Consider the following 451,965-nt stretch of genomic DNA (forward strand, 5'->3'; position numbering starts at 1 on the left):
CTCCCGAGCAGCGCGCCGCAGCCCTCGAGAAGGCAGCGGCGGCCCGCCAGGCCCGCGCCGAAGTGAAGAACAAGCTGAAGTACTCCCAGGGCAAGCTCTCCGACGTGATCGCCCAGGGCCAGAAGGACGAGGTCATCGGCAAGCTCAAGGTGCTCGCCCTGCTCGAATCGCTCCCCGGAGTCGGTAAGGTCAAGGCACGCCAGATCATCTCCGAGATCGGGATCTCGGAGACCCGGCGGGTGCGCGGCCTCGGCCCGCACCAGGTGAAGGCCCTGGTCGACCGCTTCGGGTGAGTCGTCGCGGCGCCGGATCCCCCATCAGCGCCGCACGAACCAGGAGCACCCGATGACCCGACCCCCCGCCCGGCTGACCGTCCTGGCCGGACCGACGGCGGTGGGTAAGGGCACCGTCTCCGCCGACCTGCGGGCCCGTTACCCGCAGGTGTGGCTGTCGGTCTCCGCGACGACGCGCAGCCCGCGGCCGGGGGAGGTGGACGGGGTGCACTACCACTTCGTGTCGCCCGAGGAGTTCGACGCCATGGAGGCCAGTGGCGAGATGCTGGAGACGGCGCTCGTCCACGGCCGCAACCGTTACGGCACCCCCCGGCGGCCGGTCGAGGAACGACTGGCCGCCGGGGAGCCAGCGCTGCTGGAGATCGACCTGCAGGGCGCCCGGAAGGTCCGCGAGACGATGCCGGACGCCCAGTTCGTGTTCCTGGCACCGCCGTCCTTCGAGGAACTGGTGCGCCGCCTGGTCGGCCGCGGCACCGAGGACGCCGAGGAGCGTGAGCGCCGGCTCGCCACCGCCCGGGTGGAGTTGGCGGCCGAGTCCGAGTTCGATCATGTGATCGTCAATGACGACGTGCACCGTGCCACCGACGAGCTGGTGTCCCTGATGGGGCTGCCGCTTGCGCCGACCGAGTAGACTGTTCGGCGAATCCTGCTTCGATTGTTGGGGAGAACCGTGTCCGGAACCGTCGCCGAGCCCATCGGCATCACCGACCCGCCGATCGACCGCCTGCTGGAGCGTTCCGACTCCAAGTACGCGCTGGTCATCTACTCGGCCAAGCGGGCGCGGCAGATCAATGCCTACTACGCCCAGCTGAACGAGGGTCTGCTCGAGTACGTCGGCCCGCTGGTGGAGACCCGCCCGCAGGAGAAGCCGCTGTCCATCGCCATGCGCGAGATCGACGCCGGCCTGCTGACCGCGCAGCACCCCGAGGACTGAAAGCTCCCGGAATGCGCATCGTCCTCGGTGTGGCCGGGGGGATCGCGGCCTACAAGGCTGCCCTGATCCTCCGCCTGCTCACCGAGTCCGGTCATGACGTCCGCGTCGTCCCGACCCGTGCCGCCCTCGAGTTCGTGGGCCGTGCCACCTGGGAGGCCCTGTCCGGGCACCCGGTGAGCACCGAGGTGTTCGAGGACGTCGCGGACGTTCCGCATGTCCGGCTCGGTCGCGAGGCCGAGTTGGTGATCGTCGCCCCCGCCACCGCGGACCTGCTGGCCCGCGCCACCCACGGCCGCGCCGACGACCTGCTCACGGCAACCCTGCTGACTGCCACCTGCCCGGTGGTGATGGCCCCGGCGATGCACACCGAGATGTGGCAGCACCCGGCCACCCGGGCCAACGTCGCCACCCTGCGCGAGCGCGGGGTGCACGTGATCGAGCCGGACTCGGGCCGGTTGACCGGTGCCGACACCGGACCCGGGCGACTGCCCGAGCCGGAGGCGATCGTCGCGGCCGCGCTGGCCGCCGCGGCGGGTCACCGGCGGGATCTGGCCGGTCGACGGGTGGTGATCTCCGCCGGGGGCACCCGTGAGCCGCTGGACCCGGTGCGCTTCCTGGGCAACCGGTCCTCCGGCAAGCAGGGCGTGGCGCTGGCCCGGGCCGCCTGGGCCCGCGGCGCCGACGTGGTGCTGGTCGGCGCCAACCTGGCCGTGCCCGCCCCGGCCGGGGTGCGCACGGTCCCGGTGGGCTCCGCCGCCGAGCTGCGGGACGCGGTGCGCGCCGAGGCGGCCGGCGCCGACGTGGTGGTGATGGCCGCCGCGGTCGCCGACTTCCGGCCCGCCACCGGCGCCACGCACAAGATCAAGAAGCAGCCGGACGGCACTGTCCCGCCGCTGGAGCTGGTGCAGAACCCGGACATCCTGGCCGAGCTGGCCGCGGACCGGCCGCGTGCCGGGCAGGTGGTGGTCGGCTTCGCTGCCGAGACCGGGGACGCCGAGGGCGATGTGCTGCATCACGGCCGTCAGAAGGCCCGGCGCAAGGGTGCCGACCTGCTCGCGGTGAACGCGGTGGGCGACGGGGTGGGCTTCGGCACCGCGGAGAACACGGTCACCCTGCTGGACGGTTCCGGGGCCGAGGTGGGCGCCGCGTCGGGCAGCAAGGACGTGGTCGCGCACGCGATCTGGGACGCGGTGGTGGCCCGGCTCGATCGGGTCTGATCCGTCCACAGGGCGGGATGTGGCACTGACCTGGGGAGGACAGCAGACGCGGGTCGGTGCTGCCGGTTAGCCTGTCGCCCATGACCGAAGCCGCGATGCGCCTGTTCACCTCCGAGTCCGTGACCGAGGGACACCCGGACAAGATCTGCGACCAGATCTCCGACGCCATCCTGGACGCGATGCTGGAACAGGATCCCGGCGCCCGGGTCGCGGTGGAGACCATGGTCACCACCGGCCTGGTGCACGTCGCCGGAGAGGTCACCACCAGCGCCTACGTGGAGATCCCGCAGATCATCCGGGACGTGGTGCGCGGCATCGGCTACACCTCCTCCGACATCGGCTTCGACGGAGACTCCTGCGGGGTCTCGGTCTCGATCGGCCAGCAGTCGCCGGACATCGCGCAGGGCGTGGACAAGGCGCTGGAGGCCCGCCAGGACGCCGGGGACGTCGACCCGCTGGACCTGCAGGGCGCCGGCGACCAGGGCCTGATGTTCGGCTACGCCAGCGACGACACCCCGAGCCTGCTCCCGCTGCCGATCTGGCTGTCCCACCGGCTGGCCGAGCGCCTGACCCAGGTGCGCAAGGAGGGGATCGTCCCCGGCCTGCGCCCGGACGGGAAGACCCAGGTCACGGTGGCCTACGACGGCGACCGTGCGGTCAAGATCGACACCATCGTGCTGTCCACCCAGCACGACCCCGACGTGCGGCTGGAGGACCAGCTCGCCCCGGCGATCGCCGAGCACGTGGTGAAGTACGTGCTGGACGCGGCCGGGCTCGACCTGGACACCTCCGACTTCCGGCTGCTGATCAACCCGACCGGCACCTTCGTGGTGGGCGGCCCGCAGGGTGATGCCGGACTGACCGGGCGCAAGATCATCGTGGACACCTACGGCGGGATGGCCCGGCACGGTGGCGGCGCCTTCTCCGGCAAGGACCCGTCGAAGGTGGACCGCTCCGCGGCCTACGCGATGCGCTGGGTCGCCAAGAACGTGGTCGCCGCCGGGCTGGCCAAGCGGTGCGAGGTGCAGGTCGCCTACGCGATCGGCAAGGCGCACCCGGTCGGCCTCTACGTGGAGACCTTCGGCACCGGCACCGTCCCGGACGAGCAGCTCACCGCCGCGATCCGGAAGGTCTTCGACCTGCGCCCAGCCGCGATCATCCGCGACCTGGACCTGCTGCGCCCGGTCTACCGCCGCACCGCCGCCTACGGTCACTTCGGCCGGGACATCGAGGGCTTCACCTGGGAGCGCACCGACCGGGTGGACGCGCTGCGCGCGGCGATCGGCTGACCGGGCGGCAACGCGGGGGACACGGCAGCACAGCGGAGGGCGACGGCCAGAACGGAGCACGGGTCGGTGAGTGAGCAGCCCCGGGAACAACCCCGGGTGGAGCAGCCGACCCTCGCCGGGCTGTCCGTGCCGCGCACCCGCCGCCGTCCGCGGGCCCGGGACGTCGAGGTCGAGCCCGCCGCCGAGCTGCCGGTGGCGCGGGTGGCGGTGGAGCTCTCACCCGCGCACCTGGACCGCAGCTTCGAGTACCTGGTGCCGGCCACGCTGGACGCCAAGGCGGTGCCCGGCGCCCGGGTGAAGGTCCGGTTCGGTGGCCAGGACGTCGACGGCTACCTCATCGAGCGGGTCGCCGAGCCCGAGCACGACGGCGCCCTGGTGCCGCTGCGCCGGGTGGTGTCCGCCGAGCCGGTGCTCACCCCGGCGGTGGCCGCACTGTCCCGGGCGGTCGCCGACCACTACGCGGGCACCCTGCCCGACGTGCTCCGGCTGGCGATCCCGCCCCGGCACGCCCGCACCGAGGGGGAGGTCCCGGCGGCGGGGACGGAGCCCGCCGGCGCCCCGCCCCAGCTGTCCGCGCGGGCCTGGACGCCCTACCGCGGTGGCCCGGCCTTCCTCAGCCATCTGTCCGCCGGGGGGTCGCCGCGCGCGGCCTGGGTCGCCCTGCCCGGACCTGCCGGTGAGCGCTGGCCGGACGCCGTCGCCGAGGCCGTGGCGGCGACGCTGGTCGGCGGACGGGGCGCGCTGGTGGTGGTGCCGGACGCCCGGGACGTCGACCGGGTGTGCGCCGCGCTGGTCGAGGCGGGCATCCCGGCCTGGGAGCCCGGTCAGCCGGACAGCAGCCATGTCCGGCTGATGGCCGACGAGGGCCCGTCCCGCCGGTACCGCGCGTTCCTTGCGGTGCTGCGCGGACTGGCCCGGGTGGTGGTCGGCACCCGGGCGGCGGCCTTCGCCCCGGTGCGGGACCTCGGGCTGGCGGTCTGCTGGGACGACGGCGACGATCTGCACGCCGAACCGCGAGCGCCCTACCCGCACGTGCGTGAGGTGCTGGCCCTGCGCGCCGAGCTGGAGGACACCGGCTTGCTGCTGGCCGCCCACGCCCGCTCGGTGGAGACCCAGGCGCTGGTCGCCTCCGGCTGGGTCCGCGAGGTCGCGGCCGACCGGGCCGAGGTCCGGCGCCGCACTCCGCGGGTCCGGGCGCTGACCAGTGTGGAACTCGCCCGTGAGGGCCCCGCCGCTGCGGCCCGGCTGCCCGGGCCGGCCTGGCGCACGATCCGCGAGCGCCTGGCCGACGGTCCGGTGCTGGTGCAGGTCCCGCGCGCCGGGTACCTGCCCGCGGTGGCCTGCGCCCGCTGCCGGGCGATCGCCCGGTGCACCGCCTGCCACGGCCCGCTGCAACTCGGCTCGGCGCAGGCGACCGCGCAGTGCGGGTGGTGCGGCCGGCTGGCGACCGACTGGCGGTGCGACGCCTGCGGGCACGGGGCGTTCCGCTCGGTGTCGGTGGGGTCGGACCGGACCGCGGAGGAGTTGGGCCGGGCGTTCCCGGGGGTGACCGTGCGGACCTCCGGCGCGCGCTCGGCCACCGGCGTGCTCGCCGAGGTGCCGGACCGCCCCGCGCTGGTGGTGTGCACCATCGGGGCCGAGCCGGTCGCGGTCGGCGGGTACGCGGCCGCCGTGCTGTTGGACGCCGGGGTGAGCACCGGGTCGACCTCGCTGCGCGCCACCGAGGAGGCGCTGCGCCGGTGGCTGGCCGCGGCGGCGCTGGTCCGCAGCGGGGGCGACGGCGGGCAGGTGCTGCTGGTCGGCGACGGTGCGGAGCGGCCCACCCAGGCGCTGGTGCGCTGGGACCCGGCCGGTCTGGCCGAGCGGGAACTGGCCGAGCGGGCCGAGGTCGGGCTGCCGCCGGCGGTCCGGGTGGCGGAGCTGGTCGGCGAGCGGGGGGCGGTGCGCCAGGTGCTCGACCGGGTGCCGCTGCCCGCCGGTGGTGACGTGCTCGGACCGGTGCCGGTGCAGGAGCCGGAACCCGCCGCCGGTCCGGTGCAGCTCACCCTGGCCGGTTCGGAGGACGAGGTGGTGGTCCGCGCGCTGGTCCGGGTACCGGTCACGGCCGGCCGGGAGCTGGCCCGGGCCCTGGGGGCGTCCTTGGCGGTGCGCAGTGCGCGGCGTGAACCCGGCGGTGTCCGGGTCCGGCTCGATCCACGGGAGATGCTGTGACGGCGGTGGTCTTCGACCTCGGCAACGTGCTGGTCGGCTGGGACGCCCGGGCCGCGTTCGCCGGGCACTACCCCGAGGCGCAGGTGTCGGCGTTCTTCGAGGCGGTCGACTTCCCGGCGCTGAACCTGGCGCAGGATGCCGGACGGCCGTGGTCGGTGGCCCGCGACACGATCGCCGACCCGGCGCACCGGGCGATGCTCGATCACTACCTGGCGCACTTTGACGCCGCGCTGACCGGGCCGGTGCCGGGATCGGCGCAGATCGTGACCGAGTTGGTCGACGCCGGGGTGCCGGTCTTCGGGCTGACCAACTGGTCGGCGGAGACGTACCACCACGCGGTGCCCGCCGCGCCGGCGATCGGGCTGCTCGCCGACGTGCTGGTGTCCGGCAGGGAGGGACTGGTGAAGCCGGATCCGCGGATCTTCCGGCTGGCGGCGGAGCGGTTCGGCGTGGACCCGGCCGGGACGGTGTTCGTGGACGACAGCCCGGCGAACGTGGCGGCTGCGAGCGCGCAGGGGTTCGACGGGCTGCTGTTCACCGGGGCGAGGGACCTGCGGGCGGCGCTGGTGCAACGGGGCGTGCTGCCGCGGCGGTGAGCCGGGTCGACCGGGCCGCAGTGTGGGGCTGGGCGGGCTGCGGGGGCGGCGAGCCGGGTGGACCGGGCCGCAGTGTGGGGCCGGCCGGGTTGCGGGGGCGGTCGACGGTCGGGCGTGGCTGGGCGCCGTGCGGCGCCGGCCGGGGAGATGTGCGGCCTCGCCATGCTGCGCGCGCGTCATCCACGCCGAGAGTGCACGAATGCAGCTCTCCCAGCTCTGGAGGCGTGCATTCGTGCACTCTCGGCGTGCGCGTGGGCCGGGAAGCCCGGGTGGCGCTGCGCTCCGGTCACGCCGGGGCTCGGTCCGCCCTAGGATCGACCGGTGCGCCTGATCTTCGCCGGAACGCCCGCGGTGGCGCTCCCGTCCCTGGAAGCCCTGCTCGCCTCGCGGCACGAGGTGGTCGCCGTGCTGACCCGCCCGGCTGCCCGTGCCGGACGGGGCCGGTCGCTGCGACCGAGCCCGGTGGCCGAGCGCGCCGCCGCGGAGGGGATCGAGGTGCTCACCCCGGTCAGCCCGCGGGACCTGGACTTCCAGGCCCGGCTGCGCGAGCTCGCACCGGATGCGGTGCCGGTGGTGGCCTATGGCGCACTGGTGCCGGCCGAGTTGCTGGACCTGCCGACCCACGGCTGGATCAACCTGCATTTCTCGGTGCTGCCGGCCTGGCGTGGGGCGGCGCCGGTGCAGCACGCCGTGATGGCCGGGGACGAGGTCACCGGAGCCAGCACCTTCCTGCTGGAGAAGGGCCTGGACACCGGGCCGGTGTTCGGCACCCTGACCGAGACGATCCGGCCCCGGGATACCGCGGGCGATCTGCTCGGGCGGTTGTCGGTGGCCGGCGCCGAGCTGCTGGTGCGCACCCTGGACGCGCTGGAGGAGGGCATCCTCACCCCGGTGCCGCAGCCGGGTGACGGGATCAGCCTGGCGCCGAGCCTGTCGGTCGAGGACGCCCGGGTGCGCTGGACCCATCCGGCGCAGGCGGTGGACCGGCGGATCCGCGGCTGCACCCCGGCCCCCGGGGCGTGGACCAGCCTGCCGGACGGCACCCGGCTCGGGCTCGGACCGGTCACCCCGGTGCCGGAGGTCACCGATCTGGCCCCGGGCGAGCTGCAGGCCGGGCGCAAGGAGGTGCTGGTCGGCACCGCCAGCCACGCGGTCCGGCTCGGGGAGGTGCGGCCGGCGGGCAAGAAGGCGATGAACGCGGCGGACTGGGCGCGCGGTGCCCGGCTGCCGGAGTCGGTGCTGCTCGGGGCGGCGGAGAACGCCGACGGTGCCGCCGGTTCCGGTGAGGCGGCGGGCGTGGAGGCCCAGGCGTGAGCGGTGCGAGCGGCCGGGACGGACGCTCGGGTGGGCGTGGCCCTGGGCACGGGTCGGGCGCGCAGGGCGACGGTGGTCGTGCCGGGCGCTCAGGTGGGCGCGGCACGGGCGGCGGGAACGGTTCGGGCACGCGGGGCGGCGGGAACGGTTCGGGCACGCGGGGCGACGGCACCGGGCGTCCGGGCGCGGGCCGGCAGGAGCGGGGCGCGTCGGGTGGCCGTCGTGGGCCTCGCCAGTACACCGCCGCCGCGCCCTCGCAGCGCCGCCGGAGCACCGACCCGGCCCGGGCCGCCGCCTTCGACGTGCTGCGGACGGTGGAGGACTCGGACGCCTACGCCAACCTGATCCTGCCGCCGCTGCTGCGCGAGCGCGGGATCACCGGCCGGGACGCAGGTTTCGCCACCGAACTGGCCTACGGCACCCTGCGGCTGCGTGGACGCTACGACGCGGTGATCGAGCAGGCCGCGGGCCGCGCCGTGACCGCCATCGACCCGCCGGTGCTGGACGCGCTGCGGTTGGGCGCGCACCAGGTGCTCGGGATGCGGGTGCCACCGCACGCGGCCGCCTCGGAGACGGTGGGCCTGGTGCGGGAGCGGTCCGGTGCGGGGGCGGCCCAGTTCGCCAACGCGGTGATGCGCCGGATCACCGAGCGCGGGCTGGACGAGTGGCTGGAGCTGATCGCCGACGCCGCCGGGCCGGAGCAGGTGGACCGGCTGTCGGTGACCGAGTCGCACCCGGCCTGGGTGACCCGGGCGCTGCGTGAGGCGCTGCTCGGGCACGGCCGCTCGGCCGACGAACTGCCCGCCCTGCTGGCCGCCGACAACGCGGCGCCGCGAGTGTCGCTGGTCGCCCGGCCGGGCCTGGCGGAGCGGGAGGAGCTGCTGGCCCAGGCCGGATCGGGGGCGGAGCCGGGCCGGTGGGCGCCGACCGCGGTCACCCTGGCCGGCGGCGATCCGGCGGGGCTGCGGCTGATCCGCTCCGGCCGGGCGGGGGTGCAGGACGAGGGCAGTCAGCTGGTCGCCCTGGCCCTGGCGGAGGCCGAGCTGGACGGCCCGGACGGCCGCTGGTTGGACCTGTGCGCCGGTCCGGGCGGCAAGGCGGCGCTGCTGGCGTCGATCGCGGCCACCCGGGACGCCCGGCTGGTCGCCAACGAGGTGCAGCCGCACCGGGCGCGGTTGGTCCGCCAGGCGCTGGCCGCGGTGCCGGACGGTGCGGTCGAGGAGGTGCGCACCGGCGACGGACGCGACATCGGCGCGAACGAGCCCGGGGCCTACGACCGGGTGCTGCTGGACGCGCCGTGCACCGGGCTGGGTGCGCTGCGCCGCCGCCCGGAGTCGCGCTGGCGGCGGACCCCGGCGGATCTGGCGGCGCTGACCGCGTTGCAGCGTGAGCTGCTGGCCAGCGCGTTGCGGGCGGTCCGGGTCGGCGGCGTGGTCGGGTATGTCACCTGCTCGCCGGTGCTGGCCGAGACCACGCTGGCGGTGCTGGACGCGGTGCGGGCGGCCCGCAAGGCGGGAATCGAGACCGAGACCCTGGACGCCCCGGCCGTGCTGCACTGGATCGCCCCGGACCTGGACCTGCCGCCGCGACCGGACGCCCAGCTCTGGCCGCACGTGCACGGCACGGACGCGATGCACCTGACCCTGCTGCGCCGGCTGACCTGAGCGGGTCCGGGGGCGGCTCGCTACCCTGAACGGGTGCGCGCTCTGATCAGCCCCAGCATCCTGTCCGCCGACTTCACCAACCTCGAGCGGGACCTGCACCGGATCGCCCGTGCGGACTACGCGCACGTGGACGTGATGGACAACCACTTCGTGCCGAACCTGACCATCGGGCTGCCGGTGGTCAAGCGGATCGCCGAGGTGTCGCCGGTGCCGATCGACGTGCACCTGATGATCGAGGACGCTGACCGGTGGGCGATCGAGTACGCCCAGGCCGGTGCCGCGTCGGTCACCTTCCACGCCGAGGCCGCCCAGGCGCCGGTGAAGCTGGCCCGGGAACTGCGGGCCGCCGGGGTGCGGGCGTCGATCGCGCTGCGGCCGGCCACCCCGGTGGAGCCGCTGCTGGACCTGCTGGACGAGTTCGACATGGTGCTGGTGATGACTGTCGAGCCCGGCTTCGGCGGCCAGAAGTTCATCGACGGGACGCTGCCCAAGGTCCGGCGCCTGCGGTCGGCGATCGAGGAGCGGGGCCTGGACACCTGGATCCAGGTGGACGGTGGGGTCTCCCGGTCCACGGTGGCCACGGTGGCGGCGGCGGGGGCGAACATGCTGGTCGCCGGCTCGGCGGTGTACGGCGCCGACGACATCGCGGCCGAGATTGACACCCTGCGGTCGATGGCCGACGAGGCGCTGTCCGCGCGCTGAGCGGCCGGATGTACCGTCCGGAACAGACCGTGTGGCACCATGGTGCCCAGATCGAACAGCACGTGCTCCGGGGTCGGTGAAATTCCGAGCCGGCGGTGATAGTCCGCGACCCGCGGCGGTCCGAGGCAACTCGGGACGGCGCGGTTGATCCGGTGGAATTCCGGGACCGACGGTCAAAGTCCGGATGGGAGGAGTCGTGCCGGTGCGCACCCCTCGGGGTGCGTGCCGGGGCTGCGCACACCCACGTGCGCCCGCCCGTGCACCCCGGAGCGCCGACGACCGGGGAAGGCGCAGATGGGCATCCACACCGACGACGACGCGATGGCGCGCGCCCTGGAGCTGGCGCGGCGCGGACCGGTCGCCGGGCCCAATCCGCGGGTCGGCTGCGTGCTGCTGTCCGGGGACCGGGTGATCGGCGAGGGCTGGCACCGTGGCGCGGGCACCCCGCACGCCGAGGCCGCCGCGCTGGCCGACGCCGCCGAGCGCGGTGAGGACACCCGGGGAGCGACCGCCGTGGTCACCCTGGAACCGTGCGCGCACACCGGCCGGACCGGGCCGTGCGCCCGGACACTGATCGAGGCCGGCGTGGCGCGGGTCGTGGTCGCCGTGCCGGACCCCAATCCGGTGGCCGGTGGCGGGATCGACCTGCTGCGCGCGGCCGGGATCGAGGTCCGGGTCGGGCCCGGCGCCGACGCGGTCCGCCGGATGCTGGCGCCCTGGCTGATCGCCGTGGGCCGGGGCCGCCCGTTCGTCACCCTGAAGCTGGCCGGCACACTGGACGGCCGGGTCGCCGCCGCGGACGGCACCAGCCGGTGGATCACCTCCGCGGAGTCCCGGGCGCATGCGCACGCGATGCGGGCCGAGGTGGACGCGCTGCTGATCGGGACCGGCACCGCGCTGGCCGACGACCCGGCCCTGACCGCCCGTACCGCGAGCGGCGAGCTCGCCGGCCATCAGCCGCTGCGGGTGGTGCTCGGTGACCGGGAGCTGCCGCCGGGACGGCTGCACGGCCCGGGCGGCGAGCTGGTGCGGATCCCGGGCCACGATCCTGCCGCCGCGCTGGCGGTGCTGGCCGGCCGGGAGGTCCGGCACGTGCTGGTCGAGGGCGGTCCGACGATCTCGGCCGCGTTCCTGCGGGCCGGGCTGGTCGACCGGGTGCTGGCCTACCTGGCTCCGGTGCTGCTGGGCGCCGGGCGGTCCGCGGTCGGCGACCTGGGGATCGGAACGCTGGCGGACGGTGTGCGGTTGCACACCGAGGATGTGCTCCGGCTCGGGCCGGACGTGCTGCTGATCGCCCGGGCGGGCGACGGCGAGGAGGAGGTCTGATGTTCACCGGGATCGTGGAGGAGGTCGGCGTCGTGCTGGCCTCGGACGACGGCGCACGGCTGCGGATCAGCGGCCCGCTCGCCGCCTCGGACGCGGGGCACGGCGACTCGATCGCGGTGAGCGGGGTCTGTCTGACCGTGACCGAGCTGCCCGGCGACGGCAGCTTCGCCGTCGACGTGATGCCCGAGACGCTGCGCCGGACCGCGCTCGGCGGGCTGCGACCGGGGGACCGGGTGAACCTGGAACGGTCGCTGCGGGCCGACACCCGGCTCGGCGGTCATGTGGTGCAGGGGCACGTCGACGGGGTGGGCACCGTGCTGGCCCGCGACCCGGGTGAGCGCTGGGACACCGTGCGGATCGGGCTGGACCGGGATCTGGCCCGGTTCGTCGCCGAGAAGGGCGCGATCACCGTCTCCGGGGTGTCGCTCACCGTGACCGCGGTCGGCGACGACTGGTTCGAGGTCGGGCTGATCCCGACCACCCTGGCCGAGACCACCCTGGGCGAGCTGGCGGTCGGCGCGCCGGTGAACCTGGAGGTCGACGTGCTGGCCAAGTACGTGGCCCGCCTGCTGGAGACGGGGGACCGGCGATGAGCCTCGGCACCGTCGAGCAGGCACTGGACGCGCTGCGGGCCGGGCGCCCGGTGTTGGTCGCCGACAACCCGGACCGGGAGAACGAGGCCGACGTGGTGCTGGCCGCGGAGCTGGCCGCGCCGGAGTGGGTGGCCTGGACCATCCGGCACTCCTCCGGGTACCTGTGCGCGCCGATGACCGGCGACCGGGCCGACGCGCTGGCGCTGCCGCTGATGGTGCCCGCCAGCCAGGACCCGCGCCGCACCGCGTACACCGTCACCGTGGACGCGGCGACCGGCGTGACCACCGGCATCTCCGCCGCCGACCGGACCCGGACCCTGCGGGTGCTCGCCGACCCCGGCACGGGCGCCGAGGACCTGATCCGGCCCGGGCACGTGCTGCCGTTGCGGGCGGTGCCCGGCGGGGTGCTGCACCGGGCCGGTCACACCGAGGCGGCGGTCGACCTGTGCCGGCTGGCCGGTCTGGCCCCGGTGGCCGCGATCGCCGAGCTGGTCAACGACGACGGCACGATGATGCGGCTGTCGCAGACCGAGGAGCTGGCCGAGCGCGAGGGTCTGGTGGTGCTGACCATCTCCGACCTGATCGCCTGGCGCACCGCCCACGACGATCTGCCGGAGGCGGCCGAACCGGTCACCGGCCCCCGGGTGCACCGCACCGCCGAGGCCACCCTGCCCACCCGGCACGGCGAGTTCCGGGTGATCGGCTACCGCGACCTGCGCACCGGTGCCGAGCACGCCGCCCTGGTCGCCGCCACCGGCCTGGTCGACGGCCCGATCGTCCGGGTGCACTCGGAGTGCCTGACCGGCGATGCCTTCGCCTCCACCCGCTGCGACTGCGGGCCCCAGCTGGACGAGTCGCTGGCGATCGCCGCGGCCGAGGGCGGGGCCGTGGTCTACCTGCGCGGGCACGAGGGCCGGGGGATCGGGCTGCTGGGCAAGATCGCCGCCTACGCCCTGCAGGACGAGGGCCGGGACACCGTCGAGGCGAACCTCGACCTCGGCTGGCCCGCCGACCGGCGCGAGTACGGTGCCGCCGCCGCGATCCTGGCGGACCTGGGCGCCCAGGACATCACCCTGCTGACCAACAACCCGGCGAAGGTCGCCGGGCTGACCGCCCACGGGATCCGGGTGGCCGAGATGCGCGGCATCCAGGTCGGCCGGACCCCCCAGAACGAGGCCTACCTGCGCACCAAGGCGCGGGCGATGGGCCACCTGCTGCCCGGACTGAACGAGGAGGACAACCGATGAGTGGTGCCGGAGCGCCGTCGCTGACCGTGAACGGCCGTGGACTGCGGGTGGTGGTGGTCGCCGCCTCCTGGCACACCCAGGTGATGGACGGGCTGCTCGCCGGTGCCCGCCGCGCGCTGGCCGACGCCGGGGTGGAGCGGGTGACCGAGATCCGGGTGCCGGGCAGCTTCGAGCTGCCGGTCGCCGCCGCGAAGGCCGCCCGGTCCGGGGCGGATGCGGTGGTGGCGCTCGGTGTGGTGATCCGCGGCGGGACCCCGCACTTCGACTACGTGTGCCAGGCCGCGACCTCCGGGCTGACCGACGTCGCGGTGAGCACCGGGGTGCCGGTGGGCTTCGGCCTGCTCACCTGCGACGACGAGCAGCAGGCGCTGGACCGTGCCGGGCTGCCGGGCTCCACCGAGGACAAGGGCGCCGAGGCGGCCGAGGCGGCGGTGGCGACCGTGGTCGCACTGCGCGCCCTGTGACCGGGCCGCTGGGCTGGCTGTTCGACGCCCAGCTGGTGATCGCCGGGCAGGCGGTGCTCTGGCGCGAGGTGATCGGCAACCTGTTCGGCCTGGCCTCCGCGCTGGGCGGGATGCGGCGCCGGGTCTGGGCCTGGCCGGTCGGCATCGTCGGCAACGTGCTGCTGTTCACGGTGTTCCTCGGCGGGGTGTTCCACACCCCGCAGGACCGGGACCTGTACGGCCAGGCCGGGCGGCAGGTGTTCTTCGTCGCGGTGGCGGTCTACGGCTGGGTGCGCTGGCGGCAGACCCGGCGCACCGGCGGCGAGGGGGCACCGGCGGTGGTGCCGCGCTGGGCCGGGGTGCGCGGCTGGATCCAGCTCGCCACGATCGGCGTGGTCGGCACCGTGGTCTTCGCGCTGGTGTTCCGGGCGCTGGGCTCCTGGGGGCCGTGGGCGGATGCCTGGATCTTCGTCGGGAGCTTCCTGGCGACCTACGGGATGGCCCGCGGCTGGATCGAGTTCTGGCTGATCTGGATCGCGGTGGACGCGGTCGGGGTGCCACTGTTGCTGTCGGCGGGCTACTACCCGTCGGCGGTGCTGTACCTGGTCTACGCGGGGGTGGTGAGCACCGGCTTCGTGGTCTGGTGGCGCGCCCGCGGCGAGGGCACACCCCAGCAGGTGACCGCGGCGGCCGGGGTGGACGGGTGAACGCCCGGCCGAGGGGGTCGTCTACCCTGGCCCCCGTGAAGACGTTCGAATCGCTGTTCGCAGAGCTGTCCGACAAGGCGATCACCCGGCCGGAGGGCTCGGGGACCGTGCGGGAGCTGGACGCCGGGGTCCATGCGATCGGCAAGAAGATCGTCGAGGAGGCCGCCGAGGTCTGGATGGCGGCCGAGTACGAGGGCAACGAGCGCACCGCGGAGGAGATCTCCCAGCTGCTCTACCACCTGGAGGTGCTCATGGTGGCCAAGGGCCTCACCCTCGACGACGTGTACCCCCACCTCTGATCGCCCCTTCACTCCCCGAGACAGGACCCACCCCGTGCTGAGGATCGCCGTCCCCAACAAGGGCTCGCTCTCCGAGCCCGCCGCCGCCATGCTGAGCGAGGCGGGTTACCGCCAGCGCCGCGACTCCCGCGAACTGGTGCTGCCCGACCCGGACAACGGCGTCGAGTTCTTCTTCCTGCGGCCCCGTGACATCGCCGTCTACGTCGGCACCGGCACCGTGGACGTCGGCGTCACCGGCCGCGACCTGCTGCTGGACTCCGAGTCCCCGGCCACCGAGCACCTGCAGCTCGGCTTCGCCCGGTCGACCTTCCGGTTCGCCACCCAGGCCGGCACCATGACCGATGTCCAGCAGGTCGCCGGCCGCCGGGTCGCCACCTCCTACCCGGTGCTGGTCGCCGACTACCTGCGCACCCAGGGCGTCGAGCCGGCCGAGGTGGTGCGGCTGGACGGTGCGGTGGAGACCGCGATCCGGCTCGGCGTCGCGGACGTGATCGCCGACGTGGTCGAGACCGGCACCACGCTGCGTGCCGCCGGGCTGGAGGTCTTCGGCGAGCCGATCCTGAAGTCCGAGGCGGTGCTGATCCGCCGGGCCGAGGGCGAGGAGCCGACCGGCCTGGACGTGCTCACCCGCCGGCTGCAGGGCGTGCTGACCGCCCGCGAGTACGTGCTGATGGACTACGACGTGCCGGTGTCCCTGGTCGACCAGGCGGTGGCGGTCACCCCCGGTCTGGAGTCGCCGACGGTCTCCCCGCTGCACAACGGCGAGTGGGCCGCGGTCCGCGCGATGGTCCGGCGCTCGGAGACCAACCGGGTGATGGACACGCTCTACGACCTCGGCGCCCGGGCGATCCTGGTCACCTCGATCCACGCCTGCCGGCTCTGAACGGTCGATCCGGGGGCGACGGATGACGACCGATCACCCGGGGCTGTCCGCCCCGTTCCGGCCCCGGGCCGCCCGCTGGGTGTCCGGGGTGCTGGCCGCGCTGGTCGCGGTCGGCACCGTGCTGCTGCTGGTCCTGCTGCCCGGCACCGGACTGTCCGGCTACGGCACCTTGGACCGGACCGGCTTCGCGCTGCTCGGCATCGGGATCGTCTGGTTCTGCTGGCGGCAGGCCACCGTCCGCGCGGTGCCACAGTCCAGCGGCCTGCGGGTCCGCAATCTGGCCACCACCCGCACCGTCGAGTGGGCGGCGATCGTCTCGATCCGGTTCGGCCAGGGCCGGCCCTGGGTCCAGCTCGACCTGTCCGACGGCGACACGCTCGCGGTGATGGGCATCCAGCGCGCGGACGGGCAGTTCGCCGAGCAGGAGGCGCGCCGGCTGGCCACCCTGGTCGCCCAGCGCACCCGCACCGCCCGCGACGACTGACCCGGCCCTGCGACCTCCGGCGCGGTGGTCAGGCGGGCAGGACGCTCGCCGCGTGCACGCCCGCGGCCGCGGCGGCGAGGAACGCGGCCGGGTCCTGGTCCAGTCCGCGGCCCATGGTGGACAGCCGGACCGGTGACGTGCCGAGCGCGGTGTACAGGTCGGCGCCGACGGGGACGTCGATCAGGCGGTGCCGGGGCTGGAGGGCCTGGACCTGCTGGCCGATCCGGCGGCCGAGGCCGTCCAGCGGCGGGAGCAGGTCGCTGAGCGGGTCGGGGTCGAACACCGGGACCACGACCTCCGCGGGGGCCAGCGCGACCCGGCCGTAGGCGGTCAGCGAGTGGTGCGACACGCCCAGGTGCCGCTCGCGGGGGTCGGTGCCGGAGACCCGGAGCGAGGCGATCGGGCGGCCGTGCAGCACGGCGGTGGCGTTGAGGGCCTCACCGGCGGCGACACCGGAGAAGCCCCACCGGGTGCCGGTGCCGAGGTTGCCCGGCCCCTGGGCCACCACGATCACGTCGGCGCCGACCACCGCACGGGCGGCCAGCAGCGCGGTGTGCACGGTGACCGCCTCCAGGTCGCCGCCGAAGGCCTGCCCGGCGGTCAGGCAGGAGGCGATCCAGCCGGCCTCGCGCAGCCCGGCGACCGTCCGGGAGAACCAGGCGGGAAGGGCGCCGCCGTCGGTCATCACGTAGGCCACGGTGGGGGCGGGGCGGCCGGCCAGCGCGGCACCGTGCCGGAGTCCGGCGATGATCGCGGGCACGGCGGAGTGCAGGTCGGCGACCACCACCGGGGTGCCGTGCAGGTCGTCGGCGTCCCGCAGCAGGTCGTGGTGCGGGGACTCCTGGTCGTCGACGCCGAGCACCATCGCCTGCAGCGGGGTGTACCGGGCCTTGACCAGGTGGCCCGGACCCTCCGGCGGGTCGGCGGGCAGCCGGTCGGCGGAACCCGGGCCGATCACCAGCGCATAGCCGCCGGTGCCCAGTCCGCGGGCGAGCGCGGAGACGTTGAGCAGCACGGTGTCGCCGGGGGAGAACCGGCCGACCAGCTCGGGATAGGCCAGCGCCCGGACGGTCACGGGGTCGGTGTCGAGGGTCACGGAGACGGTCAGTTCCAGGGCTCCGGGCCACTGCTTGCCGACCGACTCCACCACACCCGCACGCCATGTCATCACCGGACCACGCTACCGGCCACTACGGTTGTCCCGATGCCCGAACAGATTCCTCCCGCCGAGCGGCTGCTCAACCTGGTCATCGCCCTGGTGCACACCCCGGGCCGGATGACCAAGGAGCAGATCCGCCGCACCGTGGCCGGTTACGCCGACGCGGCCAGTGACGACGCCTTCGAGCGGATGTTCGAGCGCGACAAGGACACCCTGCGCGAGCTCGGGATCCCGGTGACCACCGTGACCGCGGTGGGGCACGGCGACGACGTCGGCTACCGGGTCGACCAGGACGCCTATGCGCTGCCGCCGGTGCAGCTGACCTCCGCGGAGCTGGCGGCGCTGTCGCTGGCGGCCGAGTTCTGGCAGGACCGGTCGGTGCGCACCGAGACCAGCCGGGCGCTGACCAAGCTGCGCGCGGTGGGCGACGACGGTGGCGCCACCGAGCTGGTCTCCGGGCTGACCCCGGCGGTGCGGGCGGGCGGTGACGCCTTCCGGCCGCTGCTGGACGCGGTGCAGGACCGGCAGCGGGTGCGGTTCACCTACCGGGCGGCGAACACCGGTGAGGTGCGCGAGCGGGTGGTCGAGCCGTGGCGGCTGGTCGCCCGCCGGGGTGGCTGGATCCTGGTCGGCCGGGATGTCGACCGCGCGGCGCCGCGCTCGTTCCGGTTGAGCCGGATCGAGGGCAAGGTGCGCGCGGACGGCGGGCCGGGGTTGTTCGAGCCGCCGGTTCCGGAGCAGGTGGAGTCGGCGCTGCGCACCTGGGAGACCGGGCAGCTGCGCACCGCGATCCTGGCGCTGCGCCCGGAGCGGGCCGAGGTGCTGCGGGCCCGGGGCGGGGCGCTGGAGCCCGATCCCACCCGGGCACCGGACCGCGACCTGTACGCGGTGCAGTACCGGTCGACCTGGGAGCTGGCCGAGGAGGTCGTCACCTACGGCGACGCGGTGCTGGTGCTGGACCCGCCGGAGCTGCGGGCCGAGGTGATCCGGCTGCTGCGCACCGCGGCGGCCCTGGACGGGGGCCGGCACGATGGCTGAGCGGGCGAGCGAACGACTGCTGCGGCTGATCGGGATGATCGGCTACCTGGACCGGCACGAGGGCGTGCCGGTGGACCGGGTGGCCGAGCACTTCGGGGTGAGTGCCGCGCAGGTGATGGCCGATGTGGACACCCTCTGGATGAGCGGGACCCCGGGCTACTACCCGGAGGACCTGATCGACTTCGACGCCGACTCCTACGACCGGGGTGTGCTGCGGCTGGTCGAGGCGCGGGGGATGACCCGGCCGTTGCGGCTGAGCACCCGGGAGGCGGTGACCCTGGTGGCGGCGCTGACCGCGATGGTGGCGGATCTGGCGCCCACCCTGGAGCCGGAGCAGGCCGAGGTGCTGCGCTCCGCGCTGGCCAAGCTGACCGATGCCACCGGTGAGGCGGCGCACGCGGTGGACGTCCGGCTGGCGGTGGACGGCCGGCCGGAGGTGGTGGCGGCGGTCCGGGACGCGCTGGCGCGAGGCCGCCGACTGCGGATCCGGTACGTGAACGCCTCGGACGTGGCGGGGGAGCGGGAGGTCGACCCGCTGCGGCTGACCACCTCCGACGAGCGGTCCTACCTGCAGGCCTGGTGCCACCGGGCCGGCGGCGAGCGGCTGTTCCGGCTGGACCGGATCGTGGCGGCGACGGTGCTGGACACCGCGGCCGAGCCGCATCCGGGCGCCGGTCGTGGCGCCACCGTGCAGTTCCGCCCGGACCCCGGCGGCGACCGGGTGACGCTGCACCTGCGGTCCACCGGCCGGTGGGTGGCCGAGACGGTGCCGGTGGAGGAGGTGCGCAACCTCCCGGACGGCAGCTTCGAGGTCGATCTGCTGGTGGAGCAGCCCGCGTTCCTGCAGGCGCTGGTGTTGCGCGCGGCCGACGACCTGGTGGCGGTGCGCCCGCCGGAGGTCGCCGCCGCGGTGGCCGGGGTGGCCCGGGCGGCGCTGGACGCCTACGGTCCGATGGACGTGCCCGAGGACGGGGAGGAGACCCGATGATCTGGTGGCTGCTGTGGACCGTGCTGGTCCTGGCGACCATGGTCGGTGCGTTCTTCCTGGGCCGGGACCTGTGGCGCAAGGGCCGGGCGCTGCTCGCCGAGCTGGACCGCGCCGCGCAGGTGATGGGCGAGCTCGCGGAGGCCACCGGCCGGCTGGCCGAGGAGGCGCGGGAGGCCGAACGTGCCGCGCTGGCCGCCGCGCAGGCGCTGCCCACCCGGGAGGCCGCCCGGGCCCAGTGGCGGGCCAACCGGGAGCGGATCGCCGAGCGCAAGGAGGCCCGGCGGCTGCGGGACGAGGAGACCCGGCGCCGCTGGCGTGCGCTCAGCCGCTGAGCCGGTCACAGTGCACAATCGCCGAAACCGGACGTTCCGGGTGCTGTCCCCCGCGTGTCGCGCCAGTTAGGATCGCACCAGCATCGTCCTCGAGCGACAGGAAGAGCAGATGCTCGGCAACGCCATCAAGCCCTGGCACATCGTGGTGCTGGTCATCGTCATCGTGCTGCTGTTCGGCGCCAAGCGGCTGCCGGACCTCGCCAAGAGCGTCGGCCAGTCGCTGAAGATCTTCAAGAACGAGGTCAAGGACCTGACCACGGACGACAAGGACGCCACGGTGCAGCCCGGCGGCACCACGTCGGCACCGACAGCACAGTCGGCCCCGTCCCAGCCGGTGCAGCAGCCCGGCAGCACCACCCACCCGCCGTCGGGCGGCAGTAGCAACACCCCGTCCTGACCCGAGGTGGCACGCAAGCGACGTCGGCTCAATCCCGACGGCAGGATGCCCCTGCGCGAACACCTGGTGGAGCTGCGCAAGCGGCTGTTCCTGGCGGCGGCGGGGATCGCGGTCGGAGCGGTGGCCGGGTGGTTCCTCTACGAGCCGGTCTTCGAGCTGTTGCAGCAGCCGCTGCTGGACGCGGCGGCCGAGCGCGGCGGCAATGTCTCGGTGAACTTCGCCGGGCTGGCCACGGCCTTCGACATGCAGCTCAAGGTGTCGCTGTTCCTGGGCGCGCTGGTGTCCAGCCCGTGGTGGCTGTTCCAGCTGTGGGCGTTCATCACGCCCGGGCTGACCAGCAAGGAGCGCCGGTCGGCCTTCGGGTTCCTGGCGGCCGCGGTGCCGCTGTTCCTGGCCGGGTCGGCGCTGGCCGCCTACGTGATGCCGACCGCGGTCCGGGTGCTGACCGACTTCACGCCGCGCGGGGCGTCCAACTTCATCGACGCCCAGACCTACCTGAGCTTCGTGATGCGGTTCGTGCTGGCCTTCGGGCTGGCGTTCGTGCTGCCGGTGATCATGGTGTGCATCAACCTGGTCGGGCTGGTGCCGGCCCGGACCTGGGCGAAGGGCTGGCGCTGGGCGGTGCTGCTGGCCTTCGTCTTCGCCGCGATCATGACGCCGACCCCGGACGCGATCACGATGATCGTGATGGCGCTGCCGATCTGCGGGCTGTACTTCGCCGCGCTGGGGATCTGTGTGCTGCACGACCGGCGGGTGGCCAAGCGCGCGAGCACCGAGCCGGACGCCGAACCCGTCGCCGACACGGGAGCCGAACCCGCGTGAGCCACCTGGGAGTCGTGGTGAACCCGGTCGCGGGCAAGGGCCGGGGCAGCGGGACCGGGCGGCGGGCGCTGGCGGCGCTGCGCGACCGGGGTCACCGGGTCGAGGACCTGTCCGCCACCGATCTGCTGACCGCCACCGCCCACGCCCGCCGCGCCGCGGTCGCCGGGCTGGACGCCCTGATCGTGATCGGCGGGGACGGCCTGGTGCACCTGGGGGCGCAGGTGGTGGCCGAGACCGGACTGCCGCTGGGGATCGTGCCGGCCGGCACCGGGAACGACGTGGCCCGGTCCCTGGACCTGCCGCGCGGCCTGGACGCCCAGCTCGCCGCGATCGAGCACGGCCTGGCCGAGGGCCCGCGCCCGATCGACGCCGTGCGGGTCGGGCCCACCCGGCACTCGGCGCGCGAGTGGTACCTGGGCGCCCTGAGCTGCGGGGTGGACGCCGCGGTGAACGCCCGGGCCAATGCGATGTCCTGGCCGCGGGGCTCGGCGCGCTACGTCCGGGCACTGGTGGCCGAGCTGGGCGGCTTCCGGCCCTACGGCTACCGGGTGACCACCGACGAGGGCGTCTGGGAGTCCGCCGGGACCGTGGTGGTCGCCGCGAACGGCCCGTGGATCGGCGGCGGGATCAAGGTCGCCCCGGACGCCCGGATCGACGACGGTCTGCTGGACGTGGTGGTCGCCGGGCCGTTCAGCAAGCCCGGGGTGGTCCGGATCTTCCCGGGGATGTACACCGGGCGGCACCTGCGCCACCCGAAGGTGCAGGTGATGCGCACCACCCGGCTGCTGGTCGAGCCGATGCCGGCCCTGGGCGGGATGCCGCCGGACGCGCACGCCGACGGGGAGCGGATCGGGCCGCTGCCGCTGGAGGCCGTGGTCGAGCCGGGCGTGGTGCAGGCGCTGGTCTGAACGGGCGCTGTCGGGGCCAGCACCTAGGCTGAGCGGGTGGCACGCGATACCCAGCAGACCGAGCTCTCCCCGGCGGAGCGCTATGCCGCCGCACGACGCCGGGCCGCCGCCGAACGCAGCGAGCTCGCCGTGTTCCGTAGCCGGCTGGACTTCGAGCTCGACGACTTCCAGGTGCAGGGCTGCGAGGCGGTGGAGCGCGGGTCCGGGGTGCTGGTCGCCGCCCCCACCGGCGCCGGCAAGACCGTGGTCGGCGAGTTCGCGGTGCACCTGGCGCTGGCCCAGGGCCGCAAGGCGTTCTACACCACCCCGATCAAGGCGCTGTCCAACCAGAAGTTCCACGACCTGGTGCGCCGGCACGGGGCCGACCGGGTCGGGCTGCTGACCGGCGACACCACGATCAACGGCGAGGCGCCGGTGGTGGTGATGACCACCGAGGTGCTGCGGAACATGCTCTACGCCGACTCGCCCACCCTGGACGGCCTCGGCTACGTGGTGATGGACGAGGTGCACTACCTGGCCGACCGGTTCCGCGGGCCGGTGTGGGAAGAGGTGATCATCCACCTGCCGGACGACGTGCAGGTGGTGTCGCTGTCCGCCACGGTGTCCAACGCGGAGGAGTTCGGCGACTGGCTGACCACCGTGCGCGGCGACACCGAGGTGGTGGTCTCCGAGGTCCGGCCGGTCCCGCTCGGCCAGCAGGTGATGGTCCGCGACCGGTTGCTGGACCTGTACGCCGGGCACGTGGACCCGACCGCGCCGGGCAAGAACCCGCCGATCAACCCCGAGCTCGGTCACGAGCTGCGCCGGGCCACCCGGGCGGACGGGCCGCCGCCGCACAAGCGCCGCGGCCCGGGCGACCGGGGGTTCCGCGGACCGGGCGGCCGGCGTGGCGGGGAGGCGATGGGCCCGCGCCCGGTGCCACGGCCGGTGATGATCGACGTGCTGGACGAGGCCGGGTTCCTGCCGGTGATCGACTTCATCTTCAGCCGGGCCGGCTGCGACGCCGCGGTGGCGCAGTGCGTGGCCGGTGGCGTGCGGCTGACCACCCCGGCCGAGCAGGCCGAGATCCGGCTGATCGCCGAGGAACGGTGTGCCGCGATCGCCCCGGAGGACCTGGACGTGGTCGGGTACTGGGGCTTCGTCGACGCCCTGACCCGCGGGGTGGCCGCCCACCACGCCGGGATGCTGCCGGCGTTCAAGGAGACCGTCGAGGAGGCCTTCGTCCGCGGACTGGTGAAGGTGGTCTTCGCCACCGAGACGCTGGCGCTGGGGATCAACATGCCCGCGCGCTCGGTGGTGCTGGAGAAGCTGGTCAAGTGGGACGGCTCCGGCCACGTCGACCTGACACCGGGGGAGTACACGCAGCTCACCGGCCGGGCCGGGCGGCGCGGGATCGACACCGAGGGACACGCGGTGGTGATCGGCCGCGCCGGGCTGGACCCGATGGCGCTGGCCGGCCTGGCGTCCCGGCGGCTGTACCCGCTGAAGTCGGCGTTCAAGCCGACCTACAACATGGCGGTGAACCTGATCGCCCAGGTCGGCCGCACCCGGGCCCGCGAGGTGCTGGAGACGTCCTTCGCGCAGTTCCAGGCGGACCGGGGCGTGGTGGGGCTGGCCCGCCAGGCGCAGCAGCACGCCGAGGCGCTGAGCGGCTACGCCGAGGCGATGAGCTGCCACCTGGGCGACTTCGCCGAGTACGCGGCGCTGCGCCGGGAACTGTCCGACCTGGAGCGCGGGGTGCACCGGGCCGCCGCGGCCGACCGGCGGCGCGCTGCCGCGGACAGCCTGGCCGAGCTGTGCACCGGCGACGTGGTCGCGGTCCCCGGTGGCCGGCGGCCGATGCACGCCGTGGTGGTGGAGGCCGGTGGCCAGGGCGGGTTCGAGGGCGCGCGGCCGCTGGTGCTCACCACCGAGCGGGAGCTGCGCCGGCTGAGCGCCCAGGACCTGGACGGCGCGCTGAGCCCGGTCGGGCACCTGCGGGTGCCGAAGGGCTTCGCGCCCCGGGCCGCCTCGCACCGGCGCGACCTGGCGGCGCAGCTGCGGGCCGAGATCGCCGCGGGCCGGGTGCAGGCGCCGCCGCCGGGCAAGCGTGGCCGCCGCGGTCCGCAGCCCCGGGACGAGGACCAGCGGATCGCCGACCTGCGCCGCGAGTTGCGCGCCCACCCCTGCCACGGCTGCCCGGAACGCGAGCAGCACGCGCGCTGGGCGGAGCGCTGGTACCGGGCGGACGGCGAGCACCGGGCGCTGGTCCGGCGGATCGAGGGCCGGACCGGGTCGATCGCGGTGGTCTTCGACCGGATCTGCGATGTGCTGGTCCGGCTCGGCTACCTGGAGCGGGCCGAGGACCTGCAGATCACCGACGACGGCCAGTGGCTGCGCCGGCTGTACGCGGAGAACGACCTGCTGCTGGCCGAGTGCCTGCGCCGCGGCGCCTGGGCCGGCCTGGACGTGCCCGGCCTGGCCGCGGTGGTGTCCGCGGTGGTGTACTCCGCGCGCCGGGACGACCGGGACACCGATCCGGCGATCCCCGGTGGCCCGCACGGCAAGCTCGGCACCGCCCTGGACGCCACGGTGCGGATCTGGTCCGAGCTGGACGACCTGGAACAGGGTCACCGGCTGTCCTCGACCCAGCCGCTGGACCTCGGCATCGTCACCGCGGTGCACCGCTGGGCGGCCGGCCGCGGGCTGGATGCCGTGCTGCGCGGATCGGACCTGGCCGCCGGCGACTTCGTCCGGTGGTGCAAGCAGGTGGTCGACGTGCTGGACCAGGTGGCGAAGGCCGCGCCGGACCCGCAATTGCGCGCCGTGGCCCGCAAGGCGATCCCGGCGGTCCGTCGTGGTGTGATCGCCGACGCCGGGACCTGATCGGGCACGTAGGCTGACCGCTCGTGAGCAGCACCCTGTACCGCGGCGGCGTGATCGACTCCCCGGAGGTTCCCGGCGCGACGGCACTGCTGGTGGACGGCGACCGGATCGCCTGGATCGGTGCCGCCGACCAGGCGGACGGCCTCACGCCCGATGCGGTGGTCGAGCTGGACGGTGCGCTGGTCACCGCGGGCTTCGTCGATGCGCACGCGCACGTCCTGGCCACCGCGCTGCACGCGGACGGGCTCGACCTGTCCGCGGCCGCGAGCCTGGCCGAGGTGCTGGACCGGGTCCGGTCGGCCGCCGGCGGTGCGGCGGGCCGGCGATTGGCCGCCGAGGGTGCGCCGCTGACCGGTGCCGGCTGGGACGAGCAGCGCTGGCCGGAGGGTCGGCCGCCGACCCGGGCCGAACTGGACCAGGCCGCGCAGGGCGGACCGGTCTACCTGGCCCGGGTGGACCTGCACTCCGGGGTGGTGTCGTCCTCCTTCGCCGAGGTGCTCGGCCTGGCGGGGCTGCCCGGCTGGTCCGAGGACGGACTGGTCACCGGTGCCGCGTTCCAGGCCGCCCAGGACGCCCTGACCGAGGTGACCCCGGCCCGGCGGGACCGGCTGCACCGTGCGGCACTGACCGCAGCGGCCGCGCGGGGCGTGGTGGCGCTGCACGAGCACTCCGCCCCGTTCACCGACACCCGGGACGGGCTGCGGTCGCTGCTGGCCCTGGCGGCCGACCCCGGGCTGCCGTTGGTGCTGGGCTTCCGCGGCGAACTGTGTGTGACGGCCGACGACGCCCGTGAGCTGCTGACCGACATCCCGGGGCTGACCGGGATCGGCGGCGACCTGTGCGTCGACGGCTCGGTCGGGTCCCGGACCGCCGCGCTGCACCGGCCCTACCTGGACGCTCCGGACGGCTGGCCGTTCCCGGCCGGGGACCTGGAACTGTCCGCCGAGCAGATCAGCAACCACATCGCCGCCGTCACCCGGGCCGGTGCCCAGGCGGCGCTGCACGCGATCGGCGACCGGGCGGTGGCGGAGCTGCTGCTCGGCGTGCGGGCGGCCACCGATGTCGAGGGCCTGGACGCGATCCGGGCCGCCGGGCACCGGATCGAGCACGCCGAGCTGCTGGACGCCCCGGCGCTGGCCGCCACCGTGGTGCTGGGCCTGACCGCCTCGGTGCAGCCGGCCTTCGACGCGGCCTGGGGTGGGCCGGACGGGATGTACGCGGCGCGGCTGGGCGCCGGGCGGGCGGCGAACATGACCCCGCTGGCCGATCTGCGCGACGCCGGGGTGCCGCTGGCGCTCGGGTCGGACAGCCCGGTCACCCCGGTGGACCCCTGGGGTGCGATCCGGGCCGCGATCGGGCACCACACCCCGGAGCAGCGGCTGTCCACCCGGGACGCGCTGACCGCGCACACCCGGGGTGGCTGGCGGGCCGGCCGCGGCGGTCCGCGCCGCCCGGGGGTGCCGGGGGTGCCCGCGGAGTCGGTGGACCCGCTGGCCGGTGAGCTGCGGGTCGGCGCGCCCGCGCACCTGGCGGTCTGGGACGTCGACGACGCGGCCTGGGCACACCGGGATGAACCGCGGCCGACCTGGGTCCGGGCCGGCCGTCCCGCCCCGGACCCGGTGCTGCCCGAGCTTTCCGGCGGCGTGCCCGCCCCGGTCTGCCGCCGGACGGTGCGTTCCGGCGTGGTCATCCACGACACGCTGGGGTGACGGGGATACGAGTTCACCGGCGTGTCGTTCACCCCGCGCTCACCGGGACGACACCCGCGACACACCGATCGACACGCCGCACCCCGGTCGGCAATCACGACAGAACGGGCGCCGATCGCAGCCCGGTGACCAGGCGGAACGCCCTCCACCGGCCGGAATGCTCGTCTTGACATCACCTGTGCAGCTAGTAGCGTCTCGGCAGTGGTCGCGGAGCAGCAGTGCTCCGCCGGGGGGAGAACCCGATCACCCTTCTGGCCCCGACCGGGCCCGCGTGTTCAGTAGAAAACGTGCAACGCCTCCGCGGCGCCGCGCGGTACGAAGGACACGCGGGCCGGTCGGTCAGGCAAATCCCGCTCAGCCCGGTGCCGTAGCATCGACGGCGTGCAGCCACGTGATCCCTCCCGCTGGTGGAGCGCGATCCTGGCGGCGCTCGGCGGGGGCCTGACCTGGACGTCTTTCCCGGACCTCGGCTGGTGGTTCGCCGCCGCCCCCGGCATCGGCCTGCTGTTCTGGGCGATGCGCCGGGACAGTGCCCGGTGGAACGCCCTGGTCGGCCTGATCTGGGGGACCGCGTTCTTCCTGCCGTTGATCACCTGGGCGAACGACGCCGTCGGCCTGGTGCCGTGGATCGCACTGTCCCTCGCCCAGGCCGGGTTCATCGCCCTGTTCGGCGCGGCGTGGTCCTGGGCCCGGCGCGGTGAGGCGGTCTGGCGCAACGCGTGGTTGCAGGTCGTGGTGTTCGCGGTGCTCTGGGTCGCGGTCGAGGAGCTGCGCTCGGCGGCACCGTTCGGCGGCTTCCCCTGGGGACGGCTCGCCTTCTCCCAGGCGGACTCCCCGCTGCTGGCGCTGGCCCGGATCGGCGGGGCGCCGCTGGTGTCCCTGCTGGTCGCCGCAGCCGGAGCCCTGCTGGCCCTGACCTGGTCGGCGGCCCGCGGGTTCGCCCTGGGTGCGGTGCTGACCCGGCTGGGCGCGGCGGTGGCGGTGGTGCTGGTCGGCATGATCGTGCCGATGCCCACCCAGTCCGAGGACGGCTCGCTGCGGGTGTCCGCGATCCAGGGCAACGTCTCCCACCCCGGGCTGGACGCCTTCGACCAGCGGCGCGAGGTGCTGGACAACCACCTGGCGGGCACCCAGGCGGTCACCGACCGGGTCGGTTCCGGGGGAGTGGACCTGGTGCTGTGGCCGGAGAACGGCACCGACATCGACCCGCAGGCCGACCCCCAGGTCTGGGCCGACATCGACGCTGCCGCCCAGGCCGCCGGAGCGCCGATCCTGGTCGGCACCGTGGAGTACCCGGAGGACAGCGACGGGCGGTACAACACCGCGCTGCTCTGGGAGCCCGGTGTCGGTCCGGTGGACCGCTACTCCAAGCAGCACCCGGCGCCGTTCGCCGAGTACATCCCGATCCGCGAGCTGGTGCGGCCGTTCTCCTCGGCGGTGGACCTGGTCACCCGCGACATGCTGCCCGGCACCGAACCCGGCGTGCTGGAGCTGGACTCCGAGCGGCTGGGCCGCACCGTGACGATCGGCGACGTGATCTGCTTCGAGGTGGCCTACGACGCGCTGGTGCGCGAGTCGGTCGCCGAGGGGGCGGAGTTCCTGGTGGTGCAGACCAATAACGCCTCCTTCGGTTGGTCCGCGGAGAGCACCCAGCAGCTCGCGATGTCCCGGTTCCGGGCGGTCGAGCACGGGCGGGCCACGGTGCAGGTGTCGACGGTGGGCGTCAGCGCGGTGATCGCCCCGAACGGGACGGTGTCGGAGTCCACGGAGCTGTTCACTGCCGACCAGTTGGTGGCGACGCTGCCGCTGCGCCAGACACTCACCCTCGCCACCCGGATGGGATCGTGGCCCGGCTGGGTGCTGGCAGGCTTGGGGGTCGTGATGACCGGTGCCGGGATGGCCGGCGCCGCGCGGGTCCGCCGGGACGACCGGCCGGAGGGGGCACAGTGAGCGGTGCGGGCGACGGGCGTCAGCTCGTGGTGATGCCGACCTACGACGAGCGGGACAGCCTGCCGCGGACGCTGGACGCGCTGTTGCGGCACGTGCCGGCGGTCGACGTCCTGGTGGTGGACGACGGGTCGCCGGACGGCACCGGGGAGCTGGCCGAACGGATCGCGGCGCAGGAGGAGCAGGAGCTCGGCCGCCGCCGGATCCAGGTGATGCACCGCAGCGGCAAGCAGGGACTCGGCACCGCCTACGTGGCCGGCTTCCGGTGGGCATTGGATCGCGGGTACACAGCCGTGGTCGAGATGGACGCCGACGGCTCGCACCGGGCGGAGGACCTCCCGCGGCTGCTGGCCCGGCTGACCGCCGCCGACCGGCCCGCGCTGGTGATCGGCTCGCGCTGGGTGCGCGGCGGGCGGGTGGTCAACTGGCCGCTGCACCGCCAGCTGCTGTCCCGCGGGGCGAATGTCTACGCCTGGCTGGCGATGGGTCTGCCGGTGCGCGATGCCACCGCCGGGTTCCGGGTCTACCGGGAGGACGTGCTGCGCCGGTTGGAGCTGGACGAGGTCGCCTCGCACGGGTACTGCTTCCAGATCGACATGGCCTGGCGGGTGCTGCGGGCCGGGGGCACGGTGGCCGAGGTGCCGATCACCTTCGTCGAACGCGCCGAGGGCCGGTCCAAGATGAGCCGGAGCATCGTGGCCGAGGCGCTGGTGCGGGTGACCGTGTGGGGGGCGCAGGAACGCTGGCGGCAGCTGCGCGGGCTCGTGCGGCGCTGAGCGGGACATTCCCGGGCACAGACGACCGGACGGGCCCCTCCCGCTCGGGGAGAGGCCCGTCCGACGTCAGGTACGGGGTGAGCCGGCCGGCTCAGGCGCTGCGGCGCAGCTTGCCCGCGCGGAGCAGGTCGAGGCGCTCGTCGAGCAGGTCCTCCAGCTCCTTGATGGTGCGGCGCTCCAGGAGCATGTCCCAGTGCGTGCGCGGCGGCTTGGTCGCCTTCGGCTCCGGCTTGGAGGCGTCGCGCAGCAGTGCCTCGGCACCGCACCGGCACTCCCAGACCACCGGGACGTCGGCCTCGACCGAGAACGGCAGGATGATCGTGTGCCCGTTGGGGCAGTCGTAGTAGGCCTGGAGCCGGGGGGCGAAGTCGACGCCCTCATCCGACTCCATGCTGTGGGAACCGATGCGCATCCCGCGCAGGGACCGGTTCGACATGGTGGGACCTCCGTGCCTTGACGTGCAGAGCTTGCGTGTACTCAGATGCGACAACGTCCGAACGGGCTGCTGTGTTCCACTGTGCCGTGAAGGTCCGGTGAACGCCCGTCGGAGTGCCGGCCGATCACCCCGCGGACAGGGTGGCGGCGACCGCGCGGCGGACCAGGTCGCTGTCGTCCGCGCCCTCGTCCCGCCACCGGCGCTGCTGGGCAGCACCGTTCCCGCGCTCGAACAGCCGCCGGACGGCCGTCTCAACGTGCCCGAGGTCGCCGTTGTTCCGCAGCGCCGGGGTGACGTGCTCGACCAGCTGTCCGACCACCTCGGCGGCAGGGGCGGGCTTGCCGGTCACCGGCGACAGCAGGTCCTCGGACAGCCCGGTGCGGGCGGCCCGCCAGCCGGCCACCCGGATCAGCTCGGTCCGGGTGCCGTCCGGCTCCTGGTCGCCGGCCACCGCGGTGTCGGCCAGCGCCCGGACCAGCGCGCCGATCAGCACCGCGTCCTCCGGGTCCAGGCAGACGTCGGCGACCCGGACCTCGACCGTGGGGTAGCGCGCGGAGAGCCGGGCGTCGAAGTAGACCATCCCGCTGTCCAGGATCGTGCCGGACTCGACCAACTCGGTCACCGTGCGGTGATAGGTCTCCGGGTCACCGAAGGGTGCGGTCGGCCCGGCGGTCGGCCAGCGGCCCCAGATCTGCGACCGGAACGACTGGTAGCCGGAGTCGTCGCCGTGCCAGAACGGGCTGTTGGCGGACATCGCCAGCAGCACCGGGTTCCACCGGCGCAGGTGGTCGACCACCCGCACCCCCTCGGCGTCGTCGTCCACCGAGACGTGCACGTGGCAGCCGGAGGTGAGCTGGTCCCGGGCGGTCCGGGCGAACAGGTTCATGATCCGGCGGGCGCGGGCGTCCACCACCACGGTCGGGTCGGTGGCGTGCGGGGAGGTGGCCAGCGCCACAATGTGGTTGCCGGTGTGCTGGGCGGAGGCGTCCGCCCGGGCCCGTCCGGCCCGCACCTCGGCGAGCAGCGCGTCCAGGTCGTCGCACGGGCGGGTGCTGGTCTCCACCTGCTCCTGGGCGAACTCCTTCTCCAGCGACCCACCGGGGGTGCCGTCGTCCTGCGGCAGCTCGGCGGAGGCATGCTGCAGCACCGCCGCCGCGACCGCCCTCGGCGCCCCGTCCGGGCCGACGATCAGGAACTCTTCTTCCACTCCGATGGTGCGCACCCGAGAATTCTGGGGTGGGCGCGGGCGGTTGTCCTGCGCAGACGGCCCGGCGTGACCGGACCCACACGGACCGGTCGCCGCGGCCCGGTCAGGCGGAGCGGCGGCGGCCCGCCCGGTGCAGTCCGGCGCCCAGCGCCAGCAGCCCGAGGCCGAGCAGCAGCCCGCCGCCGACCGCGGCGCCGGTGATCGCCAGCGCCGGTCCACCGCCGGTGCTGCCGGCGCCCGGTCCCGTGCCGGCTGTGCCCGGGTCGCCCGGGTCGCCCGGGGTCCCCGGCTCACCCGGCGTGCCACCGGGGTCGGCGACCGTGACCGTGACCGTGGCGTCCGCGCACAGCCCGGAGCCGTCGGCGGCACAGATCCGGTACCGGAAGCTGTCGGTGCCGGAGAACCCGTCGGCCGGGGAGTAGACGAACCGGCTGCCGTCCCAGGTCGCGGTGCCGTGCGCGGGGTCGGCGACCAGCGCGGGCGGGTCCACCTCACCCAGGTCGTTCGCCCGGACATCGACCGGCACCGGGCTGCCCGCGGCGGTGCTCGCGGTGTCGTCGGTGGCGACCGGGTCGACCAGGCCCCGGACCAGTCCGGTGGAGCACAGCTGCGGGTAGCCGTCGTCGCAGGCGGTGTAGGCGTACAGGTCCACCCCGGCGAAGCCCGGTCGCGGCTGGTACGTCGTGCTGAGCTGCGCGGTGGACTCGCTGCCGTACACCGGGCCGAAGACCTCGCCCACGGCGACCGCGTCACCGTTGGGGTCGCTGACCTCCAGGGCACCCGACACCGCGGTGTCGACCGTGGTGGTCAGCACGGTCAGGTCGGTGACCGGCGGGTCGTTGTCCGGGATCACGTGCAGCACCACGGTGGCCTGGGCGCAGACGCCCGGATCGGTGACCGAGCAGGTCTCGTACACCAGCTCGTCGTCACCCAGGTAGCCGCCCGGGTCGTAGGTCAGCGTGCCCTCGGCCGGGTCGAGGCCGGTCACCCCGCCGTGGTGCGGCCAGGAGACGATCCGGGTCAGCTGGGCCCCGGTGGTGTCGTTGGCGGACACCGGGACCGTCACCGGGTGCGAGCGGCGGGTGGTGGCCTCGTCGTTCAGCGCCCGGGGGAGCACGGTGATCGTGATGGTGGCCGGGGCCGAGCACTGCGCCGGGGTCTGGCTGTCGCACACCCGGTAGGTGAAGGAGTCGATCCCGGCGAAGCCGCTGTCCGGGAGGTACCCGAAGGCTCCGGCACCGCTCATCCGGGCACCGCCGTGGGTGGGGTCGCTCAGGCGCTCGTAGGTCAGGCGCAGCCCGTCCGGCGAGTTGCCCGCACCGACGCCGAGCACCGGGACTCCGGCGAGGGTCTGGCGGTCGACGTTCGCGGCGGTGGGCCCGGGCAGCTGCCCCGGGTCGGTGGTGACGACCTCGGTGACCACCTGCTGGGCGGCGGTGCTGCCGTCGTTGTTCGACGGCGCCGGGTCGGGACTGGTCGACGTGGCCGACGCGGTGTCGGTCAGGGTGGCGACGGCGGCCGGGGCGGTGCCGGTGACCGTGCGGGTGACGCCGGCACCGGCGGCCAGGTCGCCGATCGCCCAGGTGGCGACGCCGCCGGAGACCGTGCCGGCGTCCGAGACGGTGACGTCGGTCAGCTCCGCGGGCAGCGTGTCGGTGAGCACCACGCCGGTCGCCAGGTCCGGGCCCTCGTTCTCGACCGTCAGGGTGTACGTGACGCTGGCGCCGGTCAGCACCTGCGCCGGCCCGGTCTTGGTGACCCGGATGTCGGCACTCGTCCGGTCGACCGGGGCCGCGCAACCCGGCGATGGGTGGTCCTCGATCGTGCCCGGGTCGACGGTTCCGGCGACCACGTTGGCGATCTGGCCGGTCTGCCCCGGGAACGGGGGGTCCTGGCCGGTGTCGACCACGATCGGATCGGCGGCGGAGTCCCCGGCGAAGGTGCCCTGGACCGACGTGCCGCCGGTGAAGCGGTAGCTGCCGAACCCGGTCAGGGTGCCGTCGTCGATCAGGCCGGCGGCGCTGAGCGTCCCGGCGTGCGGCTGGGACCACGAACCGTTGTTGCTGAAGGTGCCGCCGACCAGCAGCAGCCCGGTGTTGCTCGATCCGGTCGCGTCGTTCCGCAGATCGCCACCGGCCTGGATGCCGCAGGTGTTGGACAGGGTGCCGGAACCGTTCAGGACGATGTCCCGGTCGACCCGGAGCAGGCCACTGTTGCCCAGATGGCCGTTCGCGGTCAGTGAGCCCTGCACGTGCAGCTCGTTCTCATTGGTGAGGGCGACCTGGTCGTTGAGGGTCGCGTCGCCCTGCACCACCATCGTGCCGGCGTTGATCACGGTGCCCGCAGCCGGGGCGAAGCCGGAACGGATCGTCAGCGTGGCGCCGCTGCGGTTGTTCAGGGTGGCGTTGCCGTTGATCCCCAGCCCGGCGAAGGTCGCGGTCCCGGCGTTGTCCAACTCGAAGCCGGCCGCCACCACCTGATTCGGGGCGTCCAGGGTGCCGCCGGCGGCCACGGCGATCGCGCCCTGCGCGTTGTTCAGGTAGGCCGGGTCCAGGGTGGTCCCGGCGGTCACGCACAGGGTGCCCCCGGCCGGCAGTTGGTCGATCCCGCCGGCGAAGGTGCCGCCGGTGAGGGCCACCACCTGGCCGGGCTGGACGCTGATCGCGGAGTTGCCGGTCGCCGCGGCGGTCAGCGTCACATCCGGGGCGGTGCAGTCGTCCGCCGGGGTGGCCTGGGCTGCGGGGATCCCGGTGCCCAGGGCGGTGCTGGTCAGAATCAGGGCGCCGAGGGCGGCCACCGCCGCCGGTCGGGCTGGGCGGTGCAGGTGCATGGGTCCCCTCGGTCGCTGGACACCGCCCGGAGTTCGGGGGTGTCACGTCGACCCAACCAGATTCGGGCGAATCAGGCGACCCGGGCGGACTCCTCGGCGATCCGGCCGAGCAGCGCGGCGACCTCGGCCGGCCGCGACCACATCGGCCAGTGCCCGGTCGGCAGATCCACGTAGCGGACGTCCCGGAGCTCGGCCAGCCCGCCGATCCAGGCCCAGCCCTCCGCGATCGCCCCCCGGATCTGCTCGCTGGTCAGCGAGGTGCACAACACCGTGCTCGGCACGTCCAGCCGGGCGGCGCCGGTCAGCACCGGGCCCTCGCGCACCGGGCCGCCGGGCTCGGGCACCGCCCGCTCCCGGAACCGGTCCAGCTGCTCCGGGCTCAGGCCCTCCAGGCTGTTGCCGTCCTCCTCCAGGTCCGCCCAGGACGGCAACGGCAGCTCGGTCCCGGCCAGGTCCGGGTTCAGCGGCCCGGTGCCGGGACCGGAATCGACGTAGACCGCGTGCGCCACCAGGTCCGGCCGCCGGTCGGTCGCCGCATAACCCGGCACCCCGGCACCGGAGTGCACCGCCAGCACCACCGGTTCCCCGGCGTCCTCGATCGCCGCGACCACCGCGTCGACATGATCGGCCAGGGTCACCGCCGACCGGTCCGGATGGTCCGGCTCCAGGCCGGGCAGGGTCACCGCGCGGACCCGGTGTCCGTCGGCCCGCAGGTGCCCGGCGACCTCGTCCCACGCCCAGGCGCCGAGCCAGAATCCCGGGACCAGGATGATCGGTGCGGCTGTCATGGACGTCACAGTAGGACGGGGGGCGGACATCGGCGCGGGGGAGCGGTGCGTCCGGGTTCAGGCATGGTCGGCGTGCTCGTGCCCGCGGTGCCCGACCGGCTCGATCTGGAAGGTGGAGTGCGCCACCGACACCTCGAAGTGCTCGGCCACGCACTCCTGGAGCTGGTCCAGGATCCGGGCGGTGTGCCCGTCGGTGAAGCAACTGTCGTCGACCACCACGTGCGCGCTGATCACCGGCAGCCCCGTGGCGATCAGCGAGGCGTGCAGGTCGTGCACGCCGCGGACGTGGTCGATGCCCTCGAGGTGGGTGCGGACGGCGTCCAGGTCCAGGCCGGGTGGGGTGGACTCCAGCAGGACCGAGCCGGTCTCGCGCAGCAGCTTGGCGGCCCGCGGGACGATCAGGATGCCGATCAGCAGACCGGCGACCGCATCGGCCTGCTGCCAGCCGGTGGTGGCGATCACCAGGGCGGCGACGATCACCCCGACCGAGCCCAGGGCGTCGTTGAGCACCTCCAGGAACGCGGCGCGCAGATTGAAGGAGGCCGAGCGCCGTCCGGCCAGCACCGCGAGGGAGGCGATGTTGGCCAGCAGGCCGATCACGCCGAAGATCACCAGCTCGGTGGACGGGATCTCCGGTGGGTGGGCGAACCGGCGCACGGCCTCGATCAGCACGTAGACGCCGACCACCAGGAGCACGGCGGCCTGGGCGAGGGCGGCCAGCACCTCGGCCCGGCGCAGTCCCCAGGTGCGGCGGGCGGTGGCGGGTCGGCGGACCAGGTGCGCGGCGAACAGTGCCATCGCCAGTCCGGCGGTGTCGGTGAGCATGTGCGCGGTGTCGACCAGCAGGGCGAGCGAGCCGGTGAGCCAGGCCCCGACCGCCTGGGCGACCAGGATGGTGGCGGTCAGGCCGAAGGCGATCGTCAGGCGGCGGCGGTCGTCCGGGATCCCGTGGTCGTGACTCATCGGGCCTCCAGGTGTGGGCAGCTGGCGGCGTCGGCGCCGGGGCCGTGCACCAGCTCATCGGCCCCGGCCAGCAGCGCCGCGAGCCGGGCCGGGTCGGCGACCGAGTAGCGCGAGGAGCGGCCGACGGTGCGCGGTCGGACCAGTCCGCAGTCCCGCAGACAGGCCAGGTGCGCGGAGACGGTGCTCTGCGCCAGGCCGAGGTGGTCGGTCAGTTCCCGGACCGAGTGCTCGCCGGTGAACAGGTGGCGCAGGATGCTGAGCCGGGCGGGTTCGCCCAGGGCCCGGAACACTGCGGCCACCGGTGCGGCCAGGCTGGTGTCGCTCGGCTCCGGTTCTTCGTTGATCGTCGATATCATCGCCACCCGACGATGATAGGGCGCCCGGGTCGCCGGGGGAAGCCTCGTACGCTGGCCGGGTGCTCACCGTGACCGCCCCGTCCCGCGCCGCCGATCTGGACGCCGCCGCCGACCTGCTGGCCGAGGGCTTCGCCGCGGACCCGCTGATCGGGGCGGTGCTGCCGGGCGACCCGGACCGGCGGCGGGCACGACTGGCCCGGTTCTACCGGGTGTGGCTGCACGCCCCCGAGGACGGCCGGGTGATCGACCTGGCGCGGCGGGCGGACGGCGAGATCGTCGGCGTCGCGGTCTGGCACGCCCCCGGCGCCCCCGAACACCGGGCCTCGCCCCGGCTGGCGTGGCGGGTGTGGCGTGCGCTCGGATCAGCCGGGAGCCGGGCCTGGGCGCGGATGGAGCGGGCGTTCGCCGCCGCCCGTCCGGCCGACCCGCACTGGTACCTGTCCGACGTGGTGGTCTCCGGCCGGGCCCGGGGAGAAGGGGTCGGTTCGGCGCTGCTGGGCCACCGGCTGGCGGCGGCGGACCAAGCGGGTGCGGCGGCCTACCTGGAGGCGACCAGCCCGGGCTCGCGCCGGTTGTACGAGCGGCTGGGCTTCACGGCGCGAGGGCCGATCGGCGGGTTGCCCGGCGACGGGGTGCCGCCGGAGTCGATGTGGCGCGACCCGGCCGGGCTCACTCGCCGGTGACGCCGTCCAGCAGCTCGCGGATCACGTCGAGCTGCCCGGCGTGCCGCGACGTCTCCTCGATCAGGTGCAGCAGCACCCAGCGCAGTTGCGCGGGCGGACCGGCGGCGCACTGCTCGTCCAGGTCGTGGCCGGCCAGCACCGCCCGGCTCTCGGCGCAGGCGGCCCGGTAGTCGGCGATCGCCTCGGCCAGCGAGTCCTGCGCCGTGACCCGCCACTCGCCGTCCGGGTCCTGGTCGCTGCCGTACTGCCGGTCGTAGGGCAGGCCGGCGAAGGCCTCGGTCACCCAGCTGCGCTCGACGTCCGCCAGGTGCCGGAGCATCCCGGTCACCGTGGTCGCCGAGGGCAGCAGGCGCCGGGCGGCATCCTGGTCGGACAGTCCTTCCGCCTTCAGCACCACCGTGGCCCGCTGGTAGTCGAGGAAGACGTCCAGCAGGGCGCGCTCCTCACCGTGGATGTGGGTGTCCGGTCGTTCGGTCATGCCGCGCACGGTAGGCGCGGGGTGTGACACTGGTGCGCCATGAGCGAGATCCTGGACGGCGCCCGGCTGCTCGGCCGCGGGTGGGGCTGGTGGCGGCGGCGCCCGGGGCTGATGGCGCTGGGCCTGCTGCCCGCAGCGGTGGTGGGACTGGCGATGCTGGCCGGGATGATCGCGCTGGTGCTGCACCTGGGCGCGGTCGGCGACTGGCTGACCCCGTTCGCGGACGGCTGGAGCCCGGGCTGGGAACGCGCCGCCGAGCTGGCCGCCCAGGCGGTGGTGCTCGCCGCGGCCCTGGTGCTGATCGTGGTCACCTTCACCGGGCTGACCCTGGCGATCGGGGAACCCTGCTACGACCGGATCTGGCGGGTGACCGAGCGGGACACCACCGGCACCGTGCCCGAGGGATCCACCGGGTTCTGGCGCGGCGCGGTGGACGGGGTGGCGCTGATCGCCCGCGGGGTGCTGGCGGCGGTGGTCTCCGGTTTGCTCGGCCTGATCCCGCTGGTCGGCACCCCGCTGGGCTGGCTGTCCGGCCTGCTGCTCACCGGCTGGCTGCTGGCCACCGAACTCAGTGCCCGGGCGCTGATGGCCCGGGGGATCGGCCGGGCGGAGCGGACCCGGTTGTTGCGGGCGCACCGGGGCCGGGCGCTGGGCTTCGGGGTGGCGACCCAGCTCTGCTTCCTGATCCCCGGCGGGGCGGTGGCGACCATGCCGGCGGCGGTGGTCGGCTCGACGCTGCTGGCGCAGTCCATGGTCGGCAGTGGCCGGGTCCTGGACTCTACCTACTAACCACTAGGTAGACTTCTCGCAACCAGACCCGGCGATGTGGCCGGATCGCGCGATGAAGGGTGAACGATGGACAGGCTGCTGTTCGGTGCGGCGTACTACGACGAGTACATGCCCACCGACCGGATCGAGACCGACGTCCGGATGATGCAGGACGCCGGGATCAACGTGGTACGGATCGCCGAGTCGACCTGGAGCACGCTGGAGCCCCAGCCGGGGGTGTTCGACTTCACGCATGTCGACCGCGCGCTGGACGCCTTCGAGGCGGCGGACATCGCGGTGATCGTCGGCACCCCGACCTATGCCGTGCCGTCCTGGCTGACCGCCTCCTACCCGGATGTGCTGGCCACCACCCGGCACGGCGAGGGCCGGTACGGCGCCCGGCAGATCATGGACATCACGCACCCGGCCTACCTGTTCCACGCCGAGCGGGTGATCCGGGAGCTGATGGCGCACACCGCGCACCGCCGGGGCGTGATCGGCTTCCAGATCGACAACGAGACCAAGTACCACGACACCGCCGGCCGCGGGGTGCAGCGCGCGTTCGTCAAGCACCTGCGCCAGGAGTTCGGCGACGACCTGGCCGCGCTGAACCGGGCGTTCGGACTGGACTACTGGTCCAACCGGATCGACGCCTGGGAGGACGTGCCGGACATCCGCGGCACGATCAACGGATCGCTCGGGGCGGCCTTCGACCGGTTCCGCCGCGGGCTGGTCGAGGAGTTCCTGGGCTGGCAGGCCGGGATCGTGCGGGAGTACGCCCGCGCGGACCAGTGGGTCACCCAGAACTTCGACTTCGACTGGACGCCGGGCTGGTCCTACGGGTTGCAGCCGGCGGTGGACCACTTCAAGGCCGCCCGCACGGTGGACCTGGCCGGGGTGGACATCTACCACCCGACCCAGTCGGAGCTGACCGGCAAGGAGATCGCCTTCGGCGGCGACATGACCCGCTCGATCAAGGGCGGGGCCAACTACCTGGTGCTGGAGACCCAGGCGCAGGGCCAGATCGGCTGGCTGCCCTACCCGGGCCAGCTCCGGTTGCAGGCGTACAGCCACCTGGCCAGCGGCGCGGACGGCGTCATGTACTGGCACTGGCACTCGCTGCACCACTCCTTCGAGACCTACTGGAAGGGGCTGCTCTCGCACGACCTGGGGCCGAACCCGACCTACCGGGAGGCGGGGGTGTTCGGCCGGGAGCTGGCCGCGCTGGGCGAGCGGTTCGGGCACCTGCGCAAGCAGAACCGGGCGGCGATCATGGTGAGCAACGAGGCACTGACCGCGTTGCAGTGGTTCAGCATCGAGACCGGGTTCATCGACGGGGTGTTCGGCAGCTCGATCGGCTACAACGACGTGCTGCGCTGGGTCTACGACGCGCTGTTCGACCTGAACGTCGAGGTGGACTTCGTGGCCGCCGACGACGCCGACCTCGGGCGCTACGACCTGCTGGTCGCGCCGGTGCTTTACAGCGCGCCGCAGTCCACCGTGAACGCGCTGCGCGACTACGTCGCCGGTGGGGGACACCTGGTCACCACCTTCCGCAGCGTGGTCGCCGATGAGCACGTCGAGGTCTGGCACGACCGCGCCCCGCACGGCCTGGTCGAGACCCTCGGGCTGAGCTACGACCAGTTCACCCGGCCGCGGGACGTCGGCCTGACCCTGCACGGCGATCTGGCCGGTGCGGTGCCGGCGGCCGACGCCCGGCACTTCATGGAGCTGCTGGTGCCGGAGGGTGCCGAGGTGCTGGCGTGCTACGACCACGATGCTTACCGGGACTACGCCGCGATCACCCGGCACCGGGCCGGATCGGGGACGGCGCTGCACCTGGGCACGATGACCTCCCCGGAGCTGGTGCAGGCGGTGCTCGCGCTGGCGGTGCGGGAGGCCGGGATCGGCGACTGGGCACAGGAGCTGGCCGGGACGGTCACCGTCCGCCGGGGCCGGAACGCCGCCGGGAACCCGGTGACCTACCTGCTCAACTACTCGGCGGCCCCGGTGACCCTGGTCAGCCCGGTGCCGGGCCGGTCGGTGCTGGCGCAGGACGCCCCGGTGGCCGTCGGCGACGAGCTGACGATCGGCGCCTGGGACCTGGTGGTGATCGAGGGGGACTGACCCCGGAACGCCGGAACGGCCCGGTCCCCGTGTGGGGGCCGGGCCGTTCTGCGTGCGGGGTTACTTGACCGACGTGATCCGGGTGATGAAGAACGCGCCGAGCAGCGCGGCGACGATCGAGACCGGGAAGACCAGCGAGTAGCCGCCGGTGGCGACCACCACGGCCGAGGTGATCAGCGGACCGATGGTCTGGCCGGCGGTGGTGGACAGGTTGAGGATGCCCAGGTCCTTGCCGGCCTCCTCCTCGCTCGGCAGCACGTCGACGTTCAGCGCCTGGTCCACCGAGGTGTAGACGCCGTAGCCGAAGCCGGCGATCCCGGCGAACAGGAACATGCCCATCGGGGTCGGGTAGACCCACGGCATCGCGATCCCGACCGCGAACAGCACCGAGGACACCACCACCGGCAGCTTGCGGCGGCCGATCAGGTCGGAGACCGGGCCGGAGACCACCGAGCCGATCAGGGAGACCACCAGCAGGATCACCGACATGGTGGCGATGGTCCGGGCGGACTCGGCGACGGTCTGGCCGACGTGGTCCTGGACGATGTAGAGCTGGTACGCCATCACCATCTGGTACGACACCAGCATGAACAGCCGGCCGGCGAACGCCCACCAGAAGTCGGGGGCCTTGCGCGGCGGCCGGAAGGACTTGAGCAGCTCGGTCAGGCCACCGGCGGCCGGCGGCAGGTCCGCGGCGGAGCGCTCGCGCGGCCAGACCAGCAGCGCGATCACCGCGGACCCGGCCATCAGCGCACCGGCGAGCACGAAGCCGGGGAACGAGTTCACCAGGAACGCGGAGCCGATCAGCGAGCCGAGCGGGGCGCCGGCGGCCAGGCCACCGCCGTAGAACGCGGACATCGTGCCGCGCAGCTTCATCGGCACCCGGTCGGCCAGCACCGCCACCGCGGGGGCGAGCATCATGTTCAGCCCGACCATGCACAGGCAGTACACCAGCGTGATCAGGGTGGCGTTGGTCAGCACCCCGATCGCGAACAGCGTGACCCCGGCCAGGATGCCGCCGGCCAGGATCCACGGCGCCCGGCGGCCGAACCGGCTGCGGGTGCGGTCGGACAGGTTCCCGAACACCAGGTTCGACACCAGGGACACCACGGCGGTGACCGCGCTGATCGTGCCCAGCAGCGCGACCGGGTCCGCCACGCCGATGTCCCGCAGGCGCTGGGGGAGCAGCACGGCGGCGATGATCTGCAGGCCGATGATCCAGGCCAGTCCGAAGACGAAGAACCCGGCACCGAACCGCAGGGTGCGGGCGCGGGTGAAGGGCTGACGGGTGTCCGGTGCGAGTAGATCGGCCGGGCGGGTCTGTTCGGCCGGCGGTACGGCTTGGATGTCCATGGCAACCTTCGTTGGTCGTGGGAGACGGACGCTCCACGGTGAGTCGTCGGGTGGTGCGCCCCCGCACACACCGCCGCTACCTACCGAGTGGTCGGTAGATAGCGCGAACCTAGAACCGCGGCCCGGCGGATGTCAATCCCGGCCGGGCGGTACGGTTCCCCGGTGACCAGCACCCCGCAGACCCCCGGACGGCCCCGCCGCGTGCGGTTGAGCCGCGAGGAGCGGCTGGCCCAGATCATCGAGGCCAGCACCCGCCTGGTCAGCCGGCAGGGGTTCTGGGGACTGTCGCTGCAGGAGGTCGCCACCGAGGTCGGCATCACCCAGGCCGGCCTGCTGCACTACGTGCACACCAAGGAGGGGCTGCTCCAGCTCCTGATCGAGCAGGGCTACGACCGCCGATTCGACCCGGAGGACTTCATCGCCACCGGCGACGCGGCCGCCACCCATCCGGACGGTGCCTCCTTCCCGGCGTACTGCCGCTACCTGGTGGCCAACAACGCCCGCGATCCGCAGCTCATCCGGCTGTACATGGTGCTCGGCGCCGAGTCGATGAGCCCGGAGCACCCGGCACACGCCTACTTCGACGCCCGGCCGGACGCGGTGTGGCAGCTCTACTCCGCGACCCGGTGGCGGATCCCGCCGGAGATCGGCGGCTGGCCGGCGATGCGCGAGCTGGTCGAGCTGACCATCGCCACCATGGACGGCCTGCAGCTACGGATGTTCCGCAGCCCAGCGATCGATCTGCCCACCGAGTGGAGCAAGGCCGAGCGGGTGCTGTTCCCCTCGCCGGTCTGGGACGACTACCGCTGACTCAGCGCTGGGCGGGGAAGATCGCCCAGACGTGCTTGGCATCGCCCTCGGTGTACCAGGCGACCTCCTGGGACAGTCGCCGGGCGATCTGCAGCCCGAACCCGCCGGCGCCCGGTTCCCGCGGCGAGGTCGCCAGGGCGGGCGGGGTGTCGACGTCGTGATCCGCGACGTCCAGCAGGTAGTCGGTGCCGTCGGTCGACAGGGTGATCCGGGTCGGCGGCAGTCCGTGCACCAGTGCGTTGGTGGCCAGCTCGGAGGCGACCAGGATCATCCGCTCCGGGATGCCGTCCAGCTTCGACTGCGGGCCGGCATCCTCGGCGGTCACCGCGGCGAGCAGTTCGCGGCGCACCGTGCTCAGGTGGCCGGCGTGGTCCAGCACCCACTCCCGGATCGGGGCGAAGCGCGCGGGCGGCCGGGCGGTCCGCAGGCCCTTGTCGGTGTCGTCGGTGCTGATCTCGGTCATGGGGCCCCAGTGTTCGATGGCGGGGCCGTCCTCGCATCTCCGCACGCGGGTCACGTGGTGGACAGCACGTCTCGCAGGGTGTCCGCGGCGTGGGTGAGCCGGATCAGCCGGTCCCGCAGTGCCCCGCGATCGTCACCGGGCACCCAGCCGACCGCCTCGCCGAGTTCCAGTCCGCCCGCGGCGAGCAGCACCAGCTGGGCCACCGCGGGGTCGAAGCCGTCCGCGGTCAGCCGGTCCTCCCAGAACCGGAAGTCGTCGCGCGCCGCCTGGGCCACCGCGGGCACCACGGCGAGCTGGGCCATCACCGCCCAGTAGTCGGCCGCGTCCGGGTCGGCGGCCTGGGCGAAGGTGGCCCGCAGGTAGCCGCGCATCAGTCGTCCCGGCGCCAGGTCGGCCGGGTCGGTGGCCGCCTCGACCTCGGCGGCGAACTGGTCGAAGGCATCCTGGGCCAGGGCGGCGAACAACTGCTCCTTGGACCCGAAGTGGTGCAGCAGTCCGCTCTTGGACACCCCGGCCGACCGGGCGATCACGTCCACGCTGACCCCGGCGCCGTGGGCGGCCACGGCGGTGGCGGCGGCCTTGAGCAGGGCGCGGCGGGTGCGCACCGGATCGCGGCGGGTGCGGGTGTCGGACACGTGGCCTCCCGGGCTGGGTTGCTGCGAGGGTAACCGACCGAATGGTCCGTTCGACCGTCGTCGCCTAGGCTGCGGACCATCTGGTCGGTTCAGCAGTCCGAGCGGGAGGATGTCATGACGCAACCGGTGGCTCCAGTGATCGGCGCCGACCCGCGCGCCACGGTCGCCTGCCTGGCGTTGGACGGCTGCGCGCTCGGCTGGCTGGCGGGGGTGTACCCCGACACCCCGGGCTGGTGGGAGCTGTCGCTGCGGGCGATCGCCGACTACGCGGGCGTCCCGGTGCCGGCCACCCGGCTGGGCACCTTCTCCGACCGCTGGGAGCGGTTCCCGCTGCGGGACGAGGAGCCCCTGGTCGACGCCGTGCTCACCCTGGCCCGGACCGGCGGGACCCGCAGCGTCACCCTGGACCGGGTCGCCCGGCTCGCCGACCGCGACCCGGAGTGGCTGGACAGCATGTACGGCTCGGCGCAGGAGCTGGTCGAGGACGTGCTCGACCGGGTGATGAGCGACGGCTTCGACGACCTGTCGCCGCTGTACCTGACCCCCTGCCGGGCCACCGTCGTCTCGCTGCTGGACGTGCTCACCGACGACCGGCGGGCCGCCGCGCTGCTGCGCACCCTGCTGCTGTCCGGGGTCGAGGTGCCCGGGCCGGCCGCCCAGGCCGCACGGAAGATGTCCCCGGCGGCGCTGCCGGGCCACGGCGAGGTGACCGGCGGGCGGCGGGTGGCCGCGCTGGCGATGGACGGCTGGATGCTGGGTGCCGGGAACGGGGAGCCGGCCGCGGAGGTGCTGGCGGAGCTGCGCGCGCTGGTGGGCTGAGCTCAGGCGGCGAGCACGGTGGTCCGGCCGCGCAACTCGGCCAGGACGGGGGAGTCCGGCGCGTCGGTCAGCACACCGGTCACCGCGTCCAGCGGCAGCACCTGATGCGCGGAGGCGGCGCCGATCTTCTCCGCCGAGCCGAGCACCCAGGTCTCGGCGGCCCGGGAGGCGAGCACACGCTTCATCGCGGCCTCGTCCGGGTTGCCGGTGGTGAGACCGGCCTGCGGGTGGATGCCGGTGACGCCGAGCAGGAACAGGTCGGCGCCGATCCGCTGGGCGGCCTCGACGGTGGCCGCGCCGCAGGTGACCGCCGAGTGCTTGAACAGCGTGCCGCCGAGCAGGACCACCTCCGCGAGTGGATGGGTGACCAGTGCTGCCGCGACGGTCGGGCTGTGCGTGACGACGGTACACCGCAGGTCGGCGGGCAGCAGCCGGGCCAGTGCGAGGGTGGTGGTGCCGCCGTCCACGATCACGGTGCTGCCCGGCCGGATCAGCGCCGCCGCGGCGCGGGCGACCCGCTGCTTGCTCTCCGGCTCGACCCGCTGCCGGCCGGCGTAGTCGGCGACCGCCGGGGAGACCGGGAGTGCACCACCGTAGACCCGCTGCAGCAGGCCCTCGGCGGCCAGGTCGCGCAGGTCGCGGCGCACGCTGTCCTCGGAGATGCCGAGGTCGGCGGCGACCGCCTTGGCGACGATCGTGCCGTCCCGGCGCAGGGTGGCGAGCAGGTACTCCCGGCGTTCGGCTGCCAGCATCGGCGCTCCGTTCTCGCGTGATCGGACGGTCTACAGTAGCAATCATGAACAACCATGCAGAAACAGGCAGAATCGGAGCCGACCGGCCGGACTCGCGCGGACGCACCGGTCTGGATGCCGCCGGCCGGGACCTGACCGGCAACCCGGATGTCCGGGTCCGGCAGGTCGAGGTGACCTCGGACGGCTGGCATGTCCTGCGCCGGACCACCCTGGACTACCGCCGCCGGGACGGCCGGTGGACCAGCCAGCAGCGCGAGACCTACGACCGGGGCAACGGGGCGGTGATCCTGCTGCACGACCCGGAGCGCGACACCGTGCTGCTCACCCGGCAGTTCCGCTACCCGGCGTACGTCAACGGGCACCCGGACGGGATGCTGATCGAGGCCGCGGCCGGCCTGCTGGACCTGGACGACCCGGAGACCGCAATCCGGCGCGAGGCGGCGGAGGAACTCGGCGTCCGGGTGGGTCCGGTGACGCACCTGTTCGACGTCTACATGAGCCCCGGCTCCGTCACCGAGCGGCTGCACTACTACCTGGCCACCTATCGCCCCGCCGACCGCACCGGTAGCGGGGGAGGGCTCGCCGAGGAGGGCGAGGACATCGAGGTGCTGGAGCTGCCACTGACCGAGGCGCTGGCGATGGTCGCCGACGGGCGGATCGCGGACGGCAAGACGATCATCCTGCTGCAGTGGCTGGCGCTCAGTGCGCGGGCCGGTACCCGCTCCGGTCCGCCGCGGTGATCGGGATGCCGACCGCGCGGGAGACGTCGTGGTCGGCGCTGGCGATGGACGGCCGCACGATGGGTGCCGGGAGCTCAGTCAATGCGCCCAGCTCGCCGTCCAGACCACCCCTGTGGCGGTGAGCACCACGACCACGCAGGCGAGGGCGGCACGGACCCGGATCAGCCGACCGCGGCCGGCGCGCACGCTCACCTCACGCAGGAGGGCATCGGCACGCCGCCGGGCGATGCGCGTCTCGTGCGGCGGTGTGTGCTCGGACTGCGGTGCGGGCTCGCGGGTGCCGGTGCCCGCATAGCGGTTGGCCAGCCACGGGTCCATCCCTGTCATGACCGGGTGATCGGCCGGGGAACCGGCGGTCTTGAGCCCCGCTGAGCCGACCGGGTGAGGTGCGAGCTGCTCAGTGCGCGGGCCGGTACCCGCTCCGGTCCGCCGCGGTGATCGGCCGGAGCACCCGCGCCGGGTTGCCGGCGGCCACCGTGAGCGGCGGGACGTCCCGGGTGACGACGCTGCCGGCGCCGATCACCGCACCGGCGCCGATCGTGACGCCGGGCAGCACGCTCACCCCGCCGGCGATCCACACCCCGTCGCCGACCGTGATCGGCCGGGCGGTGCAGGCGCCGGCGATCCGCTCGCCGGGGTCGAGGGCGTGGTTGGAGGTGTAGAAGCCGACCTTGGGGCCGATCAGCACGTCGTCCCCGATGGTGATCGGCGCGCCGTCCAGCAGCACGCAGTCGAAGTTGGCCCAGAACCGTACGCCCAGGTGGATGTTGCGGCCGAACTCGCACCGGAAGGTCGGTTCGAGGTTCGCGCCCGCGCCGACGGTGCCGAGCACCGCGCGCAGCAGGTGTTCGCGTTCCTCCTGGTCCGCCCCGTGGGCGGCGTTGTAGGCGGAGGTGGCGAGCACGGCGCGGCGGCGGGCGTCGATCAGCTCCGGGGTGAGGTCGTCGTAGGGGACACCGGTGGCCATCCGGGCGAACTGCGCGTCGAGGGTCGTCACCCCGGCGACGCTAGCGGAGCGTCCCCGGTGGTCCCGCCCAGCAGGTAGTCCCGCAACCCCAGCGTGTCGAGCACCAGATGCACCTGCGGTGGCACGTGCTCCAGGGTGCAGGGCAGCTGCACCTCGTCGCAGGCCCGGCGGAACTGGAGCAGGTAGCCGATCCCGGAGGAGTCCAGGAAGTCGACCCGGCGCAGGTCCAGCACCACCGGGCGGCCCGCGGTGAGCGCAGTTCCCAGGGCGTGACCGGCGTCCGGGCGCAGGGTCACGTCGATGTCCCCGATCAGCTCCACCCGGGTCACGTCGTCGCCGGTGTGGACCAGGAAGTGCCGGTGCATGGTCAGGCGCGCTGCTTCGGGGCGGTCAGGTCGCGCAGGAAACCGGCAAGCCGGCCGGGTGCCCGGCCCAGACAGGGCAGCTGCTCGACGATCGCGCGCGCGAGGGTGCGGACCGGCACGTTGGCGTGGTTCGACGCGGTGCGCAGTCGCTGGAACGCCTGCTCCACCGTCACGCCCTCGCTGAGCGCCACCGCGCCGACCGCCTGCTCGATGGTGGCCCGGTTGCGGGCGGAGGCGGCGATCGCCTGGTCCGCGATCGTCCGGGCGTGCTGGGCGACCACCGGGGTCAGGTCGACCACGTGGCCGGTCATCGTGCGGCGCTCCGCGTCGACGTCGGCCACGGTGTTGACGATCCGCTCGTCGCCGCGGGCGTCCAGGATCCGGTTCACCGCGGTGAACGGAGTGCCGTCCCGTACCGCGTCGGTCAGCCGGCGGCGGACGTCGTCCTGGTCGTCCGGGTGCTGGTGGGCCAGCAACAGATCGGTGGTCGGCACCACCTCGTGCGGGGTGAAGCCGTGGATGGCGTACACCTGATCGGACCACCACCAGGTCTCGGTCGCCAGGTCCAGGCTGAACCGGCCGTTGCGGGGTGCGTCGGTCGTGGCGTGGTGTTCATGTGCGGTTGTGAGGTTGCTCATCACCCAGTCCCTGTCGTGACATCCGTCGCACCGGGCCGCTGGGCAGGACCGCCGGCGACTGACATTCCGACCGTAACCGGAATCGTTCCAGTCGGACACCCGAACGGGTGACGGGCTGGACATGCGGCCCGGCGGTGCCCCGGTTACGGTCCCGGTGCGTCTCAAGCCACGGGACACATCGTCGTGCACCGAGGAGACCCCCATGCGCGTTCCCGCCCCACGCGGCCCCCTGAGCGAGGCCCTGCTCACCGGACTGACCACCGGATCGATCGAGCCCACCCTGGCCGACCGTGCCGAGGCGGCGGTGGCGGCGGCCGGGGACGTCGCGGTGGACGAGGACGTGCAGCTCAGCCTGACGGTGCTCTACGAGCTGCACTACCAGGGCTTCGACGGGGTCGACGACGCCTGGGAGTGGGACACCGACCTGCTGCGCGCCCGCGCCGTGCTGGAACGCGCCTACGAGGCGGAGCTGCGCGCCACCGTCGTGGTGCCGGACGACCTGGACCCCGGCACCGGTGCGGACGACGTCGCCCGGGCGCTGTTCGACCTGACCGGCCGGGACTCCGGGCCGTCGCTGTCCCGCTGGGTGGCCAAGCACGCCACCGACGAGCACCTGCACGAGCTGCTCAAGCAGCGGTCGATCTTCCAGCTCAAGGAGGCCGACCCGCACACCTGGGCCATCCCGCGGCTGCTCGGGGAGCCGAAGGCGGCGCTGGTGGAGATCCAGGCCGACGAGTACGGCGGCGGCCGGCCGGAGCGGATGCACGCGGCGCTGTTCGCCCGGACCATGCGCGGGCTCGGCCTGGACGACAGCTACGGCGCGTACCTGGACGAGGTGCCGGGTTACACGCTGGCCTCGGTCAACATGATGTCGATGTTCGGCCTGCACCGGCGGCTGCGTGCCTGCGCGGTCGGGCACCTGGCCGCGTTCGAGATGACCTCCTCGCTGCCGAACCGGTTCTACGGCGACGGCTTCCGGCGGCACGGGTACGACGCGGACGTGACCTGGTACTTCGACGAGCACGTCGAGGCGGACGCGGTGCACGAGCAGATCGCCGGCCGGGACCTGGCCGGGGGACTGGTCGCCCAGCAGCCGGGGCTGCGGGACGAGGTGATCTTCGGCGCGGCCGCCTGCCTGCACGTGGACGGGCGGATGGGCACCGAGCTGATCGACCGCTGGACCGCCGGGCAGAGCTCGCTGCGGACGGTGGCAGCATGACCGGCGCCGAGCACACCGCACCGGTGGTGATCACCCCGTGCGAGAACGGCCCGATCCTGGTCCGCGGCGACGTGGAGCTGCGGGACAGCGCCGGCCGGCCGGTGCCGCGCCGCCGGGCCACGGTCGCGCTGTGCCGGTGCGGGGCGTCGGCGCTCAAGCCGTTCTGCGACGGGTCGCACAAGGCGATCGGTTTCCGCACCGACGACGAGGTGCCGCTTCCCCCGCGGTGACGGCCGGTTCCGCTGCGGGTGAACCCGGCCGCTCTGACCAGCGGTGCGGCGCCGCCCTGCTCCGGGCCGGTCGAGACGATTCGACCCGATCCGGCCCGCTCGCCCCGATTTGTGCGACAGTAGGGGCAGTGCGGGGCGTCGTCGCACCGGTCGCAGATCGATCCTGGCGTGCACGATCCACCTCCGGCCATGGGGTGGGGAACGAGTGCTCGCCATGGGGTGGGAAATGCAGTACCTCGACGTATCGACCGACGACATCGACGACGGGACCCGCACCCGGGTCCGGCTCTCCGGGGAGATCGACGCCATCGCCGCGGCCCGGGCGGCACACACCGCCGACGACCTGCTGGCCCGCGGACGGCCGGTGCTGGTCGACCTGGGCGGCGTGACCTTCATGGACTCGTCCGGGGTCAGCTTCCTGATCCAGTTGCGCCGCAGTTGCGAGCGCGCCGGACTGGACTGGCAGCTCACCGGCGTCCCGGCCCAGGTGGAGCGGGTGCTGTCGATCCTGGGCGTGGACGACCTGCTGCGCACGCCCTGAGCGATCAGCGGTCCGGGTCGGGCATGAACTCGCGCAGCTCCTGCGGACACCGGCAGGCGGCGGCGAGGCGGGCGGCCCACTGCTCGGCCTCGGCCCGGGTCGGCAGATCGAACACCGCGAAGCCGCCGTCCAGCGTCGTGACCGGACCGTGCACCGGACCGTCCGCGCCGACCAGCACCGGCGGCACCGACTCGTCGATCCCGCCGGAGAACACGTAGACCCCGGCCGCCTGGGCGGCATGGATCACGGCGTGCGCGTCGGCCGACACCGCGGGCAGCTCGGCCACCGGCACCTGCATCGCCGCACTGGGGAACGTCATCAGGTAGTACGTCATCGCTCCTCCTGGTCGCCCGGCCCGGTCACCGCCGCACGGTGTACCGCAGCCACATCGTGCCGTTGTCGAAGATCCGCTGCTCCGCGAACTGCAGGTCGATCCGCAGATCCGCCGGCCAGAACCGCAGCCCGTCGCCCAGTGCCACCGGCGCCAGGTAGAGCTGCACCTCGTCCACGATCCCGGCCCGCAGCGCCTGTGCCGCCAGGGTCGGGCCGTCGATCGTCACGTCGTGGTCCAGGCCGTCCACCAGCGTGCGCACCCGCACCGGGTCGAACTCCCGTTCCAGCCGGGTCCGGGCGGTGCTGGGCGCGTCCAGGGTCCGGCTGAACACCACCTTGTCGGCGGCCTGCCACACCCGGGCGTAGGTCCGGGCGAACTCCGGGGCATCCGGCAGTTCCAGGGCGGTCTCCCAGAACGTCATCGCCTGGTAGATCCGGCGGCCGTACAGGTACGTGCCGACCGACCGGGACTGCTCGGACACGAAGTCGTGCAACTCCGGCAGCTCGGCCCCGCCCCAGTCGAGGTCGCCCGCCGGGTCGGCCACGTAGCCGTCCAGCGAGGTGAACATCGAGTAGATCAGCCGCCCCATCCGGTCACGGTAGGGCAGCGCGGGGGGATCGGCGCGCCGGCGAATCCGGTTGCGCCCGCCGATAGCGTCACGCCATGACCTCTCCCGAGACCCTGCCGCTGGCCGGCCGCACCGCACTCGTCACCGGCGTCTCCCGGCGCAAGGGGATCGGCTTCGCGATCGCCGGGGAACTGGCCCGGCTCGGTGCGCACCTGGTGACGCACGACTTCGCGCCGAACGACCTGGCCCAGCCGTGGGGCGGCGACGACCTGGACGCGGTCGCTGCCGGGGTGCGCGCGGCGCTGCGTGGGGATGCCCGGTCCGCCCGGGTCGCCGGCGCCGATCTGCGTGACCCGGCGCAGGTCGAGGCCACCTTCGCCGCCGCCTGCGAACTGACCGGGCGGGTGGACATCCTGGTCTGCAACCACGCCAAGAGCGGCGACGACGGTTCGATCCTGGACATGACCCCGGAGGCACTGGACGCGTTCTGGCAGGCCAATACCCGGTCCACCCTGTTGCTCACCCGGCTGTTCGCCACCCAGTTCCGCACCGCGGGCGCGCAGACCCGGCCCGGTGAGCGGCCGCGGCGGGAGACGCCCGCGGACCCGGCGACCGCGCCCAAGGTGATCTGGATGACGTCGGGCCAGCAGCTCGGCCCGATGCCGGGCGAGGTCGCCTACGCCGCCTCCAAGGCCGCCCTCGCCGGGGTGACCGCCACCGTCGCCGCCGAGCTGCTGGACCTGGGCATCGTGCTGAACACAGTCAACCCGGGGCCGGTCAACACCGGCTACCTGGATCCGGAGTCCACCGACCGGCCGCTCGCCGAGCTGGATCAGCTCCGGGCGCAGATGCCCTTCGGCCGGTGGGGGGAGCCCGCCGACCCGGCCCGGCTGATCGGCTGGCTGGTCAGCCCGGCGGGCTCCTGGGTGGTCGGGCAGGTGCTGAACTCGGACGGCGGGTTCACGCTGCGCTGAGCGCGGTCAGCTCAGGATCCCGCGCTCCCGGGCCACCGCGACCGCCCGGGTGCGGGACCGGACGCCGAGTTTCTCGTACAGGTGCCCGAGGTGGGTCTTCACCGTGGCGGCGGAGATCACCAGCTCACGGGCGATCCGCTCGTTGGAGTGGCCCTCGGCGACCAGCCGCAGCACGTCCAGCTCCCGGCTGGTCAGGCTGATCCCGGGGGCCCGCAGCCGGCCGAGCAGCCGCCGCTGGACGGTCGGGCCGAGCGCGACCTGGCCGTCGGCGGCGGCACGGACCGCCCGAGTGAGCTCCTCGGTGGGCGCGTCCTTGAGCAGGTATCCGGTGGCACCGGCCTCCACCGCCGCCAGGATGTCCGCATCCGAGCCGTAGGTGGTCAGGATCAGCACCGCGGGGCCGCCGGACTCGACCAGCTGGGCGGTGGCCTGGGCACCGGTGAGCCGCCCGGGCCCGAACCGCAGGTCCAACAGCACCACGTCGGCCCGGTGGGTGGCGGTCCAGCGGACCAGCTCCTCTGCGGTGCCCACCTCGGCCACCACCTGCATGTCGGGTTGCCCGTCGATCACCGCGCGCAGCCCGGCGCGGACCACCGGGTGGTCGTCCGCGAGCACGACCTCGATCATGTCCGCTGCGTCTCCTCTGCACCGCGTTCCAGGGCCGGGAGGGTCACCACGACCCGGGTGCCCCGGCCCGGGGCGGTGTCCAGCTCCACGCTGCCACCCAGCTCGGCGACCCGCGAGCGCATCGCCCGCAGCCCGAAGCCACCCGGGCCAGGGTCGAAGCCCACCCCGTCGTCGCCGATCTCCAGCCGCACCCGGTCGGGGCCGAAGGTCAGGACGATGTCGGCGTGCTCGGCCCGGGCGTGCTGGGTCACGTTCGCCAGCGCGGACTGTGCCACCCGCAGCAGCGCGGTCTCCACACTGGTCGCCAAGGGGCGCTGCCGGCCCTCGGTCCGCACCCGGACGGTGGTGCCGGCCTGCTGCACCCGATCCGCGACCCGGACCAGGGCGTCCGGCAGGCTGGATCGGTCCAGGTCGGCGGGGGAGAGGGCGTACACGAACCGGCGGGCCTCGGCCAGGTTGTCCCGGGCCGCCGTGCGCGCCTGCCCGACCAGATCGGCCGCCCGGTCGTCGTCGCGGCCGATGCTGTCGCCCGCCGCCCGCAGCAGCAGTTCGATCGCGGACAGGCCCTGCGCCAGGGTGTCGTGGATCTCCCGGGCCAGCCGTTCCCGCTCGGCGGCGACCGCCCGCTCCCGCTCCGCGGTGGCCAGGTGCGCCCGCGCGGTCTCCAGGTCCTCCAGTGCGCGCTGCCGGGCCTGTGACTCGCGGACCAGCGCCTCCAGCCCGGCCACGAACCCGGTGGCGACCACGGCACCGAGCACCGGCCCGAGCAGGTAGCCGATCACCGGGTCGCCGGGGGCACGGCCGGCCAGTCCCGCCAGCACCGCGGCGGCGGTGGTCAGCACCACCAGCGGGACGGCCCGGCGGGGTCCGAGCGCGTGCAACTGGAACAGCACCAGGGCGAAGGCGATCCAGAGCGCGCCGGGGGAGAGCGCCAGCAGCACCAGCCAGACCGCGACCGGCGCCAGCACCGCCGCGGTGTCCGGCCACCAGGCGCCCCGCCGTTCGGCCAGGTCCCGGCGCTCGATCCGCAGACCCCGGCGGCACAGCCCGTAGGCCACCACCAGCACCACGGCCGTCACGGTGGCCCAGGCCCGGCGGCCCGGCGGTGCCTGCACCACCGCGACCGCCACCAGGGCCAGGAGCATCAGGTCCAGGCCGTGCAGCAGGAACCGGGACGCGCGGGCAGGCATCCCGCCACGCTAGCGGGCCCCGGCGAGCACGCATCGGCCGAAAGGTGGAGGTCGCCCTCCACCGAGCGGCGTTCCGGTTCCGCCCGACGGCACGATCCGCGCGCCCGCATCCCGCGTGAGGCTGGACAGGTCCCACCCGGAGGAGGAAAGCGTGTTCGTCGCCCTGCGCGATCTGCGGTACGCCCGCGGTCGCTTCGCCCTGATCAGCATCGTGATCGCCATGGTCGCCCTGCTGGTCACCTTCCTGTCGTCCCTGACCGCCGGCCTGGCGCATGCCTCGACCTCGGCGGTGACCGGCCTGCCCGCCGACCGGCTCGCCTTCGGGATGCCGTCGCCGGAGGACGCGGTCGACTTCACCTCGTCCCGGGTGACCGAGGAGCAGTGGACCGGCTGGGCCACGGTGCCCGGCGTGACCGCGGCCGAACCGCTCGGCGTGGTCACCACCCGGGCCGGCTCCGACGCGACCACGATGGCGGTCACCGCACTGGGTGCCGAGCCCGGGTCGTCGCTGGTGCCCGGTGGCGCCCCCGGGGCGGGCGACGTCGTGCTCACCCGGCCCGCGGCGGAGGACCTGGCGGTCGGCACCGGCGACAGCCTCACTCTGAACGGCGTGACCCTCACCGTCGGCCGGATCGCCGACCGGGACGACCAGCTCGCGCACACGCCGGCGGTCTGGCTGTCCCTGCCCGACTGGCAACGGGTCGGCGCCGGTGGGGACGCGGTCGCCACCGTGGTCGCGCTGCGCACCGACGGCAGCGTGGACCTGGCCGCCGCCGACGCCGAGTTCGGCACCAGCACCGTGACCACCCAGGACGCCCGGAGCGCGGTCGCCTCCTACCAGGCCGAGAACCTGTCCCTCACCACGATCCAGGTCTTCCTGATGGCGATCTCCGCCCTGGTCGTGGGGGCGTTCTTCACCGTGTGGACCATCGGGCGGCAGGGCGACATCGCGGTGCTCAAGGCGCTCGGTGCCAGCGACCGCTACCTGCTGCGGGACGCCGTCGGCCAGGCGGCGCTGCTGCTGATCGGTGCCGTCGCCCTCGGTGCCGGCCTGGCCGCGCTGCTCGGGACCGTGCTGTCCGGGGCGCTGCCGGTGGTGGTCAGCCCGTCCACCACGCTGCTGCCGGCCGGGGTCCTGATCGTGGTCGGTCTGCTGGGCGCGGCGGTCGCCGTCGCCCGGATCGCCCGCACCGACCCGCACGCCGCCCTCGCCGCCCGCTGAACCCGGAGGAGAACCATGGACCTGCACCTGGATCGGATCAACCTCGTCTACCCGGACGGGGACAGCACCCTCACCGCCGTCGACGACCTCACGCTCACCGTGCCCGCCGGCACCACCACCGCGCTGCTCGGCCCCTCGGGTGCCGGGAAGTCCAGCGTCCTGGCAGTCGCCGCCGGACTGACGCCACCCACCTCCGGCGCCGTCAGGATCGGGGACGAGGTGGTGCTCACCCCGGACACCCCCCGGAAGGCGGCCACCCGGCTGCGCCTGGACCGGATCGGCCTGGTGTTCCAGCTGCCGCAGCTGCTGCCGGCCCTGACCGCGGTCGAACAGCTCACTCTGCGCGCCCACCTGACCGGGGCCCGTCCGCGCACCGCCCGCGCCCGCGCCGAGAACCTGCTGGACGCCGTCGGGCTGACCGGGCAGGCCCACAAGCGCCCGGCCCAGCTCTCCGGTGGCCAGCGGCAGCGGGTCGCGATCGCCCGGGCACTGATGGGGGAGCCGGACGTGCTGCTGATCGACGAGCCGACCTCCGCCCTCGACCACGAGCGCGGCACCCAGGTCGTCGAGCTGCTCACATCGCTGGCCCGCGAGCGCGGGGCCGCCGCGGTGATCGTGTCGCACGACCCGGCGACCCTGGGCTCGGTGGACGCGACGGTCCGGATCGCCGACGGTCGGCTCGTGCCCAGCCCGGAACCGGCGGCGTCCGGGGTCGGTGTCCCGCTGGTCAGGTAGTCCACGCAGGGGACCGGCATCGACGGTACGGCCCTGGCCACGGCGCGCTGCTTCGGTGCTCGGCACGCTCCGCCGGGGGAGTGCTGGCCGTGGCCGGGGTCGCTGGGGCAGGCTGGGCCGATGACCGCGACCAGCGCAGACCTGACGAGTGCCGGGCCCGGGGCGGCCGGGTGAGGCGTCGCCTGCTGCCGCCGCTGCTGGTCCTGGCGGGGGTGGGGCTGATCCTGCTCGCCACCGCCGAGTCGCTGGCCGGGATGGCGGCGGCACTGTGGGCGGGCGCCCTCGGACTGTTCCTGGCCGCACTGGTGCTGGAGCTGCGGCGGCGATGACGGGGGACCGGGTGACCCCGGTCCTGGTCCCGCCCGGTCCGGGCAGTGTTGACTGACCGGATGCGACGTGTCCTGATCCTCGGGGGAACGGCGTGGCTCGGCCGGGAGATCGCCCGGGCCGCGGCCGGAGGTGGTGCCGAGGTGGTCTGCCTGGCACGGGGGGAGTCCGGCCCGGTTCCGGACGGGGCGCGCCTGGTCCGCGCCGACCGCACCCGGGCCGGCGCCTACGACGACCTCGACGGCGACTGGGACGCGGTCGTCGAACTCGCCTACGACCCGGTGCTGGTCGGATCGGCACTCGCCGCCCTCGCCGACCGGGCGCGGCACTGGACCCTGGTGTCGTCGGTGTCGGTGTACCGCGACACCGACCGCCCGGGCGCCGACGAGTCCGCCGAGGTGGTCGAGCCACTGGACCCGTTCGACTACGCCCAGGCCAAGGTCGCCGCGGAACGTGCCACCGCAGCCCGCCTCGGCGACCGGCTGCTGACCGTCCGCCCGGGCCTGATCGTCGGACCGGGCGACCCCACCGACCGCTTCGGCTACTGGCCGGCCCGACTGCACCGCGGCGGCCGGGTCCTGACCCCGGCCACCGCCGACCGCCACGTCCAGGTGATCGACGTCGGTGACCTGGCCGACTGGATCGTCGCCGCGGGCACCACCGGCCGCACCGGCATCATCGACGCGGTCGGTTCATCCCACGGCTTCGCGGAGTTCCTGGCCGAGGCGCAGACCGTCACCGGCCTCACCGGCGAACTCGTTCCGGCGAACGACGACCAGCTGATCGCCGCCGGAGTCCGGTTCTGGGCCGGGCCGCGCTCATTGCCGCTGTGGCTGCCGACCGAGGACGGTGGACTGGTCCAGCGCAGCAACGCGCGGTACCTCGCCGCCGGCGGTCGCGTCCGGCCGCTGCGCGAGACGATCGCGCGGGTTCATGCCGATGAGGTGGCGCGCGGGGTCGAACGGGCGCGGCGGTCGGGACTGGGTGCGGACGAGGAAGCCGAGGTGCTGGGGCTGCTGGGCTGAGGTTCGCACTGTGCGCCGATAATGCACGTTATGTCAGACCCGCGGCTGCGCTCGCCCGTGAGCTGGATTGCGGACTGCCCTCTTGCCGTCGCGCCGCACCCTACGCGTCGATCGGCCTGTCCCCGACAGGCGGTGGCAGCGGCTTGGCTGAGGTCATGTGCGGAATGCCAGATCGGCGTCGCCGTCCGTCGCCACCTTCAGCAGCTCGGACCGCACCAGGTCGATGAGCTCCTGCGCGGTCACGCCCTCGCGGGCCGCCAGGCCCACGAGTTCCCGGGCGGCGTCCCTGGTGCGACCGTGTGCGCGTGTCGCCGAGGTGACCACGGTGCCGACTCGGCGCCGCGTGGTCACGACTCCGCCGGCCTCGAGGTCACGGTACGCGCGGGCGACCGTGCCGGCCGCGATGCCGAGGTCCGTCGCGAGAGCCCGGACGGTCGGGAGCCGGTCTCCTTCGGCAAGTTCACCAGACATGACGAGACCTGCGATCTGCTGCCGCAGTTGTTCGTATTGCGGCGTCCCGCTTGCCAGATCGACGGTGATCCTCACCGCGCGGCCCCCTCGGTCCCCGATCGGACGAACGGGTGCCTGGTTCGGCGGTGCGGGACCCGGAGCTGTGCAGTCAGCGCTATGACCGGCACGACAGCCGCGACCGTGAGCAGAATCGATCCGAGCGTCACCTGACCGATCCAGCGGTGCCCGACGCCGGCGAGGACGAGCATGCCCGTCAGCATCACGGCGAGCGCGAGTTGTGCGCCGCCGACCAGGTGCCGAGCGGACCTGCGGCGCAGGTGCAGGTCCCACTCCCTCGAGACGCCGGGAACAGCCGGGCGCAGGACGACGAGGCGCAGCGCGAACTCGGTTGCAGCGACCATGAGCACCGCGGCCACCGCGACCGGGGCCGAGTAGTACAGGCCCGGGTATGGACCCCACGTCACGCGCTCCGCGCCGGTCCCGCCCGCGACCGTGCGCGGTCCGGCGGCCAGTGCGGTGAACATCGCGAGCGCGATCACCAGGGAGGTACTCCAGGCGACCAGGAGCCGGTGCGCACCAACGGGGACCACGTCCGCGCGGCTCCGGCGGGTCAGGTCCGCCTCCCGCAGCATCCCCGCCGGGCGCGGCCACGTCACCTGCGTGAGCACTTGCGCCAGCACCAGACACAGGCCCGCCACGGCCGGCAGGACAGCCACGACGCGCCCGTCGGCCATGGCCGGAGCGATCAGCGCGGTGAATGCGAATCCGGAGAGCACCGCCACGAGCAAGGTGGCGCCGGTGACCGCCCCGAGAGTCGCGTGCCGGTTCGCACGAGCGGCGGCAGCCGACGCGGCCGAGGTGCGTCGACTGCTCACGAGGAGCGGTACGAGAGCAACCGCGAGGACGGCAACGACGAGCACCAGCATGATCGCGATCTCCGACCATGGCATGCAGGTCCCGCCGTTGCCGACGGTCCGAACGCACCACCCGCTGGAGATGTCCATGATGCCTCCTGTTCATTGAACATGTTCAATGAACAATGACCTCCCCCAGGTCTCGCGTCAAGCTGCCCCCGCCATGCGCCCGATGAGACCGCTCGTTCGCGCGACGTGCGGCTGTGGCGACGGCGGCGTTGGTCTACCAGCCTGGCGCGTGACACCGTCTGGGGTGTGCAGCACCGCGGGATCTACGGGATCTGGTTCGACACCGACGGTCGTATCCCTCCAGTCCGCCAGTCCCGGGGCCGTCCGCGGCGCTGCTTGAGCTTCCGGGTGGCGTTCCTGAGTTCGGTGAGACCGCAGAGCGGACGCTGCGCCGAAGTGCTCTGCTGCTCGACGGTCTCACCCACCTCGGAGCAATGCTCGACACCTGACACCTGCCGCGCGGGTCCACATCCGGTTCGTCAGCCGGGCCCGTCACTGATCGCGGCGAGCAGCGGGACGAGCACGTCGCTGATCGGGGTCGGGATGCCCAGGGCCCGGCCCCGCCGCGCGATGACGCCGTTGCGGATGTCCCACTCGAGCGGTCGGCCGTGCTCGCGGTCGGCCAGGATCGAGGTGCCCATGTCCGGCGGGAACCCGCGGAACTTGTCGAGCATCCGGCGCGGCTCGTCGTCGTCCAGGTGGGCGCCGTCGGCTCGGGCGACCGCGAGGCACTCGCCGAGGTAGTCGAGGGTCAGGTGCCCGAGGTCGTCGCGGCCGAAGACGCCCGCGCGGCGCCCGGCGACGGCCATCAGTCCTGCCGCGGCGTTCTGCAGGAGCTTGCGCCAGGCCAACGTGACGAAGTCCGGGGAGACCTCGACGTCGATGTCGCTCCCCCGCAACGCATGCTCCACCGCCTGGGAGCCCGGGGCCTCGGGCACGGTGAGTCGCGGGTCGGCGAGCAGCCTGACCGCACCATCGTCCTCGCGTACGGCCGGGAACCAGACGACGGCGGGAAGGATCGTGGCACCGGGCGTCAGCGACGCGACGGTCTCGCGCTGTTCGATCCCGTTCTGTAGGACACACACGACGGTGGCCGGCCCGCACAACGCGGTCAGCCAGTCGGCGGCCGCGGCGGTCTGGGTCGCCTTCACCGCGAGGAAGACCAGGTCGGCCGGCTCCCGGGCATCCGCGGGGTCGGTGCTGACCGGCCCGGGTACGACCACGGTGCCGCGCTGTGACTCCAGCCGGAGATCGGCATGTGCGGTCCGGCCGGCGATGAACGGGGTCCGTCCGGCCGCGTGGAGCGCCGCGGCGACCGTGGTCCCGATCGCGCCGGGGCCGATCAGGGCGACCCGGGGTGCTGGCGACGTCATGTGCAGCCACTGTAGTGACCGCGGGCTCAGGCTGGATCGGAGTTCGCGCGGGGCGGCACGGTGCAGTCGATTGCTTCCCCGCCGTCCTGCCAGACCGGCGCCTGCTCGGCGCCGTGCAGCGCGAGATCGGCGGTCTCACCGTCCCAGGTGAGCGTGTAGGTGCCGTTCGCAATCGGCTGGTATCCGCCATCGGCGGAGTACCAGCCGACCACCTCGGGTGTCCTCTCCCCCGGCGGCAGGACGGTGATCGTGCCGCCCGCCAGGGTCTCCAGGACGGCGACCCGGCACCCGCCCGCACTCGCCGGGTCGAGCACCCGGAGGTCCGCGGTGATCGCGCCGACGACGAAGGTGACCAGGGCCGCGCACCAGGCGACGACCAGGACGACCGCCTTGGCCGCGTTGACCGGCCACCGGACGTACCAGCGCCGGGTTCCGGGTCGGGCACCGAGCTCCTGGGCCTCGGCCTCCGCGAGCAACCCGGCGACCGCGGCGGCGCTGCCCAGTGCGGCGAGGATCGCCCCGGCGTAGGTCGGCTGCACCACCAGGTCACCGACGACCGTGGGCAGCTTCGCGGTCAGTGCCCACCCGGTGACCGGCACGGTCGCCAGGAACAGCGCGCCCGCACAGCAGCGCAGCACGAACGCCCGCCGGTGATATCGCCCGGCGCGCACCGGGTCGGTCGGAGCGTCCACGCCACGGACGCTAGGTCGCTCGGGCCACGGTGCGTCCGGCCTTCCACCGAGGATCGGCACGATCGCCGCAGGATCTCCACCGCCACCGACCGTCCCGGGGCCACATCAGGGCGGTGAGGAAACGCTACACCTGTATATCGTATCTGCCATGACTCCCCCACCCTCCCCCGTCCTCGTCGTCGGCGCAGGCGGCAATGTCGGCGCCGCCGTCGTGCGTGGCCTGCTCGCCGAGGGGGTTGCCGTGCGTGCCGCGGGGACCGATCCGGAGCGACTGGCCGCGCTGCACCCGGAGGCGGAACCGGTGCGGCTCGACCTACTGGACTCGGCCAGCTTCGGCCCCGCGGTCGCCGGGGCCTCCGGGTTGTTCCTGATCCGGCCGCCGGCGATCGCCTCGGTCGGCCCGACGTTGAACGCTCTGGTCGACGCGGCCGCCGCGGCGGGGGTGGGGCACGTGGTGTTCTCCTCGGTGACCGGGGCGGACACCAACCGGGTGGTGCCCCATCACCGGGTGGAGACGCATCTGCGGTCGGCGGGGGTGCCGTGGACGATCCTGCGGCCCGGGTTCTTCGCGCAGAACCTGGCCGACGCCTACCGGGAGGACATCGTGCGGGACGGCCGGATCCTGCTGCCCTCCGGCCGTGGGCGTGCGGCCTTCATCGACGCCCGGGACATCGGGGACGTCGCGGCGCGGGTGCTGGCCGAGCCGGAGCGGCACCGGGGTGCGGGGTACGTGCTGACCGGGCCGGAGGCACTGGACTTCGACCAGGTCGCCGCGTTGCTGTCCGCCGAGCTCGGCCGGCCGGTGCGCTACCAGCCCACCTCTGCGCTGCGGTACGCCCGGCACGTGCACGGTCAGGGCCGGCCGTGGATGCAGGCGATCGTGCAGACCGTGTTGCACACCGGGTTGCGCCGCGGACAGGCGGAGACCGTCGACCCGACCATCGAGCGCCTGCTCGGCCGCCCCGCACGGACGCTCGCGGCGTACGTGCACGACAACCGTGCGACATGGTCGACCCCCGCGTAGCCCGGTCCCGGGCCCGGGTGCTCGCCGCGACCCTGGAACTGATCGCGGAACGCGGTGTGGCCGGGGTGACGATCGAGGCGGTCGCCCTACGCTGCGGGGTGGCGCGCACGACGGTGTACCGGCACTGGCCCGACCCGCCGGCGCTGGTGCGCGATGCGTTCGCCGCCACGCTCGCGCCCCCACCGGTCCCGGACACCGGGAGCCTGCGCGGTGACCTGCTGGCGCTGGTCGACGGCCTCGGGCGCGCGCTGGCCGAGGGTACGGCGGCGCGGCTGATGACGGCGCTGATCGACGCGGCGCAGCGGGACGAGGGCTTCGCCGCACTGCACCGCGCGGAGGCGGAGGCCCGGCACCGGTCGGTGCTGGAGGTGCTGGAACGGGGGGTGCGGCGCGGCGAGCTGGACCCGGGCGCCGATCTGCCCGCGCTGGTCGACCTGCTCGCCGGGCCGGTGTTCTACCGCTGGAGCACCACCGGGCGTGCTCCGGACGACGCCTTCGTCCGGCTGGTCGTCGACTCGGCGTTGCGCGAGGCGGGTGCGGGCGGTTCGGACTGAACGCTCAGCGGTGGTGCGGCGGGCTGTCGTAGCGCAGGTGCTCGGCCTGGTGGCGGACGTGGCTGACCAGGGCGTCGACGTGCTCGTTGGCCAGGCTGTAGTACACCGTGGTGCCATCCCGGCGGGTGCTGACCAGGTGCCCGGTGCGCAGCCGGGCCAGGTGCTGGGACACCCCGGGCACCGGCCGGCCCAGGTGCTCCGCGATGGCGGAGACGGACAGTTCGCCGTCGTGCAGCAGGGTGAGGATCGCCAGCCGGGTGTGGTCGGCGAGCAGGCGCAGCACGTCGACCGCGGTGTCGAGGTCGGCGTCGGCGTCGATCGCCCGGGTGGTCTCGGTGCTCACCCGCTCAGCGTGCCACGTTCGCGGCCGGTTCTGTGGCCGGCCACGCGACGGCGGTCGCGGCCAGGGCGATCGCGCCCAGCACGGCCAGGATCAGCGCCGAACTGCCCAGCCCCAGTGCGCCCAACCAGCCGGCCAGCGGGTAGGTGATCAGCCAGCAGGCATGCGACAGGGAGAACTGGGCGGCGAAGACCGCGGGCCGGTCCGCCTCCCCCGTGGTGCGGGTGATCAGACGGCCGACCGGCGTCTCGGCGGCGGCCCAGCCCGCACCGATCACGGCGAACAGGCCACCCACCAGCACCAGTCCCCCGGTCCCCGGCAGCCGGACGGCCGCGGCGAGCAGCGCGGTGGCCAGCACCAGCACTCCCCCGCCGCCGAGCATCACCACCCGTTCCGGCAGGGCGTCCAGGACCCGCGGCAGGAGCACGGCGACCACGATCGAGCCCGCACCGAGGGCGGCCATCAGCAGTGCGGCCGTCCCCTCGCCACGCCCGAAGGTCTCCCGCGCCAGCACCACGTACTGCACCAGCACGTAGGCACCCCCGGCTGCCACCACCAGGTTCAACGCCAGCACGGCCCGGAGCTCTGGAGTCCGGGACATCAGCGCGATGCCGCGACCGGCCCGGGCGGCGAAGGTCGTCGCGCCGTCCTGGGCGGGGGCAGGCCGGGTCAGTCGCAACCGAGAGACCAGCAGCGCCGAGATCGCGAACCCGGCCGCCGTGCCGATGAACAGGTCCGAGCTCGGCAGCACCAGCAGCAATGCCGCGCCGAGCAGGGGCGACAGGATCATCTCCAGGTCCTCGCTCAGCCGGGACAGCGAGAGTGCCTCGGTGTAGCGCCGCTGGTCGGTCAGCACCTGGGGCAGGGCCGCCTGGTAGGCCGGGGTGTGCACGGCCGAGGCCGCCTGGAGCACCAGCACCAGCGGGTACACCTGCGACACCGAGGTCACCCAGGGCAGTCCGAGCACCACCGCGACCCGCACCAGGTCGGCGGTGACCAGCACCGTCCGCGGTGGGGTGGCATGGACCAGGGCGGCTGCCACCGGTGCGACGGCCACGTAGGCCAGCATCTTGATCGCGAACACCGTGCCCAGTACCAGGCCGGCGCGGCCGCCCGCCAGGTCGTAGGCGAGCAGGCCGAGGGCGACGGTGGTCAGGCCGGTGCCCACCAGGGAGATCGCCTGGGCGGTGAACAGGCGGCGATAGGCGGGGACGGCGAGGGCGGTCGGCACTCGCCCATGATTGCATGATTGCGCGAGGGTGCAAACAGTCTCAGTCCGACCGGGCGATCCCGGCCAGGTCGAGTGCGGCGGCGATGTCCTCGGCGATCATCTGCCGCTTGGACCGCTCGATGAACCAGGCCGGGCCGGCCTGCAGGTAGGACGGGAACAACCGGATGCTGTCCAGCCGGTAGTCCCCGCCCCGGATCCGATAGGTCGACCCGGCGGGGATCAGCCGCCGGCCGGTGCGGTCCCGGGCGATCTGGTTGGCGGCGGCGATCGCCACATCTCCCATCAGCAGCCACGCGACGGCGGACGGGAAGCCGGCCAGCTCGGTCGCCAGCTCGGCGGTCGCGGCGCGGATCTCCGCGGCGGGTACCCGGGCCTCCTGCTTGGGGTACCGCAGCACCGTGGTCAGGTGCACCCCGTGGCCGGCCAGGTCGGCGGTGGACTCGATCGGCAGCCCGGCGGCGCGGAACGCCAGGACGGTGCTGGCGTCGTAGGCCGAGTCCGGCGAACCGCCGTAGTCGTCGTCGGTGACGGGGGCGGCGCACTCGGAGACCAGGACCAGCCGGACGGTCCGTGGATCGGGTGGCACCGCCGGCGCCCAGGTCGGTGCGGGCAGCGCGCTCATGGATCCACGCTAGCGGCGGGCGCCTACACCGGGGCAGGTCAGTGCATCAGTCCGCGTTCGGCCGCCGTCAGTGTGCGGTCCAGCAGCTCGCCGTAGTCGGCGCGGAAGCCGGACCGGTGCCAGGCCTCCGCGGAGATCAGCAGCACCTCGATCAGCAGCTGCGCGGACAGCCGGACCTCCAGGTCGTCGGCCGCTCTCCCCCGCCGCTTCGCGATCTCGGCCGTCAGTTCGGCGGCGGTGGCCCGCGCCTCCTGGGACAGGGCCGCCGCGACGGTGGGCTGCTCCAGCATGTAGCGGATCCGGCGGGCGAAGGACCGGAACTCACCGGCGGGCATCTCGCGCAGGGTGCCGAGCACCAGCCGGGCGGCCTCCCCGAGCGTGGCGCCCTCGTCCAGGGCGGCCAGCAGGCCGGTGACCAGTTGCCGGTCGATGTCGTCGTGCAGGACCAGGCGGTCCTTGGTGCCGAAGTACCGGTAGACGGTGCTGGCGGAGACCTCGGCCATCGCGGCGACCTCCTCGACGGTGACGGCGTCGAAGCCGCGGGCGTCGAACAGGTCGAGCGCCACCCGCTGGATCTCGTGCATGGCTCGCTGCCGGTTGCGCGCGCGCAGGCCCAGGTTGGGGGCCTGCGGGACTCCGGATCCGCTCATCCGAACGATCGTATCCGGACAGCCTTCCCTTGCTGGCGGCCCCAGTGCTTGCATCGCTAGCGTCGATCATGTTGACAGTGACCGTCAGAATGAGGTGCACACGATGAGCACGGCCGTGATCGACGTCCGGGAGCTGACCAAGACCTTCGGGCCGACCCGGGCGCTGGATCGCCTCGACCTGCGGGTGGAACCCGGACAGGTGCACGGCTTCCTGGGACCGAACGGGGCCGGCAAGTCGACCACCATCCGGGCGCTGCTCGGGATGCTCCGGCCGGACGGAGGGCGGCTGCGGCTGCTCGGCGGCGACCCCTGGCGGGACGCGGTCCGCCTGCACCGGCGACTCGGCTACGTGCCCGGGGACGTGGCGCTGTGGCCGAACCTGACCGGCACCGAGGCGATCGACACCGTCGTGGCCCTGCGCGGCCATCACGACCCCCGGCTGCGTGCGGAGCTGACCGAGCGCTTCGCCCTGGACCCGACCCGGCGCTGCTCGGCGTACTCCACCGGCAACCGGCGCAAGGTCGCCCTGGTCGCCGCGCTCTGCTCCCGGGTGGACCTGCTGGTGCTGGACGAGCCCACCGCCGGCCTGGACCCGCTGATGGAGGAGGTGTTCCAGCAGTGCGTGCGGGAGGCGGCGGCGCGCGGGACCACGGTGCTGTTGTCCAGCCACATCCTGAGCGAGGTCGAGGCGCTCTGCGACCACCTGACGATCGTCCGGGAGGGCCGGGCGGTGCGCTCGGGCCGGCTGGACCGGATGCGCGACCTGGCGGCCACCGTCGTCCTGGTCCGGCCGCGCACACCGCTGCCCGGGGCGCTGCTGGATCGGTGGGACGCCGCCGACGCCGGTGCCGGGACGCTGCGGCTGGAGGTGCCCGCCGCCGACCTGGACGAGGCGTTGCGGGTGCTGGCGGCCGCCGGGGTCAGCCACCTGGAGTGCCGGCCACCCAGCCTGGAGGAGCTGTTCCTCGCGCACTACGCCGGGGACCGGGCATGACCACCCTGGCCGGCACGCTCCGGCTGACCCGGCTGGCGCTGCGCAGGGACCGGTTCGTCCTGCCGGTCTGGTGCGCCGTGGTCGCCGGGCTGCTGGCGGCGATGAGCTGGTCGATGCAGGACATGTACCCCACCACCGCCGACCGTGCCCGGTATGCCGCGGTGGCCGAGCAGTCCACGGTGCAGCGGCTGTTCAACGGGCCGGGCCACGGGCTGGACACGGTGGGCGGCGAGGTGGTGTTCGAGGTCGGCGGGTACCTGCTGGTGCTGGTCGCCCTGCTGTGCGCCCTGGCCACCGTGCGGCACTCCCGCGCACAGGAGGCCGCGGGGAACACCGAGCTGGTCCGGGCAGCGCGGGTCGGGCGGCTGGCCCCGGATGCCGCGGCCGGGCTGACCGCGCTGCTGTCGGCCCTCGGCTACGGCGCCGTGGCGGCGCTGACCCTCGGGCTCGGCGGGCTGGGCTGGGCCGGGGCGCTCGCCTACGGCGCCGGGCTGGCGGCGGCCGGGATCACCTTCGCCGCGCTGGCGTCGGTGGTCTGCCAGCTCACCGCGCGGCCGCGCACCGCCACCCTGGTCACCGCGGCCTGCCTGGTCGCCGCGTACCTGGTGCGCGGCTTCGGCGACGTGCAGGGCAGCGGGCTGGTCTGGGCCTCGCCGTTCGGCTGGTCGCAGGCGATGCACCCGTTCGCCGGGAACCGCTGGTGGCCGCTGATTCCCTCGGCCGGTCTCGCGGTGCTGGCGGTGCTGGCCGCGGTGGTGCTGCTGCAGCACCGGGACCTGGGCGCCGGGCTGTTGGTGGCACGGGCCGGCCGGGAACGGCGGGGGCCACGGCTGTCCGGGCCGATGCGGCTGCTCGCGCGGCTGACCGCGAGCGCGGTGGCCGGCTGGATGGTGGTGGTGTTCGCCCTCGGCCTGGGCTTCGGCGCGGTCACCGAGGACATAGTGGCGACCGCGGTGCTGGGTACCGGCACCGACGCCCAGGACGAGATGATCCGGGTCGCCGCACTGGTGCTGGCCGCCCTCGCCGGTGCCGCCGGTGCCGCACTGGCCACCGTGGTCGCTTCCGAGGAGCGCACCGGGCGGCTGGACACCGCGCTGGCGGCCGGGCTCGGTCGCGGGCGCTGGGCCTCCTGCGCCACCGGCGTCGTGCTCGGTGGGTCGGCGCTGGTGCTCGGCGCCGGTGCGCTCGGGCTGACCGGCGGTCTCCGGCTTGCCGGCGTGGACGTCCCGAGCACCGAGGCGCTGGCCACGGTGGGCCTGCACCTGCCCGCGGTCGGGGTGATCGCCGGGCTGGCGCTGTTGTTGGCCCTGGCGCGGCCGGGTGTGAGCGCGCTCGGCTGGGGGCCGGTCGCGGTGGTGCTGGTGCTCGGGATGCTCGGCTTCGTGCTGCAGCTGCCGCAGTGGGCGCTGAACGTGTCGCCGCACACCCACGTGCCCGCGCCCGGCGGTCTCGGCGACGGCGCGGCCGGGCTGGGTGTGCTGGTGGCGGCGGCGGTGCTGCTGCCGCTGCTGGCGCGACCGGGATTCGCGCGGCGGGATCTGCGGGTCTGACGGTGCCCGCTACCGTCGGGTGATGCACCGATCGCCGCCCGAGGACCGGCTGGAGACCCTGCTGCGCGCCTCGCCGTGGATGCTGCGGGTGCTCGCCGCGGCCCGGGAGGCCGACCTGCCGCAGTGGTGGATCGGCGGTGGTGTGCTGCGCGACCTGGTGTGGGACACCGCTGCCGGCGGCTTCGACCCGGAGCGGGTGCGGGACGTCGACCTGGCGTTCTTCGACCCGGACGACCTGAGCCCGGAGCGCGATCGCCGGGCGGATGCGGCGTTGCGCCGGATCGACCCGGCTGTCCCGTGGGAGGCGACCAACCAGGCCGCGGTGCACCTCTGGTACCCGGCACAGTTCGGCATCGAGGTGGCCCCGTTGCGCTCCGCGGCGGACGGGGTGCGGACCTGGCCGGAGACCGCCACCGCGGTCGCCGTGCGCTGGGAGACGGACGGCTGTATGCGGTTCACCGCGGTCGCGGGCGGCGTCGCCGATCTGCTGGACGGGGTGTGCCGGCGCAACCCGCGCCGGGTCACCGTGGCGGAGTACCGGCGCCGGCTGGCCCGCAAGGAGCCGCACCGGCGCTGGCCCGGGGTGCGGGTGGTGCCCGAATAGTCCCGGGGTGCCGGCCATGGCCCGCGCTACCGTCGATCGATGACCACCCCCACGGACGACGAGGTCCTGAGCCGGCTGCGTGCCACCCTGACCGACGCCGCGGACGAGGACCTGCGCGCGACCAGTGGCCGGGTGTTCAAGGAGGAGATCCGGCCCTACGGCATCCGGGTCGCCACCGTGCGCAGCATCGCCACCCGGGCGCTGGCCGACCTCGGCCCGGTCGACCTGGACCGGCTGTGGCGGCTGTGCGACGACATGTGGGCCTCGGGCTGGCTGGAGGAGTCCTTCGTCGCCTGCTACTGGGCGGCGGCGCAGGCCAAGCGGTTCCGGCCGTCGGAGGTCGAGGTCTTCGGGCGGTGGCTGGGCACCGGGGTGAGCAACTGGGCGTCCTGCGACGCGTTGTGCACCGACTCGATCGGCCGGTTGCTGCTCCGGTACCCGCAGGTCGCGCCGACGGTGGTCTCCTGGGCATCCTCGTCGAACCGGTGGCTGAGGCGAGGTGCGGCAGTCTCCTTCATCCGGCCGGCCCGGAAGGGCGAGTTCCTGGACACCGTGTTCCAGGTGGCCGAGACGCTGCTCACCGACCAGGACGACCTGGTCCGCAAGGGCTACGGCTGGCTGCTGAAGGCGGCGAGCCGGCCCCACCCCGATCAGGTCTACGACTACCTGCTCGCCCGCCGGGACGTGATGCCGCGGGTGGCGTTCCGGTACGCGCTGGAGCACTACGACCGCGAGCGCCGGGATGCCGCGATGGGCCGGGCGACCGGGCGTTCTGCTACAACCGCACCATGACCACCCGGCCCCGCATCGGCGTGATGCTCCCCCGTGACCTGCCCGCCCACCGGTTCACCCCGTTCGCCCGGGAGGCGGAGCGGCTCGGCTTCGACGACCTGTGGCTGGTGGAGGATCTCGGCTTCCGGGGCGGCTTCGCCCAGGCCGCCGCCGCGTTGGCGAGCACCGAGCGGATCCGGGTCGGCATCGGGATCCTGCCCGCCGCGGTGCGCAATGTGGCCTATGCCGCGATGGAGACCGCGACCCTGGAGCAGCTGTTCCCCGGCCGGGTGGACGTCGGGATCGGGCACGGGATGCCGGGCTGGCTGCGGCGGGCCGGCTGCTGGCCCGACCGCCCGCTGGGTTTCCTGACCGAGTACGCCGACACGCTGCGGGCCCTGCTGGCCGGCGGGACGGCGCAGGGCCTGCGGCTGGACCCGTCGGCGGTGCCGGACCGGGTGCCGCCGCTGCTGTTCGGCGTGCGCGGGCCGAGGTCGCTGGCCGCGGCCGGGCAGCACGCCGACGGCACGATCCTGGCCGAACCGGCCACCCCGGAGTACGCCCGGTCGGCGCTGTCCTCGATCGCCCCGGAGCGGTCGCACACCCTGGTCGCCTACAACGTGGGCGTGGTGCGGGATCAGGAGTCCGACGCGCTGGCGGTGGCCCGGCCGGGGCTGGAGTGGATCGGCGAGCCGGACTGGGCACCGCACCTGGCCCCGCTGCCCTTCGCCGCCGAGCTGGCCGAGCTGCGCGCCCGGTCGGTGGATCGTGCGGCCTTCGCCCGCGACCTGCCGGACGAGTGGGTGCGCCGGCTCGCGCTGGCCGGCACCGCCGACCAGGTGCGCGACCGGATCGCCGCGCTGGGTGACGCGGGGGTGACCGCCAGCGTGTTCATCCCGGTCGGCCCGGACCCGTTGGCCGCGCTCGGCGAGCTGGCTGCGGTGCTCTGAGCCGGCGCGACCCTAGGCTGCCGGTATGAAGGTCACCACCCGCAACGCCCGCTTCCAGCAGTGGCTGGCGCTGCTGACCAACCGGAACAAGCGCCAGCGGCTCGGCGAGTTCCTGGTGCAGGGCGTGCGGCCGATCACCGTGGCGCTGGAGCGCGGCTGGCCGGTGCGGGCCCTGTTGTCCGACGCCGACCGGCCGCTGTCCGCCTGGGCCCGCCAGGTGCTGGCCGACGCCCCCGGCGAGCGGTACCACCTGAGCGGCGAGCTGATGGCCGAACTGGGCGAGAAGGACTCCCAGGCCCCCGAACTGCTGGCGGTGTTGGGCATCCCCGACGACGACCTGGGCCGGATCGAGGCCGGGCCCGGCTTCCTCGGGGTGGTCTTCGACCGGCCGGCCAGCCCGGGCAACCTGGGCTCGATCATCCGCTCCGCCGACGCCTTCGGGGCCGGTGGCGTGATCGTGACCGGGCACGGCGCCGACCCCTACGACCCGGCGGCGGTCCGGGCCAGCACCGGGTCGTTGTTCGCGGTGCCCACCGTGCGGGTGCCCTCGCCGCGGGAGGTGCTGGACCGGGTCGCTGCGCTGCGGGCCGGTGGGGTGCCGGTGCAGCTGGTCGGCACCGACGAGCACGGCGACGCGGAGGTGTTCGAGGCGGACCTGACCGGGCCCACGCTGCTGGTGATCGGCAACGAGACCACCGGGTTGAGCGCGGGCTGGCGGGAGGCGGTGGACCGGATGGTGCGGATCCCGATGACCGGCTCGGCCAGCTCACTGAACGCCGCGAACGCCGCGAGCGTGGTGCTCTACGAGGCCGCGCGGCAGCGCCACCGGGCGGGGTGACGCCGCCGGCGAGCGGTCAGGCCGGGACCATCGCGGCCCGGACCTGCTCGACCAGCGCGGGCGGCACCTCGGTCAGGCCGTGGTCCTCCCCCGCGTGCCGGGCCACCTGGTCCAGGATCTGCTCCTCGGTGCCGGTGAACGTGCGGGCGCAGCCCGGGACGATGTCGCCGCAGCGGAATGCCTTCATCGGATGCCTCATCTCGGTGGGTGCCCCCGGGATCGGGGACGAGTTCAGGTGCCCGGGGCGTGACAGAGCGCGACCACCAGCGCGTCGACGGTGACCAGGCCGATCACGGCGCCCGCGGCATCGGTGCACACCAGGGGGTCCCAGCGGGCCGGTTCCGGGCGGAGCATCGCGCGGCGCGCCACCTCGATCACCGAGGCACTGGGCGCCACGGTCATCGCCGGCACCCAGCGGCCCGTGCCGCCGCGCACCTCGGTCACCCGCCCGGCCGCGGACAGCAGCACGTCGCTGCCCTCCCGGACCGCTCCGGGCCTGGCCGGCCGGATGATCCCGGCGACCGTGTCGGTCAGCGAGGTCCGGGTGGCGGTGGCCCGGATGTGCGCCGCGTCCGGGCCCGGCAGCGCGGGCAGCATCTGCGGCTCCGGGCGGGCCAGCGCCCAGCCCTGCCCCAGCGGCACCCCCAGTTCGATCAGCGCGTCCAGCTCACGCCGGGTCTCGATCCCTTCGGCCAGCAGCCAGCCGTCCATCCGGCCGACCAGGTCGCCGAAGACCTCCACCAGGGTCCGCTTCACCGGGTCCGCGTCGATCCCGGTGATCAGCGTGCGGTCGAGTTTGACGATGTCCGGTCGCAGATCCAGCAGCAGGTGCAGGCCCGCGTACCCGGTGCCCGCGTCGTCCATCGCGATCAGCGCACCGGCCGACCGCGCCCGGTCCAGCACGGCCATCGCCCGGCCGCCGGCATCCACCCGGGTGTGCTCGGTCAGCTCCAGCACCAGGCGGGACAGGTCCCCGCTGCGGGTCAGGGCGTCGGCGACCTGGTCGTCGGCCAGCAGGTGCGGGTCGATGTTGACGGTCAGGAAGGTGTTCGGCGGCAGCTCGGCCCGGGCGGCGATCGCCTTGTGCAGCACCCGGGCCTGCAACGCGGGGTTGTCGCCCCAGTGCTGGGCGGCGGCGAACCAGATGTCCGGCGATGCCCGCCACGGCCCGTCGAACCGGGACAGCAGCTCGTAGCCCGCGACCAGGCCGGTGGACAGCGCCACGATCGGCTGCGCGTGCAGGTGGTGGCCGGCCGGGTCGTCCCGGAGCTGGCGCAACTGGTCACGCCACCGCGGATCCTCGACCGGGGGCGCGGGCATCTCGACGTCGATGACGTCCCCCTCCGCTGCTGTCGCTGCACGCCCGATTCCTTGAGCTCCCACCCCATCGGCCGCGCACCCCCGGGGCTGTAGCGGAACGGACGAATCGCCCGGCCTTTCACCCGCGGCGCCCGGGCTCAGAACTCCTGGAAGTGTAGGAGCTCCGACCGCGAGCTCAGGCCGAGCTTGGACAGCACGTGGCTCATGTGGTTCTCCACCGTGCGCAGCGACAGCACCAGCCGCTCGGCGATCTCCCGGTTGGTCATCCCGCGCCGGGCCATCGCGGCGATCTCCCGCTCCCGGCGGGACAGCACCTCGATCCGCAGCGCCGAGTACTGCGGCTGCTGGTGGCCGGGCAGCATCTCGGCCAGCGACCCGACCGGCACCTCCTCCGGTCCGAGCATCGCCACCGCCTCGCGCACCAGCTCCGGGGTGACCAGCGCCTGCACGTGCTCCAGCGCCGCGCGGGCGGTGGGCAGGTCGCGCTCGACCACGGCACCGTGCAGCTGGACATAGGGCGCCAGGAAGGTGGCGCGCTCCTCGGCGTCCAGCCCGCGCATCCGGACCAGCTGATCCGCGGTCAGCGGCGGCGGCAGCATCACCCAGTGCTGCAGCGCCGGCATGACCAACCCACCCTCGGCGAGTTCGGCACCGCGCCGCCACAGGGCGCTCTCGGCACCGGCACTGCCCTCCAGCTGGTCCAGCGTGGTGCGGGCCAGCACCGACAGCGAGTCCAGCGACGGGTGGTAGGCGACCGGGGTGGCGTCCAGCTCCGAGACCAGGGTGCGGGCGGTGTCGATGTCCCCGCTGCGCAGCCGGAGCATGGCCGCGATGGACAGCCCGCGCCGGTAGAAGGTGTTCTCCAGCGGACCACCCGGGCCCAGCCCGAGCGCGGCATTGATCACCCGCCAGGCGACCGCCGGACGGCCGGTGTGCACCAGCACCTCGGACAGCACACAGGCGTGCGCCCGCACCCCGAGCGGGTCGAGCGACTCGTAGGCCCGTTCGAACAGCTGGCGCTCCCAGCTCTCGGCCGCGGTCAGGTCGCCGCGGGCCAGCAGGGCGACGCCCTTGATCGCGTCCAGGTAGTGCTGCAGCTGCCCGCCGTACTCCGGGGTGACCTCCCGGGTCTCGCACACCGCCACCGCCGAGTCCAGGAAGCCGGCCTCCAGCAGGCTGCTGGCCTGCACCACCGCGACCCAGCCGTCGATGTAGGAGTCGCCGCTGGTCGGCGTCGGGTGCCCGTCCAGCAGGTCCGGGTCCGCGGAGTCCGGATGCCGCCCGGCCGCCAGGATCCGTTCCCGCAGCTCCATCGCCGCGCGGTACCCGGCCAGGTCCTCGTGGTGCTCGGCGACGAACCGCTCGATCGCGGCCGCGTCCTCGCCCTTCCAGGCCAGCCAGCGCACCTGCAGCATCCGGAACAGCGCGCGATCCCCCGGGGTGTCGTCGGGGTCGAGCTCGGTGGTCTCGAACACCAGGTCCAGCGGGGTGTGCGCCGGGCCGCGCATCACCAGCATCAGCAGCGCGTTGGCGTGGGCGACCGAGGGCCGGACCCGCCACTGCGCGCGGCACTCCGCCTCCTCCACCTCGGTCTGCTCGGACAGCAGGCCGTCGAGTTCCAGGCTGCGCTGCCAGAACACCTCGGTCCGGGTCGGGTTGTCGTCCAGCAGCATGTGCTCGAACACCTCCCCCGGCCACCGGTTCTCCGGGGTGATGGCGGCGGCATCGGCGAGTTGCTGGGCCAGCTGCTCACGGCGGAAGTGGTCCAACCGGTTGCGCAGCGCCTGGGCCAGGGCGGGCGGCGCGACCGACAGGGTGTGCACGTCCTCCGCGGTGCGGAAGGACACCACCCGGCGGCGGCGGGCCAGGCTCTGCCAGACGTGCCGGGGGCGCAGCGCCGCGGCGGTGTCGGCGGGCAGGGTGCCGACCCAGGCCAGCAGCTCCAGGGCGTCCAGCTCGTCGGTGTCGAGCGACGAGACCAGGCCGTTGACCACCGCGTCCACCGGCACCTGGCTCATCAGGCCGTCCCAGGTCCAGATCCCGTCCCGGCGGCGCACCGCCCCCACGTAGCGCGCCGCGTCCAGCAGGGCACCGGCCACCCGCAGGTTCCCGGCCGAGTGCACGGTGATCATCGAGGTCAGGCCGACATCCGCCTGCCCGCCGAGCCGGTCGGTGACCAGCTGGGACATGGTCAGGAAGCTCAACGGCCGGACCACCACCTCCGCCGGGGACCGCTCGGCCAGCAACCAGCGCGCGCCGGGGGTGGACGGCCGCCGGCTGCCGTCGGCCCGGGACACCACGGTCCGCACCCCGGTGCGCTGCACCGCCGCCGCGATCACCGCCGCCGACCCGTCGTCCACTCGGTCCAGGTCGTCCACCAGCAGCACGGAGCGGGAGTCACCGAGCTCGGAGGTGAGCCACTGGGTGAGCACCCGCTCGATCGCCAGCCGGCCCTGCGGCAACGGCGAGGGCGCGTAGTCGTGGTTCACCAGCGAGCCGAACAGCGTCCAGTCGGCGGCCCGCAGCAGCACGGTATTGGTCCGGCGGCGCACCAGTTCCTCCGCGACCCGGGTGAGCACCTGGGACCGGCCGGACCCGGAATCACCGCGCACCAGCACGTCCCGGCCGAGCGACAACCAGGAGACCACCGATTCCACGGTGCTCTCGATCGTGTCGTTGGCGTGTGTCTCCTCGCTCATGGCCGCCATCGTCGCGGGGCGCGGCGAACCCTCATTCCTGCGTGGTGCCACTTACCCAGGCTCACCGCAACCGGTCCAACCGGGCCTGCAGCAGGCAGAAGACATTGCCCTCCGGGTCGGCCAGCACGTGCCAGGATTCCTCGCCGGTCTGCCCCACGTCGGCCGGCCGGGCACCCAGGTCCAGCAGCCGTTGCAACTCCTGATCCTGGTCCCGGTCGGTGGGGCTCAGATCGAGGTGCAACCGGGGCTTCGCGGGGCGCGGATCAGGGTGCTTGCTCAGGATGATCGTCGGTTGCAGGCCGCCGAAGCCCTCCGCCGGGCCGATCTCCAGCGACCCGTCGTCCTCCTCGTCCAGCACCACGAACCCGAGGACCGCACACCAGAACGCGGCCAGTCCGGCCGGGTCCCGGGTCTCCAGGACGAGCTCGCTGATCCGACTGGCCATCCCCCACCCCCGTGGCGTCGAGTGCACCCCCGGTGTGACGCTACTCTCAGCCGCCACCCACGCACCCGGACGGCGCCCGGGTCACCAGTCGTGGACGCTGCCGTCCAGCAGCCGGTTCACCGGCAGGTACGCCGGGACGTAGGGGTGTGCGGCGGCCAGCTCCTCGTCCAGCTCGACCCCGATCCCGGGCTGCTCACCGGGGTGCAGGTAGCCGTCGGTGAAGGTGTAGGCGTGCCGGAACACCCGCTCGGTGAGTGGCGTGTGCCCGCTGTACTCCTGGATGCCGAAGTTGTGGATCGCCAGGTCCAGGTGGATCGCGGCGGCCATGCCCACCGGTGAGATGTCCTCCGGCCCGTGGATGCCGGTCCGGATCTGCTGCTGGGCGGCATAGTCGAACAGCTTGCGCAGCGGCGACACCCCGCCGAAGTGCGTCACCGCCGACCGCACGTAGTCGATCAGTCCCTCGTCGATCAGGGTCCGGTAGTCGTGCACGGTGTTGAAGACCTCGCCGATCGCCAGCGGGGTGGTCGAGTGCTGCCGGACCAGCCGCAGCGCGGTCTGGTTCTCCGCCGGGGTCAGGTCCTCCAGCCAGAACAGGTCGAAGGGCTCGACGGTCCGGGCCAGCCGGGCGGCCTCCTGCGGGCTGAGCCGGTGGTGCGCGTCGTGCAGCAGCGGCAGCTCGGGGCCGAACTCGCTGCGCACCGCTGCCAGCACCTCCGGCACGTGCCGCAGGTACCCGGCGGTGTCCCAGTCCTCCTCGACCGGGAGCACCCGCTGGTCGATCCGCTGCCCGTCCGCCTCGGCGGCGATCGCGGTGCCGTCGTGCACGCCGTACACCCGCTGCAGCCCCGGCACCCCGGTCTGCACCCGGACCGCGGGGTAGCCCTCCGCCAGCCGCGCCCGCACCGAGTCCAGCAGCTCGGGGATGTCCCGGCCGTTGGCGTGGCCGTAGGTGCGGACCCGGTCCCGCGACGCGCCACCGAGCAGTTGGTAGAGCGGCAGCCCGGCGATCTTGGCCTTGATGTCCCACAGCGCCACGTCCACCGCGGCGATCGCGGCCATGGTCACCGGGCCGCGCCGCCAGTACGCCCCGCGGTACAACGCCTGCCAGGTGTGCTCGATCCGCTGCGGGTCGGTGCCGATCAGCAGCGGCACCACGTGATCGCGCAGGTAGGACACCACCGCCAGTTCCCGGCCGTTCAGCGTGGCGTCGCCGAGGCCGGTCACGCCCTCGTCGGTGGTGAGCTTCAGGGTGACGAAGTTGCGGCCTGGGCTGGTGACGACGACATCGGCGCTGACGATTCTCATGCGCCCATCATGGCAGCGGCGTGGGAGCGCTCCAGCCACTGAGCCCGACCACCTCGGCCGCGATGTCGGCGACCTCCCGGCCGTCGGTGCGCACCCGGTGCACACCGGCCGGCGCCCGCTCGGCCAGCAGCCGGGCCATCCGCGCGCTGCGGCCCAGGTGCTCGGCCAGCCCGCTCCCCCGCTCCCGGGCGCCCAGCCGGGTCGCGACCGTGGCGTCCTCGGCGGTCAGCTCCACCAGCGTGGTCCGGACCCGGGGACCGAGCACCGCGGCCAGTTCCGCCGCCTCCAGCACCGCCGCCGAGTTCACGTACAGCACCCGGTGCAGGCCCAGTGCCCGGACGTTCGCCCACAGTGCGGCCAGGTTGGCCCGGGTCAGCCGGGAACCGTCCGGATCGTCGGCGGGCTTGGGGTGCACGGTATCCAGCAGGTCGCCCTCCAGGTGCCAGTGCGCCACCTGCGCGCCGGCCAGCCGGGACGACACCTCGTACGCCACGGTGGTCTTGCCGACGCCGGAACGGCCGGAGAGCAGGAGCAGGTCGGGGATCATCCCGCCCAGTCAGCCAGAACCGGTCCGTCCGCGGCCACCGGATTTCCGGCAGGATCGGGGCCATGCCGATCGACGACCAGACCCAGGCGACCGTCCGGGAACTGTGGGCGGTGGGTGATGCACACCAGCGCCCGCCCGCCCCGGTGCCGGAGTCCGACCCGTGGGCCGACCCGGATCAGGGCGCCGACCCCGGGGTGACCGTGGTGTCCTTCCCGGGCACCCCGGAGATCGAGGTCCGGCTGTACGCCGACGGCCGGGACACCGTGCTGGTGGAGACCACCGCGGACTTCGAGGTGCCGCGCACGGACGTGACCGCCCTGGTCGGTGAGGTGCTCGCCGGGCGGGTGCTGCGCCGCCCCCGGGTCCGCGGCGTGCTCGGCAACCTGGCGGCGAGCCTGATGGGCAGCCCGGCACCGGCCGAGGCCGAGATCCGGGTCGGCGACCGGGTGTACTCCACCCCGATCACCGCCCGGCAGCCGCTGTCGGTCTGGTTGATGTCCCGGCCGCTCGCCGACGACTGACCGCTACTGCTGCGGCGGCTGCTGCTGTCCCGGGTAGCCCTGGTACCCCGGGGTCGGGTAACCGCCGGACTGCGGACCGTAGGGCGGCTGGGCCGGGGCCTGCGGGGCGCCGTACCCGGTGGGCTGACCGCCGTAGGGCTGGTGGTGCTGGTCCGGGCGGGGCGCGGACGTGAGCGCCTTCACCACCAGGCCGGCGCCCAACAGGGCGGCGCCGGTGAACCCGGTCAGGTTGATCACGGTGCCGAACAGACTGAACGCGCCCCAGCCGAAGGTGCCCATCCCGCCGTAGTAGCTGTTGAGGAACGCCCCCTGGGCGACCTGGTAGACCAGCTGCAGCAGCAGCGCACCGCCCAGCAGGCAGATGCCGGTGGTGATCAAGGCCTTGGCGGACGGACGTGGGGACATACCGGCTCCTCGGGTGCGTGGGACCGACGTCGGTCCGCGGGTCACGGTAGCGCGACCCGCCGACCGGGCGGACGACTCAGCTCAGGTCCACCGGCTCCCCCGGGGTCAGCCGGCGGTACTCGGTCGCCCCACCCAGACCGCCCACCAGTCGGTCGGCGAGTGCCAGGCCCGGCTCGGACAGGATCGCGTCGTGGATCGGCACCGCCACCGCCGGACGCACCGCCCGCACGTAGTCGATCGCCTCGGCCAGCTTGAGCCACGGCGCCGCCACCGGCACGAACAGCACCTGGACGTCCACCCCGGGCACGGTCAGCGCGTCGCCGGGGTGGAACCAGCGCTCGTCCACCAGGTAGCCGACATTCTCCGGGCGGGGCACGTCCGGGTGGATCAGCCGGTGCTCGCGGCCCAGCACCCGCACCGGGAACCCGGCGACCGTCAGCGCCTCGCCGTCCGCCACCGCATACACCCGATCGGCGGACACCCCGGCGCCGGTCAGCACGGTCGCCACCGACTCCGGGCCCCAGACCTCGAGGCCGGGCCGGGCGGACAGTGCGGCGACCACCTCGTCCACCGCCAGGTGGTCCACGTGGTCGTGGGTGACCAGGATCGCGTCCGCGGCGGCGAGCACGCTCAGGTCGGAGAACCCGCCCGGGTCGATCACCAGCCGGGTGTCGTCACGGTCGAAGGACAGGCAGGCGTGGCCCCAGCTGGTGATCGTCGTCATGACCCCAGCATCACCCCGGGCCCGCCCGCCCGTCGAACGCTCCGCGCGCGCCCGCGGCCAGGGCGGATACGGTACGGGGGTGCTGGTGCTCGGAGTGTGTTCGCTGAAGGGCGGCGTCGGGAAGACCTCGGTGACCCTGGGCCTGGCTTCTGCCGCCCTGGAACGAGGACTGCGCACGCTGGTGGTCGACCTGGACCCCCAGGGCGACTCGACGCTGGCGCTGGCCACGGCGCCCGCTGCCGGGTCGGTGGCCGAGGTGCTGGACGACCCCGGGCTGGAGACGCTGAACCAGGCGATCGCCGCCAGCGGCTGGGCCGACGAGGGCCTGGACGTGCTGGTCGGTTCCCCGGACTCGGCCCGGCACGACGGCTACGGCCACGACGGGTCCACCCGGGAGCTGGACCGGCTGCGGTTCGCCCTGGCGTGGTTGAACGCCTACGACCTGGTGCTGGTGGACTGCCCGCCGTCGCTGGGTGGCCTGACCCGCACCGGCCTGACCGCCTGCGACCGGGCCGTGGTGGTGACCGAACCCGGGCTGTTCGCGGTGACCGCGGTCGGCCGGGCGATGCGCACCATCGACGAGCTGCGCCGCGGACCGGCGGCCCAGCTCCAGCCGCTGGGTGTGGTGGTCAACCGGGTGCGGGCCCGGTCGATCGAGCAGGCGTTCCGGCTGGAGGAGCTGAGCGGGCTGTACGGGCCGCTGGTGCTCAGTCCGTTCGTGGCCGAGCGGGCGGCGTTGCAGCAGGCCCAGGGCGCGGCCCAGCCGATCCACGCCTGGCCGGGTCAGGGTGCCCGTGACCTGGCGGACAGCTTCGAGCAGTTGCTGGACCGGGCGCTGCGCGCTCCGCGGACCTGAGGTTCAGAGCCCGGCGCTCACCGTGCCCAGGCCGAGCGCGACCACCGGGATCAGCCAGCCGGCGGCCACCGTGCCGGTGCAGATCCCGGTGCACACCAGCGCACCCCCTCGTCCTCGGCTCGTCCGGCGGCCGGCGCGCACCCGGCGCCGCCGCTGCTGCAGGAACCACAGACCACAGGCGATCGCCCCGACCCCGGCCAGCACCCCGGCGGTGACCAGCGCGACCGCCATCCCGTAGCGCATCTGACCGCGCACCAGCACCAGCAGCGGCAGGGCGAGCAGTTGAACGGCGATCGCGAGCACGCCGAGGGCGGCGGACCAGCGGGAGGAGCGGGGGACGTACATCGGCGATCCCAGGGGCTGAGCGGGCGGGAGGCCGACGCTAGGCAGCCAGTCTGGGAAGACGATGGGAGGCGGGACGGCCGTCACCGACCGTGCACCACCTCTGCACACCCCTAGGGGCGGGGCTCAGCCCGCGGTGCGGCGGGCGCGGCGAGCGGCGAGCTCGTCCTGCGGGGAGTCGATCACCGGCTGGTCCTCGGCCCGCTCGGTCGGCAGCTCGGCCAGTGAGCCCTCGACCTCGCGCCAGACCCGGCCGACGGCGATGCCGAACACGCCCTGACCGCCCTGCACCAGGTCGATCACCTCGTCGGCGGAGGTGCACTCGTAGACCGAGGCACCGTCGGACATCAGGGTGATCTGCGCCAGGTCGTCCACGCCCCGCTCGCGCAGGTGGCCGACGGCGGCCCGGATCTGCTGCAGCGAGACCCCGGTGTCCAGCAGTCGCTTGACCACCTTGAGCACCAGGATGTCGCGGAAGGAGTAGAGCCGCTGGGTGCCGGAGCCGTGCGCGGGGCGGACGGTGGGCTCGACCAGACCGGTCCGGGCCCAGTAGTCCAGCTGGCGGTAGGTGATCCCCGCTGCGCGGCAGGCGGTGGGGCCGCGGTAGCCGGAGGCGGTGTCCAGGTCGGGCAGCTCGTCGCCGAACAGGAGGCCCTGCGCCCGCTGCGGGATGCTGCCGGCGGCGTCGGCCGTCTGCTCGGTGCCGGTCACGGGTGCCTCCGAAGGGTCCGAACCGCCACGGTCGGGCGGTGCGTATCGAGTCTGGTGGTAACGCTAGGGCGGGGGGCTGACACGGTCAACGACCGGCCACCCGGCGCGGGAGGCGTGTCGTGGTCGGCGTGTCTTACCTTCGACCTGAGGTTGAAACTACCGGTTCTCCGAGTCGGATGCAGGCGACGCGCCGTCATCGCCGAAATCTTCCGGATCGACCTGATCGAGGAACTCGCGGAACCGCTCGACCTCCTCCTCGGAGTCGCCGTCCTCCCCCGCCGATCCGTCCGTGACCTGCGCCTCCACCCCGGCCTGGGCCAGCACGTCCACCGCACACAGCACCGGGCACTCCATCCGCACCGCCAGCGCCAGCGCGTCCGAGGCCCGGGCGTCCACCCGCTCCTCCTCGCCCAGCACCAGCGCGGCGTGGAAGATCCCGCCGCTCAGCTCGGTGATCTCCACCCGGGTGAGCCGGGTGCCGAGGGTGTCCAGCACCGAGCGCAGCAGATCGTGGGTCATCGGGCGGGGCGGCACGATCCCGGCCTGGGCGGTCGCGATCGCCGCCGCCTCCACCGGGCCGATCGAGATCGGCACGACCAGCTCACCGACCGGCTCCAACAGGAGGACGACCAGCTCCTCGTCATCGGGGTGCCGGCGGACACCGAGCACCTCCACCTCGACCAGATCGTCGTGCATGACGCCACGCTACGACCGCGGCGCGCAGTGCGCGCGACGCGACCTGGTCAGTCGGTGAGTCCGGCCACGCCGCCGCGGACCAGGGCGGTGTGCAACCGGGTGCACAGCTCCCCCACCTCGGCCGCCGTGGTGCTGGCCCGGCCGCGGGCGGACGGGGAGTTCTGCCCCCGCCACGGTGCGACCACCGTCTCGACCAGGTCGATCTGCCGGTCCGCCGCGGTGCGGAACGTCCGCAGGTGCCGGGCGTGCAGACCGTGCTCGGCCAGGGCGGCGGCCGCGACCACGACCTCCTTGGCCCAGGCGTCGACATGTCCGGAGGCAGAGGTGCGCAACACCCCGGCGGCGATCAGGTCGGTGACCACCGACTCGTCCACGCCGACCTCCGCGGCCAGCTCGGCCGGGGTGTACCGCCCGTCGCCCGGACCCTGCCGGACCACGCCGTCCTCGGCCACCACCCGGGCGGCGGGGGCCGGCTCGGTGACGATGCCCGCGTCCAGCTCGGCCAGCCGCTCCCCGATCACCTTGAGCGGGACATAGCGGTCCCGCTGCTCGCGCAGCACGAACCGCAGCCGCTCCAGGTCGGCCGGGCTGTACTGGCGGTACCCGGCCGGGGTGCGCAGCGGCTCGACCAGCCCTTGCTCCTCCAGGAAGCGCAGCTTGGAGTTGGTCACCGCGGGGAACTCGACCCGCAGCGCGGCCAGCACGTCGGAGATCCGCATGGTCGCCGCACGGGACAGTCCACGCGGCCACGGACCGGGCGCGGCGGCATCGACCCGGGCGGGCGGCGTCGACGGGGTCTCGGACCTCGGCTCCGGGGCTCGGGCGGGACGTGCCGCCATCAGGCCTCGGCCGCCGGGCGGTGGGCGGCGGGGCTGGGGTGGAAGGTCATCCGGAACTTGCCGATCTGCACCTCGTCGCCGGCGCGGAGCAGCACCGAGTCGATCCGCTCCCGGTTCACGTAGGTGCCGTTCAGCGAGCCGATGTCCCGCACCACGAAGTCGTCCAGCTCGCGGACGAACTCCGCGTGCTTGCGGGAGACCGTCACGTCGTCCAGGAAGATGTCGGCATCCGGGCTACGGCCGGCCACGGTCCGCTCGGCATCCAGCAGGAAGCGGGCGCCCGAACCGGGGCCGCCCCGCTGCATCACCAGCAGCGCCGAGGTCCGCGGCAGCGCCTGCACCGCGGCGGCCTGCTCCGCGGTCAGCCCGGCGGCCGGGATCGGGTCGGGGTCCAGCGCACCGAGGTTGCCGAACGCGAGCGTGGTGTCCTCCGGCCGAGGCCCGTCCTGGCCGGTCCCGGATGCACCGGGCACCTGCTGCTCCTCGCTCATGCCACCTCCCAGCGTGGATGCCGTCCGACCTGGGCGGTCGCGCGGCGTCGTGTCACCGTCCCGACCTGCGCCGGGGTTCCGCGGACAGCCTATGCGGCCGGACGGTCATGAGCACACCCCATCCGGGTGGATCAACCCTCGGATTCGGGTTCGGGGGTGGCGTACTGCGGATCGCTGAGCTCCCGCAACGCGGTCACCTGGACCAGATCGCGTTGGTCGACCCGGGCGGTGCCGCCGTCGATCTGCACCTTGGCCACCGCCCCGCCGGGGATCGCCATCGCGGTCGCCATCGTCTCCGGGTCGCCGATCGCCAGCCAGCGGTAGGGCGGCTGCTGCAGCACGCCGTTCACCTCGACCCCGGCCTCGGTGGCGACGATCGAGCTGGTCGCGGTCAGCCGCTGGTCGCCGAGCTGCACCGCCTCCGCCCCGGCGTTGCGCAGCTCCTCCAGCAGGTTGAGCAGGGTCAGGGCGGACACCGACCGGCCCGCGTCCTCGATCGTGATCTCCACCCCGGGTCCCTCGGCGGGCAGCCGGCCGGCCAGGATGCCCTGCGCCGCGGCCGAGCGGGTCGCCGCTTCCAGGGCCGCCTCCCGGCTGGTCGACCCCGAGCGCAGGTCCTGCCGGGTCCGCTCCAGGCCCGCCACCTGGTCGGCCAGCTGATCGGCCTGCCGGGTGGTCTGGTCCAGCAGGCTGACCAGCTCGGACTGACGCATGGTGGACAGCGAGTCCTCGCCGGTGGACCGCACCTGCAGTGCGATCCCGAAGCCGAGCAGCAGGCAGAGCAGGCCGGTGATCACCTGGGCCCGGGTCGCCCGGGGGCGCAGGGCGTGGGCCAGGGTGCGCCAGCCGTCCGCCGCCGTGCGCTCCGCCACCTCCGGCGCGGGCTGCGGCGGGACGTCCTGGTCCGGCTGCTCGGCGGTCATGCCTTGAACAGGTGCCGCCGGATCGCGGCCACGTTGGAGAAGATCCGGATGCCCAGCACGACGACCACCCCGGTGGACAGCTGCGAGCCCACCCCCAGCTGGTCGCCGAGGAAGACGATCAGGGCCGCCACCACCACGTTCGACAGGAAGGACACCAGGAACACCCGGTCGTCGAAGATCCCGTCCAGCACCGCGCGCAGGCCACCGAACAGGGCGTCCAGGGCCGCGACCACGGCGATCGGAAGATACGGCTGCAGCTCGGCGGGGATGGTCGGCTCGAAGACCAGACCGGCGATCACGCCCAGGGCCAGGCCGATGACGGCGATCACTCAGCTCTCCTCCGGGTCGGGTGTGCCCAGTGTGGCACTCGGGTCGTCGATCACGCCGACACCCTCGGGCAGCGTCGCCGACCGGAGGGTCGGGGTCGCGGCGGCGGGCAGGTGCAGCTCCGGCTGCGAACTCAGGTTCACCCCGATGCCGTAGGTCGACTGCAGCACCGCCAGCAACTGCCCGGCGGTCGAGCGGGCCAGGGCGGTCTGCATCCCCTGCGGGTCGCCGATCGCCTCCACCACATACGGCCCGACCAGCGGGACCACGTCGACCAGGATCGCGTCACCGGCGGTCCGGATCGCCGTGGTCGTGCTCAGCCGCTGGCCGTTCACCGCGATCGCCTCGGCGCCGGCCGCCCACAGTCCGTTCACCACGGTCTGCAGGTCGGAGTCGCGCACCCGGGAGTCCGGGTCGGCCTCCAGGTCCTCGTCCTCGGCGTCGGTGAGCGTGATCCGCAGACCCTCCCCGGTGACCGCGACACCGCCGGTGGCCAGCTGATCGGCGGCGAGCTGGTCGAGCAGGGGTGTGTCGGTCCCGGCCAGGGCGGCGGCCTGCAGGGTGTCGATCTCGGCCTGCAACTCGGTGCTCTCGGTCCGCAGCCGGTCCAGCTCCGCGGTGCGCTCGGTGATCTGCTCGGCCAGCACCTCACGGGCGGCCAGCGCGCCGGGCTGTGGCGCGCGCAGGATCCCGACCGACCAGGTGAAGGCGGCGCCCAGGGCCACCGCCAGCACCGCGACCGCCACGGTGCCCCACCCGGTGCGGCGGGGCGGGTGTCCCTCCCGGATCCGGCGCTCGGCGGCCGCCCGGTAGCCCGGGTCCAGCGGGTTGCGCATCACGTCGGTCAGCACCGACATCGAGGCGTCCCGGCGCCGGGGCTGCTCGGGGGTGGTCACGGGCGCGGCCACGCTCAGACGGCGGCCGGGTGGCCCGGTGCGTCGTCCCGCACGATCAGCGGCCAGGCCTGGCGCACGTACAACAGCCCGGCGAACCAGTACAGGACGATCCCCCACCAGGCGAACGCCCAGCCGAACACCGACGCCAGGTCGCCGACCACGCCGCCCCAGTGCGCGAGCAGCAGCAGCGGGAAGGCGTACAGCAGCGCGAAGGTGCCGGCCTTGCCCGCCAGGTGCACCTGCAGCGGGCCGTAGCCGCGCCGGGCCAGCAACAGCAGCAGGACGAACAGCATCAGCTCCCGGGCCAGCAGCACGCCGACCATCCACCACGGCACCACGCCGCGCAGCGCCAGGCCGAGCAGGGTGATCAGGATGAACAGCCGGTCGGCGGCGGGATCGAGCACCTGGCCCAACCGCGACACCTGGCCGAGCCGGCGGGCCAGCACCCCGTCCAGCCAGTCGCTGGCACCCGACACGGCCAGCACCAGCAGCGCCCAGCCGTCGTGCCCCTGCGCGATCAGCACCGCGAACACCGGGACCATCAGCAACCGGATGAAGCTGATCACGTTGGGGATCGTCCACACGCGGTCGCTGATCTCGGGCTGCGCCACGGGCACCTCCCAACTCGTCGCTCCGGCGTGGACCAGCGCCCATCCTATGCAGGCGCGGGGTGATTCCCGGGACCTCCGGCGGGCGGTGCAGGTACGTGGCGTGCTTGTCTGAGTGGATGCGCAACGACCCGGCCACCATCCAGCGTCTGCTCACCACCCCCGGCACCTGGGCGGTGGTCGGGCTGTCCGGCAACACCGCCCGCGCGGCCTACGGCGTGTCCGCGCTGGTGCAGTCGCTCGGTCACCGGATCGTGCCGGTGCACCCGCGGGCCGAGACGGTGCACGGCGCGCCCGGTGTGCGGACCCTGGCCGAGATCCCGGAACCGGTGGACGTGGTGGACGTGTTCGTCAACGCCGGGCTGGCCGGCGCCGTGGTGGACCAGGCGATCGCGGCCGGTGCCGGGGCGGTGTGGTTGCAGCTGGGGGTGGTGGACGAGGCGGCGGCGACCCGGGCGGAGGCGGCCGGGCTGGACGTGGTGATGGACCGCTGCCCGGCGATCGAGGCGCGCCGGCTGGGTCTGGGTGTCTGACGTCACGGCGGCGCGGTGACCGGCCGGGAGTAGACTGGTCGCTCCTGACGGAGTCCGTCGCAAATCCCGTGTGGCTGTGCTGAGGCCTGCTGTGCCTCGATGTGGGTGTGGGAAGACGCGACCGGTTCCCGGCCGAACCCGGCCGGTCCGACGCCGTCACCCCCCAGCGAAGGCGTGTTGCATGACCGTGCTCGACCCTGCCCTGCCCACCACCGACGAGACCCCCGCCGTCACCTTCGCCGATCTCGGCCTGCCGCCCGCCCTGCTCGGCGCGGTCACCGACCTCGGCTTCACCACCCCGACCGCGATCCAGGCCGAGGCGATCCCCGCGCTGCTGGCCGGCCGGGACATCACCGGCGTCGCGCAGACCGGCACCGGCAAGACCGCCGCATTCGGCCTGCCGCTGCTCGCCGCGGTCGACCCCGAGCTGCCCGAGGTGCAGGCCCTGGTGCTGGCACCCACCCGTGAGCTGGCCCAGCAGGTCGCCGAGGCGCTGAGTTCCTTCGCCGAGGGCATCGACGGCCTGGAGGTCGTCGCGGTCTACGGCGGGTCGCCCTTCCTGCCGCAGGTCCGCTCGCTCAAGCGCGGTGCCCAGGTCGTCGTCGGCACCCCCGGCCGGGTGATCGACCACCTGGACCGCGGCACCATGACGCTGGACGGCGTGAAGTTCCTGGTGCTGGACGAGGCCGACGAGATGCTGCGAATGGGCTTCGCCGAGGACGTCGACCGGATCGCCTCCGCCGCGCCGAAGGAGCGCCAGGTCGCACTGTTCTCGGCCACCATGCCGCCGCAGATCCGCCGGGTGGCCAACGACCACCTCACCGACCCGGTCGCGATCCAGGTCGACCGGCAGTCCTCCACCGTCGCCTCGGTCCGCCAGACCTACGCCGTGGTGCCGTTCCGGCACAAGGCCGGTGCGCTGGCGCGGGTGCTGGCGGTCACCGACGCCGACGCCGCGATCGTCTTCGTCCGGACCCGGTCCGCCGCGGAGGACGTGGCGGTGTCCCTGGTCGAGCGGGGGGTGGCCGCGGCCTACATCTCCGGCGACGTGGCGCAGGGCGACCGGGAGAAGATCGTCGAGCGGGTCCGCTCCGGTGCGATCTCCGTGCTGGTCGCCACCGACGTCGCCGCCCGCGGGCTGGACATCGACCGGATCGGCCTGGTGGTCAACTTCGACGTGCCCGGCGAGCCCGAGGCCTACGTGCACCGCATCGGACGCACCGGTCGCGCCGGCCGCACCGGCGAGGCGCTGACCTTCGTCACCCCGAACGAGAACGGCAAACTCCGGGCGATCGAGCGCACCACCCGCCAGAAGCTGGAGCAGGTGCAGATCCCCTCCCCCGCGGACGTCTCCGCCCACCGGGTCACCCAGTTGCTCGGCCGCGTCCCGGCCCGGCACGACAAGGGCCGCCTGGACCTGTACCGCACCGCCGCCACCGAGTTCCTGGCCGAGCACCCCGAGCTGGACCCGGTCGAGCTGATCGCCACCCTGGCCGCACTGTCGGTCGGCGACGAGGGCCCCGCGCCCCGCGGCGAGCAGGGCGACGACCTGGACGACGCCCTGTCCCGCGCCAGCCTGCGCGACACCGGCCGCGGCGACCACCACGACCGCCCGGACCGCCCGCGCAACGCCGCCCGACCCACCGGTGCGCTCCGGTTCCGGGTCGCCGTCGGCCGCAACCACGGTGTGCAGCCCGGTGCGATCGTCGGGGCGCTGACCAACGAGGGCGGCCTCACCGGGCAGGACCTCGGCAAGATCGACATCTTCAGCAGCTTCTCGCTGGTGGAGATCCCCGGCGGCCTGACCTCCGAGGCCTTCGAGCGGATCGGCCGCGCCCGGGTCGCCGGCCGCCCGCTGCGGATCCAGGCCGACCAGGGCCCCCGCCCCGGCCGTGGCGCCCCGGGTGCCGGCTCCCGCGGCGGCGAGGGCCCGCGCCGCGACCACCGCGAACACCGTGAGGGCGGCCAGCGCCGGCACGAGAGCGGTCCCCGCCGCCCGTCCGACGACCGCCGCGGCCGCGTCCCCGGCCACCGCGACCGGTACTGACCCGCCGGGCGCGCCTCCGCTCGCCGGCCTCCGCCGCCCCCGGCTCGGCCGCCCGGCTCCCGCTCGCCCGGCCCCCGCTGCCGCTCGGCTCCCCCAGTGCCGAGAGTGCACGAATGCACGCCTCAGCGCCCGGGAGGCGTGCATTCGTGCACTCTCGACGCTCCGGACCCGGGCCTCAGCCGGGGCCGTGCGTCGGACAAGCCGCGCGGCCCACGCTCGCCCAGCCCGCACTGCCGGACCCGCATGACTCCCGCTCGCTCGGCTCCCCCAGTGCCGAGAGTGCACGAATGCACGCCTCGGCACGCGGGAAGCGTGCATTCGTGCAACCTCGACGCTGCCGACGCGAGGGCCGGAGCCGGTCGGGCTTCGGATGGGCCTCGTGGGCGCTCTCGCCGGGCCCTCGCTGCTGAATCCGGGCGGCTCCCGTTCGCCCGGCACTCGCCGACGGCCCTACCGGAGGCTCTCGGTGCCGAGAGTGCACGAATGCACGCCTCAGCGCGCGGGAAGCGTGCATTCGTGCACTCTCGACGCGGCTGACGCGGGCTCGGGTGGAGCGCAGGGGCGGGCCGCAGGCAAGGGCGCGCGGCCCAGGGCGGGCCCGAGGACCCGCGCCACGGCCTCGGCGTCGAACGTCGGCACCCGCGGTCCTCAGGCAGTCAGCCTCTGCGACGCCGGCGTCGGACGCCCGCGGGGCTCAGACCGCGGGCGGCTCAGACCGCGGCGCGGACCGCGGCGATGAAGTCGTCGACGTCCTGCTCGGTGGTGTCGAAGGCGCACATCCAGCGCACCTCGCCGGTCGCACGGTTCCAGTCGTAGAAGAACGCCGCGTTCTCGCGCAGGCGGTCGGCGGCGCCGGGCGGGAGGGCGGCGAACACGCCGTTGGACTCGGTGGGCTGGGTGAGCCGGACCCCGGGGATCGTGGCGACGCCGGCGGACAGCCGGGCGGCCATGGCGTTGGCGTGCCGGGCGGAGCGCAGCCACAGGTCGCCCTCGAACAGCGCGATCAGCTGCGCGGAGACGAACCGCATCTTGGAGGCCAGCTGCATGTCGACCTTGCGCTGGAAGTCGATGCCGGGGGTGGCCTCCGGGTCCAGGACCACGACGATCTCGCCGAACAGGGCGCCGTTCTTGGTGCCGCCCAGGCTGATCGTGTCGACGCCGACGTCGGTGGTGAACGCGCGCATCGGCAGGTCGAGGGCGGCGGCGGCGTTGGCCAGCCGGGCGCCGTCGACGTGCACCCGCAGGCCGAGACCGTGTGAGTGCTCGGTGATCGCCGCGATTTCCTCCGGGCGGTAGAGCGTGCCGATCTCGGTGGTCTGGGTGATCGACACCACCCCGGGCTGGGCGCGGTGCTGGTCGCCGAAGCCGTGCGCCTGCCGGTCGATCAGCTCGGGGGTGAGCTTGCCGTCCGGGGTGGGGACCGTGAGCAGCTTCAGGCCGCCGATCCGCTCGGGGGCGGCGTTCTCGTCGGTGTTGATGTGGGCGGTCTCGGCGCAGATCACCGCACCCCAGCGCGGCAGCATGGTCTGCAGGGCGAGCACGTTCGCACCGGTGCCGTTGAACACCGGGTAGCCGACCGCCGCCTCGCCGAAGTGGCCGCGCAGCACCTCCTGCAACCGGGCGGTGTACGCATCCGCGCCGTAGGCCCGCTGGTGACCACCGTTGGCGGCGGCGAGGGCGGCGAGGATCTCCGGGTGCACCCCGGCGTAGTTGTCGGAGGCGAAGGTTCGGGCGTCGGTGTCGTGCAGGGTGTCCACCCCGCCATTGTGCCGCCGTCCGGGCAGTGCTCCGGACCGGCCACTCAGGGGGTGGGGTCGATCCCGGCGGCCAGCTTGGCCCGGCAGTCGGCGCAGGTGCCGACCAGCTCGATGGTGTGCGCCACGTCGGTGAAGCCGTGGGTGGCCCCGACCTGGTCCGCCCAGGATTCGGCGCCGGGGCCGTCGATCTCCACCGCGGTGCCGCAGTACCGGCACATCAGGTGGTGGTGGTGGCTGCGGCGGGCACAGCGGCGGTACACCGACTCGCCCTCCGGGGAGCGCAGGACGTCGACCTCGCCCTGTTCGGCCAGGGTCTGCACCGCCCGGTAGACGGTGGCCAGGCCGGTGGTGGAGCCGTTGGCGCGGAGCAGGTCGTGCAGCTGCTGGGCGGAGCGGAACTCGTCCAGGTCGTCCAGCAGGGACAGGATCTCCGCCCGCTGACGGGTGTTGCGCTGCACGACGGCCATCGGTCCTTCTCTCTCGCCCGGATCAGCCAGCCATGGTAGGCCACGAGCCGGGAACCCGTGACGGGTCCCCGGCTCGTGAACAGTGCCTGCCGCCCGGTGATTCCGGGCGATCAGCTCACTTGGCGACGGCGCGCTTCAGGGCGGAGCCGGCGGTGATCTTCACCCGGTAGCCGGCCGGGATGTCCAGCGGCTCGCCGGTCTGCGGGTTGATGCCGGTGCGGGCGGCGCGCTCGGCGCGGGACACCGCGAACAGACCCGGGATGGTCACGGACTCGCCCGCGGACAGCTGCTCGACCAGGACCTCCTGGAAGGCCTTGAGGGCCGCGTCGGCGGCAGTGTTGGTGAGACCGGCCTTGGCGGCAATCGCCTGGACGAGCTCGGTGCGGTTCACGCTCACGGATGTGCTCCTTGTGGATCGGACGTGGTGATCGGGGCACCGGGGCCCGGGAAGGGCTGCGAACCGGCGGACCGACGGCCAAGACGATAACGGGATCAGGGCCCTGCCGTGCAATGACGGGGCACGGCGTGTCTAGCTGCGAGTGTCCCGATGCCCGTCTAGGTAGTCCAGGAGCTGGTCCACGGGCCAGGTGTTCAGCACCCGGTCCGGACCGATCCCATGGGCGGCGGCCCGCTCGCAGCCGACCGGTTGCCAGGCGAGCTGTCCGGGGGCGTGCGCGTCGGTGTCGATGGTGAACCGGCAGCCCGCCTCGACCGCGATCGACAGCAGCTCGTGCGGCGGGTCGAGCCGGTCCGGGCGGCAGTTGATCTCCACGGCGATCCCCCGTTCGGCGCAGTCCGCGAACACCGCCTCGGGATCGAACTCGCTGGCAGGACGCTTGCGGGAGCCGGTCAGCTGCCGTCCGGTGCAGTGCCCGAGGACGTCGACGCGGGGGTTGGCGATCGCCGCGCGCATCCGCCGGGTCATCGCCGCGCGGTCCATCCGGAGCTTGGAGTGCACCGACGCCACGACGACGTCCAGCCGGTCCAGCAGCGCCGGTTCCTGGTCCAGCGAACCGTCGTCCAGGATGTCCACCTCGATGCCGGTGAGGACCCGGAACGGGGCGATCGCGGCGTTCAGGGCCTCGATCTGGTTCAGCTGAGCGCGCAATCGGGCCGGGGACAACCCGGAGGCGATCGTGAGCCGGGGCGAGTGGTCCGTGATGGCCAGGTAGGTATGCCCGAGCTCCATCGCGGCCAGCACCATCTCCTGGATCGGGGTGGCACCGTCCGAGGCCTCGGAGTGCGCGTGCAGGTCGCCGGTGAGTGCCGCACGGAGCGCTGCCGCGTCGCCGGTCAGCTCCGGGTCCGGGTACGTCGCCGTCAGGTCGTCCAGGTACGGCTGCGGACCGCCGGCGGCCGCGGCGGCGGCGACCTCGGCGGTGCGTGCGCCCACGCCGGGGAGTTCGGTCAGGGTGCCGGAGCGCAGCCGCTCGGCGAGTTCGCCGGGGTCGAGGGTCTCCAGCGCGCCCACCGCCGCCCGGAACGCCTCGGAGCGGTAGGAGGTCGCTCCCCCGCGTTCCAGCAGGTAGGCGGCGCGGCGCAGGGCGGCGGTGACGGTGGCGGGCAGGTCCTGCTCCGGGACCGGGTGCGAGCGGGCTGCCACGGGTCAGGAGGCCCGCTTGGTGGCCGGCTTGCGGGCCGCGGGCTTCTTCGCGGCGGGCTTCTTGGCCGTGGCGGTCGTCTTCGCGCTCCCGGCCGCCTTGGTGCCGCCGGCCTTTGTGCCGCTCTTGGTGCCGGTGGCCTTGGTCGCGCTCGTCTTCGACGTGGCGGCCTTGGTCGCGCCGGACTTCGCGGTCTTCGCGGCGGACGACCGGCTCCGGGTGGGCCGCTCCGGCGCCTCCTCGCCCCGGTCGGACCGGGCCTTCTCCACACTGCGCTGCAGCGCCGCGAGCAGGTCGACCACCTCCCCGCCGCGACCGCCTTCGCCGACCTCCTCCTCGGCCGCCGGGCGTTCCTGCACCGCCCCGGAGTTCAGCTTCTGCTCGATCACCGATTCCAGCGCGGTCACGTACCGGTCCTCGAAGCCGCTGGGGTCGAAGTCGCCGGCCAGCTGCTCCACCAGCGAGGACGCCATCGCCAGCTCCTGCGGCCGGACCTGCACGTCGTTGTCCAGGATCGGGAAGTCGGCGGCCCGGACCTCGTCCGGCCACAGCAGGGTCTGCAGGCAGATCACGTCCTCGCGGACCCGCAGCACGGCCATCGACTCCCGCTGCCGCAGCGCGACCTTGACCACCGCCATCCGGTCGGTGGCGGCCAGCGCCTCGCGCAGCAGGGCGTAGGGCTTGGCCGCGGTCCGGTCCGGTTCCAGGTAGTAGGTCTTGGCGAGCAGGATCGGGTCCACCTGGTCGGCCGGGACGAACTCCAGCACCTCGATCTCCCGCTCGGTGGTGAGCGGCAGCTGGGCCAGGTCCTCGTCGGTGAGCACCACCAGGCGGCCGTCGTCGGTCTCGTAGCCCTTGGCGATCTCGGACATCTCGACCGGCTCGTCCTCGATCGAACAGACCCGGCGGTACCGGATCCGCCCGCCGTCGGTGCGGTGCACCTGGTGCATCGGCACCTCGTGCTCGCCGGTGGCGGCGTAGAGCTTCACCGGGACGTTGACCAGTCCGAAGGCCACCGCACCCTTCCAGATCGCGCGCATCGTCGTCTCCCTCCGGTGCGTGGTCGGATCCCGCGACGAATCGCGGTGCTCTGGGCAGGATGGACCCGTGCAGCCCATGCTCGCCACCGCAGCGACTCCCCCGGACCGGCCACCGGTCGGCGACGAGTGGCGCTACGAGGTCAAGTGGGACGGGGTGCGCATCCTGGCGGACACCACCTCCGGCCGGCTGCGGCTGCTCGGGCGCAACGGCCGGGACGCCGGGCCCGCCTATCCGGAGCTGGACGTCCTGGACGCCCTGCCCGGCGCGATCCTGGACGGCGAGGTGGTCGCGATGCGGGACGGGGTGCCGTCCTTCGCCGCGCTGGCCGAGCGGATGCACGTGCGCGACCGGCGCAAGGCCGAGCGGCTGATGACCCGGGTGCCGATCAGCTACGTGGTCTTCGACGTGCTGAGCCTGTACGGGGTGGACCTGACCCGCAGCCCGCTGGACGAGCGCCGCGGCACCCTGGAGCGCCTCGACCTGCCGGTGCCGGTCACGCTGTCGCCGGTGTACGCCGACGGCGCGCTGCTCTGGCAGGCCACCGGCGAGCAGGGACTGGAGGGGGTGGTCGCCAAGCGCGGCTCGTCGACCTACCAGCCGGGCCGCCGGTCGCCGGACTGGGTCAAGGCGGTGCACCGGGCCACCCGCACCGCGCTGGTCTGCGGTTGGCGACCGGAGACCACCGGCTCCGGACGGTTGGGTTCGCTGCTGCTGGCCGCCCCCGGGCCGGACGGCGGGCTGCGCTACCTGGGCCGGGCCGGTTCCGGGCTGACCGGGCCGGTGGCGATGGACCTGACCCGGCTGCTGGCCCCGCTGCGCCGCGACGACCCGCCGCTGGCCGAACCGGTGCCCGCCGAGGACGCCCGCGGCACGGTGTGGGTGGACCCGGAGCTGCTGGTGGACGTGCGGTACCTGGCCCGCACCCCCACCGGACGGCTCCGGCAGCCGGTGATCCGCGGGCTGCGCGAGGACACCGACGTCGATCCCTGGGAGCAACGATGACCGATCAGCCGCAGGTGGTCCGGGTGGGCGACCGCGACGTCAAGCTCACCCACCTGGACAAGGTGCTCTACCCCGGCGGGTTCACCAAGGCCGAGGCGGTCGACTACGTGGTGCGGGTCGCCGAGCCGCTGCTCGCCCAACTCCGGGACCGGCCGGTGACCCGGATCCGGTTCCCCGAGGGGGTGACCGGGCAGCAGTTCTTCGAGAAGAACACCCCGCGCGGTGCACCGTCCTGGCTGCGCCGCCAGACACTGCGCGCCGCCCCCGGGGCCGAGGACGAGGGCAAGGAGCTCGACCTGCCGTTCCTGGACGACGTGGCCGGGCTGGTGTGGGCGACCAACGCCGGCGCGCTGGAGCTGCACACCCCGCAGTGGCGGGTCGGGCCCCGGGGTGGGCTGCGGAACCCGGACCGGCTGGTGATCGACCTGGACCCGGGCGCGCCGGCCGGGCTGGACGAGTGCGCCCGGGTGGCGCACCTGGTCGCCGACCGGTTGGCCGAGGACGGGCTGGACGTCACGGTGCCGGTCACCTCCGGGTCCAAGGGTCTGCAGCTCTACGCCCCACTGGACGGCAAACGGGATGTGCTGACCATCCGGCAGTACGCCCGCGATCTGGCGTACGAGCTGGCCGCCGCCCACCCGCGCCAGGTGGTCGCCAGCCAGAAGAAGGAACTGCGCCGGGGCAAGGTGCTGCTCGACTGGTCGCAGAACCACCCGGCGAAGACCACGATCACCCCCTACTCGCTCCGCGGCCGCGAACGCCTGGCGGTGGCAGCCCCGCGCTGGTGGCCGGAGATCGAACCGGGCCTGACCCAGCTCACCCCCGCCGAGGTGATCGATCGGCTGGAGGACCAGGGCGATCCCTTCGACCCGGTCTGACACCCATTCGTGACGTGACACGCGATCGAGCGCCCCCGTACCATCGCGGGGCGTGCGACCGCAGGGGGGCGGGCCCCCACCGTGGCGAGGCCATGCCGGACGCCGAGCACTTCGAGGTGAGGTTCGAGCCCCGTGATCCGGATCGGCATGGTCGATGACGACCGCGGCGGACGGTCGCGGTGATCGTCGCCCAGCTGTCGCAGGCCCTGCCCGACATCCCGCGCGAGCTCACCGGGATCGCGGAGTGGTCCGCCTGCCTGGTCTACGTCCTACTGCTGCGCAAGCGGATGCGCCGGCGCCGGCTGGTGCCGCTGCTGGCGCTCGGGCTGGCGGCGCAGATCGGCGTGCAGATGCTGGCCGGGCAGCTGCCGCTGTCGCTGTGGTCCTTCGGGATGGCGATGGCGGTGGCGGTCATGTTCGTCACGATCTGGTCCGCGGCCCGGATCACGGTGCGGGAGGCCGGGTACTTCTGCGCCCGGGCGCTGGTGCTGGCCGAGCTGGTCGCCGCGCTGCACTGGCAGTTGCACTGCTACTTCTTCGTCCGGGACGGCCAGCAGGTGGCGGGGCCGCTGCTCCCCCGGGCGCTGGTGCTGGTGCTGGTCTATGTCGGCGCGTTCGTGCTGGCCTGGGTGATCGAGTCCCGGCACTTCCGGCCCGACCTGCAACTGGACATCAGCCGGCGTGACCTGGCCTCAGCCGCCGCGATCGCCGGGGTGACCTTCCTGGTCAGCAATCTGAGCTTCATGACCGTGAACAGCCCGTTCAGCGGCCGGCTCGGGCTGGAGATCTTCTACATCCGCACCCTGGTGGACCTGTGCGGCTTCGTGGCGCTCTACGCCCAGCAGGGCCAGCACCTGCAACAGCGGGCCGCCGCCGAACTGCGCGCCATCGACGAGATCCTGCGCACCCAGCACGAGCAGTACCTGGTCTCCAAGCGCAGCATGGACCGGATCAACCGCAAGTACCACGACCTCAAACACCAGATCGGCGTGATCCGGGCCGAGGCGGACCCCGGGCGCAAGGCCGCGTTCCTGGACGACCTGGAGGCCAGCGTCCAGACCTACGAGCAGCAGGCCCGCACCGGCAACGGGGTGCTCGACGTGCTGCTCACCACCAAGTCGCTGGCCGCCGCCGAGCGGGACATCGACCTGACCTGCGTCGCCGACGGCCGGGCGCTGGACTTCCTGTCCGTGATGGACATCTGCACCGTGGTCGGCAACGCGCTGGACAACGCGATCGAGGGCGCCCAGGCGGTGCCCGACCCGGACAAGCGGCTGGTCACCCTCGCACTGCACAGCCGCAACGGCCTGACCGTGTTCACGGTGGAGAACTACTACACCGGCGAGCTGCGCACCGAGCACGGGCAGATCGTCACCCGGCACGCCGACCGGGACAGCCACGGCTACGGCCTGAAGAGCATCCGGTACACCGCGGAGAAGTACGGCGGCTCGATGACCGTGCACGCCGCCGACCAGTGGTTCTCGCTCCGAGTCCTGCTCCCGGCGCCGGAGGGCCGTCAGCGCTGAGCCGACAGCCGCTCCCACAGGCTCAGCGCGGAGGCGATCGCCATGTGCATGTCCAGGTACAGGTAGCTGCCCAGCCGCCCGCCGAAGTGCACGCCGGGTTCCTGGGCGGCCAGCTCCCGGTAGGCCGCCAGCCGCTGCCGGTCCTGGGCGGTGCCGACCGGGTAGTACGGCTCGTCCTGCGGACCGGCGGTGTGCGAGAACTCCCGCATGATCACCGTGCGCTCCTGGCTGTGCCGGTCTTCGCGCTCGGGGTGGAAGTGCCGGAACTCGTGGATCCGGGTCCAGGGCACGTCCGGGTCGGCGTAGTTCATCACGCTGGTGCCCTGGAAGTCCCGGGTGTCCACCACCTCGGTCTCCAGCCGCAGGCCCCGCCAGCCGAGCACCCCGGCGGCGTGGTCGAAGTACCGGTCCAGCGCCCCGGTGTAGACGATCGGCAGCTGCCCGCGGGTGGCGGCCTTGTTCAGCGGCTGACCGGGGTCGAAGAAGTCCACCCCGAGCGCCACGTCGATCCGCGGGTGCGACGCCATCGCCTCGAACCAGGCCGGGTAGCCGTGGGTCGGCAGCCCCTCGTACGGGTCGGAGAAGTACCGGTTGTCGTAGGTGTAGCGCACCGGGAGCCGGGTGATCACCGAGGCCGGGAGCTCGCGGGGGTCGGTCTGCCACTGCTTGGCGGTGTAGCCCTTGATGAACGCCTCGTACAGCGGCCGGCCGATCAGGGAGATCGCCTTGTCCTCCAGGGTGGTCGCCGCCGCCCCGTCCACCTGCGCCGCCTGCTCGGCGACCAGCGCCCGGGCCGCGTCCGGTCCCAGTGCGGTGCCGAAGAACTGGTTCAGCGTGCCCAGGTTGATCGGCAGCGGGTACACCGTGCCGCCGTGGGTCGAGTACACCCGGTGCCGGTAGCCGGTGAAGGAGGTGAACCGCCGGACGTACTCCCAGACCCGCTCGTTGCCGGTGTGGAAGATGTGCGAGCCGTAGCGGTGCACCTCGATGCCGGTCTGCGGGTCGACCTCGGTCCAGGCATTGCCGCCCAGGTGGTCGCGGCGGTCGATCACCTGCACCCGCAGCCCGGCCTCGGCGGCCCGCTCCGCGATGGTCAGCCCGAACAGCCCGGCACCGACGACGAGCAGATCCATGCACGAGCCTTCCACGACGACTGGGGTGGTCCGGGCGAGTCTAGCCAGCGCGGCGGGGAGTCGATGGCCTGGTCACGGGCGGTCCAGCGGTTGCGGAGCCGGTCGGCCCGGGGCACGGTGGGTCTTGAACGCTTCCAGATCCCTCAGGAGGATGATCATGGCCCGCCCCGCTCTCCCGAAGTACACCGTCCCCTCCCTCACCGTCGAGGACGGTGCCAAGGTCGCCGCCATCCTGCAGGAACGGCTGAACGCGTTGAACGACCTGCAGCTCACCCTCAAGCACATCCACTGGAACGTCACCGGCCCGCACTTCATCGCGGTGCACGAGATGATCGACCCGCAGGTGGATCAGGTCCGGGAGATGGTCGACGCCATCGCCGAGCGGATCGCCACCCTCGGCGTCGCCCCGGTCGGCACCCCCGGCGCGCTGGTCAAGGCCCGCAGCTGGGACGACTACGCGATCGGCCGGGCCGGTGCGATCGAGCACCTGGGCGCGCTGAACGAGGTCTACGTCGGCGTGATCAGCGACCACCGCAAGGCCGCGGAGGAGACCGAGGAGCTCGACACCGTCACCAACGACCTGCTGGTCGGCCACCTGCACGAGCTGGAGCTGTTCCACTGGTTCGTCCGGGCGCACCTGGAGTCGGCCGGCGGCGCGCTGAGCACCGCGGGCGCCGACGGGGAGAAGAAGGCAGCCAAGGCGGCCAAGGCCGGCGCGCACGGCTGATCCCGCACGACGAAGCCCCGGACACCCACGCGGTGTCCGGGGCTTTCGCCTGGGGGTCAGAGGCGCTCGGGCTCGTCCCAGTCGTCGGAGGCGGCGATCTCCTCGTCGTCGGGCAGCAGCTCGGCGTCCTGCAGGGACCGGGGGCCGCGGGTCGGGTCGCCGCCGCTGCGGGCATCGCGGGCGCGCAGCTCGGCCTCGGACAGGCGCGGGTCGGCCAGCCGCTCGGCGGCGGGGTCGGAGGTCAGGTCGCGGGGGCTGGAGCTCATGGCACGGTTCTACCGCCTGCGGCCGCCGCGGACCACCGCTCGGCGGGCTCGGCGCGTCACGGCTCCAGCGACCGGGCCTGACCCACCGCGAACGCCTGCTGCGCCGCTCGGGTCACCGGCCCCGGCGTCCCGTCGCCCACCGGCCGGCCGTCCACCGCCACCACCGGCTGGATGTCCCGGGCCGAGGAGGTCAGGAACACCTCGTCCGAGTCGGTCAGCGCGTCGTAGGGCAGATCGACCTCCCGCGCGCCGACCCACTCCAGCACCAGCGCCCGGGTCACCCCGGCCAGGCAGCCGGAGGACAGCGGCGGGGTCAGCAACTCCCCGTCCCGCACCACGAACACGTTGGTCCCGGTGCCCTCGCACAGCTCACCCCGGGTGTTGGCGAACACCGCCTCCCCCGCACCCGCTGCATGCGCCTGCGACAGCGCCAGCACGTTCTCCCCGTACGAGGTGGTCTTGAGCCCGGTCAGCGCGCCGACCTCGTTGCGCCGGTACGGCACCGTGATCACCCCGACCTGCGGGTCCGGATCGTGGCCGGGGGTCAGCCCGAGGATCAGGGTCGGCGTGGTCGCGTCGGCGGCGATCCGGCCCGAGCCCAGCACCCCCGGCCCGGCGGTGAACGTGATCCGCAGCAGGTCGTAGTCGGTGACCAGCAGCTCCCGGTTCGCGGCGATCACCTCGGCGGCGGCCGCGCGCACCCGGTCGGCGTCGTAGCCCGGCAGCCCCATCCCGGCCGCCGAGCGCGCCATCCGCTCCAGGTGCCGCCGCAGCGCGAACGTCTGCCCGCGCACCACCTTCACGGCCTCGAACACCCCGTCACCGACCACCAGCCCGTGGTCCCGCGCCGAGGCGGTCGCCCGCTCCGCTGGCACCAGCTCGCCGTTGACCCAGAAGATCGTGCTGCTCACGTCCATCCCCGCACGGTATACGAGTGCGGAGAACCTGCCGCCCAAACCGCTCGGATCGTGACAGCTTCTTCGCACTCGTCGCAGGTTGTGCACAGGTGGGGGTCGGGGTGGTCGCGGGCGGGTGGCCGGGTGCGGGAGGGTCCGGGCATGGATCAGGTGTTCACCGTGGCGCAGGGGCGTGCTCGCGGGGTCGGGGCTGCACGGCTGCGGGTGCTGCGGCGGCCCATCCGCGGCGTCCGGGCGACCGGGGCACCGCCGATGCCGGACGATGTCGCCGCTCGCTGCCGGGAGCTGCGACCGGTCCTCCCCCGGAGCGCGGTCTTCAGTCATGCGACGGCGATCGCGCTGCTGGGCGTCGATCGGCCGGAGGGGCTGTCCCGACCCGAGGCGATCCACATCCAGGTGACAACAGCGGGGCAACGGCCGCATAGGTCCGGGGTGGTCGCCCACACCGGACTGCCGTCCCGGTCCCCGGTGATGCTCCGGCACGGTCTGCCGGTGATCATGCCCGAGGCGCTCTGGCTGCAGCTCGCCGGCGAGCTCACGGTGGACGAGCTGGTCGTGCTCGGCGACGCGCTGATCCGTCGGCGTGCCGCGCTGTCCAGCGTCCGGGAACTGAGCCGGGCAGCCGAGCGGATGCCGGCGCGGTCGCGTGGCCGGCGCCGGGCGCTCGAGGCGCTGCCACTGCTCCGCGCCGGAACCGACTCGTGCCCGGAGTCCCGGCTACGGCTCCTGATCGTGCGCGCCGGACTCGGCTGCCCGGAGGTCAATCGTCCGGTGTTCGATCGCATGGGTCGGTTCGTGGCGCGCCCTGACCTGAGCTACTCCAACGCCCGGATCGCGATCGAGTACGACGGCGACCTGCACCGCACCGACCGCCGCACCTGGCGCCGCGATGTCGCACGCCGTCGTGCCGTGGAGTCCCTCGGCTGGCGGATGCTGACCTGCACCGCGGACGACCTGCGCGCTCCGGCCGAGTTCCTCACCCAGCTCCGCGCCGCCCTCCGCTGACCGCGCGGGCGACTGCCCGCTGACGAGTGCGAAGAAGCTGTCGCCCAAACCGCCCGGATCGTGGCAGTTTCTTCGCACTCAACGGCGGATGGCCGGGTTACGTGGCACGGGCGGTCGGGCACAGGGGGTGGTCGGGCCACAGGGCCGGGCTGCCGGGTTGCCGAGTTGCGGGACACGGGTGGCCGGGCGCCGGGGAACAGGTGGCCTGGGCGAGCGGAGCCAGGCCGCGGGGCCGGCTCTGGCCAGGGCGCACCCCGCGGCGCGGGCTCTGGCCAGGCGGCCGCCGGGCGCACCCCGCAGCGCAGGGTCCGGCCAGTGGCCGCCGGGGGCACCCCGCAGCGCAGGGTCCGGCCAGGGGGTCGCCGGGCGCACCCCGCGGCGCGGGGTCAGGCCAGGGGGTCGACCGCGATCATGTCGTGGCCGAGGACGCCGGGCGGGCCGGTGTAGGGCTCGACCTGGTCGGCCCAGGTCTCGGCGTCGTCCTCGGGGTGGTAGCCGAGGGCGCGGGCGCTGGACAGGTCCCACCAGGCGCGGGTGTTCGCGGAGATCCCCCAGACCACGGTGGGGCCGGTCACCGGGCCGCGCAGGGCGGCGTCGACCAGCCGGACCGCGTCGCCGGGGCTGAGCCAGATGCCCAGGTCGAAGGTGGTGAGTGGGCGTTCGGCGCACTGGCCGATCCGGAGTGCGACGGTCTCCAGGCCGTACTTGTCGGCGTAGAGCGCGGCCAGGGCCTCCAACGCGACCTTGGACACGCCGTAGAACGAGTCGGGACGACCGGGCAGGTCGGCGGGCACGGGACCGGGGCTGACCGGGTGGTAGCCGACCGCGTGGTTGGACGAGGCGAGCACCACCCGGCGCACCGAGGCCCGTCGGGCGGCCTCCAGGACCCGGTAGCTGCCGTCGATGTTGGTGCCGAGGATCGTGGGCCAGTCGGCCTCGGTGGCGATCCCGCCCAGGTGCACGACCGCGGTGCAGCCGGTGAAGGCGGTGGTCAGATGGTCGATCGCGTCGTCGGCGGTGAGGTCGATCGCCTGGACGCCGTCGGCGGGTTCACGGTCGATCGGGCGCAGGGTCCAGCCGGTGGCGGGCAGGCCGTCGCGCAGGTACCGGGCGATCCGGCCCGCTCCCCCGGTGACCGCGACCGTGCTCACCGGTACTCCGCGCCGCCGGGCAGCCCGTACAGCTCCTCCAGCGAGGCGGCGTGGCGTTGATGCAGCTGGTCGACGACCTCCGCGCCGACGTAGCGCAGGTGCCAGCCCTCGGGCCGGTAGCCGGTGCGGTCCTGGTTCTGCGCGGTGTAGCGCACGACGAAGCCGTACTCCTCGGCGTGGGCGGCCAGCCACTGTCCCTCGGCGGTGTCGGCGAAGCACTGGCTCAGGTCGCACTCCGGCCGACTGCTGCTGCCCAGATCGACGGCCAGGCCGGTCTGGTGCTCGGAGTAGCCGGGCCGGGCGGAGACCTCGTCCGCGCTGTCCCCGCCCATCCGGCCGACCCAGCCCTGGTAGACCTCGGCCTGGCGCGCGGCGGAGCGGTAGCCGGAGATCAGGGTGGGCGTGATGCCCTCGGCGGCGGCCGCGGCGCGCAGGGCGGCCAGGGCATCGGCGGCCTCGGGACGCAGCTCGATCACGCCGCCGTCGACCGGCACCAGCGTCGCGGGGGCGTAGTCCAGCGGCAGCGGGCGCTGCTTGTTGACGACCACGGTCAGCGCGGCCGGGTCGTCGGTCACCGTCAGCGGGCCGAGGGTGTCGGCGAGCCGGTCGGCATTCGGCCGCGGGTCGGGCCACGGGCCGGTGGGCAGCGGCGTGATCGCGGTGGGTGCCGAAGCAGCGGTGGGTGCCGAAGCAGCGGTGAGTGCCGAAGCAGCGGTGAGTGCCGAAGCAGCGGTGGGCGCCGAAGCAGCAGCGGATGCCGCAGCGGTGGTGGACGACGCGGACGGCGCGCCAGCCACGGCCGGCGCCACCCCGGTCACGCCGAGGACGGCGGCCAGGGCGACCCCGGTCAGGGTGCGCGGGAGGACGGGAGGGCGGCTGGGCATGGGACTCGTTCAGGTCGGCGGAGGGGACGACCGATCCAGTCTGCCCCCGCTCCGGGCCGGTGGCCAGCCCGGATACCCGGCGATCAGGCCCGCCGCACCCGCATCCGCCAGAGCAACCAGATGAAGTACGGCGTCCCGACCAGCGCGGTGACCAGGCCGGCCGGCAGCTGTGCGGGGGCGATCGCGGTGCGCCCGACGGTGTCCGCGACGCAGACCAGCAGTGCGCCGAGCACCAGGGTCAACGGCAGCAGCCAACGGTGCCGCTTGCCGATCAGCATCCGGGCGGCGTGCGGCGCGACCAGTCCGACGAAGGCGATCGGGCCGACCGCGGCGGTCGCAGCAGCGGTGAGCAGCACGGCGATCCCGATGTGCACCCGGCGGCTGGTGGGCAGTGCGACGCCGAGCACCCGCGGAGTGGTGTCGTCGACCTGCACCAGGTCCAGGTCCCGGTGGGTGCGGGCGACGACCACGACGGCGATCAGCAGTGCGACCAGCATCGGCACCAGCTGCTTGCCCCCGGCGCCGAAGGTCGATCCGCCGAGCCAGGTGATCGCCCGGTTCTGGTTCCACGGGTCGGTGCGCACCAGCAGCAGGGTGGTGAGCGCACTGGCGGCGGCCTGCACACCGATGCCGACCAGCACGATCCGCCCCGAGGCCATCCCACCCCGGGCGGCCATCCCGAACACGATCAGCGCGGCGACCAGCGCTCCGGCGACCGCCCCGCCCAGCACGGCGGCGTAGGACCCGGCGCCGGTGGCGACGATCACGGCGACCGCCCCGAGCCCGGCCGCGTTCGCGACCCCGAGCACCCCGGGATCGGCCAGCGGGTTGCGGGTGACCGTCTGCACCAGCGCCCCGGCCAGCGCCAGGCAGGCACCGGCCAGCAGGGCGGCGGCGACCCGCGGCACCCGGGAGTCCAGGATGATGTCCAGCCGTACCGAGGCCCGGCCGGCCAGCCAGTTGCTCACGTCGCCGAGCAGCACGGTGGAGTCGCCGAGCAGCACCCCGGCGACCACCGCACCGGCCAGCAGGACGCCGGCCGCGGTGAGGATCAGCCACGGTGCACGGCGGGCCAGTCGTCCGCCGGCGCGCAGGGTCGCCAGGGTGTCGGCCTCCAGCGCGGAGCGCGCCCGCCGGGCCAGCAGGATCAGGGCGATCGCGCCGAGGATGCTGGTCACCACGCCGGTCGGGACGGTGACGCCGCTCTGCGGTCCGAACGCCGCCCGCAGCGCCACGTCGGCGGTGAGCACCAGCGCGGTCCCGGCCACCGCGGCCGCCGGGATCATCAGCCGGTGCCGGGACAGCGGGCGCACCCACCCCGCGGTGAGCCGGACCAGCAGCGGCGCGCACAACCCGACGAAGCCGATCGGCCCGGTGACCGCGACCGCCGAGGTGGCCAGCAGCACCGCCAGCACCACGACGATCACCCGGGTCCGGCCGACGTCCACCCCGAGCGACCGGGCGGCGTCGTCACCGAGCTGCAGCAGGTCGATCCGTCGTCCGGCCCAGATCAGCGCCAGGATCGCCACCGCCACCACCGGCGCGATCATCCGCACCGTGCCGAGCCCGTTCTGGCCCAGCGACCCGGCACCCCAGGCGAACAGCCCCTGCGTCTCCCAGGGGAACAGCAACAGCAGCGCGGAGGTGATCGCGTGCAGTCCGAGGGTGATCGCCGACCCGGCCAGCACCAGCCGGACCGGGGAGGTCGCCGCGCCGCCGGACAGGCCCATCACCAGCCCGGCGGTCAGCAACCCGCCGAGGAAGGCGACCAGCACCCCGGACAGTGAGCCCAGGTGCAGGCCGAACGCGGCGACCACGGTCAGTGCCAGGTAGGCGCCGGCGTTCACGCCGGTGGTGTCCGGGGAGGCCAGCGGGTTGCGGGCCACCCCCTGCATCGCTGCGCCCGAGGCGCCGAGCGCGCAGCCGACCAGCACCCCGGCCAGCAGTCGCGGCAGCCGGGACGCGGTGACCACGGCGGCGGCCTGGTCCAGGCCCTGGCCGCCGAGCAGCGCCCCCCACAGTTCGCCGATGGTGACGTCCGCGGTGCCCTGGGTCAGGTGCACGGCGGAGATCACCAGCAGCCAGCCGAGCAGCACCAGGCCGACGACGACCGTACGGACGGTCTGCCGGTTCGTGGCGGGCACGGCCGGCGCCGGCCGGACGATGGGGGGCGCGGCGGTCATGCGGCGGTCAGCTGCGCGACCAGGTCGTCGCTCCACGCGGCCAGCGACTCCGGGCCGCCGTAGGCCCAGATGCCGACCCCGGCACGGTAGACGTGGCCCTCCTGGACGAAGGGCAGCGACTGCCAGATCGGGTTGTCGGCGAGCACGGTGGTCACCACGTCGTCCTCGTCGTCGTTGCCCCAGTACAGGAACCGGGTGTCCGCGGGCAGCGCGGTCAGGCCCTCGACGTCCAGGTAGGACAGGCCGTAGGCGTCGTCGCCCGGGTCCTCGGTGGCCGAGCCCAGACCCATCTCGACCGCGACCGTCTGGAAGGCCGAGCGCGGGCCGTGCATCCGGACCGTGACGTTCGCGCCCTCGGCGTAGGGCGAGGCGAAGACCACGGGGGTCCCCTCCAGGCCGGCGTCGGCGATGGCGGCGGCGTTGTCCTCGATCCGCTGGGTGGTGTCGGCGATGACCTCGGCGGCCTCGTCGTCCTTGCCGACCAGGGTGCCGATCGAGGTCAGCATGTCGTTGACGTAGCCGATCGGGTCCTCGGCGTCCGCGCCGTCGAACAGCGCCACCGGGGCGATCCGGGAGATCTGGTCCATCGCGCCCTCCGGGATCGAGGAGGTCACGCCGACGATCAGGTCCGGCTCCAGCGAGGCGATCGCCTCCACCGACGGCTCACCGCGGGTGCCGACGTCCTCCGGGTCGCCGGACAGCGGCACGGCGGTGCCGACCCAGGAGGTGTAGCCCTCGACGTCGGCGGCGCCGACCGGGGTCATGCCCAGGCTGGCCAGCATTTCGGTCTGCATCCACTCCAGGGAGACGACCTTCTGTGCCGGGGCGTCCAGCTCGACCGTCTCGCCGCGGTCGTCGGTGATCGACACCGGACCCGCGTCGGAGGCGGCGGAGCTGGTCGACTCCGCGGCGGGAGCGTCGGTGGTGCCGCAGGCGGCCAGCAGGGCCAGCGTCCCGACGGCCAGCGTCGCGGTCACCGCACGTGCCGTGCGTCGCGTGCTCATGAGTTCCTCGTGTCTGCGCAGGGAAAGGGAAGGGCGCCTGCGCGTCGCGCCCGGGGAGCCGTACCCGGTGGGCACGGCGGGGGGTCAGGCGGGGATGTGTTCGGCGGCCCGGACCCGGCGCAGCTGCAACCGGGGTGCCCGCACCGTCACGTGCCCGGACGGGGTGGTGCCCGCCTCGATCTCGATCTCGTAGACCTCGCTCAGCAGCGCCGAGGTCAGGGCGTGCTCCGGCGGCCCGTCCGCCACCACCTGGCCGGCGGCCAGCACCAGCACCCGGTCGGCGACCGCGGCGGCCTGCTCCAGGTCGTGCAGCACCACCCCGACCGCCACGTCGTGCACATCGGCGAGTTCGCGGACCAGCTCCAGCACCTCGACCTGGTAGCGCAGGTCCAGGTGGTTGGTCGGTTCGTCCAGCAGCAGCACGCCGGTGTCCTGGGCCAGGGCGCTGGCGAACCACACCCGCTGCACCTGCCCGCCGGACAGCGCGTCCAGGTCCTGATCGGCCAGGTCGGCGATCCCGGCCAGGCCCAGCGCCCGGTCGACGGCGCCGCGGCCCTCGGGGTCGGTGCCCCGCCAGCCCTGCCGGTGCGGGTGCCGGCCGAACTCGACGGCATCCCGCACGGTGATCCCGGCCGGGGTGGGCCGGGACTGGGACAGCAGGGTCACCCGGCGGGCGAACTCGCGGGCACTGAGCGCGGCGGCGTCCGACGCGCTCAGCTCGATCCCGCCGGCGCTGAGCTTCTGCAGCCGGGCCATGCCGCGCAGCAGGGTGGACTTGCCGGACCCGTTGGGACCGACCAGGGCGGTGACCCGACCGGCTGCGACCTCGACGCTGGCGCCGGTCACGACGGGGTCGCCGCCGTAGCCGATCGTCACGTCGCGTGCGGCCATCGCGGCTGAGTGGAGAGGCACGATGACGGAGATTAGCTGAGCCTTACCTCAGCTGACAATGTCCTGCTCGGGCGGGATGTCCGAGAACGGGCGTCGGCTACCCGACCAGCGCCCGCCCGCCCGCGACCACGACCTCCCGCGGCGGGGTCCGCACCAGCGCGTCCATCGGGTTCTCCGCGTCCAGCAGCACCACATCCGCGCGGCCTCCGACGACCAGGTCGTGCTCCGCCGCCGTGCGGCCGACCGACCAGGCACCCTCGCTGGTCAGCCCGCGCACCACCCGGGTCAGGTCCTCGTCCCGGACCAGCGAGGAGGCCCGGGCGAACTGCCAGCCGATGCCGAGGGTGTCGCCGGTGCCGTAGGGGCTCCACAGGTCGCGGATGCCGTCGGTGCCGAAGCCGAGCGGCACCCCGGCGGCGTCCAGCTCGGCCACCGGGAGCTGCGGCAGCCGGATCGGCGCCACCGTGGTCATCGACACCCCGGCCTCACCCAGTCGGGCGATCAGGTCGAGGCGCGGGCCGTCCGGCAGCTGGGCGAGGGCGAAGCCGTGCGCGATGGTGACCCGGCCCTGGAGTCCGAGGGCGACGGTCCGATCGGCGATCAGCTCGAACTGGAACGCGCCCAGCTCCGCGGGGTCGTGCAGGTGGATGTCCACCCCGACGCCCTCCTCCGCGGCCAGGCCGAGGATCGCGTCGATCTGGCCCACCGGGTCGCGGTCGATGCCCGCCGGGTCCAGCCCGCCGATGTGCTCCGCGCCGGCCCGCGCCGCCTGCCGCAGCAGGTCCAGCACGCCGGGGCGGCGCAGCACGCCGTCCTGCGGGAAGGCGACGATCTGGACGTCCAGCGCGCCGTCGTAGGCCGAGGCGGCCTCGCGCACCGCCTCGATCCCGCGCAGCCCGACGCCCAGGTCGACGTCGACGTGGCTGCGGATCGCGGTGGTGCCGTGCTTGACCATCTCGGCCAGCACCGCGGCGGTGGGCCGGACACCGGGAATGCCGAGCGCGTCCCGGCGCTCCCGCTCGTGCCGGATCCGGCCGTCGGTGCTGCCCTCGCCGCCGTAGGTCTCCCACGGCATGCCCCACCAGGACTTGTCCACGTGGGCGTGCGCGTTGACCAGGCCGGGCAGTGCCAGCAGGCCACGGCCGTCGATCACCTGCGCCGGGTCGATGCCGTCGGCGGGGATGTCGCCCAGCCGTTCGATCCGGCCGTCCGGTCCGATCAGCAGATCGGTGGTCTCACCACCCCAGGGGCGGATGCGGCGGATCAGGCGAAGGGTGCGAAGTGCGGTGGTGCTCATCAGGGCAGTCTCACCCCGAACGCCGCCCAGGCGAAATCAGGCGCCGCCGCGCAGCTCCAGGCTGATCTGCTCGGCGTCGATCGCCTCCAGCGCCCCGCTGAGCGCCTCCGCGTCGAAGGTGCCGTCGTCCCGGGCGTCCAGCAGGGCGGCGCGCTGCGCCGCCAGCCGGGCGAGCGGGGCATCCTCGACCGCGTCGTCCACCGTGGCGGCGGCGCGTTCCAGCAGCTCCAGCAGCCGGCTGTGCTCTTCCACCGTCTCGGCCTGTTGCCGGGCGATCGCCTCGGCATCCGGTGCCAGCCGGCCGGCCAGCCAGCCGATCGTGCCGCCCTGGATCAGCAGCGAGAACGCGGCCACGATGAACGCGACCACCACCAGCAGCGCCCGGCCCGGGGTGTCCGCCGGGAGGGTCTGCGCCGCGGCCACGGTGACCGCACCCCGCATCCCGGCCCACACCACGATCACGCCCTCGCGCTTGCCCAGCGGCGAGCGGCGGAAGTAGTCGATGTCCGCCAGCATCCGGCGCACCCGGGTGCTGAACCGGCTCAGGTCCTCCGGCCGGGCACCCGGACCGCGACGGCGGGTGCGGCGGGCGAGCATCTTCAGCCCGAGGCGCATCGTGCGGCGCGGGCGGCGGCCGAAGCCCGCGGGTGGTGCCATCCCGGAGCGCGCGGCGGCGGCCGTGCCGGGATCGTCGGGACTCCCGACCTCGCCGGGCACGGGGTGACCGATGATCTCGCCAGTTCCCCCGACCTCGCCGGGCACGGGATGACCCGTAATCTCGTCGGCGCTCCCGACCTCGCCGGGCGCGGGGCGACCGGTGACCTCGCCGGGTCCCGCGGCCGCACCCGGCGACGACTGCCCGGCGGACTCGATCGGCGCCTCGATCCCCACCGGGGCCGCATCACCACCCGCGCTCCCCTGCCCCCGCCCCGGCAGAGCCCGCCGCTCGGGCACCGGTCCCCCGCCCCCGGGCAGCTCCGGACGCCCCCGGCCCAGCTCCCCGCGCGCCCACGCCTCCCGCTGCCGGACCAGGAACCGCTGCGCCCACTCCGGGTCGGCCAGGGTCTGCTCGATCGCGCTCAGCCGGGGTGCCACCGCGGCGCGGCGGGCGGCCTTGTGCCGGAGCCAGGCCAGCATCGGGATCACGAACCCGGCGCGCAGCAGCACGGTCAGCAGCAGGGCGGCCGCGGCCAGCGCGATCGCGGTGCCCAGTCCCTCGTGGTCGGCGTGCACCTCCTCGACCAGGCCGTACAGCTGCAGGCCCATGGTGAGGAAGACGACGCCCTCCAACATGAGTTCGACCGTCGCCCAGTTCTGCCGGTCGGAGAGCCGGTGCTGCGGGGCGAGCACCCGGGGTCCACGCCACCCGGTGATCAGCCCGGCGACCACGGCAGCGACCAGCCCGGAGGCGCCCAGTTCCTCGGCCGGGATCGAGGCGAGGAACGGCACGGTGAAGCTGATCAGCGTGTTCACCGGGGCGTCGGTGACCCGGGCGCGGAGCCGGACGTTCAACCGCCCGACCGCCCAGCCGATCAGGGCCGCCACCCCGACCGAGTACAGGAAGGTGCCGAGCGCGTGCCAGAACGAGAACGCGACCGCGGTGGCGGCGATCGCGGTGCGCAGCACCACCAGGGCGCTGGCGTCGTTCAGCAGCCCTTCGCCCTCCAGCAGCGCCACCACCCGGGGCGAGGCGCCGGCGTTCTTGACGATCCGGGTGGCCACCGCGTCGGTGGGGCTGATGATCGCACCGAGGGCCACGCCCCAGGCCAGGTCGATCCCGGGCACCGCCCAGGCGAAGAACAGCCCGAGCACCAGCGACGTGCCGACCACCAGCAGCACCGACAGCCCGCTGACCGCCCCGAAGTCCCGGCGCAGGCTCATGGTGGGCATCGACACCGCGGCCGAGTACAGCAGCGGCGGCAGCACCCCGGCCAGGATCCACTCCGGCTCGATGTCCACCGCGGGCACCACCGGCAGGAAGCTGACCGCGATGCCGACCAGGACCAGGATCAGCGGCGCGGGCAGCCCGAACCGCGGGGCGTAGACCGCGGCGCCGGCGGTCACCAGCAGGGTCAGGACGATCACGACGATGGCCAGCACGTCCGCGACCCTAGCCCCCGGATGCACCGACGGCGGCGACCCCGGGTGGGGATCGCCGCCGTCGGTGTGGCGGGTCGGTCAGCCCTGGGCGGGCTCCTCCTCCTCGACCGCGGGCCGGTCACCGGCGACCGCGGCCTGCTCCTCGTCGCTGACCACCGCGGCGGCGAACTGCGACTGGTACAGGCGGTGGTACGCGCCGTCCCGGCCGATCAGCTCGTCGTGGGTGCCCTGCTCGACGATCGCGCCGTGCTCCATCACCAGGATCAGGTCGGCGTCGCGGATGGTGGACAGCCGGTGTGCGATCACGAACGAGGTCCGGCCCTGGCGCAGCGAGGCCATCGCGTGCTGCAGCAGGCGCTCGGTGCGGGTGTCCACCGAGCTGGTGGCCTCGTCCAGGATCAGCACCGACGGCTGGGCCACGAACGCCCGGGCGATGGTGATCAGCTGCTTCTCACCGGCGGAGATGTTCGCGGCGTCCTCCTCCAGCACCGTGTCGTAGCCGTCCGGCAGCGAGTGCACGAACCGGTCGACGTAGGTCGCCTTGGCGGCGGCCAGCACCTCCTCGTCGGTGGCGGACTGCCGGCCGTAGCGGATGTTCTCCCGGATCGAGCCGGAGAACAGCCACGGGTCCTGCAGCACCATGCCGGTCCGGGCGCGGGCGTCGTGCCGGCTCAGCTCGGCGATGTCCTGGCCATTGACCAGGATCCGCCCGCCGTCCAGCTCGTAGAACCGCATCAGCAGGTTGACCAGGGTGGTCTTGCCGGCGCCGGTCGGGCCGACGATCGCCACGGTCTGCCCGGGCCGGACAGTGAAGGACAGATCCTCGATCAGCGGCTGGTCCTCCCGGTAGGAGAACTTCACGTGGTCGAACTCGATCGTCCCGTCGCCCTCGGCGGGGGCGGGCGCCTGCGGGTCGTCCTCGGACTGCTCATCCTCGTCCAGCAGCTGGAACACCCGCTCGGCGGAGGCGGTGCCGGACTGCACCACCGCGGCCATGCCGCCCAGCTCGGACAACGGCTGGGTGAACATCTGGGCGTACTGGATGAACGCCTGCACCGAGCCGAGCCGCATGGTGCCGTTGGCGACCATCAGGCCACCGACCACCGCGATCCCGACGTAGGTCAGGTTCCCGACGAAGCTCATTCCCGGCCAGATGATCCCGGACAGGAACTGCGCCTTGAACGAGGCCTGGTACAGCTCCTCGTTCTCGGCCTTGAACTTGTCCTGGAAGTCGCGGCGGCGGCCGAAGACCTTGACCAGCGCGTGGCCGGAGAACGACTCCTCGACCCGGGCGTTCAGCCGGCCGACCTTGCGCCACTGGATGCCGAAGGCCTTCTGCGACTTCGGGCCGATCACGCCGAAGATCACGCCCATCAGCGGCAGCGACACCAGCGCGATCAGCGCCAGCTGCCAGGAGATGGAGAACATCATCACCAGCACGCCGATCACGGTGAGGATGCTGGTCAGCGCCGTGGACAGCGACTGCTGCATGGTCTGGGTGATGTTGTCGATGTCGTTGGTCACCCGGCTGATCAGCTCACCGCGCTGCACCCGGTCGAAGTAGCGCAGCGGCAGCCGGTTGATCTTGGCCTCGACGTCCTCGCGCAGCCGCCACATCGCCTTGACCATGACGATGTTGATGATGAAGCCCTGCGCCCAGGTCAGGAATGCGCCCGCGGCGTACAGCGCGAGCACGGTGAGCAGGATCGAGCCCAGCCGGTCGAAGTCGATGCCCTGGCCCGGGATCAGCCGGTCCATCGCCTCGACCATCGCCGCGAGCTGGTCCTGCCCGGCCGCGCGCAGTCCCTCGACCGCCTGCTCCTGGGTGGTGCCGGCGGGCAGCTGGTTGGACACGAAGCCCTCGAAGACCTCGTTGGTCGCGTTGCCGAGCACCTTGGGCGCCAGCACCGTGAGCACCACCCCGCCGGCGCCCATGATCGTCACCGCGATCAGCGCCGCCAGGTAGGGCTTGAGCAGGCCGAGCATCCGGCCGAAGCTCTCCTTGAAGTTGTCCGCCTTGCCGGGGGCGACCGAGTCCCAGGAGTCCGAGGCGATCCGGGCCTGTTCGCCCAGTTCGAGCTCGTACTTCTCCTCCTCGGTCAGCTCCGGAGCGGTGGTCGTGGTCTTCTCGCTCATGCGTCGGCCTCCACCGAGAGCTGGGACTCGGCGATCTCGCGGTAGGTCTGGCTGGTCTCCAGCAGCTGCTCGTGCGTGCCGATGCCGGCGATCTGGCCGTCCTCGAGCACGATGATCTGGTCGGCGCCGGTCACGGTGGACACCCGCTGCGCGACGACGACCTTGGTCACCTCGGGCAGGGCGGTCCACAGGGCCTGGCGCAGCCGGGCGTCGGTGGCCAGGTCCAGGGCGCTGAACGAGTCGTCGAAGACCAGGACGTCCGGGTTGCGGACCAGGGCCCGGGCGATCGCCAGCCGCTGGCGCTGACCGCCGGAGACGTTGGTGCCGCCCTGGGCGATGCGGGCCTCCAGGCCACCGTCCATCTGCTGCACGAAGTCGCTGCCCTGGGCGATCTCCAGCGCCCGCCACAGGTCGCCGTCCGAGGCGTCCTCGTTGCCGAGCCGGAGGTTGGAGGCCACCGTCCCGGCGAACAGGAACGGCCGTTGCGGCACCAGCCCGATCCGGGACCAGAGGTGTTCCAGTTCGGCGTCGCGCACGTCGACCCCGCCGACCCGGACGGTGCCGGAGGTGGTGTCGAACAGCCGCGGCAGCAGCGAGATCAGGGTGGTCTTGCCGGCGCCGGTGGAGCCGATCACCGCCAGGGTCTGACCGGGGCGCACGTCGAAGCTGACGTGGGAGAGCACCGGGTGCTCGGCGCCCGGGTAGGTGAAGGTGACGTCCTGGAAGCTGACCGCCCCCGGCTCGGGGAACTCGGCCACCGGCTGCTCCGGCACGCTGAGCGTGGACGCGGAGGCCAGCACCTCGGTGATCCGCTCACCGGACACCGCCGCGCGCGGGATCATCACGGTCATGAAGCTGGCCATCAGCACGCCCATCAGGATCTGGCCGATGTACTGCATGAAGGCGAGCAGGGTGCCGATCTGCACGCTGCCGGCGTCGACCTCGATCGCGCCGAACCAGATCACCCCGATGGTGGTCACGTTCAGCACCAGCATGGCCAGCGGGAACAGGATCACGAACAGCGACCCGATCTTGCGCCCGACCACCAGGATGTCGGTGTTCGCCCCCCGGAACCGCTCGGCCTCGATCGGCTCGCGGACGAAGGCCCGGACCACCCGGACGCCGGTGAGCTGCTCGCGCATGATGCGGTTCACCGCGTCGAGCTTGACCTGGTAGCTGCGGAACAGCGGGATCATCCGGCTGATCACGATGCCGGCGATCAGCAGCAGCGTCGGCACGGACACCGCGATCAGCCAGGACAGCCCGACGTCCTGCCGCAGGGCCATCACGATGCCGCCGATGGCCAGCAGCGGGGCGGTCACCAGCATGGTCGCCCCCATCATGGTGACCATCTGGACCTGCTGGACGTCGTTGGTGTTCCGGGTGATCAGCGAGCCGGCGCCGAACTGCGACACCTCGCGCTCGGAGAAGCCGGACACCTTGCCGTAGATGTCGTCACGCAGGTCACGGCCGACCTGCATGGCCGCGCGGGCGGCGAAGAAGGTCGCGATGATCGCCGCGAGGATCTGCCCGAGCGAGACCGCGAGCATGAAGCCGCCGGTCCGCCAGATGTAGCCGGTGTCGCCCTGGGCGACACCCTTGTCCACGATGTCGGCGTTCAGGCTGGGCAGGTAGAGCATGGCCAGCGCGGAGGCGAACTGGAACACCAGCACACCGAGCAGCAACCAGCGATAGGGCGCGAGATAGCGAAGAAGTAGTCGTCCGAGCACTCAGGTCTCCGGGGGTCGGCGCCGCCGTGGGGCGAACGAGAAATCAACGGGGCACGTCCGCCCCAGCGAGCCGGGTCGCGACGGTGTGGCCGGGCAGTGCCGGGCAAGGTTCACAGGATAGGCACGGGGGTCTGACACTCACATCGCATTTGTCCCTGCTCTGCCCTCGGCAGAACCTCACCTACCCGGTTCGCTCCCGCCACCAGGCCAGCACCCGCAGCGCCTGGAACGTCAGCCACGGCGACGGCTCCCCCTCCGGTACGTCCACCTCGAACCAGACCTGCCCGGCCAGCGGCGGCCCCTGGGCCCAGGTGCCGTCCGGCCGCCGTGCCGACTCGATCATCTCGATCGCCTCCGCCAGCCGGGGGTCCGGGCGGTCGGCGGCCCGGAAGTGGTCCGCGGCGGTCAGCACGCTGTAGGCGTGTCGGGACGGGTAGCGGAACCGGGTGGTCCACGGCCCGACCTCCTCCCCGGTGGACAGCCGGCGGTGCAGGCGGCGGGCGAGCAGGTACTCCTCGCCGGCGTGCCGCGCATCGGCGGTGCGCCGGGGGTCGCCGCCGGCCTGGGCGTGGTCCAGCAAGCCGCGCAGCGCGTTCAGGGTGGAGTGGAAGGACGACCGGGTCGACCCGTCCACCCACTCGCAGTTCCAGCCGCCGTCCGGCAGCTGGTGGGCGAGGAACCAGTCGACCAGCGGCTCGACGTCCACCCCGAGCCACAGCCCGTTGGACAGGGTCCAGGAGTTGATGCAGACGTCGACCTCGCCGCCCCAGTAGGGCAGGTCGTCGTACTCCCAGCGCACCGCCGACAGCCGCTCGGCCGTGTCGCCGAGCACGGCAGGGTCCACGCCCCACTCGCGCAGGGAGTTCAGGCTCCAGGTGGTGGCGGTCCACGGCTGGCCCTCGCCGCTGCCGTCGAAGCCGGCCGGGAAGAACGCTCCCCCGGCCCACTGCCCGTCCGGGTCCTGGTGCGCGAGCAGCCGGGCGCCGAAGCCCTCCCGGGCGACCCGGTCCCGGGTGGCGGACCAGACCGGCTCCGGCTCGTGCAGCAGGTCGCGCTGGACCTGCCAGCGCAGGGCCGGATCGGTGTCGAGCAGCCAGTCGGTCACCGGCGTGCCGGGCGTCATCGGGACACGGTACGTCCGGCGCCCGGCGGGCGGAACCCCGGTTCGGCGGTCACCCTGGGAGGGATGTCTGCCCGCACCTGGTTCGCCCTCCATCCCCGCGTCATGGCCGCCGTGAAGGCCACCGCCTCGGCCCTGATCGCCTGGTCGCTGGTCCGGGCGGTGCCAGGGCCGTGGAGTGAGTACCCCTACTACGCACCGCTCGGCGCCGTGATCGGCTCGGCGGTGACGGTGCGGGGCTCCACCCGGTCGGCGTTCCAGGCGATCGCGGCGATGGTGCTGGGTGCGGGGCTGGCCCGGGTGGTCGACCTGCTGGCGGTGCCGCAGCTGCCGGCGCTGGGCATCGTGGTGCTGGCCGGGGTGCTGCTGTCCGGGTGGCGGGTGTTCGGGTCGTCGGGCTCCTGGGTGGCCACGTCGGCGATGTTCGTCCTGGTGATCGGGCACAGCGACCCGGTCGACTACACGCTGGCCTATGTCGGGCTGACCACGGTGGGCGCCCTGATCGCGATCGGGGTGAACGCCCTGGTCCCGGCGCTGCCACTCACCCCCGCACAGCGGGCGCTGGACCGGTTGCAGGCCGCGGCCGCCGACCAGCTGGACGCGCTGGCCGACTCGATCGGCGCCGACGCGCCACCCGACGACGCCGCGCTGGTGCGGGCCCGGGCGGCAGCCGGCGCCGCGGCGGAGACGGTACGGGAGTCGGCGCGGGCGAACTGGAACGCCCGCCGGTACCGCGGTCGCCGGGGCTCGCTCGACCGGCAGGCCGCCGCCCTCGACCGCGCCGCCCGGGCCGCCGGTGACGCCCACCGCAGCCTGGTCAGCTCCTGGCGCACCCCGTCGCCGCTGGCGGACGGCCCGGCGGGTCCGGCCCGCACCCCCGACGACGCCACCGCCACCGCGCTGCGGGTCGCCGCCGACCTGGTGCGTTCCCTGGACGACGGCGACCCGGACCCGGACCTGGTCGACCGGTTGACCCGGGCGATCGCGGCCGCCGAGCGGGCGGCACACGACCCCGGGCCGGGCGTACCGGACCGGATGACACCGAGCGTGGTGGTGGCGTTGAGCACCCTGGTCTGCGACTGAGTCGTCGCCGGGGCGAGCGGTCTCCGGTCGGGTCAGTTCGGGCAGTTGGTGTAGCCGATCCGGACTCCGCCGACGGCGAACAGCGGTTCGTTGCAGCCCGTGCCGTAGGTGTTGCTGGCGTTCAGCTCCTCGATCGGCGTGGTCGGGATGCAGGTACTGGCCTGGTAGCTGCTCACGGTGCCCGGGAACACGACGTGGACGGCCTCCAGACTCGCGCCGACCACCTCGATCCGGTCGATGGTGATGGTGCAGGCGGAACCGGGGGTGGCGGCGACGGCCGGGGTGACGGCGACCGCCCCCACCGCACCGGCGGCGGCGAAGACGATGGCGGCGGCGCGGGCAAGGCTCTTGCGCATGACGGATCTCCTGACGGCAAGTGTGCCGGCGCGGGCAGTCCCTCCACCCGGACGGGCCGTCCGCTCGATGAGGAAGGGTCCGCAGCCGCCGGACGCCGTGCGCCGCGGTGGGACCCAGAAGATGGTGGCCGGGCTCGGCGGAACGGCGGGATGTCCCCCATGCCCCCGGGGAGTCGGTTTCAGCGAACCACCGTCGCGCCCGGCCCGCCACGCGGGCGGGTCAGTCCCGGCGGGCGACGATCAGGTGGCGGGTGGAGTGCGCGACGAACGGCCCGTCACGCTCGATCAGCTCGTGCAGGTCACGCAGCCGGTCCCGGTACGCCTCGACGGTGAAGCCGGGCACCCACCAGATCACCTTGCGCAGCAGGTAGACCACCGCGGCGACGTCGTGGATCTCGATCCGCAGCCGCGCGGTGCGCAGGTCCTCCACCACCAGCCCGGCGGCCCGCGCGGCGGCGGCCTCGTCCTCCGGTTCCCGGGCCCGGCGGCCCTCCGGCTGCGGGCCGAGGAAGAACTCGATCAGCTCGAAGGCGCTGCCCGGGCCGACGTGCTGGGCGACGTAGTGCCCGCCGGGCCGCAGCACCCGGGCGATCTCGGTCCACCAGATCGTCGCCGGGTGCCGGCTGGTCACCAGGTCGAAGGCCCCGTCGGCGAAGGGCAGCGGCGGCTGGTCCGGGTCGGACACCACGGCCACGCCGCGGGGGTGCAGCAGGGCGGTGGCCCGGGCGAGGTTCGGCGGCCAGGACTCGGTCGCCACCGCGAGCGGCGGGAACGCGGGCGCCTCGGCCAGCACCTCGCCGCCGCCGGTCTGGATGTCCAGCGAGGCCTGGGCGCGGCCGAGCCACTGACCGAGCAGCCGGGCGTAGCCCCAGGGCGGGCGCTCCTCGGTGGCGCGTCCGGCCAGCCAGCCGAAGTCCCAGCCGCTGACGTCGGCGGACTCCCCCAGCGCGATCAGCTCGTCGAACCCGGCCATGGCGCCCATGGTGTCAGGCCGGGTCGGTGACCCGCACCGGTCCCTGGCCGCGGCCGGCCAGCACGTCCTCCGGGTTGAGCAGGGCGCAGGCGCGCAGGGACAGGCAGCCGCAGCCGATGCAGCCGGCCAGGTCCCGCTCCAGCCGCTCGATGGTGCGGCGCCGGTCCTCTAGCTGGACCTTCCACCGCCGGGACAGCCGCTGCCATTCGGCCCGGGTCGGCGGCCGGTCCAGCGGCACCCCGGACAGCACCTCGGCGACCTCCTCCAGCGGAATGCCCAGCCGCTTGGCGATCACGATCAGCGACACCCGGCGCAGCATGTGCCGGGCGTAGCGCCGCTGGTTGCCCGGGCTGCGGGTGGACGCGATCAGCCCGGCCCGCTCGTAGAAGTGCAGCGCGGAGACGCTGACCCCGGTGCGGTGGCTGACCTCACCGATCGAGAGCGTGTCCTGCGGCCGCAGGGTCATCCGCCGGGCTGCAGGTCGGCGTTGACGTCCGCCGGCAGCGCGGCGACCAGCGGGTGGTCGGCGTCCACCGCGCCGATCCGGGCGGCGCCGCCGGGCGAACCGAGCACGTCGAAGAACTCGACATTCGCCCGGTAGTAGTCGCTCCACTGCTCGGGGACGTCGTCCTCGTAGTAGATCGCCTCCACCGGGCAGACCGGTTCGCAGGCGCCGCAGTCCACGCACTCGTCGGGGTGGATGTACAGCGAGCGCTTGCCCTCGTAGATGCAGTCGACCGGGCACTCCTCGATGCAGGCCTTGTCCTTGATGTCCACGCAGGGCTGGGCGATCACGTAGGTCATGCTCCGAACCTAGAACCTCAACCATGGTTGAGGTCAACTGTGACTAAGCACTCAGGACCTTGGACCGCGAGTCATGGGATGACCGGGTGCACGATGGACCCAGTCGCAGGAAAGGTCCCGTCCCCCGTGAAGGTCCGCACCCGTCCCGAACACCCCGCCACCGGTGCCGCACTCGCGGTGGTCGGCGGCTACCTGGATGCGTACACGTACGTCGCCCACCACGGCGTCTTCGCCAACGCCCAGACCGGCAACGTGGTGTTCGTCGCCATCGACGTCGCCCACGGCCAGTGGGCGCAGGCCGCCCGCTACCTGCCGATCATCGGGGCGTTCGTGCTCGGGCTGGTCGCCGCCGAGTGGCTGGCCGCCCACCGCGGGCTGCCCGGACTGAGCGACCCGACCCGGATCGTGCTCGGCCTGGAGATCGTGGTGATGCTGGCGGTGGCCGCCCTGCCCACGACCGCGCCGTCGCCGTGGAGCACCATCGCGGTCGCCTTCGCCGCGGCCCTGCAGGTGACCACCTTCCGGCTGGTGCGCGAGACCAGCTACAGCACGACGATGACCACCGGGAACCTGCGCACCCTGGTCACCGCGGCCTACGAGTGGCTCAGCGGCTACGACCCCCGGCAGCGGGTGGTGGCGGCCCGGCTGAGCCTGATCGTGCTGGCCTTCGCCACCGGCGCGGCCCTCGGTGCCCTGGCCAGCGCACCGGAGGCCCTCGGTACCCGGGCCACCGTGCTCGCCGCCGGGATCCTGGCCGGCGTGCTGGTCGCGATCGAGACCCACAGCTACCGCAGCGCCGAGCTGGTCCGGGCCTGACCGGCGCTCAGCGCCAGCCGAGCTCGGTCACCCGCCGCAGCATCGTCCGCCCCACCACCGACTCGGATTGGGGCACCCCCGGGTCCGCGTCCAGCACCACCGCCACCGCACCACCGGCGGCCGGGTACCACCGCAGCTGGCACTGGAACCCCACGCCCCAGCCCTGGGTCATCACGCACGGCCGGCCGGGTGCGCCGAACGGGAAGACCCCCGCCGCCACCCCGCATTCCCCCGGGTCCGCCACCCACTGCGCCGCCTGGCCCGCGGTGAGCAGCACCCCGTCCTGCCCCGCCAGCGACCGGCCCAGGTCCGCCAGCCAGACCGCGATCTCGGTCGCCGGGGACCACAGCCCGGAGGCCGCCAGCCCGGGATAGTGCCGCCGGGGACCACGCCCGGCGTTGCCCAGCGCCGCCCCGGCCGCCACCGGTGAGTGTTCCCCGGCCCAGAACCCGGTCCGGGTCAGGCGCAGCGGTACGGCCAGCTCGCGGTGCATGACGGCGGCGAACGGCTCCCCGGTCGCCACCTCCACCGCACGCTCGACCAGGCAGTACCCGGCGTCGGAGTACGCCACCGCGGTGCCGGGCTCGACGCTCGGGGTGATCGGGCCGGGGTGGGCGGGGGTCCGGCCGGCGACCAGCTCGGCGATCGGCGGCACCGGCCCCGTCTCGAAGGATCCGGGCGGGTCGCTCACCCCGCCGCGGTGGGTGAGCAGCTGCCGCAGGGTCGGCCCCCAGCGTCCCGGCACCGGCACCCACTGCCGGACGTCGGTGTCCAGGTCCAGCACCCCGCGCCCGGCCAGCCGGAGCACCCCCACCGCGGTCAGCGCCTTGGCGGCCGAGCACAGGTGCAGCGGTGCGGCCGGGTCAAGCCCGGCCGGGTCGACCTCGATCCGGGGTGGCGCTCCGGCGCTGGTCAGGACCGTGACGAGGGTGGCGGCAGGCATGGCCGGACCGTAGACCCGCCCGCCGACAATCGGCCCCGGTTCACCACCGGAGCATGAGGCGATCACCCCCGGCACGCGCGGAGACTGGCCTGACCAGAAGGAGCGGAGCGGATCATGCTGTACCACATCCGGGTCACCGGGCCCGCGCAGGAGATCGACGTGCTCGGCGAGTACGCGGACATCGTCGCGGCCCGCACCCGGGACGGGGCGATCCTGTCCTGCCAGGTGCCGGACAGTGCCGGGCTGACCGGGGTGGTGGCGCTGCTGAGCGACCTCGGCGTCGACATCGCGGAGCTGCAGGCCGTACCCGAGGTGCTCTGACTCAGCCCGTCGGCGGGTGGGCCGCGATCGCCTGGTCCACCGTCGGGTAGCGCTCCAGCTCCGGGGTCCCCGCCGCACCGGCCACCGCGCGCAGCACGTCGCGCACCTGTCCCACGTCCTGGGCCAGCACCAGCGTCGCGCCCGCCCGGTCCAGGTCGCGCCGCAACTGACCGAGCATCCCGGCGGCGGCGCTGTCCACGAACGGCACCGTCCGGGCGTCCAGCACCACCAGGGACGGCCGCCGCTCCGCCACCAGCGCGCGGATCGCCGAGCGCACGTGGTCGGCGTTGGCGAAGAACAGTCCGCTCTCCACCCGCACCACCAGCACGCCAGGAACACCGGCTCCGGCGGGCCGGCCGCGCAGCTCCCGGCGCCGGTCGTCCACCCAGCTGCCGTCGGCGTCCCGCACCAGCACCGCGACATGCGGCCGGGAGGCCCGGGCCAGCAACAGCAGCATGGACAACGCCACCCCGATCAGCAGGCCGGGCAGGGTGTCGAACAGCAGCACCCCGGCCAGCGCGGCCAGGGCGGCGAAGGCGTCGTAGCGCGGGCTGGTGCCGTAGAGCCGGCGACCCAGCGGCCCGGCCAGCGCCCACAGGCGTCGCAGCGCCGCCACGTCGACCAGCTCGGCGACCGCCATGATCACGATCGCCGCCAGCGCCGCATCCGGCAGCGGCTCGAACAGCGGGGTCAGCACCAGCAGGGTGGCGACGGTCAGGGCGGCGGCGGTCAGGCCGGACAGCTGGCTGCGGGCGCCGGCGCCCCCGTTCACCGCCGTCTTGGACAGGCTGCCGTTCACCACCATGCCGGAAACCAGCCCGGAACCGGCGTTCGCCAGGCCCATGCCGAGCAACTCCCGGTTCGGGTCGACGTCCTCCCCGATCCGTGCGGCATAGGTCCGGGCCGCGCCCAGCGCCTCGGCGAAGCCGACCAGCAGCACCCCGGCCGCCGGGCCGACCAGATCGCCGTACTGCGACCAGTCCGCCGCGGGCAGTCCCACCGCGGGCAGTCCGGCGTCGATCGGCCCGACCACGGCCACCCCCAACCCGTCCAGGTCCAGCAGCACCACCGCCGCCACCGCCAGTGCCACCACCACCAACGACCCGGGCACCCGCGGCACCAGCGCGCGCAGCACCACCAGCACCGCCAGGCAGGCCAGCCCGAGCACCGCGGTGGCCGGGTCCAGTTCGCCCAATCCGCGCAGCACGGCCCAGGCCTTCGCCAGGAAGTCGCCGTCCCCACCCTCGATGCCGAGCAGGCCGGGGACCTGCCCGATCATGATGGTCAGCGCCAGGCCGACGATGAACCCCTTCAGCACCGGCTCGGAGATGAACGAGGCCAGGAACCCCGCCCGCAGGGCACCCGCCAGCAGGCACAGCACGCCGGTGACCAGCGCGGTGGCCGAGGTCAGCGCCCAGAACGCTGCGGCGTCGCCGGGATGCTGGGCCGCCACCACCCCGGCGGACAGCGCGGCGGTGGCCGACATCGGCCCGACGATCAGGTGCCGGGAACTGCCCACCGCGGCATACAGCACCAGCGCCGGCACCGCCGCGTACAGCCCGACCACCGGCGACACCCCGGCGATCGTGGCGTAGGCCAACGCCTCCGGCACCAGCACCGCCCACACGGTCAGGCCGGCGATCAGGTCCGTGCCGATCCAGGCGCGCCGGTAACCGGCCAGTGAGGGGAAGACCCGGTGACCGGTCACGGGTCGACCTCCGGGTGGACGGGCCGCAGCACCGGCGGCAGCCACTCGCCCCGGATCGCCTCCGCGGTGGGCTGGTACAGCCGGAGCAGCACGGCGAACGCGCCCCGTGGGCTGCGCAGCCAACGCTCGGTGTCGGCGACCCGGGCCGGGCGGGTGTGCTGGACCAGCGCCTCCAGGTCCGGGTGCGGTCGCCGGCCCGAGGCGCTCGCGTGCGGTGCCGCCTCGTGCCGGCCGTCGGGCAGTCGGTGGGTGCTGAGCGTCCAGCCGCCGCGACCGTGGGCCAGGTGGTCGGCGTCCAGGGTGAGCCGGTAGGCCCGGTCGCCGCGGGCGGTCTCTCCCCCGGTCGTGTCCAGGCGGGTGGTGAGCACGGTGCGCGGATCGAGGCGTTCGAGCCCGTCTGCCGCCCGGACCGCGCCGAGGATCGCCGGGTCGGCTGAGGGTCCGCCGCGCCGCGCCGCGTCCCGGACCAGCGACTCGCCGAGCAGCGCGCCGCGGGACACCGCACCCGGGTCGGCGTCCAGCAGCCACGCCCAGCCGTCCTCCGCGGAGCCGGGTGCGGGCCGGGCCACCCCCAGCAGGACGCCGAGCAGGGCCCCCAGGTCGCCGGCCGGAGCCGGACCGGGCAGTGCGGGCGCGCTGCGTGGCGCGTCCAGGCCGACGAGTTCCAGCCCGGTACGGCGTTCGGTGCCCCGTGCGGCCAGGGCGACCGCATCCACCCGGACCCAGTCCGTGCCCGGGCCGTCCGGTCCGCGGCCGAGCGACCAGGTCAGCGGCCCGGTGACCGGATCGGCGCTGCCGTGCACCAGGACGGTCCGGCCGAACAGGTCCACCACCTGCACACCGAGCCAGGTCCCGGCGGGTGCGGGGGCGACGGTCAGGGTGGCGGGTGACCCGGTGTGCACCCAGGCGGTGGCGGTGGCCGCCCGCGGATCGGCCCAGTCGGCAGCCGGGTCCACCGGGTGCAGCACACCGGCACCTGGGCCGTGGGCCAGGGCCGCGTCGAGTTCGGCCAGCAGCCGCGCCGCCGGCCGGCTGCCGAGGTAGGCATCGGCCGCCGCACGCACGATCTCCCCGTGATCCATCCGCTCCCCGTCCTCCGGTCGCTCCCGTGCCCACCCACCGTGACATTCGGACAAAGCGCATCGGATCACCCGGAACGGATGAGGTGGGGGCATTTCGCCGTGCAGAACCCTGGTTTTCCGTCACGATGGACCTGACCAAGGGGGCTGGGATGAACACGCGCGCGTTCCGGGGGATGCTCTGCACCACCGCACTGGTGACGGCACTGGCCGGGTGCGGGAGCGACAGCGACGGCGATGAGGCGGCCGCCTGTGCGGCGCAATCCGACCTGCGATTCTCGGTGCAGGAACTGGACGCCACCCTGACCCCTGACGCGACAATCGATCAGATCCGTTCCGCCCGCGACCAGGTGGCACAGGCGCGCGACGCCCTCGCCTCGGATCTGGCCTGCGACTGAGCTGCCGCAGAGCCGGGAGGGGGACGATGACGCAGACCCGACGGGTGGGCCTGACACCGGTGGGCAAGATCTCGGTGCCCGCGCCCGGTCCGGACCATCTGGCCCGGCCCCGGTGCACCGAGGCGATGGACCAGGCGGTCCGGGACCGGCGGCTGGTGCTGGTCGCCGCGCCGGCCGGGTATGGCAAGACCTCCCTGCTCGCCGAGTGGGCGACGGGCACCGGGTCGCCGGTGGCGTGGCTCTCGCTCGATCCGCTGGACGATTCGCCGGCCCGGCTGGTCCGGGTGCTGACCGACGCGGTGCTTGCCGCGCTGCCCGATGCGCCCGATGACCCGGTCCCGGCGACCGCGGGGCTGGCCCCCCGGGTCGACGCCCTGATCGGCCTGCTGGACGGGGCGGGGCGGCCGCCGGTGATCGTGCTGGACGACGTGCACCACCTGTCGGCGCCCACCGGCCGGGCCGTGCTCACCCCGCTGATGCAGTACGCCCCGACCCGGTTCGTGCTCGCCGGGCGGCACGACGTCGCCATCCCGGTGCAGCGACTGCGGATCGCCGGGGAGCTGGCCGAGATCCGGATGGGCACCCTGGCCTTCACCCAGGACGAGGTGCACCGGCTCGGCCGGTCGCTGGGGTCGCCGCGGCACCCGGGCGGCGCACACGAGCTGTGGTCGCTGACCGGCGGGTGGCCGGTGGCGGTGCGAGTGGCGCTGGCCGCCGGAGTGCCGGACGGCGACGACCCGCTGGGGATGCGCGACCGGGACATCCCGCTCACCGACTACCTGGTCGAGCAGGTGGTCGGCCAGCTGCCGGACGACCTGGCGCGGTTCTTCCTGACCGCGAGCTTCGCCCCGGCCCTGGACACCGCGATGGCCGAGGCACTGCTGCCCGGCGGGGCCGGGCTGTTGGAGACCTGCTACCGGCGCGGCCTGTTCCTGGTCGCCACCGCCCAGGACGGCGGCGACCCGGCGTACCGCTGGCATTCGCTGGTCGCCGCGCACGCCCGGACCGTGCTCACCCGCCGGGACCCGGGTGCCGCCCAGGCCGCGCACCGGGTGATCGCCGAGCATCTCGCCCGGTCCGACCCGGCGGGCGCGATCCAGCACGCCCTGGATGCCCGATCCCCGGCCCTGGCCGCGTCGGTGCTCGGCGAGCACTGGCCCGATCTGGTGGTGCGCGGGGAGGCCGATCTGATCCGCCGGCTGCGATCCGCCCTGCCCGCGCCGTTCCGGAACAGCCCGGACGTGCTGATCGCCCTGAGCGCGGCCGACGCCATCGGCGGGGAGCCCGGGCCCGGTGAACGCCGGCCGGCCACCGTGGTGGGCCTGGTGCAGACCTTCCTGGCCCGCTGCCGGCCCGGCCCGGAGGAGGCGATCCGGCGCGGCACGGCACTGCTGGCCGAACCCGACCTGGACGAGGGCACCCTCGCCCTGGGGCTGTACCTGCTGGCCCGGGCCGAGCTGCAACGACCCCTGGTGGGCGACGGCCCGGTGCACCGGGTGGCCCGGGCCGCCGAGCTGGCCGCCACCCGGGGCTGGACCGCACTGGAGCTCGCCTGCCGGGCCGAGGAGGCGGTGGCCGCCGCCCAGCATGGCGACTACCTGACGGCCCGCCGCCGCGCCGCCGCGGTGATCGAGCAGGCCGAGGCGCACGGCTGGGCGGCCACCGGCATCGTCGCCGGCGCCCACCTGGCCGCCGGGATGGCGGACTACTGGCAGGACCGGTTGGACACCGCCGCAACCGAACTCACCGCCGCGCTCGACTCGGCCGGCCCGCTGCGGCGCGAGGTCGCCCTGCACGCCGCCGGGGTGCTGGCGGTGGTGGCGATCGCCCAGGCCGACCCGGTGCTGCTGGACCGGGCGGTGGCGGCGCTGGCCGAGCAGCACCGCGACGACACCCGGCTGCCCGGTCACGCCGCGGCGCTGCGCGCGGTGGTCGAGGCGTTCCGGCTGGACTCCCAGCAGCGCCCGGCCGACGCGCTGGCCGTCGTCGAACCGTGGCTGGCCCGGATGGACCCCTCGCTGTACGCCTGGCGCGGGGACGCGCTGCGCCGCACCGGCGACCTGCCGGGGGCGTGGCGCTCGCTGGACGAGGCTCGGCGTACCGCGCAGACCTGGCCCAGGCTGGTCCGGCACCGGATCGAGGTCGCCGTACAGGCCACCGAGGCGCTGCTGCACCGGGATCCCCAGGCCGCCCACCAGGCACTGGAGCGGGCGCTGTCCACCGCCGCGGAGCAGGACCTGATCCGCCCGCTGCGGGACCGCTCCGCCGACCTGCGGCCGCTGCTGTCCGCGCACCTGACCTGGGGCAGCGCGCACGAGGACACCGTGACCCGGCTGCTGCTCGCCGACCAGGCGGACCCGGCGGTCCGGCCCTCGGCCTGGGAGCTGACCCCGCGCGAACGGGACGTGCTGGTCTGCCTGCGGTCCTCGCTGACCACGGAGGAGATCGCGGCGTCGATGTTCCTGTCGATCAACACGATCAAGACCCACATCCGCGCGATCTACCGCAAACTCGGGGTGAGCGGTCGCCGGGAGGCGGTGCGCTCCGGGGTGGAGCGCGGGCTGGTCTGACCGCTCGGTTCAGAGCCCGGTGATCCCGTCGCCGAGCATCTTGGCCCCGATCACCGCCAGCAGCACGGTCATGATCGCCGCGTTGTGCCGGACCATCCAGCCGCGCAGGTCGCCGAGCAGCGCCGCCGCCCGGTCACCGGTGGCCAGGTAGATCACCAGCGGCGCCGCCACCCCGATCGAGGCGATCACCACGAACACCGCCAGCGCCACCACCCGGGCCGTGCCGTCGGTGGTCGCCGAGGCGATCGCCGCGGCGCCGGAGACCACCAGCAGCAGGTTCTTCGGGTTCACCGCGCCGAGCAGCACCGCCAGGCCCAGCGCCTTCACCGGGGTGAAGCCGTCCACCGCGCGCATCCAGCCCGGCGTGGGCGGCTCCGCGTCCCCGCGAGGCCGGCCACGCCAGTTCTTCACGGCGAGCAGCAGGAGGAGGACGCCCAGGACCAGCTTCAGCCAGGCCGCCCAGGCCGGTGGCCCGTCGTCGTCGCCGGCCAGGCCGTCCGCGATCAGCAGCACCAGGGTGCCGAGCACCGCGATGCCGGCCACCCACCCGATCAGGAACGCGGCGGCATTGCTCCGCGCCCTCGGGGTGAGCAGCATCAGCACCACGGCCACGATCGGCATCGGGCTGATCAGGACGCCGACCGCCACCGGCAACGACTGCCCGATCGCCTCGCCCATCGGGTGTCCCCCTCCCGCGTGCTACCGGCTCAGTGGTTCTCGCTCAGCGCCTCGCGCAGCCGCTGCTCCTCCTCGGCGGACAGGTTGGTCTGGATCAGCTCCGCCTCGATCCCCTGCTCCCGCAGCGCGGGCAGCACCCGGTCCGGCACCGCGCCGGAGGTCAGCACGAACAGCGCCGACGTGCCCGGCGTGACCTTGCTGCGCACCGAGGCGATGAAGTCGTCGTCGATGCCGACATCGGTCAGGGCGCCCCCGAGCGCCCCCGCCGCCGCGCCGACCGCCGCACCGAGCAGCGGGATGAAGAACAGCATCCCGAACAGCAGGCCCCAGAACGTGCCGCCCAGTGCCCCGGCCGCGGTGAGGTTGTTGGCCTGCCGGGTCTTCGGCTTCTTCTTGCCCGGCTCCCAGGACACGGTCGCCGCGTCGTGCACCTGGATCAGCTCCTGCTTCTGCAACGCCTCCAGGGCGCTCTCCGCCCGGGTCGCGCCGTCCGGGGTGGTGAACTTCCACACGCTGAGAGTGGCCACGGCCGTCCTCCTCGGTTCGCTGTGCTGTGACCCCGCCAGCCTGACCGCCGGGCGCGCCACCGGCCTCACCCGCCGCGGATGAGCCTGCCCGGCCGATCCGGTTCACCCCCGGCGGGCGAGGACGTCACGGCCGCGCGCGGGGACGCTCACCGGGAGACGACCCCACCAGGAGAGGACCCGTGATGACCTACCAGCCCCAGGACGCGAGTCCGGCCACCCGCGCGGTGCTCGCCGCCGCCCGCGACCGCTACCCGTGGGACGACACCGCGGACTACACCGACGCCCTGCGCGGCAAGATCGCCGACATCCCCGGCGGGCGGGTGCCCACCGACGACGGCCACACCAGCCTGGACCTGGGCGACTTCGCCTTCCTCGGCGCGGACGGGGACCCGGCGCCGGACACCGTGGACGCCAGCCTGTGGCGGCAGTCCCAGCTGATGCGGCACGCCGGCCTGTTCCGGGTGACCGACCGGATCCACCAGGTCCGCAACACCGACATCGCCGACGTCACCTTCGTCGAGGGGGACGACGGGGTCATCGTGATCGACTGCGCCGCCGCGGTGGAGGCCTCCCGGCAGGCGCTGGCCCTGTACCGCGAGCACGTCAGCGACAAGCCGGTGGTGGCGGTGATCTACACCCACACCCACGTCGACCACTACGGCGGGGTCAAGGGAATCGTCGACCCGGCGGACGTCGCCGCCGGCAGGGTGCCGATCATCGCCCCGGGCCGGATCGAGAGCTTCGACGCCCTGGCCATCGGGGAGAACGTGATCGCCGGGAACGCGATGTCCCGCCGCGGGCTGTACGCCTTCAACAGCCTGCTGGACCGCGGCCCGCGCCAGGGGGTGTCCGCCGGGATCGGGATCGCCACCTCCGGCCCGGCGACGGTGTCCTACCTGTCCCCCACCGACTCGATCACCGCCACCGGGCAGAGCCGGCGGATCGCCGGGCTGACCTTCGAGTTCCTGTATGCCCCGGACACCGAGGCGCCGGAGGAGATGCACATCTGGATCCCGGAACTCAAGGCCCTGACCTGCGCGGAGAACGCCAACCACTCGCTGCACAACATCCAGACCCTGCGCGGCGCCCGGACCCGGGACGCCCGCAACTTCGCCCGGTACCTGGACGAGACCCTGGTCCGCTGGGGCGATCAGGTCGAGGTGCACTTCGGTCCGCACACCTGGCCGGTGTGGGGCAACGCCGCGGTGGTCGACTTCCTGGAGTCGCAGCGGGACACCTACCAGTACCTGCACGACCAGGCGCTGCGGCTGGCCAACAAGGGCTACACCCCGCTGGAGGCGGCCGAGGTGATCGAGCTGCCGCCCTCGCTCGGCCGGCGCTGGTTCAACCGCGGCTACCACGGCACCGTGCACCACGACGTGCGGGCGGTGTTCACCAAGGAACTCGGGATGTGGGACGGCGACCCGGTGTCGCTGCACCCGCACCCGCCGGTGGAGTCGGCCACCCGCTGGGTGCGGGCCTTCGGCGCCGACGCGCTGGTCGCCGAGGGCCGCCGCGCGATCGAGGCCGGCGACTACCGGTGGGCGGTCGAGGTGCTGCACACCGTGGTCTTCGCCGACCCGGACCACACCGAGGCCCGGCAGTTGCAGGCCGACGCCTACGAGCAGATGGGCTACCAGGCCGAGGGCCCGCAGTGGCGCGGGATCTTCCTCACCGCCGCCCGGGAACTGCGCGAGGGGATCATCCCGGCCCGGTTCGCCACCGCCAGCCCGGACTCCATCGCCGCGATGCCGGTGAGCATCCTGTTCGACTTCGCCGCCGTGCACCTGATCGGCGACCGCGCGGCCGATCTGGACCTGCGCTTCGACGTGGAGTTCACCGATCTGGGCACCACTTGGACCTGCTGGATCGGCAACGGGGTGCTGCACGCCCGGGAGGGTGGCACCGGCGCGCCGCTGACCATCCGCGGGCCGAAGCCGGCGCTCGCGGCCGTGCTCACCGCGCCCGAGCACACCGCCGCCCTGGTCCAAGCCGGGCAGATGGTGCTGGACGGCGACCGCGGGGTCCTGGACGCCTACCACGCGGTGGTGGACAGCTTCGACCCGGACTTCCCGATCGTGACGCCCTAGCTGGTGCCGCGCTCCACCAGCGTGGTGGGCAGGGTGATCCGGGCTGGTTCGGCGCCCTCGACCACCTCCAGCAGCAGGCGGACCATCTCGGTCGCGATGCGTTCGAGTGGTTGGCGGATGGTGGTCAGGGGTGGGTCGAGGGTGGCGGCCAGCCCGGAGTCGTCGAACCCGCCGACCGCGACGTCCCCGGGCACGGTGCGTCCGGCCTCACGCAGGGCGACCAGGGCCCCGGCGGCCATCAGGTCCGAGGCCACGAACACCGCGTCCAGCTCCGGGCGGCGGTCCAGCAGGGCGGCCATCGCGCGCTGACCGCCGGCGCGGGTGTAGTCGCCGTGTTCGACCAGCGACTGGTCGAAGTCGGGGCCCAGGGCGTCGCGGTAGCCGGCCAGTCGGCGTAGACCGCCGGGGGTGTCCTGCGGCCCGGTGATGGTCGCGATCTGTCGCCGGCCGCGGGCGCGCAGGTGCTCGGTCATGGTGCGGGCCCCGCCGTGGTCGTCGGCGCACACCCAGCCGATCCGGTCCTCGAAGCCGAGGGGCTCACCACAGGCAATGGTGGGCACGCCCTGGCGCAGCAGGTCGCCAACCACGGGGTTGTCGCGGTGGGAGGAGATCAGCAGCACCCCGTCGACGTGTCCGGCCGCGACGTAGTCGGTGATCCGGCGGCGCTCGGCCGGGGCGCCGGCGACCATCAGCAGCAGCGGCATCTCCCGGGCCGACAGCGCCTCGGCGGCGGCGCGCAGCAGGATGGAGAACGTCGGGTCCTCGAACAGCAGGTGCTGGGGTTCGGTCAGCAGGAACGCCACCGAGTTCGACCGGCCGGTGACCAGACTGCGCGCGTGCTGGTTGGCCGAGTACCCGGTGGTCCGGATCGCCTCGCGCACCGCCTGCTCGGCCTCCGGGGACACCCAGTGCCCGCCATTGAGCACCCGGGACACCGTCCCCCGCGACACCCCCGCCACCGCAGCGACATCACGGATGGTCGGGCGACGGCGACCGGTCGAGGACTCCACGGCCCCGACCTTACGGCCAGCGGTCACCGAGGGCGCAGTTCCGGTCGCCGGGATCGCTCCCGGACCACCGTGAACTGCGCCCTCGGCGGAGGGCAGCCCGTCAGGCACGCAGCCTGCGACGCAGCAACACGGCCGTGGCACCCGCGGCGAGCAGCACGGCGATCACGGCGAGCAGCGGCCCGGGGCGGGCGCCGGTGACGGCCAGCCCACCCGGGTCGAGCACGGTGATCGGCGCCTGGGCCAGCAGGGTCCCGCTGGCGTCCCGGACCTGCACGTGGTGCTGCCCCGGGTCGAGGGCGGGCACGGTCACGGTGACCACCCCGGCCCCGTCCACCAGGCCGACGCTCGCCAGGCGCTGGTACACCGACGCGATCCCGACCTCCGCCTCGGTCCCGGGCACCCCGGCCAGGGTCACGGTCACCCGGTCACCGGGCCGCACGGTACCGGCGGACAGCATGACGGTGGCGGCGGTGTCCCCCAGGTCCGGACCCGGCTCCGGTTCGGGCTCCGGGTCGGGCTCCGGCGAAGGCTCCGGCGTGACCGGGACCAGCCCGCCCAGCGCTCCGGTCAACTGGGCGACCGCCCCGTCCACCGCGGCCTGGCCCGGCGCGGGGGCGGCCAGCACGAACCGCGCCCGCTCGGCCGCGGCGTCCAGCGCCGCCAGCGACTCGGGCGTGTACCCGGCGCGTTGCACCGCCTCGGCCCGGTCCAGCAGGGCCTGCAGCGGCGCGGTGTCCCCGGCGACCGTGGTGGGCACCGCGACCAGCTCGATCTCGTCCAGCGTGCCCCAGGCTCCGGCACTGAGCTGGAAGGAGGCCGAGACCACCACCACCCCGTCGGCGGCCACGGTCAGCGGTTCGGTCTGCGGGTGCTGCCAGTTGGCGTAGCCGCTGAGCCGGAAGTCCGCCGACACCGAGGAGATCCCGGAGCTGGCCGTGATCCGGGTGACGTCGCCGGGACCCGAGTCGCCGCCCTGCACCCGGGCGGACAGCCGGTACTGGCCGGCGGGCACTCCGGTGACGGTCTGCTCGACGGTGAAGGTGTAGGCGGTGGCCGACCAGAAGTGCGTCGAGCGGCTACCCGCGTAGGGGTCGTCGGTGGCGCTGATCGTGTACCCGGTGCCGGTGCCGGTCCACGGCGCGACCCCGTCCTCGAATCCGGGGTTGACCACCAGGTTGCGGCCCTCGCCGGCATCGGCCAGCACGGTCACGGTGGCGGTGGTGGCGTGCCCGCCGGAGGTCACCCCGGACACCCGGTAGGTCCCGGCGCCCTGGATCCAGGCGGTGTCGCCCTGCCAGGTGACCGGCTGGTCCTCGGTGGTGCCGTCGTTGTAGCTGACCCGCACGGTGGCGGGCAGCGTGATCGGGTCGCCGTCCACCACGGTCAGGGTGGGGTTGGCCACCGCATCGACCTGGCGCGGGGCGACCGAGCCGGTGACCGCGTACTGGTAGACCCGCAGGGACTCCAGCGGGGTGCCGTAGTGGGCGAACAGCGCCTGGTTGTCCCAGCCGGAGCCGCCGTAGTCGTCCGCCGGCACCCCGCCCAGCTCACCGTCCGGGTCGTAGAACTCCTGCGCCGCCGGGCTGGCCCAGCCGGAGCCGTCCCGGTCCCACAGCACCCGGTTGGCCTCCACCTGGTCCGCCGGGCCGACCGGCAGCCAGGCCGGCTCCCAGTAGAACGTGCCCAGCCCGCGTCCGCCGGAGACATTCGCCACCGCCTGCATCACGTCCCGGACCGCCAGCGCCTGGCCCTGGACGGTCGCCGGGTACTGGGTCGGCTCGGTGCTGATCACGTTCGGGTACCCGTCGCCGTCCTCCAGGGTGTACGCCCAGGAGGTCTCGGCCACCGCCACGTCCTTGTCGTAGGTGGTCGCGACCTGGTCCAGCACCGCGGTGAGGTTCTCCGGGGTGCCGTGCCAGAACGGGTAGTAGCTGGACAGGAAGACGTCGTAGTCCACCCCGCCGTCCTCCAGCGCCTGCGCGGCCGCGGCGTACTGGCCGGAGCGTTCCGGGTTGGTGAAGTGCACCGCGACCTTGACCTGGCTGCCCAGCGTCTCGCGGACCGCGGTGGACCCGGCCTGGAACAGCTGCACGGTGTTCGCCCAGCCGGTGGTCCCGGCGATCTCCCCGCCGGTGGTCTCGTTGCCGATCTGCACCATGCCGACATCCACCCCGGCGTCCGCCATCGACTGCAGGGTGTCGGCGGTGTAGTCGTGCAGCGCGGTGATCCGGCCCGCCAGGTCCAGCCCGCGCCACGCCTTCGGCGCCTGCTGCTGGCCCGGGTGTGCCCAGAAGTCGGAGTAGTGGAAGTCCACCAGCACCCGCAGGCCCGCCGCGGTCGCCCGGCGGCCGATCTCCACCGCACGCTCCGCGTCGACGTTGCCGCCGCCGTAGCCCTGGCCGCCCGCGGTGAACGGGTCGTTCCAGACCCGGATCCGGGCCCAGTTCACCCCGTGGTCGGCCAGCACCTCGAACAGGTCGGCGGGCCGGCCGTCGTCATCGCGGAACACCACCCCGGAGTCCTCCAGGGACAGCACGGTGGACACGTCCACTCCGTTGATCCAGTCGGCGCCCATCCCCTCGACCCGGGGCACGGTGATCCCGGCCTGCACCGGGCCGTCGGCCGCCTGTGCCGTCATGGTGGTCCCCCCGAGCGCCAGCGCCGCCGCCAGTGCGCCGGCCATCAGTCGTGACCTCGTCGTCATCGACCTTCCCTTCCGTGTGTCAGCCCTTCACCGATCCCGCCGACAGGCCGCCGACGATGTACCGCTGCAATGACAGGAACAGCGCCAGCACCGGGATGGACCCGATCACCGCACCGGCGGCGAACAGTCCCCAGCGCGAGGTCAGCTGGTTGGAGACCCACTGGTACATGCCGACCGCCAGGGTCCAGTTCTCCTCGGAGGTCAGCACGATCCGGGCCAGGATGAAGTCGCCGAACGCGCTGATGAACGCCAGCAGCGCCACCACCGCGAGGATCGGCGTGACCAGCGGCATGATCAGCCGCCAGTAGATCTGCGCGTGGGTGGCGCCGTCGATGGTGGCGGCCTCGTCGATCTCCCGCGGCACCGAGTTGAAGAAGCCGTACATCAGGAAGGTGTTCGCCCCCAGCGCCCCGCCCAGGTAGACACAGATCAGCGCGATCCGGGAGTTCACCCCGAGCGCCGGGATCACGTTGCCGAGCGCGATCAGCAGCAGGAACACCGCCACGAAGGCCACGGTCTGCGGGAACATCTGGATGATCAGCAGCGTGGTCAGCGAGGTCCGCCGGCCACGGAACCGGAACCGGCTGAAGGCGTAGGCCGCCGCCGCGCCCATCAGCACCGCACCGACCGAGGCCGCCCCGCCGATCACCAGGGTGTTGGTCACCCAGGTCCAGAACATCGTGTCGCCGAGCGCGCTGAAGTTGTCCAGGCCGACCGAGCTGAACAGCCGGCTGGACCCGGCCAGCGACCCCCGCGGGTCCAGGGCGGCGGACAGCGCGTAGACCAGCGGGAACACCGCGTAGAACACGATCACCACGCCGACCGGGTACTTCCAGCCGACCTCGGACCACCAGCGTCGGGTGCCCATCACATCTCCTCCAGCTTGCGGGTGCGGCGGAACGCCAGTGCGGAGATCACGCCGATCACGACGAAGACGACGATCGACAGCGCGCTCGCCAGGCCGTAGTCCGCCCGGCCGCCGGAGACCCCGGAGATCTGGTAGATCGCGCTGATCAGGATGTCGGTGGAGCCCATCGGGGTGCTGGACCCGGGGAAGGCCGGGCCGCCGCCGGTGAGCATGTAGATGATCGTGAAGTTGTTGAAGTTGAAGGCGAAGGAGGCGATCGCCAGCGGCGCGGTGGACACCAGCAGCATCGGCAGCGTGATCGACCGGAACTGCCGCCACCGCCCGGCGCCGTCCACCCGGGCCGCCTCGATCACGTCACCGGGCAGCGCCTGCAACGCGCCGGTGGTGACCAGGAACCAGTACGGGTAGCTCAGCCACAGGTTCACCCAGAGGATCGCCAGCTTCGCCAGCCACGGGTCGCTCAGCCAGCCGATGTCCGCCCCGAGGAAGAACCACTCGTTGATCACGCCGAACTCCGAGTTCAGCATCCCCCGCCACAGCAGCGCGGACATGAACGCCGGGAAGGCGTAGGGCAGGATCATCAGCGTCCGCAGCAGCTTGCGGCCGCGCACCCGCGGGTCGTTGTAGATCAGCGCGAACAACAGCCCCAGGCCGAAGCTGGTCAGCACGGTCAGGATCGCGAAGGCGAAGGTCCAGGCGGTGACCTTGAGCAGCGGCCCGGCGTAGCTCGCGTCGGTGAACGCCCGGACGAAGTTGTCGAAGCCGACGTTCACGTACCAGCCCGCCGCCAGCCGGTCGCCGTCCGGGCTGACGAAGCTGCCGCGGTCGTCCGGGCTGTACACCACGCCGGTCTCGGTGTTGGTGATGGTCTGCGCGGCGTCGTCCCAGACCAGCCGGGAGGTGTAGACCGCGCCGGTGGAGCCCTCGCGGGTGCGCAGCGAACCGTCCTCGGCGTCGTCCGAGATCGGCACCCGCAGCTCCACCACCCGCTGTTGCAGGTCGGTGTCGGTGAACAGCTCGGCCCGGGGCACCACCTCCCAGCCCGGAACGGTCGCCGGCGCCCCGTTGTCGCCGACGGTCGCGCCACCCACCGCGGTCAACGGGTCCTCGGTGGTGCCGACCAGCACCTCGTCCCCGTCGGTGATCGCGAAGCCGAGCTCGTCGCCGGCCCGCACCACCGACAGCGGGTACTGCGGGGAGTCCTGCACCGGGCGCTCGTCCTGGATCAGGGCCGCGTTCACCGCCTGCTGCATGCTGCCCAGGTGCCCGGTGCCGTAGTTCGTGAAGGCGACGTACCCGGTGTAGAGCAGGGTGAACATCTGGAACACCGCCAGGAACACCAGGCCCGGGAACAGGTACTTCAGCGGCACCGCGCGCTTGCTGAAGTACACCCAGTCCGCGATCAGCAGCCCGGCGACCAGCACGCCCAGGATCACCCAGGCACCGGCGCGCTGGGCGGACAGGATCGCGGTGATGCCGGCCGCGTTCACCAGCATCATCAGCAGCAGCTTCGCCACGAACCCGGCGCCGATCCCGCGCCAGGACCGGGCGTGGGACTCGGGGGTCTCGGGTGGGGCGTCGGGGTCGGCGGTGCGCAGGCCGCTGGACATGGGGATCTCCTCGGGAGGGCGGGGAACGGCCGATCGGGACGGGGTGCGGGCACACCCCGCCCCGGGTGGATCAGCCGCCGATGGCGGACTCGATGCTGGACACCGTCGACGTCCAGGTGGACGCCGGGTCCTCACCCTTGATCAGGGCGATCTGCGCGGCGTTCCAGTAGTCCCAGACCGCGCCCATCTCCGGGATGTTCGGCATCGGCACGCCGTTCTGGGCGGAGGCGATGAACCCGGCGATGATCGGGTCGTCCGCCACCTCCTCGGCCACGGCGGTCAGCGCCGGGATCCGCGGGTCGGCGTCGTAGAGCGCCTGCTGTGCCTCCGGGGTGGCCACGTAGTTGGCCAGGAACTCGTTGGCCAGCAGCGCATTCTTGGACTGCGCGGACAGGTAGAAGCCCTGCACCCCGACGAAGGGCGAGGCGGTCTCGCCACCGGCGGACGGGATCGGGTTGACCGCGACCTCGATCCCGGCGTCCTGGTAGGTCGGGATGGTCCACGGGCCCTGCACGATGAACGGCGACTGCCCGGTGGCGAACAGCTCGTTGCCGATGTCGTAGTCCACCGTGTCGGTGAAGTAGCCGGTGCCGGCCGAGCCGTTGTCGTGGATCCACTGGGCGTAGGCCTGGCCGCCCTCGCCGCCCATGCCGACCTCGCTGGTGTACGAGCCGTCCTCGTCCTGCACGAACACCGGCGCACCGAAGGAGGTCTGGAAGGCGTACGAGGTGTACATGTCACCCTCGGCGCCGTTGGTGTAGAGGATGAACGGCCGGTCGCCGAACCCGGCATCGGTGGCCATCTGGATCATCTCGTCCCAGGTGGCCGGTGCGGTGTCGCCGACCAGGTCCACGTTCTGGATCAGCGCGACCGCCTCCTGCGCGTAGGGCAGGGCGTAGAGCTGGCCGTCGTAGGTGAACGCGTCCAGGGTCACCGACTCGAAGTCGGCCGCCCGGTCGCCCAGATCCAGGGTGTCGACCACCCCGGACTCGACGAACTCGCCCAGCCAGTCGTGCGCGCCGACGGTGATGTCCGGGCCCTCCCCGGTGGGGACCTGGGACAGGAAGTCGGCCCGCAGGTCCTCGAAGTTCTTCTGCACGATGGTGACCGTGGCGCCGGTGTCCGCCTCGAAGTCGGCGGCCGCGTTCTTGATCGCCTCGGCGCGCTCGGCGTCCGACCAGATCACCAGTTCGGCGCCCGAGCCGTCCGACCCGCCGCCGGTGGTGGTGGACTCGGCGGACGGGGTGTCGCCACCACCGCCGCAGGCCGCCAGGAGTGCCATCGTCGCCGCGGCGGCGATGCCCACTGCGAGGTTCTTGCGCATCTGCTGTCCTTCCGACAGGGGTCGCCGGCGCTCCGTCGCGCCACGGCCGACCCGTGGGTGGTGCGGGACGTCCTCGTCCCGCGGCACTGCTGGGCAGGTGGGTCAGCGATCACCCCCCGACGGGGTGCGGAAGACCGCCACCCCACCCGCGCCGATCCGGTACGAGCCGCCGGTCTCCTCGCCGGAGAGCAGCTCGGTGCCGGTGACGTCCAACTGCACGCCGGTGTCCCGGTGGTTGACCGCCACCAGGTAGTCGTGGTCCGTCCCGTGCCGGGTGACCAGCTCCAGCCCTTCGGGCTGCCCGGGCGGGGTGATCCCGGCGTCGGCGTAGACCGCGGCCAGCACCGGCGCCAGGGCATCCACCCCGAGTCGGGTGCTGACGTACCAGCCGGTGCCCTCGCCGTGCCGGTGCCGGGTGATCGCCGCCATCCCGTCCGCCGGGCCACCGCGGTAGACCCCACGGACCTCCGCGCCGGCCAGGCTCAGGTGCTCGGCCCAGGTGTCGGTGGCCAGCGCGGTGCCGTCCAGGTCCACCGTCACCTGATCGGCGGCCCGCACCGGCAGGAACTCCTCGGTGCTGGTGCCCAGCACCTCGCGCAGCGGGGCGCCGAAGCCGCCGGGGTGCACCGCCTCGTGCTCGTCCACCACCGCGGCGAAGCAGGACACCAGCAGGGTGCCGCCCTGGGCGACGTAACCGGTCAGGTTCTTGCCGGCCGCCGCGGTGAGCAGGTACGACGCCGGTGCGACCACCAGGGCGTAGCCGGACAGGTCGTCCTCCGGGTGGGCGAAGTCGACGGTCACGCCGTCCCGCCACAGCCGCTCGTAGTAGGTGCGCATCCGCTCCCGGAACCCGAGGTCGTCCGAGGGCCGCCACTGCAGGTCCTGCGCCCACAGCGACTCCCAGTCGTAGAGCACCGCCACCCGGGCCCGGACCCGCGACCCGGCGACCTCCGCCAGCCGGCCCAGCCGGTCGCCCAGGTCGACCACCTCGCGGAACACCCGGGACCCGGTGCCGGCATGCGGCAGCATCGCCGAGTGGAACTTCTCCGCCCCGGAGCGAGAGGCCCGCCACTGGAAGAACAAGATCCCGTCCGCACCACGGCCCAGGTGGGTCAGCGCGTTGCGGTGCATCTCCCCCGGCCGCTTGGCGATGTTGTGCCCCTGCCAGTTCACCGCCGAGGTGGAGTGCTCCATCAGCACCCAGGGCCGGCCCCGGGCGACCGACCGGGTCAGGTCCGCCGACAGCGCCAGCGCGACATGCGCGTCCGGGTCCGGCGACCACAGGTAGTGGTCGTCCGAGACGATGTCGACCTCGCGCGCCCACTTCCACAGATCGGTGTTCCAGGACTGGTGCGCCATGAAGTTGGTGGTGACCGGCTGGGTGGCGTGCGCCCGGATCGCGTCCCGCTCCGCGCGGAAGCAGGCCCGGAGCTGGTGGTCGGTGAACCGGGCGAAGTCCAACTGCTGCGCGGGGTTCGGGGTCGAGGCGGTGGCCACCGGTGCGCCGACGTGCGCCCATTCGCGGTAGGTCTGCCCCCAGAACGCGGTGCCCCAGGCCGCGTTCAGCCCGTCCAGCGAGCCGTAGCGTTCCCGCAACCAGTCCCGGAACGCGGCCACCGACTGCGCCGAGTAGTCCTCGCCCACCGGGGCGCCGTACTCGTTGTGCACGTGCCACATCACCACCGCCGGGTGGTCGGCGTACCGCCGGGCCAGCTCACCGGCGATCCGGGCGGCCGCGGCGCGGTACTCGGCGGAGCTCGGCGAGACCATGCCGCGCGACCCGAAGCCGAGCACGGTGCCGTCCCGGGTCACCACCCGGCTGTCCGGGTAGGTGGCGTAGAACCAGGCGGGCGGCGAGGCGGTCGGGGTGCCGAGGTCGACCGCGATCCCGTTCCGGTGCAGCAGGTCCAGCACGTCGTCCAGCCAGCCGAAGTCGAACTCGCCCTCGCGCGGCTCGAGCAGCCCCCAGGAGAAGATGCCGACGCTGACCAGGTTCACCCCGGCCTCGCGCATCAGCGCCACGTCCTCGTCCCAGACCTGCCGTGGCCACTGCTCGGGGTTGTAGTCGCCGCCGTAGGAGATGCCCGCGGTCGGCCACCCGAAATCGCTCATCCTGTGTCGCTCCCTTGCGATGCTGTGCACGGTCACAGTAGGCAGAAGGGCGTACCTGGTGGGAAGTGGTGGGTTGTGTTCGTTATCCGACTGTGACCGTGCACGGGGCAGGGAGCTAGTGCATCGGCTCCGTGGTCAGCTCCACGCTCGCCCAGACGTCGAAGGGCAGCTCCCGGATGCGTGCGACCACCGCCCGGCGCACCGCGTCCTCCTCGTCCACCGTCCAGTCCCCCGGCCGCACGACGAAGTCGACCTCCACGTACAGCCGCCGGCCGAGTTTGGTTGCCCGCACCGCCGGGTCGGGCAGCGCCAGGCCGAGCTCCTGGCGCGCCGCGGCGATCGCCCGGTCCACCTCGGTGGCCACCGGCACCGGCGGCACCCCCTCCAGCAGCTCGTGCATCCCCTCCCGGATCAGCCGGACCGGCATCGGGGTGATCATCGCCACCACCAGCAACAGCAGCACCGGATCGACATACCCGGCCGCCGCGTCGTGCCCGGTACGGCCCAGCACCAGCCCGGCCAGGCCACCGGCGACCACCGCGGCACTGATCCCGGCACCGGCCCGCCAGGACACCACCTCGGCGTCGACCAGGGCGGAGGACGGCGCCCGGACCCGCAGCCAGCGTGCGACCAGGGCGCTGAGCACCGCCGCCACCGCCCCGTAGATCACCAGCCACAGCGGGTCGGTGTCGGTGCCGCCGCCGGCCAAGGAGCCGATCGCATCCGCCACCGCGTAGACCAGGGTGGCGATCAGCGCCGCGCCCTGCATCGCCACCGCCAGCGGGGTCGCCGCATGCCGGCCGAACGGGTACTGCTGGTCCGGCGACCGGGCGGCGGCGCGGGAGGCCAGCGCGAACACCCCGACCAGGGCGATCCCGGCCAGGGTGTACATCCCGTCGAACAGGATCACCGCCGAGCCCAGCACCGCCCCGGCCAGCAGGGCCACCAGGCCGAGCACGGCCGAGGACAGCGCGGAGATGGTCAGGGCGACCCGTTCCCGTCGCAGCTCGGCCGCGGGTCCGGGCGTGGTCGGATCGGGCATCGGGCACCTCCGCCGGTCGCGATCAGGTCCCCGACCGTACCCGGCGCAGCCCGGCTCGTCCCGAGGTCAGCGCGCCAGCACCGCCAGCCATTCGCCGCCGGGGGCGTACGGCTCCCCGGTCAGTGCTCCCCAGGTTTCCGCCACCCGGAAACCCGCCGCCGCCAGCACCGAAGTCAGCCGCTCGGGGGTGTAGTCCTGGAACCACATCCGGTACACCCGCGCCCCGTCCGCGGCGACCACCACGTACTGCTCGCACAGCAGGTCGTCGTCGAACCGGTGCTGGGCGGTCAGCACCAGGTGCTCGTCCGGCCGCCACAGCCCGCCGTGGGCCAGCTCCCAGCCGGGCGACTGCGGCGGATGGGCCGCCGGGGTCGTCACGTCGAAGACCAGCGCACCGCCGGGCACCAGCGCGCGCCGGGCGGCGGCCAGCAGCCGGTCCCGGGTCGCGTCGTCCAGCGTCGACAGTTCGCCGAAGGACTGGATCACCAGGTCGAACTCGCCGTCGAAGTCCAACTCCCGGAAGTCGCGCAGCAGGTACCGGATCTCCAGCCCGGCCTCGGCCGCCGCCCGCCGGGCGTGCTCCAGCGACCCGGCGCTGATGTCCACCCCGGTGACCGCCGCACCCGCCGCAGCCATCCGCCCGGCCAGCAGCCCCGGACCGCAGCCGAGGTCCAGCACCCGGGTGCCCGGGCCGAGCAGCCCGCGCCCGGCCAGGTGCGCCACGGTCGCGTCCAGCGTCGCCGGCCGGCGGGAGGCGAGGTCGACCTCCGGGTCCAGGTGGGTGGCCAGCAGCGTGCGGGCGATCACCGGGTCGTCCCAGAACGGCTCCCCGGGCTCGAACCGGGCCGGCCGGGCGACCAGCCGCAGCAGATCGGTCACCGGTCCCGCGCGATCAGCGCGAACACGCCCCAGCCGAGGTACTCCCGCTGGTACCGGGCGTACCGCGCGGGCTCGGTGGCGAGGGTCTCGCGCAGCTGCGGCGCCAGCTCGTCCTGCGGGTTCTGGTCCAGCCAGCGCCGGATCGCCAGCCACTGCGGGGCCATGTACCGGTCCCAGCTGTCCTGATCGGCCAGCATCATCTCCACCGTGTCGAAGCCCAGCTCGTCGAACTCCTCCAGCAGTCCCGGCAGGGTGCGGAAGTCGTCGGCCGAGGTCGCCCCGCAGGCCTCGGCGGTCGCCTGGTCCTCCGGCACCCGGGTCCAGAACGGCTCGCCGATCAGCAGCATCCCGCCCGGCCGCACACTGCGGGACAGCAGCTCGATCGTCCCGGCGACGCCGCCGCCGATCCAGGTCGCGCCGACGCAGGACGCCACATCCACCGGCTGCTCCGCGACGTACCCGGCGGCATCCGCGGCGACGAACCGCACCCGGTCGGCCACCCCCAGCTCGGCCGCCCGCGCGGTCGCCTGGTCCACCCACCCGGCGTTCAGGTCGACCCCGGTGCCCTCGATCGCGTGGTCCCGGGCCCAGCTGCACAGCATCTCCCCCGAGCCGCTGGCCAGGTCCAGCACCGTGCTGCCCGGCGTGAACTGCAACGCCCGGCCGAGGGTGGCCAGCTTGTCGGCGGTGATCGGGTTGTGGATGCGCAGCGTGCTCTCACGGATGCTGAAGACGCGGAGGAAGTCCACGGGTGGTGCTCCTGACTGATCGAGGGGATGCGGCCATCGTCGCGACGTCCGGTCCCCCGGCGCCACGGATTTACGCCACCACCACGGTCCCGCCCCGGGGCAACCCGTCCCGGAAAACGATCGGCAACCCACGGCCGTGCTCCGGGTCGAACCGGTCCATCGCCTGCAGGTGCAGGTGCGGCTCGGTGCTGTTTCCCGAGTTCCCGCACGCACCCAGGACCTCCCCCACCCGCACCGTCCGGCCCGCGCTCACCGTGATCGAGCCGCGTCGCAGATGGCACAGCACCACCACCCCTGCCCCGCCGTCGATCACCACGTGGTTGCCCGCCACCGCCCGCCAGCCCTCGGCCACCCGCCCGCGCTGACCCAGGGCGTACCCGACCGACGGCAGCCCCCGGCGCGCGGCATGGTCCGGCACCCCGTCGTGTACCGCCAGCACCCGGCCGCCGACCGGCGCCAGCACCGGACGGCCGAACCCGGTGAACGCCTCCGGAACCTCCGGCCGCAGCCAGGACCGCCAGGTCATCGGCGCCGACCGTCCGTCCGCGGCCACCGGCACGAAGTCGATCGCGTACCCGCTGCCGAACCGGGTCGTGCCGTGGCTGGGCACCCGGTCCGCGGGACTGTTCCGCACCGCCCAGCGGCCGGTGAACGGGTAGGCGAGGGCGATCATCCGCCTCACATCGGCTTCAGGTTCTGGTCCAACCGGTCCAGGATCCGTTCCAGCCGCCGCGCCCGGGTCTGCTCGGTCTTCGCGTCGAAGTACAGCCGGGCATAGGTCCGCCGGACCGACGGCGACATGCCCGACCAGTGGGTGTGCGCCGGTTCGTGCCCGCGGATCAGCGCGTCCAGCTCGGCACCCTGCTCGTCGCTGGGCGGCGGGGTGGCCGTGGTGTCCCAGCAGCCGTCCGCCCGGGCCGCCGCGACCGCGTCCAGACCCGCCTGGGCGACCACCCCGCGGGCGATCAGCTGCTCGACCAGCGTGCGGTTCCGGGCCGACCACCGGCTGCCGCGGCGGCGCGGGGCGAAGTACTTCCGGTAGGCCAGATCGTCGACCCGGCGCATCTGGCCGTCGATCCAGCCCTGGCACAGCGCCTCCTCCAGGGCCTCGGCGGCACTGACGGTCCGCGGACCGCCGGGCTTGCCGATCACCAGCCAGACCCCGTCCGCCGTGGGCCCCTGCTCGGCCAGCCAGCTGCGCAGGGCGGTGCGATCGGGGAACACGAGCCCGTGCTCGAGGTACGACGGTGCGGTCACGGCGGCCTCCTTGTGCGTCCGGTCGAGCATCGCAGGTCCCGCCGACCACCCATCGACCCGCCCGACGCCCCGTGGTCAGCCGCGGGCGAGGGCCGGGGCGTCCAGGTAGTCGGTGAAGCCGAGCAGGTTGCCCCACGGGTCGGCGATCTCCACCACCCAGCCGGTGCCGATCTGGTGCGGCGGTGCGCTCAGCTCCACGCCGGCTGCTGCGAGGTGCTCGGCGGCGGCGCGCGCGTCGGGCACCTCGAACCAGAGCTTGTGCCCACCCGGTCGCGGGCTCTCCACCACGCCCACGCCGAGCCCCGGGGTCTCCGACCCGATCCGGAACAGCACGGTGCCCATCGCGTCGAACCGCCGGTGCACCGGCAGCCCGACGGTGTCGCGGTAGAACTCCACCGCCCGGTCCAGGTCGCCCACCTCGAGGAACACGTTGTCGATGCCGAGGACGTCCATCTCAGCTCCCGTCGCGCGGGTCGGCCAGCGTGGCCGCGTCGAACCGGATGCCGGCGAACTCGACGTCGCAGCCGGGCCCGGTCGGGGACTGCACCTCGAACCCCAGCCGGGGCGTGCCGGGCGCGTCCAGGGCGAACAGCCGGACCAGCTGCCAGACCTCGCCGTCCTGCGAGGCGTGAAAGGTGTACACCCCGCCGATCCGGGACACCCGGAGCCAGGTGGTGCGGGAGTCGACGGCGAAGGCGTTGGCGTCGTCGGAGACCGTGCGGTTGACCACCGTGACGATGGTCGGCTGCCCGCTCGGGGAGTGTTCGAAGCAGAGCTTGGCCCAGTGCGCGTCGTCGATCCACAGCAGGAGCACCCCGGCGTCGAAATCGGTGCCGAAGCCGACCGTGACCCGGCAGCGCAGCTGGAAGTCCCCGGCGGGCAGCACGCCGAGCAGGCGGTCGGCGTTCAGCGTGGGGGTGCCGCTCGCGGGGTCGGTGAAGATGTCGGTCCGCGGTCCGGCGGTGGCGCTCAGCCCGTCGTCGTCGTGCACCTGCCAGACCGCATCACCGTGTGGCTCCAGCGGGTGCGGCAGCGCGGGCAGGATGATCTCGGTCACGGGGGGTCCTCTCTACAAGCGGGTGACGATCCGTTCCCGGGCGAACCGCCGGACGACCACCAGGAACGCGACGACGTCGACGACGACCAGCACCGCGCACCCGGCCAGCGCGACCGGGACGTCGAACAGCGTCAGGCCGGTCGCCTGGCTCACCACGAGCGCGAGGATCGGCAGGACGACCACCATCGCCGTCCCCTGTGCGCCCTGCATCGTGCTCGAACGACCGGAGACCGCCACGATCAGGCTGGTCGCCAGGAACCCGATCAGCGGCACCAGGCCGAGGATCAGGACCACCCAGGTCCAGGTGGGAAAGAACATACCGCCGATGGTCCCGGCGCCGAGGGCGTTCACGATCACGGTGTAGACCACGAAGGCCGCCCAGGTCAGCCCCACCGCGGGCAGCACCGAGCCGAGCACCTTGGCCAGCACCAGCTCCCGGTTGGTCAGCGGGGTGTAGAGCAGCCCCTCGATGGTGTGCCGCTCCTTCTCCCCGACCAGGCTGGAGCTGGCGGTGATGCTGGCGGCCATCACCGGGATCAGCAGGAACAGCGGGGCCATGAAGTAGACCACCACCGCGTACAGCACGGTCTGTTCGTCGCTGAACCCGGCCGGCACGATCCCGGCGGGCAGGTTGTCCAGGAAGCTCTGCATCCCGGCGATCAACGAGGTGAGCACGCCGGTGGTGCCGAGCAGGCCGACCGCGGTGGGGATCAGCACGGCGAACACCACCGGCACGATCACCATCGAGGTCATCACCTGGGGATTGCGGAGCACTTCGAGCCAGTCCTTGCGCATCACGGCCCAGACCCGGCGGCGGTCGATCATGCGGCACCCCGATCGTCGATGGTGGCGAAGTAGAGCTCCTCGATGGTCGGCCGGTCCGGCACCACCGCGTGCACCGGGACGTCGTGCCGGACCAGTGCGGCCACGACGGCGGGGATCACCGCGGGGTCCGGGGTGGTCACCTCCAGCAGTCCGGTCGCGGGATCGATCACCCGGGGCGCCCGGTCCAGCACCTCGGCGGCGACCGCCCGGGCCCGCGCCACCTCGCCGCCGACGGTGAACCGGTAGCGGCTGCGTGGCCAGCGCCGGTGCAGCAGCTCCTCGACCGGTCCGGCGGCCAGCAGCCTGCCGTGCTCGATGATCCCGACGTCGTCGCAGAGCGCCTCCAGGCCGTGCAGCTGGTGAGTGCAGATGATCACCGTGGTGCTGGCGGCCCGGATCAGCTGGTGCAGGTAGGCGATCAGGTCGGCGGAGGCCTCGGGATCCAGCCCGGCGGTCGGTTCGTCCAGGAACAGCAGGTCGGGCCGGTGCAGCACCGCGCGACCGATCGCCGCCTTCTGCCGCATCCCCTTGCTCAGCTCACCCACCCGGGAGTCGCCCCGGTCCAGCAGCCCGAGCACGTCCAGCACCTCGTCCACCCGGTGGTCCAGGCCGCTCCGGTCGACGCCGTGCAGCTCGCCCCACAGGCGCAGGTTCTCCCGGACGGTGAGCGTCTCGTACAGCGCGGTGTCGGTCTGCACCCCGATCCGGCGCCGGAGCCGGTCGGCACTGGCGTCGGTCAGCGGTTCGCCGAACAGCGCCACCTGCCCGGCATCCCGGGTGAGCAGGCCGGTCAGCAGCCGGACGGTGGTGGTCTTGCCGGAACCGTTCGGCCCGAGCAGCCCGAACGCCCGGCCGCGGCCCACGGTGAAGCACGCTCCGCGACGGCGGCCCGGTCGCCGAACCGCTTGGTCAGGCCGGTGACCTCGACCGCCGGTGTGGTGGGTGTGGCCATCCGGCTCAGTCCCCCGCTCGGTGCCAGGCGCGCCGCAGGCCGGACCGCAGCGGGACCAGGACCACCGCGACGGCACCGGCGGCGGCCACCGGGAGGGCGGCGCCGACCAGCAGCCCGGCCCGTCCCTGGGGATGCCGGGCCTCGGCGATCGTCGCGCCGGTCACCCCCGCGGACAGCACGGCCAGGGCGGTGGCGTTGGCGGTGCGCACCAGGCGGTCCTGCCTCGCGCCGCCGCGCTGGGCCCAGACCGCCGGGACCGCACCCAGGGCGAGCGTGGCCAGCACGGTCCACCGCGGTCCCCGGCCGCGCACCCGCCCGGTCGGGCCGAAGCCGGTGGCCACGGTCGAGGGCAGGCGGCGCCAGGCGACCGCGAGGGCACCGGCGGCCAGACCGGTGACGACCAGCGGCACGGATTGCGCGGCGCGCAGCTCCGGCGCCGGGATCGCGCCGAGCACGTCCGGGCCCGCGTCGTCCGGCCGCAGCAGCCCGGCCCGCACGGCGATCGCGCCGTAGTTGAGCGTCCAGCCCAGGCCGAACAGCCGCGGCACCACCAGGTGCGGGTTCGCCGGGTCCCAGGTCCGGGCACGGACGTCCGCACTCACCGGCCCGCGGACCTCGACCGGCAGGCCGAGCACCCGCCAGCGTGCGTCCTGCGGCGGCGCCTCGTCCACCAGCGCCTCGCGCAGGGTCCGGGCGTAGTCCGCCGCCTCCCCGAGCGCCTGCACCGGGTCCAGCCCGGCCGCGGTCAGCTCGTCGAGTTGGGCCGCCAGGGCGGTCAGGGCGCGTCGGCGATCCGCGGCGGACAGCCGGCCCAGGTGTGCCTGCACTTCGCGCAGGTACGGATGCGTCATGGCTGCCTCCTGGTGAGGATCTCGTTCATCGCCCGGCTCAGGTCCGACCAGGCCGACGCCCCCTCGGCGAGCCAGGCCCGCCCCTCGGTCGTCAGCCGGTAGTACTTGCGCGGCGGCCCACCGACCGCCTCGCCCCAGCGCGGCCCGATCAGCCCGGACTTCTCCAACCGCGCGAGCAGCGGGTAGACGGTGCCGGCGGTCGCGGCCAGCGCCGGGTGCGCGCCGAGCCGGTCCAGGATCTCGATCGAGTAGCACTCCTCGCGGTCCAGCACCGCCAGGATGGCGAGCTCCAGCACTCCCTTGCGCAACTGGGCGGTCCGTGGGCTTCCTTGCATGACAAGCATCCTGGCACAACAAGGATCCAGTGACCCCGGGACGTTCGTCATGGCGTCACCGACAGATTGCGTAACATCATACGTAGATGGAGCGCGCACCCCTGGAGTCCCAGCTGTTCGGCAGCCTGTTCGTGCTCGGCTCGCACCTGTCCCGGTACGCCGACGACGCCCTGGCCCGGTACGGAGTGACCTCCCGCCAGTGGCTGCTGCTGGCGGTGCTGGTGCAGGCCTTCCCCGACCGGAGCCCGACCCTGACCCAGGCCGCCGCGGTGTACGGCACCTCGCGCCAGAACGTGAAGCAGATCGCCGGCCAGCTCGCTGCCCGCGGCCTGGTGACCCTCGAACCGGACAGCACGGACCGCCGGGCCACCCGGCTCGCCGTCACCCCGCTGGTGGCCGAGCTCTTCGACGCACCGGCGGCCGTCGCCCATCAGCGCGACGCCATCGCCCGGGTGTTCGCCGGCTTCGGCGACGGGGAGCTCAGCACGCTGCTGGCGGCGGTCGAGCGCTGCCTGGCCAACCTGGACACCCGGGGCGACGCATGACCCGGACCGTCCTGCGCCTCGCCCTGGGCCTGCTGATCGTGCTGCACGGCCTGGTGCACCTGACCGGGACGGCCGCCGGCCTGGGCTGGGGCGACACCGGGCTCGTGGTGTCCCCGGTCGCGGGCTGGGCCTGGCTGGTGGTGTGCCTGCTGACCGTCGCCGCCGGGATCGGGTTCATCGCTGGGCGGCGCCGCTGGTGGTGGCTGGGAGCGCCGGCGGCGGCCGGCTCGCTGGCCCTGCTCGCCGGTCACTGGCCGGAGTCGGCGGTGGGCCTGGTGCCGGACGTGGTGCTGCTGGCCGCCGTGGCGCACTCCTGGTGGCGGAGCAGTCCACGGTCGCTGCCCGGTCGCTACCGGCGTGGGGTCGCCGCCACCCCCGTCCCGGTCCCCGCGCGCGGCGTCGTCACCGAGGCCGACCTGGCCGGGCTGCCGGCACCCGTCGCGGGCTGGCTGCGGCGCACCGGCGCGGTCGGCCGGCCGCGGGTGACCCGGGTCCGCGCGACGCTGCGCGGCCGGATCCGGGGTGGACCCGACGAGCCGTGGATGACCTTCACCGGCGAGCAGGTCAACACCTACGGCCCCCGCCCCACCCGGCACTTCCTGCTGGACGCCACCCGTGCGGGACTGCCGATCGACGTGCTGCACGTGCTCACCGACGGCCGGGCCCTGATGACCGCGCGGCTGCTGTCGGTGATCCCGGTGGTCGATGCGGCCGGGCCGGCGATGGACCTCAGCGAGGCCGTGACCCTGTTCGACGACCTGTGCCTGCTGGCGCCCGCCGCCCTGATCGACGCCCCGGTCACCTGGCAGCCGATCGACGATCGCCGGGTGCGCGCCACCTACCGCACCGGCGGCCAGGAGGTCGGCGCCGTGCTGGAGTTCGACGAGTCGGGCGACCTGCGCAATCTGACCTCGGACGACCGGCTGCGCGCCGAGCCGGACGGATCGTTCACCCCGATGCGCTGGGACACCCCGGTGCACGACTTCCGCGACACCGGCGGCCGTCGACTCCCGGGGACGGCCGGCGCCCGCTGGCACGCACCGGCCGGGACGTTCAGCTACGCCGAGCTGACCATCCTCGCGGTGGAGTCGGGACCGTGAGCGGTCATTCGGTGCTGATCACCCGGACCGGCCCCTCCTGCACGGTCGGCGCCTCGAAGCCGCGCAGGTAGCCGGACATCCGGTCGGCCGGGACCGGCACGTCATCAGGCCCGTCGCCGGAGCGCGCCGCCACCCGCGCCCGCATGGTCGCCTCGGACGCGCGCAGGTGGTGCACCACCGGCACCACCCCGGTCGGCGCCAACAGCGCGCGGTAGTCGTCCCGGGCGGCCCGCGACCAGAAGCTGGTGTCCACCACCACCCGCTCCCCCGCGGCCACCGCCGCCAGCAACCGCTGCCGGATGATCGCGTGCACGGCGCCCGCGGTGTCCGGGTCCAGCGGGTGCTCCCGGTGACCGAGCTCCCAGGCGATCCGGTCGAAGGACAGCCAGAGGTAACCCTGCTCCGCCAGCCGGGCGGCATGGGTCGACTTGCCCGCACCGGCCGGGCCGCAGACCAGCACCACCTGCTCGTCCATCGCACCTCCCGGCCGCCAGGATAGGGACCTCGGCCCGATCCCCTCCGCTGGTCGGCTGCCTAGGCTCGCAGGGTGCACACCCAGTCCGACGTCGAGGCCGTGCTGTCCCACCGGCACGACCTGGGCGGCGACCTGTGGACCACCCCCGACCTGCGACTGGGCAAGGGCGCGCCGTTCTCCGCCCTGGAGAGTCCGCTGCTGCTGCTCGACCTCGGCATGGACCCGGACGAGCCGGTGCTGCGGGACAGCGCCGAGCTGGTGCTCAGCACCTGGCGGCCGGACGGCCGGTTCGCGGTGTACCCGCACGGTGCGATCCTGCCCTGCCACACCGCGGCGGCGGCCCGGCTGCTGTGCCGGCTCGGCCGGGCGGACGACCCGCGGGTGGTCCGGTGCCTGGAGCAACTGCTGGACGGCCGGCACGACGACGGTGGCTGGCGGTGCCGCAAGTTCAGCTACGGCCGCGGACCGGAGACCGAGCTATCCAACCCGATGCCCACCCTGGTCGCGCTGGACGCCTTCCGGCACACCACGACGCCGCAGTCACCCGCCCTGGACCAGGCGGTCGAGACCCTGTTGCGGCACTGGACCACCCGCGCCCCGGTCGGACCGTGCCACTACGGCATCGGCACGCTGTTCCACCAGGTGTCCTTCCCATTCCGGGCCTACAACCTCTTCTACTGGGTGTACGTCCTGTCGTTCTACCCCGCCGCCCGCACCGACCCGCGGTTCGCCGAGGCGTTCGCCGCCCTGCGGTCCACCCTGATGGCCGGCCAGATCGTGGTGCAGCGGGTGGTCCCCAAGCTGGCCCGGTTGGAGTTCTGCCGCCCGGGCCGGCCGAGCGCCACGGCAACGGCGCGGTACCGGGAGATCGTGCACAACCTGGCCGCCGAACGCGACGCGGGCTGAGAACCGGGGTTCAGTTCGGCAGGTACCGCAGCTCCGGGCGGCCGGAGCGACCGTAGACCGGCTCGCGGGTGTACGCCCCGCGCGCCACCAGGTGCTCCAGGTAGCGGCGGGCGGTCACCCGGGACAGCCCGGTGACCGCCGCCGCCTCACTGGCGGTGAGGCCGGCGTCGGCGGCGTGCAGGGCGTCGCGCACCCGGTCGAGCGTCTCCGGCGACATGCCCTTCGGCAGGGCGGTGCCGGTGCGGGCACGCAGCGCGGCCAGGGCGGCGTCGATCTCACCCTGGTCGATCACCGAACCCTGCCCGGTCGCGGCCGCCCGGTAGGCGGCGTAGGCCTCCAGCCGTTCTCGGAGCGCGGCGAAGGTGAACGGCTTGATCAGGTAGTGCACCACGCCGTGCCGGACCGCGGTCCGCACCGACGCCAGGTCACGGGCCGCGGTGATCACCAGGACATCCGGCGGGTCCGGCAGCTCGCGCAGCGCCCGGCAGACCTCGAGCCCGTGGGTCCCCGGCATCGCCAGGTCGAGCAGCACCAGGTCGACGCCGCCGCGGGCCACCCGGGCCAGCGCCACGTCGCCGTCCCCCGCGACCGCCACCGTGCGGAAGCCGGGCACCCGGTCGACGAAGGTGCGGTGCGCGCGGGCGACCACCGGCTGGTCGTCCACCACCAGGACCCGGATCATGCGTCGCCCACCCGCCCGGTGTCCGCCGCCGCCACGCCCACCACGCCGCCGGCCCCGCCCACCTGGGCCGCCGGCAGCGGCAGCCGCACCACGAATCGTGCCCCGACCTCCCGGTCCACCACCACACTGCCGCCGAGCCGCCGGGCGGTGGCCGCGACCAGCGCCAGTCCGAGCCCCCGGCCCTGCGGGCGGTCGTCGCCGGGGGTGGGCGCCTTGGTGGTCCAGCCCCGGACGAACGCCTGCCGCGCCACCTCGGGCGCCATGCCCGGCCCGGAGTCGGCCACCTCCAGCACGAGCTCCGCGTCCTGCACGGTGCTGCGCACCCGGACCCAGCGCGGGGCGGCGCCCTCGCCCGCCGCGTCGATCGCGTTGTCCAGCAGGTTGCCGAGCACCACCACCAGGTCGAGCGGGTCCAGGCCGGTGGCGGGCAGCTCGGAGCCGGGCTCGATCCGCAGTTGCACCCCCCGCTCCTCGGCGGTCGCGGCCTTGCCGAGCAGCAGTGCGGCCACCGGGGGTTCGGTGACCGACCGGGTCACGGCGTCCACCAGCTCCTGGGCGTGGCCGAGTGCCGCGGTCGCGAAGGCGACCGCCTGCTCGTACTCCCCGAGTTCCACCAGCGCGACCACGGTGTGCAGCCGGTTGTCGGCCTCGTGCGAGCGGGCCCGCAGCGAGTCGCTGAACCCGCGCAGCGAGTCGAGTTCGCCGGTGACCCGGACCAGGTCGGTGCGGTCGCGCAGGGTGGCGACCCAGCCGAGCTCCATGTCCGCGGTGCGGGCCGGGACCTGGGTGACGACCAGGGTGCGTCCGCCCGCCACGTGCAACTCGTCCTCGCACTCGCGGCCCGACCCGAGCAGTGTGCCGAGCGCCGGGTCCAGCGTGAGGTCATCGACCCGGTCGCCGGGCCGGACCTCGGGCAGGTCGAGCAGCCGCCGGGCCTCGTCGTTGCACAGCACCACGGTGCCGTCCCGGGACACCAGCACCAGGCCGACCCGCACCGAGTGCAGCAGGGCGTCGTGGTAGCTCTGCAGCCGGGCCAGCCCGAGGTGGCCGAGCCCGTAGGTCTGCCGGCGGACGTGCCGGGCGATCAGCCAGGCGGTCACCGAGCCGAGGGCCAGCGCGCCGAGGGCCAGTAGGGCGAGCCGGCCCACCGCCTCGCGCACCCGGTCGCCGATCACCTCCAGCTGCACCCCGGCGGACACCAGGGCGACCACGTCCCCCGCGGCGTTCGTGATCGGGGTGACCACCCGGACGGACGGGCCGAGGGTGCCGGTGTAGTCCTCGACGGTGGTGCGCCCGGCCCGGGCCCCGTCGATCGTGCCCTGGAACTGTCCGCCGATCTGCTCCGGATCGGGGTGGGTGTAGCGGGTGCCCTCGGGACTCATCACCACCAGGAAGGTGATGTCGTTCGCGGCCCGCAGCTCCTCCACCGGCTCGGCCAGCACCACCGCCGGGTCGGGGCCCTGGACCTGCTCCAGCAGCCAGGGATCGCGCGCCATGGTCAGGACGGTGGCCCGGGCCCGGGCGATCGCCTCGGCCCGGGCGGAGTCCTCCGCCTCGCGCGCGGCCAGCACCGAGCCGCCCAGGACCACCAGCAGCAGGGCCAGCACCTGCAGCACCAGGATGCGCGTCGCCAGTGACGCGCGGTCCTGCTGCGCCCAGGGGGAGGGCTCCTGCCTCGTCGTCGAGGCGGCTCGGCGGACGGCCATGCGACCAGTATGAACAGAAATCCTGCGAATGTGACGGGCCATCGGACCCATGTCCGCGAACACAATGAACACAATTCCCGGAATCCACCATTCGGGACGATGGTCCCCGCGCGCCGACGCCTCTCGCGCAAAGACTCATAGCCATTCCAGCCCCTCATTTCCCCCGGCCGCGATGATGCGGCCGCGTCGTTCGAAAGGGCACGCGCATGGCTCAGGACACCGCCCCCGCCGCCTCGCCCGCAGCAGCTCCACCGGCCGGCCCCGCCGGTCCGGCGAGCCGCCTGCAACCCGTCCAGCCGATCCGGCTGCTGATCCCGATCGCTGTCGGGGTGGCGCTGTGGTTCATCCCGGCGCCGGACGGCGTGGACGCACCCGCCTGGCACCTGTTCGCGATCTTCGCCGCGACGATCGTCGGGGTGATCGCCCGGCCGCTGCCGATGGGCGCGGTCACCGTGCTCGGCCTGGTCGCGACGCTGGTCACCGGGGTGCTCAAGCCCGATGAGGCATTGTCGGGCTTCTCGAACTCCACGATCTGGCTGATCGTCACCGCGTTCTTCATCTCCCGCGGCGTGATCAAGACCGGGCTGGGCAACCGCCTGGCGCTGTTCTTCGTCTCCCGTCTCGGCCGCAGCCCGCTCGGCCTGGCCTACGGCCTGGCGGCCACCGACCTGGTGCTGGCGCCGGCCACCCCGTCCAACACCGCACGGGCCGGCGGGATCATCCAGCCGATCGTCCGGTCGATCTCCTCCTCCTACGGCAGCGAACCCGGTCCGACCTCCCGCAAGGTCGGCGCATTCCTGACCAGCAGCGCATTCCACGCCAACGCCATCACCTCGGCGATGTTCCTCACCGCGATGGCCGGAAACCCGCTCGCCGCCCAGCTCGCCGGCGACCAGGGCGTGGAGGTGACCTGGGGCGCGTGGGCGCTGGCCGCGATCGTGCCCGGCCTGGTGTCGCTCGCGGTGATCCCGCTGGTGGTCCGGTTCATCTACCCGCCGGAGCTCAAGCACACCCCGGAGGCGGCCACCACCGCCCGCGGCCAGCTGCACGACCTGGGCCCGATGTCGTCCGCCGAGAAGGTCATGACCGCGACCATCGTGGGCCTGCTGGCGCTGTGGACGCTGGGCGACCGGTTCCTCGGCATGTCCGCGACCACCACCGCCCTGGTCGGCCTGGTCGTGCTGCTGATCAGCGGCGTGCTGACCTGGGACGACATCAAGAAGGAGACCCAGGCCTGGGACACCCTGGTCTGGTTTGCTGTCCTGGTCATGATGGCAACCCAGCTCAACGCCCTCGGCCTGATCCCCTGGCTCAGCGGCGAGATGTCCTCGCTGGTGTCCGGCATGGGCTGGCAGCCGGCGTTCATCCTGCTGACGCTGGTCTACTTCTTCAGCCACTACCTGTTCGCGTCCAACACCGCGCACATCTCCGCGATGTACGCCGCGTTCCTGGCCACCGCCATGATGGCCGGCGCCCCACCGCTGCTGGCCGCGCTGGTCCTCGGCTTCATCTCCAGCCTGTTCGCCTCGGTCACCCACTACTCGTGCGGCCCCGCGCCCGTGCTCTTCGGTGCCGGGTACGTGCCGGTCACCGCTTGGTGGCGCACCGGGCTCGTGGTCTCGATCGCGAACATCGCGCTCTGGATGGGCATCGGCGGCCTCTGGATGAAAGTCATCGGCATGTGGTGACCACCGCCCCACCCCGCCCCGTGAACCCCTGAACGAAAGGAACCACCGTGACCACCACCGAGCACACCACCGAGGTCCGCGACGGCTTCCGCGTCGAGCACGACACGATGGGCGAGGTCCTGGTGCCCGCCGACGCCCGGTACCGCGCGCAGACCCAGCGGGCCGTGCAGAACTTCGCGATCTCCGGGACCGGGCTGTCCCGGCACCACATCGCCGCACTGGCCGAGGTGAAGCGCGCCTCCGCCCTGGCGAACGCCGAGCTCGGCGTCGTGCCCCAGGAGGTCGCCGACGCGATCGTCTCCGCCGCCGACGAGGTGATCGACGGCCGCTGGGACGCGCACTTCCCGGTGGACGTGTTCCAGACCGGCTCCGGCACGTCGTCGAACATGAACACCAACGAGGTGCTGGCCACCCTGGCGACCGAGCGGGCCGGCAGCCCGGTGCACCCGAACGACCACGTGAACGCCTCGCAGTCCTCGAACGACGTGTTCCCGGCCTCGATCCACATCGCGGCCACCCAGGCGGTGATCGGCGACCTGCTGCCCGCCCTGGACCACCTGGCCGGGACGCTGGAGACCAAGGCGGAGGAGTTCGCCGATGTGGTGAAGTCCGGCCGCACCCACCTGATGGACGCCACGCCGGTCACCCTCGGCCAGGAGTTCGGCGGCTACGCGGCGCAGATCCGGCTGGGGATGGAGCGGGTCGAGGCGGCACTCCCCCGGCTCGCGCAGCTCCCGCTGGGTGGCACCGCGGTCGGCACCGGGATCAACACCCCGGCCGGCTTCCCGCAGCGCGTGATCGCGCTGGTGGCCGAGCACACCGGGCTGCCGGTCACCGAGGCGCCGAACCACTTCGAGGCGCAGGGTGCCCAGGACGGCCTGGTCGAGACCTCCGGCGCGCTGCGCACGGTCGCGGTGTCGCTGGTCAAGATCTGCAACGACCTGCGCTGGATGGGCTCCGGCCCGCGCACCGGCCTGGGCGAGATCGCACTGCCGGATCTGCAGCCGGGCTCGTCGATCATGCCGGGCAAGGTCAACCCGGTGATCCCGGAGGCGGTGCTGATGGTCGCCGCACAGGTGATCGGCAACGACGCGACGGTGACCTTCGCCGGCGCGTCCGGGGCCTTCGAGCTGAACGTGATGCTGCCGGTGATGGCCCGGAACCTGCTGGAGTCGGTGACGCTGCTGTCGAACGCCTCCCGGCACCTGGCCGACAAGTGCGTCGCCGGGGTGGTCGCCCACCGCGACCGCTGCCGCCAGTACGCCGAGTCCTCGCCGTCGGTGGTCACGCCGCTGAACCGGCTGATCGGCTACGAGGCGGCCGCGAAGGTGGTCAAGCACGCCGTCGCGCACGACCTGACCATCCGCGAGGCCGTGCTCGCGCTCGGACACGTCGACTCCGGCGCGGTCACCCCCGAGCAGCTGGACGCCGCCCTCGACGTGCTCGCGATGACGGTGGCACCCACGGCGGGCGAGCGCTGATGCAGACCATCCGCACCGATGTCGCGGTGATCGGCGGCGGCGGGGCCGGCCTGCGGGCCGCGATCGCCGCGGTCACCGCCAACCCCGGGCTGGACGTGACGATCCTGTCCAAGGTGTACCCGATGCGCTCGCACACCGTGGCCGCCGAGGGTGGCGCCGCGGGCGTGGTGGGCGCGGAGGACTCCCTGGAGCAGCACTTCGCGGACACCGTCTCCGGCGGCGACTGGCTGTGCGACCAGGACGTCGTGCAGTACTTCGTCGAGCACGCCGCCGAGGAGATGTACCAGCTGGAGCGCTGGGGCTGCCCGTGGAGCCGGAAGGACGACGGCTCAGTCAACGTGCGCCGGTTCGGCGGGATGAGCCGGCCGCGCACCTGGTTCGCCGCGGACAAGACCGGCTTCCACCTGCTGCACACCCTGTTCCAGACCTCGCTCGCCCACCCCGGGATCCGGCGGCTGGACGAGTGCCTGGCGCTGGAGCTGGTCACCCGGGACGACCGGGTCGCCGGCGTCCTGGCCTACGACCAGCGCGAGGGCTACCCGGTGCTGGTCGAGGCCGGCGCGGTGATCGTCGCCACCGGCGGCGCGGGCCGGGTCTACGCCCAGAACACCAACGGCGCGATCGTCACCGGCGACGGGATGGCGATGGCCTACCGGGCCGGCGCCGCACTGCGCGACATGGAGTTCGTGCAGTACCACCCGACCGGCCTGCCGGGCTCCGGCATCCTGATCACCGAGGGCTGCCGCGGCGAGGGCGGTGTGCTGCTGAACGCCGACGGCCGCCGCTACCTGCAGGACTACGGGCTCGGACCCGAGACGCCGATCGGCGAGCCGAAGAACAAGTACATGGAGCTCGGCCCGCGCGACCGGCTGTCCCAGGCGTTCTGGCACGAGCAGCAGGCCGGGCGGACCATCCCCACCCCGCGCGGCGACGTCGTGCACCTGGACCTGCGGCACCTCGGGTCGGCCTACCTGCGCGAGCGGCTGCCGCTGATCTGCGAGCTGGCCGAGCAGTACATCGGCATCGACCCGGCGACCACGCCGATCCCGGTCTGCCCCACCGCGCACTACACGATGGGCGGCATCGAGACCGACCTGACCACCGCCACCGCCCTGACCGGCCTGTACGCGGTCGGCGAGTGCGCGTCCTCCGGCCTGCACGGCGCCAACCGGCTCGGCTCGAACTCGCTGGCCGAACTCGCGGTGCTGGGCCGGGTGGCCGGTGAACAGGCCGCCGCGCACGCGCTCGCCGAGCCGGCCGGACCGGACCCGCGGGTGCGCCGGGCCGCCGCCGACGCCGCGGACCGGCAGCTGTCCCTGATGGGCCGGGGCACCGAGTCGCCCGCGGAGATCCGTGCCGAACTCGGCCGGACCATGGACGAGGGGGTCGGCATCTTCCGCACCGCCGAGGGCATGCGGGCCACCTCCGCGAAGCTCACCGAGCTGCGCACCCGGTACGCCGACGTCCAGGTCGTCGACACCTGCCCGGTCTACAACACCGACTGGGCCGGGGCGATCGAGCTCGGCGCCATGCTCGACGTCGCGGAGGCGATGGTGTACTCCGCCCTCGGCCGGGAGGAGTCCCGCGGGTCGCACCAGCGCCTGGACGGCTTCACCGAGCGGGACGACCAGCGCTTCCTCGCGCACACCCAGGCCTGGCGGACCCCGGACGGCCCGCCCAGCCTCACCTACCAGCCGGTCACGATCACCACCTCGCCGCCCGCCACCCGGGCCTACGGCGATGCCGGCAAGCAGGCCGAGTCCGCCCCGACCGGAGGGAGCACCCGATGAGCTGCGACAACGACTGCGCGAACTGCGGGTGCACGGAACCCGGCGGCCAGAGCACGAGCTCGGCGGTGCTCGGCACCATGCGGGTCCAGGTCCAGCGCTACCGCCCGGACGTCGACGACGCCCCGCGCCTGGTCGAGTACGAGGTGCCCTGGGGTCAGGACACCTCGGTGCTGGACGCGCTGACCTACATCAAGGACCACCTCGACCCGACCCTGGCCTTCCGCTGGTCCTGCCGGATGGCGATCTGCGGCTCGTGCGGGTTCATGCTCAACGGCGTCCCCCAACTCGGCTGCGAGCAGTTCGTCCGGGACTACGCCCCCGGGCCGCTGCGGATCGAGCCGCTGGAGAACATGGCCGTCGAGCGCGACCTGGTCGTCGACCTGGAACCGTTCATGTCGGCGCTGACCTCGGTGAAGCCGTGGCTGATCCCCGACCCGGAGCTGACCGAGCCGGCCAACCGGCAGACGCCGGAGCAGATGGTCGCGTACCACGACTACGCGATGTGCATTAACTGCCTGCTCTGCTACGCGGCCTGCCCCCAGGTGTCGATCGCCGCGGACTTCCTCGGCCCGGCCGCCGTGACCGCCGCGGTCCGCTACAACCGGGACTCCCGCGACCACGGCTCCGACCAGCGGCTGCCGCTGCTCGACCGGGAGGACGGGCTGTGGTCGTGCACCTTCGTCGGCGCCTGCTCCACCGCCTGCCCGAAGGGCGTCGACCCGGCGGCCGCCATCCAGCAGGCCAAGGCCGCGACCGCCGCCTCCTGGGCCGCCGAGTTCATCCTGCCGCGCCGCGGGGCCCTGCGATGAGCGCCCCGGTCACCCGTCGCGTCCCGGCCGATCCGGTCGCCGGGCGACGCCGGCCGTACCGGGCACCGGTCCGCCGCACCTGGTTCCTCGCCAAGAGCGAGTACCGGGCCTACGCGCTGCGTGAGTTCTCCAGCGTGATCGTCGGCCTGTTCGTCCTGGACCTGATGGTCGGGCTGGTCGCCCTGCACCGCGGCCGGGACTCGTGGGAGTGGTGGGTGGACCTGCAGACCCACCCGGTGAACCTGGTCCTGACCGGCCTGGCCCTGGTGATGGCGATCGTGCATGCCACCACCTGGTTCCAGGCCACGCCCAAGATCATCCGGGTGCGCCGCGGCCGGAGGTACGTCGCCGACCGCTGGGTGGTGCTGATGCACTACCTGCTGCTGGCGCTGTTCGCACTCGTCGTCGTGCTGTGGCTGGGAGGCCTGTGATGCGCCGGTGGGAGGGGCGGACCAACGAGCCGCTGATGTGGGCGCTGTTCGGTGGCGGCGGCATGCTCGCCGTGTTCACCATGCCGGTGCTGATCGTGGTCTTCGGCTTCCTGGTGCCGTTCGGCGTCTTCGGCAGCACCGACGAGGTCTACGACCGGGTGCAGGGCTTCCTCACCCACCCGCTGGTCACCGCCGGGGTGTGCGTCGCGCTGGGCCTGGTGCTCTGGCACTGCTGCCACCGGACCTACCACGCCCTGCACGACCTGGGGCTGCACCCGCCGGAGATCGTGCGCGCCGCGATCTACGGCGTGGCACTGCTGACACCGGTCGTCGGGTTCGCGCTGTGCCTCGCGGCGTAAGGCCCCGCCGGCCCGCGGGCCTCGGCACCTCCCGGCGCGCCACCCTGGCCGTCCGGGACGCCACCCGCGCCGCCTCGGTGCACAACAGCCAACCCTGGCGGTTCGTGGTCGCCCCCGGTCGCGTGGAGTTGCACGCCGCCGGGGGCGACCGGCCCCGGCTGATCGACCCGGACGACCGCTGGTGGCTCGCCTCGCTCGGCGCCGCCGCCGCGAACCTGGAACTCGGGCTGCGCTGCCGGCTGCGGGTGCCCGTCACCCTCGCCGTGGACGTGTCCGCCGCCGGCTCGGCCGACCCGGTGCTGGTCGCCACCTGGTCCGCCGCCCGCGGCATCCGCCCCGACACCCGGCCCAGCACCTCGGACCTCCGCCTGCACGCCGCGATCCCGGCCCGCCGCACCGCCCGGTGGCCGCTGTACGGTCCGGTCGGTGCCGCCGAGCTCGACGCGGTGCGCGCGATCGTGGCCGCCGGTCCACCCGCCGGCGTCCCCGAGGTCCGGGCCCACGTCGCCGAATCCGCCACGGCCGACCTGCTCGCCCTCAGCGCCCAGGTGGAGGACCGGCTCCGCGACGACCCGGCCTACCTCGCCGAGGTCGCCGGCTGGGCGCACCGGCACGACGGCCGCGGCATCCCCGGTCGCGCCCACGGCTCCGCCGACCGCTCCGGCCGGGTACCCGCCCGCGACTTCTCCGCCTCACCCGCGTCCCCCGACGGCGACCGGCCCCGCGGCGACTACGAGGTGCAGTCCACCCTGATCGTCCTCAGCACCGCCGACGACCAGCCCGCCGACCGGTTCGCCGCCGGGCGCGCCCTGCAACGCGCCGCCCTCGCCCTGACCGCCGACGGCCTCGGCACCGGCCTGGCCGGCCAACTGGTCGAGGACCCGGACACCCGCGCCCGCGCCCGCGCGGCGGAACTGCTGGGGATCGACGGACGCACCGTGCAACAGGTGCTGCGGGTCGGGCGTCCCCCGGCCGACCTGGTGGCCGGACGCTCGGGGCGGCTGCCGCTGCGAGCGGTGCTGCGCCAGGCGCGCTAGCTGAGCCGTCCGCGGTATCGCGCGACCTCGGACTGTGGATCAGGGGTGCCGGCGTCGGCGTGCCCACAGCAGGAGTGCGCCACCGGCCAGTAGCCCGGCCGCCGCCAGCGCGACACCGGCCACGGCTGCCCCGGAACCGGCCAGCGCAACACCGGCCACGGCTGCCCCGGAACCGGCCGGCCCGGCCCCGGTACCCACGTCCGCACTCGGACTCGTGACGGCCTGCCACTGGGCGAACAGGGTGAGGTCGGTGTCGAACGGGAACACCGCCCCGTCCGCCCACGCGGTCCCCGACCCGTCCGCGGCCGTGTTCCACCCGGTGAACGTGAACCCGTCCCAGGTGAACGCGATCTCGCTCAACGCGGTCGGCGCCGAACCGGTCTGCGGGTCCATGGCCCCGGCGCCGCCGTTCGCATCGAACCTCACCGTGTGCGCCACCGTCGCCGTCACCACCGCCGAGGTCACCGCCGCATCAGCACCCCAGCAGTTCGTGGCCACCGCCCGGTAGTGCGTCGTGTCCACCACACCCGTGATGCTCAGCGTGCTGTCGGTCTGCCCGGGCAGGTCGACCCAGTTGCCGTCGGGCTTCTCCTGTTGCCACTGCACCGCCGGCGCCGGGTCCCCCGCGACCACGACGCTCGCCGAGAACGCGCCGTCGGCACTCACCTCGCCCGACGTCGGCTCGCCGGTGATCGACGGCGCCGACCCGTAGGTGAAGCCGTTCGGATAGGTCTGCGTGTGCGACCGGTCCAGCTGCGTCCACGACACCACCACGTCCACCGGACCACACAGGCCATTGTCCTCAGTGCGCGCCGGAGACACCGCCGTCCACGTCGGCACGTTCCAGGTGTCACCCGACTCGACGGACTGCGACAGGCTCTGCGCCGGCACGCCGCCGAACGTGACCGAGGTGACCAGGACGTCGGCGGCGAGCGGGACCGGCGCCGCCCGGTTGGTGATCGTGCCGTCACCCACCTGCCCATAGCTGTTCAGGCCCCACGAGTACACGCGGCCGTCGCTGGTGAGCGCGCTCGCGAAGGATTCACCGTTCCCGGCGAGCTGGGTGAACGTCACGCCTGCCGGCGCCAGCACCGGGAGCATCTGCTCCCGGACCGCGGTCGAGGTCGTGTTGTTGCCCAACTGTCCTGAGGCGTTGCGACCCCACGCGTAGATCTCGCCATCGGCGGTGAGGGCGAAGACCGCAGTGTTGGACCCGGCCACCTGGGTCAATGTGAGACCTGCTGGGACCGTGACCGCAGTGGGCACCACCCACCGATCGGGCGATCCCACTCCCAGGACCCCGCTGCTGAGGTTGCTTCCCCATGCGTAGAGCTGGCCGTCAGTACCCAGCGCGAAGGCGGCGTAGTAGGCCGACGCGATCTGGCTGAACTCGACACCTGCCGGAGCCTGGGTCAACACCGGCACCGGCCGGCTCGTGGTCGTGCCGTCCCCCACCTGCCCATAGAGGCCCTGGCCCCACGAGTACACGCTGCCGTCGGTGGCCAAAGCGTGCGCGGTGTACGCGCCCGAGGTGATGGCCGTGAACGTCACGCCAGGCGGAGTCGAGACCAGCACCGGCACCGACCGGTCTGTGGTCGTGCCGTCCCCCAGTTGCCCGTAGGCGTTGTCCCCCCATGCGTAGACCTCGCCATCGCTGGTGAGCGCGTAGTTGGCGGAGTAGGCCGACGCGATCTGGGTGAACTCGACACCTGCCGGTGTCTGCACCGGAGCGGGCACCGACCGGTCCGTGGTGGAACCATCGCCCAGCTGGCCCTGGTTGTTGCGACCCCACCCGTAGACCTGTCCGTCCTCCGTGAGCGCGAATCCGGCCCAGTAGCCACCGGCCACCTCGACGAAGACGACCCCGTCGGGGACCGCCACCGAGACCGGCGTCGAGGTGCGTTGGGTCGAGCCGTCTCCCAGCTGCCCGTAGCTGTTGTCGCCCCACGAGTACACGCCGCCGTCGTCGGTCACCCCGTACCCGGACGCGTTGCCCAGGGCGACCTGTGTGAAGGTCAGCCCGGTCACCGTGTCCGACACGGCCGTGCCGCCGGTCGTGGGCCCGGCGCCGGGATCGGGCTGGGCCCACGCCGTCGCCGACGGCGCGAGCACACCGACGAGTGTCAGAACGGTCAGCAGCCGACCTGGCCGCACCCTGGATGCCCTTCCCGGGCATGACGATCGCTCGCGCGTGGGCCGGTTCATGTGCCGGGGCTCCCTTCCGTCTGCGGGGCAGGCGGTCCATGAGCCACTGTAAGCGCCGTCGAATGGCATCCAGAGGGAGCCGACGCGCCCCGCCATGGCAAGAGGCCGTCTCCGGTGATCCGGAACCGGCCTCTGACCTGCGACTCTACGTCGGGCTGACAGGATTTGAACCTGCGACCCCTTGACCCCCAGCTCACGTGGTCGTCGGTCGAGGCCGTCCACACACGTCCACAGCCATACGATCATCGATCAGGCCGGAGCTACCGGACAAGCATGAACGTCCGCGGACAGGCTCCGCGGGGGTCAGGCAGTGGGGTCAGGCACGTGCGGTGCCGCCGGAGATACAGCCTTGGCGGGCTCGCCGGTCAAGTCACGCCGGCTCGCCACCCGAGACGCATATTCGCCGCGGCCTGAGTGGGGCTGCTCGCTCATGGAACGAACCTGGCCCGGACGTCGAGGCCGCACCGATCCGGCACCGATCGACCGGGTCCATGTAGCGACGTTGATGCGATCGGCGAACACACGACGCTGTGCCTGGCCGCCAGCATCGATCGGGCGACGACCGTTCTCAGCCGCCGAACATGCCTTCCGGCGCGACGCGCAGGTGCTCGCCTCGCCACCTTTGCGACCGGGACTGCTGCGCCTCGTCAGCCGCCAAGCGTGCCGCCTTCTTGCTCGGCGTGCGGATCGCGAAGTACACGTTCGGGTTGAGGAAGCCTGTGCCGCGGCGGTGTTGGAATCCGGACAGGATCGAGGCGGCGATGAGCTCACCGTTCGAGACGTAGTCGCCCAGGTAGTCCTCGGCGATGTGCTTGAGCGTGTAACTGCCGACATCGGGATTCAGTGTCTTGCGGGGCTCCATGTGCTCAGTGAGCCAGTCCTGCAGCTGCAGGACGTGCTCGCCGTGCTGGCGCAGAAGAGCTCCGCCACCGCCGACCTGCTCGCCCTCAGCGCCCAGGTGGAGGACCGGCTCCGCGACGACCCGGCCTACCTCGCCGAGGTCGCCGGCTGGGCGCACCGGCACGACGGCCGCGGCATCCCCGGTCGCGCCCACAGCTCCGCCGACCGCTCCGGCCGGGTGCCCGCCCGCGACTTCTCCGCCTCACCCGCCTCACCCGACGGCGACCGGCCCCGCGGCGACTACGAGGTGCAGTCCACCCTGATCGTCCTCAGCACCGCCGACGACCAGCCCGCCGACCGGTTCGCCGCCGGGCGCGCCCTGCAACGCGCCGCCCTCGCCCTGACCGCCGACGGCCTCGGCACCGGCCTGGCCGGCCAACTGGTCGAGGACCCCGACACCCGCGCCCGCGCGGCGGAACTGCTGGGGATCGACGGGCGCACCGTGCAACAGGTGCTGCGGGTCGGGCGTCCCCCGGCCGACCTGGTGGCCGGACGCTCGGGGCGGCTGCCGCTGCGGGCGGTGCTGAGCCAGGCGCGCTAGCTGAGCCACCCCACCGGCGCGCTGATCCGTTCCAGGTCCGCGGGCGCGATGGCGAGCGTGTGCAGCGGGTCCCCGCTCCCGCCGTACACCTGCGCCAGCTCCAGCAGCCGCCGGTCGAACACCACCGGCAACCCGTGGCCCACCAGCGGCACCGCCCCCACCTCGAAACCGGTCGCCGCCCGCACCGTCGCCGGGTCCGCCAACACGAGTGACTCCGCCCCGGCGGCGACCCAGGCGGCTGCCAGCTCCAGCCGGCCGCGACCGGCGCTGAGGATCACCGCCACCGGTGAACCGTCGGCCAGCACGCCGACCCATGCCATTTTTCAAGCCTACATCAAAGGCGCAGCGCTCTCTCGTGGTTACGTTGCTGCCGAATCAGGTGCTTGAACGCGAAGCGATCATGTCCTGCTCGACTGGTCTTCGTTGCGCGCGTTGTGAGTGGCTGGAAATTCGGTTGTCCCGCTTTCGCGCGGGGTCCAACGACCGCCGTGCCTCACGTCGTGATCTCGATCGTGGACTGAACCCGTTGGCGGACCGGCGTCCACAGATCAACTTCTACCTCAGGTGACTCGATGCCCACGACAAGCGAATAGTGCACGCCCTGGTCACTCTGGTCGTGATCGCGCCGGTTCTTCCACCACCCAGCGACTGGGTAGACGACGATCGCACCCTTACTCGCGAGATCAGCTGCTGTTCCGGTCCAGATGTCGGTGTGGAGTGAGCCGGGCGCTTGCTGTTGGTTGCTACCGAAAAGCCAGCCCTTCTCCGTGTCAAGACTCGGCGGACGTTCGCCGTCGACGCGGGCGCGCGTGTTGATCCGCTTGCGGAAGGACTCGACGTTCTCCTCGGGTCGTCGCGTGGCGAATCTAAGGCCGTGCGAGGGGTAAATGTATCGACCCGTCCATCCTCGACTTGAGGGATTCGGCTCTACAAAGTACGATAAAGTGACCCGCAGCCTCACAAGGGCCTCGCCCAACGCTTCGAGCTCCTCGATGGGCCACGGCAGCTGGTGAAGGTTCATCTCGCGGACCTTTCCAGTGTTGCTACCACCATCCCGCTCATAGGGGTGAATTTCCGCCTCCGCGATGAGCGTAAGGGCGTCTGCTGCGCTGCGAAGTGCGCGCTGAGCATCCGGTACCCCCATGCCATAGCGGCGCAGGAGACCTACCAGAGCCGTTTTGTTACTTTCGCGGTCGAAGTGCGCGCGCATGGAGTCTGTCCACTGAGCGGAGTGGACGATGAGCGCTCGTACAGTTTCGGGGCGCAAGGCCGGGTAGGCCGCAGAAATGTCTGCAGCCATCGCGGCGACCTGAGCGGTCGCCGCTGAGGTATCGCGCGTCATCGTGAAGTATCCCTCGCCAGGGCGTCGAAGCCGCGTGGTGAGTAGGGCGAGGTTTGGAGGCGTGTCGACTCCAGTCCGGTCCGGGGATGCGGCAAGGTTGCCGCCGTTGGCGACCACATCAGGCTTGAACGGCCACTTCTTGCGATCGAACACCAGGGATGTTCGACTCACGGGAGACAGCTCGCCGCGCTGCGCAATGGGCACATAACCGGCGAAGTCGGCCAAGGCACCGGACATGTCGTCCTGTTCGGAGTAGGCTCCGACGCTCAGCGCGTTCCATGACTGCGCTGGGTCCTCCACCGGCTCCAGGTCGCTCCGGGCCAGATGGTCGTCCATCGCCGTGACGTCCCGGATGTTTCCTGCGGAAACGACAAAAAGCCGGGGACGGCGCGGCTCGTCACGATCGAGATAGGTGAACTTTGGATCAGTGTCGTCGATGCCGCGGCCGAAGCTGAGCGCGTCGATCGACGCGGACCAGGAGGTCGGCCGTCCCGCCTCCATACGCCCAGCAGGCTCAGAGCCGACACCGGACGAGCCTGGGCGGGGTGCCGTGACCGCGAGCATGAACACGCGGGAACGTGTCGGAGCCTGGATCTCCGTGCGATCGACCGAGCGCGCCGTGATCGCGCCGTAAAGGTCACGGTCGTTGTCGCCTCTGTCGGGTAGGAACTTGACCGACTCCAGGCGGTGGCGAAGTTGGATCGTCTGGGAGTCGAGGACGGCACCGTGGAGGTCGCCATAGAGCGCCAGCCCCGCCATCTCGGTGCCGTGCGGATGGACCGGCCGCAGCTGCCAGCGCACGTCGGCGACGTGCCGATCAGGTTCGTCGATCGAGTCCGTGAGGAGTGGATGCTCGTCCTGGATACCCGTGTCCAGAATGCACACCGCGGGAGCATCGCTGGGCGCGATTTGGAGACGTCTGCGCAGGTCATCGACCCACTCGGCCTGCTCCGTCGCCGGGAGTTCGGTGAGGAAGCTCGCCACATCGTGGGGGTGGCGCAGCTCGGCGATGTCATCGAGCGATTCGAATGCGTCGGCAAGCTGGTCAGCGGTCGCGTTGAGCAGTACCACTGTGCGGTCGCTAAATCCGAGGTAGTGCTCGCTGGTACGAAGCCCATGCCCAGCGGAGAACGTGATGAACCTCTGCCGCTCGCCGCCGTCTCGTTTGCGCAGCCAGACCTCCCACCAGCGATTCTCGGAAGGGTTGCTGGGGAACAGGTCGTCAGCGTCTGTCCACAGTTCGCGGATCGTTGCCCGACGGATCGACTGGATTCCATCTACGAGAGCTGCGTTGCTTGCTCTGTCGTTTCCGGAAGTCTCGACGTATGCGTTCAGACGGCGCAGAAAATACTCCTTCTTACCATCCGGGATGTAGACCGTTGCGATTTGGATCGCGCCCTCCGCAGTCGCCGTCTCACGCACGGCGACCAACTCGGGTTGCTCCCCCGGGCGCTGCACGTCGAGGCTCTCCAACGCGAGCTCAAGGTCCGGAAAGGACACGAACGAGATATACGTCCCTTCCGTCTCCGGCTCTTCGGGCTCTGCCGTCAGCGCGCTCTGGTACTCGTCGGTGAGCCTGCGTCCGTGACGCCTGCGATCACCTGAGAAGCCCTGGCTGTCGCCACCGCCGCCAGAAGATGCCAAGGTGAATGGTTCGGGGCGCGGTGGAGCCGGCACGACGATGTGCGGACGGTCGCGTTCAGCCATACCGCCTACGCGTTCTGCTCACGACGCGCATTGGAGCGCGGGCGCTCGTTGAGGGCTGTTACGAGGTCGTCTGTGAGTATCCGGGTCCGCCCAGTGAGCACGGCACGCTTCGCGGCGTTCTCGGCCGCCGTCGCAACTTCGGCATGGCTAAGCCCACGGGCCGCCGCAACCACTCGCCGCCAGCTCAGGTTTCCGATCTGAAACAACGTCAGCCGATTCTTTACGACCAAACGGACACTCTCGTCGTCAGGGAGCTCGAAGTCCATCACCGTGTCGAATCGACGGAACAGCGCATTGTCGAGCAATTGCGGATGATTCGTAGCCGCGATGATTACGCTCTCGGAGGCGTCCTCTTCGAGGAACTGGAGGAAGGAGTTCAGCACCCGACGAATCTCCCCCACATCGTTCGCTGCGGCGCGGTCGCCGGCGAGCGCATCGACTTCATCAAAGAGATACACGCCACGGGTCTCTACGAGCGCATCGAAGATCAGCCGTAGCTTGGCTGCCGTTTCACCCATGAACTTCGTGATGATCGTGTCAAGCCGGATAGCGAATAGTGGTAGCCCAAGTTCACCAGCGATCACCCGCGCGGTTGATGTCTTCCCCGTGCCCGGAGGGCCGATCAGGAGCAGCCGCCGAGCCGGACGCAATCCGTGCCGGGCGAGTGTGTCTCGTTGCCGCTGTTCGAGAAGAACATGTTGAAGTCGCGCCGCGAGCTCGTCGGATAGAACGAGGTCACCCACGCGCGCGCTCGGGTAGGTGACGCTCAGTAGAGAACCGAGCTCGCCCCTCGGCTGAGTGACCGGGACGATGGACGCGACACGGGATGGTGTGAAGTCTCGCTTTCGCAAGTCGTCCACAAGGTCGCGCAGGTCCTGGGCGAACTTGGACTGCCCCGCTCGGGCGGCCTTCGCAGCGACCTGCATCGCGACTGCGTAGAACTGAGGGTCATCGCCGTCCGCGTGGCTCTGCACCAACGCTTTGAGTTGGTCGTTCGTCGCCATGGTCTGACCTCCCTTCCAGCACGCGAGCGCCCTCCTGACCGGTACGACAGGCTGGTTGTTGAGCCTATCGGCCCCGCACCGGGCGGATCAGGTGCCACGCCCGATCAGATCCCCGGACATCACGAAGCCCTGGTGAGAGAGAAGCTCTCACCAGGGCTTTCCCGTCGGGCTGACAGGATTTGAACCTGCGACCCCTTGACCCCCAGTCAAGTGCGCTACCAAGCTGCGCCACAGCCCGATGGCCCCCGCAGAGGCCTCGGCAAGCTTAGCGTACGAGTGCGGCTTCCCCCGCATCCGCGTCGGCCAGCGAGTCCGTGTGACCAGCACCACCACCGGTGGGCAGATGGGCGCGCCAGGCGCAGGCCACCACCACCAGTGCGACCACGGCGAGCACGACTCCCCCGCCGAACATCACCGGGTACGCCCAGCGGCCGGAGAGCAGGGACAGCAGCGCGGGGACGAAGAAGCCGGTATAGGCGATCGAGTAGTAGACCGCGGTGAGTCCGGCCAGGTCGTCCGGGCCGGCGATCCGCTGCACCTCGGACAGCCCGGCGACCAGGGCGATGCCGTAGCCGCAGCCCAGCACGGCCGCCGCGACGATCACCACCGGCAGCGACAGGGTGGCGGCGGCCCAGGCAGCCAGCGACAGCCCGGCCACGATCATCACCAGCGCCACCACCGAGGCCCGTGCGGAGTGCCGGGTGTCGATGGTGCGGCCGAGCGACTGGATGCCGAAGCCGCAGGCCAGGGTGATCACGGTCAGCAGCGCGGAGAACGCGATCGGCATGCCGCCGGAGTGGTCGCGCATCAGGCCGGGCAGCACCGCGTAGGCGGAACCGACCGCGCCGAACACCCAGGGCGCCAGCGGCACCACGACCCGCCAGAACCGCCGGTGTCCGAGCGCGGGCACCCGCAGGTCGTCGCGCAGCCGGCGTGGGGTCGCCGACCGCGGGTGGGTCTCCCGGGCGGGCAGGATCGCCAGCCAGGTCAGGGCGGTCACGGCGGCGTGCAGCAGGTACGGCAGGGCGGTCCGCCACGGTCCCCACTGGGCGAGCGCCCCGGCGATCCCCGCGCCGACCAGGAAGCCGAGGGTCAGAGCGAGGGATGCACGCCGGGCACCGGTGCCGGGGGCGGAGAGCTCGGTGATCCAGGTGGTGCCGACCGCCATCGCGAGGCCGAGGGCGACGCCGGACAGCACCCGGCCGAGCGAGAGCATGGCGACCGAGGACGGACCGGCGGCCAGGATCAGTGAGCCGATGATGCCGATCGGCGCGGCCGGGATCAGCAGCCGGCGGCGACCGTAGCGGTCGGACAGCGGGCCACCGATCAGCAGCGCGGGGATGATACCGAGCACGTAGGCGCCGAGCAGCACGTTCACCATCAGGGCGCTGTAGTGGCTGACGTCCCGGTACATCACCAGCAGCGGGGTGAACTCGTTCCCGCCCCAGGCGATCGCGAAGACGAGGGCGGCCACCCGCCGCCAGTCGGTTCCGGGGCGTGGCTCGCAGTCCATGGCTTCTACACCTACTCCGGTGCGAGCCCGTCACGACGCCGGGTCCAAATGATGGGATGAATCGTCCGAGGATTCAGAGCGACTCGGCGACCTCCGCCGGGTCCGGCTCCCCCAGCCGCCCGCGCAGCACGTCCAGCTCGGCGGCGACCAGTGCGAGCAGCATCAGGTCGACGACCAGGCCGGAGACCGCGCCCCACTGGTCCACCCGGAACAGGAAGATCTGGGTCAGCAGCAGGTTGACCAGCACCGCCCGGCGGAACCACTCGTACCCGGCAACCCGGTCGGTGCCGACCCGGCGCAGACCGAGCAGGGACAGACCGAGCGACAGCGCGCCGGACACGACGATGCCGGCCAGCGCCCAGTTCGGCATCGGCGATCCGGTCGCCCAGAGCGCGACCCCACGGATCACGGTGCCCAGGGTCACCAGCCCGAGCACGATCACCGTCACCCGGGGCGCCCACCGGACCTGCATCGCCCGGCGGCTGATCCCGACGATCCAGACCGCCACCGCACCGATCGGGTCCGGCAGTTCCTTGGCATCGCTCTGCACCGCGTCCAACAGCGCCCGCACCTGATCCGCGCCGGGCACGTCCCCCGCCTCGTCGACCAGCGCCCGGGCCTGCCGCCGCGCCCGGATCGAGAAGCCACCGGCGATCCCGGCCACGGCCAGGTCGGTGGCGGCCGCGAGCAGCTCGTGCGGATCACGGGACCGGCGGTGGATCAGCTCGGCGGTCAGCACCAGCAGCACGATCACCACGTAGATCAACGCCGCGGTCGGCTCGAAGAAGTAGTCGTTGTCGGAGGTGACGAACTTGCCGACCTCGTCGATGAACAGCCCGAAGCCGATGCCGCCGACCACGGCGACCAGCGGCCGGATCACCGGCCCGGCCCAGGACAGCGCGGCCAGCAGGGCGAGCGCCATCAGCAGCCCACCCCAGAGCACGTGCGCGATGTGCAGTCCGTCGCCGCCGAGCTGGGGGAAGCCGGTCAACGCCAGGGCACCCCGGGTGACCAGCACGGTGAGCACCGTGATCGCCAGGAAGCCCGCGATGTGCCGGGTGCCGGCCGGATCACGGGGCAGCCCGATCACCAGCAGCGCGTGACGCCCTTTCACCGCTTCCGCTTCTCCCGCACCCGGACCGAGATGCTGATCGGCGACCCCTCGAAGCCGAAGGTCTCCCGCAGCCGGCGCTCGATGAACCGCCGGTACTGCGCCTCCAGGAACCCGGTGGCGAAGATGACGAACCGCGGCGGCCGGGTGGACGCCTGGGTGGCGAACAGGATGCGGGGCTGCTTGCCACCGCGCAGCGGGTGCGGGTGCGCGGCGACCAGCTCGCCGAGGAAGGAGTTCAGCTTGCCTGTCGGGATCCGGCGGTCCCAGGACTCCAGCGACCGGGTCAGGGCCGGCACCAGGCGGTCGGTGTGCCACCCGGTCTTGGCCGACACGTTCACCCGGGGCGCCCACTGGATCTGGACCAGCTCGCGCTCGATCTCCCGCTCCAGGTACGGCCGCCGGTCCTCGTCCATCAGGTCCCACTTGTTGTAGGCGATCACCAGCGCACGACCGGCGTCGACCACCTGCTGCACCACCCGGATGTCCTGCTCGGTCAGCGGCTGCGAGGCGTCCAGCAGCACGACGGCGACCTCGGCCTTCTCGATCGCGGCCTGGGTGCGCAGCGAGGCGTAGAAGTCGGCGCCGGAGGTCTGGTGCACCCGGCGGCGGATCCCCGCGGTGTCCACGAACCACCACGGGATGCCGCGCAGCTCGACCAGCTCGTCCACCGGGTCACGGGTGGTGCCGGCGATGTCGTCGACCACCACCCGGTTCTCGCCCAGCACCTTGTTCAGCAGCGACGACTTGCCCACGTTCGGCCGGCCGACCAGGGCGACCCGGCGCGGACCGCCCGGACGTGCCTCGCCGTGCTCGGAGACCCGCGGCAGCTTGGCCATCGCGGCGTCCAGCAGGTCACCGGTGCCGCGCCCGTGCAGGGCGGACACCGCGTGCGGCTCGCCCAGGCCCAGGCTCCACAGCTGGGCGGCGTCGGCCTCACCGCGCGGACCGTCGACCTTGTTGGCGCACAGCACCACCGGCTTGCCGGAGCGGCGCAGCAGCTTGACCACCCGCTCGTCGGTGGCGGTGGGACCGACGGTGGCGTCCACCACGAACAGCACCGCGTCCGCCAGCGAGATGGCCACCTCGGCCTGCTCGGCGACCCGGGCCTCGATCCCGGCGACGTCGACCTCCCAGCCACCGGTGTCCACCAGGGTGAACCGGCGACCCGCCCACTCCGCCGGGTAGCTGACCCGGTCGCGGGTGACGCCGGGCTTGTCCTCGACCACGGCCTCCCGGCGACCGAGGATCCGGTTCACCAGGGTCGACTTGCCGACGTTCGGGCGACCGACCACGGCCAGCACCGGCAGGATCTCCGGCGCCTCGTCCTCGCCGTCCAGGTCGCCGTCGCCGCCCAGCAGCGCCGCGTCCTCCTCGTCGAGCTCGTACTCCTCCAGGCCGACCCGCAGCGCCTGCTCCCGGGCGGCGTCGTCGGCGTCGTCGACCAGCGGCACGGCCGCCTCGGCCTGCTCGGTGGGGTCGAAGTCGTCCGCCGCGGCGGCTCGGATGTCAGACATGGGCACCATTGTCCCCGATCACGGGGCCGGTTCGCTCCCTTCGCCCTGGTGCTGGTGGCGAACACCACGCATGATGTCTCCTCACGCCGCACCCCAGGGAGCCCACCGATGTCCTTCCAGGCCTACCTCGACGCGATCGAGACCAAGACCGGGCTCACCCCGCGCCAGCTGCTCGACCAGGCACACGAGCGGGGCTTCGGCCCGGACACCAAGGCCGGTCCGATCCTGGAGTGGCTCGCCGCCGATCACGGTCTGGGCCGCGGACACGGGACGGCGATGGTGCACGTGATCACCAAGGGCGACCGGATCTCGGCGAAGCACGTCGGCAGCGACGGCAGCCACCGGGACGCGAGCGACCGGCTGTGGCTGGACGGCAAGGACACCAACCCCGGGGCCTGAGGCGTCGCGCCTGCGCGGAGTGCGGTCAGAACGGGATGATCTCGTCGTCCGCGTCTGCGCCCGGGGGCGCGGGCAGGCGGGTTCCCGCGGTCAGGAGTGCGCGCTGGTCGGTCGCCGTGGTCAGGAGCGCGAGTCGGTCGGCCGGGGTGTGCGGGCGCGCGTGATCGCCGGGGTGGGTGCCGGGTGGTTCGCCGGGTCGTTCGCGGAGCATGCGGTGGTAGCCGTCACGTCCGGGCACCGACACGTAGCGGCGGGTCGGGGTGGTCCAGATGATCTGCCCGGCGGCGGTCTGTTCGATGTGGTGTCCGCCGTGGGTGCGCAGCAGGTGGTCGCGCCTGCACAAGGGTGCGAGGTTGGTGGCGGCGGTGGGTCCGCCGTCGCCGAAGGGGATGGTGTGGTCCAGGTCGCAGGCGGTCGCGGGCACGGTGCAGCCGGGGCGCGCGCAGGTGCGGTCGCGGGCGATGACGTGGTCGGCGAGTTCTTGTGGTGGCCGGTATCGGGTTCGCCCGACGTCGAGGACCGCGCCGGATAGTGGGTCGGTGACCAGGCGCCGCCAGACGCCTCCTGCGGCCAGGGCGCGGGCGGTGGCCGCGTCGATCGGCCCGTGCCCGTCCATGTCGGCGGGTTCCTGGTCGGTGCCGATCAGGGTGGACAGTGGCACGGTGACCCGGACCTCGACCCGGGGCCGGGTCACCGACGGCGCACGGTGTCCGGTGGTCGCGTGGTGGCCTGAGTCAGGGCTGCCGTCCTCGCCCGAGGGGTGGTCCTTGTTTGCGGCGTGCTCACAGCCCATGCCGTAGCCGGTGTCCACGCCGGGCTCAGTGCCTGTGCGCTCGTGCGCGACCGCGCGGTCGCCGGTGTACGCGCCCGGGAACGTCATCGCCCCGTGATCGGTCCCCGCGCCCTGACCGGTCCCAGCACCGTGCTCGGGCAGCAGTGGCGCCCACGCGGGTCCGACCAGCGCCGCGTCCAGCAGCGCGTCCGCGCGCAACTGCGCCAGGGTCCGTTCGTCTCCGCCGTGGCGTAGCGCGTGGGCGGAGGCGTCCAACGCCTGGTCCAGTCGGGCCGCGTCCTGGGCGGGCAGGAACGCCCACACCCCGGCCATCCCGTCCCCGAGCGGCCTGGGGCGGGCAACGTGCCGGTCCGCGCGCCCCCGCCGGCGCCGCAACGCCCCACCATCAGGGTCCACGCGCAGCAACGCCCGGTCGATGTCACGCGACAGTTGCGCCGCGGTCCGCTCCGACGCACCCGGCAACACGGTCGTTTCGACCTCTTCGGCGGTGAACAGGTCCACCCCGGTCAGGCGGCGCACCATCACCCGGGCCCGGGCGGTATCGATCCGCCCGGTCCGTAGCGCCTGACCCGTGCCCGGTAGGTGCCGCTGGTAGGCCAGGCCCTCATCGACCAGGGTCCGGGCGGAGCGGCGGCCGATGTTCAGGTAGATCGCCAACTCATCAGCCGCAGTGTTCGGGCGGTGCACGTTCCCCGCGTACTCGGGCCAGACCGGGTTCATCTCGTCCCGCTCGGCCAGTTCCGCGGCCACCCGGGCGGAGACCGCGTGGGCCCAGGACTCCAACCGTGCCGCGGCCTCAGCGACCGCGGGCAGGTCCAACAAGTCCACCGCGACCGGGTCGAGGTTGGCCAGCATCCGGGCCAACACCGGACCGTTCTCCGCGAGCATCTCCTCAACCTGGGCCCGCGGGTCCAACGTCGGGTCGGCCGCCGTCTGCTCAGCCGCGACCCGGGCCGCCAACACCGGGTCGGTCACCCACCGCGGCGGCACATCCTCCACCGGGCCGGGCAGGTCTGCCCCTTCGAGCCACCACAGGTCACCGCCGACGTCCCACGGGTCGGCGAACACCCGCGCACCCGACCGCACCGGAAGCTCCCGGAGGTCGTATTCACGCAGGTCAAGTGCCATAAGACGACACTACCCGCCACCACCGACACGCCCGGTAGGCCCATGCGGGCATCTCCCAGCCCGCCCCCGGTGTCAGGGCAGGTCCAGCCACCAGCGTTCGGAGCCGCAGACCTGGCAGGTGAACCGGTGCGCCACCCCGCCGTGCCCGATCACCGCGCGCACGGCCTCCCGCTCCGCGCCACCGACCGCATCGACGTCCTCGGGATCGAGCGGCCCGACGTAGACGGCGGCTTCGCCGCAGCAGACCGGCCACTCCGCCTGCTGGTAACCCGGGATGCCGGGGGTCCGATCACAGACCTCGGCGATCACCTCGACCGCCACGCCGCCGCGCAGCAGGGAATGGTCGTCGACGAAGCTCGCGCCCCGGGCAGCCGCCGTGCCGTCGGCGATGCACCAGGGGCACAGGTGTTCGAGCGTCTCCCGGCCGAAGGGCAGGCCCAGGTACTCCCAGCCGCGGGCGCGGTCGCAGGTGGGGCAGGTGTGCGGGCTGCGGCGCAGGACCCCCGAGCCGACCGGGTCGGGATGGAAGCGGAACACCGGCAGCAGTTCGTCCACCGGAGGCAGCGCCTCGGCACCGGGGGCGAACTCGCCCACGCGCACGCCGAGCGGTTCCAGGGCACCGGTGCCCCGCTGGATCCACAGGTCGTCGCCGCCGCGGAGCGCGATCCGCTGGGGTACCGCGTCGTGGACGGCGATCACCAGGGCGTCCGCCGGCAGCCCGTCCGCGCGCGCCCGCTCGGTGTGCCAGACGATGTCCTGGGCGGTGCGGGCCATCCGCTTCCGGTCGCTGCCGCAGCGGACCGGGAGGGCGCGGAACACCAGGCCGGTCACGCCGGCGCCGTCGTCCCAGCGGAAGCCGTTCTCCGCGCTCAGCTGGTCCCGCCAGGTCCGCGGCAGCGGCAGGCCCAGCTCTCGCTCGACCCGGTCCAGGTCCTCCTGGCGTGCCCCCGCCATCAGTCCTCCGGCAGCCCCACGCCGATCCGGGCCACCGACTCCGCGACCAGCGCGCTCAGCGCCAGCCGCACCGCGTCGTTGGTCGCCGACACCGCCTCGCGCTTGCTCATCCCCTCGCCGCGCACGGGGGCGAGCGGTTCGCCGAACCGGACGTACAGCCGCCGCCGCAGCCCGGGGATGTGGTTGACGCCCTCGCCGGTGCGCCGGGTACCGAGCACCGCGACCGGCACCACCGGGGCGTCGCCGTGCACCGCCAGCCAGGACACCCCGGCCCGGGCGGAGGCCGCGTCGCCGCGACCACGGTTGCCCTCGGGGAACACGCCGACCGCTCCCCCGCGGTGCAGCACCTCCAGCCCGGCGACCAGGGCGGAGCGGCCGCCGCCGGTGCGGTTGACCGGGATCTGACCGGCACCGCGCAGGATGACGCCGATCGGGCCGTGGAACATCTCCTCCTTCACCAGGATGTTCAGCCGCCGGGGTGAGGCGCCGGCCAGCAGCGGGCCGTCGATCACCGACACGTGGTTGGCGGCCAGGATCACCGGCCCGGCGCCGGGCACCAGTTCGGCGCCGAGCACCCGGGTGTGCCAGACCCCGTGGGCCAGGAACTTCCCGATCCCGTGCGCCCAGCCCGGCATCAGCTTCACGTCGGTCATGCCCGCTGCTCGATCACATCCAGCACGGCCTGGACGGTCTGCTCCAGGTCCAGGTCGGAGGAGTCGATGGTGACCACGCCGTCCGCGGCGACCGTGAACGCGGCGACCGTCGAGTCGTCGGCGTCTCGGCGCAGCACCTGGTCCTTGGTCGCCTCGACCGCGGCGGCGTCGTCGGAGCCGTGCACCTCGCGGGCGCGCCGGGCCAGCCGGGCCTGCTCGGAGGCGGTGAGCAGCAGCCGGACGTCGGCGTCCGGGGCGATGACGGTGGTGATGTCCCGGCCCTCGGCGACAATCCCGCGCCCGCCGGAGAAGGACGACGACGCGGCCTGGGCGCCGATCTCGTCCCGCTGGCGGCGACCGAGCTCGGCCCGGACCTCCAGGTTGGTGGCGACGGCGCTGACCGCCGCAGAGATCGCGGTCTCCCGGATCGCCTCGCCGATGTCGATGCCGTCGACGGTCACGGTCGGGGCGGCCGGGTCGACGCCCATCACCAGCGGCATGGAGCGAACCAGCTCGGCGACCGCGTCCTGGTCGGTCAGGGAGACCCCGGAGCGCAGCGCCCACCAGGTGGCGGCGCGGTACATCGCGCCAGTGTCCAGGTAGGCCAGTCCGAGCGCCTGGGCCGCGCGGCGGGACACGGTGGACTTCCCCGAGCCGGAGGGCCCGTCGATCGCCACCACCAGGTGCTGCGTCATCGCACCAACCTCCATCCGCGGGCCGTCAGCTCCGCCTCCAGGTGCGCGGAACGGGCCGGGTCGACGGAGACCGAGGCCATGCCGACCGGTCGCCCGGCCGCGTGTTCCAGCTGCAGTTCCTCCAGGTTGACCCCGGCCTCGCCCACGTCGGTGAGCAGGCGGGCGAGTTCGCCGGGCTGATCCGGCACCAGGGCGGTGACCACGGCCCACTGCCGCGGGGCCCCGCCGTGCTTGCCGGGCACCAGGGCGACACCGGCGTTGCCCTCGGCGATCGTGGTGGCGATCCGGGCCAGCGCCCCGAGTGCGACGTCCTCGGGCCCACGGGCCCGTGCCGCCTCGTCCAGGGCGTCGACCACGCCGTCCAGGTCGTCCCGCAGCGCGGCCAGCACGTCGCGGACGGCGGAGGCGTTGGCGGCCAGGATCGAGGTCCACAGCGCGGGGTCCGAACCGGCGACCCGGGTCACGTCGCGCAGCCCCTGCCCGGCCAGGCCGAGCGCCTCGGGGGCGGCATCGCGCAGCCGGGCGGCGACCAGGCTGGAGGCCACCTGCGGCACGTGCGACACCAGCGCGACCGCGGCGTCGTGCGCGTCGGCGTCCAGCTGCACCGGCACGCCGCCCAGGTCGTTGGCCAGCGAGCGGACCGCCAGCACCGCAGCCGGGTCGGACTCGCCGGAGTCGACGATCACCCACGGCCGGCCCAGGAACAGGTCCGGCAGCGCGGAGGCGGGGCCGGAACGCTCCCGGCCGGCCATCGGGTGCGAGCCGACGTACCGGCTCAGGTCGGCGCCCGAGTCGCGCAGCTCGCGCAGCACGTAGCCCTTCACCGAGGCGACGTCGGTGACCACGGCGCCCGGGTGGGCCGCCAGCTCCGCACGCACCACGTCGGCGGTGACATCCGGCGGCGAGGCGACCACGATCAGGGCGGGTTCGGCGTCGTCGTCGGTGGCCGGGCGTCCGGCGCCCACGTCCCGGGCCAGCGCCAGGGCGGTGCGGGACGGGTCGTGCAGCAGCACGTCCACCCCGTGCGCCCGCAGCCCCAGGCCGACCGAGGTGCCGAGCAGCCCGGTGCCGACCACCCGGACCGGACCCCGGGTGGCCGCCGGGGTGGTGGCGCCGGTGGTCACAGCCCGACCTGGACCATCAGCGCGCCGACCTCCGCCTTGGACAGCACGCGGCTGCGCCCGGGCTTGAGGTCGCCGAGCCGGATGGAGCCGATCCGGGTCCGCACCAGCCGGGTCACCGGGTGCCCGACCTCCTTCATCAGGCGGCGCACGATCCGGTTCCGGCCCTCGTGGATCACGATCTCGATCAGGCTGGCGTAGGGGGTGGCTTGCACGATCCGGGCGTCGGCGACCTCGACCGGCCCGTCCTCCAGCTCGATGCCCCTCTTCAACCGGGCGGGCAGCGAGGCCGGGACCCGGCCCTCGACGTCCACCAGGTAGGTCTTAAGCACGCCGTGCGACGGGTGCGACAGCCGGTTGGCCAGCTCGCCGTCGTTGGTCAGCAGGATCAGGCCCTCGGAGTCCGCGTCCAGCCGGCCGACGTGGAACAGCCGCTCCTGCCGGTCCGGCACCAGGTCGCGCAGGGTCGGGCGGCCCTCCGGGTCGTCCATGGTGGAGACGACGCCCAGCGGTTTGTTGACCGCCAGGGTGATCCGGGAGCTGTCCAGCTGGACCCGCAGGCCGTCGACGTGGATCACCGAGGTCGGGCTGACCCGCACGCCGAGCTCGATCACCGGCTCGCCGTCCACGGTCACCCGGCCGGCGGTGATCAGCTCCTCGCAGGCCCGCCGCGAGCCGAGACCGGCCTGGGCCAGCACCTTCTGCAGCCGGATGCCCTCGGGGTCGTGCACGTCCGAGGTCGGCTGGGCCGGGCGGCGCGGGGCGCGCGACCCGCTGGGCGCATCCGGCCAGCGCGAGCCGGGACGGCCCACCGCGGGGCCACCGCGCCGGGCACCGGGACGGCCGGCACCCGAGGCACCGGGACGACCGGCGCCCGAGGCGCCCGGACGACCGGACGCACCAGGACGACCCGACGCGCCGGGACGACCGGTCCCGGAAGCGCCCCCGCGAGAGGCACCGGAACGACCGACCGCCGCGCCAGTGCCGCTCGACCCAGCGGCACCCGTGCCGCCCGGACGGCCGTATCCGCCGCTACGACCCGAGGCACCACCGCGCCCGGCCTGCCCACCGGCAGCCTGCGATCCCCCGCGTCCACCGCCGGCCGAGCCGCCGGAACGCCCGGCACCCGACGCACCACCACGCCCCGCGCCGGCCGCACCGCCACGCCCGCCGCCCGACGCACCGCCACGCCCGGCACCCGCCGCACCACCACGCCCGGCCCCGCCGGAACGCCCCGCGCCGCCACCACCAGTGCGGCCGTTGCCGCCCCGTCCTGCACTCATCACACGTCTCCAGTCGTCACGTCGCCGTCCATGCCGTCGAGCCCCGCGATGGCGCTCATCTCCGGCAGGTAGGGCGCGAGCGGGGGCAGCTGATCCAGGGAGGTCAGGCCCATCCGCTCCAGGAAGTATCCCGTGGTGCCGTACAGCACCGCACCCGTCGACGGGTCCTGTCCGACCTCGCCGATCAACCCGCGGGTGGTCAACGTGCGGACCACGCCGTCGACGCTCACCCCGCGGATGCCGGACACCTGCCCACGGCTGACCGGCTGACGGTACGCGATCACGGCCAGGGTCTCCAATGCCGCCTGGGTCAGCCGCTGGGTCTGCCCGTTCACCACGAACCGGCTCACCACCGGGTGGAAGGCCGGATCGGAGTAGATCCGCCAGCCCCCGCCGACCTGGCGCAGCTCGAAGCCGCGGGGCCGTCCGCCGTGCTCACCGCGGTACTCGGCGGCCAGCTCGGCGAGCAGGGTCTCGACCTCCTCGGTGGGCAGTTCGAGCTCGGTGGCCAGCCGGAGCGCGGGCACCGGCTCGTCGGCGACCATCAGCACGGCCTCGAGCGCGGCGAGCGCCCCACCGGGCAGGTCGTGCACGTCGACGGTCTCGACGGTCTCGGGTTCCAGCCCGTCAGTCATCGGTCAGATCCTCCAGTGCGTCCAGGCCGCCGGCCCCGCCGTCCTCGTCGTCGAAGTCGCTGCTCACCCCGATGTCGCCGCCGCCGGAGCCGGTCCAGCGGACGGTGAGCTCACCGAGCGGGGTGACCTGATCGAAGCCGACCGAGCCGTCGCGGAACAGTTCCAGCAGGGCCAGGAACCGGGCGACGACGACCAGGGTGGAGCCGGCATCCGCGGTGAGGGTGCGGAAGCTGGCGACGCCGCCGTGGTGCCGCAGCCGGTCGGCGATCGCCAGCGCCTGTTCCCGGACGCTGACCGGCGGGGCGTGCAGGTGGCTGATGTCCACCCCGGGCGGGGGCGGCGGCGGGGCCATCGCCTTCGCGGCCAGGGCGGCGAGCTCCTCCGGCCCGATCTGCCAGATCAGCTCGGGCAGCAGGGCGGCGAACTGGGGTTCCAGCTCGACGGTGCGCGGATGCCGGCGGGCCTCGTCGGCCAGGTGCGCCCCGATGTCCCCGGCGACCACCTTGTAGGCGCGGTACTGCAGCAGCCGGGCGAACAGCAGGTCGCGGGCCTCCAGCAATTCCAGGTCGTCGTCGTCCTCGACGTCGCCGGAGGGCAGCAGCCGGGCGGCCTTGAGGTCCAGCAGGGTGGCGGCGACCACCAGGAATTCGCTGGCCTGGGACAGGTCCCACTGGTCGGCGGCCTTGATGTAGCCGATGAACTCGTCGGTGACCGCGGCCAGGGCGACCTCGGTGATGTCCAGCTTGTGCTTGGCGATCAGGCCGAGCAGCAGGTCGAACGGCCCGGAGAAGACGTCCAGGTGGACCTGGAACGCACTGGTCCCCGCGAGCGGGGTGGTCTCAGGCGGCGTCGCCACGGGCGACGAGTTCACGGGCGAGCTGGCGGTAGGCCTGAGCGCCGGGGTGCTGCGGGGCGTAGCTGGTGATCGGCTCCGCGGCGACCGAGGCGTCCGGGAACTTCACCGTCCGGCCGATCACGGTGTGCAGCAGGACGTCGCCGAAGGCCTCGTGCACCCGGGCGACCACCTCGCGGGCGTGCAGGGTGCGAGGGTCGTACATGGTGGCCAGGATGCCGTCCACCTCCAGCCGCGGGTTCAGCCGGTCGCGGACCTTCTCGATCGTCTCCACCAGCAGGGCCACGCCACGCAGGGCGAAGAACTCGCACTCCAGCGGGATCAGCACCCCGTGGGCGGCGGTGAGCGCGTTCACGGTGAGCAGGCCGAGCGAGGGCTGGCAGTCGATCAGGATCACGTCGTAGTCGTCCATCACCGGGCGCAGCACCCGGGACAGGATCGACTCGCGGGCCACCTCGCTGACCAGCTGCACCTCGGCGGCGGACAGGTCGATGTTGGCCGGCAGCAGGTCGAGGCTGCCCTCCAGGCTGTCGGTGCCGGTGGGGCGGATCAGCTCGTGGATGTCGACGTGCCGGTCCACCAGCAGGTCGTAGACGGTGCGGTCCAGCTCGTGCGGGTTGACCCCCAGGCCGACCGAGGCGGCGCCCTGCGGGTCGAAGTCGACGATCAGCACCTTGCGGCCGTACTCGGCCAGCGCGGCGGCCAGGTTGATGGTGGTGGTGGTCTTGCCCACGCCACCCTTCTGGTTGCACATCGCGATCACGCGGGCGGGGCCGTGCGCGCTCAGCGGGGCGGGGACGGGGAACTCCGGCAGCGGTCGCCCCACTGCGTCGACTGCGTTCTCGGTCGTCTCCTCGCGTGCCACCCGGACACCTTAGCGGCCGGCCGGCTCAGACCCGCTGCCGCCGCGCCCGCGGGTGACTGGTGGCGTAGACCTCACGCAGGGTGTCCGGGGTGACCTTGGTGTAGATCTGGGTGGTGGTCACCGAGGCGTGGCCGAGCAGCTCCTGCACCACCCGAACGTCGGCGCCACCGGCCAGCAGGTGGGTGGCGAAGGAGTGCCGCAGGGTGTGCGGGGAGACGTGCACCGAGGCGGGCAGCCCGGCCCGCTGCGCGGCGGTGTGCAGCACGGCCCAGGCGCTCTGCCGGCTGAGCGGTCCGCCCCGGGTGTTGAGGAACACCCGCGACCCGCCACGGCCCGCGGCGGCCAGCACCGGCCGGGCCCGCACCAGGTAGGCCTCCACCGCCTCCACCGCGTAGGCGCCCACCGGCACCACCCGCTCCTTGCGCCCCTTGCCGAACAGCCGGACCGCGGCGCGGCCGGGGGTGAGGTCCAGGTCGTCGACGTCCAGGCCGACCGCCTCGGAGATCCGCGCGCCGGTGGAGTACAGCAGTTCCAGCAGTGCCCGGTCGCGCAGCGGCAGCGGTCCCTCGCCGAGCGAGGCGGCGTCCAGCAACCGCTCGACCTCCTCGGTGCTGATCGCCTTGGGCAGCCGCTGGGCCTGCCGGGGCGGGCGGACCCCCCGTGCCGGGTCGCCGGGGGCCAACCCCTCCAGCACGCAGAACTTGTGCCAGCCGCGGGCGGCGACCACGGCGCGGGCCGCGGAGGCCGCGGACAGGATGGCCCGGCCGTCGGCGCCGGTCCGGATCGCGGTCAGGTAGTCCTCGACATCGGACTCGGTGACCTGGTCCGGGGCGGTGCGGCCGGCAGCGGCCAGGAAGTCCAGGTAGCGGCCGAGGTCGCGGCGGTAGGCGGCCAGCGTGTTGCGGCTCAGCCCGCGCTCGACGGTCAGGTGGGCCAGGTAGGCGTCCAGCGCCGTGGCCAGCCCGGGGGGAGGTCCGTCCACCGGCCCTCCCCTCTGTCTGGTCAGAACGGGAGGAAGACGTCCACCGCCACCGCGATCGACAGCAGCGACAGGTACGTGATCGACCCGTGGAACACCGACATCGCGCGGAGCTTGCCGCGGGACGGGTCCTGGGCGCGACGGTACAGGCCGATGCACGAGGCGAGGAACCACACGCCGAGGACGGTGGCGACCACGGCGTACACCCAGGTCATCCCGGCGACCGGCACCAGCAGCAGCGAGCAGGCGATCATCGCGACGGTGTAGGCGATCATCTCCCGGGCGACCTTGGCCTCGGCGGCCACCACCGGCAGCATCGGCACCCCGGCCGCGGCGTAGTCCTTGCGGAACTTCATCGACAGCGGCCAGTAGTGCGGCGGGGTCCAGAAGAAGATCACCCCGAACAGCAGCGCCGCCGCCCAGGACACCCCACCGGTCACCGAGGACCAGCCGATCAGCACCGGCATACAGCCGGCCGCCCCGCCCCAGACGATGTTCTGCGGGGTGCGGCGCTTGAGGATCATGGTGTAGCCGACGACGTAGATCACGATCGCGCCGCCGGTGAGCAGCGCGGACGGCACGTTCACCAGCAGGGCCAGCCAGGTCAGCGACCCGACGGTGAGCGCCAGGCCGAAGATCAGGGCGGCACGCGGGCTGATCTCCCCGGTGACCAGCGGACGGCGCTTGGTCCGGTTCATCACCTGGTCGATGTCGCGGTCCAGGTAGCAGTTGAGCACGTTCGCCGCACCGGCCGCGGCGGCGCCGCCGACCAGGGTGGCCAGCACCAGCCACAGCGAGGGCAGTCCGTTCGCCGCCAGGATCATGGTCGGCAGGGTCGTGACCAGCAGCAGCTCGATCACGCGCGGCTTGGTCAGCGCGACATAGGCGCCGAGGGTCCGGCGCAGGCCGGTGGACCGGGTCCCCTGCTGGGCGGGCCGGGCGGCGCCGGCGGTCGCTCCGGCCTCGTTGGCGCCGATGGCAGGGCTGATGGTGCGCACGCGGTCCGGTCCTCCTCGCGTCGACCCCTGGGCTCCGGTGCGGCCGGGAGGGCCGCGCGGCACGGAACGCCAGTGGGGGTGGTCGTCCGGCCATCCTACGCACGGGGGTGCTACCAGATGGGCGTCTTCGCCCCCAGGGACATGGGTCCCACGGTGTGATTTCCGTCCCGATCCGGGCCGGTGACCCGCACAGTACCGGGCCGGGACCGCCGCGGCCTTTCCGGAGCGTGGCCACGACCGGCGGACCCCCACCGCCCAGGATTAGGCTCGACCTGCACGTCGGGGGTGGTTCGTGCCGCCCCGGCCCGCGTGTTCGCGTCGACGTCCCGGGAGCTCCGGGGCCGGAATGAGGTGACTTCTTCATGGCAGGCAGCACCACGCCGCTCGACCGGCTGAGTGAGGCAGGTGTCGCGGTCTGGCTGGACGACCTGTCCCGCGAGCGGCTGCGCACCGGCAATCTGGCCGACCTGGTCGCCCACCACCACGTGGTCGGGGTGACGACCAACCCGACGATCTTCGCCTCGGCGCTGGCCAAGGGTGACGCCTACGACGCCCAGCTCGCCGAGCTGCGCGGCTCCACCGACGTGGACGGTGCGGTCTTCGCGATCACCACCGACGACGTCCGTGAGGCGGCCGACGTGCTGCGCGCGACCTACGACGCCACCGGCGGCCAGGACGGCCGGGTCTCGATCGAGGTCGACCCGCGGCTGGCCCGGGACACCCAGGCGACCATCGACTCGGCCCGCGCGCTGTGGTCGACGGTGGACCGCCCGAACGTCTTCATCAAGATCCCGGCCACGAAGGAAGGGCTGCCCGCGATCGCGCAGGCACTGGCGGACGGGATCAGCGTCAACGTCACGCTGATCTTCTCCCTGGAGCGCTACCGCGCGGTGCTGGACGCCTTCCTGGACGGCCTGGAGCGGGCGAAGGCGGCCGGGCACGACCTGGCGCCGATCGCCTCGGTGGCCTCGTTCTTCGTCTCCCGGGTGGATACCGCGATCGATCCCGAGCTGGACGCGCTGGGCACCGACGAGGCCGCCGCGCTGCGCGGCAAGGCGGCGATCGCGAACGCCCGGCTGGCCTACGGGGTCTACACCGAGGTGACCGGCTCGGACCGCTGGGCCGCGCTCGCCGCCGCCGGTGCGCACCCGCAGCGTCCGTTGTGGGCCTCCACCGGGGTGAAGGACCCGGCCTACCCGGACACGATGTACGTCCACGAGCTGGTGGTGGCCGGCACCGTGAACACCATGCCGCAGGCCACCCTGGACGCCGTCGAGGACCACGGCCGGATCACCGGCGACACCGTGACGGGCACCCAGGAGGAGTCGCAGCGGGTGATCGACGCCCTGGCCGGACTCGGCATCTCGATCGACGAGGTGACCGAGAAGCTGGAGGTCGAGGGCCTGGCCAAGTTCGAGAAGTCCTGGTCCGAGCTGCTGGACACCGTCCGCTCCGGCCTGGACCGGGTGGCCGAGTGAAGCCGGCGAAGGTCAGCGCCGAGCACAATCCGCTGCGCGACCCCCGCGACCGGCGGCTGCCGCGGATCGCCGGGCCCTCCGGCCTGGTGATCTTCGGCGTGACCGGCGACCTGGCCCGCAAGAAGCTGATGCCGGCGGTCTACGACCTGACCAACCGTGGCCTGCTGCCGCCCGGCTTCGCGCTGACCGGCTTCGCCCGCCGGGACTGGGAGACCCAGGACTTCGCCGAGATCGTGCACGACTCGGTCAAGGAGCACGCCCGCACCCCGTTCCGGGAATCGACCTGGCGGCAGTTGTCCGAGGGGATCCGGTTCGTCCAGGGCACCTTCGACGACGACGACGCCTTCGACCGGTTGCGCCGGACCGTGGAGGAGCTGGACATCGAGCGTGGCACCGGTGGCAACCATGCGTTCTACCTGTCGGTGCCGCCGAGCGCCTTCCCGGTGGTCTGCAAGCAGCTGGCCCGCTCGGGTCTGTCGCAGTCCGCCGAGGGCGCCTGGCGCCGGGTGGTGATCGAGAAGCCGTTCGGCCACGACCTGAAGTCGGCGCAGGAGCTGAACGACGTGGTCTCCGAGGTGTTCCACCCGGACGACGTGTTCCGGATCGACCACTACCTGGGCAAGGAGACGGTGCAGAACCTGCTGGCGCTGCGCTTCGCCAACCAGATGTTCGAGCCGATCTGGAACGCCAACTACGTCGACCACGTGCAGATCACCATGGCCGAGGACATCGGTGTCGGCGGCCGTGCGGGGTACTACGACGGCATCGGCGCCGCCCGGGACGTGATCCAGAACCACCTGCTGCAGCTGCTGGCGCTCACCGCGATGGAGGAGCCGGTCTCGTTCAGCGCCCGGGACCTGATCGCGGAGAAGATCAAGGTGCTGTCCGCGGTGCGGCTGCCCAAGGACCTGGGCAAGCACACCGCCCGCGGTCAGTACGCGGCCGGCTGGCAGGGCGGCGAGCGGGTGGTCGGCTACCTGGACGAGGGCGGCTTCGACCCGAACTCGACCACCGAGACCTACGCCGCGGTGCGCCTGGATATCGACACCCGCCGCTGGGCCGGGGTGCCGTTCTATCTGCGCACCGGCAAGCGGCTGGGCCGCCGGGTCACCGAGATCGCCGTGGTGTTCAAGAAGGCGCCGCACCTGCCGTTCGAGTCCACTGCCACCGAGGAGCTGGGCAAGAACGCCCTGGTGATCCGGGTGCAGCCGGACGAGGGCGTCACCCTACGGTTCGGCGCCAAGGTGCCGGGCACCGCGATGGAGGTCCGGGACGTCACGATGGACTTCGGCTACGGCCACGCGTTCACCGAGTCCTCCCCCGAGGCCTACGAGCGCCTGATCCTGGACGTGCTGCTCGGCGACCCGCCGCTGTTCCCGCGGCACGAGGAGGTCGAGCTGTCCTGGCGGATCCTGGACCCGGTCGAGGCGTACTGGGCCAAGCAGGGGCAGCCGGAGCAGTACCGCTCGGGCACCTGGGGCCCGGCCTCCGCGGACCGGATGATGGAGCGTGACGGACGAGCCTGGAGGCGACCGTGATCATCGACATGCCCAAGACCACCACCGGCGACATCAACAAGCGCCTGGTGCGGGAGCGCGAGGAGGGCGGCGCGATCGCCCTCGGCCGGGTGCTCACCCTGCTGATCGACGTCGGCGACCACGACCCGGAGCAGGCGATCGAGGCGGCGAACGACGCCTCCCGCGAGCACCCCTGCCGGGTGATCGTGCTGACCAGCGAGGGCCCGGGCCAGGACTCCGAGCTGGACGCCCAGATCCGGTTGGGCGGTGACGCTGGCGCCTCCGAGGTGGTGGTGCTCAAGCCGTCCGCCGCGCAGGCCCGGCACCTGGACACCCTGGTGCTGCCGCTGCTGCTGCCGGACGCCCCGATCGTCACCTGGTGGCCGTACCAGGTGCCGGCCGACCCGGCGGAGCACCCGCTGGGCACCCTGGCCCGGCGGCGGATCACCGACTCCACCGAGTGCGCCCACCCGTCGGCCACCCTGCAGGCGCTGGCGACCCAGTACCGGGAGGGCGACACCGACCTGGCCTGGACCCGGACCACGCTGTGGCGCGGCCTGATCGCCGCCACCCTGGACCAGCCGCCCTACGAGCCGGTGCAGCGCGCGGTGGTCTCCGGCGAGTCCACCCACCCGTCGGTGGACCTGATGGCGGCCTGGCTGCGCTGGGCGCTGAACTGCCCGGTGGAGATCGAGCGGATCGCCGACGCCCCGGCGATCACCCAGGTGCGGCTGGAGCGGCGCTCCGGCGCGATCGTGCTGGACCGCCCGGACGGCAAGACCGCCGCCCTGCGCCAGCCGGATCAGCCCGAGCACCGGATCGCGCTGCCGATCCGGCAGTTGCGCGAGTGCCTGGCGGAGGAGCTGCGCCGGCTGGACGCGGACGAGGTCTACGGCGAGGTCCTGCGCAAGGGCCTGGCCAAGGTGGAGGTGAGCGCATGACCCGCACCGTGCTGGTGCACCCCGATGCCCAGGTGCTGGCGGAGGCCACCGCCGCCCGGCTGCTGACCCGGCTGATCGACCTGCAGTCCGGGCACTCCCCGGTGCACCTCGGCCTGACCGGCGGCACCGTCGGGATCGCGACCCTGGCGGCGATCGGCCGGTCCCCGGTGCGGCACGCAGTGGACTGGACCGGCGTGCACCTGTGGTGGGGCGACGAGCGCTTCCTGCCGGACGGCGACCCGGACCGCAACGAGACCCAGGCGCGCGAGGCCCTGATCGGCCCGCTCGGTGACGCCCTGCCCGCCGCCAACGTGCACCCGATGCCCGCCCTGGACCCCGGCGCCGGGATCGCCACCCCGGAGGACGCCGCGGCCGCCTACGCCGCGGAGCTGAAGGGACTGGCCGCCGACGGTGCCGAGCTGCCGGTGCTGGACGTGCTGATGTTCGGGATGGGACCGGACGGCCACGTGGCCAGCCTGTTCCCCGGCCACCCGGGGGTGGGCGTCTCAGGCGTCACCACCACCGCGGTGCACGACTCCCCCAAGCCGCCGCCGCTGCGGGTGTCGCTGACCTTCGACGCGATCCACACCGCCCGGGAGGTCTGGGTGGTCGCCGCCGGGGCCGAGAAGGCCGGAGCGGTCGCCAGTGCGCTGGCTCCCGGAACCCCGGCAAGCACCACACCGGCGGCGCACGCCACCGGGGCCGAGGCCACGCTGTGGCTGGTGGACGCCGCGGCGATCGCCGAGGTCGCCGCCGGCTGACCGGCCGGCGGGGCTCGGCCGGGCCGGTTCACTCCTCGGCGAGCCCCGCCTGCACCGTCCGCCGGATGGTGCCGATCGCCGCGCGCAATGCCGCCGGGTCCATCGGTTCGGCGTCCGCGGCGCACTGCCGGGCCAGCGCGGCCAGGGTCAGCAGTTGCTCGTGGCTGAGGTCCAGGTGCCGGTCCACCGGTTCGATCCCGCCGTCCAGCTCCCGGGTGACGCCGTAGCGCGGGACCAGCAGTCGCCAGCTGGCCAGCCCCCGGCGCAGCTCGCGCAGTTCGCCCGAGCCCCGGTCCACGTGGTCGCGCAGTTCGGTCAGCAGCACCGACACCGCCGCCATGTCCTCGGTCAGTGCGGTCACGTCCTCGTCCAGCGCCGCACACAGCAACGGGAGCGCAGCCCGCGAGTCCCCCGCGCCCGCACCCCCGGCGAGTTCGGCCAGGAACAGCCGCACCATGTCGTTGTGCAGCCGGGCGAGCGCGATCCGGAACCGCAGGTCCAGCAACCAGGTCCGGACCCGCTCCAGCTCGTCCACCAGGGCGGTGATCCGGTCCCCGACCGCCGCGGCGCGCAGCGTCATCGCCCGGGCCGAGCGCTCCAGCACCGGCGCCCGGTCGCAGACCCAGGCCGAGGCGTCCGCCATCGCGCGGGTGGCGTCGTGCAGCCCGGCGACCGCCTCCCGGACCCGCGCGGCCCCGTCGCCGACCTGGTCGGCCAGCGCCTGATGGCGCTCCAGCGTGTGCCACAGCCCGGCCAGCTGCCCGTCGATCCCGCGCACCGCGGTGGACAGCGTGCCCAGCACCCCGGTGCCGGTGGACCCGGTCGCCGGTCCGGTCGCGGCCAGCACCCGGGCCGCTCCCTCGGCAGGCACCGCGTGCCGCACGAAGTCCTCGTAGCTGGCGAACCCGGCCGCCCGCAGCCGGGTGATCAGCTCCCCGGCACCGAGCTCACCGACCGCCCGCCGGCTCATCCCCCGCGCCGACGCCGCCCGCTCCAGTGGCCGGACCTCGCGGTAGATCGACTCGGCCACCGACCGCAGTCCGTCCTCGCACGGCGCGGTGCGGACCGACAGCATCCGCTCGCCCACCGGCGTGATGGTCGCGAACACCGAGTAGGGCCGCCCGCCCCGCGACCGGTTGGTCACGTACGCGGCGACCGGGCGCCCCGCGGCCAGCAGGTCCCACATGATCCGGAACACCCCGGCCGGCATCATGTCGTGCCGGATCAGGTTGTGCGGTGCGCCGATCAGCTCGGTCCGGTCGTACCGGGACAGCCGCTCGAACACCGAGTTCGCCTGCTCGATCACCCCGCGCCGGTCGGTGATCGAGAAGAACAGCTCGTGCGGGGCGACCACCGGCAGCCCGAGCAGGAATGCATCGTCCAGCCCCCACGTCTCAGGCATGCACCCCTCCGTCCTGGGTCAGGGCGGTCCGCACCACCGTGGACAGCATCTGCTTCACGGCGGTGCGCGACCGCGCGTCGGTGTAGAGCACCGGCACCGCCGGGTCGACCCCGAGCGCCCGGCGGATGTCGGTCAGCCGGTGGGTGGCCACCCCGTCGAAGCAGTTGACCCCCACCGCGAACGGGATGTCCCGCGACTCGAAGTAGTCCACCGCCGGGAAGCACTGCCGCAGCCGGGTGCTGTCCACCAGCACCACCGCGCCGATCGCGCCGCGGACCAGGTCGTCCCACAGGAAGGAGAACCGATCCTGGCCCGGGGTGCCGAACAGGTACAGCCGCAGGCCGCCGGACAGTTCGATCCGGCCGAAGTCGAGCCCCACCGTGGTCTCGGACTTGCGGGTGCTCACCGCACCGGCGTCGTCCACCCCGATCGAGTGCTCGGTCATCGCGGCCTCGCTGCGCACCGGGGCGATCTCGGAGATCGCGCCGATGAAGGTGGTCTTGCCCACCGCGAAGCCGCCGGCCACCACGATCTTGACCGCGGTGGGGGCCTCAGAGTCGTTCGATGCCATCGAGCACCTGCTCCAGGAGATGTCGGGGCCGGCGCTGCGGGCCGGCCGGTGCCGGGACCCCGGACACCGTCACGTGACCGGCGTCGACCAGGTCGCAGACCAGCACCCGCACCACGCCCAGCGGCAGCCGGACCGCGGTCGCGATTTCGGCCACCGACAGGTAGGCGTCCCGAGTGACGGCGACGATGGCACGCTGCTCGGGCCCGGCCGGCCGGCCGCCCGACGGCAGCGCCCGTACCAGTGCCTCCACCGGCAGTTCCCGGTCCGAGACCTCGGTCCGGCCCCCGGTGACCACGTACGGGCGCAGATCGGTGGCCTGGTCCTGGGCGCCCTCGCCCTCGGCGCCGGTCACCAGATCGGCCGGGGTGGTTCGCGGCGGGCGGTGCCGGGGGGCGGCGGGTCCTCGTCCTCGTCGCCCTCGTCGCCCACGATCAGCGGGGTCAGCTCGGTCTCCGCGCGCCGGACCAGCAGGGCCATCTCGTAGCCGACCAACCCCAGGTCGCAGCTCGCGTCCGCCAGCACCGCCAGCACCGAGCCGTCCGAGATCGTCATCAGCACCAGCGTCATCCGGTCCATCTCGATCACGGTCTGCCGGACCCGCCCGGCGTCCTCGTGCCGGGCCACCCCTGCCGACAGCGAGGACAGCCCGGAGACGATCGCCGCCAGCCGGTCACCGTCGTCCCGGTCCAGGCCGCGCGAGGCCGCCATCAGCAGCCCGTCCGCCGACACCACCGCCACCTGGCGGGTGCCGGCGACCGCCTGCACGAACTGGTCGAGCAGCCAGGCGATCTCCGGCTGCGTCCCGCTCGGTCCGGTGGTCGTCACTGCTCGGCCTCCCCTTCGGACCCGCTGAGGTCCGGGGCGTCGCCGGCTGCCACGGGCCCACCGGGCGCATCGTCGTGGCTCGGCAGCGTCCCGGCCGGCGGCCCGTCGCCACCGGCGGCCGCGGCGGGCTCGGCGTCCTCGACCTCACCGAGCCCGTCGCGCACCCCGCTGCGGAACCGCTGGAATCGAGCGCGCAGCCCGTCCGGGTCCCGCGGCTCGCTGCTCGACGCCCGGGCGCGCACCGCCAGGGCATCGACCGCCGCCGGGGCGGCGACCTCGGGGCGGTAGGGCTGTTCCCCGTCGGTGCCGACCTCCCGCCGGGGCAGCTCGGTCGTCTCGTCCAGCAGCTCCGCCGGTGCCCAGACCCCGGTGTCCCCGGCCGGTGCCGCGTCCGGGATCGCGGGCGCCGGGTCGCCGGAGCCGGTTCCCGTCCCGTCCGGCTGCGGGCCGCGGGTGTCCCAGACCGCCAGGTCGGGACTGGGCGCGGGGAGCGGCGCCGGGCGATCCGGCATCGGCGGCGCGGTGGCGGGTTCCGGGTCCCGGTCCTGACGCGGCCGGGTGTCCCACACCGTCAGGTCCTCGGCCGGAGGCTCCGCCGGGGCCAGGACCGGCGCGGGCGGATCGACAGCCCTGATCCCGGTGTCCCCCGCCTCGGCGGGCCGCGGCACGATACGCTGTCCGCGCTCCGGGGTCGGCATCGCATCCGGCTCCGGCGCGCCGCCGGGGGGTGTGTCATCGGCGACGTGGTGCGGAGGCGTCCCAGCGTCCCCGCCCTCCGGCCGGACCCCCGCGGCCACCACGGAGACCGGCAGCCGCACCCGCACCACCGTGCCCGCGGCCGTCTCCGGGAACTCCACCTGTGCGCCGAGCGAGCGCGCCAGCCGCCCGACCACGACCAGGCCGAGCCGGCGGCCCTCGGGCGGCAGCTCCCCGGCGACCAGCGCGGCTGCGGCGGCGCGCTCCGCGGCGTCCATCCCCAGGCCCGCGTCGGTCACGGTGAGCTCGATGCCGTCGGCGCCGAGCACCGCCCCGACCCGGACCGGCAGCAACGGGTCGGAGTGCACGGTGGCGTTCTCCACCAGTTCGGCCAGCAGGTGGGCGAGCGGGACCACCGCGTGGCCGACCAGTTGCGGGTCGTCGGTCAGTTCCAGCCGCACCCGGTCGTACTGCTCGATCTGCGCGGCGGCGATCCGGACCACATCGGACAGCGCGGTCTCCTCCCGTTCGCGTCGGCCGGTCTGACTGCCCGCCAGCACCAGCACCGACTCGGCGCCCCGGCGGCTGCGGGTGGCGAGGTTGTCCAGCTCGAACAGCCGGGACAGCACCTCGGGGTCGACCTCGGACTGCTCCAGCTCGTCCAGCAGCACCAGCTGCCGGGCGGCCAGCGACTGCTCCCGCTGGGCGACGTGGATCAACATCGGCAACCCGGTGGGTGCCGGCTCCGACGCGTGCGGCGTGTCCACCGGCGCGGGACGGGCCGGTTCCGGCTCCGGCGTCCGGGCGGGGGCCACCGGCGGCGGTGCGGGCACGGGCGCCACCGGGACGGTCCGCCGGGTGCCGAGCCGGCGCATCACCGCAATCGCCACCAGCAACACCACCACCACCAGCAGCGAGCCGACCGCGAGCACCCCCAGGGTGGCGGTGCGTGCCTCGGCCTCCGCGGTCGCGGCGTCGTCGGCGGCCAGGTCCAGTTCCGCGGCGGCCAGGTCGCGCAGCTGTGTGGTCTGCGCCGCGGCGCGGTCGGCCCAGGTGGCCCGGGCCGGTTCGGCGATCAGGGTGGGCTCGCCGGCGGCGATCACCGCGCGGGCGTCGGCCATGACCTGGTCGTCGCCCGGCAGGGCGAGGCCGTCCCCGGACACCGCGAGGGCGGCCGCGGTCCGCTCGCGCTGCGCCTGGACCCCGGCGACCGCCAGCGCCGCCTGGCGTACCAGTCCGGCATCGACCTCGGGTACGACCACCGGGTCGGCCGGTTCCTCGTCCCGGTCGGTGCCGCGGCCGGAGTCGGTGTCCTCGTCCTCGACCACGGGCGCGACCACCGGCAACTGCGCCAGTGCGGTCACCAGCTCCGCCACCCGGCGGTGTTCACCCTCGATCGTCCCGGCCAGGCGGTCGGTGGCCACCGCGGCCCGGATCGCGGCCGCCACGGCCGGATCGCGCACCTCGGCGGCCCAGCCCTCGGCCAGGTCGTCCAGTGACCGGGCGGCCGACTCCCACTCCTGGCGGGCCACGGCGGGATCGGTGGCGGCCCGCGCCGCCGCCACCCGCTGCTCGGCGCCGGTGACCGCCCGGGTGGCGTTCCCGGCGCCATCCGCGGCCGACCCGGCCAGCGTCCCGGACAGGGCGCGCAGGGCGTCATCGGTCGCGGTCACCGCCGCGGCCCGGGCCGCCTCGTCGGCCACCGGCCCGGCCTCGGACTGGATCGCCTCGGTCGCGGTCAGCACCGCCGGCACCGCCGCGACGATCTGCTCGGTGTCCCGCGCCTCGCGCAGGTCGTCCAGCGTGGCCGACCCCAGGAACCAGCCGGCGGCCAGCACGACCAGCACCGGCACCGCGGTCATCGCGAGCACGTGCCGCCGGACGGTGACCCGCCAGGTCGCGGTCCGCTCGCCGGCCAGGTCCGGCCAGCACCACAGCCCGGCCGCGGCCAGGGCGAGCACCAGCAGCGCCAGGCCGCCCCAGGCGGATCGCATCAGCGCGACCAGCGCGCCCAGACCCGGCACGCGGGTCGCCTGCGCGCCGTCGCCGAGGATCAGCCGGTCACCGTCGACCCGGGCCGTCACGTCGGCCAGCGGTAGGACCACGGCGTCCGTCAGCGCGATGAGCACGCCGAGCAGGAACAGGACGGTCAGCAGGACCGATCCGATCCGCCGGAGGCTGCGCCCCCGCCGTCGTGTCTCCGCCACCGCCGGCACCAGCCTCTCCGCCACCCGGGGCGTGGTGGCGCCCCGTCCCCCGCGGCCCACATGCCCCGGCTGGCCGGAAAACTAGCAAAGCGGGCACACTCGCCTGACCTGCACAAAGACGACTACTCAGGTCGGAAACCGCCCGAAAGCACCCAAGCCCCGCGGGATATCCCGCGGGGCTTGGGTGGTGTGGGTAGCGGTGCTCAGCCGCCGCGACGTGCGCGCAGGGCGGCGAGGGCCTCGTCCAGGAGGGCGGCGCCGTCCTCCTCGGTCCGCCGCTCCTTCACGTAGGCGAGGTGGGTCTTGTACGGCTCGTTCTTGGCCGGGGCGGGCGGGTTCGCCCGGTCCTGCCCGGCGGGGAACCCGCAGCGCGGGCAGTCCCAGACCTCGGGCGCCTCCTCGGCAGCCTCGGCGGCGAAGCTCGGGCGGCTCTCATGCCCGTTCGAGCACCAGTAGGAGATCAGCACCCGAGGGGCGGACTCGCCCCGTTCGGCCTCACCCATCGGACCCGCACCGACGCGGGATCCCCGGATCGCGCTTCCGCCGGCCACGGGGTCAACTCACCCGGGCGATCAGGCCGAGCAGCACCACGGTCAGCGCCCAGAGCAGACTGACGCCGACGGTGATCCGGTTCAGGTTCCGCTCCGCCACACCGGAGGAACCGGCGCTGCTGGAGATGCCACCACCGAACATGTCGGACAGGCCGCCACCCTTCCCCTTGTGCAGCAGGACGAACAGGACGAGCAGCAGACTCGTGGCCACCAGGAGGACCTGGAGGACGATGCGCAGGGCAGTCACGGCGGTGTCTCTCGATCGGGGCCGACACCGAGTGGCCGGCCTGCGGGGGTCGAACTGGGCCCAGATTAGGCGACGGTCACCGTCCTGGGCCAACTCCGGGCGGCGTGGCGGGGCGGTTGCGCCCCGGAATCACGCCGACCAGGTGGTGCCGGGCCGGTGCGCGGGTGGTACCACGCACCGGCCGGGTACCGGGACTACTCGGTTCAGGCGTTGAACCGGGCGATCTTGGCGAACTCCTCGGCGTCCAGCGAGGCACCGCCCACCAGGGCGCCGTCCACGTCGGGCTTGCCGATGATCTCCGCCGCGTTGCCGGACTTCACCGAACCGCCGTAGAGCACGCGCACCGCGTCGGCGACCTCGGCGGAGTACAGCTCGGCCAGCTTCACCCGGATCGCGCCGCACACCTCCTGGGCGTCCTCCGGGGTGGCGACCTCGCCGGTGCCGATGGCCCACACGGGCTCGTAGGCGATCACGACGCCGGCGGCCTGCTCGGGGGTGACCCCGGCCAGGGAGCCCTCGAGCTGCGCCAGGGTGTACTCGACGTGCGTGCCCGCCTTGCGGATCTCCAGGCCCTCGCCGACGCAGACGATCGGGGTGATCCCCGCGCCCAGGGCGGCGACGGTCTTGGCGGCCACCACCGCGTCGGTCTCGTTGTGGTACTGGCGGCGCTCGGAGTGACCGGTCGCCACGTAGCTGACGCCCAGCTTGGCGAGCTGGTTCGCCGAGACCTCACCGGTGTACGCGCCGGAGGCGTGCTGCGACACGTCCTGCGCGCCGTAGCCGATCTCCAGCTTGTCCGCGTCGACCAGGGTCTGCACCGAGCGGATGTTGGTGAAGGAGGGCAGGACGACGACCTCGGCCCGCGCGAAGTCGTGCTTGGCGTCCTTGAGCGTCCAGGCGAGCTTCTGCACCAGGTGCACCGCCTCCTGGTGGTCCAGGTTCAGCTTCCAGTTGCCCGCGATCAGGGGGGTACGTGCCATGGGTCAGTCCTCCAGGACAGCGATGCCGGGGAGGGTCTTGCCCTCCAGGAGTTCCAGCGACGCACCGCCACCGGTCGAGATGTGGCCGAAGCCGGCCTCGTCGAAGCCGAGCAGCCGGACCGCCGCGGCGGAGTCGCCACCGCCCACGATCGAGAAGCCGTCGGTGTCGACCAGCGCCTGCGCGACGGCCTTGGTGCCCTCGGCGTAGGCCGGGCGCTCGAACACACCCATCGGGCCGTTCCAGGCGATGGTCTTGGCGCCCAGGATGGCCTCGCGGAACAGCTGGCCGGACTTCGGGCCGATGTCCAGGCCCATCTTGTCCGCCGGGATCGCGTCCACCGCGACGACCTCGAAGTCGTCCGAGCCGAACTCGGGGGCGACCAGGGTGTCGACCGGCAGCACGATCTCGACGCCGGCCTCCTTCGCCTGGTTCAGGTAGCCCTTGACGGTGTCGACCTGGTCCTCCTCGAGCAGCGAGGAGCCGACCTCGTGGCCCTGGGCCTTGAGGAAGGTGAACATCATGCCGCCGCCGATCAGCAGCTCGTCGGCCTTGGTGATCAGGTTGCCGATCACGCCGAGCTTGTCGGAGACCTTGGCGCCACCGAGCACGACCACGTAGGGCCGCTCCGGGTCCTCGACGGCCTTGCGCAGCGCCTCGACCTCGGTCAGCACCAGGGTGCCGGCGGCGTGCGGCAGGCGCAGCGCCACGTCGTAGACCGAGGCCTGCTTGCGGTGCACCACACCGAAGCCGTCGGAGACGAAGGCGTCGGCCAGGGCGGCCAGCTCGTCGGCGAGCTCGCCGCGGACCGCGTCGTCCTTGGAGGTCTCGCGGGCGTCGAAGCGGATGTTCTCCAGCAGGGCGATCTGACCGTCCTGCAGCGCGGCGACGGTGGCCTTGGCGGAGTCGCCGACCACGTCACCGGCGAGGGCGACGTCCTGGCCGAGCAGCTCGCCCAGGCGGGCGGCGACCGGGGCCAGGGAGTACTTGGGGTCCGGCTCACCCTTCGGGCGGCCCAGGTGCGCGGTGACGATGACCTTCGCCCCGGCGTCGAGCAGGCGCTTGAGGGTCGGCAGCGCGGCCCGGATCCGGCCGTCGTCGGTGATGGTGGTGCCGTCCAGCGGGACGTTGAAGTCGGAGCGGACCAGCACGCGCTTGCCGCGCAGGTCGCCCAGGTCGTCGATGGTCTTCATGCTGCTTCTCCTAGCGTGCGTGAGATGAGGGGGCCGGACATGCCGCGTCCGCGGACACCGGGCCGTGATGACCCGGCATCCGCGGACGCATGCAGTTCGACCTGAGGGGGTGCGTCAGAGACGCTCGCCCACGTACGAGGTCAGGTTCACGAGGGAGTTGGAGTAGCCCCACTCGTTGTCGTACCAGGACACGACCTTGACCAGGTCGCCCGACACCTTGGTGAGCTTGGCGTCGAAGATGCTCTGGTGCGGGTCGGTCACGATGTCGGAGGAGACGATGTCGTCCTCGACGTAGGACAGCACGCCCTTGAGCGGACCCTCGGCGGCAGCCTTGACCGCGGCGTTGACCTCCTCGACGGTGACCTCACGGGACGCGGTGAAGGTCAGGTCGGTGGCGGAGCCGGTGATCACCGGGACGCGCATGGCGAAGCCGTCCAGCTTGCCCTTCAGCTCCGGCAGCACCAGGGCGACGGCCTTGGCGGCACCGGTCGAGGTCGGGACGATGTTCTGCGCGGCGGCACGGGCGCGACGCAGGTCGCGGTGCGGGCCGTCCTGCAGGTTCTGGTCGCCGGTGTAGGCGTGGATCGTGGTCATCAGGCCACGCTCGATGCCGATCGCGTCGTTCAGCGCCTTGGCCATCGGGGCCAGGCAGTTGGTGGTGCACGAGGCGTTCGAGATGATGTGGTGCGCCGCCGCGTCGTAGTCGGTGTGGTTCACACCCATGACGAAGGTGGCGTCCTCGTTCTTCGCCGGGGCGGAGATGATGACCTTCTTGGCGCCGGCGTCGATGTGCGCCTTGGCCTTGGTCGCGTCGGTGAAGAACCCGGTGGACTCGATCACGATGTCCGCGCCCAGCTCGGCCCAGGGCAGCTGCGCGGGGTCGCGCTCCTCGAGCGCACGGATCGGCTTGCCGTCGACGATGATGTTGTTGTCGTCGTAGTCGACGCTCAGCGGGAAGCGGCCCAGCACGGTGTCGTACTTGAGCAGGTGCGCCAGCGTCTTGTTGTCCGTCAGGTCGTTCACGCCGACGATCTCGATGTCGGCTCCGGACTCCACGATGGCCCGGTAGAAGTTGCGCCCAATACGGCCGAAGCCGTTGATGCCGACCTTGATGGTCACTTGCCCTCCTCGGCACGCGCCGACGTGTGTCGGCACACACACTCATAGCGGTGATGGACTGCGCACGTCGGTGTACGCCACCCGGAAACACCCCGGTCACGAGTTCTTGACCGGAGCAAGGCCTCCGAATGGTTCAAAGCCTATACCCGAGCGGCCGGTGGTGCAGGGACCTAGGTCTGCCAGCGACAACGCGCCGCGGGGCACCCCGGCGAGGCCGGCGGCAGGGCTCAGAGATCGAGCAGATCCGGGCTCAGGCCGGCCTCGGTGTCCGGGATGCCGAGCTCCTGGGCGCGCTTGTCCGCGGTGGCCAGCAGGCGGCGGATCCGGCCGGCGACCGCGTCCTTGGTCAGCGGCGGATCGGCCAGCTTGCCCAGCTCCTCGAGCGAGGCCTCCTTGTGTGCCAGCCGCAACTCCCCCGCCTGGCGCAGGTGGGCCGGCAGATCGGCGCCGAGGATCTCGAACGCGCGCTCCACCCGGGCACCGGCAGCGACCGCGGCACGGGCGGACCGGCGCAGGTTGGCGTCGTCGAAGTTCGCCAGCCGGTTCGCGGTGCCACGCACCTCGCGCCGCACCCGGCGCTCCTCCCAGACCAGCAGCGCCTCGTGCGCACCCAGCCGGGCCAGCATCGCGGAGATGGCGTCGCCGTCCCGGATCACCACCCGGTCGATGCCGCGGACCTCGCGCGCCTTGGCCGGGATCTGCATCCGGCGGGCCGCCCCGACCAGGGCGAGCGCCGCCTCCGGACCGGGGCAGGTGACCTCCAGCGAGGACGACCGGCCGGGCTCGGTCAGCGACCCGTGCGCCAGGAACGCACCGCGCCAGGCGGCCTCGGCCTCGGAGATCCCGGCGGCGACCACCTGCGGCGGCAGGCCCCGGACCGGGCGGCCGCGGTTGTCCAGCAGGCCGGTCTGGCGGGCCAGCGACTCGCCGTCCTTGACCACCCGCACCACGTAGCGGTTCCCGCGCCGGATGCCGGACCCGGCGACCACGATCAGTTCGGACTGGTGCCCGTAGACCTCGGCGACCGCCTGACGCAGCCGGCGGGCGGCCGCGGCGGTGTCCAGCTCGGCCTCGATCACGACCCGGCCGGAGATGATGTGCAGCCCCCCGGCGAAGCGCAGCATCGCCGCGACCTCGGACTTGCGGCACGAGGTCTTGTCCACCTGGAGACGAGCGAGTTCGTCCTTCACCTGTGCCGTCAAAGCCATGGGCGTCATCTTGCCATTCCCCGACCGCCACCTGGTCCCGGATGGGTACCGCGCTCCCCCGTTCGTGCAGGTGCGCCCACGTCACCCAGGTAGTCCTGCACCACGTCACTGATCGCCGCCGCCAGCCGCAGTGCGTCGTGCCGCGGACTCCCGTCGCCACGCCGCACCTGGCGCAGCAGCAGCCTGCCGCCGAATCCCTGGGTGCGCTCGATCAGCTCGTCCACGTCCTCCACCGCGCCGGGGTCGGCGATCACCGCGTCCAGGCGCAGGTCAGGGGCGTGTTCCCGGAGCGCATCTAGGTGTTCACACGGACCCATCCCGGCGGTCTCGGACTCCGGCGACAGGTTCAGCACCACGATCCGGCGGGCCGTGGTGGTCAGCAGCGCGTCCGCCAGCTCCGGCACCAGCAGGTGCGGGATCACCGAGGTGTACCAGGAGCCCGGGCCGAGCACGACCCAGTCCGCCTCGCGCACCGCCGCCACCGACTCGGGCAGGGCCGGCGGGCGCTGCGGGGTGAGCCGGACCTGGGCGATCCGGTCGGTGGTCACCGCCACCCGCGACTGGCCGCGGACCAGGCCGGCACTGCCGTCCGGGTGCACCACATCAGCCTCGATCGCCAGCGGGACGGCGGCCATCGGCAGCACCCGGCCCTTGGCGTCCAGCAGGCGGCCCACCCAGTCCAGCCCGTCGACCGTGTCGCCCAGCAGCTCCCACAGCGCGACGATCAACAGGTTGCCGACCGCGTGCTGGTCCAGGTCGCCGGCCGAGGTGAACCGGTGCTGCAGCACGTCACGCCAGGTGCGGCCCCAGTCGGAGTCCTCGCACAGCGCGGCCAGCGCCATCCGCAGGTCGCCGGGCGGCAGCACGTCCAGCTCGTCCCGCAACCGGCCGGAGGAGCCCCCGTCGTCGGCGACCGTGACCACCGCGGTGATCCGGTCGGTCAGCCGGCGCAGCGCGGACAGCGTCGCGCTCAGGCCGTGGCCGCCGCCGAGTGCGACGAAGGCCGGGGAGGTCATTCCTTGCCCAGGTCCCGGGCGGCGACGGTCACCCGCTGCCCGCGCTGCCGCAGCCGCTCCGCGATCGCCTCACTGATCGCCACCGACCGGTGCTTGCCGCCGGTGCAGCCCACCGCGATCGTGACGTAGCGCTTCTCCTCCTCCAGGTAGCCGGCCAGCACCGGCTCCAGGGCGTCGACATAGCGGTCGACGAAGGTCAGCGCGCCGGGCAGCCCGAGCACGTAGTCGCGCACCGGGGCGTCGCGGCCGGACATGTGCCGCAGCTCGGTGATCCAGTACGGGTTGGCCAGGAACCGGACGTCCACCACGTGGTCGGCGTCCAGCGGCACGCCGTACTTGAAGCCGAAGGAGGTGATGTTGATCCGCAGCTCCTCCTCCTCGGAGCCGGCCACCGCCTCCCGGACCAGCCGGCCCAGCTCGTGCACGTTGGTGTCGGAGGAGTCGATCAGCAGGTCGGCGCGCTCCCGGATGTCCTGCAGCAGGTCGCGCTCGGCGGTGATCCCGTCGGTGATCCGGCCGTCGCCCTGCAGCGGGTGCGGGCGGCGGACCTGCTCGTACCGGCGGACCAGCACCTCGTCCGAGGCCTCCAGGAACAGGATCTTGTAGTCCACCCCGGACTCGCGGAGCTGGGCCAGCACCTGCAGCAGGTCGGGGAAGAACTCCCGGCCGCGCACGTCCACGATCGCGGCCAGCCGCAGGTCCGCGGACGGCGGGGCGCCGTGGGTGAGCATCCCGACCAGGTGGGTGAGCATCTGGGCGGGCAGGTTGTCGACGACGTACCAGCCCATGTCCTCCAGCACGGCCCCGGCCCGGGTGCGACCGGCCCCGGACATGCCGGTGATGATGATCAGGTGCGGCTCGGTGACGCGGGGGGCGGTGGTCGCCGCCTCGATCGCGGGGATGCCGTGCGGGACGGTGATCGGCGAGGTCTCGTCGTTCATGGGTCCAGCATGCCAGTCCCCGGTCACGACGCCGCCGGGCTGCCGCCCACCGGCGCGGTCGCCGGTCCGGCCAGCGCGTCCGCCACGGCCTGGGCGGTCTTGGGACCCATGCCGGGCACCGCGGCGATCTCCGCCACGGTGGCCGCCCGCAGCCGCTTCACCGAGCCGAAGTGCTGCAACAGCTTCGCGGCCCGCGACGGTCCGAGCCCGGGCACGTCGTCCAGCACCGAGGCGGTCATCCCCTTGGACCGCTTGCGCCGGTGGGCGGTGATCGCGAACCGGTGCGCCTCGTCCCGCAGCCGCTGCAGCAGGTACAGCCCTTCGGAGGAACGCTGCAGGATCACCGGGTAGTCGTCGTCCGGCACCCAGACCTCCTCCAGCCGCTTGGCCAGGCCGCACAGGGCGACGTCGTCGATGCCGAGCTCGTCCAGCGCACGCTTGGCCGCGGCGACCTGCGGCGGGCCACCGTCCACCACCACCAGGTTCGGCGGGTAGGCGAAGCGCTGCGGCTTGCCGGTGGTGGGGTCGACCGGGCCGCTGCGCACCTCGCCCAGGTCCGCGTCGGCCAGTGCCTCGGCGGTCTGGTGCTCCCCCAGGCCCAGCTCCAGGTCGCCGGCCTTCTCCCGCTCGGCCAGGTAGCGGCGGAACCGGCGGGTGATCACCTCGTGCATCGCCTCGGTGTCGTCGCGGGCGCCGTCGCCGTCCGCACCCCGGATGGTGAACTGGCGGTACTCGCTCTTGCGGGCCAGCCCGTCCTCGAACACCACCATCGACGCCACCTGATAGGTGCCCTGGTTGTGCGAGACGTCGTAGCACTCGATCCGCAGCGGGGCGGACTGCAGCCCGAGCGCCTCCTGGATCTCCTGCAGCGCCTGGGACCGGGTGGTGAGGTCCCCGGCCCGGCGGGTGCGGTGCAGGGCGAGGGCGTGCTCGGCGTTCTTCTGCACGGTGGCGGCCAGCTCCCGCTTGTCGCCACGCTGCGGGATCCGCACCTGGACCCGCGAGCCGCGCAGCCCGCTGAGCCAGGCCTGCACCTGGTCCAGGTCGGTGGGCAGGGTCGGCACCAGCACCTCGCGCGGGACGGCGCCGGTCACCCCGGGCTCGGCCTCGCCATAGACCTGCTGCAGCAGGCGCTCGACCAGCTCGGCGTCGGTGACGTCCTCGACCTTCTCCACCACCCAGCCGCGCTGGCCGCGGATCCGGCCGTCCCGGACGTGGAACACCTGGACCGCGGCCTCCAGCTCGTCGCCGGCCAGCGCGAAGATGTCCGCGTCCGTGCCGTCGGAGAGCACCACGGCGTTCTTCTCGGTTGCCCGCTCCAGGGCCGCGATGTCGTCCCGGAGCCGGGCCGCCCGCTCGAAGTCGAGTTCCGCCGCCGCCTCCTTCATCCGGGCGGTCAGCCGGCGGGTGAACCGGGCGGTGTCGCCGGCCATGAAGTCGGCGAACTCCTCGGCCAGGACGTGGTGGTCCTCCTGGCTGATCCGGCCCACGCACGGGGCCGAGCACTTGTCGATGTAGCCGAGCAGGCACGGGCGGCCCTGCTGGGCGGCGCGCTTGAACACCCCGGCCGAACAGGTCCGCACCGGGAACACCCGCAGCAACAGGTCCACCGTCTCCCGGATCGCCCAGGCGTGCGCGTAGGGGCCGAAGTACCGGGTGCCGGGCCGCTTGGCGCCGCGCATCACCTGCACCCGGGGGAACTTCTCGGCCAGGGTGACCGCCAGGTACGGGTAGGACTTGTCGTCCCGGTACTTCACGTTGAACCGCGGGTCGTACTCCTTGATCCAGGAGTACTCCAGCGCCAGGGACTCCACCTCGGTGCCGACCACGGTCCACTGCACCGACGCCGCGGTGGTCACCATCGCCTGGGTCCGCGGGTGCAGGCCCGCCACGTCCTGGAAGTAGGAGTTCAGCCGCTGCCGCAGGCTCTTCGCCTTGCCGACGTAGATCACCCGGCCGTGCTCGTCGCGGAACCGGTACACCCCGGGCTGGTCCGGGATCTCCCCGGGCGCGGGACGGTAGGTCGCGGGATCAGCCATGACGACGAGGGTAATCAGCGCCGCCGACATCGCCGCACCGCCGGGCAGTGTCCTGCGCCACCCTCTACCGTGACGCCATGGGGCTGCTGCACACCTACGACGTGGACCTGGTCTGGACCGGTGCCGGCGAGCACGGCACCGCCGGGTACACCGCCTACTCCCGCGACCACGAGGTGCTGGTCGAAGGCAAGCCGGCGCTGCTCGGCTCCGCGGACGCGGCCTTCCGCGGCGACCCGGCCCGGCACAACCCGGAGGACCTGCTGGTCGCCTCGCTCGCCCAGTGCCACATGCTCTGGTTCCTGCACCTGGCCGGCGCCGACGGACTGGTGGTGGTCGACTACGCCGACCGCGCCACCGGCACCATGCGGGTGGAGGCCGCCGGGCACGGCAGCTTCACCGAGGTGGTGCTCCGGCCCCGGGTCCGGCTGCGCGGCGACCTGACCCCCGGCGAGGAGCTCGACCACCGCCTGGCCGGACTGCACCACCGCGCGCACGACCACTGCTTCATCGCCCGGTCGGTCAACTTCCCGGTGCTCGCCGAACCGGCACCCGCGGTGGTCACCGCCGGCTGAGACCGTCTGCGCCACGCCGACGGAGCTGGCACGCCGAGGTTCGTCCGACCGCACGAGCGCGGCTGTGGACGTTGTCCCATCACACAACCGGGACCGCTCCAGGGGTGCTCCGTGCCCTCCCACCAGCGCCGACGGCCCGTGAATGCGCGCCGGCACGGCACGGACGGCCCACAGGAGGCCCTCCCCGAGCACCTACCATTTCCTGGGCCCGAACACCCTCCGGGCTGCACTGTGATGTGAGGAGATGTTGATGTTCAGGAACGACGGCGGGCAGCAGCCCACCGCCACGCCGGGCACCGCGCAGGCGGGGGCGACCCCCACCGCCGGACGTGCCCGTTCGCACCGCCGGGGACTGGCCGCCGCCGCCCTCGCGCTGGGCGCGCTGCTGCTGGCCGGTTGCGCCAGTGGCACCGCCACCGCCGAGAGCAGCGAGACCAGCTCCACCACCAGCACCGAGGACCTGGCCACCACGTACGCGGCACGCTGCGCCGACGACGACATGGCCGGCTGCGACATGCTGACCTACTACGCCGAGGAGGGCACGGCGGACATGGAGCTCGCCGAGACCTGCAACGGCAAGGGCGACCGCGAGACCTCCGGTGACTGCGCCACCCTGGCGCAGGACCTGGCGAAGTCGCTGAAGTACGGCGACGACACCGAGCTCGACGCCCTGTACGACACCTGCGGCACCGGCGACCTGGCCGCCTGCGACCAGCTCTACTTCGCCGCGCCCATCCCGATCGCGCTGGACTCCGAGTACCGGGACTTCGCCGCCACCTGCGGCGGGACCCAGTCGGAGAACGAGTTCGGTGGCATGTGCGTGGAGAACGCCGCCGCCTGACCCGGTCCACCCGCACCGAAGGCCCCCGGATCCTCGATCCCGGGGCCTTCGTGCTGTCCACCCTCCACCCCGGCCCGCACCCCCCAATCGGGCCCTCGCCTCACTCAACGTCACCCCCTGCGCACGCAACCTGCACCGGACGAACCCGAACCACGCGCCCACGGCCCTAGCGTCCAGCGCATCCGGGCCCCGCCACCCGGCCGGGGCCGCCGACGCGAGGAAGAACCGATGACTGACCGGAACGACGGACCGACCCCACCCGAGACCCCCGGCGAACCGGGTGCGGCTCCGCCGCCGGAGCCGGACGCGGGGGCGAGCGAGGCGGTGGGCCCGGGACCGGGGGCCCCGGTGCCGGGCGGGTCGTATCCCGCGGGCGGGTCGTACCCCGGCCCGGGTCTGTCGTACCCCACGGGCGAGTCCTACCCCGGCCCGGGTCAGCCGGGGCCGCCCGGGAGCACGGGCCCCACCGGGCAGCCCTACCCGTCGGCCGCGGATCAGCCTGGTCCGGCCACCGGTGCCTCGCCCCTGGAGCAGCCGCAGACCGGGGCCGCCTACCCGCCCGGCCAGTCTTACCCGGGCCAGCCCTACCCGGGTCAGCCCTTCGCCTCGGGTCAGCCCCCGCAGTCCGACGGGGCCTACCCGCCCGGCGAGCCCTCGCAGCCCGACGGCGCCTACCCGCCGGGCCAGCCCTACCCGCCCTACCAGCCCGGCGAGCCCTACCCGCCCTACCAGCCCCACCCGCAGGCGCCGGCCGGGGCGACCGACTCGGTGTCGATCGGCGCGCTGGTCACCGGGGTACTGGGCGGCGGGGTGATCGCCCTGGTGCTCGGCATCCTGGGACTGCGCCGCACCGCGAACGGGGCGCGGCGGGGCCGTGGCCTGGCGATCGCCGGGACCGTGCTCGGCGGGGTCGGCATCCTGGTGTGGCTCCTGGTGGTGGTGCTGGTGGCTACGGCGGGGAGCCGGAACGCGAACGACCGGTACGTCGATGCCTGGACCGCCTCGAACCAGGAGACCATCGACACGTATGCCGACGGGTGCCGCGACGGGGACATGTCGGACTGCGACTCGTTGTGGATCTGGGCGGAGCCGGACAGCGAGGAGGAGGCGCTGGCCGAGAGCTGCAACGGGCTCGGCGACCGGGAGGAGTACGGCAGCTGCTACTCCCTCGGCCGGGAGCTGGAGACGGCGACCGCCTACGGTGACGACGCCGAGCTGGACGGGCTGTACGACTCCTGCCGGGGCGGCGACATGGCCGCCTGCGACGACCTTTACTTCCAGGCGCCCTACAGCTCGGGTACGTCCGAGTACAGGGAGTTCGGTTCCACCTGCGGCGGCACGGCCGACGCGGACGACGGCTCCGGGTGGTGCGAGTACCAGGCGACCTACGGGGAGCCGGAGGATGCCGCGGTGCCCGAGGAGGAGATGACGCTGGAGCAGGCGCAGGCCCGGCTGGACCTGATGCAGGTCCTGATCGACGCGGTCGCCTCCCCGGAGGCGAGCCAGAACTATGGCGACAACTATCTGCTGGACTCGATGTGGGACCAGTGCGCGGCCGGTGACGACAACCAGTGCGCGTTGCTCTACCTGACCTCCCCGGAGGGCAGCACGTACCGGGCGCACGCCCAGAGCTGTGGTGGCCGGGGCGCGCAGCCGCTGGTGTGCGGGCCCTGAGCCCGGACGACGAACGGCCCGCCACCTCGCTGGTGGCGGGCCGTCCGTCGTGCCTCAGGCGCTGACGGCCTCGTCGGTCTGTTCCAGCACCTCGGCCAGGAACCGGCCGGTGTGGCTGGCCTCGACGGTGGCGACGTGCTCCGGGGTGCCCTGGGCGACGACCATGCCGCCGCCGGAGCCGCCCTCGGGGCCCATGTCGATCAGCCAGTCGGCGTTCTTGATCACGTCGAGGTTGTGCTCGATCACGATCACACTGTTGCCCTTGTCGACCAGGGACTGCAGCACGGCGAGCAGCTTGCGGATGTCCTCGAAGTGCAGTCCGGTGGTCGGCTCGTCCAGCACGTAGACCGTGCGACCGGTGGACCGGCGCTGCAGTTCGGTGGCCAGCTTGACCCGCTGCGCCTCACCGCCGGACAGCGTGGTGGCCGGCTGCCCGAGCCGCACGTAGCCGAGCCCGACGTCCACCAGGGTCTTCAGGTGCCGGCTGATCGCGGGCACCGCGGCGAAGAACTCGGCGGCCTCCTCGATCGGCATGTCCAGCACGTCGGCCACCGTCTTGCCCTTGAAGTGGACCTCCAGGGTCTCCCGGTTGTAGCGGGAGCCGTGGCAGACCTCGCACGGGACGTAGACGTCCGGCAGGAAGTTCATCTCGATCTTGAGCGTGCCGTCGCCGGAGCAGGCCTCGCAGCGACCGCCCTTGACGTTGAACGAGAACCGGCCCGCGGTGTACCCGCGCACCTTGGCCTCGGTGGTCTCGGCGAACAGCTTGCGGACCCGGTCCCAGACCCCGGTGTAGGTCGCCGGGTTCGAGCGGGGCGTGCGGCCGATCGGCGCCTGGTCGACGTGCACGACCTTGTCCAGCTGGTCCAGCCCGGTCACCCGCTTGTGCCGGCCGGCCACCCGCCGGGCGTGGTTCAGCTCGTTGGCCATCACGGTGTAGAGGATCGAGTTGACCAGGGTGGACTTGCCGGAGCCGGAGACGCCGGTCACCGCGGTGAACACGCCGAGCGGGAAGCTGACGTCGATGTTGCGGAGGTTGTTCTCCTTGGCGCCGAGCACCTTGACCTGGCGCTTGCTGTCGACCTTGCGGCGCTGGGCCGGCATCGGGATCGACCGGCGACCGGACAGGTACGCCCCGGTGACCGAATCGGGCGAGGCGAGCAGTCCGGCGTAGTCGCCGGAGTGGATCACCCGGCCACCGTGCTCCCCCGCACCCGGGCCGACGTCGACGATCCAGTCGGCGGCGCGGATGGTGTCCTCGTCGTGCTCGACCACGATCAGGGTGTTGCCCAGGTCGCGCAGCCGGGTCAGGGTGTCGATCAGCCGGCGGTTGTCGCGCTGGTGCAGGCCGATCGACGGCTCGTCCAGCACGTACAGCACCCCGACCAGGCCGGAGCCGATCTGGGTGGCCAGCCGGATCCGCTGCGCCTCACCGCCGGAGAGCGTGCCCGCCGGGCGGGACAGGCTGAGGTAGTCCAGGCCGACGTCCAGCAGGAAGCCCAGCCGCGCGTCGATCTCCTTCATCACCTGCGCGGCGATCTGCGCCTCACGCACCCCGAGCTGGAGGCCGGACAGGAAGCGCCGGGCCTCGCCCACCGGCAGGTCGGTCACGTCGGCGATGGACTTGCCACCGACCTTGACCGCCAGCACCTCGGGCTTGAGCCGGGCCCCGCCGCACACCGGGCAGGGCACCTCCCGCATGTACGCCTCGTACTTCTCCTTGGACCAGTCGGACTCGGTCTCCTCGTGCCGGCGGTGCAGGAAGGTGATCACGCCCTCGAAGCCGGTGGAGTACTGCCGCTCCCGGCCCCAGCGGTTCTTGTACTTGACGTGCACCTGGTGGTCCTTGCCGTGCAGCACCGCGTCCTTCGCGCGCTGCGGCAGGGCCCGCCACGGGGTGTCCATCGAGAAGCCCAGGTCGTCGGCCAGCGCGCTCAGCACCCGCTGGAAGTACTCCGAGGAGGTCAGGTGCCACGGCGCGACCGCGCCCTCGGCGAGCGTCAGGTCCTCGTCCGGGATCACCAGGTCGGGGTCGACCTCCAGCCGGGAGCCGATGCCGGTGCACTCCGGGCAGGCGCCGTAGGGGGCGTTGAAGGAGAACGTCCGGGGTTCGATCTCGTCCAGCGACAGCGGGTGGTCGTTCGGGCAGGCGCGCTTCTCGGAGAACCGGCGGAACCGCTCCGGATCGTCGGCGTCCGCGTCCACCAGCTCGATCACCAGCAGGCCCTCGGCCAGTCCGAGTGCGGTCTCCACCGAGTCGGTCAGCCGGCGCTGCACGCCCTCCCGGGACACCAGGCGGTCGACCACGACCTCGATGTCGTGCTTGAGCTTCTTCTCCAGCTTGGGCGGGTCGGACAGCTGGGCGACCTCACCGTCGACCCGGACCCGGGCGAAGCCCTTGGCCTGGAGCTCGGTGAACAGGTCGGCGTACTCGCCCTTGCGGCCGCGGATCACCGGCGCGAGCACCTGGTACCGGGTGCCCTCGGGCAGCTCCAGCAGCCGGTCGACGATCTGCTGCGGGGTCTGCGCGGTGACCCGCTCGCCGCAGACCGGGCAGTACTGGGTCCCGGCGCGGGCGAACAGCAGGCGCAGGTAGTCGTAGACCTCGGTGATCGTGCCGACCGTGGACCGTGGGTTGCGGTTGGTGGACTTCTGGTCGATCGACACCGCCGGGGACAGGCCCTCGATGAAGTCGACGTCGGGCTTGTCCATCTGCCCGAGGAACTGGCGCGCGTAGGCGGACAGCGACTCCACGTACCGCCGCTGCCCCTCGGCGAAGATGGTGTCGAAGGCCAGCGACGACTTCCCCGACCCGGACAGGCCGGTGAAGACCACCAGCCGGTCGCGCGGGAGGTCCAGGTCGACGTTGCGCAGGTTGTGCTCGCGGGCCCCCTGGACCACCAGTCGATCATTCACGCCGAGCATCGTAAGGCGCGGCACCGACATTCGCACACCCGTTCGAACGGTGCCCTCGGTCACGACCCCTCAGCCGCGCCACTCACGCCGTGCCGCGCCGCCACCGCATGCCTGCGCCCGGCACCGGAGTGTCTGGGTCCGGCCACTCAGACGGTTGCCCCGGATCACCCGCGCGACCGCGGGAATCACTCAACTCGGCGCAGCCGCGACCCGAACGGCAGGAGCCCCGGTGTGACCTGGCTAACGTGCCAGCGGCCGGTGCTGCCGGTCCGACCCTCGATCCCCCAGGAGAACGTCCGCATGAGCACCGACGGTAGTCAGTATCCGGACCCGTTCGGCACCACCCCGCCGACCGGGTCCACCCCGTCCACCCCGCCCAGCGCCCCGCAGTACGGCAGCGGGTCCGGCTCGCAGTACCCCGGCGCCCCCGTGCCGCCGGCGGACGGGTACGGCTCCCAGTACCCGGGCGCACCGGTGCCGCCCGCGCCCGGCTACGGCGCACCGCAGTACGGCACCCCCGGTCAGCCGCCGTACACCCCGGCCCCCGGTCAGCCGGGCTACGGCCCGCAGACCCCCACCGACGGCGTCTCCATCGCCTCGCTGGTCGCCGGTGTGCTCGGCACCGGTGTGATCGCGCTGGTGCTCGGCATCATCGGCCTGCGCCGCACCAAGGACGGCCAGCGCAAGGGCCGCGGCTTCGCGATCGCCGGGACCATCCTCGGCGGGCTCGGCCTGATCGGTCTGATCGTCACCATCACCCTGGTGGTCCTGGCGGCCGCCGCGGCGAACAACCACCTGGACGAGCTGCGGGCCGACTGTGCGTCCGGCGACCTGGCCGCCTGCGACGACCTCTACTACGACGCGCCGCGCGGGTCGGACGACGAGGACTTCGGCAACACCTGCGGTGGGCTGTCCGACGAGGACTACTACGGCTCCTGCGACTACCTCTTCGACCCGGACGGCGACGGCGCGGAGGGCCAGGCGATCGAGGAGGACCCCGACACCTACGGCGACGACCCCGAGCTGGACGCGCTCTGGGACTCGTGCGCCGCGGGTGACATGGGCGCCTGCGACGACCTGTACTACGAGTCGCCCTTCGGGTCGGAATACGAGAACTTCGGCGACACCTGCGGCAACCGCGAGGACGGCAACAGCTTCTGCGACTGACCCCGCATCCCGCACGTCTCCCGGCGCGCCCGTCCACCCCGGACGGGCGCGCCGGGCCGTTGTGGGCAGGATGAGGGCATGCCCGCAGCCTCCCCCACCCCGATCGGCGACTACGCGGTGCTCGGCGACGGCCGGACCGCGGCGCTGATCTCGCGCGCCGGATCGGTGGACTGGTGGTGCCCGCCGCGCTTCGACGCCGCCGCCTGCTTCGCCGCGCTGCTCGGTGGGCCGGAGCACGGCCACTGGTCGCTGGAGGCCCCGGAGGCGACCGAGCGGCACCGGCGCTGGCACGGCGACTCGCTGGTCCTCCAGACCACGGTGCGGACCCCGACCGGGGTCGCGGTGCTGACCGACGCGCTGCCGGCCCGCCCGGACGGTGCGGAGATCGTGCGCCGGATCCGGGTCACCGAGGGCCGGGTGCGGTTCCGGCACGAGTGGGTGGTCCGCTTCGGCTACGGCGCGGTCCAGCCGTGGGTGCACCGGATCACCGACCGGCACGGCGGCGCGATCCAGGCGGTCGCCGGGCCGGACCGCCTGGTGCTGCGCGGCAGCCGGCTGCCCGCACCGGTGCGCTCCGGGGTGCCGGCCCACCGCGACGAGTTCACCGTCGAGGCCGGGCAGGAGGAGCACTGGTCGCTGGTCTGGACCCCGTCCTGGCAGCCGGTACCCCGTCCGGCCGACGACCTGGCCGAGCTCAGCACCGCGGAGGACGACTGGGGGCGCTGGGCCCGACGCGGTCACTACCGGGGCTCCTACCGCGAGGAGGTGGTGCGCTCCCTACTGGTGCTGCGGATGCTCACCGACCGGGACACCGGCGGGATCGTGGCGGCGGCGACCACCTCCTTGCCCGAGGACCCGGGCGGCGTGCGCAACTGGGACTACCGGTTCTGCTGGCTCCGGGACGCCGCGATGACCCTGCAGGCACTGCTGGAACACGGCTACCGGGAGGAGGCCGGCGCCTGGCGGCAGTGGCTGTTGCGGGCGGTGGCCGGGGACCCCGCCGACCTGCAGATCGTCTACGGCGTGGACGGGCGTCGCGACCTGACCGAACGGGCACTCGATCACCTGCCCGGCTACGCGGGGTCCCGGCCGGTGCGGGTCGGCAATGCCGCGGTGGGCCAGGTGCAGAACGACGTGCTCGGCGAGGTGATGTGCGCCCTCGCACTGGCCCGGGACTGCGGCCTGCGCGAGACCGCGGACTCCTGGTCCCTCCAGTCGCACCTGGTGGACGCCCTGGCCGGTACCTGGCAGCGACCGGACCGGGGCATCTGGGAGGTCCGCGGCCGCCCGCGGCGGTTCACCCACTCCGCGGTGATGGCCTGGGCGGCACTCGACCGGGCGGTGCGCGCGGTCACCGACCACGGCCTGCCCGGCCCGGTCGACCGCTGGGCGCAGGTCCGGGACCGGATCCGGGCCGAGGTGCTCGGCTGGGGCTGGGACGACGAGCTCGGCAGCTTCGTGCAGTCCGCGGGGGTCCGGCACACCGATGCGGCGCTGCTGCAACTCGCCCAGGTCGGCTTCCTGGCCCCCGACGACCCGCGGATGACCGGGACGGTCGCAGCGATCCGCGCGGAGCTGGAGGTCTCCCCCGGCCTGCTGCTGCGCTACCGCACCGACCGGGCCGACGACGGGTTGCCGGGCACCGAGCACCCGTTCCTGGCCTGCTCCGGCTGGCTCGCCGACGCACTGGCCCGGCAGGGTGACGTCACGGGCGCCGACCAGGTGCTGAGCCGGCTCACCGGCCTGGCCACCGACCTCGGGCTGCTCGCCGAGGAGTACGACCCCCGCACCGGCCGGATGATCGGCAACATCCCGCAGGCACTGTCCCACCTCGCCTTCGTCCGCGCCGTCCACCAACACGACCTCGCCACCGGAGCCACCCGATGATCCAGTCCCTGTCCGTCGGACCGATGGACAACAACGCCTACCTGCTCACCTGCCCCGGCACCGGGGAGCAGCTCCTGGTCGACGCGGCCGCCGAGCCCGCCCGGCTGCTGGACCTGATCGGCGACCGCGGCCTGTCCGGGGTGGTGACCACGCACCGCCACGCCGACCACCTGGGCGCGCTCGCCGCCGTGCTGGCCGCCACCGGTGCCGGCTCCTGGGCCGGCGAGCCCGACGCCGCGGCGATCGCCGAGGCTGCCGGGATACCGCTGCCCCGCCCGCTGCGGCACGGTGACCACCTGGCCGTCGGCACCCTCGACCTGGAGGTGATCGCGCTGCGCGGGCACACCCCCGGGTCCATCGCGCTGGCCTGCACCGACCCGGCGGACCGCACCGTGCACCTGTTCACCGGCGACTCGCTGTTCCCCGGCGGTCCGGGCAAGACCCACACACCGGAGGATTTCCGGTCCCTGATGACCGACCTGGAGGACCGGGTGTTCGGCCGCTTCGACGACGACACCGTGGTGCATCCCGGCCACGGACTGACGACCACCCTGGGCGCCGAGCGCGGGTCGATCCCGGCCTGGTGGGCGCGCGGATGGTGAACCGGGGGCCCGACCCGCTCGAGTGAGGCCCGGTCGCCGCTCCGTGGCTGGGATGGTGGCCGATTCACACCGTCTGCCATAGTGGCGAGGATTCTGTGTCCAGTCCCCGCCCAGGAGTCTCCTATGTCCACCGACGACGGCACCACCCGCCCCGAGGGTTCGTCGCAGCCCGACTCGGAGACGTGGCCGAGCAGCGCCTCCCCCGACGCCCCCACCGAGCGGCTGTCCACCTCCGCCTGGGGCACGCCCGGCTCCGAGGCGCCCACCGCGGCCTACGGGACGCCCGGCTACGGCCAGCCCGGTTCCGAGGCCCCGACCGCCGCCTACGGGACGCCCGGCTACGGCCAGCCCGGTTCCGAGGCGCCCACCGCCGCCTACGGCACGCCCGGCTACGGCCAGCAGCCGTCGGGCGAGCCGACCGCGGCCTACGGCACGCCGGGCTACGGCCAGCAGCCCGCCTCCGGCTACGGCCAGCAGCCCGCCACGTCGGAGTACGGCACCGGCTACGGGCAGTCCACGGCGGGCGGGTACGGCGCGGGCTACGGCCAGTCCGCCGCCTCCGGTTCGCCGGCCGGCTACCCCGGCGGCTACGGCGGCACCGGTGACGGCTCCGGCGCGCCCGGGTACGCGGGCTCCGGCTACGGTGCCCCGCCGGCCCCGGGCTACGGCCAGCAGCCCGGCTACTCCGCCCCGCCGCCCGCGGGTGGCCAGCCGCCGTACGGCGCCCCGGGTGGTGGCTACCCGGGCTACGCCCCCTACCCCGGGCCCACCAACACCGCCGGGTGGGACGGCCCGTCGATCGGCGCGCTGGCCACCGGCGTGGTCGGCCTGGCGATCGTGCCGCTGGTCCTGGGCATCATCGGCCTGCGCCGCACCACGAAGAACGGCACCCAGGGCAAGTGGATGGCCATCGTCGGCATCGTGCTCGGTGCGCTCCAGGTGGTCGGGTACCTCACCCTGGCACTGGTGCTCATCCTGGTCGTGAACCCGCGGGTGCAGGAGCAGCGCGCGGAGCTGGACCGGCTCTGGGACGGCTGTGCCGCCGGGGTGATGGCGGACTGCGACGACCTCTACTACGAGTCGGACTACGACTCGCCGGAGGAGGAGTTCGCCGAGACCTGCGGTGGTATCACCACCTACTCCGGGGGTTCGTGCTACCTGCTCGAGGAGCAGGACACCACCGATGACGGCGACACCGGCACCGGAACCAGCGTCGAGCCCGACACTTACGGGGACGATCCTGAGTTGGATGCGTTGTGGGACGCCTGCGAGGCCGGTGACGGCCAGGCGTGCGACGACCTGTACTGGGAGTCGCCGCTGGGCTCCGACTACGAGGACTTCGCCAGCACCTGTGGCAACCGCACCACCGATGCGGTGTTCTGCGCCGACATGTGACGGCGGGGTCCGAGGGGGTCGGATGACGTGGTCGTCCGGCCCCCTCGGCGCACCGTAGCGTCACCGCACCGCCCGCCCCCCACGGAGGAATGATGTCCGGCTACCCGCTCCCGGCGCCGCCGATGGCCTTCCCACCGCCGGCGCCCCGCGCGCCGCGGGACGGCCGTGGCGTGGCCGCGTTGCTGACCGGGCTGCTCGGGTTGGGGCCGGTGGCGATCGCGCTGGGTGCCTCCGCGGTGCGGCACCGGCGACGGGCGCACGGCATCGGGTCCGGGATGGGCCTGACCGGGATCATCCTCGGCAGCCTGCAGACCCTGCTGTACATCCTGATCGTGGTGGTCGCGCTGGGGGTGACCGCGGCCGGCAACACCGAGCGTGCCGAGCTGCGCGCCTCCTGCGCCGAGGGCGAGATGGCCGCCTGCGACGACCTGTACTGGGGTTCGCCGGTGCACTCCGACGACGAGGCCTTCGGGGCGAGCTGCGCGGGCCGGCGCGCCGCCAGCTCACCGGGGACCTGCCTCGACGCCGAGGGCGGCAGCGTCATCCCGCTGTCCTACGGCGACGACCCGGTGCTGGACGGGCTGTGGGACTCCTGCGAGGCGGGCGACCTCGCATCCTGCGACGACCTGTACGCCCAGTCCCCGAGTGACAGCGAGTACCTGGAGTTCGGCGGCAGTTGCGGCGACCGTGGCAACGACTCCCGGTGGTGCGTGAACCAGCCGGGCGACGACCCGGAGCTGGACGAACGGTACGAGGCCTGCACCGCGGGCGACTGGGAGGCCTGCGACCAGCTGTACCAGTACTCCCGGCCGGGCAGCGTGTACGAGGAGTACGGCGACACCTGCGGCAACCGCACGGACGGCGGCGAGTGGTGCACCGAGGTGCCGGGCCTGGACCCGAACGTCTGACTCAGGCGGGGCCGAGCAGGACGTTCGCCACCGTCGCGTGCGCCGACTCGTCGTCCGAGGGGTGGAACAGGCCCGCCAGCACATCCCGATACAGCCGGCCGAGCTCGTTCCCGGCGAAGTAGGTCCCGCCACCGCTGACCCGGATCGCGCGATCGACCACCTCACGGGCGGTCTCGGTGGCGCGGACCTTGAGCCCGACCACCTGGGCGAACCACTGGCCGCCGTGGTCGAACCCGTGGTCGACGTCCCGGGCCAGCGACCACACCTGCGGCTCGATGCCCTGCTGCAGGATCCCGGCGTCGGCCACTCGCCACCGGATGTCCGGGTCGGTGGCGTAGCTGGCGCCGTCCCGCTTCATCGACGTCCGGCGGTGGGCGGCGGCGACCGCCAGCTCCAGTGCGCGGCGGCCGATGCCGGTGTACACGGCGGCGAGCAGGATCTCGAACACCTGGAACAGCCGCAGGATGTACGGGTCGGCGCTGGGTCCCACCGGCAGGATCCGGACCATCCGATCGGGCCGGGCCAGGGCGCCGTCCAGCACGGTGGTACAGCTCTGGGTGGCGCGCATGCCCAGGGTGTCCCAGTCGTCCTTGCTGGTCGCACCGCCGTCCTCCCGGGCCACCACGCCGTGCACCAGCACCGGTCGATCGGGGTCGGAGTCGTCGCGCCCGAAGGTCGCCAGCCGGGTCCAGGCCGGGGACAGCGAGGTGAAGATCTTGGTCCCGGTAAACCGGTAGCCGCCGTCGTCCTGGCGCTCGGCCCGGGTGCGGGAGTCGAACATCACCAGGTCGTTGCCGCCCTCGGAGTTGCCGAAGGCGAAGACCTCCCCGGCGGCGGCCTCCTCCAGGATGAACCGCAACGAGTCGTCGCCGGAGCGGTGCAGCAGGGCGGCGATCCCGGTGACCACCAGGTGCATGTTCACCGACAGGGCGGTCGCCGGTGCGGCACCGGCCAACCGGGCCTGCTCCCGGGCGACGTCCTCCAGGCTCAGGTCCGCACCACCGAGCGCCGCCGGCACGAAGGCGGTCAGGTACCCGGCGGCCCTCAGGTCGGCCAGGTCGTCGTGCGGGAAGGTGTTGTCCCGGTCATGCACCGCGGCCCGGGCGGCGACGTCGGCCAGGAGCTGCTCGCTGAGGATCATGCCGCCCACCCTGCCATCGCCAGTACCGTGGCGCCATGACCCTCTACGCCGTGCAGTACCACTACGACCAGCGCGCCGACCTCCAGGCCGAGGTCCGGCCGAGCCACCGGGAGTACCTCAGCGGCGTGGCCGACGCCGGGCAGCTGCTCGGCTCCGGGCCCTATCTGGCCGGCGACCCCGGGGCACTGCTGGTGTTCCGCGTCGCGGACCGTGCCGAGCTGGACCGGCTGCTGGCCGCCGACCCGTTCGCCGCCGCCGGGGTGATCGCCCGCACCGAGGTCCGGGAGTGGAACCTGATCATGGGCCCCTGGGCGCAGGGCTGATCCCCCGCGCGACTCGTGATCAGCGGTCGGCGGTCACCCGGCGCTCGTCCCGCCGGGAGGCTGCCACGCTGGTCAGGGCGGTGACCCCGAGGATCACCACGATCACCGCCAGCGACACCCAGGTCGGCGGTTCGGGCGCCCACGGCACCGGCTCGCCGCCATTGATGAACGGCAGGGCGTTCTCGGCCAGCGCCTGCAGCACCAGCTTCACGCCGATGAAGCCGAGCAACACGCCCAGGCCGATGTTGAGATACCGCAGCCGGGTCAGCAGCCCGCCGAGCAGGAAGTACAGCTGGCGCAGGCCCATCAGCGCGAAGACGTTCGCCATCAGCACCAGATACGGCTCGCGGGTGACTCCGAACACCGCCGGGATCGAGTCGAAGGCGAACAGCAGGTCGGTGGCGCCGATCGCGACCAGCACCAGCAGCATCGGGGTGACCACCCGGCGGCCGTCGATCCGGGCGGTCAGGTGCACGCCGTCGAACCGGTCGGTGGTCGGCAGCACCCGCTGCACCAGGCGCACCAGGGCCGGCGGCGTGTAGTCGTCCTCCTCCGCGTCGTCACCGACACCCTCCCGGGCGACCTTCACCGCGGTCCAGATCAGGAACACGCCGAACAGGTAGAACACCCAGGAGAAGTGCGCGATCACGGTCGCCCCGAGCGCGATGAAGATCCCGCGGAACACCAGCGCCAGGATGATGCCGACCAGCAGGGCGGTCTGCTGGTACTGCCGGGGCACCGCGAACCGGGTCATGATCAGCAGGAAGACGAACAGGTTGTCCACCGACAGCGAGTACTCGGTGAGCCAGCCGGCCACGAACTCGCCCGCCGGTGCCGTGCCCCAGGTCAGGGCGACGACACCGGCGAAGACGATCGCCAGGCCGATGTACACCCCCAGGTAGCGCAGGCACTCCGCGGTGCTGGGCACGTGCGGCCGCCGCCCGACCACCGCGACATCGACGAAGAGCACCGCCAGGGCGAGTCCGATCGACACGCCCCAGACCAGGGGTGAGACATCCATGCGGTGGGTCAGCTCTCCTTGCTCGGCAGCGCGGCGGTCTCCTCCACGGTACCGGTGCCTGCGGCAACCTCTGCCTTGCGGTCACGGCTGGTCTTGAGCAGCGACGCGACGGTGGCGACGGTCAGGGTGCCGAGGATGACCAGCAGCGACAGCCAGGTCGGGATCTCCGGCGCCCACTCGAAGTGGTGGCCGCCGTTGATGAAGCTGAGCTCGTTGGTGTGCATGGCGTGCAGCACCAGCTTGATCCCGATGAACACCAGGATGAACGCCAGCCCCTGCGACAGGTACACCAGGCGCTCCAGCAGGCCGCCGATCAGGAAGTACAGCTGCCGCAGGCCGAGCAGGGCGAAGGCGTTCGCGGTGAAGACGATGTACGGCTCCTGGGTCAGGCCGTAGATCGCCGGGATGGAGTCCAGGGCGAAGATCAGGTCGGTGGAGCCGATCGCGACCATCACCAGCAGCATCGGGGTGATGAACCGCTTGCCGTCGATCCGGGTGGTCAGCCGGTCGCCGTGGTACTCGTCGACGGTGGGCAGCACCTTCTTCAGCAGCCGGACGGTCAGGCCGTCCTTGCGGTCGCCGGCATGACTGACCTCGTCCGGCTCGTGCTTCTCCCGGCCCAGGTTGATCCCGGTGTACACCAGGTAGGCGCCGAACAGGTAGAACACCCAGGACCACTGCTCGATCGCCGCCGCGCCGAGCAGGATGAACACGGTCCGCAGCACCAGGGCGATCACCACGCCGACCAGCAGCACCTTCTGCTGGTACTCCCGCGGTACCGCGAACTTGGTCATGATGATCAGGAAGATGAACAGGTTGTCGACCGACAGGCTCTTCTCGGTGACGTAGCCCGCGAAGTACTCGGTGCCGTGGCCCCAGCCCCAGACCGCGCCGAGCCCGATGCCGAACACGATGGCCAGGCCGATGTACACCGCCGACCAGATCGCCGACTCGCGGAAGGTCGGCGCGTGCGGGGTCCGCACGTGTGCGTAGAAGTCGAAGACCACCATCCCGATGATGGCGATCCCCGTGACGATCCAGACCCATAGGTCGACGGACATGGATGTTCCTCCGGTACAGGGGTATGACGACGTACCGGAGGTCTCTCCCTACCCTGACGGGCCGGTGTCCCCGGGCCGGCAACAGCGGCGGCCGTGATGACGGGGGCACCGTGACGGGATACTCCCCTCCACAGCGGAGTCAGCCTAGGTCATCGGTCCCAGATGCACGACCCACCCGAGGCGTGTCACGCGACACAGAACTCGTTGCCCTCCGGGTCGGCGACCACGACCCAGGCGCCCTCGCGTTCATCGTCGATCTCGTACAGCACGGTGCCGCCGGCGGCGACCAGGGTGGCGGCGTGCTCCCGGGCGGCGGCCAGCCGGGCCGCGCGGTCGTCCATCGGGATGCCGCGGCTCTCGGAGTAGCGGATGTCCAGGTGCACCCGGTTCTTGACCGTCTTGCCCTCGGGCACCTTCTGGAAGAACACCCGCGGTCGCCGGCCCTCGGGGTCGACGATGGCGTAGGCCGGGTCGCGGTCGCCGTCGACCGGGATGCCCCAGGCGTCCATCGCCTCGTCCCAGCTCGCGAACGGCGTGGGCGGCGGCTCCTCGATGTAGTCGAGCGCGGTGATCCAGAACGCGCCCAGTGCGCGCGGTCCGTGGCAGTCGATCACGATCTGGACGTCGAGGGCCATGGGTCTCTCCCGGTTCTCAGGCGGTGGCGGCGGTCATCTGGCGCAGTTCCTTCTTCAGCCCGGAGATCTCGTCCCGCAGCCGGGCGGCCAGCTCGAACTGCAGCTCGGCGGCGGCGGCGTGCATCTGGTCGGAGAGCTCCTGGATCAGGTCGCCGAGCTCGCCCGCGGCGGCACCGGCCAGCTTGGCGCGCTCGGTGGTCGGCGCCTTCGAGCCCAGGCCCGGCACCGGCGCCTTGCCACGCGAGGACTGGCGACCGGCACCGCCCAGCAGCTCGGCGGTGTCGGCGTCCTCCCGGGCCAGCAGGTCGGTGATGTCCCCGATCCGCTTGCGCAGCGGCTGCGGGTCGATGCCGTGCTCCCGGTTGTACGCGATCTGGATCTCCCGGCGGCGGTTGGTCTCCTCGATCGCCTTGGCCATGCCCGGGGTGACCTTGTCGGCGTACATGTGCACCTGGCCGGAGACGTTCCGGGCCGCGCGGCCGATGGTCTGGATCAGCGAGGTGTCCGAGCGCAGGAAGCCCTCCTTGTCGGCGTCCAGGATCGCGACCAGGGACACCTCCGGCAGGTCCAGGCCCTCGCGCAACAGGTTGATGCCGACCAGCACGTCGTACTCGCCCATCCGCAGCTCGCGCAGCAGCTCCACCCGGCGCAGGGTGTCCACCTCGGAGTGCAGGTAGCGCACCCGGACGCCCTTCTCCAGGAAGTAGTCGGTCAGGTCCTCGGCCATCTTCTTGGTCAGGGTGGTCACCAGCACCCGCTCGTTCTTCTCCACCCGGGTGCGGATCTCGTCCAGCAGGTCGTCGATCTGACCCTGGGTGGGCTTGACCACCACCTCCGGGTCGACCAGGCCGGTGGGGCGGATGATCTGCTCGACCACGCCGTCGGACATCGACAGCTCGTAGTTGCCGGGGGTGGCCGACAGGTAGACGGTCTGGCCGATCCGGTCGACGAACTCCTCCCAGCGCAGCGGCCGGTTGTCGGTGGCCGAGGGCAGCCGGAAGCCGTAGTCGACCAGGTTGCGCTTGCGGGACATGTCGCCCTCGTACATCGCGCCGATCTGCGGCACGGTCACGTGCGACTCGTCGATCACCAGGAGGAAGTCCTCCGGGAAGTAGTCCAGCAGGGTGTTCGGCGCCGATCCCGGTTCGCGGCCGTCGATGTGCCGGGAGTAGTTCTCGATCCCGGAGCAGCTGCCGATCTGGCGCATCATCTCGATGTCGTAGGTGGTGCGCATCCGCAGCCGCTGAGCCTCCAGCAGCTTGTTCTGCCGCTCCAGCTCGGCCAGCCGTTCCTCCAGCTCCAGCTCGATCCCGGCGATCGCACGCTCCATCCGCTCCGGGCCGGCGACGTAATGGGTCGCCGGGAACACGTGCACCTGCTGCTCCTCCCGGACCACGTCGCCGGTCAGCGGGTGCAGGGTCTGGATCGCCTCGATCTCGTCGCCGAAGAACTCGATCCGGATCGCCAGTTCCTCGTACACCGGGATGATCTCGACCGTGTCCCCGCGCACCCGGAACGTGCCACGGGTGAAGGCCATGTCGTTGCGGCTGTACTGCTGGGCCACGAACTCGCGCAGCAGCTGGTCCCGGTCCAGCACGTCGCCGACGCTGAGCGTGATCATCCGGTCGACGTACTCCTGCGGGGTGCCCAGGCCGTAGATGCAGGACACCGACGCGACCACCACCACGTCCCGGCGGGTCAGCAGCGAGGAGGTCGCCGAGTGCCGCAGCCGCTCGACCTCGTCGTTGATCGACGAGTCCTTCTCGATGTAGGTGTCCGTCTGCGCGATGTACGCCTCGGGCTGGTAGTAGTCGTAGTACGAGACGAAGTACTCGACCGCGTTGTTCGGCAGCAGCTCGCGGAACTCGTTGGCCAGCTGGGCGGCCAGGGTCTTGTTCGGCGCCATCACCAGGGTGGGCCGCTGCAGCTTCTCGATCAGCCAGGCGGTGGTGGCGGACTTGCCGGTACCGGTCGCGCCGAGCAGGACGACGTCCTTCTCCCCCGCGGTGATCCGCTCCGCCAGCTCGGCGATCGCCGTCGGCTGGTCACCCGACGGCTGGTACTCGGACACCACCTCGAACGGGGCGACGGTGCGCTGAAGGTCGGTGACAGGACGCATGGGTCAACCGTACGTCCGGGGTCTGACACGCGACGGGTCAGGACTCTGTGCCCGCGGCGAACACCAGGTCCTCCCGGTGCCGCAGCGCCGCGGCCAGCACCGCCGTGATCCCCCGTGCCGACCGTGCCGCGTCCAGCGCCGGGGCACCGCCGGCCACCTGCTCCGGCAGCCGCGGCACGTGCACGAATCCGCCGCGCGCCCCCGGCATCCGGGTCAGCTGGTCCGCCAGGGCGTAGGCGATCGCGTTGCAGACGAAGGTGCCGGCGGTGTTCGACACCTCGGCGGGCACCCCGGCCTCGCGCGCCGCCAGCAGCGCCGCCTTGACCGGCAGCGAGGAGAAGTGCGCCGCCGGTCCGCCCGCGACCACCGGGACGTCGACCGGCTGCTCGCCGTCCTCGTCCGGGATCCGGGCGTCCTGCACGTTGATCGCGACCCGCTCCACCGAGACCCGGCCCCGGCCACCGGCCTCGCCGACGCAGATCACCAGGTCCGGGTGGTGCTCGGCCAGCAGCTCGGCCAGGCGCTGCGGGGCGCGGGCGAAGGAGACCGGCAGGCGGCGGACGATCAGGGTGGCGGCGTCCGGGGTGGCGTCTCGGCCGGCGTCGGGGGTGGGGGCCGGGGTTGCGTCCGGGGTGGCGGTCGCGGCCGGGTCCTGGGCGTCCACCGGGCCGGGCCAGGCCGCGGCGACCTCGCGCACCGCGGCCCAGGAGGCGTTCACCGGCTGGCCGTCGAAGGGCTCGAAGCCGGTCAGCAGCACGGTGGTCACCGGCGCTCCTCCTCGGCGGCGTTCCGCTCGGCGGCGCGCTCGGCGGCGATCCGGGCCCACAGCTCGTCCACCTGGGCCCGCAGCCGGTCCGGGCTGCCGTTGCCGTCCAGCAGTACGTCCGCGGCGGCGGCCCGCACGTCGTCGCCGACCTGGGCGGCGATCCGGGCCCGGGCGTCCGGCTCGGACAGTCCCCGGCCCTCGACCAGCCGCCGGACCCGCAGCTCCACGTCGGCCTGGACCGCCACGATCAGGTGGAAGGAGGCGTCCCGGCCGGACTCGGCGAGCAGCGGGATGTCGTGCAGCACCACGGCGTCCGGGTCGGCGGTGGCCGCGGCGGCCTCCCGCTCGGCGGCCAGCCGGTGCACGATCGGGTGCACGATCCGGTTCAGGGTGGCCCGCGCGTCGTCGTCGCCGAACACGATCCGGCCCAGCGCGGGCCGGTCCAGCGCGCCGTCGGCGTCCAGCACCTCCGGCCCGAAGGCCGCGACCACCTGGTCCAGCCCGGCCGATCCGGGGGCGACCGCCTCCCGGGACAGCAGGTCGTAGTCGATCACCACCGCGCCGAGCTCGGCGAAGCGGGCCGCGGCGACCGACTTGCCTGCCGCGATACCCCCGGTCAGTCCGATGCGCTGCATCCGACCATCGTGCCTCAGCGGACGGCGAACCCGCGCGCGCGCAGGTGATCCTTCACCTGGGCGATGCTCAGGGTGCCGAAGTGGAAGACGCTCGCGGCGAGCACGGCATCCGCCCCGGCCTCGGCAGCCTGGGCGAAGTGCTCCACCGTGCCGGCGCCGCCGGAGGCGATCAGCGGGATCCGCACCTCGCGGCGCACCGCCCGGAGCATCTCCAGGTCGAAGCCGTCGGTGGTGCCGTCGGCGTCCATCGAGTTGAGCAGGATCTCCCCCGCCCCGAGCTCCGCGGCCCGGGCCGCCCAGGCGACCGCGTCGATGCCGGTGCCGCGGCGTCCACCGTGGGTGGTGACCTCAAAGCCGGAGTCGGTCGGGGTGTCGCCCTCGCGCACCCGCCGGGCGTCCACCGACAGCACCAGGACCTGGGAGCCGAACCGCTCGGCGATCTCGGCGATCAGCTCCGGGCGGGCGATCGCCGCGGTGTTCACCCCGACCTTGTCCGCCCCGGCGCGCAGCAGCTTGTCCACGTCCTCGGGCGAGCGCACGCCACCGCCGACGGTCAGCGGGACGAAGACCTGTTCCGCGGTCCGGCGCACCACCTCGTAGGTGGTCTCCCGGTCGGAGGAGGAGGCGGACACGTCCAGGAAGGTCACCTCGTCCGCGCCACCGGCGTCGTAGCGGGCGGCCAACTCCACCGGGTCGCCGGCGTCGCGCAGGTTCTCGAAGTTGACGCCCTTGACCACGCGGCCGGCATCGACGTCCAGGCAGGGGATCACACGCAGGGCGACGGACACGCCGCTCACTCTCCTTCGGTGGCGCCGTCGGTCGGCGTCGCGGCCGGACTGCGGGTGGCGAGCAGGTCGATCACGAAGACCACGGTCTGCCCGGCGAACTCCTCGGACTGGGTGACGCCGAGCGCGTAGGACGGCGGGACCACCACCATCACCTGCGAGCCCACCGACTGTTCCAGCAGGGCCTCGGACCAGGCGGGCACATCGGAGAGGGTGAAGGTCTGCGGGCTGCCGGAGGTCCAGGTGGAGTCGACCTCCTGGCCGTCCGCCCAGATGAAGCCGGAGTACTGCACCGTGATCACGTCGTTCTCCGCGACCTGGCGGCCGTTGCCCCGGATCAGCGGCTGCACGGTGAGGTCGCCGGGCGGCTCGGTGCCGGTGGCGGTGATGGTGGGTGCGCCGTCCTCGCCGAGGGTGACCGTAGGCATGCCCTCGCGCGGGGCGACCGCCTCCCCGGAGGCCCGGGTGGGCAGCACGTCCAGCACGGTCACGGTCGGGTACGAGGACGCGGCGTTGCTGGCGGCCGGGGCGATCTGCACCAGCCGGGCGCCGACCTTCTGGCCGCTGAGCGTGGCGTACAGGTCCTTGCCCAGGTCCTCCTCGGTCAGCATCCGCGGGGTGGGGCTGGAGGTGTACGACTCCTTGACCAGGCTGGCGTCCTTCGCGTTCTCCAGCCAGAAGTCCAGCAGCACTGGCCGGCCGTCGACCAACTCCGGCCCGGTGCCTTCCCAGACCGTCTCCCGGGTGGTCTCGGACACCTGCAGCGGGGTGCGGTAGGTGATGGTCGGCGTGCCACCGACGTCACCGGTCACCACCACCTCGGGGTCCTCGGGCGTGTTGTCGCCGCATCCGGCGAGCAGCAGCACCGCGGCGGCGCACAGGGCCACGATCCGGCGCACGTCGTTCCTTCCGTTCCAGCTGATACGACCGGCCCACTCTACGGGTCCGGGGTGTGCACTCCGTGGGCCGGGTGTGTCCGGACCGCGTGCGTCACATCGACTCGATCAGCCGTTCCACCCGCTCGTCCGTGCTACGGAACGGGTCCTTGCACAGCACGGTGCGCTGCGCCTGGTCGTTCAGCTTCAGGTGCACCCAGTCGACGGTGTAGTCCCGGTGCGCCTCCTGCGCGGCCTGGACGAACTCGCCGCGCAGCTTGGCCCGGGTGGTCTGCGGCGGGGTGGACATCGCCTCGAACACCTCGACGTCGGTGGTGACCCGCTCGACCAGGCCGCGCTGGGCGAGCAGGTTGTACAGCCCTTCGGTCCGGGAGATGTCGTGGTAGGCCAGGTCCATCCGCTGCACCCGGACGTCGGCCAGGTCCAGGTCGTGCTTGGCCCGGTAGCGCTCGATCAGGCGGTACTTGATCACCCAGTCCAGCTCCCGGTCCACCAGCGACAGGTCGCCGGTCCGCAGCGCCCGCAGCCCGCGCTCCCACAGGTCGAGCACCCGCGCGATCTCCGGGGTGGAGCCGCCCTCGGTGGCCAGGTAGTCGGTCACCCGGCCGAGGTACTCCTCCTGCAGGTCGATCGCGGTGACCGTCCGGCCGTTGGCCAGGGTGACCGGGCGCAGGCCGGTCAGATCGTGGCTGATCTCCCGGATCGCCCGGATCGGGTTCTCCAGGGTCAGGTCGCGCATCGGTAGCCCGGCCTCGATCAGCCGCAGCACCAGGTCGGTGGCGCCGACCTTGAGCATGGTGGTGGTCTCGGACATCGAGGAGTCGCCGACGATCACGTGCAGCCGCCGGAAGTGCTCGGCGTCCGCGTGCGGCTCGTCGCGGGTGTTGATGATCGGCCGGGACCGGGTGGTGGCCGAGGACACCGACTCCCAGATGTGGTCGGCGCGCTGGCTGAAGCAGAAGGTGGCCCCGCGCGGGGTGGTCAGCACCTTGCCCGCGCCGGTCAGGATCTGCCGGGTGATCAGGAACGGCACCAGCACGTCCGAGGTGCGGGCGAAGTCGCCCTGGCGGCGGACCAGGTAGTTCTCGTGGCAGCCGTAGGAGTTGCCCGCCGAGTCGGTGTTGTTCTTGAACAGGTGGATCCGGCCGGGCAGGCCCTCGTGCTCCAGCCGCTGCTGGGCGTCGGCGACCAGTCCCTCCAGGATCCGCTCCCCGGCCCGGTCGTGCGTGACCAGCTGGCGCCAGTCGTCGCACTCGGCGGTGGCGTACTCCGGGTGCGAGCCGACGTCCAGGTACAGCCGCGACCCGTTGCGCAGGAAGACGTTGGAGGAGCGCCCCCAGGCCACCACCTTGCGGAACAGGTACCGCGCGACCTCGTCGGCGGACAGCCCCCGGCCCTCGTCGGCGGCGCAGGTGACGCCGTACTCGGTCTCCAGGCCGAAGATCCTGCGCTCCACGTCAGTCCTCCTCGGCGGCGACGGCGAGCAGCTCGTCCAGCACCGGTCCGGCCAGCCGGCGGAACGCGCGGCGGGGGCGGGTGCGGTCCAGTACGGCGACCTCGAGCTGGGCGGCCGGGATCACCCGGCGGTCGTCCTCGTCGGCGCCCTCCGGCGGGGCACCGAGCACCCGGACCGCCAGCCCGAGCACGGCGGCCAGCGGCATCCCCGGGGTCCAGCGCCCGGCGATCTCCTCCCGCAGCCGGTCGGACTGCCCGCCCATCACCACGAAGCCCTGCTCATCGGTGACCGAGCCGTCGTAGGACAGCCGGTAGATCTGGTCGGCGGCGGGGGCGTCACCGACCTCGGCCACCACCAGCTCCACCTCCAGCGGCTTGGACTCGGTGGTGAACACCGTGCCGAGGGTCTGGGCGTAGGCGTTCGCCAGCCCGCGGGCGGTCACGTCCCGCCGGTCGTAGGAGTAGCCGCGCAGGTCGGCGTAGCGCACCCCGGCCACCCGCAGGTTCTCGAACTCGTTGTACTTGCCGACCGCGGCGAAGGCGATCCGGTCGTAGATCTCGGAGACCTTGTGCAGCGCCCGGGACGGGTTCTCGGTGGCGAAGGCGATGCCGTCGTCGTAGGCCAGCACTACCACCGACCGGCCACGGGCGATGCCCTTGCGCGCGTAGTCCGCCCGGTCCTTCATCAGCTGCTCGGGCGAGACGTAGAACGGCATGCTCATGACTGCGCACCCTTCCGGTGGTCGGCGTGCTGCTCCCGGCGGGCGCCGAGCACCTCCGCCACGGTCCGGCCCAGGTCGTCGTCGGCGACCCGCAGGTAACCGGCCGCGGTGACGGTGGCCACCACCGGCCAGATCGCGCGCGACTCGTCCGGGCCGCCGGTGGCCGAGTCGTCGTCGGCGGCGTCGACCAGCGCCTCCACCGCCACCCGGACCGCCTGCCCGGAGTCCAGCCCGGGCCGCCAGAGCTTCTTCAGCGACCCGCGGGCGAACACCGAACCGGAGCCGACCGAGTGGTGCTGGTGCTCCTCGTACCGGCCGCCGGTGACGTCGTAGCTGAAGATCCGGCCGAGGCCGCGGTCGGTGTCGTAGCCGGCGAACAGCGGGATCACCGCCAGGCCCTGCATCGCCAGGCCGAGGTTGCCGCGGATCATCGTGCTCAGCCGGTTCGCCTTGCCGTCCAGCGACAGCAGCGAGCCCTCGATCTTCTCGTAGTGCTCGAGCTCGAGCTGGAACAGCCGGACCAGCTCGACCGCCAGCCCGGCGGTGCCGGCGATCCCCACCGCGGAGAACTCGTCCGCCGGGAACACCTTCTCGATCTCCCGGGACGCGATCTGCGAGCCCATGGTGGCGCGGCGGTCACCGGCCATCACCACCCCGCCGTCGAAGGTCAGCGCGACGATGGTGGTGCCGTGCGGCGTGGCGGGCACCTCACCCACCGGCAACGGCATGCGGTGGCCGGGCAGCAGCTCCGGGGCGTACCCGCTGAGGAACTCGGTGAAGGAGGAGGTACCGGGGGTGGTGAAGGCGGCGGGCAGTCGGCCCGGGACGTCGGCTGCGGTCATCGGCGCTCACTGCCCACCCTTCTGGACGAAGCCGCGCACGAACTGCTCGGCATTGGTCTCCAGGACGTCCTCGATGTCGTCCAGCAGCGCGTCCACGTCGGCATCGCGCTGCTGCGCGGTCGCCTGGGCCTTCTCCACGTCCGGGCCGTCGGCGGGCTCGTCCTCCCGGCGTGCACCCTGCGCGTGCTCCTGACCAGCCATGTTCTTCTCCCTCGCCCGACGAGTGGTGCTGCTGTGCCCACCCTAGGCCCTGGTCCGCCCCAGCTCGCGGTGGGCGCGGCGCCTGGGGACCACCGGCGGTTCGCCGGAGCTGTGGAGAGGTCAGCCGCCCAGTTTCTCCAGCAGCGCGGCGGCGTCCCGGCTGGACTCCAGCAGCGGGCCGACATGGGCCTTGGTGCCGCGCAGCGGATCGCGCATCGGCACCCGCTGCAGCGAGGTCGCCCCGGGCAGGTCGAAGACCACCGAGTCCCAGCTCGCCGCGGTGACCTGCGGGCCGAACCGGGCCATCACCTCACCGCGGAAGTACGCCCGGGTGTCCTGCGGCGGATGCAGCACCGCGTCGTCGACCTGGGCGTCGGTGGTCAGCCGCTCCACCGCCCCGGCGGCCGCGAGCCGGTGGTACAGCCCGCGCTCGGGGCGGACATCCGACCACTGCAGGTCCATCGCGTGCAGCTTCGGGTGGTCCCACTCCAGGCGCTCGCGTCGGCGCATCCCGTCCAGCAGCCGGAGCTTGCCCACCCACTCCACCTCCCGGGCGCAGCCGGCCGGGTCGGTGGCCAGCCGGTCCAGGATCGAGGCCCACCGGTCCAGCACCTCGGCGGTCTCCGGGTCCGGGTCGGGCAGCAGCTCGCGCACCGCGTCCAGGTACACCCGCTGGATGGCCAGGGCGGTCAGCTCCCGGCCGTCGGCCAGGTCCAGCGGCTCGGCCAGGGTCAGGTCGTGGCTGACCCGGCCGAAGGCGTGCACCGGATCGGCCAGGGTGAGCGCGTCCAGCCGGGTGCCCAGGTAGGCGGCCGGCCCGGTGGCGATCTGCTCGATCAGCCACAGCACCAGCGAGGTGGTGCCGGTCTTGAGGAAGGTGGCGACCTCGAACAGGTTCGCGTCCCCGACGATCACGTGCAGCCGGCGCCACAGAGTGGGGTCGGCGTGCGGCTCGTCGCGGGTGTTCACGATCGGGCGGCGCAGGGTGGTCTCCAGCCCGATCTCCGCCTCCACGTAGTCGGCGCGCTGGGACAGCTGGTACCCCGGGCGTTCGCCGCGCTGGCCGAGCCCGACCCGCCCGGAGCCGGTGAACACCTGCCGGCTGACCAGGAACGGCGTGATCCACCCCGCCAGGTCGCCGAAGGGCACCGCGCGGTCGACCAGGTAGTTCTCGTGGGTGCCGTAGGTCGCTCCCTTGCCGTCCACGTTGTTCTTGTACAGCGCGACATCCGGCAGCGCCTGCACGCTCGCCAGCGCCCGCACCGAGTCGAGCATCACCCGCTCCCCCGCCACATCCCAGCGCACCAGGTCGCGCGGGGTGGTGACCTCCGGCGAGGAGTACTCCGGGTGGGCGTGGTCGACGTAGAGCCGGGCGCCGTTGGTCAGGATGACGTTGACGGCGCCGGGGTCCTCGTACTCGTCGTACTCCGGGCGGGGCCGGGCCTGCGGTGCGGACGGGCCGGAGGTGGCGCCGGAGTCCGGGTCAAGGTCGCCGGAGGGTGCCGGGCGGGCCGGGTCGTCGGTCAGCTGCGAGGGGTGGGCGGCGGCGCGCTGCAGGTGGAAGCCCCGGGCGTCCTGCAGCGGGTCCTCGTCGTCGTAGTCCCAGCGGGCCTTGCCGCGGCCGGCCTGCTTGGCCGGGGCGTGCACGGCGACCACGTGCGAGGACAGCAGCATCGGGTTGGCATTCGCCTTCCCGGGCTGCAGCACGCCGTACTCGGTCTCGATTCCCATTACCCGCCGCACCGTCACGATGGCCAGCCTAGGTCCGGTGGCCGCCGAGGGCGCAGTTCGCGGTGGTCCGCGGGCAGTCCGGCCACCCGGAACTGCGCCCTCGGTGGGGGCGTGCGGGCCAGGGGCCGGGTCAGCCCTGGCCGGGGCCGGCGGGCGGGTTGCCGCCGGGACCGCCGCCCATGCCGCCGGTGGACTCGCCGGCGGTGACGGTGGCGGCGACCGTGGCCCCGCCGGCGTCGCCCCCGGCCGAGAACCCGCCGACCGCCTCCGCGGTGGCCGTGCCGCCGGTGAGCACCTGGTACTCCTCGCCCTCGGTCAGCTCGGGCAGGCTGACCACCACGGAGCCGATCTGCTCCTCGGTGACCAGGGTGGCCAGCACGGTGCCGTCCGCGTCGGCGACCTGGACGGTCTGCCCGGCCTCGACCTGCACCTGGGCGCTGATCCAGCCCTGGCCGCCGGCGCTCGGGCTCTGCGCCATCCCGGTGGTGCCGACCGCGACCAGGGTGCCGCCGGTGATCGCGAAGTCGCCGTCGTAGTCCAGTGCGCCGTTCGCCCCGGAGGCCGGGCCGTGCACCACCACGGTGCCACCGGTCATGGTGGCGGAGCCGTTCACGTCCAGGCCGTCGCCCCCGGCGTGCACGACCACCGTGCCGCCGGAGATGTCCAGGGTGGCAGTGCCGGTGGCCCCGGCCCGGTCACCCTGGGCGTCCTCGGTCCCACCACCGGCGGCGTTGATCCCGTCGTCGGCGGCGGTCACCTCGATCTGCCCGCCGGACAGGCTGATCGCGGCGGACTCCAGACCCTCGTAGGAGTCGGTGACCAGCACGCTGCCGCCGGTGACGTCCAGGGCGATGTCGGCGTGCACCCCGTCGTCGCCGGTGGCCAGGGTGAGGTCGCCGCCGCTGAGGGTCGCGGTGCCGTCGGAGTGCACGGCGTCGTCGGAGCTGTCCACCGTGATGGTGCCGGCCTCGACCACGATCACCGTGCCCGCCTTGAGGCCCTTGGTGGAGACCTCCTCGTCCACCGCGGTGGTCGCGCCGCCGCCGGCGGTGAGGTCCAGGGTGCCGCCGGTGACGACCAGGTCGGTCTCGGCCTGGACGGCATCGCCCTGGGCGTCGACGGTGATCGTGCCGCCGGAGACCAGCACGAAGCCCTCGGTGGTGTCGGTGTCCTCGGTGGCGGTCAGTCCGTCACCGCCGGAGGTCAGGTCCAGGTCCCCGCCGGTGACGGCGAGCGACTGCTTGCCCCGCAGCCCGTCGTCCACCGCGGTGACGGTGAGCGTGCCGCCCTCGACGGTGAGCGCGTCGGAGGAGGCGATGCCGTCCTCGGCGGACCCGGCGACGCTGAGCGAGCCGGTGCCGGTGATCACCAGGTCGGTGTCGGCGGCCAGGGCGGCGGTGGGGCCGTCCGCATTGGCATAGCCGGCGGCGTCGGCCAGGACGTTGGTGCTGCCGTCGGCGAGCCGGACCTCGACCTGGTTGGCCGTGGACACCAGCAGCGCCGATCCGGTCGCACCGGTGAGGTCGGCGCCGTCCAGCACCAGCACCACGTCGTCCTCGGCCCCGGCGGCGACCACCAGTGCACCGGTCAGCTCGCCCGAGACGGTGTAAGTCCCGGCCGCGGTGATGGTGACCGTGCTGCCGTCCACGCTCACCCCGTCGCCGGTGACCTCGGCGGAGTCGCCGGTCAGGTCGATGGTGGCGGTGGACTCGCCCGGGTCCAGGTCGGCGGAGGTGACGACGGTCGCATTCGCCGCGAGCACCTCGGCCGAGGTGGTGGCCGGTTCGGCCGCGGCGGCGGCGGGGTCGGTGGCCGCGGTGGAGCAGCCGGCCAGGGTCAGGGCCAGGGCGGCGGGCAGGGCGATCAGTGGGCGGATCGAGCGGCGCATGGGGTGTCTCCTGGGGTCAGGGCCCGGCGCAGGGTGCGGCGCCAGGGTCGTCCGGTCAGGTCGGGGTGCAGCAGCAGCAGGCCGGTGGCGTACTTGGAGATCCGCTCCGGGCGGTGACCGGCCCGCCACAGCACCCGGTCCAGGGCGCCGGCACCGTGCTCGCTCTTGGTCTCGACGATCAGCCGGCCGGGCAGCGCGACCCGCGGGCCGCCGCCGGGGGCGGACCAGCACAGCTCGGTGTCCAGGGTGGCGCGGCTGCCGTCGGGCAGGTGCAGGGTGCTGCGGCGGTACGCGGTGACCAGCACCGGCGCCAGGTCGAGCCGGGCCGGCTGCGGGATGCCCGCGTCGGAGAGCGCCGCGCGGACGAAGGGCAGTCCGGCGCCCACCGATCCGGGGTCGGGGTGTTCGCGCCGGCACTTGACCGTGCGGCCGCGCGGGCCGCGGGTCTTGACCTCCAGCCAGCAGCCGCCGCTGTCCAGGTAGCTGCGGGTGCGGACCTTGTACCGGCGGCGCCGGCGACCGGCCGCGGCGTGGAAGGCGTCCAGCTCCGGGGTGTCCAGATACACCGAGCGGTAGCCGAAGTCGTCCCGGCCGTCGATGGTCAGCCGCCGGGTGCCGGGCGGCAGGGCGGCGATCAGGCCGGTCAGCGCGTCGGCGGGCAGCACGTACTTGCGGTCCACCCGGGTCAGCAGCGCGGAGTCGGCGACCAACTCCTCCAGCGTGACCGGGGCCAGCTCCTGCACCGCGGTCACCGGGCCCACCCGCCCGCCAGCTCCCGGGCCGCGACCGTGCTGCCCTCCTGGTAGCGGACGTCCACCCAGGTCACGTCGTCGACCAGGTCCAGCCGCTGGACGGTGACGTCCCGGACCGTGCCGCCCAGCAGGTCCTCCAGCCGGGCGACCAGGGCGTCCCGGTCCGGGTAGGCGTGGTCCAGCACCACCAGCTGCTGGCGGTAGCGGCGCAGCAGCCGCGGGTGGTCACCGACCCAGAGCGCGGCCAGGACCAGGGCCATCAGCGCCGGTGCGGTCCAGCCCAGCGAAGTGCCGAGCCCGCCGATCAGGCCGAGCGCCAGGGCGGAGAAGTAGTAGGCGATCTCGTGCTGGGTGATCTCCGAGGAGCGCAGCCGGATGATCGACAGCACGCCGAACAGCCCCAGCCCGAGCCCCGCGCCGACGGTGCTGTTCGCCAGGGCGCCGGCCACCGCCAGCACCCCGACATTCACCCCGAGGAAGGCGGCGACCAGGTCACGGCGGCGGTGCCGGGGGAAGTACAGCGCGAAGGTGAGCACGGCGACCGCGACCAGGTCGGCCGCGAACAGGGCGAAGGTGGGCATGGACACCTCGGGGACTCGGGGAGACGAACGCTCCGTGAACCGGACGCGTCCATCTCGCCAAGTCCCGCTGTGCCGATGCTGTGCGGTCCCTCAGCGGCGACTCAGAGGTACTGCCCCGTGCTCTGCACGTTCTCGATCCGGCGCGGCGCCTCGGTGCCCTTCTTGTCCTGCACGATCGTCCGGATGAAGACGATCCGCTCGCCCTTCTTGCCGGAGATCCGGGCCCAGTCGTCCGGGTTGGTGGTGTTCGGCAGATCCTCGTTCTCGGTGAACTCGTCCACGCAGGCGGTCAGCAGGTGGTCCACCCGCAGCCCGCGCTGGCCGGTGGCGAGCAGATCCTTGATCGCGGCCTTCTTCGCCCGGTCCACCACGTTCTGGATCATCGCGCCGGAGGTGAAGTCCTTGAAGAACAGGATCTCCTTGTCCCCGCTGGCGTAGGTGACCTCCAGGAACCGGTTGATGTCCTCCTCGGAGTACATCCGCTCCACGGTGCGGTGGATCATCGCCTCCACCGCCTCGGGCGCGGAGCCGTGGTGCTCGGCCAGGTCGTCCGGGTGGATCGGCAGGTCGGCGGTCAGGTACTTGCCGAAGATCTCCCGGGCGCCCTCGGCGTCCGGCCGCTCGATCTTGATCTTCACGTCCAGCCGCCCGGGCCGCAGGATCGCCGGGTCGATCATGTCCTCCCGGTTGGAGGCGCCGATCACGATCACGTTCTCCAGCCGCTCCACGCCGTCGATCTCGGCCAGCAACTGCGGGACGATCGTGGTCTCGGTGTCCGAGGAGACGCCGGTGCCGCGGGTGCGGAACAGCGACTCCATCTCGTCGAAGAACACCACCACCGGGTGGCCCTGCGACGCCTTCTCCCGCGCCCGGGAGAAGATCAGCCGGATGTGCCGCTCGGTCTCCCCGACGTACTTGTTCAGCAGCTCCGGGCCCTTGACGTTGAGGAAGAAGCTGGTCGCGGCGGCCGGGTCCGCGCCCCGGGCGGCCGCGGCGGTGGCGGCCAGCGAGTGGGCCACCGCCTTGGCGATCAGGGTCTTGCCGCAGCCGGGCGGGCCGTAGAGCAGCACGCCCTTGGGCGGCTTGAGCCCGTGCTCGCGGAACAGTTCGGGGTGCAGGAACGGCAGCTCGACGGCGTCCCGGATCTGCTCGATCTGCGGGCCCAGGCCACCGATGTCGGTGTAGTCGATGTCCGGCACCTCCTCGAGCACCAGGTCCTCGACCTCCGACCGGGGCACCCGCTCGAAGACGAAGCCGGACCGCGGCTCGATGGTCAGGGCGTCGCCGACCCGGACCTTGCCGCCGAGCAGCGGACCGGCCAGCCGGACCACCCGCTCGTCGTCGCCGCGGCCGACCACCAGGGCACGGTCGGTGCCGATCAGCTCCTTGATCGTGACCAGCTCGCCGACCCGCTCGTAGCCGCCGGCCTCCACGACGGTCAGCGCCTCGTTCAGCCGGACCTCCTGGCCGGGCCGCAGCGCGCGGACGTTCACGCTCGGGCTGACCCCGACGTGCATCTTGCGCCCGGCCGAGACCACCTCGACCGTGCCGTCGCCGCGCGGGGACAGGAACACGGCGAAGGTGCCCGGCGGCTTGGCCAGGTCGTCGATCTGCCGCTTGAGCTCGATGATCTGGTCCCGGGCGGCGACCAGGGCGTCGGAGAGGCGTTCGTTCTTGGCCGAGAGCAGGGTCAGTTCGCGCTGGAGCTGCTGTGGGGTCGTCGAGTCCGTCGGGTCACTCATCGCGGTCCCTCCTGGTGCGGCTGCCGATGCGGCAGGCTAACCACGCCCGGCGACATTCCGCGCGACGCGGTCAACCCGCGGACCGGCGTGTCACCCGGTCTGCACCGGCCGCTCACACGTCCTCGGGTGCCTGACCGACCTCGCGGCGCACCCGGCGCAGCTTCTTCTCCGAGATCGGGCGCTCCCCCATCGCCTCCGGCGTCCACGCCTCGTCCGGCAGGTCCAGGTGCGAGCGGGTGGAGTCGGAGACCAGCACCTCGCCGGACTCGTCGGTCAGCTCCTTGGCCGGGGCGGGGCGGCGCTTGCGGTCCGGCGGGACCACCCCGTCCGCCAGCCGGCGGGTGGACAGCAGGAAGCCGGTGTGGCCGATCATCCGGTGCTCCGGGCGGACCGACAGGCCCTCCAGGTGCCAGCCGCGGATCATCGTCTCCCAGGCCTGCGGCTCGGTGAACCGGCCGTCGGCGCGCAGGTCCTCGGACAGCCGGGACAGCTGGGTGGTGGTGGCCACGTAGCTGATGAACACCCCGCCGGGGGTCAGCGCCCGGGCGACCGCGTCCAGGTTCTCCCAGGGCGCGAGCATGTCCAGCACCACCCGGTCCACGGTGCCCGGTTGCTCGGCGACCGGCAGCACGTCGGACAGGTCGCCGACCGACAGCCGCCAGGCCGGGTGCTCCCCGCCGAAGAACGCCTCCACGTTCCCGCGGGCGATCGCCGCGAAGTCCTCCCGGCGCTCGATCGAGTGCAGCATCCCGCCGTCGCCGACCGCCCGCAGCAGCGACATGGTCAGCGCCCCCGACCCGACCCCGGCCTCCACCACCCGGGCGCCGGGGAAGATGTCCGCCATCGCGACAATCTGGCCGGCGTCCTTGGGGTAGACCACCGCGGCGCCGCGCGGCATGGACAGCACGTAGTCGGACAGCAGCGGGCGCATCGCCAGGTACTCCACGCCGCCGGTGTTCGCGATCACGGTGCCCTCCGGCGACCCGATCAGGTCGGCGTGCCGGAAGTAGCCCTTGTGGGTGTGGAAGGTGGCGTCCGGGTGCAGCGTGATGGTGTGCAGCCGGCCCTTGGGATCGGTGAGCTGGACGCGCTCACCGACCCGCAGCGGGCCGCGGCGCAGGTGCGCGCCGGTGGGGTCGGTGGTCGTCTCGTCGTGGCTCACGGGCGGCAAGTCTAGGAGCGCAACCGGGCGGCCACGTCCGCGCCGCGCACCAGCGCGACCACCTGGCCGCCCCGGACGGCGACCATCACCGGGGAGAACCGGTTCACCGCGGCCAGGGCGGACAGCAGCGCCTCGCCGCGCAGATCGGCGTCCACCACCGCCCCGGCGGCCAGTCCGACCGCCACCGCGGTGACCGGCACCCGGGTGCGGTCCACCGCGGGCACGGCGTCGGCGGCGGCCGGGTCGATGTAGGCGGCGGGCCGGCCGTCCGGGCTGAGCAGCACCACCGCCTGCGCCCCGGTGACGCTGCGGGCGGCATCCGCCTCGGCCAGCACCGCGGTGGCGGCGATCCCGACCGCCGGGACGCCGATGCCGGTCACGCTCAGGTGCTCGACCACCCCCGCGGTCCGGGCGCCACGCAGCGCCTGGCTCGCCCCGGACCACAGGAACGCGCCGACCACCGCCGCCCACACCACCTGGTAGAGGTCGATCCCCCACACGCCGCGGGACTGCCAGACCAGCACCACCAGCACGAAGCCGACCGCCACCACCCGGCCGGCCCAGGCGGCGGCGACCGTGCCGGTGCGCCGGTCGCCGGTCGCCGCCCAGATCGCCGACTCCAGCACCTGCCCGCCGTCCAGCGGCAGCCCGGGCACCAGGTTCAGCACCCCGACGAACAGGTTCGCCGACGCCGCCGCGTACAGCACCACGTGTGCGGCACCACCGTCCGGGGCGACCGCGGCACCGAGACCGAGCAGCAGTGCCAGCACCAGGTTGGACAGCGGGCCGCAGGCGGCGATCAGCGCGCCCACCCCGGGGCGGCCCGGGACCGAGGTCATCTGGGTGTGCCCGCCGAGCAGGGTCAGGGCGAACTCGCGCACCTGCAGCCCGAACGCCCCCGCGACCAGCCCGTGCGCCAGTTCGTGCACCAGGATCGACAGCAACAGGATCACCGCGAACACCGCCGCGATGCCGTAGCCCGCGCCGGTGCTCATGCCGAGCTGGGCGGTGAAGACCGGGGCGAACAGCAGGGCGATGATGGCGGCCATCAGCGCGCTGCTCGCCGTCAGGACGATCGGGGCGCCGGCGACCCGGCCGATCACGAGTCCGCGGGTGTGGGGAGGCACGGCGACAGGCTACGTGGCGAGGCAGGGAATGTCGGTGGCAGCCCCTACCCTCGAACCGTGACTGAGATCGACGGCCCCGTGGTGGTCCCGGGCGAGTCCGCGGCCGAGGCCGAGGAGTCCGCCGGGCACGAGGGCGCGCGTGCCCGGGTGCCGGGGCTGTCGCCGTCCCGGGCGAACGACTTCCAGCAGTGCCCGCTGCTGTTCCGGTTCCGGGTGGTCGACCGGCTGCCCGAGCCGCCGAGCGCCGCCGCGGCCCGGGGCACCCTGGTGCACTCGGTGCTGGAACGGCTGTACGACCTGCCGCTGGGCGAGCGCACCCCCGCGGCCGCGCACGACCTGATCCCCGAGGCCTGGGACCGGTTGCTGGAGCGCCAGCCCGAGGTGACCGAGCTGTTCGCCGACGACGCCGCCCGCGAGGAATGGCTGACCAGCGCCCGGCTGCTGCTGGACACCTACTTCACCCTGGAGGACCCGAACCGGTTGCAGCCCGGCGAACGCGAGCTGAACGTGCGCACCCAGCTCGCCGACGGACCGCAGCTGCGCGGGATCGTCGACCGGCTGGACATCGCGCCGGACGGCCGGCTGCGGGTGGTCGACTACAAGACCGGCAAGTCCCCGCGCGCCGGGTACGAGGGCAACGCGCTGTTCCAGATGCGGTTCTACTCCTACGTGCTCTGGCGGGAACGCGGCGTGCTGCCGACCCTGTTGCAGCTGGTCTACCTCGGCGACGGCACCGTGCTCCGGCATGCGCCGAGCGAGGCGGAGATGCGCACCCTGGAGCAGCGGCTGCGCGCGCTCTGGGACCGGATCGAGGAGTGCGCCCGGACCGGGGAGTGGCCGACCCGGACCTCCAAGCTCTGCGACTGGTGCGCCCACCGGTCGATCTGCCCGGCCTTCGGTGGCACCGCCCCGCAGGTGCCGCCCGGCGCGGTGGAACTGGCGCTCGGCGTGGTGCCCGCCGCGTCCTGAGCCCGCTCAGTAGGTGACGTGCACCGTGCGCGTCACCGGGTCCAGCCGGACCTGCCCGCCACTGGGCACCACCAGCTGCGGGTCGGTGTGCCCCAGGTCGACGTCCAGGACCACCACCGCCCCGGGGTTGACGCTGTGCACCGCGTCCAGCACCACCCGGTGCTGGTCCTCCCGGTAGCGCTGCTTCGCGGCCCGGTCGCGCCGGTCGGTGAACGACCACGCCTTCGGGCGCGCGGCGATCACCCCGGCCAGCTCGCCCAGCAGGCCGCGCTCGCCCAGGCCGGTCAGGGTGCGGTGCACCTGGTCGGCGGAGGGCAGTTCCTCACTGGTCTCGATCAGCAGCACCGCCCCGCGCAGCCGCTCGGGCTCGGGCAGGTGCCGCCCACCCTGGGCCAGGTGCATGGCCAGGATCTCCAGGCAACCACCCCACAGCGTGCCGGTCACCGGGTGGTCCGGACCGTGCCAGGACCAGGGCGCGGTCGGCTCCAACCGGGGTGCGGCCGCCAGCGTGGCCGGGTCGTTCCAGTCGCACTGCTCCTCGTCGGTGCTCTCCCCCGGGTCCGCCAGCCGGCGCTCACCGCGCTCGAACAGCGCCTGGCGCAGCGACTGCTCGGTGGCGGGGTGCATCCGGCCGGGGCGGCCCCACTGCACCATGACGGCGCCACCGTGGTAGCTGACCAGGCCCAGGTTCCACAGGAACAGGTGCAGGTTGGTGTTGTCGCTGTAGCCGAAAAACGGCTTCGGGTACCGGCGCAGCAGGTCGGGGTCCAGGTGGTCGAGCACCCGGATCTGGTCGTCGCCGCCGAGGCTGGTCAGGATGCCGCGCACCCGGGGGTCGGCGAAAGCGGCGTGCAGGTCGGCGGCGCGCTCGGCGGGGGTGGCCTGCTCCGCCCGGGTGGTCGGGAACTCCACCACGTCCAGCCCGAAGCCGGACCGCAGTCGGCGCAGACCCAGCTGGTACACCTCCGGGAACAGGGCCGGCCCGGGTGCGGAGGGCGACAGCACCGCCACCGTGTCGCCGGGTCGGAGCGGGTCGGGATGGCGGTGCGGGAGCATGCTCCTCAGCGTGGCAGTAGTTCCAGGGTCGTCTCCACCACCTGGGGCCCGACCACGGTGTTGACGATCCGCGGGCCGTAGTGGTCGTACTTCGCGTGATAGGCGGCGTCGACCTGCCCGGCGATCTCCGGCTCGGGCACGGTGAAACGGACATCCCGGTCCACCGCGCCGATCCGGACGTGCCCGGTGCCCGCCGCCAGCGCCCGCCGGAACCAGCCGTTGCCCGGTCCGTAGGCGGAACGGATGAACGCCCGGTCGCCGACCCGGACCGCCCAGATCGTCACCTCCGGTCGGCGACTGCCGTCCGGGCGGTTGCTGCTCACCGCCAGCTCGTCCACCTCGGCGAGGTCGGTCAGCTCGGCCGGGGTCCAGGCGGTCATCGGGTCTGCTCCGTCCGGGTCCGGTACTGCTCGTCGGTGACCGGCTCACCCCACTGCGCGTCGGCACCGTCGACCTCCCAGAGCGCCAGGTGCTCCATGTAGCTGTCCGGGCCCGCGCCGTGCCAGTGCCACTCCCCGGGCGGGCACCACACCGTCTGCCCGGGCCGGAGCTCCACCACCCGGCCATCCCGGGTGCCGACCCGGGCCACCCCCTGCGTGACCCGCAGCGACTGGCCACCGGGGTGGGCGTGCCAGTGGGTGCGGGCGCCGGGAGCGAACCGGACCAGGTTCGCCCGCAGCCGGGCGGGTGCCGGTGGCGCGGCGATCACGTCGAACCAGACCTCCCCGGTGAACAGGTCGGCGGGGGCGTGCGTGCTCGGGCTGGACGGCTGGATCTCCATGTCCTCCAGTGCACACCCGCGTCCGCGTTCCCGGGAGGTCCTGACAGTCACTCCCTGCGTCGTCGCCCCCGCCGTACGGTGGAGGGCATCCGGCAATCCAGGAGGTTCAGCATGCACACCCGCACCCTCGGCCAAGGGCTCCAGGTCTCGGCGATCGGGCTCGGCGCCATGGGCATGTCCCAGAGCTACGGCCCGAACCCGGGCAGCCGCGAGGACATGATCGCGGTCCTCCGAGGCGCGGTGGAACGAGGGGTCACCTTCATCGACACCGCCGAGGTCTACGGCCCGTACGTCAACGAGGAGCTGGTCGGCGAGGCGGTGCAGCCGATCCGCGACCAGGTGGTGATCGCCACCAAGTTCGGCTGGCACATCGCCGACGGCGCCGCCCAGGGGGTCGACTCCCGCCCGGAGCAGATCCGCCGGGTCGCCGACGAGTCGCTGCGCCGGCTGCGCACCGACGTGATCGACCTGTTCTACCAGCACCGGGTGGACCCCGACGTCCCGATCGAGGACGTCGCCGGCACCGTCGGTGAGCTGGTGCAGGCCGGCAAGGTCCGGCACTTCGGGCTGTCCGAGGCGGGGGCCGCGACCATCCGCCGGGCGCACGCGGTGTTCCCGGTGACCGCCGTACAGTCCGAGTACTCGCTGTGGACCCGCGACCCGGAGCCGGAGGTGCTGCCGACGCTGGCCGAGCTCGGGATCGGCTTCGTGCCGTTCAGCCCGCTCGGCAAGGGCTTCCTGACCGGCACCGTCGACAGCGGGACCGCCTTCGGCGAGGGCGACATCCGGCGCACCATCCCCCGGTTCACCGCCGAGAACCGCGAGGCCAACCAGGCGCTGGTGGACCACGTGCGCGCGGTCGCGGCGGCCAAGCAGGCGACGCCGGGACAGGTGGCGCTGGCCTGGCTGCTGGCCCAGCAGCCGTGGATCGTGCCGATCCCGGGCACCCGGCGGCTGAACCGGGTGGAGGAGAACGCCGCCGCCACCACCGTGCCGCTGTCCGCGGACGAGGTCGCCGACCTGAACGCCGCCGCCGCCCGGATCGGGGTGCGGGGGAACCGGTACAACGACCGCGGGATGGCGATGGTCGGGCTGTAGGACCCGCCGGGGCTCCGCGGGTCTCAGCCCGCCACCGCGGTCCGCCGGGACGTGACGCCGGCCAGCAGCACCAGGCCGCCGGCGGCCGCGAAGACCGCGATCATCACCGGCGCCGGGTGGTCGGCCCGCAGCGCCAGGCTGAACGCGGCCGCGGCGGCGGTGCCGAGCAGTGCACCACCGGCGGACTCGACCAACACCGCGGCCCCGGCGGCGACGGTGGGTTCCACGCCGTCCTGCTCCACCGGCGGGTCGACCACCCGGTTCAGGGTGTCCAGGTAGCTAGAACCCATCCCGAGCCCCATCAGGGTCCAGGCCACCATGGCCACCGGGACGCCGCGGCCGCCGGGGTCCAGCACCGCCGCCGCCAGCCCGGCCAGCCCCAGCAACATCAGCGCCAGCGCCCCGGTCATCCGCCGCGGGTAGTGCGCCGCCGTGGCCGGCCAGCGCGCCACCGCCAACCCGGCGACCGCCCAGGCCATCCCACCGCAGGCCAGTGCCACTGCCGCCTGGCCCGCGGTGCCGCCCAGCCGGTCCTGTACCAGGATCGCCACCACCGACCAGATGCCCAGGTGGGCAGCGGTGATCAGGCCCAGGGTGGCCACCGCCGCCGGACGGCCCCGGGCGGCGCGCAACGACCCGGCGGGCAGCAGGCCGCGCACGGCCGCCAGGGCCAGCACCGCCCCGGCCACACCGAGCGGCAGCGCCCACCAGCGCCCGTCGCCGAGCAGCCCGACCAGGGCCACACCGGCCGCCACCGCCAGCGCCCCGAGCACCGGTAGCCGCTGGTCCTGCTCGCCGAGCCGGCGCCGCAGTTGCCCGGCTGCCACCCACCGGGCCGCGAGCAGCAGCGGCAGGTACAGCACCATCGCCCACCGCCAGCCGACCGCGTGCGCCACCGCCCCGGCGTAGACCGGCCCGACCAGCGACGCGGCGACCCAGACCGCGTTGTACCCGGCCAGCACCACCCGCCGCCAGGTCGAGGGCAGAACCGTGACGATCGCGCTCAACGACACCGTGGCCATCGCACCGGTGGCCAGCCCGGTCACCGCCCGCCCGGCGACGAAGACCGCGACGGTCGGGGCGACGGCCGCCAGCGCCGCACCGGCCACGGTCGCCCCGGTCAGCACCAGCAGCACCCGGTCCGCCCGGAACCGGGCCAGCAGCGCCGGGCCCCAGGGCATGGTCACGAACATCGCCACCTGCGCCGAGGCGGTGATCACCCCGTACAGGTGCCGGGCGTCCAGTTCCGCGGCGACCACCGGGACGATGGTGGACAGCAGGTAGCTCTGGATGCCGGCCACCAGCTCCAGGGTCAGCAGGGCGCAGGCGAGGACGGCGGGATGCCGGGCCATCCCGGTGGCCGGGATGCTCATGTCCCGGGTGCGGCGGACACCGCGGGGCGGGCAGGTGCCGTCCGGACCGGTGAGCAGCGGCGCTGCCGGGTCGCGGGCATATCCGGACGATACCGACAGCCCGGGTCGGCGGTCGCCTGATCAGTGCAGCTTGTCCAGCACGTCGCCCGCGCCGATCCGGGCCAGGTCCGCCACCGTGACATCGGCCAGCGACCCGGTGACGCTCAGCCCCGGCAGGTCCGGGATCGCGGTGAACACCTCCACCGCCAGCACCCGGCCGCCCGCGGCCACCGCCGATCCGATGCCGGAGGGCGAGTCCTCCACGATCACGCAGTCGTGCACGTCGACCCCGAGCAGGTCGGCAGCGGTCAGGTACGGCTCCGGGTGCGGCTTGGCGTGCTCGACGTCGTCCCCGGCCACCACGGCGGCGAACACCCCGGCGACCTCGGCGAACGGCAGCGCCAGGTTCCGGTAGGAGGAGGTCACCAGCGCCTGCGGCACGCCGGCTTCCGCCAGTGCGACCAGCAGATCGCGGGCACCGGGCTGCCAGGGGGTGCTGGCCGCGACGCCCGCACGGACCCGGACGCTCAGGTACTCGATGATCTCGTCCGACGACAGGTCGACGCCGCGGGACTGCAGGATGCCCGCCGAGGTGGTCAGCGGGTTGCCGACCAGGGACAGCCCGTCCTCGTGCGTCCACTGCCCACCCCAGGAGTGCACCAGCTCGGTCTCGGCGGCCATCCACAGCGGCTCGGTGTTGACCAGCGTGCCGTCCATGTCCCAGAGCACAGCGGTGGGAAGGGCGGGGTGCGGCACGGGAACTCCTGTCGGGTCGGGATGACGGCACTGGAAGGCTAACCGTTCCCGCGGCCGGGAGCTGTCCGGCGCGGGGCTCAGAGCTTCGGCAGCCGCAGCAGGTCCGCCCGGGAGGTGAAGTCCAGCTTGGCCAGGATGTGGCTCATGTGGTTCTCCACCGTCCGCAGCGAGAGCGCCAGCTCCTCGGCGATCTCCCGGTTGGTGGCGCCGGAGCGGGCCATCGCGGCGACCTCCCGCTCCCGGGTGGTCAGCGCCCGGGTGGACACGTAGTCGCGGGTCTCGCCGAAGGTCTCCCGGCTGCGCACCCGGGCCGAGCGCATGTCCAGCTCGGTGATGCTGCGCCGGGCGGTGGCAACCACCGGGAAGCTGACATCCGGCCGGATCAGCGCCAGGGCCTGCTCGGCGAGTTCGCGGTCGTCCTGCACCACGGCCTCGTGCAGCTGCACCACCGGGGCGAGCAGCGGGATCGGGGTGCGGTCGATCACCTCACCGAGGCGGGTGACCTGCTGTTCGGTCAGCGGGCCCGCCATGGCGCACCAGTGGTGCAGCGCGGCGTAGTCCAGTCCCTCGCGCGCCAGGTCCTCCCCCGCGGCCCACAGTGCGTCGGGGTCGGTCGTGCCGTTGGTGGCCAGGGTGACCTCGGACTCGGCGACCGCCCGGTACGAGTGCAGCGCCGGGCGCTGGCGGCACAGCGGCCCGTCCAGTTCGGCGAGCAGCCGGCGGGCCAGGGTGACATCGCCCTCGCGCGCCCGCAGCAGCGCGCCGAGCGAGAGCATCCGGGACTGGAAGGTGAGCTCGATCGGGCCGACCGGGCCCAGGCGGAGGGCGGCACTGGCGACCAGCCAGGCGGTCCGGGGCTGGCCGAGGTAGAGCATCGCCTCCGCCAGGACGCAGGCGTGCACCCGGATGCCGCAGGCGTCCAGCCGCTCGTAGGCCCGGTCCAGCATGCTGCGTTCCCAGCGGGCGGCGGCCTCCAGCTCATTGCGGGCGATCAGGATCTCGCCGTGGATGCCGTCCAGGTAGTTGCGGGCCCGGCGGTGGATCGGCCGCGCGTCCTCGCAGACCGACATCGCCTCGGTCAGCCGCCCGGCGTCCAGCAGGGTGGCGGCGCGGTAGACGGCGATCCACCCGTCGATGCCGGGGTGGCCGACGGTGGGGCCGCGCCGGCCGGTGAGCTCGTCGGCGGTGGCACCGGAGGCGATCGCGTCCAGCACCCGGATCCGGGTGCTGCGGGCCTCGGCGGCGATCGCGGTCGCGTTGGCACCCGGCTCGATCGAGACCTGGCCCTCGCCGGACCAGCACTGCCACAGCTCGCGCATCAGCAGGAACAGGGCCAGGTCGGCCGGCGAGTCGTCCGCGCCGAACTCGGTGCCGGACAGCACCGCCCGGACCTGCACCGGCTTCGAGCGGCGCAGCAACCGGCCCAGGTACTCGTTCGCATGCGACAGGCTGGGATCGAGTTGCCAGCGGGCACGGGCCATCGCCTCGTCCGAGGCCGACTGGTTGCCGACCACGCCGTCCAGTTCGGTGGACCGCTGCCAGAACTCGTCGGTGTCCAGCACGGACATGTCGGTGAGCATCTGCCCGGGCTGTTCCAGGTTCGACCACACCGAAAGTGCGTCGACCTCCTCCCGGGCCGGCACCGCATCGGCGATCTCCTGCCGCCGGAACCGGGTGATCCGGGCCCGCAGCGCCTGGCCGAGCGCCGGGGGCGACACCGCCACCGTCGGGGTGCCGTCCACCGCGGGGGCCAACACGATCCGGCGCCGGGCGGCCAGCGACTCCCAGACCGCCATCGGGTGCACGTCCGCCGCCTGCGCCAGCGGGATCGGGCCGGACCAGGACAGCACCTCGAGCGCTCGGACCTCCTCCTCCGGCAGCAGCGCGGTCATGGCGTGTGCGACCGCGTCCAGCGGGATGTCGTCCACCGGCTTGACCTGCGCCCACACCCCCTGGACCCGGGCGAAGGCGCCGCTGAACCGGGCGGCGTCGATCAGGGCGGAGGCGACCTTCGGGTTGCCCGCCGAGCGCGCGGAGATGGTGGACACCAGCGCGACATCGGTCGGCCCGCCCAGCAGGTGACCGGCGAGCTGGCTCATCGCGACGAAGCCCAGGGCCCGGGTCGGCACCTCGGCGGGCGCCCGCTCCGCCACCACCGCCCCGAGCCGGGTGTTCGACGTCGCGGACAGGTCGGTGGCGCTGGACATCACGACCCGGGTGGCGGTCCGGCGCATCACCTGCGCCACCACGGCGATGGTGCCCTCGTCCATCCGGTCGACGTCGTCCAGGAACAGGAACGGCTGCTCCGAGGACAGCTCCCCCACCAGCCAGGTGACGAAGGTGCTCTCGGTCGGCGGGCCGCTGCGCAGGGTGGGGGCCGAGGGGTGGGTGCGCAGCGCACTGAACGGCGCCGAGCCGGCCGCGCGGATCATCAGCACCTCGGGCCGCCGCCGGGACAGCACCCCGACCACCTCGCACAGGGTGGTGGTCAGCCCGGAGCCGGAGTCGCCGCGCACGACCACGTCGCGCCCGAGCGAGAGCCAGTCCAGGACGGCACGCACCGTCTGGTCGAAGTGCACCGTCTGGCCGTTCGTCCCGCGCTCCGGCACCGCACTCATCCGTCATCCCCCCGACGCCGATCCGGCGGTCGCTCCGCCGTCAGGGACCACGATCCTGTGCGTCCGGGTGGTCACCCATGGGTACCCGGTGGTGTTTGGGTGGTGTCGGTGCCCGGAGTGCCGGAATGTCGCAGGATCGGGGGGACCACTCACCCGCGGCGATGAGTGGTCGCCGCGGTGCCGGAGGTGGTGCGCCCTCGGGAGGGGTGCCCCGGTGCTGAGCAGGGTCGACACCGGGGCACCCCGGCTCAGGCCGGCACCGGCACCCGCTCCTGGCGCTCCTCGGCCACCACCCGCTGGTAGGAGGCGAGGCCGGTGTACAGCTCGGCACCGGTCAGGGGGTTGCGGCGGGTGCGGACGATCCGGCGGACCTGGTAGACCGCCAGCGCCACGTTCGACGCCAGCGACAGCGCACTGACCAGGAACAGCGCCGCCGGGTCGTGCGAGGCCTCCACGGCGAACCGCGAGGAGCTGACGAAGGTCGGCACCGCCATCGTGAACATCATCCACAGCGCGAGGGTGTGCGCCCGGTGCTGCAGCCACGCCCCGCGCTTGAACACGAACGCCGGGATGGTGCAGGAGATCAGCAGCGCGGCGCCGGCGTAGAAGGCGTGGTCACCGACGCAGTTGTAGACGTAGGCGAAGTTCCACAGGTCGTAGGGGATGATCCAGAACCAGAGCATGTCCGGCCAGATCATGTCCCGGGACTTCGACCGGCTGATGTAGATCCCGGCCCAGCCGCAGATGGTCACCAGGTTGAGGATGCCGGCGATGCCGTTCATCACGTTCCACGGCCCGGGCACCATGTAGACCCCGTCGACCACGCCCTCGCTCATCCCGGCGACCTGGAAGTCGCGCAGCACGGCCTCGGCGATGTTGATCGCCAGGATCACCGCCGGGAACGCCAGCGCCCAGCGCTTGGCCGCGAGCTTCGGGTGGTAGCGCAGCGCCATGAAGCCCAGGCAGCCGGTCAGCGCGGAGTACACCTTGACCCAGTGGAACCAGGTGCCGGTGCTCGACCCGGCGCCCGCGGTCTGCGGCCAGACGAAGATGGTCAGCACGATCGGCAGCGCGACGAAGAACGCCAGCCCGGCCGCCCGCCAGCGCCGGGTCACCTCGTTCAGGCCGATCAGCGCCGCCAGGACGACACACCACATCACCCCCGAGTACCAGGGGATCGATTCGAACAGGAACACGGTCGCCTCCTTGCGAACGGGTACTACCGAGGGGGACGGTCGACGAGGTCGAGCCGGAGGGTCTGGCGGACCAGGGCGGCTAGCACCTGGTCGGGGGTGTCAGGCTCGGTGCGGACCAGCCCGACCAGGCCGTGCAGCAGCACGACGAAGGTGGAGCGGACGTGGTCGATCGCCAGCTCGTGCCGGGCGGCGTAGGCCTCGACGGTGGTCAGCTGCAGGGTGTCGACCACCGCGGTCACCGCCCGGTCCACGAACTGCTGGTACAGCGCCGCGTTCTCCACCCGGTGCAGGTCGGCGCGCAGCGGGTCGTCCGGGCGGGTCTGGGCCCGGAACAGCGCGATCACGTCCCGCAGCGCCCCGTCGATGTCCCCGACGGTGCGGCCGGCGTCCCATGCGCGCACCGAGGCGGCGAAGGCCTCGACCCGGCGGTCCAGCACCCCGTCCAGCAGGTCGGCGGCGGTCGGGAAGTAGTGGTAGACGAGCCCGCGGGTCACCCCGGCGGCCCGGGCGACGTCGCTGACCGTGGTCCGGCTGATCCCGCGCTCGGCGTAGACCCGCTCGGCGGCGTCCAGCAGCTCGGCGCGCCGCGCCTCCGGGGCCAGGACCGTACGACTGCTCACAGCTCGAACCTAGGACTCATTGACACATCGTCAATGGGACGATCGTCCCCGGATCGTCAGAGCACGGCGGCGCAGACCTGGACGAGTCGGGCACGCAGTCCGGCCGCCCGGTCGGCGAAGGCGCGCTGACGCCGCACGTACTCGGCCTTGCCCTCCGGGGTCTCGATCGGTACCGGCGCCAGCCCGTACCCGCTGACGTCGTAGGGCGAGGCCTGCATGTCGGTGATCCGGATCTCGGCGGCCAGCTCGAAGCAGTCCAGCAGCAGGTCGCCCGGACACAGCGGGCCGAGCTTCTGCGCCCACTTGTACAGGTCCATGTTCGCGTGCAGGCAGCCGCCCTGGTCGTCGGCGGCCTGGCTCTCCCGGGTCGGGCGCAGGGTGTTCAGCGGCGCCGCCTGCGGGGTGAAGAACCGGTAGGCGTCGATGTGCGTGCACCGGATCCGGTGCGACTCCACCACGGCATCGGTGCCGGACTCCCCCAGGCGCAGCGGCAGCGCGTGCCGGTGCTCGCCGGGGCCCTGGCGGTAGACCATCGCCCACTCGTGCAGCCCGAAGCAGCCGGTGGCCGCGGGCCGGGCGGCGACCGCGGACAGCAACCCGTGCACGAAGCGCACCGTGTCGCCGCGGTCGGCGAGCAGGGCGGGCAGATCGAGCCGCACCGCCCCGTCGTCGCCGGTGCGGTACCAGCGCCACCCGGTGTGCGGGGCCGGGGCGTCGCCGGGCAGCAGGGCCACGCCGGCGCCCGGGTGCCAGCGGCGCAGTTGGGCGGGTTTGGCCGAGTAGTAGTCGAACAGGAAGTCCTCGACCGCGTGCTTCTCCCGCTGGCCGGTGCGCTCCCGGTGCCCGGCGGTGAGCGCGTCGGCCCGGTCGGCGTGCGCGGCGGCCAGTGCGGTCCACCGGTCGGCGGCGAGCGCGGCGGTGCCGGGCGGGAGAGTCACCGGGTCAGGGTACGGCGCACCCGCGAGGGCAGGGTCAGCACCACCAGGGACAGCCCGACCGCCGCCACCCCGACCCAGCCGACCGGTCCGAGCCGTTCGCCGACCACCAGCACCGCCAGCAGCGCGGCGACCGCGGGTTCCAGCAGGGTCAGGGCCAGGGCGGTGCTGACCGGCACCCGGGCCAGCCCCCAGCCGAACAGCAGGTAGCCGCCGCACATCGGCACCAGCGCGAGGTAGGCGGCGACCGCGATCCCGTGCCGGGCGGCGATCAACTCCGGCGCGGTGACCGCGATCACCGGCAGCAGCAGCACGCCCCCCGCGCCGAACACCGCCCCCATCGCGGCCCGGGACGGGACCCCCGCGGCCATCAGTCGCGCCGCCGCCCAGGAGTAACCGGCATAGGTGGCCCCGGCGACCAGTCCGAGCAGGATGCCGGGCACCGAGGCCCGGCCGTCGCCGTGGCCCAAGCCGAGCAGCAGCACCCCACCGATCCCGAGCCCGGCACCGGCGACCCAGCGCCGGGTCAGCCGCCGCCCGTCCCGCCAGCGTTCCAGGGCGGCGGCGGCCAGCGGGGCGGAGCCGATCGACACCACCGTGCCGACCGCGACCCCGGCCAGGTGCATCGCGCTGTAGAACGCCAATGGGTAGCCGGCCACGCACAGGGCGCCGACGAGGACCAGCCCGAGGTGCGGCCGGAGCAGGCCCCGGTCGCGCCAGCCGCCGGACAGCGCCGCCTGCCCGAGTCCGCCGAGACCCATCGCGGCCGCTCCGACCGCCAGCGGCCCGGCGGTGGTCTGGGCGGCGGCCGTCCCGGTGGTGCCCCAGAGCACCGCGGTGACCAGCACCGCGAGGACGCCGAGCCGGTTCACCGCCGGTCCGGGCCGAGCAGCGCCGCCGCCAGGGCCCGGGCGTGTGCGATTCGCTCCGGCCCACCCTCCAGGCCGGCCCGGGCCATCGACCCCTCCAGTAGGAAGGACAGGTGTTCGGCCAGCGGCCCGGCGTGGCCGGCCAGGATCGCCTCGACCTGCTCCTTGTGCCGCCGGACTGCCGACCGGCCCGGATCGCCGACCGGGAGTTCGGCGGCGGCGTTCAGCAGCCCGCAGCCGCGGAAGCCGTGCTCGTGCGCCGATTCGGCGTGGTCGGCGTAGGCGTCGAAGACCGCCAGCACCCGGCCCCGGTGGTCGTCCTCGGCCAGGGGGGCCACCCGGGCGGCGTACAGCCCCAGCCACTCCTGGTGCCGGGCATCCAGATAGGCGGCGACCAGGGCCGACTTGGAGCCGAAGGTGTTGTACAGGCTCATCTTGGCCACCCCGGCCTCGGCGATGATCGCGTCGATCCCGGTGGCGGCGATCCCCCGGTCGTAGAACAGCCGGGCGGCGGCGGTCAGCAGGCGGTCGCGGGCGGTCATGCCGCCACTGTACAGACCGGTCTACCTAGGCCTGGTCGTAGGAGTCCACGATCGACAGGTCGAGCGCGAACTCGACCGGGGTGTCGCCGAACAACAGCCGCCCGGCCTCCTCCGCCGCCTCCCGCACCGCCGCGGCCACCCGCTCGGCCTGGTCCACCGGACTGTGCACCATCAGCTCGTCGTGCAGGAAGAACACCAGGTGCGGGCGGCCGGGCAACCCGATCAATCGCTGGCGCAGCACCGCCATCCAGCACAGCGCCCACTCCGCCGCGGTGCCCTGCACCACGAAGTTCCGGGTGAACCGGCCCCAGTCGCGGGCGTGCCGGCGCGCGTCCCGGGCGGTGGACTCGTCGCCGCCCTCCCCCGCCGCGGCCAGTCGCTCGGCCAGCCGGTCCGCCGACGGCAGCGGCGAGGACCGGCCGAGCCAGGTGGTCACCTGCTCCCCGCGCTCCCCGGCCCGGGCCGCCTGTTCCACCGGCTCCACCGCCTGCGGGTACCCGCGGGCCAGCTGCGGCATCAGCACCGCACTGGCCCCGGTGGTGGCGCCGTAGATCGCCCCGAGCATCGCGTACTTGGCCTGCTGCCGGTCCTCGACGATCCCGGCCTGCACCACCGCCTGGTACAGATCGGCCTGCTGCCCGGCCGCCGCCATCGCCCGGTCGCCGGACATCGCGGCCAGCACCCGGGGTTCCAGCTGGGCGGCATCGGCGACCACCAGCACCCGGCCCGGGTCGGCCCGCACCGCCGCCCGGATCCCGGCGGGCAGTTGCAGTGCCCCGCCACCGCTGGACGCCCAGCGCCCGGTGACCACCCCGGCGGGCACGTAGTCCGGCCGGAACCGGCCGCCGGAGACCCAGCGGTCCAGCCAGGCCCAGCCGTTCGCGGACAGCAGCCGGGCCAGCTTCTTGTAGGTCAGCAGCGGCTCGATCGCCGGGTGGTCGTGCCCGCGCAGTTCCCACTTGCGGGTGCTGGCGACGTCGATCCCCGCCGCCCGCAGCGCGCGCAGCAGCTCCGGCGGCGAGTCCGGGTTCAGGCCCGGCCGGTCCAGCGCGGCGGCGATCTGCTCCGCCAGGGACTGCAGCACCGCCGGGCGGGCACCCTCCGCGGGCCGGGGACCCAGGCGCTCGGTCAGCAGCGCGTCGTGCAGGTCGGCCCGGAACGGCAGCCCGTCGAACCGCAGCTCGTCCGCGATCAGCGCCCCGGCCGACTCGGCCGCCAGCAGCAGGCGCAGCCGCCCGTCGTCGCCGGCCTCGGCCAGGCAGCCCAGCTGGGCGCGCAGCTCGGCCGCCGGGTCCGGCAGTCCGGCCGCGGGCTCGGGCCGGTCCCAGTCGTCGAACAGGCTGGGCGGCGGCGGCTCGACCACCGGGGCGGCCGGGGCGGCGTCGTCCCAGGGACCGTGCGGCGCCAGGGCCAGCCGGGTCCCGGCGGTCCGGGTGGAGCGGCGCAGGATCGCGTGGCACAGCCGCAGGTCGTGCGCACGGCGGACCCGCACCCCGGCGGCCAGCAGCCCCGGGTACCACCGCTCGGTGTCGTCCCAGACCCAGCGCGGTCCCTCGGCCTCCTCGATCGCGGCGACCACCCCGGCCAACTCGGCCTCCGGGACCTGCCGCACCGGTCCCAGACCCTCGGACACCACGGTCGCCGGATCCGGCGCCGCCCGCAGCTCGACCACCCCGGGCCGGGCGGGATCGGCGCAGATCAGCACGAACGACACCCGCACATCACACCATCGCCGACCGACATCCCAGGCAGTGTCGCCGTCAGGACCTACGCTGGTCCGATGAGCGATCAGCCGATCACGCCAGCCACGGGCATGTCGCTGCCCGGCCGGGAGACCGTCCTGCTCGCCGCCTTCGAGGGCTGGAACGACGCGGGCTCGGCCGCCAGCCAGGCCCTGGAGCACCTGCACGAGGTGTGGGGTGCCGAGCAGGTCGACGAGCTGGACCCGGAGGAGTACCACGACTTCCAGGTGAACCGCCCGGTGATCGGGGTCAATGCCGACGGCGACCGGGAGATCACCTGGCCGAGCACCGCGGTCGCCGTGGCCACCGCACCGCGCTCCGGCCGCCGGATCGTCCTGGTGCACGGCATCGAACCGTCGATGCGCTGGCGCCGGTACTGCGGCGAACTGCTGGACATCGCCGCCGCCCAGCACGCCGGCACCGTCCTGACCCTGGGCGCCCTGCTGGCCGACGTGCCGCACACCCGGCCGATCCCGGTCACGGTCACCAGCGAGGACCGGGCGGTGCGCGAGCTGCTGGACGTGGAGTCGAACAGCTACGAGGGGCCGACCGGCATCGTCGGCGTGCTGCAGCACGAGGCCGCCGCGCGCGGGCTGCGCACCCTGTCGCTGTGGGCCGCGGTGCCGCACTACGTCGCCCACCCGCCCTCGCCCAAGGCCGTGCTCGCACTGCTGCACCGGATCGAGCAGGTGATCGGCGAGCCGGTCCCGCTGGGCGATCTGCCCGAGGACGCGGCAGCATGGCAGGACGGCGTGGACGAACTCGCCGGCGAGGACAGCGAGATCGCCGAGTACGTCCGCCAGCTGGAGGAGGCCAAGGACACCGCCGAACTCCCCGAGGCCTCCGGCGAGGCGATCGCCCAGGAGTTCGAGCGCTACCTCAGACGACGGGACAAGGGCCTAGGGGGCTGAGCATGACCTCCGCACCGGATCCGCACCCGACCCCGCTCGCCGGCGGTCACGTGAACACCGTGATCCGGGTCGGCGACACGGTGCGCCGCAGCGCCGGACCCTGGACGCCCACGGTGCACGCCCTGCTGGCCTGGGCCCGGGCCCGCGGCGCCTGGATGGTGCCCACCCCGCTCGGCGTCGACGAGCAGGGGCGGGAGATGCTCAGCTGGATCCCGGGCACCACCGGCGACTTCCCGCTGCCGGACTGGGTCTGGCACCCGCGCACCGTGCAGCAGGCCGGTGCCTTCCTGCGGATCTGGCACGACGCCACCGTCGGCTTCCCGGTGCAGGCCGGGCCGTGGCGACTGCCCGCGCACGAACCCGCCGAGGTGATCTGCCTGAACGACGCCGCGCCGTACAACATGGTGCATGCCGCCGGGCGGCTGGTCGGCTTCATCGACATCGACATGGCCTCCCCCGGCCCCCGGGTCTGGGACCTGGCCTACCTGGCGTACCGGCTGTGCTCGTTCTGCTCCGACTCCCCCACCCCCGGTGGCCTGGACCCGCTGCGCCGCCTGGACAGCCTGCTGCAGGCCTACGGCGAGGACGCCCCGGCCGCCGCCGACGTGCTGGCCACCATGGTCCCCCGCCTGGACGAGCTGGCCGACTGGACCGACCGGCACGCCGAGGACAGCCGCCAACCCGAGCTGCACGCGCACGCCGACCTGTACCGCCGGGACGCCCGCCGTCTCCCGCAGCTCTGAGTCCGCCACCACCTCACGGCGGGCCGAGCAACCCCCGGCGACGGCCGGCCGACCCCCAGTTTCGCCGCCCCGCCACCCTCAACCGACGGCCGGAACCGGCCCCCGCACAGTCCGGCCCCGCAGGATGAGGCGCCGCAGCCGCCGACCCCGACACCGGCGTGGCAACGAAGCCAGCCGCGGCGCGATCCGGCCCCCGGGAGGAGCCCGCCATGACCGAACAGGGTCACCACATCCTTGCCCTGGCGATCTACTTCGTCGCGATGCTCGGCATCGGCTGGTACGCCTACCGGCGCACCACCAACCACTCCGACTACCTGCTGGGCGGACGGGAACTGCGCCCGACCACCGCCGCGCTGAGTGCCGGCGCCTCCGACATGTCCGGCTGGCTGATGATGGGCCTGCCCGGCGCGATCTACGTCTCCGGGCTGGTCGAGTCCTGGATCGCGATCGGGCTGCTGATCGGCGCCTACCTGAACTGGCGGCTGGTCGCGCCCCGGTTGCGCGCCGCCACCGAGGTCGCCGGGGACGCACTGACCATCCCGAGCTTCCTGGAGCGGCGGCTGCGGGACCGGACCCACCTGATCCGGGTGGTGTCCGGCCTGGTGATCCTGGTGTTCTTCACCCTCTACATCTCCTCCGGCATGGTGGCCGGCGGGGTGTTCGTGGAGAACTCCTTCGGCGGGGAGTACCTGACCGGGATGCTGCTGGTCGCCGGGGTGACGCTGGTCTACACCATGTTCGGCGGGTTCCTGGGGGCGTCGCTGACCGACGTGGTGCAGGGCCTGATGATGATGGCCGCGCTGCTCCTGGTGCCGGTGATGGCGGTGTGGCAGCTCGGCGGGCCGGGCGAGGCGATCAGCGCGGTGCGCGAGCTCGACCCGGACCACCTGTCCATGCTGGCCGGGACGGCGCTCACCGGCGGCGGGCTGACCGCGATCGTCTCGGCGCTCGCCTGGGGGCTGGGCTACTTCGGCCAGCCGCACGTGATCGTCCGGTTCATGGCGATGCGGGACGCCGGTGGCGCCAAGGCCGCCCGCCGGATCGGGATCACCTGGATGGGGCTGTCGCTGCTGGGTGCGGTCGCCGGTGGCCTGGTCGGCGTGGCGTACATCGCCCGGACCGGCACCACGCTGAACGACCCCGAGGCCGTGATGCTGGTGATGTCCCAGCTGCTGCTGCACCCGCTGGTCGGCGGGTTCGTGCTGGCCGCGGTGGTCGCCGCGGTGATGAGCACGGTGTCCAGTCAGCTGATCGTGTGCTCGTCGGCGCTGGTGGAGGACCTGTACCGGATCGGCCGGCGCACCCCGCCCTCGCAGCGCACCCTGGTGCTGCTGGGCCGGGCGTGCGTGCTGGTGGTCGCCGTGATCGCGGTGCTGCTCGCCCTGACCCCCGGCGGCACGATCCTCAGCCTGGTCGCCTTTGCCTGGGCCGGCTTCGGTGCGTCCTTCGGCCCGGCGATCCTGCTCAGCCTGTTCTGGCGCCGGCTCACCGCGGCGGGCACCCTGGCCGGGATGACCGTCGGCGCGGTCACCGTCTTCGGCTGGAAGGCGCTGGACACCGGGCTGTACGAGCTGCTGCCGGCATTCGTCGCGCACCTGGTGGTGGCGGTGGTGGTCAGCCTGCTGTGGCCCAAGCCGGACCCGGAGATCGACCGCGAGTTCACCGCGTCGGTGGCGCTGGCCGAGGGCCGGGCCGTGGACGACGACCCCGATCCGGTCAGCGCATCAGCGGCGTGATGAAGCCGATCACGTTGCCGTCCGGGTCGGCCAGGTAGCCGAGCCGGCCGACCCCGGGGACATCGTCCAGCGGCAGCGCGGTGGTCGCGCCCAGCTCCAGGCCCCGGGCGTACACCGCGTCCACGTCGTCCACCCCGACCACCAGCGTCGCGCCGTTCACCGCGGCACCGGTCTCCGGACGCGGACCGGACCTGCGCACCAGGCCGCCATTGATCCCGAACCCCGGGGTGCCCTCGTTCCGGACCGACCGCTCCCCGGTGTCGATCGTCCAGTAGTCCAGGTCGCCGAACCGGGCGAACTCCCAGTCCAGCAGCGCGGAGTAGAACGCGATCAGCCGTTCCGGCTCGCTCGCGTGGATCTCGAAGTGGACCACCAGGCCGGCCATGGCTGCTCCCTCGTCAGTGCCGCACGGATACCCAGCGTAGGCCGGGCGGCCGCCCGGGGTCAGACGAGCGCGGCCACCGCGCGATCGAAGTCCGCCACGGCCGCGTCGGTGAGCGGTTCGGCCAGCAGGGCGCGGGCGACCGGGGCGCCGACGGTCACCGCGGCCACCCCGGCGAGGGCCAGCCGCCGCACGTCGTCGGCGGCGCGCAGGCTGGCCGCGAGCACCTCGGTGCCGGTCCCGGCCAGGATCTGCTGCATCTGCGCGATCTGCCCGTGCCCGTCGCGGCCCTGCTCGGTCATCCGGCCGAGGTAGGGCGCGATCCACCGGGCACCGGCCGCCGCCGCGGTGATCGCCTGCTGCGCGTGGTACACGGCGGTGACCAGCACCGGCACGTCCTGATCGGCCAGTCGCCGGGTGGCGGACAGCCCGGCCACGGTGGCGGGGATCTTCACCACCAGCCGGTCGGACAGCCGCCGCAGCTCGTGCGCCTCGGCGACCAGGTCGTCGACCTCCGACCCGGTGGTCTGGACGAAGACCTCGGCGGTCCCCCGGTCCAGCAGCCAGCGCACCAGCTCGGGCACCTGCGCCAGCCGCACCCCGCCGCGCTGCAGGATCAGCGGGTTGGTGGTGACGCCGGTGAACAGGCCGGTGTCCAGCAGTGGGGCCAGGTCGTCCCGGTCGGCGCTGTCCAGGTAGAGCCGCATCTCAGTCCCTCTCTCGGGTCGTGGTCTCGGTGGGCTGCCGCCAGTCGGCCAGTGCCCGGTACCGGTCGAGCAGGTCGTCGCCGAGCGGTCCGCCCGGCTCGGTGACCGAGGTGGTGGCCGGAGCCCAGGCGTCCCGGACGGCGGTCACGTCCGCCCCGGCCAGCACGGCGGCCGCCTGCACCGCGGCGCCCCGTGCGGTGGCCTCGGCGGCGTCCCGGGTGTGCACCGGGCGGCCCAGCGCGTCGGCCAGCACCTGCCGGTAGGCGGGCGACCGGCCGCCGCCCCCGGCGACCACCACCTCACCGTCCGCGGCGGCACCGGCGGCGACGATCGCCTGGTGTCCGCGCAGCAGTCCGAGCACGACTCCCTCGTGCGCGGCGAGGGCCAGCTCCTCCCGGGTGGCGTCCGTGCGCAGGCCGCCGAGCAGGCCGCGGGCGTCCGGGCGGTCCGGGGTGCGTTCGCCGTCCAGGTAGGCGGCCAGCACCATCCGGTCCGGACGGCGCTCGGCGGCCAGGGCCAGGGCGGCCAGCTCGTCCAGGCCGACGCCGAGCAACCGGGCCACGGTGTCGGTGACCTTGGTCGAGTTCAGCGAGCACATCAGCGGCAGCCAGCCACCGGCGGCGTCGGCCACCCCGTCCACCCAGCCGGTGCCGTCGTGCACCGGGACCGAGGAGGTGGTCATCACCACCCCGGAGGTGCCCAGCGAGTACAGCACCTGTCCGGGCCCCAGGCCGATGCCCAGCGCCCCCGCGTGCTGGTCACCGGCACCGGCGCCGACCACCACGTCCGGCCGGAGCCCGAGCTCCGCGGCGGCGGCGGTGTCGGCCGGCCCGGCAGCCTCGGACGGCCCGGCGACCTCCGGGAGCATCGCCGCCCAGTCCGGACCGGACCGGACCCAGCGGTCCAGCAGCCCGGTCAGGTACCGGCCCTCGTGTGCGGCGTAGTACCCGGTGCCGGAGGCCTCGGACCGGTCGGTGACCGCCCGGCCGGTCAGCCGGTGGCTCAGCCAGTCGTGCGGCAGCAGCACCCGGCGGGTGCGGTCCAGCAGCTCCGGTTCGTGCTCGGCGACCCAGGCGAGCTTGGTGATCGTGAACGCCGCGGTGGGCACCGAGCCCACCGCATCCGCCCAGCCCGGCATCCCGAGCTCGGCGACCATCGCGGCCGCCTGCGGCGAGGAGGTGGTGTCGTTCCACAGTTTGACCGGCCGGAGCACCCGGTCCCGGTCGTCCAGCAGCACCGGGCCGTGACACTGGGCGGCAATGCCGACCGCGTCGATCCGGTCCGCGGTCAGCCCCGCCTGGCCCAGGGCCGCCGCCAGGGCCAGCCGCAGCGCGGCCCACCAGTCGGCGGGGTCCTGCTCGGACACCGGGGGCGCGGTCGCCGGGTGCGGTGCCCGGCCGGAGCCGAGCAGCCGCCCGTCGTCGGCGTCCCGCAGTTCCACCGTGCAGGACTGGGTCGAGGAGTCGACCCCGGCGACCACGCCCATCAGGCGTCCCCGAGCGGTGGCAGGGCGTCCGGCAGCTCCTCGCGCTTGCCCACCGCACCGGCGGGGTGAGTGAACAGCACCTGGTCCCAGCCGTAGCCGCGCCGGCGCATCAGCACCGCGGCGAGGGCGTCGCCCCAGACCGCGGTGGCCAGGGTCGAGCCCATCGCGATCACCCCGCCCGGGTCCACCTCCGGCCCGGGGTCGATCACCACGGTCAGGTCGGCCAGCCGGCCCAGGGTCGAGTCCGCGGTGGCGGTGAGCGCGATCACCGGGACCCCGCGGCTGCGCAGCCGGGTGGACAGGTCGTTGAGCTCATCGGATTCCCCGCCCCGGGAGATGGTGATCAGCAGATCGCCGGCGGCGACCGCCCCCATCGTGCCGTGCAGCGCGTCCATCCCCGGCAGGAACACCGCCGGCGTGCCGCAGACCGACAGCAGGTGCGCCATCCGCCGGGCGACCGCGCCGGAGGTGCCCGACCCGGTGACGAACACCTTGCCGGTGCAGCCGTCCACCAGGTCCACCGCCCGCAGGAAGGTGTCGTCGAGCTGGTCGGCCACCGCGGCCACACCCCCGCCCTCCCGCCGCACCAGCTCGCGGGCGGCGCGCAGGGTCTCGTCGGCGCTGGTCATGGTCGTTCCTCCGTGGTTCATGCCGCCGCCCAGGCGGCGCGGCGCAGTGACTGGGGCGTGCGGTCCTCCGCGGTGAGCAACGTGCCGGTGGTGCGCCCGTGGGACATCACCACCACGTCGTCGGCCACCTCGGCCACCTCGTCCTCCTCGGAGGAGACCAGCACGACGGTGAGTCCGGACTCGTGGGCCAGGGCCCGGACGATCCGGTGGATCTCGGCCTTGACGCCGAGGTCCACACCCTTGGTGGGCTCGTCCAGCAGCAGCACCCGCGGCCGTTGGGCGATCGCCCGGGCCAGCAGCACCTTCTGCTGGTTACCGCCGGAGAGCCGGACCACCGGGCCGTGCCGGTCACCGCGGACCCGCAGGCGTTCCAGCAGGTCCTCGGCGTCCCGCTGCACGGCGGCCCGGTCCAGCAACCCGGCCCGGCGGTAGCGGCCGAGCACCGGCAGGGCGACGTTCTGCGGCGAGGACAGCCCGGGCACGATCCCGTCGTGCTTGCGCTCCTCGGTCAGGTAGACCACGCCCTCGCGCTGGGCCCGGGCCGGGGTGCGGGGCCGGTACGGCCGGCCGTCCAGCAGCACCCGGCCGCCGGTGACCGGGTCCAGGCCGACCAGGGCGCGCAGCGTCTCGGTCCGTCCGGCGCCGACCAGCCCGTAAATGCCGAGCACCCGGCCCGGTTCGGCCCGGAAGCTGACCCCGTGCACGCCGGGCGCGTGCAGGTCCTGCACCTCCAGCAGCCGGCCGGACCCGTCCTGCGACGGCAGCGCGGCGACCACCTCCCGGGTCTCCCGGGCGGTCTCCCGGTCCACCGGGGTGGCGGCCGCGGCCGGGGCGGCCTCCTCCCCGGCGATGGCGGTCACCACGTCGTCCCGGGACACCTCGTCCACCCGGGCGTCGATCCGGACCCGGCCGTCGACCAGGGCCACGACCCGGTTGCACACCGCGTACAGCTCGTCGAGCTTGTGGTCGACGAACACGATGCCCAGACCCCGGTCGTCCGCCAGGTGCCGGACCATCTCCAGCAGCCGCTCGACCTGGGTGCCCTCCAGCGCCGTGGTCGGCTCGTCCAGCAGCAGGAACCGGGCCTTGCGGTGGGTGGCGACCGCGATCTCCAGCATCTGCCGGGTCGCCACCGGGTAGTCGCCGAGCTTGCGGTCGACGTCCAGGTCCAGGCCGAAGGACTCGACCAGTTCCCGGGCGCCGGCCCGCATCTCCTCCCGGCGGAGCAGGCCCGACCGGGACCGCTCGTCGCCCAGGTACACGTTCTGGGTGACCGAGAGGTTCGGCAGCAGGGACAGCTCCTGGTAGACCGTGGCCACCCCCGCGGCGATGGCGTCCCGGGGCCCGGCGATGTCCTGCCGGACCCCGTCGACCTCGATCCGGCCGCCCTCGGGGGTGGTGGCGCCGGAGATCACCCGCAGCAGGGTGGACTTGCCCGCACCGTTGTGCCCGACCAGGCCGACCACGTCACCCGGCTGGACCTCCAGGTCGACCCCGTGCAGGACGGTGACCCCGGAGTACCGCTTGATGATCTGCCGTACGCCCAGCATCGTCTCAGCCCACCTCGCCCGGGGCGGGGGTCTGGCCGGTGGTGAACTCCTTGAGCGACTTCAGCACCTCGGCCTCGACGTCCTCACCGTCCACGTACTGCCGGATCTGGGCGACCACCTCGGTGCCGTAGGCCTCCGGCTCCTGGGCGACGCAGCCCGCGTACGGCCCGGTCAGCTCGGTCTCCGAGGCGCAGAAGCCGTACACCTTGACCTCGGAGTTCGACCCGAGGGCCTGCAGCGCGCCGTAGGCGGCCGGGCCGGTGGAGGCGAAGATGACATTGATGTCCGGGTTGCCGGAGAGCATCTCGGTGGTGGCGCGCAGCGAGTCGTCCGGCTTGACGTTGCCGTCCACCCGGGCCACGACCTCGGCGTTCGGGTTGGCGGCGATCGCGTCCTCGAAGCCCTGGTCCCGCTCCTGGGTGGGCGTCTCGTCCGGTTCGGTGACGAAGCCGATCTTCAGCTCCGCATCCGCACCGAAGTCGGCCAGCACCTGCTCCGCCGACTGCCGGCCGCCCTCGGCGTTGTCCGCGCCGAGGTACTGCACGATGTGACCGCCCTGGGCGTCCAGGGCCTCCGGGTCGACGCCGACGTTCACCACGAACACCGGCACCCCGGCGTCGTTGGCGGCCTTGACCAGCGCGGCGGCCGGCTCGGACTTCACCGGGTTCAGCGCCAGGGCGCAGGGCTGCTTCTGCAGCATCGACTGCACCTGGGCCAGCTGGTTGGCGTCGTCGTCGTCGGCGATCTGCACCTCGACCTCGAAGCCCTGCTCGGCACCCGCGGTCTCGAAGCCCTGCTTCATCGCCACGTAGTACGGGTTGGTGAGGTTCGGCAGGGCCACCGCGAGGTACGGGGTGTCGTCCGAACAGGAGGCGGGCAGCTCCTCGGTGGCGGCGGCGGTGTCCCCGTCGGTCGATCCGCCGCCGGACCCGGTGCCGGTGTCCACGGCACCGCAGGCGGCCAGCGCCCAGACGGCGCCGATCACGGCGGGGGCGGTCAGCAGGTGGCGTCGCTTCATTGCTCTGTCTCCTCGTGCGGGGTGGGGGGTGGGTCAGCTCTGCGCGGCCGCGGCACTGCGGGGCGCAGGACTGGGTGTGGGGGTGGGATCGCCGTCGCCGGGTCCGCCCGGTCGGCGCAGGGTGCGGCGGAACAGGTCGCTGAGCGAGGACTGCCGCCGGTAGGTGTCGATGATGACGCCGCCGAGGATGATCAGGCCGATCACCAGCGGCTGCCAGTAGGACTGCACGCCGATCACGTTCATGCCGTTGGACACGGTGGCGATCAGCACCGCGCCGAGCAGGGCGCCGGGCAGCGAACCGATGCCGCCGAACAGCGAGACCCCGCCAACCACCGCTGCGGCGATCGAGTAGAACAGCTCGTTGCCCGATCCGGCGGAGGGGTAGCCGACCATCAGCCGGCTGGTGGTGATCAGCCCGCCCATCCCGGCGCAGAACCCGCTGATCGCGTAGACCAGCATGGTGACCCGGCCGATCGCGATCCCGGACAGCCGCGCGGTCTCCGCATTGCCGCCGACCGCGTAGATCCGCACGCCGGTGGGGGTCAGCCGCAGCAGCACGGTCAGGATCACCACGAACACCGCGACCAGGACCACCGGCATCGGCACGCCGAACAGCGAGCCGCGGCCGATCACGGCGAACATCGGGTCGGTGACGTTGACCGAGCTGGCCCCGGTGAGGATCAGCGGGATGCTGGCCGCGACCCCGAAGGCGGCGAAGGTGACGATGAACGGCGGCAGCTTGAGGTAGTGGATCAGCGCGCCGTTGATCACGCCGACCAGGGCACCGGTGGCCAGGGCGGCCAGCGAGGCGACCCACCAGGGCAGCCCGGACCGCATAGCCAGCGCGGCGATCATCCCGGTCAGGGCGATGTTCGAGCCGGTGGACAGGTCGATCCCGCCGGTGAGGAGCACGAACGCCTGCCCCATCGCCAGGAACGCGATCACCGCACCGTTCAGCAGCAGCAGGTTCGCGTTGTCCACGGTCCGGAAGGTGGGCGACAACAGACTGAAGATCGCCACCACCAGGACGATGACCACGCCGATGCCGAGCTCCTCGGGGAACCGTCGTCGCTTCGCCATTCCTCTGCCTCCTCGCAGCGGTTCACGCTCATGTGAGCACTCATCTCGCTCACCTGACACCGAGGACGGTACGCGCGGTCACCGCGCAACTCAAGCCCCGAACATCACAAATGTGCGTCGGATTCGGTCTACAGTGCTCACATGAGCACTTCGGAGGAGTGGGAGCAGATGGTCCGGGCCGCCCGCCGGTACTACCTGGACGATGCGCCCAAGAAGCAGATCGGGGAGGAACTGGGCGTGTCCCGGTTCAAGGTGGCGCGGCTGCTGGAACAGGCCCGGGACCAGGGCGTGGTCACGATCACGATCCAGGACGCCGGCCTGCACGTGCCCACGCTGTCCGCCGCGGTCGCCGACCACCTGGGCCTGAGCCGGGCCACCGTGATCGAGTCCACCGGCAGCGACGCCGAGGTCCGGCGCCAGGTCGGGGAGGCGGCGGCCGAACTGCTCGGCGACACCCTGCGCGCCGGCGAGGTGCTCGGCCTGGCCTGGGGCCGCACCCTGACCGCGATGAGCGCCTCGATGCCGCCGCTGCCGCCGATGGACGTGGTCCAGCTCACCGGCGCGATCGGGACCGACCTGGCCGACTCGCCGGTGGAGGTCGTCCGCCGGGTCGCGCTGCGCTCCGGCGGGTCGGCCCGGCCGATCTTCGCCCCGCTGGTGGTCGACTCCCCCGAGACCGCCGAGGCGCTGCGCCGCCAGCCGGACGTCGCCGCGGCGCTGGAACTGTTCGACGACCTCACCACGGCGGTGGTCAGCGTGGGCTCCTGGGACCCGCCCGAGTCGCAGCTGCTGCGCACGATCGGCGAGCCGGAACAGGCCGAGCTGCTGGGCCGCGGGGTGGTGGCCGAGGTGGCGTCCATCCTGGTCTCGGACGCCGGCGACCCGGTCGCCCCGGACTTCCAGGCCCGGTGCCTGACCATCACCGCCGAGCAGATGCGCCGGATCCCCCGGGTGGTGGCCGCCGCGGGGGGCGCCCGCAAGGCCCGGGCACTGGCCGCCGTGGTCCGGGCCGGCCTGGTCACCGAGCTGGTCTGCGACCGCGCACTGGCCGAGGCCGTGCTCGGTCTGCCCGGTGTGCCGCCGGTCGCGCGGGGCACCCGATGACGCTGGTCGCCGCCTCGCTGTGGTCGGTGCCCGCTGAGCAGCGACCGGCCACCGCCGACCGGTTGGCCGCCGCCGGGCTGCGCCGCTGGCACTGGGACGTCTCGGACGGCGGCTTCGCGGCGGCGGGCGGCTTCGACCCGGACGAGGCCGCCGAGCTCGGTGCCCGGACCGGCGTCCCCGGTGAGGCGCACCTGATGGTCACCGACCCGCTGGACCGGGTGGACGCCTGGGCCGCGGTCTGCGACCGGGTGATCGTGCACGTGGAGGCCCGCGGCTGGCGGTCGGCGCTGGACCGGGTGGTGGAACTCGGCGCCCGGCCCGGCATCGCCCTGTCCCCCGGCACCCCCGCCGTGCTGCCGCCGGACCTGCCCGACGGCACCGCGGTGCTGGTGATGGCGATCGTCCCGGGCACCGCCGGCGCGGCGTTCCGCCCACAGACCCTGGACCGGCTGGACCGGCTCGCGCACCCGGAGCTGGGCGTGGACGGCGGCATCACCCCCGAGCTGGCCCGGTCCTGCGCGGCGCACGGCGCGACCTGGGTGGTTTCCGGCGGCTCCCTCTGCGCGGCGCCGGACCCCCGGGCCTGGCTGGACTCGGTCGGCTGACTCCGATCGCCGAGGGCGCAGTACGCGGTGGTTGCCGGGCCCCCGGACCGACCGGGACTGCGCCCTCGATGCCGCCCGGCGCTAGATCCGGACGCCGAGCAGCGCGTTCACCGCGCGGGCGATCACGCCGGGGGCACCCTCGACCAGGTCGGGTTCCGCGACCGCGCCGGACAGGGCCAGCTCGGCCCAGTCGTCCACCGCCCGCAGCGCGCGCGGCGCGTCCAGGTCGTCGGCCAGGGCGGCCCGGATCTCGGCCAGCGTCTGATCGGCGGCGGGGCCTCCGTTGCCGGAGACCGCGGCCCGCCAGCGCTCCAGCCGGGCCACCGCCTCGGCCAGCACCGCGTCGGTCCACTCCCAGTCCCCGGCGTAGTGGTGCGCCAGGATCGCCAGCCGGACCGCCATCGGGTCCACGCCCTGGGCGCGCAGCCGGGACACCAGCACCAGGTTCCCCAGCGACTTGCTCATCTTCTCGCCGTCGAGGCCGACCATGCCGGTGTGCACGTGGGTGCGGGCACCGTGGCCCTGGTCGAGCAGCCGGGCGTGCGAGGTGGACATCTCGTGATGCGGGAACCGCAGGTCGTTGCCGCCACCCTGCACGTCGAAGGGCAGGCCGAGGCCGTCCCGGGCGATCACCGCGCACTCGATGTGCCAGCCCGGCCGCCCGGGCCCGAGGTCGCCGCCGTCCCAGGACGGTTCGCCGTCCCGGGCCGCACGCCAGAGCAGCGGGTCGAGCGGGTGCCGCTTGCCGGGCCGGTCCGGGTCGCCGCCGCGCTCACCGAACAGCGCCTGCATGGTCGTCTCGTCCAGGCGGGCGACCTGGCCGAAGGACGGGTCGGCGGACAGGTCGGCGTAGATGTCGTCCACCCCGGCACCGGTGGCGTCCGGGGTGCCGATCCGGTAGGCCGCCCCGGCGGCGACCAGTGCCTGCACCGCGATCACCACGTCCGGCACCGACTCCACCGCGCCGGTGTACACCTCCGGCGGGATGACGCCGAGGGCGGTCATGTCCTCCCGGTACAGCGCGATCTGGTCGGCGGCCAGATCCCGCCAGTCCACCCCGGTGGCGGTGGCGCGCTCCAGCAGCGGGTCGTCCACGTCGGTGACGTTGGAGGCGTAGCGGACCTGCTTGCCCTCATCGATCCAACCGCGCAGCAGCAGGTCGAAGGCCACATAGGTCGCCGCGTGGCCCAGGTGGGTGGCGTCGTAGGGGGTGATGCCGCAGACGTACAGCCGGGCATCCGGGCCGGCGGCGGCGGTCACCAGCTCGCCGGTGGAGCTGTCACGCACCCGGATCGGCCGGCCCTCGCCGGGGAGCTGGGGAATCTGCGGGGCGGGCCAGGTCAGCACGTCGGAAGCCTAACCGGCAGAATGCGGGGGTGGAGACCGCATGGGTGCACGGGCCGCAGGGCTGGCACGAGATCGAGGCCGACGGACTGCTACCCCGGCTGGCCGGCGCCGAACCGCCCGCGGCGTGGGTGCACGTCGGTGCGGTGAGCGCGCTGGCCGACGCGGCGCGGCAGGCCGGCATCCCGGAGTCCGCGGTCCGGCGCACCGTCGACGTGCCCGGCGACCGGAACCCGCGCCGCGCCCAGCTGCGCAAGCTGCCCGGCGGCGGGCGGTTCCTGCTCAGCCCGACCCTGCACTGGGACCCGGACACCGACGACGTGACCACCGGAGTGTGGGCCTGCCTGGTGGTCGACGACGTCACACTGACCGCCGAGGAGGGGCCGGGCGGGCTGCTGGCCGAGGTGGTGGACCGGCTGGGCGGCGACGAACACCTGCCCGAACAGCCCGCCGCCCAGGTGTTCGCGGCGGCGCTGATCGCCCTGGTCGGCCGGGCCGGTGACGTCGAGGTCGGCATCGGCGAGGCGGTGGCGGACACCGAGCGGCTGGTCTTCGGCGCGACCCCGGACGGCGACCCGGCCCAGGTGGTCTACGACCTCAAGCGGGAGATCGCCGAGGCCCGCCGGGCGCTGGTGCCGCTGCTGGCGGCGTTCCCGGAGTTGATCGCGGACAGTGAGGAGAACGCCGAGTCCCGGCAGGCCCGCGGTGCGACCACCCGGACCATGCGCTGGATGCGGCGGCTGGACACCGCCCTGGACAAGGTCGACCGGCACCTGGACTCCCACGACGACCTGCTGGGCGACATGCTGTCGGTGTACCTGTCCCAGGTGTCGGTCCGGCAGAACGAGGACATGCGCAAGATCTCGGCCTGGGCGGCGATCATCGCAGTGCCGACCCTGATCGCCGGGATCTACGGAATGAACTTCCAGCACATGCCGGAGCTGCACTGGCTGATCGGCTACCCGGCGTCGCTGGCGCTGATGGCCGGCGCGGCGTTCGTGCTGTACCGGCTGTTCAAGCGGTCCGGATGGCTGTAGTGGGCGGTCAGGCCCCGGCCAGCGGCTGCAGCACCCCGAACACCAGCAGCAGCACCACCACCGCGGCCAGCGCGATCCGGTAGATCACGAACGGCCGGTAGGAGTAGGTCGACACGATCTTCAGGAACGCGATGATCACCACGTAGCCGACCAGGAACGCGACGATCGTGGCGACCAGGGTGGCCAGCACCCCGGGCGTCCCGGCGGTGCCGAAGTCCCCGACGCTCTTGCCCAGCTGGTAGAACCCGGAGCCGAGCACCGCGGGCACGGCCAGGAAGAACGAGTACCGGGCCGCGGCCTCGCGGGTGTAGCCCATCAGCCGCCCGGCGGTGATCGTTCCGCCGGAGCGGGACACCCCGGGGATCAGCGCCATCGCCTGCGCCAGGCCGAAGAACAGCGCGTGCTTGGGGGTGAGGTCGGTCAGCTCGCGGTCGTCGGCGCCGTGCCGGTCCGCCCAGTCCAGGATCAGCGCGAAGACCACCAGCGTCCCGGCGATCACCCACAGGCTGCGGAACGGCGCCTCGATCGCATCCTGGAACAGCACGCCGAGCACCACGATCGGGATCGACCCCAGCGCGATGAACCAGGCCATCAGCGCGTCCGGGTCCTTGGCCGCACCCGGCGGCATCCCGATCCGCGACTTCCAATCCGGGCCCAGATCGCCGCGGACCGCCCGCCACCAGTGCACGCAGATCCGGGCAATGTCCCGGCGGAAGTAGAGCAGCACCGCCAGCTCGGTGCCGATCTGGGTGATCGCGGTGAAGGCCGCGCCCGGGTCACCGGAGCCCAGCAACTCCCCCACGATGCGCAGGTGCGCACTGGAGGACACGGGCAGGAACTCGGTCAGGCCCTGGACCAGACCCAGGACGATCGCTTCCCAGATGCTCACGGGGCCTCACCCTAGACGCCGCCACCACCGGTCACGGCACTCACACACCGCGGTTGTGGGGAGGTCCCGGGGAGAACCGGTCGGCACGGATAGCCTTCCGCCCATGGAACAGCGCCAGCTCGGACGCACCGGCCTGCGGGTCTCCCACCTCGGCCTCGGCACCCTCACCTGGTCGCGGGACACCGACGAGCACGACGCGGCCGAGCAGCTCCGCGACTTCGCGGAGGCCGGCGGCACCCTGGTCGACACCTCGGCCTCCTACGCCGACGGCGGCGCCGAGGAACTGCTGGGCAGCCTGCTGGGCCGGGTGGTCGACCGGGAGGACGTGGTGCTGTGCACCAAGGCCGGCGCCCGGGCCGGGGTGGTGGACGCCTCGCGCGGTGCGCTGCTGACCACCCTGGACGCCTCGCTGCGCCGGCTGGGCACCGACCACGTCGACCTGTGGTTGGTGCAGACCCCGGACCCGCGCACCCCGCTGGCCGAGACCGTCTCCGCGCTGCGCCGGGCGGCGGACTCCGGCCGGGCCCGCTACGTCGGGCTGTCCAACCACGCCGGCTGGCAGGTGGCCCGGGCGGCGACCCTGCTCGGCGAGGACCCGGGACTGGCCGCGGTGGAGGCGGAGTACTCGCTGCTGCAGCGCGGCATCGAGCGGGAGGTGCTGCCCGCGGCCGCCGACCTCGGAGTCGGGCTGCTGGCCTGGTCGCCGCTCGGCCGCGGGGTGCTGACCGGCAAGTACCGCCGGACCGTGCCGGCCGACTCGCGCGCGGCCTCCCCCCACCTGTCCGGCTTCGTGGAGCCCTACCTGGGCTCGGCGGCCGCCGGGGTGGTCGAGGCCGTGGTCACCGCCGCGCGCGGACTGGACCGGGCACCGCTGGAGGTGGCGCTGGCCTGGCTGCGGGTCCGGGCGCAGGTGGCGTCGTCGATCGTGGGCGCCCGCACCCCCGCGCAGCTGCGCGACTCACTGGGTGCCGAGGACCTCGACCTGCCACCGGAGATCGTGCTGGCGCTGGACGAGATCAGCGCACCCGCGCTGGGGTACCCCGAGCGGCGCTGAACTGCTGCGCCGGCCACAGCCCTCCCGCCGGCCCGGCTTCCTCATCGAGGTTGCACGAATGCACGCTTCCCGGGCCGGGAGACGTGCATTCGTGCAACCTCGGCGAGAGCGGGACGGGCGGGGCGGGTCAGTCGGCGAGAGGGGGACGGGCGGGGCGGGTCAGTCCTCGTCCTCGTCCAGGTGGTCGTCGAGGTCGTACTCGTCGTCGTCCAGGTCCTCGGCGTCATCGTCGTCGGCGTCGTCCTCCCCGGCTTCGTCGTCCTCCAGGAAGAACGGGGTCGACTCGCCGTGCACGGTCAGCAGCGCCTCGTCGTAGACCTCGAAGGCGTCCGCCAGGACGTCGTAGGCGTCATCGACCCGGGGGTCGTCCTCCGTGCGACGGGTCGCCACGGCTGCGTAGTGCGCCTCGAGCGCGGCGATGAAGCGGTCGAGGGCCGCACGGGGATCGATAGCCATGGTCTGAACGGTAGCCCCCGAACAGGCACAATGGCACGGGCATAGGTCCGGCAGCGGGAGTGTTGGGTGGATTGATGGCACGCAGCAGAGCGACAGACATGCGGCAGTACGAGTACCGGGTGGTCTCGATCCCGCGCACCACCCGGCGCAGCGACATCCGTCGACTGCTCACCGACGAGGCCGAGTACGGCCGGTGGGAACTGGCCCGCACCAGCATCTACACCGGCGGCGACCGGAAGGTCTGGCTGCGCCGCCGGATCATCAAGGTCGAGTCGACCCTCGGCGTGTACGCCGACTGACGCTCAGGCCTCCCGCAGCAGGCCGTCCAGCACCCGCACCCCGAACCGCAGTGCGTCACTGGGCACCCGCTCGTCCACGCCGTGGAACAGCGCGGTGAAGTCCAGGTCGGCGGGCAGGCGCAGCGGCGCGAAGCCGTACCCGGTGATGCCGAGCCGGGCCAGCGACTTGTTGTCGGTGCCCGCGCTGAGCATGTACGGCAGCACGACGGCACCCGGGTCCTGGTCCTGCAGCACCCGGGTCATGGTGTCCACCAGCGCGCCGGTGGCCGGGACCTCCAGGCCGATGTCCACGTGCTCGGGCTCGACCCGCACCTGCGGACCGGCCAGCTCGCGGACCTTCGCCAGCACCGCGTCGTGGTCGCCGGGCAGCGGGCGGACGTCGATGCTGGCGGTGGCGCGGCTGGGCACCACGTTGCTCTTGTACCCGGCGTGCAGCTGGGTCGGGTTCGCCAGGGTGCGGATCGACGAGCCGACGAACCGGCGCGCCGGGCCGAGCGCCCCGATCAGCCGGTCGATCGCCAGCGGGTCGTCCAGGTCCAGCGGCAGGCCGGTGAGGTCGGCGACCCCCTCCAGCAGAGCCATCACGGTCGGGGTAAGCCGGATGTCCCACTGGTAGGCACCGACCCGGGCCACCGCCGCGGCCAGCTCGCTCACCGCGTTGTCCGGGTTCACCGCTGACCCGTGCCCGGCCTGCCCGTCCGCGATCAGCTTCAGCCAGGCGATGCCCTTCTCCGCCGTCTGCAGCAGGTAGGCCCGCTTGCCGTCGACATCGACCGAGAACCCGCCGACCTCGCTGATCGCCTCGGTCGCGCCCTCGAACAGCTCCGGGCGCTGGTCCACCGCATAGCGCGCGCCGTACTTCCCGCCGGCCTCCTCGTCGGCGAACATCGCCACGATCAGGTCCCGCGCCGGACGGCGGCCCTCGCGCATCATCTGGCGGACCACCGCCAGGATCATCGCGTCCATGCCCTTCATGTCCACGGCGCCACGGCCCCAGACCATGCCGTCGAACTCCTCGCCGCCGAAGGGGTCGACCTTCCAGTCCTTCGCCTCGGCCGGGACCACGTCGGTGTGCCCGTGCAGCACCAGCGCCGGGCGCTCCGGGTGCTCCCCCGGGATCCGCACCACCACGTTGGCCCGGCCCGGCGCGGACTCGAACAGCTCGGGGTCCAGGCCGACCTCCTGCAGCTGCTCCACCACGAACTCCGCGGCGGCGCGCTCCCCCGGGCCGGTGTTGTCGCCGTAGTTGGAGGTGTCGATCCGGATCAGGTCCTGCGTCAGCCGTACGACCTCGGCCTCGGCCGCGGAGACATGCGTCTGCGCGTCGGTGCGGGCGTGGTCGTGGTCACCGGGCAGGGGGCTCATGGGGCCACCGTACCGGCCGTGGTCGGCACCGCCGTGACCCCGGGGTACGACGCGGGCGCGGGACGACCGCAGGTGTGCACGCCCGGGCCGGACTCGGGGCACCGGCGCGGGGCGCGGGTGCGGCCGTGGACGGACCTTCCGACGTGGACCACGACCGGTCCGCCGTCGCGGCCGGCGCCACCACCGCTCCCTCCGGCACGGGAGCAACCGGCACGCTCGGTGTGGACGGTCGTGGCGTGGGAGGACGTGGCAGAGGAACGTGAGCTCCGGAACGTCCGCCTCGCCTCACAGGGCTCCGGTTGGGGTGTCGGTGGTGGCGGGTAGTGTCGTCTTATGGCACTTGACCTGCGTGAATACGACCTCCGGGAGCTCCCGGTGCGGTCGGGCGCGCGGGTGTTCACCGACCCGTGGGACGTCGGCGGTGACCTGTGGTGGCTCGAAGACGGCGGTCTGCCCGAGCCGGTGGAGGATGTGCCGCCGCGGTGGGTGGAAGACCCGGTGTTGGCGGCCCGGGTCGCGGCTGAGCAGACGGCAGCCGATCCGACCCTGGACCCGCGCGCCCAGGTGGAGGAGATGCTCGCGGAGAACGGTCCGGTGTTGGCCCGGATGCTGGCCAACCTCGACCCGGTCGCGGTGGACCTGTTGGACCTGCCCGCGGTCGCCGAGGCGGCGGCGCGGTTGGAGTCCTGGGCCCACGCGGTCTCCGCGCGGGTGGCCGCGGAGTTGGCCGAGCGGGATGAGATGAACCCGGTCTGGCCCGAGTACGCCGGGAACGTGCACCGCCCGAACACTGCGGCCGATGAGTTGGCGATCTACCTGAACATCGGCCGCCGGTCCGCCCAGACCCTGGTCGACGAGGGCCTGGCGTACCAGCGGCACCTACCGGGCACCGGTCAGGCGTTGCGCACCGGGCGGATCGATACCGCCCGGGCGCGGGTGATGGTGCGCCGCCTGGCCGGGGTGGACCTGTTCACCGCAGAAGAAGTCGAAACGACCGTGCTGCCGGGCGCTCCGGAGCGGACCGCGGCGCAGCTGTCCCGTGACATCGACCGGGCGTTGCTGCGCGTGGACCCTGATGGTGGGGCGATTCGGCGCCGGCGCGGGCGCGCGGACCGGCACGTTGCCCGCCCCAAACCGCTCGGGGACGGGATGGCCGGGGTGTGGGCGTTCCTACCCGCCCAGGACGCCGCCCGGTTGGACCAGGCGTTGGACGCCTCCGCCCACGCGCTGAGCCACGGCGGAGACCAACGCACCCTGGCCCAACTGCGCGCGGACGCGCTGCTCGATGCGGCACTGGTCGGACCCGCGTGGGCGCCGCTGCTACCCGAGCACGGTGCTGGGACCCATCACGGGGCGACGAGGTTCACCGGCGCGGACACCGACCGCGTGGGCATTGAGTCCGTCACGGGCGAGGACTACGCCACCGAGCCGGGCCATCGCGCGGCCGCGGGACACCGTGCCCCGTCGGTGACCCGGCCCCGGGTCGAGGTCCGGATCACCGTGCCCCTGTCCACCCTGATCGGCACCGACCAGGAACCCGCCGACATGGACGGGCACGGGCCGATCGACGCGGCCACCGCCCGGGCCCTGGCCGCAGGAGGTGTCTGGCGGCGCCTGGTCACCGACCCCCTATCCGGCGCGGTCCTGGACGTCGGGCGAACCCGATACCGGCCACCACAAGAACTCGCCGACCACGTCATCGCCCGCGACCGCACCTGCGCCAGACCCGGCTGCACCGTGCCCGCAGTCGCCTGCGACCTCGACCACACCATCCCGTTCGGCGACGGCGGCCCCACCGCCGCGACCAACCTGGCACCCTTGTGCAGGCGCGACCACCTGCTGCGCACCCACGCCGGACACCACATCGAACAGACCGCCGCCGGGCAGATCATCTGGACCACCCCGACCCGGCGGTACGTGTCGGTGCCCGGACGCGACGGCTACCACCGCATGCTCCGCGAACGACCAGGCGAACCAACCGGCACCAGAACCGGCCAACCAGCAGGCCCGACAGAGGCCACCTACGAACCAGCACGCCCGACAACGGCGGGGGTTGAGCGTGCACGCCCGACAACGGCGGCCGATCAACGCGCGCGCCCGACAACGGCGACCAATGAACACGCACTCCTGGCCGCGGGAACCCACCCGCCCGCACACCCGAGCGCAGACGCGGACGACGAGATCATCCCCTTCTGACCGGCGCCACCACCGCGCCCTGACCGACGCCGCACGTCGACACGCGAACCTCCGTCCGGCCCTGGGCGGAGCGGTGCAGCGGGCGGTGATCAGGCCAGGCGTGGGCCGACAGCCGGGCCGGGTGACACTCCCTCAGGACGGGGACCCACGACCCAGCGCACCCGGACGGCCAGCTCCGTCCGCTCCGGTTCATAGCAGGACACCGAACCGATCCTGCTCTGACCGCACCCGCGCCTGCGCGTCACCGACCGCCCGCGGGCCCGGTCGCACCGAAGTGTCGTTCCCCCCTGCGCTCGACAAGTGCAGCGCGTGGGCCGGGAGAGCCCGACCCACGCGCTGGACCCGTCAGACCGCCAAACCGCGCCGGGCGAGCAGCGGGCCGGTCTGCGGGTCGCGGCCGCGCAGCTCCCGGAAGGCGTCCATCGGGTCCACCGATCCGCCGCGGGACAGCAGCACCGACCGGAACCGGTCGCCGTTCTCCCGGCGCAGCCCGCCGTTCTCCTCGAACCAGGTCACCGTGTCGGCGTCCAGCACCTCGGACCAGATGTACGAGTAGTACCCGGCCGAGTAGCCACCGGCGAACACGTGGTTGAAGTAGGTCGACCGGTAGCGCGGCGGCACCGGCGCGAAGTCGACCCCGGCCTCCGCCAGCGCGGCCGCTTCGAAGCGCTGCACCTCGTCCACGTCGGTGGGCACCTGCTCGGGGGCCAACCGGTACCAGGCCTGGTCCAGCAGCGCCGCCGCCAGGTACTCGGTGGTGGCGAAGCCCTCACCGTCCTGCCGGGCGGCGATCAGGGTCTCGATCCACTCGGCAGGCATCGGCTCACCGGTCTGGTGGTGCACCGCGTAGGCGGCCAGGATGCTCGGCTCCCAGGCCCAGATCTCGTTCACCTGCGAGGGGTACTCCACGAAGTCGCGCGGCACCTCGGTGCCGGACTGGGACGGGTAGCGCACGTCGGAGAACAGCCCGTGCAGCGCATGGCCGAACTCGTGGAACATCGTGATCACCTCGTCCCAGGTGAGCAGGGTCGGCTCACCGGCGGGCGGCTTGGGGATGTTGAGGTTGTTCACCACCACCGGCTTCTCATCCAGCAGGTGCGACTGGTCGACCAGGTTGTTCATCCAGGCCCCGCCGCGCTTGGAGTCGCGGGTCCAGTAGTCGCCGAGGAACAGGCCCAGCCCGCTGCCGTCGGCGTTGAACACCTCGAAGACACGCACGTCCGGGTGGTAGCCGATCAGGTCGGGGCGCTCGGTGAAGGTCAGGCCGTAGAGCTCGTGCGCGGCGCGGAACACGCCTTCGGTGAGCACCCGGTTCAGCTCCAGGTAGGGCCGCAGCAGGCTGTCGTCCAGCGAGCGGACCTCCTTGCGGACCTGCTCGGCGTAGTACGCCCAGTCCCACGGCTCCAGGTCGGCGTCCGGCAGGTCCCGGCGCAGGGCGGCCTCCAGCGCACCGGCCTCGGCGCGGGCGTTCGACACGGCGGCGGGGGCCAGCGGGCGCAGGATGCCGTCCACCGCGTCGGTGGTCTTGGCGGTGGCGTCCTCGACGACGTAGGCGGCGTGGTGCTCGTAGCCGAGCAGCTGGGCGCGCTCGGCCCGGGCCCTGGCGAGCGCGAGCAGGGTGGCGCGGGTGTCGTGCTCGCCGCCCTTGCCGCCGCGGGTGACGCTGGCGGTGTGCAGCCGCTCGCGCAGGCCACGGTGCCGGAGCTGGGCCAGCAGCGGCTGCTGGGTGGGCAGGATCAGGTCGATCAGCCAGGCACCCTGGTGTCCGCGCCGGGTGGCGGCCTCGGCGGCGGCGGCGATCGCGTCCTCGGGCAGGCCGTCCAACTCCGCGCGGTCGGTGACCAGGACGGCGGCGGCGTTGGTCTCGTCCAGCAGTAGCCGGCCGAAGACGGTCTCCAGCCGGGTGATCTCCGCGTTCAACTCGCGCAGCCGGGTCTGGGCGGCCGGGTCGAGCCGGATGCCGGCCCGGATGAAGTCGGTGTGCAGGTTCTTCAGCAGGTAGGCGGTGTCCGGGTCCAGGTCGAGCTCCGCCTGCATCAGGGCGTCCACCCGGGCGAACAGCCGGGGGTCGAGCAGGATCGCGTCGGTGTGCTCGGCCAGCAGCGGGGCGATCTCCTCCTCGAGCGCGGCCAGTTCGTCGGTGGAGTCGGCGGAGGCCAGGTTGTAGAACACGGTGGCGGCGACGTGCAGCAGGTGCCCGGACCGTTCCCACGCCACCAGGGTGTTCTCCACCGTGGGCTCGGCCGGGTCGGTGGCGATCGCCTCCATCTCGGCCCGCTCCTGCGCCATCCCGGCCAGCAGCGCCGGGCGGTAGTGCTCGGTGCGCAGCGCGGCGAAGTCGGGCAGGCCGTACGGCAGGGTGGACGGGGTGGCGAACGGGTTCGCGGGATCCAGGGTCGTCATGTCCGCCATCATCGCCGATCGGTGCTGAGCAGGGTGCCGACCCAGTCGTCGTACCGGGTGTCGCCCTTGACCGCGCCGCCCCGGATGCAGCCCTCCATCCGGAAGCCGGCCCGCTCGGCCACCGCCCGCGACGGCTCGTTCCCGACGAATGCCCGCCAGGCCAGCCGGTCCAGTCGCATCCGGCCGAAGGCCGCCTCGACCACCAGCGCCACCGACCGGCTCATCAGCCCCCGGCCGCGGGCCTCCGGCGCCAGCCACCAGCCGATCTCCGCCGAGCGCACCGGCTCGGCGACCAGCCCGACCATGCCGACCAGCCGGTCGTCGCCGGCCTCCCGGATCCCCCAGGTGCCGCCGCCCTTCGCCCAGCTCCCGGGCACGTACTCGGAGACGAAGCCGGTCGCATGCTCGAGCAGGTACGGGCCGGGCACGGTGGTCCAGCGCTGGATCGCCGGGTCCTGACAGATCCGGAAGATGTCGTCCGCGTCCCCGGAGTCCGGGGTGCGCAGCAGGACGGTGCCGTCGGTCAGCTCGAAGGGCTCCATCCGGGCATGGTGCCAGGTCAGGCGAGCGGGGCGAAGGTCATTTCATGCGCAGCGGCCACCCCGGGGTGCCGCACCTGCCCGCCCTGGGCGGTCAGTCCCCCGGCCAGCGCCGGGTCCGCCGCCAGCGCCGCCCGCCAGCCGCGGTCCGCCAGGGCACTCAGGTAGGGCAGCGTGGCGTTGGTCAGCGCATGGGTACTGGTCACCGGGACCGCCCCCGGCAGGTTGGCCACACAGCAGAAGGTGCTGCCGTGCACGGTGAACACCGGGTCCTGGTGGGTGGTCGGCCGGGTGGATTCGAAGCAGCCGCCCTGGTCGACGGCGATGTCCACCAGCACCGAGCCGGGCCGCATCCGGGCCACCATCGCATCGGTGACCAGCCGCGGCGCACGGGCACCGGGCACCAGCACCGCACCGATCACCAGGTCCGCGTCGGCCACCCGGTCCGCGATCGCCAGCGCCGAGGACGCCACGGTCCGGACCCGGCCGTCGAAGGCGGCGTCGATCTCGCGCAGTTTGGGCAGCGACAGGTCCAGCACGGTCACCTCCGCCCGCATCCCGAGTGCCACCTCGACCGCGTGCCGTCCGGCGACCCCGCCGCCGATCACCAGGACCCGGGCCGGTTCCACCCCCGGCACCCCGCCGAGCAGCCGTCCCGCTCCCCCGGCGGAGGACATCAGGTAGTGCGCCCCGATCTGCACCGCCAGCCGTCCGGCCACCTCGCTCATCGGCGCCAGCAGCGGCAGTGACCCGTCCGGCAGCTGCACGGTCTCGTAGGCGATCGCGGTCACCCCCGAGCCGAGCAGCGCCTCGGTCAGCGGCCGGTCGGCGGCGGCGTGCAGATAGGTGAACAGGGTCAGGTCCTCGCGCAGGAAGCCGTACTCGGCGGCCACCGGCTCCTTCACCTTGCAGATCAGGTCGGCACCGGCCCACACCTCCGCGGCCTGCGGCAGTATCCGGGCGCCGACCGCGGTGTACGCCTGGTCGGGGATCGCCGATCCGGCGCCCGCACCGGCCTGGACCAGCACCTCGTGCCCGGCGGCGACCAGCTGGTGCGCTCCGGCGGGGGTGAGGGCCACCCGGTCCTCGGCGTTCTTGACCTCTGTGGGGATACCGATCCGCATGCTGCTGACGGTAGCCCGCATGGTCCACGCTGGGGAGATGAGTGAGACCTTCCGTAAGCGACGCGCCGGTGCGCCACACGGGTTCTTCGCCTGTGAGGCGGCCGGGCTGCGCTGGCTCCGGGTGCCGGGCGGGCCGGCGGTGGTCGAGGTGCTGGACGCCGGCCCGGACCACCTGGACCTGGAACGCTTGACCGAGACCCGGCCCACTCCGGCGGCGGCGACCGACTTCGGCCGGCGGCTGGCGGTGCTGCACGACAGCGGCGCACCGGCCTTCGGCAGCCCGCCGGAGGGCTGGGCCGGGGACGGCTTCTTCGGTCCGATGGACCAGCCCTACCCGATGCCCGCCGGGGAGTACGACAGCTGGGGTGCCTTCCTGGCCACGTGCCGGATCGCTCCGCTGGCCGAGCTGCTCGGCGGCCACGACGGCCTGGACCGGCTGGCCGCGGAACTGGCGGCCGGGCGCTGGGACGACGACGACCACCCGGCGCGGCTGCACGGCGATCTGTGGTCCGGCAACGTGCTGTGGACCGCGGGCGGCGCGACCCTGATCGACCCGGCGGCGCACGGCGGGCACCGGGAGACCGACCTGGCGATGCTGGCGCTGTTCGGGCTGCCGTATCTGGCCGAGGTGCTGGCCGGCTACCAGCAGGTGCACCCGTTGCGCCGGGGCTGGCAGTACCGGGTGGGGCTGCACCAGGTCTACCCGGTGGGCATGCACGCGGTGCTGTTCGGCGGCGGGTACCGGGCGCAGCTGGACGCCCTGGTGACGGCCGCCCTGGCCCGGACATGACGAGGGCCCCGGGGTGCACCCGAGGCCCTCTGCGTGAGTGACAGCATCCGTACGCCACCGTCCACCGCGCCCGCTTGTCCTTCTCCCGCGCGGCTTGAACCGTCCCGGCCTCGTTGAGGACCGTCGATGACGAGCCACCCGTCCCGTGTCCGTCCAACCCTCACCAGGGAAGCGTGCTCCACGTCCGGGCCGGTCCCTCCGCGGCGGGATGCTGCCACCGCCACGCGGACCGGGTGAGACCAAGTCTCGCGGGGTACAGCACCGGGGGTCCAGGGTTTATTCCGGTCAGCCCGTGAGTGCCGGTTCCTCGGGCTCGGACAGCGACAGCACCGCGCCGATCATCCCGGGCACCCGGGCGATCTCCCGCTCCAGTTCGGCCAGTGCGTGCGAGGCCTGGTCCTCGGCCGGGTTGCCGGTCAGGTCCACCGCCCCGGTGAGGAACAGCCGCCCGGCGCCGACGTACTCCAACCGGATCTGGGTCACCCGGGCCACCCCCGGCAGGGCGAGCAGTGCGCGGACCGCGGCGCGTTGCAGCTCCGGGTCGGCGGCCTCCCCGACCAGGAACCGGCGGTTGCGGTCGATCAGGACCAGCGCCACCACGGCCAGCAGCACCCCGACCAGGATCGAGCCGATCGCATCCGGCGCCGAGGACCCGGTGAGCTGGTGCGCCCCGATCCCGGCCGCCGCGATCAGGATGCCGATCAGTGCCGCCGCGTCCTCGAAGAACACGGCCCGCACGGTCGGGTCGGAGGTGGACAGGATGTGCTCCCACAGGTCCCGGTCCCGCCGCGCCGCCGCCGACCGGGCCTGCCGCCAGGCCTGCAGGAAGGAGATCCCCTCCAGCACGAAGGCGATCCCCAGCACCAGGTACGCGACGGCGAAGTTCTCCGCCGGCGCCGGGTGCACCAGCTCCTGGATGCCGTGGGTGATCGACACCCCGGCGCCGACCGCGAACAGGCCGATCGCGGCGAACAGCGACCAGATGTAGATCTCCCGGCCGTAGCCCGCCGGGTGGCTGCGGTCCGCCGGCCGCGAGCCGCGCCGCTGGGCGACCAGCAGGAAGACCTCGTTGCCGGTGTCCGCCCAGGAGTGCGCGGCCTCGGCCAGCATCGAGGCGGCCCCGGTCAGCACCGCAGCGACCGTCTTGGCCAGGGCGACCAGGGCGTTCGCCGCCAGCGCGAGCACGACGGTCAGGGCGCTCTCCTGGTGGGATGTGCGGTCGGTCATGGGTCCTGGCCTACCACCAGGACGACCTGCGCGCCCGCCGTCTAGAGTCGGACCGATGTCCGAGAACTCTGCTCCCGCCCCTGGTCACAGCCGGGTGGCCGCCCGGATCGGGTGGACCGCCGGGGTGCTGGTCGCCGTCCTGATCGCGCTGGTGTTCGGCGTGACCACCGCCTCCGCCCGGCTCAGCTTCGGCCCGCACGAGGCGCAGTACGACGTGACCACCGATGCCGAGATCACCCTGGATCTGGGCCCGCTGGGGGCGCTGGAACTCGACTCGCCGCTGCCGCTCGGACTCGGTGCCCGGGTGACGGTGCAGGAGATCCCGGAGAACGTCGACGCGCTGGACGACATCGACACCCTGCAGCAGCTGAGTGACGACGCCGCGTCCTACCTGCAGTTCTTCACCGGCCCACAGGCGACGATCGAGGACGCCGCCCGGGCCCTGGTGGTCGACGCCCTGCGCCGGGCGGCCCTGGCCCTGCTGGTGATCGGCGCGGTGGTGCTGGCGGCCCGGTCGCTGCTGGGTCGTCCGCGCCGGACCGAACTGGCCTCCGGGGTGCGGCGGAACTACGGCACCGTGCTGTCGGTGACCGCCACCGTGCTGGTGTTCGCGCTGGCCCTGACCGTCTCCACCGTGCGCGAGCGGCGGGCGCAGGCGCAGGCGACCCCGGTGTCGACGGTCTTCGACGACACCCCGCTGGAGGGCGCCCGGGTCACCGGCCGGCTCGGCGGCATCATCAACACCTACGGCGGCCTGCTGGTGGACGCCTACCGGGAGAACGAGGACTTCTACGCCGAGGCCGACGACGCCCTGGTCGCCGCCTGGCAGGAGTGGTCCGCGACCGCCGAGGCCGAGGCCGACCCCTCCGACGAGCCGACCGCCCTGGACGACGGCGAGCAGGTCGAGGCCACCGCCGGGGCGACCCCCACGGTGACGGCGAGCGGGGAGCCCTCGCCCTCCACCAGCGAGGACGCCGAGCCGATCACCCTGCTGCTGATCTCCGACCTGCACTGCAACGTCGGGATGGCCCCGCTGATCACCTCGATGGTGGAGCTGTCCGGGGCACAGATCGTGCTGGACGCCGGCGACACCACGATGAACGGCACCTCGGTGGAGCAGTACTGCGTCACCACCTTCGCCCGGGCGATCCCCTCCGGCGTCGACCTGATCACCGCCCCCGGCAACCACGACTCCTCCGACACCACCGCGCAGTACGCCCGGGCCGGGGCGACCGTGCTGGACGGCGGCGTGATCGACGTCCGCGGGATCCGGATCCTGGGCGACCGCGACCCGAAGGCCACCCGGCTGATCATCGAGCAGCAGCAGGACGAGTCCTACTCCGCGGTCGGCCGCCGGCTGAGCGAGGTGGCCTGCGAGGACCCGGACGGCGTCGACCTGGTGCTGTTCCACAACCCGCGCGCGGTCACCACGATGCTCGCCGACGGGTGTGTCCCGGCCCTGCTGTCCGGGCACATGCACACCCGGACCGACCCGGAGCAGGTCGAGCAGGGCATCCGGTACATCAGTTCCTCCACCGCCGGTGCGCAGGAGAACGAGCCCCGGATCGGCCCGCTGCGCGGCACCGCCGAGATGACCCTGCTGCGCTTCGACCCGCAGACCCGCAGCATCCTGGACTGGCAGCTGATCGAGATCGGCACCGACGCCTCGGCCACCGTGCACGACCGGACCGCCTGGCCGCAGATCGAGGACCTGCCCGAGGACGACGAGGACGACGACGCCCCGGCACCGTCGGCCTCCCCGAGCGCGGCGGAGTGACGCCGTGCGGGTGGTGCTCGCGCCGGACTCGTTCAAGGAGTCGATGAGCGCCACCCGCGCCGCGGAGGCGATGGCCGCCGGTGTGCGCGCCGTGCTGCCGGACGCCCGGTGCGTGCCGGTGCCGATGGCCGACGGCGGCGAGGGCACCGTCCTGGCGCTGGGCGGCACCCCGGTCCCGGTGCCGGTCGCCGGACCGCTGGGCGACCCGGTGCGAGCCCTGCTCGGCTGGCAGCCGGCCCGGCGGCTCGCGGTGGTCGAGTCCGCGCAGGCGGTGGGCATGCACCTGGTGCCGCCCGGGGCACGCGACATCCTGCGCGCCGACTCCGGTGGGGTGGGCACCCTGGTCCGCGCCGCCCTGGATCTGGGCGCGGACCGGATCGTGATCGGCCTGGGCGGCACGCTGACCAGCGATGGCGGGGCCGGGCTGTTGCGCGAGCTGGGCGCCCGGCTGCTGGACGACCGCGGGGACGAGCTGCCGCCGGGGGCGCCGGTGCGGTTGGCCACGCTGGACGCCACCGGGCTCGACCCCCGGCTGCGCGGCGTGCGGATCGAACTGGCCTGCGACGTGCGGAATCCGCTGCTCGGGCCGCGGGGGGCGGCGGCGGTGTTCGCGCCGCAGAAGGGGGCGACGGGGGCGCAGGTGGCGGTGCTGGAGGCGGCGCTGGAGCGGATGGCGGTGGCGCTGGACCGGGCGGAGCTGGTCGGGGCCGGGGTCCCGCCGTACGGGGCTGGGCCGGGTTCCGCATCGCACGCCGGACCGGTCGCCGACCGCCCGGGTGCCGGTGCCGCCGGAGGTCTGGGGGCGGCCCTGCTGGCGCTCGGTGCCCGGATGCGGCCCGGTGTGCAGGTGGTGGCCGAGGCGGTCGGCCTGGCCGAGGCGGTCGCCGGGGCGGACCTGGTGCTGACCGGCGAGGGCCGGGTGGACGGCCAGACCCTGGACGGCAAGGTGCCCGCCGGGGTGTGCGCCGTCGCGGCCGCCGCGGGGGTGCCGGTGGTGGTGCTCGGCGGCAGCGTCGACCCCGCCGCCGACCTGAGCGGACTCGGGGCACGGGCGGTCCGGGAGATCGCCGCGGGTCTCCCGCTGGCCGAGGCGCTGCGCCGCGGACCGGAACTCCTGGAGCGGGCGACCGCGGCGGTGCTGCGCGAGCTGGTGCGGGACCCCCGGCCCGGCGGCGGCGCCCCGGAACGCGGATAACCTCGTTCCGTCACCGCAGAACCGTCCGCCCCACCGGGCGGACCCGGAACCGGGAGCACCATGGGCTACGAGCTGGGCACCGACGGGCCGTCGTCGATCGTGGTCGGCGTCGACGGCACCGAGCCGTCGTTCCGGGCCGCCGCCTACGCGCTGGGCCAGGCCCGCCGCCAGGGCAGCCGGATGGTCGCGGTCTTCGCCCGGAGCACCACCGGCGGGATGGCCTCGGTGATGGACGCCAGCGGTGCCGCCCGGACCGCCGTGCTGGCTGCCCAGGACGAGATCGAGACCCTGCTGCGCCGGGCGCACGCCACCGACGCGGGCGAGGTCGACGTGGAGCTGGTCATCCGGACCGGCGACCCGTACCAGGTGCTCTCCGACGTGGCGCGGGAGGTGCGGGCGGACTGCGTGGTCGTCGGCTCCTCGCAGTCGATCGGGCACCGGATCGCCGGGTCGCTGGCGGTGCGGCTGGTCCGCCGCGCGCACTGGCCGGTCACCGTCGTGCCCTGACTGGCTCACCCGAACTGTGCCAATCCGCCCCGCCGCCCGTCCCCGTCTCGCCGAGAGTGCGCGAATGCACGCCTCCCGGCCCCGGAAGCGTGCATTCGTGCACTCTCGAGGATGAGGCGAAGCCCGAGTCACTCCTGCGGGTGACCGCCGTCCGTGCGGTTCGCCCTGGTCGGCGCCTTCACCCGGGTGAGCGTTCACATCACGGCTGCTGCGCGGCCGTCGGTGTCCGAACAGGAAGGGCGCTGGGGGCTCCGTGGTTCCCGGCGCCGTCCCGACCCTGCCTGCGAGGAACGCCGTCATGCCGTCGACCCACCGCCGACCCACCACCCGGCGCGAGCCCTTCCGCAGCCTGGGGGTGGTGCTGACTGCCGCGCTGCTGGGTGGGCTCGCGGTCCCGGGTGCGTGGGCCGGGGAGGCGCCGACCCCCGGGGCCACTGCCGCGCCGACCACCACGCCCGGGCCCACTGCCGAGCCGACCACCGCACCCAGGCCCACCGCGCCCACCGACACCCCCACCGCCACCCCGAGCGCCACCCCCGCGCCCACCGTCACCCCCAGCGCCTCCCCCGCCGACGACACCGCGCCGATGATCGTCACCCTCGCCCCGGGCACCAACGCCGCCGCCACCGCCGCGGCCGCCACTGCCGGGGACAACTCCACGGTGGAGGACGTCTTCCCCGCCGTCGCGGGCTTCGCCGCCGAACTCACCGACCAGGCGATCGCCGAGCTGGACGCCGACCCGCGGGTGCTCGCGATCGAGCCGGACCGGCCGGTCGCCGCGATGGCCACCCAGCGCCCGCCGTCCTGGGGCCTGGACCGGATCGACCAGCAGAAGCTCCCGCTGTCCGGGACGTACACCTACGCCCAGACCGGCAAGGGCGTGACCGCCTACGTGATCGACTCCGGCATCCTCGCCGGCCACCGCGAGTTCACCGGGCGGGTGCGGTCCGGGTTCACCGCCGTGCAGGACGGCAAGGGCACCACCGACTGCCTGGGCCACGGCACCCACGTCGCCGGGACCCTCGGCGGCACCACCTACGGCGTCGCCAAGCAGGTCACCCTGGTGCCGGTCCGGGTGCTGAACTGCACCGGTTCGGGCACGTCCTCGCAGCTGATCGCCGGGATCGACTGGGTGGTGGCCGACCACAAGCCCGGCCAGCCCGCGGTGGCGAACATCAGCCTGGGTGGTGCCGCCAGCGACGCGATTGATGCCGCCGTGCAACGTCTGGTCGCGGACGGGGTCACCGTCGTGGTCGCCGCCGGGAACGGGAACAAGGACGCCTGCACCATGTCCCCGGCTCGCGCGGTCAACGCCGTCACCGTCGGGGCGACCACCCGGACCGACACCCGGTCGTCGGTGTCGAACTGGGGCCGCTGCCTGGATCTGTTCGCCCCCGGCGAGGCGATCGTCTCCGCCTCGCACCGCAGCACCACCGCCACCGCGTCGATGACCGGCACGTCGATGGCCGCCCCGCACGTGGCCGGCGCCGCGGCCCTGGTGCTGCAGAAGTCCCCGAAGTCGACCCCGGCGCAGGTGTGGTCGACGCTGTTGCCCCGCACCGGCCAGAACCTGGTCAAGTCGGCCGGGGCGACCTCGAAGAACCGGCTGTTGCGGATCGCCTGAGCGAGACCGATACGACATTTCCCGCCTCACCTCGGTACCGTCGCCGAACCGACTCAGCGAGGAGAGCGCTTCCATGACCCACCCGGGCACCACCGGCCTGACCCCCGACTCCCTGGCCCAGGGCTCCACCACCGTGCTGGACGACGACCGGCACGTGGACCCCGACCTGGCCCGGCTCGCCCGGCGCGCGGCCGCCGACGGGGCGGTGCTGCTGCGCAACGGCGGGGCCCTCCCGCTGGCGCCGGACGCCCGGGTCGCCGTGTTCGGCCGGGTGCAGATCGACTACTTCACGGTGGGCTATGGCTCCGGCGGGGACGTCAACGCCCCGTACTCCTGGAACCTGCTGGACGGGCTGCGGGACGCCGGGGTCGCGGTCGACGAGGAGCTGGCCGCCGTCTACACCGACTGGTCCGCCGCGCACCGGCCCGACCCGGGCGAGTGGGGCACCTGGCCGCGCTCCTTCGACGAGATGCCGCTGGACGCCGCGCTGGTCTCGGACGCCGCCGGGCGCACCGACCTGGCCGTGGTGGTGATCGGCCGCGCCGCCGGCGAGTCCCGGGACAACACCCTGGAGCAGGGCAGCTTCCTGCTCACCGATGACGAGCGGGTGATGCTGGAGCAGGTCACCGCCGCCTTCGACCGGGTGGTGCTGGTGCTGGACATCGGCAGCACGATGGACCTGTCCTGGCTGGAGGAGGACTTCGGCCACCGGATCGACGCGGTGCTGCTGGCCTGGCAGGGCGGCATGGAGTCCGGGCGGGCGGTGGCCGACGTGCTCACCGGCGCGGTCTCCCCCAGCGGCCGGCTGACCGACTCGGTGGCGCTGAGCTACCCGGACTACCCGACCGCGGGCAACTTCGGCCACCCGGATGTGAACGTTTACGCCGAGGACGTGTACGTCGGTTACCGGTTCTTCCAGACCTTCGCGCCGGAGCGGGTGCAGTTCCCGTTCGGCTTCGGACTGGGCTACACCACCTTCGAGCTGGCCGACGCCGGGTCGACGGTGGACGGCGACCGGGCCACCGTGCGGGTCCGGGTGACCAACACCGGGCAGCGCTCCGGGCGGCAGACCGTCCAGGTGTACGCCGCCAAGCCGCAGGGCGCGCTCGGCCAGCCGGTGCTGGCGCTGGCCGCGTTCGGCAAGACCGCCGAGCTGGCCCCGGGCGAGTCGGCCACGGTCCGGCTGGCCGTCGACCTGACCGAGCTGGCGAGCTACGACGACTCCGGCGCCACCGGCCACCGGCACTCCTGGGTGCTGGAGGCCGGCGACTACCACCTGCACGTGGGCGCCGACGTCCGGGACGCGGGCCACCAGGTCCCGACCGTGACGTTCGCCGTGCCGGAGACCCGGCTGGTCCGTCGCCTGACCCAGGCGGTCGCCCCCGACCCGGCGCACCCGTTCGTGCGGATGCGGCCGGTGCCGGACGGCCAGGGCGGGTTCCGGGTGGACCGGGAGGAGGTGCCGACCAGCACCGTCGACCGCCGGGTCCGGATCCTGGCGGACCTGCCCGAGGCGCTGCTCGCCGGCCGGAGCGGGATCACCCTGCCCGACGTCGCGGCCGGTCGCGCGACGCTGGCCGAGCTGGTCGCCGACCTGTCGCCGGAGGAACTGGAAGGCCTGACCCGCGGCGACTACGTGATGGACAGCCCGCTCGGCGCACCGGGGAACGCCGGGGTGCTGGGCGGGACGGTCGAGGCGCTGCGGGCCCGGGGCATCAGCCCGGTGACCACCACCGACGGCCCCTCCGGGATCCGGCTGTCCGCCTACGCCAGCCTGTTGCCCTGCGGCACGGCACTGGCCGCGACCTGGGACCCGGAGCTGGTCGAGTCGCTGGCCACCGCGCACGGCGCCGAGATGGTCGCCAAGGGCTCGGACATCCTGCTCAGCCCGGGGATGAACATCCACCGCGACCCGCTGTGCGGCCGCAACTTCGAGTACCTGTCCGAGGACCCGCTGGTCACCGGCCGGATCGCCGCGGCGGTGGTGCGCGGCATCCAGTCGAATGGTGTCGCCGCCTGCCCCAAGCACTTCGCGGCGAACAACCAGGAGGAGAACCGCAACCGGAACGACTCCCGGGTCTCGGAGCGGGCGATGCGCGAGATCTACCTGCGCGGGTTCCAGCTGTGCGTCGCCGAGGGCCGCCCGCAGACGATCATGACCAGCTACAACAAGATCAACGGCGTGTGGGCGCACTACCACCACGACCTGGTCACCACGATCCTGCGCGAGGAGTGGGGCTACACCGGACTGGTGATGACCGACTGGTGGATGCAGCCGGCCACCGACCCGGACTTCCCCGCCCTGACCAACGACGCCTACCGGGTGCGGGCCCAGGTCGACGTGCTGATGCCGGGTGGACGGGACTTCGGCACCGATCACGGCGACGGCAGCCTGCTCGCCGCCCTGGACCGGGAGGACGGCCTCACCCTCGGGGAGGTGCAGCGCACGGCGGCGAACGTGTTGCGCTTCGTGTTGGGCAGCCGGCCGTTCCGGGACGGGCTGCGCTGACCGACCCGGTGGCGGGACGGTTCCGGTCGCCGACCGGGCCGTCCCGCCGCAGACTGCGGTGATGGCATCCGACGACCTCACCGCCCTTGTCCTGATCGGCTCGCTCAAGCCGTCGCCCACCCCGTCCAGCAGCGAGCACCTGGCCAATCAGGTGCTCTCCGCGCTCGGCCGGCACGGCGTGACCGGCAGCACGGTGCGCCTGGCCGACCACGACATCCGCCCGGGCGTCGAGACCGACATGGGCGACGGCGACCAGTGGCCGGCGATCCGGGCCCGGGTGCTCGCCGCCGACATCCTGGTGATCGCCACCCCAATCTGGCTCGGCCAGACCTCCTCGGTGACCAAGCGGGTGCTGGAGCGGCTGGACGCCGAACTGTCCGAGACCCAGGCCGACGGCCGGCCGATCCTGTTCGACAAGGTCGCCGCGGTGGCCGTGGTCGGGAACGAGGACGGTGCGCACCACGTCAGCTCCGAGCTGTTCCAGGCCCTGAACGACGTCGGCTACAGCATCGCGCCGCAGGCGGTCACCTACTGGGTGGGTGAGGCGATGGGGTCGGTCGACTACCGCGACCTGCCCGAGACCCCCGTGTCGGTGGCGTCCACCACCGAAACCCTGGCGCGGAACACCGCCCACCTCGCCCGGCTGCTGCGCACGCAGGGCTACCCGGCGGAGTGAGCCGGGGTCGCACGGTGGACCAGCCGACCGCGGCCAGCACCACCACGATCCCGGCCAGCTGCACCCCGGTCAGCGACTCCCCCACCACCGCGGTCCCGAGCAGCACCCCGGTCACCGGGTTCAGCATCCCGAGTGCACCGACCTGGGCCGCCCGCAGGTGCTTCAGTCCACCGAACCAGCACAGGTAGGCCAGCGCCGTCGCCACCAGGCTGGTGAAGGCGAAGCCGAGTCCCGCGCGCAGGTCCAGCGCGGGCGGCGGTCCACCGATCGCCGCGGCGGCGGTCAGCATCAGCCCGCCCAGGGTCAGCTGCCAGGCGGTGGACGCCAGCACCGGGGTGCCCGCCGACCACCGCTTGCCCAGCAGCGCCCCGACCGAGGACGACACCAGCGCGGCCAGCGCCGCCAGCACCCCGACCGGGTCGATCGCCCCGCCGGTGCCGCCGAGCACCACCACCAGCGCCGCCGCCCCGACTGCCCCACCGGTGACCGCCCGGACGGTGGGCCGCTCGCTGTTCAGCGGCCAGGCCAGCAGGATCAGCACCAGCGGGCTGAGGGCCATCACCGAGGACGCGATGCTGCTCGGCAACAACTGCGCCGAGGCGTAGACCAGCGCGAAGAACCCGGACACGTTCAGCACGGCGAGCACCGCGCTGCGCCACCACTGCTGCCCCCTCGGCAGCGCCCGGGCCAACGGCAGCAGCACCAGTCCGGCCGGCAGCGCCCGCAGCGCGGACCCCCACAGCAGCGCGTCGGCCGGTAGCAACTGCCGGGTCACCACGTAGTTCGCGCCCCAGGCGATCGGCGCCACCGCCGTGATCGCCAGCCATCCCGATTTAGCTTCCATGGAAGTCATACTAGCTTCCTCGGAAGCTAGTATGACGGGGTGAGCACCGACCGCGTGGCCCGGATCCAGCAGCAGTGGCAGCACGAGCGCCCCGACCTGGACGTCTCCCCGCAGGGCCTGGTCGGCCGACTGCACCGGCTGGCCGACCTGCTCCGGGAGGAACTCGTCGCGCTGTACCGCCGCTACGGACTGGGCGAGGGCGAGTTCGACGTGCTCGCCTCGCTCCGCCGCCAGGGCCCGCCCTACGAGCTCGCCCCCGGCGCGCTGGCCCGGCACACCATGGTCACCACCGGGGCGATGACCAAGCGCCTGGACCGCCTGGAGCAAGCCGGGCTGGTCGAGCGCCGGCTCAGCGACCAGGACGGCCGCGGCCGGGTGGTCCGGCTCACCGACGAGGGCCGCGCGCTGTTCGACGAGGCCTTCACCGCGCACATCCGCAACGAGCACCGGCTGATCGCCGCCCTCGACCCGCAGCAGCGGGCCGCGCTCGAGGAGCTGCTGGCGGTCTGGCTGGCCGGGTTCGAGCAGCCCGCCGACGACTGAGTGGGGCCACTCGCCGCGGCCGCACGGGCACCCAGACCGACCTACGCTGTGCCTGGTCAGCCGCCCGACCCGGTGAAGGAGCCCCTGTGTCCTCGCAGCTCTTCGACGACCGGGCCGTGGACGACGCTGCCGCCCGTCCGCGGTACCCGGTCACCCTGACCGACCGGCTCGCCGCCGACCTGCCCACCGACCGGACGCTGCGGGTGCTGGCCGCCGCCGCCGGGACCGGGACCGTCCTCGACTCGCTGATCCCCGCCCTCGGCGCCCGGCACGACTACGTCGCCATCGACACCTCCCCCGGCCTGACCGAGGTCGGCCGGCGCCGGTTCCCCGACGTGCACTGGCGGGTCGAACCGGTCGAGCCGGTCCTGGAACGGCTGTACGCCGAGCTGGACCTGATCACCGTCGGCCAGGCCTTGCACCGGCTGGAGCGCGACCGGTTCCTGCGCGCCACCCGCGGCGCCCTGCGGCCCGGCGGTCTGCTCGCGGTGCTGCAGCATGAGGCTGCCCCCGACGTGAGCGAGGAGCTCAGCGCGGTGTTCGGCGCGGACGCGGTCGAGGAGGTCGCGGTGCCCGGTGCGGCCCGGATGACCCTCGCCCGCCGCGGCTGAGCCTCAGGCCTCCGCGGCGGCCTCCGTCTCTTCCTCCTGCTCCGGCGCCGGGGACTCGAGTTCGCCGGGTTCCATCGGCGGATCCGGCGTGTGCAGCCGCGAGTAGACCGCCCAGACCACCGACACCAGCGGCACCGCGATCACCGCGCCCAGGATCCCGGCGGTCAGCGTCCCGCCGGCCACCGCCAGCGCCACCACCACCGGGTGCAGCGACACCTGCTTGCCCATCACCAGCGGCTGCAGCACATGCCCCTCGAACTGCCCGATCAGCGCGATCCCGACGCCCACGATCGCGGCCTGGATCGGCCCGTTCGCCGCCAGCGCCACGATCATCGCGACCACCATCGCCGAGGGTGCGCCGATCAGCGGGATGAACGCACCGATCAGCACCAGCACCGCCAGCGGCGCCGCCAGTGGCACCCCGACGATGCTCAGCAGGATCGCCGCCAGGATGCCGTCGGTCACCGCGATGATCACCGTCCCGCGGGTGTACCCGGAGAACGTGTACCAGCCCGCCCCGCCCGCGGTGTGCCAGGTCGACCGCACCCGGGCCGGCAGCTGGTTGAGGAACCAGGTCCACATGTCGGCGCCCCGGGCCAGGAAGAAGATCGCGCAGAACAGCGCCAGCGCCAGCGCGGTGAACACCTCGACCACCGACCCCGCCTGCGAGGCCGCCTGACCCGCGATGTCCCCGGCATGGTCCTGCACCCACTGCCGGCCGTTGTCGATCCACTCGCCGATCTGGTCGTTGGTGATCGTCACCGGCAGCGGGCCGTCCTCCAGGAAGTCAACGATCTGGTCGATGCCCGCCCCGAACTGCTTCGACAGCGCATTCCACTGATTCGCCACCGAGTACGCCACGTAGAACACCAGCCCGGAGAACACCAGGAATCCGGACAGCAGCCCCAGCGCCGTCGCCAGCCCGCGCGGCATCACCTTCGCGTACAGGTCCACCAGGGGCCGCAGCACCGCGGTCAGCACCAGCGCGATGAACACCGCGACGAACAGCAGCTTCACCTGCGAGGTGGCGAAGAACACCACCCCGACCCCCACCAGCAGCACCAGCAGCCGCCAGGTCACCCCCGCGGCGCTACGCAGCCAGCCCGGCACGTGCTCCTCGTTCGCCGCGGTCGGCCGAGGCCGTTGACCGGCCACCCGCCGCACCCCGCTCCCGCCGCCCGTGCTCTGCTCGGCCATCGCGCGCGCCACCTCCCTCACCCGCCGGACCAGGGACGATCCGGCCTCCGACCAGTCTGGACCCGGGCCGCGATGCATGCCCGCGCAGCGCGCCGTGCTATCTTTACTCACCGTTCCCGCGACACCGGGATCGCATGCTGCCGCATCCGGTCCGTGCCGTGGGACGCACCCTGTCCGGGTGGCGGAATGGCAGACGCGCTAGCTTGAGGTGCTAGTGCCCGTATAGGGCGTGGGGGTTCAAGTCCCCCTCCGGACACTCGTTGAGACAGCGAGCATCACGGCCCGTGACCTGCGGCAACGCGGGGCACGGGCCGTTGTGTTTTCGCTCCGCGCTCGCCGCGTCAACACTCCCCGTCAACACCGAACGCACCGTGAGCGCCCGCGAACGCGCTCGGCACGCTCCGCGAGGGCTACGCAACGCGGCGTTGACGGCGTTCCAGAACGGCCCGCAGGCGGGCGCACGTCATGGGCGCGTAGGCGATCGCCTCCGGGTCACCTAGGAGACGTACGACACGCTGGTAGTGCCGGATCGGCGACTCCCCCAGCTCGCGCCGGATCGCCATCTCCTTCGTGCCGGCGAAGTGCCAGAACCGCGCCTCCAGATCGAGGGCGGCCCGATCCTGGGCGCTCAACATGGCCGGTCCAACTCCTTGTGCAGGTTGACGATCGCGTTCTTCTCCGCGGCGGTGAGCCCGTCCAGGCGGGCCATCAGCGTCGGCTCGTCCACCCAGAGGCAGTCAGCGACCTCACGCATGTCCTCGGCCCACCTGAGGGCATCGAGTAGGTCGTCCATCTCGATCAGCCAGCGCGCGGCGTACTGCTCTGCGACGCGATCCTCAGCCGGAGAGCAGCCGTTGATGTGACCCAGCTCGATGTGCGCGAGCTCGTGGGCCAGCGTGCAGCGGCGCTGCACCTGCGACTGGTGCGGGTGCATGCGGATGACGGTGGTCCCGTTCGTCGAACCGAGCCGGTCCGGCATGACGGGCCACGTCACGTTGATCTCTGGCTTCCCGCGAAGCCGACGCCACGGATGGAACATGAAGCCGAAGCTACGAGCTCCCACCGACATGGGTGAAGATTCTGCGTGTACCGGTGTCCACTGTGGTACCCCTGCGCTACTGTAGGTACACGCGATAGGGGCCAGACCCCGAGCGTCCAGCCTTCGACCCTCGTCCTCCAATGACGAGGGTCGTCGTGCGTTACCAGCGGCTCGATCGCCCAAGCCTCGTGTCCAGCCAAACCCGGTCGCGCGTCACCGCCTGGTCGATGATCGACCACAGCCGCCTGTTGGCTCGGTCGACCTTGGGCCGATCGGCGTCGCGCCCAGAGTCGATACGCTGCTTCAGGTAGGTCACGAGGTCGATCGCCTGTATCTGGCGGTACTTCGCTGAGTCCACGAACTCGATGGACAGGATCCGGTCGAGCTGGGTGGACTTGTAGCCCCAGGTCCCACTCTGCCGAAACTCCTCAAGTGAGCGCACAACAGATGCGGCAAACCTGCAGTCATCGGCGAACACGTAGCAAGCCTGGTCATTCGCCTTGGCCCGCTCATGGATGCGCTCCAGCGTGTAGGTCAGTGCCGCCTCATGCTCGTTGAAGCCGCGGCCCGCGTAGATACGCGCGAACTCTGCTCGGTGCACAGCCTCGAAGATGATTGCGTTGGCGCGGAACGCGATGGCATGGAGCGCCCACGTGTACACCTGGATTCGCTCCCATGGCCGAAGCGACCGCCACGGACCCTTCGCTTGGAAGATCTCCACTCCATGCAACTCCGTGGACGCAGGGATCCCGAACTCGCGCTCGGCTCGGTCCATCACCGCGTCGAGGTCCGCTGCGAGCAGCCGCCGCTGACCCGCGGGCATCACCAGCGCTCCGATGCGGTAGATCTCCGTGTCGGCAGACTCGTCGATAAGTGCTATCCAGCGATCGTCCGCACTCACCGTGGCTCGCTGCCCCCATCATCCTGCGACTCCTCGCCCGTCGATTCGTCTGGCGCGTTCGCCGGCGGGTTGCCCTTCGAAGTGCGCCCAGCCTGCAGCAGCTCCTCGTTCTCCGCGGCCGGGGCTGGCGGTCGCGCCGGCAGACGCCTCACGTTGTCCGGTGCGGAGCCCGAAGGCTCCGAAGTCTTGGGGGCGGGCTGCTCAGCATCGCCCTCACCTGCCTTCTGTCGCGCCTCTGCGAGAGCTCGATTGAGCTCCGCGAACTGGCGGATGGCGCCGAGGACGACCATCCGCTGCTCCGGCGACAGAGTGTCCGCACCGTCCGGGAGCTGCTCAGCCAGCGGTGCCAGCGGCACCGGAACACCTGCAGCTCTGTAGACGTCCTCCAGCGGGACACCGGACAAGGCGGCCAGCGCCTCAAGTGTCTTGTGCCCAGGCCTGCTGAGGTACTTACCCGTGAGGATCCTGTCGACCGTGGTGTACGACAGCGTGAGGCCCTGCTTCTCGGCGATCCGGCCGAGCTCGCGCCCTCGTGCGCCGCCGTTGCGGTCGGAGGCCAGCTGGGCGACCTCCCGCAACGTCTGCGGGTTGCTGTTCGTCATGGCTCGACTCTTCCCGGACTGGTCTCACTGTTGCCAGCGGCGCGCGCGAGTTTTCGGACAAGTGACCACGCGATTCTAGGGCGTGACCTGTGCGTTTGTGGGGACCTCTTGACAAGCGTCTGGTGCGCGCGCCACGCTTCACTTGTCAGAGCGAGCGAGAGGGAAGAAGATGAGTGCACGACGACCCAAGGTCAGATACCTGAGGGAGGTGTGGATGAAGGTCATCGACGGCCAGCGCATCGCATCAGCACGACGGCGCGCGGGCTTCACCCAGTACGACCTCGCTGCGCTCAGTCGGTGCACGCAGGCCACGATCTCGGCCCTGGAGACAGGGACCATGAAGGGCTGCTCGGAAGACCTCGCCACCACGATCTGCAAGTGGATCGACCGCGATGTGGAGGAACTCTTCGAGCGCCACGACGGCTCTCGTGTGCACCGAGTGACAAACGCTGCCGGGTCCAAGCGCCACCGAGTGGAGGTCCCAGCAGCATGAGCATCGACCTGATCCAGCACGCGTTCCACGGTCAACCGGTCCGCGTCATCACCGACGAGTCCGGCGAGACCTGGTTCGTTGCCACCGACGTGGCGAAGATCCTCGGCTACCGCGAGGCGAAGGACATGACCCGACGTCTGGACGAGGACGAGAAGGGTCGGCGCTCAGTGCCGACCCCTGGCGGTGAACAGTCCGTCACGGTCATCACCGAGGCGGGCCTCTACGCCGCGATCCTCGGTAGTCAGGTCGAGGGCGCCCGCCGCTTCAAGCGCTGGGTGACCCACGAGCTGCTCCCGGAGATCCGGCGGACCGGCGGCTACGGGATGCCGAAGGACTACCCGTCCGCCCTCCGTGCTCTCGCTGCTGAGGCCGAGTCGCGTGCCGCGTTGGCCGCGAAGGTCGAGGCCGACGCCCCGAAGGTGCTGTTCGCCGACTCGGTCGCCTCGTCTTCGACGGACATCCTGATCCGCGACCTGGCGAAGATCCTCGCGCAGAACGGCGTCGAGGTCGGCGGGAACCGGTTGTTCGAGTGGCTGCGGCGTGACGGGTACCTGATCCGCGCCGAGGGCCGGGACTACAACTCCCCGACCCAGCGGGCGATGCAGCTTGGGCTGTTCCGGGTGAGGGAGACCGCGGTGACGCACTCCGACGGCCGGATCACGGTGAACAAGACGCCCCTGGTCACCGGCAAGGGGCAGACGTACTTCGTGAACCGGTACACGGCTCGGACGGCGGTGCCGGCATGAGCACCGCTACCGAGTCCCCGCTCCTGTCCCCCGCCGACGCCGCGGCGTACCTGCGCACGTCGGAGTACCGGGTTCGTCGCCTGGCTCAGCACGGGGAGATCTCGAAGATCAAGGACGGCCGGTCGGTGTGGTTCACGACCGCTGACCTGGACCAGTACATCGAGCGGCAGCGCGTGAAGGCCGCGAACCCGTTCCAGACGTCGCGGCCGAAGAAGCGCCGCTGACACCCCCGGTCGCCCCGATCCCGCCACGGGACGACCCCACACACAGCGCGACCCCGCTCAGCCTGGCAGCCGCGGGGTCGCACCGAATCACTCAAGACGAAGGGTACGACACCGTGAATCTCTACTACGACCCGGAGAAGTTCGGGCTCACCACCGTCGGCGAGCTGGACTACTCGTCCGGCGCCTACGAGTTCGACCTGACCGTCGTGTGGGTCGATGAGGCCCGGCACCTCTACTACGCGGACGACTCTGGGTGCTCCTGCCCGAGCCCGTTCGAGGGCACCGGCAGGAACGACCTCACACGCACCACGATCACCGGTCTCCGCAACCACCTTCGCGGCCGGATGAAGGAGGCGTACGGCGAGTACGTCACCGATTCCAACGTCGTGGACCTGGTCGAGAAGGCCCGAAAGGCGGTGTCCCGATGACCGCCGCCGACACCACTTCCCGCCTGATCGAGGCGGACGCGAAGGCGATGGCCGACAAGGTCACGCAGGTCGCGGTGAACGTGGCCGCGTGGGCCTCGGCCCTCGGGTTCGGCGCCGCGTTCGGCGCGGTCCTGTTCCTGGCGGTGACCCGATGATCCGCCGGCTGATCGCCCGCGTGCTCGATGTTCTCGGCCCTGCGCCGCTGGACATGGGCCTCCCGGAGTCGATGCCGACGGTGCGCGAGTGCCGGGCTGACGACCTGGCCGTGCTCTCCGACGAGGACCTACTCGGGCTGGTCTCGCCGCTGCAGCTCGCCTCGCACCCGCATGAGGGCACCGCGGCCGAGCGGATCGGGGGTGCGCGGTGAGCGATCCCTTCAAGGACATCACAGTCTGGATAGACGTCATGTCCGAACTGCGAGCCGTGACCACCAGCCACGAGGAAGCCATCGCGCTCGCCCGGCAAGCGGTGCTCATCGGCCAGCACGGGGGTATCTCGGACGAGAAGCTGCAGGCGCTCCTGTACTTCGCCGCAGTCGGATCGCTCACCCCCATCGTCCGGCGGCTCCTGCGCGACGCGGGAATCGACCCCGACCCCGCCGACGCCATCGTGATCGAGCGGAGCGAGATCCCGCAGGTCGACTGGGACGAGGAGCACGAGTGGTTCTCGTCGCTCGGCGGAAAGTTCATCCGGGGCTACTTCGAGACGCAGAACGACCCCGCGTCCGTCGCTCACCGCATGGCCCTGGAGTACCTGGCAATCGCCGAGTACTACCGCGCCCACCCGCCCGTCGACGAGGCGCAGGTGGAAGCGCTGGCCGCCGAGATCCGCGCGGTGCACCCGTACTCGACCCCAAGTGACGAGATCGCCAGCTACCTCATCCGCAACGGCTGGAAGAAGGAGCCCCGCCCATGACCATCCACACCTACCCGGGCGGCGTCACCGCGACCCATCCGGACAGCCTCGACACCGCACCACCCGTGCACGAGCAGCTCGCGTCCGTGATGAACCGGGCGATCGACCAGCTCGACACCCCGGCGTCGTTCATCCCCGCCGTGCACGACCCGCGACGTGACGCCGTGATCGAGGCAGCACACGACCTGCGCCGGCTGATGACCGACGAGATCCAGCCGACCCCGCGCGAGTTCTGGCCGACGGTCAAGCGGCTCTGCGACGCGGTCGACGCGATGGGCGGTGCGGCATGAGCGCCCCGATCACCGAGTGGCTGGACGCGGCGCAGGAGACCGCCGCTGACGCGACCCCGGGGCCCTGGGGCTACGACATCCGCATCAGCGGTGCCGCCTGGGTCAACACTCCCGGCACCCGACTCCCGCGGGCCATCGCGGCGCTGCGGGCGGTGCTGGAGCTGCACGTGCCCGGGACGGCACTCGGGGTCGCCGTCTGCATGACGTGCTCGCAGGTCAAGACCGACGACGAGTGGGACGACCCGCTGGACGCCCCCATCCCGTCCTGGCTGCCGTTCCCGTGCCCGACGGTTCGCGCTATCGCCACCGCCCTGGGGGTCCAGCCGTGACCGCCTACGACCGCCACCTGACCGCCCGGCAGGAGTCCCACGACGCCCGCATCGAGGCCGAGCAGGACGCCGAGCTCGCAGCACTCGCCGAGGACGCGATCCTCGCCGAGCCGTACACGGATGGAGACGCAGCATGAGCGCCGCCACCATGAGCGCCATCGAGGCCGCAGTCCGCGCGCACATCGAGGACGAGGCCGCAGGCGAGGTCGCGATCGTCACGGACTGGTTCCTCGTGGCCGCGTCTGTCGGCGTTGAACAGCGGCAGACCGACTACACACTCGCCCACTCCGACGCCTCACCGCACGTCATGGCCGGCCTCGTCGCGTACGGCGCCGACCTGTACGCGAGCAGCCTGGACGGAGACGACGAATGAGCGCCGACGTCATCTACGAGGGCATCGTCTACGACCTGCCCGAGGCCGAATACCACGCGCGCACGGAGCTGTCGTCCACCGGCGTTCGGCGCATCCTCGATTCTCCTGCACGGTTCCAGTGGGAGCAGGCACACCGCGTCGAGTCCCGCGCTTTCGACGTCGGCCACGCCGTCCACGCGAAGGTGCTGGGTGTCGGCCTCACCGCGGTCACCTACCCGGACGAGCACCTGACCCCGTCCGGGAACCCGTCCACCAAGGCCGCGACGGTGGCGTGGGAGTCCGAGCAGCGCGCGGCCGGGCTGGTCCCGGTCTCGCGTGCGGACATGGCGAAGGTCGACGCGATGGCCGAAGCGGTCCTCGCGCACGCCGCAGCACGGGCCATCTTCGAGCGTCCCGGCGACGCGGAGGTCTCGGCGTTCGCCACCGACCCCGTCACTGGTGTCAGGGTCCGCGCCCGGGCCGACCGCCTCGATGACACCCAGCTCGTCGACCTCAAGACCACGGCGGGGAGCGCGTCCGCGATCGGGTTCGGGCGCGACGCAGCGAAGCACGGATACCCCGTGCAGGAAGCCCACTACGCCGACACCTTCGAGTGGGTCACCGGCGAGCGACTCCCGATGACGTTCGTCGTCGTGGAGAAGCGCGCACCGCACCTCGTCGCCGTCCACCGACTCGACGACGTGACGCGGATCGCCGCACGCGACCTCGCCGCACGCGCCCGGGCGATCTACGCCGAGTGCGTCGCGGCCGGCACGTGGCCCGCCTACGGCGACGACGTCCTCACGACCCAGATGCCGGCCTGGTGGTTCGACCTCGCCGACGACGACATGGAAGAGATGGTGATCTAGGTGGACCTCACCGCCACGATCGTCCCGAAGTCCGACCAGCTCAACGCCGAGGACCTGCTCGCTGGTCCGGTCACGGTGACGGTCGAGTCTGTGACCGGCGGCAGTGCTGAGCAGCCCGTGAACGTCAACCTGCGCGAGTTCCCCGGCCGCCCGTACCGCCCGTCCAAGACCCAGCGGCGCGTCCTGGTGAAGCTCTGGGGCGCCGAGTCGTCCGCCTACACCGGGCGCAGGATGACCCTGTACCGCGACCCCGAGGTGAAGTTCGGCGGCATCAAGGTCGGCGGAATCAAGATCAGCCACCTGTCGCACATCGAGAAGCGCGCCACTCTCGTGCTGACCGAGACCAAGGGGAAGCGAGCCCCGCACGTCGTCGAGCCGCTTCCCGACGCCGCACCCACCCCGTCCGCCACCCTCAGCGCCCACGAGATCGCCACGAGCACGGACGTCGCGTGGCTGCGGGAGACGTGGAAGGTCGCCGGCCCCGAGCAGCGCGCACGGATCCAGGCGCGCGTGGCCGAGCTGACCGAGGGGGGTGCGGCGTGAGCCTGCACGCGAGCGAGCGCGAGACGACCGTCAGCTCGACCGACGACGCCGCCGAGGTGCGCATCTGGTCGGCTCAGCGGCGACACATCGGGCGCATGCGCCGGCACCCTTCCTTCACCGAGGTCCGGTCCGGCTTCCACGACGGTTCGGAGTGGGCCGAGTTCACCATCCCCGCCGACCAGTGGAACCCGGCGAGTGGCGCCAAGCGCAAGTCCGGGCTCAGTGACGAGCAAAAGCGAGCTGCGGCTGAGCGACTGCGCGCGGGGAGGACTTCCTGATGCCCGGCGACCAGATCGTCTGCCCCGGCTGCGACCACCCGGCACGCGAGCACTCCCTCACCCGCGGATGCACCCGGACCACCTGCCGCTGCAACTGGGCCCACGTCCACGTGTCCATGCCGGGGGTGGGGCGATGAGCGAGCAGCAGATTGAGGTCGGACAGATCTGGCGGCGAAAGCGCACCGGTCGGCACATACGCATCGTCCGCGAGGTTCGGGGCGACGACTGGCGGTGGGAAGGCCACGACTACCGGGCCCGTGGGGCGTCGTATGGCTGCTACATCCGCCGCGACTACGAGCTCATCGAACAGCCCGCCGACAACTGAACCCCTCGCGCCGGTCCTGCCCTCCCGCCAAGAAGACCAGGACCGGCGCCCTCCACACAGAGAGGACTCGTCATGCAGACGAGCACGCCTACCGTACCCACCCGACCACGCCCGATCCTCGCCACCACCCTGACCGCCGCCACCACGAGCAGCGACATCCTGCGCTCCGGCTGGCTGTGGATCGCCGTCCTCACCATCGCCACGATCGCCACGCTCATCGCCATCGGGATCTGGCGGGGTGGTCGGGGATGAGCGCCCCCAGGATGCTCGACCTGTTCTGCTGCGCCGGCGGAGCTGCGATGGGCTACCGCCGCGCAGGCTTCGACGTCGTCGGGGTCGACATCGACCCGCAGCCGCGCTATCCATTCGAGTTCCATCAGGGCGACGCGCTCAAGTTCCTCCTTGAACACCACGGCGAGTTCGACGCATTCCACGCCTCTCCGCCCTGTCAGGCCTACACGCTGGCTCAGCGCATCCAGGGCAACGACCACCCTGACTTCATCGCCGCAACTCGTTCGGCGTTCGAGCTCATCGGCAAGCCCTGGGTCATCGAGAACGTGCCCGGATCGCCGCTGAACCACCCGGTCACCTACTGCGGCGCATCGTTCCCCGGCCTGCGGGTGTACCGGCACCGACTGTTCGAGTCCAGCATCCCACTGACGCCGCCGACGCACGCGGAACACAGCGCCCCCCTCACGAAGATGGGCCGCCGACTGCAGGGCGGACACTTCATGCACGTCGTCGGGAACTTCACCGGTGCACAGGACGCGCGCGACGCGATGGGCATCCAATGGATGACCCGCGACGAGCTCCGTGAGGCCATCCCGCCCGCCTACACCGAACACATCGGCCGCCAGCTCATCGCGCACGTCGAGGCGGTGGCGGCATGACCGACATCCGACACCTCACCTTCCCGACCGCGGCCGGCGCTTCGCCCGAGGTCCCGATCGACTGGCGCCAGGAAGGCGCATGCCGCGGCGAGGACCCGTCCCTGTTCTTCGCCCCGGACGGCCCCGAGCACCCCGCCGAGCGCGCAGCCCGGATCCGGATCGCCCGGAGCATCTGCGCCGAGTGCCCGGTCGCCGCCCTGTGTGACCAGTACGCGACCGCCACCCGGCAGCGCTACGGCATCTGGGCCGGCCGCGACGAGGACGACCGGCTGCGCGAGATCCGCCGGCAGCGTCGATGGGTGCGTCATGGAGGTGAGTCGCGACTCCGACCCGCCAGCAGCGCATCCGCGACCTGCGCCGGGGGCGCGCCCGCCTAACCCGCGAGCTCGTCGCCCTCGACCCGACCCTCGCCGCCGAGCTGACCCGCGACGACCGCGACGCCGTCGAGGGCGTCGGTGAGCGGATCGCCCTCATCGCCCGCCGCATGGTCCATGCCGGGTCGACGCACGCGGAGGTGGCCGAAGCGCTCGACCTCCCCACCTCAGCCATCACCCCACTCATCGCGCCCCGCAGGAGAGCAGCATGACCACGATCACCGTCACCGGGAACCTCGGCGCCGACGCCGAGCTCAGGTACACGCCATCCGGCAGCCCGGTCCTGAACACCAGGCTCGGCACCACCAAGCGCAAGCGCCAGGGCAACGAGTGGATCGACGACGGCCCCACCGATTGGTACCAGCTCGCCATCTGGGGATCCATGGCCGAGGCGCTGGCCGAGGCGGGCGTGCTCAAGCGCGGCGTCCGGGTCACCGTCACCGGGGAGCTCACCCACCGGCCCTACGACACCCCATCCGGCGGCCGCACCAGCAACGACGTGCGCGTGCACACCATCGGGTGGCACGACCGACGCCAGCAGCAGACCGCGACGCAGGGCGAGGACCCGTGGGCCACCGCGCAGGAGCCGCCAGCGGAGGTGTCGGCGTGACCCGCAATCGAGCATCCGCCAGGTCGGCCGGGACCCGCTTCGAGCGGTCCATCGCCGACTACCTGGCCCACGTCTTCAACGACGACCGCATCGATCGGCGCGTGAAGACCGGGGCCAAGGACCGGGGCGACATCACCGGCGTGCGGCACCGCGGCCGTCGGATCGTGCTGGAGCTCAAGGACGTCTCCCGACTCGACCTGTCCGGATGGGTCAAGGAAGCCCACATCGAGGCCGGCAACGACGACGCGCTCGTGGGACTCGTGATCCACAAGCGTCGCGGCACCCAGAACCCGGCCGAGCAGTACGTCACCTGCACCCTCGGGGACCTGGTCGCGCTCCTGACCGGGGAGCGGCCATGACCCGCGACCAGCAGGCCGTGCAGGCCATCGCCCGCGCCATCTCCGAGGGCGTTCTCGTGCGCTGCAGCGAGTGCGGGCAGATGGAGACCGCCACCCTCGACGGCCGGCGGCGACACGAGCAGCTCTACGACCACCGGCTGTCCGGCTACGACAAGAAGGAGGTGCGGTGATGCCGAAGCGCATCCAGATGTCCCGTCAGCGCCCCTGGCGAGCCGACAACCCGGACGCGGTGATCGTCGCCCGGCCATCGCGGTGGGGCAACCCGTTCAAGGTCGGCGAGGAGTACGTCTGCACCGATGACGGCACCGGGATCGGCATCCTCGACATCCCGCACCGCGCGGCAGCGGTAGGTGCGTTCCGCGGCTGGCTCGCCGGCGAGTTCTCCGTCCGTGAGTTCGCCGCAGCACGGGCTTGGATGCTCGCCCAGGTTCAGCTCTTGCACGGCCTCGACCTCGCCTGCTGGTGCCCGCTGGGGCTCAGCGAGGACGGCTACTACCAGTGCCACGCGGACGTGCTCCTGGAGCTGGCGAACCCACCAGAGGAGGACGTCTGATGGCCCGCGATTCGGGCCCTCGCATCCCCGGCGAGTTCGTCCCGCTCGACGTCAACTTCGCGCACGACCGCGCCTTGAGGGCGAGTGGACCGGCGGCCGAGCTGCTGTTCATCCGAGGTCTGGCGTACGTCAAGCGCATGCGCAGCTCCGGTCTAGTGCCGGACTACGACCTGCCCGTCGTCGCCGTGGGCATCCCCAACCCGGCCAAGCACGCCTCGACCCTCGTCCGCAAGGGCCTGTGGGAGCAGGTCGACGGCGGGTGGCTGATCCGGTCCTGGTCGAAGTGGAACCCCAGATCAGAGGCCCAGGGCGCCCGGCAGCAGTCCCGCGGCGGGTCGCTGGGCAACCACAACCGGTGGCACACGAACGGCCGACGCTCGGACGACTGCGAGTTCTGCCCACCGATCGCTACCGAGTCGGTCACCGATCGGTCTACCGATCGGTCCCACCGATCGCTTCGCATCGCAGAGGTAGAGGAAGAGGTAGAGAAGAGAGAGCGATCCAACAGCATGCATTCATCGTCACCTTCCGTAGGGCGCGACGAGCCTGTGGATAACTCGGGCGAGGCGGCCTCCGAGCACACCGGTCAGGTCGGGCGATGATGCAGACGATCACCAGCACCCAGGCCCAGCACCTCGCACAGCTCGTCGCTTCGCTCCGACCCAGCTGGGACATCCCCGGCATCCGTGCCGCCATCTACGCCGCGAAGGACCGCGCCCCCGCCGACGACCTCGCCCTGGCCCTGATCCGCCTCACGCGCCGCGACGACCTGCGCACCCCCGCGATCCTCGCCGAGGACGGCCCGCACTGGCTCGCACCCGACCTGCAGCAGGTCCGCGACTCCCGCCGGCCCAAGTGCGAGCTCCACCTTGTCGACACCCGGGTCAGCGACGGCCTGTGCCCCATGTGCCTCGCCGATCGCAAGGGCGGGGACGGGTACGAGGGGCAGGGGTGGCAGCGCGACGACCCCGACCGCATCGAGACCAATGCCCGCGGCGCACGACGTGCACGCGCCGCCATCCGACACCAGGAGGAGAAGTGACCCTGCGTCTTGTCCCCGAACCGGACCCCGAGTCTCCGCTGGCTCTCGACCGGGCCAACGCCGAGTTCATGGAGCACTGGCAGGCGGCCCGAGTCGCCTACTCGGCGCTTCTGACGCAGGCCGGCAGCCTCGCACACCCGCTTCTGCTGGCAGACGGCCCGATCAGGCGAGCCCGCATTCATGCCGCGCAGTATCCAGCCGAGAAGACCGCCGCACATGCGCGCGACATCGCCGCACACCTCTCGATGTGCGATGACATCTGGCGCCGGGCGAGCGAAGCGGCCGATCGGACCACCCCGTGATCACCCCACCCTGCCCCCGCTGCGGCTGGACCCACGGACTCGGCACCAGCACCACCGTCGCCGGCCCCCGGTTCGCACTCGGACCACCCGCCTACCGCGCCCGCTACCCCGGCGCCCCATCCCGACCCACACGACAGGCCGCCATGCAGGACATGTGCGACCGGCACGCCCAGCACGACGATACGAAGGAGAACGACCGATGAGCACCGAGATCACCGCCGAGCACATCGCCCGGCAGATCCACGGAAGCCTGCATGAGGACTACGAGGGCTTCACTATCGACGAGACCAGCGTGCGATCCCCGATGGTCGCTCCTGGGTGCATCCAGGTCACCGGCTATGTCGGTGACGACCCCGACGTAGAGCTCAGCTTCACGCTCAAGGTCGAGGCGCTGAACGTCATCGACTACAGCTCCGACAACAACCCGGAGATGGCGTGATGACCGCCACCGACCAGCCCACGCCCCGCGTCGGCGAGACCATCACGGTGCGCCGTCCGCACGTCGTGCACGGCCCGATCGGGGTCCCGGCAGACAAGGCTGACGCGGACTACCTGCGATCGGCCGTCCGGAACATCGAGCACCGAGACGACGCTGTTCGCGGGCTGTGGGGCTCGGGCGTCACGGCGATGGTCGTGCAGCTACTCGCGGACGCCGCGGACGCCATTGAGCGCCCGGACGGCCCGCACGCGGCCCCGGTGGACGGTGACGCCGTGGAGCGGGCCGCACTGCTCTCGCGCATGGACCCGGAGTCCTGGCGGACCGAGGATGGCGACTGGCTCATCGATCCGGAGTCGGAGCAGTTCGTCCGGGACGCGGCGGCGATTCACGCCCTCGCTGCCGCCCGTGCCGGGGAGGCGGTGGACCGGGAGGCGCTGGCGCGGTCCTGTGAGCAGGGGATGCGGGACGCAATGAACGCTCACGGCCCGTACTCCGGCCCGCGGCAGGGGCAGGCCATCGCGGACCACCTCCTGGACACAGTCCTGGCCGCCCGGGGTGACGCCGCGCCGACGGTGAGCGTCGAGCAGGTGCGCACGCTGGCATCCGAGAGCGGTCGTCCCGCCACAACGGTCCTGGACTGGCTCCGGACTGCCGGGGTTGAGGTGCAGGGATGAGTGCCGCGCGGTGGGCGTGGGCGTGCGTCACGGCCCTCCCGTTCCGGCGGTGCCGCAACTGCGGACTCGTCATCCTGGCTGGCGCTATCGGCGGACGCGACCGCGCGGACCAGCACACGAAGGTGTGCGAGTCGTGAGCGCCGAGACGCCGACCGCGACGGAGGTGCGTGACCGGGCCGCCCGGATGCTCTGGGACTTCGACCAGGGCGAAGTCCCACGCGAGCGACGCGACGCGATGTGGGCCGACATGGGAGGTTCGGAGCGCGACGATGAGCGCGTGGCCTACGAACTCCGGGCCGACATGCTTGCTGCGGCCGGGCTGCTGGTGACGTCCGAGCCGACCGTCGTTCGCATGCACTACGGCGACTCCGAAGCCCACGCCGCATGGTTCAACGAGGGGTTCGAGACCGCGGTGACGCAAGGCCTCGCGGACGACCCGGCTCTCGCTGCCGACTGGCTGGCCGAGCGCGAAGCACAGGTGGCGGCGAGGGCGCTGCGGGAGGCGGCGGACGCGATCGACGCGGGAGACCAGTTCGCGTGCGACTACTTCTCCGACATCGTTCGTGCCCGCGCCAACCGCATCGCCGCCGGGGGTGAGTCGTGAGCGAGTTCAACGGAGACCCCTGGGCAAGGGCCATCGACGCCGCTCGGCGGATCGAGAACATCCAGGCCTACTTCGGCCAGTGGTCGCGCCTCATGGTCCGCAACGAGCGACTGCGTCAGGCCGAAGAGTGCCAACTCTGGCGAGCAGCAGACCGCGCGCTCAGGCAGGTCTACGGAGACCCGCGGTGACCCTCACCCTGCCCGCGACTCCCGGGTGGTGGCTGGCCCTGCACGCCGCCACCCGGGACCTCGGGGTGCCGATGGACTGGGAAAGGCGCCGGGACGTCGTGACTGTGCAACTCGGGGACGTGGACGAGCTCGCGGTGCGGATCGCGGTCGAGACGCGCGGGATCACCCGGTACGAGGTGCGTGGTGGTTAGGTCATTTGGGGGCGGAACTGTAGAATCTGGACAACTCCGCGAGGGTGGTACGGCGACGTACTAGTCCCGCAACTTGTGCCCCGCCACACGAGTTCGAGGGATTGAACAACATGACTGACCGCGCGCCCATCCTCACCGTCACGATCCGCGACTGCGAAGTCCAGACCTTCCGCGCCGGCGGCAAGGGTGGACAGCACCAGAACAAGACCGACTCCGGCGTACGGGTGATCCACCACCCTTCCGGCGCCCGCGGCGAATCCCGCGAGGAGAGGTCCCAGCGCCAGAACAAGCGCGCCGCCTTCGAGCGCATGGCCCACTCCCCCGCGTTCCGCTACTGGGTCGCTGTGCAGACCGGCCGCCGCAAGTCCGATGAGCAGCTCCTGGCCGAAATCGAGGCCGAGTTGAACGACCCCGCCGTGACGCGCACCGAAGTGCGTGGACCGAGCGGGTGGGAGGTCGTCGCGTGATCGACAACGTCACCGCCCTCAACGCGCGCGACGACCTGCTCTGGATCGTCGCGCACTGGGATGACCTCCGGGCCCGCCTGCGACCAGGGGGCGGCAACGCGCTCACCGGCATGCCGAGCGGATCTGACGACGGCCACGCGCCCATCGACGTCGGGATCTCCGACCTGCTGATGTCCATCGAGGACAACGTGGCCCGGTTCTACGCGCACATCCTCATGGACGAGACCGACTGGGAGCCCACCACCTCCGCGATGCCCGGGCTGCTCAAGGAGGTGGCCCAGCGGTACGGGCACTTCACCGCGGACGAGGACCCGATGATGGCGCTCGGGTTCTGCGACGACGCGCACGAGTGGCGATGGAAGGCGGAGAAGGCGCTGGAGAAGCCCGCGCCGGCCACCTACGTCGGCCCGTGCCAGGGCGACAACTGCGGCGGGGAGCTCTACCTCCGGGAGGGCCGGACCGAGGGACGATGCCCCGAGTGCGGGCGCGAGTACACCCACGTCGAGCAGCGAGAGTTCCTTGATCGGGAGATGTCCGCTCGGCTGATGACGCTGGCCGAGTTGCCGCGGGCGCTGAACGTGCTCGGGGTGAAGGTGCCAGCGGGTACGGTGCGGAGGTGGGCTAGCGGGGAGCACCCGAAGTTGCGACCCGCCGTCCCGGGCGAGGAGCTGTACCGGCTGGCCGAAGCGAAGGCGCTGGCGGAAGCGGGCAAGCGAAGGAGGGTGGCGGCGTGAGCGACCTAACCGAGTTCCTGCTGGCGCGGATCGCGGAGGACGAGTACGAGGCCCACCAAGCACTCGGACTTCTCGGCATCGAGTCAGAGTGGCACACCGTGGGCGCTCTCCGCGGTCGAGGGCTGACCCGAGCCGACGCCGAACACGTGCACCGGTGGTCGTCGAGACGCGTCCTGGCCGAGTGCGGGGCGAAGCGGCGGATCGTTGCGACGATCACGGAGCACGAGCGGATTGGGTACGACTACGCCGGGCCGATTCTCGAACTGCTCGCCCTGCCCTACGCCGACCACCCGGACTACCGGGAGGAGTGGCGGGCGTGACCGGCTGCGATTGGTGTGACGAGATCGGCCCGGATGAGACCCCGTGGCTTGCTCAGCGGCACGAGGCGCATCGAGCGTTCCATGACTTCGGGCGTGCGATCGTCGATGCACTCACCCCGGTGGTTCGATGGCTGGACCGCAAGCTCACGAGAGGAGCGGCTTGACAGGTCGCCGAATGAGCAGGACTATGTGATTGAGTGGACTACGTCCATGAGATGAGGCCCGGCACTCCACAGAGACCGGGCCTTCGTCGTACCCGGGGTCGAGTGGCACTCCCCCGGCATGAACACCCCACCCGCTCACCTGGACCCTCGGCACACGGCGGATGGATGCGGGGCGAGCCGAGAGCGGAGTGGGGGCAAGCGCGGCACACCCGCCGCACGCGCCCGACACCTGACCTCGGAGGCTGCACATGGCCGGCCGCAGGTGCCCAGGGCGGGACGAGGTGGACGGGCGCACCCGAGCGTGCCCCGTGATCCTGACCCGGGGCGAGCGCTACTGCGGCCGGCACGCGCGCTCCTACGAGCGGCGTCGGGGCAGCAGGCAGGCGCGAGGGTACGACGCCACCCACGACCGGGCACGTGCCGGATGGCAGGCGCGGATGGACTCGGGCGAGCGCGTCTACTGCGCGACCTGCGGAGTGCTGCTCAACGGCAGCCCTTGGGACCTCGGGCACACCGACGACCGACGCAGCTACCGCGGACCGCAGTGCCTGCCGTGCAACCGCAGCGACGGCGGACGACGCGGACGAGCGACGCAGTCTTGACTCTGACTTTGCATTCGCGCGGCGCACGGCTGACCTAGACCCCAGGGGGTGACCCCCAGGCGGCACCCGAGCGGACCGCCGGGGAGGGCGCTCTGATGTGCGGAGGGTTCAGACCTTCCGGGACCTCCCACGCCCATGACCCTCGCTTGACCCTTCTCCGGCTCGCGCAAGGCGGCGGAGTTCGATGCCGCGCAAGGCGGCGACGGATGGTGATCGATCATGACTCGTGGAGGCGCTCGCAACCGGTCCGGCCCGCAGGCCGACCCGAAGTCCGGCCGCTCGGACCGTCGCGGATTCTCCCTCACGGCGCTGCCGAACGAGGGCTACCGCGGCGAGGCGCCGGACTTCCCGCTGCCGCCAGCCGTGGTGATCTTCGAGTACTTCGAGGACAAGCAGAAGGTTCGCGAGGTCGACCAGGGCGCCTCGGAGTCGCGTCGGGAGCGCGAGGCGGAGCTGTGGGAGTGGGCGTGGCGCACGCCGCAGGCGGCGGCGTGGGCGCGCGAGTCGTGGCGCTGGCAGACGGTCGCGATGTGGGTGCGGACCTCGGCGATCTGCGAGTCGCCGGAGGCGACGGCGGCCGACAAGAACGCGCTCCACCGGTTCGCCGACCAGATCGGGATGACGCCCGCCGGCCTCAAGGAGAACGGCTGGGCGATCGCTGCGGCCGAGATCGAGCCCCAGGAGTCGGCGCCGGCGGCGGAGCAGCCCAAGAAGTCGTCGCGGTCGAAGCTCAAGGTCGTGAACGGTGGGTCCTGACGACTGGGTCGTCGACTTCCCCACCCTCGGGTTCCTCTGCGCGGACTGGGTCGAGGCTCACTGCATCGTCCCGGACGGGTTCTCCCTCGGTCAGCCGTTCGTGATGGACGGGTGGCAGCTCTGGTGCGTGGTGAACCACTACCGGGTGCGCCGAGGGGTCTCCTTCGATCCGGAGCGACCGTTGCAGGCGACAGCGTTCCACTTCCGCCGTTCGCAGGTCGTGGGTCCGCAGAAGACGGGCAAGGGCCCGTGGTCGGCGGCGGTCACGACGTTCGAGGCCGTGGGCCCATGCCTGTTCGCGGGCTGGGCTGCGGGTGGTGAGGTCTTCCGCTGCGAAGATGACGACTGCGGCTGCGGGTTCGAGTACGTCTACGAGCCGGGCGAGCCGATGGGGATGCGTCGGCCCACGTCGCTGATCCAGCTTCTTGCGACGTCCGAGGACCAGGTCGACAACGTCTACCGGCCGCTGCAAGGCATGATCCGGCGCGGTCCTCTGGCCGAGCGAATGCTCGTGCGCGAGGGCTTCATCCGGCTGCCCGAGGACGGGCGCATCGATCCTGTCACCGCGGCAGCGAACTCCAAGCTCGGAAACCCGATCAACTTCGCGGTGATGGACGAGTCGGGGCTGTACACAGCGCGGAACAAGCTGCTCAAGGTGTCCCAGACGATGCGGCGCGGCCTGGCCGGCATGGGTGGTCGGTCGATCGAGACCACGAACCCGTGGGACCCGATGGAGGCCTCGCAGGCGCAGCAGACGTTCGAGTCGCGTCAGTCCGACATCTTCCGTTTCTACCGCAAGCCGCCGGCGGACCTGTCGTACAAGAACAAGCGCGACCGGCACAAGATCCACCAGTACGTCTACGAGGGCTCGCCGTGGGTGGACTTGGCGGCGATCGAGGCAGAGGCTGCGGAACTGCTGGAGACGGACCCCACGCAGGCTGAGCGATTCTTCGGGAACCGGCTCGTACAGGGCCTCGGGTCGTACATGCCGGAGAAGCTCTGGGAGGGCTCGAAGGACCCCGACCGGGTCGTGCAACCCGGGGAGCGCATCGCGCTCGGCTTCGACGGCTCGCGGTCGGGTGACTGGACGACGCTGCGCGCCGAGACGCATGACGGGTTCCGGTTCACCCCGACCTACGGGCCCGACTCTCGCCCGACGTTCTGGAACCCGGACGAGTGGGGCGGACGGATCCCTCGCGGTGAAGTGAACGCGGCCGTCGAGGAGATGTTCGCCCGCTACGAAGTCGCCCGGTTCTACGTGGACCCCAGGCACTGGGAGACACAAGCCGACCAGTGGGCCACAGAGCACGGCGAGGACGTCGTGGTGCTCTGGCCGACGAACTCGATCCCCCGCATGTTCGACGCCCTGGTGCGCTTCCTCGAAGACACCGCCGAGGGCCTGACGACTCACGACGACGACCCGACCGTCAAGGTGCACGCGCTGGCCGCCAGGAAGGTCGCCAAGCCGGGCGACAAGTACATCCTCGACAAGCCCGCCGAGACCCAGAAGATCGACCTCCTCATGGCCGACGTGCTCGCGCACGAGGCTGCCGCTGATCAGCGGGCCGAGGGGTGGCAGAAGCAGGACACCAGAGTGATCGTCTTTCGATAGGAGGCCACCGTGGCGCGTGCGCTGACCTCCGATGAGCTCCCGATCTTCGACTCGCTCAAGCAGGAGCTCGGGCTGGGTCAGGCGCCCTTCGACCGGGCGGACGCCTACTACGACGGGCTGCAGCGCCTGGAGCAGCTCGGGCTCGCGATCCCGCCGGAGCTGGCTCGATTCACGGTGATCGTGAACTGGCCGCGGGTGGTCGTGGACTCGATCGCCGACCGCCTCGACGTCAAGGGCTTCCGGCTCGCCGGCACCGACGTCGGGGACGCGGAGCTGTGGCGTCTGTGGCAGGCGAACGGGATGGACGAGTCCGACCTGATGGGACGGCTCGACTACCTGATCTACGGGCGCACCTACAAGTGCATCGGCGCGAACGAGGCCGACCCCAAGACCCCCCTGATGACCGTGGAGTCGCCACGGCAGATGATCACCCGCCGCGACGCGCGCACCGGGCGGGTCACCGAGGCGCTGCGCCTGTACGACGTGGAGAACGGCGTGGCTCGCAAGGCCACCTGGTACCGCCTGAACGAGACCCTGTGGATCGACCTCGACGGGACCGCTGAGGTGACCGACACCGACGGGCACGGCATGGACTGCGTTCCGGTCGTGCCCACGTTCCGGCGCCGGCGGACCACGATTCCGGCCGGCCGGACACTGCAGGGGACCTCCGCGATGGAGGACGTCATCCCGATCGCAGACGCTGCGGCGCGGAACATCTCGAACGCCCAGCTCGGCCAGGAGACCCACGCCGTCCCGCAGCGCGCCGTGCTCGGGGCCAGCAAGGGCGACTTTGTCGACCAGCAGGGCAAGCAGCTCACGGTCTGGGAGACGTACTTCGGCGCGGTCTGGGCGTTGCAGAACAAGGACGCCAAGATCGACCAGTTCGACGCCTCGGACATGAAGAACTTCGAGACGATGATGGACCTGTACGCCCGGCTCGCATCCGGCGTCTCGGGCCTCCCGCCGAACTACTTCGGCCTGGCTGCCGACGATGCCGCCTCCGCCGACGCGATCCGCTCCCGGGAATCGCGGCTGGTGAAGATCGCCGAGCGGGACCAGGTCGCACTCGGGAACTCCGACGAGGAGGCCCTCCGGATCGCCATGCGCGTCCGCGACGGGTCCTGGTCGGAAGATCTGGTCGGCATGGAGACGCTCTGGTACGACGCCGGGACGCCCACCACGGCAGCCCGAGCGGACGCCACCGTGAAGCTGTTCACCGCGACCGATGGTGCCGGCCGTTCGCTGCTCCCCCGCGAGATGGCAATGGAGGAGCTCGGCTGGTCCCCGGCGAAGATCACGCGGGCCCTCGAACTCCTGGAGCGCGAGGAGCGCGATCCGTACCTCGCCGCGATGACCGAGAAGGACCGGGCTGTTGGCGCTGCAGGCGCTTCCGCAGGCGGCGCGTGACTACTCGGTCACGCAGCGCCGGGAAGCGCAGGCCGCGGTAGCGGCAGTGCTACGGCTGTGGCGGCGGATGGGCATCGACTTCGATCAGTCCTACGACCGCATCGCACCCTCGCTGCTGACCGTCGTTCGCACGGCTCAGGGTCGCATCGCGACGGGCGCACTCGTGTACGTGCCGGATGTCCTGGAGGAGACCGGGCAGGTCCGGGCGATCCAGTCCGCAGCCGCCATCGTCCCCGAGTCGCTGGTGGGCGTGGCCGGCGACGGGCGACCAGTCGACACGCTGCTGTACGGCGCCGTGACGCACGCCAAGGAGCGCGTGTCTGCTGGCGCTACCGCGACACAGGCGCTCCGATCGGCGTCCTTGTGGATGTCGATGACCGTCGGGACGCTGCTCTCCGACACCGGGCGACAGTCCGAGTCGCTGGCGATCGGTACCCGCCCGGTAGGCGGGTACGTGCGGATGCTGAACCCGCCGTCGTGCGCACGCTGCGTGGTCTTGGCCGGCAAGTGGTACCGCAAGAACGCAGGCTTCCAGCGCCACCCCGGCTGCGACTGCCGGCATATCCCGGCATCGGAGTCGATCGGCGACGATCTGACCGTCAACTCCGCGGAGTACTTCGACCAGCTGAGCAGCGCCGACCAGGACCGGGTCTTCACCAAGGCAGGCGCTGAGGCGATCCGCAACGGCGCCGACCTGAACAAGGTCGTCAACGCGCGTCGCGGCATGTACACGGCGCAGGCACCCTCCGGCCGGCAGCGGCTCTACACGCGCGAGGGAGGCCGATCCGCCGCCCGAGCGCTGCGCTCATCGCGCGGGCGACGAGACGTCCCTGTGCGGCTGATGCCAGAGACCATCTCGCAGCTCGCCACGGACCGCGACGACTACCTGCGGCTGCTACGAGCCAACGGCTACATCCTCTGACCCCCGGGCCCGCAAGGGGCGCCGGTCGACCTCTCGCAAGGAGAGACCGATGAGCACCGACACCAGCACCGACATCGTCGCCGCGCTCGACGCGACCGACCCGAACCTGCAGGACGCGACCGCCGACGAGCGGGTGCAGACCGACACCGAGGTCGACGCCGACGAGTCGGTGGAGGGCGAGGAGGAGCTCGGCGACAAGGGCAAGCAGGCCCTGGACCGCATGAAGGCGAAGCTCCAGGCCGAACGTGCAGCCCGGCGCGCCGCCGAGGCGAAGCTGAACGAGTCGAGCGCCGCCGACGACCCCGACCGGATCCAACGCGAGGCCAACGCCCGCGCCGTGGCGAAGGCGAACGACCGGATCCTGCGCGCGGAGGTCCGCGCCGCGGCGACCGGGAAGCTGTCCGATCCCTCGGACGCACTGACCTTCATCGACATGACGCAGTTCGACGTCGATGACGACGGCGAGGTGGACCAGGAGGAGATCGCCCAGGCGATCACCGACCTGATCGCCAAGAAGCCGTACCTGGCCGCGCAAGGCGGTCCCAAGTCCCTCAAGCCCGACCCCTCGCAAGGAGAAGGCGGGCGGGGCACCGCCACTACCGCCGACCGCTTCGCACAGGCGATCGACGGACTCATCTGACCGCCCACTAGGGCACGAAAGGGGATCCTGATGGCCGGGATCGACGTCAACCGCACTACCGCCGGGGTCCGCCTGGACCCCGAGACCTCCGCAGAGATCTGGTCGAAGGCCGAGTACGCCTCGGCCGCGATGCAGCTCGCGACCCCCATCCCGCTGCCGGGATCCGGGGTCACCGTGGACATCATCACGGGCGAGCCCGAGGCCGAGTGGGTCGCCGAGACCGACGAGAAGCCGGTCTCCCGCCCGACGCTCGGCAGCAAGCTGATGACCCCGTACACCCTCGCGGTCATCGTGCCGTTCTCCAACCAGTTCCGCCGCGACAAGCGGCGCCTGTACACCGAGCTCGTGCGCAAGCTGCCCCAGGCGCTGGCGAAGAAGTTCGACCAGACCGTGTTCGGTGACGTCGCGGCCCCGGGTGCGAACTTCGACAAGCTGTCCGGTGCCACCGCGGTGGGGATCGCCGGCAACACCTACAAGGGCCTCGTGGCCGCCGACCAGGCGATCGCCACCGGCGGCGGCACCCTGAACGGCTGGGCGATCAGCCCGCAGGGTCGTGGCCTGCTCCTGGGTTCGGTGGATGGCTTCGGCCGGCCGCTGTTCATCCCGAACCCGAATGACACCGCCCAGGTCGCATCCCTCCTCGGTGCCCCGGTGTTCCAGAGCCCGGGCGTGTACCTGGCGGGCAGCCCGAACCAGCTCGGGTTCGCCGGCGACTGGTCCTCGGCCGCGTGGGGTTCGGTCGAGGGCGTGTCGGTCAGCATCTCCGACCAGGCCTCCCTCGTGGACGGCACCGTCGAGATCGCCGAGGGTGTCACGATCCCGAACGTGATCAACCTCTGGCAGCGGAACATGTTCGCGGTGCGCGCCGAGGTCGAGATCGGCTTCCGCGTCCGCGACATCGCCCACTTCGCCAAGCTCACCTCGGCCACGCAGTCCTGATGGCCGAGCTGAGCAGCCCTTACGACGGGGCAGTGATCACCGTGCCCGACGACCTGGTCGACCGCTACACCGCGGCCGGCTGGGTCTCCGGCAAGAAGCCCGCCGAGACGCCGCAGGACGGCGCCCCGAAGGGCAACGCATCGCGCGAGGCGTGGGCCGAGTACGCCGACTCCCTCGGAGTCGAGTACCCCGCCGAGGCGAAGCAGAAGGAGATCCGGGCGGCCGTCGAGGCGGCCCAGAAGCCCGCCGAGACGCCGCAGGACGGCGCCGACACGGGCGAGACCGGGTCCAACAACGAGTGACGGGGGTGGGGCGGCCATGACGTACGCAGTCCTGACGGATGTCGCCACGCGGCTGGGCCGCCCCATCACCGACACCAACGAGGTCGCCCAGGTGAACGCCTGGCTCTCCGACATCGAGGCCCTGATCCTCAGCCGGATCCCCGACCTCGCCGCGCAGATCGCGGACGGCCACCCGACCGAGGCCGTCGTGAAGATGGTCGAGGCCAACGCGGTCATCCGGAAGATCAAGAACCCGGACGGCAAGCAGAACGAGCGCATCGACGACTACTCCTTCGGCCTGAACACCGACGCCGCCCGCGGCGACCTGTTCCTGACCGACGAGGAGTGGGCGCTGCTGGAGCCTGGCTCCGGCGAGGGCGCCTTCACCATCCGGCCGTACGCCGCGGACCCCCGGCGAGGTCAGTGGGTTCACCCTGACGTGTGGGTACCGGCGCCGTGACCGCCGCGTCCGCCGTCCGGTCCGGCCGAGAGGCCGCACGCCGCCAGATGATCGACCTGTGCCAGGTGTCCCGCGAGGACCCGGACGCGCCCGTCGACGAACTCACCGGAGAACGCGCCCGGATGGTCGTGTACGCCGGCCCCGCCAAGTCACAGACGTATGAGGCGTACGAGCAGACCCCCGAGGCGGGCGGCCACAACTACACCGTCCAGCGGTACGCCGCGCACTTCCCGGTTGGCGCGTTCGAGCCGCGGGTGGGCGACGTGATCGAGTGGACGGCCTGCCCGCTGGACCCGGATCGGGTGGGCGCGCGGGAGCGGATCACGGCGCCGTTCAGCAAGACGCTGGCGACAGCGCAGCGGGTGTTTGTGGATCGGATGCCCAGCTAGGCGAGCCGGAACTGCCGCTCGCGCGCCGGAACCTGATGCGACTCGCACTCCCGGTTCGTGCAACGCCAGTACCGCGGGATGCGCACCCCGGCTTCGACCATCCACGTCGCGGGCTCGGCTTCGGCACCGCACTGCAGGCACGTGCGTGGCTCGACCTGTTCCTTCATCCCGTCAGCATGGCAGGAGGGCGGTGGTCGTGGTGGCGAACGAGATCGAAGGACTGCGCGAGCTGACCGCCGACCTGGCCCGGATCGCGTCGCGCGCCCTGCCGGATGTGGACGCAATCCTCAAGAAGGGCGCGGACAACATCAAGGCGGACATGGTCGCGGATGCCGCGGGTTCGGCGCACTTCGGTGCGATGGCCCCGTCGATCTCCTACGACTCGGCGTACCGGCTCGGGCAGCCTGCCTACGAGATCGGACCCGACAAGGGCCGGGGTAAGGCTGGTCGAGCTGCGTCGCTGGCGAACATCGCGTACTTCGGCGGCGCGAACGGCGGTGGCGGGACGCTCGACATCGACGCCCCGCTCAAGGCTGAGGAGCCGCGCCTGATGAAGGCACTCGACGACTTCCTCGGGGGCCTGTGATGACCGGGACCGCCCGCGACGTCGCCAGCGCGATCCAGGCGCTCATGCCAGCCTCCGTGCAGGTCGGGTCGCAGTCCGTGTCCCCGAAGACGTTCGACACCTCGACGGGAACGACAGACGCCCCGGCTGAGGTCTACTTCGTGCTCCACGTCCGGCTGCCCGCGGTGCTGGAGCGCTCCGAGGGTGCCACGCCCCACGGCCATGAGGTGCGGGTCCGCGTGACGTCCGTCGGGCGCACCCCGGGTGCCGCTCGGGACCTCGCCTCCGCAGCCGAGTCGGCGCTCGATCGGGCGCGGCCGGTCGCCGACGGCTGGCTGCTCGGCCCGCTGCTGCTGGAGAACGTACGCGGCCCCGATGAAGACCCGGATGTGACCTTCACGAACGGTGCCCGTGCCATCTACGCGGTCAGTGAGTTCGTCGTGACCGCTTCGCGCACCGCCTGACCATCCCCAACCGCTACCCCGCCGGAAGCGGGGTCTTCGTCTTGCCCGGAGGCAGCCATGTACGTGCGCGTGAAGGACAAGGACACCGGCCACGAGTTCGACGTTCCGGAGTCCTCCCGGCTCATCCGAGACGGCCACGTGACCCGGGTCAAGGACGAGCGCTTCCCGCCCGCCGAGCAGGCGCGTCCGCCGAAGCACCACCTGAACCTCGCGGGTCGGTCGACCACGCGCAGCGCGCCCAAGCCGTCCGGCAAGGGCGAGTCCACCCCGAAGGAGAACTGACATGGTCGACATCCCCTCGACCCCCGCCGACGGCAACATCAAGACCCTGCTCGTGCCGGCCATCGCCGACCCGGGCGCGCCGACCGTGGACGAGCTGACCGCGTCCGGCGTCGTGGACATCTCCTGCTACCTGACGGCCGGAGGCTTCGCGCTGACGACCGACCAGGCGACCATCGCCGACGAGCGCGAGTGCTCGACCGAGGTGTACGGGCAGCCGGGTCGCAAGACCTACTCCCTCACGCTGACCGGCATCGACAACTCGAACTCGGCCAACGCGACCACGGCCAACAAGATGGTCGACACCCTGACCGAGGGTGAGGACATGTACGTGGTCCGCCGCCGCGGCAAGAGCCACGAGACGGCCGTCGCCACCGCGGACGTCGTCACCGTGCTGCCGTTCAAGCCCGGCGTGAAGACCGAGGTCGCCTCGGAGGCCAACTCCGTCCTGCGGTCGATGTGGACCGGCTTCATCACCGGCCCGGTGCGCGTCGACGTCCCGGTCGTCGCCGGCGCCTGACCCCTTCATCCCCGCCGCCCCGGGCACCCCACGGCCCGGGGCGGCGGCACCAACCAACGTGGGGACCGTGGGGAGAAGATCGTGAACGTCACCGATCAGCGGCCGAGCTGGCTGCCCAAGTCCATCACCCGTGAGCAGTACGACGAGTTCCGCCGCCTCCGGACCGAGGCGATCAAGGCCCTGGGGATGGACCCTTTCATCGTGGTTCTCGACGGCGTTCGAACGCTGTCTGACGACGCGGTCGATGTTGAGTTCATCGTCCCGCCTGCTGATTGGGACGGCACCCGACCGGTCCCCTCGCAGATCGATGAATGGCGCGAGAACGAGCTTCGCAGGGGCCGGGTGACGCTTCGCGTCGAAGGGGGTGTGAAGTGAGCATCACCATGACGCGCCCCACTCAGCGGGTGGAGTTCTGCACGAACCTGAGCCTCAAGGCAGAGCACGAGGCGGCCGTGGCCGCTCTCGCCGAGGCGAACAAGGCCGGCCAGGCGGATCAGCGCGAGACCGGAAACACCGCGGTTCGCGCAGCCGCCGAGCGCGTCCAGGAGATCGAAAAGGTGATGCGCGAGCACACCCTGGTCTTCACCCTGGAGGCATGGCCCCGGAAGCGGTGGGCGGAGTGGGAGGCCCTGCACCCGCCGCGCGAGGGCAACGAGGGCGACAAGGCGCTCGGCGTGGACGTCTCCGGCCTGGACAAGGTGCTGGGTGGGGACGTCGCCGACGGGCACTCCTGGCCGGCGGCCATCACCGGCGTCACCACTCTCGACGGTGATGAGGTCCCGTTCGACCCGGGCAGCAACTGGCCCGAGCTCGCCGACGAGATGACCTCCGCCCAGTGGAACGACTTCGCCCTGGCGATCCTCAAGCTCAACAACGGGGTGACGGCCGCCCCTTTCTCGTCGCTCGCGTCGGTCGTGATCCGGCGCTCCGAGCAGACCTCGAAGCCGCAGAACGGCTAGGGATCTCGTACAAGCGGTTCACCGGCTGGGAGCCGCGGACCGTCTTCGACTACGACGAGAACGGCCGCCTGGTCGGCTCACACCTCGAACCGGAATGGGACGAGACCGAGCGGCAGTGGATGCTCGCGCTGGCTGAGTGGCGCGACAAGCACATCTGCCCGCTGTGCGGGTGGCCGCGCGAGGTGTGCCAGGACCCGGCCCTGTCGCTCGGCGGAGTTGAGGTTCCGCCCCCGACCCGGTGCCACATCACCACAGAGATGCGGCGCCAGCAGAAGGCGTTCTCTGACCTGCCCGGAGCCAACATGGAAGGGCTCCTCTGGTCGGCCCGTGTGTCGACATCAGGAGCCGGGAACGTCTCCAAGTGACAGATCCAGGTTCGAGAACATCTCATCCTCGGAGAACTGGATAGCGTCTCGGTTTCCGATCGCAACGCCGTAGTAGTTCTCGCCGGTCGGGACGTGTGGCACCGAGAAGCTGAACCCACACCAGGTGTCTTGTATGTCGGTCGAGCCGTCGACGATCTGCAGCCCCTCCTCGTTGAGGTGCCCCAGCGCGATCGTCGTTCCACTGGCGTCTGTGATGACGACTTGAGCGCCCTGCTTCTGGTCGTCATAGCCGCGCTCGACCGCGCAAGGGCCGTCGACCGTGTTCTGCCCCGACTGCACGTTCGCGAGCCAATCAGCCTCGACCGCGACGGTGCCTCGGACCGTGCCAGTGCGCGCCTCCGTTGGTGTGGGCGAGGGCGAACTAGCCGGGGTGTCTCCGCCGCCCTGCCCGCACGCAGTCAGCGCCAGCACTGCAGCCGCGCTCGCGAGCCCCCATGTCCATCGCTTACCCATGCGCGCATTGTGCCGCACCCGTGTGACGGCTGGAGGTGATTCCGATCGCCGATCGCAGCATCGTCGTCCGGATCGGGGCGAACGTCACCGGGTTGGTGAACGGGCTCAGGACCGCGGAGAAGGCGGCTCAGGACTGGGGTAACAAGGCGCTCGGGTACGTCGAGAAGAACGAGCAGCACATCAACGCGCTGTCGCGAGGCTTCGGGATTGCCGGCGCCGCGCTGACCGGATTCGCGCTGCTCGCGGTGAAGAAGTTCGCTGACTTCGACGCCGCGATGTCGTCGGTGCAGGCCGCGACCATGGAGTCCACGGACAACATGGCACTGCTCCGGGACGCGGCGATCGACGCCGGTGCTCGGACCGTCTACTCGGCTACCGAGGCCGCCGGTGCCATCGAGGAGCTGGCGAAGGCAGGTGTCTCCACCGCGGACATCCTGGCTGGCGGGCTCGATGGTGCCCTCGACCTCGCGGCGTCGGGCGCGATTGGCGTTGGTGAGGCCGCGGAGATCGCCGCCTCAACGATGACCCAGTTCGGTCTCAAGGGAGCGGACGTCACCCATATCGCCGATGTGCTCGCCGCCGCGGCTGGCAAGGCTCAGGGTGGCGTGTCCGACATGGGCAACGCGATGAAGTACGTCGGTGTGCCCGCTGCGCAGCTCGGCGTGAGCCTAGAGCAGACTGCCGGTGCGATCGCCCTGTTCGCGTCGAACGGCATCATCGGCGAGCAGGCTGGCACCTCGCTGCGCTCGATGATCGCGTCGCTGACGTCGCCCTCGCAGGTCGCTCGAAAGCAGATGGACGAGCTCGGGATCACCGTCTTCGATGCCCAGGGCAAGTTCATCGGTCTCGACGGTGTGGCCGGCCAGCTTCACGACCGGCTCGGTGAGCTGACCGACGCCGAGCGCGCGAATGCCCTGGGTCGCATCTTCGGTAACGAGGCGCTGCAGGCAGCCAACGTCCTGACCAAGGAGGGCGCTGCAGGCGTTCAGGAGTGGACGCGGCAGGTCAACGATCAGGGCTACGCGGCGGAGCAGGCCGCCACGCGAATGGACAACCTCAAGGGCGACATCGAGGGCTTGTCTGGGTCGTTTGAGACTCTGCTGATCGGGCTGGGCGAGGGCGCCAATGGGCCGCTGCGGTCGCTTGTTCAGGGCCTCGATGCTGTGGTGGACAGCTTCAACGGTATGTCAGACGGCGCGAAGAACGCCACGATGGCGGTCATCGGTGGCGGCGGGCTCGCCACGCTCGGGGTGGCCGGCCTAGGCAAGCTCGTTGTTGGCATCGCTGAGGCGAAGGCCGCGATGGACGCTCTCAAGATCTCCGGCAGCACCGCGACGACCGCCCTCGGCGCCATCGGGGCCGTGCTGTACGTGGGCACGTCTCTGCTCTCCAACTGGGCCAATGCCGCCCAGCGCGCGAAGTCGGACACTGGCGACTTCGCCTCGACGCTGGATGAGGCGACCGGTGCGATCACCGACAGCACCGAGGCGATGGTGGCGCAGAAGGTCGGGTCCTCGGAGGCTGCCCGGATCTACAAAAACCTCGGCGGCAACGTCCAAGACCTCACCGGCTACGTCCTGGGTCAGGCGGACGCGATCGAGCGCGTCAACACACTCCTGGAGGAGCAGCCGAAGGAGTCGTTCTTCGGTTTCGAGTCGGACAGCTCCGGGGTCGCCCAGATCAAGACGGATCTCGAGTCGATCAACGGGTCGCTCGACGAGTCCCAGAAGCAGTGGGCGCTCCAGCGCGATGCGGCCGGCGGAGCTGCATCGGCGACCGGGGAGGCCACCTCTGCCCTCCAGCAGTACACGGACGGGCTTGCGAACGGCACATCCACCGTCGAGGACTACGCATCCGCGATCTCTGAGGTCGTCGAAGGTATGACCGCGGCAACGAACATCGCCCTGGCCGCCCGCGATGCTCAGCGAGGGTTTGAGGACGCGATCGACAGCGCCGCGGAGGCGCTCAAGGAGAACGGGCAGACCCTCGACATCACGACAGAGGCGGGGCGAGAGAACCAGGCCGCGCTCGACGGCATCGCATCCTCAGGGACGAAGCTCATCGACTCGCTCAAGGAGCAGGGGGCAGAGCAGTCGACGCTCCAGGCCACGATGCAGGCGACCCGGGACCGCTTCATCGAGGCGGCCGGCGCCTTCGGGATGTCGGCTGACGAAGCGAGCGCGTTGGCCGACGAGCTGGGCCTGATTCCCGAGAACGTGGTTGCCAATGTCCAGGTTAGGACGGCCCAGGCGGACGCCGACCTGGCGAACTTCCGCGCGCGACAGCAGTCGAACATCCTCGTGATCCAAGCCCGGGTGAACGCCGACCCGAACTATTCGCCGGCCACCACGGGCGGCGTCCAGGTACGGCGCGCCCGCGGCGGCATCCTCCCGGGCGCACCCTCGTCGACGGACAACATGCTCATCCACGCCGCGTCGGGTGAGTTCGTGGTGAACGCGATGGCGACCGCTCGGAACCGGGGCCTGCTGGAGGCGATCAACAGCGGCGCCTCCGTGCAGCAGCTCGCGTCAGGTGGCGAGGTCGGGCGGCAGTATGTCGCGCCAGCGGTGTACCACCAGCCCAGCGGCCCGACATCACGCGTTGTCCGGCAAGGGGACATCTTCCCGAACGCCACCATTGTGGCCGCAGACCCTCAGGAAGCGCGCAAGGAACTGAGTTCCGGGCTTAGGCTGGAGATGGCAGGGAGGCCACTGTGACCTTGTCCTGCACTTCGGTCGAATGGCGGGGGTTGACCCTCTCATCCGACATCGCTTCGCCATTCGGAATCAGGACTCTTGAGGGCTGGGACGAACTGCCGGATGTGCGTTCTGATGCGCCTGTTCGCCCCGCAGCTCACGGCCGATTCGACACGCCGGTGTGGTCAGACGAACGGGTGGTGACGCTCTCTGGGCAGATCGTGTCCCAGAGTCGCGACCAATTGCTCCAGGAACTGGCGGCCGTGATGACATGGGGGTCGCGTGGCGGCAGCAGTGAGGAGCTGACGATCACGCGCGCGGGGCGGACTCTCTCCTCTCGCGCGCGGCTCACAGCCTTCAAGACGCCGACCGGCGTCGGATGGGCTGTCGGCGAGGTGCCCTTCGTCATCGAGTGGCGTTGCCGCGACCCTCTGCGTTACGGCTCCCCGGAGTCGGCGCGGGCGACGTTCCCGACCAGGGTCGGAGGCTTGCGCTTCCCGCTGTACTCCAATGGCGCCGGCGGGGACGTGGGAGCCCTGGACTACGGGGAGCGGTCCACGACAGGTCGTTTGGCCTTGGCGAACCCGGGCACTGCTGATGTTTGGCCGCAGTTCCAGATCGACGGCCCGGTGGCCTCGGAGGGCTTCGAGATTGCGTTGGTCGGCACCGATCGGCGGATCCGGTTCTCGGGGCCTGTGGCGGCCGGTTCGGTGCTGGTGATCGACCCGGCGACGGGCACGGCGGTGATCGACGGCAGCGCTGACCGGGGTGGCCAGCTCACCTACCGGGACTGGTTCCCGGTGCCAGCCGGAGGGTCGATCGAGGTGGCGTTCATCCCGCTGGGTGCAGCGACGGATGCAGTTCTGACGGGCACGGTTCGCCCGGGATGGTGGTGACAGGATGACGGCCTTCCGCAGCATCGGGGCGCCTCTGGAGAACGACGGGTCGGGTACCGAGCCGATCGAGGTCCGCAAGGATTTGGCCGGTCTGGTCACGGGCGCGGGTGTCCTGCCTGGGGCAGACAGCCCTCTGGTCTCTGGCACCGCCGGGTGGGCCTATCAGGTGGGCCGCTGCAACCTCGTGTCCTCGCGTGGCAGCTCGGACGGGGTGCACCTGTGGGGCAACGACGGCCCGGTGACGGTCTCGACTGCCGACGACGGCACCTCGCTGTCCGCGCCAGGGTCGGGGGTCTCGCGGGTCGACATCATCTACGGCCTGCACCCGTCGAACGGGGAGAACGCGGACACCACTAGCCAGCCCTACTTCGCGGTCCGCAAGGGCACCCCCGCGTCGTCCCCACAGCCGCCAACACTGCCGGCCGGCGCGCTGGAGTTGGCCCGCAACACGATGACGTCCTCAGCGACGTCGACGTCCTCGACGGGGAACTCGATCCAGCAGACTGCCGAGGCCGCCGAGCCGATCGAGTCCGCACCGCTGACGATCCAGTACTCCTCCGAGGCCAACGTCGACATGACCGGCGCGGCCAACGCCTGGGTCGACTGGCTGACCCTAGCCACCCTGAACGTCCCGTCCTGGGCCACCCGGGTCGACGTGGTCATCGAGGTGAACGCGATGACCTACTCCTCCCCTGACGTGTCCGCGGCATGGTTCCGCACCAAGGTCGGGGCCACGCAAGGCACGGCGATCCGCGGGCCGTACAACCCCGCGGGCGGGTATGGGTCCTGGGTGATGTCCTCGACTCACACGGTGTCCCCGGGGGCGAGCCTGCCTCTGGTCTTCCAGGCCCGTCGCAACGCGACCGGCGGCGTGATCCGGGTCGCAGGTTCCAACAACACGATCATCACGGCAAAGGTGCGGTTCTACCGGTGAGGTCGATCCTCGTCGGTGAGCTGCGCACCGGGCGCCGGATCACGCAGATCCCAGTCTCGGGCGCCTCCTGGTCGGTGCAGCACCGCGGCACCGGAGAGATCTCCGTCGACATCCCGATCCAGGCCGAGGACTTCCGCAACTTGGAGCGCGAGTGGTTCGGCGGGCTCTACCCCGGCATGCCGGGCCTGTACCCCTCGGACGAGACATTCCCCGAGGCGGCGACGCCGGTGTGGCGGCCGGGTGATGGCCTGCGCTCGGAGTTCCTGTCCGCGATCGAGCCCGCCCGGTGCTTCATGGCGATCCTCGAAGACGACATCGTTGTCGAGGCCGGTCCGATCTGGGCTTGGGACTACACGGACAGCCGCGGCATCCTCAAGGTCAAGGCGCTGGGGTTGCGCAGTCTGTTCAACCACCGGTACGTCATGGGCGTCTTGGCTTCCGGGTGGGCGTCCTGGTCGGTCACCTACTCCGGTCTCTCGCTCGGCACGATCGCCAAGCGACTGGTCGCGCTGGCGATGTCCCACTCTGGCGGGGGGCTGCCGATCGACCTCCCGGACGATGAGACCGCGGCCGACGACGCGGACCACACCCGCACCTACCGCGGTCACGAGCTGGCTACCGTGCTCACTCGCCTCGACCAGCTCATGGATGTCCAGAACGGCCCGGACATCACATTCGAGCCCTACCTCACCACCGATCGGCTTGGCATCCGGTGGCGGATGCGAGTCGGAACCGAAGCTCAGCCGATGCTCTACCAGGCCGGGGACGACTGGGTCTGGGACGCCAGCGCAGCCCAGGGAGGCGTGTCGGGACTGTCGGTGTCCCGGGATGCCACCGCCCTGGCCCAGCGATCCTGGGTCACCGGCGCCGGCATGGACGAGGCGCTACTGATGGCCCGTCGAGAGCCCACACAGATCGGCGAGGGCGACCTGCGCGACGTGGGGTTCCCGCTGATGGAGGTATCCGAAGCGCGGTCTTCGATCGAACACCAGGCCACGGCTGACTCCTGGGCAACAGGGAACCTGCGGGCGGTGCTGCGGCCGATGCAGACATGGTCCTGCGAGGTCATCGCCCGCCCGACGAACACCGCGGGCGCGCCCGCCGGCCCTCAGCTCGGTCAGTACCGGCCCGGGGACTGGGCCAAGGTCTGGGTCCCGGCCACACACCCACTGCTGTCCCTGCTGCTCGCGGTGGGCGACGGCGCGTTCTACCGCACCCGGATCCTCGGCTTCTCTGGCGACCTCGGCGAGGCTGTCAAGCTCACCCTGGCCCCGATGATGGAGGCGCGATGATCGACGCATGGACCGGCCGGGCGCCGGCGTCCACAGAGTTCCCCCGAACCGAGACCGATGGTGTCAAGCAGCTCGTCGGCAAGCTCCAGGGGCTCTCCGCCGATCTGCGCGAATCGACCTCGAACCTCCTGCGCACCGCCGGGATCTACCTCACCGAGGCTGGCATGCGCATCGCGTCCTCCCTGACCATCGAGGGCGACCTGAGTTCGACGGGGTCGGCCAGCTTCGGTGGAACCTTGTCGACCACCGGCACGGCCAACATCGGCGGGGCCATGAATGTCACGGGTAACGCGGTGTTCTCCGGCGACCTCGCAGTGCCGAACGGGTCGATCACGAACGCCGCTCTGTCCAACCCGGTGACCTCTGCCATCGCCGCGCCTGGCACGGCAATGGGCTGGATCGTCAACGGCGGATCCGGAGTGTTCCAGACCAAGGCATCAACGACGATCGCGGTTCCGTCAGGGTATTCGCAGGCACTGGTGTTCGCCTCGGCCTCGGTGACCTATCAATCGCCCACATCTTCGAACCGGTTCGACATTCGGGCCGGAATTGGTGGGCAGTACGGTGCCCAGCTCATCAACCTCGCGAACCTCGTGGGTTCGTCCAGCGTGGCGCACAGCCGAACACTGACGGGGTTGTCGGGCGGGACGATCGCGCTCGAATGCCAGGTGGCGACCGCTGTGAACGAGGCGGCACAGGCCGCCAACACGGCAACCGTCACGGGGTTCGCCATCTTCTTCCGGTGAGGAGACCCCATGCCCGATCGTGTGATCCGACGCCTGAACGGACCGCGGGGCAGCTTCCTGTTGTGCATGGCGTTCCTGTGTGCCGCGCAGGTCGCCTCCTGCCTGCCGCCGGGAACATCGGGTGTGCCGCTGCCGGTCGGGCTCGATGTGCTAGAAGAGGTTGTCCCGCTGCCGCTGTACGCGACCTTGTGGGCGGTCACCGGGGCTCTGTGCATGGCCGGAGCGTTCCGGACGAAGCACACCCGCCGCACCAGGGTCGGAGCCGACGTGGCCGCGTTCTCTGCCGCCGCGGGGATGCTCGCCTGCTGGGGCGTCACGTACCTGCTCGGCTGGGCGTTTGACGACGTCCCGTCCCGCCAGTGGGTGATCGCCTTGCTCTATCTGGCGATGGCCGGCGCGACCGCTGCTGCAGGTCGGCTGATCAACCCCGCACCTGGGGAGGGCCGGTGACCGTCGACCCGTCCATCATCGTCGCGGTCGTCGGTGCCGCAGCCCTCGTGATCGGCACCACCATCACCGCAACTTTCACCCGGCGCTCTCACCGCGACACGAACCTACGTGCCGACCTGTCCGAACTGCGCGAACGCCTCGACGCCTCCGACCGTCGCCTCGCCGCCTCCGAGCGGCGAGAGCGGATCCGCGACGACTACATCCACCAACTGCGCTCCCTGCTCGACGAGGCCGGCGAGGATGTCCCGCCCTGGCCCGAGGGACTCACCACCGCCTGAGGAGGTCACCCCATGGCCTACACCAACGGCCGGCTCCCCGACTCGATCCTGGCGTCGATCACCGGGATGGCTGGCGCTCGGCTGCGATCCGGCCCGGCCGCGGCATGGGAGCAGCTTCGCCAGGCGGTGTTCGCCGCATACGGCTGGTACCCCGCCCCGACCGGGATCTCCGACGCCTACCGCTCCCACGCGGTGCAGGAGGCGACCTTCCGCGCCCGCTACCAGACGAGCTACGTGCAGTATGCCACCGGGAAGGTCGACCGCCGAGTCTGGAACGGGGTGGCCTACTACCGCAAGCCCGGCACCGCGGCTGCGGCCGTCCCGGGCACCTCGAACCACGGCCTCGGAATCGCCGTCGACATCACCGGACTGGGTGGTTTCGACGGGACCCGCTACAAGCAGCTCTCCGCCATCGCCGTTCCCCTGGACTGGTCGAACACCGAGGGCCGGTCCGTGGGCGAGGCGTGGCACTGGACCTACACCGGCCCAGCCGAGGCCACCTCGAACGACACCGCCATCACCGGCGCCGTCCCGGCCGCCCCGGACCTGATCGCACCCGACCCCATCGAGGAGGACCCCATGTCCGCAGCCGAGTCCGTCGCCCTTCTGACCCAGATCGTCGCCAAGCTCGACACCACCACCGAGATCATCGGCGTCCCGATCCAGGACACCCCCCTGGACAAGTCCAAGGGCCAGCACTTCTACCTCGTGAACTGGGCGAACGGCACCAAGCTCCACCTGAACTCCCGCGCCCTGGCCTACCACCGGGCCCGCGGACAGCTCGACATCATCGAGTGGCAGCCCACCGGGACCCTGGCCGGCCTCGTCCTGATCAAGTGAAGGAGACCCCTATGTCCCACACCCGGCCCGTCACGGCCGAGCCCACCGGCGCTACCAACCTCGGTGACCGCGGCGCCTCCTACCTGCGCACCGTAATCCCCGTGCTCTGGGGCACTCTCGTCGCCCAACTCCTGGCGTGGCTGACCCCGCTGCTGCCCGGAGGGGTCGGAGCCGCCGTGTCCGACTGGCTGTCCGGCGACGCCGCGATCGCCGCCGTCACCGCCGCGGTGATCGCGGTCTGGTACGTGCTCTGGCGCAAGATCGAGCCGTATCTTCCGGACTGGATCACCCGCCTGGTCCTCGGCTCGGCCGCCGCCCCGACCTACGCAAAGACCACCTCGGACGGCGCCGCGAGCGTGACCACCATGACCGCAGCCACCGGGTCGATCACTGGCCTCCCCATCACCATCACCGACACCGACGAGGGTGATGCGGACTACGTGATCCACGACCTCGCAGCCCTCGACATGCCCGAGATCGTCAACACCCGCACCGCGGGCTGACCACCACACGAGAGGCAGGAGGCCGCCGTGACCGAGCCCGTCGACTGGGAGGACTTCCCGTCCACCGCGACCCCGCTGAACGCGGCGAACCTGCGCAAGAACAGCGCCTACATCACGGCTCAGGCCAACGCCGCGACCATCGCGGCCGGGCAGGCGGTCGATGCGCGGGAGGCCGCCGCCGCGATCGCTGCCGGGGCCACGGTCGACGGCATGGTCTCCGGGCTGGTCTCCGACCCGGACACCGCCACCGGCCAGCAGATCCGCGCCCTAGTGGCCTCTGGGCAAACCCTCTGGGAGTCCGTGCAGCGCCCCACCGTCTCGACTGCGGGCACCGACCCCGCCGCGGACACGATGGGCGCCAAGCTCCTGTCGATCCTGCGGCTGAACACCAAGTACAACCTGAACACGTGGTGGACGGCCACATGGGCGCCCCAGGATGCGGCGGACTACCTCGACTTCGGGGACGTCGTGGAGTCCGCGATCCGGCCCTCCGCGTGCGCCGCCTACGGAGCATCGGCGGTAATGTTCACCGGACACTGGGACACCTCGATCATCGGGCTGACCCCGACCCAGGGCGCGGCACGCATCGTGCGGTGGGTCCGGTCGTTGGCCTACCGGCACTCGTCCAACATGCCGGGTGGATGGGGACGGGTGTGGCAGTCCGCGCTCTGGGCAGCCCAGACAGGGCACGCAGCCTGGCTGATGTGGGATCACCTGTCCGACGGCGACAAGCAGCTCGTGGTCAACATGGTGGTCGATGAGGCCGATAACCCCTACCAACAGTTCCCCGCGTTCTGGATGACCGCCGCCGGCGTCGAAGCCCGCCCCGGGAACTCCGGGGCCGAGGAGAACGCCTGGTGGGCGATGATCTGGCACCTGGCCGCCGCCATGCTGCCCGACCACCCGCACGCTCCTTGGTGGCGGGCCAAGGCGATCGCGTTCGACGCCGCTGCGTGGTCCCAGCCTGTCGACCAGAACGACCCCACCCCCATCGACGGGCGAGCCCTCGGAGACTTCGTGGACGGGTGGAACGTCAAGGCCGACGGCACCGTGATCAACCATGACATCGTCCACCCCGACTACATGGCCGCCGCCACCCTCAGCTTCGACGGGGCGATCACAGCGTCCCTGACAGGGAACATCACCCCCCGCTCCGTGCTGCATGGCGTCGACCGCGTGTGGGCGTCGCTCGTCCAGCGCAACTTCACCACCGGCGAGGGCTTCAACTCCCCCGGCGGCACGATCTACGTCACCGGGTCGGCGAACCTGTACTACCCACAGGGCAACGACTGGTCTGGCGCCGGGCTGTCCACCCGGGTGGCCGACAAGGCCGCCTTCGACGTCATGGTCTCGGTCATGGGTCTGGACCGCGCGGTCACCCCGAACGGCGCCACTTGGGCCGGACTCCACCTCGATGCAGTCCAGACCATGCAGGCCCGCTCAACCACCGGGCAGGTCTACCAGGCTGCCAACGAGGACTACTACAACGGTCGCGAACAGTGGGTCTCCATGTGCGCCGGCCTGGGCTGGCTCACCAAGCACATCGTCAGCCGCGGGATGTTCAAGGTCGACGAAGCCGGACGCACTACACCCGCCGGGCGCTTGGTTATCGTCCGCGGCTCGACCACCGTGGCGACGCCCACCACCTCGCTGCAATCCAGCGCCGTCCTCCCGTTCGGCGTGACGTTCCTCGCGGCACCCACCGTCCTGGTCACGACCCCGATCAACAGCTCCGGGGCGCGCGTCTCCGCCAACGCCGTGGCCATCACCACCACCGGCTTCCAGGTCCGATACGTCGCCTCCGCGAACTTCACCGGCACTGCGGGAGTCGAATGGGTCGCCCTCGGCCTCATCCCCTGACGGACGCCGCACACGCCTGCGCCCCGCTCTCCCTCGGGAGGGCGGGGCGCTTTGGCGTCCTCAGAGGTCAATGGCGGCGCGTGCGCCGTGGTTCCGACGCCGCCCCCGCGGCGGTGACGCTCCGAAGCCACCGCTGCGCGGGCATCTCCAGGAACTTGTGCGCCAGGGCGGCCACAGCGAACGTGCCGACCACATACGCCGCGAACACCAGGCGTGAGCTGTAGTTGAGGTTCCAGCCGAGAGCCGAGTCGAGCGTCACGAAGGCGAGCTGCACTGGGAAGTGGCACATGTAGATCGCATAGGACAGCGATCCGAGGTAGGCGAACGGGCGCCAACTCAGCATTGCGGACATCGGGCGGAGGTTCAGGACTGCGATCACCAGCAACGGCCAGATCGCAAGAGTGTAGACCGAGTGCTCTCGCCCAAACGCTTCGTGCCCCCGAAGGGTCCCGATCGCGGCGAGGACAACCAGCCCGATGACGGCCACACCGGCGAGAAGCCCTCGACAACCGGCAGCTCGCGCCCATTCATGCAAGGTGTAGACGAGACACCCCATGAAGAAGCCCACGAGCACTTGACCGATCTGCCAGTTGAACACCGGACCGACGAGCACGGTCTCGTTCGCACTCAGTCGCAGGCCGAGCACAACCAAGAGTGCGAACATCCCGGTCCGGACGCCCGGGGACGTCACGCGCACCGCGACCGCGAAGAACAGCACGTACGCGACGATCTCGACGGCAACCGACCATGACGGGCCGTTGAAGGAGAACCTCGTCTCCAGCAGGCCGTTCTGGACAAACCCGAGGTTGAGCAGGAAGTGGTACACGTCGTTGGTCGGGTAGACGAAGTAGCCGCCGTTGAGTGCTCGGTACAGAGGCTGCAGCGCTGCGACGACGACCAGTGTCACCAGATGCAGCGGATACAGGCGCGACCAGCGCAGGGCGGCGAACCGGCCGAATGAGATCGACCCTGAGGAGACTCGCCGGAGGTACACGTGGCAGAACACGAACCCGCTGATCACGAAGAACAGCTCGACCAGCGAGTTGCCGTAGTGGTGCAGCCAGTACGCGCGCCGCGCGAACGGCAGCACGTCGGGCCGGAAGTGCTGGTAGTGGTAGAAGAACGCAACCCCCGCTGCAGCTACGCCACGGAGGCCGTCCAGCGCGCCGATGCGGTTGGGCGCCACCGGGATGGCCGTCGTCGCAGTCACAGTCGCACACCTTATCCACAGATTTTGCCCGTCCCGCACAACGCTGGAGCAGGGCGTCAGACTGCATTGATGGACGACCTGATCGAGCAGTGGGCCGACGTGATTCGCGACGACGGCGGCGAGTGGTGGCCGGCGCTCCCCTGAGCCGCCTGAATCGCCGATGTCGCACCTTCGGCGCAAACTGCGCTGGTGCACGACCCCGACCGCTGGGTGCGCACGCGGAAGGGCTACCTCCGCGTGCCCCCGCCCTACTGCCCCGCCTGCGGCTGGGGGTGGCCAACCTTCGGGCCCTGGCGCCCCCGCGAAGGCACCATGTTCTGCTCCTGCACCCCGGAGCACTCGCACACCGTGTGGACCTGCTCCTGCGGTGCGCTCGTCGCCGAGGGGTGCACCGACGTCACCCAGTGGGGTCGCGCGTCGGTGCCGGCCGGGATGCCGGACGAGCTGCGGTGGGCGTGCTGAGTGCCCTGCGTACTGACGCGCGGGCCTACACACTGGCGTCATGCGATCTCCGAGCTACCCGCCCGCGCTGCTGCGGCGTGAGGACGCCGCCGAGTACCTCGCGGTCTCGCCGCGCAAGCTGGACGAGCTGCAGGCCAAGGGCGTGGTCATTCCGGTACGCCTCGACGGCATGAAGCGGTTCCGCCGGTCCGACCTCGACGACATCGCCGCCGGGCTGCCGGACTGGGACTGAGCGCTCAGGACTCGATCTGCGGGTGCGCGGGCGAGAGGGCGGCCGACAATGCGTTCGCGACTGCACTGCGGGCAGACGGCAAGAGGTGCCCGTAGACGGACGTGGTCGTCGTGATCGACTCGTGGCCCATGTGCGCCTGCACGACGTTGAGCGGGGCGCCGGCAGCCAGCAACCAACTGGCGCACGAGTGGCGCGCGTCGTGGACGCGGGGACGCTTCCCGAGGGCGACCTTTGCCGGCTCAATCACCTTCCCGGAGGCATCGCGCCGGCGCGACACCCGCTTCGCCGTCGGTCCAGGAGCCTGCCCAGGCTCACCGTTCGCCAGCCGCACCGCGGGCTGCCAGGCGTTGTCGTGGAAGGTCTGCAGCCGCACGGCCTTCCCCAGCGCGTTGGTGAACAACAGCCGGTCTCCCGGTGCGTCCTCGACTAGAGGGCGCAGTATCTCCACCGTCTCCGGAGCCAGAGACAGGGTGCGCACCGAGCGCCGCGACTTCGGCGGTCCGATGCGCTTGCCGTTGTCCTTCCACGCCTTCGTGATCGAGAGCGACCCGGCGACGAGATCGACGTCTGCCACCGTCAGGGCGGTCGCCTCGGAGAACCGAGCGCCAGTGCCGAACAGGGTTGCCACGAGCGGCTGCCAGGCCGGGGTGAAGTAGGTCAGGAACTCCGCGTACTCCTCCGGCGTGAGGAACGTCATCGGCTCGGAGACTGTCCGCGGGAGCCTGGTCCCCTCGCACGGGTTGGAGTCCACCAGCCCTGCCCGGACCGCATGGCGCATCACAGCCGAGAGGAAGCCGTGCTTGTTCCTGATCGTCTTCCCGGACTGCCCGGCCTTCTCTAGTGCATTCACCCAGCGGGACACCCGCTCCGGGGTGAGGGCTCGCAACGGCAGTTCGGCGATCGACGTGAAGTCGTTGCGGATGTAGGCCCGGCACTTGTCCCTGTAGCCGGCGCCGACGCCGGACATGCCCTCGACGTGCTCCGAGGCCCATGCGGCAACGGTCTGCGCTCGCTCCACGGTGTCGACCTGATCCCACTCCGCCAGGACCTCCAGCGCCTCGGCGGGCCCGATGTCGTCGATCAAGCGGGCGAAGCGTTCCGCCGCCCGGCGGTCGTCGAACGTCTCGGAAGTCTGCTTGCCCTCCACCCGGAACAGGACCTGGTGCGCGGTCGCGGACTGGCCCTCCCGCGGGCGCTTCCGCTCCCGAGTCCTGATCGTCGCCATGGTCCCATCCTGTCACTCTCGGGTGTTGACCGCGTCAACACTTGTCCACGTCGACGGCTCGCCCGATGCGCCCGTTCGCTCTGCCAATAGCCGGAATCACGCGGATCACTCGCGTCCTCGCAGCTCAATTCTACCCGGGTAGGAGATTCAAGTCCCCCTCCGGACACAGCCAGCGACACGACCCCAGGTCGAGCGTCGCTGACACGATCTGGGCCTGTGGTTGGAACTCCAACCGCAGGCCCATCGTCGTGTACAGGGCTGAACGTTCGGAGTCAGTCGCACGCGTGAGGGCAGACGCGATCCCGCCGACCCGTTCGATGAGAGCAGACATCTCACGGTCGCTGAACGGGCGAGTGGGGCGCGTCACGGCGGCGATCTGAGCAGCGAGCGATGCTCGCTCCGCCTCTCGTCGCCGTACCTGGGCGAGAACAGCGTCCGAGGTTAACCCGCGCTCCAGCACGCTCATGAGGTTGCCAAGTGCGGCCTCGACCTCGCGCTGCTGGACACGGAGCGAGACGAGCTCGGAAGGCTCCGATGAGGCTTCCTGCTCATCGGCGAGCCACCGTGGGTCGCCGAAGGTCTCAGCGATCCAGCCGTCCAACGTCGGTAGGACGTCGGCCTGGTTCAGGTACGCGGTCTTGGGGTGGTCGGCGAGCTCAGCAGGGATCGAGCGCATCTTGCCAAGCTCACATCGGTAGAGAGTGCGGCTCGGAGCACGGAACGATCCCTGCATCCGCGTGCCGCAGGCGCAGAACAACAGTCCGCGGAGCGGGTACGCGTGGAGGCTCTCCCGCGGCTTCGTCGAGCGGGATCGCGTTGGGCCGCCCGATAGGCGCTTCTGTGCAGCGGCGAAGACGTCATCGGAGACGAGCGCTTCGTGTGTCGGTCCCCCTACTGGAATCACCCAGGAGTCCCGATCACGCCACCGCATCCGGGTGACGTTGCCCGCACCGACGTCGTCTGTGTCGATCAGCTCTTCGAACTTCTCCTGCTTCCCCCACACGCGTACGCCCGTGTAGACAGGGTTGGCGACGATCGCCCGCACCGTCCCGTGCGACCAGCCGCGCAGATCACGATGGGAGTTCCGGCTGGGGTCGTGAGCCGACGGAGAGGGGATGTTGTCGTCGGTGAGGAGCTGAGCGATGGCACGGAAACCATGGCCGGCAAGGTAGAGGTCGAAGATGCGCCCACGTGGGGCGCGGTAACTGGATCCGGCTTCAGGCGATGTGCGCGCTGCCCGGCTGCCGCCTTCGAACGGTTGGGGTGTGGTCCAGCGTCCGCCAGCGTGTAGCCGTACCGAGGACGTCCTCCGAGGTACCGGTCGGTTGTGGCCGCGAGTTCATGCATCCAAGTCTTGGTGCGCGTCTTGACCCTGTTTCGCTCACCCTTTGCCATGCCACCGAACAGCCCCATGACGATCTCGTGAGCTTCCGAGTCAGGGTCTACCTGCCCACCAACCTCTGGTACCCACAGCGCGATCCCGTGGTGGGTGAGCAGGGGAAAGGTCAGGCCGAACTGGTTCCCGTAGAACGCGCGCTGCGGCTCACCGACGACAACTCCGTCGAACGCTCGGGTTGAGCTCGTGAGGTCCTGGAGGAGGCGTGACGCTTCGGGACGACGCTTCCATGGGATGCTGCGCGACTCGCCTACATCGAAGTACTCCGTGACGATGCGGTGGCCGAGTGGTTCCACCAGGTCGCGTGCCCGTCTGACCTGCCAGGCGCGTGACGCCGCGGGGTCCTGGGTGTCCTCGGTGGAGCACCGGCCGTAGAACGCAAGATCCATGCTGACTCCCTCACGCCGCCAGGTCGCTGGCAGCGTCGACCGTACCGGCGAGATCGCGCGCATGTACTGCGACCAGCAGCGCAACCAAGGCGCGCGCGACGGCGGGGGGACGGTCGCCGTCCTTGACGGTTGGAAGCGTCACTCGGATCGGGTCCGCGGGGTGGAACGGGAGAACGGGGGCCAGTTGTCGCCTTGCCTCGCTCATCAGCGTCGACCGGCCGTGGGGTGCTTCGCAGGCATAAAGCAATCACATCACATCGGTCCCACACGATTGCGAGGGGTGAGTGCGGCAGGTGCCTTATTGGCACGCTGGCGTGCTAAACGGGGCGCCCAAGCGTCGAATGTGAGCAGGGGGGTGCCGTATCCGTGCGGCTCGAGCCATTGTGTCGCTGGCCCGGCGACTGCGCGAATCTGACGGTCAAGGCGATGGGCGCTGGGCTCGCGCAGTTCGGCCAGGGTGCTTCATTCGCGAGTTGGGCGTCGCGGTGGCGACGCCAGCAGTGCATGCCGACTTCGCTGCTCATTCCGCCCACGCCAGTGGCTCCGAGCCGGGACAGCGATCACCGCGCCGGATCAAGGGCGTCGTCGGCACCTGCCGCGCTCGACGCCACCCGTGAAAGCCGCACCCGGGCACCTAGAAGCGGCGGTGTCCGGGACCGTACAAACCCACCGAATCGCGCAGTTGCGCCGCGGGTGTGGTCCGGTTGGATCGCCCAGCTCCGCGGTGCTTACCCTTCATCTCCCGAACTGACCTGGCGTGGGCTCCGCGCTCACGGTTGTACATCCTCTCGGCCCCCACAGAGACCCAGAGTCGCTGAAACCGTGCTACGGGACCCATCCGCCTGCCACCATGGCGAGGACAGTCAGGAGGAACACCGTGGATCTCGACCAGATGGCGACAGGTTGGCCGTTCCTGATCGCGGCAACCCCTGGCATCGCCTACGCCGGCACACGCGGCTACGCGCGCGGGATGGCAAACGCTCATACGTCGATCGCGTCGCGCATCGGCGAGGGCTTGGTCGCCGCGATCGTGTTCGATCTCGTCTACATCCTGCTGCTAGGCGACTGGCTGATCGACACCCTCGGCGCTACTGCGCTCCAAGCCAACCCGCGTGGCGCCGCGCTGGCGGTCCTCGTGTTCGGGCTCGCGATCCCCGCGGCGGTGGCTTGGACGCTGCACCAAGGGCACGTCTGGAAGACGCCCTCGAAGGGCGTACTCCCTCCGCTCGTGAACCGGGGACGGCGAGCCCGTATAGCAGTCGCCGGGTGGACCGCATACACCGGGCGGATCGTGCGCCGGTTCAGCTCGATCCCACGCGCGTGGGACTTCGCGCTCCCGGACCGTGGTGGGACGTTCGTGCGGATCGAGACCGCTGGCGGCAGGTTCCTAGGCGGATACTTCGCGGAGAACAGCTTCTTCAGCACGTACCCCGAGCCGCAGGACATCTTCGTGGAGTTGCAGTACCGCATCTCGGACACCGGCGAGTTCGGCGACCCGGTGAAGGACTCGCTGGGCTTCTGGTATTCGTTCGCGCCAGGTGACACCATCGAGTGGATCGCCCGATCTGCCCCAGAGGCGCCGATCAAGGAGGAAGCAGATGAGTGACGCCACACCCCCGCCGCCTGGTCGCCGAGTGGAAGGTGGGCGGGCGCCCGTGAACCGGGTGAGGATCGAGGAGGGCCAGCGCGGTGCTTCGCCCATCCCTGCGGCGAGCCCGACTCCGCCGCCCACGGGGAAGCCGACCGGCGGTGCCGGTTCGTCGTCTGGGAACAACAGCACGTCCAGCAACGGGTAGCACCTGGGATCCGGAGGGGATGAGCTCGACTTCACGTTTGGACATCTCGAGGGGCGCCTCGACGTTGAAGGCGACGGCGTCCAGCATGCCGATGCCCGTGGTTGCCAACGTCGGCAGGTCCCGCCCGCGACCAATTCCTCGACGGACTCGGCGGGTCGATGCAGCGCGTCTCGCCCGGTGCTTCCTCTGTACACCTGAGGAGGCGGCGCGGGGCGTATTGGGCTCCTACCGCGGGCTCCTAGCAGCGGCTCACGCGCTTAGGCGTGAAAGTTCAGTTCCGACTCCCGCGGAGGCGCCGGAGCAGGTCCAGGTAGTTGCGGTAGACGTCCTCACCCAGGTCAAGTGACAGCTCCGCCGGCCACCCCCTGGGTCTTCTCTGCCTCCCGCCCCGCGGCTCACTCATCGGTCCATCGGTGAGCCATCGCCAGGAATCGCCGAACTCGAGCACGGCGACGCACGCGGCGACGGTGATGGGGTCGAAGACCGTCGCAGGATCAACCCTCGGGTCGTCGACCTCTACCTGGTCAAATGGACCAGAACCCGACGCTATCGCACCCCAGATCAGACTACGCAGACTTGCCGCATTCTGCGGATCGGACGGTCGCCGCGAGGCGACTGCCCTGAGACTGGACAGGCGTCGGTCCTCGTTCGGGTCTGTGGATCGGACCGTCTGCACCGCGCGAGCAAGCAACTCGACAGGCAGCTGCTCACGCGCGCAGATGATATGGAGAAGAGTGGCCGCATCGTCTGCCCGGAGCGCTATTGACATCTCCGTGCGTTCAACGGCCTCGCTGCTAACGCCGTCTAGCCAGGCGAGGACTGCGGCAGTCGACTCCGATTCGATCTCTGGAGGCGGTCCGCCCCCGGCGGTTCGCCCAAGCAGGGCACAGGCGAGCCAGAATGGATCACCAACGGCTCGGAAGCCGCGCTCGGCTTGTATCAAGTTCTCGTGGGCACCAGGGCGTCCAAGGAAAGTCCCGAGTATGCCAAGCGATAGTTGCGTCCAATGGGCGGTCGCGAGATGCCTGGCCCAGATATCAGCGTCGACGCCCGCGGGTGCAGGGTCGTCCGCACGGGCGCTCCTAATCTCTACTTGTTCGCTGAGTGCTTCAACGTCTCGACGAAGGCCAAGCGGGCGAATTGACTTCTCCACCTAAATCGCCTTTCGAATGTTCGAAAGCTGCGCGGCGGGAATGGCGGTCGGGTTCGTCAGGGTCCGTGTCGGCGTGCCCGAGAGATCGAGGATCGTCGCGCGCACGACCTGCATCGGCGGCACGAGGAGCTTCGCAGTTACCTCGCCTTGTTTCCAGAACGCGTTGAAGCGTGGGTAACTATGGTGGTCGCGGATGTCCTCGGCCACGCCGCTAATGTGCCACGATGGGACGCCGAGAGTGATAACCCAGCCTTCGAAAACGACGCCACCGGTCTTTCCGTTTCGCGTCGCGAAGCGGACGGCGGTCTCCCATGCACGGAAGGGGCGGAACGCGCCGCCGGCGTTCGCGAGGTTGCGGGTACCCGCGGTGAGGGAGACGAAAGGACTGTTGGCGCCGTAGGTCGCATAGTCAGTGACGTGACCGTAGAGCGCTGGCTCGCTCAGCATCGGAAGGAGCGTCACGAGTGGGGCGTTTGGGTTCGACCGCAGATTGTTGCTTAAGATACCGGTCCGGAAGATGCTGGCTATATCGAGGGGCCCCAGGCCACTGATCCCCTTGTAGTACTCCTGGACGAACAACGGGCCTCCACTCGCGCGGCCTCTGCGTCTTCTCGCGCCGCATCCTAGAACCTACCGCTCCGCGGCCGCGCTCGGGCAGAGTTTCATGGCGACGACTCACCCCCAGTAGGGCTGCGAACCCCCGTCGAGGCAGTTCGGTACGGGTCGACTGATCTCGCCCCGGCTTGCGGCAGGCGCGCCACGGGTGCCCAGCGGCGCAAGGGGAGGTCGAGCGACCAGCACTCCACGTGGGCGACATCGATCGGCACGGGGGCATGCATCGCCGCGAGCCGCATCCCTGCTCCACGATGTCGGGCTCGCCTACGCTGCGAACGTGAACGCTGCTCCTCGTGGTTACCACGAAGACCCCGCCATCATGTTCCTGCACCGGAGCATCGGCGGGTACATCACGATGTTCTCCGAGATGACCGCCTCCATGCGACAGCAGATCGGCGCGTATCTGGCACCGGTCGACGTCGAGTTCCCGATCTCTGACCGTTTGCTCGATGTCCTGTTCGCGTCGATGACGGCCAAGCCGATCGTCGATGCGTTCTTCTCGCTCTCGACCGAGGTTGGCAAACTCGATGCCGATGAGGCGGCGATCCGGAACCAGCTTCGACGGCGGGTCAACGAGCATCTTGCGTTCCGGAACGACCTCGCCCACGCGGAGTGGAGCATCGGCTGGCAGGACGCCGACACCGGGGAGAGGCTCCCTCCTGCCGCGTTGAGGATCAAGAGTTCTGAGGGCGTCCCCCGGCTTCAGGACGTCGGCATCTCGTCACAGGTCATCGGCTCGCACATCGATGAGGTCAACCAGCTTCGGCGACTCGTCATGGTGTTCGGGCGCTGCTGCCGGGCTCGGCAGCGCGGCCACGATGTCCGGCTGTTCGACCTACTTGCAGTCGGGCCGGAGGGGATGCCAGTCGAAGGCTCCGCCGAGCCAGGTGACTCCACAAGCTAGATTCGTTGGCTCGACGCGAGCAAGTGCTCAGCCACCGGCCGACCAACACATACTCGGCGCGGTCGAGCGCGCGTCCGTCGATCGCGAAGCGCTCGCGATGGCGTCGTCGGCCGATGCGAACTGCGGCAGCGATAAGCTGCCAGCACAGTTAAGGAAGCTCCCCTACGGCCGACCAGGCGTTCGAAGCCCGAACGGCTCATCTGGACAGGATCGCGTCGCTCAGCCTCGAACACGAACTCTGGGCGCTCGCCCGAATCTCCGAGCCTACAGCCCCGCTCTCAGAGCTAGGAGTCGCCGGCGTCACCCCAGAACCCGGTGCCGCCCCAGCGGCGGGTGGGGGCAACTGAGCGCGGAACGCGCACGTACGTCAGCGACGTCTTCGCACTTCTCACCGTGCTCGATGGCCGGCTTGAGGCATGTCACCGTGCGTGATCACGAGGACACCTGCGCTCATAGAGCGCGCTCTCGTTCGATCGCGCGATATAGCGACGACCGTCCCACACCGAGAGTGCGGGCGACGGACACGACGGACTGTCCCGCGTCGATCAACTGGCGGGCCGCCGCGAGGCGCTCAGCGTCGACCACAACCGGGCGCCCACCCACGCGACCACGTGCCCGCGCCGCCGCGAGACCGGAAAGAGTCCGCTCAACGAGTACCTCGCGCTCGATCTCCGCCAAAGCGGCGAACAATCCCACAAGCAGTTTCCCCGTTGCTCCGGCGCCGGTGTCGATCCCCTGGGTAAGCGAGCGGAGGTAGATCTCACGCTGGGCCAGGTCGTCGGCGAGGACGACGAGTCCGCGGATCGTTCGCCCGGCGCGGGAGAGCTCAGTCATCACGATCGTGTCGTCGGCGCGCGCGTACGCGAGCAACTCGTCCCACTGCGGGCGAGACATTGCCTTCCCGCTCACGCCGTGGTCGACCCAGATGCGGTCGCACCCGGCGGTCTCGAGGGCGTCGACCTGCCGTTGCGGGTCCTGGTCGCGGGTGGACACCCGCGCGTAGCCGAGAAGCGCCACCGGTCACCTCCATTGCACCGGTCGTTCGCCGGCGCTCAGCGATCGGTGTACCGCAATCGGCCCGTCCGAGTCCCGCAAACGGTGAGGTCGACCCATCCGGGTCAGTTTCTAGTCGGTCACGAGTTCCGGGACACGTACTGACGCTTGATCATCCGACGGAGGGGCGAGTCGAGCGGCTGTCACGACATCGGTCGTTTGTGGGAACGCAGTGTCGGACCCCCGCCCTACCGTCGTTGGTGTCAGACCCCCGCGAGGAGGGAGGTGATGACTATGGGGAAGCCGTCGAAGGCCGCGCTGTCGAAGGCCGGGTCGACGCTCGCGTCGAGCGGCTCGAGCAAGGGCGCGAAGTCGAAGGCCGGCTCTACGCTCGGCAAGGGCTGATCGGTGGCGGTGGGCTGCGTGCAGAGGCCACGGTCCACCGCCACCCCTCCTCGCCGACGTCTCGGCTCACGACGACCGTCGAGCGTGCCGATGCAGTTCCCGTGCCACTCAGCGCGTTGTTCGAGGGCGTCGTGCTCGACGCCACACGGGACGATCTCGCGCCTGGGATCGAGTGGGTCAACGTCCACCGTGCGCGACCGCGACTCGCACTCCGATGCCCCGCCTGCGGCGCCGGCGTCCATGCGAAGGTCTCGCCAGCGCCGAGGCGCATGCGCTACTTCGCGCACGACGCTCTCGACAGCAACTGCGCGCTCAGCGGTGAATCACTTGCCCACAGACTCCTGAAGGTCGAGCTCGCGCACGCGATCCGAGCCGCCGGTTGGGACGCCCAGCTCGAAGTCCCGGGCGAAGGCTGGCGTGCTGACGTGCTCGCGAGCCACCCGGCGTCGTCGCGGCGGATGGCATGGGAGGCGCAGCTCTCGGGGCAGACTCCCGATGAGACCGTCGAGCGCACCGCGAACCCAAACCGAGCAGGCGTCGCGGTCTGCTGGGTTAGCGACAAGCGTGCCTCCTGGCTCGGGAGCGCGCCTGGTGTGCGCATCCAGCGCGACGACGACGGCCTGCGCGTCGTCGAGGGGCATGCTCGCCTCCAGGCGTTCTGGTGCATGAACACCAAGAGGTGCGACGACTTCGTCTTTGGGCATGGCGGCGGGCCGTGCGACGGTCACGGGAGGTGGTCAACACCCGACTCGATCCTGCTATCGACCTTCGTCGGGTACGTGCTGCGAGGGCAGGTTCGCCCACACCACGCCAGGGTCCAGCGGAGGGACGAGATTGGACCTTGGGTGTGGACGACGCCCGCTTACCTTCAGCTCGCCGCCGAGCTGTCCAGAGCGCAGGACCGACGTGACGTTTGGCGGCGCCGTCAGGATGAACTTCGCGACGAGCACGAGCGGAACATCCTGGCGCTGCTCGATCGGCAAGAACAGCTCCGGCGGCCAGTCACCGACTGGATGCTCCGTGAACGTGGCAAGCAAGTCGTCGTCGCCGACAAGGAGCGCAGCCCTCGGTGGGCGATGGGCGTGCCGGTGCACTTCGGTCAAGAGGTCCTGGGGGTCATCTCTCCGGTCGCGAGCAGAGTCGATGACGTGGCACACCGGCTCGCGGGGGTGACGCTCTTCGCACAGTCGAACGCAGAACGCGACCGCATCGTCAGCGCAACGAGACGTCGACTGGAGGTAGTCGTCCTGCCGCCCGGGGGCTCCACCCCGAAGCCCGTGTGAAGGGGCATTTACGCGGGTTCCACTGGCAGGTCGAGCAGAACGTCACGTCTCGGCGACCTCCGTGCCCGGAGTGCTGACGCGTCGGCACCGGAGCGCAATGCCATCGGGTCGGCAAGCGTGCCGTCCCCGCTTGGGGACGGGTTGTGGGTCCGGGTGGGGGTGTCACCGGTGTCACCCCCCCGGGGGGTGTCATGGGTGACAGGAGGGGGTGTCGCCCGCGTCGGGAGGGGGACTCGGCCGTTTGCGACACGGTCAACCGTGATCACCCTCGGAGGCGGCCCGCGGAAGCGGTGACGGCGGAACCAGGGAGGACCCCCGAGGCAGATCACGTGCTCGTGCTCCAGGTGCGACGGGCGCCTCAGGAGTGAACTCTGCAGGGCACCTGATGCTCTCCACCGAGCGGCAGACCACTACTCTCCCGGCACGACAGTCACCGTCCGTTTCGGAGAGCCGACCGATGCTGCCGTCCTTGCCGACTACGAGCGCAGGTTCTTCCCGGCACGTGACGGTGAGCGCGTGTATTCGGACCCAAGGCTCGCCATCCCGATGCTGACCGAGAGCGTCGCCGCACCGCGACACGCGTACACCTTGGTAGCGGTCGATGAGAAGACTCAGGACACGATCGGTTTCGCCGCTACGCGGCCGTACTCGCTACCCGGGATCGACGTCACCGACGCCGCACACATGAACCTGCAGTACCTGGCGGTGGACCCCTCACATCGTCGTCGCGGCGTTGCGAGCGCGCTCGTGGCAGAGGTCGAACGCATGGCTCTCGCTGACCGTCAGAACGTCGTGCTCGCGCATGCACCGGATGATGCGGTCGCTTTCTACCGCAAGATCGGCTGGGAGGTTGTCCCAGAGGGTTTCGGCTACGGGTGGCTTCCGTACGCGTCGCACCTCCTCGCGGACATCGCCGACCCCGATGAGGGCTTCCCACACATGGCCGCGAAGGTGTTGAGGCCGCGCGCCGTCCGGCACGCCTTCCACTTCCCGATCGTTCAGGACCGGCCGATGCTCGATGCCGGCGCCGAGCTCCTGCGGATCATCGAATCCGGGACGATCGACATCCGGGACTTGGATCCAGTCACGCGAGAGACTCTCGAGATCGCGCGTCGCGGTCCTGCGCCCCGCCAGCTGCTCGACTTCGTCGACGCAGTGGCACGGCGATCCGGCCGGTGACGGGGATCAGTCGACGCCCTGGTCCGAACACGGAACCTGCTCCCGCGGGCAGGCGGCGCCAGACATCACCGGCGCCGTTCGAGACGTCCTTCGGTGAGTACGTCGCGATAGCGACCGTGCTCAGGTGTTCCCGGGGCTACTCAGGTGTACGCCCGCAAGTAATCGAGCACCTACCGGCCGAGCGGGGCGAGGGTCCACTCGTTGTCCTCCTTCGACCCTCCGAAGTCGAGACCCTGAGACCAGCTCTGCGGCTACCCGCGCCAGCCGCGACGCACGCCACGAGCACACCGCGCAGCACCTCTCACCCATGCCCGGGACGGCCACGCGCAGCTGATGAAGTGTCAGGCCGCCGTGACCAGGCTAGATCTGGTCCCCGAGCAGTTCGCGGACTCAGAATCCGCGCCTGGAGCAGCGCATCGGGCACGTCCAGCTCGTTCAGAACGCCCTGGTTTGTCGACTCACCGACGACCGCGCCGAGCATCATCGCCCGCTCGTTCCCGTGGTGAGTCGTAAGAACGTCGAGCGCGGCGTAGAACCGGGGGGCACCTTCAGGAGGTCCGCTGCTCGCTTCACCTCCTAGTGGAGCAACGCGCTGGCGGCCGTCTCGACTGCGTGCGCGAGGAGCTCCATGCGGGCGCGCGCTTCGTCAGCGACTCAACGCCCGAGCTCGATGCCGGCGGCCGTCGTGACGCCCGTGAGAAGCAGGATTCCGTGTTCGGCTGCGATCAGGTCGACGGTTGCGACGACGGCCTGGCGTCCCGGCGACCGCGCCGGTGGGATTCACGTCGATCTGGGCAATGTCCAGCATCTTCGAGCGCATAGACAACGCGCAGAGCGCGTCAGGAGGCGAGCCGCGCTCGATTGATGCGACTCCTGGGCCAGTTGCAGCACGGCCGCGGCGTGTTTGGGTCGTGACGGTCGACCCGCGGGCACCTAGGGTATCGCCCATGGGTGTGAGCATCGAGGATCTGCAACTCGTGTGGCCGCGGGGTCTATTCGTTCGAGAACTGCAAGCATCGTCGCGTCGAGGCGAAGATCCTTGGGGCGGCGCGACTTACTCGCAGCAGATGCTAGACCTCCTCTTCAGCGAGGCGTTCTACGACCAGTCGGGCGCTGAGTGGCTGACCGCTGCACGGCAGTCTGGGGAACTCGAAGCGCTTCTTGCCGAAGTTCGCGCAGACGCGTCGCGTGTTCCCTTCTTTACGCGCCCTGTCTTGTACCGGGACCGGAAGGGTCGCGCGCCGGCATTCACCGAGAAGCCACGGCTGACGTTCGCCCAGGTGCGCGATAGGCTCGACGAGCTCTTCAGGGAGCTGGACGGTGCTGGGTACTTTGACAGCGCACTTGGAGAAGACTGCGTTGACACGGACAACGATCATGGAAAGCGTGGTCGCGACCGCCTCTCAGACCTCATGGGAACCGACGAAGAGTGGCCGCCGAACCTGAGCACCTCAGACGAGGACCATACATACACGGTTGTGGAGGCCCTCCATGTTCTGGTCGCTCGCCCTCGAACCCGGAACTATCACAGCTACGGACGAGAGTGGCACTACTCCGATTTCGACAGAGGGGCGGGCCAGACAGTTTATCGATGGCGGGTGAACGCGCTGCTCGAGCAGACGGACACGCTCTTGCGGATCGACCCTGCAGGTGTGCTCGTGGAGACGACGGGAGACCCACGCGACGAGCTGCTGGAGACGCTTGCTGCCGATACGTCCGCGCCCTCACGGGACGCGCTCGCCCATGCGATCGACACATTCCGGCGGCGCGGGGCCACACGTGCCGACAAGCGGTCCGCCGTCGTTGCGCTGGCCGGGATCCTCGAGACCAATCGCGCACTCCTGAAAGAGAACCTCTTGCGGAAGGACGAAGGGGCCCTCTTCGAGATCGCCAACACGTACGCGCTCCGTCATCACCGAGCAGACCAACGGCCGGACTATGACGACGCCTACCTCGACTGGATCTTCTGGTGGTACCTCGCGACCGTCGCCCTAGTGAAGGAGCTGCTCACGCGGCAGGCTGGAGAAGCACCGCAGCCGTAACGGCACGTCACGTCGCGGGCCCGACCCTGGCGCCGTTGCCCAGCAGGCCCCCAGCCAGAAACGCCGAACGGCCCCTCGTCGTGGCCACCATTCGGAAGTCGCCGGCTCACCAGGCATCAGTCGAGACCGCACAACTCGGTCTGAACACCAAGGACTGCCCTGCTGGCTCTCGCGTCCCTGCTGACATACACGCCAGACTCTGCCCATGGCATCGCCCCTGAGCCCCGCGATCATGCTTGCCACGTCGATGCACGCCCAGCCCGGGACCTACGCTGCGCTGCTCGGCTCGGGTGTCTCGCGGGGCGCGGGCCTTCCGACGGGATGGGACATCGTTACCACCCTCGTCGGGAAGGTCGCTGCGCAGATGACGACGGACGAGGCCGACCACGTGACTGCCGCTTCGGACGACCCCGAGGCGTGGTGGCTGGAGCAGTTCGGCACCACGCTCGGCTACTCCTCGTTGCTCGGCGAGCTCGCACCAGCCCCCGCGACCCGTCAGGGGATCCTCGAGGGGTTCTTCGAGCGCCCCCTCGAGCGACGACGACTCCGACTCGCAGGCCATCGAGCCATCCAGGGCGCACCAGGCGGTCGCCCAGCTCGCGAAGCGCGGCACGGTCCGGGTGATCGTCACGACGAACTTCGACCGGCTCATGGAACAAGCGCTGTCGGCAGCGGGAGTCTAGCCGCAAGTAGTCTCCCGGCCGGACGCCGTCGCCGGGATGAGGCCGCTCGCTCACGCGCCGGCCACGGTCATCAAGCTCCACGGCGACTACAAGGACGTCGAGTCGCTAAACACCGCCGAGGAGCTCGCCACCTACCCCGACGCGTGGCGCACGCTGCTCGCGCAGGTGTTCAACGAGTACGGCCTTGTCATCTCGGGCTGGAGCGCCCAGTGGGACACGGCTCTCGTCCACGCGATCACCAGCGCGCCATCGCGCCGGTACCCGCTGTACTGGGATGCGCGCTCGTCGAACGGATCGCGGGCCGCTCAGATCCTCAGCGCTCGCCAGGGCCACCGCCTGCCTGGCTCGGACGGCGACGAGACGTTCGTTGCCCTGCTCGACCACCTGGTGACGCTCGACCGCCTGGCCGAGCCGCAGCTGTCCACGGCGCTGGCCGTCGGACGGCTGAAGCGGTGGCTACCCGACCCGCTGCACCGGATCGACGTCTATGACCTCGTCATGCGTGCGATCCCGCTTGTCGAGGAGGAGATAGCCAGCACTCCCACGTTCGGGGCGTTCGCCTCACCTGAGGTCGGGCAGGGGGCGGTGGACCGGCTGCCCCAGGCCACAATGCCTCTACTGCACCTGCTCGCCCACGGCGCGTTCCACGACGACGGAACCCACGACGCCCTGTGGATCGAGGTCGTACAGAGACTCATGGATGCCCGCACGCTTCCCGCGGGCATCTATGACCCCGCTTCCTGGGGCCTGCACCACTACCCGGCTGTCGCCGCGTTCTACGTCCTGGGTATCGCGGCTACCGCTCAGCAGCGCGACGAGTTCTTCATCAAGCTCGCAGAGACGCCGACCTGGAGGTCTCCCCACGGGAGAGATCCGATCCCGGCGGTCCTGGCCCTCCACCCCGGCCGCGTCCTCGACCACCACCAGCTCAACGCCCTGCCCTGGGCGACGAGCCAGTCGCAGGGCGGCTGGCGATACCCAGCATCCCACTTGCTGCGCGACGTGCTGCGACCCGCTCTGGTTGACGTGATCCGACCCGGAGCGCTCACGATGCTTTTCGACGACATGGAGTACCGCCAGGCAGCGCTCCAGTACATCCGCCCGAAGGAGTCCAGGGAGAACTGGCCCTACGTCGGGGAGTACATCCTCAGGGGAAGCTGGCGCGACGACGCTCCGGACGTCGAAAAGCGCCTGCAGACGGTCCTCAACTCTGGATCGCAGGGCTCATCCGCGTGGCAGCGCCGGATCGGCGCTCGCGGCGGCATCGACGACACGCAGCCGCTCGTGGAACTGCGTAGGGAGCTCGCGGCGTTTGGAGGCTTCTAGCGAGTTCGACCAGCGCCGAACGGCACACCCCGGTACGTCGCAGCCTTCTGTCTTTGAGCCGGCTGCAATCCGGCAGGTGCGGTGCTATGGCTGCGTTCGAAACCGTGATCGCACTCCTGCGCTGAACTGCGGAAACATTGAGGGCGACCCCGGTGGAGTAGACCAGGGTCGCCCTCAGGCCGCTGTCTCAACGGTCCCGTACCGGACGATCACGCGTCCGGAAGTTCTGGGCCAGTCTACGCGGTATGCACTGCACCGCCGCCATCTGGGCGGCAGCGGCGTGACCAGCCACGGGCGACACGCTCACGCCGATAGCCTTGTGCCATGCCCAAGGCGTTAGCCCTGAACGAGATCCGAAGCCGCGCGGCGAGTTTCGCCCTCGACTGGAGTGACTCCCCCGGCGACGAACGCCAAGACGCACAGAGCTTCATCCGAGACCTGCTCGGGGTGTACGGCATCACGAAGACGCGTGCCGCACTGTACGAGAAGCGCGTGACTCGGGCGTCGACTGCAGGCCGCGGCTACATCGACGCGCTCGTCCCCGGGGTTGCCGTCATCGAGATGAAGTCTGCCGGGCGAGACCTCGAGCAGGCCGAGCGTCAGGCGCTGGACTACCTCGACGCTCTCACCGACGCCGAGATGCCTCGATGGGTGATCACCAGCGACTTCCGGCAGATGCGCGTGCTCGATCTCGACGCGCCGGCTGAGGTCGAACCGCTCGCGGAGTTCCCGATCAGTGAGTTCGCGCTCAACGCGGACCGGCTCGCGTTCTTCGCCGGGTACGGCGTGCGTCAGTTCGGCTCCCAGCATCAGGAGCAGGCGTCGATCGACGCCGCGCGGCTGATGGCTGGCCTCTGGGAGGAACTCGAAGGCACGGGTTACTCCGACCACGAGGCGTCGGTGTTCCTAGTTCGAACGCTGTTCGCGCTGTATGCCGACGACGCTGGCGTCTGGGAGCGAGACCTCTTCTACGAGTTCCTCGAGACCCGAACGGCACAGGACGGTTCGGACCTCGGCTCGCAGCTCTCGTTCTTGTACCAGGTCATGGCGCGGCGCCCAGAAGAACGGCAGCGCAACCTGGACGCGCTCATCGCCCGGTTCCCCTACGTCAACGGCGGGGTCTTCAACGAGACACTGAGCATCCCCGCCTTCGACGCGTCGATGCGCGGCCGGCTGCTCGCCGCGTGCGAGTTCAACTGGTCCGCGATCAGCCCAGCGATCTTCGGATCGCTGTTCCAGGCGGTGAAGGACAAGCGTGCACGTCGTGAGCTGGGCGAGCACTACACGACCGAGACGAACATCCTGAAGGTCATCGAGCCGATGTTCCTCGACGACCTCCGGGATCGCTTCGCGCACAGCCAGCACGACGCGAAGGCTCTGCGGAGGCTCCGCACCGACATGGGGAAGATGCGCTTCCTTGACCCCGCGTGCGGGTGCGGCAACTTCCTCGTCGTCGCCTACCGAGAGATGCGGTCACTCGACCTTCAGGTTCTCACCCGACTACAGGAGCTCGGTGGCCGTGAGGCCGCAGCCGGGATGCTCTTCGATACCGGAGACCTCCCGGTGCGTCTCGAGAACTTCCACGGCATCGAGATCGAGGAATGGCCTGCTCGCATCGCGGCCACAGCCCTCCACCTCGTCGAGCATCAAGCCAACCAGGCGATGGAGCTCGCACTCGGCGTCGGCCCGGACACGCTGCCGTTGGAGAAGGTCGACACAATCCACGCGAACGAGAGCGCCCTGACTCTCGACTGGACGGGGATCGTGCCTCCCACGGAGAACCTCTACATCTTCGGGAACCCCCCGTTCCTCGGTCACGCAACTCGGACACCCGAGCAGGCCGACGAGCTCCGACTCGTCTGGCACCGCGACGACATTGGACGGCTCGACTACGTCACCGGTTGGTACGCGAAGGCGCTCCAGCTCTTCGCCAAGCCCGGCTATGCCGGCGAGTTCGCGTTCGTCTCCACCAACTCGATCACGCAGGGCGAGCCCGTCCCCGCGCTCTTTCGGCCCGTGCTCGACGCAGGCTGGCGCGTAAAGTTCGCACACCGAACCTTCGCGTGGACGTCGGAGGCACCAGGCGCAGCCGCCGTGCACTGTGTTGTGGTCGGCTTCGACAAGCACCGGCGTCGGCCCGCGTGGCTCTTCGACTACAAGACGCTCCGGGGTGAGCCCGAGCGGCACGCGGTGGCCGAGCGAATCAACCCATACCTCGTCGACGGCCCGAACGTGCTCATTGAGCAGCGTCGTGAGCCGCTTTCACCTCATATGCCCGCCGTGACCATGGGCAGCATGCCGCGAGACGGTGGGCACCTGATCATCGGCCCAGACGAGTACGCCGAGGTTGCCGCCGATCCGTATGCGGCGAAGTACCTGCGCCGCTTCATCATGGGCAAGGAGCTCATCAACAATCTCCCTCGATGGTGCCTCTGGCTCGTCGACCTCGAGCCGTCCGACGTCCAGCACTCCCCCGTCCTCAGAACGCGCCTCGACGCAGTGCGTGGCTTCCGGCTAGCGAGTCGAGCCGCTTCTACCCGCCAGATGGCCGAGACACCCCACCTGTTCGGGCAGCGGTCACAGCCCGACGTCCCGTACGTGGGAGTTCCGAAGGTCTTCGCGGAGTCGCGACGATGGGCGACGTGCGAGCGGTTGGGCCCAGAGGTCGTTGCTGGCGACAAGGTCTACACGTGCAAGGACCCTGACGGGTTTGCGTTCGCGGTGTTCTCCTCTTCGGCGTTCATCCTCTGGCAGAAGACCGTCGGCGGGCGTCTGAAGTCAGACCCGAGCTTCTCGAACACGATCGTGTGGAACACCCTGCCGATACCGTCCGTGTCGGAGAGCCTGCGGACATCAATCATCGAGGGAGGATCAGCGGTGGTTGAGGCCCGAGGACTCCACCCTCATCGGTCGCTAGCCGAGCACTACAACCCGCTGGCCATGAGCCCCGAACTCCTCCGGGCGCACCGAACCCTCGACACCGCGGTAGATCGGGCGCTCGGCCTCCGGGGTGGTGTCGACGACAACGCACGCCTGAAGGCGTTGTTCACGGCTTACGCGAAGTTCGAGAACCGACCCGCAGAGCTGCATCTCTCGCCCGTGCGACGGTGACTCCGGCGAGGTCTCTCGAGTCCACCGGCCCGGACGCCACCGTCACCGCGACCGGGGTCAGCGCCGGCCCTGCCAGAGCCCCCCCGGTACCGCGCGCGGCGCTCCGCCTCGACGACCAGGTCCTCGCGGCGTCGGGAACCCAGCACCTTGCTCGCGATGCCTCAGTGGGCGATCCGCGACAAGAATCCGCTGCCGCCGGACCTCGCGGATCTCTAGCTGTGGGGTCGAGTTGCGAGTTGAGCCGCCCGTCGAACGCGGCGCAGGGCAGTTCGTGCCCGTCATGGCGTTCCCACGTTGGGGCGAGTGCCTCGAACACGCTACGAGACAGCTCGGCAGACACTGAGCTGAAGGAGGCGAAGGCGAACGCGGCTACAGTCGGCGTCGAATCCTGACCGCCACCACTGAACGAGGGGACGTCATCGACCAGTTCATCGTCGTCCTGTCCTGTCTAGGGGGCTTCGAGATCTGCGGTCGGAACGCGCTCGCTCCGCGCGTCGGGCTCCGGCTCGTGCTCACTCGTCACCTCACCATCCTGGAAAGCCGCACGCGTCTCGCCGCTATCACGACGTAGCCACGTTCTGGCACGATCGCGGACGTGCCAGGTCCCCACGACGCCCGCCCGAGTGCCCACCCGACGAGTCTGATCGCCGTCACCAACGAGATGAGCGCAGCGCTGATCCCGTCGGATCTCTACGTCGAAGGGTTTGAAGAAGCTGCCCTCGAGGCGGGGAACCACCTGTACCTGATTGCGGTCGGCCCGCGAATCGAGCCCGTGTCCGTCATCCCACCACACGACGGATGGAAGCTCAGGACCAGGTTCTACGACCGCGGGTACAGGCCGAGGACCGTGCCAGTTCCTCAAGTTCTGTTTCCCGACGGCGACCTGCGTGTCACCGACTCGGTTCTCTTCCACGTCACGGCCCAAAGTGATCAGCCACTTTCGGCCATTGACGTCACTCGCCGGGTTCTCGCGCACGCCGCTGCCTGCGACTCTGAGCACTTGCGGTCCTGGCAGCAGTACACGATCAGGAAGTTCTTCACCTACCGGGTTGTCTACATAGGCCAGGCATTCGGTCGGAAGAAGCGCCGTTCCGCCGTGAAGCGACTGGCCGACGGACACGAGAAGTTGCAGCGCGTCCTCTCGGAGATCAACGACCTGTATCGCACCTCTGACGTAGGCGTCATCGTCACCGACGCACGCGTCCACGGCAGGGAGCTGAACTTGACACTCGGCCCAGGGAACGCCGACGAATTCGCACAGGCCACCGTGGACTTCATGACGATGTCCTTCGGGCCCCTCGAGAATGAGGGACTGACGATCGACGCTGCCGAAGCCATGCTTATCCGCTACTTTCAACCGAGACTCAACGACAAGCTGCGGGAGTTCCCGCTAAAGGATCGTCCCGGGCTCGTCCAGCCGCTCCTCGGCGCCGGGATCACCCATCTCGGGGTACACCTCGACGTCGCGCAGAGCCGCGCGTTGCTCGCCGATCCCGTGACGAACGAGGCCAGGAGCCGACACAGGTTCGCCATCAACTTGGCTACCGGGGAACGCGAGACCCCGGCGAGCAACGCACCCACCGCCTGGCGTATGTAGGCCACGAGCCAGTAGGAACTCACCGCGCGGGCGACACGAGCCGGCGCCCTGCTCCGCCGCGCATGACCTTCCGCCCGGGCCCGACCTGAGCACGACGGGGAGAGGCGCGCGCCCGGCGCGGCCCGAGCCCAGGACACCCGCCTCGTGGCAAGTGCCCTTGTGCGGGTGTGTAGACCGGAAGCGGATCGCACTGAGGCAAGCTGGTTCGACGCCGTGAGCTCACGCGATAGAGGTGCTGGTACGAACACGCTGCACGGGTCTGACGGCGCTTCATTGTGCCGAGCGGCGGGGTCTTCCACAGAGCGACGGAGCCACTAGCTGTACTAACCCGGTGCGTTGTTGACGCGGTCGACGGGTGTGAGTCCGCCGATGCCAACGTGGGGTCCGTTCAGCTCAAGCCAGGCGGGGATCGGAGTCCGCCAGCCGTGGGACTGCGTGCCGGGCGAGGACCCTCCCAACGGTAGAGCCCGCACCCCGACCTGCTGACTGATCGTGACCAACCCCGCGACGGGTCAGCATCCGCACGATCCGCACCCGGGTCTCCACGCAGGCCCGGGTGTGGCGCGGGTGGCTGCGGACCGCGCTCGACCGGTCGACCAGTCCATCCGCTCCCTCGACGCGGAACCGCCGCCACCATCGCGACGCGGACTGTCGTGAGACCCCCATCTCGGCGGCGACGTGCGCGATCGGACGGCCAGCGGCGATGCGCTGGACCACGGTGAGACTGCCGGCAGGGGTCAGCCGGCCGTTAGCGTGGGGCATGAGAGACCTCCGTTGGTCGGAGTCGGCTCGTAAACGGCTCCAACTCGACCCGGAGGTCTCGCTTCACGTCAACAACGCTCTTGGTCAGTGCGCCTAGAGCATCGAACTCACGTCCCGAAGAACGCCATCTCGCTCACCAACGCGGAACACGACTGGAATTAGCACGCAAGCGTGCCAATTGTTCGCGTCAGCGGGGTGCGCTACTTGCAGCCGGCCCTCATCGATGCGATTCTCTCGACGTGAAACACGCTGCCCGGTCGACTTGGTTCTTGGACGTCGACGGCGTCCTTGGAGTCGAGGATCCGGACCCTCGCGTCCATGCCCGGCACCGGCTTCGAGCCGGCGGCTGGCCAGTAGACGTCTGGGTTGATCCCGACGTTCCCCGCCGTATCGACGAGCTCGTTGATCAGTACGACGTTCGGCTCGTCTGGTTGACGACCTGGTCATGGGACGCCGTTGACGAGCTGGCCCCGCGTCTCTCTCTCGACCCTCGCGCCGAGGTGCTTCCGCAGCCGGAGATGGGAAGTCTGGCGCGGCGTCCAGGCGAGTCGAGCCCCTGGTGGAAGCATGAGCTCGCGCGTCGCTTCGTCGCGACCGAGACGCCAACGGCACTCGTCTGGACCGACGACGACCTAGACGCGAGCGTTCGTGCGGCGTGCGAGCACGAGTGGTCGTTCCGACAGTTCCTGCTTGCCCCCGACGCCCGGATCGGGCTCAGGAGATCGACCTGACGCGGATCGGCCGCTTCCTCGCGTCGCCGAGCTGACATCGGCGTTGGAGACGACGGCATACCCCACCCGCACGGGCCGCTTCCTCGACGGCTAGGGCGGACAGAAGACGACACCGCTTCGGCCGTGGCGATATCACAGCATTCCTTATAGACATCACTCCAATGCACGCCGAGCACGCTCTGGAGGCTTGCCAGGAATGCGCTCAGGGTGCGATCGTTGCGCCATGCTCTACAGCGTTCGTCAACTCGACGCCAGCACAGCCCCCGGCATCTGGGAAGTCGAAATCGTCGACGGCGTGCGAGTTCTGCTACACCTGGAGCACGGGGTCGTCATGTTCCGGCGAATCCCCTGTCGTCGCTGCCCACGAGCTCTTCGAGTGGTTGAGCCTGCGAGGGATAAGACGGGATGACGGAAGGACGGACATGGTCACGGTCGGGTCGTCCTACAGTTTGTCCGTGGGTCGCGACCTTGCGATGCCCACAGCACCGGTCGCCGCGATCTACGTCCCTCGCTCCTTCGGTAGCGCCGTCCACCCCGTGGCCACGGCGCGCACGCCGAACGACGTGCTGACGCTCATCCGGTGGTGCGCATCAATCGGCCGTGACCCCCTGGTTTGTGCCAATCCGGTTTCCGGACGGCGACGTCGCTCCTCTGGCCGTAGCGGACGAGGCGCCGGGACCGCGTCCGACTGGCTGCCGCGTCCGGCTGGCTGCATCGGTCGCTCGCACGTGTGGAGAACCGCCGACCTCGTGGACATCGAGCTCAACCGCCGACCGCCTGGCCCGCATGCGCCCCGCCCGACGCCGGCGGATCCATCGGACGACCCGCTTGCGCGACCTGACAACCCGACCGGGTGATGGGACGAAACAACTCCTTGATTCGGGCTGCCAGGGTCGTCTCACCCGTCGAACCACCCCATCACCTGCACGACGTTTGCAAACGCACCGAGCAGCGTGAACGCCCAGCCGACAACGCGCCCCACACACCGGGTGGTTCTCGGCCACCACGGATCTGCGGCGCGGTGCCTCGCGGTGGGCGTAGCGGCCGGACCGGGCGAGCGATGAAGACATGAGGTGCCGATGTGCGGCACAGCCCATCGGAAGAGCGACCTGGTGGCGGCAACTCGGCGGGCCACCCCAGTCTGGGTTCCGTCGCGAGGCTGGTCCCACACCGCAGCGCCCCGCCCCGCCCCGCATCACCACACGCACCCCGGTCCGACCGGTCCAGGGCGATCCGAGGCGGGACGCGGCGGGCCGGTCCGTACCCGGTCCAACGCGCCGGCCCACGCCGGCGCGTTGGACCGGGTACGGACCGGAGCGGCCCACTGATACACCCGTCTCGCTCTTCACGTCATCGCCGACGGGACATCGATCCAACGTGAGACGGGCGCCGTAGTGACGGCACGCCGTACCGCCGTCGTGACGGCACACCGCGCTCAGCCGCATCGGTGACCCGAGGACGCCGCACGAGAACGGCCACCCGAGCCGCCCACAGTCCGCCGCCCGGCCCGCGGCAGCCAGCAGCCAGGAGCCAGCAGCACCGAACACTGAACCAGTACCCCGCTACCGCACCAGCACCCCGCCGGTGCACGCCCCGCCCCCGAGCGCACACGTACGAGCCGGCCAGCCGGAGGTGGCCCGCAGCAAGCGAGCGCAGCGAGCGCAGCGTGTGCGGGACACCGCAGGCGCACGCCGGCGGACGCCGCCTACCCGACCAGCCCGGCAGCGCACCCACCGACCACCGGCCGCTTCAACGGCTCCCCCAGCCACCCCAAGCAAGGGAGCTTGCGAACGCGCCCAGAGAGCGAGCGCAGCGAGCGAAGTGGGTCGTTCGCTTGCGACCGACCCCACCACCCACTAGGCGAAGGGCTTGCCCCGCGCCCAGTGAGGGAGCGCAGCGACCAAAGTGGGTCGGGGCTTGCCCCTGATGCCGAACACCCCTCCACGAAACACACCCACCACCCAAGGGGGTTGGTGTACGTCTGGTGTGCGGACGAGCCCCGGTGTTGGGGCATTTGGACCCCAGAGCGGACCCCTCTCGTAGGTATGGGGTGTTCTAGGGAGTTGCCGTATGGGTACCGCTGCCCGCCTACCGCTCCCGACGCACCGCGCGCATGCTCGGTCGCACCCTCGTCCAGGCCGTCAACTAGGCTCTCGAGAAGAGACGCCAAAGCCGCCCGTGGAAGCGGTTGCGTCGTTAGGCTGCAAGCCGAGTTGCAGAGTCGAAGGGGTCGCAGGTGAAGGCTGGAGACGAGAAGCTAACCGAGGTCTTCACCACGAAGGTCCGCTACGAGATCCCGATCTTCCAGCGTCCCTACACCTGGGACGAGGACAAGAACTGGCTGCCGCTCTGGGATGACCTGCGCCAAGCCGCAGAGCGGGCGGAGGCCGTCGCCGCCACCGAAGCGGGCCCCGACGAACAGCAGGAGCTGTTCCTCGGGGCGCTGGTCACGCAGCATCGCCCGCCGGTACCGAAGCGAGTTCCGACGAAACAGGTGATCGACGGGCAGCAGCGCATGACAACTCTGCAGGTCTTCTTCGCGTCCGCGCACCGCGTCGCTCACGAGCTCGGGGCGACCGACGCGGCCGACTCGTTCCGCACTCTGATCCGCAACCCGGTCTCCTCCGAGAGCGACTACCCCGGTGACGCATACAAGCTCACCCCGCTGCCCGACGACGCCCCGGCATTCAGGTGGTCGGTCCGACTCGCAGGCGACGACGCTTCGTGCCCCGACTCGGACCACAAACTCGTCCGCGCCGCGGCGTGGTTCGAGGACACCGTAAGGACCTGGGCACAGGAAGCGATCGATCCGGTCGATCGTCTCGACATGCTGCACTTCGCGGTCACCGAGCAGATCAAGGTCGTCTCGGTCTACCTCGACGCGCGGGACGACCCACAGGTCATCTTCGAGGCTCTCAACTACAAGGGCGAACCGCTCGACCCCACCGACCTGGTGAAGAACCTGCTGTTCCAGCGGATCGACGCGCAGGGTGACCACTCGGTTGCGCACTCTCTGCACGAGCAGCACTGGCGGCTACTCGACGACAGCTCGTGGCGGCGCAAGGTGACGACCGGACGCATCAGCCGTGTGCGTGCCGACACCCTCTTGGCTTACTGGTTGTCCGCGCAGCTCGGCGACGTCGTATCGGTTGAGCACCTGTACGCGACGTTCAAGACATGGCTGCTCGCGAGCGAGCCCACCCCACGAGCGGCTGACGTGGTCATCGACATCCGCCGATGGGCCGACACGATGGACGAGCTAATCGCCCGACCGACGACCGACCCGGTTAGGCAGGTCGTCGACCGACTCGAAGCGACCAACACGACGACGCCGTGGCCGATGCTGCTGTTTCTCCACGCAACCGGAGACGTTCCGCCGGAGCAGGCGACGCTTGGCGCGCGTGCGCTCGACTCGTTCTTGATGCGGCGCGCGGTCTGCGGCATGACCGCAAAGGACTACAACCGCCTGTTCGGCTCCGTCCTGGGCAAGGTGCGCTCCGCCGCTCCTGAAGTCGCCGGGCACACCGTCGTCGACGAGCTCGCGGCGCAGACGGCAGACGCGCGGTCGTGGCCGACAGACTCCGAGTTTATCCAAGCGTTGGTCGCGGATGACATCTACAACACCATCCCGCGGGCGAGGTTGCGCTCGCTTCTCGTCGGACTTGATACCGCGCTGCACAACGATCACCAGGAGCACCGCGAGGCGCTCACCGCAACGAATCAGGCGTTAACGGTTGAGCACATCCTCCCGCAGCATTGGGAGGAGCACTGGCCACTGCCGGGCGAACGGGACGCGGACGTCGAGCACGCGGTCAGAGCGGGCCACGTTCACCAGCTCGGGAACCTGACGCTAACTGTCCGGCGACTCAACTCAGCGCTGAGCAACGCACCATGGAGCGCGAAGAGACCGACGATCCAGAAGCACTCGTTGCTACGGCTAACAACGGCGTCGATCCTCACCGTGCCCGAGGGCGTCAAGGACTGGACATCGTCCGCCTGGGAACAAGACTGGGACGAGTCTCGGATCCAGGTCCGAACGTTCTGGCTTACCCGGCTCGCGCTTAGCACGTGGTCCCGACCCGACCCGAGCCCGGACTCCGCGCAAAGTGCCCAGTCGGTGGCGGAAGTAGGGGAACCGGCCTCGTGACGTGCGGGAACGACGTCGAGCGTGCTGCGCAGAGCACCCAGTCCGCACCTGAAAGCTCGTGGTTTGACGAGTAGTCGCGGCGCCGCTCGGCACTAGTACCCGGTTTTCAGGGCTCGCCTGGCTCTTCTGCATCCCCGAGTGACTGCTTACGCGCTGGTCGAGCGCCCGCGAAGCCCGAGACAACAGCGACGACCAATGAGATCCGGAAGATGACGGTCGTCAGTTTATCCGGGACCACTGGGGTGTAGCAGCCACTCGAGCAAGTGCCCTGGCCCATGCTGAGGAGGAACCAGGCTGCGCCCCACAACGCCACGAAGACCCCGCCGCCCACGAGTGCAAACGCCAACGCCGCGAAGAGGGCTCTCTCGCGCCATCCACCGTTAGAACCGGTCCCGCTCATGCGCCATGTATCGGCTGCCGGACTGAGGTCCTTTACCACGCGCAGCGGTGAACGTGTGTGCCACTACCCGAGCGGGTCGATCGCCAAGGCCCAGGGCCTCCACCGCCGCCGTCTCGCGAGTCGATCCCTGGAGCGAGCCCGCAACTCCGAGCACGCCATCACGACACGTGGTGCCGCCGACTCCCCCGTCAGAGATCCCACCAGGAACGACAATGAGTTCACACCGGCCGGCTCTGGCCGTACTAGGCGACTGGCGCTGGGAGAGCGGCGTCCATCGCGCGACCACCTTCGCGCTGTCGGCCAGGCACTGCGACTGGCACCTCGATCGCGGTGAGCGCAGGCGCAACGACCAGTGCGATGTGCTCTCGCTGCCCCGCCGGACGCGCTGCGGGCGTCGAACGCCAGTCGAGCCGCGCCTCTGCTTCTGCGACCCGGACCGTCGCTGCGTCAATCGCGGCGTGATAGGCGCCAGTGTCCACGGCTCGTGCGAACGCGCGCCTGGCCGAGCGAACTTCGCGAGCTGCTTCACGGCGCCCACTCTGAGTGGCCTCGGCGCGAGCCTCGGCCGCCGCCACGGGATCAAGCACAGGCGCGAGAGCAGCGCTGGTGACGTCGGACGGACGTCTGATGTCGACCGCTTCGAAGCACCCGGCATCAAGCGCTCGGGCGATCGCACCGACGTGAAGACCGGCATAAAGGAGCGCGGCAACGATCTTGCGTGCGGTGACTCGTGATTGCACCACACCGCGCGCGGCCCAGTAGGCTGCCAGCGCCTCGGTCGTCGCTTCGCGAACGGCGACCTCCTCGGGCGGTTCCGGGGTCGACTCGCCCCAGAAAGCCACGGATTCCCCCGTGGGGAGGTCCGGGCTGACTTCCGTCGTGGCGATCGCGAGCGTCGTCGCTCCCAGGTGCGCAGCGACAATCGCCGGGAGCGCTTGGGCCACGACGTCATCCGGGACACGAGCATCGGCGAGCGCGCGGCCCCGGACGACAGGGATGTTCGCGGCGCGCCAGTTCGAGATGAGGTCGTCGACGAGCGCTGCAGCACTCGAGTTCGCTCCGCTCATCTTGATGTACCCGTCTAGGTAGACGATGCTCTCACATGGCTGACGGACGCGTACCGCGCGCCAGCCCTCGCGAGTTCGTGGCTCACTCTCGAACCACCTGTACCCGCGACTCTCGCGGTAGCTCGTGCACTCGAGCGCGATGGAGCTCGATACGCCGTGGTCGGTCCGGTCGCCGCGGACCTGCTCGCCCCCTGGGAATCTCCTCAGCACACCGTCGTCTGGACGGATCGGCTTGTCGACCTCACTGCCGCAGGTTGCGTGCCGGCGCCCGCGGATCAGGCAACGGTGACTCTCGCCGTAGTGGACGATCCACGAGCGCTGCGGGGTCTAGATCGAGGCGAGCTACACGTTGCGCACCCGTGGCGAGTCTGGGTCAGCCTCGCCCTCGCTGGCGAGACCCAGGCAGCCGATCACCTACGCGAGAAACTGACACGCTCAGGCACGCCGGGCGGCGCGCTCACCTAGGACCTGCGTTGACGCTTGCTCGCGCGCCGTCGCCGCGTCTCGGCACGGTTCGCGGCTTGGAACCCAATCCCCGTCATGCCCGGTCGATCCCGATCCACGCCGAACTCCACCGCCCACGACCGCAGTTCAGTGCGGTACGGATGTCCGAGCTCCGCGCGATCCCATGCGCACACCGCCATGAGAGCGTGCTGCGCAGTGATCCCCAGCCACGCGTCTGCAGCACCCAGTTCCGGATCCGTCACGAAGCCGATCCCGCTGCCCGCAGCATCAGTCGACTCGAGGCAATGCTCAACGAGGTCGTTCCCAGGGTGCGTCAGCGCGGACGCGAACCGGTACAGCACGTACTCGCGATCGCCTCCTTCGATCTCGGCACAGATTCGTTCGAAGTTCCTGCCGGACGTCGCCTCGTCGTCTTCGAGACGCTGGTCAGCGTTCCGCACCACGCTGTCGGACGCGTCGAGCCAGGTCGCCTTCACCGCGCTGGCTAGCAGGTTCTTCCGCTGGCGATGGCCCTCCCGGAGTACTGCTCGCAGATTGCCTCGGTACAGCTCGAGCCACACAGCACGAATCGAGCACTCGATCACCTGACGCACCATAGGCATCATGACGAGCCCGTGGCCTGTCTGGTGGAGTTCGGAGACCGCGGTCGCGAGCTGTACCGAGTGAGCGACGTGAGCGAACAGCACCGGCGCGAAGGCCAGGTCGAGCGTCGTTGCGAACCGCGCGTTGTCCCTGGCGACGTTCCACGTCCCGGCAAGTTCCTTGATGACCTCGTGACAGCGCTCAACTGTCGGCGCCACTTGCTCGTCTGCGTACGCCATGGCGGGATCATGGCACCCATGCGGCGCCCGAGCGGCGCCCTCCCCCGGCGGTGTCCTGCTCCCACGGCTGCGCCACCCCGAGCCGCTGCGGCCGTCGTTGCGCCTCACGCCAGCACCGCTGCCGGCGTGCGCAGCACGTCCGGAAGCGAGCGCGGGTTGCGCGCGAGCTCACCTTTAGGGCCCCCTGCGGGTTACCTGAGGTGTTCTCTTAGGGTACTGGGTGTCACCGGTGACACCCCCTCCGGACACTCGTTGAGACAGCGAGCATCACGGCCCGTGACCTGCGGCAACGCGGGGCACGGGCCGTTGTGTGTCCTGCCCCGGCGTGACATCCTCGGCGGGTGGACAACGACAGCACCCCGGATCGCGCCACCTCCTTCGGGACGGCGGCCGGCGCCTACCACGCCCACCGCCCGACCTACCCGGACCAGGCGGTCGCCTGGTGTGTCCCCACCGAGGCCCTCGACGTCGTAGACCTGGCCGCCGGCACCGGCAAGCTGACCGAGCGGATCCTGGCACAGGGCGTCCCCGGTCGGCGGGTGACGGCCGTCGAACCCTCCGACGGCATGCGCGCGGCCCTGATGGCAGCGCTGCCGGAGGTGACCGCGCTGGACGGGTCCGCCGAGACCACCGGACTGCCGCCCGCGTCGGCCGACGCCGTGACCGCCGCGCAGGCCTGGCACTGGTTCGACGCCGAGCGGGCCTCCACCGAGCTGGCCCGGGTGCTACGACCGGGCGGCACGCTCGCCGTGCTGTGGAACATCCGCGACGTCGACTCCCCCAACGCCACCTGGCTGGCGGAGTACGAGGAGATCGTGCACCGCGGCGACCCGTTCGAGCCGGAGCGCACCACCCCCGCGCTCGGACCCGAGTTCGGACCGGTGCAGCACCGCTCCTTCGCCTGGGCCGACACCATCCGGCCGGCGGCGCTGCGGGACCTGGCCGCGTCGCGCTCCCACCTGCTCACGCTGGCACCGGACCGCCGGGAGGCCCTGCTCGCCGCGATCGACCGGCTCGCGGCCACCCACCCCGCGCTGCGCGGCCGCGACACCGTGCCGATGCCGTACCGCACGGACTGCTACCGCGCGATCCGCCTGATTTCCCCTGGACACGCCCCCGACCCCAGGCCCTAGCGTCCGGGGATGGCACAGCACGACCTGGACGCGCACATCCGGACCTACTACGCCGACCACTTCGACGAGGCCGGTCGCCTGGTCACCCGCTCCGCCGCCGGCCGGGTCGAGCACCGGCGCACCCGCTCCCTGGTCGCCGGCCTGCTCGCGCCCGGCTCCCGGGTGCTGGACGTCGGCGGAGCCACCGGCGCGCACGCCGGCTGGCTCGCCGCCGACGGCCACCGGGTCACCCTGATCGACCCCGTCCCCGAACAGGTCGCCGCCGCGGCCCGGATCGGCACCTTCGACGCCCAGGTCGGCGATGCCCGGGACCTGCACGTCGACGACGCCTCCGTGGACGCCGTCCTCCTGCTCGGACCGCTCTACCACCTGCGCTCGGCCGACGACCGGCACCTCGCCCTGACCGAGGCGCACCGCGTCCTGCGCCCCGGCGGCACCCTGGTCGCCGCCGGCATCTCCCGGATCGCGGCCCTGCTCGATCTGCTGCTCGCCCACGACGAACGCCCCTCCGCCGACGTCCTCGCCACCCTGCTGGACGACGGCGCCAGCCCCTACGACCCCGCCGCGGGCGTCTTCCCGGTCGGACACTTCCACGACGCCGCCGAACTCCGCGCCGAGGTGCAATCCGCCGGCTTCACCCAGGTCACCGTCACCGGCGTGGAGGGGCCAGCCTCCCTCGGCATGGAGGTGCTGCCGCCCGACGACGCACTGGTCGACGCCGGCTGCGCGCTGGCCGAGGCGGCGGACGCGGTGCCGATGATCCGCGACCTGTCGGGGCACCTGCTGGCCGTGGGGGTCCGGGCGGCGAGCTAGCAGCTCCGGCTGACGGCTGCGGGCGAACACTCCTGGGAGCCGAGCACCGCATGCCGCAGCCGGATCAGCCCCATCGGCGACAGCGCGTCCGTCCGGGGCCAGAACCCCGGCCCGGCCGCCTCGCCCTCGGTGGCGTCCTCGACGGTGCGCCACCCGGCACCGGCCAGCGCTGCCGACACCTCGTCCGGGGCCGGGGTGTACCGCCACGGCTCACCGGTCGCCCCGGTCGCGGCGGACACGGCCTCGGCGTACGCGGCGCCCGGTCCATCGCGGAGCGCGGGCGGCAGGACGTAGTCGAAGACCAGCATCGACCCGGGGGCGAGCCGGGCGAGGTCGGCGAGCTGCGCCTGGATGGCGTCGCGGTCGAGGTACATGCTGACGCCGAGCCAGGCGACGAACACGGGGCGGTCGGGGTCCAGGCCGTGCCGGAGCAGGGCGTCGACCGCGCTCGCCTCGGCCAGGTCGCAGGGCACGGGCCGGCCGCGATCGGGGCGGGCGGCCGCGGCGAACAGCTGGGCGCGCCAGTCGAGCACCGGTCCGCGGTCGACGAGCCAGGTGTCGGCCGCGTGACGGTGCGCGGAGGTGTCCAGGCCGGCGCCGAGCACGACGTACTGGTCGAGGCCGGACCGGGTCAGGCGCTGCTCGGCGAAGGCGCTGCGGGTGACCGCGCTGAGCCGGGCGGCGGCGAGCAAGGGCTGATCGGGGTGGGCGCGCTGGTAGTCGAGCGGGGACGGCCCGGGCAGGGCGTCGCACAGGGCGCGGGCGACGTCGTCGTCGATCAGGTGGGGTGGGTGGTCGACCAGTCCGTGGGCCGCGCGGGCGGCGGCGGACATCAGTGCGGACATGCTGGCAGCGACAGGAGCGTTCACTTCAATTCAGTATCACGGCGGGCGCTCCGGGCGCCGGAGGCACGCCGTGATCAGCGCAGATCGAGGGTCCACCAGGTCGCCGCGGGCACCGGCGCGAAGCCGAAGGAGCGGTAGAACGCCAGCCCGGAGCCGACGTAGGCCTCCCGGGCACCGCGCTCCCGGCACCGGCGCAGCGCCCCGAGCACCGCGGCCCGGCCGAGCCCCCGGCGCCGCTCGCCGGGGACGGTGCACACCGGTTCGACCAGGGCGTAGTGCGTGCCGGGTGCGTACCAGGTGCCGCAGTAGGCGGCCCATCGACCGTCCGGGTCGGCCACCGCGACGTGCAGGGCGGGGTCCAGGTGCGGGCCGGAGACCGACTGCCGCCGCAGGTCGAGCTGGTGAGCGCTGGGGGTGTCGGCGGTCTGCGCCTCCTCCGGCCCGCCGAAGCCGAGCGCGAGCACCCGGTGGAACTGGGTGAGACCGGGATCGGATCGGAGGTCGACCAGGCGGTAGCCGGGCGGCAGGTCGGCATCGAGGCCGGTGTCGAGGTCGAGCACCGCGGTGGCCTCGCCGTCCTGGCCGGCCCGGAACCCGTTCGCGGCGACGACCCGCTGCCACGCGCGGTCGGCGTCCGGCACGATCACCGAGACCCGGCCGTCGTGCCCCAGGTGTTCGATCGCGTGCCGGACCAGTTCGGGCGCGAGGTCCTGGTGGCCGGGATCGCACAGCAGGTAGGCATGCCCGGGCGCGTCCTCGAACGTCGCCACCGCCACCACCCGGCCGCCGCGCTCCCACAGGCCGATCCGGGACTGGGCCGCCGGGTCGCGCAGCATCGAGAACGCGGCGTTGCGCTGCGAGATCATCCACTCCCAGCGCGCCCAGAGGAACCCGGGCAGGCGCACGGTCCCCTGGTTGATCCGCAGCAGGAGGTCGCGCACCCGGTGGAAGTCGTCGCCGAACCCGGTCTCGGGGCCGTACGGGCGCATCGTGGTCATGGTGGTCCTCGTCTCGCCGTGATGGTTCGCCCGGACCGCACGGTAGGCGCGGCGCCGTACGGTCGGCGAGGGATTTGCCGGAGCCGGGACCTCCGGCCCGGCGGCTCCCCGGCGCGATCCGCCTAGGCTCACAGCCCTCGCAACCCCCACCCCCGGAGGCACCGTGAACCCCGTCCCGGACCGACAGCCCGACGTCGCCGACGACTTCGGTGGACCGGAGCTCGACCCGGCGCTCTGGGTCCCGCACTACCTCCCGCAGTGGACCACCCCCGACCGCTCCGCCGCGCGCTACGACCTCACGCCCGACGGACTGCGGCTGCGGATCGACGCCGACCAGCCGCACTGGCGGGACGAGGACGCGCCGATGCGGGTGTCGAACCTGCAGACGGCGACCTTCTCCGGGCCGCTGGGTTCGCAGCGGGGCACGCACCTGCACCGTCCGGACGGGTTGCGGGTGCGCACCGTGGTGCCCGCGCGGTCGCTGTGGGCACCGGCCGCCGGCCGGGTCGAGGTGGACGCGCTGGCCGCGACCGCTCCCGGGGCGATGCTGGCGGTGTGGCTGGTCGGGGTGGAGGCCGGCCGGCCGGAGGACAGCGGTGAGATCTGCGTGTGCGAGATCGACGCGGAGACCGTGTCCACCGATGGCTGCCGGGCCCGGATCGGGGTGAAGGCCCATCACGATCCGCGGCTGCGCACCGACATGGCGGAGGTCGACGTCCCGGGTGATGCGACCGTGCCCCGCACCTGGGGCGTGACCTGGGACGCCGACGGGGTGCGGGTCGACGTGGACGGGATGCTGCTGCGCACCGTCGACCAGGTGCTGGACTACCCGGTGCAGCTGATGGTCAGCCTGTTCGAGGTGGCGCCGGTCGCCGAGCCGGGCGAGTACCCGCTGACCGCCGGGATCCGTGCCGTGCGTGGCTGGGGGCGCTGAACCGCGGCCCCACCGCGGTCTCGGGCCGGCCTGCGGGATCACCGCCAGACCGGTCGTCGTGCCCCCCACCAGGCCACCCCGCACGCGAGGACCAGCACCCCGACCAGCAGGGCATACCCCCCGGGCGCACCCGCACCCGCGAGCACCGGCTCGGCGCACCGCGGCACGTCACAGACAAAGCTGCCGGCACGCCCGTGATCCTCGGAGCGGAGGAACCCGTGCAGCAGCGCCGCCGGGGTCCGGAAGCCGAGGGACAGGACCGGCATGAGGGTCTCGACGATCAGCACATAGCCCAGCAGGAGGACGACGACCGCGACATCGGAGCGCAGCAGGGTGCCCAGGGCCACCCCCGCGGCGGCGCCCGCCGCGACCAGCAGAACACCGCGGGCCACCATCAGGGCGGTGCCGAGGTAGTCCACACCAGAGAGCGTGCCGTGCAGCCCGGCGACGATCACCGCCAGCACGATGACGAGCAAGGCGGCCAGCAGGGCGACGACCAGCGAGCCGGCGGACCAGACGGCGACCCGGGCAAGGGCCGTGGCGGAACGGGCGTCCCGGGTGGCGCGGGCGGTTCCGACCATGCGGTTGCGCCAGTCGCCACCCGCGAGCAGGGCCCCGCCGACGAGGGCCAGGACCGCGCAACCGACCAGGAACCCGGCCAGGTCGTGGGGGAACTGACCGGCGAAGACGTAGCGCGGTTCGACGAAGGTCTGCGCCGGGGTGGTGAGGTCGCCGAACATGGCAGACAGCTCGGCCGCTTCCTGTTCCGCCGCCCGGACCGCGCCCGCGGTGTCGGCCGAGGTCGTGACGAACCGGAAGATCGCGAGGGCGAGTGCCAGGGCGGCCATGGACTGCACCGTCCCGCGACTGACGCGCCGGTGGCGTTGCAGGTGGATCTCCGCACACAACGTGTTCATCGGCGCCGCCGCCGGGTGGAGCGGTGCTCGGGGGCGGCGGCGTACCGCCGGTAGATCCGTTCGAACAACGAGGTGTCCACGGTCGACTCCATCAACTCGACGTGCCCGGCCAGGGTCCGGACGACCGCAGGCAGCCGCGCGGACGCGGCCACGTGGACGCCGCGTTCGGTGCTGGTGGCCGTGAGGCCGGCCTCGCCCAGGAGGCGGCAGGCGAGTTGGTCGTCGCCGGTGCGCAGCAGGTGCCCGGGCACCTCGACGGCGCTGGCGACCTGGGCGACAGGCCCGTCGGCGGTGACCCGGCCGTCGCGCAGGCAGGTGACACCGTTGCAGACGTACTCCAGTCGGGCCAGGTCGTGGGAGCAGATCATCACCGTGCGGCCGCCGGCCCGCAGCGTGGTCAACACCTGCATCAGCGCGTCCACTCCCTGGGGATCGAGGCCGGTGGTGGGTTCATCCAGCACGATGATCGGGGAATCGGCGATCAGTGCGCAGGCAATTGCCACCCGCTGCGCCATCCCGGTGGACAGCCGCCCGAACCGGCGGTCGAGGAATCCCCCGATCGCGCAGGTGGTGACGGCAACCGCGACGGTGTCCCGCGTGGCGCCCTCGCACCTGCGTCGGTGTTCCAGGATGTCGTGGACCGCGAGCTCGGGTGGCATGGCCGAGCTGGCGAACAGCACCGTGGCGGTGCCCGTCGATGTGATGGACCCGCGGCGCAACGGGATCTGGTCGGCGAGCGCACGCATCAGGGTGGTCTTGCCGGCCCCGTTGTGTCCGAGCACGGCGTGCACCGTCCCGGCCGGCACCCGGAAGCTGACGTCCCGGACCAGGTCCCGGCCGGTGCGGCGCACGGTCACCGCGCAGAACTCGACGGCAGCGCCCATCAGGATTGCGAGACCGCACAGACCACCGGAGTGTCCGGACCATTCCATCGATCATCGGGCACGACCGCGATCTGCAGGAGCCCGGTCACCGGGATGTTCCGCTCGGCGGCGTACGCCTCCACTGCGGCTTCACACGCGGCTGTGGCATAGCCGATGACCACGGCCTCAGCGGGCTGCTCCACAGGCGCATCCGGCCCGACTGTCACCACTGCCTCGATCGGCACGGAGCCGGACTCCGTGCAGGAGATCACGGGCACCATTCCGTCGATCGGTACCGAGTCGCCCAGGCAGTGGTCGGTGGTCGTCTCCTCGAACGGCGTCGGCTCGAACACCGACCGATCCGCGGTGCCGAAGTGAGCGCCTTCATCGGATCCGGGATCATCGGCGCACGCGCCGAGCGTGGCAGCGAGGGCGACTGCCGCCGCTGCCACGCCCACCCGGTATCGGATCAGCACCGCCGAGTTCCGTACGCGGTGTCGGCGGTGTCCCCGTCGGAGCCACCGTTGTTGTCCGCCCGCCACACCCAGGTGCCATTGGTGCGTGAGCTGTTGTAGTGGTTTCCGGTCACATGCCCGTGGCCCATTGCGGTGCTTGGCGCCTCTGCTCTCGGGTTCGAGTTGATGGTGAGGCTCAGCGCGTGGCACGACGTGTTCGCACTCGATGGCGTCGGATCAGCCGCCACAATCACGCCCGACAATGCGACAACCGCTGCGAGTGCGATCAAGCGACGCCTGGTGCGAGACAGGGAGACTGCCTCAATGCGAGTCAGTTGCATGCTGCCACCCCGTAGGCGGTGTCCCACGTGTCTCCATCCGATCCACCATTGTTGTCGGCGGTGTAGTACCACACCTTGTTGGTCATACTCCGCACATAGTGGTTGCCGGTCACATGTGCGTGCCCACTCGCCCGGGTCGGGCCCTCGGCTCGCGGATTCGAGTTGATGATCATCGAGCTGTAGGAGCACGGAACTGCCGAGGTCGCGGCCCCGGTGGGCAGGACGACCACCGCGACGGCCACTCCTATCACGCCGACGACGGCGGCAAGACGTTTCTTCATCGAACATTCCCCTCTCGCTGGTGCGTGAGATGGGAACACTACTGGCGTCACTGGGGCCTATGTGTCGATTTCGACTGCCTTTATTGAACCGTTATACGAGCGCCACCCACAACGACCAGCGCCCGATTGGGAGGCATTTTCGGACACTGCTGGGTGCGTCGACGGCCAGACCTAGGAGAGTCGATGCCCGGACGTAGGTGCCGGTCAGGGCCACTCGTGCGTCGTCGACAAGTCGCCTGTGTGGGTGGACCCGATCCACGGATGTCTCGCCATGTGAACGCTGCGCTCCGATCTGAGACCGCACGCATTCCGTCCCCGGGAGTGGCAGGGCCGAGTTCGCGTTAGCGCGGTCCCGGGTCGTCGTGCAGCGTCACCGCCAGCACCGCGATGTCGTCCTGGCCGCTGCCCTCCGGCACCATCCCCGCCAGCACGTCGTCCAGCAGCCGCCGCGGGTCCAGGTGCGCCGGTCCCCCGGCCCGCTCGGCGAGGTCCGCGAGCAGCGCGCGCAGCGCCGCGAGTCCGTGCGGCAGATCGCGGTCGCGGCGTTCGACCAGGCCGTCGGTGTACAGGATCAGGGTGGAACCGCGCGGGACCTCGGCGACGCCCTCGCACCGGTCGTCGCCGGGGGCCAGACCGAGGACGAGTTCGGGGCTGGCGCAGTGCAGCTCGTGCACCCGCGAGTCGGGCTCGATCAGCATCGGGGGCAGGTGTCCGGCATTGGCCCAGCGGACGGTGACCCGGCCGCTCGGGGTCGGGCTGGGGTCCAGGCACATCACGACGGCGGTGGCGATCGTGCGGGTGTCCAGGGCGGCCATCGTGGTGTCGAGTTGGTCCAGCAACCGCGCCGGTGGCAGGCCGGTGGTGTGGGCGATCCCGCGCAGCAGGGTGCGGACCTGGCTCATCCCGGCGGCGGCCAGGGTGTCGTGGCCCATCACGTCGCCGATCACGAACATGCACCGCTCGCCGTCCTGGACGAAGACGTCGTACCAGTCGCCGCCGACCTGGGCGGCCTCCGCGGCGGCGACGTAGCGGGCGGCGACCCGGGTGCCGGGCGGTTGGACGGGCTCGGACAGCAGCGAGCGCTGCAGGGTCTCGGCGATCTCCCGCTGGCGGTCGTGGATCCGGGTGCTCTCCAGCAGCACGCCGGCGCGGTCGGCCAGCTCGGCGAGGGTGGGGACGTCGTCGTCGGTCAGGTCGGGTTCGCCGGCTTCGAGGAACAGGGAGATGGCGCCGACGGTGAGCTCGCCGGCCCGCATCGGCAGGGCGTACGCGGCGCGGGGCGCGAGCTGGTTCAGCACGGTGCGGGCCTCCCCGGTGACGGTGGCGATCACGGAGTCGAGGCCGTCGCGCACGATCACCGGTCGGCCGCTGCGCAGCGCACGGTGCAGGATCGACTCGCGGCCGAGCCCCGCCTGGCGCAGCCGGGCGTACTGGGCGACCGTCTCGCGCCGCGCCGGGTCGGCATGCCAGCTCGCCAGGTCCTGGAGGTTCTCCTGCTGGTCGGCGAGGGTGATGAGGCACCAGGAGCCGAGCGCCGGGACCAGCCGCCGGGTCAGCCGGCCGACCGCCTGCCGGACGTCGGCGGCCGACGCCAGGTCCTCGCTGACCGAGGCGAACAGGGCAAACCGCTGGGCGGCGACCGCGGCGGCCTCCAGGGTGGCGGTGGCGGTGTCGGCCATCGCGCGCAGCACCCGGACGTCGGCGTCCTGCCAGTCCCGCGGCTCGGCACCGTAGACGCACAGCGCGCCCAGGTGCCGGCCGCAGTCGTCGACCAGTGGGGCCCCCAGGTAGGAGCGGACGTGCCCGGCCGCCACCGCGGGCAACTGCCGCAGCGCGTCGTCCTGCCGGGCGTCGGTGACGATGACCGGACCGGCGCCCGCGGCGGTCGCGGTGCACAGGGCGTCCTCGAGTGAGCAGGACGACCCCACCGGGGCGTAGGGGGTGCCGTCGACCGCGGCGATCGTCTCGACCTCCGCCAGCAGGGAGACCTGGGCGGCCTCGGCGCCCAGCACCTCCACGGCCAGGTGCGCCACCCGCTGCAGCGGCGTCGCCCCCACGGCGGCGAGCAGTCGCCGCGCCGCGCTGATCCGCCCGCGGTCGGCCCGCAGGTAGCGGACCGCCTCCCGCCGGTCTGTTCCCCACTACCCGGTGTCCGGCATGGTGCACGCTCCCCGCCCTCGTCGACCACGGGGGCCGCGATCCGGCCGTCGGGCGGGCACCGGCGATGGCCGGTCCACCCGGGCCGGCGGCTCGGCCGGCCGGAACGACGCACCCACCACCGGCCTGCGACCGGTGGGGACACCCCCTGACCTGACAAGGATCGCATCGTGGGGTGCCGGCCCCTAGGACCGCGGGCCCAGGACAGCAGTCCCCCGTGGCGGGCCCGCCACCGGCGGGCGAGCAGGCCGTCTGCGCCAGGCGGAAACCGGCGCCCGGTCGCCTGGGACTTCGGCGCCAGAGACTGCGTGCCCGGACGCACCGCCTCAGCCGATCAGCACCACGTCCAGCCGGCGCGGACCGTGCACGCCCTCCACCCGGACCAGCTCGATGTCACTGGTCGCGCTCGGCCCGGCGATCCAGGTGGTCGGCCGCTCCGGGTGCTCGCCGAGGATCGCCACCGCCTCCGGCACCGTGCCGACCACCTGGTCCCGCCGCAGCAGGCAGACGTGGTGGTCCGGCACCAGGGTGATCGCGCGCCGGCCCTGGTCCGCCGAGCCGTCCAGGACCAGGACACCGGTCTCGGCGATCGCGAGCCGGGCGCCGGTGACCACGGCGGCCGCCCGGTCCAGGTCGTCGTGGCTCAGCGTGGGTGCGTCGACCACGACCCGGTCGGTGGCGGCGCGGACCGCCCGGTCCCACGCCTCGGGTAGTCCGGCGGGGACGACCACGGTGCCGTCGGCGGGGAGCAGCCCGGCCAGGGTGGTCGCCGGGTCCGGTCCGGCGCGGTGCACGTGGGCGCGGTAGTCCAGCAGCCGGTCGCGGAGCAGGTCGATCAGGGCCGGGGCGCCGGGGTCCAGCTCGGAGCCGGTGCGGTAGCGGCGCTCCGGTGCGGCGGCATCGTCCTCGGTGACCCCGGCCCGGGTCTGGGCGAGCCGGATCCGGGCCAGGATGTCGGTACGGGCGTCCATCAGTCCTCCCCCCGGTGCTCGGCCCACCAGTCGCGGAAGGTCGTCGACGGCGGCCGGGGCACGTCCCGGGTCCGGGTCCAGTTCGACAGCACGGGCAACGGCAGGTGACCGATCCGCTGATGGTGGGCGATCACCCGCCCGAGCCGGCCACCACGGGCGACCGCACCGAACCGGTCACCGTCCTTCAGCACCCGGGAGGCCAGCCGCATCCCGGCGTCCCAGCCGGTGCGGTGCGGATGGGACCGGTTGACCCGCTCGCGCAGGTGCACCAGGGCAGTCGGGATATCGATCTTGACCGGGCACGCCTCGTAGCACGCGCCGCACAGCGAGGAGGCGAACGGCAGCGTCGCGGTGGGATCGTGCGGGTCGGTGGGTCCGGTCTGCCCGGTGCCGAGCAACTGCGGGGTGAGGATGGCGCCGATCGGGCCGGGGTACACCGAGCCGTAGGCGTGACCGGAGGTGTGCTCGTAGACCGGGCAGACGTTCAGGCAGGCGGAGCAGCGGATGCAGTGCAGTGCCTGGCGCCCCACGTCGTCCGCGAGCGCCCGGGTGCGGCCGTTGTCCAGCAGGACCAGGTGGAACTGCTGCGGCCCGTCGCCGGGGGTGATCCCGGTCCACATCGAGGTGTACGGGTTCATCCGCTCGCCGGTGGAGGACCGGGGCAGCAACTGGGCGAACACCTCCAGGTCGCGGTAGCGGGGCAGGACCTTCTCGATGCCCATCACGGTGATCAGGGTGTCCGGCAGAGTCAGGCACATCCGGCCGTTGCCCTCCGACTCGTAGACCGCGACGGTGCCGGTCTCGGCGATGGCCATGTTCGCGCCGGAGATCGCGACCGGGGTGGTGAGGAACAGCCGGCGCAGGTGGGCGCGGGCGGCCATCGCCAGGTCGCGCGGCTCGTCGGTCATGCCCTCGGGGACCTGGTCCATCCGGTTGCGGAAGATCGCCCGGATCTCGGTGCGGTTGCGGTGGATCGCCGGGACCAGGATGTGCGAGGGCATGTCCCCTGCGAGCTGGACGATCAGCTCGGCCAGGTCGGTCTCGGTGGCGGTGATCCCGGCCTCGGCCAGGTACTCGTTCAGGCCGATCTCCTGGGTGGCCATCGACTTGACCTTGACCACCCGGTCGGTACCGGTGTCCCGGACCAGGGCGGTGACGATCCGGTTGGCCTCGGCGGCGTCCCGGGCCCAGTGCACGACTCCCCCACGCGCGGTGACCTGCTGTTCGAGCTGGACCAGGAGTTCGGGCAGCCGGGCCATCGCCTCCCGCTTGATCGCGGCACCGGCCTCACGCAACTCCTCCCAGTCCGGCAGCTCGGCGGTGACCCGCAGCCGCTTGTCCCGGATGGTGTGGGTGGCGTGGTGCAGGTTGGCCCGCATCTGCTCGTTGCGCAGGGTCTGGTGTGCGGCCTGCGGGAAGGACGGCCCCCAGCGCAGCGGGTCGTCCGGGGTGTGCGCCGGCAGCGGGGCGGGCATGCCCAGGAAGGTGGTCATCGGCGGGCCCTCCCCCGGACCTCGGTGCGGTCGATCGGCAGCACCGCCGGTACCCAGGGCCGGTCCCGGGTGGCGGCGAGGATCTCGGCCAGGTGCGCCACGTGCACGCCGGTGCCCTGGCGGGACAGCGCGCCGGCCAGGCTCATCAGGCAGGAGTAGTCGCCGGCGGTGAGCACCTCGGCCCCGGTGCCGACCACATGGTCCACCTTGGCCTGGGTCATCGCGGCGGAGGTCTCGGCGTTCTTCAGCGCGAACGTCCCGCCGAAGCCGCAGCACGCGGTCGCCTCCGGCAGCTCGCGCAGGTCGATGCCGTCCACCGCCCGCAGCAGGCGCAGCGGCCGGTCGCCGACGCCCACGATCCGCAGCGAGTGACAGGTCGGGTGGTACGTGACCGGGTGCGGGAACCAGGCGCCGACCTCGGTCAGCCCGAGCACGTCGACCAGCAGCTCGCTCAGCTCGTAGGTGTGCGAGGCGACCGCCGCCGCGTCCCGGGCCAGGCGGCGGTCGCCCTGCCGGTCGGCGACCATGGCCTGCTGGTGCCGGGCCGACCCGGCGCACGACCCGGAGGGCACCACGATGGCGTCCCACTCCCCGTCCAGCACCGGCGCGAAGGTCTGCACATGATTGCGGATCACCGGCAGCGCCTCCCGGTAGTACCCGGTGTTGACCTGCATCTGGCCGCAGCAGGCCTGGCCCGGCGGGAAGACCACCTGGTGACCGAGCCGTTCCAGCAGCCGGGTGGTCGCCACCGGGGCCTGCGGGAACATCGCGTCGGCGATGCAGGTGGCGAACAGGGCGATGCGCATCGTGCTCCTTCCTGCTCAGCTGATCATGCAGCCGAGGACCGGGGTCAGGAAAGGCGACCAGCGAGCCGGTTGATCACGCCGGTCAGTCCGCAAACGCCGCCAGCTCCCGTCGCAGCAGCGGCACCAGCGCCGGGTCGGTCAGCGACCGGAAGTGCCCCGGCGTCCCCAGCCGCACGTTCCGGGCACCGCGCAGCTCGCTCCCGCCGGGGATGTGCGGGTCGAAGCAGGTCGCCACCGAGACGATCCGGCCGTGGTCGGCGCGCTGGGCCGCGAGCGCCGCCAGCACCTCGTCGCCGGGCAGGAACGCGCGGATCGACCGGAACGGCAGCCACCGGGCATAGGGCGACCCGGCGAAGGGGGTGTTGATCGCGATCATGGCGAGCACCCGGTCGCCGGTGTCCGCGCGCCCCATCACGCTCTTGCCGATCAACCCGCCCTTGGAGTGCGCGACGATCACCACCCCGCGCAGGTCGGCCTCGATCAGCTGGGCGGCGGCCAGGTCGGCCATCTCCGGCACGCTGCCCCGGTTCAGCCCGAACGGGGCGACCACGTGCACCGGGTGACCCGCGGCGAACAGCGCCCGGGCGACCGGCTCCAGGAACCGCCAGGTCTCCCAGACCCCGGGCAGCAGCAGCACCGGCGGGCGGCGGGCCGGATCGGGGTGGGTGTAGGCCTCCGGCGAGGTCCGGGAGGTCAGCCCGCGCAGCTGCCGCCAGCCGGCGTAGGCGTAGTCCTCGGCCCACCAGAGCAGCTGCCGCCCGGTCAGCACGGCTGCTCCCGGACCCACCGGGCGACCAACGGGGCGTGGCTGGCCATCGCGACGTGACCGGCACGCGGCACCTCCCGCACCACGGACCGCGGCGCGAGCTCGCCCAGCCGGCACACCCAGTCCCGGGAACACACAGGATCGTGCTCACCGCGGGCGATCAGGGCGGGGCCAGGCAGCCGGGCGACCGCGACGGCGGTGTCGTAGCCGAACATCTGCGGCAGCATCGCCGAGTACCAGACCGGTCCGGTGCGCAGGTAGTCGGTGGCGACGACGGCGTTCACCCCGGGCGGTTCGTGCAGCCCGTCCCGCAGCAGCCGCAGCCCCTGGCGCAGCACCGACGGTGCCGCCGGGTCCACCACCGGGCCGATCAGCACCACCCGCTCGATCACCTCTGGAGCGCGCAGCATCGCCTCGGCCACCACCTGGGCGCCCATCGAGTGCCCGACCAGCGTGGCACCCTCGATCCGCCGGTTCCGGAGCACGGACAGCACCACCTCGGCCAGATCCCCGACCGCCGGCACCCGTCGCGGCCGGGGACTGCGCCCGAAGCCTGGCAGATCGGGGACCAGCACCCGCCGATCGGTGGCCAGCTCGCGGGTCAGCGCCCGGTAGTACCGCTCGGAGACGCCGATCCCGTGCACCAGCACCACCACCGGGTCGGCCGGGTCACCGCGGTCGGTGACCACCACCCCGGTGTGCGGATCGGCGCCGCGCGGGCGACCGCCGCCCAGGGTCCGGGCCAGGAACCGTCCCGGGTGCCGTCCGGTGGGACGAGAGAGCGAGGGCGGCACGCAGGAGACTCCTTCCGGGTCGGGACGCCCCCGACTCTGACGGACTCCGCGCCGGTCGGCCACCCGGGTCGCGGCACCGGCACCAGGCGGTGACAGTGGGTGCCATGCCCAACCGCCTCGCCCGCAGCACCAGCCCGTACCTGCGCCAGCACGCCGGGAACCCGGTCGACTGGTACGAGTGGGGCGAGGAGGCGTTCGCCGAGGCCCGGCGCCGGGACGTCCCGCTGCTGGTGTCGGTGGGCTACGCCTCCTGCCACTGGTGCCACGTGATGGCGCACGAGTCCTTCGAGGACGAGGCGGTCGCCGCGGTGATGAACAGCCGGTTCGTGAACGTGAAGGTCGACCGGGAGGAGCGCCCGGACCTGGACGCCGCATACATGGCGGCCACCCAGGCGATGACCGGGCAGGGCGGCTGGCCGATGACGGTCTTCGCCACCCCGGAGGGCGACCCGTTCTTCTGCGGCACCTACTTCCCGCCGGTGCCGGTGGGCGGGCGGCCGTCCTTCGGGCAGGTGCTGGAGACGCTGTCCCGGGCCTGGCGGGAACGGCGGGAGGACGTGCGGGCCGGGGCGGCGGAGCTGCTGGCGCACCTGGGCGGCGGGGGCCCGGCGGGCGGGAGCGGGGCTGATCGAACCCGGGCCGGCGGGACCGGGGCAGCCGGTGCCCAGCCGGACGGGACCCCGGGTGCCGGGGACGACGGGGCCGCGCTGGACCAGGAGGCCGTGGCCCGGGTGTCGGATCTCGCCGTCGAGGCCTTGGCCACCGGCTACGACGCCGAGCACGGTGGCTTCGGCGGCGCGCCCAAGTTCCCGCCGTCCACCACCCTAGAGTGGCTGCTGCGCCGGCACGCCCGCACCGGGGACGAGCGCGCCCTGGCGATGGCGACCGGCACGCTGGCGGCGATGGCCCGGGGCGGGATGGCCGATCAACTGGCCGGCGGCTTCGCCCGGTACGCGGTGGACGACACCTGGACCGTGCCGCACTTCGAGAAGATGCTCGAGGACAACGCGATGCTGCTCCGGATCGCCCTGCACTGGTGGCGCAGCACCGGCTCGGACCTGGCCCGGCGGGTGGTCACCGGCACCGCGGACTGGCTGATCCGCGAACTGCGCACCCCGGAGGGCGCCTTCGCCTCCTCCCTGGACGCAGACACCGAGGGAATCGAGGGCGCGACCTACGTCTGGACCCCGGCCACCCTGGACCGGGTGCTCGGACCCGAGGACGGCGCCTGGGCGGCCGAGCTGTTCGGAGTGACCGACCAGGGCAGCTTCGAGGCCGGCACCTCCGTGCTGCAACTGCGCACCGACCCCGCACCGGAGGACGCCGACCGGTTCGCCCGGGTGCGGGCGACCCTGCTGGCGGCCCGGGACGCCCGGCCGCAACCGGCCCGGGACGACAAGGTGGTGGCCGCCTGGAACGGCCTGGCGATCGCCGCCCTCGCCGAGGCCGGCACCGCCCTGGACCGGCCGGAGTGGCAGCAGGCGGCCGTGGACGCGGCGCGGTTGCTGGACACCGTGCACCTGGTGACCGACGACGACGGGCTGCTCCGGGTGATCCGCAGTTCCCGGGACGGCGCACCCGGCACCGCACCCGGTGTGCTCACCGACTACGCCGCGGTGGCCGAGGGCTTCCTCACCCTCGGCGGCCTGACCGGCGACCCGCACTGGACCCGGCGCGGATCGGCCCTGCTGGACACCGTGCTGGCGCGGTTCCGGGCACCCGGGCACGCGTTCCGGGACACCGCCGACGACCGGACCGACCCGGTGGTCGCGCGGCTGGCCGGTCGGCCCGACGTCGCCGACGGCCCCTCGCCCGCCGGGCAGTCCGCGGTCGCCGCCGCCCTGCTCACCCGGGCGGCGCTGACCGGATCGGCCACCGACCGGCAGGCCGCGGAACTCACCCTGGCCGGGCCACTGTCGATCGCGCACCGGCACCCGCGGGCGGTCGCCTGGGCATTGGCGACCGCGGAGGCCGTACTGGACGGACCGCGCGAAGTCGCCGTGGTCGGCCCGGACGGTGACCCGGACCGGGCCGGCCTGGTGCGCACCGCGATCCGCTGCACCGCCCCCGGCCTGGTGCTCGCCCAGGGCGACCCCGCGGACGTGGCGGACGACGCGATCGGGCTGCTCCGGGACCGGCCGCTGGTGGACGGACGCGCGGCGGCCTACGTCTGCCGCGGGTTCGTCTGCGACCGCCCGGTCACCGATCCCGACGCGCTCCGGGCCGGCCTGGCCCGCGCGTAGCCCGCCCACGCACAGCCGGTCCACGCCGAGATTGCAGTCTCCAAGGCGACTCAGGCGATTGAAGGCTGCAAACGTGCCATCTCGGCGACGCAGGGCGGGTGGGGACGGCCGGCGCAGTCTGGACGGGTCGGTCAGCCGTTGCCCTGGCAGGCGTCGGCTGCGCAGCCGGAGACCAGGCTGTTGTCGTGCACGCCCATCGCGACCACGCCCGCGGGTGACCGCGCAGGCACCCGCCCCCACGGTCACGACTGAACAGCACCGACCAGCGTCACACGCCCGACCGCCGCCTGCTCGGCGGGCTCGGGGTCACTCCAGGCCGAGCGACCGCATGCTCTGGTGCAGCGCGTCCGCCGAGGCCCGCAACTGCCGCTCCTCGGCGGCGGTCATGGTCAGGTCGAGCACCTGCTGCACCCCGTGCCGGCCGACCACGCTGGGCACCGAGAACGCCACCCCGCGGGTGCCGCGGTACTCCTCGTGCACGGTGCCGACCGGCAGCACGGTCTGCTGGTCGTTCAGCACCGCCTCGACGATCCGCGCCCCGGCCAGCCCGATCGCGTAGTTGGTCGCGCCCTTGCCCTCGATCACCCGGTACGCGGCCTGGCGCACGCTCTCGGTGATCTCGTCCAACTCCTGGTGGGTGAAGTGGTGCCCGTCCGGGGAGACCCAGTCCAGGATCGGCACCGGTCCGATCCGGGCCTGCGACCAGAGCGCGAAGCCGGTGTCGCCGTGCTCGCCCACGATGTCGGCGTGCACGCTCTCGGTGGAGACCTGGGCGCGGTCGGCGACCAGCCGGCGTAGCCGCGAGGTGTCCAGGGTGGTGCCGGAGGAGAACACCCGGGAGCTGGGCAGCCCGGTGATCTGCTGGGCGGCCACGGTCAGGACGTCACACGGGTTGGTGACGATGCAGTAGACCGCGTGCGGCGCGTGCTCCATCAGCTGCGGCAGCAGGGTCTCCAGCATCCGGACATTGGTGCCCGCCAGGTCGAGCCGGCTCTGCCCCGGGTGCTGCTTGGCGCCGGCGGTCACCACCACGATGTGCGCCCCGGCGACCACCTCCGGGTCGGCGCCGCCGATCACCTGGGCGGCCCCGGTGAACTGGGTGCCGTGCGCCAGGTCGAGCACCTCGGCGTCGACCTTGGGGCCGTTGAGGTCGTAGAGGGCGACGGTGCGCGCCGATCCGCGGATCAGGGCGGCATACGCGAGGCTGGTGCCCACGCTCCCCGCGCCGATGACGGCCAGCTTGGCGTTCTCGATCCGCGACATGCGGGCACGCTACCGCCGTACGCGCCTCAGGGTCACGGCCCGCCGTGCCCGGGCCGCGCTGGTGCGCAGCAGCAGGCCGTCGCGTTCCATCCGTTCCCGGGAGGACCGTGGACTGGGCAGCGCCAGGCTGATCGCGAACGCCCCGCCGCCGACCGGGCCCAGCGCGGCGCCGACCGCCGCCACCCCTTCCTCGGACTCCTCGGTGTTCACCGCGTAGCCGCGCCGGCGCACCCGGCCGAGTTCGTGCCACAGACCGTCCAGCGTCCCGGCACCCGACTGCCCCCACGGTTCGACGCCGTGCGGGTAGAGCGTATTCAGCTCCTCAAGCGACATTTTCGCCAAAATCGCCTTGCCGCCGGAGGTGACGTGCGCAGGCAATGTCGCACCGACCCGCAGCGCGACCCTTCCCGGCCGGTCGCTCTCGATTCCGTCCACGAAGGTGGTCCGGTTACGCCGGAGCAGGCTCAGGTGCACCGTCTCACCGGTCACCTCGTGAATATCCGCCAAAAACGGCCGAATCGCACGAATCACCTCGCCCAGGCTGCGTGGCTCGGGCGCCGGCCGGGGTGCGACCGGGGCGCGCGGACCCCGATACCGTCGACGCTCGTCCTGTTCGGCGAAGCCCCGCCGACTCAGGGTGGTCAACAATCGGTGCGCCGTCGACACCGAGACACCCAGCTCCTGAGCCACATCGCTGACCCCGACACTGTCCCGCTCACCCAGCATGGTCAGGGCGAGCAACGCCCGGTCCACCGCCTCGATCACCGGTGTGCCACGCCGCTCCTCCACCTCGGCTTTCCGCACCACGGAAAACCACCTCCTCGTCCTCGCTCCGCCATGACGCCTAGGACTAACGTCCCACCCGTGATTTGTATCACACAAGTCAAGGGAGACATGTGATGAAAGAGGCCACCCTCATCGGCGGCGGAATCGGCGGACTCACCACCGCTTTGATGCTCGCCCGCCGGGGAATGCGGGTCCGCGTCCTGGAACGCGCCGCGGAATTCGGCGAGGTCGGCGCCGGGCTCCAGCTGGCACCCAATGTCACCCGGGTGCTGGCCCGCTGGGGACTGCTGGACGAGCTGGAGCCGTACGTGGTCCACCCCCGGCGACTGGTCGCCTTCGACGGGGTCAGCGGCGAGGAACTCACCGAGCTGGACCTGGCCGACGCCGAGCGCCGGTACGGCGGTCCCTACATCGTGCTGCACCGCTCCGACCTGCTGACCACCCTGCTGCGGGCCTGCGAACGCGAACCCGACATCGAGCTGCTGCCCGGCAGCCCGGTGGCCGGGGTGCAGGACCAGGGCGAGCGGGTGCTGATCCGGCTGGCCGACGGCCGCGAGCTGACCACACCCGTGCTGATCGGCGCCGACGGCCTGCGCTCGGTGGTCCGGCCCGCCCTGGTGACCGACGAGCCGGTGAACTCCGGGTACGTCGCCTACCGCGGCACGCTCGCCGCCGAGGACATGCTGCCCGGCACCCCGATGGACGAGGTCCGGGTGTTCTTCGCCCCCGGTGCCCACCTGGTGCAGTACCCGGTCCGCGCCGGCGAGCTCTACAACCAGGTCGCCGTCTTCCGCTCGGACAGCTACGCCGCGGGCGCCGAGGACTGGGGCACGCCGGAGGAGCTGGACGCCGCCTACGCGGGCTGCTGCGACCAGGTCACCTCCGCCATCCCGTCCCTGCACCGCAACCGCCGCTGGCCGATGGCCGACCGCGACCCGGCGCCGCGCTGGACCGCCGGCCGGGTGGCCCTGCTCGGCGACGCCGCCCACGCGATGCTGCAGTACCTGGCCCAGGGCGCCGGCCAGGCGATCCTGGACGCCGACGACCTGGCCGGCCGGCTGCCCGGACTGCCCGCCACCCCGGGGACCGAGCAGGTCACCCGGACGCTGGCCGACTACGAGTCCGCCCGGCTGCCGGTCGCCTCGGCGGTGCAGACCGCCGCCCGCGCCTGGGGCGAGATGTGGCACGTCGACGGCCCGGCCGCCTCGCTGCGCAACGAGGCGTTCCGGCTGCGCCGCCCCGACGACTACCGGCACATCGACTGGCTGTACGGCCCCGTGCAGCCCACCGCGGCCGGGCGCATCCCGGACCCGGTCCCCGCATCCCTGGGCAGCTGAGCCCACCCGGCTGGAGGTTGATCATGAGCATCGTCGAGGACACCGGCGACACCGGAACGAACGTGATGATGGGCGAGACCTCGCCCGAGCTGGACGCGATGTACGCCGGCTTCGCGGCCGCGCACCTGAACCCGCTGTGGACCCAGCTCGGCGACCTGATGCCGGAGGTGCCCAGCCCCCGGGCCGTGCCGCACGTCTGGCGCTGGTCGGTGCTGCACCCGCTGGCGGCCCGCTCCGCCGAGCTGGTCCCGGTCGGCCGGGGTGGCGAGCGCCGCGCGATCGGTCTGGCCAATCCCGGGCTCGGCGGGGCCGCCTACGCCACCCCGACCATGTGGGCCGCGATCCAGTGGCTCGGCCCGAAGGAGACCGCCCCCGAGCACCGGCACTCGCAGAACGCCTTCCGGTTCGTGGTCGAGGGCGAGGGGGTGTGGACCGTGGTGAACGGCGACCCGGTGCGGATGAGCCGCGGCGACTTCCTGCTGACCCCGGGCTGGAACTTCCACGGCCACCACAACGAGACCGACGAGCCGATGGCCTGGATCGACGGGCTGGACATCCCGCTGGCGCACTCCATCGACACCGGGTTCTTCGAGTTCGGTTCGGAACGGGTCACCGACTACGCCACCCCGAACTTCTCCCGGGCCGAGCGGCTGTGGGCGCACCCCGGCCTGCGCCCGCTGTCCGGGCTGCAGGACACCGTGAACTCCCCAATCGCCGCCTACCGCTGGGAGCACACCGACCGGGCGCTGACCGAACAGCTGCTGCTGGAGGCCGAGGGCAAGCCCGCCACCGTCGAGCAGGGCCACGCCGGGGTCCGGTTCGTGAACCCCACCACCGGCGGCGACGTGATGCCGACCCTGCGCGCCCAGTTCCACCGGCTGCGCGCCGGGACGGTCACCCCGCCGCGCCGGGAGGTCGGCTCCTCGGTGTTCCAGGTGTTCGAGGGCGACGGGTCGGTGGTGCTGGACGGCACCGAGCACCAGCTGGCCACCGGCGACATGTTCTGCGTGCCGTCCTGGTGCAGCTGGTCGTTGCAGGCCGACACCCAGTTCGACCTGTTCCACTTCAGCGACCACCCGCTGATCGAGAAGCTGCACCTGGACCGGGTGCTGATCGAGGGCGGTGACCGGTGAGGTTCAGCACGATCCGGCTGCCCGAGGGCGGCACCCGCGCGGTCCGGGCGATCCCCGACCCCACCCTCAGCCGCGGCACCGGCCACCCGCTGGACGGCTGGGCCGGCGAGCTGCTGGACGCCCCCGACCTGGACGGCCTGATCCGGGAGGGCCGGCTGACCACCGCCGCCACCACCGGCGAGCGGATCGACCTGGGCGGCGCCGACCTGGCACCGGTGATCGGCCGCCCGGGCAAGATCGTCTGCGTCGGGCTGAACTACCGTAGCCACATCACCGAGATGGGCCGGCCGATCCCGGACCACCCCACCCTGTTCGCCAAGTACCCCGAGGCCCTGATCGGCGCGCACGACCCGATCGCCCTGCCGCCGGAGTCCGCCCAGGTCGACTGGGAGGGTGAACTCGCCGTGGTGGTCGGCAGCCGGGTGCGCCGGGCCTCCCCGGACCAGGCCCGGGCCGCGATCGCCGGCTTCGCGGTGCTGAACGACGTCACGATGCGGGACTGGCAGTACCGCAGCCCGATGTGGCTGGCCGGCAAGACCTGGGAGAACAGCACGCCGATCGGACCGCTGCTGGCCACACCGGACGAACTGCGCCCGGAGGCCGAACTGGTCACCACGGTGGACGACCGCGAGGTGCAGCGGATCCGGATCGACGACCTGGTCTTCGACCCGGCGGCGCTGATCGCGGACATCTCCACCATCGTCACCCTCAACCCCGGCGACGTGATCGCCTCCGGCACCCCCGGTGGGGTCGGCCACGCCCGGCGGCCCGCCGAGTACCTGCGGCCCGGGCAGGTGCTGCGCACGTCGATCACCGGACTGGGCGGCCAGGTGAACCGGGTGATCGCCGAGCCGGTCACCCCGGGCTACGGGAGTGCGACATGACCGCGATGACCGAGCACGAGGCGGCCGAGGAACTCCGGCAGCGACAGGGCACGGGCGCCCGGTACGACGACCCGGCGGCGCCGGCGACCACGCTGTCCTGGGCCCGGCGCGGCACCGCCTACTTCGCCCGGCAGCTGAACACGCTGACCGACGCCGAGCTGGACCAGCCGAGCCTGCTGCCCGGCTGGAGCCGGCGGCACCTGATCGCCCACGTCGGCTACAACGCCCGGGCGCTGGCCCGGCTGGCCGAGTGGGCCCGCACCGGGATCGAGCACCCGATGTACACCGGCAGGCAGCAGCGGGACCGGGAGATCGCCTTCGGGTCGACGTTGCCGAGCCGGGCGCTGCGATTCCTGTTCCTGCACTCCGAGGTGCACCTCAACGTGGAGTGGCGCGACCTGCGCGGCGCGGAGTGGGAACAGGAGGTGCGGACCGTCCAGGGCCGTGCGGTGCCGGTGCAGGAGACCGCCTGGATGCGCACCCGGGAGGTCTGGGTGCACGCGGTCGACCTGGACGCCGGCGGCTCCTACCTCGACTTCCCACCCGAGGTGCTGGACGCCCTGCTCGGGGACGTGATCGCCGCCTGGGACCGCCGGGAGGAGGCGGTGTCCCTGGTACTCGACCCCACCGACCGGGTGCACCGGGTCACCGTCGGCGACGCGGGTGGCCCGGTGATCCGCGGCCGCACCGCCGACCTGGTCCGCTGGCTGACCGGGCGCGGTGCCCGGCGGCTCACCCTGGCCGGTGGCACCGAGGTGCTGGACCGGGCCGACCTGCCCGCCCTCCCGCGCTGGTTCTGACCCCACCGAAAGGACATCGATGTCCTCCGTCACTCTCCCCCGCCGGTCCGCGCTGGCGCCGGTGCTGATCGCCTGGCTGTTCGTGGTCTTCGACGGGTACGACCTGATCGTCTACGGAACCGTGCAGGCCACGCTGCGCGCCGAGTGGTCGATGGGTGCCGCCGAGGCCGGCACCATCGGCTCGCTCGCCTTCCTCGGCATGATGGTCGGCGCGCTGGTGGTCGGCCGGATCTCGGACTCGATCGGCCGCAAGCGGGCGATCCTGGCCTCGGCGATCGTGCTGTCGGTCTTCACCACCGCCTGCGCCCTGGTGCACGCACCCTGGCTGTTCGGCCTGCTGCGGTTCCTGGCCGGTCTCGGGCTCGGCGGGTTGGTGCCGAGTGCGAACGCGCTGGCCGCGGACCTGATCCCCCGGCGCTGGCGCGGCGCGGTGGCGACCCTGATGATGTCCGGCGTCCCGCTCGGTGGCTCCGCGGCGGCGTTGATCGGCCTGGGCGTGATCGACCGGTGGGGCTGGCGGCCGATGTTCGCCTTCGCCCTGATCCCGCTGCTGGTCCTGGTGCCGGTCGCGATCCGGGTGCTGCCCGACGACCGGCCCCGCAGCCGGCCGGTGGTGCACCGGGAGCACGCCGCCGGGTTCCTCACCCTGCTCCGGCCACCCTTCCTGGCCATCTCGGTGCTGTTCGCGGTGGCCACCGTGGTCACCCTGACCGCCTGGTACGGCCTGGGCACCTGGCTGCCGAACCTGATGCAGGAGGCCGGCTACGACCTGGGCTCGGCGCTGCTGTTCGCCCTGGCGCTCAATCTGGGCGCGATCGTCGGCTCGGTGGTCACCGCTTGGGCGGGCGACCGGTTCGGCACCGTGCGGACCGCGGCGGTCGCCGCCGGACTGGCCGGTGGTGCCCTGCTGCTCCTGCTGACCGGCCCGTCGGTGGGGATGGTCTACCTGATCCTGGTGCTGGCCGGGATCGGCACCCACGGCACCCAGTGCCTGATCATCGCCGCGATCTCCACCTACTTCCCGGACAACCTGCGCGGCACCGCCCTCGGCTGGGGGCTGGGCATCGGCCGGATCGGCGCGGTCGCCGCACCCCAGGTGGGCGGCTGGCTGCTGGCCGCCGGACTCGGCGTCAACTCCAACTTCCTGCTGTTCGGCGGCTGCGCACTGGTCGCCTGCCTGGTGCTGATCGTGATCGCCACCCGGTTCCGGGCCCGCTACGACGACCCGGTGCCCGCGGTCCTCGCCACCACCACCCCCCGCCGCTGAACCGGCACCCCCCCCCCCCCGAGCGAGAGAGAGGCCATGACTCCCACCTCCCCCCTGCCCCCCGTCCCGGTCACCGACGTGTTCGGCGGACCCGCGCCCACCCTGCGGCACCCCGGCCTGGCCGCCTGGGTCGAGGAGATGACCGCCCTGACCCAGCCGGACGCGGTGGTCTGGTGCGAGGGCTCGTCGGCGGAGTACCACCGGCTCTGCGACCAGTTGGTCGACCAGGGCACGTTCATCCGGCTCAGCCGCCCGAACAGCTTCCTGGCCCGCTCCACCCCGGACGACGTGGCCCGGGTCGAGGGCCGCACCTTCGTCTGCCCGGAGCGCGAGGAGGACGCCGGGCCGTCCAACAACTGGCGCGAGCCGGCGGCGATGCGGGCGGAACTGGACGACCGGTTCCGCGGGGCGATGACCGGGCGCACGCTGTACGTGGTGCCGTTCGCCATGGGGCCGATCGGCTCCCCGCTGACCCAGATCGGGGTGGAGATCACCGACTCGCCCTACGTGGTGGTCAGCATGCACCTGATGGCCCGGGTCGGCCGGGAGGCGCTGGACAGCCTGGGCACCGACGGGGAGTTCGTCCGGGCGATGCACTCGGTCGGCCGGCCGCTGATCGCCCCCGACGGCAGCTGCCGCCCGGATGTGCCCTGGCCGTCCCACCCGGACAAGTACATCGTGCACTTCCCGCAGGACCGGGAGATCTGGTCCTTCGGCTCCGGGTACGGCGGCAACGCGCTGCTCGGCAAGAAGTGCTTCGCGCTGCGGATCGCCTCCGCGATGGGCCGGGACGAGGGCTGGCTGGCCGAGCACATGCTGCTGCTGCGGATGACCACCCCGGACGGCCACGACCTGCACCTGGCCGGCGCTTTCCCGTCCGCCTGCGGCAAGACCAACCTGGCGATGATCCGGCCCACTCTGCCCGGCTGGACCATCCGCACCCTGGGCGACGACATCGTGTGGATGCGGCCGGGCGGCCCCGGCACCGACGGGCGGCTGCGGGCGATCAACCCGGAGGCCGGGTTCTTCGGCGTGGCACCGGGCACCGGGCCGGACAGCAACCCGGTGGCGGTCGAGATGATCGCCCGGGACACCATCTTCACCAACGTCGCGCTGACCGACGACGGCGACGTGTGGTGGGAGGGCCTGACCGACCAGCCGCCGGCCCACCTGATCGACTGGCGCGGCCAGGAGTGGACCCCGGACTGCGACCGGCCGGCCGCGCACCCGAACAGCCGGTTCACCGTCTCGGTCCAGCGCTGCCCCACCCTGGACTCCGCCTGGGACGACCCGGCGGGGGTGCCGGTGGACATCGTGCTGTTCGGCGGCCGCCGGGCCACCACCGTGCCGCTGGTCGCCGAGGCGCCGACCTGGGAGCGCGCGGTGTTCGCCGGGGCGACCATGGCCTCCGAGCGGACCGCCGCCGCCGAGGGCACGCTCGGTCAGGTGCGCCGCGACCCGTTCGCGATGCTGCCGTTCTCCGGCTACCACCTGGCCGACCACTGGACGCACTGGCTCGCCCTCGGCGCCCGGCTCGGCCCCCGCCGCCCGCGGGTGTTCCAGGTCAACTGGTTCCGGCGCGGCGCCGCCGGCCGGTTCCTGTGGCCCGGCTTCGGGGAGAACAGCCGGGTGCTCGCCTGGATCGCGGACCGGGTGCTGGACCGGGCCGAGGCGGTCGAGACCCCGGTCGGACTGGTCCCGGCGCCCGGCGCCCTCGACATCACCGGCCTCGACCTGCCGCCCGGCACCCTGGACCGGCTGCTCGACGTGGACCTGGAAGCCTGGCAGCAGGAGGTCGCGGCGGTCCGGGAGTTCTTCGCCGGGCTCGGGGACCGGGTGCCGCCGGAGCTGACCCGGGAACTCGACGCACTGGAGCGGCGGCTCGCGGCTCGCTGACTCCCGGGGCGGCGTGCACCCTGGTCCGCATGTCGACGACACCCGCCCCGCGCCAGCTCCGCCTGATCATCGAGACCGACGACGTCGATCAGGCGCTGACCTTCTACCGCGACACCCTCGGCATGCCCGAACAGGCGGCCTTCGCCACCTCCGGCGACGACCGGGTGGCGATCCTGCACGCCGGGATCGCCACCATCGAGCTGGCCAGTCCCGCGCACGCCCGCGCCATCGACCAGGTGGAGGGGATGCCGCCGGCCACCGGGCCCACGCTCCGGCTGGCGCTGGAGGTCGAGGACACTGCCCAGGCGGTGGCCGCCGCCGAGTCCGCCGGGGCCGAGGTGCTCGCGCCGCCGGTCCGGACACCGTTCCGGTCGCTGAACGCCCGGGTGCAGGGGCCGGCCGGGTGGCAGGTGACCTTCTTCCAGGAGTTGGAGACGCTGGCGGAGCGGCAGGAGCGGCCGGGCTTCACGGTGGACGACCAGCGGCCGCGCTGAGCGGGACAGGAGACGACGGGACCCGGACACCCCTGGGGTGTCCGGGTCCCGGTGCGAGGACTCAGGCCTGCGACCGGCGACGGAGCAGCACCCGGGCGCCGACCGCCATCCCGGCACCCGCGACCGTGGCCAGGCCACCGATCAGCAGGCCCATCGACGGGTCGGCACCGGTGGCGGCCAGCGTGCTGGTCGGGCTGAGCGAACCGGTCCCGGCGGCCACGTCGACCGGGGTGACCGTGACCGGGGCGGCCGGGTCCGGCACCGCGGCACCCGCGGGCAGCTCGAGCACGTGCAGCAGCAGCGAGTACACCTCGCCGCTGACCGCGCCCTCGAAGTACAGCAGGTAGTCCGCCGGGACCATGTCCGCCGGCACCTGGTAGGCGTAGCTCAGGCTGCCGTCCGCGGCGGCGGTCAGGGTGAGGGTGTCCACCGCGACCCCGGCCGCGTCGAAGACGAACAGGGTGATCTGCTCGCCCGCCTGGTAGGCACCGGCCGGAGCCAGGGTGGTGACGGTCTCACCCTGGTACAGGGTCTGCTCGTAGGTGCCGGCCGGGGTGACGGTGTCCTGCCAGACCTGGGTCACCGTCTCGGCCTGGGTCAGCACCACCGGGCTGACCGACAGAGTGGCGGCCGCCTCCATCATGGCGCCCACGGTGTTCTGGTAGGCGACGCGCAGGCCGACCACGTTGGTGCCCTCGGTGAGCCCGTCCACCAGGAACGTCCCGTCCGCGGCCGGAACGAAGGAGGCCTGGGCGCCACCATTGAGGTTGTAGGTGTAGGTCACGTCCGCGGCCATGCCCGGGTACTCGGTGCCGGAGCTGTCCAGCCCGATCACGTCGTTGATGGTCAGCACCGCGGAGTACACCCCGGAGGAGTGCCAGGGCTGGGACATCGGGTTGATCACCGCGTCCACCGTGAGACCGTTCAGCTCCACCCCCACCGGGGCGACCCGGGCCGCCGGGCCGGTCGGCGTCGTCGCCTCGGCCGCCGGGGTGGCGGCCGGGCTCTCGGCCACCTGCACCTGGTCGCCGGACTCCGCGGCCGGATCGGCGGCCTCCTCCTGCTCGGCCGCCACCTCCGCCGGGGACTCGGCCGCCTCGGTGGTGGCCTCGGCGTCGGGCTCCACCGCCTGGGTGTCACTCACCTCCGCGGGGGTCGGCTCCGGGGCGGCCTCGGCCGCGGCGACACCGGCGCCCAGGGGCGCGACCAGCATCGTCGCGATCAGCGCACCCCCAGCGCGTGCGGTACGAACCTTCATCACTCAGTCCTCCGTCGGCCCGGCGGCCGGGCATGGTTCCGGGACGGACGGGGATCAAGGGCGTCCCCGTCGCCGCCCGCGTCCCGGCTGGTCCGGGCCGGACCAGCCAGAGCCGTGGGCGGGTCGACGGTAGGGGTCACCGGGACCGGCCTGTGCCGATCCTTTGCGGTATACGTGCTGCTCAGTGGCCATTCGCGGGGTTATCAACCTCAGTCGCGGGGTGCCCACCCGGGTTCGTGGGGCCACCGCTGTCGGCGATCAGCCGGGTGATGTGCAGGACCAGCAGCAGCTCGTCCTGCTCGTCCAGCTCCTCGCCCAGCCGGTCGCGCAGCAGGACGGCGATCCGGTGGGCGCACCGGGCCACCTCCGGCCGGCGGTCGGCCAGCGGTCGGAGGAAGGCGGTCAGGGTCGGATCGGGCCCCGTCGCCCGGTGCCGGCCGACCAGGTGGTGCATGTGCGCGGCGAACCGGGCGACCGCCGGGTGCCCGGCCGGCACGCCGGTGCCCAGCCGGTCCTCGATCAGGGCCAGCGACTCGGCGACCACCCGGGTCAGGTCCAGGGTGGCGCCGACCGAGGTGGTGCCGAGCTCTGCGTTGACCAGGTGCAGCGCGATCGGGATCGCCTCCACCTCGGGCAGCAGGACCCCGGTCTCCCGCTCGATCAGCCCGAGTGCCGACCGGGCGAACCGGACCTGCCCGGGGTAGAACGCCTCGGTCTCCCAGCGCAGCGGGTAGTCGATGGTCACCCCGGCCCGGGCCCGCTCCAGTGCGCCGTCCAGGTGGTCGGCCAGCGGGACCACCAGGCGCTCGGCGAGCTGGTCGCCGAACTCCTGCCCGGCGGTGTCCCCGATCGCGGTGGCCAGCGCGACCACCTCGGCGGGCAGGGTCGCGATCCGGGCGGCGAGCCGGTCCGCGCTGTCCGGGTCCGCGGCGACGAACAGCCGCTGCACCAGGGCAGGGTCGACCGTGCCACCGACCGGCACCAGGAAGGCGATCCCCCGGCCGGTGGCCACGCAGTCCCGTCCCTGGTCGTCGGTGCAGAGCACGACGCTGTTGTTCAGGACCTTCCGGACGACGAGCATCTGCGCACCGATCACCGATCCTGGTCGAGGCTGGCGCCCCGCGAGGCGATCACCTCGCGGTACCAGTGGAACGAGTCCTTGCGGATCCTGTCCAGGGTGCCCTCGCCCCGGTCGTCCTGGTCGACGTAGATGAAGCCGTAGCGCTTGGACATCTGCGAGGTGCCGCAGGAGATCAGGTCGATCGGCCCCCAGGAGGTGTAGCCGATCACCTCGACCCCGTCCGCGATCGCCTCCCGGACCTGCAGCAGGTGCCGGCGCAGGTAGTCGATCCGGTAGTCATCGTGCACCCGGCCGTCCGGCTCCAGCACATCCTGGGCGCCCAGCCCGTTCTCGACCAGGAACAGCGGCACCCGGTAGCGGTCCCACATCCGGTTCAGCGAGATCCGCAGCGCCACCGGGTCGATCGGCCAACCCCACTCGGTCAGCTCCAGGTGCGGGTTCTTGGCCCCGCCGACGAAGTGCCCGACCTCGGCATCCGCACCCGGCCGGTCCTGGGACAGGTGCGACATGTAGTAGCTGAACGCCACGAAGTCGACGGTGCCGTCCCGCAGCACCTGGTCGTCGCCCTCTGCCACGTCCAGCCGGATGCCCTGGTCGGCCAGGTAGCGCCGGAGGTAGCCCGGGTACTCCCCGCGCACCTGCACGTCGCTGTAGAACAGGTTGATCTGGTCGTCCTTGAGCGCCCGGAGCGCATCGGCCGGGCGGGTGGAGGCGGCGTAGTACTCGTGCCGGTTGATCATGCAGCCGATCCGGGCCTCCGGCGGCAGGATCTCCCGGCCGGCCCGGACCGCGAGCGCGCTGGCCAGGAACTGGTGGTGCGAGGCCTGGAACGCCACCTCGCGCACCGGCCGGTTGCAGCGCTCGGCCAGCACCCCGGCGCCGGTGTAGACGCTGACCAGGTTCATGTTCATCTCGTTGAAGGTGATCCAGTACGGCACCGTGTCCCGGTACCGGCGGAACACCGTGGTGGCGAACCGGACGAACGGGTCGATCAGGTCGCGGGAGATCCAGCCGTTGTACCGGCGGACCAGTTCCACCGGCATCTCGTAGTGGGACAGGGTGACCACCGGGGTGATGCCGTGCCGGGCCAACTCGTCGAACACCCGGTCGTAGAACGCCAGCCCGGCCTCGTTCGGCTCCTCCTCCAGCCCGGTCGGGAAGATCCGCGGCCAGGAGATCGAGATCCGCAACGTGGTGAAGCCCATCTCGGCGAACAGTGCGATGTCCTCGGCGTACCGGTGGTAGAAGTCGATCCCCCACCGCTTGGGGTGCGGCCCGGTGTCCTGGCCGGCCAGCGCCCGGTCGAACTCCTCGGCGGTGACGTCGAAGGTGAAGTTGTCCGCACCATTGGGCACGTCGGCCCGGTGGAAGGCGAGGTCCGAGGTGGACAGCCCCTTGCCGTCGGCGTCGAAGGCGCCCTCGATCTGGTTGGCCGCGGTCGCACCGCCCCACAGAAAGGACTCCGGGAAGGTGCGGGTGATGTCGGTCATGTCAGTGAGCTCCTCGGGTGGTGTCGATGGCGGGATGTCCGTCGATGGCGGGCAGGGTGAGCAGCGGGTTGCCGGTGGCGACCTCGGTGGCCCCGGTGGCGGGCCGGACCTCGCCGATCAGGGCGGCGTTGGTGATCACGACCGGGGTGACCGGGCTCAACCCCGCGGCCTCGATCCGGGCCCGGTCGAAGCGGATCAGCTCCTGGCCGCGGGTGATCCGGTCGCCCTGGGCGACCAGCGCCCGGAACGGCGCACCCTCCAGTCCGACGGTGTCCAGGCCGATGTGGATCAGCACCTCGGTGCCGCCGGTGCTGCGCAGCGCGAGGGCGTGGGCGGTGCCGGGCAGCACCTCGACCGTCCCGTCGAAGGGCGCGACCACCACGTCACCGGTCGGGTCGACGGCCACGCCGGGTCCGAGCAGCCCGTCGGCGAAGGTCGGGTCGGGCACCTGGGCCAGCGGCAGCACCCGGCCGGCCAGGGGGGCGGCCAGCGTCCCGACCGGCTGGTCCGGCTCGTCACCGGCCGGTTCCGGCTCCGGACGGCAGAAGGCGAGGGTCAGGCCGAAGGCGATCGAGAACGACAGCGCGACGGCGACCACCGCGTGCAGGATGTTGGCCGGGTGGTCGGCGTTGACGTACAGCGGCAGTGAGGCCAACCCGGGGACCGCGAAGCCGAAGCACTTCAGCCCGAACAGCGCCGCGTACCCGCCACCGACCGCGCCACCGGCGAGGGTGAAGTAGAACGGCCGCTTCAGCCGCAGGGTGACGCCGTAGATCGCCGGCTCGGTGATGCCGAGGAAGGCCGGCAGCCCGGTGGAGATCGCCAGCGACCGCAGCCGCCGGTGCCGGATCGCCACCGCCATGGTCGCCCCGGCGGTCGCCAGGTTCGCGACCAGGTTGAACGGCAGCAGGATCACGTCGTAGCCGCGGCTGGCCAGGGTCTGGAAGGTCGCCGGGAAGAAGGCGTAGTGCATGCCGGTGAGCACGATCAGCGGCATCAGCCCGCCCAGCAGCGCCCCGGCGAGCACCCCGCCGTGGTCGAACAGCCACAGACTGCCCTCGCTGAGGTAGCCGCCGGCGTAGTGCCCGAGCGGTGCCAGGACCACCAGCACCACCGGGATGGTCACCACCAGGCTGACCAGCGGCACCACCACGATCCGCAGTGCGGGCGGGATCACCCGGGTCAGGCCGCGGTGCACCCAGCTGAGCAGGTACACCCCGAGGATCGGCGGGATCACCGCGCTGGAGTAGGTGACGAATGGCACCTGCCACGGCCCGAAGGCCAGACCCTCCGCCCCGCCCTCGCCGATCAGGGCCGCGCCCTCGACCAGGGTCGGGTACAGCAGGGCGGCCGGCACCGCCATCGACAGCGACAGGTCGGTGCCGAACCGCTTGGCGGCGGAGGCGGCGACCAGGAACGGCAGGAAGTAGAACGTGCCGTCCGCGACGATGTCCCACACCGCGGCGACCTCGCCGCCCTCGGTCAGCCAGCCGAGCTGCACCAGCAGCGCCAGCACCCCCTTGAGCAGCCCGGCACCGACGATCGCCGGCAGGATCGGGGTGAAGATCCCGGACAGCGTCTCCAGCAACAGGTCGGCGATCCGGCGTGGCCCGAACCGGGCCCAGCCCCGGCGGGCGGTCGCCGGGGCGTCCGCGGTGGCCGCCGACTCCCCCAGCCGTGCCGCCAGCGCCCGGTACTCGCGTTCGACGTCGGTGCCGATGATCACCTGGAGCTGGTCGCCGCTGAACTGGGCGCCGGCCACCCCGGCGGTGTCGCGCAACCGGTCCAGGTCGACCCGGGCCCGGTCCCGGACCGTGAACCGCAGCCGGGTGATGCAGTGCCATGCCTGGACGACGTTCTCCGGTCCGCCCACGGCGGCCAGCACGGCCTCCGCGCGCTCGGTCCCGGATCCGTTCCGCGTGCTCATCCGATCCTCCTTGATCGTGTCGAGCCTGATCGTGTCGAGGCAACAAAAAAGACCCGGGTCCCGCGTCGTGCGATCGCTCAGCACGACTCGGATCCCAGGTCTCGCCCGATGTCTCGGTTACGGCCTGATGGCTTCGTCGGGGCACACGGTAGCCAGTACCGGGACCCGGCGGCAAGGGGGTCTGGGTGCCGCAGCACTCACCGAGCACCGCACACCTGTCGCATCCCGGCCGCGCTACCCAGACGGTTCATCCGGTTTCGGGCGAGGCGGGCGGCAGTCGTTCGTGCACATGCGTTCAGGCCCCTGGCCAGGACTTTCGTCACCCACCTACCGTCCGTGAGGCTCCGGGTCGCCCGGAATCAGCCGTCTCAGCCGCGCACCATCCGTTCCATCCGCGACGACAAGGGATTCGATGACGAACTCCGCCGCCCACCCGACCAGCCGCCGACGGTCCTGGCTCGCGGCGCCACCACCGGCGCCCCGGTTGCCGGAGACCGAGGTGCACCGGCGCTACCCCCGGCTGCGGGTCCAGGTCTTCACCGGGATCTTCCTGGGCTACGCCGGCTTCTACCTGATCCGGAACAACATCCCGCTGGTCGCCACCCTGCTGATCGACGAGGGCCGACTCAGCACGGTCGGCGTCGGCTTCGTGACCAATGCGGTGTTGATCGCCTACGGGCTGTCCAAATTCTTCAGCGCGATGCTCTCCGACCGGTCGAACGCCCGGTACTTCCTGCCGATCGGCCTGGCGCTGTCCGCGGTGGCGAACCTGGCGCTGGCGTTCATCCCGGTGCTGTCCGCGACGCTGGCCGCCTTCGCGGTGACCATGTTCATCAACGGCTGGGTGCAGGGCATGGGCTGGCCGCCCAGCGGGCGGGTGCTGGTGCACTGGTTCTCCACCAGCGAGCGCGGGCTGAAGACCGCGATCTGGAATGTCGCGCACAACGTCGGCGGGTTCTTCGTCGGGGTGCTGGCCGCCGCCGGGCTGCACCTGACCGGCGACGACTGGACCGCGGCATTCTGGCTGCCCGCCCTGGCCGCCCTGGCGGTCGCGGTGATCGCGTTCCTCACCATCCGGGACACCCCGGAGTCGCAGGGCCTGCCGCCGATCGAGGAGTACCGCGACGACCCGCCGAAGGTCGCCCCCGACCACGAGTCCGAGGCCGGGATGAGCTACTGGCGGATCGTGGTCAAGCACGTGATCACCAACCGGACGATGGTGCTGCTCGCGCTGGCCAACGTGTTCGTCTATGCGCTGCGCTACGGGATCCTGAGCTGGACGCCGGTGTACCTGGCCACCCAGCGCGGCGCCTCGCTGTCCGGTGGGATCGCCGGGTTCTCCGTGTTCGAGCTGGCCGGGATCGTCGGCACCATCCTGTGCGGGGTGGTCTCGGACCGGGTGTTCCGCGGCAACCGCTCACACACCGGCATCGCGTTCATGCTCGCGGTGGCCGGTGCCACCGCGGTCTACTGGCTCACCCCGACCAGCACCCCGCTGTGGGTGTCGCTGGTGACGGTGGCGGTGATCGGCGGCCTGATCTACGGCCCGGTGATGCTGATCGGGCTGCAGGCGCTCGACCTGTCGCCGCGGCACGTCGCCGGGACCGCGGCCGGCTTCACCGGGCTGTTCGGCTACGTGCTGGGCGCCACGCTGGCCTCCTCCGGGATCGGCCTGGTGGTGGAGCACTTCGGCTGGAACTGGACCTTCGGGTTGCTGATCGCCTGCTGCCTGGTCACCGCCGGGTTCCTGGCGCTGGTGGACACCGACGAGCGGCGGCTGCTGGCTGCCCGGGCCCAGCACTGAGCGGTGGCGGCGCCCCGGGGGGCCCGGGGCGCCGCCCTCGCTCAGGCCCGGGTCAGTTCCCCGTCCGCCGGGCGCGGGATCAGGAAGGAGGTCGCCAGGGCCAGGGCGACGAACACCAGCCCGACCACGATCCCGGCCAGGTACCCGGAGGTGGAGTCGCCGTCCGGGCTGACCAGGAGCTGGACCGCGGGCAGCACCGCGAAGCTCACCCCGGCGCCGAGGTTGAACGCCCCGGCGTTCAGGCCGGGCAGCACCCCGGGGTTGTCCGCCGGGGCCAGCACCACCCCGAGGCCGTTCAGCATGATGTTGCTGATCCCGGCGTAGGTCATGCCGAGGAACACCGTGGTGGCGATCAGCACCGGCAGCGAGTGCAGGCCGAGCAGCGCCATCACCAGCATGCCGACCGCGGTGCCGGCCAACCCGATCCGGAGCACCGTGCGATAGCCCCAGGTCGGCGCCAACCGCCCGGCGAACGGCCCGACCGCCCAGCCGACCAGCGCGTACGGGGTCAGGAACAGCAGCGAGGCGGTGTCCGCGCCGAGCCCGAAGCCGATGTCGCCGTTCTGCGCCAGCGACATCACCAGCCCGTTCACGGTGGCGAACACCCCGGTCATGGTCAGCAGGGTGGTCAGCAGCACCGCCCAGGTGGACCGGCGGCGCAGGTGCGCCGGGGCGATCATCGGCTCGGCCTGCCGCTTCTCGACCAGCCAGAACACGATCAGGGCGACCAGCGCCCCGACCAGCAGGCCGCCGACCAGCAACCAGTTCGCGTCCGTGGTCTTGCCGGCCTCGTTCAGCCCGGTCAGCAGCAGCGCGATCGCCAGCACCAGCGGCGCCACCCCGATCCAGTCCATCCGGGTGCCCGCCGACGGCCGGGACTCCGGCGCCCAGCGGGCGACCAGCACGGTGCCGATCACCGCGACCACCGCGATGGTCCAGAACACCGAGCGGAAGCCGTAGTTCGCGGCCAGGAACCCACCGGCCAGCGCGTCGACGCCCGCGATGCCCCCGTTCACCGCGGTGACCACGCCCATCAGCGTGCCGTAGGTCTTCGGGTCGGCGATCTCGTGCCGGAGCATGATCAGGCACAGCGGCACCACCGGTCCGGACACGCCCTGGATGATCCGGGCGACGTACAACACCTCCACGGTGGGGGCGAGTGCGGCCAGCACGGTGCCGACCGTCATCACCGCCAGCATCCAGGTCAGCACCCGCTTGCGGCCGACGATGTCCGACAGCCGGGGCAGGAACAGGGAGAACAGTGCGGCACCGGTGAAGAACATGGTCTGCGACAGCCCGATCGAGGCGTCGTCGGTGCCGAGTTCGTCCGCCATGGTGACCAGCACCGGGCTGAGCATCGAGGCGTTCAGCTGGAAGGCGACGCAGGCGGCGAGCAGCGCCGTCATCAGGGGCGCCAGGCGCACCCGCGGGGCGGTGACGGTCACGGCCGGACCTCCCCGATCCGGACCAGCGCGTCGGTGACCAGATCCCAGAACCGCTGATGGTCCAGGTCCACCGCCACCGAGGTACGGCAGTCCTCCGGCGCGGGCGAACGGAAGTCGGCGACGGTCATGCCGAGGGTCAGGGTGCCGGTCAGCTCGATGTCGACCGGCACGGTGCGGGTGGTCATCACCTCCGGGTCGATCACGTAGGCGACCGCACACGGGTCGTGCACCGGCGGGTGCTCGAAGCCCTGCGCCTCCTGGTACATCTCGCCGAAGAACTCCAGCAGTTCGACCACGAACCGGGCCGGGCCGGTGCCGATCTGGGCGATCTGCTCCACCACCTCCGGGGTGGCCAGCGCCTGGTGGGTCAGGTCGAGGCCGACCATCACCACCTCCCAGCCGGCGTTGAACACGATGTGCGCGGCCTCGGGGTCGATCTTGATGTTGAACTCGGCGACCGGGCTCCAGTTGCCCACGTGGTAGCCGCCGCCCATCAGCACCACCCGGCGGACCCGCTCGATGATCCGCGGTTCCTTGCGGGCGGCCAGGGCGATGTTGGTCAGCGCGCCGGTCGGCACCAGGGTGATGGTGCCCGGGTCGTGGCTCATCACGGTGTCGATGATCAGGTCCACTGCGTGCCGCGGGTCGAGTGCCAGCGACGGGGCCGGCAGCTCCGGGCCGTCCATCCCGGATTCGCCGTGGATGTCCGGGGCGGTCTCCACCTCGCGCACCAGCGGGCGGTCCGCCCCGGCCGCGAACGGGATGCCGGTGATGTCCGCGATCCGCGCGACCGCTCGCGCGTTGCGGGTGACCTTCTCCAGGGTCTGGTTCCCGGCGACCGTCGTCACGGCGAGCAGGTCGATCGCCGGGCTGCCGTGCGCCAGCAGCAGGGCGATCGCGTCGTCATGACCGGGGTCGCAGTCGAGAATGATCCGTTCTGCCATCAGGGGGTGCCTCCACGTCATCGGGGAGCCGGTCGGCGACCGGCACAGGGTGCGACTCCGGGATCCCCCTACCGCGCGGTGCGGCGCTCGGGGGTGCGGTCGACCCGGTGTGCGCGCCGATCATGGCCCGGCTCAGCATGCGACGTCAAGCGCTTAACGTCACACGCTACGATCCAGGGGTGAGCAGCGCGGCACCGGGTACGGGGGACGAGACCATCGAGCGCCGCCGGCCCGTCACCGCGGTCCAGGTGGCCCGGCACGCGGGGGTCTCCACCGCCACCGTCTCCCTGGTCGTCAACGGCAAGACCGCCGGCCGGGTCTCCCCCCAGATCGCCGCCCGGGTCGAGGCGGCGATCGCCGAACTCGGCTACGTGGTCGACCGCGCCGCGAGCTCGCTGTCCCGCGGCTCCGGCGACGTGGTGATCCTGGTCGCCCCCGACATCGCCAACCCGTTCTTCGCCGGGGTGATCGCCGGGGCGCAGGAGGCGCTGGGCTCCATCTACCAGCTGCTGCTGTCCGCCACCGACGTCGGCTGCGTCCCCCGGCCCGAGGACGTGCGCGCCCTGTTCGCCCTGCGCCCCGCCGGCCTGCTGGTGGACGCCCCGAACGTGCGCTTCCTGCGCGACCTGGACGTGCACGCCCCACTGGTGCTGATCGACGCGCCCTCCACCGAGGGCGTCGCCCCGTCGGTCGACCTGGACGTCGCCTCCGGGGCACGGCAGCTCGCCCGGCACCTGCTGCACCGCGGCCACCGGCGGATCGGTTACCTGGACGCGGTCACCGGCACCGAGACCTTCGTGCTGCGCCGCGAGGCCCTGCGCGAGGAACTGGCCGCCGGCGGCGGGGTCCTGGCCGGGCCGACCCCCGCCTCCGTGGTGGACAGCGCCGCCGCCTCCCGGGCCGCTGTCGACGCCTGGCCCGGCTGGCGGGATGCCGGGGTCACCGCGGTGGTCGCCGCCTCGGACACCCAGGCCTACGGCGTGCTGCACGCCATGCAGGGCCTCGGAGTGCCGATCCCCGGCGAACTCGCGCTGGCCGGCTTCGACAACCTGCCCTACTCGGCGCTCACCCAGCCCGGCCTGACCAGCGTCGAACTGCCCTCACACCAGCTCGGCCTGGCCGCCGCCGGACACCTGCGCGCCCTGATCGAGGGTCGGGCGCCGGCCGCGCCGGACATGCTGCCCGCCCACCTGGTGGTCCGGGGCTCGACCGCGCGCTGACCGGTCAGCCCCGGTCGATCACCTGGAACATGCCGACCATGTCCCCCGCCTCGAAGCCCAGCGACCGGTAGAGCGGCATCCCGTCGGTGGTGGCGAACAGCGCCACGAACGGCGGGGCCGGCGCCAGCTCGCGCACCCGCAACAGCACCCGGTCCAGGATCGCCCGGCCGATCCCCCGGCCCTGCTCCGCCGGGTCCACCACCACGTCCTGGACGTAGAAGTACTTCACGCCGTCACCGACCACCCGGGCCATCCCGATCGCCGTGCCGTCCCGGTCGACCGCGACCACGCCCAGCGTCGACCCGGCCAGCGATGCCGGCTGCGACGCCCAGTCGAAGGCGGCGTGCCAGCCCACCGACTCGGCCAGCCGGCGGTGCTCGGCGGGTGACGGCAACCGGTCCTCGAGACGCCAGATGTCGGTCATGGCCCACACCCGACCACGCGGACGGCCGGCGCGTCCAGGCAGTTGCGCGAGGCCGGGCGCGGCGAGCCGTTGCCGCCCGGGCCGCGCGGGGCCACAGTGTGCAGGCCATGCTCCGCCACCCGGACCGGGAGTGAGACGCGATGCCCGACACCGACCTGCGCACCGCCGGCCACGCGGCTCGAGCCTCCTGGCGGCCGTTGAGCTGCCTGTTCCTCGCCCAGGTCCTGATGGCCTTCAACCTGGCCGCCCTCCCGGTGTCGATCGGCGGCATGGTCGACGACTTCGGCGCCCCGCCCACCGCCGTGAGCACCACCATCGTGGTCTACGGCCTGGCCGTCGCGTCCCTGGTCCTCACCGGCGCCAAGGTCGGGCAGCGGCTGGGCTGGGTCCGGATGTTCCGCTGCGCCGTCGTCGTGTTCGCGCTCTCCGCCGTGCTGATGATCCTGTCCCCCGGCGTGGAGTGGGCGATCGCCGCGCAGGCCCTCGCCGGGGCCTCCGCCGCGGTGATCGTGCCGTCACTGGTCGCCCTGATCGCCGAGAACTACCACGGCGCCCAGCAGGCCACCGCGGTCGGTTCGCTCGGGTCCGCGCGGGCCGCCTCCGGGATCAGTGCCTTCTTCTTCGGCGGGGTGCTCGGCACGCTGGTCGGCTGGCGGCCGGTGTTCGGCATCGTGCTGACCCTGGCCGTCGTCGTGTTGCTGCTCAGCCGCCACCTGCGGGCTGCCCCCGGCGACCCCGGCATCCGGATCGACCCGGTCGCCGCCGCCCTGATCGGCTCCGCGGTCACCCTGCTCACTCTTGGCTTCAACAACCTCGGCACCTGGGGCGTGGTGCTGGCCGCACCCGGCGCGCCGTTCACCGCCCTCGGCCTGTCCCCCGCCCTGGCGCTCATCCTGGCCGGGATCGTGCTCGGCCAGTTGTTCTTCCGCCGCACCCGCCGCCGCGCCGCCGCCGGACGGCCCGCCCTGGTCGACCTGGACGTGCTCGCCTCGCCCAACGAACGCGCCGCTGTCTACGCCATGTTCATCGTCGTCGCCCTGGAAGCCGCGCTGAACTTCACCGTCCCGCTCTACATCCAGATCGTCCAGGGCCGCAGCCCGTTCGACACCGCGCTGGCGATGATGCCCTTCAACCTCACGGTCTTCCTCACCGCCACCCTGGTGGTGCGGTTCTACCGCCGCTACCCGCCGCGCACCATCGGCATGACCGGCTTCATCCTCACCACGGTGGCGCTGACCTGGCTGGCGTTCGTGGTCACCAACAACTGGGAGACGCTGCCCACCATCGCCGGGCTGATCGTGTTCGGGCTCGGCCAGGGCGCGCTGGTCACCCTGGTGTTCAACGTCCTGGTCACCGCGGCACCCGCCCGGCTCGCCGGCGACGTCGGGGCGATCCGCGGCACCACCCAGAACCTCGCCTCGGCGGTCGGCACCGCGATCATCGGGGCGGTGCTGGTCACCCTGCTCAGCGCCACCGTCGGCCGGGCCGTGATCGAGCACCCCGAACTGCCCGCCCGGCTGGTCGCGCAGGTGGACCTGGACAGCATCGACTTCGTCAGCAACGACGACCTGCGCGCCGTGCTGGCCCGGACGGATGCGAGCCCGGCGCAGGTCGACGCGGCGGTCGCGCTGAACGAGACCGCGCGGCTGGACACGTTGCGGCTGGGGCTGCTGATCCTGGCGGGGATCAGTGCGACGGCGATCGTGCCGGCCAGCCGGTTGCCGCGGTACCGGGCCGGGGAGATCCCGGCGAGGTGAGCGACTCCGGGTGAGCGACTCCGGGTGAGCGGTTCCGGGTGTGCGACTCCGGGTGAGCGGTTCCGGGTGAGCGACTCCGGGTGAGCGGAGCGCGGACCGGCCTGGTGCGCTCACGCCCGGCCGGGAGCCCCGCCGGGTGATCCCAGGCCGCGGTGATGCGCCCCGCTCCGGGTCCCGCGCCGGGGCACGCCAGGCCGGGTCGTGCGCCTGGGTCACGCCCGGCCGGGAACCGCGGTCACTCCGGCAGGCCGGCAGCTCGGCGGGCCTCCCGTTCCACCTGGTCGCGGTATGCCCGCCACTGCGCGTCACCGTGGAAGGGCAGGTTCGGGTCGTCCGGGCGGTTGCCCAGTTGCCCGTCGATCGACTCCCGCAGGATGTCCGCGTGCCCGGCGTGCCGGGCGAACTCGGCGATCAGGTGCACCAGGATCTGGTGCAGCGTCACGTCCGCGCGGTCCGGGCCCCACCACGGCACCCGGCCCCGGGCGTCCAGCGGCAACGCCTCGATCGTCGCGTCGGCGTGGGCCGCCGAGGCGTGGTGCAGCGCACGCACCGAGTCCAGCGTCTCGTCGGCCGGGACCCACATGTCCGCGTTGGGCGGTGCGTCGTCGGCGAACCAGGGCAGCGGCACGTCGGACGGCCGGTCGAAGACCTCGCCGAGGTAACCGAGCTGGACGCTGGCGGTGTGCTTGACCAGCCCGGCCAGGTTGGTGGCACTGTCGGTCAGCGGGCGGCGTGCGTCGTACTCCCCGGCCCCGTCCAGTTTGGTGAGCAGCGCGGCACGCTGGCGGCGCAGGTAGTCGTGCAGGGTCTGCTTGGCGTCCGTCGGTGCGTCCATCGGGTCAGGATGCTCGGTCAGCGGCCGGACGGCACCAGCAATTCCTCCACCGCGGCCAGCACCTCGGGCGCGTCCGGCCGGGTCCGCGGCCGGAACCGTCGCACTCTGCCGTCCGGGGCGACCAGGAACTTCTCGAAGTTCCAGGTGATCCGGCCCGCCTTGCCCGAGTCGTCCGGCGCCCGGGTCAGCTCGCGGTACAGCGGGTGCGCGTGCCGGCCGTTCACCGGGGTCTTCGCCAGCATCGGGAAGGTGGCGCCCCAGGTCGTCGAGCAGTACTCCGCGATCGCGTCGGCGTCGCCGAGCTCCTGCAGGAACTGGTTGCTCGGCACCCCGACCACGGTGAACCCGCGCGGGCCGTACTCCCGGTGCATCGCCTCCAGCTGCTCGTACTGGGGTGCCAGGCCGCAGCGGGATGCGACGTTGACCACCAGGGCGAGCCGGCCGGCCGTGATCGCGCCGAAGGTGGTCTCCTCGCCGCGCAGGGTCCGGACCGGGATGTCGTCGAGGCGCATGTCCGGCAGCATCGCACCGCCGGGCGGGTCCGTCGAGGGCGGGTCCACGGCCAAGTCCGTCGGTGGCGGCGCCCTGGTCTGGGTCCGCCCAGGGCCGGGGGCCGGCGGGCTGCTCACTGGAAGTCCCGGGAGGTGCTGGCCACCCGCAGCGACATCGGCGCCAGGTGCTCGGCCACCAGGTTGGTCGCGCCGTCCGCCTGTTCGACCCGGCCGCGGACCACCATCGCCCGGGCGGTCCGGGCGGTGTGCCGGAACCGCTGCCACAGCCCGGTGCTGCACACGATGTTCAGCAGTCCGGTCTCGTCCTCCAGGGACAGGAAGGTCACCCCGCCTGCGGTGCCGGGCCGTTGCCGGTGGGTGATCACCCCGGCCACCGCGATCCGCCGGCCCGGTTCGTGGTCGAAGACCTGCGCCACCCGGAGCACCCCGGCGGCGTCCAGCCCGTCCCGCACGTACTCGGTCGGATAGGAGTCCACGCTCACCCCGGTGGCCCAGACGTCCGCGGCGGCCAGCTCGACCGGGCTCATCCCCGGCAGGGTCGGCGCGGCCACCCCCACCGAGACGCCGGGCAGGGTGTCCGGCCCCTCCTGTGCCAGGGCCCCGGCCGCCCAGAGCGCCTCGCGCCGGGTGACACCCAGCGACTCCAGCGCCCCGCCGGTGGCCAGTGCCTCGAGCTGAGCGGTGCTGAGGTCGACCCGCCGGACCAGGTCGCGCAGGTCGGCGAACGGGCCGTGGGCGGTGCGCTCGGCGACCAGGAGGTCGGCGACGGTCTCCCCCACCCCGCGCACGGAGGCCAGGCCGATCCGGACCGCCAGGGAGCGGGCGGGAGGCGTGTCGCCGGTCCTGGTGTCCCGCGTCCCGGAGCGCAACGGGGTGAGCGGGGGTTCGCCGCCCGGTGGTGTCGGGCCGGTCTGTTCGACCGAGGCGAGGGCGGCGGAGTGCTGGACGTCGGCGCGCAGCACCTCGATCCCGTGCCGCCGGGCGTCCGCCACCAGGGTCTGCGGCGAGTAGAACCCCATCGGCTGGGCGGCGAGCAGCCCGGCGTAGAACGCGGCCGGGTGATGCACCTTGAGCCAGGCGCTGGCGTAGACCAGGAAGGCGAAGGAGTAAGCGTGCGACTCCGGGAAGCCGAAGTCGGCGAAGGCCTTGAGCTTGTCGTAGACCTCCTCGCGCACCTGGGCGTCCATCCCGTTGCGCTCCATGCCGCTCATCAACCGGTCACGCAGCGCCTCCATCTTGTCCAGGCTGCGCTTGGAACCCATCGCCCGGCGGAGCTGGTCGGCCTCGGCCGGGGTGAAGTCGGCGACGTCGATGGCCATCTGCATCAACTGTTCCTGGAACAGCGGGATGCCGAGGGTCCGTTCCAGCGACTTCTCCAGCTTGGGGTGCAGGTAGGTCACTGGTTCCCGGCCCTGGTGCCGCTCGATGTAGGGGTGCACGGACCCGCCCTGGATCGGGCCGGGCCGGATCAGGGCGACCTCCACCACGATGCCGTAGAAGTTGCGCGGCTGGAGCCGGGGCAGCGTGCCCATCTGGGCCCGGGACTCCACCTGGAACACCCCGACGCTGTCGGCGGCACACAACAGGTCGTACACCAGCGGGTCCTCGCTCGGCAGGTCGTGCAGGTCGAGCCGGGGCCCGCCGCTGTCGGCCACCTGGGTGAAGGCCAGTCGCAACGCGGTGAGCATCCCGAGCCCGAGCAGGTCGAACTTCACCAGGCCGGCGTCGGCGCAGTCGTCCTTGTCCCACTGCAGGACGGTGCGGCCCTCCATCCGGGCCCACTCCACCGGGCAGACCTCGATCACCGGCCGGTCGCACATCACCATCCCGCCGGAGTGGATGCCCAGGTGCCGGGGCAGTCGCAGGAACCGGTCGGCCAGGTCGATCACCTGGGCCGGGATCTCGTCCAGGTCGCCGGCCGGGGGCGGCCGGTGCGCGGGCACCACGTCGTGGCCGTCGGCAGTGCGGGCGCCCGCCGGCCGGTGCTCGTCGAGGTCCGGTTCGTGGTTCCAGCCCCACACCACCCCGTCCGGGTCGCGCGGCTGGTCGGCGTACTGCTGCTGCTTGTCCTCCTTCGCGGCGCCCGACCACCACGGATGCTTCGGCTGCGGACCGCGCAGGGTGCCCCAGCGTTCGATCGACTTGCTCCAGGCGTCCTGCTGCCCGGTGTCGTAGCCCAGCGCCCGGGCGGCGTCCCGGATCGCCGACCGCGCCCGGTAGGAGATGACGTTCGCCACCTGGGCGGCGTGGGTGCGGCCGTGGGTGGCGTAGACGTACTGGATCACCTCCTCGCGCCGGGCGGACTCGATGTCGACGTCGATGTCCGGCGGCCCGTCGCGCTCCGGTGCCAGGAAGCGCTCGAACAACAGGTGGTGGCTGACCGGGTCGACGGCGGTGATTCGCAGGGCGTAGCAGACCGCGGAGTTCGCCGCCGAGCCCCGGCCCTGCGCCAGGATGCCCTGCCGGCGGCAGAAGTCGACCAGGTCGAAGACCACCAGGAAGTAGCCGGGGAACCCCAGGTCCTCGATCACCCGCAGCTCGTGTTCGAGCTGGGCGTAGGCGCCGGTGACCCGCTCGGCCTCCGGCGGGCCGTAGCTCTCCAGCGCACCGCGCCGGACCAGCTCACGCAGCCAGCTCGCCTCGGTGTGCCCCTCCGGCACCGGGTACGGCGGCAGTTGGGGGGCCACCAGGTGCAGGTCGAAGGCCAACTCCTCCGCCAGGTCCGCGGCCGCGGTGACCGCCTCGGGGTGGCGGCGGTGCCGGTGCAGCATCTCGGCGGCGGACATCAGGTGGGCGGTGGGCGCGCCGGGCAGCCAGCCGTCCAGGTCCTCCATCCCGGAGCGGGCCCGCACCGCCGCGAGCGCCGCGGCCAGGTCGGCGTCGGCGGGGCCGGCGTAGTGCACGTTGCCGGTGGCGATCAGCCGCAGCCCGCACTCCCGGGCCAGGTCGGCGAGGGCGTCGGCGATCTCCCCGTCGTAGGGGCCACCGGACTCGGTGATCTCGACCACGACGTGCTGCGCCCCGAACAGGCCGATCAGCCGGTGCAACTCGGCCCGGGCCCGGTCGACGCCCTCCGCGGTGACCGGGCCCGGCTGCGGGCCACCGCACAGTGCCTGTCGCACCGGTCCCTTGCGGCAACCGGAGAGCAGCACCCACTGCCCGTCCGCGGCGGCCGCCAGGTCCTCCCAGCTGTAGTGGGCGGCGCCCTTCACCCCCGCGGCCAGGTGCGCCTCGGCGATGGTGCGCGACAGTGCCCGGTACCCGGCGGCGCCCCGGGCCAGCACCGGCAGGTGGATCGCCCGGGGGTCCGGGATGCCGGTGGGCGGGTCCAGGATCTCCGGGCCGACCGGGTCGGGCACCGGCAGGTGCAGTTCGGCGCCGAAGACCGTGGGCAGTCCCACCCGCCGGGCGGCCTCGGAGAAGCGGACCACCCCGTAGAGCCCGTCGTGGTCGGTGACCCCCAGGGCGGTCAGGCCGAGCCGGTGCGCCTCGGCGGCGAGTTCCTCGGGCTGGCTGGCGCCGTCCAGGAAGCTGAACGCGGAGTGCGCGTGCAGTTCGGCGTAGCGCGGGGTGTCAGTCATAGATCGCCTCACAGGTCCAGCCGTCGGGGTGGGCGGCGAGCAACAGCGCACGACCGTCGGCCAGCGTCACCTGCAGGTGCACCCGCAGCCGGGGACCGGTCTCGCGCCACCAGCCCTCCGCCAGGGGCCACGGCCCGGCCCAGCCGACGATCCGGTGGTCGCGGGTACGGGTGCGGACCACCACCGGGGCGGCACTCATGGTCAGCCGGGTGTCGAAGCTCACCGGCAGGCCCGTGCCGTCGATCACCTCCACCGGGGTGGGCTGCTCGGGCACGGTGGCCGGGGCGGGTGCGGGCAGTCGTCCGGGCCAGGGGCGATCCGGTGGCCGGGCCGGTTCGTTCTGGGCACCCCAGGGCCGCAGATGCACCTGGTCGCGCACGTCCCGGCCGCCCTGCACCACCGCGGTGAGCACCCCGTCGCCGCCGAGCAGGCCCTGCACCCGGTCCAGGGCACGGTGGGCCCGCAGATCGCCGCCGGAGGACCCGCCCCACAGCCGGCCCTGTTCGGCGCCGGCCGGGGCGACGTCCTCGGCGGTCACGGTCAGCCGGACGATGCCCACCGGATCGCGCTGGTCGTCATCGGCGTCGACGGGCCGGCTCAGCGCCCCGGTGGTCAGCCAGCCGTCGAGTTGCCACCGGATCCGGTCGGTGATCCGGGCCGCGGTGAGCCCGCCCAGCCCACCGGTGTCGGTGCGCCAGGTCCGGACCAGGTCCTCCCCGGCGTCGGTGCGCGCGGTGATCCGGAGCCGACCACAGCTCACCGAGTGCGAGGTGAGCAGGGTGTGCAGTTCCTCGGCCAGCCGGCGGCCGATGAAGGTGGCGGTGTCCACCCGGTAGGCGGGCGGGTCCAGTGCGGTGTCCACCTCCAGGTCGGCCTCGGGCCGTCGCCGGGCGGGCGGGCGCAGGTCGTCGCCGCGGGCCAGGGTCCAGGCCCAACTCCCCCAGGTGCCGAAGCGGGCGTGCACCTCCGCCCCGTCCAGCGCCGCCAGGTCGCCCAGGGTGCGCAGGCCGAGGCGGCGCAGCAGGTCGATCAGCCCCGCCACCGGCCGCTCGTCCTGGATCGCGGCCGCCAGCAGGTCGTCCACCGGCCGCGGGGCCAGGAAGGCCGCCGATCCCCCGGCGGGCACCCGCTGTTCGGCACGGGCGGCGACCAGTGCGGCGAGCAGCCCGTCGGCGGTGCCCACCTGGCACTCGTGACCGGTGCGCTCGGCCACCGCGGAGACCAGGCGTTCGGCCAGCAGGTCCTCGGTGCCGTGGAACCGGGCGGCGCCCCCGGCCGGGAGCAGCAACAGCCCGGGCCGGAGCACCTCGATCCCCGGCACCACGGTCTCCACCGCCACCGCCACCGGCTCGAACAGGCGGGCGTCCCGGTCCTGGTCGGTGGGCAGCAGCACCAGTTCCGGGCACACCGACTGGGCCTGGCGCCGGCGCATCCCGCGGCGCACCCCCTCCCGGCGGGCCAGGGCGGAGACGGTGTGCACCCGGGAACCGGTTAGCACGGCGGCGGGTTGGTGCAGCGGCGTCCCGGTGGCCTCGAGCGCGGCGACCACCGGCCAGTCCGGCGCCCAGACCACCGTGGTCCGGGTCCCCCGGGCGCTCATCCGACCAACCTCAGCCCGGCCGCGGGCCGCACGGCGGGGACCTGCTCCGGCGCGGGCAGGCCGTAGGGGTCGGTCCGCCCGTCGTAGGGCAGCACCAGATCGAGTTCCTCCGGCCGGCCACCGGCTGCCCCCCGTCCGGTCCTGGTCAGGTGCAGTTCCCGGGCACGCAACCGCCCGTCGCCCTCCCCCGGGCCGGTCCACCGTCCGCCGGTCACGGTGAGCACACACCCGGCCCCCGGCCAAGGAGTGGTGGCGAGCAGCACCGACCCCCGGTCCCTGGCCCGGGCCATCAGCCGCCGCCGGTCGGAGTCCTGCAGCGCGGCACCCGGGCCGACCACCACCAGATCGAGGCCGTCCAGCAGCGCGGCCAGCACACTCGGCGCGTCCGGACCCGGCCGGGGCACCAGGGCGAGCCGGTCGAGCCCGACCCCGGCCTCCGCCGCGGCGACCAGGCCGATGCTGGGCTGGCCCACCACCGCGGCCCAGGCCTCCCGGGCGGTGCAGGCGGCGGCGATCATGGCCAAGACCAGGGAGGTCGAGCCCAGCACGGCGGTGGTGCCACCCCGGCGCAGGCCGTCGGGCAGCAGCGACGTGATCGCCGGGGGCACCGGCAGTGGTGGGCGATCGGTCAGCAGCACCGAGCCGTGGGAGGCCGGCGGATGAGCGGTGGCCGTGGCACCGGCGAGGTGCTGGGCGGGGGTGATCGGCTCGGCAGTGACACCGGCCCGCGGGTGGGCGAGGACGTCGGCCCGCGGGTGGGCCGGGGCGCCGACGCGGGGCTGGGTGCGGTCGGTGGTGTCGGCGCGCGAGTGGTCGCCGACGGCCGTGGTGCCGGCGAGCGTCAGCCCCGGGCCAGGGCGCTCCGTGGTGTCGCCGCCGCGTGGCATCCTCGGCTCTGCTCGACCACGGTCCGGCACCCGGCGTGCACCGGTCCGCAGCTCGGCCGAGGCCAGGGCAGCGCGGGCGAGGGCGATCCGCTCGTCCCGTTCCGTGACCGTCGACATCCCGCGCCTCCCTCCGGCATCCTGTTCGAACACATGTTCGATTCTGCCAGTACATGCCGACACGGCCGGAGTGTCAATCCGGCCCCGGGAGACCTGTGGACAACCTCCGGCCCGGGCGCGGCATGATGGCCGGACGCGCCTGTCCACCAGGAGGAGCACCATGTCGTTCTCGCTCGACCGCCCGGAGGCCCCGGAGCCCTATCCGCTGCTGCCCGCGGTGCCGGAATTCGCCCTGAGCAGTACCGATGTTCTCCATCGGACCCCGATGGACCCGCGGTTCACCTGCGACGGCGAGGGCCTGTCGCCCGCCCTGGAGTGGTCCGGGTTCCCGGCGAGCACCCGGTCGTTCCTGGTCAACTGCTTCGACCCGGACGCGCCCACCCCGGCCGGCTTCTGGCACTGGTCGGTGCTGAACATCCCGACCAGCACCGTCTCCCTCCCCCGGGGCGCCGGCCATGCCGACGGTGCCCTCCTGCCGCCCGGCGCCGTGCAGCTGCGCCACGACGGCGGCGGGGCCGGCTACCTGGGCGCCGCACCCCCGGAGGGCGACCGGCCGCACCGCTACGTCTTCGCGGTGCACGCCCTGGACGTGGAACGGCTCGACCTGGACGCGGACACCACCCCGACCGTCGCCGCCTTCAACGCCGTGTTCCACACCGTGGGCCGGGCGATCCTCACCCCGCTCTACGCCCGCTGAGCCCGGAAACGCGGCCCGCCCAGCTGTCCACAGCCGGGCGGGCCGCCCCGTGGTCCCCCACGGACGGACCCGGCCACCACGACCCGCGGCCCGCCGGTTAGCCTGCCGCCATGCCCCTCGGAACCCTCACCTGGCAACCCGCCGTCGACCACCTCGACCTGCTGGCCGACCCCACCGCCGCCGTGGTGACCGCCTGGGCCGCCACCGACCCGGACGTGGCCGCCCGCCTGATGGTCACCGCGATCGACCCGGAGCTGGCCGACACCGCCGCACTGACCGAGGCCTACGACCTGCCGCTGTCCGGTTCCGGCAACTGCGTCCTGGTCGCCGGCCGCCGGGAAGGGCAGGAACGGATCGCGGCCGCCGTCGTGCGCGCCACCACCCGCGCCGACGTGAACAACGCGGTCAAGCGCCTGCTGGACGTGCGCAAGGCCTCGTTCCTGCCGATGGACCGTGCCGTCACCGAGTCGGGGATGGAGTACGGCGGCATCACCCCGGTCGGACTGCCGCCGGAGTACCGCGTCCTGATCGACTCCCGGGTGGTCGCAGCGAACCCGGAGACCGACGGTCTGGTGATCATCGGCTCGGGGCTGCGCCGCTCCAAGCTGGCGCTGCCGGGCGAGCTCCTGGCCCGGCTGCCCGGAGCGGAGGTGATCGACGGCCTGGCGATCGGCTGAGCCGAGACCTCACCCCGACTGCACGACCCCGATCTCAGGCCTCGGGACACCAGCGGCCTCGGGCGCCAGAAGCTCAGGATCGCGCGAACCGCACCCCCGCGCGCTCACCGGTCCGGCGGGCCACCGCGTCCAGGTGCTCGGAACGCGCGTCGATCACCCGGCGGTAGTGACCGAACAGTTCGAAGCTGACGCAGCCGACCAGCTCGGCCCACCCATCGACCACCGCCAGGGCGACCTCCGCCGGGATGCCGTCCAACGTGAGATCCGGCCGGGCCACCCGCAGGAAGTCGGTCAGGCGCCGGGCATCATCGGCCAGTCCTCCGGTGGTGTGCTGCGCGGACTCCGCGGCGAAGGCGGCGGCGAGCTCGGCGCGACGGGCGTCATCGACCTGCGCCGCGGCGGCCTCCCGCTGCCCCGGGCCACCAGGGGTCGAAGCACTCGCACCCGGCACGCCCGCCATCGAACCCCTCGCACCCGGGCGATCCACCGTCGAACCATCCGCACCCGAACCACCCGCGTCGAGCCCGGAACCGCCCGCGCCCCGGCCAACCGGAACCTCCTGACGCTCCCCGGCCCCCATCGACGCCACCCAGGCCTCGCAGGCGATCCCCGCCAGCAACAGCGGCACCCGGGCGGCAGGCTCGGCGGTCTCCTCGGGTGCCACATACCCGGGCACCGGCGAGCCGTAGATCAGCGCGTACTCGTGCGGCCGCGCCAGCCCCCAGTCCCGCACCGCCCGATACACCGCCGTCCACCGGCCGGCCAGATCGTCACGGGCCACCGCGCGCTCCGCACCGAGAGCCGCGTCGGCCACCCCCTGGAACGCCTCCACGATCAGCGTGGTCAGCAGCGCGTCCCGGCTGGGGAAGTACCGGTACACCGCCGAGGGCGCCATCCCGAGCTCCCGGGTGACCGCGCGGACGGACAGCCCCGCCGCGCCGACCTCGGCCAGCTGGCGCCGGGCGGTGTCCGTGATCCGTTGCACCAGCTCGCGCCGGGCACGGGCGCGCACTCCCTCGGGTCGTTCCACCTGCCCAGCCTTTCATCTCCGACGACACCGCTTGCATTCCGGCGAGACACCGTGAACAGTGTTCACATTCGAGAGCACTGTTCACGCTTCGTCAGGAGTCAGCATGTCACACCGCCTCGTCGTCGGCGCCGGTCCGATCGGCAGCGCCCTGGCCCGCCGGCTCGCCACCGCCGGGGACACCGTCACCGTGGTGACCCGTTCCGGCCGCGGCCCCGACCTGCCGGGGATCACCCGGGTCGCCGCGAATGCCGCCGATCCGGACCGCCTCACCGCGCTCGCCGAGGGCACCACCACCGTCTTCAACTGCGCCAACCCCGGCAGTTACCCCCAGTGGGAACGCGAGTGGCCGCCCCTGGCCGACGCCCTGCTCACCGCCGCCGAACGCAGCGGCGCCACCCTGGTGACCCTGGGCAACCTCTACGGTTACGGCCCGGTCGACGTGCCGATCAGCCGCGACCTCCCGCTCGCCGCCACCGGGCACAAGGGCCGGCTGCGCAACCGGATGTGGCGCGACGCCCTCGACCGGCACCGCGCCGGCCGGATCCGCGCCACCGAGGTCCGCGCCGCCGACTACATCGGCCCCGAGGTCACCGCCGCCGGTGGCATGCTGCGCCGCTACGCCGACGCCACCCTGCGCGGCCGCACCGCCTGGGTGTTCGGCGACCCCGACGTCCCGCACACCTTCAGCGACACCGAGGACGTCGCCCGGCTGCTCGCCCTGGTCGCCGACGACGACCGCGCCTGGGGCCGGGCCTGGCACGTGCCCGCAGCCGCGCCGCGCACGATCCGGCAGACCCTGACCGACCTCGCCGCGGCGACCGGCACCCCCGCACCCCGGCTGCGCCGTGTCCCCGGGGCCGCCCTGACCCTGATGTCGCCGGTGGTGCCGATCATCCGGGAGCTGCGCGAGGTGCTGTGGCAGTTCGAGCGGCCGTTCGTGCTGGACGCCGAGGACACCACCCGGACGTTCGGGGTCCAGGGGTCGGCGTGGGCGGAGACGATCGAGCGGACGGCGGCGGGGTGGGCGCCGCGCTGACCTGCGCGAGTGCGCCGACCGGCCTACCGTCGAGGTCATGATCCTGGACGCGGTGGTGGTCGGCTCCGGCCCGAACGGACTGACCGCGGCCGCGACACTGGCCCGCGCCGGGCTCGAGGTCGTCGTCCTGGAGGAACAGTCCACCCCGGGTGGCGGCAGCCGGACCGTGGATCTGGGCCTGGCCGAGGGCATCGTGCACGACCTGTGCTCGGCGGTGCACCCGATGTCCTGGGCCTCCCCGGCACTGCGGGCGCTCGGCATCCCGGACCGGGTGGACCTGCTCACGCCGGAGGCCTCCTTCGCCCATCCGCTCGACGGCGGCCGGGCGGCGATCGCCTGGCACGACCTGGACCGGACCGTCCAGGAGCTCGGACCAGACGGCGGCGCGTGGTGGCGCCGGGTGATCGGCCCGCTGAGCGCGGCGGGCGAGGCGGTGGCCCGCGCGGTGCTGGAGACGCCGGGCCGGTATTGGCGGGGCCTGCCCGCGGTCGCCCGCGCCGCTCTCGACCTGACCCTGCGCCCGCCCACCGCACCGGCCGCGTCAGCCCTGAGCGCCGGGGTCGCGGCACATGCGATCACGGCGCTACGCACCCCCACCGCCGTGGGCACGGCCGTGCTGCTCAGCGCGCTGGCCCACGGCGGGGCGGGCTGGGCGATCCCGCGCGGCGGATCCCAGGCGATCACCGACGCCCTGCTCGCGGATCTGACCGCACACGGCGGCCGTGTCCTGACCGGCCACCCGGTGCACTCCCCCGCCGATCTGCCTCCGGCACGGGCGACCCTGTTCGCCACTGCGCCGCCAAGTCTGGCCGAGGCTCTGGGCGGCACGCTGGCGGAGTCGGCCGCCGCCCGGCTCCGGCGGCACCGATTCGGTCCGGGGGCCGCCGCGAAGGTCGACCTGGTGGTCCGCGGACCGATCCCGTGGGCGGACCCACGGGTCGGTGCCTCCGCCACCGTGCACCTGGGCGGCAGCCGGGCGCAGATCGATCGGGCCGAGCGCACGGTGGCCGCGGGCCGGCACCCCGACGAGCCCTACGTGCTGCTCGCCGATCCCGCGGTCGCCGACCCCGGTCGCCGCCGCGGCGACCTCCGCCCGGTGTGGGCGTACGCGCACGTGCCGTGGGGGTCGACGCTGGACCCGGTGCCGATGGTGCTGCGCCGGATCGAGCGGGTCGCCCCCGGGTTCCGGGACACCGTGGTGGCGGCGCACGGCATCCCGGCCGCCCGCCTGTCCGAGCACGACCGCGCACTGCACGGTGGCGACATCGCCGGCGGGACGCTCACCCTGCGCCGGCTGCTGGCCGGCCCGCTGTGGCGTTCGGGTCCCTACCGGGTGGGCATCGGCGGGGTGTACCTGTGCTCGGCGTCGGAACCGCCGGGCCCGGGCGTGCACGGCATGGCCGGGTACCGGGCCGCCCGCCTCGCCCTGCGCGAGGTGTGGGGCCTGGGCGACCCGCTCAGCGCATCCTGATCGAGAACCGGCCTTCCCCGGAGTCCAGGGCGCCGACCACCACCCGCACCGAGCAGCTCGTCTCGGGCTGGTCGGCGAACACCCGGATCCCGATCACCTGTGCGGCGTTGCAGGTGCTCACCGTGACCCCGTCCAGCCCGGCACCACCGGAGAGCTGGTCGAGCAGGTCGACCTCCATGCCGTCGATGGTGTCCTGGGTGAACAGCTCGGTCTCGCTGCCCTCCGCGCCCGAGGACCAGGTCGCCACCACCCGGTAGGGCACCGCGGTGGAGCCGTCCAGGGTCACGCCCGTCGCCTCGGCCCGGATCCCGGCCACCCGCTGCAACGGGAAGTCGGTGCCGGTGACCGCGCCCAGCCCGGACTCGGTGGCCTGCTGCACCGCGGTGAGCCAGTCCCGGAAGTCGTCGGGCACCGTGCCGTCCTCCGCCACCAGGTCGAGGTCGACCGGCACCTGCACGGCCACCGACGCCCCCGCCGCCAGTTCCACCGCCGACAGCCGGTAGCCGCAGTCCAGGTCGATGCCGTCCGAGGAGGCTCGCACCCGGCTGATCACCTCGTCCTCCTGCACCTGCGCACAGGTGCCGCTCTCGATCCCGGGCAGCACGACCAGCACGTCACCCCGCAGCGGTGCCTGCGGAGCGGTGGACAGCGTGATGGTCAGATCGGTCACCTGCTCGGCGGAGTCGTAGGCGGCGTCCAGGTCCATCCGCAGCCCGGTCGGCCGGCTGGTGCCGCTGAGGTGGGACGGAGCGGTGGTGATCTCCACCGCCTGCACCGTGTCGTCCGACTCGAAGACCCCGGTGGTCCACAGCACGGCGGCGGTCGCGCCGAGCAGCACGGTCGCGCCGGCCCCAATCAGGATCTTGCGCCGGGCCGACATCGGTTCCGGTTCCACCGGGACGGCGACCGCCAGGGGTCCGGCCGCCGCCTTCATCATCGTGGCGTCGGCGTCGTCGGGTGCGGTCTCGGCCACCGGGGCCGGAGCCGGACGTCCCAGCGGCGCGGTGGACCGCAGCGACGTCTCCTCGGCCGCGGGGTCGTGATCGACTGGCTCGGCCCGGGTGGCGGCACCACCCAGCGCCCGTTCGACCTCGGCCTTGGCCGGCAGTGCGGTCGTCGCCGGTTCCCACCCCTGCGGCACCGGTTGCGCGGGCAGGGCCGGACCCGCCAGCGCGTCCGCCGGCAATCGGCGCAGCATCCCGGCCGCGGACGAGGCCGACGCCCGCTGCGCCGGGTCCTTCGCCAGCATCAGGTCGATCACCCGCCACAGCGCGTCGTCCAGCGGCAGCCGCGGCGGGGCGCTGTTCACCTGCCGCATCGCGACCGTCATCGCCGCACCCGGTCCGGCGAACGGGCTCCGGCCCGCCAGCAGGTGATACAGCACCACCCCGGCGGCGTACACGTCCGAGGCCGGCCCGAACTTGCCGTAGGACACCAGTTCCGGCGGCATGTAGTGCGGCGTGCCGATCAGCTCGGTGGCCGGTGCCCCCTCCTCGGCCACGATGCCGGCGATCCCGAAGTCGGCCAGCCGCACGTCCTCGGCCTGCGGCACACCCGGCCGGGCGAGCAGGATGTTGTCCGGTTTCACGTCCCGGTGCACCACCCCGTGCCCGTGCGCGCTGTCCAGGGCGTCCAGCACCGCGACCACCAGCGGCACCGCGACCGCGGCGGGCAACGGACCGTGTTCGGCGACCACCGCCGCCAGGCTCGGACCCTCGATCAGGTCCATCACGATCGCGAGGTCCTGGCCCTCCACGACGAAGTCGTGCACCCGGACGATGTGCGGGTGGTCCAGCCCGAGCAGCACCGCGCGCTCGTTGATGAACCGGGTCAGCACCTCCGGGTCCGAGGTGTGCTGCGGCCACAGCAGCTTGGCCGCGACCGAGCCGCCGGTCTGCCGGTCCTCGGCGCGCCACACCGCACCGGAGGCGCCCTGCCCGATCGCCTCGAGCAGGAGGTAGCGACTGCCGAGCGCGCGGCCGGCAGTCTGGGTCACCGCTCGGTCCCGGCGAACCAGAACAGCATCGCCGCCGGGTCGCCGGCCGGGTCGGTGGGACGCAGTCCCGGATCCGAGGTGGAGGCGTGCAGCACCACCACGTCGTCGTCGGACAGCGCCTGGGTGCTGCCGAAGTCGAGCGCCGGGCCGACCAGTCCGTCCGCGTGATCCAGGGCGAGGCCACCGAGTGCCGTACGCACCTGCTGAGGATCGACCGACCCGGCCGCCTCCACCGCGCGCAGCAGCGCCACCGTGGCGTCATGGCTCGCGACGTCCGCCCGGGGCAGGCCGGCCGCGCAGGTGTCGTCGGAGTAGACGTTCTGGCACCCGGAGTCCCCGGCGGCCAGGCTCAGCGCGGCGAAGAACAACGCGGCGTAGTCGGCCGCCTCGCCGTCGTCGAGGGCGACATGGTCACCGGTGTCGGTACCGACGCTGAACAGCCATCCGGCCGTGGTGCCGGATTCGTCGAGCCGGTCGCCGAACTGCGGGGTCAGGGCCTCCGGCGTGAGCACGATCGGCAACTGCCGGGCGCCGAGCCGGCCGTGGATCTCCACCACCAGCGCGGCCTGCTGGCCCGCGGGCCCGTCGATCACCACCGAGTCGATCTCCCGGGACTCCACCAGCGCGACGATCTCGTCCGCCATCGGCGCCGGGTCACCGAGGACGGCGGTCCTGGCGTCGGCGAGCAGCGGGTCACGGCCCTCGGCCACCGCGAGATACGGCCGGCTCGCCTGTGCCTCGTCCAGGGCGGAGCCGATCCCGGCGGTCACCGCCGAGCGGCTCGGTGCCAGCGACCAGGCTCCGGATCCGGCCGTGGCGTAGGGCGACAGCACTGCGGTCCCGTTCTGTGCCGCGAGCTCCAGCGCCTGGTCGGTGTGCGCGCCGGTCGTCGCGGCGATCACTCCCGCGACCTCGGCCTGCACCAGGTCCGCCATCGCCGACCGGGCGCCGTCCGCGGTGCCGTCGTCCAGGGCGACCTGGAACTCGATCTCGGCGCCGTTCCACTCGAACCGGTAGGCCGCCACCCGCGCGCCCTCGATCAGCGGACGGAACTCCGAGCCCGCACCCTCGATCGGCGGCACCAGCACGCCGATCCGCACCGCCTCGTCGGGGGCGGACAGCTCCAGCTGGGGCTGCAGGGCGGGAACCGCCTCGGGCACCTCCTGGGTCGAACACCCGGCGAGCGTCAGGGCGGCCACTGCGGCCGCAACCCAGCCGCGGGCCCTCACTGCTCGCCCCTGATCTGGAACACGAACACGGTCTCCAGGTCCTCGTCCACCTCGGCGAACGGCCGGTACTGGGCCCGGCGCTCCTCGGCTGCGGCGAACTGGGCGGAGCGCAGGTCGATGTCCCGCAGCTCACCCGAACGGATGTTGCCGTAGGCCGTGGTGGTGCTGCCGACCGAATCCAGGACAGTGCCGGTCTCCCCGACCTGGGCGGTGATGCCGTGCAGCTTGCCCAACATGCCGCCGCGGCTGGTCGGATCCGGCGAACCGAGGTTGGCGAGCAGCACCGCGAAGTCCTGGGTCAGCGACTGCGCCACCGCGGTGGACTCGGTCGCGGACTGCCGCATCGAGCCGCTGAGCTCCTCCAGCACCTGGCTGGACATCAGGTCGTAGGTGGCGAGGATCTGGTCAACCTGCGCCTGCATCTCGGTCCGGGACTGGTCGATCAGCGCCAGGGCCGCCTCGGTGCCGGCCTCCCGCTGGGTGTTCAGGTCGGTCACCAGTCCGGCCGAGAGCCGGTCGATCTCCTGCCCGGCCCGATCCATCGCGTCCTGGGTCCGGGTCGCCGCGTCCTCGAGCCGGGCATCCGCGGTGGACTGCGTCCCGGACAGCTGCGCCCCGAGGGTGACGATCCGGGTGCCCAGCTCCGCCTCGGTGCAGAGCAGCCGGTTGCCGAGCCAGACCACCTCCTGCGCCGTGGCCGTGGGCCGTCCGCCCTGCTGCGGGCAGCCCGTCGTGCCGGTGAGCGGTTGCACGCTGTCATCCGGCCACACGTCGCTGACCAAGGAGCGCATGTCGTCGAGGTCGTCGATGAGCTGCGCCAGCCCGAGGCCGGAGGACGGGTGCGGAGCGAGGTCCTCCACCAGGGCCGCCAGGGTGCTCAGCGCCCCGGTCGCCGGGTCGTCCAGCGCGGACAACGCCGTCTCCAGGGTGCCGGAGGCCGTCACGATCTGGTCGAGGTCGGCGATCGCGGCATCCAGGTCGGCGAAGGACTGCTCGACCGCGTCCAGGGTGGTTCCGGCCGCCGCGGCCTCCCCACTCGCGACGCCGACGGCCTGCACCGTCTCGTCGTAGCCGAGCACCAGGTCCCGGCTGGCCACCGCGAGTTGCTGCACCGGGCACCCGGCGACGTCCAGCTGATCCAGCGCGGCGACGATCTGCTGCGCCGAGGAGTTCTGGTCCAGGCCGTCGGCCCAGGTGGCCGGGCAGACCCCGGACACGGAGGTGAGCACCGTGGTGATCGCCTGGGCGTACTGCGAGTCGACGAACCACGCGCCGACGCTCGGCGGGCCATCCGTGGCGGCGGTGATCGCGGTCAACCGGCTACGGACCGAGACCCCGTCCTGGTCGAAGAGTGCCGCGTGCGCGGAGTCGCGGGCGGCGCGCAGGGCGGTCAGTGCGGTCCGGAGCTCGCCGAGCTCCGCGCGCAGGGTGGCGACCTGCTGCTGCGCCCGGTCGATCTCCGCTGCGGTGTCCTGGGTCCAGTCGGAGAGGTTGCTGCTGACACTGCCGGCATCCGCATGGGCGGTGTCCAGCCGGTCGCGCAGGTCGGTGAGGGTGGCGGCCAGTCCGTCGGTCCCGCCCAGCGCGCCGGTGAGGTCCGACACCTGGAGCTGTCGGTGGGCGTCGTGCACCTCATCGGCGGCCCGGCTCAGCGCGGCGAAGTCGGAGCTCAGCACGACCCGGGCCAGAGCGAGGACGCAGGCCACGGTCCGCTCGCCCTCGGGCGTGGTCCGGCAGGCCTCGACCGCGGCGGGGTCGGTGGTGTCCACCTGCTCGCCGATCGTCCCGCGCACCAGATCGTGCAGCGCGGTCCGGCAGTTGTCGGTCACGCCGTCGTCGAACAGGCCGGCGATCGCCTGCAGCTGGGCATCGGCCAGGTACACCGTGGCGGCGACGGTCCGGGCCTGGCCCTCGGCGAGCACCGGCATCGTCGCGGTGCAGCCCTCGATCGTCGTCGAGGTCAGGCGAGGACTGAACGAGGTCGAGCCGAGCACCGCGTCCAGCGACCGGGCGAGCGCCGAGACGCCGGAGTGGGTCTGCGAGCCGACGCCGGCGATCCCACTCTCCCCGGTGGCGCGGATCGATTCCAGCACCGATGCCGTCGACGCCAGGTGCCCGAGCACGGTCTGCGAGCTCTGGGACAGCTCGCGGTAGCTCTGCTCTCCGAGCTGCGCCACGTCCTGTTCCAGCGCCAGGTGCACCTGGTCGACGAAGTCCAGCGCCTCGGTCAGCCGGCCGTTGACGTTCTGCACCAGCTCGATCGTCGACGACTCCAGGTTCGCCGAGTACCCGTCCGCGCCGAACGCCCGGTCCACCAGCGCCGACACCGACGGGTCCGTGACCAGCCCGGGCTGGATCGTCAGGTCGAAGGCCGGCACGGTGAAGCGTGCCGAGTCGATCACCAGCGTGAAGTCGGCGGTCGGGGACAGCATCGGTGGCGCGAGGTAGGCCGCCCACTGCACCGAACGCCCGTCATCGGTCGTCTCGACCAGCATCCCGTCGGTGACCCGGCTCTCCTCGGACGCGCCGTCGTCGACCTGCACCACCCGGTCGCCCGATCCGATCCGGGCGCTGGCCACGACGGTGAGCGGCACACCGACCAGCGCCTGCTGCCGGTACCGGGCGCCGCCGGTCTCGAAGCTGAGCTCGGTGGGTTCGGCGGTGAGGTCCTGCACGCTCACCCGCAGCACGATCCGGCCGGACGCCCCGTCGAGGTCGGCCAGGTCGGTGCCGGTGGCTCCGTCATGCCACCAGGCGGTCTGGACCCGGACCGGGAGCGCGGACAGCGACTCGGCCGGGTCGAGCTCGGTGACGGTCTCGCTGACCCGGCCGTCGTCGTCCTTGGTCACGCTCGCGGTGGTGATTCCACGCACGGAGGTGTCCGTACTCATACGGACATTGATCGTCTGTAAACCGTACTGTTCGGAAGCGGCGACCGGGCGACTGAGGAACACCGTGCTCGCGATGGCGATTATGGCGATCAGGGCAATACTGAGCGCGATTCTCCGGCGGCCCCAGTGGACCGGGCCGGACAGGCGGATGCCGGGCATGCTTCCCCCACAGGACGACGACTGCTCACGCACGACGGTGGTCGCACATCAGCCACGATGACGGCGGAAGCGTAGCTCACCCGCAGGTCAGGGCCGCACGACGTCATCGGGGCCGGCGCTGCGCGTTCTGGCACCCCACCCCCTAGTGGGGTCGGTCACAGCACCCTGTCAGACCGGTCACAGCACTCAGTCAACGCCCCGTGAGGGCTTTTCTTCGCCTCGGCCACCACTCAGGTCCGAATCGCGCTACCAATTTCCCGTCCGTCGCGGCACGTTTGCGCCTAGCCTGCCGGGCTCGGGCGTTCTGCCCGCACCGACCGACACACAGGGGAACTCCTATGGCCAACATGAATGTCAGCTACGACGAGATCGAGAGCGCCGCGAACCAGCTCATCACCGGCAAGGGCCAGTTGGAGGACCAGCTCATGCAGCTGCGGACCTTCATCTCGACCCTGGTCTCCTCCGGCTTCGTCACCGACCAGGCCTCGGGGGCCTTCAACGAGACCTACGGGAACTTCGACACGGCGGCGAAGTCCACCATCTCGAACCTGGACATCCTCGCCCAGAACCTGCGGCAGACCGCGCAGATCCTCAAGGACACCGACACCCAGATCGCGTCCCAGCTGCGCAGCTGACCCGTCCGACCGCCCGCCGCCGACCCGGCGGGCCCTCGCGACCGTCGTCCCGCCCCCACGGGTGGGGCGACGGTCGTGCGCGTCCCGGCAACCAGCAGCCCCGGTGAGGAGCCATGCGCACTCGAGTCGTCCTGCGTCGCCCCCGAGCGGCCACCCCGGTCACCATCACCACCGAGGCCACCGCCACGGTCGGTGATCTCGCCGACGCCCTGGTGCGGGCCGATCCGGCCTCCGCCGTGCCCGGCGAGCCGGAACTCAGCATCCACCGGCCCGACGATGTCGACTTCCGGCGGATCCGCCGCGACACCAGTCTCAGCGAGGCCGGATTCCGCGCCGGCTCGACCATCGCCGTCACCCCGCGGGACGCCTCCGAGATCACCTCGGGATCGGCGGCGGTGGCCCGGCTGGTCGTGGTGGCCGGCCCGGACTCCGGGCAGGAGATCGAACTCGGGGCCGGTGTCGCCACCATCGGCCGCGGCCCGGACTGCGACCTGCGCCTGACCGACAGCCAGGTCTCCCGCCTGCACGCCCGGCTCCTGGTCGGCGACCAGATCGAGGTCGTCGATGCCGGATCCGCCAACGGCGTTCTGATCGGTGACGGCCCGGTCAGCCGCAGTGTCGTGCGCCCCGACGACATCCTGGTCCTCGGCAACACCCAACTCCAGGTGCTGGTGATCGACCCGGACGCCACCGACCACACCACCGGCGCCACCGGAGCGGTGGTGGCGTACAACCGGTCGCCCCGGCTGGTGCAGCGCTACCCCGAGCGCACCGTGCCCGCACCCGACGTGCCCACCCCGCCGAACCCGACGAAGTTCCCGATCCTCGCGCTGATCGCCCCGATGGTGATGGGCGCGGCCATGTTCACTTTCACCCGGAACCCGATGTCGCTGATGTTCGTCGCGCTCAGCCCGATGATGATGCTCGGCAACTGGTGGAACTCGCGATCCTCGGGCAAGAAGAAGTTCGGCACCGAGTCGGTCGCCTTCGATGAGGCCCTCGACCTGCTGCGCCGCCAGATCGAGGTCGACCACACCCTCGAACGCGAAGCCCGGCTCGCCGAATCGCCCGCGACCCGGGAGACCGTCGGTGCGGCGCTCGGGCTGGCACCGGTGCTCTGGTCCGCCCGCCCGCGCGAACCCGGGTTCCTGACCCTGCGGCTGGGGACCGGCACCGCCCCCTCGCGGACCGTCATCGAGCCGCCGAACCGCGGCACGTCGGACCCGCAGATGTGGGAACGCCTGCGCCAGACCCTGGCGGAGCTCACCGATGTCCCGGGGGTTCCGCACGTCGCCGACCTCACCGACCTCGGGGTGCTCGGGGTGGCCGGGGAGATCGCCGCCGCCGAGCCGGTCGCCCGGGCACTGCTGGCCCAGATCGCGTGCCTGCATTCCCCCGCCGAGCTGGTGATCGCCGGTGTCGCCTCCCACGCGAGCGCCGCCCGCTGGGACTGGCTGTCCTGGCTGCCGCACGTCGACTCACCGCACTCCCCGCTGGGCGCCCATCTGGCCACCAGCCCCGCGGCCTGTGCCACCGTGATCACCCAGGTCGAGGAGCTGATCGCCCAGCGCACCGGCGGCAACAGCTCGCGCAACGGGCCGCCACTGCCCTGGGTCGTGCTCCTGGTCGAGGACGACGCACCCGCCGAGCGCGGCCGCCTGGTCCGGATCGCCGAGGAAGGCCTGGCGGCCGGGGTGATCGTGATCTGGCGGGCGGACACCCAGCGCCGGTTGCCCGCCTCCTGCCGCGCGGTGCTGATCGCCGACGAGGCCGGCGCCCGCACCGGCCGGACCGAGGACGGCATCTGGTACGACGTCGTCCCCGAGACCCTGGACGAGGTCACCGCGATGACCCTCGGCCGCCACCTGGCCGGGGTCACCGACGCCGGCGCGCTCACCCTGGACGAGTCCGACCTGCCACGGGCCGTGGGCTACCTCGGGGTCGCCGGTGCCGAGATCGCTGCCGACCCCGGCGCCGTGGTCGAGCGCTGGCACGAGACCGGCTCGATCCTCAACCGGCAGGGCGAACCCGTCCGCCGCGGTTCCGACGCGCACCTGCGCGGGGTGATCGGCCAGGGCACCGACGGCGAGTTCGTGCTCGATCTGCGCTCCCAGGGCCCGCACGCCCTGGTCGGTGGCACCACCGGCGCCGGCAAGTCCGAGTTCCTGCAGGCCTGGGTGATGGGCATGGCCGCCGCGCACTCCCCCGACCGCGTGACCTTCCTGTTCGTCGACTACAAGGGCGGCGCCGCCTTCGCCGACTGCGTCAAACTCCCGCACTGCGTCGGCCTGGTCACCGACCTCGCCGGTCACCTGGTCCGCCGCGCGCTGACCTCACTGCGCGCCGAACTGCGCTACCGCGAGCACCTGCTGTCCCAGGCCCAGGCCAAGGACCTGCTCTCCCTGGAGCGCACCGGTGACCCCCGCACGCCACCGGCCCTGGTGATCGTGGTCGACGAGTTCGCCGCCCTGGTCCAGGAGATCCCGGAGTTCGTCGACGGCGTGGTCGACGTCGCCCAGCGCGGCCGCTCGCTCGGCCTGCACCTGGTGCTCGCCACCCAGCGACCGGCCGGCGTGATCAAGGACAACCTGCGCGCCAACACCAACCTGCGGATCGCCCTGCGCATGGCCGACGAATCCGACTCCAGCGACGTCCTCGGCAGCCCGATGGCCGCGCACTTCGACCCGCGCATCCCCGGCCGCGGCGCCGTCCGCACCGGCCCCGGACGGCTCGCCATGTTCCAGACCGGCTACGTCGGCGGCCGCTCCGACAGCGCCCCGCCCCCGGTGTCGATCGGCATCGAGTCCCTCACCTTCGGCCCCGGCGAGGAGTGGACCGTCCCACCCCCGCCCGAAGCACTCATCCCCCGCCCCAAGGACGGCCCCACCGACGCCGCCCGGATCGTCGACACCCTCTGCCGCGCCGCCGAACAGGCCGACATCCCGGTCCCGCGCCGGCCCTGGCTGGACGAACTGCCCGGCATCATCGCCCTCGACCTCGACTCCGGCCACACCGACGACGACCTGCCGTTGGGCATGATCGACGTCCCCGCCGACCAGGCCCAGGTCCCCTTCCGCTACCGGCCCGACGAGGAGGGCGCGTTCGCCGTCTACGGCAACTCCGGCGCGGGTAAGTCCACCGTCCTGCGGTCGGTCGCGGTCTCGGCGGCCACCGCCCGCGGCCGAGTGGAGATCTACGGCCTCGACTTCGCCGGGGGCGGCCTCGCCATGCTCGAGGCGCTGCCCCAGGTCGGGTCGATCATCAGCGGGACGGACACCGAGCGGGTGCTGCGGCTGACCCGCGACCTGGTGGCCACCCTGGAGTCCCGTGCTGAGGCGTTCTCCGCAAGCAGAGCCGCCTCGATCGCGGAGTATCGATCCCTTACTGGTCGGGACGAACCGCGGATCTTCCTACTACTCGACGGGTTTGCGGCGTTCCGGGAGAACTACGAGGGCCAGCTCGGACGCTCCGTCGTCTTTGCGGCCTTTGCCCAACTAATCGCCGAGGGCCGTGCCGTCGGGATCCATGTAGTCGTCTCCGCGGATCGCCCGCAGGCATTTCCGAGTTCTATGTTCAGTGCGATCTCCCGGCGACTCGTGTTGCGACAGTCCGACGAGAACTCATACCTCACTCTCGGCGTAGCGAGAGACATTCTCAATCCCACCACCGAACCGGGGCGTGGTGTCATGTCAGGATCGACGGACGCGATCCAGATTGGCGTCATTGACGCCACCCCCTCTCCGAAAGCCCAAAGTGAGGCGATCGAGGCACTCGCCGAGACCCTGGCCCGTGAAGGCGCCTCGGTGGCTGCGGAGATTCGCCGACTTCCCGACCTGATCGAACTGAATACTCTTCCAACCGACGTTGACGGAGACCCGCTCCTGGGTGTCGCCGACGACGACCTTGAACCGGTCGGATTCCAGCGTTCCGGAGTCATGATCGTGGCGGGACTTTCAGGCACGGGACGGAGCACCGCGTTGATCACTCTCGCGCGTTCTCTGCGGCGGCACCGAGAAGAGGCGCCCTTGTACTATGGCGGGCCCCGGAACTCCGTCGTCGCGGCGACTCAATTGTGGGACCGGTGTGCTATCGGTCCCACCGACATCGCGGAACTTGCGACGTCTCTCTTGCCGGTATTCGAACAGCCAGCAGAGGAGGGCCGGGGCGCGACCTTCCTAATCGAAGGAGTCACGGCCCACATCAACGGCGAGGCAGACTCGGCTCTCATCGCGCTGATCAGGGCCGCCCGATCCAATGGCCACCTAATTATCGCGGAATCTGAGAGTTCAACATGGAACTCGTCATGGACATTGGCGAGCGAAATCAAGAGCGAACGCCGCGGCATCATCCTTCAACCAGAACAGTCGGACGGGGACAGCATCGTTCGCACCCAGTTCCCACGTGTCCGACGGGCCGACAACCCTCCGGGGCGGGGACTGTACGCGGAAGCAGGCCGAACACGCCTGGTCCAACTGCCGATCAGCCAACAACATAGGACGGATACATGAGCGATCTCAGAACGAATGATGCGGCGATCGACAGCGCCGCGACCGCTTTGGGAAATTTCCACAACAGCGTGATCTTCGAGCCGTTCTGGCCATCGCTCGATTCGTGCGGATCGGACCGCGTCAGCGGCGCGTTTCAACAGGCTCTCGCCCTGATGTTCGGGCAAGATCGAACCATGCGACAAAGCTGGGGGAACGTGGGGCAGCAACTCAAGCAATCCGTGCAGAGCTACAACGCCGCAGATCGTAACGTCGCCGCAATGGGAGGATGACACGTGGTCAATCTCGATCCCGCACAGGGGGATACACTCCAAGTCAGGGGCGCCGCGACCCGAATCCGCGGATACTCACAAGGACTGGTCAATGACCGGCGCACCGCGAACAATCAGACCGCCGTGGTGGACAGTGGCTCATGGACAGGGCTGGCCGCCGACTCATTCAGCGCAACGATGAGCGGCCTGTCGACAATGGCCGCAGGAGTGGTCGACGGGTGGGACAGACTCGCCAGTGCATTGGACTCCTACGCGACCCAGCTCGAGAACCTTCAAGAAGAGGCCGACGCGACGCTCGAGCGATACCGGACCTGCGACGAGCGCGTCGCCACCGCCCAGCGAAACCTGACCAGGGCCGAAAGCAGCGGGACCGGTGCAACTGGTCTCACCGGCGAACTGACTTCTGCCCGCCTGGCCCGCGCCCAGGTCGAGACTGAGATGACGGAGATCGAGTCGCGGCGAACCGCACTCGACGATCAGATCGCGACGTTGCTGCTGGAGGCCCCGGGCGGGAGCACATCTCAATGGCGCGCGCTCACGACCAGCGCTGATGGCCGGCGACTGACTGATCAGCAGATCATCGACAATATCCTTGAGATCCTGAACGACGGGACCGTCACCACCGAGGACCTGGACCTGCTGCGACAGTTCCTCCTCCAGTACGGCAGCAATCCCGACATGTGCGACAAGTTCTTCACAGCCCTGGGCGCGGAGGGGTTCGTCGAGCTGCAAGAGGCCGTGTTGGCGGTCACTCCCGTCGACGACGAGGACTTTCAGCGCGCCCGAGACTTGATCAGCGCACTCAACAACGGCCTTGCCCTCGCGAGCCAGCAATGGTCGCCCGCAACCTGCGAGCAGTACGGATCCGACCTGATCGATGCGATCGAGGACGCCGATTCGTCGGCGATGGTCACCGTGCCGGGCGTTTTGGCCACCAGCGGACTGAACCCTTATGTCGGGTTGGGCTCAATGGAACGACTCGAGCACATCCGGACCCACGACCCGGTCCTGTTTGAGAAGATCGGGCTCGAACGCGATCCACTGACCCTGTCCGGTGACGCCGGGCAGGCTGCCTGGATTCTCGGCACCGGTGCCGTTGCAGACCTGGCGACAAGCATCTTCACGAACCTGTCGTTGATTCCGACCGAGGCACTCGCATTCTTTGGCAATCCAGATTCGGCGCAATCCGCCGCGCGCACTGACTATTGGTTCTATGAGCGCGACTGGTCGGTGACAGGGTTTGAAGCCCCAACAGGCCTCCTCAGCAGCATGACCAATTCCCCCGCTCTCCAGGCTGGGCGCTATAGCGCAGACAGCACCAGTTCGTGGGCATCTCTAACCTCGTTCGTCAGTCGCGCACTAGAAGGCCTCGGAGCGAACCCGAGTTACACGATGACCACTACGTCAGCAACTGCCAAGCTCAACATCGTCAACGCTTTGACACCTTACATGGCCGAAATTGCGGCTCAGGCCAATGGGACAACTTCGGAAGTCACTAGATGGATATTCACTGCAGACGGAAAACTCGCGACCATCACGCTCAGCACTAATCAGGGCAATCTTGCGAGGGTCTTGGGTGTCGCATTGACAGACCCTGGCGCGCTGCGCACATACGGCACAGCCCTGAACATCTGGCAGAGTGACGTAATTGCGGCGATTAACGAAGGGAGAATCCCGGTCGATTCACTTTCGGAGGCGCTGTCGATGATAGGATCAGCTCAGGGGTTGGCCAGTGCCTACGGCGCCGAGATTGCTAGTCACGCCAGCGCCGTCAGCGAGGCCCACCGGCAGCAACTCGACCTTGCTTTCGCCCTGCTGTCGCTGGTCCCCTCGGTTGATACCGGGTACAAGATTGCGGATTATGTTTCAGGGGTTGTGTCTGGAAACATGCAGGGCGTACTAGAGTCCCTAGATCCGCAAATCCTTGGCCCGGACCAGGTTCGTCAGCTCAGTACGCATCCCAGAACCACCGCTGGCGCGGCACTCAGGGATAGCCTTGCGACAGCCTTCGACCTGTCGGACGAATTGACTGCGCAGCTGGGGAATAGCCCCGAGTCTGAGGTGTACACGAGTTACGACACGGCGTCTAATGCATTTACTCAATTGGACTCCACGGGCAGCTACTCGATCGTGCCACCTGGGGGCGCATCAGATCCGACCGTCGTTCCCATCCCCCGCGGAGACATGCCATGACCACATGGATCAAGAATCACCGCCCGGCCGCCGTCGCCGCTGCTCTGGTCCTGTTATTGGCTCTCGCGTTCGCGGCGTTGTATTCGAACGCAGACGCAAGTCGCGAGGCCGCATTGGGTATCGATCCGTCTCCCACGCCTATCATCCCGCGGTACCCCGCAGCCCCGCTGGATAGTCTCGCCCCGGCCCTCGATGCGACCAACCCTCTCGAAGACACCGACGCCGTGCGCACCATCCGCGCCACCTATGCCGCCATCGCATGGTCGGGACTCGCCAACAGCGAGGAGTTTGCCCAGTTCTCGCGGTATATCTCGACGGACAATCGACAGTTCACCAGCATGCTTCGAGAGGAGAGATTCTGGTATCTCTCGTTCCAGCTCGGACCCGTGCCATTCACGCCCGTTGACATCCGGAGCTCTGGACAAGGCACACAGATCGTCACCGTGTGCATGACCCGCAGCCCGGTCATCTATCACCCGCGGCAGGACCGTGTCGACGCCTCCGATGATCGAAAAGCGACCAGAGCCGCGTTCGAGGTCTATCCCCTCTCGGACAGAGAGCTCGTGCAGCTATCCAACTACGACGTCCACCCGGGCGATCTCCGCATGCGGATGGCCAGTCAGCAGGCTGCCGATGTCGACTGTTCTGGCGTCGACAACGTCCAGCAGGTCTTCACCAACTGGGAGGATCACGTCGTCACCTGGCGCCCCGACCCCAGTTCTGAGGCCACGAACTAGGCCCGGACTCGACAGCCCCCCGCGGCGCGGTTCAGGCGACGTCCTCGTCCCCCGTCAACACCCCCGCCTCACGCAGCCCCGCCGCCAGCTCCGCCCCGTCCGCCCCGGTCACGAACACCGTCTCCACCCGCTCCAACTCCGCCATCCCCTCCCGCGCGGACGGCAGCGGCACCGGCGTCCCGCTGGCCACCACCTGCTCGACCGGGGTGAGCTCGCGGATGGCAACCGCCTCGACCCGGCCGGGGCGGGCGGCGTCGAAGGCACGGTAGATCTCGGGGTCGTGCTGGCCGTTGTCGCCGATCAGGACCCAGCGCAGGTGGGGGAACTCGTCGGAGAGCCGGATCAGGGTGTCGGCCTTGTGGGCGCGGCCGGAGCGGAACAGGGCGGTTCCGGTGGGGCCGAAGTCGGTGAGCAGGAGCGCGCCGGAGGGCAGGCCGACGCGGGTGAGGAAGCGGCCGAGTGCGCCGGCGGTGTTCCAGGCGCCGTTGGACAGGTAGAAGACCGGGGTGGGGCCGTCGGCGGTGAGTGCGCGGTAGAGGTCGGGCATGCCGGGGACGGGGCTGCGGCCGGATTCGCTGCGGACCAGGAAGTTCCAGGCGGCGATGTGCGGGCGGGGAACCAGGGTGACCAGGACGGTGTCGTCGATGTCGGAGACCAGGGCGCGCCGGGCGGTGGGGTCGACGATGTGGATCGGGGCGGGGATGGCCTGGTCGCCGCCGGGGACGGTGAGCAGGAGGGTCTGCGGGCCGGTGTCGAGGGTGACCGGTATGGTGGTGTCGACGTAGCCGCCGCGGTCGGTGCGGACCAGGTCGAGCAGGGCGCCGTCGGGGCGGCGGATCTCGACCTCGGCGCCGGCGAGTTCGGCGGTGAGCAGGTTGCGCCAGCCGCGGCGGGCGGTGGAGCCGGGGGTGGGCGCGAGGGGGTCGCTGAGCAGAACGCGGGCGCGGATCCGGGCCCACTCGGTCGAGCCGTAGGACGGGTAGGCGACGATTCGGGGGACGAACCCGTGCCGGGCCAGCCGACGGGCGAGGCGGGTGTTGATCCGGTCCTCGGTGCGGGCGGTCCAGGCGGCGAAGCTCATCGGGCCAGTATCACCGCAGGTGGGCGGCGGCCGCCGCTCGAACGGCGGCGCCGACCTGTTCCAGAGCGCGGGTGGCGAGCGACCACTGCTGCCAGTGCAGGGTGACGTCGGTGGGGTGCTGGTCGAGGACGGTGAGACCGTGGATCTCGGTCTCGGGGAGCATGCCCCAGCCCATGCCGAGCCGGACGGCGGTGGCGAAGTCGGCGGAGGCGGGCACGTGGTGCCGGGGTGGGGCGGCGGGGTCGACGCCGTGGTCGCGGAGGAAGGCGTCCTGCAGGTCGTCCTTGCGGTCGAAGACCACGACCGGGGCGCGGCGCAGGGCCTCGGGGGTGGCGCCGTCCGGGAACAGTTCGGGGCGGGCGGTGGCCGGCAGGTAGCGCAGGGAGCCGAGCCGATGGGCGGTGCAGCCCTGGACCGGCCGGCCGCTGGTGGTGATGGCGGCCATCACGGTGCCCTCGCGCAGCAGAGCGACCGAGTGGGCCTCGTCCTCGCGGTGCAGGTCGAAGGCGATGTCGTCTGCGAACGGGGCGAGTGCAGGCAGCACCCAACTGCCGAGGGAGTCGCTGTTGACCGCGATCGGCAGCCGGGTGTGCCGGTCGGTGTGGCCGGTGGCGTCCTGGCGGGCTTGGTCGCCGAGGGCGATCACCTGACGGGCCAGGCGGAGGTAGATCCGGCCGGCCTCGGTGACTCCGGCGGGGCGGGTGCGGCGGACCAGCACCTGGCCGACGGCGGACTCGAGGGCGCGGATCCGCTGCGAGACGGCGGACTGGGTGAGGTGCAGGTGGTCGGCGGCGGCCTCGAAGGAGCCGTGGTCGATCACGGCCAGCAGGGCGCGCAGCTGGGGCAGATCGGCTTCCATCAGAACAGCTTATGCTCGGGCAGCATCAGTCATTGGACTGATATGCGGGACGCACCCTAGCGTCGCGGCCATGACCTCTCTGCTCGCCGGGCTCGCGTTCGGGCTGTCGCTGATCGTGGCCATCGGGGCGCAGAACGCCTTCGTGCTGCGGGTGGGGCTGACGCGGCGGCAGGTGCTGCCGGTGGTGGCGGTGTGCGCGATCAGCGATCTGGCGCTGATCGGGGCGGGGGTGGCCGGGCTCGGCGTGCTGGTGGACCGGCATCCGGCGGTGCTCACGGTGGCTCGGATCGCCGGGGCGGCCTTCCTCACCGGGTACGCGGTGCTGGCGATCCGCCGCGCGGTGCGCCCGGCGGCGCTGAGCGTCGAGGACACCGGCGTGGCGCGGCCGCCGCGGCTGGCCGGCACGGTGGGAACCGCCCTGGCGCTGACCTGGCTGAACCCGCATGTGTACCTGGACACCGTGGTGCTGCTCGGCTCGGTGGCGGCCGGGTACGGTGAGCTGCGCTGGTGGTTCGGGGCGGGGGCGATGTTGGGGTCGCTGCTGTGGTTCACCGCGCTGGGCTACGGGGCGCGGCTGCTGACGCCGCTGTTCGCCCGGCCGCGGGCCTGGCGGGTGCTGGACGGGGTGATCGCCGCGGTGATGCTGGCGATCGCGGCCGGGCTGCTGCTCGGGCTGCGGGGGTGAGGGAGGCCCACTCCACCACGAGGGCGGGCGACGGCCGGTTTCTGCCGGCGCACCAGGGTGAGGAGCTCATCCCCGCCACGGCCGGGCGACGATCGGATCTCCGCCGCCGAACAGCAGGGCCAGCACGATCCCGAAGACGGCCACCGCCATCCCGGCCACCACCGGCCAATCCTCGGACCAGCGGAAACCGGTGTTCGGCCGCGGCGGGGGCGCCGGCTCGATCGGCTCCGTGGGCCGGCTCCCCCACGCCGACCACTCCCCGTCGAACACCTGCCCGAGCCGGCTCGGGCAGCCGGGCCGGCTCGGGCAGCCGGGGCGGCTCGACCTCCCAGCCCACCGGGTAGAACCCCGCGTCGGGTGGGCGGCAGGCGGCCTCCTGGGCGAGCCAGCGGTCGATGCTCACCGGGACATGGTGGCATCGCCGACCGTCCGGCGGGGCGGGTTCGCCCCGCTCAGTCCGTGACCCGGCGGCGCCGCACCACCGCGCTGATCGCGTAGACCACGACGATCACCGCCACCAGCCCGGCGGTCGCGGCAAGCTGGTCGCGGGCGGTGGAGTCGGCGATCATCAGCCCGACGAGTCCGGCCAGCCCGGCCAGGGTGGCCCAGGTCAGCCAGGGGTAGCCCCACATCCGCAGCGTCATCGGCTCGCCGCGTTCGGCCGCCTCGCGTTCCAGCACCGGTCGCAGCTTGAGTTGGGCGACGGCGATCAGCACCCAGATCACCAGCAGCGCGGAACCGACCGCGTTCAGCAGCAGACCGAGCAGGTCATCCGGCAGCAGCCAGTTCAGCGCGACGGCGATCACCGCGAAGAACACCGACACCAGCACCGACACCCAGGGCACCTCGCGTCGGGACACCCGGCGCAACACGGTGGGTCCGTCGCCGCGGCCGGCCAGCGAGTAGGCCATCCGGGAGGTGCCGTAGACGTTGGCGTTGAAGGCGGACAGCAGCGCGATCACCACCACCACCTCCATCAGCTGGGCGGCGCCGGGCAGCCCGGCCAGCTCCAGGACCGCCACGAACGGTCCGGTGAGCAGCGCGGGGGCGTCCCAGGGCAGCACCAGCACCATGATCGCGACCGAGCCCACGTAGAACAGCAGGATCCGCCAGACGATGGTCCGGGTGGCCCGGGCCACGGCGCGCTGCGGTTCGCGGGCCTCCGCGGCGGCGATGGTGACGATCTCGATCCCACCGAAGGCGAAGACCACCACCAGCAGCCCGGCGGCCACGCCACCGATCCCGGCCGGGGCGAAGCCGCCGTCGCCGAGCAGGTGGCTGGTGCCCACCGGATCGGTGCCGGGCAACAGGCCGAACACCAGCAGCACCCCGACGATCAGGAAGCCCACGATGGCGGCGACCTTGATGAAGGCGAACCAGAACTCGAGTTCGCCGAACTGCCGCACCCCGGACAGGTTGATCACGGCGAACAGGGTGACGAAGACCGCGGCGACCACCCACTGCGGCAGGCCGGGCAGCCAGCCGGTGACGATCTGGGCGACGCCGGTGATCTCCGCGCCGAGCACCATGATCAGGGTGAACCAGTACAGCCAGCCCAGGGTGAACCCGGCCCAGCGGCCGAGCGCCTTCTCGGCGTAGACCGAGAACGACCCGCTGGCCGGGAGCGCGGAGGCCATCTCGGCCAGCATCCGCATGATCAGGATCACCAGCAGCCCGGCGATCGCGTAGGAGACCAGCACCGCGGGCCCGGCGGTGGCGATACCGGCGCCGCTGCCCAGGAACAGGCCGGCGCCGATGGCCGAGCCGAGCCCCATCATCGTGAGGTGGCGGGTCTGGAGTCCGGCGCGCAGGTGGTCGGCGGACGGGGTGGAGTCGCTGGTCATCGGGGTCCCGGGTCGGCTGAGCGGAGCGGGGACACCGTACCCGGATCAGTCGCGGGGTCCGCGCACCTTCCGCCACCACCGGGCGCCGCCGTCGTCCGGATCGGGGGTGGCCGGGCCCTCGCCACGTTCGGCGAGCTGGGCCTCCACCGTGGCCGTGACGTGGGCGGTCAGGGTGGCGCGGGCCCGCCGCCGCTCGGCGCGCAGCACCGCCATGTGTTCCAGGTGCAGCGCCTTGGACGTGGCGAAGACCATCCCGATCATCACCACCGAGAACGGCAGGGCGATCAGGATCGCGGCGGTCTGCAACGCGGTCAGTCCCCCGGCGAGCATCAGCGCGATCGCCAGCACCCCGACCAGCGCCGCCCAGACCACCCCCAGCCGGGTGCCGGGGTTCGGGTTGCCGCCGGCCGACAGCATCGCGACCACCAGCGCGCCGGAGTCGGCGGAGGTGACGAAGAACAGGGCGATCAGGATGATCGCGCCGATGGTGAGCGCCGCACCGCCGGGCAGACCGGCGAGCAGGTCGAACAGCGCGTTCTCCGGCACCACCTCGCCGTCCGGGCCGATCAGGCCGCCGCCGCCGAACAGCTCCTGGAACAGCGCCGAACCGCCGAGCACGGAGAACCACAGGAAGGTGACCAGGGTCGGCACCAGCAGCACGCCGCCGACGAACTCCCGGACGGTGCGCCCGCGGGAGATCCGGGCGATGAACACCCCGACGAAGGGTGCCCAGCTGATCCACCAGCCCCAGTAGAACGTGGTCCAGGCCGCCTGCCACGCCTCGCCCTCGGCCCCGGTGTAGGCGCTGACGTTGAAGGTCAGGGACAGGAAGCTGGACAGGTAGTTGCCCAGCGACTGGACGAACTCGCGCAGCAGGAACAGGGTCGGGCCGAGCACCATCACCAGCAGCATCAGCACCCCGGCCAGGCTGACGTTGATGTTCGACAGCCACTTCAGGCCCTTGTCCAGCCCGGAGACCACCGACAGGGTGGCGGCCGCGGTGACCACGATGATCAGGACGATCTCCAGGCCGGTGCTGGCGGACTCGACCACCCCGGCATGTTCCAGCCCGGCGGCGATCTGCATCACGCCGAGGCCGAGGGAGGTCGCCACCCCGAACACGGTGCCGACCACGGCGGTCACGTCGACCACGTCGCCCAGCCGGCCGCGGACCCGGTCGCCGAGCAGGGGTTCGAGCGCCCACCGGATCGAGACCGGACGGCCCTTGCGGTGGATGGTGTAGGCCAGGCCGAGACCGACGACCACGTAGATCGCCCAGGCGTGCACCCCCCAGTGCAGGTAGGTCTGGGACATCGCCGCCTGGGCGAGCTGCGCCGGGGAGCCCTCGACCCCGGGCTTGGGGTCGGCGTAGTGGCTGAGCGGTTCGGCCACGCCCCAGAACACCAGGCCGATGCCCATGCCCGCGGCGAACAGCATGGAGAACCAGGTGCCCAGCTTGTACCGGGGCTCGTCGTCGTCCTGGCCGAGGGTGATGTCGCCCCAGCGCCCGATGCCCACCCAGAGCGAAAAGGCGACGAAGCCGGCAACCAGCAGCACGTAGTACCAGCCGAAGCCGCTGACCACGTTGGACTGGACCGCGCCGATGAACCGCTCGGCGGGCCCGGGGAAGGCGATGGTGAGGCCCGCCACCACCGCGACGATGGCGGCGGAGGGCCAGAAGACAGCGGGGGCGATCCCCCACCGGCCGGCCGGGAACGGGCGGGACGACGGCATCGGGACCTCGGGTGGACGCAGGGAAAAGACGGTCCAGGGTGCCACCGGCGAGTCGTCACCCGCCACTTCGGGCATACCCGGGCACACCGGGGCGGCGGTCGGCCCCGCAGTCGTCGCTGCGGTCGGCCCCGCCGTCCCGGCGGCTCGGCCCCGGCGGCGCGAACCTCCGGTGGACCCGGCGGACCGGGGTGCGCGGGTCAGCCCCGGCGCACGCCCAGCCAGTCGAGCAGTGCGGTGGGATCGGCGGCGGACATCCCGCCGCGGATCAGCAGGTCGGCGTCCTCGAACCGGGGGTCCAGCGGGTCGGTCACCGAGGGGATCGCGAGGCAGCTCATCCCGGCGGCCCTGGCGGCCAGCACCCCGGGCACCGCGTCCTCGATCACCACGCAGCGCTCCGGCGGCACCCCGAGCCGGTCGGCGGCGGCCAGGAACACGTCCGGGGCGGGTTTGCCGGCGGCGACCTGGTCCACGGAGACCCGGACCGGCAGCAGGTCGGCCAGGCCCACCGTGCGCAGGGCGTTGTCGATGGCGTCGGCCGGCGACCCGGAGGCGACAGCCATCGGCATCCCGGCCTCGGCCAGGGCGCGGACCAGGGCGGTGGTCGGGGCGAAGGGTCGCAGACCGGGCAGCAGTTCGGCCACCAGCTCCATCTTGCGGGCGGTCCAGGCCGGCAGGTCGGCGTCGATGCCGAAGTGATCGGCCAGGGCGGCCAGCACCTCGGTGCCGCCCAGCCCGATGAATCCGGCCTTCACCTCCGCGGTGAGCTCGGCACCGTGTTCGGCCAGCAGCCGGCGCTCGGCCTCGAACAGCAGGCCCTCGCTGTCGACCAGGACCCCGTCCAGGTCCCAGAGCACCGCGGCCACCTCGCCCTCCGGGTACCGCTGCTGTGCGTCCATCGTCACTCCCTCGTGCGCTCCGTACCCCAAACCCTACCAGATGGTAGGTGTGTCGAGATGCGCAGATCCGGCGGTTCGGCGACGCTCGAGACCTCGCCAGCCCCCGGAGGTCCCGATGCCCCAGCACGACACCGCCACCCCGCTCCCCGGCCGCCTGGCCGAGACCCTGGAGCACGCCGAAGCCCTCGACCCGGGCGTCGAGCGGCTGGCGGCGGTCAGCCGTCCGCTGCTCGCCCACCGGGGCGTGGCCGAGCTGTTGCAGGGCCGCCCGCTCGGCCACGCGGCCCATCCGCTGCTCACCGACCTGCCGCTCGGGCTGTGGCTGAGCAGCGTCACCCTCGACCTGACCGGCGGCCGCGACACCCGCGCCGCCGCGGACCGGCTGCTCGGGCTCGGCGTGCTGAGCGTGCTGCCAGTGACCCTGACCGGGTTGGCCGACTGGGCGCTGGGCGACCAGCGGGTGCGACGGGTCGGGGTGGTGCACGCCGGGCTGAACTCGGTGGCCACCACCGGCTTCGCCACCTCCTGGCTGCTGCGCCGCCGCGGGCACCGGACGGCGGGCGTGGTCACCTCGCTGCTGGCGGCCGGAGCGCTGGGCGCGGCGGGCTTCCTGGGTGGCCACCTAGCCTTCCGCCGGCAGTCACCCAGACCCGATGCCGCCGACCCCGGCGCCACTCACTCCTGAGGCTCGACCACCCGGGTCCGGCGACACACGGTGCGTCGATTTCTGTGACAGGTCACCGGCCACCTACCCTCTGACCAGCGCGGTACCAGGGGGTCGGGCCAAGGCCCCTCGGGATCGCACCAGCACGAGGGCCGCCACCATTGTCGGAGCTGAACCACCCACCCCAGACACCCGGGATTGGCACCCCGACGGGTGCCTACCGACTCGACCCGCACACCGGCGCCTGGTGGTGGTCGGAGCCGGTGTACACCATCCACGGCTTCACCGCCGGTGACGTCGTCCCCACCACCGATCTCCTGCTCGCCCACGCCCACCCCGGCGATCGCCCCGAGCTCGCCACGCTGCTGGCCGACCCCCCGCCTGCGCTCAGCGTCGCCTACCGGATGATCGACGCCACCGACCGGGAGCGCCTGTGCGTGCTGGTCGGCGAGCGCCGGTCCGGCGAACTGCACGGCTACCTGGTCGACCTCACCGATCTGGTGGACCGGTACGGCCAGGCGGTGGCGACCTCCGCGATCGCCGCGGCCGCCACCTCCCGGTCGGTGATCGAGCAGGCCGTCGGCGCCGTCGCCTTCAGCCAGCAGACCGACCCGCCGGCCGCCTTCGCTCTGCTCCGGGCCGCGTCGATGGACGCGAACATCCCGATCCGGGCACTGGCCACCGCGATCGTGGAGGCGCTGCCCGAACTCGGCGCCGATGCCGAGCGGGTGCGGCGGTTCCTGGCGGAGCTGCGCAAGCCGGACCGGGCCACCGCCGACGACTGACGCCGGTCACCCCCGCCGGTGCGGCTTGAGGAACGGGAAGGCCAGGGTCTCGCGGATCGACGCCCCGATCAGCATCATGTAGACCCGGTCCACCCCGATGCCGAGCCCACCGGTGGGCGGCATGCCGAACTCCAGCGCGGACAGGAAGTCCTCGTCCACCTCCATCGCCTCCGGGTCACCGGCGGCGGCCAGCAACGACTGCTGGGTCAGGCGTTCGCGCTGGTCGACCGGGTCGATCAGCTCGGAGTAGGCGGTGCCCAGTTCGGCGCCGAAGGCGACCAGGTCCCAGCGTTCGGCCAGCCGGGGGTCGCGCCGGTGCACCCGGGTCAGCGGTGAGGTCTCGACCGGGAAGTCGGTGTAGAAGGTGGGGGCGACGGTGCTGCCCTCGACCAGCCGGTCGTACAGCTCATTGACCACCGCGCCGTGGCTCTCCTCCGGCCCGACCTCGATCCCGGCGCCCGCGCACAGCCGCCACAGTGCGGGCAGCGGGGTGTCCGGGGTGACCTCGGCGCCGACCGCCCGGGACACCGCCTCGTGCACGGTCACCACCGGCCACTGCCCGTCCAGCCGCACCACCGTGCCGTCCTGCCGCCGGGAGACCGGCTCGCCGTGCACCGCGAGCGCCGCCGCCACGATCAGCTCCTGGGTCAGGTGCCGCATCGTGGTGTAGTCGCCGAAGGCCTGGTACGCCTCCAGCGAGGTGAACTCCGGGTTGTGGGTGGAGTCGGCGCCCTCGTTGCGGAAGTTGCGGCCCAGCTCGAACACCCGCTCCACCCCGCCGATCGCGAGCTGCTTGAGGAACAGCTCCGGTGCGATCCGCAGGTACAGGTCCATGTCGTAGGCGTTGATGTGGGTGCGGAACGGCCGGGCGTTGGCGCCGCCGTGCACCCGCTGCAGGATCGGGGTCTCCACCTCGGCGAACCCGCGGTCGACCAGCGCGGTCCGCAGGGCGTGCACCGCCCGGGAGCGGCCGCGCAGGGTGGTGCTGGCGGCGGTGTCCAGCGCCAGGTCGATGTGCCGCAGCCGCAGCCGGGTCTCCGGGTCGGCCAGGCCGCGCCGCTTGTCCGGCGGCGCCTTGAGCGACTTGGCGGCCATGGTCCAGGCGTGGGCCAGGACGCTGAGCTCGCCGGTGTGGCTGTGACCGACGGTGCCGGTGACGCTCACGTGGTCGGCCAGGTCGACCGTCCGGCGCCAGAGCGCCAGGTCCGCGCCCCCGTCCGCGGCCAGCACCACCTGGCGCTCGGTGTTCTCCTCCCGGAGCACGGCGAAGCAGACCCCGCCCAGGTTGCGCATCCGGACGATCCGGCCGGACACCGACACCGTCCGGCCGGCCAGCTCCGGACCAACCTCGGCCAGCGGGTGGGTGCGCGGGACCTGGACCGGGTAGGCGGGCATCCCTGCGTCGGCCAGCCGGTCGAGCTTGGCCCGGCGGGCGCGTTCCTGGTCGGTGAGCCGCGGGGCGGGCACCTCCAGCGCGAGCAGCCGGGCCTCCTGCTCCCGGACCGCCTCGCCCAGCGCCCGCTCCTGCTCCGGGGTGGGCGCCGATCCGCCGGAGCCACCGAACCAGGCCGGGACGAACCCCTCCGCCTGCCCGGCGGCCAGGGTGACCGAGGTGAACTGGGCCGGGGCGGCGTAGCACAGGTACCGGGTCTGCCAGCGCGGACCGTACTTCTGGTTCGAGCGGTAGAGCTGGTCCAGCTGCCACCAGCGGGAGGCGAACAGGATCGCCCGCCGGCCCAGTCGTTGCAGCGGGCCGGCGGCCACCGACTCGCCCTGTTCGATGATCCCGCGGAACATCGCGAAGTTCAGCGACACCCGGTCCACGGCGATGGACGGGCCCTCGGTGGCGAGGGTGGTGATCATCAGCTCGGTGACGCCCGGCACCGCCTCCGGGGCGCGGCGCATGTAGTCCAGCGATGCCCCGCGCCGGCCCCACGGCACGAAGGTGAGCAGTCCCCGGGGGTGCCCGTCCCGGTCGTGGGCGGTCACCACCAGCACCCGGGGGTCGCGCGGGCTGCCCAGGCGTTCGGAGGCCATCGAGAAGCCGCGTTCGTCCTCGCCGTGCCGCCAGGTCTCAGCATCCCGGGCCAGCTCGGCCAGTTCCTCGGCCGGGATGTCGCCCTGCCGGCGGATCCGGACCGTGTAGCCCTCGCGCTGCGGGCGGGCGACCGCGTGACGGACCGGGCGCATCGCCGGTCGGGACAGATCGAAGTCCCGGGCCTCCAGGATGGCCTCGTCCCCCATGGTGAGCACCGCCAGCCCGGCGTCCCGGTACGCCCGGGCGCCGCGTTCGCCCGCGGACAGCACCCCGGGCGCCCAGCCGTGCCGGCGGGCGTGCGCCAGGGTGCGCTCGATCGCGTCCGGCCAGGAGCCGGGGTCGCCGAGCGGGTCGCCGGCCGCCAGCAGCACCCCGCTGACCACCCGGTAGGACACCGCGGCCCGGCCGTCGGCGGAGAACACCGCGGAGCGGTCGTCCCGGGTGGCGAAGTACTCCAGCGAGTCCCCGCCCGGGAACTCCAGCAGCAGCCGCCGGACCGCCAGCTCCTCGGCCGGGTCGCGCACCCGGTCCCGCGGCCCGGTGCGCAGGAAGACCACCGCCGCCGCGAGCAGCCCCAGGCCGCTGATCACCCCGCCGACCCAGCCCAGCCAGACCGGGGCGTTGCCGTCGATGGCGAACGGCTCCTCGTGCGGGGACAGCCCGAGCGCGAGGCTCAGCCCCCAGCCCAGTCGCTGCCACTGTGCCTCCAGCGTGGTCGGCACCACCTGGAGCAGCGCCCAGACCACGCCGGTCGCGGTCAGCACTCCCCCGGCCAGCACCGCCGTGGCCCGCCACCAGGCACCGGGGGCGATCCGGGCCGGGAACGCCCGGCGGGCCGCGATCAGCAGCACGGTGAGCACCACCCCGGCGACCGCACCCGCCCAGGCGGTCCAGCGCACCCCGTCCAGCACCCCCGCTGCGGGGTCGGCCAGGTCGAGCGCCAACGCGAGCAGCATCACGGCCGCGGACGGCACCTGCCAGACCAGGATCACGAACCACAGTGCGAGCCGGCGACGGCGCAGGAACCCGCTGGCGACCAGACCGACCACCACGGCGGAGAACAGGGTCGGCATCGCCGGGATGTTCAGCACCGACAGCACGTCGGCCAGCGGTCGTTCCACCTCCCGCCCGACCGGCCGGACCACCAGGCCGACCAGCAACCAGACCGCGTAGAACTGCAACACCCGCCCACCCCACCGGGCGACGGTCTCCGCCCAGGCGGGTGCTGGTCTGCGGTCGTCGGTCATTCCCGGCCCCCCTCGTCGAGCAGCAGAGCGAGCCGCTGCTCCGCGTACCGCAGAGCCTCCCGCATCAGCGCGATCGCCGCCCACCAACTGTGCCCGTACCCGGGTAGTGCGCACACCCGGGTGTCCACCCCCCGGGCGGCCAGGCGTACGCCCAGGTCATGGGCGGTGCGGCCGACCTCGCGACGGAATTCGCGGGTGCCGTAGCCGAGGAACACCCCCGTGCGGTCCGGGAGCGGGATGGTGTCGGCGTAGGTGCTCGGGGTGTGCGCCGCGATGAGTGCCGGGTCGCCGAGCTGATGGCGTCCGCCCAGCCCTGGGTGCCCGTACGGCAGCAACGACAGCAATGTCGACCACAGCTGCGGGTGCCGCAGCCCCTGGTCCAGCGTGCCGAAGCCACCGGCGGACATCCCGGCCAGCACCCGGCCCTCGGGACGGCGGTCGACCGGCAGGTGGTCGTTCACCCAGTCCTGCACCGGCCCGGTCAGGAAGGTCTCCACCTGCGAGCCGCCCCGCGAGGAGTTCAGGCAGGACGACTCGTAGGTGCCCCAGGCGTTCAGGTCCGGGGTGACCACCACCACCGGACGCAGCTCGCCGGCCGCGATCAGCTCGTCCAGCAGCCCGCCGAGGCCGGCCACGAACCAGTCCGCCCCGGTGCCGGGTGAGCCGTGCAGCACGGTGACCACCGGGTAGCGCACGGCGCCCGAGTCGTCGAAGCCGGGCGGGGTGTAGACCCAGGCCACCGGCGCCGGGATCCGCAGCCCGCGATCGACCGGGATCCGCACCCGCGCCAGCCCACCGCGCGCCGGGTCGGCGGCACCCAGCGGCGGCCGCCCGGTGCCCAGCCCGAGCCGCAGCCGCACCGCCCCGGCGTCGGGCAGATAGCCGGTCAACCGGTTCGCCCCGATCCCGGTGGCCAGCAGCGCCGCACCCCCGGCCAGCACGGGCCGCCGCCGGGTCAGCACCGCACCCCCGCACAGGCCCGCCACCGTCCACCACGAGGCCACCGGACTGCGACCCATCCCCCGACCTCCTGCCGAACCCGAGCCTCCATCGTGCCGCAGCCGGTAGCGTCCGGAGCAGGACCACCCGGATCAGGAGGAACCGCCATGGTGATCGCCCTGGGCGCGGCGGTGCTGGCCGCGATCGGCTACGGGGCGTCGACGCTGATGCAGGCGGTCGCCACCCGGCGCGCCCACGGGCTGGCGGTGATCCGTCAACCGCTGGTGCTGGGCGGGTTCGTGGTGGACGGCGTGGCCTGGCTGCTGTCGCTGCTCGCGCTGGACCGGCTGCCGCTGTTCGTGGTGCAGGCGATCCTGGCGGCGCAGCTGGTGGTGGTCGTGCTGCTGGCCGGCCGGCTGCTCGGGGTCCGGCTGCGCCGGGTGGACCGGGTGGCGGTGGTGGTGACCATCGCGGCGCTGGTGGTGCTGGCCGCCGGGTCCGGGGAGCAACCCGCGGTCACCCCGCCGGCGGGCTTCGTCACCGGCTGCTTCGTGGCGGCCGGGGTGCTGGTGGTGCTCCTGCTCGCCGGGTACCGGCGCGGCCACCCGCTGCTGCTGGCCGCGATCGGTGGGCTCGGCTACTCGCTGGCCGCGATCGCCGCCCGCGGCGCCCATGCCTCCGGCGACCTGCTGGACACGGTGCTGCAACCGCTGGCAGCGGTGATCGTGGTCGGCGGGGTGATCGGCACCCTCGGCTACCTGCGGGCGCTGGAGCGCGGCCCGGTCGGCGGGGCGGCGGCGACCAGCTCGGTGCTGGAGGTGGTGGTGCCGGGGGTGGTCGGGCTGGCGGTGCTCGGCGACGCGGTCCGGGCCGGCTGGGCGATCCCGGCCGCCGTGGCGGGGGTGCTGGCGGTGGCGAGCTGTGTGGTGCTCGCGGTCAGCCCGGCGAATCAGGAGGCCGGCTGAGCCACCCGGGTCGCCCAGGTCGCCACGGCCACCGCGGAGGCCACGTTCAGCGAATCCACCCCACCGGCCATCGGGATCCGCACCGTCGCGTCACAGGCCGCGATGGTCTGCCGCTTGAGCCCGTCGCCCTCGGTGCCGAAGACGGTCGCCAGTTGCTCCGGCGGGTCCGCGGCCAGGTCGTCCAGGCTGATCGAGTCGTCGTCCAGTGCCAGCGCCGCCACGGTGAACCCGGCCGCGTGCAGCTGCTCGATCCCGCCGGGCCAGCTGTCCAGCCGGGTCCACGGCACCTGGAACACGGTGCCCATCGACACCCGGATCGCCCGGCGGTACAGCGGATCGGCGCAGGACGGGGTGACCAGCACCGCATCGACGCCCATCGCCGCGCAGGCCCGCATCGCCGCCCCGACGTTGGTGTGATCGACAATGTCCTCCAGCACCACCACCCGGCGCGCCCCCGCCAGCACCTGGTCGACCGGCGGCAGCACCGGGCGGTGCATCGATGCCAGGGCGCCGCGGTGCACGTGGAAGCCGGTGATCGCCTCCAGCACCGCCGGTTCGGCGACGTACACCGGCACCGGGTCGCCACCGTCGCCGTACCCGGCCAGCATCGCCTCCAGATCCGGTAGCCAACGCGGCGAGACCAGCACCGACCGGGGCCGGTGACCCGCCTCCAGCGCCCGGGCCAGCACGGTGGAGCTCTCCGCGATGTACAAGCCCTTGGCCGGTTCGTGCTTGGAGCGCAGGGCGACGTCGGTCAGCCGGACATAGTCGGCGAGCCGCTCGTCGCCGGGGTCGGTCAGCGGCAGGATCTCGAACGCGGGCACCCGGCCATTCTCCCTGGTGTGCGGGACACTGCGGACATGACACTCGATCCGCACGGCCGCCCCGAACCCCCGCTCGCCGCCGACGAGGCGACCATGCTGCTGGCCTACCTCGACTACCACCGGGCCACCCTGGACTGGAAGACCCGCGGGCTGGACCCGGCCGGGCTGGCCACCACCGTCGGGCGGTCCACCATGACCCTGGGCGGCCTGCTGGCCCACCTGGCCTACGTCGAGGACTCCTGGATCACCTGGCGGCTGCGCGGCGAACCGGCGCCGGAGCCGTGGACGGACGTGGACTGGGAGGCGGACATCGACTACGACTGGCACCTGTCGCGCACGCTGCGCCCGGCCCAGCTGCGTGAGCTGTGGGACACCTCGGTGCAGCGCTCGCGGGCCGCGGTCGAGCTCGCCCTGGCCGAGGACGGGCTGGACGCGCCGGTGCGGCGACCGTGGTCCGACGGCCGGGCGCCGACGCTGCGCTGGGTGCTGGTGCACCTGGTCGAGGAGTACGCCCGGCACAACGGGCACGCGGACCTGCTGCGCGAGCAGGCGGACGGGCAGGTGGGCGAGTAGGTCACGACAGCGGGGAGGTCACAGCCCGTCGCGCAGCGCCGCCCGCAACCCGGGGTCCAGGTCCAGCTCCGCCGGCGCGTCCAGCAGCTCCCGGACCAGCGGGTGGTCCAGGTCGCGGCAGACCGGGCACTGCTGGGCGTGCGCGCTGTTCTCCACCTCGATCCGGCCGAGCCCGACCGGCAGCGCCTCGGCCACCCGCGCCAGCACCTCCCAGCGGTCGACCGGGTCCTGCACCAGGCCGAGCGCCACCCCGACCGCCTCCACCGGGGCCGGCTCCGGCAGCCCGAGCTCGGCCAGCGCCTGCGGCACCAGGGCCTCCAGCTCGGACCAGCCGGTGCCCCGTTCCACCGCGGCCAGCTCGCCGAGCACCGGGCCGCCGTGCCCGAGGGCCAGCAGGTGGGCCGCCACCGTGGGCCAGGTGTCCAGGTCGATCAGCCCACAGCGCGCCACCACCGCCACCGCGCGCAGGTCATCGCTCATGAGGTCGAGGATCCTGCCCGCGCTGCCAGCCCGCCACGCCAGGCGGCGATCCCGCCGGCCACCGCCAGGATGGGCACCAGGATGAACGCCTGGTGCGGCCCGACCCGGTCGGCCAGGAAGCCGAGCAGGAACGGCGCCACCCCGATCGCCAGCCCGCCGGCCAGGGTGGACTGCGCCTGCGCCCGGTCGGTCCGGCCCTGCGCCGCCGCCAGCAGCAGCGCCACCCCCAGCGGGTACAGCGCGCCGTAGCCCAGCCCGGTGACCACCAGCCCGGCCACCGCAACCCAGGGCACGGTCGCCGTCCACAGCACCGCCCAGCCCAGCACCGACACCCCGAAGGACACCATCAGCAGCCGGGTCGGCGGCACCCGCAGCGACAACGGTCCGACCACGAACCGGATCACCGTCATCCCGGCCAGCAGCCCCGCGGTGGTGGCGGTGGCGATCCCGGCGCCCGCCCCGGTGCGTTGCAGCACCAGGTCGGTCGCCCAGTAGGTGGTGGCGTTCTCGGTGGCCAGGGCGGCGAGCACCACGACCAGGAACCAGCGCGACGCCCGGACCAGCTCCGGTCGGAGGGGTGGCGGGGCGTCGCCGTCGTGGGTCGCGCCGGTGCCGGCCCGGCGCGCGTCGGCACCACGGCCCGGAGCGGCAGGGCGGGCGAAGGCCTCGGTCCGGGGCAACCGGGCGGTCAGCACCGCGGTCACCGCCGCGAACACCGCGGTCACCGCCACGGCCGGCCGCCACCCCCAGCCCAGTGCGACCGACCCGCCCAGTGCCAACGGCCCGATCAGCCCGATCCCGGCGCCGACCCCGTTCACCAGGCTCATCGCCGCACTGGCGGCCGGCCCCTGGTGGATCACCAGCCCGGCCTGCGCGGCACTGATCGCCAGGTTCCCGCCGGTCGCGGTGACCGCCATCCCGGACAGCGTCATCGGCAGCCCGTGCCCGGCGATCAGCAGCAGCACCCCGGCGACCAGGACGACCCCGGCCACCACCAGCGTCGCCCGGCGACCGATCCGCCGTACCAGCGCCGGGGTGAGCCCGGCCGCCAGCACCGCACCGGCCGCCATCGCGGTCCCGTGCAGCCCGGCCGCCGCCCGGCTGACCCCGAACTCCTCCGCCAGCAGCGGCACCGCCGGGTTGAACGAGTACAGCAGCCAGCCCCAGGCGATGAACCAGCCGGTGAGCGTCCAGGTGAACCGGTCGCGGCGCAGACGGGGCGGCTGGAGCGGCGGCATCGTCACGCTGGCACCCTAGGCGTCCACCCCGCGCCTGACCAGGGCGAACGGCCAATCTCGCCCGATTCGCCACGCTGTCCCGCCGAGTCGCGCCTCCGCCTGCACTTCCCCGCGCCATCGGGACTCCCCCACGACCACCCGCGCCCCGGCCGCCGGCGACCTCCGGACAAGTCGACCGCAGCCCCGCCTCGCCCGCACCCATCGAGGGCGCAGTTCCGGTTGCCCAAGTCGCCGAGCGACCACCGCGAACTGCGCCCTCGGCAGGAGAAACCGAGCGCCGTGACCCGCGTCCACGACCGTCCAGTGAACGCAGACTCAGGACCGTGCGCGGGCCGAACCCGCACCCGAGCCCGCCGAACCCGCACCCGCGCGCGCCGAGGGCGCAGCTCCGGTCGCCCGAATCGCCGTGGCACCACCGCGAACTGCGCCCTCGGCGCGGCTGCCACGCGCAGGAACCGTGCTCGGCCAAAGCCGGGCGAGGCGACGCACCACCCGTGTGCCCGCGGCGGCGGCCCGGGCCCGGGTGCGGGTGGCGCCCGGCCCGCCGGATCAGGGGGTCAGCGCCGCCGCCAGGACCCGGCGCCGTCCGGCTCGATCAGCGCGGCCGCGTCCCGGTCGGCGATCAGCAGCAGGTTCGGGTGGGTGCGCAGGATGGTGCCGGGCCGGTCAGCGCCGATCGGGCCGGTGAGGATCTCCGCCAGGGCCTCCGCCTTGGCCGCCCCGCTGACGATCAGCACCGCCTGCCGGGCGCGCAGCACCATCGGGAAGCCGAAGGTCACCACCCGGGTCGGCGCCGGGTCGATGTCCTCGATCAGGTGGTACCAGGGCAGCCCCGGGTGCACCTCGTAGAGGTAGATGTCCGCGTCGTAGCGGGTGGTGCCGGGCATGTTGCCGCAGAAGTGGCAGTCGGCGCCCAGGCCCATCAGCATCAGGTCCAGGCCGCCGTGGTCGCGCAGGTCGGCGCGGATCCGGTCGGCGTTGTCCAGCGTGAGGGCGTGGATCCGGGTCTCGTCGATGCCGGCGGGCCCGAAGATCTGCTGGTCCAGGCTGGTGCGGGTGACGCCGCGATCGGTGCCGTTCGGGATCTCGTCGAAGCTGTAGAAGTGCACGTTGTCCAGGTCGGCCGGCCGGGCGGCCAGCAGCGGGGCGAGCAGCCGGTAGGTCCCGGCGGGGGTGGCTCCGGCGGTGATCGACAGGTTGACCCGGCGGTCCTGCAGCATGGCTCCGGCCAGCACGGCGGCGGTGGTGCGGCTCAGTGCGGCGTAGTCGTCCTCGATGACGAGCTTCATGGTGTCTCCCTCGACGGACCCGGGCGGGCGGAGGGCGCGTCCGGGCAGGCTCATGCCGCGGGTCGCCGCGGCGGCGAGTCCTCGGGCGGATCGCTCCTCACCCGGACACCTGGCACGGTAACGCATACCGACCGGTCGGGATTGGGTCCTGGGTCCGGGCACGCGAACGGCGCCGCCCCGGAGGTGGGACGGCGCCGTCGCTGCCGGTCAGCCCGCGTCGACCGCCGCGGCGAACTGGCTGCTGTACAACCGGGCGTACGCACCCCCGGCGGCCAGCAGCTCGTCGTGCGTGCCCTGCTCCACGATCGAACCGTGCTCCATCACCAGGATCAGGTCCGCGTCGCGGATGGTGGACAGCCGGTGTGCGATCACGAAGGACGTCCGGTTGGCCCGTAGGGCGTTCATCGCCTGCTGCACCAGCACCTCGGTGCGGGTGTCCACCGAGCTGGTCGCCTCGTCCAGCACCAGGATCGCCGGATCGGTGAGGAACGCCCGGGCGATGGTGAGCAACTGCTTCTCCCCCGCCGACAGCGAGGACGCCTCGTCGTCGATCACCGTGTCGTAGCCCTCGGGCAGCGCCCGGACGATCTGGTCGACGTGGGTGGCCTCGGCGGCCCGGACCATCTCCTCGTGACCGACCCCCTCCGCCCCGTAGGCCAGGTTCTCCGCGATCGTGCCGCCGAACAGCCAGGTGTCCTGCAGCACCATCCCGACCCGGGAACGCAGGTCGTCGCGGGTGAGCGCACGGGTGTCGACGCCGTCCAGGGTGATCCGGCCGGAGTCGATCTCGTAGAACCGCATCAGCAGGTTGACCAGGGTGGTCTTGCCCGCGCCGGTGGGACCGACGATCGCCACGGTCTGGCCGGGTTCGGCGACCAGGTCCAGGTGCTCGATCAGCGGGGTGTCCTCGCGATACCGGAAGGACACGTCCTCGAAGACCACCCGGCCGGCAACCTTGGCCGGCAACGCCAGCGGCTCGGCCGGGTCTGGCTCCTGCTCCTCGGCGTCCAGCAGCTCGAACACCCGCTCCGCCGAGGCCACCCCGGACTGCATCAGGTTCATCATCGACGCGATCTGGGTGATCGGCTGGCTGAACTGGCGCGAGTACTGGATGAACGCCTGCACGTCGCCCAGGCTCATCGTCCCGGACGCCACCCGCAGCCCGCCGACCACCGCCACGATCACGTAGTTCAGGTTCGCGATGAAGCCCATCGCCGGCTGGATGATCCCGGAGATGAACTGCGCCTTGAACGACGCGGTGTACAGCTCCTCGTTCTGCCGCTCGAACTCGGCGATCGCCTGGTTCTTCCGGCCGAACACGGTGACCAGGGTGTGCCCGGTGTACATCTCCTCGATGTGCGCGTTCAGCCCGCCGGTGGCCGTCCACTGCTTGACGAACTGCGGCTGGGACCGCTTGGCGATCAGCATCGTCACCACGATCGACAGCGGGATGGTGATCAGCGCGACCAGCGCCAGCAGCGGGGAGATCCAGAACATCATCCCGAGCACGCCGACCACGGTCAGCACCGCGGTGATCAGCTGGGAGAAGGTCTGCTGCAGGGTCTGGGACAGGTTGTCGATGTCGTTGGTGACCCGGCTGAGCACCTCACCGCGCGGCTGGGAGTCGAAGTACTTCAACGGCAGCCGGGACAGCTTGGCCTCCACCCGGCGGCGCAGGTCGTACACCGTGCGCTGCACGATCCCGGTCAGGATCAGCCCCTGCAGGTAACTGAGCAGCGCGGAGGCGACGTACACCGCCACCACCCAGATCAGCACCGCACTGAGGTCGGCGAACACGATCCCGACCCCGGGTGTCACCCCGGTCATCCCGGCCAGCATGTCGGCCAGCTGGTCCTGCCCCTGGGCGCGCAGCCCCTCGACCGCCTGCTGCTGAGTGACCCCCTCCGGCAGCATCGAGCCGATCACGCCGTTGAAGATCACGTTGGTGGCGTTGCCCAGCAGCTTCGGGCCGGCGACCGAGGCCGCCACCGACAGCACCCCGAGCAGCAGCACCACCAGCAGCTTCGCCCGCTCCGGCCGGAGCACGCCGAGCAGCCGGCGGGCCGACCCGGTGAAGTCCATCGACTTCTGGCCGGGCATGCCCAGCCCCATTCCGGGGCCGACCGGGCCACGCCCGGGTCCCCGCCGCACGGGTGCGGAGTTCCTGGTCTCGCTCATGCCGCCTCCTCCGCGCTGAGCTGGGAGTACACGATCTCCTGGTACGTCTCGCAGGACGCCAGCAGCTCGTCGTGGGTGCCGGTGCCGACCACCTGACCGGCCTCCAGCACCACGATCCGGTCGGCGGTGCGGATGGTGGCGACCCGCTGGGCGACCACCACCACCGCGGCGTCCCGGGTCTCCGGCACCAGGGCGGCGCGCAGGGCGGCGTCGGTGGCGAAGTCCAGGGCGGAGAAGCTGTCGTCGAACAGGTAGACCGCCGGTTTGCGGACCAGCGCCCGGGCGATCGACAGCCGCTGGCGCTGACCGCCGGAGACGTTGGTGCCGCCCTGGGCGATCGGGGCGTCCAGGCCCTCGGTCATCTCCCGCACGAAGTCGGCGGCCTGGGCGACCTCCAGCGCGTGCCAGAGCTCGTCGTCGGTGGCCTCCGGGTTGCCGTAGCGCAGGTTGCTCGCGACCGTCCCGCTGAACAGGTACGGCTTCTGCGGGACCAGGCCCACCTGCCGCCACAGGTCGTCCAGCGCGACGTCACGCACGTCGGTGCCGTCCAGCAGCACCCGCCCGCCGGTGACGTCGAACAGCCGCGGCACCAGGTTCAGCAGCGTGGTCTTGCCCGCACCGGTGGAGCCGATGATCGCGGTGGTGGTCCCGGGTTCGGCGACCAGGTCGATCCGCTCCAGCACCGGCCGCTCGGCACCGGGGTAGCGGAACTCCACGTCCCGGAACTCCAGGCGTCCGGCCGCCCGGCCCGGCAGCGGGGTCGGCGTGACCGGCTCGGCCACCGTGCTGACCGTGTCCAGCACCGCGGTGATCCGCTCGGAGGACACCACCGCGCGCGGCAGCATCACGAAGATCATCGCGGACATCATCACCGCGGACAGGATGTACATGATGTAGCTGATGAACGCGGTCAGCGCCCCGACCTGCATGTGGCCGGAGTCGATCCGCTCCGCACCGAACCAGATCACCCCGACGCTGGTCAGGTTCATGATCAGCATCACGGCCGGGAAGATCAGCGCCATCAGGCGGCCGGCCCGCAGCGAGGTGTCGAACAGCGCGTCGTTGGCGACCTTGAACCGCTCGGACTCGCGGCGCTCGCGGACGAACGCCCGGATCACCCGCAGCCCGGCCAACTGCTCGCGCAGCACCCGGTTGATCGCGTCGATCCGCTGCTGCATCGCCCGGAAGTACGGCACCATCTTGCGCACGATCAGCCCGACCACGATCGCCAGCAGCGGCACCACCACCAGCAGCAGCGCCGACAGTGTGGTGTCCTGCCGCAGCGCCAGGATCACGCCGCCGACCAGCATGATCGGCGCCATCACCAGGATGGTCAGTGACATCAGCACCACCATCTGGACCTGCTGCACGTCGTTGGTGGTGCGGGTGATCAGCGAGGGTGCGCCGAAGCCGCCGACCTCCTGGGCGGAGAAGTCCTGCACGGTGCGGAACAGCCCGGCGCGCACGTCCCGGCCGAAGGCCATCGCGACATGGGCACCGAAGTACACCGCGGCGATCGAGCAGGCGACCTGCAGCAGGCTGATCGCCAGCATCAGGCCGCCGATCCGCATGATGTAGCCGGTGTCGCCGGTGGCCACGCCCTTGTCGATGATGTCGGCGTTCAGGGTGGGCAGGTAGAGGGTGGCGATGGTCTGGGCGAGTTGCAGCACCATCACGTAGGCCGCCTGACGCCAGTACGGCCTCAGGTACTCCTTGATGAGTCGATAGAGCAAGGGAGCTCCCGTGGGGGCGGGTTGGAACAGGGTCAGGCCGCGGCGCCGTGCAACAGCACGTCCACCAGCAGGTCCACGGTCAGGTCGTCCTCGGGTACGCCCGGAGGAATCCGGCCCATCACGGTGGCCAGCAGCAGCCGGGCGAGGACCTCCGGTGCGATCCGGAGGTGCTCGCGGAAGGGGTCGAACCGGCGCGCGAGGGCGTCGTTCAGCTCCTGGAAGGCACGGGAACGGGCGTCCCCCGCCGAGGGATCGTGCGGCGGCGGCGGGACACCACCCCTCGACTCGGCCACGGCGAGGGCGTGCACGGCGAGCATGATCCGGCGGATCCGCTGGGCGGTGGAGTTCAGCAACTGCACCACGGCGGTGAGCTCACCGGCCAGGTCGTCCTGTCGCGGCATGGCGTCGATCTCCCGCACCGCGGCCCGGGCGTCGAACACCCGGGAGGCGGCCGCCATCATCAGCTCGCGCTTGTCCGCGAAGGCCTTGAACAGGGTGCCCTCGGCGACCCCGGCGGCCTCGGCGATCTGGCGGGTGGTGACGGTGGCGCCGTGCTGTTCGAGCAGGGGGACGGTCGCCTCCGCGATGGCGGCGCGGCGGTCCTCCCGGCTCATCGGGCGCGCTCGGCGGGTCTCGGCCATGGGCACGAGCGTAAGTGAGTGAGCACTCACTCGCCAAATCGGGTTCACTCCGGGCGAACGGGCCCGGACACGACGGCGCCCGCCACACCGGGGTGTGACGGGCGCCGGGGCGTGCGGATCAGCCCAGCGGGTTCTCCGGGTCGATCTCCGGCTCGGCACGGTGCGGACGCTGGCCCGCCTCCGCACCCGGGTCGGCGGGCCGGCCGCTGAACGTGCCGGCCCGGGTGGCGTCGGCGGTCGCCGCCTGCGACTCCCGGCGGGCCTCGGCCAGCGCCTGGGCCGGGTCGGTCAGCGCCGAGGCCGGCAGATCCTCCGGCCGCACCGGCGAGGCACCGGCCGGACGCTCACCGCCCTCGCCGGCGGTCGCACCGGTGAACGCCCCGGTGAAGCCCTGGGTGAGCTGGCCGAGCGCCCCGGTCAGCTCGGACGGCACGATCCACACCTTGTTCGCGGGGGTCGCGGCGAGCTTCGGCAGCGCCTGCAGGTACTGGTACGCCAGCAGCTTCGGGTCCGCGTCACCCCGGTGCACCGCGTCGAAGACCTGCAGGATCGCCCGCGACTCACCCTCGGCCTCCAGGATCGCCGCCTGGGCGGAACCCTCGGCCCGCAGGATCGCGGCCTGCTTCTCACCCTCGGCGGTGAGGATCTGGGACTGCTTGACACCCTCGGCGGTGAGGATCGCGGCGCGGCGGTCACGCTCGGCGCGCATCTGCTGCTCCATCGCGCCCTGCACCGACTGCGGCGGGTCGATGCTCTTCAGCTCGACCCGGTTCACCCGGATCCCCCAGCGACCGGTCGCCTCGTCCAGCACCCCGCGCAGCTGACCGTTGATCTGGTCACGGCTGGTCAGGGTCTGCTCCAGGTCCATCGAACCGATCACGTTACGCAGCGTGGTCACGGTCAGCTGCTCGATACCGGTGATGTAGTTGGCGATCTCGTAGACCGCGGACTTCGGCTCGGTGACCTGGAAGTAGATCACCGTGTCGATGCTGACCACCAGGTTGTCCGAGGTGATCACCGGCTGCGGCGGGAAGGAGACCACCTGCTCGCGCAGGTCCACCATCGCCCGTACCCGGTCGATGAACGGCACCAGGAAGTGCAGCCCGGCCTGCATGGTGCGCGAGTAACGGCCCAGCCGCTCCACCACCAGCGAGCGGGACTGCGGCACCACCCGGACCGCCTTGCTCAGCGTCACGATCACGAAGATGACCAGCGCGGCCAGGGCCACCCAGCCGATCACCGATCCGACGTTGACATCCTCCACGGCATCTCCCTCCCGGCGCCGTCACCGGCCACCGTCTCGGTCACGGCGTCCGCAGGTCGGCACCGTGGTCGTGCACGTACGTCAGGGGCGCTCGGACTCCTCCGGCGCGCTGCTCGCGGCCTGGGGCGGACCGTCGGCGCTCACCACCGCGGTCGCACCGTCGATTCGCTCCACCCGGACCGTCGCGCCGGAGCTCAGCACCCCGCCGTCCTCGGTCCGCGCGGACCACACCTCGCCGCCGATCTTGACCCGGCCACCGGCGCCGTCGGTCGGCTGCAGCACGGTGCCCGGCTTGCCGACCAGCGCGGCGACGTTCGTCTCCACCAGGTCGACCCGGTTGCGCAGGTGGCGCAGCAGGAACGGCCGCAGCACCAGCAGCATCGCCAGGGCGACCACGGCGGCCAGCACGATCTGCCAGACCAGCGGCAGTCCCGCGGCGGCACCGATCGCCCCGGCCGCGGCACCGGCGGCGAGCATGATGAACAGCAGATCGAGGGTGAAGATCTCGAGCACCGCGAGCAGCAGCGCCCCTCCGAGCCACAGAAGCCAGGCCATCACGTCACTCCCCTTCGCCGACCACCCGGCGACGGTCAGGGCACCGTCGTCCTGCGGCGGTCATGCCGCTGTCGCCACCAATCCTAGGCGATGTCTTTGCGATTGGGTGACTGACGGCGGAATCAATCCCGCTCGGCGGCCCGGGCGGTCCAGCGCCGGCCACGCCGCTCGACCTGCAGCGGGAGATCGAAGGCCGCGGACAGCTGCTCGTCGGTGAGCACCTCGGCGATCGGGCCGGCGGCGTGCACGTGGCCGTCCTTCATCAGCATCAGGTGGGTGAACCCCGGCGGGATCTCCTCCACGTGGTGGGTGACCAGCACCAACGCCGGCGACTTGCGGTCGGCGGCCAGCTCGGCGAGCGCGCCGATCAGTTCCTCCCGGCCGCCCAGGTCCAGGCCGGCGGCGGGCTCGTCCAGCAGCAACAGCTCCGGGTCGGACATCAGCGCCCGGGCGATCTGCACCCGCTTGCGCTCGCCCTCGCTGAGCGTGCCGTAGAACCGCTGGGCGAGATGGGTGACGCCGAAGGCGGCCATCAGATCGGCGGCCCGGGCCTCGTCCACCTCCTCGTAGGTCTCCCGCCAGCGGCCGGTCACGCCGTAGGCGGCGGTGATCACCACGTCGCGCACCTGCTCTCCGCCCGGGATCCGCTCGGCCAGCGCGGCCGAGGCCAGGCCGATCCGCGGGCGCAGCTCGAAGACGTCCACCCGGCCGAGCCGGCTGCCCAGCAGTTCGGCGGTGCCCGACGTGGGGTGCATCCGCCCCGCGGCGATCTGCAGCATCGTGGTCTTGCCCGCACCGTTGCGGCCCAGCACCACCCAGCGCTCCCCCTCGCGCACCCGCCAGGACAACCCGTCCAGGATCGTGGTGGTGCCGCGGCGGATGGACACGTCCTGCAGGTCGAGCACGTCGGTCATGGTCACGACCCTAACCGGCGGGACGTACGTTGGGAGCGTGGACTCGCTCACCCTGCCGCGCTCCGTCCTGCTCGCCCTCTGGCTGGCCGAACCCTCCCCCGGGTCCGGGCCGGTGGACCGTCTGCTGTCCGCCGTGCAGGGCGAGGACGAACCCCATCGCACCGACGACGGCGGCACCCTGGCCGACCTGGTCGCCCGCTGGGCCGCCGGACCGCGCAGCGTCGCCGCTGTGCTGCCCGCACCCGGTGACCCGGCGGGTGCCCCGGCCCCGGTGGCCGGCCCCGCCCAGGACGCCGGTGAGGCGGTGCTGGTGCACACCCCGGAGGGCGACTGGGCCGCGGTGCCGCAGGTCGAGACCTTCGGGTCGGTCTACGAACCCGGGCACCTGGTCACCTGGCGGATCACCCCGGTCTCCGCCTGGCAGAACGCCCTGATCGGTCAGGTCGGCACGCTCCGGGAGGCCGAGCGCGAGCTGACCGGCGCGCTGACCCGGGCCACCGACGCGCTCACCTCGCTGGACGTCGCGCGCTGGCGGGAGGACGCCGCGGAGGAGATCGCCCTGCTCGCCGCCGGCGCCGACCCGCGCTGGCCGCTGCCGCCCGGGCTGGACCAGCGCCGGGTCCGGGTGCTGACCCAGGCGGCCCGGTTGCGCGCGATCATCGAGCTGGCCACCGGCGACGACGGTGCGGCGGTCAACCTGTGGCAGGTCGACCAGCGCAGCACCGCGCTGCGGGACGTGGACCGCGCCGCCCGGCGGGCGCTGGCGGCGGCGACCCATCCGGGGCCACCGCTCGCCCGCTGATCCTGGGTGCCCGGCCGCGGGAACGCCGCCGGCTCAGCAGCACCCGGGCGCCGGACGGTCCGGGGTGAAGGCCTCAGTCCCCCGCCAGGACACGGCGGTAGACCTCCTGCGTCCGGTCCCCGATCGCCTCCCAGGAGAAGTGGTCCTCCACCCGGGTCCGGGCCGCACGGCCCCACTCGCGTGCCCGGTCCGGGTCGCCGACCGCCTCGGTCAGCGCCGCGGCCAGATCTGCCACGAACCGCTCCGGGTCCACCGGGGTGCCGGTCCCGTCGTCGACCTGGTCGATCGGCACCAGCCAGCCGGTCACGCCGTCGTCGACCACCTCCGGGATGCCGCCGGTCGCGCTACCCACCACCGGCAGCCCGACCGCCATCGCCTCCAGGTTCACGATCCCCAGCGGCTCGTACACCGACGGGCAGACGAACACGGTCGAGGAGGCCAGCGCCGCGATCAGCTCCTCGCGCGGCAGCATCTGCTCGATCCAGACCACCCCGTCCCGGCGCGCGCGCAGCCCGTCCACCAGGCCGGTGACCTCGGCCATGATCTCCGGGGTGTCCGGTGCCCCGGCGCACAGCACCAGCTGCACCTCCGGCGGCAGCAGCTCGGCGGCGCGCAGCAGGTACGGCAGGCCCTTCTGCCGGGTGATCCGGCCGACGAACACCACCGCCGGCCGGTCCGGGTCGATCCCGAACGACCGGGCGACCCGCTCGGTCGCGGTCCGGTCGGTCGGCCGCTGCCAGCCGGCCAGGTCGATCCCGTTGTGCACCACGTGCACCTTCTCCGGGTCCAGCGCCGGGTAGCAGCGCAGGATGTCGGCCCGCATCCCGGCGCTGACCGCGATCACCGCCGCGGCCGCCTCGAACGCGGTGCGCTCGGCCCAGGACGACAGCGCGTACCCGCCGCCGAGTTGCTCGGCCTTCCACGGTCGCAGCGGCTCCAGGCTGTGCGCCGACACCACGTGCGGGACCCCGTGCAGCAGGCTCGCCAGATGCCCGGCGAGGTTGGCGTACCAGGTGTGCGAGTGCACCAGCTCGGCACCCGGCTCGATCCCGGCGACCATGCTCAGGTCCACCCCGAAGGTGCCCAGCGCGGGGTTGGCGTCTCGCAGCTCGGCCGGCACGTCGTGGCCGGTGACGCCCGGCTCGGTGCGCGGGCCGTCGAAGCAGTGCACCCGCACGTCCATCCGTTCGCGGAGCACCGCCGCCAGCTCCGCCACATGCACCCCGGCACCGCCGTAGATGTGGGGCGGGTACTCCCGGGTCAGCAGATCGACTCGCACAGCGTCTCCGTTCGTCACGTGCCTATGGCGCGACACGCTAGCGCGAAACTCACCGCACCCCTCGCACGAATGGGTGGTGCACCTCTAAGGTCGGGGCCATGGCAGCGCCGCGCATCCTGGCAATCGTCCTCGCTGGTGGGGAAGGCAAGCGGCTGATGCCGCTGACCGAGAGTCGGGCCAAGCCCGCGGTGCCTTTTGGCGGTATATACCGTCTGGTCGATTTCGCCCTGTCGAATCTGGTGAATTCCCGGTACCTGCACATCGTGGTGCTCACCCAGTACAAGTCCCACAGTCTGGACCGGCACGTGTCCAAGACCTGGCGGATGTCCACCCTGCTCGGGAACTACGTGTCCCCGGTGCCCGCCCAGCAGCGGGTCGGCAAGCACTGGTACCTGGGTAGCGCGGACGCCATCTACCAGTGCCTGAACATCCTGGAGGACGAGAAGCCGGACATCGTGGTCGTGGTCGGCGCCGACCACGTCTACCGGATGGACTTCTCCCAGATGGTGGACCAGCACGTCGCCTCCGGCGCCGAGATCACG

The 451,965-nt window shown here is 72.6% G+C and carries 448 protein-coding genes, 2 tRNA genes, 2 pseudogenes and 1 riboswitch (2 of these 453 only partly in view); of the genes and pseudogenes, 211 read left to right on the plus strand and 241 right to left on the minus strand.

Annotated features, from left to right (window positions below; all coding sequences use genetic code 11):
- The 18 genes from mihF to HGA03_RS04435 form a co-directional block, all read left to right on the plus strand.
- On the plus strand, positions 1-293 hold the 3' portion of the coding sequence (mihF, locus tag HGA03_RS04350) for an integration host factor, actinobacterial type (RefSeq protein ID WP_168629018.1). The gene continues 19 nt to the left of window position 1, outside the view; the window shows 293 of its 312 coding nt (coding positions 20-312); the start codon falls outside the window, past its left edge; the stop codon is at positions 291-293.
- A gap of 52 nt (positions 294-345) precedes the next feature.
- The gene (gene gmk, locus HGA03_RS04355) at positions 346-924 is read left to right on the plus strand and encodes a guanylate kinase (protein ID WP_168629019.1); all 579 of its coding nucleotides are present in this window, start codon (positions 346-348) and stop codon (positions 922-924) included.
- Positions 925-963: 39 nt separating this feature from the next.
- Complete coding sequence (gene rpoZ / locus HGA03_RS04360; RefSeq protein ID WP_168629020.1) at positions 964-1,227, plus strand: DNA-directed RNA polymerase subunit omega; 264 nt, start codon at positions 964-966, stop codon at positions 1,225-1,227.
- Positions 1,228-1,238: 11 nt separating this feature from the next.
- Positions 1,239-2,444 carry a bifunctional phosphopantothenoylcysteine decarboxylase/phosphopantothenate--cysteine ligase CoaBC gene (gene coaBC, locus HGA03_RS04365; protein WP_168629021.1) on the plus strand — a complete coding sequence of 402 codons (1,206 nt, stop codon included), beginning with the start codon at positions 1,239-1,241 and terminating at the stop codon, positions 2,442-2,444.
- A gap of 80 nt (positions 2,445-2,524) precedes the next feature.
- A complete protein-coding gene (gene metK, locus HGA03_RS04370) occupies positions 2,525-3,733 on the plus strand; it encodes a methionine adenosyltransferase (RefSeq protein WP_203767081.1) in 1,209 nt (402 codons plus the stop codon).
- Between the two features lie 66 nt (positions 3,734-3,799).
- Positions 3,800-5,944: a primosomal protein N' gene (locus HGA03_RS04375; RefSeq protein WP_239073449.1), complete on the plus strand. Its 2,145-nt coding sequence runs from the start codon at positions 3,800-3,802 to the stop codon at positions 5,942-5,944.
- Positions 5,941-6,540 (plus strand): HAD family hydrolase, encoded by a 600-nt coding sequence (locus HGA03_RS04380; protein WP_168629022.1) that lies wholly within the window; start codon positions 5,941-5,943, stop codon positions 6,538-6,540. Before HGA03_RS04375 ends, HGA03_RS04380 begins: the two co-directional genes overlap by 4 nt.
- Before the next feature lie 321 nt (positions 6,541-6,861).
- Positions 6,862-7,854, plus strand: coding sequence for a methionyl-tRNA formyltransferase (gene fmt, locus HGA03_RS04385; RefSeq protein ID WP_168629023.1), 993 nt, complete (start codon positions 6,862-6,864; stop codon positions 7,852-7,854).
- Complete coding sequence (locus HGA03_RS04390; RefSeq protein WP_168629024.1) at positions 7,851-9,518, plus strand: RsmB/NOP family class I SAM-dependent RNA methyltransferase; 1,668 nt, start codon at positions 7,851-7,853, stop codon at positions 9,516-9,518. Before fmt ends, HGA03_RS04390 begins: the two co-directional genes overlap by 4 nt.
- 33 nt (positions 9,519-9,551) lie before the next feature.
- Positions 9,552-10,220: a ribulose-phosphate 3-epimerase gene (gene rpe / locus HGA03_RS04395; RefSeq protein ID WP_168629025.1), complete on the plus strand. Its 669-nt coding sequence runs from the start codon at positions 9,552-9,554 to the stop codon at positions 10,218-10,220.
- A gap of 59 nt (positions 10,221-10,279) precedes the next feature.
- Positions 10,280-10,419: riboswitch (FMN riboswitch) on the plus strand.
- A 95-nt stretch (positions 10,420-10,514) separates the two neighbouring features.
- Positions 10,515-11,546 carry a bifunctional diaminohydroxyphosphoribosylaminopyrimidine deaminase/5-amino-6-(5-phosphoribosylamino)uracil reductase RibD gene (gene ribD / locus HGA03_RS04400; protein ID WP_239073448.1) on the plus strand — a complete coding sequence of 344 codons (1,032 nt, stop codon included), beginning with the start codon at positions 10,515-10,517 and terminating at the stop codon, positions 11,544-11,546.
- Positions 11,546-12,139, plus strand: a complete 594-nt coding sequence (locus tag HGA03_RS04405; RefSeq protein WP_168629026.1) for a riboflavin synthase — start codon at positions 11,546-11,548, stop codon at positions 12,137-12,139. The genes ribD and HGA03_RS04405 overlap by 1 nt, the downstream gene beginning before the upstream one ends.
- Positions 12,136-13,386, plus strand: coding sequence for a 3,4-dihydroxy-2-butanone-4-phosphate synthase (gene ribB / locus HGA03_RS04410; protein ID WP_168629027.1), 1,251 nt, complete (start codon positions 12,136-12,138; stop codon positions 13,384-13,386). Before HGA03_RS04405 ends, ribB begins: the two co-directional genes overlap by 4 nt.
- The gene (gene ribH / locus HGA03_RS04415; protein ID WP_168629028.1) at positions 13,383-13,850 is read left to right on the plus strand and encodes a 6,7-dimethyl-8-ribityllumazine synthase; all 468 of its coding nucleotides are present in this window, start codon (positions 13,383-13,385) and stop codon (positions 13,848-13,850) included. Before ribB ends, ribH begins: the two co-directional genes overlap by 4 nt.
- Positions 13,847-14,536: a nicotinamide riboside transporter PnuC gene (pnuC, locus tag HGA03_RS04420; protein WP_168629029.1), complete on the plus strand. Its 690-nt coding sequence runs from the start codon at positions 13,847-13,849 to the stop codon at positions 14,534-14,536. Before ribH ends, pnuC begins: the two co-directional genes overlap by 4 nt.
- Positions 14,537-14,571: 35 nt before the next feature.
- Complete coding sequence (locus HGA03_RS04425; protein WP_168629030.1) at positions 14,572-14,835, plus strand: phosphoribosyl-ATP diphosphatase; 264 nt, start codon at positions 14,572-14,574, stop codon at positions 14,833-14,835.
- A 34-nt stretch (positions 14,836-14,869) separates the two neighbouring features.
- Positions 14,870-15,718, plus strand: coding sequence for an ATP phosphoribosyltransferase (hisG, locus tag HGA03_RS04430; protein ID WP_168629031.1), 849 nt, complete (start codon positions 14,870-14,872; stop codon positions 15,716-15,718).
- Between the two features lie 22 nt (positions 15,719-15,740).
- Positions 15,741-16,202: a PH domain-containing protein gene (locus HGA03_RS04435; RefSeq protein ID WP_168629032.1), complete on the plus strand. Its 462-nt coding sequence runs from the start codon at positions 15,741-15,743 to the stop codon at positions 16,200-16,202.
- A gap of 28 nt (positions 16,203-16,230) precedes the next feature.
- Here HGA03_RS04435 and HGA03_RS04440 read toward each other — a convergent pair whose 3' ends face one another.
- On the minus strand, positions 16,231-17,373 hold the full coding sequence (locus tag HGA03_RS04440; RefSeq protein ID WP_168629033.1) for a DUF3866 family protein: 1,143 nt from the start codon (positions 17,371-17,373) through the stop codon (positions 16,231-16,233).
- Between the two features lie 33 nt (positions 17,374-17,406).
- Here HGA03_RS04440 and HGA03_RS04445 point away from each other — a divergent pair, with 33 nt between their 5' ends.
- The 10 genes from HGA03_RS04445 (at position 17,407) to HGA03_RS04490 (ending at position 29,143) form a co-directional block, all read left to right on the plus strand.
- On the plus strand, positions 17,407-18,399 hold the full coding sequence (locus HGA03_RS04445; RefSeq protein WP_168629034.1) for a helix-turn-helix transcriptional regulator: 993 nt from the start codon (positions 17,407-17,409) through the stop codon (positions 18,397-18,399).
- On the plus strand, positions 18,392-19,387 hold the full coding sequence (locus HGA03_RS04450) for a helix-turn-helix transcriptional regulator (RefSeq protein ID WP_168629035.1): 996 nt from the start codon (positions 18,392-18,394) through the stop codon (positions 19,385-19,387). Before HGA03_RS04445 ends, HGA03_RS04450 begins: the two co-directional genes overlap by 8 nt.
- Complete coding sequence (locus tag HGA03_RS04455) at positions 19,384-19,719, plus strand: hypothetical protein (RefSeq protein WP_168629036.1); 336 nt, start codon at positions 19,384-19,386, stop codon at positions 19,717-19,719. The genes HGA03_RS04450 and HGA03_RS04455 overlap by 4 nt, the downstream gene beginning before the upstream one ends.
- Positions 19,720-19,828: 109 nt before the next feature.
- Positions 19,829-20,116, plus strand: coding sequence for a Sec-independent protein translocase subunit TatA (gene tatA, locus HGA03_RS04460; RefSeq protein WP_168629037.1), 288 nt, complete (start codon positions 19,829-19,831; stop codon positions 20,114-20,116).
- A 45-nt stretch (positions 20,117-20,161) separates the two neighbouring features.
- Positions 20,162-20,938 carry a twin-arginine translocase subunit TatC gene (gene tatC, locus HGA03_RS04465; RefSeq protein ID WP_168629038.1) on the plus strand — a complete coding sequence of 259 codons (777 nt, stop codon included), beginning with the start codon at positions 20,162-20,164 and terminating at the stop codon, positions 20,936-20,938.
- Complete coding sequence (locus tag HGA03_RS04470; RefSeq protein ID WP_168629039.1) at positions 20,935-21,846, plus strand: diacylglycerol/lipid kinase family protein; 912 nt, start codon at positions 20,935-20,937, stop codon at positions 21,844-21,846. The genes tatC and HGA03_RS04470 overlap by 4 nt, the downstream gene beginning before the upstream one ends.
- A gap of 36 nt (positions 21,847-21,882) precedes the next feature.
- The gene (locus tag HGA03_RS04475) at positions 21,883-24,711 is read left to right on the plus strand and encodes a DEAD/DEAH box helicase (RefSeq protein ID WP_168629040.1); all 2,829 of its coding nucleotides are present in this window, start codon (positions 21,883-21,885) and stop codon (positions 24,709-24,711) included.
- Positions 24,712-24,734: 23 nt separating this feature from the next.
- Complete coding sequence (locus HGA03_RS04480; protein WP_168629041.1) at positions 24,735-26,420, plus strand: amidohydrolase; 1,686 nt, start codon at positions 24,735-24,737, stop codon at positions 26,418-26,420.
- Positions 26,421-26,801: 381 nt separating this feature from the next.
- On the plus strand, positions 26,802-28,370 hold the full coding sequence (gene lnt / locus HGA03_RS04485) for an apolipoprotein N-acyltransferase (RefSeq protein ID WP_168629042.1): 1,569 nt from the start codon (positions 26,802-26,804) through the stop codon (positions 28,368-28,370).
- 32 nt (positions 28,371-28,402) lie between these two features.
- Complete coding sequence (locus tag HGA03_RS04490; RefSeq protein WP_168629043.1) at positions 28,403-29,143, plus strand: polyprenol monophosphomannose synthase; 741 nt, start codon at positions 28,403-28,405, stop codon at positions 29,141-29,143.
- Between the two features lie 91 nt (positions 29,144-29,234).
- On the opposite strand, the gene HGA03_RS04495 is transcribed toward HGA03_RS04490, so the two are convergent.
- The 6 genes from HGA03_RS04495 to HGA03_RS04520 all read right to left on the minus strand — a co-directional run bounded on the left by HGA03_RS04495 (position 29,235) and on the right by HGA03_RS04520 (position 35,723).
- Complete coding sequence (locus tag HGA03_RS04495) at positions 29,235-29,579, minus strand: RNA polymerase-binding protein RbpA (RefSeq protein WP_168629044.1); 345 nt, start codon at positions 29,577-29,579, stop codon at positions 29,235-29,237.
- Between the two features lie 124 nt (positions 29,580-29,703).
- Positions 29,704-30,801 (minus strand): carboxylate-amine ligase, encoded by a 1,098-nt coding sequence (locus tag HGA03_RS04500; protein ID WP_239073447.1) that lies wholly within the window; start codon positions 30,799-30,801, stop codon positions 29,704-29,706.
- Between the two features lie 88 nt (positions 30,802-30,889).
- Positions 30,890-33,616: an Ig-like domain-containing protein gene (locus HGA03_RS04505; RefSeq protein WP_168629045.1), complete on the minus strand. Its 2,727-nt coding sequence runs from the start codon at positions 33,614-33,616 to the stop codon at positions 30,890-30,892.
- Between the two features lie 71 nt (positions 33,617-33,687).
- The gene (locus HGA03_RS04510) at positions 33,688-34,404 is read right to left on the minus strand and encodes an alpha/beta fold hydrolase (RefSeq protein ID WP_168629046.1); all 717 of its coding nucleotides are present in this window, start codon (positions 34,402-34,404) and stop codon (positions 33,688-33,690) included.
- A 57-nt stretch (positions 34,405-34,461) separates the two neighbouring features.
- Entirely contained in the window at positions 34,462-35,367 is a 906-nt protein-coding gene (locus HGA03_RS04515; RefSeq protein WP_168629047.1) for a cation diffusion facilitator family transporter, read from the minus strand.
- Entirely contained in the window at positions 35,364-35,723 is a 360-nt protein-coding gene (locus HGA03_RS04520; protein ID WP_168629486.1) for an ArsR/SmtB family transcription factor, read from the minus strand. Before HGA03_RS04520 ends, HGA03_RS04515 begins: the two co-directional genes overlap by 4 nt.
- A 59-nt stretch (positions 35,724-35,782) precedes the next feature.
- On the opposite strand from HGA03_RS04520, the gene HGA03_RS04525 reads away from it, so the two are divergent.
- Positions 35,783-36,406 carry a GNAT family N-acetyltransferase gene (locus HGA03_RS04525; RefSeq protein ID WP_168629048.1) on the plus strand — a complete coding sequence of 208 codons (624 nt, stop codon included), beginning with the start codon at positions 35,783-35,785 and terminating at the stop codon, positions 36,404-36,406.
- On the opposite strand, the gene HGA03_RS04530 is transcribed toward HGA03_RS04525, so the two are convergent.
- A complete protein-coding gene (locus tag HGA03_RS04530; protein WP_168629049.1) occupies positions 36,393-36,884 on the minus strand; it encodes a DinB family protein in 492 nt (163 codons plus the stop codon). The two genes, HGA03_RS04525 and HGA03_RS04530, sit on opposite strands and share 14 nt — an antisense overlap.
- A gap of 39 nt (positions 36,885-36,923) precedes the next feature.
- Here HGA03_RS04530 and HGA03_RS04535 point away from each other — a divergent pair, with 39 nt between their 5' ends.
- Both HGA03_RS04535 and HGA03_RS04540 read left to right on the plus strand, forming a co-directional pair.
- Positions 36,924-37,673, plus strand: a complete 750-nt coding sequence (locus HGA03_RS04535) for an EI24 domain-containing protein (RefSeq protein ID WP_168629050.1) — start codon at positions 36,924-36,926, stop codon at positions 37,671-37,673.
- 66 nt (positions 37,674-37,739) lie between these two features.
- Positions 37,740-39,779: a beta-galactosidase gene (locus HGA03_RS04540; RefSeq protein ID WP_168629051.1), complete on the plus strand. Its 2,040-nt coding sequence runs from the start codon at positions 37,740-37,742 to the stop codon at positions 39,777-39,779.
- A gap of 60 nt (positions 39,780-39,839) precedes the next feature.
- Here HGA03_RS04540 and HGA03_RS04545 read toward each other — a convergent pair whose 3' ends face one another.
- Positions 39,840-41,132 (minus strand): MFS transporter, encoded by a 1,293-nt coding sequence (locus HGA03_RS04545; RefSeq protein ID WP_168629052.1) that lies wholly within the window; start codon positions 41,130-41,132, stop codon positions 39,840-39,842.
- 162 nt (positions 41,133-41,294) lie between these two features.
- Between HGA03_RS04545 and HGA03_RS04550 the strand changes: the two genes are divergently transcribed.
- On the plus strand, positions 41,295-41,942 hold the full coding sequence (locus HGA03_RS04550; protein ID WP_168629053.1) for a TetR/AcrR family transcriptional regulator: 648 nt from the start codon (positions 41,295-41,297) through the stop codon (positions 41,940-41,942).
- 1 nt (position 41,943) lies between these two features.
- On the opposite strand, the gene HGA03_RS04555 is transcribed toward HGA03_RS04550, so the two are convergent.
- Together HGA03_RS04555 and HGA03_RS04560 are read right to left on the minus strand one after the other, a co-directional pair.
- Positions 41,944-42,405, minus strand: a complete 462-nt coding sequence (locus tag HGA03_RS04555) for an ATP-binding protein (protein ID WP_168629054.1) — start codon at positions 42,403-42,405, stop codon at positions 41,944-41,946.
- Positions 42,406-42,455: 50 nt separating this feature from the next.
- Positions 42,456-43,040: a TetR/AcrR family transcriptional regulator gene (locus HGA03_RS04560; RefSeq protein ID WP_168629055.1), complete on the minus strand. Its 585-nt coding sequence runs from the start codon at positions 43,038-43,040 to the stop codon at positions 42,456-42,458.
- 114 nt (positions 43,041-43,154) lie between these two features.
- Here HGA03_RS04560 and HGA03_RS04565 point away from each other — a divergent pair, with 114 nt between their 5' ends.
- The gene (locus HGA03_RS04565) at positions 43,155-43,859 is read left to right on the plus strand and encodes a hypothetical protein (protein WP_168629056.1); all 705 of its coding nucleotides are present in this window, start codon (positions 43,155-43,157) and stop codon (positions 43,857-43,859) included.
- Between the two features lie 2 nt (positions 43,860-43,861).
- Here HGA03_RS04565 and HGA03_RS04570 read toward each other — a convergent pair whose 3' ends face one another.
- Complete coding sequence (locus HGA03_RS04570; RefSeq protein ID WP_168629057.1) at positions 43,862-44,611, minus strand: DeoR/GlpR family DNA-binding transcription regulator; 750 nt, start codon at positions 44,609-44,611, stop codon at positions 43,862-43,864.
- A gap of 44 nt (positions 44,612-44,655) precedes the next feature.
- Between HGA03_RS04570 and HGA03_RS04575 the strand changes: the two genes are divergently transcribed.
- Positions 44,656-45,351 (plus strand): NUDIX domain-containing protein, encoded by a 696-nt coding sequence (locus HGA03_RS04575; RefSeq protein WP_168629058.1) that lies wholly within the window; start codon positions 44,656-44,658, stop codon positions 45,349-45,351.
- A 78-nt stretch (positions 45,352-45,429) separates the two neighbouring features.
- Here HGA03_RS04575 and HGA03_RS04580 read toward each other — a convergent pair whose 3' ends face one another.
- The 4 genes from HGA03_RS04580 to HGA03_RS04595 form a co-directional block, all read right to left on the minus strand.
- A complete protein-coding gene (locus HGA03_RS04580; RefSeq protein ID WP_168629059.1) occupies positions 45,430-45,678 on the minus strand; it encodes a hypothetical protein in 249 nt (82 codons plus the stop codon).
- Between the two features lie 70 nt (positions 45,679-45,748).
- Positions 45,749-46,348 (minus strand): sugar O-acetyltransferase, encoded by a 600-nt coding sequence (locus HGA03_RS19270; RefSeq protein WP_275407566.1) that lies wholly within the window; start codon positions 46,346-46,348, stop codon positions 45,749-45,751.
- Positions 46,345-46,683, minus strand: a complete 339-nt coding sequence (locus HGA03_RS04590) for an STAS domain-containing protein (RefSeq protein ID WP_168629060.1) — start codon at positions 46,681-46,683, stop codon at positions 46,345-46,347. Before HGA03_RS04590 ends, HGA03_RS19270 begins: the two co-directional genes overlap by 4 nt.
- Before the next feature lie 2 nt (positions 46,684-46,685).
- Entirely contained in the window at positions 46,686-47,321 is a 636-nt protein-coding gene (locus HGA03_RS04595; RefSeq protein ID WP_168629061.1) for a PAS and ANTAR domain-containing protein, read from the minus strand.
- A gap of 202 nt (positions 47,322-47,523) precedes the next feature.
- Here HGA03_RS04595 and HGA03_RS04600 point away from each other — a divergent pair, with 202 nt between their 5' ends.
- The 3 genes from HGA03_RS04600 (at position 47,524) to HGA03_RS04610 (ending at position 49,311) form a co-directional block, all read left to right on the plus strand.
- A complete protein-coding gene (locus HGA03_RS04600; RefSeq protein WP_168629062.1) occupies positions 47,524-48,540 on the plus strand; it encodes an iron-containing redox enzyme family protein in 1,017 nt (338 codons plus the stop codon).
- Positions 48,537-48,770 (plus strand): CDGSH iron-sulfur domain-containing protein, encoded by a 234-nt coding sequence (locus tag HGA03_RS04605; protein WP_168629063.1) that lies wholly within the window; start codon positions 48,537-48,539, stop codon positions 48,768-48,770. The genes HGA03_RS04600 and HGA03_RS04605 overlap by 4 nt, the downstream gene beginning before the upstream one ends.
- A 226-nt stretch (positions 48,771-48,996) precedes the next feature.
- The gene (locus HGA03_RS04610; protein WP_168629064.1) at positions 48,997-49,311 is read left to right on the plus strand and encodes an STAS domain-containing protein; all 315 of its coding nucleotides are present in this window, start codon (positions 48,997-48,999) and stop codon (positions 49,309-49,311) included.
- Between the two features lie 4 nt (positions 49,312-49,315).
- Here the strand turns inward: HGA03_RS04610 and HGA03_RS04615 are convergent, their stop codons facing one another.
- Entirely contained in the window at positions 49,316-49,645 is a 330-nt protein-coding gene (locus tag HGA03_RS04615; protein ID WP_168629065.1) for a YciI family protein, read from the minus strand.
- 25 nt (positions 49,646-49,670) lie between these two features.
- Positions 49,671-50,234 carry a dihydrofolate reductase family protein gene (locus HGA03_RS04620; protein WP_168629066.1) on the minus strand — a complete coding sequence of 188 codons (564 nt, stop codon included), beginning with the start codon at positions 50,232-50,234 and terminating at the stop codon, positions 49,671-49,673.
- Between the two features lie 74 nt (positions 50,235-50,308).
- On the opposite strand from HGA03_RS04620, the gene HGA03_RS04625 reads away from it, so the two are divergent.
- Complete coding sequence (locus HGA03_RS04625) at positions 50,309-51,187, plus strand: SDR family oxidoreductase (RefSeq protein WP_168629067.1); 879 nt, start codon at positions 50,309-50,311, stop codon at positions 51,185-51,187.
- Between the two features lie 6 nt (positions 51,188-51,193).
- Here HGA03_RS04625 and HGA03_RS04630 read toward each other — a convergent pair whose 3' ends face one another.
- Positions 51,194-51,814, minus strand: a complete 621-nt coding sequence (locus HGA03_RS04630) for a response regulator (RefSeq protein ID WP_168629068.1) — start codon at positions 51,812-51,814, stop codon at positions 51,194-51,196.
- Positions 51,811-53,004, minus strand: a complete 1,194-nt coding sequence (locus HGA03_RS04635; protein WP_168629069.1) for a sensor histidine kinase — start codon at positions 53,002-53,004, stop codon at positions 51,811-51,813. Before HGA03_RS04635 ends, HGA03_RS04630 begins: the two co-directional genes overlap by 4 nt.
- A 151-nt stretch (positions 53,005-53,155) precedes the next feature.
- On the opposite strand from HGA03_RS04635, the gene HGA03_RS04640 reads away from it, so the two are divergent.
- From HGA03_RS04640 to HGA03_RS04655, 4 genes are all read left to right on the plus strand, one after another.
- Positions 53,156-54,226, plus strand: coding sequence for an ABC transporter permease (locus tag HGA03_RS04640; RefSeq protein ID WP_168629070.1), 1,071 nt, complete (start codon positions 53,156-53,158; stop codon positions 54,224-54,226).
- 15 nt (positions 54,227-54,241) lie between these two features.
- A complete protein-coding gene (locus tag HGA03_RS04645) occupies positions 54,242-54,961 on the plus strand; it encodes an ABC transporter ATP-binding protein (RefSeq protein ID WP_168629071.1) in 720 nt (239 codons plus the stop codon).
- A gap of 170 nt (positions 54,962-55,131) precedes the next feature.
- Positions 55,132-55,290, plus strand: a complete 159-nt coding sequence (locus tag HGA03_RS04650) for a hypothetical protein (RefSeq protein WP_168629072.1) — start codon at positions 55,132-55,134, stop codon at positions 55,288-55,290.
- Between the two features lie 60 nt (positions 55,291-55,350).
- Positions 55,351-56,313, plus strand: coding sequence for an NAD-dependent epimerase/dehydratase family protein (locus tag HGA03_RS04655; RefSeq protein ID WP_168629073.1), 963 nt, complete (start codon positions 55,351-55,353; stop codon positions 56,311-56,313).
- Positions 56,314-56,466: 153 nt separating this feature from the next.
- Here HGA03_RS04655 and HGA03_RS18725 read toward each other — a convergent pair whose 3' ends face one another.
- The 4 genes from HGA03_RS18725 to HGA03_RS04670 all read right to left on the minus strand — a co-directional run bounded on the left by HGA03_RS18725 (position 56,467) and on the right by HGA03_RS04670 (position 59,772).
- Positions 56,467-56,859, minus strand: coding sequence for a GntR family transcriptional regulator (locus HGA03_RS18725; protein ID WP_239073446.1), 393 nt, complete (start codon positions 56,857-56,859; stop codon positions 56,467-56,469).
- The gene (locus HGA03_RS18730) at positions 56,856-57,788 is read right to left on the minus strand and encodes a hypothetical protein (RefSeq protein ID WP_239073445.1); all 933 of its coding nucleotides are present in this window, start codon (positions 57,786-57,788) and stop codon (positions 56,856-56,858) included. Before HGA03_RS18730 ends, HGA03_RS18725 begins: the two co-directional genes overlap by 4 nt.
- A gap of 398 nt (positions 57,789-58,186) precedes the next feature.
- Positions 58,187-59,080 carry an oxidoreductase gene (locus tag HGA03_RS04665; protein ID WP_168629074.1) on the minus strand — a complete coding sequence of 298 codons (894 nt, stop codon included), beginning with the start codon at positions 59,078-59,080 and terminating at the stop codon, positions 58,187-58,189.
- A 26-nt stretch (positions 59,081-59,106) separates the two neighbouring features.
- On the minus strand, positions 59,107-59,772 hold the full coding sequence (locus HGA03_RS04670) for a hypothetical protein (RefSeq protein ID WP_168629075.1): 666 nt from the start codon (positions 59,770-59,772) through the stop codon (positions 59,107-59,109).
- A 148-nt stretch (positions 59,773-59,920) separates the two neighbouring features.
- Between HGA03_RS04670 and HGA03_RS04675 the strand changes: the two genes are divergently transcribed.
- The gene (locus HGA03_RS04675) at positions 59,921-60,796 is read left to right on the plus strand and encodes an NmrA family NAD(P)-binding protein (protein WP_168629076.1); all 876 of its coding nucleotides are present in this window, start codon (positions 59,921-59,923) and stop codon (positions 60,794-60,796) included.
- Positions 60,778-61,350 carry a TetR/AcrR family transcriptional regulator gene (locus tag HGA03_RS04680; protein WP_168629077.1) on the plus strand — a complete coding sequence of 191 codons (573 nt, stop codon included), beginning with the start codon at positions 60,778-60,780 and terminating at the stop codon, positions 61,348-61,350. The genes HGA03_RS04675 and HGA03_RS04680 overlap by 19 nt, the downstream gene beginning before the upstream one ends.
- A 4-nt stretch (positions 61,351-61,354) precedes the next feature.
- Here the strand turns inward: HGA03_RS04680 and HGA03_RS04685 are convergent, their stop codons facing one another.
- From HGA03_RS04685 to HGA03_RS04700, 4 genes are read right to left on the minus strand one after another with little or no spacing between them, the layout of a single operon-like run.
- Positions 61,355-61,693 (minus strand): ArsR/SmtB family transcription factor, encoded by a 339-nt coding sequence (locus HGA03_RS04685; RefSeq protein ID WP_203767077.1) that lies wholly within the window; start codon positions 61,691-61,693, stop codon positions 61,355-61,357.
- Positions 61,694-61,697: 4 nt separating this feature from the next.
- Positions 61,698-62,921 carry an MFS transporter gene (locus HGA03_RS04690; protein ID WP_168629078.1) on the minus strand — a complete coding sequence of 408 codons (1,224 nt, stop codon included), beginning with the start codon at positions 62,919-62,921 and terminating at the stop codon, positions 61,698-61,700.
- Between the two features lie 40 nt (positions 62,922-62,961).
- The gene (locus tag HGA03_RS04695) at positions 62,962-63,543 is read right to left on the minus strand and encodes a uracil-DNA glycosylase (RefSeq protein WP_168629079.1); all 582 of its coding nucleotides are present in this window, start codon (positions 63,541-63,543) and stop codon (positions 62,962-62,964) included.
- Positions 63,544-63,581: 38 nt separating this feature from the next.
- Positions 63,582-64,193, minus strand: coding sequence for a TetR family transcriptional regulator (locus HGA03_RS04700; RefSeq protein WP_168629080.1), 612 nt, complete (start codon positions 64,191-64,193; stop codon positions 63,582-63,584).
- Between the two features lie 103 nt (positions 64,194-64,296).
- On the opposite strand from HGA03_RS04700, the gene HGA03_RS04705 reads away from it, so the two are divergent.
- From HGA03_RS04705 to HGA03_RS04730, 6 genes are read left to right on the plus strand one after another with little or no spacing between them, the layout of a single operon-like run.
- Complete coding sequence (locus HGA03_RS04705; protein ID WP_168629081.1) at positions 64,297-65,187, plus strand: ABC transporter ATP-binding protein; 891 nt, start codon at positions 64,297-64,299, stop codon at positions 65,185-65,187.
- A complete protein-coding gene (locus HGA03_RS04710) occupies positions 65,184-66,737 on the plus strand; it encodes a hypothetical protein (protein ID WP_168629082.1) in 1,554 nt (517 codons plus the stop codon). Before HGA03_RS04705 ends, HGA03_RS04710 begins: the two co-directional genes overlap by 4 nt.
- 22 nt (positions 66,738-66,759) lie before the next feature.
- Positions 66,760-67,341, plus strand: coding sequence for a nucleotidyltransferase family protein (locus HGA03_RS04715; protein ID WP_168629083.1), 582 nt, complete (start codon positions 66,760-66,762; stop codon positions 67,339-67,341).
- A gap of 39 nt (positions 67,342-67,380) precedes the next feature.
- A complete protein-coding gene (locus HGA03_RS04720; protein WP_168629084.1) occupies positions 67,381-68,133 on the plus strand; it encodes a DNA alkylation repair protein in 753 nt (250 codons plus the stop codon).
- On the plus strand, positions 68,130-69,062 hold the full coding sequence (locus tag HGA03_RS04725) for an LLM class flavin-dependent oxidoreductase (protein WP_168629085.1): 933 nt from the start codon (positions 68,130-68,132) through the stop codon (positions 69,060-69,062). Before HGA03_RS04720 ends, HGA03_RS04725 begins: the two co-directional genes overlap by 4 nt.
- 25 nt (positions 69,063-69,087) lie before the next feature.
- On the plus strand, positions 69,088-69,900 hold the full coding sequence (locus HGA03_RS04730; protein ID WP_168629086.1) for an RNA methyltransferase: 813 nt from the start codon (positions 69,088-69,090) through the stop codon (positions 69,898-69,900).
- Between the two features lie 16 nt (positions 69,901-69,916).
- Here the strand turns inward: HGA03_RS04730 and HGA03_RS04735 are convergent, their stop codons facing one another.
- The 6 genes from HGA03_RS04735 to HGA03_RS04760 all read right to left on the minus strand — a co-directional run bounded on the left by HGA03_RS04735 (position 69,917) and on the right by HGA03_RS04760 (position 76,219).
- The gene (locus HGA03_RS04735) at positions 69,917-70,087 is read right to left on the minus strand and encodes a DUF1059 domain-containing protein (protein ID WP_168629087.1); all 171 of its coding nucleotides are present in this window, start codon (positions 70,085-70,087) and stop codon (positions 69,917-69,919) included.
- 44 nt (positions 70,088-70,131) lie between these two features.
- Positions 70,132-71,220: an EAL domain-containing protein gene (locus HGA03_RS04740; protein WP_168629088.1), complete on the minus strand. Its 1,089-nt coding sequence runs from the start codon at positions 71,218-71,220 to the stop codon at positions 70,132-70,134.
- 137 nt (positions 71,221-71,357) lie between these two features.
- Positions 71,358-73,919: a helix-turn-helix transcriptional regulator gene (locus tag HGA03_RS19275; protein ID WP_168629089.1), complete on the minus strand. Its 2,562-nt coding sequence runs from the start codon at positions 73,917-73,919 to the stop codon at positions 71,358-71,360.
- A 61-nt stretch (positions 73,920-73,980) separates the two neighbouring features.
- On the minus strand, positions 73,981-74,364 hold the full coding sequence (locus HGA03_RS04750) for a VOC family protein (RefSeq protein WP_168629090.1): 384 nt from the start codon (positions 74,362-74,364) through the stop codon (positions 73,981-73,983).
- Positions 74,365-74,445: 81 nt separating this feature from the next.
- Positions 74,446-75,672 (minus strand): D-mannonate dehydratase ManD, encoded by a 1,227-nt coding sequence (gene manD / locus HGA03_RS04755; protein ID WP_168629091.1) that lies wholly within the window; start codon positions 75,670-75,672, stop codon positions 74,446-74,448.
- A 7-nt stretch (positions 75,673-75,679) separates the two neighbouring features.
- Entirely contained in the window at positions 75,680-76,219 is a 540-nt protein-coding gene (locus HGA03_RS04760; protein ID WP_168629092.1) for a P-loop nucleotide/nucleoside kinase family protein, read from the minus strand.
- Between the two features lie 62 nt (positions 76,220-76,281).
- Between HGA03_RS04760 and HGA03_RS04765 the strand changes: the two genes are divergently transcribed.
- The gene (locus HGA03_RS04765; RefSeq protein ID WP_168629093.1) at positions 76,282-76,740 is read left to right on the plus strand and encodes a hypothetical protein; all 459 of its coding nucleotides are present in this window, start codon (positions 76,282-76,284) and stop codon (positions 76,738-76,740) included.
- 3 nt (positions 76,741-76,743) lie between these two features.
- Here the strand turns inward: HGA03_RS04765 and HGA03_RS04770 are convergent, their stop codons facing one another.
- Positions 76,744-77,145 (minus strand): hypothetical protein, encoded by a 402-nt coding sequence (locus HGA03_RS04770; RefSeq protein WP_168629094.1) that lies wholly within the window; start codon positions 77,143-77,145, stop codon positions 76,744-76,746.
- Between the two features lie 76 nt (positions 77,146-77,221).
- The gene (locus tag HGA03_RS04775) at positions 77,222-77,869 is read right to left on the minus strand and encodes an MBL fold metallo-hydrolase (protein ID WP_168629095.1); all 648 of its coding nucleotides are present in this window, start codon (positions 77,867-77,869) and stop codon (positions 77,222-77,224) included.
- A 79-nt stretch (positions 77,870-77,948) separates the two neighbouring features.
- Between HGA03_RS04775 and HGA03_RS04780 the strand changes: the two genes are divergently transcribed.
- Positions 77,949-78,725 (plus strand): ParA family protein, encoded by a 777-nt coding sequence (locus HGA03_RS04780; protein WP_168629096.1) that lies wholly within the window; start codon positions 77,949-77,951, stop codon positions 78,723-78,725.
- Positions 78,726-78,728: 3 nt separating this feature from the next.
- Here HGA03_RS04780 and HGA03_RS04785 read toward each other — a convergent pair whose 3' ends face one another.
- The 9 genes from HGA03_RS04785 to clsA form a co-directional block, all read right to left on the minus strand.
- Positions 78,729-79,070: a hypothetical protein gene (locus HGA03_RS04785; protein ID WP_168629097.1), complete on the minus strand. Its 342-nt coding sequence runs from the start codon at positions 79,068-79,070 to the stop codon at positions 78,729-78,731.
- 123 nt (positions 79,071-79,193) lie between these two features.
- Positions 79,194-79,778, minus strand: a complete 585-nt coding sequence (locus tag HGA03_RS04790) for a MerR family transcriptional regulator (protein ID WP_168629098.1) — start codon at positions 79,776-79,778, stop codon at positions 79,194-79,196.
- Positions 79,779-79,934: 156 nt separating this feature from the next.
- A complete protein-coding gene (locus HGA03_RS04795; RefSeq protein ID WP_168629099.1) occupies positions 79,935-80,474 on the minus strand; it encodes a bifunctional nuclease family protein in 540 nt (179 codons plus the stop codon).
- 47 nt (positions 80,475-80,521) lie between these two features.
- On the minus strand, positions 80,522-81,193 hold the full coding sequence (gene ftsR / locus HGA03_RS04800) for a transcriptional regulator FtsR (RefSeq protein ID WP_247601897.1): 672 nt from the start codon (positions 81,191-81,193) through the stop codon (positions 80,522-80,524).
- 119 nt (positions 81,194-81,312) lie between these two features.
- Positions 81,313-81,804 carry an FHA domain-containing protein gene (locus HGA03_RS04805; RefSeq protein ID WP_168629101.1) on the minus strand — a complete coding sequence of 164 codons (492 nt, stop codon included), beginning with the start codon at positions 81,802-81,804 and terminating at the stop codon, positions 81,313-81,315.
- 131 nt (positions 81,805-81,935) lie between these two features.
- Positions 81,936-82,727, minus strand: coding sequence for a DUF881 domain-containing protein (locus HGA03_RS04810; protein ID WP_168629102.1), 792 nt, complete (start codon positions 82,725-82,727; stop codon positions 81,936-81,938).
- The gene (locus HGA03_RS04815) at positions 82,724-83,056 is read right to left on the minus strand and encodes a small basic family protein (protein ID WP_168629103.1); all 333 of its coding nucleotides are present in this window, start codon (positions 83,054-83,056) and stop codon (positions 82,724-82,726) included. The genes HGA03_RS04810 and HGA03_RS04815 overlap by 4 nt, the downstream gene beginning before the upstream one ends.
- The gene (locus tag HGA03_RS04820) at positions 83,057-83,962 is read right to left on the minus strand and encodes a DUF881 domain-containing protein (protein WP_239073444.1); all 906 of its coding nucleotides are present in this window, start codon (positions 83,960-83,962) and stop codon (positions 83,057-83,059) included. It lies immediately after the preceding gene.
- A 2-nt stretch (positions 83,963-83,964) separates the two neighbouring features.
- Positions 83,965-84,561 carry a cardiolipin synthase ClsA gene (gene clsA, locus HGA03_RS04825; RefSeq protein ID WP_168629104.1) on the minus strand — a complete coding sequence of 199 codons (597 nt, stop codon included), beginning with the start codon at positions 84,559-84,561 and terminating at the stop codon, positions 83,965-83,967.
- A 116-nt stretch (positions 84,562-84,677) separates the two neighbouring features.
- Between clsA and HGA03_RS04830 the strand changes: the two genes are divergently transcribed.
- Together HGA03_RS04830 and HGA03_RS04835 are read left to right on the plus strand one after the other, a co-directional pair.
- The gene (locus tag HGA03_RS04830; RefSeq protein ID WP_168629105.1) at positions 84,678-85,091 is read left to right on the plus strand and encodes a CoA-binding protein; all 414 of its coding nucleotides are present in this window, start codon (positions 84,678-84,680) and stop codon (positions 85,089-85,091) included.
- 181 nt (positions 85,092-85,272) lie between these two features.
- Positions 85,273-87,138: a DEAD/DEAH box helicase gene (locus HGA03_RS04835; protein ID WP_168629106.1), complete on the plus strand. Its 1,866-nt coding sequence runs from the start codon at positions 85,273-85,275 to the stop codon at positions 87,136-87,138.
- Between the two features lie 710 nt (positions 87,139-87,848).
- Here HGA03_RS04835 and HGA03_RS04840 read toward each other — a convergent pair.
- The 5 genes from HGA03_RS04840 to ku form a co-directional block, all read right to left on the minus strand.
- A complete protein-coding gene (locus HGA03_RS04840; RefSeq protein ID WP_239073443.1) occupies positions 87,849-88,895 on the minus strand; it encodes a threonine aldolase family protein in 1,047 nt (348 codons plus the stop codon).
- 44 nt (positions 88,896-88,939) lie between these two features.
- On the minus strand, positions 88,940-89,362 hold the full coding sequence (locus HGA03_RS04845) for a Fur family transcriptional regulator (RefSeq protein WP_168629107.1): 423 nt from the start codon (positions 89,360-89,362) through the stop codon (positions 88,940-88,942).
- Between the two features lie 115 nt (positions 89,363-89,477).
- Positions 89,478-89,759, minus strand: coding sequence for an HU family DNA-binding protein (locus HGA03_RS04850; RefSeq protein WP_168629108.1), 282 nt, complete (start codon positions 89,757-89,759; stop codon positions 89,478-89,480).
- A 132-nt stretch (positions 89,760-89,891) separates the two neighbouring features.
- Positions 89,892-90,965 (minus strand): PHP domain-containing protein, encoded by a 1,074-nt coding sequence (locus HGA03_RS04855; protein WP_239073442.1) that lies wholly within the window; start codon positions 90,963-90,965, stop codon positions 89,892-89,894.
- Between the two features lie 3 nt (positions 90,966-90,968).
- On the minus strand, positions 90,969-92,003 hold the full coding sequence (gene ku, locus HGA03_RS04860; RefSeq protein WP_168629109.1) for a non-homologous end joining protein Ku: 1,035 nt from the start codon (positions 92,001-92,003) through the stop codon (positions 90,969-90,971).
- Between the two features lie 76 nt (positions 92,004-92,079).
- On the opposite strand from ku, the gene ligD (HGA03_RS04865) reads away from it, so the two are divergent.
- The 3 genes from ligD (HGA03_RS04865) (at position 92,080) to HGA03_RS19545 (ending at position 95,410) form a co-directional block, all read left to right on the plus strand.
- Positions 92,080-93,006, plus strand: a complete 927-nt coding sequence (gene ligD, locus HGA03_RS04865) for a non-homologous end-joining DNA ligase (RefSeq protein ID WP_168629110.1) — start codon at positions 92,080-92,082, stop codon at positions 93,004-93,006.
- On the plus strand, positions 93,003-93,884 hold the full coding sequence (ligD, locus tag HGA03_RS04870) for a non-homologous end-joining DNA ligase (protein ID WP_168629111.1): 882 nt from the start codon (positions 93,003-93,005) through the stop codon (positions 93,882-93,884). Before ligD (HGA03_RS04865) ends, ligD (HGA03_RS04870) begins: the two co-directional genes overlap by 4 nt.
- Before the next feature lie 179 nt (positions 93,885-94,063).
- The gene (locus HGA03_RS19545; protein WP_168629112.1) at positions 94,064-95,410 is read left to right on the plus strand and encodes an ATP-binding protein; all 1,347 of its coding nucleotides are present in this window, start codon (positions 94,064-94,066) and stop codon (positions 95,408-95,410) included.
- Here HGA03_RS19545 and glf read toward each other — a convergent pair.
- Entirely contained in the window at positions 95,401-96,543 is a 1,143-nt protein-coding gene (gene glf / locus HGA03_RS04880) for a UDP-galactopyranose mutase (RefSeq protein ID WP_168629113.1), read from the minus strand. The genes HGA03_RS19545 and glf overlap by 10 nt on opposite strands.
- 157 nt (positions 96,544-96,700) lie before the next feature.
- Here glf and HGA03_RS04885 point away from each other — a divergent pair, with 157 nt between their 5' ends.
- Complete coding sequence (locus tag HGA03_RS04885; RefSeq protein WP_203767073.1) at positions 96,701-97,270, plus strand: Dps family protein; 570 nt, start codon at positions 96,701-96,703, stop codon at positions 97,268-97,270.
- A 56-nt stretch (positions 97,271-97,326) separates the two neighbouring features.
- Here HGA03_RS04885 and HGA03_RS04890 read toward each other — a convergent pair whose 3' ends face one another.
- Together HGA03_RS04890 and HGA03_RS04895 are read right to left on the minus strand one after the other, a co-directional pair.
- The gene (locus tag HGA03_RS04890; RefSeq protein ID WP_168629114.1) at positions 97,327-97,536 is read right to left on the minus strand and encodes a hypothetical protein; all 210 of its coding nucleotides are present in this window, start codon (positions 97,534-97,536) and stop codon (positions 97,327-97,329) included.
- A 56-nt stretch (positions 97,537-97,592) separates the two neighbouring features.
- Complete coding sequence (locus HGA03_RS04895; protein WP_168629115.1) at positions 97,593-98,453, minus strand: aminotransferase class IV; 861 nt, start codon at positions 98,451-98,453, stop codon at positions 97,593-97,595.
- Between the two features lie 141 nt (positions 98,454-98,594).
- Here HGA03_RS04895 and HGA03_RS04900 point away from each other — a divergent pair, with 141 nt between their 5' ends.
- Entirely contained in the window at positions 98,595-99,458 is an 864-nt protein-coding gene (locus HGA03_RS04900; RefSeq protein WP_168629116.1) for a hypothetical protein, read from the plus strand.
- Between the two features lie 386 nt (positions 99,459-99,844).
- Here HGA03_RS04900 and HGA03_RS04905 read toward each other — a convergent pair whose 3' ends face one another.
- From HGA03_RS04905 to HGA03_RS04950, 10 genes are all read right to left on the minus strand, one after another.
- Entirely contained in the window at positions 99,845-100,609 is a 765-nt protein-coding gene (locus HGA03_RS04905; protein WP_168629117.1) for an NAD-dependent epimerase/dehydratase family protein, read from the minus strand.
- On the minus strand, positions 100,606-101,493 hold the full coding sequence (locus tag HGA03_RS04910) for a M15 family metallopeptidase (RefSeq protein WP_168629118.1): 888 nt from the start codon (positions 101,491-101,493) through the stop codon (positions 100,606-100,608). The genes HGA03_RS04905 and HGA03_RS04910 overlap by 4 nt, the downstream gene beginning before the upstream one ends.
- An 83-nt stretch (positions 101,494-101,576) precedes the next feature.
- Positions 101,577-103,676, minus strand: a complete 2,100-nt coding sequence (locus HGA03_RS04915) for an iron ABC transporter permease (protein WP_168629119.1) — start codon at positions 103,674-103,676, stop codon at positions 101,577-101,579.
- A complete protein-coding gene (locus HGA03_RS04920; RefSeq protein WP_168629120.1) occupies positions 103,673-104,680 on the minus strand; it encodes an ABC transporter substrate-binding protein in 1,008 nt (335 codons plus the stop codon). The genes HGA03_RS04915 and HGA03_RS04920 overlap by 4 nt, the downstream gene beginning before the upstream one ends.
- Before the next feature lie 84 nt (positions 104,681-104,764).
- Positions 104,765-105,571, minus strand: a complete 807-nt coding sequence (locus HGA03_RS04925) for an ABC transporter ATP-binding protein (RefSeq protein WP_168629121.1) — start codon at positions 105,569-105,571, stop codon at positions 104,765-104,767.
- A 97-nt stretch (positions 105,572-105,668) separates the two neighbouring features.
- Positions 105,669-106,868, minus strand: a complete 1,200-nt coding sequence (locus tag HGA03_RS04930; RefSeq protein ID WP_168629122.1) for an amidohydrolase family protein — start codon at positions 106,866-106,868, stop codon at positions 105,669-105,671.
- Positions 106,869-106,904: 36 nt separating this feature from the next.
- Positions 106,905-108,968 carry a cation:proton antiporter domain-containing protein gene (locus tag HGA03_RS04935; protein ID WP_168629123.1) on the minus strand — a complete coding sequence of 688 codons (2,064 nt, stop codon included), beginning with the start codon at positions 108,966-108,968 and terminating at the stop codon, positions 106,905-106,907.
- A 78-nt stretch (positions 108,969-109,046) separates the two neighbouring features.
- Positions 109,047-111,104 (minus strand): ABC transporter ATP-binding protein, encoded by a 2,058-nt coding sequence (locus tag HGA03_RS04940; RefSeq protein ID WP_168629124.1) that lies wholly within the window; start codon positions 111,102-111,104, stop codon positions 109,047-109,049.
- On the minus strand, positions 111,101-112,834 hold the full coding sequence (locus tag HGA03_RS04945; protein ID WP_168629125.1) for an ABC transporter ATP-binding protein: 1,734 nt from the start codon (positions 112,832-112,834) through the stop codon (positions 111,101-111,103). Before HGA03_RS04945 ends, HGA03_RS04940 begins: the two co-directional genes overlap by 4 nt.
- Positions 112,835-113,015: 181 nt before the next feature.
- Positions 113,016-113,957: a squalene cyclase gene (locus HGA03_RS04950; protein ID WP_168629126.1), complete on the minus strand. Its 942-nt coding sequence runs from the start codon at positions 113,955-113,957 to the stop codon at positions 113,016-113,018.
- Between the two features lie 63 nt (positions 113,958-114,020).
- Between HGA03_RS04950 and HGA03_RS04955 the strand changes: the two genes are divergently transcribed.
- Complete coding sequence (locus HGA03_RS04955) at positions 114,021-115,037, plus strand: FUSC family protein (protein WP_168629127.1); 1,017 nt, start codon at positions 114,021-114,023, stop codon at positions 115,035-115,037.
- A 32-nt stretch (positions 115,038-115,069) separates the two neighbouring features.
- Here HGA03_RS04955 and HGA03_RS04960 read toward each other — a convergent pair whose 3' ends face one another.
- From HGA03_RS04960 to fdxA, 4 genes are all read right to left on the minus strand, one after another.
- Positions 115,070-115,393 (minus strand): hypothetical protein, encoded by a 324-nt coding sequence (locus tag HGA03_RS04960; protein WP_168629128.1) that lies wholly within the window; start codon positions 115,391-115,393, stop codon positions 115,070-115,072.
- 220 nt (positions 115,394-115,613) lie between these two features.
- Positions 115,614-116,366 (minus strand): class I SAM-dependent methyltransferase, encoded by a 753-nt coding sequence (locus HGA03_RS04965; protein ID WP_168629129.1) that lies wholly within the window; start codon positions 116,364-116,366, stop codon positions 115,614-115,616.
- 13 nt (positions 116,367-116,379) lie between these two features.
- On the minus strand, positions 116,380-116,832 hold the full coding sequence (gene soxR / locus HGA03_RS04970) for a redox-sensitive transcriptional activator SoxR (protein WP_168629130.1): 453 nt from the start codon (positions 116,830-116,832) through the stop codon (positions 116,380-116,382).
- Entirely contained in the window at positions 116,829-117,170 is a 342-nt protein-coding gene (gene fdxA / locus HGA03_RS04975; RefSeq protein ID WP_168629131.1) for a ferredoxin, read from the minus strand. Before fdxA ends, soxR begins: the two co-directional genes overlap by 4 nt.
- Before the next feature lie 126 nt (positions 117,171-117,296).
- Here fdxA and HGA03_RS04980 point away from each other — a divergent pair, with 126 nt between their 5' ends.
- Positions 117,297-117,986, plus strand: a complete 690-nt coding sequence (locus tag HGA03_RS04980) for a YoaK family protein (RefSeq protein ID WP_168629132.1) — start codon at positions 117,297-117,299, stop codon at positions 117,984-117,986.
- Between the two features lie 7 nt (positions 117,987-117,993).
- Here the strand turns inward: HGA03_RS04980 and HGA03_RS04985 are convergent, their stop codons facing one another.
- Entirely contained in the window at positions 117,994-118,929 is a 936-nt protein-coding gene (locus HGA03_RS04985) for a serine hydrolase domain-containing protein (RefSeq protein WP_168629133.1), read from the minus strand.
- Positions 118,930-119,043: 114 nt separating this feature from the next.
- Here HGA03_RS04985 and HGA03_RS04990 point away from each other — a divergent pair, with 114 nt between their 5' ends.
- Positions 119,044-119,250: a hypothetical protein gene (locus tag HGA03_RS04990; protein ID WP_168629134.1), complete on the plus strand. Its 207-nt coding sequence runs from the start codon at positions 119,044-119,046 to the stop codon at positions 119,248-119,250.
- A gap of 1 nt (position 119,251) precedes the next feature.
- Here HGA03_RS04990 and HGA03_RS04995 read toward each other — a convergent pair whose 3' ends face one another.
- Positions 119,252-120,958, minus strand: coding sequence for a SulP family inorganic anion transporter (locus tag HGA03_RS04995; protein ID WP_168629135.1), 1,707 nt, complete (start codon positions 120,956-120,958; stop codon positions 119,252-119,254).
- Positions 120,955-122,040, minus strand: a complete 1,086-nt coding sequence (locus HGA03_RS05000; protein ID WP_168629136.1) for a DUF1214 domain-containing protein — start codon at positions 122,038-122,040, stop codon at positions 120,955-120,957. Before HGA03_RS05000 ends, HGA03_RS04995 begins: the two co-directional genes overlap by 4 nt.
- Positions 122,041-122,165: 125 nt before the next feature.
- On the opposite strand from HGA03_RS05000, the gene HGA03_RS05005 reads away from it, so the two are divergent.
- Both HGA03_RS05005 and HGA03_RS05010 read left to right on the plus strand, forming a co-directional pair.
- Positions 122,166-122,435, plus strand: coding sequence for a hypothetical protein (locus HGA03_RS05005; protein WP_168629137.1), 270 nt, complete (start codon positions 122,166-122,168; stop codon positions 122,433-122,435).
- A 26-nt stretch (positions 122,436-122,461) separates the two neighbouring features.
- Positions 122,462-125,005, plus strand: a complete 2,544-nt coding sequence (locus HGA03_RS05010; protein WP_168629138.1) for a LuxR C-terminal-related transcriptional regulator — start codon at positions 122,462-122,464, stop codon at positions 125,003-125,005.
- Positions 125,006-125,014: 9 nt separating this feature from the next.
- On the opposite strand, the gene HGA03_RS05015 is transcribed toward HGA03_RS05010, so the two are convergent.
- Both HGA03_RS05015 and HGA03_RS05020 read right to left on the minus strand, forming a co-directional pair.
- Entirely contained in the window at positions 125,015-125,683 is a 669-nt protein-coding gene (locus HGA03_RS05015; RefSeq protein ID WP_168629139.1) for a GAP family protein, read from the minus strand.
- A gap of 29 nt (positions 125,684-125,712) precedes the next feature.
- Positions 125,713-126,210 (minus strand): DUF1269 domain-containing protein, encoded by a 498-nt coding sequence (locus HGA03_RS05020; protein WP_168629140.1) that lies wholly within the window; start codon positions 126,208-126,210, stop codon positions 125,713-125,715.
- Between the two features lie 182 nt (positions 126,211-126,392).
- Here HGA03_RS05020 and HGA03_RS05025 point away from each other — a divergent pair, with 182 nt between their 5' ends.
- Complete coding sequence (locus HGA03_RS05025) at positions 126,393-128,300, plus strand: alkyl/aryl-sulfatase (protein WP_168629141.1); 1,908 nt, start codon at positions 126,393-126,395, stop codon at positions 128,298-128,300.
- Here the strand turns inward: HGA03_RS05025 and HGA03_RS05030 are convergent.
- The 17 genes from HGA03_RS05030 to HGA03_RS05110 all read right to left on the minus strand — a co-directional run bounded on the left by HGA03_RS05030 (position 128,297) and on the right by HGA03_RS05110 (position 145,875).
- Positions 128,297-129,310 (minus strand): LacI family DNA-binding transcriptional regulator, encoded by a 1,014-nt coding sequence (locus tag HGA03_RS05030; protein ID WP_168629142.1) that lies wholly within the window; start codon positions 129,308-129,310, stop codon positions 128,297-128,299. The two genes, HGA03_RS05025 and HGA03_RS05030, sit on opposite strands and share 4 nt — an antisense overlap.
- A gap of 100 nt (positions 129,311-129,410) precedes the next feature.
- Positions 129,411-131,993 carry a glycosyl hydrolase 53 family protein gene (locus HGA03_RS05035; RefSeq protein ID WP_168629143.1) on the minus strand — a complete coding sequence of 861 codons (2,583 nt, stop codon included), beginning with the start codon at positions 131,991-131,993 and terminating at the stop codon, positions 129,411-129,413.
- 40 nt (positions 131,994-132,033) lie between these two features.
- Positions 132,034-132,882, minus strand: a complete 849-nt coding sequence (locus tag HGA03_RS05040) for a sugar ABC transporter permease (RefSeq protein ID WP_168629144.1) — start codon at positions 132,880-132,882, stop codon at positions 132,034-132,036.
- Complete coding sequence (locus tag HGA03_RS05045; RefSeq protein WP_168629145.1) at positions 132,882-134,492, minus strand: ABC transporter permease subunit; 1,611 nt, start codon at positions 134,490-134,492, stop codon at positions 132,882-132,884. Before HGA03_RS05045 ends, HGA03_RS05040 begins: the two co-directional genes overlap by 1 nt.
- Before the next feature lie 70 nt (positions 134,493-134,562).
- Complete coding sequence (locus HGA03_RS05050) at positions 134,563-135,816, minus strand: sugar ABC transporter substrate-binding protein (RefSeq protein WP_168629146.1); 1,254 nt, start codon at positions 135,814-135,816, stop codon at positions 134,563-134,565.
- A 102-nt stretch (positions 135,817-135,918) separates the two neighbouring features.
- A complete protein-coding gene (locus HGA03_RS05055) occupies positions 135,919-137,928 on the minus strand; it encodes a beta-galactosidase (protein ID WP_168629147.1) in 2,010 nt (669 codons plus the stop codon).
- Between the two features lie 115 nt (positions 137,929-138,043).
- The gene (locus HGA03_RS05060; protein WP_168629148.1) at positions 138,044-138,970 is read right to left on the minus strand and encodes a cation efflux transmembrane domain-containing protein; all 927 of its coding nucleotides are present in this window, start codon (positions 138,968-138,970) and stop codon (positions 138,044-138,046) included.
- Positions 138,971-139,036: 66 nt separating this feature from the next.
- Positions 139,037-139,849 (minus strand): class I SAM-dependent methyltransferase, encoded by an 813-nt coding sequence (locus tag HGA03_RS05065; RefSeq protein ID WP_168629149.1) that lies wholly within the window; start codon positions 139,847-139,849, stop codon positions 139,037-139,039.
- The gene (locus tag HGA03_RS05070; protein WP_168629150.1) at positions 139,846-140,598 is read right to left on the minus strand and encodes an SAM-dependent methyltransferase; all 753 of its coding nucleotides are present in this window, start codon (positions 140,596-140,598) and stop codon (positions 139,846-139,848) included. The genes HGA03_RS05065 and HGA03_RS05070 overlap by 4 nt, the downstream gene beginning before the upstream one ends.
- Positions 140,599-140,668: 70 nt before the next feature.
- On the minus strand, positions 140,669-141,271 hold the full coding sequence (locus tag HGA03_RS05075; RefSeq protein WP_168629151.1) for a M23 family metallopeptidase: 603 nt from the start codon (positions 141,269-141,271) through the stop codon (positions 140,669-140,671).
- Positions 141,272-141,276: 5 nt separating this feature from the next.
- On the minus strand, positions 141,277-141,855 hold the full coding sequence (locus HGA03_RS19280) for a YdeI/OmpD-associated family protein (protein WP_203767745.1): 579 nt from the start codon (positions 141,853-141,855) through the stop codon (positions 141,277-141,279).
- A gap of 75 nt (positions 141,856-141,930) precedes the next feature.
- Positions 141,931-142,308 carry a VOC family protein gene (locus tag HGA03_RS05085; protein WP_168629153.1) on the minus strand — a complete coding sequence of 126 codons (378 nt, stop codon included), beginning with the start codon at positions 142,306-142,308 and terminating at the stop codon, positions 141,931-141,933.
- A gap of 1 nt (position 142,309) precedes the next feature.
- Positions 142,310-142,912 carry a DUF1349 domain-containing protein gene (locus HGA03_RS05090; RefSeq protein WP_203767742.1) on the minus strand — a complete coding sequence of 201 codons (603 nt, stop codon included), beginning with the start codon at positions 142,910-142,912 and terminating at the stop codon, positions 142,310-142,312.
- Positions 142,913-142,924: 12 nt separating this feature from the next.
- Positions 142,925-143,737, minus strand: a complete 813-nt coding sequence (locus tag HGA03_RS05095; protein WP_168629154.1) for an ABC transporter permease subunit — start codon at positions 143,735-143,737, stop codon at positions 142,925-142,927.
- Positions 143,734-144,600: an ABC transporter ATP-binding protein gene (locus HGA03_RS05100; RefSeq protein ID WP_168629155.1), complete on the minus strand. Its 867-nt coding sequence runs from the start codon at positions 144,598-144,600 to the stop codon at positions 143,734-143,736. The genes HGA03_RS05095 and HGA03_RS05100 overlap by 4 nt, the downstream gene beginning before the upstream one ends.
- A 94-nt stretch (positions 144,601-144,694) precedes the next feature.
- Complete coding sequence (locus HGA03_RS05105) at positions 144,695-145,540, minus strand: DUF5808 domain-containing protein (protein ID WP_168629156.1); 846 nt, start codon at positions 145,538-145,540, stop codon at positions 144,695-144,697.
- Positions 145,537-145,875: a PadR family transcriptional regulator gene (locus HGA03_RS05110; protein WP_168629157.1), complete on the minus strand. Its 339-nt coding sequence runs from the start codon at positions 145,873-145,875 to the stop codon at positions 145,537-145,539. The genes HGA03_RS05105 and HGA03_RS05110 overlap by 4 nt, the downstream gene beginning before the upstream one ends.
- 86 nt (positions 145,876-145,961) lie before the next feature.
- Between HGA03_RS05110 and HGA03_RS05115 the strand changes: the two genes are divergently transcribed.
- A complete protein-coding gene (locus tag HGA03_RS05115) occupies positions 145,962-146,420 on the plus strand; it encodes a MarR family winged helix-turn-helix transcriptional regulator (RefSeq protein ID WP_168629158.1) in 459 nt (152 codons plus the stop codon).
- Positions 146,417-147,520, plus strand: coding sequence for a DUF6544 family protein (locus tag HGA03_RS05120; protein ID WP_168629159.1), 1,104 nt, complete (start codon positions 146,417-146,419; stop codon positions 147,518-147,520). The genes HGA03_RS05115 and HGA03_RS05120 overlap by 4 nt, the downstream gene beginning before the upstream one ends.
- A gap of 4 nt (positions 147,521-147,524) precedes the next feature.
- Here HGA03_RS05120 and HGA03_RS05125 read toward each other — a convergent pair whose 3' ends face one another.
- Positions 147,525-147,995, minus strand: a complete 471-nt coding sequence (locus HGA03_RS05125) for a P-loop nucleotide/nucleoside kinase family protein (RefSeq protein ID WP_210732204.1) — start codon at positions 147,993-147,995, stop codon at positions 147,525-147,527.
- 72 nt (positions 147,996-148,067) lie between these two features.
- Here HGA03_RS05125 and HGA03_RS05130 point away from each other — a divergent pair, with 72 nt between their 5' ends.
- Positions 148,068-148,901: a prenyltransferase gene (locus HGA03_RS05130; RefSeq protein WP_168629160.1), complete on the plus strand. Its 834-nt coding sequence runs from the start codon at positions 148,068-148,070 to the stop codon at positions 148,899-148,901.
- A 10-nt stretch (positions 148,902-148,911) separates the two neighbouring features.
- Here the strand turns inward: HGA03_RS05130 and HGA03_RS05135 are convergent, their stop codons facing one another.
- The gene (locus HGA03_RS05135; RefSeq protein WP_168629161.1) at positions 148,912-149,583 is read right to left on the minus strand and encodes a response regulator; all 672 of its coding nucleotides are present in this window, start codon (positions 149,581-149,583) and stop codon (positions 148,912-148,914) included.
- Positions 149,580-151,289, minus strand: a complete 1,710-nt coding sequence (locus tag HGA03_RS05140) for a sensor histidine kinase (RefSeq protein WP_168629162.1) — start codon at positions 151,287-151,289, stop codon at positions 149,580-149,582. Before HGA03_RS05140 ends, HGA03_RS05135 begins: the two co-directional genes overlap by 4 nt.
- A gap of 206 nt (positions 151,290-151,495) precedes the next feature.
- Here HGA03_RS05140 and HGA03_RS05145 point away from each other — a divergent pair, with 206 nt between their 5' ends.
- From HGA03_RS05145 to HGA03_RS05175, 7 genes are read left to right on the plus strand one after another with little or no spacing between them, the layout of a single operon-like run.
- Entirely contained in the window at positions 151,496-152,977 is a 1,482-nt protein-coding gene (locus HGA03_RS05145; RefSeq protein WP_168629163.1) for an anion permease, read from the plus strand.
- Positions 152,978-153,024: 47 nt separating this feature from the next.
- Complete coding sequence (locus tag HGA03_RS05150; RefSeq protein WP_275407619.1) at positions 153,025-154,458, plus strand: class II fumarate hydratase; 1,434 nt, start codon at positions 153,025-153,027, stop codon at positions 154,456-154,458.
- Positions 154,458-156,248, plus strand: a complete 1,791-nt coding sequence (gene frdA / locus HGA03_RS05155; RefSeq protein WP_168629164.1) for a fumarate reductase (quinol) flavoprotein subunit — start codon at positions 154,458-154,460, stop codon at positions 156,246-156,248. Before HGA03_RS05150 ends, frdA begins: the two co-directional genes overlap by 1 nt.
- Positions 156,245-157,057, plus strand: a complete 813-nt coding sequence (locus HGA03_RS05160) for a succinate dehydrogenase/fumarate reductase iron-sulfur subunit (RefSeq protein WP_345719343.1) — start codon at positions 156,245-156,247, stop codon at positions 157,055-157,057. Before frdA ends, HGA03_RS05160 begins: the two co-directional genes overlap by 4 nt.
- On the plus strand, positions 157,054-157,488 hold the full coding sequence (locus HGA03_RS05165; protein WP_168629165.1) for a succinate dehydrogenase/fumarate reductase transmembrane subunit: 435 nt from the start codon (positions 157,054-157,056) through the stop codon (positions 157,486-157,488). Before HGA03_RS05160 ends, HGA03_RS05165 begins: the two co-directional genes overlap by 4 nt.
- Complete coding sequence (frdD, locus tag HGA03_RS05170; RefSeq protein ID WP_168629166.1) at positions 157,488-157,847, plus strand: fumarate reductase subunit FrdD; 360 nt, start codon at positions 157,488-157,490, stop codon at positions 157,845-157,847. Before HGA03_RS05165 ends, frdD begins: the two co-directional genes overlap by 1 nt.
- Positions 157,832-158,884: a nitroreductase family protein gene (locus HGA03_RS05175; protein ID WP_168629167.1), complete on the plus strand. Its 1,053-nt coding sequence runs from the start codon at positions 157,832-157,834 to the stop codon at positions 158,882-158,884. The genes frdD and HGA03_RS05175 overlap by 16 nt, the downstream gene beginning before the upstream one ends.
- Before the next feature lie 39 nt (positions 158,885-158,923).
- Here the strand turns inward: HGA03_RS05175 and HGA03_RS05180 are convergent, their stop codons facing one another.
- Together HGA03_RS05180 and HGA03_RS05185 are read right to left on the minus strand one after the other, a co-directional pair.
- Entirely contained in the window at positions 158,924-161,089 is a 2,166-nt protein-coding gene (locus tag HGA03_RS05180) for an RCC1 domain-containing protein (protein WP_168629168.1), read from the minus strand.
- Between the two features lie 568 nt (positions 161,090-161,657).
- On the minus strand, positions 161,658-161,951 hold the full coding sequence (locus HGA03_RS05185; RefSeq protein ID WP_168629169.1) for a hypothetical protein: 294 nt from the start codon (positions 161,949-161,951) through the stop codon (positions 161,658-161,660).
- 33 nt (positions 161,952-161,984) lie between these two features.
- Between HGA03_RS05185 and HGA03_RS05190 the strand changes: the two genes are divergently transcribed.
- Positions 161,985-162,530: a hypothetical protein gene (locus HGA03_RS05190; RefSeq protein WP_168629170.1), complete on the plus strand. Its 546-nt coding sequence runs from the start codon at positions 161,985-161,987 to the stop codon at positions 162,528-162,530.
- Here the strand turns inward: HGA03_RS05190 and HGA03_RS05195 are convergent.
- The 7 genes from HGA03_RS05195 to der all read right to left on the minus strand — a co-directional run bounded on the left by HGA03_RS05195 (position 162,527) and on the right by der (position 170,724).
- Positions 162,527-162,850, minus strand: coding sequence for an aminoacyl-tRNA deacylase (locus HGA03_RS05195; protein WP_168629171.1), 324 nt, complete (start codon positions 162,848-162,850; stop codon positions 162,527-162,529). The two genes, HGA03_RS05190 and HGA03_RS05195, sit on opposite strands and share 4 nt — an antisense overlap.
- 173 nt (positions 162,851-163,023) lie before the next feature.
- Positions 163,024-165,579: a S8 family peptidase gene (locus tag HGA03_RS05200; RefSeq protein ID WP_168629172.1), complete on the minus strand. Its 2,556-nt coding sequence runs from the start codon at positions 165,577-165,579 to the stop codon at positions 163,024-163,026.
- Positions 165,580-165,584: 5 nt separating this feature from the next.
- Entirely contained in the window at positions 165,585-166,583 is a 999-nt protein-coding gene (locus HGA03_RS05205) for an AAA family ATPase (protein ID WP_168629173.1), read from the minus strand.
- 164 nt (positions 166,584-166,747) lie between these two features.
- Positions 166,748-166,821 (minus strand) — tRNA-Pro (locus HGA03_RS05210).
- 27 nt (positions 166,822-166,848) lie between these two features.
- Positions 166,849-168,096: an MFS transporter gene (locus tag HGA03_RS05215; protein ID WP_168629174.1), complete on the minus strand. Its 1,248-nt coding sequence runs from the start codon at positions 168,094-168,096 to the stop codon at positions 166,849-166,851.
- A gap of 73 nt (positions 168,097-168,169) precedes the next feature.
- The gene (locus HGA03_RS05220; RefSeq protein WP_168629175.1) at positions 168,170-169,210 is read right to left on the minus strand and encodes a hypothetical protein; all 1,041 of its coding nucleotides are present in this window, start codon (positions 169,208-169,210) and stop codon (positions 168,170-168,172) included.
- Positions 169,207-170,724 carry a ribosome biogenesis GTPase Der gene (gene der, locus HGA03_RS05225; RefSeq protein ID WP_168629176.1) on the minus strand — a complete coding sequence of 506 codons (1,518 nt, stop codon included), beginning with the start codon at positions 170,722-170,724 and terminating at the stop codon, positions 169,207-169,209. Before der ends, HGA03_RS05220 begins: the two co-directional genes overlap by 4 nt.
- A gap of 108 nt (positions 170,725-170,832) precedes the next feature.
- Here der and HGA03_RS05230 point away from each other — a divergent pair, with 108 nt between their 5' ends.
- Positions 170,833-171,123, plus strand: a complete 291-nt coding sequence (locus HGA03_RS05230) for a DUF4287 domain-containing protein (RefSeq protein ID WP_168629177.1) — start codon at positions 170,833-170,835, stop codon at positions 171,121-171,123.
- Positions 171,124-171,148: 25 nt separating this feature from the next.
- Here HGA03_RS05230 and HGA03_RS05235 read toward each other — a convergent pair whose 3' ends face one another.
- The 11 genes from HGA03_RS05235 to HGA03_RS05285 form a co-directional block, all read right to left on the minus strand.
- Positions 171,149-173,044: an HNH endonuclease signature motif containing protein gene (locus tag HGA03_RS05235; protein ID WP_168629178.1), complete on the minus strand. Its 1,896-nt coding sequence runs from the start codon at positions 173,042-173,044 to the stop codon at positions 171,149-171,151.
- Between the two features lie 72 nt (positions 173,045-173,116).
- Positions 173,117-173,998, minus strand: a complete 882-nt coding sequence (locus HGA03_RS05240; RefSeq protein ID WP_168629179.1) for a CbrC family protein — start codon at positions 173,996-173,998, stop codon at positions 173,117-173,119.
- The gene (locus HGA03_RS05245) at positions 173,998-174,651 is read right to left on the minus strand and encodes a lysophospholipid acyltransferase family protein (RefSeq protein ID WP_168629180.1); all 654 of its coding nucleotides are present in this window, start codon (positions 174,649-174,651) and stop codon (positions 173,998-174,000) included. Before HGA03_RS05245 ends, HGA03_RS05240 begins: the two co-directional genes overlap by 1 nt.
- The gene (gene cmk / locus HGA03_RS05250; protein ID WP_239073645.1) at positions 174,648-175,346 is read right to left on the minus strand and encodes a (d)CMP kinase; all 699 of its coding nucleotides are present in this window, start codon (positions 175,344-175,346) and stop codon (positions 174,648-174,650) included. Before cmk ends, HGA03_RS05245 begins: the two co-directional genes overlap by 4 nt.
- The gene (locus HGA03_RS05255; protein ID WP_168629182.1) at positions 175,343-176,470 is read right to left on the minus strand and encodes a prephenate dehydrogenase; all 1,128 of its coding nucleotides are present in this window, start codon (positions 176,468-176,470) and stop codon (positions 175,343-175,345) included. Before HGA03_RS05255 ends, cmk begins: the two co-directional genes overlap by 4 nt.
- On the minus strand, positions 176,467-177,279 hold the full coding sequence (locus HGA03_RS18750; RefSeq protein WP_239073644.1) for a pseudouridine synthase: 813 nt from the start codon (positions 177,277-177,279) through the stop codon (positions 176,467-176,469). Before HGA03_RS18750 ends, HGA03_RS05255 begins: the two co-directional genes overlap by 4 nt.
- Positions 177,280-177,749: 470 nt before the next feature.
- On the minus strand, positions 177,750-178,385 hold the full coding sequence (gene scpB, locus HGA03_RS05265) for an SMC-Scp complex subunit ScpB (protein WP_168629184.1): 636 nt from the start codon (positions 178,383-178,385) through the stop codon (positions 177,750-177,752).
- Positions 178,378-179,241: a segregation and condensation protein A gene (locus HGA03_RS05270; RefSeq protein ID WP_168629185.1), complete on the minus strand. Its 864-nt coding sequence runs from the start codon at positions 179,239-179,241 to the stop codon at positions 178,378-178,380. Before HGA03_RS05270 ends, scpB begins: the two co-directional genes overlap by 8 nt.
- The gene (locus HGA03_RS05275; protein ID WP_168629186.1) at positions 179,225-180,103 is read right to left on the minus strand and encodes a ParA family protein; all 879 of its coding nucleotides are present in this window, start codon (positions 180,101-180,103) and stop codon (positions 179,225-179,227) included. The genes HGA03_RS05270 and HGA03_RS05275 overlap by 17 nt, the downstream gene beginning before the upstream one ends.
- A 25-nt stretch (positions 180,104-180,128) precedes the next feature.
- On the minus strand, positions 180,129-181,085 hold the full coding sequence (gene xerD, locus HGA03_RS05280) for a site-specific tyrosine recombinase XerD (RefSeq protein WP_203767548.1): 957 nt from the start codon (positions 181,083-181,085) through the stop codon (positions 180,129-180,131).
- Between the two features lie 20 nt (positions 181,086-181,105).
- Entirely contained in the window at positions 181,106-181,987 is an 882-nt protein-coding gene (locus HGA03_RS05285; RefSeq protein WP_239073648.1) for a heme o synthase, read from the minus strand.
- A 455-nt stretch (positions 181,988-182,442) separates the two neighbouring features.
- On the opposite strand from HGA03_RS05285, the gene tal reads away from it, so the two are divergent.
- Genes tal through pgl form a run of 4 tightly spaced genes read left to right on the plus strand, consistent with a single transcriptional unit; the run spans position 182,443 to position 186,777 of the window.
- Positions 182,443-183,558 carry a transaldolase gene (tal, locus tag HGA03_RS05290; RefSeq protein WP_168629187.1) on the plus strand — a complete coding sequence of 372 codons (1,116 nt, stop codon included), beginning with the start codon at positions 182,443-182,445 and terminating at the stop codon, positions 183,556-183,558.
- The gene (zwf, locus tag HGA03_RS05295; RefSeq protein WP_168629188.1) at positions 183,555-185,096 is read left to right on the plus strand and encodes a glucose-6-phosphate dehydrogenase; all 1,542 of its coding nucleotides are present in this window, start codon (positions 183,555-183,557) and stop codon (positions 185,094-185,096) included. Before tal ends, zwf begins: the two co-directional genes overlap by 4 nt.
- Positions 185,093-186,016: a glucose-6-phosphate dehydrogenase assembly protein OpcA gene (locus HGA03_RS05300; RefSeq protein WP_168629189.1), complete on the plus strand. Its 924-nt coding sequence runs from the start codon at positions 185,093-185,095 to the stop codon at positions 186,014-186,016. The genes zwf and HGA03_RS05300 overlap by 4 nt, the downstream gene beginning before the upstream one ends.
- Positions 186,013-186,777 (plus strand): 6-phosphogluconolactonase, encoded by a 765-nt coding sequence (gene pgl, locus HGA03_RS05305; RefSeq protein ID WP_168629190.1) that lies wholly within the window; start codon positions 186,013-186,015, stop codon positions 186,775-186,777. The genes HGA03_RS05300 and pgl overlap by 4 nt, the downstream gene beginning before the upstream one ends.
- Before the next feature lie 28 nt (positions 186,778-186,805).
- Here pgl and HGA03_RS05310 read toward each other — a convergent pair whose 3' ends face one another.
- The 14 genes from HGA03_RS05310 to uvrC form a co-directional block, all read right to left on the minus strand.
- Complete coding sequence (locus tag HGA03_RS05310) at positions 186,806-188,179, minus strand: PAS domain-containing protein (RefSeq protein ID WP_168629191.1); 1,374 nt, start codon at positions 188,177-188,179, stop codon at positions 186,806-186,808.
- Positions 188,172-188,750 (minus strand): GTP-binding protein, encoded by a 579-nt coding sequence (locus HGA03_RS05315; protein ID WP_168629192.1) that lies wholly within the window; start codon positions 188,748-188,750, stop codon positions 188,172-188,174. Before HGA03_RS05315 ends, HGA03_RS05310 begins: the two co-directional genes overlap by 8 nt.
- Complete coding sequence (locus HGA03_RS05320) at positions 188,731-189,102, minus strand: DUF742 domain-containing protein (protein ID WP_203767545.1); 372 nt, start codon at positions 189,100-189,102, stop codon at positions 188,731-188,733. The genes HGA03_RS05315 and HGA03_RS05320 overlap by 20 nt, the downstream gene beginning before the upstream one ends.
- Entirely contained in the window at positions 189,099-189,575 is a 477-nt protein-coding gene (locus HGA03_RS05325) for a roadblock/LC7 domain-containing protein (protein ID WP_275407601.1), read from the minus strand. Before HGA03_RS05325 ends, HGA03_RS05320 begins: the two co-directional genes overlap by 4 nt.
- The gene (locus tag HGA03_RS05330; RefSeq protein ID WP_168629193.1) at positions 189,572-192,502 is read right to left on the minus strand and encodes an ATP-binding protein; all 2,931 of its coding nucleotides are present in this window, start codon (positions 192,500-192,502) and stop codon (positions 189,572-189,574) included. The genes HGA03_RS05325 and HGA03_RS05330 overlap by 4 nt, the downstream gene beginning before the upstream one ends.
- A gap of 179 nt (positions 192,503-192,681) precedes the next feature.
- A complete protein-coding gene (locus HGA03_RS05335) occupies positions 192,682-193,029 on the minus strand; it encodes an RNA polymerase-binding protein RbpA (protein WP_168629194.1) in 348 nt (115 codons plus the stop codon).
- A gap of 4 nt (positions 193,030-193,033) precedes the next feature.
- Positions 193,034-193,276, minus strand: a complete 243-nt coding sequence (gene secG / locus HGA03_RS05340; RefSeq protein ID WP_168629195.1) for a preprotein translocase subunit SecG — start codon at positions 193,274-193,276, stop codon at positions 193,034-193,036.
- Positions 193,277-193,479: 203 nt separating this feature from the next.
- Positions 193,480-194,256, minus strand: a complete 777-nt coding sequence (tpiA, locus tag HGA03_RS05345; protein ID WP_168629196.1) for a triose-phosphate isomerase — start codon at positions 194,254-194,256, stop codon at positions 193,480-193,482.
- Positions 194,257-194,259: 3 nt separating this feature from the next.
- Positions 194,260-195,447: a phosphoglycerate kinase gene (locus HGA03_RS05350; RefSeq protein ID WP_168629197.1), complete on the minus strand. Its 1,188-nt coding sequence runs from the start codon at positions 195,445-195,447 to the stop codon at positions 194,260-194,262.
- Positions 195,448-195,561: 114 nt separating this feature from the next.
- Positions 195,562-196,566: a type I glyceraldehyde-3-phosphate dehydrogenase gene (gene gap / locus HGA03_RS05355; RefSeq protein ID WP_168629198.1), complete on the minus strand. Its 1,005-nt coding sequence runs from the start codon at positions 196,564-196,566 to the stop codon at positions 195,562-195,564.
- 227 nt (positions 196,567-196,793) lie between these two features.
- Positions 196,794-197,774, minus strand: a complete 981-nt coding sequence (gene whiA / locus HGA03_RS05360) for a DNA-binding protein WhiA (RefSeq protein ID WP_168629199.1) — start codon at positions 197,772-197,774, stop codon at positions 196,794-196,796.
- 5 nt (positions 197,775-197,779) lie between these two features.
- Positions 197,780-198,790 (minus strand): gluconeogenesis factor YvcK family protein, encoded by a 1,011-nt coding sequence (locus HGA03_RS05365; RefSeq protein WP_168629200.1) that lies wholly within the window; start codon positions 198,788-198,790, stop codon positions 197,780-197,782.
- Positions 198,787-199,731 (minus strand): RNase adapter RapZ, encoded by a 945-nt coding sequence (rapZ, locus tag HGA03_RS05370; RefSeq protein ID WP_168629201.1) that lies wholly within the window; start codon positions 199,729-199,731, stop codon positions 198,787-198,789. Before rapZ ends, HGA03_RS05365 begins: the two co-directional genes overlap by 4 nt.
- Positions 199,732-199,754: 23 nt before the next feature.
- A complete protein-coding gene (uvrC, locus tag HGA03_RS05375; RefSeq protein ID WP_168629202.1) occupies positions 199,755-201,770 on the minus strand; it encodes an excinuclease ABC subunit UvrC in 2,016 nt (671 codons plus the stop codon).
- A gap of 77 nt (positions 201,771-201,847) precedes the next feature.
- Between uvrC and HGA03_RS05380 the strand changes: the two genes are divergently transcribed.
- From HGA03_RS05380 to HGA03_RS05390, 3 genes are all read left to right on the plus strand, one after another.
- A complete protein-coding gene (locus HGA03_RS05380) occupies positions 201,848-202,342 on the plus strand; it encodes an OsmC family protein (RefSeq protein WP_168629203.1) in 495 nt (164 codons plus the stop codon).
- A gap of 250 nt (positions 202,343-202,592) precedes the next feature.
- Positions 202,593-203,183, plus strand: coding sequence for a hypothetical protein (locus HGA03_RS05385; protein WP_168629204.1), 591 nt, complete (start codon positions 202,593-202,595; stop codon positions 203,181-203,183).
- 228 nt (positions 203,184-203,411) lie between these two features.
- Positions 203,412-204,857: a DUF4190 domain-containing protein gene (locus HGA03_RS05390; protein WP_168629205.1), complete on the plus strand. Its 1,446-nt coding sequence runs from the start codon at positions 203,412-203,414 to the stop codon at positions 204,855-204,857.
- Between the two features lie 54 nt (positions 204,858-204,911).
- Here HGA03_RS05390 and uvrA read toward each other — a convergent pair whose 3' ends face one another.
- Positions 204,912-207,782, minus strand: a complete 2,871-nt coding sequence (gene uvrA, locus HGA03_RS05395; RefSeq protein WP_203767554.1) for an excinuclease ABC subunit UvrA — start codon at positions 207,780-207,782, stop codon at positions 204,912-204,914.
- 291 nt (positions 207,783-208,073) lie between these two features.
- Here uvrA and HGA03_RS05400 point away from each other — a divergent pair, with 291 nt between their 5' ends.
- The 5 genes from HGA03_RS05400 to HGA03_RS05420 all read left to right on the plus strand — a co-directional run bounded on the left by HGA03_RS05400 (position 208,074) and on the right by HGA03_RS05420 (position 213,732).
- Positions 208,074-208,940 carry a DUF4190 domain-containing protein gene (locus tag HGA03_RS05400; RefSeq protein ID WP_168629207.1) on the plus strand — a complete coding sequence of 289 codons (867 nt, stop codon included), beginning with the start codon at positions 208,074-208,076 and terminating at the stop codon, positions 208,938-208,940.
- Positions 208,941-209,018: 78 nt separating this feature from the next.
- Positions 209,019-210,827, plus strand: a complete 1,809-nt coding sequence (locus HGA03_RS05405; RefSeq protein ID WP_168629208.1) for a glycoside hydrolase family 15 protein — start codon at positions 209,019-209,021, stop codon at positions 210,825-210,827.
- Positions 210,824-211,429 (plus strand): MBL fold metallo-hydrolase, encoded by a 606-nt coding sequence (locus HGA03_RS05410; RefSeq protein ID WP_168629209.1) that lies wholly within the window; start codon positions 210,824-210,826, stop codon positions 211,427-211,429. The genes HGA03_RS05405 and HGA03_RS05410 overlap by 4 nt, the downstream gene beginning before the upstream one ends.
- Before the next feature lie 123 nt (positions 211,430-211,552).
- Positions 211,553-212,824 carry a DUF4190 domain-containing protein gene (locus tag HGA03_RS19285; protein WP_168629210.1) on the plus strand — a complete coding sequence of 424 codons (1,272 nt, stop codon included), beginning with the start codon at positions 211,553-211,555 and terminating at the stop codon, positions 212,822-212,824.
- A 92-nt stretch (positions 212,825-212,916) separates the two neighbouring features.
- Positions 212,917-213,732 (plus strand): DUF4190 domain-containing protein, encoded by an 816-nt coding sequence (locus HGA03_RS05420; RefSeq protein ID WP_168629211.1) that lies wholly within the window; start codon positions 212,917-212,919, stop codon positions 213,730-213,732.
- A gap of 1 nt (position 213,733) precedes the next feature.
- On the opposite strand, the gene HGA03_RS05425 is transcribed toward HGA03_RS05420, so the two are convergent.
- A complete protein-coding gene (locus tag HGA03_RS05425; protein ID WP_168629212.1) occupies positions 213,734-214,873 on the minus strand; it encodes an acyl-CoA dehydrogenase family protein in 1,140 nt (379 codons plus the stop codon).
- A 35-nt stretch (positions 214,874-214,908) separates the two neighbouring features.
- Between HGA03_RS05425 and HGA03_RS05430 the strand changes: the two genes are divergently transcribed.
- On the plus strand, positions 214,909-215,196 hold the full coding sequence (locus tag HGA03_RS05430; RefSeq protein ID WP_168629213.1) for a YciI family protein: 288 nt from the start codon (positions 214,909-214,911) through the stop codon (positions 215,194-215,196).
- Positions 215,197-215,215: 19 nt separating this feature from the next.
- On the opposite strand, the gene HGA03_RS05435 is transcribed toward HGA03_RS05430, so the two are convergent.
- The 19 genes from HGA03_RS05435 to HGA03_RS05525 form a co-directional block, all read right to left on the minus strand.
- Positions 215,216-216,217: a TerC/Alx family metal homeostasis membrane protein gene (locus HGA03_RS05435; protein WP_168629214.1), complete on the minus strand. Its 1,002-nt coding sequence runs from the start codon at positions 216,215-216,217 to the stop codon at positions 215,216-215,218.
- An 8-nt stretch (positions 216,218-216,225) separates the two neighbouring features.
- Entirely contained in the window at positions 216,226-217,278 is a 1,053-nt protein-coding gene (locus HGA03_RS05440; RefSeq protein ID WP_168629215.1) for a TerC family protein, read from the minus strand.
- 185 nt (positions 217,279-217,463) lie between these two features.
- Positions 217,464-217,913 (minus strand): VOC family protein, encoded by a 450-nt coding sequence (locus HGA03_RS05445; protein WP_168629216.1) that lies wholly within the window; start codon positions 217,911-217,913, stop codon positions 217,464-217,466.
- 16 nt (positions 217,914-217,929) lie between these two features.
- On the minus strand, positions 217,930-220,032 hold the full coding sequence (uvrB, locus tag HGA03_RS05450) for an excinuclease ABC subunit UvrB (RefSeq protein ID WP_168629217.1): 2,103 nt from the start codon (positions 220,030-220,032) through the stop codon (positions 217,930-217,932).
- A gap of 37 nt (positions 220,033-220,069) precedes the next feature.
- Positions 220,070-220,798 carry a pyroglutamyl-peptidase I family protein gene (locus tag HGA03_RS05455; RefSeq protein WP_168629218.1) on the minus strand — a complete coding sequence of 243 codons (729 nt, stop codon included), beginning with the start codon at positions 220,796-220,798 and terminating at the stop codon, positions 220,070-220,072.
- Positions 220,795-221,433 (minus strand): dephospho-CoA kinase, encoded by a 639-nt coding sequence (gene coaE, locus HGA03_RS05460; RefSeq protein ID WP_168629219.1) that lies wholly within the window; start codon positions 221,431-221,433, stop codon positions 220,795-220,797. The genes HGA03_RS05455 and coaE overlap by 4 nt, the downstream gene beginning before the upstream one ends.
- A gap of 14 nt (positions 221,434-221,447) precedes the next feature.
- Positions 221,448-222,221 (minus strand): imidazole glycerol phosphate synthase subunit HisF, encoded by a 774-nt coding sequence (hisF, locus tag HGA03_RS05465; protein ID WP_168629220.1) that lies wholly within the window; start codon positions 222,219-222,221, stop codon positions 221,448-221,450.
- Between the two features lie 5 nt (positions 222,222-222,226).
- Entirely contained in the window at positions 222,227-223,117 is an 891-nt protein-coding gene (locus tag HGA03_RS05470) for an FKBP-type peptidyl-prolyl cis-trans isomerase (protein ID WP_168629221.1), read from the minus strand.
- A gap of 91 nt (positions 223,118-223,208) precedes the next feature.
- Complete coding sequence (gene pafA, locus HGA03_RS05475; RefSeq protein WP_168629222.1) at positions 223,209-224,570, minus strand: Pup--protein ligase; 1,362 nt, start codon at positions 224,568-224,570, stop codon at positions 223,209-223,211.
- 1 nt (position 224,571) lies between these two features.
- The gene (gene prcA, locus HGA03_RS05480; protein ID WP_168629223.1) at positions 224,572-225,291 is read right to left on the minus strand and encodes a proteasome subunit alpha; all 720 of its coding nucleotides are present in this window, start codon (positions 225,289-225,291) and stop codon (positions 224,572-224,574) included.
- Positions 225,288-226,133, minus strand: coding sequence for a proteasome subunit beta (prcB, locus tag HGA03_RS05485; protein WP_168629224.1), 846 nt, complete (start codon positions 226,131-226,133; stop codon positions 225,288-225,290). The genes prcA and prcB overlap by 4 nt, the downstream gene beginning before the upstream one ends.
- Before the next feature lie 6 nt (positions 226,134-226,139).
- A complete protein-coding gene (locus HGA03_RS05490; protein ID WP_168629225.1) occupies positions 226,140-226,334 on the minus strand; it encodes a ubiquitin-like protein Pup in 195 nt (64 codons plus the stop codon).
- 120 nt (positions 226,335-226,454) lie between these two features.
- On the minus strand, positions 226,455-228,065 hold the full coding sequence (gene dop / locus HGA03_RS05495; protein WP_210732206.1) for a depupylase/deamidase Dop: 1,611 nt from the start codon (positions 228,063-228,065) through the stop codon (positions 226,455-226,457).
- A gap of 130 nt (positions 228,066-228,195) precedes the next feature.
- A complete protein-coding gene (locus HGA03_RS05500) occupies positions 228,196-229,953 on the minus strand; it encodes a carbohydrate-binding domain-containing protein (RefSeq protein ID WP_168629226.1) in 1,758 nt (585 codons plus the stop codon).
- Positions 229,929-230,705 carry a polyphosphate polymerase domain-containing protein gene (locus HGA03_RS05505; protein ID WP_203767541.1) on the minus strand — a complete coding sequence of 259 codons (777 nt, stop codon included), beginning with the start codon at positions 230,703-230,705 and terminating at the stop codon, positions 229,929-229,931. Before HGA03_RS05505 ends, HGA03_RS05500 begins: the two co-directional genes overlap by 25 nt.
- Positions 230,702-231,286 (minus strand): DUF4956 domain-containing protein, encoded by a 585-nt coding sequence (locus tag HGA03_RS05510; protein ID WP_168629227.1) that lies wholly within the window; start codon positions 231,284-231,286, stop codon positions 230,702-230,704. Before HGA03_RS05510 ends, HGA03_RS05505 begins: the two co-directional genes overlap by 4 nt.
- A gap of 101 nt (positions 231,287-231,387) precedes the next feature.
- Complete coding sequence (gene arc, locus HGA03_RS05515) at positions 231,388-233,028, minus strand: proteasome ATPase (RefSeq protein ID WP_168629228.1); 1,641 nt, start codon at positions 233,026-233,028, stop codon at positions 231,388-231,390.
- 112 nt (positions 233,029-233,140) lie between these two features.
- Complete coding sequence (locus HGA03_RS05520) at positions 233,141-234,190, minus strand: tRNA (adenine-N1)-methyltransferase (RefSeq protein WP_168629229.1); 1,050 nt, start codon at positions 234,188-234,190, stop codon at positions 233,141-233,143.
- 11 nt (positions 234,191-234,201) lie between these two features.
- Complete coding sequence (locus tag HGA03_RS05525; protein ID WP_239073642.1) at positions 234,202-235,317, minus strand: site-2 protease family protein; 1,116 nt, start codon at positions 235,315-235,317, stop codon at positions 234,202-234,204.
- Positions 235,318-235,374: 57 nt separating this feature from the next.
- Here HGA03_RS05525 and HGA03_RS05530 point away from each other — a divergent pair, with 57 nt between their 5' ends.
- Positions 235,375-236,286, plus strand: coding sequence for a RecB family exonuclease (locus HGA03_RS05530; protein WP_373307702.1), 912 nt, complete (start codon positions 235,375-235,377; stop codon positions 236,284-236,286).
- 6 nt (positions 236,287-236,292) lie between these two features.
- Here HGA03_RS05530 and HGA03_RS05535 read toward each other — a convergent pair whose 3' ends face one another.
- Genes HGA03_RS05535 through HGA03_RS05545 form a run of 3 tightly spaced genes read right to left on the minus strand, consistent with a single transcriptional unit; the run spans position 236,293 to position 238,123 of the window.
- Complete coding sequence (locus tag HGA03_RS05535) at positions 236,293-237,342, minus strand: S66 family peptidase (RefSeq protein WP_168629230.1); 1,050 nt, start codon at positions 237,340-237,342, stop codon at positions 236,293-236,295.
- A 5-nt stretch (positions 237,343-237,347) separates the two neighbouring features.
- A complete protein-coding gene (locus HGA03_RS05540) occupies positions 237,348-237,722 on the minus strand; it encodes a DUF2255 family protein (RefSeq protein WP_168629231.1) in 375 nt (124 codons plus the stop codon).
- Positions 237,719-238,123, minus strand: coding sequence for a (R)-mandelonitrile lyase (locus HGA03_RS05545; RefSeq protein ID WP_168629232.1), 405 nt, complete (start codon positions 238,121-238,123; stop codon positions 237,719-237,721). Before HGA03_RS05545 ends, HGA03_RS05540 begins: the two co-directional genes overlap by 4 nt.
- Positions 238,124-238,234: 111 nt before the next feature.
- On the opposite strand from HGA03_RS05545, the gene HGA03_RS05550 reads away from it, so the two are divergent.
- Positions 238,235-239,221 (plus strand): aldo/keto reductase, encoded by a 987-nt coding sequence (locus tag HGA03_RS05550; protein WP_168629233.1) that lies wholly within the window; start codon positions 238,235-238,237, stop codon positions 239,219-239,221.
- Positions 239,222-239,244: 23 nt separating this feature from the next.
- Here the strand turns inward: HGA03_RS05550 and HGA03_RS05555 are convergent, their stop codons facing one another.
- The 9 genes from HGA03_RS05555 to HGA03_RS05595 all read right to left on the minus strand — a co-directional run bounded on the left by HGA03_RS05555 (position 239,245) and on the right by HGA03_RS05595 (position 249,883).
- Positions 239,245-240,594 carry an MFS transporter gene (locus HGA03_RS05555; protein ID WP_168629234.1) on the minus strand — a complete coding sequence of 450 codons (1,350 nt, stop codon included), beginning with the start codon at positions 240,592-240,594 and terminating at the stop codon, positions 239,245-239,247.
- Between the two features lie 120 nt (positions 240,595-240,714).
- A complete protein-coding gene (locus HGA03_RS05560) occupies positions 240,715-241,389 on the minus strand; it encodes an HAD family hydrolase (RefSeq protein ID WP_239073641.1) in 675 nt (224 codons plus the stop codon).
- A 77-nt stretch (positions 241,390-241,466) separates the two neighbouring features.
- Complete coding sequence (locus tag HGA03_RS05565) at positions 241,467-244,007, minus strand: helix-turn-helix transcriptional regulator (RefSeq protein ID WP_168629235.1); 2,541 nt, start codon at positions 244,005-244,007, stop codon at positions 241,467-241,469.
- A 248-nt stretch (positions 244,008-244,255) separates the two neighbouring features.
- Positions 244,256-245,203, minus strand: coding sequence for a DUF5692 family protein (locus HGA03_RS05570; RefSeq protein ID WP_168629236.1), 948 nt, complete (start codon positions 245,201-245,203; stop codon positions 244,256-244,258).
- A gap of 23 nt (positions 245,204-245,226) precedes the next feature.
- A complete protein-coding gene (locus HGA03_RS05575) occupies positions 245,227-245,823 on the minus strand; it encodes a TetR/AcrR family transcriptional regulator (RefSeq protein WP_168629237.1) in 597 nt (198 codons plus the stop codon).
- 56 nt (positions 245,824-245,879) lie between these two features.
- On the minus strand, positions 245,880-246,761 hold the full coding sequence (locus HGA03_RS05580) for a 3-methyladenine DNA glycosylase (RefSeq protein ID WP_168629238.1): 882 nt from the start codon (positions 246,759-246,761) through the stop codon (positions 245,880-245,882).
- Complete coding sequence (locus tag HGA03_RS05585) at positions 246,758-247,630, minus strand: DMT family transporter (RefSeq protein ID WP_168629239.1); 873 nt, start codon at positions 247,628-247,630, stop codon at positions 246,758-246,760. The genes HGA03_RS05580 and HGA03_RS05585 overlap by 4 nt, the downstream gene beginning before the upstream one ends.
- Positions 247,627-248,169: a TetR/AcrR family transcriptional regulator gene (locus tag HGA03_RS05590; protein ID WP_168629240.1), complete on the minus strand. Its 543-nt coding sequence runs from the start codon at positions 248,167-248,169 to the stop codon at positions 247,627-247,629. Before HGA03_RS05590 ends, HGA03_RS05585 begins: the two co-directional genes overlap by 4 nt.
- A gap of 25 nt (positions 248,170-248,194) precedes the next feature.
- Entirely contained in the window at positions 248,195-249,883 is a 1,689-nt protein-coding gene (locus HGA03_RS05595; RefSeq protein ID WP_168629241.1) for a bifunctional 3'-5' exonuclease/DNA polymerase, read from the minus strand.
- A gap of 66 nt (positions 249,884-249,949) precedes the next feature.
- On the opposite strand from HGA03_RS05595, the gene HGA03_RS05600 reads away from it, so the two are divergent.
- The 3 genes from HGA03_RS05600 to putP all read left to right on the plus strand — a co-directional run bounded on the left by HGA03_RS05600 (position 249,950) and on the right by putP (position 253,301).
- Positions 249,950-250,822, plus strand: a complete 873-nt coding sequence (locus HGA03_RS05600; protein WP_239073640.1) for a PAC2 family protein — start codon at positions 249,950-249,952, stop codon at positions 250,820-250,822.
- Positions 250,823-250,824: 2 nt separating this feature from the next.
- Positions 250,825-251,565 (plus strand): aminoglycoside phosphotransferase family protein, encoded by a 741-nt coding sequence (locus HGA03_RS05605; protein WP_168629242.1) that lies wholly within the window; start codon positions 250,825-250,827, stop codon positions 251,563-251,565.
- Between the two features lie 209 nt (positions 251,566-251,774).
- Complete coding sequence (gene putP / locus HGA03_RS05610; protein ID WP_168629243.1) at positions 251,775-253,301, plus strand: sodium/proline symporter PutP; 1,527 nt, start codon at positions 251,775-251,777, stop codon at positions 253,299-253,301.
- Here putP and HGA03_RS05615 read toward each other — a convergent pair.
- Genes HGA03_RS05615 through HGA03_RS05645 form a run of 7 tightly spaced genes read right to left on the minus strand, consistent with a single transcriptional unit; the run spans position 253,282 to position 260,153 of the window.
- Positions 253,282-253,686, minus strand: a complete 405-nt coding sequence (locus HGA03_RS05615; protein ID WP_168629244.1) for a VOC family protein — start codon at positions 253,684-253,686, stop codon at positions 253,282-253,284. The genes putP and HGA03_RS05615 overlap by 20 nt on opposite strands.
- 59 nt (positions 253,687-253,745) lie before the next feature.
- Entirely contained in the window at positions 253,746-254,390 is a 645-nt protein-coding gene (locus tag HGA03_RS05620) for a transaldolase family protein (protein WP_168629245.1), read from the minus strand.
- A gap of 1 nt (position 254,391) precedes the next feature.
- Complete coding sequence (gene xylB, locus HGA03_RS05625; RefSeq protein ID WP_168629246.1) at positions 254,392-255,876, minus strand: xylulokinase; 1,485 nt, start codon at positions 255,874-255,876, stop codon at positions 254,392-254,394.
- Complete coding sequence (locus HGA03_RS05630) at positions 255,876-256,505, minus strand: KpsF/GutQ family sugar-phosphate isomerase (RefSeq protein ID WP_168629247.1); 630 nt, start codon at positions 256,503-256,505, stop codon at positions 255,876-255,878. Before HGA03_RS05630 ends, xylB begins: the two co-directional genes overlap by 1 nt.
- 17 nt (positions 256,506-256,522) lie before the next feature.
- Positions 256,523-258,055 carry a sugar ABC transporter ATP-binding protein gene (locus HGA03_RS05635; RefSeq protein ID WP_168629248.1) on the minus strand — a complete coding sequence of 511 codons (1,533 nt, stop codon included), beginning with the start codon at positions 258,053-258,055 and terminating at the stop codon, positions 256,523-256,525.
- A gap of 4 nt (positions 258,056-258,059) precedes the next feature.
- The gene (locus HGA03_RS05640; RefSeq protein WP_168629249.1) at positions 258,060-259,073 is read right to left on the minus strand and encodes a substrate-binding domain-containing protein; all 1,014 of its coding nucleotides are present in this window, start codon (positions 259,071-259,073) and stop codon (positions 258,060-258,062) included.
- 33 nt (positions 259,074-259,106) lie between these two features.
- On the minus strand, positions 259,107-260,153 hold the full coding sequence (locus tag HGA03_RS05645) for an ABC transporter permease (protein ID WP_168629250.1): 1,047 nt from the start codon (positions 260,151-260,153) through the stop codon (positions 259,107-259,109).
- A gap of 141 nt (positions 260,154-260,294) precedes the next feature.
- Here HGA03_RS05645 and HGA03_RS05650 point away from each other — a divergent pair, with 141 nt between their 5' ends.
- Both HGA03_RS05650 and HGA03_RS05655 read left to right on the plus strand, forming a co-directional pair.
- Positions 260,295-261,257 carry a sugar-binding transcriptional regulator gene (locus HGA03_RS05650; protein ID WP_168629251.1) on the plus strand — a complete coding sequence of 321 codons (963 nt, stop codon included), beginning with the start codon at positions 260,295-260,297 and terminating at the stop codon, positions 261,255-261,257.
- Complete coding sequence (locus HGA03_RS05655) at positions 261,254-261,862, plus strand: beta/alpha barrel domain-containing protein (RefSeq protein ID WP_168629252.1); 609 nt, start codon at positions 261,254-261,256, stop codon at positions 261,860-261,862. Before HGA03_RS05650 ends, HGA03_RS05655 begins: the two co-directional genes overlap by 4 nt.
- Before the next feature lie 81 nt (positions 261,863-261,943).
- Here the strand turns inward: HGA03_RS05655 and mshC are convergent, their stop codons facing one another.
- Positions 261,944-263,209 carry a cysteine--1-D-myo-inosityl 2-amino-2-deoxy-alpha-D-glucopyranoside ligase gene (gene mshC / locus HGA03_RS05660; protein WP_168629253.1) on the minus strand — a complete coding sequence of 422 codons (1,266 nt, stop codon included), beginning with the start codon at positions 263,207-263,209 and terminating at the stop codon, positions 261,944-261,946.
- 29 nt (positions 263,210-263,238) lie between these two features.
- Between mshC and HGA03_RS05665 the strand changes: the two genes are divergently transcribed.
- Positions 263,239-264,243, plus strand: a complete 1,005-nt coding sequence (locus HGA03_RS05665) for a CorA family divalent cation transporter (RefSeq protein WP_168629254.1) — start codon at positions 263,239-263,241, stop codon at positions 264,241-264,243.
- A 7-nt stretch (positions 264,244-264,250) separates the two neighbouring features.
- Here the strand turns inward: HGA03_RS05665 and HGA03_RS05670 are convergent, their stop codons facing one another.
- Positions 264,251-265,132 (minus strand): undecaprenyl-diphosphate phosphatase, encoded by an 882-nt coding sequence (locus tag HGA03_RS05670; protein ID WP_168629255.1) that lies wholly within the window; start codon positions 265,130-265,132, stop codon positions 264,251-264,253.
- A 103-nt stretch (positions 265,133-265,235) separates the two neighbouring features.
- Between HGA03_RS05670 and HGA03_RS05675 the strand changes: the two genes are divergently transcribed.
- Positions 265,236-266,186 carry an aldo/keto reductase gene (locus HGA03_RS05675; protein WP_168629256.1) on the plus strand — a complete coding sequence of 317 codons (951 nt, stop codon included), beginning with the start codon at positions 265,236-265,238 and terminating at the stop codon, positions 266,184-266,186.
- A 159-nt stretch (positions 266,187-266,345) separates the two neighbouring features.
- On the opposite strand, the gene HGA03_RS05680 is transcribed toward HGA03_RS05675, so the two are convergent.
- A complete protein-coding gene (locus HGA03_RS05680) occupies positions 266,346-266,642 on the minus strand; it encodes a primosomal protein (RefSeq protein ID WP_168629257.1) in 297 nt (98 codons plus the stop codon).
- A gap of 74 nt (positions 266,643-266,716) precedes the next feature.
- Here HGA03_RS05680 and HGA03_RS05685 point away from each other — a divergent pair, with 74 nt between their 5' ends.
- The gene (locus tag HGA03_RS05685; protein WP_168629258.1) at positions 266,717-266,941 is read left to right on the plus strand and encodes a DUF5703 family protein; all 225 of its coding nucleotides are present in this window, start codon (positions 266,717-266,719) and stop codon (positions 266,939-266,941) included.
- Between the two features lie 3 nt (positions 266,942-266,944).
- On the opposite strand, the gene HGA03_RS05690 is transcribed toward HGA03_RS05685, so the two are convergent.
- The gene (locus tag HGA03_RS05690) at positions 266,945-268,306 is read right to left on the minus strand and encodes a M20/M25/M40 family metallo-hydrolase (RefSeq protein WP_168629259.1); all 1,362 of its coding nucleotides are present in this window, start codon (positions 268,304-268,306) and stop codon (positions 266,945-266,947) included.
- Between the two features lie 333 nt (positions 268,307-268,639).
- On the opposite strand from HGA03_RS05690, the gene HGA03_RS05695 reads away from it, so the two are divergent.
- The gene (locus HGA03_RS05695) at positions 268,640-270,502 is read left to right on the plus strand and encodes an HNH endonuclease signature motif containing protein (protein ID WP_168629260.1); all 1,863 of its coding nucleotides are present in this window, start codon (positions 268,640-268,642) and stop codon (positions 270,500-270,502) included.
- Between the two features lie 345 nt (positions 270,503-270,847).
- On the opposite strand, the gene HGA03_RS05700 is transcribed toward HGA03_RS05695, so the two are convergent.
- From HGA03_RS05700 to ald, 3 genes are read right to left on the minus strand one after another with little or no spacing between them, the layout of a single operon-like run.
- Positions 270,848-272,914, minus strand: coding sequence for a M3 family metallopeptidase (locus HGA03_RS05700; protein WP_425591860.1), 2,067 nt, complete (start codon positions 272,912-272,914; stop codon positions 270,848-270,850).
- Positions 272,914-273,447, minus strand: coding sequence for a GNAT family N-acetyltransferase (locus HGA03_RS05705; protein WP_168629262.1), 534 nt, complete (start codon positions 273,445-273,447; stop codon positions 272,914-272,916). The genes HGA03_RS05700 and HGA03_RS05705 overlap by 1 nt, the downstream gene beginning before the upstream one ends.
- Positions 273,448-273,464: 17 nt before the next feature.
- Entirely contained in the window at positions 273,465-274,568 is a 1,104-nt protein-coding gene (ald, locus tag HGA03_RS05710; RefSeq protein ID WP_168629263.1) for an alanine dehydrogenase, read from the minus strand.
- 37 nt (positions 274,569-274,605) lie between these two features.
- On the opposite strand from ald, the gene HGA03_RS05715 reads away from it, so the two are divergent.
- The gene (locus tag HGA03_RS05715; RefSeq protein WP_168629264.1) at positions 274,606-275,358 is read left to right on the plus strand and encodes a fructosamine kinase family protein; all 753 of its coding nucleotides are present in this window, start codon (positions 274,606-274,608) and stop codon (positions 275,356-275,358) included.
- A 285-nt stretch (positions 275,359-275,643) separates the two neighbouring features.
- On the opposite strand, the gene HGA03_RS05720 is transcribed toward HGA03_RS05715, so the two are convergent.
- Positions 275,644-276,585 carry a cation diffusion facilitator family transporter gene (locus tag HGA03_RS05720; protein WP_168629265.1) on the minus strand — a complete coding sequence of 314 codons (942 nt, stop codon included), beginning with the start codon at positions 276,583-276,585 and terminating at the stop codon, positions 275,644-275,646.
- A 55-nt stretch (positions 276,586-276,640) separates the two neighbouring features.
- On the opposite strand from HGA03_RS05720, the gene HGA03_RS05725 reads away from it, so the two are divergent.
- The 6 genes from HGA03_RS05725 to HGA03_RS18765 all read left to right on the plus strand — a co-directional run bounded on the left by HGA03_RS05725 (position 276,641) and on the right by HGA03_RS18765 (position 284,873).
- The gene (locus HGA03_RS05725; protein ID WP_168629266.1) at positions 276,641-278,362 is read left to right on the plus strand and encodes a metallophosphoesterase family protein; all 1,722 of its coding nucleotides are present in this window, start codon (positions 276,641-276,643) and stop codon (positions 278,360-278,362) included.
- 4 nt (positions 278,363-278,366) lie between these two features.
- The gene (locus tag HGA03_RS05730) at positions 278,367-279,557 is read left to right on the plus strand and encodes a glycerate kinase (RefSeq protein ID WP_168629267.1); all 1,191 of its coding nucleotides are present in this window, start codon (positions 278,367-278,369) and stop codon (positions 279,555-279,557) included.
- A 60-nt stretch (positions 279,558-279,617) separates the two neighbouring features.
- A complete protein-coding gene (locus HGA03_RS05735; RefSeq protein WP_168629268.1) occupies positions 279,618-280,064 on the plus strand; it encodes a universal stress protein in 447 nt (148 codons plus the stop codon).
- A 298-nt stretch (positions 280,065-280,362) separates the two neighbouring features.
- On the plus strand, positions 280,363-281,688 hold the full coding sequence (locus HGA03_RS05740) for a S8 family peptidase (protein WP_247601899.1): 1,326 nt from the start codon (positions 280,363-280,365) through the stop codon (positions 281,686-281,688).
- A 73-nt stretch (positions 281,689-281,761) separates the two neighbouring features.
- Positions 281,762-284,197: a glycoside hydrolase family 3 protein gene (locus tag HGA03_RS05745; RefSeq protein WP_168629269.1), complete on the plus strand. Its 2,436-nt coding sequence runs from the start codon at positions 281,762-281,764 to the stop codon at positions 284,195-284,197.
- A gap of 61 nt (positions 284,198-284,258) precedes the next feature.
- Complete coding sequence (locus tag HGA03_RS18765; protein WP_168629270.1) at positions 284,259-284,873, plus strand: flavodoxin family protein; 615 nt, start codon at positions 284,259-284,261, stop codon at positions 284,871-284,873.
- 34 nt (positions 284,874-284,907) lie between these two features.
- On the opposite strand, the pseudogene HGA03_RS05755 reads toward HGA03_RS18765, so the two are convergent.
- Positions 284,908-285,726, minus strand: a pseudogene (locus HGA03_RS05755) (EamA family transporter); the annotation flags it as partial.
- A 30-nt stretch (positions 285,727-285,756) separates the two neighbouring features.
- Here HGA03_RS05755 and HGA03_RS05760 point away from each other — a divergent pair.
- Positions 285,757-286,260, plus strand: a complete 504-nt coding sequence (locus HGA03_RS05760) for a MarR family winged helix-turn-helix transcriptional regulator (RefSeq protein WP_168629271.1) — start codon at positions 285,757-285,759, stop codon at positions 286,258-286,260.
- 86 nt (positions 286,261-286,346) lie between these two features.
- Positions 286,347-286,871 carry a class I SAM-dependent methyltransferase gene (locus HGA03_RS05765; protein WP_168629272.1) on the plus strand — a complete coding sequence of 175 codons (525 nt, stop codon included), beginning with the start codon at positions 286,347-286,349 and terminating at the stop codon, positions 286,869-286,871.
- 3 nt (positions 286,872-286,874) lie between these two features.
- On the opposite strand, the gene HGA03_RS05770 is transcribed toward HGA03_RS05765, so the two are convergent.
- Positions 286,875-288,068, minus strand: coding sequence for an AI-2E family transporter (locus HGA03_RS05770; RefSeq protein ID WP_168629273.1), 1,194 nt, complete (start codon positions 288,066-288,068; stop codon positions 286,875-286,877).
- Between the two features lie 172 nt (positions 288,069-288,240).
- On the opposite strand from HGA03_RS05770, the gene HGA03_RS05775 reads away from it, so the two are divergent.
- Positions 288,241-288,324: transfer RNA gene (locus HGA03_RS05775), tRNA-Leu, on the plus strand.
- 154 nt (positions 288,325-288,478) lie between these two features.
- Here the strand turns inward: HGA03_RS05775 and HGA03_RS05780 are convergent.
- From HGA03_RS05780 to HGA03_RS05795, 4 genes are all read right to left on the minus strand, one after another.
- Entirely contained in the window at positions 288,479-288,703 is a 225-nt protein-coding gene (locus tag HGA03_RS05780) for a DUF3263 domain-containing protein (RefSeq protein WP_168629274.1), read from the minus strand.
- The gene (locus tag HGA03_RS05785) at positions 288,697-289,137 is read right to left on the minus strand and encodes an ImmA/IrrE family metallo-endopeptidase (protein ID WP_168629275.1); all 441 of its coding nucleotides are present in this window, start codon (positions 289,135-289,137) and stop codon (positions 288,697-288,699) included. Before HGA03_RS05785 ends, HGA03_RS05780 begins: the two co-directional genes overlap by 7 nt.
- 130 nt (positions 289,138-289,267) lie before the next feature.
- Positions 289,268-290,008 (minus strand): DUF3800 domain-containing protein, encoded by a 741-nt coding sequence (locus HGA03_RS05790; protein ID WP_168629276.1) that lies wholly within the window; start codon positions 290,006-290,008, stop codon positions 289,268-289,270.
- Positions 290,005-290,610 carry a hypothetical protein gene (locus HGA03_RS05795; protein WP_168629277.1) on the minus strand — a complete coding sequence of 202 codons (606 nt, stop codon included), beginning with the start codon at positions 290,608-290,610 and terminating at the stop codon, positions 290,005-290,007. Before HGA03_RS05795 ends, HGA03_RS05790 begins: the two co-directional genes overlap by 4 nt.
- A 214-nt stretch (positions 290,611-290,824) precedes the next feature.
- On the opposite strand from HGA03_RS05795, the gene HGA03_RS05800 reads away from it, so the two are divergent.
- The 42 genes from HGA03_RS05800 to HGA03_RS06005 all read left to right on the plus strand — a co-directional run bounded on the left by HGA03_RS05800 (position 290,825) and on the right by HGA03_RS06005 (position 312,321).
- Positions 290,825-291,103: a helix-turn-helix transcriptional regulator gene (locus HGA03_RS05800; RefSeq protein ID WP_168629278.1), complete on the plus strand. Its 279-nt coding sequence runs from the start codon at positions 290,825-290,827 to the stop codon at positions 291,101-291,103.
- Positions 291,100-291,849 carry a phage antirepressor gene (locus HGA03_RS05805; RefSeq protein WP_168629279.1) on the plus strand — a complete coding sequence of 250 codons (750 nt, stop codon included), beginning with the start codon at positions 291,100-291,102 and terminating at the stop codon, positions 291,847-291,849. Before HGA03_RS05800 ends, HGA03_RS05805 begins: the two co-directional genes overlap by 4 nt.
- A complete protein-coding gene (locus tag HGA03_RS05810) occupies positions 291,846-292,073 on the plus strand; it encodes a helix-turn-helix domain-containing protein (RefSeq protein WP_168629280.1) in 228 nt (75 codons plus the stop codon). Before HGA03_RS05805 ends, HGA03_RS05810 begins: the two co-directional genes overlap by 4 nt.
- 113 nt (positions 292,074-292,186) lie before the next feature.
- On the plus strand, positions 292,187-292,501 hold the full coding sequence (locus tag HGA03_RS05815) for a DUF7574 domain-containing protein (protein ID WP_168629281.1): 315 nt from the start codon (positions 292,187-292,189) through the stop codon (positions 292,499-292,501).
- Positions 292,498-292,656, plus strand: a complete 159-nt coding sequence (locus tag HGA03_RS05820; protein WP_168629282.1) for a hypothetical protein — start codon at positions 292,498-292,500, stop codon at positions 292,654-292,656. The genes HGA03_RS05815 and HGA03_RS05820 overlap by 4 nt, the downstream gene beginning before the upstream one ends.
- Complete coding sequence (locus HGA03_RS05825; protein WP_168629283.1) at positions 292,653-292,868, plus strand: hypothetical protein; 216 nt, start codon at positions 292,653-292,655, stop codon at positions 292,866-292,868. The genes HGA03_RS05820 and HGA03_RS05825 overlap by 4 nt, the downstream gene beginning before the upstream one ends.
- The gene (locus HGA03_RS05830; protein ID WP_168629284.1) at positions 292,865-293,416 is read left to right on the plus strand and encodes a hypothetical protein; all 552 of its coding nucleotides are present in this window, start codon (positions 292,865-292,867) and stop codon (positions 293,414-293,416) included. Before HGA03_RS05825 ends, HGA03_RS05830 begins: the two co-directional genes overlap by 4 nt.
- Positions 293,413-293,706 (plus strand): hypothetical protein, encoded by a 294-nt coding sequence (locus HGA03_RS05835; protein WP_168629285.1) that lies wholly within the window; start codon positions 293,413-293,415, stop codon positions 293,704-293,706. The genes HGA03_RS05830 and HGA03_RS05835 overlap by 4 nt, the downstream gene beginning before the upstream one ends.
- Complete coding sequence (locus HGA03_RS05840) at positions 293,703-294,035, plus strand: hypothetical protein (protein WP_168629286.1); 333 nt, start codon at positions 293,703-293,705, stop codon at positions 294,033-294,035. The genes HGA03_RS05835 and HGA03_RS05840 overlap by 4 nt, the downstream gene beginning before the upstream one ends.
- On the plus strand, positions 294,032-294,172 hold the full coding sequence (locus HGA03_RS05845) for a hypothetical protein (protein WP_168629287.1): 141 nt from the start codon (positions 294,032-294,034) through the stop codon (positions 294,170-294,172). The genes HGA03_RS05840 and HGA03_RS05845 overlap by 4 nt, the downstream gene beginning before the upstream one ends.
- Positions 294,169-294,408: a hypothetical protein gene (locus HGA03_RS05850; protein ID WP_168629288.1), complete on the plus strand. Its 240-nt coding sequence runs from the start codon at positions 294,169-294,171 to the stop codon at positions 294,406-294,408. Before HGA03_RS05845 ends, HGA03_RS05850 begins: the two co-directional genes overlap by 4 nt.
- On the plus strand, positions 294,405-295,256 hold the full coding sequence (locus HGA03_RS05855; protein ID WP_168629289.1) for a PD-(D/E)XK nuclease-like domain-containing protein: 852 nt from the start codon (positions 294,405-294,407) through the stop codon (positions 295,254-295,256). Before HGA03_RS05850 ends, HGA03_RS05855 begins: the two co-directional genes overlap by 4 nt.
- The gene (locus HGA03_RS05860) at positions 295,257-295,799 is read left to right on the plus strand and encodes a hypothetical protein (protein ID WP_168629290.1); all 543 of its coding nucleotides are present in this window, start codon (positions 295,257-295,259) and stop codon (positions 295,797-295,799) included.
- On the plus strand, positions 295,796-296,077 hold the full coding sequence (locus tag HGA03_RS05865) for a hypothetical protein (RefSeq protein ID WP_168629291.1): 282 nt from the start codon (positions 295,796-295,798) through the stop codon (positions 296,075-296,077). The genes HGA03_RS05860 and HGA03_RS05865 overlap by 4 nt, the downstream gene beginning before the upstream one ends.
- Positions 296,078-296,210: 133 nt before the next feature.
- Positions 296,211-296,402, plus strand: coding sequence for a hypothetical protein (locus HGA03_RS05870; RefSeq protein WP_168629292.1), 192 nt, complete (start codon positions 296,211-296,213; stop codon positions 296,400-296,402).
- Positions 296,403-296,474: 72 nt separating this feature from the next.
- A complete protein-coding gene (locus HGA03_RS05875; RefSeq protein ID WP_168629293.1) occupies positions 296,475-296,654 on the plus strand; it encodes a hypothetical protein in 180 nt (59 codons plus the stop codon).
- Positions 296,651-297,292, plus strand: a complete 642-nt coding sequence (locus HGA03_RS05880; protein ID WP_168629294.1) for a DNA cytosine methyltransferase — start codon at positions 296,651-296,653, stop codon at positions 297,290-297,292. Before HGA03_RS05875 ends, HGA03_RS05880 begins: the two co-directional genes overlap by 4 nt.
- Complete coding sequence (locus tag HGA03_RS05885) at positions 297,289-297,669, plus strand: WhiB family transcriptional regulator (protein ID WP_168629295.1); 381 nt, start codon at positions 297,289-297,291, stop codon at positions 297,667-297,669. The genes HGA03_RS05880 and HGA03_RS05885 overlap by 4 nt, the downstream gene beginning before the upstream one ends.
- A 205-nt stretch (positions 297,670-297,874) precedes the next feature.
- Positions 297,875-298,276, plus strand: a complete 402-nt coding sequence (locus HGA03_RS05890; RefSeq protein WP_168629296.1) for a single-stranded DNA-binding protein — start codon at positions 297,875-297,877, stop codon at positions 298,274-298,276.
- Complete coding sequence (locus HGA03_RS05895) at positions 298,273-298,635, plus strand: hypothetical protein (protein WP_168629297.1); 363 nt, start codon at positions 298,273-298,275, stop codon at positions 298,633-298,635. The genes HGA03_RS05890 and HGA03_RS05895 overlap by 4 nt, the downstream gene beginning before the upstream one ends.
- A complete protein-coding gene (locus HGA03_RS05900) occupies positions 298,632-298,805 on the plus strand; it encodes a hypothetical protein (protein ID WP_168629298.1) in 174 nt (57 codons plus the stop codon). The genes HGA03_RS05895 and HGA03_RS05900 overlap by 4 nt, the downstream gene beginning before the upstream one ends.
- A complete protein-coding gene (locus HGA03_RS05905; RefSeq protein WP_168629299.1) occupies positions 298,805-299,188 on the plus strand; it encodes a DUF4326 domain-containing protein in 384 nt (127 codons plus the stop codon). The genes HGA03_RS05900 and HGA03_RS05905 overlap by 1 nt, the downstream gene beginning before the upstream one ends.
- Entirely contained in the window at positions 299,188-299,790 is a 603-nt protein-coding gene (locus tag HGA03_RS05910; RefSeq protein ID WP_168629300.1) for a hypothetical protein, read from the plus strand. The genes HGA03_RS05905 and HGA03_RS05910 overlap by 1 nt, the downstream gene beginning before the upstream one ends.
- Positions 299,787-300,230 (plus strand): hypothetical protein, encoded by a 444-nt coding sequence (locus tag HGA03_RS05915; protein ID WP_168629301.1) that lies wholly within the window; start codon positions 299,787-299,789, stop codon positions 300,228-300,230. The genes HGA03_RS05910 and HGA03_RS05915 overlap by 4 nt, the downstream gene beginning before the upstream one ends.
- The gene (locus HGA03_RS05920; RefSeq protein ID WP_168629302.1) at positions 300,227-300,532 is read left to right on the plus strand and encodes a hypothetical protein; all 306 of its coding nucleotides are present in this window, start codon (positions 300,227-300,229) and stop codon (positions 300,530-300,532) included. The genes HGA03_RS05915 and HGA03_RS05920 overlap by 4 nt, the downstream gene beginning before the upstream one ends.
- Positions 300,533-300,731: 199 nt before the next feature.
- Positions 300,732-300,971 carry a hypothetical protein gene (locus tag HGA03_RS05925; protein ID WP_168629303.1) on the plus strand — a complete coding sequence of 80 codons (240 nt, stop codon included), beginning with the start codon at positions 300,732-300,734 and terminating at the stop codon, positions 300,969-300,971.
- Complete coding sequence (locus tag HGA03_RS05930) at positions 300,971-301,645, plus strand: hypothetical protein (RefSeq protein ID WP_168629304.1); 675 nt, start codon at positions 300,971-300,973, stop codon at positions 301,643-301,645. The genes HGA03_RS05925 and HGA03_RS05930 overlap by 1 nt, the downstream gene beginning before the upstream one ends.
- 133 nt (positions 301,646-301,778) lie before the next feature.
- A complete protein-coding gene (locus HGA03_RS05935; RefSeq protein WP_168629305.1) occupies positions 301,779-302,249 on the plus strand; it encodes a hypothetical protein in 471 nt (156 codons plus the stop codon).
- On the plus strand, positions 302,246-302,437 hold the full coding sequence (locus tag HGA03_RS05940; RefSeq protein ID WP_168629306.1) for a hypothetical protein: 192 nt from the start codon (positions 302,246-302,248) through the stop codon (positions 302,435-302,437). Before HGA03_RS05935 ends, HGA03_RS05940 begins: the two co-directional genes overlap by 4 nt.
- Complete coding sequence (locus HGA03_RS05945; protein ID WP_168629307.1) at positions 302,434-302,628, plus strand: hypothetical protein; 195 nt, start codon at positions 302,434-302,436, stop codon at positions 302,626-302,628. Before HGA03_RS05940 ends, HGA03_RS05945 begins: the two co-directional genes overlap by 4 nt.
- A gap of 110 nt (positions 302,629-302,738) precedes the next feature.
- Entirely contained in the window at positions 302,739-303,095 is a 357-nt protein-coding gene (locus HGA03_RS05950) for a peptide chain release factor family protein (RefSeq protein ID WP_168629308.1), read from the plus strand.
- Complete coding sequence (locus HGA03_RS05955; protein WP_168629309.1) at positions 303,092-303,829, plus strand: hypothetical protein; 738 nt, start codon at positions 303,092-303,094, stop codon at positions 303,827-303,829. The genes HGA03_RS05950 and HGA03_RS05955 overlap by 4 nt, the downstream gene beginning before the upstream one ends.
- Positions 303,826-304,149 (plus strand): DUF6221 family protein, encoded by a 324-nt coding sequence (locus tag HGA03_RS05960; protein ID WP_168629310.1) that lies wholly within the window; start codon positions 303,826-303,828, stop codon positions 304,147-304,149. The genes HGA03_RS05955 and HGA03_RS05960 overlap by 4 nt, the downstream gene beginning before the upstream one ends.
- A 985-nt stretch (positions 304,150-305,134) precedes the next feature.
- Positions 305,135-305,671, plus strand: a complete 537-nt coding sequence (locus HGA03_RS05965; RefSeq protein ID WP_168629311.1) for a hypothetical protein — start codon at positions 305,135-305,137, stop codon at positions 305,669-305,671.
- Complete coding sequence (locus tag HGA03_RS05970) at positions 305,661-307,283, plus strand: hypothetical protein (protein ID WP_168629312.1); 1,623 nt, start codon at positions 305,661-305,663, stop codon at positions 307,281-307,283. Before HGA03_RS05965 ends, HGA03_RS05970 begins: the two co-directional genes overlap by 11 nt.
- A gap of 9 nt (positions 307,284-307,292) precedes the next feature.
- A complete protein-coding gene (locus HGA03_RS05975) occupies positions 307,293-308,690 on the plus strand; it encodes a phage portal protein (RefSeq protein ID WP_168629313.1) in 1,398 nt (465 codons plus the stop codon).
- Positions 308,656-309,612 carry a hypothetical protein gene (locus tag HGA03_RS05980; RefSeq protein WP_168629314.1) on the plus strand — a complete coding sequence of 319 codons (957 nt, stop codon included), beginning with the start codon at positions 308,656-308,658 and terminating at the stop codon, positions 309,610-309,612. Before HGA03_RS05975 ends, HGA03_RS05980 begins: the two co-directional genes overlap by 35 nt.
- Positions 309,613-309,661: 49 nt before the next feature.
- A complete protein-coding gene (locus HGA03_RS05985; protein ID WP_168629315.1) occupies positions 309,662-310,252 on the plus strand; it encodes a hypothetical protein in 591 nt (196 codons plus the stop codon).
- A 30-nt stretch (positions 310,253-310,282) separates the two neighbouring features.
- Positions 310,283-311,191, plus strand: a complete 909-nt coding sequence (locus HGA03_RS05990; protein ID WP_168629316.1) for a phage major capsid protein — start codon at positions 310,283-310,285, stop codon at positions 311,189-311,191.
- On the plus strand, positions 311,191-311,493 hold the full coding sequence (locus HGA03_RS05995; RefSeq protein WP_168629317.1) for a hypothetical protein: 303 nt from the start codon (positions 311,191-311,193) through the stop codon (positions 311,491-311,493). The genes HGA03_RS05990 and HGA03_RS05995 overlap by 1 nt, the downstream gene beginning before the upstream one ends.
- Positions 311,494-311,509: 16 nt before the next feature.
- A complete protein-coding gene (locus HGA03_RS06000) occupies positions 311,510-311,932 on the plus strand; it encodes a Gp19/Gp15/Gp42 family protein (RefSeq protein ID WP_168629318.1) in 423 nt (140 codons plus the stop codon).
- Positions 311,929-312,321: a DUF6093 family protein gene (locus HGA03_RS06005; protein WP_168629319.1), complete on the plus strand. Its 393-nt coding sequence runs from the start codon at positions 311,929-311,931 to the stop codon at positions 312,319-312,321. Before HGA03_RS06000 ends, HGA03_RS06005 begins: the two co-directional genes overlap by 4 nt.
- Here HGA03_RS06005 and HGA03_RS06010 read toward each other — a convergent pair.
- Positions 312,318-312,488: a hypothetical protein gene (locus HGA03_RS06010; RefSeq protein WP_168629320.1), complete on the minus strand. Its 171-nt coding sequence runs from the start codon at positions 312,486-312,488 to the stop codon at positions 312,318-312,320. The genes HGA03_RS06005 and HGA03_RS06010 overlap by 4 nt on opposite strands.
- Positions 312,489-312,520: 32 nt before the next feature.
- On the opposite strand from HGA03_RS06010, the gene HGA03_RS06015 reads away from it, so the two are divergent.
- The 6 genes from HGA03_RS06015 (at position 312,521) to HGA03_RS06040 (ending at position 315,108) form a co-directional block, all read left to right on the plus strand.
- Positions 312,521-312,907, plus strand: a complete 387-nt coding sequence (locus HGA03_RS06015; RefSeq protein WP_239073769.1) for a hypothetical protein — start codon at positions 312,521-312,523, stop codon at positions 312,905-312,907.
- A complete protein-coding gene (locus tag HGA03_RS06020) occupies positions 312,907-313,350 on the plus strand; it encodes a hypothetical protein (protein ID WP_168629322.1) in 444 nt (147 codons plus the stop codon). The genes HGA03_RS06015 and HGA03_RS06020 overlap by 1 nt, the downstream gene beginning before the upstream one ends.
- Positions 313,351-313,407: 57 nt before the next feature.
- A complete protein-coding gene (locus tag HGA03_RS06025; RefSeq protein ID WP_168629323.1) occupies positions 313,408-313,632 on the plus strand; it encodes a hypothetical protein in 225 nt (74 codons plus the stop codon).
- Between the two features lies 1 nt (position 313,633).
- Positions 313,634-314,149: a phage tail tube protein gene (locus tag HGA03_RS06030; RefSeq protein WP_168629324.1), complete on the plus strand. Its 516-nt coding sequence runs from the start codon at positions 313,634-313,636 to the stop codon at positions 314,147-314,149.
- Between the two features lie 81 nt (positions 314,150-314,230).
- Positions 314,231-314,524, plus strand: coding sequence for a hypothetical protein (locus HGA03_RS06035; RefSeq protein ID WP_168629325.1), 294 nt, complete (start codon positions 314,231-314,233; stop codon positions 314,522-314,524).
- Complete coding sequence (locus HGA03_RS06040) at positions 314,521-315,108, plus strand: hypothetical protein (RefSeq protein ID WP_168629326.1); 588 nt, start codon at positions 314,521-314,523, stop codon at positions 315,106-315,108. Before HGA03_RS06035 ends, HGA03_RS06040 begins: the two co-directional genes overlap by 4 nt.
- Before the next feature lie 338 nt (positions 315,109-315,446).
- Here HGA03_RS06040 and HGA03_RS06045 read toward each other — a convergent pair whose 3' ends face one another.
- Positions 315,447-315,947, minus strand: a complete 501-nt coding sequence (locus tag HGA03_RS06045) for a hypothetical protein (protein WP_168629327.1) — start codon at positions 315,945-315,947, stop codon at positions 315,447-315,449.
- A 35-nt stretch (positions 315,948-315,982) separates the two neighbouring features.
- Between HGA03_RS06045 and HGA03_RS06050 the strand changes: the two genes are divergently transcribed.
- From HGA03_RS06050 to HGA03_RS06095, 10 genes are read left to right on the plus strand one after another with little or no spacing between them, the layout of a single operon-like run.
- Complete coding sequence (locus HGA03_RS06050) at positions 315,983-318,664, plus strand: phage tail tape measure protein (RefSeq protein ID WP_168629328.1); 2,682 nt, start codon at positions 315,983-315,985, stop codon at positions 318,662-318,664.
- Complete coding sequence (locus HGA03_RS06055; RefSeq protein WP_168629329.1) at positions 318,661-319,539, plus strand: phage distal tail protein; 879 nt, start codon at positions 318,661-318,663, stop codon at positions 319,537-319,539. Before HGA03_RS06050 ends, HGA03_RS06055 begins: the two co-directional genes overlap by 4 nt.
- Before the next feature lie 4 nt (positions 319,540-319,543).
- Positions 319,544-320,473, plus strand: a complete 930-nt coding sequence (locus HGA03_RS06060) for a hypothetical protein (protein WP_168629330.1) — start codon at positions 319,544-319,546, stop codon at positions 320,471-320,473.
- Positions 320,470-321,765 (plus strand): hypothetical protein, encoded by a 1,296-nt coding sequence (locus tag HGA03_RS06065; RefSeq protein ID WP_168629331.1) that lies wholly within the window; start codon positions 320,470-320,472, stop codon positions 321,763-321,765. The genes HGA03_RS06060 and HGA03_RS06065 overlap by 4 nt, the downstream gene beginning before the upstream one ends.
- Positions 321,762-322,511 carry a hypothetical protein gene (locus HGA03_RS06070; protein WP_168629332.1) on the plus strand — a complete coding sequence of 250 codons (750 nt, stop codon included), beginning with the start codon at positions 321,762-321,764 and terminating at the stop codon, positions 322,509-322,511. The genes HGA03_RS06065 and HGA03_RS06070 overlap by 4 nt, the downstream gene beginning before the upstream one ends.
- A gap of 9 nt (positions 322,512-322,520) precedes the next feature.
- Positions 322,521-322,961 (plus strand): hypothetical protein, encoded by a 441-nt coding sequence (locus HGA03_RS06075; RefSeq protein WP_168629333.1) that lies wholly within the window; start codon positions 322,521-322,523, stop codon positions 322,959-322,961.
- On the plus strand, positions 322,958-323,239 hold the full coding sequence (locus tag HGA03_RS06080) for a hypothetical protein (RefSeq protein ID WP_168629334.1): 282 nt from the start codon (positions 322,958-322,960) through the stop codon (positions 323,237-323,239). The genes HGA03_RS06075 and HGA03_RS06080 overlap by 4 nt, the downstream gene beginning before the upstream one ends.
- 12 nt (positions 323,240-323,251) lie before the next feature.
- Positions 323,252-324,079 (plus strand): D-alanyl-D-alanine carboxypeptidase family protein, encoded by an 828-nt coding sequence (locus tag HGA03_RS06085; protein WP_168629335.1) that lies wholly within the window; start codon positions 323,252-323,254, stop codon positions 324,077-324,079.
- 11 nt (positions 324,080-324,090) lie between these two features.
- Positions 324,091-324,582, plus strand: a complete 492-nt coding sequence (locus HGA03_RS18410) for a hypothetical protein (protein WP_203767738.1) — start codon at positions 324,091-324,093, stop codon at positions 324,580-324,582.
- Between the two features lie 27 nt (positions 324,583-324,609).
- Positions 324,610-326,442 (plus strand): H-type lectin domain-containing protein, encoded by a 1,833-nt coding sequence (locus HGA03_RS06095; RefSeq protein ID WP_168629336.1) that lies wholly within the window; start codon positions 324,610-324,612, stop codon positions 326,440-326,442.
- A gap of 67 nt (positions 326,443-326,509) precedes the next feature.
- On the opposite strand, the gene HGA03_RS06100 is transcribed toward HGA03_RS06095, so the two are convergent.
- A complete protein-coding gene (locus tag HGA03_RS06100; RefSeq protein ID WP_168629337.1) occupies positions 326,510-327,652 on the minus strand; it encodes an acyltransferase family protein in 1,143 nt (380 codons plus the stop codon).
- 312 nt (positions 327,653-327,964) lie between these two features.
- Here HGA03_RS06100 and HGA03_RS06105 point away from each other — a divergent pair, with 312 nt between their 5' ends.
- Both HGA03_RS06105 and HGA03_RS06110 read left to right on the plus strand, forming a co-directional pair.
- Positions 327,965-328,114, plus strand: coding sequence for a hypothetical protein (locus tag HGA03_RS06105; RefSeq protein ID WP_168629338.1), 150 nt, complete (start codon positions 327,965-327,967; stop codon positions 328,112-328,114).
- Positions 328,115-328,154: 40 nt separating this feature from the next.
- The gene (locus HGA03_RS06110) at positions 328,155-328,346 is read left to right on the plus strand and encodes a helix-turn-helix domain-containing protein (protein WP_168629339.1); all 192 of its coding nucleotides are present in this window, start codon (positions 328,155-328,157) and stop codon (positions 328,344-328,346) included.
- Positions 328,347-328,350: 4 nt separating this feature from the next.
- On the opposite strand, the gene HGA03_RS06115 is transcribed toward HGA03_RS06110, so the two are convergent.
- The 3 genes and pseudogenes from HGA03_RS06115 to HGA03_RS19690 all read right to left on the minus strand — a co-directional run.
- The gene (locus HGA03_RS06115; RefSeq protein WP_168629340.1) at positions 328,351-329,571 is read right to left on the minus strand and encodes a tyrosine-type recombinase/integrase; all 1,221 of its coding nucleotides are present in this window, start codon (positions 329,569-329,571) and stop codon (positions 328,351-328,353) included.
- A 130-nt stretch (positions 329,572-329,701) separates the two neighbouring features.
- The gene (locus HGA03_RS18415; RefSeq protein WP_345719351.1) at positions 329,702-330,754 is read right to left on the minus strand and encodes a recombinase family protein; all 1,053 of its coding nucleotides are present in this window, start codon (positions 330,752-330,754) and stop codon (positions 329,702-329,704) included.
- Positions 330,755-330,963: 209 nt separating this feature from the next.
- Positions 330,964-331,419: pseudogene (locus HGA03_RS19690) on the minus strand (recombinase family protein); the annotation flags it as partial.
- An 814-nt stretch (positions 331,420-332,233) separates the two neighbouring features.
- Between HGA03_RS19690 and HGA03_RS06125 the strand changes: the two are divergent.
- Positions 332,234-332,962 carry a DUF6338 family protein gene (locus tag HGA03_RS06125; protein ID WP_168629341.1) on the plus strand — a complete coding sequence of 243 codons (729 nt, stop codon included), beginning with the start codon at positions 332,234-332,236 and terminating at the stop codon, positions 332,960-332,962.
- A 1,343-nt stretch (positions 332,963-334,305) separates the two neighbouring features.
- Here the strand turns inward: HGA03_RS06125 and HGA03_RS06130 are convergent.
- Entirely contained in the window at positions 334,306-334,884 is a 579-nt protein-coding gene (locus HGA03_RS06130; protein ID WP_168629342.1) for a hypothetical protein, read from the minus strand.
- 313 nt (positions 334,885-335,197) lie between these two features.
- On the opposite strand from HGA03_RS06130, the gene HGA03_RS06135 reads away from it, so the two are divergent.
- Positions 335,198-335,824 (plus strand): hypothetical protein, encoded by a 627-nt coding sequence (locus HGA03_RS06135; RefSeq protein ID WP_168629343.1) that lies wholly within the window; start codon positions 335,198-335,200, stop codon positions 335,822-335,824.
- Between the two features lie 450 nt (positions 335,825-336,274).
- Here HGA03_RS06135 and HGA03_RS19290 read toward each other — a convergent pair whose 3' ends face one another.
- Positions 336,275-336,841: a recombinase family protein gene (locus tag HGA03_RS19290; RefSeq protein ID WP_203767694.1), complete on the minus strand. Its 567-nt coding sequence runs from the start codon at positions 336,839-336,841 to the stop codon at positions 336,275-336,277.
- Between the two features lie 239 nt (positions 336,842-337,080).
- On the minus strand, positions 337,081-337,464 hold the full coding sequence (locus HGA03_RS06145) for a hypothetical protein (RefSeq protein WP_168629344.1): 384 nt from the start codon (positions 337,462-337,464) through the stop codon (positions 337,081-337,083).
- A 27-nt stretch (positions 337,465-337,491) separates the two neighbouring features.
- Here HGA03_RS06145 and HGA03_RS06150 point away from each other — a divergent pair, with 27 nt between their 5' ends.
- The 6 genes from HGA03_RS06150 to HGA03_RS06175 all read left to right on the plus strand — a co-directional run bounded on the left by HGA03_RS06150 (position 337,492) and on the right by HGA03_RS06175 (position 348,443).
- On the plus strand, positions 337,492-338,505 hold the full coding sequence (locus HGA03_RS06150; protein WP_168629345.1) for a competence protein CoiA family protein: 1,014 nt from the start codon (positions 337,492-337,494) through the stop codon (positions 338,503-338,505).
- Between the two features lie 516 nt (positions 338,506-339,021).
- On the plus strand, positions 339,022-339,684 hold the full coding sequence (locus HGA03_RS06155) for a GNAT family N-acetyltransferase (protein WP_168629346.1): 663 nt from the start codon (positions 339,022-339,024) through the stop codon (positions 339,682-339,684).
- Positions 339,685-340,631: 947 nt separating this feature from the next.
- Complete coding sequence (locus tag HGA03_RS06160) at positions 340,632-341,726, plus strand: hypothetical protein (RefSeq protein WP_168629347.1); 1,095 nt, start codon at positions 340,632-340,634, stop codon at positions 341,724-341,726.
- Between the two features lie 719 nt (positions 341,727-342,445).
- Positions 342,446-343,735 carry a hypothetical protein gene (locus HGA03_RS06165; RefSeq protein WP_168629348.1) on the plus strand — a complete coding sequence of 430 codons (1,290 nt, stop codon included), beginning with the start codon at positions 342,446-342,448 and terminating at the stop codon, positions 343,733-343,735.
- A 324-nt stretch (positions 343,736-344,059) separates the two neighbouring features.
- The gene (locus tag HGA03_RS06170; RefSeq protein ID WP_168629349.1) at positions 344,060-346,846 is read left to right on the plus strand and encodes a DNA methyltransferase; all 2,787 of its coding nucleotides are present in this window, start codon (positions 344,060-344,062) and stop codon (positions 346,844-346,846) included.
- A gap of 595 nt (positions 346,847-347,441) precedes the next feature.
- Positions 347,442-348,443: a hypothetical protein gene (locus HGA03_RS06175; RefSeq protein ID WP_168629350.1), complete on the plus strand. Its 1,002-nt coding sequence runs from the start codon at positions 347,442-347,444 to the stop codon at positions 348,441-348,443.
- 393 nt (positions 348,444-348,836) lie between these two features.
- Here HGA03_RS06175 and HGA03_RS18785 read toward each other — a convergent pair whose 3' ends face one another.
- The gene (locus HGA03_RS18785) at positions 348,837-349,205 is read right to left on the minus strand and encodes a helix-turn-helix domain-containing protein (RefSeq protein ID WP_168629351.1); all 369 of its coding nucleotides are present in this window, start codon (positions 349,203-349,205) and stop codon (positions 348,837-348,839) included.
- 269 nt (positions 349,206-349,474) lie between these two features.
- Here HGA03_RS18785 and HGA03_RS06185 point away from each other — a divergent pair, with 269 nt between their 5' ends.
- The gene (locus HGA03_RS06185) at positions 349,475-349,936 is read left to right on the plus strand and encodes an HAD domain-containing protein (protein WP_168629352.1); all 462 of its coding nucleotides are present in this window, start codon (positions 349,475-349,477) and stop codon (positions 349,934-349,936) included.
- 2,236 nt (positions 349,937-352,172) lie between these two features.
- Complete coding sequence (locus tag HGA03_RS19550; RefSeq protein WP_168629353.1) at positions 352,173-354,083, plus strand: DUF262 domain-containing protein; 1,911 nt, start codon at positions 352,173-352,175, stop codon at positions 354,081-354,083.
- A 642-nt stretch (positions 354,084-354,725) separates the two neighbouring features.
- On the opposite strand, the gene HGA03_RS06195 is transcribed toward HGA03_RS19550, so the two are convergent.
- Together HGA03_RS06195 and HGA03_RS06200 are read right to left on the minus strand one after the other, a co-directional pair.
- On the minus strand, positions 354,726-355,550 hold the full coding sequence (locus HGA03_RS06195; protein WP_168629354.1) for a hypothetical protein: 825 nt from the start codon (positions 355,548-355,550) through the stop codon (positions 354,726-354,728).
- A 461-nt stretch (positions 355,551-356,011) separates the two neighbouring features.
- Positions 356,012-356,836 (minus strand): DUF5677 domain-containing protein, encoded by an 825-nt coding sequence (locus tag HGA03_RS06200; RefSeq protein ID WP_168629355.1) that lies wholly within the window; start codon positions 356,834-356,836, stop codon positions 356,012-356,014.
- 341 nt (positions 356,837-357,177) lie between these two features.
- Here HGA03_RS06200 and HGA03_RS06205 point away from each other — a divergent pair, with 341 nt between their 5' ends.
- Positions 357,178-357,969 (plus strand): class I SAM-dependent methyltransferase, encoded by a 792-nt coding sequence (locus HGA03_RS06205; protein ID WP_168629356.1) that lies wholly within the window; start codon positions 357,178-357,180, stop codon positions 357,967-357,969.
- 9 nt (positions 357,970-357,978) lie between these two features.
- Entirely contained in the window at positions 357,979-358,782 is an 804-nt protein-coding gene (locus tag HGA03_RS06210) for a class I SAM-dependent methyltransferase (RefSeq protein ID WP_168629357.1), read from the plus strand.
- Here HGA03_RS06210 and HGA03_RS06215 read toward each other — a convergent pair.
- On the minus strand, positions 358,779-359,627 hold the full coding sequence (locus tag HGA03_RS06215) for a class I SAM-dependent methyltransferase (protein WP_203767700.1): 849 nt from the start codon (positions 359,625-359,627) through the stop codon (positions 358,779-358,781). The two genes, HGA03_RS06210 and HGA03_RS06215, sit on opposite strands and share 4 nt — an antisense overlap.
- Positions 359,628-359,701: 74 nt before the next feature.
- Positions 359,702-360,625 carry a GNAT family N-acetyltransferase gene (locus tag HGA03_RS06220; RefSeq protein ID WP_168629358.1) on the minus strand — a complete coding sequence of 308 codons (924 nt, stop codon included), beginning with the start codon at positions 360,623-360,625 and terminating at the stop codon, positions 359,702-359,704.
- 163 nt (positions 360,626-360,788) lie between these two features.
- Here HGA03_RS06220 and HGA03_RS06225 point away from each other — a divergent pair, with 163 nt between their 5' ends.
- Positions 360,789-361,559, plus strand: a complete 771-nt coding sequence (locus tag HGA03_RS06225; RefSeq protein ID WP_168629359.1) for a glycoside hydrolase family 16 protein — start codon at positions 360,789-360,791, stop codon at positions 361,557-361,559.
- 38 nt (positions 361,560-361,597) lie between these two features.
- Here HGA03_RS06225 and HGA03_RS06230 read toward each other — a convergent pair whose 3' ends face one another.
- The 10 genes from HGA03_RS06230 to HGA03_RS06275 all read right to left on the minus strand — a co-directional run bounded on the left by HGA03_RS06230 (position 361,598) and on the right by HGA03_RS06275 (position 371,403).
- Positions 361,598-362,407: a hypothetical protein gene (locus HGA03_RS06230; protein ID WP_168629360.1), complete on the minus strand. Its 810-nt coding sequence runs from the start codon at positions 362,405-362,407 to the stop codon at positions 361,598-361,600.
- Between the two features lie 65 nt (positions 362,408-362,472).
- Complete coding sequence (locus tag HGA03_RS06235) at positions 362,473-363,360, minus strand: ATP-binding cassette domain-containing protein (RefSeq protein ID WP_168629361.1); 888 nt, start codon at positions 363,358-363,360, stop codon at positions 362,473-362,475.
- On the minus strand, positions 363,360-363,815 hold the full coding sequence (locus tag HGA03_RS06240) for a hypothetical protein (RefSeq protein WP_168629362.1): 456 nt from the start codon (positions 363,813-363,815) through the stop codon (positions 363,360-363,362). Before HGA03_RS06240 ends, HGA03_RS06235 begins: the two co-directional genes overlap by 1 nt.
- A 310-nt stretch (positions 363,816-364,125) precedes the next feature.
- Positions 364,126-364,416 (minus strand): hypothetical protein, encoded by a 291-nt coding sequence (locus HGA03_RS06245; RefSeq protein ID WP_168629363.1) that lies wholly within the window; start codon positions 364,414-364,416, stop codon positions 364,126-364,128.
- A gap of 341 nt (positions 364,417-364,757) precedes the next feature.
- Positions 364,758-366,473, minus strand: coding sequence for a SpoIIE family protein phosphatase (locus tag HGA03_RS06250; RefSeq protein ID WP_168629364.1), 1,716 nt, complete (start codon positions 366,471-366,473; stop codon positions 364,758-364,760).
- A 426-nt stretch (positions 366,474-366,899) separates the two neighbouring features.
- Positions 366,900-367,544: a LutC/YkgG family protein gene (locus HGA03_RS06255; RefSeq protein ID WP_168629365.1), complete on the minus strand. Its 645-nt coding sequence runs from the start codon at positions 367,542-367,544 to the stop codon at positions 366,900-366,902.
- Positions 367,544-369,037 (minus strand): lactate utilization protein B, encoded by a 1,494-nt coding sequence (locus HGA03_RS06260; protein ID WP_168629366.1) that lies wholly within the window; start codon positions 369,035-369,037, stop codon positions 367,544-367,546. The genes HGA03_RS06255 and HGA03_RS06260 overlap by 1 nt, the downstream gene beginning before the upstream one ends.
- Positions 369,034-369,843 (minus strand): (Fe-S)-binding protein, encoded by an 810-nt coding sequence (locus HGA03_RS06265; protein ID WP_168629367.1) that lies wholly within the window; start codon positions 369,841-369,843, stop codon positions 369,034-369,036. Before HGA03_RS06265 ends, HGA03_RS06260 begins: the two co-directional genes overlap by 4 nt.
- A gap of 82 nt (positions 369,844-369,925) precedes the next feature.
- Complete coding sequence (locus HGA03_RS06270; RefSeq protein WP_168629368.1) at positions 369,926-370,612, minus strand: esterase/lipase family protein; 687 nt, start codon at positions 370,610-370,612, stop codon at positions 369,926-369,928.
- Positions 370,606-371,403 (minus strand): alpha/beta fold hydrolase, encoded by a 798-nt coding sequence (locus HGA03_RS06275; RefSeq protein WP_168629369.1) that lies wholly within the window; start codon positions 371,401-371,403, stop codon positions 370,606-370,608. The genes HGA03_RS06270 and HGA03_RS06275 overlap by 7 nt, the downstream gene beginning before the upstream one ends.
- 104 nt (positions 371,404-371,507) lie before the next feature.
- Between HGA03_RS06275 and HGA03_RS06280 the strand changes: the two genes are divergently transcribed.
- Entirely contained in the window at positions 371,508-373,646 is a 2,139-nt protein-coding gene (locus HGA03_RS06280) for a thioredoxin domain-containing protein (RefSeq protein ID WP_168629370.1), read from the plus strand.
- A 306-nt stretch (positions 373,647-373,952) separates the two neighbouring features.
- On the opposite strand, the gene HGA03_RS06285 is transcribed toward HGA03_RS06280, so the two are convergent.
- Both HGA03_RS06285 and HGA03_RS06290 read right to left on the minus strand, forming a co-directional pair.
- Complete coding sequence (locus tag HGA03_RS06285; RefSeq protein ID WP_168629371.1) at positions 373,953-374,909, minus strand: L-lactate dehydrogenase; 957 nt, start codon at positions 374,907-374,909, stop codon at positions 373,953-373,955.
- 9 nt (positions 374,910-374,918) lie between these two features.
- Positions 374,919-375,716 (minus strand): IclR family transcriptional regulator, encoded by a 798-nt coding sequence (locus HGA03_RS06290; protein WP_168629372.1) that lies wholly within the window; start codon positions 375,714-375,716, stop codon positions 374,919-374,921.
- A gap of 92 nt (positions 375,717-375,808) precedes the next feature.
- Between HGA03_RS06290 and HGA03_RS06295 the strand changes: the two genes are divergently transcribed.
- Genes HGA03_RS06295 through HGA03_RS06325 form a run of 7 tightly spaced genes read left to right on the plus strand, consistent with a single transcriptional unit; the run spans position 375,809 to position 383,506 of the window.
- Positions 375,809-377,032: an FAD-dependent monooxygenase gene (locus tag HGA03_RS06295; RefSeq protein ID WP_168629373.1), complete on the plus strand. Its 1,224-nt coding sequence runs from the start codon at positions 375,809-375,811 to the stop codon at positions 377,030-377,032.
- Between the two features lie 23 nt (positions 377,033-377,055).
- A complete protein-coding gene (locus HGA03_RS06300) occupies positions 377,056-378,165 on the plus strand; it encodes a cupin domain-containing protein (RefSeq protein ID WP_168629374.1) in 1,110 nt (369 codons plus the stop codon).
- Entirely contained in the window at positions 378,162-379,049 is an 888-nt protein-coding gene (locus tag HGA03_RS06305) for a fumarylacetoacetate hydrolase family protein (RefSeq protein ID WP_168629375.1), read from the plus strand. The genes HGA03_RS06300 and HGA03_RS06305 overlap by 4 nt, the downstream gene beginning before the upstream one ends.
- Positions 379,046-379,849 carry a maleylpyruvate isomerase family mycothiol-dependent enzyme gene (locus tag HGA03_RS06310; RefSeq protein ID WP_203767703.1) on the plus strand — a complete coding sequence of 268 codons (804 nt, stop codon included), beginning with the start codon at positions 379,046-379,048 and terminating at the stop codon, positions 379,847-379,849. Before HGA03_RS06305 ends, HGA03_RS06310 begins: the two co-directional genes overlap by 4 nt.
- A gap of 19 nt (positions 379,850-379,868) precedes the next feature.
- Positions 379,869-381,116 (plus strand): MFS transporter, encoded by a 1,248-nt coding sequence (locus tag HGA03_RS06315; protein WP_168629376.1) that lies wholly within the window; start codon positions 379,869-379,871, stop codon positions 381,114-381,116.
- A 36-nt stretch (positions 381,117-381,152) separates the two neighbouring features.
- Positions 381,153-383,012, plus strand: a complete 1,860-nt coding sequence (locus HGA03_RS06320; protein WP_168629377.1) for a phosphoenolpyruvate carboxykinase (GTP) — start codon at positions 381,153-381,155, stop codon at positions 383,010-383,012.
- Between the two features lie 29 nt (positions 383,013-383,041).
- Positions 383,042-383,506 carry a VOC family protein gene (locus HGA03_RS06325; protein ID WP_168629378.1) on the plus strand — a complete coding sequence of 155 codons (465 nt, stop codon included), beginning with the start codon at positions 383,042-383,044 and terminating at the stop codon, positions 383,504-383,506.
- A gap of 61 nt (positions 383,507-383,567) precedes the next feature.
- On the opposite strand, the gene HGA03_RS06330 is transcribed toward HGA03_RS06325, so the two are convergent.
- From HGA03_RS06330 to HGA03_RS06345, 4 genes are all read right to left on the minus strand, one after another.
- Positions 383,568-384,764: a hypothetical protein gene (locus HGA03_RS06330; protein WP_168629379.1), complete on the minus strand. Its 1,197-nt coding sequence runs from the start codon at positions 384,762-384,764 to the stop codon at positions 383,568-383,570.
- A gap of 181 nt (positions 384,765-384,945) precedes the next feature.
- A complete protein-coding gene (locus HGA03_RS06335; protein ID WP_168629380.1) occupies positions 384,946-385,845 on the minus strand; it encodes a PRD domain-containing protein in 900 nt (299 codons plus the stop codon).
- Between the two features lie 11 nt (positions 385,846-385,856).
- Positions 385,857-387,335, minus strand: a complete 1,479-nt coding sequence (locus HGA03_RS06340; protein WP_168629381.1) for a glycoside hydrolase family 1 protein — start codon at positions 387,333-387,335, stop codon at positions 385,857-385,859.
- Between the two features lies 1 nt (position 387,336).
- On the minus strand, positions 387,337-389,262 hold the full coding sequence (locus tag HGA03_RS06345; protein WP_168629382.1) for a glucose PTS transporter subunit IIA: 1,926 nt from the start codon (positions 389,260-389,262) through the stop codon (positions 387,337-387,339).
- 412 nt (positions 389,263-389,674) lie between these two features.
- On the opposite strand from HGA03_RS06345, the gene HGA03_RS06350 reads away from it, so the two are divergent.
- Positions 389,675-391,066 carry an MFS transporter gene (locus HGA03_RS06350; protein ID WP_168629383.1) on the plus strand — a complete coding sequence of 464 codons (1,392 nt, stop codon included), beginning with the start codon at positions 389,675-389,677 and terminating at the stop codon, positions 391,064-391,066.
- Positions 391,067-391,107: 41 nt separating this feature from the next.
- On the opposite strand, the gene uriT is transcribed toward HGA03_RS06350, so the two are convergent.
- Positions 391,108-392,511: a uridine transporter UriT gene (gene uriT / locus HGA03_RS06355; RefSeq protein ID WP_444542209.1), complete on the minus strand. Its 1,404-nt coding sequence runs from the start codon at positions 392,509-392,511 to the stop codon at positions 391,108-391,110.
- Positions 392,508-393,455, minus strand: a complete 948-nt coding sequence (gene uriH, locus HGA03_RS06360) for a uridine-preferring nucleoside hydrolase UriH (RefSeq protein ID WP_168629384.1) — start codon at positions 393,453-393,455, stop codon at positions 392,508-392,510. Before uriH ends, uriT begins: the two co-directional genes overlap by 4 nt.
- Before the next feature lie 179 nt (positions 393,456-393,634).
- Here uriH and HGA03_RS06365 point away from each other — a divergent pair, with 179 nt between their 5' ends.
- On the plus strand, positions 393,635-394,675 hold the full coding sequence (locus HGA03_RS06365; RefSeq protein ID WP_239073611.1) for a LacI family DNA-binding transcriptional regulator: 1,041 nt from the start codon (positions 393,635-393,637) through the stop codon (positions 394,673-394,675).
- A gap of 4 nt (positions 394,676-394,679) precedes the next feature.
- On the opposite strand, the gene HGA03_RS06370 is transcribed toward HGA03_RS06365, so the two are convergent.
- A complete protein-coding gene (locus HGA03_RS06370) occupies positions 394,680-395,099 on the minus strand; it encodes a GNAT family N-acetyltransferase (protein ID WP_168629386.1) in 420 nt (139 codons plus the stop codon).
- 140 nt (positions 395,100-395,239) lie between these two features.
- Between HGA03_RS06370 and HGA03_RS06375 the strand changes: the two genes are divergently transcribed.
- Positions 395,240-396,856, plus strand: coding sequence for an MFS transporter (locus HGA03_RS06375; RefSeq protein WP_168629387.1), 1,617 nt, complete (start codon positions 395,240-395,242; stop codon positions 396,854-396,856).
- A gap of 235 nt (positions 396,857-397,091) precedes the next feature.
- Here the strand turns inward: HGA03_RS06375 and HGA03_RS06380 are convergent, their stop codons facing one another.
- From HGA03_RS06380 to HGA03_RS06400, 5 genes are all read right to left on the minus strand, one after another.
- Complete coding sequence (locus HGA03_RS06380) at positions 397,092-397,691, minus strand: DinB family protein (protein WP_168629388.1); 600 nt, start codon at positions 397,689-397,691, stop codon at positions 397,092-397,094.
- Positions 397,692-397,708: 17 nt separating this feature from the next.
- Complete coding sequence (locus HGA03_RS06385) at positions 397,709-398,203, minus strand: glutathione peroxidase (protein ID WP_168629389.1); 495 nt, start codon at positions 398,201-398,203, stop codon at positions 397,709-397,711.
- 113 nt (positions 398,204-398,316) lie between these two features.
- Entirely contained in the window at positions 398,317-401,784 is a 3,468-nt protein-coding gene (locus HGA03_RS06390; protein ID WP_168629390.1) for an error-prone DNA polymerase, read from the minus strand.
- Positions 401,777-403,384 (minus strand): DNA polymerase Y family protein, encoded by a 1,608-nt coding sequence (locus tag HGA03_RS06395; protein ID WP_168629391.1) that lies wholly within the window; start codon positions 403,382-403,384, stop codon positions 401,777-401,779. The genes HGA03_RS06390 and HGA03_RS06395 overlap by 8 nt, the downstream gene beginning before the upstream one ends.
- Entirely contained in the window at positions 403,381-404,388 is a 1,008-nt protein-coding gene (locus HGA03_RS06400) for a hypothetical protein (protein ID WP_168629392.1), read from the minus strand. Before HGA03_RS06400 ends, HGA03_RS06395 begins: the two co-directional genes overlap by 4 nt.
- Positions 404,389-404,548: 160 nt before the next feature.
- Between HGA03_RS06400 and HGA03_RS06405 the strand changes: the two genes are divergently transcribed.
- Complete coding sequence (locus HGA03_RS06405; RefSeq protein WP_168629393.1) at positions 404,549-405,085, plus strand: YbhB/YbcL family Raf kinase inhibitor-like protein; 537 nt, start codon at positions 404,549-404,551, stop codon at positions 405,083-405,085.
- Positions 405,086-405,195: 110 nt separating this feature from the next.
- Positions 405,196-405,762, plus strand: a complete 567-nt coding sequence (locus tag HGA03_RS06410) for a YbaK/EbsC family protein (protein ID WP_168629394.1) — start codon at positions 405,196-405,198, stop codon at positions 405,760-405,762.
- Between the two features lie 73 nt (positions 405,763-405,835).
- On the opposite strand, the gene HGA03_RS06415 is transcribed toward HGA03_RS06410, so the two are convergent.
- Positions 405,836-406,792, minus strand: coding sequence for a TetR/AcrR family transcriptional regulator (locus tag HGA03_RS06415; RefSeq protein ID WP_168629395.1), 957 nt, complete (start codon positions 406,790-406,792; stop codon positions 405,836-405,838).
- A 103-nt stretch (positions 406,793-406,895) separates the two neighbouring features.
- Between HGA03_RS06415 and HGA03_RS06420 the strand changes: the two genes are divergently transcribed.
- Both HGA03_RS06420 and HGA03_RS06425 read left to right on the plus strand, forming a co-directional pair.
- The gene (locus HGA03_RS06420) at positions 406,896-407,828 is read left to right on the plus strand and encodes an NAD-dependent epimerase/dehydratase family protein (protein ID WP_168629396.1); all 933 of its coding nucleotides are present in this window, start codon (positions 406,896-406,898) and stop codon (positions 407,826-407,828) included.
- A 37-nt stretch (positions 407,829-407,865) separates the two neighbouring features.
- On the plus strand, positions 407,866-409,299 hold the full coding sequence (locus HGA03_RS06425; RefSeq protein WP_168629397.1) for a phytoene desaturase family protein: 1,434 nt from the start codon (positions 407,866-407,868) through the stop codon (positions 409,297-409,299).
- On the opposite strand, the gene HGA03_RS06430 is transcribed toward HGA03_RS06425, so the two are convergent.
- The 3 genes from HGA03_RS06430 to HGA03_RS06440 are packed head-to-tail and all read right to left on the minus strand — an operon-like array spanning position 409,286 to position 415,397.
- The gene (locus tag HGA03_RS06430; RefSeq protein WP_168629398.1) at positions 409,286-411,295 is read right to left on the minus strand and encodes a serine/threonine-protein kinase; all 2,010 of its coding nucleotides are present in this window, start codon (positions 411,293-411,295) and stop codon (positions 409,286-409,288) included. The genes HGA03_RS06425 and HGA03_RS06430 overlap by 14 nt on opposite strands.
- Positions 411,292-412,494: an ABC transporter substrate-binding protein gene (locus HGA03_RS06435; protein ID WP_168629399.1), complete on the minus strand. Its 1,203-nt coding sequence runs from the start codon at positions 412,492-412,494 to the stop codon at positions 411,292-411,294. The genes HGA03_RS06430 and HGA03_RS06435 overlap by 4 nt, the downstream gene beginning before the upstream one ends.
- Positions 412,495-412,520: 26 nt before the next feature.
- A complete protein-coding gene (locus tag HGA03_RS06440) occupies positions 412,521-415,397 on the minus strand; it encodes a hypothetical protein (protein WP_168629400.1) in 2,877 nt (958 codons plus the stop codon).
- A 515-nt stretch (positions 415,398-415,912) separates the two neighbouring features.
- On the opposite strand from HGA03_RS06440, the gene HGA03_RS06445 reads away from it, so the two are divergent.
- The 5 genes from HGA03_RS06445 (at position 415,913) to HGA03_RS06465 (ending at position 423,916) form a co-directional block, all read left to right on the plus strand.
- On the plus strand, positions 415,913-416,209 hold the full coding sequence (locus HGA03_RS06445) for a WXG100 family type VII secretion target (protein ID WP_168629401.1): 297 nt from the start codon (positions 415,913-415,915) through the stop codon (positions 416,207-416,209).
- A 113-nt stretch (positions 416,210-416,322) separates the two neighbouring features.
- The gene (locus HGA03_RS06450) at positions 416,323-420,717 is read left to right on the plus strand and encodes a type VII secretion EssC family protein (protein ID WP_168629402.1); all 4,395 of its coding nucleotides are present in this window, start codon (positions 416,323-416,325) and stop codon (positions 420,715-420,717) included.
- Positions 420,714-420,986: a hypothetical protein gene (locus HGA03_RS06455; protein ID WP_168629403.1), complete on the plus strand. Its 273-nt coding sequence runs from the start codon at positions 420,714-420,716 to the stop codon at positions 420,984-420,986. The genes HGA03_RS06450 and HGA03_RS06455 overlap by 4 nt, the downstream gene beginning before the upstream one ends.
- Positions 420,987-420,989: 3 nt before the next feature.
- On the plus strand, positions 420,990-423,179 hold the full coding sequence (locus HGA03_RS06460; RefSeq protein ID WP_168629404.1) for a WXG100 family type VII secretion target: 2,190 nt from the start codon (positions 420,990-420,992) through the stop codon (positions 423,177-423,179).
- A complete protein-coding gene (locus tag HGA03_RS06465) occupies positions 423,176-423,916 on the plus strand; it encodes a hypothetical protein (protein WP_168629405.1) in 741 nt (246 codons plus the stop codon). The genes HGA03_RS06460 and HGA03_RS06465 overlap by 4 nt, the downstream gene beginning before the upstream one ends.
- Positions 423,917-423,947: 31 nt before the next feature.
- On the opposite strand, the gene HGA03_RS06470 is transcribed toward HGA03_RS06465, so the two are convergent.
- Positions 423,948-424,997: an App1 family protein phosphatidate phosphatase gene (locus HGA03_RS06470; protein ID WP_168629406.1), complete on the minus strand. Its 1,050-nt coding sequence runs from the start codon at positions 424,995-424,997 to the stop codon at positions 423,948-423,950.
- A gap of 10 nt (positions 424,998-425,007) precedes the next feature.
- Positions 425,008-425,856, minus strand: coding sequence for a LysR family transcriptional regulator ArgP (locus HGA03_RS06475; protein WP_203767498.1), 849 nt, complete (start codon positions 425,854-425,856; stop codon positions 425,008-425,010).
- 70 nt (positions 425,857-425,926) lie between these two features.
- Here HGA03_RS06475 and HGA03_RS06480 point away from each other — a divergent pair, with 70 nt between their 5' ends.
- Positions 425,927-426,541, plus strand: coding sequence for a LysE/ArgO family amino acid transporter (locus tag HGA03_RS06480; protein ID WP_168629407.1), 615 nt, complete (start codon positions 425,927-425,929; stop codon positions 426,539-426,541).
- A 66-nt stretch (positions 426,542-426,607) separates the two neighbouring features.
- Here HGA03_RS06480 and HGA03_RS06485 read toward each other — a convergent pair whose 3' ends face one another.
- From HGA03_RS06485 to HGA03_RS06500, 4 genes are all read right to left on the minus strand, one after another.
- On the minus strand, positions 426,608-426,811 hold the full coding sequence (locus HGA03_RS06485; protein ID WP_168629408.1) for a hypothetical protein: 204 nt from the start codon (positions 426,809-426,811) through the stop codon (positions 426,608-426,610).
- 182 nt (positions 426,812-426,993) lie between these two features.
- Positions 426,994-428,385 carry an amino acid permease gene (locus HGA03_RS06490; RefSeq protein WP_168629409.1) on the minus strand — a complete coding sequence of 464 codons (1,392 nt, stop codon included), beginning with the start codon at positions 428,383-428,385 and terminating at the stop codon, positions 426,994-426,996.
- A 45-nt stretch (positions 428,386-428,430) separates the two neighbouring features.
- Positions 428,431-430,119: a BCCT family transporter gene (locus HGA03_RS06495; protein WP_168629410.1), complete on the minus strand. Its 1,689-nt coding sequence runs from the start codon at positions 430,117-430,119 to the stop codon at positions 428,431-428,433.
- A 197-nt stretch (positions 430,120-430,316) separates the two neighbouring features.
- On the minus strand, positions 430,317-431,015 hold the full coding sequence (locus tag HGA03_RS06500; RefSeq protein WP_168629411.1) for an HAD family hydrolase: 699 nt from the start codon (positions 431,013-431,015) through the stop codon (positions 430,317-430,319).
- Positions 431,016-431,130: 115 nt separating this feature from the next.
- Between HGA03_RS06500 and HGA03_RS06505 the strand changes: the two genes are divergently transcribed.
- Positions 431,131-431,700: a DUF2231 domain-containing protein gene (locus HGA03_RS06505; protein ID WP_168629412.1), complete on the plus strand. Its 570-nt coding sequence runs from the start codon at positions 431,131-431,133 to the stop codon at positions 431,698-431,700.
- A 242-nt stretch (positions 431,701-431,942) separates the two neighbouring features.
- Positions 431,943-432,464 (plus strand): ANTAR domain-containing protein, encoded by a 522-nt coding sequence (locus HGA03_RS06510; RefSeq protein WP_168629413.1) that lies wholly within the window; start codon positions 431,943-431,945, stop codon positions 432,462-432,464.
- A 6-nt stretch (positions 432,465-432,470) separates the two neighbouring features.
- On the opposite strand, the gene lysX is transcribed toward HGA03_RS06510, so the two are convergent.
- Positions 432,471-435,749 (minus strand): bifunctional lysylphosphatidylglycerol synthetase/lysine--tRNA ligase LysX, encoded by a 3,279-nt coding sequence (lysX, locus tag HGA03_RS06515; RefSeq protein WP_168629414.1) that lies wholly within the window; start codon positions 435,747-435,749, stop codon positions 432,471-432,473.
- Positions 435,746-436,768: an alpha/beta hydrolase gene (locus tag HGA03_RS06520; RefSeq protein WP_168629415.1), complete on the minus strand. Its 1,023-nt coding sequence runs from the start codon at positions 436,766-436,768 to the stop codon at positions 435,746-435,748. The genes lysX and HGA03_RS06520 overlap by 4 nt, the downstream gene beginning before the upstream one ends.
- Positions 436,769-436,855: 87 nt before the next feature.
- On the opposite strand from HGA03_RS06520, the gene HGA03_RS06525 reads away from it, so the two are divergent.
- The gene (locus tag HGA03_RS06525) at positions 436,856-437,653 is read left to right on the plus strand and encodes a hypothetical protein (protein ID WP_168629416.1); all 798 of its coding nucleotides are present in this window, start codon (positions 436,856-436,858) and stop codon (positions 437,651-437,653) included.
- On the opposite strand, the gene HGA03_RS06530 is transcribed toward HGA03_RS06525, so the two are convergent.
- Positions 437,638-438,477, minus strand: coding sequence for a TrmH family RNA methyltransferase (locus tag HGA03_RS06530; RefSeq protein WP_168629417.1), 840 nt, complete (start codon positions 438,475-438,477; stop codon positions 437,638-437,640). The genes HGA03_RS06525 and HGA03_RS06530 overlap by 16 nt on opposite strands.
- Before the next feature lie 36 nt (positions 438,478-438,513).
- Here HGA03_RS06530 and HGA03_RS06535 point away from each other — a divergent pair, with 36 nt between their 5' ends.
- A complete protein-coding gene (locus HGA03_RS06535) occupies positions 438,514-439,050 on the plus strand; it encodes a DinB family protein (protein WP_168629418.1) in 537 nt (178 codons plus the stop codon).
- 18 nt (positions 439,051-439,068) lie between these two features.
- Here HGA03_RS06535 and HGA03_RS06540 read toward each other — a convergent pair whose 3' ends face one another.
- The 9 genes from HGA03_RS06540 to HGA03_RS06580 all read right to left on the minus strand — a co-directional run bounded on the left by HGA03_RS06540 (position 439,069) and on the right by HGA03_RS06580 (position 449,342).
- Positions 439,069-439,530: a hypothetical protein gene (locus HGA03_RS06540; RefSeq protein ID WP_168629419.1), complete on the minus strand. Its 462-nt coding sequence runs from the start codon at positions 439,528-439,530 to the stop codon at positions 439,069-439,071.
- The gene (locus HGA03_RS06545; protein WP_168629514.1) at positions 439,527-440,768 is read right to left on the minus strand and encodes an MFS transporter; all 1,242 of its coding nucleotides are present in this window, start codon (positions 440,766-440,768) and stop codon (positions 439,527-439,529) included. The genes HGA03_RS06540 and HGA03_RS06545 overlap by 4 nt, the downstream gene beginning before the upstream one ends.
- 557 nt (positions 440,769-441,325) lie before the next feature.
- Positions 441,326-442,057, minus strand: a complete 732-nt coding sequence (locus tag HGA03_RS06550; protein ID WP_168629420.1) for a 6-phosphogluconolactonase — start codon at positions 442,055-442,057, stop codon at positions 441,326-441,328.
- A 207-nt stretch (positions 442,058-442,264) separates the two neighbouring features.
- A complete protein-coding gene (locus HGA03_RS06555; protein ID WP_168629421.1) occupies positions 442,265-444,235 on the minus strand; it encodes an ABC transporter ATP-binding protein in 1,971 nt (656 codons plus the stop codon).
- Positions 444,232-445,968, minus strand: a complete 1,737-nt coding sequence (locus tag HGA03_RS06560) for an ABC transporter ATP-binding protein (RefSeq protein ID WP_168629422.1) — start codon at positions 445,966-445,968, stop codon at positions 444,232-444,234. The genes HGA03_RS06555 and HGA03_RS06560 overlap by 4 nt, the downstream gene beginning before the upstream one ends.
- Positions 445,969-446,000: 32 nt before the next feature.
- The gene (locus HGA03_RS06565; RefSeq protein WP_168629423.1) at positions 446,001-446,609 is read right to left on the minus strand and encodes a TetR/AcrR family transcriptional regulator; all 609 of its coding nucleotides are present in this window, start codon (positions 446,607-446,609) and stop codon (positions 446,001-446,003) included.
- 118 nt (positions 446,610-446,727) lie between these two features.
- Entirely contained in the window at positions 446,728-447,873 is a 1,146-nt protein-coding gene (locus tag HGA03_RS06570) for an SPFH domain-containing protein (protein ID WP_168629424.1), read from the minus strand.
- 81 nt (positions 447,874-447,954) lie between these two features.
- The gene (locus HGA03_RS06575; protein ID WP_168629425.1) at positions 447,955-448,428 is read right to left on the minus strand and encodes an NfeD family protein; all 474 of its coding nucleotides are present in this window, start codon (positions 448,426-448,428) and stop codon (positions 447,955-447,957) included.
- Between the two features lie 122 nt (positions 448,429-448,550).
- On the minus strand, positions 448,551-449,342 hold the full coding sequence (locus HGA03_RS06580; RefSeq protein ID WP_168629426.1) for an ABC transporter ATP-binding protein: 792 nt from the start codon (positions 449,340-449,342) through the stop codon (positions 448,551-448,553).
- Between the two features lie 37 nt (positions 449,343-449,379).
- On the opposite strand from HGA03_RS06580, the gene HGA03_RS06585 reads away from it, so the two are divergent.
- The gene (locus HGA03_RS06585) at positions 449,380-450,144 is read left to right on the plus strand and encodes a hypothetical protein (RefSeq protein WP_239073610.1); all 765 of its coding nucleotides are present in this window, start codon (positions 449,380-449,382) and stop codon (positions 450,142-450,144) included.
- A 73-nt stretch (positions 450,145-450,217) separates the two neighbouring features.
- On the opposite strand, the gene glgA is transcribed toward HGA03_RS06585, so the two are convergent.
- Entirely contained in the window at positions 450,218-451,423 is a 1,206-nt protein-coding gene (gene glgA, locus HGA03_RS06590) for a glycogen synthase (RefSeq protein WP_168629428.1), read from the minus strand.
- A gap of 98 nt (positions 451,424-451,521) precedes the next feature.
- Between glgA and glgC the strand changes: the two genes are divergently transcribed.
- Positions 451,522-451,965 carry the beginning of a glucose-1-phosphate adenylyltransferase gene (gene glgC, locus HGA03_RS06595; protein ID WP_168629429.1) on the plus strand. The gene runs 798 nt beyond the window's last position, so only the first 444 of its 1,242 coding nucleotides appear in the window; the start codon lies at positions 451,522-451,524; its stop codon lies off the right edge, out of view.

The sequence above is a fragment of the Cellulomonas denverensis genome (assembly GCF_012396125.1).
GTDB classification, from domain to species: Bacteria; Actinomycetota; Actinomycetes; order Actinomycetales; family Cellulomonadaceae; genus Cellulomonas; species Cellulomonas denverensis.

Bases quoted from the DNA above. Each gene is read 5' to 3' on its own strand.
- uriH (WP_168629384.1), bottom strand. From the start codon at position 393,455: ATGGCAGAACGGATCATTCTCGACTGCGACCCCGGTCATGACGACGCG.
- HGA03_RS05550 (WP_168629233.1), top strand. From the start codon at position 238,235: ATGCACACCCGCACCCTCGGCCAAGGGCTCCAGGTCTCGGCGATCGGG.
- HGA03_RS04990 (WP_168629134.1), top strand. From the start codon at position 119,044: ATGCTGTACCACATCCGGGTCACCGGGCCCGCGCAGGAGATCGACGTG.
- HGA03_RS04930 (WP_168629122.1), bottom strand. From the start codon at position 106,868: ATGAGCACCACCGCACTTCGCACCCTTCGCCTGATCCGCCGCATCCGC.
- HGA03_RS05000 (WP_168629136.1), bottom strand. From the start codon at position 122,040: ATGGATCACGGGGAGATCGTGCGTGCGGCGGCCGATGCCTACCTCGGC.
- HGA03_RS05820 (WP_168629282.1), top strand. From the start codon at position 292,498: ATGACCGCCGCCGACACCACTTCCCGCCTGATCGAGGCGGACGCGAAG.
- ribB (WP_168629027.1), top strand. From the start codon at position 12,136: ATGAGCCTCGGCACCGTCGAGCAGGCACTGGACGCGCTGCGGGCCGGG.
- HGA03_RS05040 (WP_168629144.1), bottom strand. From the start codon at position 132,882: ATGGGCACCCGACGCTGGTGGTCCGAGGTCGGCTGGAAGTACCCGGTC.
- HGA03_RS05205 (WP_168629173.1), bottom strand. From the start codon at position 166,583: ATGGCGACGAACGACCAACTCAAAGCGTTGGTGCAGAGCCACGCGGAC.
- coaBC (WP_168629021.1), top strand. From the start codon at position 1,239: ATGCGCATCGTCCTCGGTGTGGCCGGGGGGATCGCGGCCTACAAGGCT.
- HGA03_RS05315 (WP_168629192.1), bottom strand. From the start codon at position 188,750: ATGGCATCGAACGACTCTGAGGCCCCCACCGCGGTCAAGATCGTGGTG.
- HGA03_RS06165 (WP_168629348.1), top strand. From the start codon at position 342,446: ATGAGGCCGCTCGCTCACGCGCCGGCCACGGTCATCAAGCTCCACGGC.
- HGA03_RS05215 (WP_168629174.1), bottom strand. From the start codon at position 168,096: ATGGACTGCGAGCCACGCCCCGGAACCGACTGGCGGCGGGTGGCCGCC.
- HGA03_RS06060 (WP_168629330.1), top strand. From the start codon at position 319,544: ATGACGGCCTTCCGCAGCATCGGGGCGCCTCTGGAGAACGACGGGTCG.
- HGA03_RS05885 (WP_168629295.1), top strand. From the start codon at position 297,289: ATGACCGACATCCGACACCTCACCTTCCCGACCGCGGCCGGCGCTTCG.
- HGA03_RS06025 (WP_168629323.1), top strand. From the start codon at position 313,408: ATGTACGTGCGCGTGAAGGACAAGGACACCGGCCACGAGTTCGACGTT.
- HGA03_RS06450 (WP_168629402.1), top strand. From the start codon at position 416,323: ATGCGCACTCGAGTCGTCCTGCGTCGCCCCCGAGCGGCCACCCCGGTC.
- HGA03_RS06245 (WP_168629363.1), bottom strand. From the start codon at position 364,416: ATGAAGAAACGTCTTGCCGCCGTCGTCGGCGTGATAGGAGTGGCCGTC.
- HGA03_RS04795 (WP_168629099.1), bottom strand. From the start codon at position 80,474: ATGCACGACGATCTGGTCGAGGTGGAGGTGCTCGGTGTCCGCCGGCAC.
- pgl (WP_168629190.1), top strand. From the start codon at position 186,013: ATGACCCGCACCGTGCTGGTGCACCCCGATGCCCAGGTGCTGGCGGAG.
- HGA03_RS05115 (WP_168629158.1), top strand. From the start codon at position 145,962: ATGGAGCGCGCACCCCTGGAGTCCCAGCTGTTCGGCAGCCTGTTCGTG.
- HGA03_RS04735 (WP_168629087.1), bottom strand. From the start codon at position 70,087: ATGAAGGCATTCCGCTGCGGCGACATCGTCCCGGGCTGCGCCCGCACG.
- HGA03_RS06280 (WP_168629370.1), top strand. From the start codon at position 371,508: ATGCCCAACCGCCTCGCCCGCAGCACCAGCCCGTACCTGCGCCAGCAC.
- HGA03_RS05240 (WP_168629179.1), bottom strand. From the start codon at position 173,998: ATGGCGGGGGCACGCCAGGAGGACCTGGACCGGGTCGAGCGAGAGCTG.
- HGA03_RS05630 (WP_168629247.1), bottom strand. From the start codon at position 256,505: ATGACCAGCGCCGACGAGACCCTGCGCGCCGCCCGCGAGCTGGTGCGG.
- uvrA (WP_203767554.1), bottom strand. From the start codon at position 207,782: ATGCTCGGCGTGAATGATCGACTGGTGGTCCAGGGGGCCCGCGAGCAC.
- HGA03_RS06535 (WP_168629418.1), top strand. From the start codon at position 438,514: ATGACACTCGATCCGCACGGCCGCCCCGAACCCCCGCTCGCCGCCGAC.
- HGA03_RS04520 (WP_168629486.1), bottom strand. From the start codon at position 35,723: ATGATATCGACGATCAACGAAGAACCGGAGCCGAGCGACACCAGCCTG.
- HGA03_RS05720 (WP_168629265.1), bottom strand. From the start codon at position 276,585: ATGACCGACCGCACATCCCACCAGGAGAGCGCCCTGACCGTCGTGCTC.
- HGA03_RS06335 (WP_168629380.1), bottom strand. From the start codon at position 385,845: ATGCTCGTCGTCCGGAAGGTCCTGAACAACAGCGTCGTGCTCTGCACC.
- HGA03_RS06370 (WP_168629386.1), bottom strand. From the start codon at position 395,099: ATGACCGACATCTGGCGTCTCGAGGACCGGTTGCCGTCACCCGCCGAG.
- HGA03_RS04965 (WP_168629129.1), bottom strand. From the start codon at position 116,366: ATGGCCGGGTTCGACGAGCTGATCGCGCTGGGGGAGTCCGCCGACGTC.
- HGA03_RS05835 (WP_168629285.1), top strand. From the start codon at position 293,413: ATGACCATCCACACCTACCCGGGCGGCGTCACCGCGACCCATCCGGAC.
- HGA03_RS04720 (WP_168629084.1), top strand. From the start codon at position 67,381: ATGACCACCCCCACGGACGACGAGGTCCTGAGCCGGCTGCGTGCCACC.
- HGA03_RS19285 (WP_168629210.1), top strand. From the start codon at position 211,553: ATGTCCACCGACGACGGCACCACCCGCCCCGAGGGTTCGTCGCAGCCC.
- HGA03_RS19275 (WP_168629089.1), bottom strand. From the start codon at position 73,919: ATGAGCGAGGAGACACACGCCAACGACACGATCGAGAGCACCGTGGAA.
- ribH (WP_168629028.1), top strand. From the start codon at position 13,383: ATGAGTGGTGCCGGAGCGCCGTCGCTGACCGTGAACGGCCGTGGACTG.
- HGA03_RS06540 (WP_168629419.1), bottom strand. From the start codon at position 439,530: ATGAGCGATGACCTGCGCGCGGTGGCGGTGGTGGCGCGCTGTGGGCTG.
- tatC (WP_168629038.1), top strand. From the start codon at position 20,162: ATGCCCCTGCGCGAACACCTGGTGGAGCTGCGCAAGCGGCTGTTCCTG.
- HGA03_RS05310 (WP_168629191.1), bottom strand. From the start codon at position 188,179: ATGCCTGAGACGTGGGGGCTGGACGATGCATTCCTGCTCGGGCTGCCG.
- HGA03_RS04645 (WP_168629071.1), top strand. From the start codon at position 54,242: ATGGACCTGCACCTGGATCGGATCAACCTCGTCTACCCGGACGGGGAC.
- HGA03_RS05105 (WP_168629156.1), bottom strand. From the start codon at position 145,540: ATGACGCATCCGTACCTGCGCGAAGTGCAGGCACACCTGGGCCGGCTG.
- HGA03_RS04570 (WP_168629057.1), bottom strand. From the start codon at position 44,611: ATGCTGGCAGCCGAACGCCGGGAGTACCTGCTCGCCACCCTGCGCCGG.
- HGA03_RS05160 (WP_345719343.1), top strand. From the start codon at position 156,245: ATGAGCTGCGACAACGACTGCGCGAACTGCGGGTGCACGGAACCCGGC.
- HGA03_RS04605 (WP_168629063.1), top strand. From the start codon at position 48,537: ATGACCGGCGCCGAGCACACCGCACCGGTGGTGATCACCCCGTGCGAG.
- HGA03_RS05445 (WP_168629216.1), bottom strand. From the start codon at position 217,913: ATGGCCCTCGACGTCCAGATCGTGATCGACTGCCACGGACCGCGCGCA.
- HGA03_RS05440 (WP_168629215.1), bottom strand. From the start codon at position 217,278: ATGTCCGTCGACCTATGGGTCTGGATCGTCACGGGGATCGCCATCATC.
- HGA03_RS05700 (WP_425591860.1), bottom strand. From the start codon at position 272,914: ATGGCGGACATGACGACCCTGGATCCCGCGAACCCGTTCGCCACCCCG.
- HGA03_RS05535 (WP_168629230.1), bottom strand. From the start codon at position 237,342: ATGCTCCCGCACCGCCATCCCGACCCGCTCCGACCCGGCGACACGGTG.
- HGA03_RS05180 (WP_168629168.1), bottom strand. From the start codon at position 161,089: ATGAACCGGCCCACGCGCGAGCGATCGTCATGCCCGGGAAGGGCATCC.
- prcA (WP_168629223.1), bottom strand. From the start codon at position 225,291: ATGAGCATGCCGTTCTACGTCTCGCCCGAGCAGCTGATGAAGGACCGG.
- HGA03_RS06320 (WP_168629377.1), top strand. From the start codon at position 381,153: ATGACTCCCACCTCCCCCCTGCCCCCCGTCCCGGTCACCGACGTGTTC.
- HGA03_RS06505 (WP_168629412.1), top strand. From the start codon at position 431,131: ATGCCCCAGCACGACACCGCCACCCCGCTCCCCGGCCGCCTGGCCGAG.
- HGA03_RS06555 (WP_168629421.1), bottom strand. From the start codon at position 444,235: ATGAGCGAGACCAGGAACTCCGCACCCGTGCGGCGGGGACCCGGGCGT.
- HGA03_RS05965 (WP_168629311.1), top strand. From the start codon at position 305,135: ATGACTCGTGGAGGCGCTCGCAACCGGTCCGGCCCGCAGGCCGACCCG.
- HGA03_RS04740 (WP_168629088.1), bottom strand. From the start codon at position 71,220: ATGCCCGCGCCCCCGGTCGAGGATCCGCGGTGGCGTGACCAGTTGCGC.
- HGA03_RS05140 (WP_168629162.1), bottom strand. From the start codon at position 151,289: ATGGCCGTCCGCCGAGCCGCCTCGACGACGAGGCAGGAGCCCTCCCCC.
- HGA03_RS18765 (WP_168629270.1), top strand. From the start codon at position 284,259: ATGGCATCCGACGACCTCACCGCCCTTGTCCTGATCGGCTCGCTCAAG.
- HGA03_RS05165 (WP_168629165.1), top strand. From the start codon at position 157,054: ATGAGCGCCCCGGTCACCCGTCGCGTCCCGGCCGATCCGGTCGCCGGG.
- HGA03_RS06390 (WP_168629390.1), bottom strand. From the start codon at position 401,784: ATGACTGACACCCCGCGCTACGCCGAACTGCACGCGCACTCCGCGTTC.
- HGA03_RS06010 (WP_168629320.1), bottom strand. From the start codon at position 312,488: ATGAAGGAACAGGTCGAGCCACGCACGTGCCTGCAGTGCGGTGCCGAA.
- HGA03_RS06490 (WP_168629409.1), bottom strand. From the start codon at position 428,385: ATGACCAGCGACTCCACCCCGTCCGCCGACCACCTGCGCGCCGGACTC.
- HGA03_RS05735 (WP_168629268.1), top strand. From the start codon at position 279,618: ATGGGCTACGAGCTGGGCACCGACGGGCCGTCGTCGATCGTGGTCGGC.
- HGA03_RS06215 (WP_203767700.1), bottom strand. From the start codon at position 359,627: ATGTCCGCACTGATGTCCGCCGCCGCCCGCGCGGCCCACGGACTGGTC.
- HGA03_RS05910 (WP_168629300.1), top strand. From the start codon at position 299,188: ATGGCCCGCGATTCGGGCCCTCGCATCCCCGGCGAGTTCGTCCCGCTC.
- HGA03_RS06110 (WP_168629339.1), top strand. From the start codon at position 328,155: ATGCGATCTCCGAGCTACCCGCCCGCGCTGCTGCGGCGTGAGGACGCC.
- HGA03_RS04845 (WP_168629107.1), bottom strand. From the start codon at position 89,362: ATGGCCGTCGTGCAGCGCAACACCCGTCAGCGGGCGGAGATCCTGTCC.
- HGA03_RS05725 (WP_168629266.1), top strand. From the start codon at position 276,641: ATGTCCGAGAACTCTGCTCCCGCCCCTGGTCACAGCCGGGTGGCCGCC.
- HGA03_RS05785 (WP_168629275.1), bottom strand. From the start codon at position 289,137: ATGTCGGTGGGAGCTCGTAGCTTCGGCTTCATGTTCCATCCGTGGCGT.
- HGA03_RS05540 (WP_168629231.1), bottom strand. From the start codon at position 237,722: ATGACCGCCTGGACCCCGGCCGAGCTGACCGACCTCGCCGAGGTGGAC.
- HGA03_RS06385 (WP_168629389.1), bottom strand. From the start codon at position 398,203: ATGCGCCTCGACGACATCCCGGTCCGGACCCTGCGCGGCGAGGAGACC.
- HGA03_RS05400 (WP_168629207.1), top strand. From the start codon at position 208,074: ATGAGCACCGACGGTAGTCAGTATCCGGACCCGTTCGGCACCACCCCG.
- HGA03_RS04725 (WP_168629085.1), top strand. From the start codon at position 68,130: ATGACCACCCGGCCCCGCATCGGCGTGATGCTCCCCCGTGACCTGCCC.
- ku (WP_168629109.1), bottom strand. From the start codon at position 92,003: ATGCGCGCGATCTGGAAGGGTGCGGTGGCCTTCGGACTGGTCAACGTC.
- HGA03_RS05050 (WP_168629146.1), bottom strand. From the start codon at position 135,816: ATGCGCAAGAACCTCGCAGTGGGCATCGCCGCCGCGGCGACGATGGCA.
- HGA03_RS05925 (WP_168629303.1), top strand. From the start codon at position 300,732: ATGAGCACCGAGATCACCGCCGAGCACATCGCCCGGCAGATCCACGGA.
- HGA03_RS04530 (WP_168629049.1), bottom strand. From the start codon at position 36,884: ATGACCGAACGACCGGACACCCACATCCACGGTGAGGAGCGCGCCCTG.
- lysX (WP_168629414.1), bottom strand. From the start codon at position 435,749: ATGACCGACGACCGCAGACCAGCACCCGCCTGGGCGGAGACCGTCGCC.
- HGA03_RS06340 (WP_168629381.1), bottom strand. From the start codon at position 387,335: ATGACCGACATCACCCGCACCTTCCCGGAGTCCTTTCTGTGGGGCGGT.
- prcB (WP_168629224.1), bottom strand. From the start codon at position 226,133: ATGACCGCAGCCGACGTCCCGGGCCGACTGCCCGCCGCCTTCACCACC.
- HGA03_RS05635 (WP_168629248.1), bottom strand. From the start codon at position 258,055: ATGCTGGGCGTACGGCAGATCATCAAGCGGTACTCCGGGGTCACCGTC.
- HGA03_RS05490 (WP_168629225.1), bottom strand. From the start codon at position 226,334: ATGGCTGGTCAGGAGCACGCGCAGGGTGCACGCCGGGAGGACGAGCCC.
- HGA03_RS05695 (WP_168629260.1), top strand. From the start codon at position 268,640: ATGGCACTTGACCTGCGTGAATACGACCTCCGGGAGCTCCCGGTGCGG.
- cmk (WP_239073645.1), bottom strand. From the start codon at position 175,346: ATGACGCAGCACCTGGTGGTGGCGATCGACGGGCCCTCCGGCTCGGGG.
- HGA03_RS04775 (WP_168629095.1), bottom strand. From the start codon at position 77,869: ATGACGACGATCACCAGCTGGGGCCACGCCTGCCTGTCCTTCGACCGT.
- HGA03_RS04805 (WP_168629101.1), bottom strand. From the start codon at position 81,804: ATGAGCGAGGAGCAGCAGGTGCCCGGTGCATCCGGGACCGGCCAGGAC.
- HGA03_RS04960 (WP_168629128.1), bottom strand. From the start codon at position 115,393: ATGCGCAAGAGCCTTGCCCGCGCCGCCGCCATCGTCTTCGCCGCCGCC.
- HGA03_RS06160 (WP_168629347.1), top strand. From the start codon at position 340,632: ATGGGTGTGAGCATCGAGGATCTGCAACTCGTGTGGCCGCGGGGTCTA.
- HGA03_RS05185 (WP_168629169.1), bottom strand. From the start codon at position 161,951: ATGGAGCCCCGCAAGACACTGAATCCCGATGTCGGCAGTTACACGCTC.
- uvrC (WP_168629202.1), bottom strand. From the start codon at position 201,770: ATGGCTGATCCCGCGACCTACCGTCCCGCGCCCGGGGAGATCCCGGAC.
- HGA03_RS05855 (WP_168629289.1), top strand. From the start codon at position 294,405: ATGAGCGCCGACGTCATCTACGAGGGCATCGTCTACGACCTGCCCGAG.
- HGA03_RS04665 (WP_168629074.1), bottom strand. From the start codon at position 59,080: ATGACGTCGCCAGCACCCCGGGTCGCCCTGATCGGCCCCGGCGCGATC.
- HGA03_RS05405 (WP_168629208.1), top strand. From the start codon at position 209,019: ATGCCCGCAGCCTCCCCCACCCCGATCGGCGACTACGCGGTGCTCGGC.
- HGA03_RS06500 (WP_168629411.1), bottom strand. From the start codon at position 431,015: ATGGACGCACAGCAGCGGTACCCGGAGGGCGAGGTGGCCGCGGTGCTC.
- HGA03_RS05770 (WP_168629273.1), bottom strand. From the start codon at position 288,068: ATGGCCGAGCAGAGCACGGGCGGCGGGAGCGGGGTGCGGCGGGTGGCC.
- HGA03_RS06420 (WP_168629396.1), top strand. From the start codon at position 406,896: ATGTCACACCGCCTCGTCGTCGGCGCCGGTCCGATCGGCAGCGCCCTG.
- HGA03_RS06220 (WP_168629358.1), bottom strand. From the start codon at position 360,625: ATGACCACGATGCGCCCGTACGGCCCCGAGACCGGGTTCGGCGACGAC.
- HGA03_RS05075 (WP_168629151.1), bottom strand. From the start codon at position 141,271: ATGATCGCCCTCGCCTACCCGTTCACCGGCCGCTGGGCGGTGCGGAAC.
- HGA03_RS04940 (WP_168629124.1), bottom strand. From the start codon at position 111,104: ATGAGCGAGAAGACCACGACCACCGCTCCGGAGCTGACCGAGGAGGAG.
- HGA03_RS06315 (WP_168629376.1), top strand. From the start codon at position 379,869: ATGTCCTCCGTCACTCTCCCCCGCCGGTCCGCGCTGGCGCCGGTGCTG.
- HGA03_RS05500 (WP_168629226.1), bottom strand. From the start codon at position 229,953: ATGCGCCGCTCGATCCGCCCACTGATCGCCCTGCCCGCCGCCCTGGCC.
- HGA03_RS06405 (WP_168629393.1), top strand. From the start codon at position 404,549: ATGTCGTTCTCGCTCGACCGCCCGGAGGCCCCGGAGCCCTATCCGCTG.
- HGA03_RS05245 (WP_168629180.1), bottom strand. From the start codon at position 174,651: ATGACCGACGTGAAGCTGATGCCGGGCTGGGCGCACGGGATCGGGAAG.
- HGA03_RS04630 (WP_168629068.1), bottom strand. From the start codon at position 51,814: ATGATCGAGGTCGTGCTCGCGGACGACCACCCGGTGGTCCGCGCCGGG.
- HGA03_RS04455 (WP_168629036.1), top strand. From the start codon at position 19,384: ATGATCTGGTGGCTGCTGTGGACCGTGCTGGTCCTGGCGACCATGGTC.
- HGA03_RS06375 (WP_168629387.1), top strand. From the start codon at position 395,240: ATGCCCGACACCGACCTGCGCACCGCCGGCCACGCGGCTCGAGCCTCC.
- HGA03_RS05005 (WP_168629137.1), top strand. From the start codon at position 122,166: ATGGACCTGACCAAGGGGGCTGGGATGAACACGCGCGCGTTCCGGGGG.
- glf (WP_168629113.1), bottom strand. From the start codon at position 96,543: ATGGATCTGCTCGTCGTCGGTGCCGGGCTGTTCGGGCTGACCATCGCG.
- ribD (WP_239073448.1), top strand. From the start codon at position 10,515: ATGGGCATCCACACCGACGACGACGCGATGGCGCGCGCCCTGGAGCTG.
- HGA03_RS06475 (WP_203767498.1), bottom strand. From the start codon at position 425,856: ATGGAAGCCGATCTGCCCCAGCTGCGCGCCCTGCTGGCCGTGATCGAC.
- HGA03_RS05825 (WP_168629283.1), top strand. From the start codon at position 292,653: ATGATCCGCCGGCTGATCGCCCGCGTGCTCGATGTTCTCGGCCCTGCG.
- HGA03_RS04785 (WP_168629097.1), bottom strand. From the start codon at position 79,070: ATGTACGTCCCCCGCTCCTCCCGCTGGTCCGCCGCCCTCGGCGTGCTC.
- HGA03_RS18785 (WP_168629351.1), bottom strand. From the start codon at position 349,205: ATGCCCCACGCTAACGGCCGGCTGACCCCTGCCGGCAGTCTCACCGTG.
- HGA03_RS06565 (WP_168629423.1), bottom strand. From the start codon at position 446,609: ATGGCCGAGACCCGCCGAGCGCGCCCGATGAGCCGGGAGGACCGCCGC.
- HGA03_RS06495 (WP_168629410.1), bottom strand. From the start codon at position 430,119: ATGCCGTCGTCCCGCCCGTTCCCGGCCGGCCGGTGGGGGATCGCCCCC.
- HGA03_RS06310 (WP_203767703.1), top strand. From the start codon at position 379,046: ATGACCGCGATGACCGAGCACGAGGCGGCCGAGGAACTCCGGCAGCGA.
- HGA03_RS04505 (WP_168629045.1), bottom strand. From the start codon at position 33,616: ATGCACCTGCACCGCCCAGCCCGACCGGCGGCGGTGGCCGCCCTCGGC.
- HGA03_RS06020 (WP_168629322.1), top strand. From the start codon at position 312,907: ATGACCGGGACCGCCCGCGACGTCGCCAGCGCGATCCAGGCGCTCATG.
- HGA03_RS04595 (WP_168629061.1), bottom strand. From the start codon at position 47,321: ATGAGCAACCTCACAACCGCACATGAACACCACGCCACGACCGACGCA.
- HGA03_RS05655 (WP_168629252.1), top strand. From the start codon at position 261,254: ATGACGCTGGTCGCCGCCTCGCTGTGGTCGGTGCCCGCTGAGCAGCGA.
- metK (WP_203767081.1), top strand. From the start codon at position 2,525: ATGACCGAAGCCGCGATGCGCCTGTTCACCTCCGAGTCCGTGACCGAG.
- HGA03_RS06575 (WP_168629425.1), bottom strand. From the start codon at position 448,428: ATGGCCTGGCTTCTGTGGCTCGGAGGGGCGCTGCTGCTCGCGGTGCTC.
- HGA03_RS06260 (WP_168629366.1), bottom strand. From the start codon at position 369,037: ATGACCACCTTCCTGGGCATGCCCGCCCCGCTGCCGGCGCACACCCCG.
- HGA03_RS05010 (WP_168629138.1), top strand. From the start codon at position 122,462: ATGACGCAGACCCGACGGGTGGGCCTGACACCGGTGGGCAAGATCTCG.
- HGA03_RS05385 (WP_168629204.1), top strand. From the start codon at position 202,593: ATGTTCAGGAACGACGGCGGGCAGCAGCCCACCGCCACGCCGGGCACC.
- HGA03_RS05125 (WP_210732204.1), bottom strand. From the start codon at position 147,995: ATGGACGAGCAGGTGGTGCTGGTCTGCGGCCCGGCCGGTGCGGGCAAG.
- HGA03_RS04710 (WP_168629082.1), top strand. From the start codon at position 65,184: ATGACCACCCTGGCCGGCACGCTCCGGCTGACCCGGCTGGCGCTGCGC.
- HGA03_RS05545 (WP_168629232.1), bottom strand. From the start codon at position 238,123: ATGGAGATCCAGCCGTCCAGCCCGAGCACGCACGCCCCCGCCGACCTG.
- HGA03_RS06425 (WP_168629397.1), top strand. From the start codon at position 407,866: ATGATCCTGGACGCGGTGGTGGTCGGCTCCGGCCCGAACGGACTGACC.
- HGA03_RS04535 (WP_168629050.1), top strand. From the start codon at position 36,924: ATGAGCGAGATCCTGGACGGCGCCCGGCTGCTCGGCCGCGGGTGGGGC.
- HGA03_RS05425 (WP_168629212.1), bottom strand. From the start codon at position 214,873: ATGATCCTCAGCGAGCAGCTCCTGGCCGACGTCGCCGCCCGGGCCGCG.
- HGA03_RS05055 (WP_168629147.1), bottom strand. From the start codon at position 137,928: ATGAGCGATTTCGGGTGGCCGACCGCGGGCATCTCCTACGGCGGCGAC.
- der (WP_168629176.1), bottom strand. From the start codon at position 170,724: ATGTCTGACATCCGAGCCGCCGCGGCGGACGACTTCGACCCCACCGAG.
- HGA03_RS05615 (WP_168629244.1), bottom strand. From the start codon at position 253,686: ATGGCCGGCCTGGTGGTCCACTTCGAGATCCACGCGAGCGAGCCGGAA.
- HGA03_RS04555 (WP_168629054.1), bottom strand. From the start codon at position 42,405: ATGACCGAGATCAGCACCGACGACACCGACAAGGGCCTGCGGACCGCC.
- HGA03_RS05095 (WP_168629154.1), bottom strand. From the start codon at position 143,737: ATGATCGACCGCCGCCGGGTCTGGGCCGTGATGCGCAAGGACTGGCTC.
- HGA03_RS05620 (WP_168629245.1), bottom strand. From the start codon at position 254,390: ATGCGGCTCTACCTGGACAGCGCCGACCGGGACGACCTGGCCCCACTG.
- HGA03_RS06235 (WP_168629361.1), bottom strand. From the start codon at position 363,360: ATGGGCGCTGCCGTCGAGTTCTGCGCGGTGACCGTGCGCCGCACCGGC.
- tatA (WP_168629037.1), top strand. From the start codon at position 19,829: ATGCTCGGCAACGCCATCAAGCCCTGGCACATCGTGGTGCTGGTCATC.
- HGA03_RS04680 (WP_168629077.1), top strand. From the start codon at position 60,778: ATGGTCGACCCCCGCGTAGCCCGGTCCCGGGCCCGGGTGCTCGCCGCG.
- HGA03_RS04625 (WP_168629067.1), top strand. From the start codon at position 50,309: ATGACCTCTCCCGAGACCCTGCCGCTGGCCGGCCGCACCGCACTCGTC.
- HGA03_RS06265 (WP_168629367.1), bottom strand. From the start codon at position 369,843: ATGCGCATCGCCCTGTTCGCCACCTGCATCGCCGACGCGATGTTCCCG.
- HGA03_RS18410 (WP_203767738.1), top strand. From the start codon at position 324,091: ATGTCCCACACCCGGCCCGTCACGGCCGAGCCCACCGGCGCTACCAAC.
- HGA03_RS05420 (WP_168629211.1), top strand. From the start codon at position 212,917: ATGTCCGGCTACCCGCTCCCGGCGCCGCCGATGGCCTTCCCACCGCCG.
- scpB (WP_168629184.1), bottom strand. From the start codon at position 178,385: ATGACTGACGGGCTGGAACCCGAGACCGTCGAGACCGTCGACGTGCAC.
- arc (WP_168629228.1), bottom strand. From the start codon at position 233,028: ATGAGTGACCCGACGGACTCGACGACCCCACAGCAGCTCCAGCGCGAA.
- HGA03_RS04985 (WP_168629133.1), bottom strand. From the start codon at position 118,929: ATGCCTGCCGCCACCCTCGTCACGGTCCTGACCAGCGCCGGAGCGCCA.
- HGA03_RS05435 (WP_168629214.1), bottom strand. From the start codon at position 216,217: ATGGATGTCTCACCCCTGGTCTGGGGCGTGTCGATCGGACTCGCCCTG.
- whiA (WP_168629199.1), bottom strand. From the start codon at position 197,774: ATGGCTTTGACGGCACAGGTGAAGGACGAACTCGCTCGTCTCCAGGTG.
- HGA03_RS05555 (WP_168629234.1), bottom strand. From the start codon at position 240,594: ATGAGCATCCCGGCCACCGGGATGGCCCGGCATCCCGCCGTCCTCGCC.
- HGA03_RS06255 (WP_168629365.1), bottom strand. From the start codon at position 367,544: ATGGACGCCCGTACCGACATCCTGGCCCGGATCCGGCTCGCCCAGACC.
- HGA03_RS06070 (WP_168629332.1), top strand. From the start codon at position 321,762: ATGATCGACGCATGGACCGGCCGGGCGCCGGCGTCCACAGAGTTCCCC.
- HGA03_RS06345 (WP_168629382.1), bottom strand. From the start codon at position 389,262: ATGAGCACGCGGAACGGATCCGGGACCGAGCGCGCGGAGGCCGTGCTG.
- HGA03_RS05915 (WP_168629301.1), top strand. From the start codon at position 299,787: ATGATGCAGACGATCACCAGCACCCAGGCCCAGCACCTCGCACAGCTC.
- soxR (WP_168629130.1), bottom strand. From the start codon at position 116,832: ATGACCCTGCGGCCGCAGGACACGCTCTCGATCGGTGAGGTCAGCCAC.
- HGA03_RS04705 (WP_168629081.1), top strand. From the start codon at position 64,297: ATGAGCACGGCCGTGATCGACGTCCGGGAGCTGACCAAGACCTTCGGG.
- HGA03_RS06195 (WP_168629354.1), bottom strand. From the start codon at position 355,550: ATGAGCGGAGCGAACTCGAGTGCTGCAGCGCTCGTCGACGACCTCATC.
- HGA03_RS05995 (WP_168629317.1), top strand. From the start codon at position 311,191: ATGGCCGAGCTGAGCAGCCCTTACGACGGGGCAGTGATCACCGTGCCC.
- HGA03_RS04715 (WP_168629083.1), top strand. From the start codon at position 66,760: ATGCACCGATCGCCGCCCGAGGACCGGCTGGAGACCCTGCTGCGCGCC.
- HGA03_RS05060 (WP_168629148.1), bottom strand. From the start codon at position 138,970: ATGCCCGATCCGACCACGCCCGGACCCGCGGCCGAGCTGCGACGGGAA.
- HGA03_RS06170 (WP_168629349.1), top strand. From the start codon at position 344,060: ATGCCCAAGGCGTTAGCCCTGAACGAGATCCGAAGCCGCGCGGCGAGT.
- xylB (WP_168629246.1), bottom strand. From the start codon at position 255,876: ATGGGCGTGGTCGCCGGGGTCGACTCCTCGACCCAGTCCTGCACGGTG.
- HGA03_RS05905 (WP_168629299.1), top strand. From the start codon at position 298,805: ATGCCGAAGCGCATCCAGATGTCCCGTCAGCGCCCCTGGCGAGCCGAC.
- HGA03_RS04955 (WP_168629127.1), top strand. From the start codon at position 114,021: ATGTCTGCCCGCACCTGGTTCGCCCTCCATCCCCGCGTCATGGCCGCC.
- HGA03_RS06030 (WP_168629324.1), top strand. From the start codon at position 313,634: ATGGTCGACATCCCCTCGACCCCCGCCGACGGCAACATCAAGACCCTG.
- HGA03_RS06210 (WP_168629357.1), top strand. From the start codon at position 357,979: ATGGCACAGCACGACCTGGACGCGCACATCCGGACCTACTACGCCGAC.
- HGA03_RS05985 (WP_168629315.1), top strand. From the start codon at position 309,662: ATGAGCACCGACACCAGCACCGACATCGTCGCCGCGCTCGACGCGACC.
- HGA03_RS04580 (WP_168629059.1), bottom strand. From the start codon at position 45,678: ATGACAGGGATGGACCCGTGGCTGGCCAACCGCTATGCGGGCACCGGC.
- HGA03_RS05085 (WP_168629153.1), bottom strand. From the start codon at position 142,308: ATGGACGTCCTCGGCATCGACAACGTGTTCCTCGAGGTGGGCGACCTG.
- HGA03_RS04830 (WP_168629105.1), top strand. From the start codon at position 84,678: ATGCGCAACGACCCGGCCACCATCCAGCGTCTGCTCACCACCCCCGGC.
- HGA03_RS06480 (WP_168629407.1), top strand. From the start codon at position 425,927: ATGACCTCTCTGCTCGCCGGGCTCGCGTTCGGGCTGTCGCTGATCGTG.
- HGA03_RS05230 (WP_168629177.1), top strand. From the start codon at position 170,833: ATGTCCTTCCAGGCCTACCTCGACGCGATCGAGACCAAGACCGGGCTC.
- HGA03_RS05650 (WP_168629251.1), top strand. From the start codon at position 260,295: ATGAGCACTTCGGAGGAGTGGGAGCAGATGGTCCGGGCCGCCCGCCGG.
- HGA03_RS05810 (WP_168629280.1), top strand. From the start codon at position 291,846: ATGAGCACCGCTACCGAGTCCCCGCTCCTGTCCCCCGCCGACGCCGCG.
- HGA03_RS04750 (WP_168629090.1), bottom strand. From the start codon at position 74,364: ATGGCCAGTCGGATCAGCGAGCTCGTCCTGGAGACCCGGGACCCGGCC.
- HGA03_RS04675 (WP_168629076.1), top strand. From the start codon at position 59,921: ATGACTCCCCCACCCTCCCCCGTCCTCGTCGTCGGCGCAGGCGGCAAT.
- HGA03_RS05875 (WP_168629293.1), top strand. From the start codon at position 296,475: ATGCAGACGAGCACGCCTACCGTACCCACCCGACCACGCCCGATCCTC.
- HGA03_RS04620 (WP_168629066.1), bottom strand. From the start codon at position 50,234: ATGGGGCGGCTGATCTACTCGATGTTCACCTCGCTGGACGGCTACGTG.
- HGA03_RS05800 (WP_168629278.1), top strand. From the start codon at position 290,825: ATGAAGGTCATCGACGGCCAGCGCATCGCATCAGCACGACGGCGCGCG.
- HGA03_RS05990 (WP_168629316.1), top strand. From the start codon at position 310,283: ATGGCCGGGATCGACGTCAACCGCACTACCGCCGGGGTCCGCCTGGAC.
- HGA03_RS04730 (WP_168629086.1), top strand. From the start codon at position 69,088: ATGAAGGTCACCACCCGCAACGCCCGCTTCCAGCAGTGGCTGGCGCTG.
- fdxA (WP_168629131.1), bottom strand. From the start codon at position 117,170: ATGACCTACGTGATCGCCCAGCCCTGCGTGGACATCAAGGACAAGGCC.
- HGA03_RS05740 (WP_247601899.1), top strand. From the start codon at position 280,363: ATGCCGTCGACCCACCGCCGACCCACCACCCGGCGCGAGCCCTTCCGC.
- HGA03_RS04590 (WP_168629060.1), bottom strand. From the start codon at position 46,683: ATGCACCGGCACTTCCTGGTCCACACCGGCGACGACGTGACCCGGGTG.
- dop (WP_210732206.1), bottom strand. From the start codon at position 228,065: ATGGGAATCGAGACCGAGTACGGCGTGCTGCAGCCCGGGAAGGCGAAT.
- HGA03_RS04655 (WP_168629073.1), top strand. From the start codon at position 55,351: ATGCGACGTGTCCTGATCCTCGGGGGAACGGCGTGGCTCGGCCGGGAG.
- HGA03_RS04565 (WP_168629056.1), top strand. From the start codon at position 43,155: ATGACGCAACCGGTGGCTCCAGTGATCGGCGCCGACCCGCGCGCCACG.
- HGA03_RS05850 (WP_168629288.1), top strand. From the start codon at position 294,169: ATGAGCGCCGCCACCATGAGCGCCATCGAGGCCGCAGTCCGCGCGCAC.
- HGA03_RS05715 (WP_168629264.1), top strand. From the start codon at position 274,606: ATGAGTGAGACCTTCCGTAAGCGACGCGCCGGTGCGCCACACGGGTTC.
- HGA03_RS04760 (WP_168629092.1), bottom strand. From the start codon at position 76,219: ATGATCCCCGACCTGCTCCTGCTCTCCGGCCGTTCCGGCGTCGGCAAG.
- HGA03_RS06455 (WP_168629403.1), top strand. From the start codon at position 420,714: ATGAGCGATCTCAGAACGAATGATGCGGCGATCGACAGCGCCGCGACC.
- HGA03_RS06580 (WP_168629426.1), bottom strand. From the start codon at position 449,342: ATGACCGACGTGCTCGACCTGCAGGACGTGTCCATCCGCCGCGGCACC.
- HGA03_RS05805 (WP_168629279.1), top strand. From the start codon at position 291,100: ATGAGCATCGACCTGATCCAGCACGCGTTCCACGGTCAACCGGTCCGC.
- ald (WP_168629263.1), bottom strand. From the start codon at position 274,568: ATGCGGATCGGTATCCCCACAGAGGTCAAGAACGCCGAGGACCGGGTG.
- ftsR (WP_247601897.1), bottom strand. From the start codon at position 81,193: ATGCGGATCTCCGACGTGCTGGCCGCGCTGCGGGTCGAGTTCCCCGCG.
- HGA03_RS18730 (WP_239073445.1), bottom strand. From the start codon at position 57,788: ATGGACATCTCCAGCGGGTGGTGCGTTCGGACCGTCGGCAACGGCGGG.
- HGA03_RS04405 (WP_168629026.1), top strand. From the start codon at position 11,546: ATGTTCACCGGGATCGTGGAGGAGGTCGGCGTCGTGCTGGCCTCGGAC.
- HGA03_RS05870 (WP_168629292.1), top strand. From the start codon at position 296,211: ATGAGCGAGCAGCAGATTGAGGTCGGACAGATCTGGCGGCGAAAGCGC.
- HGA03_RS04600 (WP_168629062.1), top strand. From the start codon at position 47,524: ATGCGCGTTCCCGCCCCACGCGGCCCCCTGAGCGAGGCCCTGCTCACC.
- HGA03_RS06380 (WP_168629388.1), bottom strand. From the start codon at position 397,691: ATGGACGCACCGACGGACGCCAAGCAGACCCTGCACGACTACCTGCGC.
- HGA03_RS04920 (WP_168629120.1), bottom strand. From the start codon at position 104,680: ATGAGCACGCGACGCACGGCACGTGCGGTGACCGCGACGCTGGCCGTC.
- HGA03_RS04925 (WP_168629121.1), bottom strand. From the start codon at position 105,571: ATGGCCGCACGCGACGTGACGATCGGCTACGGCGGCGACCCCGTCGTG.
- HGA03_RS04495 (WP_168629044.1), bottom strand. From the start codon at position 29,579: ATGTCGAACCGGTCCCTGCGCGGGATGCGCATCGGTTCCCACAGCATG.
- HGA03_RS05410 (WP_168629209.1), top strand. From the start codon at position 210,824: ATGATCCAGTCCCTGTCCGTCGGACCGATGGACAACAACGCCTACCTG.
- HGA03_RS04765 (WP_168629093.1), top strand. From the start codon at position 76,282: ATGCCGATCGACGACCAGACCCAGGCGACCGTCCGGGAACTGTGGGCG.
- HGA03_RS04545 (WP_168629052.1), bottom strand. From the start codon at position 41,132: ATGGACATCCAAGCCGTACCGCCGGCCGAACAGACCCGCCCGGCCGAT.
- HGA03_RS06350 (WP_168629383.1), top strand. From the start codon at position 389,675: ATGACGAACTCCGCCGCCCACCCGACCAGCCGCCGACGGTCCTGGCTC.
- HGA03_RS04445 (WP_168629034.1), top strand. From the start codon at position 17,407: ATGCCCGAACAGATTCCTCCCGCCGAGCGGCTGCTCAACCTGGTCATC.
- HGA03_RS06000 (WP_168629318.1), top strand. From the start codon at position 311,510: ATGACGTACGCAGTCCTGACGGATGTCGCCACGCGGCTGGGCCGCCCC.
- HGA03_RS05685 (WP_168629258.1), top strand. From the start codon at position 266,717: ATGGCACGCAGCAGAGCGACAGACATGCGGCAGTACGAGTACCGGGTG.
- HGA03_RS04635 (WP_168629069.1), bottom strand. From the start codon at position 53,004: ATGCCTGCCCGCGCGTCCCGGTTCCTGCTGCACGGCCTGGACCTGATG.
- HGA03_RS05890 (WP_168629296.1), top strand. From the start codon at position 297,875: ATGACCACGATCACCGTCACCGGGAACCTCGGCGCCGACGCCGAGCTC.
- HGA03_RS05135 (WP_168629161.1), bottom strand. From the start codon at position 149,583: ATGATCCGGGTCCTGGTGGTGGACGACCAGCCGGTGGTCGCCCGCGCG.
- HGA03_RS05645 (WP_168629250.1), bottom strand. From the start codon at position 260,153: ATGGCGAAGCGACGACGGTTCCCCGAGGAGCTCGGCATCGGCGTGGTC.
- ligD (WP_168629110.1), top strand. From the start codon at position 92,080: ATGCTCGCCACCGCAGCGACTCCCCCGGACCGGCCACCGGTCGGCGAC.
- uvrB (WP_168629217.1), bottom strand. From the start codon at position 220,032: ATGCGTCCTGTCACCGACCTTCAGCGCACCGTCGCCCCGTTCGAGGTG.
- HGA03_RS05350 (WP_168629197.1), bottom strand. From the start codon at position 195,447: ATGAAGACCATCGACGACCTGGGCGACCTGCGCGGCAAGCGCGTGCTG.
- HGA03_RS04900 (WP_168629116.1), top strand. From the start codon at position 98,595: ATGGATCAGGTGTTCACCGTGGCGCAGGGGCGTGCTCGCGGGGTCGGG.
- HGA03_RS06145 (WP_168629344.1), bottom strand. From the start codon at position 337,464: ATGGACGCCGGCGCCGCAGGCGGGGCATCGGAGTGCGAGTCGCGGTCG.
- HGA03_RS05200 (WP_168629172.1), bottom strand. From the start codon at position 165,579: ATGGCTGAACGCGACCGTCCGCACATCGTCGTGCCGGCTCCACCGCGC.
- HGA03_RS05605 (WP_168629242.1), top strand. From the start codon at position 250,825: ATGACCTCCGCACCGGATCCGCACCCGACCCCGCTCGCCGGCGGTCAC.
- HGA03_RS06300 (WP_168629374.1), top strand. From the start codon at position 377,056: ATGAGCATCGTCGAGGACACCGGCGACACCGGAACGAACGTGATGATG.
- HGA03_RS04490 (WP_168629043.1), top strand. From the start codon at position 28,403: ATGCCGACCTACGACGAGCGGGACAGCCTGCCGCGGACGCTGGACGCG.
- HGA03_RS04435 (WP_168629032.1), top strand. From the start codon at position 15,741: ATGACGACCGATCACCCGGGGCTGTCCGCCCCGTTCCGGCCCCGGGCC.
- HGA03_RS05390 (WP_168629205.1), top strand. From the start codon at position 203,412: ATGACTGACCGGAACGACGGACCGACCCCACCCGAGACCCCCGGCGAA.
- HGA03_RS06465 (WP_168629405.1), top strand. From the start codon at position 423,176: ATGACCACATGGATCAAGAATCACCGCCCGGCCGCCGTCGCCGCTGCT.
- ligD (WP_168629111.1), top strand. From the start codon at position 93,003: ATGACCGATCAGCCGCAGGTGGTCCGGGTGGGCGACCGCGACGTCAAG.
- HGA03_RS04835 (WP_168629106.1), top strand. From the start codon at position 85,273: ATGACCGTGCTCGACCCTGCCCTGCCCACCACCGACGAGACCCCCGCC.
- HGA03_RS05795 (WP_168629277.1), bottom strand. From the start codon at position 290,610: ATGACGAACAGCAACCCGCAGACGTTGCGGGAGGTCGCCCAGCTGGCC.
- HGA03_RS05840 (WP_168629286.1), top strand. From the start codon at position 293,703: ATGAGCGCCCCGATCACCGAGTGGCTGGACGCGGCGCAGGAGACCGCC.
- HGA03_RS04615 (WP_168629065.1), bottom strand. From the start codon at position 49,645: ATGACGTACTACCTGATGACGTTCCCCAGTGCGGCGATGCAGGTGCCG.
- HGA03_RS04895 (WP_168629115.1), bottom strand. From the start codon at position 98,453: ATGGACGTGAGCAGCACGATCTTCTGGGTCAACGGCGAGCTGGTGCCA.
- HGA03_RS06150 (WP_168629345.1), top strand. From the start codon at position 337,492: ATGCGCTACTTCGCGCACGACGCTCTCGACAGCAACTGCGCGCTCAGC.
- HGA03_RS04910 (WP_168629118.1), bottom strand. From the start codon at position 101,493: ATGCCCAGCCGCCCTCCCGTCCTCCCGCGCACCCTGACCGGGGTCGCC.
- manD (WP_168629091.1), bottom strand. From the start codon at position 75,672: ATGAGAATCGTCAGCGCCGATGTCGTCGTCACCAGCCCAGGCCGCAAC.
- gmk (WP_168629019.1), top strand. From the start codon at position 346: ATGACCCGACCCCCCGCCCGGCTGACCGTCCTGGCCGGACCGACGGCG.
- HGA03_RS06525 (WP_168629416.1), top strand. From the start codon at position 436,856: ATGGTGATCGCCCTGGGCGCGGCGGTGCTGGCCGCGATCGGCTACGGG.
- HGA03_RS06330 (WP_168629379.1), bottom strand. From the start codon at position 384,764: ATGAAGGTTCGTACCGCACGCGCTGGGGGTGCGCTGATCGCGACGATG.
- HGA03_RS04770 (WP_168629094.1), bottom strand. From the start codon at position 77,145: ATGTCCCCACGTCCGTCCGCCAAGGCCTTGATCACCACCGGCATCTGC.
- HGA03_RS05015 (WP_168629139.1), bottom strand. From the start codon at position 125,683: ATGGGCGAGGCGATCGGGCAGTCGTTGCCGGTGGCGGTCGGCGTCCTG.
- HGA03_RS04885 (WP_203767073.1), top strand. From the start codon at position 96,701: ATGGCCCGCCCCGCTCTCCCGAAGTACACCGTCCCCTCCCTCACCGTC.
- HGA03_RS06410 (WP_168629394.1), top strand. From the start codon at position 405,196: ATGCCCCTCGGAACCCTCACCTGGCAACCCGCCGTCGACCACCTCGAC.
- HGA03_RS04575 (WP_168629058.1), top strand. From the start codon at position 44,656: ATGAACAACCATGCAGAAACAGGCAGAATCGGAGCCGACCGGCCGGAC.
- coaE (WP_168629219.1), bottom strand. From the start codon at position 221,433: ATGCAGCGCATCGGACTGACCGGGGGTATCGCGGCAGGCAAGTCGGTC.
- frdD (WP_168629166.1), top strand. From the start codon at position 157,488: ATGCGCCGGTGGGAGGGGCGGACCAACGAGCCGCTGATGTGGGCGCTG.
- HGA03_RS06045 (WP_168629327.1), bottom strand. From the start codon at position 315,947: ATGGGTAAGCGATGGACATGGGGGCTCGCGAGCGCGGCTGCAGTGCTG.
- HGA03_RS05690 (WP_168629259.1), bottom strand. From the start codon at position 268,306: ATGAGCCCCCTGCCCGGTGACCACGACCACGCCCGCACCGACGCGCAG.
- HGA03_RS06295 (WP_168629373.1), top strand. From the start codon at position 375,809: ATGAAAGAGGCCACCCTCATCGGCGGCGGAATCGGCGGACTCACCACC.
- HGA03_RS06285 (WP_168629371.1), bottom strand. From the start codon at position 374,909: ATGTCGCGGATCGAGAACGCCAAGCTGGCCGTCATCGGCGCGGGGAGC.
- HGA03_RS05365 (WP_168629200.1), bottom strand. From the start codon at position 198,790: ATGACCTCCCCGGCCTTCGTCGCACTCGGCGGCGGCCACGGCCTGAGC.
- HGA03_RS05705 (WP_168629262.1), bottom strand. From the start codon at position 273,447: ATGGAGCCCTTCGAGCTGACCGACGGCACCGTCCTGCTGCGCACCCCG.
- HGA03_RS05430 (WP_168629213.1), top strand. From the start codon at position 214,909: ATGACCCTCTACGCCGTGCAGTACCACTACGACCAGCGCGCCGACCTC.
- HGA03_RS04700 (WP_168629080.1), bottom strand. From the start codon at position 64,193: ATGAGCGGATCCGGAGTCCCGCAGGCCCCCAACCTGGGCCTGCGCGCG.
- HGA03_RS06395 (WP_168629391.1), bottom strand. From the start codon at position 403,384: ATGAGCGCCCGGGGGACCCGGACCACGGTGGTCTGGGCGCCGGACTGG.
- tal (WP_168629187.1), top strand. From the start codon at position 182,443: ATGGCAGGCAGCACCACGCCGCTCGACCGGCTGAGTGAGGCAGGTGTC.
- HGA03_RS05900 (WP_168629298.1), top strand. From the start codon at position 298,632: ATGACCCGCGACCAGCAGGCCGTGCAGGCCATCGCCCGCGCCATCTCC.
- HGA03_RS05235 (WP_168629178.1), bottom strand. From the start codon at position 173,044: ATGGCACTTGACCTGCGTGAATACGACCTCCGGGAGCTTCCGGTGCGG.
- HGA03_RS06545 (WP_168629514.1), bottom strand. From the start codon at position 440,768: ATGCCGCCGCTCCAGCCGCCCCGTCTGCGCCGCGACCGGTTCACCTGG.
- HGA03_RS06550 (WP_168629420.1), bottom strand. From the start codon at position 442,057: ATGAAGCTCGTCATCGAGGACGACTACGCCGCACTGAGCCGCACCACC.
- HGA03_RS05110 (WP_168629157.1), bottom strand. From the start codon at position 145,875: ATGCAAGGAAGCCCACGGACCGCCCAGTTGCGCAAGGGAGTGCTGGAG.
- HGA03_RS05565 (WP_168629235.1), bottom strand. From the start codon at position 244,007: ATGAGTGCGGTGCCGGAGCGCGGGACGAACGGCCAGACGGTGCACTTC.
- HGA03_RS06230 (WP_168629360.1), bottom strand. From the start codon at position 362,407: ATGGCCGCCCTGGCACTCGCCCTCGCGATCTTCCGGTTCGTCACGACC.
- putP (WP_168629243.1), top strand. From the start codon at position 251,775: ATGACCGAACAGGGTCACCACATCCTTGCCCTGGCGATCTACTTCGTC.
- HGA03_RS05120 (WP_168629159.1), top strand. From the start codon at position 146,417: ATGACCCGGACCGTCCTGCGCCTCGCCCTGGGCCTGCTGATCGTGCTG.
- HGA03_RS06325 (WP_168629378.1), top strand. From the start codon at position 383,042: ATGTCGACGACACCCGCCCCGCGCCAGCTCCGCCTGATCATCGAGACC.
- HGA03_RS06470 (WP_168629406.1), bottom strand. From the start codon at position 424,997: ATGAGCTTCGCCGCCTGGACCGCCCGCACCGAGGACCGGATCAACACC.
- HGA03_RS04510 (WP_168629046.1), bottom strand. From the start codon at position 34,404: ATGACAGCCGCACCGATCATCCTGGTCCCGGGATTCTGGCTCGGCGCC.
- HGA03_RS05045 (WP_168629145.1), bottom strand. From the start codon at position 134,492: ATGTCCAGCGGCCTGCGCACCGCCGACCCCGACGCCCCACCCGAGACC.
- HGA03_RS05380 (WP_168629203.1), top strand. From the start codon at position 201,848: ATGGGGCTGCTGCACACCTACGACGTGGACCTGGTCTGGACCGGTGCC.
- HGA03_RS05640 (WP_168629249.1), bottom strand. From the start codon at position 259,073: ATGAAGCGACGCCACCTGCTGACCGCCCCCGCCGTGATCGGCGCCGTC.
- HGA03_RS05025 (WP_168629141.1), top strand. From the start codon at position 126,393: ATGACCTACCAGCCCCAGGACGCGAGTCCGGCCACCCGCGCGGTGCTC.
- frdA (WP_168629164.1), top strand. From the start codon at position 154,458: ATGCAGACCATCCGCACCGATGTCGCGGTGATCGGCGGCGGCGGGGCC.
- HGA03_RS05950 (WP_168629308.1), top strand. From the start codon at position 302,739: ATGACTGACCGCGCGCCCATCCTCACCGTCACGATCCGCGACTGCGAA.
- HGA03_RS04515 (WP_168629047.1), bottom strand. From the start codon at position 35,367: ATGAGTCACGACCACGGGATCCCGGACGACCGCCGCCGCCTGACGATC.
- HGA03_RS05745 (WP_168629269.1), top strand. From the start codon at position 281,762: ATGACCCACCCGGGCACCACCGGCCTGACCCCCGACTCCCTGGCCCAG.
- HGA03_RS05035 (WP_168629143.1), bottom strand. From the start codon at position 131,993: ATGGCCGGCGCACTGGCGGCGGCGCTGGCGCTCGGGGGGACCACCATG.
- HGA03_RS04610 (WP_168629064.1), top strand. From the start codon at position 48,997: ATGCAGTACCTCGACGTATCGACCGACGACATCGACGACGGGACCCGC.
- HGA03_RS06075 (WP_168629333.1), top strand. From the start codon at position 322,521: ATGCCCGATCGTGTGATCCGACGCCTGAACGGACCGCGGGGCAGCTTC.
- HGA03_RS06115 (WP_168629340.1), bottom strand. From the start codon at position 329,571: ATGGCGACGATCAGGACTCGGGAGCGGAAGCGCCCGCGGGAGGGCCAG.
- HGA03_RS05600 (WP_239073640.1), top strand. From the start codon at position 249,950: ATGAGCGATCAGCCGATCACGCCAGCCACGGGCATGTCGCTGCCCGGC.
- HGA03_RS06400 (WP_168629392.1), bottom strand. From the start codon at position 404,388: ATGTCGACGGTCACGGAACGGGACGAGCGGATCGCCCTCGCCCGCGCT.
- HGA03_RS04540 (WP_168629051.1), top strand. From the start codon at position 37,740: ATGGACAGGCTGCTGTTCGGTGCGGCGTACTACGACGAGTACATGCCC.
- HGA03_RS05680 (WP_168629257.1), bottom strand. From the start codon at position 266,642: ATGGCTATCGATCCCCGTGCGGCCCTCGACCGCTTCATCGCCGCGCTC.
- HGA03_RS04890 (WP_168629114.1), bottom strand. From the start codon at position 97,536: ATGAGCTCCAGCCCCCGCGACCTGACCTCCGACCCCGCCGCCGAGCGG.
- HGA03_RS04450 (WP_168629035.1), top strand. From the start codon at position 18,392: ATGGCTGAGCGGGCGAGCGAACGACTGCTGCGGCTGATCGGGATGATC.
- HGA03_RS05145 (WP_168629163.1), top strand. From the start codon at position 151,496: ATGGCTCAGGACACCGCCCCCGCCGCCTCGCCCGCAGCAGCTCCACCG.
- HGA03_RS05195 (WP_168629171.1), bottom strand. From the start codon at position 162,850: ATGGCATGGGTCGGCGTGCTGGCCGACGGTTCACCGGTGGCGGTGATC.
- HGA03_RS05780 (WP_168629274.1), bottom strand. From the start codon at position 288,703: ATGTTGAGCGCCCAGGATCGGGCCGCCCTCGATCTGGAGGCGCGGTTC.
- HGA03_RS05510 (WP_168629227.1), bottom strand. From the start codon at position 231,286: ATGCCCACCTTCGCCCTGTTCGCGGCCGACCTGGTCGCGGTCGCCGTG.
- HGA03_RS05675 (WP_168629256.1), top strand. From the start codon at position 265,236: ATGGAACAGCGCCAGCTCGGACGCACCGGCCTGCGGGTCTCCCACCTC.
- rapZ (WP_168629201.1), bottom strand. From the start codon at position 199,731: ATGAACGACGAGACCTCGCCGATCACCGTCCCGCACGGCATCCCCGCG.
- HGA03_RS04810 (WP_168629102.1), bottom strand. From the start codon at position 82,727: ATGACCGCCGAGCAGCCGGACCAGGACGTCCCGCCGCAGCCCGCGCCG.
- HGA03_RS06105 (WP_168629338.1), top strand. From the start codon at position 327,965: ATGTTCTGCTCCTGCACCCCGGAGCACTCGCACACCGTGTGGACCTGC.
- HGA03_RS06445 (WP_168629401.1), top strand. From the start codon at position 415,913: ATGGCCAACATGAATGTCAGCTACGACGAGATCGAGAGCGCCGCGAAC.
- HGA03_RS06085 (WP_168629335.1), top strand. From the start codon at position 323,252: ATGGCCTACACCAACGGCCGGCTCCCCGACTCGATCCTGGCGTCGATC.
- HGA03_RS05590 (WP_168629240.1), bottom strand. From the start codon at position 248,169: ATGACCGCCCGCGACCGCCTGCTGACCGCCGCCGCCCGGCTGTTCTAC.
- HGA03_RS06520 (WP_168629415.1), bottom strand. From the start codon at position 436,768: ATGGGTCGCAGTCCGGTGGCCTCGTGGTGGACGGTGGCGGGCCTGTGC.
- HGA03_RS04915 (WP_168629119.1), bottom strand. From the start codon at position 103,676: ATGACCGCCGCGCCCCCCATCGTCCGGCCGGCGCCGGCCGTGCCCGCC.
- HGA03_RS05930 (WP_168629304.1), top strand. From the start codon at position 300,971: ATGACCGCCACCGACCAGCCCACGCCCCGCGTCGGCGAGACCATCACG.
- HGA03_RS06200 (WP_168629355.1), bottom strand. From the start codon at position 356,836: ATGGCGTACGCAGACGAGCAAGTGGCGCCGACAGTTGAGCGCTGTCAC.
- HGA03_RS05880 (WP_168629294.1), top strand. From the start codon at position 296,651: ATGAGCGCCCCCAGGATGCTCGACCTGTTCTGCTGCGCCGGCGGAGCT.
- HGA03_RS04950 (WP_168629126.1), bottom strand. From the start codon at position 113,957: ATGACGCCCGGCACGCCGGTGACCGACTGGCTGCTCGACACCGATCCG.
- tpiA (WP_168629196.1), bottom strand. From the start codon at position 194,256: ATGGCACGTACCCCCCTGATCGCGGGCAACTGGAAGCTGAACCTGGAC.
- HGA03_RS04695 (WP_168629079.1), bottom strand. From the start codon at position 63,543: ATGAGCGCGCTGCCCGCACCGACCTGGGCGCCGGCGGTGCCACCCGAT.